This window comes from Pseudomonas sp. AC247 (assembly GCF_979258015.1).
The window spans coordinates 3,770,835-4,221,852 of sequence record NZ_OZ409829.1 but is presented as its reverse complement, the minus strand read 5'-3'; the positions used below and the strand labels follow the sequence as shown (position 1 = coordinate 4,221,852).

At 59.5% G+C, this 451,018-nt stretch carries 434 protein-coding genes, 7 tRNA genes, 3 pseudogenes and 1 riboswitch (2 of these 445 only partly in view); of the genes and pseudogenes, 272 read left to right on the top strand and 172 right to left on the bottom strand.

Annotated features, from left to right (window positions below):
* On the top strand, positions 1–25 hold the end of the coding sequence (locus tag ACZZ0B_RS19145) for a DUF4142 domain-containing protein (RefSeq protein ID WP_008076884.1). 479 nt of this gene lie to the left of the window's left edge; 25 of the gene's 504 nt are visible here — the last part of the coding sequence; its start codon lies beyond the left edge, outside the window; it ends in the stop codon at positions 23–25.
* A 65-nt stretch (positions 26–90) separates the two neighbouring features.
* On the opposite strand, the gene ACZZ0B_RS19140 is transcribed toward ACZZ0B_RS19145, so the two are convergent.
* The 3 genes from ACZZ0B_RS19140 to ACZZ0B_RS19130 form a co-directional block, all read right to left on the bottom strand.
* Positions 91–501: a low affinity iron permease family protein gene (locus ACZZ0B_RS19140; protein WP_008076887.1), complete on the bottom strand. Its 411-nt coding sequence runs from the start codon at positions 499–501 to the stop codon at positions 91–93.
* Between the two features lie 120 nt (positions 502–621).
* Positions 622–1,161 (bottom strand): AidA/PixA family protein, encoded by a 540-nt coding sequence (locus ACZZ0B_RS19135; RefSeq protein WP_463545992.1) that lies wholly within the window; start codon positions 1,159–1,161, stop codon positions 622–624.
* Between the two features lie 125 nt (positions 1,162–1,286).
* Positions 1,287–1,790 (bottom strand): inclusion body family protein, encoded by a 504-nt coding sequence (locus tag ACZZ0B_RS19130; protein ID WP_008076892.1) that lies wholly within the window; start codon positions 1,788–1,790, stop codon positions 1,287–1,289.
* A gap of 378 nt (positions 1,791–2,168) precedes the next feature.
* On the opposite strand from ACZZ0B_RS19130, the gene tam reads away from it, so the two are divergent.
* From tam to ACZZ0B_RS19050, 16 genes are all read left to right on the top strand, one after another.
* Positions 2,169–2,939 carry a trans-aconitate 2-methyltransferase gene (gene tam, locus ACZZ0B_RS19125; RefSeq protein ID WP_463545991.1) on the top strand — a complete coding sequence of 257 codons (771 nt, stop codon included), beginning with the start codon at positions 2,169–2,171 and terminating at the stop codon, positions 2,937–2,939.
* A 164-nt stretch (positions 2,940–3,103) separates the two neighbouring features.
* Entirely contained in the window at positions 3,104–4,105 is a 1,002-nt protein-coding gene (locus ACZZ0B_RS19120) for an ATP-grasp domain-containing protein (protein ID WP_008076896.1), read from the top strand.
* Positions 4,106–4,198: 93 nt separating this feature from the next.
* On the top strand, positions 4,199–5,338 hold the full coding sequence (locus ACZZ0B_RS19115) for a trypsin-like peptidase domain-containing protein (RefSeq protein ID WP_463545990.1): 1,140 nt from the start codon (positions 4,199–4,201) through the stop codon (positions 5,336–5,338).
* 72 nt (positions 5,339–5,410) lie between these two features.
* On the top strand, positions 5,411–6,538 hold the full coding sequence (locus tag ACZZ0B_RS19110; protein ID WP_463545989.1) for a phosphoribosyltransferase domain-containing protein: 1,128 nt from the start codon (positions 5,411–5,413) through the stop codon (positions 6,536–6,538).
* Entirely contained in the window at positions 6,528–7,286 is a 759-nt protein-coding gene (locus tag ACZZ0B_RS19105) for an HAD family hydrolase (protein ID WP_463545988.1), read from the top strand. Before ACZZ0B_RS19110 ends, ACZZ0B_RS19105 begins: the two co-directional genes overlap by 11 nt.
* Positions 7,279–8,373: a cysteine protease StiP family protein gene (locus tag ACZZ0B_RS19100; RefSeq protein ID WP_440096340.1), complete on the top strand. Its 1,095-nt coding sequence runs from the start codon at positions 7,279–7,281 to the stop codon at positions 8,371–8,373. The genes ACZZ0B_RS19105 and ACZZ0B_RS19100 overlap by 8 nt, the downstream gene beginning before the upstream one ends.
* On the top strand, positions 8,373–9,323 hold the full coding sequence (locus tag ACZZ0B_RS19095) for an HpcH/HpaI aldolase/citrate lyase family protein (RefSeq protein WP_008077958.1): 951 nt from the start codon (positions 8,373–8,375) through the stop codon (positions 9,321–9,323). Before ACZZ0B_RS19100 ends, ACZZ0B_RS19095 begins: the two co-directional genes overlap by 1 nt.
* On the top strand, positions 9,320–10,075 hold the full coding sequence (locus tag ACZZ0B_RS19090) for an HAD family hydrolase (RefSeq protein ID WP_463545987.1): 756 nt from the start codon (positions 9,320–9,322) through the stop codon (positions 10,073–10,075). The genes ACZZ0B_RS19095 and ACZZ0B_RS19090 overlap by 4 nt, the downstream gene beginning before the upstream one ends.
* Before the next feature lie 2 nt (positions 10,076–10,077).
* Positions 10,078–10,662 carry a TerD family protein gene (locus ACZZ0B_RS19085; protein WP_008077954.1) on the top strand — a complete coding sequence of 195 codons (585 nt, stop codon included), beginning with the start codon at positions 10,078–10,080 and terminating at the stop codon, positions 10,660–10,662.
* Positions 10,662–11,837, top strand: coding sequence for a TerD family protein (locus ACZZ0B_RS19080; RefSeq protein WP_463545986.1), 1,176 nt, complete (start codon positions 10,662–10,664; stop codon positions 11,835–11,837). The genes ACZZ0B_RS19085 and ACZZ0B_RS19080 overlap by 1 nt, the downstream gene beginning before the upstream one ends.
* Positions 11,838–11,882: 45 nt before the next feature.
* Entirely contained in the window at positions 11,883–12,332 is a 450-nt protein-coding gene (locus ACZZ0B_RS19075) for a tellurite resistance TerB family protein (protein WP_008083529.1), read from the top strand.
* A gap of 44 nt (positions 12,333–12,376) precedes the next feature.
* Positions 12,377–13,378, top strand: coding sequence for a TerC/Alx family metal homeostasis membrane protein (locus ACZZ0B_RS19070; protein WP_052635297.1), 1,002 nt, complete (start codon positions 12,377–12,379; stop codon positions 13,376–13,378).
* A 31-nt stretch (positions 13,379–13,409) separates the two neighbouring features.
* The gene (locus ACZZ0B_RS19065; protein WP_008083532.1) at positions 13,410–13,985 is read left to right on the top strand and encodes a TerD family protein; all 576 of its coding nucleotides are present in this window, start codon (positions 13,410–13,412) and stop codon (positions 13,983–13,985) included.
* Between the two features lie 27 nt (positions 13,986–14,012).
* A complete protein-coding gene (locus tag ACZZ0B_RS19060) occupies positions 14,013–14,591 on the top strand; it encodes a TerD family protein (RefSeq protein ID WP_008083534.1) in 579 nt (192 codons plus the stop codon).
* A 140-nt stretch (positions 14,592–14,731) separates the two neighbouring features.
* Positions 14,732–15,691 (top strand): lysozyme inhibitor LprI family protein, encoded by a 960-nt coding sequence (locus tag ACZZ0B_RS19055; protein ID WP_463545985.1) that lies wholly within the window; start codon positions 14,732–14,734, stop codon positions 15,689–15,691.
* 47 nt (positions 15,692–15,738) lie between these two features.
* Complete coding sequence (locus ACZZ0B_RS19050; protein WP_463545984.1) at positions 15,739–16,917, top strand: DUF4236 domain-containing protein; 1,179 nt, start codon at positions 15,739–15,741, stop codon at positions 16,915–16,917.
* Positions 16,918–16,959: 42 nt separating this feature from the next.
* On the opposite strand, the gene ACZZ0B_RS19045 is transcribed toward ACZZ0B_RS19050, so the two are convergent.
* The 7 genes from ACZZ0B_RS19045 to ACZZ0B_RS19015 form a co-directional block, all read right to left on the bottom strand.
* A complete protein-coding gene (locus ACZZ0B_RS19045) occupies positions 16,960–18,216 on the bottom strand; it encodes a VWA domain-containing protein (protein WP_008083540.1) in 1,257 nt (418 codons plus the stop codon).
* A gap of 99 nt (positions 18,217–18,315) precedes the next feature.
* Positions 18,316–19,044 (bottom strand): class I SAM-dependent methyltransferase, encoded by a 729-nt coding sequence (locus ACZZ0B_RS19040; protein ID WP_463545983.1) that lies wholly within the window; start codon positions 19,042–19,044, stop codon positions 18,316–18,318.
* 511 nt (positions 19,045–19,555) lie between these two features.
* A tRNA-Gly gene (locus ACZZ0B_RS19035) sits at positions 19,556–19,629 on the bottom strand.
* 157 nt (positions 19,630–19,786) lie between these two features.
* Entirely contained in the window at positions 19,787–20,671 is an 885-nt protein-coding gene (locus ACZZ0B_RS19030; protein ID WP_463545982.1) for an alpha/beta fold hydrolase, read from the bottom strand.
* A gap of 317 nt (positions 20,672–20,988) precedes the next feature.
* A complete protein-coding gene (locus ACZZ0B_RS19025) occupies positions 20,989–21,681 on the bottom strand; it encodes a pseudouridine synthase (RefSeq protein WP_463545981.1) in 693 nt (230 codons plus the stop codon).
* A 33-nt stretch (positions 21,682–21,714) separates the two neighbouring features.
* On the bottom strand, positions 21,715–21,945 hold the full coding sequence (locus ACZZ0B_RS19020) for a cysteine-rich CWC family protein (protein ID WP_008083547.1): 231 nt from the start codon (positions 21,943–21,945) through the stop codon (positions 21,715–21,717).
* Positions 21,938–22,087 (bottom strand): hypothetical protein, encoded by a 150-nt coding sequence (locus tag ACZZ0B_RS19015; protein ID WP_463546983.1) that lies wholly within the window; start codon positions 22,085–22,087, stop codon positions 21,938–21,940. Before ACZZ0B_RS19015 ends, ACZZ0B_RS19020 begins: the two co-directional genes overlap by 8 nt.
* A gap of 125 nt (positions 22,088–22,212) precedes the next feature.
* Between ACZZ0B_RS19015 and ACZZ0B_RS19010 the strand changes: the two genes are divergently transcribed.
* Positions 22,213–22,464 (top strand): hypothetical protein, encoded by a 252-nt coding sequence (locus ACZZ0B_RS19010; protein ID WP_008083549.1) that lies wholly within the window; start codon positions 22,213–22,215, stop codon positions 22,462–22,464.
* Positions 22,465–22,645: 181 nt separating this feature from the next.
* A complete protein-coding gene (locus ACZZ0B_RS19005) occupies positions 22,646–23,053 on the top strand; it encodes a hypothetical protein (protein ID WP_440096333.1) in 408 nt (135 codons plus the stop codon).
* Between the two features lie 54 nt (positions 23,054–23,107).
* Here the strand turns inward: ACZZ0B_RS19005 and ACZZ0B_RS19000 are convergent, their stop codons facing one another.
* Entirely contained in the window at positions 23,108–24,220 is a 1,113-nt protein-coding gene (locus ACZZ0B_RS19000; protein WP_463545980.1) for an enoyl-CoA hydratase/isomerase family protein, read from the bottom strand.
* A gap of 132 nt (positions 24,221–24,352) precedes the next feature.
* Between ACZZ0B_RS19000 and ung the strand changes: the two genes are divergently transcribed.
* On the top strand, positions 24,353–25,045 hold the full coding sequence (gene ung / locus ACZZ0B_RS18995) for a uracil-DNA glycosylase (RefSeq protein ID WP_008083553.1): 693 nt from the start codon (positions 24,353–24,355) through the stop codon (positions 25,043–25,045).
* A gap of 85 nt (positions 25,046–25,130) precedes the next feature.
* Here the strand turns inward: ung and ACZZ0B_RS18990 are convergent, their stop codons facing one another.
* The 5 genes from ACZZ0B_RS18990 to ACZZ0B_RS18970 all read right to left on the bottom strand — a co-directional run bounded on the left by ACZZ0B_RS18990 (position 25,131) and on the right by ACZZ0B_RS18970 (position 30,557).
* Positions 25,131–26,165: an AbrB family transcriptional regulator gene (locus ACZZ0B_RS18990; protein WP_463545979.1), complete on the bottom strand. Its 1,035-nt coding sequence runs from the start codon at positions 26,163–26,165 to the stop codon at positions 25,131–25,133.
* On the bottom strand, positions 26,158–27,672 hold the full coding sequence (locus tag ACZZ0B_RS18985) for a tripartite tricarboxylate transporter permease (RefSeq protein WP_053118038.1): 1,515 nt from the start codon (positions 27,670–27,672) through the stop codon (positions 26,158–26,160). Before ACZZ0B_RS18985 ends, ACZZ0B_RS18990 begins: the two co-directional genes overlap by 8 nt.
* Position 27,673: 1 nt before the next feature.
* Positions 27,674–28,132, bottom strand: a complete 459-nt coding sequence (locus ACZZ0B_RS18980; protein WP_053118040.1) for a tripartite tricarboxylate transporter TctB family protein — start codon at positions 28,130–28,132, stop codon at positions 27,674–27,676.
* A 56-nt stretch (positions 28,133–28,188) separates the two neighbouring features.
* Positions 28,189–29,166 (bottom strand): Bug family tripartite tricarboxylate transporter substrate binding protein, encoded by a 978-nt coding sequence (locus ACZZ0B_RS18975; protein WP_034153137.1) that lies wholly within the window; start codon positions 29,164–29,166, stop codon positions 28,189–28,191.
* 98 nt (positions 29,167–29,264) lie between these two features.
* Positions 29,265–30,557, bottom strand: a complete 1,293-nt coding sequence (locus ACZZ0B_RS18970) for an OprD family porin (RefSeq protein ID WP_440096327.1) — start codon at positions 30,555–30,557, stop codon at positions 29,265–29,267.
* A gap of 236 nt (positions 30,558–30,793) precedes the next feature.
* Between ACZZ0B_RS18970 and ACZZ0B_RS18965 the strand changes: the two genes are divergently transcribed.
* Both ACZZ0B_RS18965 and ACZZ0B_RS18960 read left to right on the top strand, forming a co-directional pair.
* The gene (locus ACZZ0B_RS18965; RefSeq protein WP_008083565.1) at positions 30,794–31,465 is read left to right on the top strand and encodes a response regulator; all 672 of its coding nucleotides are present in this window, start codon (positions 30,794–30,796) and stop codon (positions 31,463–31,465) included.
* A complete protein-coding gene (locus tag ACZZ0B_RS18960; protein WP_008083567.1) occupies positions 31,458–32,843 on the top strand; it encodes a sensor histidine kinase in 1,386 nt (461 codons plus the stop codon). Before ACZZ0B_RS18965 ends, ACZZ0B_RS18960 begins: the two co-directional genes overlap by 8 nt.
* A gap of 106 nt (positions 32,844–32,949) precedes the next feature.
* Here ACZZ0B_RS18960 and ACZZ0B_RS18955 read toward each other — a convergent pair whose 3' ends face one another.
* Entirely contained in the window at positions 32,950–33,771 is an 822-nt protein-coding gene (locus tag ACZZ0B_RS18955; protein ID WP_463545978.1) for an HDOD domain-containing protein, read from the bottom strand.
* Positions 33,772–33,806: 35 nt separating this feature from the next.
* Positions 33,807–34,748 carry a CAF17-like 4Fe-4S cluster assembly/insertion protein YgfZ gene (ygfZ, locus tag ACZZ0B_RS18950; protein WP_463545977.1) on the bottom strand — a complete coding sequence of 314 codons (942 nt, stop codon included), beginning with the start codon at positions 34,746–34,748 and terminating at the stop codon, positions 33,807–33,809.
* A gap of 150 nt (positions 34,749–34,898) precedes the next feature.
* Between ygfZ and ACZZ0B_RS18945 the strand changes: the two genes are divergently transcribed.
* Both ACZZ0B_RS18945 and ACZZ0B_RS18940 read left to right on the top strand, forming a co-directional pair.
* Positions 34,899–35,153: an FAD assembly factor SdhE gene (locus ACZZ0B_RS18945; protein WP_053118052.1), complete on the top strand. Its 255-nt coding sequence runs from the start codon at positions 34,899–34,901 to the stop codon at positions 35,151–35,153.
* Positions 35,137–35,589, top strand: a complete 453-nt coding sequence (locus tag ACZZ0B_RS18940; protein ID WP_045122945.1) for a protein YgfX — start codon at positions 35,137–35,139, stop codon at positions 35,587–35,589. Before ACZZ0B_RS18945 ends, ACZZ0B_RS18940 begins: the two co-directional genes overlap by 17 nt.
* Here the strand turns inward: ACZZ0B_RS18940 and nadB are convergent.
* Positions 35,558–37,174, bottom strand: a complete 1,617-nt coding sequence (gene nadB, locus ACZZ0B_RS18935; protein ID WP_463545976.1) for an L-aspartate oxidase — start codon at positions 37,172–37,174, stop codon at positions 35,558–35,560. The genes ACZZ0B_RS18940 and nadB overlap by 32 nt on opposite strands.
* A 559-nt stretch (positions 37,175–37,733) precedes the next feature.
* Between nadB and rpoE the strand changes: the two genes are divergently transcribed.
* Genes rpoE through ACZZ0B_RS18920 form a run of 3 tightly spaced genes read left to right on the top strand, consistent with a single transcriptional unit; the run spans position 37,734 to position 39,907 of the window.
* On the top strand, positions 37,734–38,315 hold the full coding sequence (gene rpoE / locus ACZZ0B_RS18930) for an RNA polymerase sigma factor RpoE (protein WP_003172477.1): 582 nt from the start codon (positions 37,734–37,736) through the stop codon (positions 38,313–38,315).
* A 30-nt stretch (positions 38,316–38,345) separates the two neighbouring features.
* A complete protein-coding gene (locus tag ACZZ0B_RS18925) occupies positions 38,346–38,933 on the top strand; it encodes a sigma-E factor negative regulatory protein (RefSeq protein ID WP_008077804.1) in 588 nt (195 codons plus the stop codon).
* Between the two features lie 8 nt (positions 38,934–38,941).
* Positions 38,942–39,907: a MucB/RseB C-terminal domain-containing protein gene (locus ACZZ0B_RS18920; RefSeq protein ID WP_463545975.1), complete on the top strand. Its 966-nt coding sequence runs from the start codon at positions 38,942–38,944 to the stop codon at positions 39,905–39,907.
* 11 nt (positions 39,908–39,918) lie between these two features.
* Here ACZZ0B_RS18920 and ACZZ0B_RS18915 read toward each other — a convergent pair whose 3' ends face one another.
* Positions 39,919–40,080, bottom strand: a complete 162-nt coding sequence (locus ACZZ0B_RS18915; RefSeq protein ID WP_008077806.1) for a hypothetical protein — start codon at positions 40,078–40,080, stop codon at positions 39,919–39,921.
* A gap of 34 nt (positions 40,081–40,114) precedes the next feature.
* Between ACZZ0B_RS18915 and ACZZ0B_RS18910 the strand changes: the two genes are divergently transcribed.
* Positions 40,115–41,548, top strand: a complete 1,434-nt coding sequence (locus ACZZ0B_RS18910) for a DegQ family serine endoprotease (RefSeq protein ID WP_008077807.1) — start codon at positions 40,115–40,117, stop codon at positions 41,546–41,548.
* Between the two features lie 80 nt (positions 41,549–41,628).
* Here ACZZ0B_RS18910 and ACZZ0B_RS18905 read toward each other — a convergent pair whose 3' ends face one another.
* Positions 41,629–43,062 carry a M48 family metalloprotease gene (locus ACZZ0B_RS18905; protein ID WP_440096322.1) on the bottom strand — a complete coding sequence of 478 codons (1,434 nt, stop codon included), beginning with the start codon at positions 43,060–43,062 and terminating at the stop codon, positions 41,629–41,631.
* Positions 43,063–43,161: 99 nt separating this feature from the next.
* Here ACZZ0B_RS18905 and ACZZ0B_RS18900 point away from each other — a divergent pair, with 99 nt between their 5' ends.
* Complete coding sequence (locus ACZZ0B_RS18900) at positions 43,162–43,401, top strand: sulfurtransferase TusA family protein (protein WP_435035377.1); 240 nt, start codon at positions 43,162–43,164, stop codon at positions 43,399–43,401.
* A gap of 32 nt (positions 43,402–43,433) precedes the next feature.
* A complete protein-coding gene (locus tag ACZZ0B_RS18895) occupies positions 43,434–44,504 on the top strand; it encodes an AI-2E family transporter (protein WP_158833713.1) in 1,071 nt (356 codons plus the stop codon).
* Positions 44,505–44,639: 135 nt separating this feature from the next.
* Here the strand turns inward: ACZZ0B_RS18895 and ACZZ0B_RS18890 are convergent, their stop codons facing one another.
* Positions 44,640–45,113 carry a peroxiredoxin gene (locus ACZZ0B_RS18890; protein WP_463545974.1) on the bottom strand — a complete coding sequence of 158 codons (474 nt, stop codon included), beginning with the start codon at positions 45,111–45,113 and terminating at the stop codon, positions 44,640–44,642.
* A 10-nt stretch (positions 45,114–45,123) separates the two neighbouring features.
* Positions 45,124–45,684 (bottom strand): glycine cleavage system transcriptional repressor, encoded by a 561-nt coding sequence (locus tag ACZZ0B_RS18885; RefSeq protein ID WP_008077813.1) that lies wholly within the window; start codon positions 45,682–45,684, stop codon positions 45,124–45,126.
* Positions 45,685–46,012: 328 nt separating this feature from the next.
* Here ACZZ0B_RS18885 and dapA point away from each other — a divergent pair, with 328 nt between their 5' ends.
* The 5 genes from dapA to ACZZ0B_RS18860 all read left to right on the top strand — a co-directional run bounded on the left by dapA (position 46,013) and on the right by ACZZ0B_RS18860 (position 49,707).
* On the top strand, positions 46,013–46,891 hold the full coding sequence (dapA, locus tag ACZZ0B_RS18880) for a 4-hydroxy-tetrahydrodipicolinate synthase (RefSeq protein WP_007911392.1): 879 nt from the start codon (positions 46,013–46,015) through the stop codon (positions 46,889–46,891).
* Positions 46,892–46,908: 17 nt separating this feature from the next.
* The gene (gene bamC / locus ACZZ0B_RS18875) at positions 46,909–48,024 is read left to right on the top strand and encodes an outer membrane protein assembly factor BamC (RefSeq protein ID WP_008077818.1); all 1,116 of its coding nucleotides are present in this window, start codon (positions 46,909–46,911) and stop codon (positions 48,022–48,024) included.
* A gap of 6 nt (positions 48,025–48,030) precedes the next feature.
* Positions 48,031–48,792 (top strand): MBL fold metallo-hydrolase, encoded by a 762-nt coding sequence (locus ACZZ0B_RS18870; protein ID WP_158833715.1) that lies wholly within the window; start codon positions 48,031–48,033, stop codon positions 48,790–48,792.
* A gap of 28 nt (positions 48,793–48,820) precedes the next feature.
* A complete protein-coding gene (gene purC / locus ACZZ0B_RS18865) occupies positions 48,821–49,534 on the top strand; it encodes a phosphoribosylaminoimidazolesuccinocarboxamide synthase (protein ID WP_008077821.1) in 714 nt (237 codons plus the stop codon).
* An 83-nt stretch (positions 49,535–49,617) separates the two neighbouring features.
* Positions 49,618–49,707, top strand: a tRNA-Ser gene (locus ACZZ0B_RS18860).
* Positions 49,708–49,855: 148 nt separating this feature from the next.
* Here ACZZ0B_RS18860 and ACZZ0B_RS18855 read toward each other — a convergent pair.
* Positions 49,856–50,062 (bottom strand): hypothetical protein, encoded by a 207-nt coding sequence (locus ACZZ0B_RS18855; protein WP_158833717.1) that lies wholly within the window; start codon positions 50,060–50,062, stop codon positions 49,856–49,858.
* A gap of 153 nt (positions 50,063–50,215) precedes the next feature.
* The gene (locus ACZZ0B_RS18850; RefSeq protein WP_463545973.1) at positions 50,216–50,407 is read right to left on the bottom strand and encodes a YegP family protein; all 192 of its coding nucleotides are present in this window, start codon (positions 50,405–50,407) and stop codon (positions 50,216–50,218) included.
* Positions 50,408–50,684: 277 nt separating this feature from the next.
* On the opposite strand from ACZZ0B_RS18850, the gene ACZZ0B_RS18845 reads away from it, so the two are divergent.
* From ACZZ0B_RS18845 to ACZZ0B_RS18820, 6 genes are all read left to right on the top strand, one after another.
* A complete protein-coding gene (locus tag ACZZ0B_RS18845) occupies positions 50,685–51,650 on the top strand; it encodes a glycosyltransferase family 2 protein (protein ID WP_008087127.1) in 966 nt (321 codons plus the stop codon).
* Positions 51,651–51,653: 3 nt separating this feature from the next.
* Complete coding sequence (locus tag ACZZ0B_RS18840) at positions 51,654–52,364, top strand: class I SAM-dependent methyltransferase (protein WP_440096315.1); 711 nt, start codon at positions 51,654–51,656, stop codon at positions 52,362–52,364.
* On the top strand, positions 52,361–52,747 hold the full coding sequence (locus ACZZ0B_RS18835) for a GtrA family protein (RefSeq protein WP_463545972.1): 387 nt from the start codon (positions 52,361–52,363) through the stop codon (positions 52,745–52,747). The genes ACZZ0B_RS18840 and ACZZ0B_RS18835 overlap by 4 nt, the downstream gene beginning before the upstream one ends.
* The gene (locus ACZZ0B_RS18830) at positions 52,744–54,840 is read left to right on the top strand and encodes a DUF6311 domain-containing protein (protein ID WP_008087122.1); all 2,097 of its coding nucleotides are present in this window, start codon (positions 52,744–52,746) and stop codon (positions 54,838–54,840) included. Before ACZZ0B_RS18835 ends, ACZZ0B_RS18830 begins: the two co-directional genes overlap by 4 nt.
* 86 nt (positions 54,841–54,926) lie before the next feature.
* Entirely contained in the window at positions 54,927–55,847 is a 921-nt protein-coding gene (locus ACZZ0B_RS18825) for a LysR substrate-binding domain-containing protein (protein WP_008087120.1), read from the top strand.
* 148 nt (positions 55,848–55,995) lie between these two features.
* The gene (locus ACZZ0B_RS18820; RefSeq protein ID WP_008087117.1) at positions 55,996–56,361 is read left to right on the top strand and encodes a 5-carboxymethyl-2-hydroxymuconate Delta-isomerase; all 366 of its coding nucleotides are present in this window, start codon (positions 55,996–55,998) and stop codon (positions 56,359–56,361) included.
* A gap of 3 nt (positions 56,362–56,364) precedes the next feature.
* Here ACZZ0B_RS18820 and ACZZ0B_RS18815 read toward each other — a convergent pair whose 3' ends face one another.
* Positions 56,365–57,300 carry a LysR family transcriptional regulator gene (locus ACZZ0B_RS18815; RefSeq protein WP_463545971.1) on the bottom strand — a complete coding sequence of 312 codons (936 nt, stop codon included), beginning with the start codon at positions 57,298–57,300 and terminating at the stop codon, positions 56,365–56,367.
* Positions 57,301–57,485: 185 nt separating this feature from the next.
* Positions 57,486–58,670 (bottom strand): cyanate transporter, encoded by a 1,185-nt coding sequence (locus ACZZ0B_RS18810; protein ID WP_463545970.1) that lies wholly within the window; start codon positions 58,668–58,670, stop codon positions 57,486–57,488.
* Between the two features lie 345 nt (positions 58,671–59,015).
* Here ACZZ0B_RS18810 and ACZZ0B_RS18805 point away from each other — a divergent pair, with 345 nt between their 5' ends.
* From ACZZ0B_RS18805 to ACZZ0B_RS18790, 4 genes are all read left to right on the top strand, one after another.
* On the top strand, positions 59,016–60,665 hold the full coding sequence (locus ACZZ0B_RS18805) for a phosphoethanolamine transferase (RefSeq protein WP_463545969.1): 1,650 nt from the start codon (positions 59,016–59,018) through the stop codon (positions 60,663–60,665).
* Positions 60,666–60,898: 233 nt separating this feature from the next.
* On the top strand, positions 60,899–62,032 hold the full coding sequence (gene rnd / locus ACZZ0B_RS18800; protein ID WP_008087109.1) for a ribonuclease D: 1,134 nt from the start codon (positions 60,899–60,901) through the stop codon (positions 62,030–62,032).
* The gene (locus tag ACZZ0B_RS18795) at positions 62,029–62,322 is read left to right on the top strand and encodes a YcgL domain-containing protein (RefSeq protein WP_008087107.1); all 294 of its coding nucleotides are present in this window, start codon (positions 62,029–62,031) and stop codon (positions 62,320–62,322) included. Before rnd ends, ACZZ0B_RS18795 begins: the two co-directional genes overlap by 4 nt.
* A 105-nt stretch (positions 62,323–62,427) precedes the next feature.
* The gene (locus ACZZ0B_RS18790; RefSeq protein ID WP_440096310.1) at positions 62,428–63,360 is read left to right on the top strand and encodes a D-2-hydroxyacid dehydrogenase; all 933 of its coding nucleotides are present in this window, start codon (positions 62,428–62,430) and stop codon (positions 63,358–63,360) included.
* Positions 63,361–63,483: 123 nt separating this feature from the next.
* On the opposite strand, the gene ACZZ0B_RS18785 is transcribed toward ACZZ0B_RS18790, so the two are convergent.
* The gene (locus ACZZ0B_RS18785) at positions 63,484–64,077 is read right to left on the bottom strand and encodes a nitroreductase family protein (RefSeq protein ID WP_440096308.1); all 594 of its coding nucleotides are present in this window, start codon (positions 64,075–64,077) and stop codon (positions 63,484–63,486) included.
* Between the two features lie 280 nt (positions 64,078–64,357).
* On the opposite strand from ACZZ0B_RS18785, the gene ACZZ0B_RS18780 reads away from it, so the two are divergent.
* Positions 64,358–64,807 (top strand): YcgN family cysteine cluster protein, encoded by a 450-nt coding sequence (locus tag ACZZ0B_RS18780; protein WP_463545968.1) that lies wholly within the window; start codon positions 64,358–64,360, stop codon positions 64,805–64,807.
* A gap of 78 nt (positions 64,808–64,885) precedes the next feature.
* The gene (locus ACZZ0B_RS18775; RefSeq protein ID WP_463545967.1) at positions 64,886–66,115 is read left to right on the top strand and encodes a hypothetical protein; all 1,230 of its coding nucleotides are present in this window, start codon (positions 64,886–64,888) and stop codon (positions 66,113–66,115) included.
* 86 nt (positions 66,116–66,201) lie between these two features.
* On the opposite strand, the gene ACZZ0B_RS18770 is transcribed toward ACZZ0B_RS18775, so the two are convergent.
* The 4 genes from ACZZ0B_RS18770 to ACZZ0B_RS18755 all read right to left on the bottom strand — a co-directional run bounded on the left by ACZZ0B_RS18770 (position 66,202) and on the right by ACZZ0B_RS18755 (position 68,447).
* A complete protein-coding gene (locus ACZZ0B_RS18770; protein WP_008087099.1) occupies positions 66,202–66,579 on the bottom strand; it encodes a YgaP family membrane protein in 378 nt (125 codons plus the stop codon).
* 81 nt (positions 66,580–66,660) lie between these two features.
* A complete protein-coding gene (locus tag ACZZ0B_RS18765; protein WP_007911337.1) occupies positions 66,661–67,131 on the bottom strand; it encodes an RNA methyltransferase in 471 nt (156 codons plus the stop codon).
* A 209-nt stretch (positions 67,132–67,340) separates the two neighbouring features.
* Complete coding sequence (locus ACZZ0B_RS18760; protein ID WP_007911336.1) at positions 67,341–67,712, bottom strand: YajD family HNH nuclease; 372 nt, start codon at positions 67,710–67,712, stop codon at positions 67,341–67,343.
* A 48-nt stretch (positions 67,713–67,760) separates the two neighbouring features.
* Positions 67,761–68,447: a spermidine synthase gene (locus ACZZ0B_RS18755; protein WP_007911335.1), complete on the bottom strand. Its 687-nt coding sequence runs from the start codon at positions 68,445–68,447 to the stop codon at positions 67,761–67,763.
* Between the two features lie 80 nt (positions 68,448–68,527).
* Between ACZZ0B_RS18755 and ACZZ0B_RS18750 the strand changes: the two genes are divergently transcribed.
* Positions 68,528–68,812, top strand: coding sequence for a hypothetical protein (locus tag ACZZ0B_RS18750; RefSeq protein ID WP_440096303.1), 285 nt, complete (start codon positions 68,528–68,530; stop codon positions 68,810–68,812).
* Here the strand turns inward: ACZZ0B_RS18750 and ACZZ0B_RS18745 are convergent.
* Positions 68,809–69,282, bottom strand: coding sequence for a Crp/Fnr family transcriptional regulator (locus ACZZ0B_RS18745; protein WP_008085900.1), 474 nt, complete (start codon positions 69,280–69,282; stop codon positions 68,809–68,811). The two genes, ACZZ0B_RS18750 and ACZZ0B_RS18745, sit on opposite strands and share 4 nt — an antisense overlap.
* Before the next feature lie 202 nt (positions 69,283–69,484).
* Positions 69,485–71,539 (bottom strand): S9 family peptidase, encoded by a 2,055-nt coding sequence (locus tag ACZZ0B_RS18740; RefSeq protein WP_463545966.1) that lies wholly within the window; start codon positions 71,537–71,539, stop codon positions 69,485–69,487.
* A gap of 226 nt (positions 71,540–71,765) precedes the next feature.
* Between ACZZ0B_RS18740 and ACZZ0B_RS18735 the strand changes: the two genes are divergently transcribed.
* The 3 genes from ACZZ0B_RS18735 to ACZZ0B_RS18725 are packed head-to-tail and all read left to right on the top strand — an operon-like array spanning position 71,766 to position 73,612.
* Positions 71,766–72,263: an MFS transporter gene (locus tag ACZZ0B_RS18735; protein WP_158835419.1), complete on the top strand. Its 498-nt coding sequence runs from the start codon at positions 71,766–71,768 to the stop codon at positions 72,261–72,263.
* Positions 72,264–72,279: 16 nt separating this feature from the next.
* Complete coding sequence (locus tag ACZZ0B_RS18730; protein ID WP_008085906.1) at positions 72,280–73,056, top strand: class II glutamine amidotransferase; 777 nt, start codon at positions 72,280–72,282, stop codon at positions 73,054–73,056.
* Positions 73,057–73,069: 13 nt separating this feature from the next.
* Positions 73,070–73,612: a DUF2937 family protein gene (locus ACZZ0B_RS18725; RefSeq protein WP_008085908.1), complete on the top strand. Its 543-nt coding sequence runs from the start codon at positions 73,070–73,072 to the stop codon at positions 73,610–73,612.
* A gap of 85 nt (positions 73,613–73,697) precedes the next feature.
* Here ACZZ0B_RS18725 and ACZZ0B_RS18720 read toward each other — a convergent pair whose 3' ends face one another.
* Positions 73,698–74,612: a LysR family transcriptional regulator gene (locus tag ACZZ0B_RS18720; protein WP_463545965.1), complete on the bottom strand. Its 915-nt coding sequence runs from the start codon at positions 74,610–74,612 to the stop codon at positions 73,698–73,700.
* 159 nt (positions 74,613–74,771) lie between these two features.
* Between ACZZ0B_RS18720 and ACZZ0B_RS18715 the strand changes: the two genes are divergently transcribed.
* From ACZZ0B_RS18715 to ACZZ0B_RS18700, 4 genes are all read left to right on the top strand, one after another.
* Positions 74,772–76,058 carry an MFS transporter gene (locus ACZZ0B_RS18715; RefSeq protein WP_463545964.1) on the top strand — a complete coding sequence of 429 codons (1,287 nt, stop codon included), beginning with the start codon at positions 74,772–74,774 and terminating at the stop codon, positions 76,056–76,058.
* Between the two features lie 62 nt (positions 76,059–76,120).
* Positions 76,121–76,873, top strand: coding sequence for a 5-oxoprolinase subunit PxpA (locus ACZZ0B_RS18710; RefSeq protein WP_463545963.1), 753 nt, complete (start codon positions 76,121–76,123; stop codon positions 76,871–76,873).
* A complete protein-coding gene (pxpB, locus tag ACZZ0B_RS18705) occupies positions 76,870–77,574 on the top strand; it encodes a 5-oxoprolinase subunit PxpB (RefSeq protein ID WP_463545962.1) in 705 nt (234 codons plus the stop codon). Before ACZZ0B_RS18710 ends, pxpB begins: the two co-directional genes overlap by 4 nt.
* Positions 77,571–78,494 (top strand): 5-oxoprolinase subunit C family protein, encoded by a 924-nt coding sequence (locus tag ACZZ0B_RS18700; protein ID WP_463545961.1) that lies wholly within the window; start codon positions 77,571–77,573, stop codon positions 78,492–78,494. Before pxpB ends, ACZZ0B_RS18700 begins: the two co-directional genes overlap by 4 nt.
* Positions 78,495–78,586: 92 nt before the next feature.
* Here ACZZ0B_RS18700 and ACZZ0B_RS18695 read toward each other — a convergent pair whose 3' ends face one another.
* A complete protein-coding gene (locus tag ACZZ0B_RS18695; protein WP_008085921.1) occupies positions 78,587–79,765 on the bottom strand; it encodes a vWA domain-containing protein in 1,179 nt (392 codons plus the stop codon).
* 12 nt (positions 79,766–79,777) lie between these two features.
* A complete protein-coding gene (locus ACZZ0B_RS18690; protein ID WP_064119651.1) occupies positions 79,778–80,623 on the bottom strand; it encodes an AAA family ATPase in 846 nt (281 codons plus the stop codon).
* Positions 80,624–80,824: 201 nt separating this feature from the next.
* On the opposite strand from ACZZ0B_RS18690, the gene ACZZ0B_RS18685 reads away from it, so the two are divergent.
* Positions 80,825–81,055, top strand: a complete 231-nt coding sequence (locus ACZZ0B_RS18685; RefSeq protein ID WP_440096295.1) for a DUF4160 domain-containing protein — start codon at positions 80,825–80,827, stop codon at positions 81,053–81,055.
* The gene (locus tag ACZZ0B_RS18680) at positions 81,043–81,540 is read left to right on the top strand and encodes a helix-turn-helix domain-containing protein (protein WP_440096294.1); all 498 of its coding nucleotides are present in this window, start codon (positions 81,043–81,045) and stop codon (positions 81,538–81,540) included. Before ACZZ0B_RS18685 ends, ACZZ0B_RS18680 begins: the two co-directional genes overlap by 13 nt.
* Here ACZZ0B_RS18680 and ACZZ0B_RS18675 read toward each other — a convergent pair.
* The gene (locus ACZZ0B_RS18675) at positions 81,537–82,613 is read right to left on the bottom strand and encodes a DUF748 domain-containing protein (RefSeq protein WP_008085924.1); all 1,077 of its coding nucleotides are present in this window, start codon (positions 82,611–82,613) and stop codon (positions 81,537–81,539) included. The two genes, ACZZ0B_RS18680 and ACZZ0B_RS18675, sit on opposite strands and share 4 nt — an antisense overlap.
* Positions 82,614–82,741: 128 nt before the next feature.
* Between ACZZ0B_RS18675 and cysK the strand changes: the two genes are divergently transcribed.
* The 3 genes from cysK to ACZZ0B_RS18660 all read left to right on the top strand — a co-directional run bounded on the left by cysK (position 82,742) and on the right by ACZZ0B_RS18660 (position 86,318).
* Positions 82,742–83,716, top strand: coding sequence for a cysteine synthase A (gene cysK / locus ACZZ0B_RS18670; RefSeq protein WP_008085926.1), 975 nt, complete (start codon positions 82,742–82,744; stop codon positions 83,714–83,716).
* A 256-nt stretch (positions 83,717–83,972) separates the two neighbouring features.
* Positions 83,973–84,911, top strand: a complete 939-nt coding sequence (locus ACZZ0B_RS18665; RefSeq protein WP_463545960.1) for an aspartyl/asparaginyl beta-hydroxylase domain-containing protein — start codon at positions 83,973–83,975, stop codon at positions 84,909–84,911.
* Between the two features lie 174 nt (positions 84,912–85,085).
* Complete coding sequence (locus ACZZ0B_RS18660) at positions 85,086–86,318, top strand: TerD family protein (protein ID WP_463545959.1); 1,233 nt, start codon at positions 85,086–85,088, stop codon at positions 86,316–86,318.
* 80 nt (positions 86,319–86,398) lie between these two features.
* On the opposite strand, the gene ACZZ0B_RS18655 is transcribed toward ACZZ0B_RS18660, so the two are convergent.
* The gene (locus tag ACZZ0B_RS18655; protein ID WP_238552730.1) at positions 86,399–86,602 is read right to left on the bottom strand and encodes a hypothetical protein; all 204 of its coding nucleotides are present in this window, start codon (positions 86,600–86,602) and stop codon (positions 86,399–86,401) included.
* On the bottom strand, positions 86,599–87,099 hold the full coding sequence (locus ACZZ0B_RS18650; protein ID WP_463545958.1) for a hypothetical protein: 501 nt from the start codon (positions 87,097–87,099) through the stop codon (positions 86,599–86,601). The genes ACZZ0B_RS18655 and ACZZ0B_RS18650 overlap by 4 nt, the downstream gene beginning before the upstream one ends.
* 495 nt (positions 87,100–87,594) lie before the next feature.
* Here ACZZ0B_RS18650 and ACZZ0B_RS18645 point away from each other — a divergent pair, with 495 nt between their 5' ends.
* Positions 87,595–88,458, top strand: coding sequence for a DMT family transporter (locus tag ACZZ0B_RS18645; protein ID WP_463545957.1), 864 nt, complete (start codon positions 87,595–87,597; stop codon positions 88,456–88,458).
* Positions 88,459–88,547: 89 nt separating this feature from the next.
* Here the strand turns inward: ACZZ0B_RS18645 and ACZZ0B_RS18640 are convergent, their stop codons facing one another.
* Entirely contained in the window at positions 88,548–89,456 is a 909-nt protein-coding gene (locus ACZZ0B_RS18640) for a DMT family transporter (RefSeq protein ID WP_463545956.1), read from the bottom strand.
* An 84-nt stretch (positions 89,457–89,540) separates the two neighbouring features.
* Positions 89,541–91,166 (bottom strand): methyl-accepting chemotaxis protein, encoded by a 1,626-nt coding sequence (locus tag ACZZ0B_RS18635; protein WP_463545955.1) that lies wholly within the window; start codon positions 91,164–91,166, stop codon positions 89,541–89,543.
* Positions 91,167–91,608: 442 nt separating this feature from the next.
* On the opposite strand from ACZZ0B_RS18635, the gene aceK reads away from it, so the two are divergent.
* The 5 genes from aceK to ACZZ0B_RS18610 all read left to right on the top strand — a co-directional run bounded on the left by aceK (position 91,609) and on the right by ACZZ0B_RS18610 (position 99,945).
* The gene (gene aceK / locus ACZZ0B_RS18630; RefSeq protein WP_440096287.1) at positions 91,609–93,330 is read left to right on the top strand and encodes a bifunctional isocitrate dehydrogenase kinase/phosphatase; all 1,722 of its coding nucleotides are present in this window, start codon (positions 91,609–91,611) and stop codon (positions 93,328–93,330) included.
* A 232-nt stretch (positions 93,331–93,562) separates the two neighbouring features.
* Entirely contained in the window at positions 93,563–97,474 is a 3,912-nt protein-coding gene (gene hrpA, locus ACZZ0B_RS18625; protein ID WP_463545954.1) for an ATP-dependent RNA helicase HrpA, read from the top strand.
* A gap of 388 nt (positions 97,475–97,862) precedes the next feature.
* Positions 97,863–98,984 carry a beta-ketoacyl-ACP synthase III gene (locus ACZZ0B_RS18620; protein WP_158835475.1) on the top strand — a complete coding sequence of 374 codons (1,122 nt, stop codon included), beginning with the start codon at positions 97,863–97,865 and terminating at the stop codon, positions 98,982–98,984.
* Between the two features lie 119 nt (positions 98,985–99,103).
* Positions 99,104–99,718: an RNA polymerase sigma factor gene (locus ACZZ0B_RS18615; protein WP_008086874.1), complete on the top strand. Its 615-nt coding sequence runs from the start codon at positions 99,104–99,106 to the stop codon at positions 99,716–99,718.
* Positions 99,712–99,945 (top strand): anti-sigma factor family protein, encoded by a 234-nt coding sequence (locus tag ACZZ0B_RS18610; protein ID WP_463545953.1) that lies wholly within the window; start codon positions 99,712–99,714, stop codon positions 99,943–99,945. The genes ACZZ0B_RS18615 and ACZZ0B_RS18610 overlap by 7 nt, the downstream gene beginning before the upstream one ends.
* Before the next feature lie 152 nt (positions 99,946–100,097).
* On the opposite strand, the gene ACZZ0B_RS18605 is transcribed toward ACZZ0B_RS18610, so the two are convergent.
* On the bottom strand, positions 100,098–101,420 hold the full coding sequence (locus tag ACZZ0B_RS18605; RefSeq protein ID WP_008086417.1) for a putative porin: 1,323 nt from the start codon (positions 101,418–101,420) through the stop codon (positions 100,098–100,100).
* Between the two features lie 283 nt (positions 101,421–101,703).
* Between ACZZ0B_RS18605 and ACZZ0B_RS18600 the strand changes: the two genes are divergently transcribed.
* A complete protein-coding gene (locus ACZZ0B_RS18600; RefSeq protein WP_463545952.1) occupies positions 101,704–102,828 on the top strand; it encodes a GNAT family N-acetyltransferase in 1,125 nt (374 codons plus the stop codon).
* 108 nt (positions 102,829–102,936) lie between these two features.
* Here the strand turns inward: ACZZ0B_RS18600 and aqpZ are convergent, their stop codons facing one another.
* The 5 genes from aqpZ to ACZZ0B_RS18575 all read right to left on the bottom strand — a co-directional run bounded on the left by aqpZ (position 102,937) and on the right by ACZZ0B_RS18575 (position 108,090).
* Positions 102,937–103,632 carry an aquaporin Z gene (gene aqpZ / locus ACZZ0B_RS18595; RefSeq protein ID WP_463545951.1) on the bottom strand — a complete coding sequence of 232 codons (696 nt, stop codon included), beginning with the start codon at positions 103,630–103,632 and terminating at the stop codon, positions 102,937–102,939.
* 228 nt (positions 103,633–103,860) lie between these two features.
* Positions 103,861–105,693 carry an ABC transporter ATP-binding protein gene (locus tag ACZZ0B_RS18590; RefSeq protein WP_463545950.1) on the bottom strand — a complete coding sequence of 611 codons (1,833 nt, stop codon included), beginning with the start codon at positions 105,691–105,693 and terminating at the stop codon, positions 103,861–103,863.
* A gap of 88 nt (positions 105,694–105,781) precedes the next feature.
* Positions 105,782–106,345 (bottom strand): peptidylprolyl isomerase A, encoded by a 564-nt coding sequence (locus tag ACZZ0B_RS18585; protein WP_008086426.1) that lies wholly within the window; start codon positions 106,343–106,345, stop codon positions 105,782–105,784.
* Between the two features lie 3 nt (positions 106,346–106,348).
* The gene (locus ACZZ0B_RS18580) at positions 106,349–107,152 is read right to left on the bottom strand and encodes an alpha/beta fold hydrolase (protein ID WP_463545949.1); all 804 of its coding nucleotides are present in this window, start codon (positions 107,150–107,152) and stop codon (positions 106,349–106,351) included.
* 14 nt (positions 107,153–107,166) lie between these two features.
* Positions 107,167–108,090, bottom strand: coding sequence for a LysR family transcriptional regulator (locus ACZZ0B_RS18575; protein ID WP_008086429.1), 924 nt, complete (start codon positions 108,088–108,090; stop codon positions 107,167–107,169).
* Positions 108,091–108,139: 49 nt separating this feature from the next.
* On the opposite strand from ACZZ0B_RS18575, the gene ACZZ0B_RS18570 reads away from it, so the two are divergent.
* The 3 genes from ACZZ0B_RS18570 (at position 108,140) to ACZZ0B_RS18560 (ending at position 110,461) form a co-directional block, all read left to right on the top strand.
* Positions 108,140–108,454: a hypothetical protein gene (locus ACZZ0B_RS18570; protein WP_008086430.1), complete on the top strand. Its 315-nt coding sequence runs from the start codon at positions 108,140–108,142 to the stop codon at positions 108,452–108,454.
* A gap of 228 nt (positions 108,455–108,682) precedes the next feature.
* Positions 108,683–109,282 carry an FMN-dependent NADH-azoreductase gene (locus tag ACZZ0B_RS18565; protein ID WP_053118168.1) on the top strand — a complete coding sequence of 200 codons (600 nt, stop codon included), beginning with the start codon at positions 108,683–108,685 and terminating at the stop codon, positions 109,280–109,282.
* 321 nt (positions 109,283–109,603) lie between these two features.
* Positions 109,604–110,461: a carboxylate/amino acid/amine transporter gene (locus tag ACZZ0B_RS18560; RefSeq protein WP_463545948.1), complete on the top strand. Its 858-nt coding sequence runs from the start codon at positions 109,604–109,606 to the stop codon at positions 110,459–110,461.
* Between the two features lie 89 nt (positions 110,462–110,550).
* Here ACZZ0B_RS18560 and ACZZ0B_RS18555 read toward each other — a convergent pair whose 3' ends face one another.
* The gene (locus tag ACZZ0B_RS18555; protein WP_008088873.1) at positions 110,551–111,849 is read right to left on the bottom strand and encodes a mechanosensitive ion channel family protein; all 1,299 of its coding nucleotides are present in this window, start codon (positions 111,847–111,849) and stop codon (positions 110,551–110,553) included.
* A gap of 191 nt (positions 111,850–112,040) precedes the next feature.
* On the opposite strand from ACZZ0B_RS18555, the gene ACZZ0B_RS18550 reads away from it, so the two are divergent.
* Entirely contained in the window at positions 112,041–113,381 is a 1,341-nt protein-coding gene (locus ACZZ0B_RS18550) for a DEAD/DEAH box helicase (protein WP_463545947.1), read from the top strand.
* Between the two features lie 54 nt (positions 113,382–113,435).
* Here ACZZ0B_RS18550 and ACZZ0B_RS18545 read toward each other — a convergent pair whose 3' ends face one another.
* From ACZZ0B_RS18545 to ACZZ0B_RS18530, 4 genes are all read right to left on the bottom strand, one after another.
* On the bottom strand, positions 113,436–114,035 hold the full coding sequence (locus tag ACZZ0B_RS18545) for a hypothetical protein (protein WP_463545946.1): 600 nt from the start codon (positions 114,033–114,035) through the stop codon (positions 113,436–113,438).
* A gap of 12 nt (positions 114,036–114,047) precedes the next feature.
* Positions 114,048–114,632 (bottom strand): papain-like cysteine protease family protein, encoded by a 585-nt coding sequence (locus ACZZ0B_RS18540; RefSeq protein ID WP_008088867.1) that lies wholly within the window; start codon positions 114,630–114,632, stop codon positions 114,048–114,050.
* Positions 114,633–114,879: 247 nt separating this feature from the next.
* Complete coding sequence (locus ACZZ0B_RS18535) at positions 114,880–115,155, bottom strand: hypothetical protein (RefSeq protein WP_008088865.1); 276 nt, start codon at positions 115,153–115,155, stop codon at positions 114,880–114,882.
* A 74-nt stretch (positions 115,156–115,229) separates the two neighbouring features.
* Positions 115,230–115,964 (bottom strand): DUF899 domain-containing protein, encoded by a 735-nt coding sequence (locus tag ACZZ0B_RS18530; protein ID WP_463545945.1) that lies wholly within the window; start codon positions 115,962–115,964, stop codon positions 115,230–115,232.
* A 175-nt stretch (positions 115,965–116,139) separates the two neighbouring features.
* On the opposite strand from ACZZ0B_RS18530, the gene ACZZ0B_RS18525 reads away from it, so the two are divergent.
* The gene (locus ACZZ0B_RS18525; protein WP_463545944.1) at positions 116,140–116,532 is read left to right on the top strand and encodes a transcriptional regulator; all 393 of its coding nucleotides are present in this window, start codon (positions 116,140–116,142) and stop codon (positions 116,530–116,532) included.
* Positions 116,533–116,660: 128 nt separating this feature from the next.
* Here ACZZ0B_RS18525 and ACZZ0B_RS18520 read toward each other — a convergent pair whose 3' ends face one another.
* The 3 genes from ACZZ0B_RS18520 to ACZZ0B_RS18510 all read right to left on the bottom strand — a co-directional run bounded on the left by ACZZ0B_RS18520 (position 116,661) and on the right by ACZZ0B_RS18510 (position 118,730).
* Complete coding sequence (locus tag ACZZ0B_RS18520; RefSeq protein WP_463545943.1) at positions 116,661–117,530, bottom strand: DUF6279 family lipoprotein; 870 nt, start codon at positions 117,528–117,530, stop codon at positions 116,661–116,663.
* Between the two features lie 77 nt (positions 117,531–117,607).
* Positions 117,608–118,324 carry a TorF family putative porin gene (locus ACZZ0B_RS18515; protein WP_463545942.1) on the bottom strand — a complete coding sequence of 239 codons (717 nt, stop codon included), beginning with the start codon at positions 118,322–118,324 and terminating at the stop codon, positions 117,608–117,610.
* A gap of 217 nt (positions 118,325–118,541) precedes the next feature.
* Positions 118,542–118,730, bottom strand: coding sequence for a hypothetical protein (locus ACZZ0B_RS18510; protein ID WP_016985943.1), 189 nt, complete (start codon positions 118,728–118,730; stop codon positions 118,542–118,544).
* A gap of 341 nt (positions 118,731–119,071) precedes the next feature.
* Here ACZZ0B_RS18510 and ACZZ0B_RS18505 point away from each other — a divergent pair, with 341 nt between their 5' ends.
* From ACZZ0B_RS18505 to ACZZ0B_RS18495, 3 genes are all read left to right on the top strand, one after another.
* The gene (locus tag ACZZ0B_RS18505) at positions 119,072–119,908 is read left to right on the top strand and encodes a CvfB family protein (RefSeq protein ID WP_008086223.1); all 837 of its coding nucleotides are present in this window, start codon (positions 119,072–119,074) and stop codon (positions 119,906–119,908) included.
* Positions 119,909–120,023: 115 nt separating this feature from the next.
* Positions 120,024–120,425 (top strand): DUF2177 family protein, encoded by a 402-nt coding sequence (locus ACZZ0B_RS18500; protein ID WP_463545941.1) that lies wholly within the window; start codon positions 120,024–120,026, stop codon positions 120,423–120,425.
* Positions 120,426–120,622: 197 nt separating this feature from the next.
* Positions 120,623–121,555 (top strand): DMT family transporter, encoded by a 933-nt coding sequence (locus tag ACZZ0B_RS18495; protein ID WP_463546949.1) that lies wholly within the window; start codon positions 120,623–120,625, stop codon positions 121,553–121,555.
* On the opposite strand, the gene ACZZ0B_RS18490 is transcribed toward ACZZ0B_RS18495, so the two are convergent.
* Positions 121,500–122,681 (bottom strand): MFS transporter, encoded by a 1,182-nt coding sequence (locus ACZZ0B_RS18490; protein WP_008086229.1) that lies wholly within the window; start codon positions 122,679–122,681, stop codon positions 121,500–121,502. The two genes, ACZZ0B_RS18495 and ACZZ0B_RS18490, sit on opposite strands and share 56 nt — an antisense overlap.
* Positions 122,682–122,785: 104 nt before the next feature.
* On the opposite strand from ACZZ0B_RS18490, the gene ptrR reads away from it, so the two are divergent.
* Positions 122,786–123,679, top strand: coding sequence for a putrescine utilization regulator PtrR (ptrR, locus tag ACZZ0B_RS18485; RefSeq protein ID WP_008086231.1), 894 nt, complete (start codon positions 122,786–122,788; stop codon positions 123,677–123,679).
* A 142-nt stretch (positions 123,680–123,821) separates the two neighbouring features.
* Positions 123,822–123,950, top strand: a complete 129-nt coding sequence (locus ACZZ0B_RS18480; protein ID WP_003184145.1) for a PA1414 family protein — start codon at positions 123,822–123,824, stop codon at positions 123,948–123,950.
* Positions 123,951–124,039: 89 nt separating this feature from the next.
* Here the strand turns inward: ACZZ0B_RS18480 and ACZZ0B_RS18475 are convergent, their stop codons facing one another.
* The 6 genes from ACZZ0B_RS18475 to speB form a co-directional block, all read right to left on the bottom strand.
* Positions 124,040–124,288, bottom strand: coding sequence for a hypothetical protein (locus ACZZ0B_RS18475; RefSeq protein WP_008086233.1), 249 nt, complete (start codon positions 124,286–124,288; stop codon positions 124,040–124,042).
* A 43-nt stretch (positions 124,289–124,331) separates the two neighbouring features.
* The gene (locus tag ACZZ0B_RS18470; protein ID WP_440096276.1) at positions 124,332–125,057 is read right to left on the bottom strand and encodes an MBL fold metallo-hydrolase; all 726 of its coding nucleotides are present in this window, start codon (positions 125,055–125,057) and stop codon (positions 124,332–124,334) included.
* 84 nt (positions 125,058–125,141) lie between these two features.
* Positions 125,142–126,521, bottom strand: coding sequence for a sodium:solute symporter family protein (locus ACZZ0B_RS18465; protein ID WP_463545940.1), 1,380 nt, complete (start codon positions 126,519–126,521; stop codon positions 125,142–125,144).
* A gap of 156 nt (positions 126,522–126,677) precedes the next feature.
* A complete protein-coding gene (locus tag ACZZ0B_RS18460; RefSeq protein WP_463545939.1) occupies positions 126,678–128,180 on the bottom strand; it encodes a purine-cytosine permease family protein in 1,503 nt (500 codons plus the stop codon).
* A 55-nt stretch (positions 128,181–128,235) separates the two neighbouring features.
* The gene (locus tag ACZZ0B_RS18455) at positions 128,236–128,658 is read right to left on the bottom strand and encodes a YybH family protein (protein ID WP_463545938.1); all 423 of its coding nucleotides are present in this window, start codon (positions 128,656–128,658) and stop codon (positions 128,236–128,238) included.
* Between the two features lie 10 nt (positions 128,659–128,668).
* Entirely contained in the window at positions 128,669–129,619 is a 951-nt protein-coding gene (gene speB, locus ACZZ0B_RS18450; protein ID WP_008086245.1) for an agmatinase, read from the bottom strand.
* A gap of 292 nt (positions 129,620–129,911) precedes the next feature.
* Here speB and ACZZ0B_RS18445 point away from each other — a divergent pair, with 292 nt between their 5' ends.
* Both ACZZ0B_RS18445 and ACZZ0B_RS18440 read left to right on the top strand, forming a co-directional pair.
* On the top strand, positions 129,912–130,805 hold the full coding sequence (locus ACZZ0B_RS18445; protein WP_007956593.1) for a LysR family transcriptional regulator: 894 nt from the start codon (positions 129,912–129,914) through the stop codon (positions 130,803–130,805).
* A gap of 18 nt (positions 130,806–130,823) precedes the next feature.
* Positions 130,824–131,420 carry a tRNA-uridine aminocarboxypropyltransferase gene (locus tag ACZZ0B_RS18440; RefSeq protein ID WP_463545937.1) on the top strand — a complete coding sequence of 199 codons (597 nt, stop codon included), beginning with the start codon at positions 130,824–130,826 and terminating at the stop codon, positions 131,418–131,420.
* Between the two features lie 144 nt (positions 131,421–131,564).
* Here the strand turns inward: ACZZ0B_RS18440 and ACZZ0B_RS18435 are convergent, their stop codons facing one another.
* The 3 genes from ACZZ0B_RS18435 to ACZZ0B_RS18425 all read right to left on the bottom strand — a co-directional run bounded on the left by ACZZ0B_RS18435 (position 131,565) and on the right by ACZZ0B_RS18425 (position 137,020).
* Positions 131,565–132,926 (bottom strand): HlyD family type I secretion periplasmic adaptor subunit, encoded by a 1,362-nt coding sequence (locus ACZZ0B_RS18435; protein ID WP_463545936.1) that lies wholly within the window; start codon positions 132,924–132,926, stop codon positions 131,565–131,567.
* 435 nt (positions 132,927–133,361) lie between these two features.
* A complete protein-coding gene (locus ACZZ0B_RS18430; RefSeq protein WP_440096271.1) occupies positions 133,362–135,521 on the bottom strand; it encodes a type I secretion system permease/ATPase in 2,160 nt (719 codons plus the stop codon).
* Between the two features lie 140 nt (positions 135,522–135,661).
* Positions 135,662–137,020, bottom strand: a complete 1,359-nt coding sequence (locus ACZZ0B_RS18425; RefSeq protein WP_158836250.1) for a TolC family outer membrane protein — start codon at positions 137,018–137,020, stop codon at positions 135,662–135,664.
* Positions 137,021–137,553: 533 nt separating this feature from the next.
* Here ACZZ0B_RS18425 and ACZZ0B_RS18420 point away from each other — a divergent pair.
* Entirely contained in the window at positions 137,554–145,440 is a 7,887-nt protein-coding gene (locus tag ACZZ0B_RS18420; RefSeq protein WP_463545935.1) for a retention module-containing protein, read from the top strand.
* Positions 145,441–145,631: 191 nt separating this feature from the next.
* Here the strand turns inward: ACZZ0B_RS18420 and ACZZ0B_RS18415 are convergent, their stop codons facing one another.
* The 3 genes from ACZZ0B_RS18415 to ACZZ0B_RS18405 all read right to left on the bottom strand — a co-directional run bounded on the left by ACZZ0B_RS18415 (position 145,632) and on the right by ACZZ0B_RS18405 (position 147,353).
* Positions 145,632–145,991 carry a DUF6124 family protein gene (locus ACZZ0B_RS18415; RefSeq protein WP_008083868.1) on the bottom strand — a complete coding sequence of 120 codons (360 nt, stop codon included), beginning with the start codon at positions 145,989–145,991 and terminating at the stop codon, positions 145,632–145,634.
* 368 nt (positions 145,992–146,359) lie between these two features.
* Complete coding sequence (locus ACZZ0B_RS18410; RefSeq protein ID WP_085666732.1) at positions 146,360–146,755, bottom strand: YbaN family protein; 396 nt, start codon at positions 146,753–146,755, stop codon at positions 146,360–146,362.
* 10 nt (positions 146,756–146,765) lie between these two features.
* Positions 146,766–147,353 carry a UPF0149 family protein gene (locus ACZZ0B_RS18405; protein WP_008083862.1) on the bottom strand — a complete coding sequence of 196 codons (588 nt, stop codon included), beginning with the start codon at positions 147,351–147,353 and terminating at the stop codon, positions 146,766–146,768.
* Positions 147,354–147,743: 390 nt separating this feature from the next.
* On the opposite strand from ACZZ0B_RS18405, the gene recQ reads away from it, so the two are divergent.
* The 3 genes from recQ (at position 147,744) to ACZZ0B_RS18390 (ending at position 152,359) form a co-directional block, all read left to right on the top strand.
* Positions 147,744–149,873, top strand: a complete 2,130-nt coding sequence (gene recQ / locus ACZZ0B_RS18400; protein WP_129390739.1) for a DNA helicase RecQ — start codon at positions 147,744–147,746, stop codon at positions 149,871–149,873.
* A gap of 133 nt (positions 149,874–150,006) precedes the next feature.
* On the top strand, positions 150,007–150,441 hold the full coding sequence (locus ACZZ0B_RS18395) for a MarR family transcriptional regulator (protein ID WP_007962151.1): 435 nt from the start codon (positions 150,007–150,009) through the stop codon (positions 150,439–150,441).
* Between the two features lie 127 nt (positions 150,442–150,568).
* A complete protein-coding gene (locus ACZZ0B_RS18390; RefSeq protein ID WP_463545934.1) occupies positions 150,569–152,359 on the top strand; it encodes a FimV/HubP family polar landmark protein in 1,791 nt (596 codons plus the stop codon).
* Between the two features lie 120 nt (positions 152,360–152,479).
* Here ACZZ0B_RS18390 and ACZZ0B_RS18385 read toward each other — a convergent pair whose 3' ends face one another.
* Entirely contained in the window at positions 152,480–154,669 is a 2,190-nt protein-coding gene (locus tag ACZZ0B_RS18385) for a patatin-like phospholipase family protein (protein ID WP_463545933.1), read from the bottom strand.
* A gap of 71 nt (positions 154,670–154,740) precedes the next feature.
* Here ACZZ0B_RS18385 and ACZZ0B_RS18380 point away from each other — a divergent pair, with 71 nt between their 5' ends.
* Positions 154,741–155,028 (top strand): Rdx family protein, encoded by a 288-nt coding sequence (locus ACZZ0B_RS18380; RefSeq protein WP_016771139.1) that lies wholly within the window; start codon positions 154,741–154,743, stop codon positions 155,026–155,028.
* Here the strand turns inward: ACZZ0B_RS18380 and ACZZ0B_RS18375 are convergent.
* On the bottom strand, positions 155,022–155,915 hold the full coding sequence (locus ACZZ0B_RS18375; RefSeq protein ID WP_463545932.1) for a DMT family transporter: 894 nt from the start codon (positions 155,913–155,915) through the stop codon (positions 155,022–155,024). The two genes, ACZZ0B_RS18380 and ACZZ0B_RS18375, sit on opposite strands and share 7 nt — an antisense overlap.
* 257 nt (positions 155,916–156,172) lie before the next feature.
* Complete coding sequence (locus ACZZ0B_RS18370) at positions 156,173–156,937, bottom strand: AraC family transcriptional regulator (protein ID WP_463545931.1); 765 nt, start codon at positions 156,935–156,937, stop codon at positions 156,173–156,175.
* 133 nt (positions 156,938–157,070) lie between these two features.
* Here ACZZ0B_RS18370 and ACZZ0B_RS18365 point away from each other — a divergent pair, with 133 nt between their 5' ends.
* Positions 157,071–157,886 (top strand): UDP-2,3-diacylglucosamine diphosphatase, encoded by an 816-nt coding sequence (locus tag ACZZ0B_RS18365; RefSeq protein WP_463545930.1) that lies wholly within the window; start codon positions 157,071–157,073, stop codon positions 157,884–157,886.
* Positions 157,887–158,002: 116 nt separating this feature from the next.
* Here ACZZ0B_RS18365 and ACZZ0B_RS18360 read toward each other — a convergent pair whose 3' ends face one another.
* Together ACZZ0B_RS18360 and ACZZ0B_RS18355 are read right to left on the bottom strand one after the other, a co-directional pair.
* Positions 158,003–158,593 carry an HD domain-containing protein gene (locus tag ACZZ0B_RS18360; RefSeq protein ID WP_463545929.1) on the bottom strand — a complete coding sequence of 197 codons (591 nt, stop codon included), beginning with the start codon at positions 158,591–158,593 and terminating at the stop codon, positions 158,003–158,005.
* A 24-nt stretch (positions 158,594–158,617) separates the two neighbouring features.
* Complete coding sequence (locus tag ACZZ0B_RS18355; protein ID WP_463545928.1) at positions 158,618–158,929, bottom strand: Mpo1-like protein; 312 nt, start codon at positions 158,927–158,929, stop codon at positions 158,618–158,620.
* 164 nt (positions 158,930–159,093) lie between these two features.
* Here ACZZ0B_RS18355 and ACZZ0B_RS18350 point away from each other — a divergent pair, with 164 nt between their 5' ends.
* Positions 159,094–160,155 (top strand): AraC family transcriptional regulator, encoded by a 1,062-nt coding sequence (locus ACZZ0B_RS18350; RefSeq protein WP_202949192.1) that lies wholly within the window; start codon positions 159,094–159,096, stop codon positions 160,153–160,155.
* Here ACZZ0B_RS18350 and ACZZ0B_RS18345 read toward each other — a convergent pair.
* A complete protein-coding gene (locus ACZZ0B_RS18345) occupies positions 160,112–161,566 on the bottom strand; it encodes a TrkH family potassium uptake protein (protein ID WP_008087314.1) in 1,455 nt (484 codons plus the stop codon). The genes ACZZ0B_RS18350 and ACZZ0B_RS18345 overlap by 44 nt on opposite strands.
* 121 nt (positions 161,567–161,687) lie before the next feature.
* On the opposite strand from ACZZ0B_RS18345, the gene ACZZ0B_RS18340 reads away from it, so the two are divergent.
* Positions 161,688–162,254 (top strand): nitroreductase family protein, encoded by a 567-nt coding sequence (locus ACZZ0B_RS18340; protein ID WP_463545927.1) that lies wholly within the window; start codon positions 161,688–161,690, stop codon positions 162,252–162,254.
* A 95-nt stretch (positions 162,255–162,349) separates the two neighbouring features.
* Here the strand turns inward: ACZZ0B_RS18340 and ACZZ0B_RS18335 are convergent, their stop codons facing one another.
* The 6 genes from ACZZ0B_RS18335 to ACZZ0B_RS18310 all read right to left on the bottom strand — a co-directional run bounded on the left by ACZZ0B_RS18335 (position 162,350) and on the right by ACZZ0B_RS18310 (position 166,969).
* The gene (locus ACZZ0B_RS18335) at positions 162,350–163,690 is read right to left on the bottom strand and encodes a sensor histidine kinase (RefSeq protein WP_463545926.1); all 1,341 of its coding nucleotides are present in this window, start codon (positions 163,688–163,690) and stop codon (positions 162,350–162,352) included.
* Positions 163,691–163,854: 164 nt separating this feature from the next.
* Positions 163,855–164,304, bottom strand: a complete 450-nt coding sequence (locus ACZZ0B_RS18330; RefSeq protein ID WP_053118259.1) for a Spy/CpxP family protein refolding chaperone — start codon at positions 164,302–164,304, stop codon at positions 163,855–163,857.
* Positions 164,305–164,559: 255 nt separating this feature from the next.
* Positions 164,560–165,237, bottom strand: a complete 678-nt coding sequence (locus ACZZ0B_RS18325) for a response regulator transcription factor (protein ID WP_008088822.1) — start codon at positions 165,235–165,237, stop codon at positions 164,560–164,562.
* 7 nt (positions 165,238–165,244) lie between these two features.
* Positions 165,245–165,655 (bottom strand): SH3 domain-containing protein, encoded by a 411-nt coding sequence (locus tag ACZZ0B_RS18320; protein ID WP_008088823.1) that lies wholly within the window; start codon positions 165,653–165,655, stop codon positions 165,245–165,247.
* Between the two features lie 413 nt (positions 165,656–166,068).
* Positions 166,069–166,368, bottom strand: a complete 300-nt coding sequence (locus tag ACZZ0B_RS18315; protein ID WP_007919677.1) for a YciI family protein — start codon at positions 166,366–166,368, stop codon at positions 166,069–166,071.
* 1 nt (position 166,369) lies between these two features.
* Positions 166,370–166,969 carry a septation protein A gene (locus tag ACZZ0B_RS18310; RefSeq protein WP_158830667.1) on the bottom strand — a complete coding sequence of 200 codons (600 nt, stop codon included), beginning with the start codon at positions 166,967–166,969 and terminating at the stop codon, positions 166,370–166,372.
* 87 nt (positions 166,970–167,056) lie between these two features.
* Between ACZZ0B_RS18310 and ACZZ0B_RS18305 the strand changes: the two genes are divergently transcribed.
* From ACZZ0B_RS18305 to rluB, 6 genes are all read left to right on the top strand, one after another.
* On the top strand, positions 167,057–167,920 hold the full coding sequence (locus ACZZ0B_RS18305) for a PHP domain-containing protein (RefSeq protein ID WP_463546948.1): 864 nt from the start codon (positions 167,057–167,059) through the stop codon (positions 167,918–167,920).
* Between the two features lie 13 nt (positions 167,921–167,933).
* On the top strand, positions 167,934–168,563 hold the full coding sequence (locus tag ACZZ0B_RS18300) for an L-threonylcarbamoyladenylate synthase (protein WP_038363745.1): 630 nt from the start codon (positions 167,934–167,936) through the stop codon (positions 168,561–168,563).
* 123 nt (positions 168,564–168,686) lie between these two features.
* Complete coding sequence (locus ACZZ0B_RS18295) at positions 168,687–169,385, top strand: segregation and condensation protein A (protein ID WP_171057271.1); 699 nt, start codon at positions 168,687–168,689, stop codon at positions 169,383–169,385.
* An 11-nt stretch (positions 169,386–169,396) separates the two neighbouring features.
* A complete protein-coding gene (gene scpB / locus ACZZ0B_RS18290; RefSeq protein ID WP_008088828.1) occupies positions 169,397–170,386 on the top strand; it encodes an SMC-Scp complex subunit ScpB in 990 nt (329 codons plus the stop codon).
* A gap of 145 nt (positions 170,387–170,531) precedes the next feature.
* Positions 170,532–170,723 carry a DUF1289 domain-containing protein gene (locus ACZZ0B_RS18285; protein WP_008088829.1) on the top strand — a complete coding sequence of 64 codons (192 nt, stop codon included), beginning with the start codon at positions 170,532–170,534 and terminating at the stop codon, positions 170,721–170,723.
* A 154-nt stretch (positions 170,724–170,877) separates the two neighbouring features.
* The gene (gene rluB / locus ACZZ0B_RS18280) at positions 170,878–172,101 is read left to right on the top strand and encodes a 23S rRNA pseudouridine(2605) synthase RluB (RefSeq protein ID WP_463545925.1); all 1,224 of its coding nucleotides are present in this window, start codon (positions 170,878–170,880) and stop codon (positions 172,099–172,101) included.
* A gap of 189 nt (positions 172,102–172,290) precedes the next feature.
* Here rluB and ACZZ0B_RS18275 read toward each other — a convergent pair whose 3' ends face one another.
* Positions 172,291–173,256, bottom strand: a complete 966-nt coding sequence (locus ACZZ0B_RS18275; RefSeq protein ID WP_008088831.1) for a M29 family metallopeptidase — start codon at positions 173,254–173,256, stop codon at positions 172,291–172,293.
* A 71-nt stretch (positions 173,257–173,327) separates the two neighbouring features.
* The gene (locus tag ACZZ0B_RS18270; RefSeq protein WP_003222780.1) at positions 173,328–173,465 is read right to left on the bottom strand and encodes a hypothetical protein; all 138 of its coding nucleotides are present in this window, start codon (positions 173,463–173,465) and stop codon (positions 173,328–173,330) included.
* Positions 173,466–174,358: 893 nt separating this feature from the next.
* On the opposite strand from ACZZ0B_RS18270, the gene ACZZ0B_RS18265 reads away from it, so the two are divergent.
* Complete coding sequence (locus ACZZ0B_RS18265; RefSeq protein WP_008088839.1) at positions 174,359–175,771, top strand: amino acid permease; 1,413 nt, start codon at positions 174,359–174,361, stop codon at positions 175,769–175,771.
* Positions 175,772–175,961: 190 nt separating this feature from the next.
* Positions 175,962–176,375 (top strand): alternative ribosome rescue aminoacyl-tRNA hydrolase ArfB, encoded by a 414-nt coding sequence (gene arfB, locus ACZZ0B_RS18260; RefSeq protein WP_007920134.1) that lies wholly within the window; start codon positions 175,962–175,964, stop codon positions 176,373–176,375.
* Here arfB and ACZZ0B_RS18255 read toward each other — a convergent pair.
* The 6 genes from ACZZ0B_RS18255 to phhA all read right to left on the bottom strand — a co-directional run bounded on the left by ACZZ0B_RS18255 (position 176,372) and on the right by phhA (position 180,852).
* The gene (locus ACZZ0B_RS18255) at positions 176,372–177,559 is read right to left on the bottom strand and encodes an MFS transporter (RefSeq protein ID WP_463546947.1); all 1,188 of its coding nucleotides are present in this window, start codon (positions 177,557–177,559) and stop codon (positions 176,372–176,374) included. The two genes, arfB and ACZZ0B_RS18255, sit on opposite strands and share 4 nt — an antisense overlap.
* 114 nt (positions 177,560–177,673) lie before the next feature.
* Positions 177,674–177,892 (bottom strand): hypothetical protein, encoded by a 219-nt coding sequence (locus ACZZ0B_RS18250; protein WP_008088843.1) that lies wholly within the window; start codon positions 177,890–177,892, stop codon positions 177,674–177,676.
* A 35-nt stretch (positions 177,893–177,927) separates the two neighbouring features.
* Positions 177,928–178,059 (bottom strand): hypothetical protein, encoded by a 132-nt coding sequence (locus ACZZ0B_RS18245; RefSeq protein WP_008088845.1) that lies wholly within the window; start codon positions 178,057–178,059, stop codon positions 177,928–177,930.
* Between the two features lie 382 nt (positions 178,060–178,441).
* Positions 178,442–179,635 carry an amino acid aminotransferase gene (locus tag ACZZ0B_RS18240; protein WP_463545924.1) on the bottom strand — a complete coding sequence of 398 codons (1,194 nt, stop codon included), beginning with the start codon at positions 179,633–179,635 and terminating at the stop codon, positions 178,442–178,444.
* A complete protein-coding gene (locus tag ACZZ0B_RS18235) occupies positions 179,635–179,991 on the bottom strand; it encodes a 4a-hydroxytetrahydrobiopterin dehydratase (protein ID WP_003222798.1) in 357 nt (118 codons plus the stop codon). The genes ACZZ0B_RS18240 and ACZZ0B_RS18235 overlap by 1 nt, the downstream gene beginning before the upstream one ends.
* A 69-nt stretch (positions 179,992–180,060) precedes the next feature.
* On the bottom strand, positions 180,061–180,852 hold the full coding sequence (gene phhA / locus ACZZ0B_RS18230) for a phenylalanine 4-monooxygenase (protein WP_158830660.1): 792 nt from the start codon (positions 180,850–180,852) through the stop codon (positions 180,061–180,063).
* 374 nt (positions 180,853–181,226) lie between these two features.
* Between phhA and ACZZ0B_RS18225 the strand changes: the two genes are divergently transcribed.
* From ACZZ0B_RS18225 to flhB, 52 genes are all read left to right on the top strand, one after another.
* Positions 181,227–182,789 (top strand): sigma-54-dependent transcriptional regulator, encoded by a 1,563-nt coding sequence (locus ACZZ0B_RS18225; protein ID WP_463545923.1) that lies wholly within the window; start codon positions 181,227–181,229, stop codon positions 182,787–182,789.
* A gap of 361 nt (positions 182,790–183,150) precedes the next feature.
* Entirely contained in the window at positions 183,151–183,891 is a 741-nt protein-coding gene (locus ACZZ0B_RS18220; protein ID WP_008085975.1) for a flagellar basal body rod protein FlgF, read from the top strand.
* 45 nt (positions 183,892–183,936) lie between these two features.
* On the top strand, positions 183,937–184,722 hold the full coding sequence (gene flgG / locus ACZZ0B_RS18215; RefSeq protein WP_008085973.1) for a flagellar basal-body rod protein FlgG: 786 nt from the start codon (positions 183,937–183,939) through the stop codon (positions 184,720–184,722).
* A gap of 52 nt (positions 184,723–184,774) precedes the next feature.
* Complete coding sequence (gene flgH, locus ACZZ0B_RS18210) at positions 184,775–185,470, top strand: flagellar basal body L-ring protein FlgH (protein WP_158830659.1); 696 nt, start codon at positions 184,775–184,777, stop codon at positions 185,468–185,470.
* A 27-nt stretch (positions 185,471–185,497) separates the two neighbouring features.
* Positions 185,498–186,586, top strand: coding sequence for a flagellar basal body P-ring protein FlgI (locus tag ACZZ0B_RS18205; RefSeq protein WP_081500479.1), 1,089 nt, complete (start codon positions 185,498–185,500; stop codon positions 186,584–186,586).
* Between the two features lie 11 nt (positions 186,587–186,597).
* Complete coding sequence (flgJ, locus tag ACZZ0B_RS18200) at positions 186,598–187,893, top strand: flagellar assembly peptidoglycan hydrolase FlgJ (protein ID WP_463545922.1); 1,296 nt, start codon at positions 186,598–186,600, stop codon at positions 187,891–187,893.
* 22 nt (positions 187,894–187,915) lie between these two features.
* Complete coding sequence (flgK, locus tag ACZZ0B_RS18195) at positions 187,916–189,976, top strand: flagellar hook-associated protein FlgK (RefSeq protein WP_158830657.1); 2,061 nt, start codon at positions 187,916–187,918, stop codon at positions 189,974–189,976.
* Positions 189,977–189,989: 13 nt separating this feature from the next.
* Positions 189,990–191,561: a flagellar hook-associated protein 3 gene (locus tag ACZZ0B_RS18190; RefSeq protein WP_158830656.1), complete on the top strand. Its 1,572-nt coding sequence runs from the start codon at positions 189,990–189,992 to the stop codon at positions 191,559–191,561.
* A 124-nt stretch (positions 191,562–191,685) separates the two neighbouring features.
* The gene (locus ACZZ0B_RS18185) at positions 191,686–195,258 is read left to right on the top strand and encodes a glycosyltransferase (RefSeq protein ID WP_463545921.1); all 3,573 of its coding nucleotides are present in this window, start codon (positions 191,686–191,688) and stop codon (positions 195,256–195,258) included.
* Between the two features lie 226 nt (positions 195,259–195,484).
* Complete coding sequence (locus ACZZ0B_RS18180; RefSeq protein WP_463545920.1) at positions 195,485–199,753, top strand: beta strand repeat-containing protein; 4,269 nt, start codon at positions 195,485–195,487, stop codon at positions 199,751–199,753.
* A 244-nt stretch (positions 199,754–199,997) separates the two neighbouring features.
* Positions 199,998–200,771 (top strand): glucose-1-phosphate cytidylyltransferase, encoded by a 774-nt coding sequence (rfbF, locus tag ACZZ0B_RS18175; RefSeq protein ID WP_158831267.1) that lies wholly within the window; start codon positions 199,998–200,000, stop codon positions 200,769–200,771.
* Positions 200,753–201,835, top strand: coding sequence for a CDP-glucose 4,6-dehydratase (rfbG, locus tag ACZZ0B_RS18170; RefSeq protein WP_463545919.1), 1,083 nt, complete (start codon positions 200,753–200,755; stop codon positions 201,833–201,835). Before rfbF ends, rfbG begins: the two co-directional genes overlap by 19 nt.
* The gene (locus ACZZ0B_RS18165) at positions 201,832–202,392 is read left to right on the top strand and encodes a dTDP-4-dehydrorhamnose 3,5-epimerase family protein (RefSeq protein ID WP_463545918.1); all 561 of its coding nucleotides are present in this window, start codon (positions 201,832–201,834) and stop codon (positions 202,390–202,392) included. The genes rfbG and ACZZ0B_RS18165 overlap by 4 nt, the downstream gene beginning before the upstream one ends.
* Positions 202,389–203,615, top strand: a complete 1,227-nt coding sequence (locus ACZZ0B_RS18160; RefSeq protein ID WP_463545917.1) for a methyltransferase domain-containing protein — start codon at positions 202,389–202,391, stop codon at positions 203,613–203,615. Before ACZZ0B_RS18165 ends, ACZZ0B_RS18160 begins: the two co-directional genes overlap by 4 nt.
* Positions 203,612–204,463 (top strand): NAD-dependent epimerase/dehydratase family protein, encoded by an 852-nt coding sequence (locus ACZZ0B_RS18155; protein WP_463545916.1) that lies wholly within the window; start codon positions 203,612–203,614, stop codon positions 204,461–204,463. Before ACZZ0B_RS18160 ends, ACZZ0B_RS18155 begins: the two co-directional genes overlap by 4 nt.
* Entirely contained in the window at positions 204,460–205,530 is a 1,071-nt protein-coding gene (locus ACZZ0B_RS18150; protein ID WP_463545915.1) for a class I SAM-dependent methyltransferase, read from the top strand. Before ACZZ0B_RS18155 ends, ACZZ0B_RS18150 begins: the two co-directional genes overlap by 4 nt.
* A gap of 17 nt (positions 205,531–205,547) precedes the next feature.
* The gene (locus ACZZ0B_RS18145; protein ID WP_158831255.1) at positions 205,548–206,285 is read left to right on the top strand and encodes a cephalosporin hydroxylase family protein; all 738 of its coding nucleotides are present in this window, start codon (positions 205,548–205,550) and stop codon (positions 206,283–206,285) included.
* A gap of 51 nt (positions 206,286–206,336) precedes the next feature.
* Positions 206,337–209,273 (top strand): TIGR00180 family glycosyltransferase, encoded by a 2,937-nt coding sequence (locus ACZZ0B_RS18140; RefSeq protein ID WP_463545914.1) that lies wholly within the window; start codon positions 206,337–206,339, stop codon positions 209,271–209,273.
* Positions 209,274–209,303: 30 nt separating this feature from the next.
* Positions 209,304–210,305: a UDP-N-acetylglucosamine 4,6-dehydratase (inverting) gene (gene pseB, locus ACZZ0B_RS18135; RefSeq protein WP_008077077.1), complete on the top strand. Its 1,002-nt coding sequence runs from the start codon at positions 209,304–209,306 to the stop codon at positions 210,303–210,305.
* Positions 210,302–211,465: a UDP-4-amino-4,6-dideoxy-N-acetyl-beta-L-altrosamine transaminase gene (pseC, locus tag ACZZ0B_RS18130; RefSeq protein ID WP_440095791.1), complete on the top strand. Its 1,164-nt coding sequence runs from the start codon at positions 210,302–210,304 to the stop codon at positions 211,463–211,465. The genes pseB and pseC overlap by 4 nt, the downstream gene beginning before the upstream one ends.
* Before the next feature lie 6 nt (positions 211,466–211,471).
* Positions 211,472–212,167, top strand: a complete 696-nt coding sequence (gene pseF, locus ACZZ0B_RS18125) for a pseudaminic acid cytidylyltransferase (RefSeq protein WP_463545913.1) — start codon at positions 211,472–211,474, stop codon at positions 212,165–212,167.
* Positions 212,164–213,669: a UDP-2,4-diacetamido-2,4,6-trideoxy-beta-L-altropyranose hydrolase gene (gene pseG, locus ACZZ0B_RS18120; RefSeq protein ID WP_463545912.1), complete on the top strand. Its 1,506-nt coding sequence runs from the start codon at positions 212,164–212,166 to the stop codon at positions 213,667–213,669. Before pseF ends, pseG begins: the two co-directional genes overlap by 4 nt.
* Positions 213,662–214,714, top strand: coding sequence for a pseudaminic acid synthase (pseI, locus tag ACZZ0B_RS18115; RefSeq protein ID WP_463545911.1), 1,053 nt, complete (start codon positions 213,662–213,664; stop codon positions 214,712–214,714). The genes pseG and pseI overlap by 8 nt, the downstream gene beginning before the upstream one ends.
* Positions 214,715–214,940: 226 nt before the next feature.
* Positions 214,941–215,867: a ketoacyl-ACP synthase III gene (locus ACZZ0B_RS18110; protein ID WP_008077067.1), complete on the top strand. Its 927-nt coding sequence runs from the start codon at positions 214,941–214,943 to the stop codon at positions 215,865–215,867.
* Between the two features lie 91 nt (positions 215,868–215,958).
* A complete protein-coding gene (locus tag ACZZ0B_RS18105) occupies positions 215,959–217,251 on the top strand; it encodes a motility associated factor glycosyltransferase family protein (RefSeq protein ID WP_463545910.1) in 1,293 nt (430 codons plus the stop codon).
* The gene (locus ACZZ0B_RS18100) at positions 217,248–217,517 is read left to right on the top strand and encodes a hypothetical protein (protein ID WP_463545909.1); all 270 of its coding nucleotides are present in this window, start codon (positions 217,248–217,250) and stop codon (positions 217,515–217,517) included. The genes ACZZ0B_RS18105 and ACZZ0B_RS18100 overlap by 4 nt, the downstream gene beginning before the upstream one ends.
* A 254-nt stretch (positions 217,518–217,771) precedes the next feature.
* Positions 217,772–218,617: a flagellin domain-containing protein gene (locus ACZZ0B_RS18095; protein ID WP_158831237.1), complete on the top strand. Its 846-nt coding sequence runs from the start codon at positions 217,772–217,774 to the stop codon at positions 218,615–218,617.
* Between the two features lie 71 nt (positions 218,618–218,688).
* Positions 218,689–219,054 (top strand): flagellar protein FlaG, encoded by a 366-nt coding sequence (locus ACZZ0B_RS18090; protein WP_158831235.1) that lies wholly within the window; start codon positions 218,689–218,691, stop codon positions 219,052–219,054.
* A gap of 82 nt (positions 219,055–219,136) precedes the next feature.
* On the top strand, positions 219,137–220,576 hold the full coding sequence (fliD, locus tag ACZZ0B_RS18085) for a flagellar filament capping protein FliD (RefSeq protein ID WP_463545908.1): 1,440 nt from the start codon (positions 219,137–219,139) through the stop codon (positions 220,574–220,576).
* Between the two features lie 130 nt (positions 220,577–220,706).
* Positions 220,707–221,102, top strand: coding sequence for a flagellar export chaperone FliS (fliS, locus tag ACZZ0B_RS18080; protein ID WP_158831231.1), 396 nt, complete (start codon positions 220,707–220,709; stop codon positions 221,100–221,102).
* A 10-nt stretch (positions 221,103–221,112) separates the two neighbouring features.
* On the top strand, positions 221,113–221,409 hold the full coding sequence (gene fliT / locus ACZZ0B_RS18075; RefSeq protein WP_008077059.1) for a flagellar protein FliT: 297 nt from the start codon (positions 221,113–221,115) through the stop codon (positions 221,407–221,409).
* A gap of 172 nt (positions 221,410–221,581) precedes the next feature.
* Positions 221,582–223,057 (top strand): sigma-54 dependent transcriptional regulator, encoded by a 1,476-nt coding sequence (locus ACZZ0B_RS18070; protein ID WP_008077058.1) that lies wholly within the window; start codon positions 221,582–221,584, stop codon positions 223,055–223,057.
* A 128-nt stretch (positions 223,058–223,185) separates the two neighbouring features.
* Positions 223,186–224,379: a sensor histidine kinase gene (locus ACZZ0B_RS18065; RefSeq protein WP_440095800.1), complete on the top strand. Its 1,194-nt coding sequence runs from the start codon at positions 223,186–223,188 to the stop codon at positions 224,377–224,379.
* Between the two features lie 5 nt (positions 224,380–224,384).
* Positions 224,385–225,776 (top strand): sigma-54-dependent response regulator transcription factor FleR, encoded by a 1,392-nt coding sequence (gene fleR / locus ACZZ0B_RS18060; protein ID WP_463545907.1) that lies wholly within the window; start codon positions 224,385–224,387, stop codon positions 225,774–225,776.
* Positions 225,777–225,904: 128 nt separating this feature from the next.
* A complete protein-coding gene (gene fliE, locus ACZZ0B_RS18055) occupies positions 225,905–226,234 on the top strand; it encodes a flagellar hook-basal body complex protein FliE (protein ID WP_008077055.1) in 330 nt (109 codons plus the stop codon).
* Positions 226,235–226,249: 15 nt separating this feature from the next.
* Positions 226,250–228,037, top strand: coding sequence for a flagellar basal-body MS-ring/collar protein FliF (gene fliF, locus ACZZ0B_RS18050; RefSeq protein ID WP_008077054.1), 1,788 nt, complete (start codon positions 226,250–226,252; stop codon positions 228,035–228,037).
* Positions 228,030–229,049, top strand: coding sequence for a flagellar motor switch protein FliG (gene fliG / locus ACZZ0B_RS18045; protein ID WP_007958288.1), 1,020 nt, complete (start codon positions 228,030–228,032; stop codon positions 229,047–229,049). The genes fliF and fliG overlap by 8 nt, the downstream gene beginning before the upstream one ends.
* A gap of 4 nt (positions 229,050–229,053) precedes the next feature.
* The gene (fliH, locus tag ACZZ0B_RS18040) at positions 229,054–229,860 is read left to right on the top strand and encodes a flagellar assembly protein FliH (RefSeq protein ID WP_463545906.1); all 807 of its coding nucleotides are present in this window, start codon (positions 229,054–229,056) and stop codon (positions 229,858–229,860) included.
* On the top strand, positions 229,850–231,208 hold the full coding sequence (gene fliI, locus ACZZ0B_RS18035; RefSeq protein ID WP_158831221.1) for a flagellar protein export ATPase FliI: 1,359 nt from the start codon (positions 229,850–229,852) through the stop codon (positions 231,206–231,208). The genes fliH and fliI overlap by 11 nt, the downstream gene beginning before the upstream one ends.
* A gap of 6 nt (positions 231,209–231,214) precedes the next feature.
* Positions 231,215–231,664, top strand: coding sequence for a flagellar export protein FliJ (gene fliJ, locus ACZZ0B_RS18030; RefSeq protein ID WP_158831219.1), 450 nt, complete (start codon positions 231,215–231,217; stop codon positions 231,662–231,664).
* 154 nt (positions 231,665–231,818) lie between these two features.
* Positions 231,819–232,124, top strand: a complete 306-nt coding sequence (locus ACZZ0B_RS18025; protein WP_463545905.1) for an STAS domain-containing protein — start codon at positions 231,819–231,821, stop codon at positions 232,122–232,124.
* A 5-nt stretch (positions 232,125–232,129) separates the two neighbouring features.
* Positions 232,130–233,833, top strand: a complete 1,704-nt coding sequence (locus ACZZ0B_RS18020) for an ATP-binding SpoIIE family protein phosphatase (protein WP_463546946.1) — start codon at positions 232,130–232,132, stop codon at positions 233,831–233,833.
* Positions 233,834–233,864: 31 nt separating this feature from the next.
* The gene (locus ACZZ0B_RS18015; protein WP_440095781.1) at positions 233,865–234,212 is read left to right on the top strand and encodes an Hpt domain-containing protein; all 348 of its coding nucleotides are present in this window, start codon (positions 233,865–233,867) and stop codon (positions 234,210–234,212) included.
* Positions 234,213–234,317: 105 nt separating this feature from the next.
* Complete coding sequence (locus ACZZ0B_RS18010) at positions 234,318–235,685, top strand: flagellar hook-length control protein FliK (protein WP_463545904.1); 1,368 nt, start codon at positions 234,318–234,320, stop codon at positions 235,683–235,685.
* A 171-nt stretch (positions 235,686–235,856) separates the two neighbouring features.
* Complete coding sequence (fliL, locus tag ACZZ0B_RS18005) at positions 235,857–236,360, top strand: flagellar basal body-associated protein FliL (RefSeq protein WP_008077652.1); 504 nt, start codon at positions 235,857–235,859, stop codon at positions 236,358–236,360.
* Between the two features lie 9 nt (positions 236,361–236,369).
* Positions 236,370–237,338, top strand: a complete 969-nt coding sequence (fliM, locus tag ACZZ0B_RS18000) for a flagellar motor switch protein FliM (RefSeq protein WP_008077655.1) — start codon at positions 236,370–236,372, stop codon at positions 237,336–237,338.
* Between the two features lie 56 nt (positions 237,339–237,394).
* Positions 237,395–237,844 (top strand): flagellar motor switch protein FliN, encoded by a 450-nt coding sequence (gene fliN / locus ACZZ0B_RS17995; protein WP_008077656.1) that lies wholly within the window; start codon positions 237,395–237,397, stop codon positions 237,842–237,844.
* Positions 237,845–238,306 (top strand): flagellar biosynthetic protein FliO, encoded by a 462-nt coding sequence (gene fliO / locus ACZZ0B_RS17990; RefSeq protein WP_463545903.1) that lies wholly within the window; start codon positions 237,845–237,847, stop codon positions 238,304–238,306.
* Positions 238,306–239,064, top strand: coding sequence for a flagellar type III secretion system pore protein FliP (gene fliP, locus ACZZ0B_RS17985; RefSeq protein WP_008077660.1), 759 nt, complete (start codon positions 238,306–238,308; stop codon positions 239,062–239,064). Before fliO ends, fliP begins: the two co-directional genes overlap by 1 nt.
* The gene (gene fliQ / locus ACZZ0B_RS17980; protein ID WP_008077662.1) at positions 239,061–239,330 is read left to right on the top strand and encodes a flagellar biosynthesis protein FliQ; all 270 of its coding nucleotides are present in this window, start codon (positions 239,061–239,063) and stop codon (positions 239,328–239,330) included. The genes fliP and fliQ overlap by 4 nt, the downstream gene beginning before the upstream one ends.
* 3 nt (positions 239,331–239,333) lie before the next feature.
* On the top strand, positions 239,334–240,119 hold the full coding sequence (fliR, locus tag ACZZ0B_RS17975) for a flagellar biosynthetic protein FliR (protein WP_008077664.1): 786 nt from the start codon (positions 239,334–239,336) through the stop codon (positions 240,117–240,119).
* Positions 240,120–240,122: 3 nt separating this feature from the next.
* Positions 240,123–241,262: a flagellar biosynthesis protein FlhB gene (flhB, locus tag ACZZ0B_RS17970; RefSeq protein WP_008077666.1), complete on the top strand. Its 1,140-nt coding sequence runs from the start codon at positions 240,123–240,125 to the stop codon at positions 241,260–241,262.
* A 96-nt stretch (positions 241,263–241,358) separates the two neighbouring features.
* On the opposite strand, the gene ACZZ0B_RS17965 is transcribed toward flhB, so the two are convergent.
* Positions 241,359–241,715 carry a DUF6124 family protein gene (locus tag ACZZ0B_RS17965; protein ID WP_463545902.1) on the bottom strand — a complete coding sequence of 119 codons (357 nt, stop codon included), beginning with the start codon at positions 241,713–241,715 and terminating at the stop codon, positions 241,359–241,361.
* Between the two features lie 609 nt (positions 241,716–242,324).
* On the opposite strand from ACZZ0B_RS17965, the gene flhA reads away from it, so the two are divergent.
* The 14 genes from flhA (at position 242,325) to ACZZ0B_RS17895 (ending at position 256,877) form a co-directional block, all read left to right on the top strand.
* Positions 242,325–244,454 (top strand): flagellar biosynthesis protein FlhA, encoded by a 2,130-nt coding sequence (gene flhA / locus ACZZ0B_RS17960; protein ID WP_158831203.1) that lies wholly within the window; start codon positions 242,325–242,327, stop codon positions 244,452–244,454.
* 11 nt (positions 244,455–244,465) lie between these two features.
* Entirely contained in the window at positions 244,466–245,806 is a 1,341-nt protein-coding gene (gene flhF / locus ACZZ0B_RS17955) for a flagellar biosynthesis protein FlhF (protein WP_008077677.1), read from the top strand.
* Between the two features lie 116 nt (positions 245,807–245,922).
* On the top strand, positions 245,923–246,753 hold the full coding sequence (gene fleN / locus ACZZ0B_RS17950) for a flagellar synthesis regulator FleN (protein ID WP_003222917.1): 831 nt from the start codon (positions 245,923–245,925) through the stop codon (positions 246,751–246,753).
* On the top strand, positions 246,750–247,490 hold the full coding sequence (fliA, locus tag ACZZ0B_RS17945) for an RNA polymerase sigma factor FliA (RefSeq protein WP_007920004.1): 741 nt from the start codon (positions 246,750–246,752) through the stop codon (positions 247,488–247,490). The genes fleN and fliA overlap by 4 nt, the downstream gene beginning before the upstream one ends.
* Before the next feature lie 166 nt (positions 247,491–247,656).
* Positions 247,657–248,028 carry a chemotaxis response regulator CheY gene (locus ACZZ0B_RS17940; RefSeq protein ID WP_024012118.1) on the top strand — a complete coding sequence of 124 codons (372 nt, stop codon included), beginning with the start codon at positions 247,657–247,659 and terminating at the stop codon, positions 248,026–248,028.
* Between the two features lie 18 nt (positions 248,029–248,046).
* On the top strand, positions 248,047–248,835 hold the full coding sequence (locus ACZZ0B_RS17935; RefSeq protein WP_008077686.1) for a protein phosphatase CheZ: 789 nt from the start codon (positions 248,047–248,049) through the stop codon (positions 248,833–248,835).
* Between the two features lie 54 nt (positions 248,836–248,889).
* Positions 248,890–251,157 (top strand): chemotaxis protein CheA, encoded by a 2,268-nt coding sequence (locus ACZZ0B_RS17930; protein WP_463545901.1) that lies wholly within the window; start codon positions 248,890–248,892, stop codon positions 251,155–251,157.
* Between the two features lie 49 nt (positions 251,158–251,206).
* Positions 251,207–252,355, top strand: coding sequence for a protein-glutamate methylesterase/protein-glutamine glutaminase (locus ACZZ0B_RS17925; RefSeq protein ID WP_463545900.1), 1,149 nt, complete (start codon positions 251,207–251,209; stop codon positions 252,353–252,355).
* Positions 252,355–253,095 (top strand): flagellar motor protein, encoded by a 741-nt coding sequence (locus ACZZ0B_RS17920; protein WP_008077689.1) that lies wholly within the window; start codon positions 252,355–252,357, stop codon positions 253,093–253,095. The genes ACZZ0B_RS17925 and ACZZ0B_RS17920 overlap by 1 nt, the downstream gene beginning before the upstream one ends.
* 12 nt (positions 253,096–253,107) lie before the next feature.
* Positions 253,108–253,998: a flagellar motor protein MotD gene (gene motD, locus ACZZ0B_RS17915; RefSeq protein WP_008077690.1), complete on the top strand. Its 891-nt coding sequence runs from the start codon at positions 253,108–253,110 to the stop codon at positions 253,996–253,998.
* Positions 253,999–254,041: 43 nt separating this feature from the next.
* The gene (locus ACZZ0B_RS17910; RefSeq protein WP_008077691.1) at positions 254,042–254,830 is read left to right on the top strand and encodes a ParA family protein; all 789 of its coding nucleotides are present in this window, start codon (positions 254,042–254,044) and stop codon (positions 254,828–254,830) included.
* Between the two features lie 116 nt (positions 254,831–254,946).
* Positions 254,947–255,909: a CheW domain-containing protein gene (locus tag ACZZ0B_RS17905; protein WP_463545899.1), complete on the top strand. Its 963-nt coding sequence runs from the start codon at positions 254,947–254,949 to the stop codon at positions 255,907–255,909.
* Positions 255,910–255,998: 89 nt separating this feature from the next.
* Entirely contained in the window at positions 255,999–256,484 is a 486-nt protein-coding gene (locus ACZZ0B_RS17900; protein ID WP_008083417.1) for a chemotaxis protein CheW, read from the top strand.
* Positions 256,485–256,877, top strand: a complete 393-nt coding sequence (locus ACZZ0B_RS17895) for a DUF2802 domain-containing protein (RefSeq protein WP_008083419.1) — start codon at positions 256,485–256,487, stop codon at positions 256,875–256,877. It begins immediately after the preceding gene.
* Between the two features lie 90 nt (positions 256,878–256,967).
* Here ACZZ0B_RS17895 and ACZZ0B_RS17890 read toward each other — a convergent pair whose 3' ends face one another.
* Both ACZZ0B_RS17890 and fliK read right to left on the bottom strand, forming a co-directional pair.
* Positions 256,968–257,297, bottom strand: coding sequence for an EscU/YscU/HrcU family type III secretion system export apparatus switch protein (locus tag ACZZ0B_RS17890; protein ID WP_463545898.1), 330 nt, complete (start codon positions 257,295–257,297; stop codon positions 256,968–256,970).
* Entirely contained in the window at positions 257,294–258,868 is a 1,575-nt protein-coding gene (gene fliK, locus ACZZ0B_RS17885; RefSeq protein WP_463545897.1) for a flagellar hook-length control protein FliK, read from the bottom strand. The genes ACZZ0B_RS17890 and fliK overlap by 4 nt, the downstream gene beginning before the upstream one ends.
* Positions 258,869–259,065: 197 nt before the next feature.
* Here fliK and ccmA point away from each other — a divergent pair, with 197 nt between their 5' ends.
* The 10 genes from ccmA (at position 259,066) to ACZZ0B_RS17835 (ending at position 266,446) form a co-directional block, all read left to right on the top strand.
* Positions 259,066–259,701: a cytochrome c biogenesis heme-transporting ATPase CcmA gene (gene ccmA / locus ACZZ0B_RS17880; RefSeq protein ID WP_463545896.1), complete on the top strand. Its 636-nt coding sequence runs from the start codon at positions 259,066–259,068 to the stop codon at positions 259,699–259,701.
* On the top strand, positions 259,698–260,366 hold the full coding sequence (ccmB, locus tag ACZZ0B_RS17875) for a heme exporter protein CcmB (RefSeq protein WP_008083427.1): 669 nt from the start codon (positions 259,698–259,700) through the stop codon (positions 260,364–260,366). The genes ccmA and ccmB overlap by 4 nt, the downstream gene beginning before the upstream one ends.
* Before the next feature lie 78 nt (positions 260,367–260,444).
* A complete protein-coding gene (locus ACZZ0B_RS17870) occupies positions 260,445–261,200 on the top strand; it encodes a heme ABC transporter permease (RefSeq protein WP_440095764.1) in 756 nt (251 codons plus the stop codon).
* Positions 261,197–261,373 (top strand): heme exporter protein CcmD, encoded by a 177-nt coding sequence (gene ccmD / locus ACZZ0B_RS17865; RefSeq protein WP_008083431.1) that lies wholly within the window; start codon positions 261,197–261,199, stop codon positions 261,371–261,373. The genes ACZZ0B_RS17870 and ccmD overlap by 4 nt, the downstream gene beginning before the upstream one ends.
* On the top strand, positions 261,370–261,825 hold the full coding sequence (gene ccmE, locus ACZZ0B_RS17860; RefSeq protein ID WP_008083433.1) for a cytochrome c maturation protein CcmE: 456 nt from the start codon (positions 261,370–261,372) through the stop codon (positions 261,823–261,825). The genes ccmD and ccmE overlap by 4 nt, the downstream gene beginning before the upstream one ends.
* A 3-nt stretch (positions 261,826–261,828) precedes the next feature.
* Positions 261,829–263,817 (top strand): heme lyase CcmF/NrfE family subunit, encoded by a 1,989-nt coding sequence (locus ACZZ0B_RS17855; protein WP_008083435.1) that lies wholly within the window; start codon positions 261,829–261,831, stop codon positions 263,815–263,817.
* A complete protein-coding gene (locus ACZZ0B_RS17850; RefSeq protein WP_007961670.1) occupies positions 263,814–264,350 on the top strand; it encodes a DsbE family thiol:disulfide interchange protein in 537 nt (178 codons plus the stop codon). The genes ACZZ0B_RS17855 and ACZZ0B_RS17850 overlap by 4 nt, the downstream gene beginning before the upstream one ends.
* The gene (locus ACZZ0B_RS17845) at positions 264,347–264,817 is read left to right on the top strand and encodes a cytochrome c-type biogenesis protein (RefSeq protein WP_008083437.1); all 471 of its coding nucleotides are present in this window, start codon (positions 264,347–264,349) and stop codon (positions 264,815–264,817) included. Before ACZZ0B_RS17850 ends, ACZZ0B_RS17845 begins: the two co-directional genes overlap by 4 nt.
* Entirely contained in the window at positions 264,814–266,016 is a 1,203-nt protein-coding gene (gene ccmI / locus ACZZ0B_RS17840) for a c-type cytochrome biogenesis protein CcmI (RefSeq protein WP_463545895.1), read from the top strand. The genes ACZZ0B_RS17845 and ccmI overlap by 4 nt, the downstream gene beginning before the upstream one ends.
* Positions 266,017–266,041: 25 nt before the next feature.
* Complete coding sequence (locus ACZZ0B_RS17835) at positions 266,042–266,446, top strand: hypothetical protein (RefSeq protein ID WP_016987493.1); 405 nt, start codon at positions 266,042–266,044, stop codon at positions 266,444–266,446.
* Between the two features lie 98 nt (positions 266,447–266,544).
* Here ACZZ0B_RS17835 and ACZZ0B_RS17830 read toward each other — a convergent pair whose 3' ends face one another.
* The 4 genes from ACZZ0B_RS17830 to ACZZ0B_RS17815 form a co-directional block, all read right to left on the bottom strand.
* A complete protein-coding gene (locus ACZZ0B_RS17830; protein WP_463545894.1) occupies positions 266,545–267,426 on the bottom strand; it encodes a LysR substrate-binding domain-containing protein in 882 nt (293 codons plus the stop codon).
* Between the two features lie 148 nt (positions 267,427–267,574).
* Positions 267,575–268,294, bottom strand: a complete 720-nt coding sequence (locus ACZZ0B_RS17825) for an SDR family oxidoreductase (protein WP_158830027.1) — start codon at positions 268,292–268,294, stop codon at positions 267,575–267,577.
* A 30-nt stretch (positions 268,295–268,324) separates the two neighbouring features.
* Positions 268,325–268,981: a peroxiredoxin-like family protein gene (locus ACZZ0B_RS17820; RefSeq protein WP_463545893.1), complete on the bottom strand. Its 657-nt coding sequence runs from the start codon at positions 268,979–268,981 to the stop codon at positions 268,325–268,327.
* 319 nt (positions 268,982–269,300) lie between these two features.
* On the bottom strand, positions 269,301–270,488 hold the full coding sequence (locus ACZZ0B_RS17815; protein ID WP_463545892.1) for an MFS transporter: 1,188 nt from the start codon (positions 270,486–270,488) through the stop codon (positions 269,301–269,303).
* 243 nt (positions 270,489–270,731) lie between these two features.
* Here ACZZ0B_RS17815 and ACZZ0B_RS17810 point away from each other — a divergent pair, with 243 nt between their 5' ends.
* The gene (locus tag ACZZ0B_RS17810) at positions 270,732–271,352 is read left to right on the top strand and encodes a hypothetical protein (protein WP_008083494.1); all 621 of its coding nucleotides are present in this window, start codon (positions 270,732–270,734) and stop codon (positions 271,350–271,352) included.
* 119 nt (positions 271,353–271,471) lie between these two features.
* Here ACZZ0B_RS17810 and ACZZ0B_RS17805 read toward each other — a convergent pair whose 3' ends face one another.
* The 8 genes from ACZZ0B_RS17805 to gcl form a co-directional block, all read right to left on the bottom strand.
* Positions 271,472–272,470 (bottom strand): sulfate ABC transporter substrate-binding protein, encoded by a 999-nt coding sequence (locus ACZZ0B_RS17805; RefSeq protein WP_463545891.1) that lies wholly within the window; start codon positions 272,468–272,470, stop codon positions 271,472–271,474.
* A gap of 184 nt (positions 272,471–272,654) precedes the next feature.
* Positions 272,655–273,479 carry an ion transporter gene (locus ACZZ0B_RS17800; protein ID WP_158834503.1) on the bottom strand — a complete coding sequence of 275 codons (825 nt, stop codon included), beginning with the start codon at positions 273,477–273,479 and terminating at the stop codon, positions 272,655–272,657.
* 21 nt (positions 273,480–273,500) lie between these two features.
* Positions 273,501–274,415, bottom strand: coding sequence for an urea transporter (locus ACZZ0B_RS17795; protein ID WP_463545890.1), 915 nt, complete (start codon positions 274,413–274,415; stop codon positions 273,501–273,503).
* 139 nt (positions 274,416–274,554) lie between these two features.
* A complete protein-coding gene (gene pyk / locus ACZZ0B_RS17790; RefSeq protein ID WP_158834499.1) occupies positions 274,555–275,970 on the bottom strand; it encodes a pyruvate kinase in 1,416 nt (471 codons plus the stop codon).
* The gene (locus ACZZ0B_RS17785) at positions 275,967–277,241 is read right to left on the bottom strand and encodes a glycerate kinase type-2 family protein (protein ID WP_463545889.1); all 1,275 of its coding nucleotides are present in this window, start codon (positions 277,239–277,241) and stop codon (positions 275,967–275,969) included. Before ACZZ0B_RS17785 ends, pyk begins: the two co-directional genes overlap by 4 nt.
* A gap of 162 nt (positions 277,242–277,403) precedes the next feature.
* Positions 277,404–278,297 carry a 2-hydroxy-3-oxopropionate reductase gene (locus tag ACZZ0B_RS17780; protein ID WP_007919937.1) on the bottom strand — a complete coding sequence of 298 codons (894 nt, stop codon included), beginning with the start codon at positions 278,295–278,297 and terminating at the stop codon, positions 277,404–277,406.
* Between the two features lie 131 nt (positions 278,298–278,428).
* Positions 278,429–279,211, bottom strand: a complete 783-nt coding sequence (hyi, locus tag ACZZ0B_RS17775) for a hydroxypyruvate isomerase (RefSeq protein ID WP_440095753.1) — start codon at positions 279,209–279,211, stop codon at positions 278,429–278,431.
* Positions 279,212–279,349: 138 nt separating this feature from the next.
* Positions 279,350–281,125, bottom strand: a complete 1,776-nt coding sequence (gene gcl / locus ACZZ0B_RS17770) for a glyoxylate carboligase (RefSeq protein ID WP_008083509.1) — start codon at positions 281,123–281,125, stop codon at positions 279,350–279,352.
* A gap of 268 nt (positions 281,126–281,393) precedes the next feature.
* Between gcl and ACZZ0B_RS17765 the strand changes: the two genes are divergently transcribed.
* The 3 genes from ACZZ0B_RS17765 (at position 281,394) to ACZZ0B_RS17755 (ending at position 283,690) form a co-directional block, all read left to right on the top strand.
* The gene (locus ACZZ0B_RS17765) at positions 281,394–281,834 is read left to right on the top strand and encodes a GlcG/HbpS family heme-binding protein (RefSeq protein WP_008083511.1); all 441 of its coding nucleotides are present in this window, start codon (positions 281,394–281,396) and stop codon (positions 281,832–281,834) included.
* A gap of 100 nt (positions 281,835–281,934) precedes the next feature.
* Positions 281,935–283,005, top strand: a complete 1,071-nt coding sequence (locus tag ACZZ0B_RS17760) for an alpha/beta hydrolase (protein WP_463545888.1) — start codon at positions 281,935–281,937, stop codon at positions 283,003–283,005.
* A 226-nt stretch (positions 283,006–283,231) separates the two neighbouring features.
* Positions 283,232–283,690, top strand: coding sequence for an REP-associated tyrosine transposase (locus tag ACZZ0B_RS17755; protein ID WP_440095750.1), 459 nt, complete (start codon positions 283,232–283,234; stop codon positions 283,688–283,690).
* A gap of 100 nt (positions 283,691–283,790) precedes the next feature.
* Here the strand turns inward: ACZZ0B_RS17755 and ACZZ0B_RS17750 are convergent, their stop codons facing one another.
* On the bottom strand, positions 283,791–284,399 hold the full coding sequence (locus tag ACZZ0B_RS17750) for a TetR/AcrR family transcriptional regulator (RefSeq protein WP_008083515.1): 609 nt from the start codon (positions 284,397–284,399) through the stop codon (positions 283,791–283,793).
* Positions 284,400–284,534: 135 nt separating this feature from the next.
* Between ACZZ0B_RS17750 and ACZZ0B_RS17745 the strand changes: the two genes are divergently transcribed.
* Complete coding sequence (locus tag ACZZ0B_RS17745; protein ID WP_463545887.1) at positions 284,535–285,449, top strand: DUF808 domain-containing protein; 915 nt, start codon at positions 284,535–284,537, stop codon at positions 285,447–285,449.
* Positions 285,450–285,585: 136 nt separating this feature from the next.
* Here the strand turns inward: ACZZ0B_RS17745 and ACZZ0B_RS17740 are convergent, their stop codons facing one another.
* On the bottom strand, positions 285,586–286,374 hold the full coding sequence (locus ACZZ0B_RS17740) for an MlaA family lipoprotein (protein ID WP_008087290.1): 789 nt from the start codon (positions 286,372–286,374) through the stop codon (positions 285,586–285,588).
* Positions 286,367–287,665 carry a serine/threonine protein kinase gene (locus ACZZ0B_RS17735; protein ID WP_158831990.1) on the bottom strand — a complete coding sequence of 433 codons (1,299 nt, stop codon included), beginning with the start codon at positions 287,663–287,665 and terminating at the stop codon, positions 286,367–286,369. The genes ACZZ0B_RS17740 and ACZZ0B_RS17735 overlap by 8 nt, the downstream gene beginning before the upstream one ends.
* Positions 287,666–287,889: 224 nt before the next feature.
* On the opposite strand from ACZZ0B_RS17735, the gene ACZZ0B_RS17730 reads away from it, so the two are divergent.
* Positions 287,890–288,246, top strand: coding sequence for a hypothetical protein (locus tag ACZZ0B_RS17730; RefSeq protein WP_440095746.1), 357 nt, complete (start codon positions 287,890–287,892; stop codon positions 288,244–288,246).
* 81 nt (positions 288,247–288,327) lie between these two features.
* On the opposite strand, the gene ACZZ0B_RS17725 is transcribed toward ACZZ0B_RS17730, so the two are convergent.
* Entirely contained in the window at positions 288,328–289,923 is a 1,596-nt protein-coding gene (locus ACZZ0B_RS17725) for a glycoside hydrolase family 17 protein (protein ID WP_463545886.1), read from the bottom strand.
* A 286-nt stretch (positions 289,924–290,209) separates the two neighbouring features.
* Here ACZZ0B_RS17725 and ACZZ0B_RS17720 point away from each other — a divergent pair, with 286 nt between their 5' ends.
* The 3 genes from ACZZ0B_RS17720 (at position 290,210) to ACZZ0B_RS17710 (ending at position 293,271) form a co-directional block, all read left to right on the top strand.
* On the top strand, positions 290,210–291,061 hold the full coding sequence (locus ACZZ0B_RS17720) for a glycine betaine ABC transporter substrate-binding protein (RefSeq protein ID WP_008087297.1): 852 nt from the start codon (positions 290,210–290,212) through the stop codon (positions 291,059–291,061).
* Between the two features lie 243 nt (positions 291,062–291,304).
* Positions 291,305–291,616: a DUF485 domain-containing protein gene (locus tag ACZZ0B_RS17715; protein ID WP_008087300.1), complete on the top strand. Its 312-nt coding sequence runs from the start codon at positions 291,305–291,307 to the stop codon at positions 291,614–291,616.
* Positions 291,613–293,271, top strand: a complete 1,659-nt coding sequence (locus tag ACZZ0B_RS17710; RefSeq protein ID WP_440095744.1) for a cation acetate symporter — start codon at positions 291,613–291,615, stop codon at positions 293,269–293,271. The genes ACZZ0B_RS17715 and ACZZ0B_RS17710 overlap by 4 nt, the downstream gene beginning before the upstream one ends.
* An 856-nt stretch (positions 293,272–294,127) precedes the next feature.
* Here ACZZ0B_RS17710 and gltA read toward each other — a convergent pair.
* Positions 294,128–295,417: a citrate synthase gene (gltA, locus tag ACZZ0B_RS17705; RefSeq protein ID WP_008077946.1), complete on the bottom strand. Its 1,290-nt coding sequence runs from the start codon at positions 295,415–295,417 to the stop codon at positions 294,128–294,130.
* 362 nt (positions 295,418–295,779) lie between these two features.
* On the opposite strand from gltA, the gene sdhC reads away from it, so the two are divergent.
* The 14 genes from sdhC to ACZZ0B_RS17635 all read left to right on the top strand — a co-directional run bounded on the left by sdhC (position 295,780) and on the right by ACZZ0B_RS17635 (position 311,898).
* Positions 295,780–296,154 carry a succinate dehydrogenase, cytochrome b556 subunit gene (gene sdhC / locus ACZZ0B_RS17700; RefSeq protein ID WP_045122948.1) on the top strand — a complete coding sequence of 125 codons (375 nt, stop codon included), beginning with the start codon at positions 295,780–295,782 and terminating at the stop codon, positions 296,152–296,154.
* A complete protein-coding gene (gene sdhD, locus ACZZ0B_RS17695) occupies positions 296,148–296,516 on the top strand; it encodes a succinate dehydrogenase, hydrophobic membrane anchor protein (RefSeq protein ID WP_007977503.1) in 369 nt (122 codons plus the stop codon). Before sdhC ends, sdhD begins: the two co-directional genes overlap by 7 nt.
* Positions 296,517–296,519: 3 nt before the next feature.
* Positions 296,520–298,292: a succinate dehydrogenase flavoprotein subunit gene (sdhA, locus tag ACZZ0B_RS17690; protein ID WP_008077944.1), complete on the top strand. Its 1,773-nt coding sequence runs from the start codon at positions 296,520–296,522 to the stop codon at positions 298,290–298,292.
* An 11-nt stretch (positions 298,293–298,303) separates the two neighbouring features.
* Positions 298,304–299,008, top strand: a complete 705-nt coding sequence (locus ACZZ0B_RS17685; protein WP_008077942.1) for a succinate dehydrogenase iron-sulfur subunit — start codon at positions 298,304–298,306, stop codon at positions 299,006–299,008.
* A 251-nt stretch (positions 299,009–299,259) separates the two neighbouring features.
* Positions 299,260–302,091: a 2-oxoglutarate dehydrogenase E1 component gene (locus ACZZ0B_RS17680; RefSeq protein ID WP_008077940.1), complete on the top strand. Its 2,832-nt coding sequence runs from the start codon at positions 299,260–299,262 to the stop codon at positions 302,089–302,091.
* Between the two features lie 42 nt (positions 302,092–302,133).
* Positions 302,134–303,354: a 2-oxoglutarate dehydrogenase complex dihydrolipoyllysine-residue succinyltransferase gene (gene odhB / locus ACZZ0B_RS17675; RefSeq protein ID WP_099758392.1), complete on the top strand. Its 1,221-nt coding sequence runs from the start codon at positions 302,134–302,136 to the stop codon at positions 303,352–303,354.
* A gap of 109 nt (positions 303,355–303,463) precedes the next feature.
* Positions 303,464–304,900, top strand: coding sequence for a dihydrolipoyl dehydrogenase (gene lpdA, locus ACZZ0B_RS17670; protein ID WP_150649671.1), 1,437 nt, complete (start codon positions 303,464–303,466; stop codon positions 304,898–304,900).
* A 182-nt stretch (positions 304,901–305,082) separates the two neighbouring features.
* On the top strand, positions 305,083–306,249 hold the full coding sequence (sucC, locus tag ACZZ0B_RS17665) for an ADP-forming succinate--CoA ligase subunit beta (RefSeq protein WP_007919879.1): 1,167 nt from the start codon (positions 305,083–305,085) through the stop codon (positions 306,247–306,249).
* A complete protein-coding gene (gene sucD / locus ACZZ0B_RS17660) occupies positions 306,249–307,130 on the top strand; it encodes a succinate--CoA ligase subunit alpha (RefSeq protein WP_008082972.1) in 882 nt (293 codons plus the stop codon). The genes sucC and sucD overlap by 1 nt, the downstream gene beginning before the upstream one ends.
* A gap of 447 nt (positions 307,131–307,577) precedes the next feature.
* Positions 307,578–308,891 carry a branched-chain amino acid transport system II carrier protein gene (gene brnQ, locus ACZZ0B_RS17655; RefSeq protein WP_008082971.1) on the top strand — a complete coding sequence of 438 codons (1,314 nt, stop codon included), beginning with the start codon at positions 307,578–307,580 and terminating at the stop codon, positions 308,889–308,891.
* Between the two features lie 255 nt (positions 308,892–309,146).
* Entirely contained in the window at positions 309,147–309,884 is a 738-nt protein-coding gene (locus ACZZ0B_RS17650; protein ID WP_463545885.1) for a DUF599 domain-containing protein, read from the top strand.
* Positions 309,884–310,285, top strand: a complete 402-nt coding sequence (locus ACZZ0B_RS17645; RefSeq protein WP_008082968.1) for an MAPEG family protein — start codon at positions 309,884–309,886, stop codon at positions 310,283–310,285. The genes ACZZ0B_RS17650 and ACZZ0B_RS17645 overlap by 1 nt, the downstream gene beginning before the upstream one ends.
* A gap of 150 nt (positions 310,286–310,435) precedes the next feature.
* Positions 310,436–311,233, top strand: a complete 798-nt coding sequence (locus ACZZ0B_RS17640) for a hypothetical protein (RefSeq protein ID WP_463545884.1) — start codon at positions 310,436–310,438, stop codon at positions 311,231–311,233.
* A 5-nt stretch (positions 311,234–311,238) separates the two neighbouring features.
* Positions 311,239–311,898, top strand: a complete 660-nt coding sequence (locus tag ACZZ0B_RS17635) for a hypothetical protein (protein WP_463545883.1) — start codon at positions 311,239–311,241, stop codon at positions 311,896–311,898.
* A gap of 78 nt (positions 311,899–311,976) precedes the next feature.
* Here ACZZ0B_RS17635 and ACZZ0B_RS17630 read toward each other — a convergent pair whose 3' ends face one another.
* A complete protein-coding gene (locus ACZZ0B_RS17630; RefSeq protein WP_008082962.1) occupies positions 311,977–312,213 on the bottom strand; it encodes a hypothetical protein in 237 nt (78 codons plus the stop codon).
* Between the two features lie 158 nt (positions 312,214–312,371).
* On the opposite strand from ACZZ0B_RS17630, the gene ACZZ0B_RS17625 reads away from it, so the two are divergent.
* From ACZZ0B_RS17625 to ACZZ0B_RS17610, 4 genes are all read left to right on the top strand, one after another.
* Positions 312,372–312,848 (top strand): PaaI family thioesterase, encoded by a 477-nt coding sequence (locus ACZZ0B_RS17625; protein WP_463545882.1) that lies wholly within the window; start codon positions 312,372–312,374, stop codon positions 312,846–312,848.
* A complete protein-coding gene (locus tag ACZZ0B_RS17620; protein ID WP_105709280.1) occupies positions 312,845–313,297 on the top strand; it encodes a PaaI family thioesterase in 453 nt (150 codons plus the stop codon). Before ACZZ0B_RS17625 ends, ACZZ0B_RS17620 begins: the two co-directional genes overlap by 4 nt.
* An 82-nt stretch (positions 313,298–313,379) precedes the next feature.
* Complete coding sequence (htpG, locus tag ACZZ0B_RS17615) at positions 313,380–315,284, top strand: molecular chaperone HtpG (RefSeq protein ID WP_008082953.1); 1,905 nt, start codon at positions 313,380–313,382, stop codon at positions 315,282–315,284.
* Between the two features lie 68 nt (positions 315,285–315,352).
* On the top strand, positions 315,353–316,081 hold the full coding sequence (locus ACZZ0B_RS17610) for a dienelactone hydrolase family protein (protein ID WP_463545881.1): 729 nt from the start codon (positions 315,353–315,355) through the stop codon (positions 316,079–316,081).
* Positions 316,082–316,165: 84 nt separating this feature from the next.
* Here ACZZ0B_RS17610 and ACZZ0B_RS17605 read toward each other — a convergent pair whose 3' ends face one another.
* Both ACZZ0B_RS17605 and ACZZ0B_RS17600 read right to left on the bottom strand, forming a co-directional pair.
* Positions 316,166–317,038, bottom strand: coding sequence for a pirin family protein (locus ACZZ0B_RS17605; protein WP_463545880.1), 873 nt, complete (start codon positions 317,036–317,038; stop codon positions 316,166–316,168).
* A 61-nt stretch (positions 317,039–317,099) separates the two neighbouring features.
* Complete coding sequence (locus ACZZ0B_RS17600) at positions 317,100–317,516, bottom strand: OsmC family protein (RefSeq protein WP_008082948.1); 417 nt, start codon at positions 317,514–317,516, stop codon at positions 317,100–317,102.
* Positions 317,517–317,644: 128 nt separating this feature from the next.
* Between ACZZ0B_RS17600 and ACZZ0B_RS17595 the strand changes: the two genes are divergently transcribed.
* The 3 genes and pseudogenes from ACZZ0B_RS17595 (at position 317,645) to ACZZ0B_RS17585 (ending at position 320,456) form a co-directional block, all read left to right on the top strand.
* Positions 317,645–318,700, top strand: a complete 1,056-nt coding sequence (locus tag ACZZ0B_RS17595; protein ID WP_463545879.1) for an amidohydrolase family protein — start codon at positions 317,645–317,647, stop codon at positions 318,698–318,700.
* Positions 318,701–318,830: 130 nt separating this feature from the next.
* Positions 318,831–319,601: pseudogene (locus ACZZ0B_RS17590) on the top strand (MCP four helix bundle domain-containing protein); the annotation flags it as partial.
* Positions 319,593–320,456: a methyl-accepting chemotaxis protein gene (locus ACZZ0B_RS17585; protein ID WP_440095798.1), complete on the top strand. Its 864-nt coding sequence runs from the start codon at positions 319,593–319,595 to the stop codon at positions 320,454–320,456. The pseudogene ACZZ0B_RS17590 and the gene ACZZ0B_RS17585, both read left to right, overlap by 9 nt.
* Positions 320,457–320,594: 138 nt before the next feature.
* Here ACZZ0B_RS17585 and ACZZ0B_RS17580 read toward each other — a convergent pair whose 3' ends face one another.
* The 3 genes from ACZZ0B_RS17580 to purM are packed head-to-tail and all read right to left on the bottom strand — an operon-like array spanning position 320,595 to position 323,025.
* Positions 320,595–321,308: a DUF3108 domain-containing protein gene (locus ACZZ0B_RS17580; RefSeq protein WP_008082942.1), complete on the bottom strand. Its 714-nt coding sequence runs from the start codon at positions 321,306–321,308 to the stop codon at positions 320,595–320,597.
* An 8-nt stretch (positions 321,309–321,316) separates the two neighbouring features.
* The gene (gene purN / locus ACZZ0B_RS17575) at positions 321,317–321,967 is read right to left on the bottom strand and encodes a phosphoribosylglycinamide formyltransferase (RefSeq protein WP_463545878.1); all 651 of its coding nucleotides are present in this window, start codon (positions 321,965–321,967) and stop codon (positions 321,317–321,319) included.
* Positions 321,967–323,025, bottom strand: a complete 1,059-nt coding sequence (purM, locus tag ACZZ0B_RS17570; RefSeq protein ID WP_008082936.1) for a phosphoribosylformylglycinamidine cyclo-ligase — start codon at positions 323,023–323,025, stop codon at positions 321,967–321,969. The genes purN and purM overlap by 1 nt, the downstream gene beginning before the upstream one ends.
* A gap of 373 nt (positions 323,026–323,398) precedes the next feature.
* On the opposite strand from purM, the gene ACZZ0B_RS17565 reads away from it, so the two are divergent.
* From ACZZ0B_RS17565 to ACZZ0B_RS17545, 5 genes are all read left to right on the top strand, one after another.
* Complete coding sequence (locus tag ACZZ0B_RS17565; RefSeq protein WP_008082934.1) at positions 323,399–324,457, top strand: DUF2066 domain-containing protein; 1,059 nt, start codon at positions 323,399–323,401, stop codon at positions 324,455–324,457.
* A gap of 34 nt (positions 324,458–324,491) precedes the next feature.
* Entirely contained in the window at positions 324,492–325,565 is a 1,074-nt protein-coding gene (locus ACZZ0B_RS17560) for an AI-2E family transporter (protein ID WP_463545877.1), read from the top strand.
* A 216-nt stretch (positions 325,566–325,781) separates the two neighbouring features.
* The gene (hda, locus tag ACZZ0B_RS17555; protein ID WP_008082931.1) at positions 325,782–326,486 is read left to right on the top strand and encodes a DnaA regulatory inactivator Hda; all 705 of its coding nucleotides are present in this window, start codon (positions 325,782–325,784) and stop codon (positions 326,484–326,486) included.
* A 226-nt stretch (positions 326,487–326,712) separates the two neighbouring features.
* Complete coding sequence (locus tag ACZZ0B_RS17550) at positions 326,713–327,330, top strand: C40 family peptidase (RefSeq protein ID WP_008082930.1); 618 nt, start codon at positions 326,713–326,715, stop codon at positions 327,328–327,330.
* Between the two features lie 220 nt (positions 327,331–327,550).
* The gene (locus ACZZ0B_RS17545; protein ID WP_008082929.1) at positions 327,551–328,087 is read left to right on the top strand and encodes a C40 family peptidase; all 537 of its coding nucleotides are present in this window, start codon (positions 327,551–327,553) and stop codon (positions 328,085–328,087) included.
* Between the two features lie 133 nt (positions 328,088–328,220).
* Here the strand turns inward: ACZZ0B_RS17545 and ACZZ0B_RS17540 are convergent, their stop codons facing one another.
* Complete coding sequence (locus ACZZ0B_RS17540; protein ID WP_463545876.1) at positions 328,221–329,534, bottom strand: PQQ-dependent sugar dehydrogenase; 1,314 nt, start codon at positions 329,532–329,534, stop codon at positions 328,221–328,223.
* A gap of 66 nt (positions 329,535–329,600) precedes the next feature.
* Positions 329,601–330,185 carry a hypothetical protein gene (locus tag ACZZ0B_RS17535; RefSeq protein ID WP_008082926.1) on the bottom strand — a complete coding sequence of 195 codons (585 nt, stop codon included), beginning with the start codon at positions 330,183–330,185 and terminating at the stop codon, positions 329,601–329,603.
* Positions 330,186–330,348: 163 nt separating this feature from the next.
* A riboswitch (cobalamin riboswitch) is annotated at positions 330,349–330,578 on the top strand.
* 81 nt (positions 330,579–330,659) lie between these two features.
* On the opposite strand from ACZZ0B_RS17535, the gene cobO reads away from it, so the two are divergent.
* The 14 genes from cobO to ACZZ0B_RS17465 all read left to right on the top strand — a co-directional run bounded on the left by cobO (position 330,660) and on the right by ACZZ0B_RS17465 (position 342,253).
* Positions 330,660–331,271, top strand: a complete 612-nt coding sequence (gene cobO, locus ACZZ0B_RS17530; RefSeq protein WP_463545875.1) for a cob(I)yrinic acid a,c-diamide adenosyltransferase — start codon at positions 330,660–330,662, stop codon at positions 331,269–331,271.
* Complete coding sequence (locus tag ACZZ0B_RS17525; protein ID WP_463545874.1) at positions 331,268–332,668, top strand: cobyrinate a,c-diamide synthase; 1,401 nt, start codon at positions 331,268–331,270, stop codon at positions 332,666–332,668. The genes cobO and ACZZ0B_RS17525 overlap by 4 nt, the downstream gene beginning before the upstream one ends.
* Entirely contained in the window at positions 332,665–333,315 is a 651-nt protein-coding gene (bluB, locus tag ACZZ0B_RS17520; protein ID WP_463545873.1) for a 5,6-dimethylbenzimidazole synthase, read from the top strand. Before ACZZ0B_RS17525 ends, bluB begins: the two co-directional genes overlap by 4 nt.
* Entirely contained in the window at positions 333,312–334,220 is a 909-nt protein-coding gene (cbiB, locus tag ACZZ0B_RS17515) for an adenosylcobinamide-phosphate synthase CbiB (protein ID WP_463545872.1), read from the top strand. The genes bluB and cbiB overlap by 4 nt, the downstream gene beginning before the upstream one ends.
* Entirely contained in the window at positions 334,213–335,205 is a 993-nt protein-coding gene (gene cobD, locus ACZZ0B_RS17510) for a threonine-phosphate decarboxylase CobD (protein WP_463545871.1), read from the top strand. Before cbiB ends, cobD begins: the two co-directional genes overlap by 8 nt.
* A complete protein-coding gene (locus ACZZ0B_RS17505; RefSeq protein WP_463545870.1) occupies positions 335,202–336,653 on the top strand; it encodes a cobyric acid synthase in 1,452 nt (483 codons plus the stop codon). Before cobD ends, ACZZ0B_RS17505 begins: the two co-directional genes overlap by 4 nt.
* A gap of 122 nt (positions 336,654–336,775) precedes the next feature.
* On the top strand, positions 336,776–337,297 hold the full coding sequence (gene cobU, locus ACZZ0B_RS17500; RefSeq protein ID WP_463545869.1) for a bifunctional adenosylcobinamide kinase/adenosylcobinamide-phosphate guanylyltransferase: 522 nt from the start codon (positions 336,776–336,778) through the stop codon (positions 337,295–337,297).
* Positions 337,294–338,349, top strand: coding sequence for a nicotinate-nucleotide--dimethylbenzimidazole phosphoribosyltransferase (cobT, locus tag ACZZ0B_RS17495; RefSeq protein WP_463545868.1), 1,056 nt, complete (start codon positions 337,294–337,296; stop codon positions 338,347–338,349). Before cobU ends, cobT begins: the two co-directional genes overlap by 4 nt.
* Entirely contained in the window at positions 338,346–338,921 is a 576-nt protein-coding gene (gene cobC, locus ACZZ0B_RS17490; protein WP_158830700.1) for an alpha-ribazole phosphatase family protein, read from the top strand. Before cobT ends, cobC begins: the two co-directional genes overlap by 4 nt.
* Position 338,922: 1 nt before the next feature.
* Entirely contained in the window at positions 338,923–339,654 is a 732-nt protein-coding gene (locus ACZZ0B_RS17485) for an adenosylcobinamide-GDP ribazoletransferase (protein ID WP_463545867.1), read from the top strand.
* A gap of 199 nt (positions 339,655–339,853) precedes the next feature.
* Positions 339,854–340,258, top strand: a complete 405-nt coding sequence (locus ACZZ0B_RS17480) for a MarR family winged helix-turn-helix transcriptional regulator (protein WP_065260433.1) — start codon at positions 339,854–339,856, stop codon at positions 340,256–340,258.
* 52 nt (positions 340,259–340,310) lie between these two features.
* On the top strand, positions 340,311–341,519 hold the full coding sequence (locus ACZZ0B_RS17475; RefSeq protein ID WP_463545866.1) for an MFS transporter: 1,209 nt from the start codon (positions 340,311–340,313) through the stop codon (positions 341,517–341,519).
* The gene (locus ACZZ0B_RS17470; protein WP_008077905.1) at positions 341,516–341,638 is read left to right on the top strand and encodes a hypothetical protein; all 123 of its coding nucleotides are present in this window, start codon (positions 341,516–341,518) and stop codon (positions 341,636–341,638) included. The genes ACZZ0B_RS17475 and ACZZ0B_RS17470 overlap by 4 nt, the downstream gene beginning before the upstream one ends.
* Positions 341,639–341,692: 54 nt before the next feature.
* Complete coding sequence (locus ACZZ0B_RS17465; protein ID WP_463545865.1) at positions 341,693–342,253, top strand: glutathione peroxidase; 561 nt, start codon at positions 341,693–341,695, stop codon at positions 342,251–342,253.
* A 178-nt stretch (positions 342,254–342,431) separates the two neighbouring features.
* Here ACZZ0B_RS17465 and ACZZ0B_RS17460 read toward each other — a convergent pair whose 3' ends face one another.
* The 3 genes from ACZZ0B_RS17460 to ACZZ0B_RS17450 all read right to left on the bottom strand — a co-directional run bounded on the left by ACZZ0B_RS17460 (position 342,432) and on the right by ACZZ0B_RS17450 (position 344,833).
* Positions 342,432–343,703 carry an OmpP1/FadL family transporter gene (locus tag ACZZ0B_RS17460; protein ID WP_463545864.1) on the bottom strand — a complete coding sequence of 424 codons (1,272 nt, stop codon included), beginning with the start codon at positions 343,701–343,703 and terminating at the stop codon, positions 342,432–342,434.
* Positions 343,704–343,849: 146 nt separating this feature from the next.
* Positions 343,850–344,332 (bottom strand): hypothetical protein, encoded by a 483-nt coding sequence (locus ACZZ0B_RS17455; protein WP_008077902.1) that lies wholly within the window; start codon positions 344,330–344,332, stop codon positions 343,850–343,852.
* A 276-nt stretch (positions 344,333–344,608) separates the two neighbouring features.
* On the bottom strand, positions 344,609–344,833 hold the full coding sequence (locus ACZZ0B_RS17450; protein ID WP_003214941.1) for a hypothetical protein: 225 nt from the start codon (positions 344,831–344,833) through the stop codon (positions 344,609–344,611).
* 963 nt (positions 344,834–345,796) lie between these two features.
* Between ACZZ0B_RS17450 and ACZZ0B_RS17445 the strand changes: the two genes are divergently transcribed.
* Positions 345,797–346,120 carry an SEL1-like repeat protein gene (locus ACZZ0B_RS17445; RefSeq protein WP_081500489.1) on the top strand — a complete coding sequence of 108 codons (324 nt, stop codon included), beginning with the start codon at positions 345,797–345,799 and terminating at the stop codon, positions 346,118–346,120.
* 200 nt (positions 346,121–346,320) lie between these two features.
* Here the strand turns inward: ACZZ0B_RS17445 and ACZZ0B_RS17440 are convergent, their stop codons facing one another.
* The gene (locus tag ACZZ0B_RS17440; RefSeq protein ID WP_008077900.1) at positions 346,321–349,791 is read right to left on the bottom strand and encodes a hybrid sensor histidine kinase/response regulator; all 3,471 of its coding nucleotides are present in this window, start codon (positions 349,789–349,791) and stop codon (positions 346,321–346,323) included.
* Positions 349,792–350,015: 224 nt separating this feature from the next.
* Positions 350,016–350,558 carry a TetR/AcrR family transcriptional regulator gene (locus ACZZ0B_RS17435; protein WP_440095718.1) on the bottom strand — a complete coding sequence of 181 codons (543 nt, stop codon included), beginning with the start codon at positions 350,556–350,558 and terminating at the stop codon, positions 350,016–350,018.
* Between the two features lie 91 nt (positions 350,559–350,649).
* Here ACZZ0B_RS17435 and ACZZ0B_RS17430 point away from each other — a divergent pair, with 91 nt between their 5' ends.
* The 5 genes from ACZZ0B_RS17430 (at position 350,650) to ACZZ0B_RS17410 (ending at position 357,432) form a co-directional block, all read left to right on the top strand.
* On the top strand, positions 350,650–351,852 hold the full coding sequence (locus ACZZ0B_RS17430; RefSeq protein ID WP_463545863.1) for an MFS transporter: 1,203 nt from the start codon (positions 350,650–350,652) through the stop codon (positions 351,850–351,852).
* Positions 351,853–351,926: 74 nt separating this feature from the next.
* Positions 351,927–353,867: a membrane-associated oxidoreductase gene (locus tag ACZZ0B_RS17425; protein WP_463545862.1), complete on the top strand. Its 1,941-nt coding sequence runs from the start codon at positions 351,927–351,929 to the stop codon at positions 353,865–353,867.
* Between the two features lie 9 nt (positions 353,868–353,876).
* On the top strand, positions 353,877–354,188 hold the full coding sequence (locus ACZZ0B_RS17420; protein WP_008077897.1) for a cupin domain-containing protein: 312 nt from the start codon (positions 353,877–353,879) through the stop codon (positions 354,186–354,188).
* A gap of 105 nt (positions 354,189–354,293) precedes the next feature.
* Complete coding sequence (locus tag ACZZ0B_RS17415; RefSeq protein ID WP_158832888.1) at positions 354,294–355,445, top strand: TDT family transporter; 1,152 nt, start codon at positions 354,294–354,296, stop codon at positions 355,443–355,445.
* Positions 355,446–355,557: 112 nt separating this feature from the next.
* On the top strand, positions 355,558–357,432 hold the full coding sequence (locus ACZZ0B_RS17410) for an MFS transporter (RefSeq protein WP_158832886.1): 1,875 nt from the start codon (positions 355,558–355,560) through the stop codon (positions 357,430–357,432).
* Between the two features lie 97 nt (positions 357,433–357,529).
* On the opposite strand, the gene sugE is transcribed toward ACZZ0B_RS17410, so the two are convergent.
* The 3 genes from sugE to rdgC all read right to left on the bottom strand — a co-directional run bounded on the left by sugE (position 357,530) and on the right by rdgC (position 360,010).
* A complete protein-coding gene (gene sugE, locus ACZZ0B_RS17405; protein ID WP_008077894.1) occupies positions 357,530–357,844 on the bottom strand; it encodes a quaternary ammonium compound efflux SMR transporter SugE in 315 nt (104 codons plus the stop codon).
* Between the two features lie 118 nt (positions 357,845–357,962).
* On the bottom strand, positions 357,963–358,928 hold the full coding sequence (locus ACZZ0B_RS17400; RefSeq protein ID WP_008077893.1) for a bile acid:sodium symporter family protein: 966 nt from the start codon (positions 358,926–358,928) through the stop codon (positions 357,963–357,965).
* 161 nt (positions 358,929–359,089) lie between these two features.
* On the bottom strand, positions 359,090–360,010 hold the full coding sequence (gene rdgC / locus ACZZ0B_RS17395; protein ID WP_007919763.1) for a recombination-associated protein RdgC: 921 nt from the start codon (positions 360,008–360,010) through the stop codon (positions 359,090–359,092).
* Positions 360,011–360,169: 159 nt separating this feature from the next.
* Here rdgC and ACZZ0B_RS17390 point away from each other — a divergent pair.
* The 4 genes from ACZZ0B_RS17390 to ACZZ0B_RS17375 all read left to right on the top strand — a co-directional run bounded on the left by ACZZ0B_RS17390 (position 360,170) and on the right by ACZZ0B_RS17375 (position 360,713).
* Positions 360,170–360,245 (top strand) — tRNA-Val (locus tag ACZZ0B_RS17390).
* A gap of 19 nt (positions 360,246–360,264) precedes the next feature.
* Positions 360,265–360,341 (top strand) — tRNA-Asp (locus tag ACZZ0B_RS17385).
* A 200-nt stretch (positions 360,342–360,541) separates the two neighbouring features.
* Positions 360,542–360,617, top strand: a tRNA-Val gene (locus ACZZ0B_RS17380).
* Positions 360,618–360,636: 19 nt separating this feature from the next.
* Positions 360,637–360,713 (top strand) — tRNA-Asp (locus ACZZ0B_RS17375).
* Positions 360,714–360,935: 222 nt separating this feature from the next.
* Here ACZZ0B_RS17375 and ACZZ0B_RS17370 read toward each other — a convergent pair.
* Complete coding sequence (locus ACZZ0B_RS17370) at positions 360,936–362,105, bottom strand: catalase family protein (protein ID WP_463545861.1); 1,170 nt, start codon at positions 362,103–362,105, stop codon at positions 360,936–360,938.
* Positions 362,102–363,910 (bottom strand): di-heme-cytochrome C peroxidase, encoded by a 1,809-nt coding sequence (locus ACZZ0B_RS17365; protein WP_463545860.1) that lies wholly within the window; start codon positions 363,908–363,910, stop codon positions 362,102–362,104. The genes ACZZ0B_RS17370 and ACZZ0B_RS17365 overlap by 4 nt, the downstream gene beginning before the upstream one ends.
* Before the next feature lie 270 nt (positions 363,911–364,180).
* Here ACZZ0B_RS17365 and ACZZ0B_RS17360 point away from each other — a divergent pair, with 270 nt between their 5' ends.
* From ACZZ0B_RS17360 to ACZZ0B_RS17330, 7 genes are all read left to right on the top strand, one after another.
* A complete protein-coding gene (locus ACZZ0B_RS17360) occupies positions 364,181–364,900 on the top strand; it encodes an FKBP-type peptidyl-prolyl cis-trans isomerase (RefSeq protein ID WP_103306955.1) in 720 nt (239 codons plus the stop codon).
* Positions 364,901–365,193: 293 nt separating this feature from the next.
* Positions 365,194–365,649: a YkvA family protein gene (locus tag ACZZ0B_RS17355; RefSeq protein WP_077571749.1), complete on the top strand. Its 456-nt coding sequence runs from the start codon at positions 365,194–365,196 to the stop codon at positions 365,647–365,649.
* A 113-nt stretch (positions 365,650–365,762) separates the two neighbouring features.
* The gene (locus tag ACZZ0B_RS17350; protein ID WP_008077887.1) at positions 365,763–366,104 is read left to right on the top strand and encodes a helix-turn-helix domain-containing protein; all 342 of its coding nucleotides are present in this window, start codon (positions 365,763–365,765) and stop codon (positions 366,102–366,104) included.
* On the top strand, positions 366,101–366,472 hold the full coding sequence (locus ACZZ0B_RS17345) for a hypothetical protein (protein WP_463545859.1): 372 nt from the start codon (positions 366,101–366,103) through the stop codon (positions 366,470–366,472). Before ACZZ0B_RS17350 ends, ACZZ0B_RS17345 begins: the two co-directional genes overlap by 4 nt.
* A complete protein-coding gene (locus tag ACZZ0B_RS17340) occupies positions 366,473–366,880 on the top strand; it encodes an SEL1-like repeat protein (protein WP_440095709.1) in 408 nt (135 codons plus the stop codon). It begins immediately after the preceding gene.
* A gap of 238 nt (positions 366,881–367,118) precedes the next feature.
* Positions 367,119–371,918 (top strand): RHS repeat-associated core domain-containing protein, encoded by a 4,800-nt coding sequence (locus ACZZ0B_RS17335; protein ID WP_463545858.1) that lies wholly within the window; start codon positions 367,119–367,121, stop codon positions 371,916–371,918.
* Positions 371,915–372,334, top strand: coding sequence for a hypothetical protein (locus tag ACZZ0B_RS17330; RefSeq protein ID WP_463545857.1), 420 nt, complete (start codon positions 371,915–371,917; stop codon positions 372,332–372,334). Before ACZZ0B_RS17335 ends, ACZZ0B_RS17330 begins: the two co-directional genes overlap by 4 nt.
* 13 nt (positions 372,335–372,347) lie before the next feature.
* Here the strand turns inward: ACZZ0B_RS17330 and ACZZ0B_RS17325 are convergent, their stop codons facing one another.
* Together ACZZ0B_RS17325 and ACZZ0B_RS17320 are read right to left on the bottom strand one after the other, a co-directional pair.
* Positions 372,348–374,138: a bifunctional diguanylate cyclase/phosphodiesterase gene (locus ACZZ0B_RS17325; protein ID WP_463545856.1), complete on the bottom strand. Its 1,791-nt coding sequence runs from the start codon at positions 374,136–374,138 to the stop codon at positions 372,348–372,350.
* 134 nt (positions 374,139–374,272) lie between these two features.
* Positions 374,273–376,357 (bottom strand): carboxy terminal-processing peptidase, encoded by a 2,085-nt coding sequence (locus tag ACZZ0B_RS17320; protein WP_008083718.1) that lies wholly within the window; start codon positions 376,355–376,357, stop codon positions 374,273–374,275.
* Between the two features lie 138 nt (positions 376,358–376,495).
* Between ACZZ0B_RS17320 and ACZZ0B_RS17315 the strand changes: the two genes are divergently transcribed.
* A complete protein-coding gene (locus ACZZ0B_RS17315; RefSeq protein ID WP_463545855.1) occupies positions 376,496–377,458 on the top strand; it encodes a zinc-binding dehydrogenase in 963 nt (320 codons plus the stop codon).
* A gap of 96 nt (positions 377,459–377,554) precedes the next feature.
* On the opposite strand, the gene ACZZ0B_RS17310 is transcribed toward ACZZ0B_RS17315, so the two are convergent.
* From ACZZ0B_RS17310 to ACZZ0B_RS17285, 6 genes are all read right to left on the bottom strand, one after another.
* Entirely contained in the window at positions 377,555–378,208 is a 654-nt protein-coding gene (locus ACZZ0B_RS17310) for an HAD family hydrolase (protein ID WP_212551385.1), read from the bottom strand.
* A gap of 111 nt (positions 378,209–378,319) precedes the next feature.
* Positions 378,320–379,309, bottom strand: coding sequence for an ABC transporter ATP-binding protein (locus ACZZ0B_RS17305; RefSeq protein WP_463545854.1), 990 nt, complete (start codon positions 379,307–379,309; stop codon positions 378,320–378,322).
* Positions 379,306–380,106, bottom strand: coding sequence for an ABC transporter permease (locus ACZZ0B_RS17300; protein ID WP_008083711.1), 801 nt, complete (start codon positions 380,104–380,106; stop codon positions 379,306–379,308). Before ACZZ0B_RS17300 ends, ACZZ0B_RS17305 begins: the two co-directional genes overlap by 4 nt.
* Entirely contained in the window at positions 380,093–380,929 is an 837-nt protein-coding gene (locus tag ACZZ0B_RS17295; protein ID WP_162130782.1) for an ABC transporter permease, read from the bottom strand. The genes ACZZ0B_RS17300 and ACZZ0B_RS17295 overlap by 14 nt, the downstream gene beginning before the upstream one ends.
* Before the next feature lie 5 nt (positions 380,930–380,934).
* Positions 380,935–381,741, bottom strand: coding sequence for an alkaline phosphatase family protein (locus ACZZ0B_RS17290; RefSeq protein ID WP_158832862.1), 807 nt, complete (start codon positions 381,739–381,741; stop codon positions 380,935–380,937).
* Positions 381,742–381,922: 181 nt separating this feature from the next.
* Positions 381,923–382,990 (bottom strand): ABC transporter substrate-binding protein, encoded by a 1,068-nt coding sequence (locus tag ACZZ0B_RS17285; RefSeq protein WP_008083842.1) that lies wholly within the window; start codon positions 382,988–382,990, stop codon positions 381,923–381,925.
* A 351-nt stretch (positions 382,991–383,341) separates the two neighbouring features.
* Between ACZZ0B_RS17285 and ACZZ0B_RS17280 the strand changes: the two genes are divergently transcribed.
* Positions 383,342–384,055, top strand: a complete 714-nt coding sequence (locus tag ACZZ0B_RS17280; RefSeq protein WP_007916338.1) for a UTRA domain-containing protein — start codon at positions 383,342–383,344, stop codon at positions 384,053–384,055.
* A 590-nt stretch (positions 384,056–384,645) separates the two neighbouring features.
* On the opposite strand, the gene ACZZ0B_RS17275 is transcribed toward ACZZ0B_RS17280, so the two are convergent.
* The 9 genes from ACZZ0B_RS17275 to minC all read right to left on the bottom strand — a co-directional run bounded on the left by ACZZ0B_RS17275 (position 384,646) and on the right by minC (position 394,033).
* Complete coding sequence (locus ACZZ0B_RS17275; RefSeq protein ID WP_463545853.1) at positions 384,646–385,971, bottom strand: amidohydrolase; 1,326 nt, start codon at positions 385,969–385,971, stop codon at positions 384,646–384,648.
* Positions 385,972–386,036: 65 nt separating this feature from the next.
* Positions 386,037–388,190, bottom strand: a complete 2,154-nt coding sequence (locus ACZZ0B_RS17270) for a mechanosensitive ion channel family protein (protein ID WP_463545852.1) — start codon at positions 388,188–388,190, stop codon at positions 386,037–386,039.
* A 75-nt stretch (positions 388,191–388,265) separates the two neighbouring features.
* Positions 388,266–388,442, bottom strand: a complete 177-nt coding sequence (locus tag ACZZ0B_RS17265; RefSeq protein WP_008083838.1) for a hypothetical protein — start codon at positions 388,440–388,442, stop codon at positions 388,266–388,268.
* Between the two features lie 133 nt (positions 388,443–388,575).
* Positions 388,576–389,865 carry a M18 family aminopeptidase gene (locus ACZZ0B_RS17260; RefSeq protein WP_008080878.1) on the bottom strand — a complete coding sequence of 430 codons (1,290 nt, stop codon included), beginning with the start codon at positions 389,863–389,865 and terminating at the stop codon, positions 388,576–388,578.
* Between the two features lie 240 nt (positions 389,866–390,105).
* Positions 390,106–391,206, bottom strand: a complete 1,101-nt coding sequence (locus ACZZ0B_RS17255) for a hypothetical protein (RefSeq protein WP_463545851.1) — start codon at positions 391,204–391,206, stop codon at positions 390,106–390,108.
* 47 nt (positions 391,207–391,253) lie between these two features.
* Positions 391,254–391,889 (bottom strand): RluA family pseudouridine synthase, encoded by a 636-nt coding sequence (locus ACZZ0B_RS17250; RefSeq protein WP_008080882.1) that lies wholly within the window; start codon positions 391,887–391,889, stop codon positions 391,254–391,256.
* Positions 391,890–392,059: 170 nt separating this feature from the next.
* Positions 392,060–392,314, bottom strand: a complete 255-nt coding sequence (gene minE / locus ACZZ0B_RS17245) for a cell division topological specificity factor MinE (protein WP_003223146.1) — start codon at positions 392,312–392,314, stop codon at positions 392,060–392,062.
* The gene (gene minD / locus ACZZ0B_RS17240; protein ID WP_007913953.1) at positions 392,314–393,126 is read right to left on the bottom strand and encodes a septum site-determining protein MinD; all 813 of its coding nucleotides are present in this window, start codon (positions 393,124–393,126) and stop codon (positions 392,314–392,316) included. The genes minE and minD overlap by 1 nt, the downstream gene beginning before the upstream one ends.
* A 169-nt stretch (positions 393,127–393,295) precedes the next feature.
* Positions 393,296–394,033 (bottom strand): septum site-determining protein MinC, encoded by a 738-nt coding sequence (minC, locus tag ACZZ0B_RS17235; RefSeq protein WP_045123115.1) that lies wholly within the window; start codon positions 394,031–394,033, stop codon positions 393,296–393,298.
* Positions 394,034–394,150: 117 nt separating this feature from the next.
* Between minC and ACZZ0B_RS17230 the strand changes: the two genes are divergently transcribed.
* Complete coding sequence (locus ACZZ0B_RS17230) at positions 394,151–395,083, top strand: lipid A biosynthesis lauroyl acyltransferase (RefSeq protein ID WP_008080887.1); 933 nt, start codon at positions 394,151–394,153, stop codon at positions 395,081–395,083.
* 33 nt (positions 395,084–395,116) lie between these two features.
* Positions 395,117–396,274, top strand: a complete 1,158-nt coding sequence (locus ACZZ0B_RS17225) for a patatin-like phospholipase family protein (RefSeq protein ID WP_463545850.1) — start codon at positions 395,117–395,119, stop codon at positions 396,272–396,274.
* Positions 396,275–396,362: 88 nt separating this feature from the next.
* Here ACZZ0B_RS17225 and ACZZ0B_RS17220 read toward each other — a convergent pair whose 3' ends face one another.
* The 8 genes from ACZZ0B_RS17220 to puuE form a co-directional block, all read right to left on the bottom strand.
* Positions 396,363–397,148: an outer membrane protein OmpK gene (locus ACZZ0B_RS17220; protein ID WP_008080890.1), complete on the bottom strand. Its 786-nt coding sequence runs from the start codon at positions 397,146–397,148 to the stop codon at positions 396,363–396,365.
* Positions 397,149–397,521: 373 nt separating this feature from the next.
* On the bottom strand, positions 397,522–398,307 hold the full coding sequence (locus ACZZ0B_RS17215; RefSeq protein WP_008080892.1) for an outer membrane protein OmpK: 786 nt from the start codon (positions 398,305–398,307) through the stop codon (positions 397,522–397,524).
* A gap of 161 nt (positions 398,308–398,468) precedes the next feature.
* Positions 398,469–399,827, bottom strand: a complete 1,359-nt coding sequence (locus ACZZ0B_RS17210; RefSeq protein WP_463545849.1) for a nucleobase:cation symporter-2 family protein — start codon at positions 399,825–399,827, stop codon at positions 398,469–398,471.
* A 168-nt stretch (positions 399,828–399,995) separates the two neighbouring features.
* On the bottom strand, positions 399,996–401,306 hold the full coding sequence (locus tag ACZZ0B_RS17205; protein ID WP_463545848.1) for a urate hydroxylase PuuD: 1,311 nt from the start codon (positions 401,304–401,306) through the stop codon (positions 399,996–399,998).
* A 51-nt stretch (positions 401,307–401,357) separates the two neighbouring features.
* Positions 401,358–401,861 carry an ureidoglycolate lyase gene (locus tag ACZZ0B_RS17200; RefSeq protein WP_077571770.1) on the bottom strand — a complete coding sequence of 168 codons (504 nt, stop codon included), beginning with the start codon at positions 401,859–401,861 and terminating at the stop codon, positions 401,358–401,360.
* A gap of 126 nt (positions 401,862–401,987) precedes the next feature.
* Positions 401,988–402,983, bottom strand: coding sequence for an allantoicase (alc, locus tag ACZZ0B_RS17195; RefSeq protein WP_463545847.1), 996 nt, complete (start codon positions 402,981–402,983; stop codon positions 401,988–401,990).
* Between the two features lie 87 nt (positions 402,984–403,070).
* Positions 403,071–403,586, bottom strand: a complete 516-nt coding sequence (uraD, locus tag ACZZ0B_RS17190) for a 2-oxo-4-hydroxy-4-carboxy-5-ureidoimidazoline decarboxylase (RefSeq protein WP_008080897.1) — start codon at positions 403,584–403,586, stop codon at positions 403,071–403,073.
* Positions 403,583–404,509 carry an allantoinase PuuE gene (gene puuE / locus ACZZ0B_RS17185; RefSeq protein WP_034151757.1) on the bottom strand — a complete coding sequence of 309 codons (927 nt, stop codon included), beginning with the start codon at positions 404,507–404,509 and terminating at the stop codon, positions 403,583–403,585. The genes uraD and puuE overlap by 4 nt, the downstream gene beginning before the upstream one ends.
* A 420-nt stretch (positions 404,510–404,929) precedes the next feature.
* On the opposite strand from puuE, the gene uraH reads away from it, so the two are divergent.
* Positions 404,930–405,283 carry a hydroxyisourate hydrolase gene (uraH, locus tag ACZZ0B_RS17180; protein ID WP_008080901.1) on the top strand — a complete coding sequence of 118 codons (354 nt, stop codon included), beginning with the start codon at positions 404,930–404,932 and terminating at the stop codon, positions 405,281–405,283.
* Positions 405,284–405,465: 182 nt separating this feature from the next.
* Here the strand turns inward: uraH and ACZZ0B_RS17175 are convergent, their stop codons facing one another.
* From ACZZ0B_RS17175 to ACZZ0B_RS17165, 3 genes are all read right to left on the bottom strand, one after another.
* Positions 405,466–406,092 carry a LysE family translocator gene (locus ACZZ0B_RS17175; RefSeq protein ID WP_463545846.1) on the bottom strand — a complete coding sequence of 209 codons (627 nt, stop codon included), beginning with the start codon at positions 406,090–406,092 and terminating at the stop codon, positions 405,466–405,468.
* An 89-nt stretch (positions 406,093–406,181) separates the two neighbouring features.
* The gene (locus tag ACZZ0B_RS17170; RefSeq protein ID WP_440095687.1) at positions 406,182–407,531 is read right to left on the bottom strand and encodes an NCS2 family permease; all 1,350 of its coding nucleotides are present in this window, start codon (positions 407,529–407,531) and stop codon (positions 406,182–406,184) included.
* Positions 407,532–407,829: 298 nt separating this feature from the next.
* Positions 407,830–408,276 carry a MarR family winged helix-turn-helix transcriptional regulator gene (locus tag ACZZ0B_RS17165; RefSeq protein WP_400648532.1) on the bottom strand — a complete coding sequence of 149 codons (447 nt, stop codon included), beginning with the start codon at positions 408,274–408,276 and terminating at the stop codon, positions 407,830–407,832.
* An 82-nt stretch (positions 408,277–408,358) separates the two neighbouring features.
* Between ACZZ0B_RS17165 and ACZZ0B_RS17160 the strand changes: the two genes are divergently transcribed.
* Positions 408,359–409,525 (top strand): aminotransferase-like domain-containing protein, encoded by a 1,167-nt coding sequence (locus ACZZ0B_RS17160; protein ID WP_463545845.1) that lies wholly within the window; start codon positions 408,359–408,361, stop codon positions 409,523–409,525.
* A gap of 164 nt (positions 409,526–409,689) precedes the next feature.
* Here ACZZ0B_RS17160 and ACZZ0B_RS17155 read toward each other — a convergent pair whose 3' ends face one another.
* From ACZZ0B_RS17155 to ACZZ0B_RS17145, 3 genes and pseudogenes are all read right to left on the bottom strand, one after another.
* The gene (locus tag ACZZ0B_RS17155) at positions 409,690–410,061 is read right to left on the bottom strand and encodes a glutathione S-transferase N-terminal domain-containing protein (protein ID WP_158830641.1); all 372 of its coding nucleotides are present in this window, start codon (positions 410,059–410,061) and stop codon (positions 409,690–409,692) included.
* A gap of 104 nt (positions 410,062–410,165) precedes the next feature.
* The gene (folE, locus tag ACZZ0B_RS17150; protein ID WP_010456659.1) at positions 410,166–410,711 is read right to left on the bottom strand and encodes a GTP cyclohydrolase I FolE; all 546 of its coding nucleotides are present in this window, start codon (positions 410,709–410,711) and stop codon (positions 410,166–410,168) included.
* Between the two features lie 22 nt (positions 410,712–410,733).
* A pseudogene (locus ACZZ0B_RS17145) lies at positions 410,734–411,003 on the bottom strand (site-specific integrase); the annotation flags it as partial.
* On the opposite strand from ACZZ0B_RS17145, the pseudogene ACZZ0B_RS17140 reads away from it, so the two are divergent.
* Both ACZZ0B_RS17140 and ACZZ0B_RS17135 read left to right on the top strand, forming a co-directional pair.
* Positions 410,983–411,087, top strand: a pseudogene (locus ACZZ0B_RS17140) (DNA adenine methylase); the annotation flags it as partial. The pseudogenes ACZZ0B_RS17145 and ACZZ0B_RS17140 overlap by 21 nt on opposite strands.
* A 284-nt stretch (positions 411,088–411,371) precedes the next feature.
* Positions 411,372–411,992, top strand: coding sequence for a hypothetical protein (locus ACZZ0B_RS17135; RefSeq protein ID WP_463545844.1), 621 nt, complete (start codon positions 411,372–411,374; stop codon positions 411,990–411,992).
* Between the two features lie 165 nt (positions 411,993–412,157).
* Here the strand turns inward: ACZZ0B_RS17135 and ACZZ0B_RS17130 are convergent, their stop codons facing one another.
* The 3 genes from ACZZ0B_RS17130 to ACZZ0B_RS17120 form a co-directional block, all read right to left on the bottom strand.
* Positions 412,158–412,715 carry a Smr/MutS family protein gene (locus tag ACZZ0B_RS17130; protein WP_008080915.1) on the bottom strand — a complete coding sequence of 186 codons (558 nt, stop codon included), beginning with the start codon at positions 412,713–412,715 and terminating at the stop codon, positions 412,158–412,160.
* Positions 412,716–412,789: 74 nt separating this feature from the next.
* Positions 412,790–413,110 carry a hypothetical protein gene (locus ACZZ0B_RS17125; RefSeq protein WP_008080917.1) on the bottom strand — a complete coding sequence of 107 codons (321 nt, stop codon included), beginning with the start codon at positions 413,108–413,110 and terminating at the stop codon, positions 412,790–412,792.
* 130 nt (positions 413,111–413,240) lie between these two features.
* On the bottom strand, positions 413,241–413,831 hold the full coding sequence (locus tag ACZZ0B_RS17120; RefSeq protein WP_007914026.1) for a cysteine hydrolase family protein: 591 nt from the start codon (positions 413,829–413,831) through the stop codon (positions 413,241–413,243).
* A 239-nt stretch (positions 413,832–414,070) separates the two neighbouring features.
* Here ACZZ0B_RS17120 and prmB point away from each other — a divergent pair, with 239 nt between their 5' ends.
* Positions 414,071–414,979, top strand: coding sequence for a 50S ribosomal protein L3 N(5)-glutamine methyltransferase (gene prmB / locus ACZZ0B_RS17115; protein ID WP_440095684.1), 909 nt, complete (start codon positions 414,071–414,073; stop codon positions 414,977–414,979).
* Between the two features lie 172 nt (positions 414,980–415,151).
* Here the strand turns inward: prmB and ACZZ0B_RS17110 are convergent, their stop codons facing one another.
* Entirely contained in the window at positions 415,152–415,943 is a 792-nt protein-coding gene (locus ACZZ0B_RS17110; RefSeq protein ID WP_463545843.1) for a hypothetical protein, read from the bottom strand.
* Between the two features lie 99 nt (positions 415,944–416,042).
* Positions 416,043–416,996, bottom strand: coding sequence for an alpha/beta hydrolase (locus ACZZ0B_RS17105; protein WP_463545842.1), 954 nt, complete (start codon positions 416,994–416,996; stop codon positions 416,043–416,045).
* A 130-nt stretch (positions 416,997–417,126) separates the two neighbouring features.
* Here ACZZ0B_RS17105 and aroC point away from each other — a divergent pair, with 130 nt between their 5' ends.
* From aroC to mtnC, 5 genes are all read left to right on the top strand, one after another.
* Complete coding sequence (gene aroC, locus ACZZ0B_RS17100; RefSeq protein ID WP_008080929.1) at positions 417,127–418,218, top strand: chorismate synthase; 1,092 nt, start codon at positions 417,127–417,129, stop codon at positions 418,216–418,218.
* Positions 418,219–418,249: 31 nt separating this feature from the next.
* The gene (locus ACZZ0B_RS17095) at positions 418,250–419,395 is read left to right on the top strand and encodes an MFS transporter (RefSeq protein ID WP_463545841.1); all 1,146 of its coding nucleotides are present in this window, start codon (positions 418,250–418,252) and stop codon (positions 419,393–419,395) included.
* Positions 419,392–420,018, top strand: coding sequence for a methylthioribulose 1-phosphate dehydratase (locus tag ACZZ0B_RS17090; protein ID WP_008080933.1), 627 nt, complete (start codon positions 419,392–419,394; stop codon positions 420,016–420,018). Before ACZZ0B_RS17095 ends, ACZZ0B_RS17090 begins: the two co-directional genes overlap by 4 nt.
* A gap of 94 nt (positions 420,019–420,112) precedes the next feature.
* Positions 420,113–420,658, top strand: a complete 546-nt coding sequence (locus tag ACZZ0B_RS17085) for a 1,2-dihydroxy-3-keto-5-methylthiopentene dioxygenase (RefSeq protein WP_158830636.1) — start codon at positions 420,113–420,115, stop codon at positions 420,656–420,658.
* Positions 420,659–420,662: 4 nt separating this feature from the next.
* Positions 420,663–421,346, top strand: a complete 684-nt coding sequence (mtnC, locus tag ACZZ0B_RS17080) for an acireductone synthase (RefSeq protein WP_463545840.1) — start codon at positions 420,663–420,665, stop codon at positions 421,344–421,346.
* 188 nt (positions 421,347–421,534) lie between these two features.
* On the opposite strand, the gene ACZZ0B_RS17075 is transcribed toward mtnC, so the two are convergent.
* Positions 421,535–421,813, bottom strand: a complete 279-nt coding sequence (locus ACZZ0B_RS17075; RefSeq protein WP_008080936.1) for a DUF3509 domain-containing protein — start codon at positions 421,811–421,813, stop codon at positions 421,535–421,537.
* Between the two features lie 388 nt (positions 421,814–422,201).
* Here ACZZ0B_RS17075 and ACZZ0B_RS17070 point away from each other — a divergent pair, with 388 nt between their 5' ends.
* The 10 genes from ACZZ0B_RS17070 to ACZZ0B_RS17025 all read left to right on the top strand — a co-directional run bounded on the left by ACZZ0B_RS17070 (position 422,202) and on the right by ACZZ0B_RS17025 (position 431,489).
* Positions 422,202–424,040, top strand: coding sequence for a long-chain-acyl-CoA synthetase (locus tag ACZZ0B_RS17070; RefSeq protein WP_463545839.1), 1,839 nt, complete (start codon positions 422,202–422,204; stop codon positions 424,038–424,040).
* Positions 424,041–424,137: 97 nt separating this feature from the next.
* Entirely contained in the window at positions 424,138–424,656 is a 519-nt protein-coding gene (locus ACZZ0B_RS17065; protein WP_463545838.1) for an ankyrin repeat domain-containing protein, read from the top strand.
* A gap of 133 nt (positions 424,657–424,789) precedes the next feature.
* On the top strand, positions 424,790–425,320 hold the full coding sequence (locus tag ACZZ0B_RS17060; RefSeq protein WP_463545837.1) for a hypothetical protein: 531 nt from the start codon (positions 424,790–424,792) through the stop codon (positions 425,318–425,320).
* A 71-nt stretch (positions 425,321–425,391) separates the two neighbouring features.
* The gene (locus tag ACZZ0B_RS17055) at positions 425,392–425,583 is read left to right on the top strand and encodes a PLDc N-terminal domain-containing protein (RefSeq protein WP_007914053.1); all 192 of its coding nucleotides are present in this window, start codon (positions 425,392–425,394) and stop codon (positions 425,581–425,583) included.
* 207 nt (positions 425,584–425,790) lie between these two features.
* Positions 425,791–426,666, top strand: coding sequence for a polyamine aminopropyltransferase (speE, locus tag ACZZ0B_RS17050; RefSeq protein ID WP_008080944.1), 876 nt, complete (start codon positions 425,791–425,793; stop codon positions 426,664–426,666).
* Positions 426,667–427,027: 361 nt separating this feature from the next.
* Positions 427,028–427,261, top strand: coding sequence for a hypothetical protein (locus ACZZ0B_RS17045; protein ID WP_008080946.1), 234 nt, complete (start codon positions 427,028–427,030; stop codon positions 427,259–427,261).
* A 208-nt stretch (positions 427,262–427,469) separates the two neighbouring features.
* Complete coding sequence (locus ACZZ0B_RS17040; protein WP_008080948.1) at positions 427,470–427,817, top strand: ribonuclease E inhibitor RraB; 348 nt, start codon at positions 427,470–427,472, stop codon at positions 427,815–427,817.
* Positions 427,818–428,316: 499 nt separating this feature from the next.
* A complete protein-coding gene (locus ACZZ0B_RS17035; RefSeq protein ID WP_007914061.1) occupies positions 428,317–429,726 on the top strand; it encodes a circularly permuted type 2 ATP-grasp protein in 1,410 nt (469 codons plus the stop codon).
* A 12-nt stretch (positions 429,727–429,738) separates the two neighbouring features.
* Positions 429,739–430,689, top strand: a complete 951-nt coding sequence (locus tag ACZZ0B_RS17030; protein ID WP_129391327.1) for an alpha-E domain-containing protein — start codon at positions 429,739–429,741, stop codon at positions 430,687–430,689.
* Positions 430,686–431,489 carry a transglutaminase family protein gene (locus tag ACZZ0B_RS17025; protein ID WP_008080952.1) on the top strand — a complete coding sequence of 268 codons (804 nt, stop codon included), beginning with the start codon at positions 430,686–430,688 and terminating at the stop codon, positions 431,487–431,489. The genes ACZZ0B_RS17030 and ACZZ0B_RS17025 overlap by 4 nt, the downstream gene beginning before the upstream one ends.
* A 129-nt stretch (positions 431,490–431,618) precedes the next feature.
* Here the strand turns inward: ACZZ0B_RS17025 and ACZZ0B_RS17020 are convergent, their stop codons facing one another.
* Positions 431,619–432,440: a c-type cytochrome gene (locus tag ACZZ0B_RS17020; protein WP_463546945.1), complete on the bottom strand. Its 822-nt coding sequence runs from the start codon at positions 432,438–432,440 to the stop codon at positions 431,619–431,621.
* Between the two features lie 584 nt (positions 432,441–433,024).
* Between ACZZ0B_RS17020 and ACZZ0B_RS17015 the strand changes: the two genes are divergently transcribed.
* From ACZZ0B_RS17015 to ACZZ0B_RS17005, 3 genes are all read left to right on the top strand, one after another.
* Positions 433,025–434,230, top strand: coding sequence for an acetyl-CoA C-acetyltransferase (locus ACZZ0B_RS17015; RefSeq protein ID WP_463545836.1), 1,206 nt, complete (start codon positions 433,025–433,027; stop codon positions 434,228–434,230).
* 25 nt (positions 434,231–434,255) lie between these two features.
* Positions 434,256–436,400 (top strand): 3-hydroxyacyl-CoA dehydrogenase NAD-binding domain-containing protein, encoded by a 2,145-nt coding sequence (locus ACZZ0B_RS17010; protein WP_463545835.1) that lies wholly within the window; start codon positions 434,256–434,258, stop codon positions 436,398–436,400.
* Between the two features lie 91 nt (positions 436,401–436,491).
* Positions 436,492–437,214 (top strand): amidotransferase, encoded by a 723-nt coding sequence (locus ACZZ0B_RS17005; RefSeq protein WP_463545834.1) that lies wholly within the window; start codon positions 436,492–436,494, stop codon positions 437,212–437,214.
* 81 nt (positions 437,215–437,295) lie between these two features.
* On the opposite strand, the gene ACZZ0B_RS17000 is transcribed toward ACZZ0B_RS17005, so the two are convergent.
* From ACZZ0B_RS17000 to ACZZ0B_RS16990, 3 genes are all read right to left on the bottom strand, one after another.
* Entirely contained in the window at positions 437,296–438,267 is a 972-nt protein-coding gene (locus ACZZ0B_RS17000) for a magnesium and cobalt transport protein CorA (RefSeq protein WP_008080962.1), read from the bottom strand.
* A gap of 134 nt (positions 438,268–438,401) precedes the next feature.
* Positions 438,402–439,124, bottom strand: coding sequence for a lysophospholipid acyltransferase family protein (locus ACZZ0B_RS16995; RefSeq protein ID WP_008080964.1), 723 nt, complete (start codon positions 439,122–439,124; stop codon positions 438,402–438,404).
* A gap of 215 nt (positions 439,125–439,339) precedes the next feature.
* Positions 439,340–440,029 (bottom strand): crotonase/enoyl-CoA hydratase family protein, encoded by a 690-nt coding sequence (locus tag ACZZ0B_RS16990; protein ID WP_008080965.1) that lies wholly within the window; start codon positions 440,027–440,029, stop codon positions 439,340–439,342.
* 296 nt (positions 440,030–440,325) lie between these two features.
* Here ACZZ0B_RS16990 and ACZZ0B_RS16985 point away from each other — a divergent pair.
* Positions 440,326–440,415: transfer RNA gene (locus ACZZ0B_RS16985), tRNA-Ser, on the top strand.
* 141 nt (positions 440,416–440,556) lie between these two features.
* Entirely contained in the window at positions 440,557–440,877 is a 321-nt protein-coding gene (locus ACZZ0B_RS16980; RefSeq protein ID WP_008080978.1) for a YbjQ family protein, read from the top strand.
* Positions 440,878–440,934: 57 nt separating this feature from the next.
* On the opposite strand, the gene ACZZ0B_RS16975 is transcribed toward ACZZ0B_RS16980, so the two are convergent.
* Positions 440,935–441,219 carry a hypothetical protein gene (locus ACZZ0B_RS16975; RefSeq protein WP_008080979.1) on the bottom strand — a complete coding sequence of 95 codons (285 nt, stop codon included), beginning with the start codon at positions 441,217–441,219 and terminating at the stop codon, positions 440,935–440,937.
* A gap of 240 nt (positions 441,220–441,459) precedes the next feature.
* On the opposite strand from ACZZ0B_RS16975, the gene ACZZ0B_RS16970 reads away from it, so the two are divergent.
* The 5 genes from ACZZ0B_RS16970 to ACZZ0B_RS16950 all read left to right on the top strand — a co-directional run bounded on the left by ACZZ0B_RS16970 (position 441,460) and on the right by ACZZ0B_RS16950 (position 444,636).
* The gene (locus ACZZ0B_RS16970) at positions 441,460–441,648 is read left to right on the top strand and encodes a hypothetical protein (protein ID WP_008080981.1); all 189 of its coding nucleotides are present in this window, start codon (positions 441,460–441,462) and stop codon (positions 441,646–441,648) included.
* Between the two features lie 326 nt (positions 441,649–441,974).
* Positions 441,975–442,346: a glycine zipper domain-containing protein gene (locus ACZZ0B_RS16965; protein WP_008080982.1), complete on the top strand. Its 372-nt coding sequence runs from the start codon at positions 441,975–441,977 to the stop codon at positions 442,344–442,346.
* Between the two features lie 122 nt (positions 442,347–442,468).
* A complete protein-coding gene (locus ACZZ0B_RS16960; protein WP_463544343.1) occupies positions 442,469–443,800 on the top strand; it encodes an IS4 family transposase in 1,332 nt (443 codons plus the stop codon).
* 120 nt (positions 443,801–443,920) lie between these two features.
* Positions 443,921–444,340 (top strand): YMGG-like glycine zipper-containing protein, encoded by a 420-nt coding sequence (locus tag ACZZ0B_RS16955; protein ID WP_008080984.1) that lies wholly within the window; start codon positions 443,921–443,923, stop codon positions 444,338–444,340.
* A 122-nt stretch (positions 444,341–444,462) separates the two neighbouring features.
* Positions 444,463–444,636, top strand: coding sequence for a hypothetical protein (locus ACZZ0B_RS16950; RefSeq protein ID WP_463545833.1), 174 nt, complete (start codon positions 444,463–444,465; stop codon positions 444,634–444,636).
* A 75-nt stretch (positions 444,637–444,711) separates the two neighbouring features.
* On the opposite strand, the gene ACZZ0B_RS16945 is transcribed toward ACZZ0B_RS16950, so the two are convergent.
* Positions 444,712–445,017: a contact-dependent growth inhibition system immunity protein gene (locus ACZZ0B_RS16945; protein ID WP_463545832.1), complete on the bottom strand. Its 306-nt coding sequence runs from the start codon at positions 445,015–445,017 to the stop codon at positions 444,712–444,714.
* On the bottom strand, positions 445,014–449,798 hold the full coding sequence (locus ACZZ0B_RS16940) for an RNase A-like domain-containing protein (RefSeq protein ID WP_463545831.1): 4,785 nt from the start codon (positions 449,796–449,798) through the stop codon (positions 445,014–445,016). Before ACZZ0B_RS16940 ends, ACZZ0B_RS16945 begins: the two co-directional genes overlap by 4 nt.
* 245 nt (positions 449,799–450,043) lie before the next feature.
* On the opposite strand from ACZZ0B_RS16940, the gene ACZZ0B_RS16935 reads away from it, so the two are divergent.
* On the top strand, positions 450,044–450,739 hold the full coding sequence (locus tag ACZZ0B_RS16935) for an HAD-IA family hydrolase (RefSeq protein WP_463545830.1): 696 nt from the start codon (positions 450,044–450,046) through the stop codon (positions 450,737–450,739).
* Between the two features lie 73 nt (positions 450,740–450,812).
* Here ACZZ0B_RS16935 and ACZZ0B_RS16930 read toward each other — a convergent pair whose 3' ends face one another.
* Positions 450,813–451,018, bottom strand: partial view of a 3-oxoacyl-ACP reductase family protein gene (locus ACZZ0B_RS16930; protein WP_158830580.1) — the 3' portion only. It continues 541 nt past the right edge of the window; only the last 206 of its 747 coding nucleotides appear in the window; the start codon falls outside the window, past its right edge; it ends in the stop codon at positions 450,813–450,815.

Below are 451,018 nucleotides of genomic sequence, written 5' to 3'. Positions count from 1 at the left end.
CCGCGCCCTGCAAGCCAGCCGCTAATCAAAAAAGATCGCAGCCCGCCCCATGTAGGAGCTGCCGCAGGCTGCGATCTTTTGATTTAGCGATCAACACTCATTCAAATCCTGTTTCGGCTTACCCTTCTCGCCCAGCCCCTCAAGATTGAACACCTCGCCCTCACCCAGCATCCGATAGTGCTTGCGCAACGCTTCCAGTTGCTTGAGGTCCAGCGCCTCCAGTCCGAGCATCGCGTTCTGCGCCTCTTTGGTCACCAGCAGCAATTCATCGATCTTCAAATGCAGGATGTCGGTGTCGCGGTTCTGCGTGTTCTGAATCAGGAACACCATCAAAAACGTGATGATCGTCGTCGAGGTATTAATGATCAGTTGCCAAGTATCGTTGTAATTAAAAATCGGCCCGCTCAACCCCCACAACCCAATCAGGATCAATGCCCCCATGAACGTCTTCGGGCTACCGGCCCACAGGGCGAGCTTCTGGGAAATCTTTGCGAATTTCATAGCCGTGTTCCTTATTGGGATGCGCCTGAAATTCAGACACTGACGGGGTTGTGAAAATTCGACTAGTGACTTCGTTAATCTGGAAAACCGGCCGTGTAGACCGGTTTTCTCATCTCGCCCCTAAGGCTTGATCCCAATATCCACCAGCCAACTGAAATACCCCACAGCCTCACATTGCTGATTCACCAGCATAAAACTCAGCTCGCATTGTGCGACCCCGATACCCTTCGCCGTGCAAGCCCAAAAGTGATCATCTGCCTTGTGGCTGCGGGGTACGGTTGGGTTTGCCGGGTCGGGAGCGGGGACGGTGAGGTGCGTGTGGACTTCCAGGGCCGGTTCTGTAACCACGTCGCTGCTGGCGACGGTCATGCGATAGATGACGACGCTGTGCTCGGCGATCAGGCTGATGGATCGTCCACGAAAATGCAGGAGGCGGCCGATCTCGATTGGCAGTGTCACTTTGCTGTCATTTATAACTATTTCTTTCGAATTATTACCCGCGGCGAAAAAGACCAGACCATCGGCAATGCCTGTTGGCGCGGCCGGGTCCAGGCTGGGATCCGGATGGCGCGTCAGCATTGACTCGGCATCCACGATCAGCAGGATATTGTGTGCATATGTAGCGGCAGAATAGGGCGAGGGAATGGGTTCGGAAGTCATCATGGATTCCTTTCATGATGTTGGCACAAGACGGGCACCGCTTCGGTCAAGGCAAGACATCCTGTTCCGGCCGGGGCGGCAACGGATCGGTTGAGCCCCTCTTGGGCGAGGGGCCCTGAACATCATCAGTTATGAATGGAGATGAACGGATCCCACGAGCAGCAGCCGATGATCTGGCAGTTGCGATCGACGATCAGGAAGTGGAAGTGATAGGTCACGCGACCGCAGTCCAGGGTCTCCGACGACCAATAATGGTTATCGACTTTCTGGCAGCTGGGGACGGATGGGTTTTCCCGATTGGGTACCGCAACACAAGCTGTAGCCTTGCGCGGCGAGGGTGGCGAGATCAGGTCAGCACCGGCATTGCCGATGAACTTGTAGAAAATTACCGCCTGTTCGAAGCTCTGCGACAGGCTTGTTTCGCGCCAGCGGATCAGGTCGCCGACCTGAGCCTTCAGGTCCAGCTCGCCACCGGCCTGACCACTGACGACGTTATCCTGATTGGTGACCATGTACACATGATGCCAGTCGATCAGCGTGGGGTTCTTCGGGTCTTTGCTGATGTTTGGATATTTTTTCAGAATGGTTTCGGTGTCGATAGAGACCAGAATATCCGTAACTCGAGACATGGTAACGCTCCTTTTTTCAGAGTGACCGTCGCGCTGCAATCCAGGCACGACGACGCTTGCTTGCCGTATGGCTTACGCGAGCACACTACTGGGGGGAACCCACCGGTCATGAGGTATGAGCAGGCCGTGCTCCTTGCACGAAGACGAGAGAATCGGGTTCCTTCCGACTGCCGCCACTTGACTATAGGTAGATTTCGTTTGCTGTCAAAATCGCTTTTGTCTGGCTCGACGGACGGTCAGAAACGCAATAGGCACCTAAGCATTGGCGATAAAGAACGGTCTTCGCAGACATGCTTTGAAATGAGTCGCTCTGGAGCGAATCGCGATGCAACCTGTATTGTAACCAACCGCTGCAACACCCCCTGACAGGAGAACGCAATGAGTTGGTCTGCCCAGCAATATGTCGCCTTCGAAGATGAACGTACCCGGCCGGCGCGCGATCTGCTGGCGGCGATTCCATTGGCTGAAGCGCGCTCGGTAATCGACATCGGTTGCGGCCCGGGCAACTCGACCGAACTCCTGGTGCAGCGCTTTCCGGGGGCAGGCGTCAGCGGACTGGACAGCTCGGCTGACATGATCGAGGCCGCACGCAAGCGCTTGCCGCAGTTGCAGTTCGAGGTGGGCGACATTGATCAATGGGCTGACGAAGGCCGCTTCGATGTGATTTTCGCCAATGCGGTGTTGCAGTGGGTGCCGGACCATGCGGCGTTATTGCCGGCGCTGGCAGGCAAGTTGTCGTCCGGTGGCAGCCTGGCGATCCAGATGCCGGACAACCTCAACGAACCGTCCCATCGGCTGATGCGTGAAGTCGCCGCCAATGGCCCGTGGGCGAGCGAACTGGCGGGGGCAGCAGGCCAGCGCACCGATATGGCGAGCGCCAGCGATTATTTTTCCATGCTGCGACCGCACTGTGCGCGAGTCGACGTGTGGCGCACCACCTATCACCATCAGTTGACTGGCGGAGCGGCGGGGGTGGTCGAGTGGTTCAAGGGCAGTGGTCTGATCCCGTTTCTCAACCCGTTGAGCGAGGCCGAGCAGGCAGCGTTTCTGGAGCAATACCAGGCGCGAGTCGAAGAGGCCTATCCGGCGCTGGCTGATGGTTCGGTACTGTTGCCATTCCCGCGGCTGTTCATTGTTGCGACCCGATAATAATCAGGGGCGTTGCAGGTGGGGTTTGCCGAGGCAGGGCCATTTGCACTGTACCCCTTGAGTTTGCACCGCAAGTCGGTACTGTCCGCTCCAACAGTGGAAGTCGGCGAATTTTTCATGTGTTTTACGGCTTTCGGCGCATCGACAAGGGAGGGTAACAAATAGTGATCTGGTTTCTCGAAGGGCAGTCCAGTCAACGGGACATCATTCTCGGCGCGCGCGAAGCGTTGCCGGCCGAAGTGAAGATTTACGCCTCGCATCGACAGGATCGTCCCGAAATCACTTCGGTTGCCGACGTCAGTTTTGTCGAGCCTGCGGACAATCAGGAGCGCATCGATTGGGTCATTGCCACCGCGCAGGCTCATCAGATCAAGGTTGTACTGGCCGGCCGTGTGGGTCGGGAGTTCGAACACGCCCGTGAGCGCTTCGAGCGCGCCGGGCTTGTGCTGGTCACCGGTGCACTGTCGCTCGACACGTTTGACCTGGTCGACGACAAAAGCCGCTTCACGGCTGAGGCGGAGCGCGCGGGTCTGGCCTGCGTGCCGGCAATCACCGCATCGAATGCCGAGGAACTGCAAGCGGCTTACCAGATGTTATCGGCGTCGGGGGAAGTCTGCGTCAAACCTGCCGTGGGCATTTACGGTCAGGGTTTCTGGCGGTTCAAGGCCAGTGCCGACCCTTTTCGCTGCTTCGCCAACCCCGATGTGCGTGAAGTGAACTTCGACATCTATATGCACGGCTACCGTTCGGCACTGACGCCGCCACCACCGATGCTGGTCATGCCGTACATGGCGGGCAGTGAATGTTCGGTGGACATGGTCTGCGAAGCCGGGCGCCCGGTTGCGTTCGTCGGCCGTCGCAAGAAAGGCCTGCATCAACTCTGCGAGCGTGAAGGGGCGGCGATCGAGCTTGCCTTGAAGGCCGCCGAGCACTTCAAGTGTGACGGTATCGTCAATGTTCAGACCCGTGACGACGCAGACGGTAACCCGCACCTGCTAGAGATCAACGCGCGTTATTCCGGCGGCGTCGGCTACACCCGGGCGGCCGGCGTGAATCTGGCGGGGATTTTTGCCGCTCGTCGGCTAGGCTTGCCCGAGCCCCAAGGGATTTGGCGACCAGACGTGCGGGTGAAGGGGATCACCGTTGCGGCGGTAGCATCACCCTGATATTAAATAGGCCTATGAAGTCTGATACCATTTGCTCGTTTGCGTCGACCGGCACAGACCCACGCAGGAAGCAATCCAAGGAGTTTTCAAGGAATGATGGTGCTAGCGCCTGGCGCAAACACCGCAGTATCAAGCGCCCGGAGTGAATGGACTCTGGAATGTGGTAACTCTTCGGCTTTCGGAGAGTACGCCGCAGTTGCCATATTGCCGGTTGATGAAAAACGCCGCCCGAAAGGTGATCCTGCCCTCTTTCAGACGCCACGCGCCTGGATGGAATGGGTCGAGGACCAGCAGAAAGTCGGCTGCAAGCTGAAACTGGACGAAATCCCGGCGGGCAGCGATCGCGTGCTCCTGGTGGTGTACACCTTTTCTGCTGCGGGGCCGGTGAGTGAGCTGAAAAACCTGCGCCTGCAGGTCGATGGCCAGATTGATTACGCGCTGGACCTTGGCGAAAACGGCGAGTCCGCCATCATCATTGGCGAGTTCTACCGCCGAAATGACCAATGGAAATTTCGTGCGCTGGCTGAAGGCTCTGCCTACGGCCTCGCGGCGCTTGGCCGGCGTATCGGTCTGGATATCGACGACGCCCATCCCAATGGCCGCTCCAGTGGCTCAGGCTCCGGTCGACCGCCGAGCAACGCCACCGGCACGGCGTTCGCCGTCTCTGCCACCCATGTCATGACCTGCGCCCACGTCATTGAAGGCATGCGTGAGATCCACATTGCCTCGTTTGACGGGCGTTATCGTGCCGATCCCGTTGTGGTTGATCGACGCAACGACATCGCTCTGCTGCGGGTGATCGATTGCCCGGCATTGAAACCGGTAGCGTTCAAGTCCGGCTTCGGTTGCGATCTGGGCGAAGCCATTGTCGCGCTGGGGTTTCCTTTGGCCGGTTTTGCCGGCGGTGGTGTCCACGTCACTCAGGGCGGTGTGTCGGCCCTGTTCGGTTTGCACAACGACGCCAGCCTGCTGCAGTTCACCGCAGCCATCCAGCCGGGCTCCAGCGGCAGCCCGCTCTTCGATTCTTCCGGGGCCGTGATCGGTCTCGTCACCTCATCCATACCTGACGCACAGAACATGAACTTTGCGGTGAAAGCCTCACTGTTGAGCTCTTTTCTCGATGCCTGCCGTGTTGACGGCAGAAAACATGCATCTGGCCAGACCTTTACCGCAGCCCAACTGGCACGCGAAGCACAAGCTTCGATGTGGCGGGTGGAAGCCACAAATCTCTGATTCATCTTTGAATTGCAAACTTACGGAAGAGGCACTGGATCTTCGGTTCAGTGCCAAGGCAGGAAATTGTTAATGGAATCAAATGCAGCAACGCAAGCGCTGAGCGCACAACTGATGCGCGGGCGTCTCGACGTCAACGTTGATGATGCTGTCATTGCCCCCGACTCACTGTTCGGCTTCGCCGAGCGTCGTAATCCGAAGCGGGCATTCCTGTTCGTCTCCAAAGTACTCGGACGACACATTCCTGTGCGTCCATCGGTAATGGTCGCCAGTTTTGAAAGCCTGGCGGCAGAAATTCCGGCTGACTTGCCAGGCCCTGTGCTGGTCATCGGCATGGCTGAAACCGCTGTCGGCCTCGGTGCCGGTGTGCACCGCGCCTACAGCGCCACCCGGCCTGATACGGTGTACATGGTCAGCACCCGTCATCCCACGGGCACCGAGTTGTTCACCCGTTTCGAAGAGGAACACAGCCACGCCAGCGCGCACCTGATTCACTTGCCGGTTGATGCGCAAGTGCGGGAGCAGATGCTCAATGCGCGCTCGTTGGTGCTGGTCGATGACGAAGCCTCGACGGGCAAGACGTTCATCAATCTGCATCGCGCGCTGGTCGATGCCGGTCTGGATAAAGTCGAGCAGGTCGTGACTTGCGTGCTGACCGACTGGTCCGGCGGCGCCGTGCGCGAGGCACTGGGCGATAGCGTGCACCAGGTGTCGCTGCTGAAAGGCTCGTATGAATTTTTTGAAGACACCGATGCGCCGCTGCCGGACATGCCAGCCGTGGGCACCATCGCCGCCGGTGATTGGCCGGTAAATGCGGACAACGACTGGGGCCGTCTGGGTGTGCGCAGCGTCGCCGATACCCTGGCGCCTGCGCTTCACGTAGAGCCTGGTGAGAAAATTCTGGTGGTGGGTACCAGCGAGTTTGTCTGGCGTCCGTTCCTGCTGGCCGAACGCCTGGAGCGCGCGGGTGCCGATGTGCATTTCAGTTCGACCAGCCGCTCGCCGATTGCCCTGGGCCATGCGATCGAGCATGCCTTGTCGTTTGCCGACAACTACGGGCTGGGCATTGCCAATTTCCTCTACAACGTCCGTCCGGGTCAGTTCGATCGGGTGCTGATCTGCTCGGAAACCCCGCAGCAGGCGGTGTCTGCCGAACTGTTGAAAACACTGAATGCGCAGGTGATCGTTGATGCAAAGTAATCGCCCGCTGGCGTTGGTCGATCTCGACGACACGTTGTTTCAGACCGCGCGCAAGATGCCCGAAGGTACACCGCGCCACACAGCGACCCTGGATGTCGACGGTCAGCCCAACGGCTACATGAGCCCGGTGCAGAAATCGATGGCCGAGTGGCTGCTGGCAACCACCGACGTGGTCCCGGTCACGGCGCGCAGCGTGGAAGCCTTCAGCCGCGTCCGGTTGCCTTTCCGGCAGGGCGCGATTTGCTCCCATGGCGGGGTGATTCTTGGTGCCGACGGCAAGCTTGATCAGGCTTGGCAGGCGCGCATGAGCGATATCCTTGCGGCCTATCAAAGCCGTCTGCCGGAACTGAGCGAAGCGACACTCGCCATCGGCAGGCAGCTCGGTATCTCGTTGCGTGGCTGGGTGGTCGAAGAAGAGGGCCTGCGCCACTACGTGGTGACCAAACACAACGAAAGCAGTGACGAAGTGCTCAACGCCGTGCTGGCGGAAGTTCAGTCCCAGGGCTTGCTCGAGGGCATGCACGTTCACGCCAACAGCAACAATCTGGCCTTCCTGCCGCAGGGCCTGTCCAAGCAGGCGGCGGTGCAGGAATGGTTGCGCCGTGATCGCGAAGCCAACGGCGAGCGTCCGCTGCTCGGCTTCGGCGACAGCATTACCGACCTGGCATTCATGCAAGAGTGTCACTGGTGGGTGACCCCGACGCGCAGCCAGTTGGCCAAACGCGTAGAGGCATCGGTTCATGAGTAAGGCCATCTCCAGCCTGGTGACGGTGGGCAGCGCGAGCTACGCGTCGGATGACGTGCATTTCCTGCTGCAAGCCGTGCAGATGGACGTGACCGACGTCGAGGAAAAAGAGCGCCTGATTCAAACGAAGCAGAAGCACTATTCCGAAATGATCAGCCTGGAAAGTGCGCCCAGCGATATTCACAAGGCGCTCTACGAGCGAGTCCTGGCGCAAAACGGCGCGCGCATGGCCGCCGATGTGCAAGCCCTGGCGCTGGGTTTGAACGAAGCCTGCAACGGCCCGTCGATTGTCCTGGTGTCGTTCGTGCGCGCCGGTCTGCCGCTGGGTGTGCTGCTGCGTCGTGCGCTGATCGAGATGGGTCGCGAAACCTATCACTACGGCATCAGCATCGTCCGTGATCGGGGTATCGATACTGTGGCGCTGGAAGCCATCATCGAGGCCCATGGCGCCGAGAACATCATCTTTGTCGACGGCTGGACCGGCAAGGGCGCGATCTGCGGTGAAATCCAGCGCAGCCTCGGCGATGACGCGCGTTTCCCGAAACTGCCGCGCCTGGTCGTGCTGGCGGACCCGTGCGGTCGCGCATGGATGGCGGCGTCTGCCGAGGACTGGGTGATTCCGTCCGGCATCCTCGGGGCGACCGTCTCCGGTCTGGTGTCTCGCTCGATCTGGCCGGAAAACGGCGGACTGCACGGCTGCGTGGTGTACGACCACCTGCGCGAGCACGACGTGACGCAAGCGTTCATCGAGCACATCGAAGTGCAGCGCAAAGCCTTGGGCGACGTTGCCAAAGCCACGCCGTGGAGTGAAGAACAACGTCGCGAACTGCAGGGCGCGGCGACCCATGTCGTTGAATCACTGGCAGCACGTTTTGAGATAACCAACCTCAACCGGGTCAAGCCTGGCATCGCCGAAGCGACGCGCGCCGTGCTGCGCCGCGTTCCGCACCACGTGTTGATCCGCAACCGCAACGACAGCGACGTGCAATTGCTCATGCATTTGACCGAAGCGGCCGGCGTACCGGTGGAAGAGGTCGGTGCACAGTTGGGGCCTTACCGCGCCGTGACGATCATCAGGAGCCTGGGCTGATGAAAACCCTTTCTCCCTATGCCCTCGGCGCCACCCTCTACATGCCGGCCACCCGCGCTGACCTGCTCGATGTGGTGTTCCGCAACAAGCTGCCGGAGCTGCGCTCGCTGGTGGTGTGCCTGGAAGACGCGGTTGCCGATATTGATATCGCGACGGCGCTGGCCAACCTGCATGGCCTGTTGACGGTCATCGATCAGCGCGGCGGTCGTCCCGAAGACGGCCCGTTGCTGTTCGTGCGGCCGCGCGACTCGGAGATGGCGGCGGTACTCAACGACTGGCCGCTGATGGCGCACGTCGATGGCTTCGTCATCCCGAAACTGACCCTGGCCAATCTTGGCGCCTGGGAGCAGGCCGTGACCAATCCGGCGTTGTTCCTGATGCCGACGCTGGAAACCACCGACGTATTCAATCCCACGGCCATGGTCGAATTGGGGCAGGCACTCAAGGCCAGCCTCAATCAGCGCATCATCGCCTTGCGCATTGGCGGCAACGACTTGATGGGCAGCCTCGGTCTTCGGCGTAATCCGACCACCACGCTGTACAGCACGCCGATGGGGTACGTGATCCCGATGCTGGCCGGCGTCATGGGCTCGCAGGGCTTTGCATTGACCGCGCCGGTGTTCGAGCAGTTGGCATCGCCGCATCTGCTCAAGGAAGAACTGGAACTCGATATCGCCCATGGCCTGGTTGGCAAGACGGCGATTCATCCGAGCCAGATAGAGATCATTCAGGACACCTTGCGCGTCAGCCTTGAAGACTTCAACAGCGCCAAGCTGATCGTCAGCGACGTGGCCCCGGCCGTATTCCGCCACAACGACGCGATGTGCGAGCCTGCTACACACTACCGGTGGGCAGTGAAAATCCTTGAGCGCGCGCAGTGGCACGGTATCCGTCAGGCGGAAGTCGGTGTCGGTGAAAGCGCGATTCGTCTGGCGGAGGTGTCAGGATGATAGAACAGATCGATAGCCCTGGAGCACCGCCACGGCCGGTTTTGGCGGTGTTCGATTTCGACGGCACGCTGACCCGGCACGACAGTTTTGTGCCGTTCCTGAAGTTCGCCTTCGGCAAGCGCGAGTTCAATCGTCGCCTGCTTCGGCTGGCCTTGCCCAGCCTGCGGTTCGTCGCCCGGCGGATGAGCCGTGACGAACTCAAGGCGCAACTGATCCGCACGTTTCTCTCGGGCGTGAAGCTTGAGTGGCTGCAACAGCACGCCGCGAGTTATTGCGCGCAGGCCTGGCCGCGCCTGATGCGCCCGTCAGGGTTGCTGGCCATTGAGGCCGAACTCAAGTCCGCCGCCGTGGTGACCCTGTGTTCCGCCTCGCCTGCGCTGGTGTTGCAGCCTTTCGCCGACCGTCTGGGCGTGAAGTTGATCGGTACGGAACTGGAAGTGGTGGACGGCGTACTGACCGGACACATCACCGGCAACAACTGCCGATGCGAAAACAAGGTACTCAGGCTCGAAGCGGTTTACGGCAGCTTGCTGCAGTTCCGGATCCGCGCCTGGGGCGATACCCGCGGCGATCACGAGTTGCTGGCAGCGGCTGAAGATGCGCACTGGCGGCACTTTCACCCGACGTGGCGACGTGGCCGTCTGCGGGTGAGCAAAGCTAGTAATCCGGGCGTGCGTGATGCGCACACCGACCTGCATGGGGCGGGCAAACCTGATCGCTCCATGAACACCGATGACCAACAAGGAGCGTAACCATGGCACTTACCCTGAGTAAAAAACAGTCCATTTCCCTGGAAAAAACTGCCGGCACTGCGTTGTCCAGCGTCAGCCTCGGCCTGGGTTGGGATCCGGTAAAGGCCGGTTTTCTCGGCAAACTGATGGGCGGTGGCGGTGACATCGACCTCGATGCTTCGTGCATCCTGCTCGACGCCAGCTTGAAGCCTGTCGATCTGGTCTGGTTCCGTCAGCTCAAGTCCCAGGACGGCTCGATCCAGCACTCCGGTGACAACCGCACTGGCGAAGGCGCCGGTGACGACGAAACCATCCATGTTGATCTGCAGCGCCTGCCTGCGGTGGTCCAGCATCTGGTGTTCACCGTGAACAGCTTCACTGGCCAGAACTTCGAAAAAGTTGAAAACGCCTACTGCCGCATCATCAATGCTGGCAACAAAACCGAGCTGGCGCGCTTCAACCTGTCCGAGCGTGGCGCTCACACCGGCATCGTCATGGCGAGCCTGTCGCGCGACAACAATGACTGGAAGTTCACCGCTATCGGCGAGTCCACCCATGGTCGCACCGCCGATGACCTGATCAACCTGGCCACTCAGGCGCTGCGCTAATGGCCAGCCTTGCTCCGGGCGGCAACGCGCCAGTTGCCAGCGGCCCGCTTCGCGTCGACATCAATTACTCGCCCATTCCGGGCGCGGACATTGATGTCTCGGCCTTCGTTCTGGGAACCACGGCAAAGGTTCGCGGCGATGGCGACATGTGCTTTTACGGTCAGCCGAGCGTGCTCGGCGGTGCCGTGACCCTGGCGGATTCCTCGGCTGGGCGCGCGGTGTTCAACGTTGATCTGAGCCGTCTCGAACCGGCCGTGGAAAAGGTCGCGCTGACCGCCACGATCTACGAGAACAAAGCCAGCTTCGAGCGCGTCTCGCAGCTGTCGGTGGTGGTCTCGGGTGGCGTTGAAGCGCAGATCCCGACCAGCGGCATGAAGGAAACCGCGCTGATCCTCGGTGAGTTCTATCGCCGTCAGGGCGAGTGGAAATTCCGTTGTGTCGGTCAGGGTTTCAACGGCGGGCTCGAGCCACTGGCCAAGCATTTCGGCGTTGATGTCGCGGCTCCGGCTCCGGCAGCCGCGCCGACTCCGGCGCCAGTACCCGTGCCACCACCAGCACCGGCCGCGCCGAAGTCGACGATCAGCCTGAGCAAGGTCACCCTCGATAAAACACGCAGCTCCATCAGCCTGGAGAAGACTGCTGCCGGTTTCGGCGAGATCAAGGTCAACCTGAACTGGAACAAGCGCAGCTCCGGCGGATTCTTCAAGAGCAGCACCTCGATCGACCTGGACGTCGGTTGCCTGTACGAGTTGCAGGACGGTGAAAAGGGTGTGGTTCAAGCCCTTGGCAACTGCTTCGGCAGCCTGAATCACGCACCGTACATCCAGTTGATGGGCGACGATCGTACCGGCTCTGTTGCCGGTGGCGAGTGGCTGCACATCAATGGTACCAAGTGGGCGGAAGTGCGACGGATCCTGATCTTCGCCTTCATCTACGAAGGCGCGCCGAACTGGCGGGAGACCGATGGTGTCGTGACCATCCACATCCCGAACCAGCCGGACATCGAGGTACGTCTCAACGAAGAGGGCGGACGTGATGGCATGTGCGCCATTGCCATGCTCGAAAACGTCAACGGCGCCGTCAAGGTGTCCCGGCGTGTGGACTTCCACCGTGGTCATTCGGCGGTGGACAAAGCCTATGGATGGGGCATGAGCTGGCGTGCTGGCTCGAAATAGTGACTTCGGCGGGGCTTGGGGCCCCGCCTTTCAGAGGACCTCAAAATGTTTGCATGGCTTAAAGAAAACGCGGCAATAGCCCGGGACAAACTGACCAGCGAGGTCAGCAAGTTCAAAAACCAGAAGTTCATGGATGCCGTGACAGCCGCCTGTGCACTGGTCGCCTCGGCCGACGGTGAGATCTCCTCTGCCGAGAAAACCAAGATGGCCGGGTTCATCAGCAACTCGCCGGAACTGAAAGTGTTCAACATGGCCGACGTCATCAAGTCGTTCAATGGTCACTGCGAAAAGTTCGAGTTCGACTATCAGATTGGTCAGGCGGAAGCGCTGAAGACCATCGGCAAGATCAAGAACGATGCCGGTGCCGGTCGTCTGCTGGTGCGCGTCGCCTGCGCCATCGGTGCGTCGGATGGCAACTTCGACGACAAAGAAAAAGCGGCTTGCCGTCAGATTTGCCTTGAGCTGGGTTTGAGCCCGGCTGATTTCGAACTTTAAGGAGCTGGACCTTGGACAGTCACATTGGATTTCCCCCGCTGACGATGGCGGTGTTCGTCGGGATCGCGGTGGGCGCGCTGCTGCTCGACATGGTCACCCACCGTGGCGACAAACCCATTTCGCTGGCTAAAGCCTCGATCTGGTCGATTTTCTGGATTGCGATCTCGCTGGCGTTTGCAGGCTTCCTGTACTACGAGCACGGGCCTGAGGTCGCGAGCCTGTTCGTCACCGGTTATGCGCTGGAGAAAGTCCTCAGCGTCGACAACCTCTTTGTGTTCATGGCGATTTTCGCCTGGTTCAAAGTGCCGGATGGCATGCGCCACCGCGTTCTGTACTGGGGCATCATCGGTGCGATCGTGTTCCGCGGGATTTTCGTGGCGATCGGTACCGGCCTGCTGGCTTTCGGCCCTTGGGTCGAAATCGTCTTCGCGGTGATCGTCGCCTGGACGGCCGTCATGATGTTGCGCAGCGGCGGTGATGACGAGGAAGAGGAAGACTATTCCAAGCACATGGCCTACCGCTTCGCACAAAAGCTCTTCCCGGTTTGGCCGAAGCTGTATGGCCACAACTTCTTCGTGTCGCGCAAGCAGCTCGAAGTGGAACTGAAAAAGCCTGAAAACCAGGGCATGTCGCTGGCAGCCAAGGGCACCATTTTTGCCACGCCGCTGTTCTTGTGCCTGGTGGTCGCGGAAGTTTCCGACGTGCTGTTCGCGTTCGACTCTGTACCGGCGGTGATCGCCGTGAGCCGTGAGCCGTTGATCGTCTACTCGGCCATGCTCTTCGCGATTCTGGGCCTGCGGACCATGTACTTCGTACTCGAAGCGCTGAAACGCTACCTGGTTCACCTGGAAAAATCGGTGATCGCGCTGTTGTTCTTCATTGCCGTCAAGCTGGGCTTGAATGCAACGGATCACATGTTCCACCACGGCTACACCATTGATGCGAACACCAGTTTGCTGATCGTAATGGTTGTATTGGCGATCGGTGTCGTTGCCAGTCTGATCTTCCCCGGAAAGGAAGAAGACGCACCGGTCGAAAACCAATAAGTAATCGTCTTTACCACAAGGAGTAATACCCATGGCACTGACTCTTCAAAAGGGTGCAAACCTGTCTCTGACCAAAACCGACCCGAGCCTGAGCAAGATTCTGGTAGGCCTGGGCTGGGACCCGCGTGCAACTGACGGCGCCGAGTTTGACCTGGACGCGAGCGCTCTTCTGCTGGGTGCTAACGGCAAGGTTCGCAGCGAAGCCGACTTCATTTTCTACAACCAGCTCAAGAGCCTGGACGGTTCGGTCGAGCACACTGGCGACAACCGCACAGGTGCAGGCGACGGCGACGACGAAGTGATCAAGGTCGACCTGAGCCGTATCCCGGCTGACGTGGACAAGGTTGTGTTCATCGTCACCATCCACGACGCCGAGTCGCGCAAACAGAGCTTTGGCCAGGTCGGTGGTTCTTTCATTCGCGTCGTCAACGACGTGACCAGCGCCGAAGTGGTTCGCTACGACCTGGCTGAAGACGCTTCGACCGAAACGGCGATGGTCTTCGCTGAACTGTACCGCAACAACGGCGAGTGGAAATTCCGCGCCGTGGGTCAGGGTTACGCCGGTGGCCTGCGCGCCCTGGCCAACAACTACGGCATGAACTTCTAAACAACCCCCAGCAAAAGGAATCTGAACATGGCTGTAAGTCTGTCCAAAGGTGGCAACGTTTCGCTGTCCAAAGAAGCTCCTGGCTTGACCGAAGTGATCGTCGGCCTGGGTTGGGATCCGCGTGTTACTGACGGCACCGAGTTCGACCTCGATGCGTCGATTTTCATCGTCGGTGAAAACGGCAAAGTGCTCGACGACAACAGCTTCATTTTCTACAACAACAAAACCTCCGCCGACGGTTCCGTCGAGCACATGGGCGACAACCGCTCGGGCGCTGGCGAAGGTGATGACGAGCAAGCCACCGTCAAACTCAACGGTCTGGCTGCTGCTGTGAAGAAGCTGGTGTTTGCGGTAACCATCCACGACGCCGACGCTCGCAAGCAAAGCTTCGGTCAGGTGTCGAACGCCTACATCCGTGTGGTCAACAAAGCTGACGGCAAGGAACTGGCTCGCTACGACTTGAGCGAAGACGCTTCCACCGAAACCGCGATGATCTTCGGTGAGCTGTATCGCAACGGTGAAGAGTTCAAGTTCAAGGCCATCGGCCAAGGTTTCGCCGGCGGCCTGAAGCCTCTGGCGGAAGCTCACGGTGTGAGCATCGGCTAACCCGAAAGGGTTGAGAAGGCCCCCTCGCGAGGGGGCTTTTTCTTGCCTGTCGTTCGTGCGGCGACAGGAAAAAAGGAAGTGCTCGGCCGGCGCCTGAACGGGTGCGGGCTTGAGCGAACACATTAAAAGGGATTTCGACTATGTCACGTTTGTCTCTCGGCTCAAGCCTCGTGGGTTTGTGGCTGGCGCTGTGTGCTGCCCAGGTATCGGCAGCGAGTTTTGATTGTGCCAAAGCCGTCAGTTTCGCTGAGAAAGCGATCTGCGCGCAGGGTGCCCTGGGTGTGCTCGATGAGCAATTGAACGCCGAATATGTTCGTGCGCTGCAAAACGCCGCTAACCCCAATCAAGTACGTGAGGCGCAGCGACAGTGGTTGCGTCTGCGCGACAACTGCACCACCGGTCAGTGCCTGTCCGCTTCGATGTCGCAGCGGCTGAGTGAGCTGACTCAGCCTGTATCACCACCGGCAAAACCGGTTGCCGTTGCGACGAGCAAACCGCTCGAGCCTTCGACTGCGGTCAGTTCTCAAGCCAGTGCAATGCCTGCGCAACCTTCGGCCGTGGCCAGGCCGGCAGCGCCGGTGCGCAGTGCCGCCGATGATCACCAAGCGGTTCTGAACCTGAAAATCGCGCTGTTTGTCATGGCGGTTTTGCTGTTGATCTGCGTCTGGCTGCACCATCGCGGTTCGATGACGATCTACCAGGATTACACCGATGCGCTGTGGACCAGCCTCATGCCGATCCTCGGCATCGGCACCTATTTTTTTTGCAGTGCCTGGCTGGAAATCCCCAAGGGTTATTCAGCAATTGCCGCCGGGGTACTGGCGTCGATCATGGCCGTGCAGGTAATTGTGCAGACCTACCGCAGCAATGGTTTGTCGCTGTATTTCCTGCTCGCACTGTTCGCAAAAATTGCCTTGCTGACCTTCTACTGCCTGATGATGCTGCTGTTGTTTGCCAGCAACGCCAGCAACAAACGCGATGCCCGGCGCAAGCGTGGTTGGGCGGTGGCGGTGACCACGGCGTTCGTCTTCCTCTCGGGCTGGATGTGCAGGCATCGACAGTTCTCCTCGATCGACGACTACATCGCCGGCAGGACCTGAACGGGTTGCGTTACTGACTTCAGCCAACATTCATGCAAGGAGCGGTCATGGGATTTCGGTTCAGCAAGCGGATCACGTTGGTGCCGGGTGTGCGCCTGAATATCAGCGGCTCAGGTGTAAGCACGTCGATCGGTCCGCGCGGATTGAGCATGACCCTGGGGCGCAACGGCACCTTCCTCAATGCGGGGATTCCCGGAACGGGCCTGTCTTATCGTGAGCGCATCGACCGTCCTTCGCGAAAGCGTCCCGTTGCGACGGGGCATACCGGCCCGGTGAAGATCAAAGTCAGCGACGAGGGCACGCTGCTGATCACTGATATCGATGATCAGCCGCTGTCGGCCGCCATCGTCAAACGGGTGAAAAGCGAAATGGTGGACGACATTCAGCGCTTGCTGGAGAAAGCCGCGCAGACCATCAATCGAGATCTTGACGATTGCCTTGGGGTGCATTTGCTGACACCGCGCCCAGGATCGCTGCCGGCGATTCCCGCGCCTTTTGCCATTGAGCCTCCGACGATGCCTGTGCAACTGACGCCAGGCCTTGTTGATCGGATGCTGCTGCGCGCGGCAAAGATCGTTCGGCAGGCCGAAGCGCAATTGGCCGCCTACGGCCAGCAGCTCGCCGAATGGCAGGCGACTCGCGACGCTCATGAGTTCGAGCGGGCCGAGATCGAGAAGGCGTTCCGTCTATCGGCCAAAGGTTTCAGTGCGCAGATGGAGAGGGCGCTCAACTACGTGCTGAGCGGTATTGCCTGGCCCAAGGAAACCCGGGTGACCTACGAGTTTTCCCAGGATGTGTGTGGGATTGCCTTGGATGTCGATTTACCCGATGAAGACGATGTACCCCGGCGCACCGCGCAAGCCACGGGCAACGGCAAACTTACCTTCAAAAAACGCACGGATGCTCAGGTACGTCGCGACTTTGTCGCACTGTGCTACGGCTCGTTGTTTCGCGTGGCGGGTGAGGTATTTGCGTTGTTGCCGGGTATCGGCAAGGTGTTGGTGTCGGGCTACATCCAGCGGGATGATGCAGCCAGCGGCAGGATCGCTGAGCACTACGTCATCTCGGCGCTGATTTCGCGAGATCAATGGAACGCGCTGAACTTCGATCGCTTGAGCGAGATTGATCCGATCGCGGCACTCGACGCGTGCGGGGCGCGGGTCAAACTGGATCGCTCGGCGCGGTTTGCGGAGATCACGCCGCTGCAAATGTCCGATCTGGACTGAAGAGACTCCCGCGCAAGCCTCAAGGCCTGCGCGGGCTGGCCATCAGCGAATAATGCCCTTGGCTTTTGCGTCCTTCAGCCAGATCGGAAACTCGGCCATCAACAGGTCGTAGAGCTGTTCTTCCGAGATGTCGTGCAAGTCATCCAGCGCGAAGAAACCGCAGTTGTCGACCACGCGCCCGGGCAGGGTGTCGAGCTTTTCCAGAATCCCGTAACCCTTGCCGCCGAGCCCGACAAATTGCCAGAAGATCGGCAGATTGGCGGCGTCGACCATCAGGCGGGTGATCTTGCGGCTTTCCGACACGCCACCGTCACTGATGAACAGGACATACATGGGCGTGCCGTCATCGCTCAGATGAAACTGCTCCAGCACTTTTTCGATGACCTTGGGTTCATCGTTGATCCGGCTGCCCAGTTCCCAGTTTCTCCAGCCACGGCTGTCGCTGTCGATGAAGCCCTTGTGGTTGCTCAGCGTCACGGGTGAGAGGCGCAAAGGCTTGGCGCCGAACGCCCAGCAATCGAGCTCGCCGTCCTCATCGAACGACACTGCCAGCGGCAGCAGCCTGTCGACGACTTCCTGTACCCGGCCTTTGGCGTATTGATGGTTCATCGAGCCTGATGCATCGAGCACCAGCACCACGCGCGCCTTGGTCTGCGTGAGGTTGGCTTTTTCCAGGCTGATCTGGGCTTTTTTGGCCAGGCTGACCAAGTGCGGTGCGGCAGCGGCAATCTTTTTCTCGAGGGAAACCTTTGCCGGCGCTGGGGCCGGGGCCGGTGCCGGCGCAGGGCTTTCAGCCACTTCTCCGCCGAAGTGATTGACCAGTGCATCGAGGCCCTGTGCGTAACCTTGCAGGTTCGAGAGCAGGCGCCATTCGCCGTTCTTGCGATAGAGTTCGGCGACCATGATCGCTTTTTCGGCGCTGAAGGTCGCACCGGAAAACGCGCACTGAGCAACCGTCTGACCGGCCGGGTTGGACACGCTGAACTGACTGGCACCGATGGCGCTCATCGCACCGGCGCCATCAATGGAGGCGGTGAACACCAGGCGATCAATGGTGGCCGGCAACTGCGCGAGATTGATCTGAAACCGCCCCTGATCTTCAATCTTGACGCCGGCGCACGGCGTGCTCGGTTGATTGAAAAACACCATGTAGCGATCGTCGGACAGCTTGCCCTGCGCGTCGACGCCGAAGCAGACAAAATCAATGACGTCGCTGGACTGAATCTGCACCGCGAGGGTGAGCGACTGACCCTGGAGAATGTTGGACAGTGGCAGGCGTTGTCCCTGAGTAATCTGCATCTTGCTTCCTTGTTTGATGATGGGTTGCCTCGGCACTTGCCGGGGAGGGCGCCGATCGCCGGCGTATTATCACCCCAAATCCGGTTGAAAGCTTTGCCCTCAGCGCTGCACTGACATCAGCAGCATCATCGGCCGTTCGCGCTCTTCGGCCAGCGCCGGTTGCGCAGCCACTTCGGCGTCGCTTGGGCCCCATTCGTTGACGTGACGAATGTTGAACCCCGCAGCAATCAGCCCATTGAGCAGCGTGCCCATCGTGCGATGCTGCTTGATCACACCTTCGGCCAGCCAGTTCGTCACGCGCTCGCCTTCCTTCTGATAACCGTCCAGCGGCCAGCGCTTGTTACCCTCGCTGTCCATCAACCAACCCGGATTGCGCGGCGCCATGAAGATCGGGTGTTCGATGGAAAAGACAAAGTGCGCGCCCGGTTTCAGCGCCGCGTACAGCTGTGCAAACAGCCCTGGCAGATCCTTGATGTAATGCAGTGCCAACGAGCTGTAAGCCAGGTCGAAATGGCAAGCGGGCAAATCGATCTGTTCAAGGTCGGCACGCTCGTAGCGGATGTTCGCTGCAGTAGTGGTATTGCGTGCCCGTTCCAGCATCTTCTCCGAGACATCCAGGCCCAAGACGTCGGTGGCGCCGTTCTCGCTGGCCCAGCGGCTGAACCAGCCATAACCGCAACCCAGATCGACCACGTGCAAACCGTGCATGGACGGTAACAGCGCCTTTAGCGCCGGCCACTCCGGCGCCGCGTCAAGGCCTCCGATCGAGCGGTTCATTTGGCTGTAGCCCTGGAAGAATGCTGGATCGTCGTAAATGTTTTGCGTCATGGTGAAATGCTCTTTTGATTTCGGTCGTCAGCGGCGCAGTGGCCGCGATTGGAATCCCTCGAAAGTGATGGCGCGTATTCGTCGATGGCCGCGCAGGGGGAGGGTGGTGGTTGATGGGGAAATGCTAGTTGGTTGGGCGGGAGGTGAAAACCGATGGAGTGTTGTGGATCTGTAATGTCGGAAAAATCGCTATGGTTTATCGCCGTGTAAACGTATTCCTGGCGAAGTGTTTAAAGGCGTGCAGTGTTACGTCCTGCCGTGTGCTCCGGATTTTCTGTACCGAGCGCCACATGTAGATCATTCCCTTGAACAGACTCCACTTGTTGTCATTAGAGAACCCGAAGCGTAGAGGGGACTGGCGAATCTGCAATCAACGGAGTGTTTCTGAAAGGTTCCGTACTGCCCAAATGGCAAACATCAAATCCCAGACACAAAAAAACCGGCCATCAAGGCCGGTTTTTTCTGTTCCTGCATCCCCCGTCAAAAAACACAACGTGAGACAAAATCTGAGTGGAGCGGGTAGAGGGAATCGAACCCTCGTCGGAAGCTTGGGAAGCTACTGTTCTACCATTAAACTATACCCGCTCAGAGCGGCTGACTTTGTACCAGACTCGGCCAAGGATTTGAAGTTTTCTTTTGCAAAAGAGTGCTTTGAATCGTTGAAAACGGTCAGTCGCGGGCGAGTGCTGCGGGTAATGATCGAAAAGCTCAACCCCACAGACTCGCTCGCGAAGACACTCTTTCAAATGGCCAATGCATGTTGATCCTGAACAAACGAGTAACGCGTTCGGCTGGTCTGCTGCGCCGGTTTCAGGAACCCGAGCAAGGCATTCTGGCTATCGCGGCACGCGGCCTTGTGCTCCATGTCGAGAAAGTGCCCCGTCGCTTGCAGGGTGGTGAACGTGCTCTGCGCCACATGGTTGCCGAACAGCCGTGCATCGGCGGCGGCGGTGTACTCGTCCCATTCGCCATTAAGAAACAGCACCGGCACGTTGATCTTCTTCGCCGCATTCAAATAGCACTGACGATCGCTGTGCAGCACGTCGCTGATGTGGAAATGCATCTGCCCGTATTCGTGCTCGGCCAGGCTGCTGACGTGACGATAGTTGAAGCGCTTGAACAGTGACGGCAGGTGTTTGCCGATGGTGTTGTTGACCAGGTGGCCGACGCGGTCGCCGTCCCGCTGGCCGAGGTAGTCGACGCCGCGTTCGAGGTAATCGAGCATGTGTGCGTTGATCACCGGCGAGAACGAGCTGATCACGGCCCGTTCGATGCGCCGTGGCTGGTGGGCGAGGGCGACCAGCGTCGCGGCACCGCCCCAGGAAAACGACAGCACGTGCTCGGCAGCGAAGTGGTCGATCAGCTCCAGCAGAATCTGCCCTTCGACGTCCTTGGTCAGGTGTTTCTCGTGGCGGTTGTGCGCTTTTGATCGGCCCGCGTAAGGCTGGTCATAGCAAACCACGTTGAATTGCGGGTGCAGGTTTTTCACAGTCTGTGCAAACGACGCAGTCGTGGCCATCGAGCCGTTGACCAGGATGATGGTCTTTTCTGCGGCGTCTGCGCGATAGAACTCCGTGTAAACCCGATACTGACCCTGTATATCCAGCACAGCGATTTCTGGCCTCATGTCATAAGACTCCTGGCAAGCAAGCGGGTATGCGCGCAAATAGAGATTGCACGAGCTTTGTGACAGGTAGGCATACGCCTGGAATTTGCTTGGCCCATGTCGATCCGTTACGGCAGGTCGACGGGTATTATTATTGGCGGGCAGTCTGCCGGCTGAGGCGGAGCCTTGAAGGCTCTCTACCGGCAAAAAGTTTCTTAGAGGTATGTTGTGACTCATCGGTCACAATCTGGCCGACGTCCTGATTCAAGCAGGGGAGTCGGGATCGCGCAAGTGCCGCTGGTAAATTGTTCGACAACTTCTGCTGAGCGGTCGCCGGCTTAGAACAAATGGATCTCTTCGGTGCGCAAAGCGCGGTACTCGCCCGGTTTTAGCGCGTTATCGAGCAACAGCGGGCCCATCGATTCGCGGTGCAGGCGCAGCACTTTGTTGTTGAAGTAACCAAACATGCGCTTCACCTGATGGTAACGACCTTCGACGATGCTCAACCGCGCCGAGCGGGGGCCTATCAGCTCCAGCTGCGCCGGTTGCGTGGTCAAATCCTCGAACGCGAAGTAGATCCCTTCCGCAAAGGTGATCGCATATTGCGCGCCAATTTCCTGCTCGGTCTCGACGTAATAGACCTTCGGCAATTTGGTCTGCGGCTGGGTCAGGCGTCGCGACCACGCGCCATCGTTGGTGATCAGCATCAGGCCCGTCGTGTTGAAGTCCAGGCGCCCGGCGATGTGCAGGTCGTCCTTGTCCGGTTCATCGATCAGGTCGAGCACGGTTGGATGCTGCGGATCGCGGGTGGCGCTGACGCAGCCCGGTGGCTTGTGCAGCATGAAGTAGCGCGCGGGTTTGCCGGCTTGCAGGACTTCGTTATCGACTTCGACGCGGCTGAATTCCAGCACTTCGCTGTGCGGATCGCTGACGACTTTTCCGTCAATCCGCACGCGCTTTTCCACCAGCAACAAGCGAACCTGCTGACGGTTGTAGCGGGGCAGGTTGCTGAGGAAACGGTCGACGCGCATGTTCAGGGTTCAGTGATAGAAGGGGCGCGCATCTTACGGGATCAAGCGCTTCGCCGCTTGCAGTTGCGCCTCGACCTGCGCGCAACGCGGGCACAGGCAGGATTGGTTGCGTAATTCTGGCGGCAGGGCTTCGAGTACGGCGGGGTCGATAGTCACACCATAGCACCAGCATTCGCGGTCAGCGGTGCGCGGATCGGCCAGGCTGCAGTCGTTACGGGCGCCGCAGGCCGGGCAATGGTCAGGTTTAATGTCGGAATCAGGCATAAGTCGAGTAAGGCATTTCCACGCGGTTGCGGTTGCGGCCGGTTTGGCTGGCTCGGTACATCGCATGATCGGCCCGCGACAGCTGGCTGCGCAAGGTGTCATCGAACGAGGCGGCAGCCCGATGGCCAGTAATGACTGCCATATCTGCAGCGCGGAGCGCCGCTGATCTGATGCCTGTCGGGACTGGGCACTTGATCAATCCGCCTCAGTCAAAAGTGTGTCGGCTGCTCTGTTCCGTTGCGGCCGTGGGTCTTTCAGGAGGCCGCCATGCGTATTCAGAAGATGTTGCTCGGTGCCGTTCTGGTGTTCGGTTTGTCCGGTTGTTACTACTACGCCGGTCCCTACGATGCTTACCCTGCTACCTACTACTCTCCCGGCTATTACTCGCCTTATTACTACGGTGGTTATTACGGCCCTCGTTACTACGGCGGCGCCCGCTATTACTACGGCGGTTACGGTTATCGCGGCGGTTACGGACGGGGTTATCACGGCGGCGGATATCATGGAGGGCACCATTAATCAGTGCCTGAATGACGGCGACCGACGTATGAACAAGGTTTCATAAATCACTTGTTTCAACTTGTTGCAGGAACGCACCAGATTCGGAAAACGCTGTCAGATCTTTCGTCAGTCCCAGAATAAATGACTGACGCCTGCCAGCGTCGCTGGTGTGGCTGACTCGCGGTCCAAGGAGGCCGCCATGTATAGACGAATCCTACTGCTTGCTGCGTTGATGTTTTCCGTTGCCGGTTGCGTCCCTTACTCTTACGCGGACTCGTATTACAGTTCCGAGGTCTACACCTCACCCGCACCGGCTTACTACAACACGGGCGGCAATTATTACAGCGGTGGCGGCACGTATTACGCGCAACCACGCTACTACCAGCCAGCGCCGCGGTACTACCAGCAACCGCGCTACTACCAATCGGCGCCGCGTTACTACCAACCGGCACCGCGCTACTACGAGAGCCGTCGCTGGCACGACAACGATCGCGGGCGCTGGGATGGCCACCGTCGCGGCGGTTGGGATAACGATCATCGCGGTCGCGGCAATTACGACCGTCACAGCGGACGTGGTGATCACAACGGACGTGGCAACCGCTGGTAATCACCCGCAAACAGAAAGCGGCGCATTGAGCGCCGCTTTTTTTGTGCCTGGATTTTAATACTGCGTCAGATCCGCCAACGGATGCCGCCCCTCCCAGGCCTTGTGAAAGTGCGCCTCAACCACCGCATCCGGCACGCTGTTGATATCCGGCCAATGCCAGTGCGGCTTCTGATCCTTGTCGATCAAACGCGCGCGAACCCCTTCGCTGAACTCCGGATGCCGGCAACAATTGAGGCTCAGGGTGTATTCCATCTGAAAGACTTCGGCCAGCGACATGTGTCGAGCACGAATAATTTGCTCCCAGACCAGATGCGCCGTCAGCGGTGAGCCTTCGCTCATGGTCTTCGCTGCCCGAGCGATCAGCGGGTCACTGCTGTCGCGTTGCAGGCTGATGGCTTTCCAGGCGCAGGCCACGTCGCTGACGTCGAGCAGTTCGTCGATCTGCTGACGACGCGGCAGCCACTGCGCTTCGGGCATGTGCGCCACGGCTTCCTGTTGCAGCGCTTTGAGCAGACTGTTGAGCTGCCGATCGATCTGTTCCTGCCAATTCAGCTGCAACAGACCTTCGATCAGCTCCGGCTGCTGTTCGTCGAGCAGGAAGCGGTCGGCCAGATCCAGATCGATCGCATCACGGCCATTCATGTGCGCGCCGGTGAGTCCCAGAAACAAGCCGAGCTTGCCCGGCAGTCGCGCAAGAAACCAACTGGCGCCGACGTCGGGATACAGACCAATAGTGATTTCCGGCATCGCTAAACGACTGCTCGGCGTGACGATCCGCGTGCTCGCGCCTTGCAACAGGCCCATGCCGCCACCGAGCACATAGCCATGACCCCAGCAGATCAGCGGTTTTGGATACGTGTGCAGGCTGTAATCCAGACGATATTCCGCGCTGAAAAACTGCGCAGCCAGCGGCGGGACTTCGCCGGGATGAGCGCGGCAGGCTTCGACCAGGCTGCGCACTTCGCCGCCGGCGCAGAACGCCTTGGCACCATTGCCGCGTAACAGTACGCAGACGACTTGGTCATCCTTGGCCCAAGCGTCCAGTTTGTCACTGAGGGCGTTGATCATTGGTAGGGACAGCGCGTTCAGCGACTTTTCAGCATCCAGGCTGGCGATACCGATGCGGGCGCCGTCGGTGCCGGTGAGTTCTTCGAAGTGCAGATTCATCGTGACCTCGATCGGGAATTTGAACGATCAGTATGATCGCTGTGGGGGAAAGTGCCGGATCTGCGTCAGATCAATTGACAAGCGTGGCCGGCTTTCCTAGGGTTCGCCCCATTGTTTTTGCCGGGTATGACCATGACTGCTGACGACCGTATCAAACTCGAACCGAGCTGGAAGGAGGCACTGCGTGCTGAATTCGACCAGCCTTACATGGCAGAGTTGCGCAATTTTCTGCAGCAGGAGCGGGCGGCCGGCAAGGAAATCTATCCGCCGGGGCCAATGATTTTCAATGCGCTGAATTCGACGCCACTGGATAAAGTGAAAGTGGTGATCCTCGGCCAGGACCCGTATCACGGCCCGGGTCAGGCCCATGGCTTGTGCTTCTCGGTGCAACCGGGCGTGCCGGCACCGCCATCGCTGGTCAACATCTATAAAGAGTTGAAACGCGACCTGAACATCGACATTCCTAATCACGGCTACCTGCAGAGCTGGGCCGATCAGGGGGTGTTGATGATCAACACGACGATGACCGTCGAGCGCGCCAACGCCAATGCGCACAAGGACAAGGGCTGGCAGTTTTTCACTGATCGGATCATTGAGTTGGTCAGCGAGCGTCAGCCGCATCTGGTGTTCATGCTCTGGGGCGCGCATGCGCAGAGCAAGCAGAAGCTGATCGATGCGACCAAGCATCTGGTGCTGACGTCGGTGCATCCGTCGCCGCTCTCGGCGTATCGCGGGTTTTTGGGTTGCGGGCACTTTAGCCGCACCAACAAGTTTCTCGAGCAGAATGGAGAGACGCCGATCGAGTGGCGCCTTCCGCCGATTTGAAAAGCATCGCGAGCAGGCTCACTCCTACAGTTGGAATGCGTTCCCCTGTAGGAGTGAGCCTGCTCGCGATGGGGGCGATGCGGTCTTACTCGGGACTACGATTCCAGTACTTGAACAACGGCTCAGCCAAAAACAGCACAAACAACAACCGCATCACCTGCATCGCCGTCACCAGCGGCACCGACAATTGCAGCGTCTCCGCCGTCAGACTCATCTCGGCGATGCCGCCGGGCATCATGCCCAACGTCAGTGAACGCAAATCCAGATGAGTCAAAGCACTCAACCCCAACGCTGCTAGCGTCGCGATCAACATGGTCAACGCCGTGCCGATCAATGTCCGCCCCATAAATGATGGCGCGCGGCGGAAGAACTGCCGGTTGAAGTGACAACCCAAACCACTACCAATCAACCACTGGCCGATCTGACTGCCGCCATTGGGCAAACCAATGTGCAGATCCCAACCAATGCTCACCGCCGCACTCACCAGCAACGGCCCGAACAGCCACGGATTGGGTTGGCGCAAACGCTGCCAGAGCCACGCGAGCAAACCGCCCGCCGGAAACAGAATCGCCAGCCAGCGCCAATCGACACTGCCAGCGTGAGAAATCGGGTTGCCGTCACCGAGCAAATACTTGAACGCCGCCGGCACGCACAGCACCACCACCAGAACACGCAAACTCTGCCCCGCCGCAACGTGACTGAGCATCGCGCCATTGCGCGCGCCGAGGTTGACCATCTCCCCGGACCCACCGGGCATGCTGGAGAAAAACGCCGTGGCGCGATCCTCGCCGGTACGGCGCATCAACCACACGCCGACCACCGCCGACACACTGGTGACCAGCGCGCCGAAGAAGATTAAACCGAAATGACTGAGCACCTGCTCCATCACCACCGGGGTGAAGTGCAGCCCAATGCCGATGCCTACGATCCACTGGCCGCACTTGCGGCCGCCAGGGATTTCCGTGAGTTGCCACGGCGTCAGGCAGCGCACGAGGATGATCGCCAGCAACGAGCCGACCATCCACGGCAGTGGCCAGCCGATCTGGCTGGCAAGGAAACCGCCGAGCAGACCGACCAGCGGGGTTCCCCACCAGGATTTCAGTGAAGCGCGATCAAACATCGGCGATGGCGCGACGCGCGACCGAACGTTTGCGCCAGATACGAATCAGCGGGAAGGCCAGCATCAGCGCAGTCAGCACCCAGACACCAAAGGTGATCGGGCTCGACCAGAGGATTTCCAGCGCACCGTTGGAAATCGACAGCGCACGACGCAGGTTCTGCTCCATCAGACCGCCGAGAATGAAGCCCAGCAATACCGGCGACAACGGGAAGTCGAGCTTGCGCAGGATGTAACCGAAGATGCCGATGCCGACCATCAGGAACAGATCGAACGTGGTCGCGTGCACCGCGTAAACGCCGATCCCGGTGATGATCGCGATCACCGGCACCAGTGCCCAGTTCGGCACGGCAAGGATGCGGGTGAAGATGCGGATCATCGGGATGTTGAGGATCACCAGCATGATGTTGGCGATGAACAACGAGGCGATCAGGCCCCAGACGATGTCCGGTTGTTGCTGGAACAGCAGCGGGCCCGGGGTGATGTTGTACAACGACAGGGCGCCGATCATCACCGCTGTGGTGCCCGAACCTGGCACACCCAGTGTCAGCATCGGCACCAGTGCGCCACAGGCCGAAGCACCGATGGCGGTTTCCGGCGCGGCAAGGCCACGGGCATCACCCTGACCGAATTTGCCGCTGGCACCGGCGATGCGTTTTTCAGTCATGTAGGCCACGGCGCTGGCCAGCGTCGCGCCGGCACCCGGCAATACGCCCATGATGAACCCGAGCAGACCGCAACGAATGTTCACCACGAACACCGACGAGGCTTCCTTGAAGTTGAACATCATCCGCCCGGTGGCTTTCACCGCTTCCTGGCCGCGATGAGTTTTCTCCAGCAGCAACAGGATCTCGCTGACCGAGAACAGGCCGAGTACCAGCACGACAAATTGAATGCCGTCGGTGAGGTGAATGTTGTCGCCGGTAAAGCGATACACGCCGCTGTTGGCGTCGATGCCGACGCTCGACAGGAACAGGCCGATCAACGCGGCGATGAAGGTTTTCAACGGTCGATCCCCGGCCATGCCACCGAGGCAGACAATCGCAAACACCATCAACACGAAGTATTCCGCAGGGCCAAAGGCAATCGCCCATTTCGCCAGCAGCGGGGCGAACAGGACCATGCCGCAAGTGGCGATAAATGCGCCGATAAACGAACTCCACGCCGACAGCGACAGCGCCACACCGGCCAGACCTTTACGGGCCATCGGGTAACCGTCGAGGGTGGTCATCACGGTCGATGCTTCGCCGGGAATGTTCAGCAGGATCGAGCTGATCCGACCGCCGTATTCGCAGCCCAGATACACCGCTGCCAACAGAATCAACGCCGACTCTGGTGGCAAGCCGAGCGCAAATGCGATCGGGATCAGCAGTGCCACGCCATTGATCGGGCCAAGGCCCGGAAGCAGGCCGACGACGGTGCCGATCAACGTACCGGTCAACGCTGTGACCAGGTTGTACGGGCTCAGCGCGACGCCGAAGCCTTGGCCCAAATAACCGAGGGTATCCATATCAGTTCTCCAGCACGTCGAGCAGGCCAAGGGGCAGCGGAACGTCCATCACACGGTCGAACAGCAGGTACAGACCGATGGCCATCAGCGTGGTAACTACGATGCTCGGCATCCAGCGACCGCCATACAGGCGCGCCATCGGAATGCCGATGAGGATGCTGCTGAGGATGAAACCCAGCGGTTCGAACAGACCGGCGAACACCAGCAACAGCGCGACGCAGATAGCAATCTTGGTCAGGGTTTCGCGATCCAGTGGCGGCTCGTCCTCACTGTGTTTGATCGGCGCCGGGCGAAACACCATGTACAACAGCGCCGCGCCCATCAGGCCGAGCATCAGCAGCGGGAAGGCGCGCGGGCCGACCGGTTCGTAGGAAAAAGCCGCTTGGTACGGCCACGCCATCAGTGCCAGGCCGACACAGACCAGCAACAGCACCGAGGCGAAAATGCGTTGAATAAGCATGGGAGCTCCTGGGCCGCGCTCCCGCAACCGGGAGCGCAGCCGCTAGACAGAGGCGATCACTGGATCAGGCCGAACTCTTTGGCCAGCACTTTGTAGTCGGCAACTTGCTTCTTCACGTAGGTGTCCAGTTCCGGGCCGGTCATGGCGAACGGGAACAGTTCACGCTGATCGCGCAGCTTGGCGAACTCGTCGGAGGCCAGCAGTTTGTCGAACGAGTCTTTCCACCAGGCGTAGTCTTCGTCGCTGACTTTTGGCCCCAGGTAGAAACCGCGAACCACCGGCCAGACGATGTCGTAGCCTTGCTCGCGAGCGGTCGGGATGTCTTTCATTTCCGGCTCGTCGAGACGCTTGTCGGCGAACACCGCGAGCAGGCGCATGTCACCGCTCTGGATGTGCGGCATGGAGTCGGATATGTCGGTACTGCCGACCTGGATGTGACCGCCGAGCAGGGCGGTGGCGATTTCGCCGCCGCCTTCGAGGGCGACATACCGCAGGTCGCGCGGGTTGATCCCGGCAGCCTTGGCGATCAGTGCGGTTTGCATCCAGTCCTGGCTGCCAACGGTGCCGCCGGAACCAATGACCACCGAGCTTGGATCTTTCTTCAATGCCTGAACGAGATCGTCGAGGGTCTTGTAGGGCGAATCGCTTTTCACCGCGATGGCGCCGTAGCTGGTGCCGACAGCCGCCAGCCAGCGCACGTTGGTTTCATCGAAACGCCCGAACTTGCCTTGCGCCAGGTTCAGCAACGAACCGCTCGACCACGCGACCAGCGTGCCGGCATCGGCCGGACGCTGCGCGACCACCGCGTTGTACGCCACTGCGCCGACACCGCCAGGCATGTAAGTCACGCGCATCGGTTTACTCAGCAACTTCTGGTTGACCAGCGCGCTCTGCACCAGTTTGCAGGTCAGGTCAAAACCACCACCCGGCGATGCCGGCGCAATGCATTCCGGACGTTTCGGTTCGGCCATCAGTTGGCCGGCAAACAGGATGCAACTGGCGGCCAGTGCAACTTTACGCAGTGACAAATTCATTGGTCTCTCCACAGTTTCTTGTTGTAGGTGCTTTGTGTAGGAGCTGCCGAAGGCTGCGATCTTTTGATCTTGATCTTGATCTTCGACGTTTCAATTAATTACCAAAGTGCAACGCTGTAGCTCACCAGCAACCGCACTTCATCCGCATCGCGAGCCGAGTAATTTGAACGGTAAGTGGCATTCCTCAAACGCACGGCGACATCCTTCAAGGCGCCGCTTTGTACTACATATTTGATCTCGGTGTTGCGCTCCCACTCTTTGCCTTCTTCGCCGTTCTTGAGCTTGATGTTGTCACCGCTCAAGTAGCGGCTCATGAAGCTCAGGCCCGGGATGCCGAGTTTGGCGAAGTCGAAGTCGTAGCGTGCCTGCCAGGAGCGTTCTTCCGCGCCGGCGAAGTCGTTGATCTGCACGAAGTTGACCAGGTACGGGTCGCTGCCATCGACATACGGGAACGCGCTGTCGCCAGACATGTGCTGATAACCGGCGCTGAACTTGTGGCCGCTCAGCGCGTAACTGACCAGACCGTTGAGCGAGCGGTTGTCGATTTCGCCGCCACGGGCTGCGCCCTGATCATCACTGACGGCAAAGCGCAGGTCAGTGGCGAACGTGCCCGGGCCCATCGGCCGCGAGGCAACCAGGCCGAAGAAGTGCTGGTTGTAGACTTCGTCGAGTTGCGCGAAGTGGTAACTGCCGGTGATCTTGTCGGTGAACTTGTAATCCACGCCGCCAAAATCGAAGTGCTTGCCGGCGGCGGTGCCAGCGAAACGACTGTTCTTGTTATTGAGGGCGATGTCCTCGAAATCGGTGCTGTCGCGATCCTTGGCTTTCTCCAGTCGGCCACCGGTGAAGGTCAGGTTCTTGATCTCTTTGGAGGTCAGCAAACCGCCTTCAAAGGTTTGCGGCAGGATGCGCCCGTCGTTTGGCTTGAGGATCGGCAGTTCAGGAATCAGGCTGCCGATTTTAAGTTCTGTGGCGGAGATTTTTACTTTGCCGGTCAGACCTAGTTTGGAGTACTCGTCTGCCGCGCGCCCGTCATCGTGGGTCGGCAACAGGCCGGTGCCGGTGCGATCCGGGCTGGAATCGAGTTTGACCCCGAGCATGCCCAGCGCATCGACACCGAAGCCTACGGTGCCATCGGTGTAACCCGATTGCAGATTGAGCATGAAGCCCTGGGCCCATTCGTCACGCTTGGATTGCTGGGCGCTGGTGCCATCGCGAAAGTCGCGGTTGAAATACATGTTGCGGGTTTCGAAGGTGGCGCTGCTGTCTTCAATGAAGTCGGCAAAACTCAGCGGCGAAAAACCGGCAAGGGCGGCGGCACTGGCGAGGGCGGTGTGGCTGAAACGGGAAGGGCGAACAGGCGTGGATGCCTGCGGCTGCATGGACGGCATGCGGGTGTACTCCGTTTATTGTTCTTATTGGTCGAAAACGCTTCGTGGCGTTTTTCGTATCGCTGTGTGGCAGCAGCGACGGCAGCCGGGATTGTCCGTGGGCCGACTCTAACCGGCTAACCTTTCGCTAACCTTTCAGCTGACTTTCAATGTTTTCGGGCTTCACAGCGGCGGTTGCGGCTGTAAACTCCGCGGCAAAGAGTGGCGCCGGCCACCCCTGAACGAGGTAAAAATCCATGCGTGTTCTGCTCGTCGAAGACCATCTGCAACTGGCCGAAAGTGTCGCCCAGGCGCTCAAGAGCACCGGTCTGACCGTGGACGTGTTGCACGATGGCGTGGCTGCTGACCTGGCATTGAGCAGCGAGGAATACGCCGTGGCGATCCTCGATGTCGGCCTGCCGCGCATGGACGGATTTGAAGTGCTGGCGCGTCTGCGTGCCCGTGGAAAAAATCTGCCGGTGCTGATGCTGACGGCGCGCAGTGATGTGAAAGACCGCGTGCACGGCCTCAATCTGGGGGCTGACGATTACCTCGCCAAACCGTTTGAACTGACTGAGCTGGAGGCGCGGGTCAAAGCCCTGCTGCGGCGCAGCGTGCTCGGCGGCGAACGTCAGCAGCGTTGTGGCGTGCTGGCCTACGACCTCGACACCCGACGCTTCACTCTTGGCGAAGATTTGCTGACCCTGACGTCCCGCGAGCAAGCGGTGCTCGAAGCGCTGATCGCCCGACCGGGGCGGGTGATGAGCAAGGAGCAACTGGCCGCGCAGGTGTTCGGCCTCGATGAGGAGGCCAGCCCGGACGCCATCGAAATCTATGTGCACCGGTTGCGCAAGAAGCTCGACGGCCAGCCCGTCGCCATCGTGACCTTCCGTGGCCTCGGTTACCTGCTGGAAAGCCGCGATGCATAAGCCCAGCAGCCTGCGCTGGCGGTTGCTGTGGAACCTCGCGTTATTGCTGGTGGTGTTGATGCTCGCCAGTGGTTTGAGCGCTTACTGGAACGGGCGCGAAGCCGCCGACACGGCGTACGACCGCACCTTGCTGGCCTCGGCGCGGACCATTGCGGCCGGTTTGTCCCAGCGTGACGGCAGCCTCAGCGCCGATGTGCCTTACGTGGCCCTCGATACCTTCGCCTACGACAGCGCCGGGCGGATTTATTACCAGGTCAACGACATTCATCAAAAGCTGATTTCCGGCTACGAAAACCTTCCCGGCCCGCCGCCCGGCACCAAGCGCACAGACAGTTATCCGGCGCTCGCGCGGTTCTACAACGCCACCTACAACGGCCAGAACGTGCGCGTGGTCAGCCTGCTGAAAGCGGTCACCGAGCCCAACATGAACGGCATGGCGGAAATTCGCGTCGCCGAAACCGATGAAGCACGCGTGAGCATGGCGCGCAGTCTGGCGGCCGATACGTTGCTGCGTCTGGGCATGTTGGCGATCGGCGCGTTGCTATTGGTCTGGTTCGCTGTCAGTGCGGCATTGCGACCGCTTGAGCGTTTGCGCACCGCTGTGGAAGAACGTCAGCCCGATGATTTGCGGCCATTGCCACTGGTCGAGGTGCAACATGAGTTATGGCCATTGGTGCGCGCCCTCAACCACTTCACCGAGCGCTTGCGTGGCCAGTTCGAGCGACAGGCGCAGTTTATTGCCGACGCGGCGCATGAATTGCGCACGCCATTGGCGGCATTGAAGGCGCGGCTGGAGTTGGGCCTGCGTTCGAATGAACCGGAAACCTGGCGCACGACGTTGGAATCATCGGCACAAAGCACCGATCGCCTGACTCATTTGGCCAATCAATTGCTGTCGCTGGCGCGCGTCGAAAACGGCGCGCGGGCGATTGCCGAGGGCGGGGCGCAGTTGCTTGATCTGAGCCAGTTGGCGCGGGAACTGGGCATGGCCATGGCACCCTTGGCGCACAAGCGCGGGGTGGCACTGGCATTGGAGGCGGATGAGCCGGTGTGGCTGCGCGGTGAACCGACATTGCTCAATGAGCTGCTGAGCAATCTGGTGGATAACGCCCTGGCGCACACGCCACCGGGCGGCAACGTGATTTTGCGCGTGACGGCGCCGGCGGTGCTTGAGGTGGAAGACGACGGGCCGGGGATTCCTCTGGAGGAGCGCGATCGGGTGTTCGAGCGATTTTACCGGCGTAATCAGCAGGTGGCCGGGTCTGGATTGGGCTTGGCGATTGTCGGCGAGATTTGCCGGGCGCATCTGGCGCAGATCAGTCTGCATGATGGCGAGGAGGCGGGGTTGAAGGTGCGGGTCAGCTTTGTTGCCGGGTGATTGCGGCGCCTTTGATGGCCTCTTCGCGAGCAGGCTCACTCCTACATTGAAATGCGGTCTTCTGTAGGAGTGAGCCTGCTCGCGATGGCCTCCCCAAGGTTGCGGATCAGTAGAACATCGTCCGCGATTCTTCCAGATCCGCGCACAGTTCCTTGTTGTCCGGGTCAATCCCAAGCTTCCTGAACGCCGGCACGCTCAACGGATCAATCCGCGCAAACGGATGATCGGTGCCCTTGCGGCAATACAGGCTCGCCACTTGCACCAGATCGACGTAATCGATCTCTGCCGAATCTCGTTTGAAATCCTGATACAGCCCCGGCAGTTCCACCAATCGTTCAGGAAACTCCCAGACGCGCAGCAGCTTGTCGCCGAGCAACGGATGAATGTGGTCGATTACATGGTTGAGGCTGACCGGATCCGACAGCAGTTCGTAGTGATCTTCGGCGTACGTCAGAATCGGTAGCACGCCGATCTGATGCACCAGCCCCCCCAGCGCCGCTTGATCCGGCTTGAGTTGGGTGTAGCGACGGCACAGCGCGTAGCTGACCCCGGCGATCTCCAGACTGCTGCGCCAGACTTCACGCATTTTCTGTTCGACCACCTCGGAGCGCGCGTGGAAAATCTGCTCCATCACCAGGCCGATCGCCAGGTTGCTGCTGTAGTTGATTCCCAACCGGGTGATGGCGGTGTGCAGGTCGGTGACTTCCTGCGCGGCGCGCAGCAACGGGCTGTTGACCACTTTGATCAGGCGCGCCGACAGCGCAGTGTCCCGGCCGATAACTTTACTCAAATCGCTGACGCTGATTTCCGGGTCTTCAGCGGCCTTGCGAATTTGCAGGGCCACTTCCGGCAACGTGGGCAGAACCAGGTCATCGTTATCGATGGCCTCAACCAAATCCTGTTGGACCTTTTCCGCCAGTTCGCTCATTTAGACTCTCTAGGGTGTTGCAACAAATGCTGCGATCAGCGCTGGATTTCGCGGTCGCGATCCAGTTCATACGGCAGGTCGAGCAGATGCAGCGCAGGGCCTTCGAGGGCGCCCAGATGCAAATCACCGGCTTCGGCAGCTTCGGCTTGCAGCACCGCCAGGAGTTCAATGTTTTCGCCTGCGCTGGCGGCCAGTACCACTTCACCGATGGCGCTGTTGTGGCTCGGCGCAAACAGTTGTGTGCCTGGCTCCGGCAGTTCGGTGGCGTTCAGGCTCAAGCGATACAAGCGACGCTTGAGTTTGCCCAGGTACTGCATGCGCGCGACGATTTCCTGGCCGGTGTAGCAGCCTTTCTTGAAACTCACGCCGCCGACGGCTTGCAGGTTGAGCATCTGCGGGATGAACAACTCGCGGGTGCTCGGCATGACCTGACCAATACCGGCACGGATCTGGCCCAGCAGCCATTGGTTCAGTTCACCTTGCGCGAGGATTGCCGCCAGTTTGGTCTTGATCGCATCAGCCTGATCCGCAGGCACCCAGAGCTCGGCGCGATGGGGCGACACGCGAATCGCGATCAGGCCTTCGGTGCGCACCACGCTGTCGGTTTCTGTTGGCAAGTCCAGACCGAGGCTGGTCAGGGCACTGTCACCGTGCTCCAGGCCGAAGCGCACCCAGGAAGCACTTTCATCGGTCAGTTTCGACTTGGAGAACACCGCGTACTTTTTCAGGTCCGCCAGTTGCGGCTCGAGCAACTCGCTGGCCATTGCCAGAACCACGCCGTCACCTTCGAGCAGAATGCGGAAACTCGACTGCATCCGGCCTTTCTGCGTGCAACGGGCGCCAAGGCTGGCGCGGCTGTCGCTGAGGTAATTGAGGTTGCAGGTCAGTTGGCCTTGCAGGAATTTTCCGGCATCCGCGCCGCGAACCGCGAGAACGCCTTCATGAGACAGGGTGCAGAAAAAAGCAGAATCGGCCATGGGTCATCGCAGGGTAAATAGACTGGGGCACATCATAAGGGCGCGTTGTTGAAATGGGTAGTTGATAAAGGATCGATGGTGCCCGACCAAAGCCGACTGTGCGACCCGTCTCGGGGCTGTATACTTGCCGCCAAATTTGAGGAGGGCCCCATGGTCGAACAAGTTGAACTGAATCGCCTCTTTTGGCACAGCCGTCGCGGCATGCTTGAGCTTGACGTATTGCTGGTGCCGTTCGTGAAGGAGGTTTACGCGACGTTGAACCAGGTGGATCGCGATCTGTATGTGCGTCTGCTGACGTGCGAGGATCAGGACATGTTCGGCTGGTTCATGGAGCGCAGCGAGTCTGAAGATCCGGAATTGCAGCGCATGGTTCGCATGATTCTGGATCGTGTCCAGCCCAAGTAATACGTTCGAATGCCGCTGGCATGCCTCTGGGCAGTTGCTGGCGGCGTATCTGTTGGCCCAGGCGTTCGCCCTGGGTGCTTTGTTTCTTCTGTCGATTCCACTCTGGGCCAGTCTGCTCGGGGTTTTTGGCTGTCTGCTCCACGGGTTCTGGACATTGCCCCGACAGATTCTGCTGACTCACCGAACGGCTTTCTGCGGGTTGCGCCGCGACGCCGATGGCTGGCAGCTGTGGAATCAGGCGAAGGGCTGGCAAGCGGTGCAACTGCGCCCGGACAGTCTGGCGCTGCCACTGATCGTGGTGCTGCGCTTTCGTTTGCGCGGGGAATGGCGGGTTCGATCGGTTTGTGTGCCGCGAGACTCGCAGGTCGCCGATGTGCATCGACGCCTGCGCGTGCGGCTCAAGTTCAGCCGACGTAGGTGGGCGGCACCAGAATAGTGTCGAGTGCCTCGGGCAGCATGTCCGGATAGTCAAGGGTGTAATGCAGGCCGCGACTTTCCTTGCGTTCCATGGCAGAGCAGATCATCAGTTCGGCGACTTGCGCAAGATTGCGCAGCTCGATCAGGTCGCGGCTGACTTTATAGTTGCTGTAAAACTCGTCGATCTCGTCCAGCAGCAGGCGCACGCGATGTTGCGCCCGTTGCAGGCGCTTGTTGGTGCGCACGATGCCGACGTAGTCCCACATGAACCGGCGCAGTTCATCCCAGTTGTGCGCGATGATTACGTCTTCATCGGAGTCGGTCACCTGACTGGCGTCCCAGACGGGCAGGGCGCTTGGCGCATCGACATCGTCCAGTTGCGCGAGAATGTCCGCCGCCGCCGAACGGGCGTAGACGAAACATTCCAGCAGCGAATTGCTGGCCATGCGGTTGGCGCCGTGCAGGCCGGTGAAGCTGGTTTCGCCGATGGCATACAAGCCCGGCACGTCGGTGCGGCCGCTCTGGTCGACCATAACGCCGCCGCAGGTGTAATGCGCGGCGGGGACAACCGGGATTGGCTGTTTAGTGATGTCGATGCCGAAACCGAGGCAGCGCTCATAAACAGTCGGGAAGTGCGTCTTGATGAAATCTTCGGGCTTGTGGCTGATGTCGAGATAAACGCAGTCGATGCCCAGGCGCTTCATTTCATGGTCGATGGCGCGGGCAACGATATCGCGCGGGGCCAGTTCGGCGCGTTTGTCGAAGCGGTACATGAAGCGTTCGCCGTTTGGCAGCTTCAAGTGGGCGCCTTCGCCGCGCAGGGCTTCGGTAATAAGGAAGCTTTTCGCTTGCGGGTGATAGAGGCAGGTCGGGTGGAACTGATTGAATTCCAGGTTCGCCACGCGGCAGCCAGAGCGCCAGGCCATGGCAATGCCGTCGCCACAAGCGCCGTCCGGGTTGCTGGTATAGAGGTAGACCTTGGCCGCGCCACCCGAGGCGAGAATCACGAAGCGTGCGCCGTAGGTGTCGACTTCGCCGGTTTTGCGATTCAGCACGTAGGCGCCGAGGCAGCGATCGCCGTCCATGCCCAGGCGGCGTTCGGTGATCAGATCGACGGCAACCCGCTGTTCGAGCAGCTCAACGTTTGAGCGCTCCTTGGCTTGGGTCAGCAGGGTTTTGAAAATGGCCGCGCCAGTGGCATCGGCGGCGTGGATGATGCGCCGATGGCTGTGTCCGCCTTCGCGGGTCAGGTGGAATTCGAAACCGCCGTCTTCCGTGCCGGACTGTTCGTCGCGGGTGAACGGTACGCCTTGGTCGATCAACCATTGAATGGCTTCACGGCTGTGCTCGACGGTAAAGCGCACAGCGTCTTCGTGACACAGCCCGCCACCGGCGTTAAGGGTGTCGTCGACGTGGGATTCGACAGTATCGGTGTCGTCGAGAACGGCAGCGACGCCACCCTGGGCCCAGAAAGTGGAGCCGTTGGCGAGATCGCCTTTGCTTAAAACAGCAATGCGCAAATGACCCGGTAGGGTCAGCGCAAGACTCAAACCGGCAGCACCGCTGCCAATGACCAGAACATCATGTTGGAATTGTTGGCTCATTACAGGATTCCGCTCAAAGCGACCCGGGTCGGGGGTGGCGCAATTCGCCTGGATCGGCGAGTCAAGTCAGCCACACAGCCCACTAGTATATAGAGGGGTGGAGCGGCACAATAGCCGGGCCCATATGGCATTGTGAAACTACTGTGACGGGGAAAAGCGGGTGCTTCGTCGGAAGTTTTTTTCGGCTGCGGCGGGAAAAGACGACTGTATCGGCGCTGAAACAGTGTTTTTCTGCCCAGAGTTGCCCATTGTCGGGTCGGCACGGCTATAAATAATTGGAACTTTTGCCAAAGGCCCAAGATCAATAGACGGTGCCAGAAACAAGGGACAGTATCGGCTTCAGTGCGGAATCTGTGGTTGAGGTTCCTGCCGGCGAAACCGATAACAAGATTATTCGCGCAGCCGGTTTATCCCGCGCTGCGTTTTTCGTGCGTGCCAAATCAGAGCCCGCAGGAAACTTGCCTGGAGGGGGAGAACTTTTGCGAAAAGCCCGAGTCTATGTTTGCAAGTCTGGTCGTTTAGTTATGCAAGTCTCCTTCGGGCTTATCGAGGAGTGTTCATGCTAACCCAGGAAGAGGATCAGCAGCTGGTCGAGCGCGTTCAACGCGGCGACAAGCGAGCTTTCGATCTGTTGGTGCTGAAATATCAGCACAAGATTCTCGGGTTGATCGTGCGTTTCGTGCACGACACCCATGAAGCCCAGGACGTGGCTCAGGAAGCCTTTATCAAGGCGTATCGAGCACTTGGAAACTTTCGCGGCGACAGTGCGTTTTATACGTGGCTGTACCGTATTGCCATTAACACGGCGAAGAACTACCTGGTTTCTCGCGGCCGTCGGCCGCCGGATAGCGATGTAAGTTCAGAGGATGCAGAGTTCTACGATGGCGATCACGGCCTCAAGGATCTCGAATCACCAGAACGTGCACTGCTGCGGGATGAGATCGAAGGCACCGTCCATCGAACCATTCAGCAACTGCCAGAGGATTTGCGTACGGCGTTAACTTTACGTGAATTCGATGGTCTGAGTTACGAGGACATTGCGAGCGTCATGCAGTGTCCGGTGGGTACCGTGCGCTCCCGGATTTTCCGCGCTCGGGAGGCCATCGATAAAGCCCTGCAGCCGTTGTTGCAGGAAAACTGAGACAGCGGCGACAGCCAAGAGAGGAACGCCATGAGTCGTGAAGCCCTGCAGGAATCGCTGTCCGCAGTGATGGATAACGAAGCGGACGAACTGGAATTGCGTCGAGTGCTTAGCGCACTGGATGATGTTGATACCCGTGAGACCTGGGCTCGTTACCAGATCGCTCGGGCAGCCATGCACAAGGATCTGCTGCTGCCACGTCTGGACATCGCTGCGGCAGTATCTGCTGCACTGGAAGACGAAACGGCTCCGGCCAAAGTATCGCGTAGCCCATGGCGCAACCTCGGCCGTCTGGCTGTTGCAGCCTCGGTAACTGTTGCCGTTCTGGCCGGTGTTCGCCTGTACAACCAGGACGAAATCGCTGGTGTTGAACTGGCTCAGCAATCCAATCAGCCAACCCTGGCCACTCCACAGGTGAAAGGTCCGGCTGTTCTGGCAGGCTATAGTGAGAGTTCCGAAGCCACTGGCCCTATGGCCAACGGCGTACTGCAAGGTCAACCGGGCTGGCACGATCAGCGTCTGCCAGGTTACCTGCGTCAGCACGCTCAACAGGCTGCACTGAAAGGCACTGAAAGCGCGCTGCCATACGCACGTGCAGCAAGCCTGGAAAACCGTTAAGGAGGATCATGCGCGCCATACCTCTACTTTCGCTTCTGCTGAGTGGCTGGTTCATTGTTCCAGCCCACGCCGACGAGGCCCAGGACTGGTTGACCCGTCTGGGCCAGGCCGAGCAGCAGCAAAGCTTTCACGGCACCTTCGTTTACGAGCGTAACGGTAGTTTTTCTACCCATAACATCTGGCACCGCGTCCAGAATGGCCAGGTCCGCGAGCGTTTGCTTCAGCTCGACGGCTCGGCTCAGGAAGTCGTGCGCATTGATGGACATACTCAATGCGTCAGCGGCACCCTGATCGCCGGGCTGGGGGATTCTCCCAACTCTGCCGCTCGTGCTCTCGATCCGCAAAAGCTGAAGAACTGGTATGACCTTGCTGTCATCGGCAAGTCGCGCGTGGCCGGGCGGGACGCAGTGATCGTAGCGCTGACGCCCCGTGACCAGCATCGCTACGGTTTTGAACTGCATCTGGACAAGAAGACAGGCCTGCCATTGAAGTCGTTGCTGTTGAACGACAAGGGGCAGTTGCTTGAGCGCTTCCAGTTCACCAGCCTCAACACTGACGACGTGCCGTCGGACAAAGATCTGCAAGCAGACGCCGACTGCAAGGCCATTGCGCTGGACAGTGACAAGGCCTCTGCGGTCAAAACCGCTCAGGTCTGGCACTCGGAGTGGCTGCCGCCAGGGTTCGAATTGACCAGCAGTAATTCGCACAAAGATCCGGAAACCAAGACTCAGGTCAGCAGCTTGCTGTATGACGACGGTCTGGCGCGTTTCTCGGTATTCCTTGAGCCGTTGAACGGTGCGACTGTTACCGACACCCGCACGCAGTTGGGTCCTACGGTTGCTGTTTCTCGTCGCCTGACAACGCCTGAAGGCGAGATGATGGTGACGGTGGTCGGGGAGATTCCAATCGGCACCGCCGAACGAATTGCTCTGTCAATGCGTAATACTGATGGCGCTGCAACCAGCAAGCAGTGAGCTGATTTCAGTCATTCCCACTCCGTCGTCGAGACGTAGAAATGTTTGCTGAGCATTTTCATTTGCAAATCACTTGAAAGTTTTTTATAGGTCAGAGCCTCACGGCTCTGGCCTTGTTTGTTGTTGCCGGAACAAAAATGCCGGTCTGTGGTTTCCGGTGTTCCTTGCTCCATATCGCTTAACCCTGCTCGTCGTAACGGGAGCTGTATGTCGATACCTAGCTTGAAGTCTTATTTCTCCATTCTCGCCACCGTGCTGGTGCTCGGTCAGGCGATCCCTGCTGCGCAAGCAGCCGATCTGCCTGATTTCACCCAATTGGTCGAACAAGCGTCGCCTGCGGTAGTGAACATCAGTACCACGCAGAAACTGCCGGATCGCAAAGTGAACCAGCAGATGCCGGATCTGGAAGGCTTGCCGCCGATGTTGCGCGAGTTCTTCGAACGCGGCATGCCGCCTCAGCAGCGTTCGCCGGGCGGTGGTGGCCGTCAGCGTGAAGCGCAGTCGCTGGGTTCGGGCTTCATCATTTCCTCGGATGGCTACATCCTGACCAATAACCATGTGATCGCCGATGCCGATGAAATCCTCGTGCGTCTGGCCGATCGCAGCGAAATGAAAGCCAAGCTGATCGGCACCGACCCGCGCTCCGACGTGGCCCTGCTGAAAATCGAAGGCAAAGACCTGCCAGTGCTCAAACTGGGTAAATCCCAGGACCTGAAAGCCGGCCAGTGGGTTGTCGCGATCGGCTCGCCATTCGGCTTTGACCATACCGTGACCCAAGGCATCGTCAGCGCCGTCGGTCGTAGCCTGCCGAACGAAAACTATGTGCCGTTCATCCAGACCGACGTGCCGATCAACCCGGGTAACTCCGGTGGCCCGCTGTTCAACCTGAACGGTGAAGTGGTCGGGATCAACTCGCAGATCTACACCCGTTCCGGAGGCTTCATGGGCGTGTCGTTCGCCATCCCGATCGATGTGGCGATGGACGTTTCCAATCAGCTCAAGAGCGGTGGCAAGGTCAGCCGTGGCTGGCTGGGCGTGGTCATCCAGGAAGTGAACAAGGATCTGGCCGAGTCGTTCGGTCTGGACAAACCGGCCGGTGCGCTGGTGGCACAAATCCAGGATGACGGCCCGGCAGCCAAGGGTGGCCTGCAAGTGGGTGATGTGATCCTGAGCATGAACGGCCAGCCGATCGTCATGTCCGCTGACCTGCCACATCTTGTCGGTGCGCTGAAGGCTGGCGCCAAGGCCAATCTGGAAGTGATTCGTGAAGGCAAGCGCAAGAACGTCGAACTGACTGTTGGCGCCATCCCGGACGAAGACAAAGAACTGGATGCACTGCCGAAGTCCGGCGCTGAAACCACCAGCAATCGTCTCGGTGTTGCCGTCGGCGAGTTGACCGCTGAGCAGAAGAAAACCTACGACCTCAAGGGTGGTGTGGTGATCAAAGAAGTGCAGGACGGTCCGGCTGCCCTGATCGGTCTGCAACCGGGTGATGTGATCACGCACCTGAACAACCAGGCCATCGGCTCCACCAAGGAGTTCGGCGAGATCGCCAAAGCGCTGCCGAAGAATCGCTCGGTATCGATGCGGGTTCTGCGTCAAGGTCGCGCCAGCTTCATCACCTTCAAACTGGCTGAATAAACCAGCGGCAAGGTAAAAAACAAACCGCCTCGAAAGAGGCGGTTTTTTGTGTCCGAAGGTTTTGTGTTACTGGGTAAAACTCAGCCCATCATGTCCTTGATCATGCGTTCTTGCTCCATCAGCTCGCGCTGGCGGGCATCGATGCGAGACGACAGCGGGAAGTTGTTACCCGCCTTGCGCTTGGCGAAGTCGAGCTGCTGGATCGCCTGACGGTAATCGCCAACCAACGCGAAGTATTCGGCGCGAGCCTGATGCAGGCCGATGATGTTGCCCGACAAGCCACGGGTTTCGGCGACCTGATACCAGACGTCCGGATCGTTCGGGCGCGACTTCAGCAAGCCTTCCAGTGCCTTCTCCGCATCGGCGGAGCGATTTTGCTTCAACAGCAAATCTACGCGCACCTGATTCAGCGGATAGTTGCCCGGATACTGCGTGAGCATCCGGTCGACACGCGACTGTGCGTCAGGCAGACGATTGTTGGTGATGTCCAGATCAACCTGCGCGAGATTGTAGATGATCTCGTTCGGCGACTTGGCCAGCAGCTGTTTCAGGTTCTCGCGCGCTTCATTCAACTGGCCCCCCTTTATCTGAGCGATTGCCAGACCGTAGCGGGCCACATCGTTTTGCGGGTTCTCATCCAGTTGTGCGCGGAAACGCTTGGCGCCCAGGCCTGGGGTTTCTTCGTAGATCAACTGCACGCGCGCACGTATCAATTGATAGCGCATGCTGTCTTCGATGCCGCCCGGTTTCGCCTGTTCGGCGCGGTTGCGGGTGTCGGCGATACGCGATTCGGTAACCGGGTGAGTCAGCAGGAATTCGGGTGGTTTTGCATCGAAACGGTACTGACGCATCAAGCGTTCGAACATGGTCGGCATCGAGCGCGGATCGTAGCCGGCCTTTTCCAGATTGAGGATGCCGATGCGGTCGGCTTCTTGTTCGTTCTGGCGCGAGAACGTGCGTTGTGCCTGTATAGCCGCCGCCTGGGTGCCGGCGATGGCCGCGATCCCGGCATCACCGCCACCCGCGGCGGCGATGACGATACCGGCCAGCAGCGCGGCCATCATCGGCACCTGCATGCGTTGCGAGGCTTCGACGCCGCGAGCAAAGTGGCGTTGCGACAAGTGAGCCAATTCGTGCGCCAATACCGAGGCGTATTCGCCCTCGGTCTGTGCGTTGAGGAACAAGCCGCCGTTGACCCCGACCACGCCGCCCGGCGCCGCGAAGGCGTTGAGCTGCGGGCTGTTGATCAGAATAAATTCGAGACGTCGGTCGGTTACCTGGCTGGTTTCCACCAGCTTGTACACGCTGGACTCGACGTAGTCCTTGAGCTGCGGATCATTGAGCTGTGAAACCTGGCTGCGCAACATCGCCAGCCACGCGCGGCCAAGCTGATATTCCTGTTGCGGTGAGACAATGGCAGAACTGGCGTCGCCGAGTGACGGCAGATCGTCGGCAAAGCCCGGTGAGGCGAGCAGGCAAGCGAGCGTCAGCAGGGTAGGGCGCAGAAAAGTCATGCACAAAGCCTTAGAAGACAAAGACCTTACTGTAGCCGGACACCGGGCTTGCGACCAGATATTCTAGGCAGCTCGACAGACCTGAACCGGAGTGACGCAATGACCGACGCTGTAGCCCATGACGTGGAACTGGACGCCAGTGGCCTGAATTGTCCGTTGCCGTTGCTCAAGGCAAAAATGGAACTCAACAAGCTCCAGAGTGGCGCTGTACTCAAGGTGATCGCCACCGATGCCGGCTCGCAACGTGACTTTCGCACCTTCGCTAAATTGGCCGGTCACACGTTGCTGCGCGAAGAAGACGACGCCGGCGTTTACCGTTACTGGTTGAAAAAAGCCTGAAAGCGACTGCGTAAAAGACCTAAGGATTATTGATGTTCAAAGTGTTACGCGACTGGATTCAGCGCTACTTCTCCGATGAAGAAGCCGTGGTGCTGGCGGTGCTGCTGATTCTCGCCTTCACCGCCGTGCTCACCCTCGGCGGCATGCTCGCGCCGGTGTTGGCTGGGATGGTGCTGGCGTACCTGATGCAGGGGCTGGTCGTCACCCTTGAGCGCTTGCGCGTGCCGGGTGGTGCGGCGGTGGGTCTGGTGTTTGCGCTGTTCATGGGCGTGTTGCTGCTGTTCATCGTCGTGGTATTGCCGCTGCTTTGGCACCAATTGATCACGCTGTTCAACGAGCTGCCGGGCATGCTCGCCAAGTGGCAATCGTTGCTTTTATTGTTACCGGAGCGTTATCCGCACCTGGTCTCCGACGAGCAAGTGTTGCAGGCCATCGAGGCGGCGCGTGGCGAGATCGGCAAGTTCGGTCAGTGGGCGCTGACCTTTTCGCTGTCGAGCCTGCCGCTGTTGGTCAACATCATGATCTACCTGGTGCTGGTGCCGATCCTGGTGTTTTTCTTCCTCAAGGATCGGGTGATGATCGGCGAATGGGTGCGCGGTTACCTGCCGCGTGAGCGTGCGCTGATTACCCGGGTCGCGCAGGAAATGAACCGTCAGATCGCCAATTACATCCGCGGCAAGGTCATCGAGATCGTCATTTGTGGCGGCGTGACTTACGTCGCGTTCGTCGCCCTCGGGCTCAACTATGCGGCGCTGCTGGCGTTATTGGTGGGGGTTTCGGTGGTGGTGCCGTATGTCGGTGCAGTGGTAGTGACCGTGCCGGTGCTGCTGATTGCGCTGTTCCAGTGGGGTTGGAGCGATCAGTTCATCTATTTGATGGCGGTCTACGGGATCATCCAGACACTGGATGGCAACGTGCTGGTGCCGTTACTGTTCTCGGAGGCGGTCAACTTGCACCCGGTGGCAATTATCTGCGCAGTGCTGTTGTTTGGCGGGTTGTGGGGGTTTTGGGGCGTGTTCTTTGCGATCCCGCTGGCGACGCTGTTCAAGGCGGTGCTGGATGCGTGGCCGCGCAAGGAGCCTGAAGTTTCGCCGCTGCTTTAGTGGTTGATCCGGATTGTTCGGTGCGGCTTAAGGCCTCATCGCTGGCAAGCCAGCTCCCACAGGGTTTTCGGTGCACACAAAACCTGTGGGAGCTGGCTTGCCAGCGATGGCGCCAGAGAAGACGCCAGAGAAACATCAGGCCTTGTTCAAATTCTGCGCAGCAGCCAGAACGGCATCCACATGCCCCGGCACTTTCACACCGCGCCATTCCTGACGCAGCACGCCGTCCTTATCAATCAGGAAGGTGCTGCGATCAACGCCCAGGTATTCCTTGCCGTACAGCTTCTTCAACTTGATCACGTCGAACAACTGGCAAACCGCCTCGTCCTTGTCGCTGATCAACTCGAACGGAAACTCCTGCTTGCACTTGAAGTTCTCGTGGGACTTCAAGCTGTCGCGGGAGATACCGAAGATTTCGGTGTTGGCAGTCTGGAACGCCGCGTACTGATCACGAAAGCCCTGGCCTTCGGTAGTGCAGCCCGGCGTGCTGTCCTTCGGGTAGAAGTAGATCACCACTTGCTTGCCCTTCAGGGCAGACAGGCTGACGATTTGCCCGCTGGTGGCAGGTGCTTCGAAATCGGCAACCGGTTGGTCGATGACAACGGCCATGAAAGCTTCCTTACATTGGGTTCTGTGGGCGCCAAGGCTCGATCAGCGCGTCCAGATTCATCGCATCAGAGAAGTCGAGGAACTGGTCGCGCAGCCAACTGATCTGGGTGCCGGCCGGCAGGGTCACGGTGAACGTGGCGTTGAGCATGGTGCCGCCGGTCTGTGGCGCCTGATACGTGTCGCAGGTCAGGTTTTCCAGCTCGACGTTGTGGTCCATGAAGAACTGGCACAGTTCATTGATGATGTCCGGGCGATACGCCGAACTCACATAAGCCACGTACGGCAGGGCCTGCGGACGATTTTCCAGCGGCGCGCTGCGCACTACGTTAACGGTGAAGGCGTGTTTTTTGGACAGGCTCGGCAAGCTGCCTTCCAGGCGAGCGAGGGCGTCCCAGCTGCCGGAGACCTCAAGGATCAGCGCACTGCATTCGCCGTGGCGAGTCAGGCGCGAAGTAACCACGGCGCAGCGATTTTCATGGCTGGCGCGGCACAGGACGTTAGTCAGCTCCATGGGGTTGGCGCCGAGGGCACTGATGACAAGGAATTGTTCGCGAACTGTGGGGGTGGACATGCAGCATTCCTAAAGCGATGAGCGGTCGGTAGGTTACGGACGTTTGCCGCCGGGAGTGCCTGTTATGGCTATCCTTGCAGAGAGGCCCGGCAAGCGCTCGCGGCTCGCTCCACTATAGCGGGAGCGCGTCGATGCGACGCAGGAACGGGGTCTGGGAGGCCGTAAAGGGAGGCTGGAACCCGGCATACAAGCTGATCAGTACCGATCAAAGTCTGAAGGGTAGCGAAAAGCGGCGCCAAGGGGAATGGCGGCAGCGCAGTACTTCGCTTGTGCAAGCATCTTGGCGCCAGTACCATTACCGCTCTCTTTTTCCGGCAGGAGCGGTTTCATGATTGCGGGCAGTATGGTGGCACTGGTCACTCCCATGGATGCACAAGGGCGTCTTGACTGGGACAGCCTCAGCAAACTCGTGGACTTCCATCTCAAGAACGGCACCCATGCCATTGTCGCGGTCGGTACTACCGGCGAGTCGGCAACCCTTGATGTAGAAGAACACATCGCCGTCATCAAAGCCGTGGTCAAACAGGTTGCCGGGCGCATCCCGGTCATCGCCGGCACTGGCGCCAACTCGACCCGCGAAGCCGTCGAGCTGACCCGCAACGCCAAAGAAGCCGGCGCCGATGCCTGCCTGCTGGTCGTTCCGTACTACAACAAGCCGACTCAGGAAGGTCTGTACCAGCACTTCAAGCACATCGCTGAATCGGTCGACATTCCACAGATTCTCTACAACGTTCCGGGCCGCACCTCTTGCGACATGCAGGCCGAGACCGTGATTCGCCTGTCTACCGTGCCGAACATCATCGGTATCAAGGAAGCCACTGGCGACCTGAAGCGCGCCAAAGCGATCATCGATGGTGTGAGCAAGGATTTCATCGTGTTGTCCGGCGATGATCCGACCGCCGTTGAACTGATCCTGCTCGGCGGCAAAGGCAACATCTCCGTGACCGCCAACGTCGCTCCGCGCGAAATGGCCGACCTGTGCGAGGCCGCTCTCAAGGGCGACGCCGACACCGCACGGGCAATCAACGAAAAACTGATGCCACTGCACAAAGACCTGTTCATCGAAGCCAACCCGATTCCGGTGAAGTGGGCTCTGGTTGAAATGGGCCTGATGCACGAAGGCATCCGCTTGCCGCTGACCTGGCTGAGCACACCTTGTCATGAAACGCTGCGCTCGGCCCTGCGCCAGTGCAGCGTCCTGGTTTAATTGAGGAAGTACAACGCATGAAGCGAATGGCCGGACTTTCCGCACTTGCCTTGATTATCTCCAGCACCAGTGGCTGCGGATGGGTCTGGGGCCCGGAAGGTTATTTCCGTGACCGTGGTAGCGATTACCTGGAAGCGCAACAGACTGCACCGATGCAACTGCCACCGGATGTCAACACTTCCAAGCGTCTGGATCCGCTGCTGCCGATCCCGCGTAACGTCGCTGATGACACCGCCAAGGGCGAATACATTGTGCCGCGTCCTCAGCCGCTGTCGGCCGTTGCCGATGCCAGCGATTACTCGCTGCAAAAGAGCGGTGATTCGCGTTGGGTCGTGGCCCAGCATCCACCGGCCGAAGTCTGGCCAGTGGCGGTGCAGTTCTTCCAGGACAACGGTTTCCGTCTGGACGAACAGCGCCCGCAGACCGGTGAATTCACCACCACCTGGCAGCATTCCGACGAACTGTCCGCGTCCATGGCCAAGCGCCTGAGCGCAGCCGGTATCGCCAGCGACAGCGAAACCCGCGTGCGTGTGCGTATCGAGCCAGGCGTGCAGCGCAACACCAGTGAAATCTACGTGGTCAGCGCCGAGCGTCCTGCCGGCAGCACCGCCGATGTCGATTTCACCAACCGTTCGGTCAACACTGGCCTGGACGCAGCGCTGGTCGACGACATGCTCGCGAGCATGAGCCGGATCTCCGAGAAGGGCGGTTCGGTGTCGATGTTGGCTTCGCGTGATTTCGATACGCCGAGCCGTGTCAGCCTCAGCGAAGACGGCAGCGGTAACCCGGTGTTGAACGTTGGTACCGATCTGGATCGTGCCTGGTCAAGCGTTGGCCGTGCACTGGAACAAGGCGAATGGCGCGTTGAAGACATCAACCGCAGCCTCGGCCTGTACTACATCAACCTGGCCGAAAAAGCCGAGAAGAAAGACGACAAGCCTGGTTTCTTCAGCAGCCTGTTCGGCAGTGCGCCGACCAAGGAAGAAGTTGAATCCCGTGCCGAGCGTTATCAGGTTCGCCTGAGCAAGGTTGGCGAGAACATTCAGGTGACCGTCGAGAAAAACATCAACACCGTCGCGCCGGCTGAAGTGGCGCGCAAAGTGCTGAGCGTGATTCAGGACAACCTGGGCTGATCAACCATGCGTTTTGCCGTTCTCGGCAGCGGTAGCCAAGGGAACGGCACGCTGATCGCCAGTGCTGATACGTATGTGCTGGTGGATTGTGGTTTTTCCCTGCGGGAAACCGAAAAACGCCTGTTGCGCCTGGGTGTGAACCCGGCGCAATTGAGCGCGATACTCGTAACCCACGAACATGCCGACCACGTGCATGGCGTGGGTTTACTGTCTCGGCGCTACAATCTACCGGTCTACCTCAGTCGCGGCACCCTGCGCGGGATGCGCAAACCGATAGAACCCGCAGGCTTTCTGGCCGGCGGCGAGCAACTGCAGATCGGTGCTCTGAACGTCGGGGTCATTGCCGTGGCCCATGATGCGCAGGAACCGACTCAGTATGTCTTCAGTGATCAAGAGCAGCGGCGCTTCGGCCTGCTGACCGACCTGGGTTCTTACTGCGAGCGGGTGCTGGACGGTTATCGGGATCTCGATGCGTTGATGATCGAGTCCAACCATTGTCGCGACATGCTGGCCCGTGGGCACTACCCGTACTTTCTCAAGCAAAGGGTGGGCGGCGAGCTGGGACATTTGAACAACCACCAGGCGGCATTCCTGGTGTCCGAGTTGGGCTGGCAGGGCTTGCAACACCTTGTCCTGGCTCATCTGAGCAGCAAGAACAACCTGCCGCAGCTGGCCCGGCAATGTTTTGTCGACACCCTCGGGTGCGACCCGGACTGGCTGCAACTGGCCGATCAAGATTCAGGGCTCGACTGGCGCCACATCGCCTAGCCCACCTACTTAGCAAGCGGAGCCCATCATGGAAAAACGTGAAGAACTCTACCGCGGCAAAGCCAAATCGGTTTACAAGACCGACGACGCTGACCGCTTGATCCTGCTGTTTCGCAACGACACCTCGGCGTTCGACGGCAAGCGCATCGAGCAGCTCGACCGCAAAGGCATGGTCAACAACAAGTTCAACGCCTTCATCATGCAGAAACTCGAAGCGGCCGGCATTCCGACCCAATTCGACAAACTGCTGGCCGACAACGAAGTCCTGGTGAAGAAACTCGACATGATCCCGGTCGAGTGCGTCGTGCGTAACTACGCCGCCGGCAGCCTGGTCAAGCGTCTGGGCGTCGAAGAAGGCCTGAAGCTCAACCCTTACACCTTCGAGCTGTTCCTCAAGGACGACGCCAAGGGCGACCCGTTCATCAACGAATCCCACGTTGTGGCATTCGGTTGGGGCACTGCCGAGCAACTGGTTCGCATGAAAGAACTGTCGCTCAAGGTCAACGAAGTGCTGACCAAACTGTTCGACGACGCCGGTCTGCTGCTGGTCGACTTTAAGCTTGAATTCGGCGTGTTCAGCGACGGCTCCATCGTCCTCGGTGACGAGTTCAGCCCGGACGGCTGCCGTCTGTGGGACAAGGACACCAAGAAGAAAATGGACAAAGACCGCTTCCGTCAGGGCCTCGGTGACGTCATCGAAGCCTACGAAGAAGTCGCCAATCGTCTGGGTGTACCGCTTTAATCGACGCAAGCATCTGATAGCACGAAGAAATTTTCGAAAGAGGGTTTGCTTTCGGTAAAAGTGTTGTTATGATGCGCGCCGTTGGAGAGATGCCAGAGTGGCCGAATGGGACGGATTCGAAATCCGTTGTACCTTCACCGGTACCTAGGGTTCGAATCCCTATCTCTCCGCCATTACATAGAAAAAGCCCCGTAGCTGAGAAGCTGCGGGGCTTTTTTGTTGGCGTTGCATCAACGAGAAAACATGAAAAAGCCCCACAGGCCAAAACCTGTGGGGCTTTTGCATTTCTGCGGGATTACATCACCCCGCACCTCCAGCCAATCAAGGCTGCGAGTGGCCCAACTTGCGCTTGATCAGTTCATACACATCCTTATGCGTCGAGTTGTGCAGCGTCTTGTCCTTGCAGGCCGAGCTGAGGAAGGTTTTCACTTCTTCCTTGGCGTGCGGGTAGAGGCTGGCGACGTAGTCGGCTTCGTGTGTTTGTGTGCAGTTGAAGTGCATGTCGTCTTTTGCTTTGTCTCTGGCCATGTTTGCGGCTCCTTTTGAGTTTGAATGATCGGGAGAAAACAGGGCCGGATGGCCCCCTGCGTTGCTGAGCGTAGGGGGGCAAATTGAGCCCGCCAGTCATTCGGTCAAAAAAGGAAGGGGCTGTAGGACGCAGCCTTTTATCGACTCACGCGGTTAAATTTCCTTGACCGGTGTTTCGCCATGCACCGCTTTGATCAACCCGATCACATGCAGACAATCCGCCTTGTTCACATACGACTCGCCACTGGCAATGGTCTCGTGGTTGCCTGCGCGCAGTCTCCAGCGCCATTGCCCTTTACCGGTGCTCGAGGTGCCTCTGGATTGCCTGTAAATCTCGAAATACATTCAGTTCGCTCCATGCGATGGGTGTGTGCGACAGCCTGTGTGGCGCATCGACGCAAGCCTAGCGCAGGCGGGTTTTTTGGCTATCGAGGATTTGTTTCCAATCGTTCGCGAATGTTTCCGAGAACCGCGAGCCAGAGCGCAGGAATAGGCCTCTGGATTGGCCAATATGACGCCCTCTGACCCTTGCAACAGCGACGACGCTACTGCTTAATACGGGACGGCTCATGGCGTCGAAAATCAGTCGGCGACCGACAAACACTATAAAAAGAGCACTCCTTTGACTGAGCACGGAACGCAACAGGCCGGGCAGGTGACGTTATCGTTGGTGGTCCCCGTTTTTAACGAAGAGGACAGCCTTGACACGTTTCTGCAGCGCATCAATGAAGTCTTTCAGACGCAAGCGTTGATCGATCTTGAGCTGGTGTTCATCAATGACGGCAGCACGGATGCCACGCTTGAGCGCTTGCTTGAGCGGCAACGGCACGATCCCCGTCTGCGCATCGTCGACCTGAGTCGCAATTTCGGTAAGGAGGCGGCGTTGTCCGCCGGGTTGCAGATGGCGACCGGGCAGATCGTAGTGCCGATTGATGCGGACCTGCAGGACCCGCCGGAAATCATTTTGCTGATGATCGAACGCTGGCGCGAAGGCTATGAGGTCGTGCTCGGTCACCGCATCAGCCGTCGTAGTGACACTTGGGCCAAGCAGACCTCGGCGCACTGGTTCTATCGCCTGCATAACAAAATTGCCGAGCAACCGTTACCCGAGAACGTCGGCGATTTTCGCCTGATGGATCGCTGTGTGGTCGATGCCTTGCTGACGTTGCCCGAATCCCGGCGCTTCATGAAAGGCCTGTTCGCCTGGGTCGGTTTTCGCACCACTCACGTCGATTACGAGCGCCCGGAGCGCGTGGCCGGGCAGAGCAAGTTCAACGGCTGGCGGCTGTGGAACTTCGCCCTCGAAGGCATTACCAGTTTCAGCACCGAACCGCTGCGGATCTGGACCTACGTCGGGGCGCTGGTGTCGCTGGTGTCATTTGCCTTCGCCATTTTCATCGTTGTGCGCACATTGATCCACGGTATCGACATGCCCGGTTATGCCTCGTTGATGGTGGCCGTGACCTTCCTTGGTGGCCTGCAACTGATCGGCATCGGCGTGCTCGGCGAATACCTGGGCCGCACCTATATCGAATCCAAACGCCGGCCGGTTTATCTGGTGCGTCGCGTCTACGACCCCAAGGATTGACCCATGGATCTGAAGGAAACCGACATCCTCGGCGATAGCATCAACGAGCATTGGTATTACTGCGCCAAAGCCGCCGCCACCAGGCGTTTGCTGGGGGATGCACCGATTGAACGGATCCTCGATGTGGGCGCGGGGTCAGGGTTTTTTTCCCATCATTTGCTCACGCATACCGATGCCCGGGAAGCGTGGTGCGTGGACATCAGCTATGCCGCCGACTCCAGCGCAACCACCGCCGGCAAACCGGTGCATTACCGTCGCGGTGTCGACACCCTCGATGCCGATCTGGTGCTGTTGATGGACGTGCTCGAGCATGTCGACGACGACCTCGGCCTGCTCAAGATGTATGTCGATAAAGTACCGTCGGGCAGCCGCTTTCTGATGACCGTGCCGGCGTTCCAGTTCATGTGGAGCGGTCACGATGACTTTCTCGAACACAAGCGCCGCTACACCCTGGCACAGTTCGAGACACTGGCCCGCGATGCCGGTTTGACGGTGCAGCGTGGCGCCTATTATTTCGGCGCGGTGTTCCCGATTGCGGCGGCGTTGCGCTTGTTGCCGCAAGGTGCGCAAGACCAACCGCCGCGCTCGCAACTCAAGCGTCATCACCCGCTGGTCAACACGGTGCTGAAGACCCTTTGTCGCCTTGAGCTGCCGTTGATGGGCATCAATCGTCTGGCCGGTTTGAGCGTTTTTGTATTGGCGCAGAAGCCGTGACCTCAGCGCAAAAAACGGCGTTGATCCAACGCGGTTTGCGCTTTGCCCTGACCGGATTGTTCGTGACGGCGTTGCATGCGCTGGTAGCCATTGCGTTCATCAATTTCATCAGTCCGTTACCACCCCTCGCCAATGGCGTGGCATTCGCCGTGGCGACGGTGGTGTCGTATGTGATCAACACCACCTGGAGTTTCTCGGCGCGATTGCAGGGCAGAACCCTGCTGCGGTTTCTGCTGGTGTCGGTCTGTGGGTTTCTGTTGGCGATGTTCGTCGCCTGGGCCGCGCAAATGGCCGGGCTCCACTATTTGCTGGGCATCGTCGCCGTGGCGTTGACGATTCCGGCATTCACTTTTGTGCTGCATAACTTCTGGACGTATCGATGAGGGATTTGAACAAGCATCCGGCCCTCGCGCTGCTGCCATTGCTGCTGGGAGTCCTCGCTTTTTTTCTGGTGATCGGCCCGCGCGCGCTGGATCCGCAGAACATTGCCTGGTTGAAGGACGGCGACCCGGCGACGCATTACCTGGGCTGGTTGTATTTCCGGCATGCCCCTTGGACGTTTCCGCTCGGGCTCAACCCGTCTTATGGGCTGGAGCTGGGCAGTGCGATCATTTTTTCTGACTCCAATCCACTGCTGGCACTGCTGTTCAAACCGTTCAACGGCTGGCTGCCGGAGACGTTCCAGTATTTCGGATTCTGGCTGCTGCTCTGTTTTGTTCTGCAAGCCTGGTTCGCCTGGAAGCTGCTCGGTCTCATCACCAACAACCCCGTGCTGCGGCTGTTAGGCGCCGGTTTATTGGTGTTTTCGCCGCCGATGTTTTTGCGCACGGGCGGACATCTCTCCCTTGCCGGACATTTCCTGATCCTCGCCGCCCTTTATCTGGCTCTGCACCCGGCGCTAGCACGGCGACGACTGGCATGGGGCGTGTTACTCGCCGCGACGGCGCTGGTGCACGCCTATCTGTTGGTCATGGTGGCATTGATTTGGGTGGCTGATCTGCTTGGGAAAATCATGATCGGTAAACTGACGCGCCGCTGGGGATTGGTCGAGTTTGTCAGTCTGTTCGCCCTGGTCAGTGTGTGTTGTTGGCAAGCGGGTTATTTCAGCATTGTCGATGGGGCGGGCGGTGGAGGTTTCGGTTGGTATCGGATGAATCTGGTATCCCTGTTCGACGCTGATGGGTGGTCTTACGTACTGCCTGGATTTGTGAAGGGCGGCGGGGACTACGAAGGCTTCAACTATTTGGGGCTCGGTGTTCTGCTGCTGGTGCCATTGGCGGGTATTGCCATTGTCCGAAGCAAGATCGGCGTCAAGGCGTTGCTCAGCCGTTGGCCATGGTTATTGCTGGCGATGATCGGGTTGACCGTATTTGCGCTGTCCAATCAAATCGGCCTGGGGGCACAAACGTTCAGCTACCCGTTACCGAAAGCCATCGAGGGACTGGCGAGCATTTTCCGGGCATCGGGTCGCATGTTCTGGCCGGTGTTCTATGCCATCGTGTTGCTGATTCTGTTTCTGGTGGTGCGCGGCTATCGACCGGTGATCGCCATGGGGCTGCTGGCGGTGGCGCTGACGGCGCAAGTCGTCGACAGCCACATCGCTTGGGCGGGTCTGAGAGCGGCAAAAATGGTGCCGCAAACTTCGGTTTGGGCCAGCCCGATGCAAAATCCGTTCTGGAACAACGCGGCCGCCTACTACAAGAATATTCGTGTGCTGAGCCCCAAAAACCAGACAGATCAGTGGCAGGTCATTGCCGATTTTGCCGCGACTCATGGCTTGAAGACCGACGCAGTTTATATGGGGCGCATGAGTCCCAAGGCGCTCGACAACGCCCAGCGTGATGCGCAACGCCGGCTGAGCACTGGGCGATACGAAGCTGACTCGCTGTACATTCTTGACGATGATTCGCTGGAACTGGCGATCAAAAATGTTCACAGCGATACCGATCTGCTGACCAGGGTTGACGACTTCGTCGTACTGGCGCCTGGCTGGAAGCGCTGCGCTCAATGCCTGGCGATGGTCGATGAGGGGCATGCGATGTCACTGGTGCCCCTGAGCCAGCCGGGGTTGGTGCAGGCGTTCAATCGCAAGAGCCGTCAGTTGGTCAAAGGTTGGGCTGCTCCGGAAACCTGGGGCACCTGGAGTGAGGGCCAGGACGCGGAAATTGCGCTGCGTGTAGCGCCGGGCACCACCTCGATCGTGATCGACGTTCTGGCTTTCGTCATGCCCCCCAAGCTGACTCAGCGGGTCATCGTCAGTATCAATGGGGTTGAAGCCTTGTCGACACGTCTGACGCAGGTTCAGGGCAATTTGCTGGAAATCCCGCTGAGCGCGGCGATCCGGGAAACATTGGTGGAGGGGCGGGTTTTGAATATCCAGTTGCATTTGCCCGACGCTACCAGCCCCAGAAACCTGGGATTGAACGATGATGCGCGGCTGATGGGTTTGGGGTTGAAGTCACTGACCGTTCGCTGAATCCTCTGTCGGCGGCGCAAAGGTTTATGGACGCCGGGCCCCGTGCGTTTCTACACTGCCGGTATTCCGGGGGCAGGGGGCAATGGATGAACCGCAATGAACTACGCAAGGCCGACATCAACCTGATGGTGGTGTTCGAGACCTTGATGCTCGAACGCAACGTGACCCGGGCGGCCGAGAAGTTGTTTCTCGGTCAGCCGACCATCAGCTCGGCGCTCAACCGCTTGCGCACGATGCTCAACGATCCGCTGTTCATCCGCGTCGGCCACCGCATGGAGCCGACCGCCCGCGCCGAAGATATCTTCCGTCATCTCAAGCCGGCGCTCGATTCGCTGTCGGTGGCGCTGAGCCTGACCCGCGATTTCGATCCAGCCGTGAGCACCATGACTTTTCGCATCGGTCTGTCCGATGACGTCGAGTTCGGCCTGCTGCCGCCGCTGTTGCGTGCTCTGCGCCAGGAAGCGCCGAATGTGGTGTTTGTGGTGCAACACGTCGATTACTGGCGCATCCCCGACTTGCTGGCGGCGGGCGACATTACCGTCGGCATCAGCCAGACCCGTGGCCTGCCGGCCAATGCCAAGCGCAAACTGTTGCGGCACATTCAGCCGAGCATCCTGCGTGCCGATGCTTCTGACACACCGCTGACCCTCGATGAATATTGCGCGCGGCCGCACGTGCTGGTCTCACACACGGCCAACGTCAGCGGTTTCGCTGACGAGTGGCTGGCGGAACTCGGCCGCACGCGCCAAGTGGTGCTGTCGGTACCGCAATACAGTGCGTTGCCGGCATTGCTCGCCGGCACCGACCTGATTGCCAGCCTGCCGGATTACACCGCGGCCGCCATGGCCACCTCCGGGTTGCTGTTCAAGGAGCCGTTCCCGTTCAAGACGCCGACGCTCGATCTGTCGATGGTCTGGCTCAGCCATGTCGACAGCGATCCGGCAGAGCGCTGGTTGCGCTCCAGGCTGGAGCAATTCATGAGCGAACGGCCACTCAACCCCCTGTAGGAGCTGCGGCACGCTGCGATCTTTTGATTTTCAAATCTCGAGATCAAAAGATCGCAGCCTCGTTTCACTCGACAGCTCCTGCAGGGGTTGGTGATGGGGCGCATGTGCTATATGTACGACCTTTCTGCCAACTGACTGGGGACTTGCAATGCCACATCTGCACATGGAATACACCGCCAACCTGCCGCAATTGAACGCTGACGTCGCGTTGATCCGGCTCAACAACACCCTGGTGGGGTCCGGTCAGTTTGCAGCGGAGTTCGATATCAAGAGCCGTGCGGTGAAGGTCGAGACCTTCAAGGTCGGCACTGCCATGAGCGAGCGCGCTTTTGTCTACGTGAAGCTGGCGCTGCTCAGCGGCCGTTCGCCCGAGATCAAAAAGCAGCTGTCGCAAAGTCTGTTGGCCGTGCTGCAGGACCTCTGCGAATGGCCGGCCGGGGTCGAAGTGCAGTTGTGTGTCGAGCTGGTCGACATTGATCGCGAGTCCTACAGCAAAACCGCCATCGGCGCGTAGGAATCAGACTGCCTCCAGTTCGCCGCACACTTTGATCACCTGCTCGCGCAGCCAGACGTTGGCGCTGTCCTGGTCGACGTTCTGGCTCCACTGCATGTCGAGGGTGAAGCCCGGCAAGCCGTTTGGCGCCTCGCAGTGATTGAACACCGCCTCATTGGTCAGCAAACGCTGAATGCGCCGGGGCAGGGTGAGTATGAAGTCAGTGCCGGTGATCATCTTCAACGCTGCGCTGTAACTGTTCGAACGTGCCACGATCTGACGTTTCTGCGCCTGTCGCGCCAGCCAGCCGTCGACCATGTTGGTGGTCGACGTCCACGGCGTCGGGAACACATGCCGACGTTCGGTAAAGGCTTGCAGACTCAGACGCGGCTCCAGTGGCGTGGCGCGTTTGTCGAAGACGCAGACCAGATCATCTTCAAGCAGCATCCGCGATTTCAAGTCGGTGTGATGACGGTGGAAGTTGGGACCGAAACTGATCACCAAGTCGAGTGTGCCGTCGCGCAACTCATCCGCCGGCACATCGGTTTCAAACTTGTGCATGTTGACCATCACCGGCAAATCATCGAAGTCGAAGCGCTTCAACAGGCGCGGCAGGATCAATTGCTCGAAGTATTCCGGGGCGCAGATATTGAAGGTGACCGCTTGTTGGGTCGGGTCGAACACCGGGGCACCGGCGTGACACAAATTGATGCTTTCGAGGATCTTCTGCACATGGCCGTACATGCTGCTGGCCTTGTAGGTCGGGCGCATGCCGGTGCGGGTATTGATGAACAGTTCGTCTTCGAAACTGGTGCGCAGTTTTTTCAGGCAGTAACTGACCGTGGACTGACTGACACACAGCGTTTCCGACACATCGGTGACGCTGCTCTGCTCATACACGGCGATAAACACCATGAGATCCTGCATGTCGAGCTTTCGAAGCAAGTTACTGTTCAGCATCCATTCCGTCCCGCTGTGCTCCTTGCGCTGAATCCGCGCAAACGTGTGCGAACGATCCTAGCGGAACGATGGTGCCAGGACAAAGCCTTGTAGGACGTTTCACGGACAGTTGTGGGACAGAAAGTTTTAGCAACACGACGTCATGCTTCAAACCGCGAAAAGATGGCCAGAAGCCTTTAGCCCGATCAGGAAAAATGCCGCGCGTAGTGCCGTGGATCGAAGCGCGACACCATTAGCAGCATCACCACCATGACGGCAGTCAACGACCACCACGCCCACTCGAAGCTGCCCAATTGATCGCGGATCATACCCGCCATCAGCGGCGAGAGGCCGGCAATCAGATAGCCAATGCCCTGCACGAACGCCGTCAGGCCGCCCGCACGTTGCGGGTTGTCGAGGTGATCGAGCGAGACAATCAGGCTCATCGGGAACAACCCGCCGATGCCCAGGCCCAGCAGACACGGCCAAAGCAGGCTGAGGTGCTGCGGGCTGAGGATCAACCCACAGAAGCCGGCAATGATTAGCCCGAGCAGGGCCATCAGCACCCCGCGCCGGTCGCGGCGGCGATTGGCGATGGCGGGCACCACCAAACCGGAAATTACCTCCATGGCCGTCAGAAAACCTAACAGCAGGCCGGCGTTTTGTTCGCTCCAGCCTTTTTCCACGTAGTACGGCGCCAACCATGCCAGCACGCAGGTGTAGGACGCCGTCCCCAAACCGAAGAACAGTGCGAGTAACCAGGCGCGGGAATTGCCGAAAAAGGATTCTTTTTTTGTTACCCGGGGCGTGGCGGGCGGCAGGTTGGCGCGCTGCGTCCAGCCGAACACCAGGGCCAGCAGTGCCAGTCCGGCCCAGATGGCCAGGCCCACACGCCAACTGCCGGCTTGCATCATCACCAAGGGTGCGAACGAGGCTGCAATCGCTGCGCCGCCCATGATCGAGGTGACATACAAGCCCATGCACAGCGCCACGTTGTCGGCGAAACGCGATTTGATCAGCGCCGGCATCAACGCCTGAATCAGCGCGATGCCCACACCCGCCAGCACAGCGCTGGCAATCAATTGCGCAGCAGAGTCGACAAACAACCGCGCCAACGTTGCCAGACCAATGATCAGCAGCGACAGCAGCACCGTGCGCTGTTCGCCCAGACGCTGACTGATGCCGATAGCGAAAAACATCGCCAGTCCCATCGCCATGACCGGCAGCATGGTCAGCAGCGAGGCGAGGCTGAAGCTCAATGGAATATCGCCGCGAATTGCCGAGAGCAATGGCCCGATGGCCGCCATCGACGGTCGCAGATTCAGCGCGACTAACACAATGGCGAGCATCAGCCAGACGGTGGAGCGAGAGGTGGTGCGCACGTTTTCCATCATCAAACCTTTGATACCTGAGGTCGAGGATTAGGCGCGCGACCCGCAGAGCCAGGCAAACCAGAAAATCCACGCCCGTGCCTAAAAATCAAATACCCCGCCCCTGTAGGAGCTGCCGAAGGCTGCGATCTTTTGATCTGGCTGTTAAAAAACAAAAATCAAAAGATCGCAGCCTTCGGCATCTCCTACACGGTTAAGTTTTTGCTGAATAATTCGGCGCCAACTAATCGTTGGCGTCTTTTTCACAAAAAATTGATGGTTGCCTGCCTAAAGTTTGTCATGCCTTGGTTAATGAATTTTTCACAATTAACCCGTGGCCAGTCTTTTCAGGAATAGCCCACCTTTATGTTGAAGTTAAAAGCCGTGCGCCCGGAATGGGTGACGTTGATTGCCAGCGCCTTTCTTTTGATCGGCTGCAACTTTGTCCTCTGGCAGCATCTGTTCGAGATCACTGCCGCCGATGGCAAGGGCATCGCCATGCGCGTGGCTTTCGGGCTGATGATCCTGGCGGCATTCAACATCGTACTGACCCTTCTGGCCTTTCGTCCGCTGCTCAAGCCGCTGTTGACCCTGATCTTTCTGATCAGCGCCGGCGTGGCGTATTTCATGAGTCAATATGGCGTCATGATCGATGCCGGGATGTTCCGTAACTTTGCCGAGACCAATGCAACAGAAGTGCGTGATCTGCTCTCGTTGAAGTTGTTTGTTTATATGTTGTTGCTCGGTGTTTTACCGTCGTGGTTATTGTGGAAAGTGCCGGTCAATTATCGTCGCTGGCACCGTGAATTGATTAGCAAAGTTATTGTCAGTGTGGCCTCGGTAGCGGTTATTGGCGGGGTGGCATTGGCCAACTATCAGGGCTTGTCTTCGCTGTTTCGCAATCACCACGAAATTCGCTTGATGCTAGTGCCGAGCAACTACATCGGCGCGTCGGCCGGTTACCTGCGTGAGCAAGTGATCTCGGCGCAGCAACCGTTCATCAAGATCGGCGAAGACGCCCAGCGCAATCCCGACCTGAAACTTCAGCCGCGCAAATCCCTGACCGTGCTGGTGGTCGGTGAAAGCGCTCGTGCCGAGAACTTCGGTATTCTCGGGTATGACCGCGACACCACGCCGAAACTGGACAAGGAAGCCGGGCTGATCGCCTTTACCGATGTGCATTCCTGCGGTACGGAAACCGCGGTTTCGGTGCCGTGCATGTTCTCCAACATGGGCCGCAAGGACTACGACGCGAGCAAGGCGAAGAATGAAGAGGGCTTGCTCGATGTGCTCCAGCGTGCCGGTATCGATGTGATCTGGCGTGATAACCAGTCCGGCTGCAAAGGTACTTGCGATCGGGTCACGCTGCAGGACGTCAGTAACTTGAAAGACCCGGCGTTGTGCGCCAACAGCGAATGCCGCGACGAAATCCTGTTGCAGGGTTTGCAGAGCTTTATCGACCATCTGGACAAAGACACCGTGCTGGTGCTGCACCAGATGGGCAGCCACGGCCCGGAATACTTCAAGCGTTATCCAAAGGAGTACGAGCACTTCACCCCAGTCTGTGAAAGTAACGCACTGAACAATTGCAGCCGCGAAAGTATCGTCAACGGCTACGACAACACCCTGGTGTATACCGACCATGTGCTGTCGAGCCTGATCGATGTATTGCGCAGCAATCAGGACAAAGTCGATACCGCGATGTTGTATCTGTCGGACCACGGCGAATCGTTGGGCGAGTACAACTTGTTCCTGCATGGCACGCCTTACATGCTGGCGCCGGAACAACAGAAGCATGTCGCGATGCTGGCGTGGTTCAGCGACAGTTATCAGAAGGCCTATTCGGTCGACACCCATTGCCTGCAGATGAGCCGCGACAAACCGCTGAGTCAGGACAACCTGTTCCACTCGATGCTTGGCCTGCTGGAAGTGAAGAGCTCGGTCTATCAGCCCGATCTGGACCTGTTCGCCGGGTGCCGCGGGTCAGTGATCGACGGCGTCCTGGCCAAAGACTGAACCCGCCCCCTGTAGGAGCTGCCGAAGGCTGCGATCTTTTGCTCTTGCCCTTAAAAACAGGATCAAAAGATCGCAGCCTGCGGCAGCGCCTACAGGTAATGGCTCTGCCTGCAACGCGTGTAAGACTATTCTTTCCCTTGGGCAGGACATTTCGTTACAGCTCTTGCCCTTCGCAGGCGCGTAAATCGCCGGTGGCGATATATACTGCGCGCCATTCTTCAAGGGAGAGCCGTGTGGCCATCGATATTCACTGGATTCGCGACAACGAAAGCCTCGCGCAGTTTTGCGCCGAGTGGCAGCAGCTGCCGTTCGTTGCCCTCGACACCGAATTCATGCGGGTCGACACCTTCTACCCGATTGCCGGTCTGTTACAGGTCGGCGACGGCAAACGCGCCTACCTGATCGATCCGTTGACCATCAACGCCTGGCAACCGCTGGCGGCGCTGCTGGAGAACCCGGCGGTGCTCAAAGTCCTGCACGCGTGCAGTGAAGACCTTGAAGTGCTGTTGCGCCTGACCGGCAGCCTGCCGGCGCCGCTGTTCGACACACAACTGGCGGCCGCTTACCTGAACCTCGGTTTCTCGATGGGCTACTCGCGGCTGGTGCAGGCAGTCCTCGGCATTGAATTGCCCAAGGGCGAAACCCGTTCCGACTGGTTGCAGCGCCCGCTGTCCGACACGCAAATCAGCTACGCCGCCGAAGACGCCGTGCATCTGGCGGAAGTTTTCGTACAACTGCGACCGAAACTGTCTGACGACAAATTCGCCTGGGTGCTGGAGGACGGTGCCGAACTGGTCGCCAACCTGCGCCGCGAAACCGATCCATACGAGGTTTACCGCGACGCCAAACTGGCGTGGAAACTCTCCCGCGCGCAACTGGCGGTACTGCGTGAGCTGTGCGCCTGGCGTGAAACGGAGGCGCGTGCCCGTGACCTGCCGCGCAACCGCATTGTCCGCGAGCACTCGCTGTGGCCGCTGGCCCGCACGCAACCGGACAATCTCGCGGCGCTGGGCAAAATCGAAGACATGCACCCGCGTACCGTGCGTCAGGACGGCCAGTTTCTGCTTGATCTGATCAAGCGCTCTGGCAGTGTGGGGCCTGATCAATGGCCGCCCGCTGTGCCGGAGCCGTTGCCGGTCGAAGCCGCTGCACTGATCAAACAGCTGCGTGCATTGGGTCAGGCTGAGGCCGAGCGTCTGGACATCGCGCCGGAACTGATGCTGCGCAAGAAAACCCTCGAAGCCCTGGTCAAAAGTGGCTATCCCGAGGGTCCTTACCAATTGCCTGAGTCGTTGCGTGGCTGGCGCCGCGAACTCATGGGCCAGACGCTGCTCGACAGCCTGGCCACCGCCGGAGAACAGCCTTGAAGCGTATTTGCTCTATTTACCAAAGCTCGAAGCGCAAGGGCATGTATCTCTATGTGCTCAAGAGCGATGAGTTGGAACGCGTGCCCGAGGCCCTGATGGCGGCCTTCGGCAAAGCCATATTTACCTTCAGTCTGGTGCTGACGCCCGAGCGTAAACTGGCCAGCGAAGACATCGTTGTGGTGCTGGAAAACCTCGACAAGCAGGGCTACCACCTGCAAATGCCGCCGGCTGAGGACGAGTACATCGAGCACTTGCCCGAAGAGTTGCTGCGACGCAACGACCCGGTCTGATCCGCGAGGCTCTATTCTGGGCCTCGGTTAACCCTGGAACTGTTTTTACCGCGATGGCCGACCGAAATCCGGTGGCCGTCTGCACGGTTTGCGAAAGGTTTGAAGATGCGCGTTCTGATTGCTGAACACGACCACGCGATATACGCCCGCTTGCTACGTCAGGCAGCGCCCGAGCTTGAAGTGCTGACCAGCGGCGACTCTGCCGAACTGGCGCGGCTGGCGACGGATTGCCCGGTGTGGCTGGGGCAACCGGATCTGCTGGCAACCCTGCTGCGGCAGGGCCATCAACCGCAATGGCTGCAATCGACCTGGGCGGGCATCACGCCGCTGCTGGCCGACGGCTTGCGCCGCGATTATCGCCTGACCCGGGCGGTGGGGATTTTCGGCCAGGTGATGGCCGAGTACGTGCTGACCTACATGCTCGGTCACGAGCGCGAAGTGTTGGCGCGGCTGGTCAGCCAGGTCGAGCGCAAGTGGGATAACCGCACCGGCCAGAGTCTGGTCGGGCGCAAAGTCTTGATCGTCGGCACCGGTGACATCGGCCAGAGCGTGGCGCAGTTCCTGCTGCCGTTCGGCGTCGAGCTGTACGGCATTGCCAGCAGTGCCCGCGAGCAGGCGCCGTTTGTCGAAGTCGGTTCGATGGCGGATCTGCCGCGTCTGGTCGGCGAAGTCGATTACGTGGTCAATCTGCTGCCGAACACTGAGCACACCCACGATATCTACGACGCGGCGCTGTTCAAGCAATTCAAGCCGACCGGGTTGTTCATCAACGCCGGGCGCGGTGTGGCGGTGGTGGATGCGGATCTGGTCGAAGCCTTGAAGGAAGGGCATCTGGCCGGTGCAGTCATCGACGTTTGCCGTCAGGAGCCATTGCCACAACGGCATCCGTTCTGGACCGCGTGGGGCTTGCTGCTGACCGGGCACAGCTCGGCACCGACGTCGCCGGCGTTGATGGTGCAGTTGTTTGTCGACAACCTGACGGCATATCAGGCGGGTGAAGCGCTGCGCGGTGAAGTGGATTTCAATCGCGGGTATTGATTCACCACAAACAATGTAGGAGTGAGCCTGCTCGCGATAGCGGTGTAACAGTCATTAATGATTTTGAATGTTACGCCCTCATCGCGAGCAGGCTCACTCCTACAATTGGTTTCGCGGTGTGGCTTAGAGGGTGAAGTCGCCTTCAGCCGCCAGCTCGCCCAGCGGGCGGCGCGGGCTCGGTTCTTCGCGCGCTTGCAGGTACTCGGCCAGCGTTGCCTTGTCACCCAACTTGCCCACCGCAACCGCCGCATGCAGCGCATAACCTTGCGGAATATTCAGTTCCTTGCGCGTCAGCTCCTGATCGAACCCGGCCATGCCGTGGGTGTGCCAGCCGCTGAGACTCGCTTGCAGCGCCAGATGGCCCCACGCCGAACCCGTGTCAAAGGTGTGCCACAGTGCTGGCGTTTCTTCCGTCGCGCCCGGAGCAGTGAAGGTAGTTTTCGAAATCACGATTACCAGTGCCGAGGCATGCTGCGCCCAGCTTCGGTTGAACTCATTGAGCAGGCCCAGGTAACGCTGCCAGTTCGGCGTGTCGCGACGGGCGTAGAGGAAACGCCATGGCTGCGAGTTGTACGCCGACGGTGCCCAGCGCGCTGCTTCGAAGAAGCTCAGCAGAGTTTCTTCCGGGATCGCTTCACCGGTGAAAGCGCGCGGCGACCAGCGGTCAGTGAATTGCGGGTGAATGGCGTATTCGGCAACGCGAGGGTTGGCACTCATCGAGAGATTCCTTGCTACGGTTGAATAAGAGATTCGAACGAAAACCCGGCGGGATCAGTTGCGCTGAACGATGAGGGTTTTCCGAGCCTGAGGGTTCACCGGCGTGTAACGCGGTCGAGCGTTAATGGCACTGGGGCAGGGCTCATTGCGACAGGCCAAACTACTTGTCTGCACAAAAGCTGACAAGCCCTGTGTAACCGATAGTCGCCAGCGCTTGGCCGACAAGGCCTTGGGCACTAGACTGGCGGCCTTTTCACCACCTGATGTTGATGCTTGAGCCATGGCCGCCGAAGTCGAACCGTTCTGGAAACACAAAACCCTCGATCAGTTGAATCACCAGGAATGGGAATCGCTGTGCGACGGCTGTGGTCTGTGCTGCCTGCAAAAGCTCGAGGATGAAGAAGACAACAGCGTCTATTACACGCGCATCGCCTGCAAACTGCTCGACCTGAACACCTGCCAGTGCAGCGACTACCCGAATCGCATCAAGTTTGTCCCCGACTGCATTCAGCTCACGCCGGGCCAGGCCGAAGAGTTCAAATGGCTGCCGCCGACCTGCGGGTATCGTCTGGTCAGCGAGGGCAAGGACCTGCCGCTGTGGCATCACTTGGTCTGCGGCGACCGTGACGCGGTGCACCGCGAGCGGATTTCCCAGTCCGGGCGCATGCTCGCCGAGGGCAGCGTGCCGGAAGACGATTGGGAAGATCACCTGATTTTCCGCGCGGGTTAACTGAACAATCTGTAGCGAGGGAGCTTGCTCCCGATCATTCGGGCCTGCGAGCAGGCTCGCTAGCCACAAGGAGTGTGTATGGCTGTGGGATTGCCTCAGGCGCTGCTCGTCGTACTGCTGGCGCTGAGCGCACCGGTATGGGCGGCGCAGAAAGTCGACCTCGATTACCACGTGCGCCTGTTGCCGCAAAGCGATCAGGCCGAAGTGCGCCTGACCCTGGCCAAAGGCGAAGCCGTGCGCAGCCTCGATTTCGACCTCGGTGACGGCAGCCATTACAGCGATTTCAAGGCCGACGGCCAATGGCTGCTGACGCCGGGCACACACGCTCGCGGCGTCTGGCGGCCGACCCGTGACAAGGCCAGCCTGACCTACCGCGTACGCCTCAGCCACGGTCGCAAGAACGGCAGCTTCGACACACGCATGACCCCGAGTTGGGCGTTGATGCGCGGCGACGAGTTGGTGCCGCCGGCCAAACTCGATCAACAGGACGGCACCGAACTGGTCGCGCGCCTGCAATTCGAATTGCCCGAAGGCTGGAAAAGCGTCGAAACCGCGTGGCCACGTATCGGCAAAAACAAATTCCGCATCGATAACCCGTCACGCCTGTTCGACCGCCCGACCGGCTGGATGCTCGCCGGCCACCTCGGCAGTCGCCGCACGCGACTGGGCGAAACCGAAGTCACCGTGGCTTCGCCGCAAGGGCAGGGCATGCGCCGCATGGACGTGCTGACGTTGCTGACGTTCGTCTGGCCGCAGGTGCAGGCGGTTTACCCACGGCATCCGGCGAAACTGTTGATCGTCGGCGCCAATGACCCGATGTGGCGTGGCAGCCTTGGCGCGCATGAATCGATCTTCGTGAATAGCCGATTGCCGCTGGTCAGTGAAAGCGGCAGCAGCGCATTGGTGCGGGAGCTGGCGCAGGTGTTCGGACGGATCAATGACGAGCAGCGCAGCGACTGGATCAGCGAGGGTTTTGCCGAGTATTACGCGATCGAACTGGTGCGCCGCGCCGGTGGCATGAGTGATGAGCGCTATCAGAGTTTGCAGGCGAAACTGGCCAAGGACAGTCAGAAAGTCAAGACGTTGCGTGGCGCGCAGATCAGCCCGGCGCAGGTGTCAAAAGCGGTGATTTTGTTGCAGGAACTGGATCGCGAGATTCGTCTGAAAACGCGTAACAAGCGCTCGCTGGATGATGTGTTGCGGGGTGCGATGCATTTGGGGACGGTGAGTACTAAAGAGTTTGTGCGACTGGCTGAGAGTGTGCTCGGCGAGTCCTCGAAAGTCCTTGATACCGAGTTACTGCAATAAAGAGCAAAAGATCGCAGCCTGCGGCAGCTCCTACATGTGGAGTGCGTTTCCCTGTAGGAGCTGCCGCAGGCTGCGATCTTGTGCTTTTAAACCCCGGCTTTCGGCGATTTCACTGAATCATTGCCGGTCACCGTCGCCGAGCTGGTCGCTGCTTCGGCATTCGCCTTCAGCTTGCTCAACTCTTCCCCGGCACGCTCGATCTTCGCCCGCACGTTGTTCATATCCTGACGACTCTTCTCGATCAGACTCTTCACCGAGCTGTGCCCGGTAATCCCGCGGGCCATGGCCACGCCGCCAATCGCCACCTGAATCAGACCGAACACACCGCCACGGCGCAGGCCCTTGCCGACCATGATCACGCCACCGGCCAATGAGCCGATGCGCTCCCAGCCTTCGACGTTCTGCTCGGAACGGCTTTGGAATGGGGTGGATTCGATACGCTCGACGCGTTTGAGCTCGGTCATGATCTTTCTCCAGGCAATGAATAATGGATAAACAAGCTGACTGCGCAAGCGGCCAGCTTGTTCCATCGGATGTTCGACGCTTTAGCGGAATTTTGGCCCGGAGCGGGTGTTCAAGCCTTTGGCCATGCGGTCGTAGAGCACGACGTTGACCGTGGCGGCGAGGTTCATGCAGCCGGTGGTCGGGATGTACACAACGTCTTCGCACCAGTCGCGGATTTCTTTATCCAGCGAGCCGTCTTCCGGTCCGAAGATGTACAGCGCGCGATCCGGGTGGGTGTATTCCGGCAGCGGGCGGGCGCCCTCAACCAGTTCCACGGCGACCGGTACGCAGTTGAGCGGGAGGATCTTTTTCAGATCGTCGATGCCGATCAGCGGGATGTCGTAGTGCACGCGCTTGGTGTCGGTGACGAAATCGGCGGCGCGTTCATAACGCTTGCCGGTGTAGAACACCGATGCCACGCCATAGCAGCCTGCGGCGCGCATCACCGAACCGACGTTCTCCGGTGATTTGGGGTTATACAAACCAATGCAGCTGTACCGTTTGTCTGCCACGAGCGGGGTGCCTTCGGGAAAAAAGAGCGCGATTATACGGGGATTGGGGGAGTGCGGGCAGATTCGAGATCTGCGGTGTCTGGCCCGGCCTCATCGCTGGCAAGCCAGCTCCCACAGGTTTCCTGGATACACACAAAATTTGTGAACGAGCCTGATCACTGTGGGAGCTGGCTTGCCAGCGATGGGGCCAGTTCAGGCGATGAAGATCATTAATCTTCTTTTTTCATCAGCCCGGCGAGGGCGGCAAACGGGTTGTGCGTCGCCTTGGCAATCTTCGGCGTGCTCAACGAGCCTTCGCTGAAGTACTGCTGATCGGTATACCGCGAATGTTCGTTGTCGTGGCAATACAGGCACAACAATTCCCAGTTCGAGCCGTCTTGCGGGTTGTTGTCGTGGTTGTGATCGCGGTGGTGCACGGTCAGTTCGCTGAGGCGCTTGCCGGAAAATTCACGGGTGCAGCGGCCACAGACGTGCGGGTACATCTTCAGGGCCTTGTCGCGGTAGCCCATTTCCTTGTCGCGCTGGTTGTCAGCGAGGATGCGATCCAGCTTCGACGTATTGGTTGGGGTGGACGAACTCATGGGTTCACCTTTGTAAAAGACTAATGACGGTTATGCGCAGAGTTTAGCTCAGCCCTTGAGCTTCTCGGCAATCCAGATTGTGTGCCGCGTGCCCTTGTTGCCGTGGGCGAAGACCTGGACCTCTTCGGCCTTGAAACCGGCCTTCTTCAATTTGTCGGAAAACAGTCGATCAGCGCTGGCTGACCACACCGCCAGTACGCCTTTCGGACGCAATGCCTTGGCGCAGGCATTCAGGCCAGCGGCGGAGTACAGCCAGCTGTTGGCCTTCTGGGTCAGGCCTTCGGGGCCGTTGTCGACGTCGAGCATGATCGCGTCGAAGCCGTTCGGTTCGCTTTGCAGTACCTTGGCCACATCTTCCTGACGGATGACGGTGCGCGGATCGAGCAACGGCCGGCCGGACTTCTCGCCGAGCGGGCCACGGTTCCACTCGACCACGCCGGGCACCAATTCTGCGACCACCACTTCAGCGGTCTTGCCCAGATGCTTGAGTGCCGAGGCGAGGGTGAAGCCCATGCCCAAGCCGCCGATCAGCACCCGCGAATCCGGCCGGCCAGCGACCTTGCGGCACGGAATCTCGGCCAGCGCATCTTCGGAGCCGTGCATGCGCGTGTTCATCAATTGCCCGCCGTCGCCGCCCTGGATCTTGATGACGAAGTCCTCGCCATACTCGAACAGGCACAGGGCACCGCCGCTTTCAGGGATCGGGGTGGTGTCGAGCAGAACGAAACGTTTCATGGAAATCTCTACAAGGGGGAAGGCAAGCAGGCCCGTTGGGAGTAGCCTGAGCGCAGACTAGAGGCCAAACGGAGCCCTTGATGAAGCGCACCATTCTAACGGTCATTGCCCTGGCCGCGCTCACGATTACTGCAGCGCAGGCGCAACAGTCGATTCCGCTCAGCCCGGCGCCGCAACCCGGCTCGCCCGGTACTGCAACGCCGACACCGTATCCGCAGATCACCCCGATCAACATTCCCAAGTCTGGCGCCGGCAGTGGCAGCCCGCCTCTGGTGCCGATCGAAATGCCCAGCCCGCCAAGCAAGGATCAACCGGTGCAAGGCATTGAACCGACCGGCACCAAGGCAAAATCCCCCGGCGGTTAAACCTGTTGCGCCGCTAATTGACCGTCGGCCATGCGCAGGCGTTTCGACAGCGAAACGGCGAGGGCACGGATGATCTTCGCGGCGATTTTCGGTGCGTCGTTGAGCATTTTTTCCAGGGAGTCTTTGCCGAGGTTGAGCAACTGACAGTTGCTCGCGGCGATGCAGGTAGCCGAACGGCGTTCACCGTCGAGCACGGCCATTTCGCCAAAGGCCCGACCGCTGCGCAGGGTGGCCATGGTGATGACTTGGCCGTCGGGCCCGGTTTTCTGCACGGCGACCTGACCGGTGTGGAGGATGCACATGAAACTGCCGGCATCACCCTCACGGAAAATCGCCTCGCCTTCAGCCACGGTGCTGATGCTGAAATAGCCGGAAGCGGCCGCAAAGTCGGCCAGTTGCAATTGATCGAACAGGCCGCAGTCCATCAGCCAGTCGCGGATTTCGTTGTTCAGGAAGGTCGGTTCTGACATGTCGTCACGGTCTTATTCTGTTGTCACGGATTCCAGGCATTACACAATCCCCATGTAGGAGCTGCCGAAGGCTGCGATCTTTTGATTTTGATTTTTTAAAAGGCAAGATCAAAAGATCGCAGCCTTCGGCAGCTCCTACAGGGATCTGTGAGTATCGGCCTCTTGGGTCTGGAGTTAAGACCCAAGTGACCGGTGGAGTTCCTCAGGCAATGCCCAAAACCTTGAAAACAAATGCGTATTCGAGCGCTACGTCACGTAATCCCTGATAACGCCCGCTCATCCCGCCGTGGCCGGCTCCCAGTTCAGTCTTGAGCAGCAGCAGATTGTCGTCGGTCTTGGTCGCGCGTAACTTCGCCACCCACTTGGCCGCTTCCCAGTACTGCACGCGGCTGTCGTTGTAGCCGGCGATTACCAGCGTCGCAGGATAATTCTGCGCACTGACGTTTTCGTACGGCGCGTAAGCCTTGATCCGCTCGTAAACTTCCGGCTCTTCAGGATTGCCCCACTCGTCGTATTCGGTGACGGTCAGCGGCAGCTCCGGGTCGAGCATGGTGTTGAGCACGTCGACGAACGGCACTTCGGCAATCGCCACACCGAACAGATCCGGGCGCTGGTTGAGCACCGCGCCGATCAGCAAGCCACCGGCGCTGCCGCCGCTGATCGCCAGTTTCTCGGCAGTGGTGATGCCGTTGAGGATCAAAAATTCGGCGCAGGCAATGAAATCGCTGAAGGTGTTGTGCTTGTGTTCCTGCTTGCCGGCGCGATACCAGGCCTCGCCCAGCTCTCCGCCGCCACGCACGTGGGCGATGGCAAAGGCCATGCCGCGATCCAAAAGGCTCAGGCGCGCGTGGGAGAACCACGGATCGAGGCTCGAACCGTAAGCGCCATAACCGTACAGATACAGCGGCACGGCCTTACCGACCATTTCGCGTTTCATCACCAGGCTGATCGGCACCAGCGTGCCGTCCGGCGCCGACGCCCACAGGCGCTGGCTGACGTAGGCTTCGGCGTCGAACGGACCGAGCACCGGCGTTTCCTTGAGGACGGCTTGTTCGCCGCTCGCCAGCAACAACTGGCGCACTTGCGCCGGACGGTTCAAGGCCTCGTAGCGCAGACGAATGCGGTCGCTTTCAAACTCCAGGCTGTTTTGCACATACAGGCTGTAGGCCGCGTCCGGCAATTGCACGCGATAAGGCGCCAGGCCTTGTGGGTGAACTTCGATGATCGGCAGACCACCTTCGCGCAAGCTCAGGGTCATCGCCTCGGTGTTGAGGCTGACGCCATCGAGCATCACCGTGTCGCTGTGCGGGATCAGGTTCTGCCACTCGGCTTCGGTCGGCGCAATGCCGGTGTCCGGTGCCTGATACAGGGCGTAGTTGATGCCGTCGCGGTTGGTGCGGATAAACCATGTCCACGCGCCATCGAGCAGGCCGTGATCGACGTCGTATTCGTGGTCTTCGACCCGTGGCGCCAGGCAGGTGAACGGCAGGTGCGGCTGATTGGCATCGAGCACCCAGACTTCGCTGGTGGTCTTGCTGCCCAGCGACAACAGCAATTGCTGTTCGGAGCTTGCGCGGTAGCAATGCAGGAAGAAACGCCCGTCCGCCTCGTGGAAGACCTCTTCAGCGGCAGTGCCATCGAGACGGTAACGCAACAGTTTGTGCGGCCGGTGGGTGTCGTCGAGCACGCCGAAGAACAGCGTCAGGCTGTCGTTGGCCCAGGTCATGCTGCCGTCGCAGTCCTCGAACTCCAGCTCGCTGACCTTGTCGTTGGACAGTTCCTTGACGAACAGCGTGTAAATCTCATCGCCCGTGGCGTCGACGCTGTAGGCCAGACGCTGGTGGTCGGGGCTGATGCTGAAGGCACCCAGCGAGAAAAAACCGCCATTGGCCAGTTCATTCGGGTCGAGCAGCAGTTGTTCGCGGCTTTCGTCGAGGGTCAGGCTGTCGTCGGCCGGGCGCGGGCAGCGATAGTGCCGGGCGTATTCGTCACCCGCCGTGGTGCGCGTGTAATACAGGTAGGAGCCCCACGGCGAGGGCAGGGACAGGTCGGTTTCCAGAATCCGCCCCTTGATCTCTTCGAACAGAGATTCGCGCAACTCGGCCTGATCGGCGGTTTGCGCTTCTTGGTAAGCGTTTTCGGCCTTGAGGTAATCGAGCACCGCGTCGGTGTCGCGTTCCTGCAGCCAGGCGTACGGGTCGGCACCGGGCGCCTTGTGGGCAATCGGGGCACTGATGGCATTGGCGGATTGGGGCATGGAAGGCTCTCGAACAATGTACGGAATAGGGGTTTTCGCAGCGCTTGAAACCGCCGCAGACCCTGTAGGAGTGAGCCTGCTCGCGATAAGGCCGGCACATTCAACATCAATGTTGTCAGGCTGTCCGTCATCGCGAGCAGGCTCACTCCTACAGGTCGCATGTCTATTGGGACAAGCCGGATGGGCGAAAAGTCGTTACTATAAGCGCCTCTTTGCCTGCCTTGCCATGGACACCATGACCGAGAACGACTATCTGATCGCCTGGGGCCTCTACGCCTTTGCCGCTGTGGGCTGCCTGTTGGTATGGATGCGCCTGACTACCTGGATGTGGCGCTGGCTGCGCGAACCGCTGCGCGTGTTGATGGCGGTGTTGCTGTTCAGCCCGACCATCATTGACCCGGTCAAGGAAAAGGTTGCGCCGGCCATCGCCATCACCGCGCTGGACCTGGCCTTCAAGGTCGGCAACAACGCCTGGCGTGCAGTCTCCGATCTGTTCATGTACGGCATGATCGCTTTCGGCATCTACCTGATCTTCGTGCTGATCCGCTTCCCGATCGAACGTGCCTCCAAGGCTCGCCGCGAACAAGCCGAAGCGGCCAAAGCCGCCGCCCGTGCCGATGACCGCGACGACGATCAACCGTTCGGCGCTGCCGGTGATGACCGCTACGGCCGGCCACCGGTCCCGAACAATCCGCAGCGCATGCGGGTCGAGCCGCGTCTGTAATCCCGAGAGTCCGCACATGTGTGAATTACTGGGCATGAGTGCCAACGTGCCGACCGACATCGTCTTCAGCTTCACCGGTCTGATGCAGCGCGGCGGGCGTACCGGCCCGCACCGCGATGGCTGGGGCATCGCCTTCTATGAAGGCCGCGGTTTGCGCCTGTTCCAGGACCCGGCAGCGAGTTGCGAATCGGAAGTCGCCAATCTGGTGCAGCGTTATCCGATCAAAAGCGAAGTGGTCATCGGCCACATCCGCCAGGCCAACGTCGGCAAGGTCTGCCTGTCCAACACCCACCCGTTCGTCCGCGAGCTGTGGGGGCGCAACTGGTGCTTCGCGCACAACGGCCAGCTCGCCGACTTCACGCCGATCAAAAGTTTCTACCGCCCGGTCGGCGATACCGACAGCGAGGCGGCGTTCTGCGATTTGCTCAACCGCGTACGTGCAGCTTTTCCGGAGCCGGTCGATATAGAAGCGCTGCTGCCGGATCTGGTCGCTGCCTGTGCCGAATACCGCAGCAAAGGCGTATTCAACTGCCTGCTCAGTGATGGCGACTGGCTGTTCTGCTATTGCTCGACCAAACTCGCACAGATCACCCGGCGCGCACCGTTCGGCCCGGCACGGCTGAAGGATGTCGACGTGATCGTCGATTTCCAGGCCGAAACCACGCCCAACGACGTAGTGACGGTGATTGCCACCGAACCGTTAACCGAAAACGAAACCTGGACCCGCTACGAACCGGGCCAATGGAGCCTGTGGCGACGCGGCGAATGCGTCAGCCAGGGCAAGACCGAATAAGGATCTATCCCCGATGTTGCTCAGTTATCTACGGCTGGTGTTGTTTGCGGCGGGCCTGTTGATCGGTGTCCAGGTGCCGGGGTTTATCAACGATTACGCGAAACGGGTCGAAGCGCATCTGATTGAAGCGCAGACTGGTTTGCGCGGGTTCCAGGGCACCGCCGAGCAGTTCTTCAAGGGCGATATACAGGCGCTGGTGGCGCATTACCGCGCCAGCGAAGACCCGGTGTTTCGCAGCGATGCCGACAGCCTGAGCACCTTGCTCGATCGTCAGCTCGCGTTGGATAAACAGTTCCAGGCGATGCAGGGCCCGTGGTACATCCGCTTCCTGCAAGTGGTGCTGGCGGCGGATCCGGACATTCGCAAGGAAACCTGGAACGGCTACAGCTACCAGATTCTGCTGACCCCGGAAGCGATGATCTGGGGCATGAGCGGGGCGTTGCTGCTGTCCTTCGGCATTGAGTGCCTGTTCCGCCTGATCGACTGGGTGGTGCTCGGTGGCCGCCGCTTGCGCCAGAGCCGCCCGATCGAAGACCGCGACGTGCGTGGGTTGTAACAGCTCAAGATCAAAAGATCGCAGCCTGCGGCAGCTCCTATAGAGATCAATGTAGGAGCTGCCGCAGGCTGCGATCTTTTGCTATTCAGGGGTTCAAAACCACATACTCATCACCGAACTTCTGCGCATACCCCGCCAACACCTGCTGACACAACGTCACAATCTCCTCGACCCACTCAACCCCCACCCGCCACGACACCACCACCTGCAAGTCCGGCGGACGCTGATCAATGGCCAGCAAGGTCAGTTCCCCCCGCGCCAGTTCCTCCGCTACCAGCACCGGCGGCAGCACGCCAATACCAAAACCATCGCGCAACAACCGTGTGATCGCCGACACCGAATTCACGCAGTTCAAGCGCGGAGCCAGCACCCCGTTCGCCTGCATCAACGCCACAAGGTCTTGATGCGGCCGGGAGTTTTTCGAGTAGGTGATGATGCGTTCCTGCGCCAGTTCAGCGAGGTCGGTGTAGTCGCGGTTGTAGATCGAATTACTGGCGACGATCCAGCCCAGCGGATGGCTGGCCAACTCCAGACTGCGCACGCTTTCATGGCGCACCAGATCGGTTTGCAGAATCAGATCAAGAAAGCCTTTTTGCAGCTGATCGCAGAGGTTCAGCGAGGTATCCGCCACCAGCTCGATTTCCACCCGTGGATACAGATCGGTCATCTGCGCCACCAACGGGCTCAGCCAAGTGTGGATCACCGTGTCCATCACGCCGATGCGCACGCGGCCGACCTTGCTTGAGCGGGTTTCGATCGACTGCTTGAGCGCCGACATGGTGTCGAGCATCTGCTCGGCATATTCCAGCACTTTCAGTCCTTCGGGCGTCAGGCTGACACCGCGCGAATCGCGCAGAAACAGCTTAACCCCCAGCTCGCCCTCCAGCACCGCAATGCGGCTCGAAATCGACGCCTGGGTGGTGAACAGCTTGTCGGCGGTCAGGCGAAAACTCTTCAGGCGGGCGACCCAGACAAAGGTCTCGAGAAACTTCAGGTTCATGGGCAAGGCTCGGGTGACAAATTTTTCTTATGCCTAAGGCGGGTTTTTATTCGTTGGACGCAGTAGGGCCGCGCGACGAAAAATCGACGCATCCGGTCCCCACGATAGGCGTCGTCGGGGCTGCGAACAAGACCAATAAAAAACCTGCGGAGATAAGCCATGAGTGCTCCCGACACCCTAGAAGCATCCTCGGCACCGGCGCGTCCGGGGCCGTTCGACTGGTATCGCAACATCAACCAGCAGGAGCGCCGCACGTTCTGGAGCTGCAAGATCGGCTACGGTCTGGACGGCATGGACACGCAGATGCTCAGCTTCGTCGTGCCGACGCTGATTGCGATGTGGGGCATCACTACCGGCGAGGCCGGGCTGATTCATACCAGCACGCTGATTGCTTCAGCGATTGGCGGTTGGGTCGCCGGGATTCTTTCTGACCGCATCGGCCGCGTGCGCACCCTGCAATTGACGGTGCTGTGGTTCGCCTTCTTCACCTTCCTCTGCGGCTTCGCGCAAAACTACGAACAATTGCTGATCGCCCGCACCTTGATGGGCTTCGGTTTCGGCGGCGAATGGACGGCCGGCGCGGTGCTGATCGGCGAGGTGATCCGCGCCAAGGATCGCGGCAAAGCGGTGGGCATGGTGCAATCCGGTTGGGCGCTGGGCTGGGGGCTGACGGCGATTCTGTATGCGCTGCTGTTCTCGGTGCTGCCGCCGGAAGACGCCTGGCGCGCGCTGTTCATCCTCGGCATCGTGCCGGCGATTTTCGTGATTTTCGTCCGCCGTCTGGTCAAGGATCCGGAGATCTATCGCGAGGCTAAAGCCCAACAAACGCCGGAGAATCAATCGAAGTTCTACGAGATCTTCGCGCCGGGCATGCTCTTCACCACGTTCCGCGCTTCGTTGCTGACCACCGGTGCGCTCGGCGGTTATTACGCCATCACTTCCTGGCTGCCGACCTTCCTCAAGAACGAACGCGGCTTGGGCGTGCTCGGCACCGGCGGCTATCTGGCGATGGTGATTGTCGGCTCTTACGTCGGCTACGTGATCAGCGCTTATCTGACCGATCTGCTCGGCCGCAAAAAGAATTTCATCCTGTTCGCGGTCGGCTCGTTCACCATCGTGCTGCTCTATACGCAATTGCCGGTGAGTAATGGCGTGATGCTGTGGCTGGGCTTTCCGCTGGGCTTCTTTGCCTCGGGGATCTTCAGCGGCATGGGCGCGTTTCTCACTGAGTTGTTTCCAACACGGATTCGCGGTTCGGGGCAGGGCTTTTGCTACAACATCGGGCGGGCGTTGGCGGCATTGTTTCCGCTGCTGATCGGTTTGCTTAGCCAGACCGTGCCATTGAGCGTCGGTATTGGTGCCTTTGCTGCAGTGTCTTACGGCGTAGTGATTATCGCGGCGTTGAGCCTGCCGGAAACCCGTGGCAAGCAACTCGATACGCAGTAACTGATAACCTGCGAAACAAATTCCTACAGATAAAAAGACAAGACGCTACAGGAGTGTTCACCGTGAGCCGCCTGCTATTGAATTGCGACATTGGCGAGAGCTTCGGCAGCTGGACCATGGGTCTGGATGCCGAGGTCATGCCCTTCATCGATTGCGCCAACGTCGCCTGCGGCTTCCATGCCGGCGATCCGAGCATCATGCGCAAGACCGTCAGCCTGGCGCTGAGCCACGGGGTCAAGATTGGCGCGCATCCGGCTTATCAGGATCTGGTCGGCTTCGGCCGCCGTTCCATGGCGTATTCAGCGCAAGAGCTGCAAGACATCCTGCATTACCAGATCGGCGCCCTCGACGGCATTTGCAAAGCGCAGGGCGGGCGGGTCAGCTACGTCAAACCGCACGGCGCGATGTACAACGACATGATGGCCAACCCGGCACAACTGCGTGCGGTGATTCAGGCCGTAGCAGATTACGATCGCAGCCTGCCGCTGATGTTGATGGCCACTCGCGACAACTCGGCTGCACAGCAAATTGGTGATGAGTATGGCGTGACGTTGTGGTTCGAAGCCTTCGCCGACCGCGCCTATGACAGCGCCGGCAAACTGGTCTCGCGACAACTGCCGGGTGCGGTGCATCACGAGCCTGAAAAAATCATCGAGCAAGCGCTGACCATCGCCCGTGGCGAAAATCTCAAGGCCAGCGATGGCAGCGCCTTGCGCCTGCATGCCAACACCCTCTGCGTACACGGCGACAACGCCAGTTCGGTGGCCGCCGTGCAGCGTATTCGCGAGGCCTTGAATCAGCAGGACGCGCAATGAACCCAAGGATTGAAGTGGTGGCACTGGATTGCCTGATGCTGCGTCTGTTCGATGAAATCGCTGAGGCCAACATGCCATGGATGCTCGCCGCCAGTGAGCGCTTGCGTACGGTGTTTGGCGCGCAATTGATCGATCTGGTGCCGTCGTACACGACGTTGATGGTGCATTACGATTTGACGGTTTTGAGCCCGAATCAGGCGCGGGAATTGATCGCTGAGGCGCTGATTGATCTGTCGCCGAATTCACGATCCGCCGGTCAATGTCATGTGCTGCCGGTCTGGTATGACTTGAGCGTCGGGCCAGAGTTGAGCTTGCTGGCTGAACGCAGTGGGCTGGCAGTGGAGGAGGTGATCCGTCGCCACAGCGGCCGCGAATATCAGGTGTTCGCTCTCGGTTTTGCGCCCGGCTTTGCCTTCATGGGGCTGGTCGAAGAAATCCTCGCAGCGCCACGCTTGAACACCCCGCGCAAGAAAGTCGCGGCTGGCAGCGTCGGTATTGCTGAACGGCAAACGGCAGCCTATCCGGTCGTGTCTCCCGGTGGCTGGAACCTGATCGGTCGCACGCCAGCGAAACTGTTTGATCGTCATCGCGACGGCTACAGCCTGATGCAACCCGGCGACACTGTGCGTTTCGAGGCGGTCAGCCACGCCGAATTCATCCGCCTGGGCGGCGACGACACGCCATTGGAGGCGCAGGCATGAGCCGACTGACGATTGAGGCGAGTACGCCGCTGTGCCTGTTGCAAGACGCCGGGCGGTTTGGCGTGCGGCATCTGGGCGTGACCCAGGGCGGTGCGGCGGATTGGTGCTCGATGAGCTGGGCCAACTGGCTGCTGGGCAATGGGCCGGATGTGCCGGTGATCGAAATCACCCTCGGCGGGTTTGCGCTGATCGCCGAAGAGGATTGCTTGCTGGCGCTGGCCGGGGCGGATCTTGGCGCGCAGGTTGATGGTCAGCCGTTGGCGCCGTGGCGCAGTTTCAAATTGGGCAAAGGTCAGCGGTTGCAGTTCACGCAACCGCTGCTCGGCGCTCGGGCGTACCTGGCGGCGCCCGGTGGTTTTGTGGCGCCGAAGGTATTGGGCAGCAGTGCCACAGTGGTGCGCGAAGAGCTCGGCGGCCTCGATGGCATGGGCTTGCCATTGGCCAAGGGTTCGGCGCTGAGTTATCACGGAGAATCGCTGTATGTTCGCGAGGTGCCTGTGGATTTACGGCCGGATCTGAAATCGAATGCGCCGCTGGATCTGGTGCTCGGCGCACAGATCGGTCAGTTCAGCGGGCAGAGTCTGTTTGATGTGTTTAACAGTGCGTGGACGCTGGACAGTCGCGCGGATCGCATGGGCATTCGTTTGCTGGGCAAGGCGTTGGAATATCAAGGCCAGCCGATGATTTCCGAGGGGATTCCGTTGGGCGCGGTGCAGGTGCCACCGGACGGGCAGCCGATTGTGTTGCTCAATGATCGGCAGACGATTGGTGGCTATCCACGGTTGGGGGCATTAACGCCGTTGGCGTTGGCGCGGTTGGCGCAGTGCCTGCCGGGGGCGCAGGTGCGGTTGCGGCCGGTGGTGCAAGACGTTGCGCATCGTGAGCATGTCGATTATCTGCAGCGCTTTAAACATACCTAGAAGCATCGCGAGCAGGCTCACTCCTACAGGGGAACGCATTCCAAATGTAGGAGTGAGCCTGCTCGCGATAGCGTCCGCCCAGGCAAAGCAGATTATTTGGACAAAAACCGCATCCCTTCCTCAAGCCCACGCAGCGTCAACGGATACATCTGATCCTCGATCAAATCCCTCACGATATTGGTCGACGAGGTATACCCCCAGGTATCTTTCGGATACGGATTGATCCAGATGAGCTTCTTGTACTTCTCCATGAACCGCTGCATCCACACATAACCCGGCTCTTCGTTCCAGTGCTCGACACTGCCGCCAGCCTGGGTGATTTCATACGGCGCCATCGCTGCGTCACCAATGAAAATCACCTTATAGTCAGCGCCGTACTTGTGCAGCAGATCCTGCGTCGAGGTGCGCTCGGAAGTGCGGCGCATGTTGTTCTTCCACACCGACTCATAAACGAAGTTGTGGAAGTAGAAGTACTCCAGATGCTTGAACTCGGTCTTGCAGGCCGAGAACAGCTCCTCGCAGATCTTGACGTGGGCGTCCATCGAGCCGCCGATATCGAACAGCAACAACAGCTTCACCGTGTTGCGGCGCTCCGGGCGCATCTGGATATTCAGCAATCCGGCGTCGCGAGCGGTGTGGTCGATGGTGCCGTCGATATCAAGTTCTTCCGCCGCGCCCTGGCGAGCAAATTTACGCAGTCGACGCAGAGCGACTTTGATATTGCGCGTGCCCAGTTCCACCGAGTCATCAAGGTTCTTGTATTCGCGCTGATCCCAGACTTTTACCGCTTTGCCCTGGCGCTTGCCGGCATCGCCCACCCGAATGCCTTCCGGGTTGAAACCGCCGGAACCGAACGGGCTGGTGCCACCAGTGCCAATCCACTTGTTGCCGCCGGCGTGGCGTTCCTTCTGTTCTTCCAGACGCTTCTTGAATTCTTCGATCAGTTTGTCGAGACCGCCGAGGGACTGGATTTGCGCGCGTTCCTCGTCGCTCAGCGAGCGCTCGAACTCCTTGCGCAGCCAGTCTTCGGGAATCAGCGCCTGCAAGTGATCGTCGAGCTTTTCCAAGCCATTGAAGTAGGCGCCGAACGCACGGTCGAATTTGTCGAAATGGCGTTCGTCCTTCACCAGAATCGCCCGCGACAAGTAATAGAACTCGTCCATGTCGGCGAAGGTCACGCGCTGTTTCAGCGCGTTGATCAGGTCGAGCAACTCGCGCACCGACACCGGCACCTTTGCGGCACGCATTTCATTGAACAGGTTGAGCAACATGGCATCAGCCTCTTAGCGAGAACCGCGACGGCTCATGAACGCCAGACGCTCAAGCAGTTGCACGTCCTGTTCGTTCTTCACCAAAGCACCGGCCAGTGGCGGAATGGCCTTGGTCGGATCGCGTTCGCGCAGCACGGCTTCGCCAATATTGTCGGCCATCAGCAGTTTCAGCCAATCGACCAGCTCGGAAGTCGACGGCTTCTTCTTCAGGCCCGGCACCTTGCGTACATCGAAGAACACGTCCAGCGCTTCGCTGACCAGATCCTTCTTGATGTCCGGGTAATGCACGTCGACGATTTTCTGCAGGGTCGGACGATCCGGGAAGGCGATGTAGTGGAAGAAGCAGCGGCGCAGAAAGGCGTCCGGCAGCTCTTTCTCGTTGTTGGAGGTAATGATGATGATCGGGCGCTTCTTGGCCTTGATGGTCTCGTCGATCTCGTAAACGTAGAACTCCATCTTGTCGAGTTCTTGCAGCAGGTCGTTGGGGAACTCGATGTCGGCCTTGTCGATTTCGTCGATCAGCAGAATGACCCGCTCTTCGGACTCGAAAGCCTCCCACAGCTTGCCTTTCTTCAGGTAGTTGCGCACGTCGTGGACTTTTTCAGTGCCCAGCTGCGAGTCGCGCAGACGGCTGACCGCATCGTACTCGTACAGGCCCTGATGGGCCTTGGTGGTGGACTTGATGTGCCAGGTGATCAATTTGGCGTTGAACGATTCAGCCAGTTGCTCGGCGAGCATGGTCTTGCCGGTGCCCGGCTCGCCCTTGACCAGCAGCGGCCGCTCCAGGGTGATGGCGGCGTTGACCGCCAGCTTCAGGTCATCGGTGGCGACGTAGGCCTGGGTGCCTTCGAACTTCATCTGCTAATCCTCGAACGGTAACGCCGACCTGAACGGGCAGGGCGGGGGCGAAATAATCGGATGCCCGACTATAACGCGCAGGCCGGTCGACTGTGAACGCAGACGGCTTATTCAGTCTCTGAATGGGGCGTCACATGTTGACTCAGTCTCGGCGCATGGCCAGTATTCAGGTATCGCCGATTTGGCGATAGCCTCTGGGGCATGACGACTAAATACCGATTTCGCGAAAAATACCGCATTCAGTTGCGCGAGAAGGATCACCCGCCACCCCATGTTCACCTGATCGGTGGAGGGGTAGATGTGATGCTGAGTCTTGAGACCGTTGAAGTGATGACGGGCAAGGCGCCGCCACTGATTATCAAAGAAGCGCTGGCGTGGGTTGCCTCCCATCAGGCGCAACTGCTGGAGGACTGGAAACGATGTTACCCATGAAACGGCCTCGCCTATCTACTGTGAGCGCACTGCCAGACTATCGGTTGGCACTGACCTTTATTGATGGTCAAGAGCTGACACTTGATCTGGAACGCGATGTTCACGCTTATCCAGGTCTACGACCATTACTTGATCCCGAAGTGTTTGCGACGGCGGCATTGGACGACGACGGCTGGACGGTCGAGTGGCTTGAACCCGATATTCAGATTGGCGCAGATACACTTTATATGGATGCGCTGGCTCAGAATGCGCCTGATGAAAACACTCGGATTTTCATTGAATGGCGCGCCCGGACGGGCCTTTCGCTCAATCAGGCCGCTGAGGCGTTGGGTATCAGTGCTCGTAGTATCAGCCGCTACAGCAATGGTCGTGAAGCGGTGCCGCGCTCTTTGGCGCTAGCGTGCTTGGGATGGGACTCTTTGCAGCAGCAGTCGACAATGGCAGCAGAAGAGTCCGGTCGCTATATCGTCAATCGAAAGCCCTAACCTGCATCCGGTTTAGGCCGCTCATACCGCGCATTAAAGGCCTGCACAAAACCATTACGCAAAATCTGCAAAAACGCTTCAAACGCGCTGATATTTTGCTGATGCACATTGCCGCTCAGCTCAACCTTGGTCGCGAACTGGTTTTTTGCCTGATTCTTCAGCACGGTTTCCGTGCCGCCGACCAGCGCTTCCCAGACGGAGCGGAAGATGCTTTTGTTCTTGTTTTCCACGTCCTGCTGCCAGTTGAAGACTTCTACGTCGCGCAACAGCGGTTTGATGTAGCCGTTGACTTGCGCCTTTTTGGCTTTGGCTTCGATGACCACGTCACCGTGGCCGGCATTGAAATCGAACTTGCCGTAGGCCGAGGCGAAGTCATTCATGCTTTTGAGTTCGATGTCTTTGGCACGCAGGCGGAATTCGAAGTCTTCGAAATTGCTCAACGGATCGAAGGTGGCGGTGGTTTCCAGCGGCGCGTGGCCGAGTAGCAAGGCTTTGCCTTCGAAACGGGCGTCGCGTTTACCTTCCTTGTCGACCACATTGGTCAGGTTGTAGATGCTCGCGTTGACGTCAGTGGCATTCATGTTCACCGGCGGTTTGGAGTTGAAGTTACGGAAACTGATACGACCATCGTTGATCTGCACTTCGTCGAGGGTGATTGGCAACAACTTGCCCAACTGCTCACGCCAGTCGGTGCCTTGACCGGTTTGGGAATTCTGTTTGTTGGCGCCACCGTCGACGAAGTTGATTTCAGGTTTGAAGAACTTCACTTGAGCGACGACGGCATGGTCGTACCACAGCGAGTGCCAACTGACTGAAAGGTCGATCAACGGCGCATTGACGAACGGCACCGGTACTTTGCCGTCGACTTTGACGATCTTCAGGCCGTTGATTTTGTAGGCGCCGCGCCACCACGCCAGGTCAACATCGGTGATCTGGCCACGGTAATCGCCCATATTCGCCAGTTTGTCGTTCAGGTAGTCGCGTACCACGTAAGGCAGGGCGATGTGCAGTGCGATCAGCAGCACGACGATTCCCGCAAAAGTCCATAACGGCCAGCTGTAGCGACGTTTCATGGTGACAATTCCCGAACGATGTAAAGCGATTGACTACTGTGTGTTGCAGACGTTCGCCCCGACTGGACTGTGCTGGGCAACAGGCATACCTTGGAGCGCTGAATTCAACGCTGCATAAGGACCCAGCCATGAGCCGTATTTTTGCCGACAACGCCCATTCCATCGGTAACACACCGCTGGTGCAGATCAACCGTATTGCGCCGCGTGGCGTGACCATTCTGGCCAAGATCGAGGGGCGCAACCCCGGTTATTCGGTCAAGTGCCGGATCGGCGCCAACATGATCTGGGACGCCGAAAGCAGCGGCAAACTCAAGCCGGGCATGACCATCGTCGAGCCGACCTCGGGTAATACCGGTATCGGTCTGGCGTTTGTGGCCGCCGCTCGCGGTTACAAGTTGATGCTGACCATGCCGGCTTCCATGAGCATCGAGCGCCGCAAAGTGCTCAAGGCCTTGGGCGCTGAACTGGTGCTGACCGAGCCAGCCAAGGGCATGAAGGGCGCGATCGAGAAGGCCGCTGAAATCGTCGCCAGCGATGTCGATAAATACTTCATGCCGGCGCAGTTCGATAACCCGGCCAACCCGGCGATTCATGAAAAAACCACCGGCCCGGAAATCTGGAACGACACCGACGGCGCTGTCGACGTGTTGGTGGCGGGTGTCGGCACCGGCGGAACCATCACTGGCGTTTCGCGGTATATCAAGAATACCCAGGGCAAACCGATTCTTTCCGTGGCCGTGGAGCCGGTGTCCTCTCCGGTGATCACCCAGGCGCTGGCCGGTGAAGAGATCAAGCCCAGCCCGCACAAGATTCAGGGCATTGGTGCCGGTTTTGTGCCGAAAAACCTCGATCTGTCGATGGTGGATCGGGTTGAGCTGGTGACTGACGAAGAGTCCAAGGCCATGGCCCTGCGCCTGATGCAGGAAGAAGGCATTCTCTGCGGGATTTCGTGTGGCGCAGCGATGGCCGTGGCCGTGCGTCTGGCAGAAACCCCGGAAATGCAGGGCAAAACCATTGTGGTGATTCTGCCGGACTCGGGCGAGCGTTATCTGTCGAGCATGTTGTTCAGCGACCTGTTCACCGAGCAGGAGACCCAGCAATAAGTCGCAGCCTGCAGCAGTTCCTGGATATTCAATCCGTCGCTGTAGGAGCTGCCGCAGGCTGCGATCTTTTGATCTTCATGATTCAGGTCAGCCAAGGTTCAGGATCGTTATGTTAATAAGCGCTTTGTTGCGCAATCCTTAACACTGAATCTTGGCTGAAGCGGGTTTTTCCCGAAGCCGGTAGTGTTTATCATGGCCGGCTGCCATGCCGGGTAAATGGCATTGTGCAGCGTTGTCTTTATTCAAGGAGTTGTTGATGACCTTTTCGTTTGCCGCCAAGGCGTTCGTGCTGTTGCTGTTTCTGGGCAGCACGCTCTATGTGCATTTGCGCGGCAAGGCGCGTTTGCCGGTACTGCGTCAGTTCGTCAACCATTCGGCGCTGTTCGCCCCGTACAACGCTTTGATGTACATGTTTTCCGGCGTGCCGTCGAAGCCTTACCTGGATCGCAGCAAATTCCCGGAACTGGATGTACTGCGCGACAACTGGGAAACCATTCGCGACGAAGCGATGCACCTGTTCGACGAGGGCTACATCCGCGCCGCCGAGAAGAACAATGACGCCGGTTTCGGGTCGTTCTTCAAAAAGGGCTGGAAGCGTTTCTACCTCAAGTGGTACGACAAACCGCTGCCGTCGGCCGAAACCCTGTGCCCGAAAACCGTGGCGCTGGTCAGTGCGATTCCCAACGTCAAGGGCGCCATGTTCGCGCTGTTGCCGGGCGGTAGTCATCTCAACCCACACCGCGATCCGTTTGCCGGCTCCTTGCGCTATCACCTCGGTCTGTCGACACCCAACTCCGACGATTGCCGGATCTTCGTCGACGGTCAGGTCTACGCCTGGCGCGACGGTGAAGACGTGATGTTCGACGAGACCTACGTGCACTGGGTGAAGAACGAAACCGAAAAGACCCGGGTGATTCTGTTCTGCGACGTCGAGCGACCACTGAGCAACCGTTTCATGACCCGCATCAACCGAACCATCAGCGCTTGGCTCGGCCGTGCGACCGCACCGCAGAACCTCGATGATGAACGCGTCGGCGGGATCAACCAGGCTTACGCCTGGAGCAAGACCTTCAGCGACAAGTTCAGCGGAGTGGTCAAACAGTGGAAGCGCCGCAACCCCAAGGCCTACCGCATCATGCGTCCGGTATTGGCCGTTGTGGTACTGACGTTGTTGGGCTATTGGCTGTTTGGGTAAAGTCGGTCTCGTTTAAAGGAACCGCTCTAAATGAGCGGTTTTTTTATGCGGGTCAAAACTGTTACAACGCACCACTGCCATCTGCCAGCCGTTAAACTCTCACGCGCAAGCTCTCAATGAAGGCGCAGCACCCGCAGTGTGCTGCCATACACCCCATGGAATAGGCGACTCCCCTTGAATCAATCCCTCAAGCCTGGCGAAAACACCTTCCTGGACCTGCCCAATGGGCACGTCGTGGTCACTCATGCCGCAGGCGACAATCTGGACGTGAACCTCACGGCGTTTCTCGTCACTGAGGCCGGCAAGGTCACCAGTGACAGCGACATGGTGTTTTTCAACGCACCGGAACATGCGTCCGGCGCCGCCATGTTCATCGCACCGGTCACACAGAGCGGCATTGTCAGCCACCGCATCGGTTTTGATCTTTCGCGCATGCCGGCGGGTATCACCAAGATCGCCATCACCCTGACTCAGGATGGCAGTGGTGGTTTTGCCGCTGTAAAGGACCTGCGCGCCCAAGTGGTCGTCGGCGATCAGGTTCTGGAGCTCGCGCCGGGTAGTTTCACCCAGGAAACGGGCATTATCGTGCTCGATCTGTACGTGCGAAACGGCCAGTGCAAGGCGCGTTCGGTATGGCAGGGTTTTGCCTCGGGACTGGCCGGGCTGTGCGGCCTCTACGGGGTGGATGTTGAAGAAGAAGCGCCAGCGGCTCCCGCTGCCAAACCGGTGAACATTACCAAGTCACTGATCACCCTCGACAAGCCGGGCACCAGCCACAAGGTCTCCCTGGAAAAAGGCCCGTCGGCACCGAAAGTCATCCGCGTCAGCGCGACCTGGGTGGATAACGGCGATGATGACGACAATGACGATCTCGACCTCCGGATCGGCATTCTGCGCCCCGATGGCCGAATGTCCTTCATCCAGGCTCCGGACAAGAGTGGCGCCTTCGATATCGATCCTTTCGTGTTCCACACCGGCGACGTGGTCAGCGCCAGCGATTCGGCACCGGCCATCGAAACAGTCGACATCAACCCGGCCATCTCCCCGCAAATGGGTGGCAAGGTTGCGTTGGTTTGCAGTGTCTATTCTGCGCTGGACAACGGCGCCGTTTCGGTGGCTTCGCTGAAACCGAAAATGCGCATGGAGTACGGCAATCAGGTTGTCGAGTGCGCTTTCGAATTCCAGGACGATGAATTCAGCAGCACGGTCTACACCTACGTGATCGGTTTGATCGAGATCGACCTTGATCACATTGAACTGAGTCCCTCCGGCATCACATCAGAGAGCACGAGCGAAGCGACCCCGTGGCTCACACGCCAGGGCGACAAGCTGGTGCTGACCATGGACGGGCCTGAGGTGTTCAAAGGCTATCCGCCGGAGAACAGTGGTAGTAAACGTTACGTCTGAGTGCCAGGGACGACTTGTCGCTGAGACTGAATGTAGCCACATATAAACCGCTCCAGTGGAGCGGTTTATCACCAGAGTATTTACAGACGACCTGCTGCGAGTACGTTGGGCTCTTTGGTTTCGGTACCCGTTATAAGGATTTGCAGTAGTCGCTGTTGACTGGCAGTCAGCCTGACATCGGCATCTTTTTTGGCGCTTAAAGGTCCGCCTGGTCTGATGGATGACTTTTTAACCGGCTTGTTCACGTTTTCACCAGTGCTGATCATTAATTGAGCAGTTTTCACGATACGCGGTTCCCTACGTTTTTGACAAGGCATCCCTGTGCATCAAAGCGGAAGCTAAGTTCTTGATAATGGGAAATTGCACCCACCAAAGGTTCCTGAACCTCTAGTACCTCACTGCCGATGATCCGCGCGTACTGTTCAATCACGATCAGTGCCAGCGTTCCAATTCGGTTTTTCAGTGGGTGAGCCTCTCCCGAACGCCCCTCCAGACGAACGATTCGAATTCTCCTGCGACTGTTGTTCGGATTTGCGAAACACAGCCCACACAACTCATCTTCAAACCAGATCGAAAAGTCCAGTGACAGCGGCTCTCGAGCTTTCCATGTCATGACTTCACGCCAACAGAATTGCGGTGTCTCCCAGCGTAACGAGGCATTCACTGCAAGAGTGTCGATGGGTTCGAAGCGTACCTTCGACAAATCGGTGACGGCACGTTTTTCTCGTTCCAGTTGATGCTGGAGTAGAGCAATACTGCTACTTGCCTGTTTTCTAGCCATTGATCTGTACAGCTGATATCGAAGTTGAGTTCTTTCCCTTGGCATGTGATTTCGTACATTCCCTGTCCCCCCATAGTCGGGCATCGCCTTGCAACCCAGCCTATTCACCTCCCACCCAGCTGTCGCTACCGGCCCTTTGCCCAAGTCATTGCAATCTGTGTTCCTGGCTGGTTATATTCAGCCCTCGTGAGCCAGTCGGTTCACTCACCTCAACCTCAAAAAAGATCTGCACTCATGCCTGCATCCCACATCAACGCGGTAGTCGATTCAGCGGTCAACGCTGGCGTCGTGCCGTGCGGGAATCAGCAGCCACAGCAGATCAGTCATTACCCCCCACCTGTCAGTAGCACGCCGGTGTGCGCAGTCGTATCACCGCCGGGTGTTGGCGTTTCGGGCTGATCGGCGTTTTTTGCTGACCCCTGTGCCCGCCTGAAAAAACCTACTGAACTTCAGCTTCGGCTGAGTTGGCTTTTTGCCTGACTACAGGTGGTATTCATGTTTGTCCTTTCGAAAAAATCCGCGCTCGCGGCGGCGTCCACGAGCCTGTTCGTTCTGCTGTGGAGCAGCGGGGCGATCTTCTCCAAATGGGGCCTGGCTCACGCTTCGCCATTTGCCTTTCTGCTGATCCGCTTTGCGATCGCCCTGTGCGGGCTGGTGCTGCTGGCGCCGTTACTCAGGCTGAAGTTGCCCAAGACTGGCCGGCCGATGCTGTATGCGATTGCCACCGGCGTGGTGTTGCTCGGGGCCTATCAGATTTTCTATTTGCTGGCGCTGAACAGCAAAGTCACGCCGGGGGTGATGGCAACCATCATGGGCGTGCAGCCGATTCTCACCGTTGTGTTGATGGAGCGGCAGCGCTCGGCGAGCCGGATGTTCGGGCTGGCGCTGGGGCTGGCGGGGCTGATCATGGTGGTTTACCAGGGCATCGGCCTGGCCGGGATGTCCTGGACGGGGATGCTCTTCGGACTGCTGGCGCTGGCGAGCATGACCCTCGGTTCGATCATGCAGAAACGCATCACCGACAATCCGCTCGGCACGTTGCCGGTGCAGTATCTGGCGGGGCTGTTGTTGTGCGGGATTTTTGTGCCGTTCCAGCCGTTCCACTTTGAGCACAGCACCGGTTTTATCGTGCCGGTGTTGTGGATGGGGCTGGTGGTCTCGGTGCTGGCGACACTGCTGCTCTATCGCCTGATTGCGCGGGGCAATCTGGTGAACGTCACCAGCCTGTTCTATCTGGTCCCGGCGGTGACCGCGGTGATGGATTACCTGATTTTCGGCAATCGTCTGGCAGCACTGAGTGTGCTGGGGATGCTGTTGATCATCATCGGTCTGGCATTCGTATTCCGTAAACCCAAGTAACGCCAACCCCTGTAGGAGCTGCCGCAGGCTGCGATCTGTTGATCTTGTGGTTAAAAACAACATCAAAAGATCGCAGCCTGCGGCAGCTCCTACCGGGCGTTCACCTCAACTGATTTTGCCGTCGCAGGCTTCAACACCAGCCACAACGCGATCGCAATCAACACCCCGCCGTAGATGTGCGCCATCGACAGCGGCTCATCCAGCAACAACGCCCCCCACAGCACGCCGAACGGCGGAATCATGAAGGTCACGGTCATTGATTTCACCGGGCCGATGGAGCTCAGCAGGCGGAAGTAAACGATGTAGGCAAACGCCGTGCACCCCAGACCCAGGCCAAGCAACGACAGCCAGACATTCCAGCCACCCCAGCTGACGGGCGGCTGAGTGGCCACGCTGTAGGCAAACAGCGGCAGCAGGAACAGTGTCGCCCCGAGCATGCTGCCCAAGGCGGAAAGACGGCTGTCCAATCCACCGGCCTGATCCAGCCAGCGCCGTGCGAGGAATCCGGCAAAGCCATAACAGGTGGTCGCCAGCAGGCAGGCGAGGGCGCCCATCAGCAGTTGCATGTCGAATGCCACGGGACCGGCGCGCGTCAGCACACCGACACCGAACAGGCCGAGAAACACTCCGCCGAGTTTCGCGGCGGTGAGTTTTTCACTGAAGAACAACCCGCCAATCAGCACGCCCATCAATGGCGTGGTGGCGTTGAAAATTGCTGAATAGCCAGCCGGCAGCACCTGCGCGGCCACCGAGTACAACGTTGCCGGAATGCCTGAGTTGATCACGCCGAGCAGCATTACGGTTTTCAGTTTGCCTTTGAAATCCCAACTGATGCGCATCAGCCCGAGAATCACCAGCAGGCCGACGGCGGCTATCGACACGCGAAAGAATCCGGTCGGAATCGTGCCGATCACTGGCGCAATAATGCGCATGAACAGAAAACTCGCGCCCCAGATGGCCGCCAGCGACAACATACGGAAAATATCGAGAGGGCTCACGGCGGTCTCCTTCCAGAATCGGGACGAGAGTGTTGCCGAGCGCCCTGATGAAGGCAACCGCTATTCGGGCATGCAACTTTTTGCTCAGATTACAAAACGCGTGACCAGCCCGTTGAGGTCAACGGCCAGGCGCGACAGTTCCTGACTGGCGGCAGAGGTCTGCGTGGCGCCGGCAGCGGTTTGCGTCGACAGATCGCGGATGGTCACCAGATTTTCATCGACCTCGCGGGCCACCAGTGCCTGCTGCTCGGCGGCGCTGGCGATCACCAGATTGCGTTGATTGATCTGCGCAATCGATGCGGTGATTTTCTCCAGGGCCTGCCCGGCACTGTTGGCGCGGCGCAAGGTTTGCCCCGCCTGCTCGGCACTACTTTGCAGCGCCCCGACAGTGGCGCCGGTGCCTTGCTGGATGCTGCTGATCATCAGCTCGATTTCTTCGGTGGAGTTCTGTGTGCGTTGCGCCAGCGAGCGCACCTCATCGGCGACCACCGCGAAACCGCGCCCGGCCTCACCGGCGCGCGCCGCTTCGATCGCGGCGTTGAGCGCCAACAGATTGGTCTGCCCGGCAATCCCGCGAATCACTTCCAGCACTTTGCTGATGTCCTGCGCCTGTGTGGCCAAGCCTTCAGCTTGCTCGGACGCGCCGAGCACGGCGCTGACCAGTTCTTGAATCGAGCTGATGGTTTCGCTGACCTGCACATGGCCGTGCTTGCTGTCCTCGTTCGACGCCTCGGACGCCTCGGCGCTGGACACCGCGTTGGCCGCGACTTCATCCACTGCCGTACTCATCTCGGTCACGGCGGTGGCGGCCTGTTCGATTTGATCGTTCTGCCGCTGCAGGCCACGGGTGCTTTGTTCCATCACCGAACTCATTTCCTCGGCAGCGGAAGCCAGTTGCTGCGCCGATTCGCTGATACCGCGAATGGTCGAGCGCAGATTGCCCTGCATCTCGGCGAGGGCGTCGAGCAACTGCGCGGCCTCGTCTTTACCGCTGCTGGCAATCGCGCCACTGAGGTTGCCGGCGGCAATGCGTCGCGCCACCTCCAGCGCCTGATTGATCGGCGTGGTGATGCTGCGAGTCAGCGCCCAGGCCAGCAGCAGGGTGGCGATCAACGCGACCACGATGATCGTCGCGACAATCCACAGTGCCCGCTGATACATCGCCGCCGCTGCTTCGGCCGCGGCATCGGCGCCTTGCTGATTGAGCGTGATCATTGCCTCCAGCGTCTTGTCGAGCACTGCGCCCTGCGGCGCCAATTCGTTGTTCAAACGGGCGGAAGCCTGTTCGTTCTGGCCTGCGTCGATCTGGCTGACGATCTGATCGAGGATGCTCAGGTATTTGCCGACGGCGATACTCAAGCTGTCGAGCATTGCCTGTTCTTCATCACTGGCAATCAAGGCCTTGTGGTCGCTGAGGCGTTTGAGCAGTTCTTCACGCTGCGCCTTGAGAATGCCTTTGCTTCTGTCTCGACTGGCTGCCTGGGTATTGGCCGTCAGGCGCAACGATTCGAGACGGATGCTGGCGATGTTCGCCGCCGCGTCATGAATGCTTTCGATGCTCGGCATCCATGATTCTTCGATCACCGCTGCGCTCTCGCGCAGGGTCTTCATCTGGGCAAGCCCGAACAGGCCAACCACCACCAGCAGACCGGCCAAAACGGCAAAACTCAAACTGGCGCGCAAACCGATGCGCAGATTGCGGATAGACATCTTTGTGCTCCTTGATCTTTGAGGGAGAGGTCGTCCTCGTCAGCGAGGATCTTGTTTTGCGGGGGGTGATGGCGGGATGTATATCAAAGTGCCACTATTTTGGTAAGACCAATCCGGGTGGTGTCACGAAGCATCGCCCCGTTGCGGGAAAACCGCGGGCTAGAGAGGTGCACTGGTAATTGTCTGCCAAGGCCGGTTATTTCGCGGGCTGGCGCAAAGGCACCCGCGAGACTGAACAGGTGATTTTTTGACCGAACGGTCGATTTAAAAAACTTTGCAAAAAACTGTGTCGGATTCAAAGGCCCCTTCGCGAGCAAGCTTGGCTCCTACAGGATCGTTGTACGAACTTGCCGTGCTTTTGGCAGAAATTGCACTTCACCTGTGCCCGCATCCGTGGCTAAGCTCAGGCACAGATTTCCAAACGCACGCCGAGGTCTCCTTTATGCCGCAGCAATGGCCAGCCACCGACATCGCCCGCATGATCCTCGATGGCTTTGACGATTACCGCGAGCATTTCCGGCGGATCACGGATGGCGCCCGCGAGCGCTTCGAGCAGGCACGCTGGCAGGAGACCCAAACCGCGTCGGCGGCGCGGATCAACCTTTACGAAGAAAAAGTCGGCGAAACCATCGCCCGTCTGCGCGAATATTTCGATGATGAAACGCTGATGAATGTCAGCTGCTGGCCGCTGGTGAAAAGCGCCTATATCAGCGTCATCGACCTGCGTTTCGACGATGAGCTGTCCGAGACCTGGTACAACTCGATTTTCTGCGGCCTGTTCAGCCATGACCTGATCAGCGACGGCTGCATGTTCATTCACACCACACGCCCGAGCCTGCGCCGTGCCCGCGCCGCGCAAACCCGCACGTACAAGCCGCAGGGCCAGTTGTCGGGGATGCTCGCGAGCATTTTTGCCGACTACCGTTTCAGCGAGGATTACGCTGATTTGCCCGGCGACCTGCGGCGTCTCGAAGCGCAACTGCGCGAGAACCTGCCGGACTGGGTGTGCAAGGACCCGGAGCTCAGCGTCGAGTTGTTTTCCTCGGTGCTCTACCGCAACAAGGGCGCGTATCTGGTCGGGCGCATCTACACCCGCGACGAACAGTGGCCGCTGGTGATTCCGCTGCTGCACCGCGAAGGGCGCGGGATTCAGATCGATGCGTTGATCACTGACGAAGCCGACGTGTCGATCATCTTCTCGTTCACCCGTTCTTACTTCATGGTCGATGTGCCGGTGCCGGCGGAGTTCATCGGCTTCCTGCGGCGCATCCTGCCGGGCAAGCACATCGCCGAGCTGTACACCTCGATCGGTTTCTACAAGCACGGCAAATCCGAATTCTATCGTGCGCTGATCAATCACCTGGCCAACACCGACGATCAATTCATCATGGCCCCCGGTGTGCGCGGCATGGTCATGAGCGTGTTCACCCTGCCGGGCTTCAACACCGTGTTCAAGATCATCAAGGACCGGTTCTCGCCGTCGAAAAACGTCGACCGAGCGACGGTGATCGAAAAGTACCGACTGGTGAAAAGTGTCGACCGGGTAGGGCGGATGGCCGATACCCAAGAGTTCGCCGATTTCCGTTTTCCGCTGAGCAAGTTCGATCCGGCGTGTCTTGAGGAATTGCTGGAAGTCGCGCCATCGACGGTATCGGTCGAAGGCGAAACCGTGCTGATCCGCCACTGCTGGACCGAGCGGCGAATGACCCCGCTCAATCTCTACCTGGAAAACGCCAACGACGCCCAGGTGCGCGAGGCGCTGGAGGATTACGGCCTGGCGATCAAGCAACTGGCGGCGGCGAATATCTTTCCCGGCGACATGCTGCTGAAGAACTTTGGCGTTACTCGTCACGGCCGCGTGGTGTTTTACGACTATGACGAGATCTGCTTTCTGACCGAGGCCAACTTCCGGCACATCCCGGCGCCGCGCACCCCGGAGGACGAAATGGCCTCGGAACCGTGGTACTCGATCGGGCCACTGGATGTGTTCCCCGAGGAATTTCCGCCGTTCCTGTTTGCTGATTCGGGGCAGCGCAAGTTGTTCGATCAACTGCATGGCGAGTTGTACAACGCCGATTACTGGAAGAGCCTGCAGGAGGCGATTCGCGCCGGCAAAATCATCGACGTCTTCCCGTACCGCCGCAAAGGCCTCGATAACGAATAACTCCCCCTGAATACATTGTGGCGAGGGGATTTATCCCCGATGGGGTGCGAAGCACCCCCAAAACCATTCAACTCAGACGCTTCAGATCGACGTTGATATCCAGTCGGCGACTGCTGCGCAGCCGATCGGGGATAAATCCCCTCGCCACAAGAGCACCTCGCAGTCGTGTTCGGTGCCGCAAATCTGCGACAATCGGCCCCCTGCACAAATAGACGACCGAATTGCCTACCCGATGACCGACGAATCGCCCTCCATCGACAAACTGCTGAAAAACCTCGACCACGCCATGCTTGCCGACCGTCACCGGCTGCGGCGGCAGTTGCTTGAGCTGCGCAAGAAACCTGACGAGGCCAAACTGGCCCAGTGGGTGACGCGCATGCAGGCGTCCTGTGATCAGGTGCTGGCGCGCAAGGCCAGCCTGCCGGTGATTCGTTACGACGACAGTTTGCCGATTGCCGCCAAGCGCGACGAAATCAAAAAGGCGCTGGAAAAGCACCAGGTGCTGATCATCGCCGGCGAAACCGGTTCGGGTAAAACCACCCAGTTGCCGAAAATCTGTCTGGAGATCGGGCGCGGCCAGCATGGCTTGATCGGCCATACCCAGCCACGCCGGATTGCTGCGCGCAGCGTCGCCAGCCGTGTTGCCGAAGAACTTGGCACGCCGCTCGGGTCGCTGGTCGGCTATCAGGTGCGTTTTGAAGATCAGAGCGATGCCAACACCCTGATCAAGCTGATGACCGACGGCATCCTGCTCGCGGAAACCCAGAACGATCGCTACCTCGAACGCTACGACACGATCATCGTCGACGAAGCCCACGAACGCAGCCTCAACATCGACTTCCTGCTTGGTTACCTGAAAACCCTGCTGCCGCGTCGTCCGGATCTGAAAGTCATCATCACCTCGGCGACCATCGATCTGGAGCGTTTTTCCAAGCATTTCGACGATGCGCCGATTGTTGAAGTCTCCGGCCGTACCTTCCCGGTCGATACCTGGTATCGCCCGCTGACGCTGGAGCAGGACGAGGAGGGCAACCGCGTCGAGGATGACCTGACGGTGGATCAGGCGATCCTCGCCACCCTTGATGAAATCGCCGCTTACGAGCGCAGCGAACGCCGCAGTCCGGGTGATGTGCTGGTGTTCCTGCCGGGCGAGCGCGAGATTCGTGACGCTGCCGACATGCTGCGTAAAGCCCAACTCAAACACACTGAAATTCTGCCGCTGTACGCGCGCCTGTCTCCGGCCGAGCAGCAGCGGATTTTCCAGTCGCACCCGGGCCGTCGCGTGGTGCTGGCAACCAACGTTGCCGAGACGTCGCTGACCGTGCCGGGCATCCGTTACGTGATCGACAGCGGCACCGCGCGCATCAGCCGTTACAGCTACCGCGCCAAGGTGCAGCGCCTGCCGATCGAGGCGATTTCCCAGGCCAGCGCCAATCAGCGAAAAGGTCGCTGCGGCCGGGTCGAGCCGGGCATCTGCATTCGTTTGTACAGCGAAGAAGATTTCCTCGGTCGCCCGGAATTCACCGATCCGGAGATTCTGCGCACCAACCTCGCCGCTGTAATTTTGCAGATGCTCCATCTACGGCTTGGCGAGATCACCGCATTCCCGTTCATCGAGCCGCCGGACGGCAAAGCGATCAGCGACGGGTTCAATCTGCTGCAAGAACTCTCGGCAGTGGATCGCAACAGCCAGCTGACGCCGCTCGGTCGCCAATTGGCGCGTTTGCCGGTCGACCCGCGCATGGGCCGCATGCTGCTTGAAGCGGCGAAACTCGGCAGCCTGCAGGAAGTGCTGATCGTCGCCAGTGCGATGTCGATTCAAGACCCACGCGAGCGGCCGCCGGAGCGTCAACAAGCGGCCGATCAGGCCCACGCGCAATGGAAAGACATTGACTCGGACTTCGCCGGATTGGTGAATTTATGGCGTGGTTTTGAAGAACAACGCCAAGCGCTGACAGCAAGCCCGTTGCGCAACTGGTGCCGGAAGAATTTCCTCAACTATCTGCGTCTACGCGAATGGCGCGATTCCCATCGCCAGTTGAGCCTGATCTGCCGCGACATGCAGCTCAGCGTTAATAAAGAGCCGGCGGATTACCCGAAACTGCACAAAGCGGTGTTGGTCGGTTTGCTCAGCCAGATCGGTCAGAAAACCGAGGACGGCGATTACCTCGGCGCGCGTCAGCGGCGCTTCTGGATTCACCCCTCGTCGGGCATCGGCAAGAAGCGCCCGCAATGGCTGATGACCGCCGAACTGGTGGAAACCACCAAGCTATACGCGCGCATGGTCGCCAAGATCGACGCCGACTGGATCGAGCCGCTGGCCGGGCACTTGATCAAGAAAAACCACTTCGAACCGCACTGGGAGAAGAAGCGCGGCCAGGTCGTGGCGTTTGAACAGATCACCCTGTTTGGATTGATCGTGGTCGGTCGCCGCCCGGTGCATTACGGCCCGGTCGATCCAGTGGTTTCGCGTGAGCTGTTTATCCGCGAAGGTTTGGTGCGCGGCGAGATTCAGTCGAAAGCCAAGTGTCTGAGCGCCAACAAACAACTGCTGGAACAACTCGACGAACTCGAAGCCAAGGCCCGTCGCCGTGACATTCTCGCCGACGAAGAAACCCTTTACGCGTTCTACGACGCGCGGCTGCCGGCGGAGATCCATCAGACCGCGACGTTCGACAGCTGGTATCGCATCAACAGTCAAAAAGATCCGCAGTTGTTGATCATGCGCGAAGAAGACGTGCTGGCCCGCGAGGCCAGTGAAGTCACCGCGCTGCACTACCCGGACACGCTGCACATCGGCGATCTGGAGTTGGCGCTGACCTATCACTTCGAGCCCAATCACCCGCGCGACGGCGTGACCTTGCGGGTGCCGGCGCCGCTGCTGCCGATGCTGCCGCCGGAGCGTCTGGAGTGGCTGGTGCCGGGGCTGATCGAGGCCAAGTGCATCGCCCTCGTGCGCAACCTGCCGAAAGCGCTGCGCAAGAACTTCGTGCCGGTGCCGGACTTCATCAAGGCTGCCTTGCAGCGCATGACCTTTGCCGAAGGTTCGTTGCCGCAAGCGCTGGGGCGTGAGCTGTTGCGCATGACCGGCGCGCGGGTCAGCGATGAAGCGTGGGCGGAAGCTGAGCAAGGGGTTGAAGGGCATCTGCGGATGAACCTGGAAATCGTCGACGCCCAGGGCAAGTTCCTCGGTGAAGGACGTGATCTGGCCGAGCTGACCGCGCGGTTTGCCGAAGCCAGTCAGGCCGCATTGGCGGTGCCGCAAACTGCGAAAAGTCAGCAGCCGGTCGAGGCCAAGGTCTTCGCGCCGGTGGCGGAAAAGACTCAACAGAAGATCGCCGGGCTGTCGATGACGGTGTATCCGGCGCTGGTTGAAGAGGGCGGCACGGTCAAGGAAGGGCGTTTCTCGACGCCGGCCGAGGCCGAATTCCAGCACCGTCGCGCGTTGCAGCGCTTGTTGATGCAGCAGTTGGCCGAGCCGGCGAAATTCCTGCGCAGCAAGTTGCCGGGGCAGACCGAATTGGGCCTGCTTTATCGCGATCTGGGTCGGGTCGATGCGCTGATCGAAGACATTTTGCTGGCCAGCCTCGACAGCTGCATTCTCGAAGGCGAAGACCCGTTGCCGCGTGACGGCGCCGGTCTGGCAGCGTTGGCGGAACGCAAACGCGGTGGCTGGACTGAGCACGCCGAACGCGTGGCGCGGCTGACGCTGGAAATTCTCAAGGTCTGGCACGCTCTGCAAAAGCGCTTCAAGGGCAAGATCGATCTGGCGCAGGCTGTGGCGCTGAACGACATCAAGCAGCAGATCAGCCATCTGGTGTATCCGGGGTTTGTCCGCGAAACGCCGATGCAGTGGCTCAAAGAAATCCCGCGTTATTTGAAAGCGGTCGAGCAGCGTTTCGAGAAGCTTGGCGCGCAGGTGCAGAAGGATCGCGTCTGGAGCGGCGAACTCGCCGGCCTCTGGGCGCAATACCAGGCCCGCGCGGCCAAACACGCGCAGGAAGGCAAGCGCGATCCGCAGCTTGAGCTGTACCGCTGGTGGCTGGAGGAATACCGGGTGTCGCTGTTCGCCCAGCAGTTGGGCACCAAGGTGCCAATCTCCGACAAACGCCTGAACAAACAGTGGAGCCAGGTAGAACCCTGATCTGGCGTAATCCCCCGATCCCTTGTGGCGAGGGGATTTATCCCCGCTCGGCTGCGCAGCAGTCGCAAAACCAACACTCTCGGTATGACTAATGAACCGAGGTGTCAGGTTTTGGGGCGGCTTCGCCACCCAACGGGGATAAATCCCCTCGCCACAAAAGTGCGCCCTTGCAGTGAATGGCGGTTGTGCTTGAGAAAGGCGCCAAATCCCTGCGTTTATGGCAAACTTCGCGACCATAAACGCCGGTTTCGCGACCCAGAGCCTTCGGCGATGTCGCGCAGCGGAATAAAGCGATGCCAGGTTTGTGTCCCCCGGTTGGGAATAGACCCTTTGTGTGTTGGTACGACGGTTCCAGCACTTTCTGCCTGAACAGATTAGAGAAACGACCATGCATAACGTCGTCATCAGCGGCACCGGCCTATACACCCCGGCCAACAGCATCTCCAACGAAGAGCTGGTGCAGTCTTTCAATACCTACGTCGCGCAGTTCAACGCCGACAACGCCCAGGCCATTGCCAGCGGCGAAGTCCAGGCCCTGACCGAATCCAGCGCCGCGTTCATCGAAAAAGCCTCGGGCATCAAGAGCCGCTTTGTCATGGACAAGGACGGCATCCTCGACCCGCAACGCATGGCCCCGCGCCTGCCGGAGCGTTCCAACGACGAATGGTCGGTGCTTTGCCAGATGGCCATCGGCGCTGCCGAACAGGCCCTGCAACGCGCCGGCAAAACCGCCGCGGACATCGACGGCGTGATCGTTGCCTGCTCCAACCTGCAACGCGCCTATCCGGCCATCGCCATCGAAGTTCAGGAAGCCCTGGGTATCCAGGGTTTCGGTTTTGACATGAACGTCGCCTGCTCCTCGGCGACTTTCGGTATTCAGGCCGCCGCCAACAGCGTGCAACTGGGCCAGGCCCGGGCGATCCTGATGGTCAACCCGGAAGTCTGCACCGGTCACCTGAACTTCCGTGACCGCGACAGCCACTTCATCTTCGGCGACGCCGCGACTGCGGTGATCATCGAGCGCGCTGAAACAGCGACGTCCAAGCACCAGTTCGACGTGGTCAGCACCAAACTGCTGACCAAGTTCTCCAACAACATCCGCAACAACTTCGGTTTCCTCAACCGTGCAGCAGAAGAGGGCGTCGGTGCCCGCGACAAGCTGTTCGTGCAGGAAGGCCGCAAGGTGTTCAAGGACGTCTGCCCGATGGTCGCCGAGCTGATCGGTGAGCATCTGCAAGAGAACCAGCTCAACGTTGGCGATGTGAAACGCTTCTGGCTGCACCAGGCCAACTTGAGCATGAACCACTTGATCGTGCGCAAACTGCTCGGTCGCGAAGCCACCGAAGAAGAAGCTCCGGTGATTCTCGACACCTACGCCAACACCAGCTCCGCCGGTTCGGTGATTGCGTTCCACAAGTATCAGGACGATCTGGCCGCCGGTTCGCTGGCTGTGCTGAGCTCGTTCGGTGCCGGTTATTCGATCGGCAGCGTGATTCTGCGTAAACGCTGATTGCGTTTTAAAAGATCGCAGCCTGCGGCAGCGCCTACACGGATGGTATGAAATCCGTTCTTGTAGGCGCTGCCGAAGGCTGCGATCTTTTGTTTTTAACGCTTTGCAAAGAGACGCCAATGGCCGCAATGGACGACACTCAACTGCTCGAACGCCTGTTGGCCGGCGAGCAAAAAGCTTTCAAGGAGTTGGTCAGCACTTACCAGAGCGCCATGCGCGCCGTGGCCTATGCGATTGTTGGCCAGCGTCATGTCGAAGAAGTGGTGCAGGACGCCTGGCTGTCGGTTGTGCGACACATCGCCAGTTTCGAAGGGCGTTCCAGTCTCAAGACCTGGCTGTTGACCATCACGGCCAACTCAGCCAAAAGCCGTTACAAACAAAATCGCCGCGAAGTGTTGATGGATGACCTGCCTTCGCCCCATGGCACCATCGACGACGAGCGCTTTTCTTCCGGCGACGGCCACTGGCTGATCGCCCCGTTCGCCTGGCACCAGGACACACCGGAAGCGCTGCTGACCGAGAGCGAGTTGCGCGACTGTCTGGAACACACGCTGTTGAGCCTGTCGGAACTGCAAAGCAGCGTTTTGCTGTTGCGTGAACGCCAGGGGCTGGAGTTGGAGGAGATCTGTAATCTTCTGGAGATCTCGCTCTCCAATGTCCGTGTGCTGCTGCATCGTGCGCGGCTGAAAGTCTTCGCGACCGTGGAGCATTTTGAGGAGACCGGGGAATGCTGACCTGTAAGGAACAAGTGGCGCGCTCCAGCGATTATCTCGATGGGCAATTGAGCTTTCGGGAAAAATTGATGGTGCGTCATCACTTGATGTTCTGCCCCAATTGCCGGCGATTCATTCGCCAGATGAAATTGATGCAAGCCACGCTGAAAGCGCTGCCGGAAAAACCGGAAGAGGGCGTGGACGCCTTGGCCGAACGCCTCGCCGAACAACGCCGCAAAGACCTGTAGGAGCTGCCGAAGGCTGCGATCTTTTGATCTTGTTTTTAAAGATCAAAAGATCGCAGCCTTCGGCAGCTCCTACGGGGGAATAGCAAGGTGCGGGTGAAACGAACGGATGATGGGGATCGTCCCGCCCGCACCGGGCTATAGGGTGAAGCGTTTTAGAACTTGGCTTCCGCGTCCAGCTGCAGAGTGTTGGCGTCCGCGTCACGCTGGGTTCGGCTGGCGAAGTCGGCCTTGGTCAGGAAGTACGTAGCGCCAATGGCAAAGTTCTTGTCGATGTCGTAACCGACCTTGAACTTGTGACCACGGGAACCGGTGGTGCCGTTGGCAAAGTCGGAGTCGGTGAAGGCACCGACCACGGCGTTGCGCTGCACGTCACGATAGTTGTAGTCGAGGTTCAGACCGAACACTTTCGACTTCGCACCGAGCAACCAGGCCGTGTCCTGATCGGTCACCGCATCGTTGTTCTTCACGTACTGACCGTAGAACGACAGTGGCATTGGCAGGCCGCCGATGTCGAGCTGGCTGAAGCCTTCATACAGACGGAATTCGTTGTTGGCCGAGTTGCCGTTGACGGCCAGGGCGCACGGTGTGGAAGTCCCGGTGCAGCGGCTGTCTTCGTCGTTCTGGTAGGCGTAGACGCTGCCGCCCAGGGTCATTTTCAGATTGTCAGTGATATTGAAGCGGCTACCTAACTGGCCGGCAGTCAGGCGCAGGTCGTGACGGAATTGCACGCCATCGCCGTCGACGTTGTCTTTGAGGTTGTAGTTGCCCAGGCTACCGAACAGTTCGGCGCTGCTGCCCAGTGGATATTTGTAGGTGACAGCCAGACCTTCCGGGTTGATGTCGCTGTCCCAGATGACGTCGCCCATGCTGACCCACGGTTGCAGCATCTTGCCGCCGATAATGTGCAGGTTCTTGATCTGATCCGGGTGGTAGTCGATGTAGCCCAGATCGAGCCAGATCTGCTTCTTGTCGAAGTAGTTGTCCTGGTCCTGGTTGGTCGAACGAGCGTCGTCGCCGCCGCCGGTGGCGATACGGATGCCGGTGTCGACTTGCGGGTTGATCTCGGTGTAGGCGCCGAGACGGGCACGGATGCGCTGACGATCCTTGTCGCGGCCGCCGTTGTTCGGTTCGCCGTCGATCTTGATGGTTTCCTGACGGATACGCACATCGCCCTTGAACTGGGTCTTCGCAGCCCAGGCCAGTTTCTGGTCGAAGGCACTTTGTTCGTTGCTTTTCTTCGCGACCGCCGCAACTTGTTCGTTGGTCTCTTGCTGCGCCTGTTGCGCGATTTGCTGAGCCTTCTGATCCTTGGCCAGTTCAGTTTGCAGTTCAACGTACTGCGCCTGGGAAATCGAACCGTTAGCCTTGAGCATGTCGAGCAGTTTGGCGTCGACTGCAGCACTGGCCGGAACGCTCATGGCCAGTAACAGGCCACCGCACAGGGCCGCCGCAGTTTTCGTGGAAGCAAGACGCATAGCAATCTCCGAAGATGAGAGGGGATGGCTGAACCATCCTGGGCACAACCGACGGTTTTAGCGTCGGAAAACAGTGTCCGGGTAGAACCCGGCGCTCTAAAAACAGGCGCCAGTATCGCGATGGTTTATGACAGCGCAGTGGCACAGTGATGGCAGCTTGATGACGATGTGCAACGGCCGTGAACTATTGATCTAGAGCGCTGTCGGCCGAATGCGGGTGTGCAATGCCGCACAATCAGCGATACTCGCCGGGCGCTGAAGTCCTGTTGTGGAGAGCTCCTCGATGCCGTTGCAATGCCTGCAAAACCTGTCAGAAATCGCCCCGGCGACATGGGACGCACTGGTACCGGACAATCAGCCGTTTCTGCGCCATGCCTTCCTCAGCGCGCTGGAAGACAGTGGCTGCGTTGGCCCGCACACCGGGTGGCAACCGGAGCATTTGCTGCACATTGAGGGCGGACGACTGATTGCCGCGCTGCCCAGCTATCGCAAATGGCATTCCTATGGCGAGTACGTGTTCGATCACGGCTGGGCCGACGCCTGCGCCCGTGCCGGCATCGATTACTACCCCAAGTTGTTGACCGCTGTGCCGTTCAGTCCGGTCAGCGGCCCGCGTTTGTTGGCAGCCAATGTCGAAGACGGTTTTGAGCTGCTGAAAAGCCTGCCGAGCTATCTGGAAATCGAAGGGCTTTCCGGCGCACACATCAACTTCACCGACCCGTTCACCGATGCGGCGATGGCCGAGCAACCGGGCTGGCTGCAGCGCATCGGCTGTCAGTACCACTGGCAGAATCGTGGTTACCGCGACTTTCAGGATTTTCTCGACGTGCTCGCTTCGCGTAAGCGCAAGCAGATGCGCAAAGAGCGCGAGCAAGTGGCGGGGCAGGGCTTCGAGTTCGAGTGGCTGGAGGGGCGCGAGCTGGACGAGGCGCAGTGGGATTTCGTCTATGCCTGTTACGCCAACACTTACGCGGTGCGCCGACAAACGCCGTACCTGACGCGGGAATTCTTCAGTTTGTTGGCCGAGCGCATGCCTGAAGCGATTCGCGTGGTGCTGGCCAAACAGGGTTCACGGCCGGTGGCGATGGCGTTCAGCCTGGTTGGCGGCGACAGTTTCTACGGGCGATATTGGGGTTGCCTGGCCGAGTTTGACCGGTTGCATTTCGAGACGTGTTTTTATCAGGGCATGGAGTATGCGATCGCCCAGGGTTATCAGCGATTCGATGCGGGCGCTCAGGGTGAACACAAACTGATTCGTGGTTTCGAACCGGTGATCACCCACTCGTGGCATTACCTGCGCCATCCGGGCTTGAAAGCCGCAGTCAAAGACTTCCTCCAGCAAGAGCGCGCCGGCATCCTCGCCTACGCCGAAGAAGCAAAATCCGCCTTGCCCTACCGCCAAACCTGAATCCCATGTAGGAGCTGCCGAAGGCTGCGATCTTTTGATCCTGGTTTTTAAAAGGCAAGATCAAAAGATCGCAGCCTTCGGCAGCTCCTACGTGGGAATTTGTTGCGCTCAGGTTTGTTCTTTGCCCAGCCAGCGGTAGAGGCCGCCACCCAGCACCGCGCCAATCAGCGGGGCGACCCAGAACATCCACAACTGCGCCAGCGCCCAGCCACCGACGATCAGTGCTGGTCCGGTGCTGCGTGCCGGGTTGACCGAAGTGTTGGTGACGGGGATGGAGATCAGGTGGATCAGGGTCAGGCCCAGGCCGATAGCGATCGGCGCCAGCCCCGGCGGAGCGCGTCTGTCAGTTGCGCCGAGGATGATGATCACGAACATCGCAGTCATCACCAGCTCAGTGACAAACCCCGCCGCCATCGAGTATTTGCCGGGGGAGTGCTCGCCGTAACCGTTGGACGCCAGGCCGGCAGCAATGTCAAAACCTTCCTTGCCGCTGGCGATGTGCGCGATCAGCGCTGCTGCGAGGATCGCGCCGAGCACTTGCGCGATGATGTAGGCCGGCAACTCCTTGGCCGGGAACCGACCGCCGACAAACAGACCGACCGACACGGCCGGGTTGAGATGACAGCCGCTGATGTGGCCGATGGCGAACGCCATGGTCAACACCGTCAGACCAAACGCCAGGGCCACCCCCAGCACCCCGATTCCCAGTGGCGAAGACGCGGCGATCACCGCACTGCCACAACCACCCAACACCAACCAGAACGTACCCAGCAACTCAGTAACTGAACGTTTGAACAGAGACATGAGAAGAGTCCTTGATAGCTTTGCTATCGAGACTGCATCGAGTTGTGCGTCCTTGCAGACTTACGACAGGCTCCCATTCCGGAACCTTGGCTGAGTACAGCAGGGTTTTAACGGATTTCCAGCGGCGACAAAAAGCAAAGATCGCAGCCTGCGGCAGCTCCTACATTGGAATGCGTTCCCCTGTAGGAGCTGCCGCAGGCTGCGATCTTTTGATCTTATGGTTTGGGATCAATCGATCCCGACGAACCCGCCGGTCTGATGCGCCCACAGTCGCGCATACAGCCCGCGATGGGCGAGCAGCTCGGCGTGAGTGCCGCTCTCGGCGATCTTGCCGTTTTCCAGCACCACCAACCGATCCATGCGCGCGATGGTCGAGAGTCGGTGGGCAATCGCGATCACCGTTTTGCCCTGCATCAGCGTTTCCAGGCTTTCCTGAATCGCCGCTTCGACTTCCGAATCCAGTGCTGAAGTCGCTTCGTCCATGATCAGGATCGGCGCATCCTTGAGCAGCACCCGAGCGATGGCGATACGTTGCCGCTGGCCACCGGACAACTTCACCCCGCGCTCACCGACATGCGCGTCAAAACCGGTGCGGCCCTCGGCGTCCGACAGCAGCGGAATGAACTCGTCAGCGCGGGCCTTGTGCACTGCGTCCCAAAGTTCGGCATCGGTCGCATCCGGTTTGCCGTACAACAAATTGTCGCGGATCGAACGGTGCAGCAGCGAGGTGTCCTGAGTGATCATGCCGATGCGCTCGCGCAGGCTTTCCTGACCGACGTCGGCGATGTTCTGCCCGTCGATCAGAATGCGCCCGCCCTCGACGTCATACAGACGCAGCAGCAGGTTGACCAAGGTCGATTTGCCGGCGCCGGACGGCCCGATCAAACCGATTTTTTCCCCCGCTTTGATGTTCAGGTTCAGGTCGCCGATGATCCCGCGCTTCTTGCCGTAGTGAAAATCCACGTGCTCGAAACGCACTTCGCCACGGGCCACTTCCAGCGGTTTGGCGTGATCCTTATCGGTGACGCTGACCGGTTGCGAAATGGTCTGCAAACCGTCCTGCACCATGCCGATGTTTTCGAAGATGCCAGTGACCACCCACATGATCCAGCCGGACATGTTGACGATGCGAATCACCAGGCCGGTCGCCAGAGCAATCGCCCCGACAGTGATCAACGACTGTGTCCACAACCACAGGGCCAACGCGGTGGTGCCGACGATCAGCAGGCCGTTCATGGTGGTGATCGCCACGTCCATGCTGGTGACCACACGACCGGCCATTTGCGCTTTGACGGTCTGCTCTTCGATGGCTTCCTTGGCGTAGTGCTGTTCGAAATTGGTGTGGGCGAACAGCTTCAGCGTGGCGATGTTGGTGTAGCCGTCGACGATGCGCCCCATCAGTTTCGAGCGCGCGTCGGAGGCTTCCACCGAGCGTTGTTTGACCCGTGGCACAAAGTAGTAGAGCGCGCCGATATAGGCGACGATCCACGTCAGCAGCGGGATCATCAGGCGCCAGTCGGCCTCGGCGAATAGCACCAGCGAGCTGATCGCGTAGATCACCACGTGCCACAGCGCATCCACTGCTTGCACCGCCGAGTCACGCAGCGAGTTGCCGGTCTGCATGATGCGCTGGGCGATGCGCCCGGCGAAGTCGTTCTGGAAGAAATTCAGGCTCTGTTTGAGCACGTAGCTGTGGTTCTGCCAGCGGATCATGCTGGTCATGCCGGGGCTCAGGGTCTGATGCACCAGCAGGTCGTGTAGGCCGAAAAAAATCGGCCGCAGCACCAGCGCCACCACCACCATCCACGTCAGTTCGAAGGCGTGGTCGTGGAAAAAATTCGGGTTGGGCGTGCCTTGGGCCAGGTCGATGATGCGGCTCAGGTAACTGAACAGCGCCACTTCGATCAGCGCGGCGAACAGGCCAACGACGAGTAGGGCGGCAAAACTCGGCCAGACTTGTTTGAGGTAATAGGTATAGAAGGGCCAGACGCGATCGGGAGGGGATGCTGTCGGGGCGTCGCGGAATATGTCGATCAGTTGTTCAAAACGGCGATAGAGCATCAGATAACCGCCCGGAATCCGGGCTCTCCTTTTATCGGTGTGAGCGGCGTGAGGTTGAATTCACGCCGCTCGATTCGCCCTGTACAGCTTAGTCGATGACTTTGGCCGACTTGATGATCACAGGGTCGGAAGGCACGTTTTGCATGCCGCTTTTGGTGGTGGTTGGCGAGTTGACGATGATGTCGACCACGTCCATGCCCTTGACCACTTTGGCGAACACCGCGTAACCGGCGTCACGGCCCGGGTCGAGGAAGTCGTTGTCCTTCACGTTAATGAAGAACTGGCTGGTGGCCGAGTCAGGGTTGGAGGTGCGTGCCATCGACAAGGTGCCGCGAACGTTGTGCAGGCCGTTGCTGGCTTCGTTCTTGATCGGCGCCTTGGTGTCTTTCTGTTGCATCTGCGGGGTGAAACCGCCGCCCTGAGCCATGAAGCCCGGGATCACGCGGTGGAAAATGGTATTGGTGTAGAAACCGCTGTTGACGTAATCGAGAAAGTTTTTGGTACTGATCGGCGCCTTGACCGGATCCAGTTCGATTTCGATCTGGCCGTTGGTGGTGTCGAGCAACACGTGCGGCGCTTTGGCGGGAGTCGCGGCCATCAGGTTGGCGGCAAACAGCACGGTACCAGCGGCGAGGGCGAGTTTTTTCAGCATGGGTCAGTGATCCTGAGATTGAAGGTCGGCTGTGGCGAGAAACGCCAGCAGCGTTTGATTGAAACGTTCGGGTTGATCGAGCGGGGTGGCGTGGCGCGAATCGGCGATCACTACCAGCCGCGCATCGGGCAGCAGTTTTACATAGGTTTCTTTCAGCGCGACGGGTGTGTAGTCACGGTCGGCGCTGACGATGAGGGTTGGACAGGTCACTCGGGAAAGTCGTTCCTGAACGCCCCAGCCCACAATCGCATCAAAGCTGGCGAGATAAGCACGTTTGTCGTTTTTTGCCCAGCGCTCGGACATCTTCTGCCGCAAATCAGCCTGCTCGGGTTTGGGGAAAAGTTTGCCGCCAAGGGCCTTGCCGATCGTGGCGAGACTGAGCACGCGCATCAGGCTCCAGCGCTTGAACCACTGCCAGTAATCGTCGCGGCTGCGCAATTTGACTTCCGGCGCGCTGTTGACGATGGTCAGGCTCATGAGCATTTGCGGATGATCGACGCCGAACTGAAAGCCGATCATGCCGCCCATCGACAGCCCGGCGTAATGCACCGGGCCAAGGCTCAGATGCTCGATGAGCGCGAGCAGATCGGCGCTGAAGCCGGCGATGCTGTAGCGCTCACGGGGTTTGTCCGAGCGCCCGTGGCCACGTACATCCGGGACGATCACCCGGTAATGCGCGGCCAGTGCCGGGATCTGCAGTTCCCAGTCCAGCGTGCTCGAACCGAGCCCGTGAACCAGCAGCAACGGCGTGCCGTGGCCGTATTCCTCGTAGTGCAGGTTGCAACCTTCGTGCTCGAAATAGGCCATCGGTGAACTCCGTGTCAGGCTTGTTCGGGGGCGGCGTACGGCGCATCCAGAGGTAACGTATCGAAGGTGCGCAGCAGTTCGATGAGGATTTGCGTGGCCGGGCCCAAGGGTTTGTCCTTGTTCGAATACAGGTAGAAGCTGGAGTTGCGAGTGCCGCCCCTGTCCAACGGTAGCAGCTTGAGCGAGCCATCTTTCAATTCCCGCTCGATCATGTGCCGGGGCAACCAGGCAAAACCCAGACCGCTGCTGACAAAGGTTGCGGCAGTGGCGAGGCTGCCGACCGTCCAGCGCTGTTCGGCGCCGAGCCAGCCGACATCCCGGGGTTGCTGGCGGCCGGAGTCGCGGATGACCACTTGCATCTGGGTTTCCAGATCCTGAAAGCTCAGTTCGCGATTGAGCCGATGCAGCGGGTGATCAGGGTGGGCGACGGCAATGAACTCGACGTCGCTCAATTCTGCACCGAGGTGGCCGGGAATGCTCAGGCCGGTGATGGCCAGATCGGCGACGCCTTCGAGCAATACTTCCTCGACGCCCGACAATACTTCCTCACGCAGACGTACGCGGCAACCACGACTCTGCGGCATGAACGCGGTCAACGCGCGAACGATCCGCGCGCTCGGGTAGGCGGCATCGACCACCAGCCGCACTTCAGCTTCCCAGCCTTGCTCCATGTGATGAGCAAGGTCCTCCAACTGACTGGCCTGTTTCACCAATTGCCGCGAGCGGCGCAGCAGCACACCGCCGGCCTCGGTGAGCACAGCTTTACGCCCGTCGATGCGTAACAGCGGCACGCCGAGCTGGTCCTGCATGCGCGCGACGGTGTAGCTCACCGACGATTGCGAACGGTGCAGGGCCTCGGCGGCCTGGGCAAACCCACCATGGTCGACCACTGCCTGCAACGTTCGCCATTGATCCAGGGTCACGCGGGGCGCTTTCATCAATAGCTCCTCTTGTCCTAAGCTGGCCGTCCCTCATGGAGACTGCCGAATGAAAAAATTCTGTTGTGTGGTGCTGGCGCTGCTGCCGTTGACTGCTTTTGCGTACCCGATCGATGTGCAGAAGGATCTCAACGGTCTCAAGATCGACTACGAAACCTTCGACACGGATAACGACATCGGCTCCATCCGGGTGGCCAACTACGGTGATGTCGATGCAGTGTGCAAGGCCGTTTTCAGCAATGGTCCCGAGGCGCCGCGCACCCGCAACATCGAAGTGGCCGCGGGCAAGCATAAAAACGCCACGGCCAAGTTCACCCGCGAGATCATCAAGCTGCGCATCAAACTGACCTGCACCCCGAAATAACACCGATCCCTGTAGGAGTGAGCCTGCTCGCGATAGCGGTGTGTCAGATAAATCTATGCGACTGATACACCGCTATCGCGAGCAGGCTCACTCCTACAAGAGCATGGTTCGGCATCTAAACGAATTATTCGATACTTTGCAGCAATTATTTGCGCTTTTTCATCGATTCAACTCTGTTTAACCTTCACTCCATCGACTTACAACATTCTCGGATGGAGGCTACACACCATGTCCCGCGTTCTGATCATTGAAAGCAGTGCTCGCCAGCAAGACTCGGTATCCCGTCAACTGACCCAGACCTTCATCAGTCAGTGGAAAGCGGCGCACCCTGCCGATCAGATCACCGTGCGTGACCTCGCCGTGAACCCGGTACCGCATCTGGACGCCAACCTGTTGGGTGGCTGGATGAAGCCTGCCGAACAGCGCAACGCCAGCGAACAATCATCGCTGGATCGCTCCAATGAATTGACTGATGAACTGCTCGCCGCTGACGTGCTGGTGATGGCTGCGCCGATGTACAACTTCGCCATCCCGAGCACCCTCAAAGCCTGGCTCGACCACGTGCTGCGTGCCGGCGTGACTTTCAAGTACACCGAAACCGGCCCGCAAGGCCTGCTCAGCGGCAAGCGTGCTTACGTGCTGACCGCTCGCGGCGGCATCTACGCCGGCGGCCCGGCCGATCATCAAGAACCGTACCTGCGTCAGGTCATGGGTTTCATCGGTATCAACGACGTGACCTTTATCCACGCCGAAGGCATGAACCTCGGTGGCGACTTCCAGGAGAAGGGCCTCAATCAGGCCAACGCCAAGCTGTCCCAAGTCGCTTGATATGTTAATCGCCAGATAATCGCCGATTGTTTAAGTGACCTGGCGCAACCCCTTCAAGGCTCTACGCGCATCGAACCTCCCTTTGCACTTGTTGCTCCTGAGTGCTGTAGCCCGATTGAACGCATTAGCGAGATCGGGCTTTTTTTTGCCCGTAACTCACCGATCCCCTGTAGGAGCTGCCGCAGGCTGCGATCTTTTGATCTTGTTTTTTTTAAATCAACATCAAAAGATCGCAGCCTGCGGCAGCTCCTACACGGGGATTTGTGTTGGTTGCACAATCGAAAACCGCTATCGTCGCCGCCATTCGAATTAGGGGCGAGCATGGGCTATCTACTTTTTGTCACGCTGATCCAGGCGTTTTCCTTCAGCCTGATCGGCGAATACCTGGCTGGTCATGTCGACAGTTACTTCGCCGTGCTGGTGCGTGTGGTGCTGGCCGGGCTGGTGTTCATTCCGCTGACGCGCTGGCGCTCGGTGGAACCGTCGTTCATGCGCGGCATGCTGATGATTGGCGCCTTGCAGTTCGGCGTGACCTACGTCTGCCTGTATCTGAGCTTCCGCGTGCTGACGGTGCCGGAGGTGTTGCTGTTCACCATCCTCACACCGTTGCACGTGACGTTGATCGAAGATGCACTGAACCGCCGTTTCAACCCGTGGGCGCTGATCGCCGCGCTGGTCGCAGTGGGCGGGGCGGCGGTGATTCGCTTTGACAGCATCAACTCGGACTTCTTCATGGGCTTCCTGCTGCTGCAACTGGCCAACTTCACCTACGCCGCAGGCCAAGTGATGTACAAGCATCTGGTGGCGAAACACCCGAGCGATCTGCCGCATTACCGGCGTTTCGGCTTCTTCTACCTCGGCGCGCTGGCGGTGGTACTGCCGGCATTTCTGATGTTCGGCAAAGCCAACTTCCTCCCTGAAGCGCCGTTGCAATGGGGCGTTTTGCTGTTTCTCGGCCTGGTCTCGACCGCGCTGGGCATGTACTGGTGGAACAAGGGTGCGTGCATGGTCAACGGCGGCACGCTGGCGGTGATGAACAATCTGCATGTGCCGGTGGGCTTGCTGCTGAACTTGCTGATCTGGAATCAGCATGAGGAACTGGGGCGGTTGTTCCTTGGCGGCAGCGTCATCCTCGCCGCCGTGTGGATCAGCCGACTGGGCATCCGCCGCACCGCATAACTGAATGTAGGAGCTGCCGCAGGCTGCGATCTTTTGATTTTAAAGATCAAAGGATCGCAGCCTGCGGCAGCTCCTACATGGGGATGGGGTTACATCAGGTGTTTTTGCGGCTCGGGGATGCTAGCCGCGCCGAGCACCGCCGGCAGCAGCCCCGAACGCAAATCCCCGCCACTCGGCTGCTGATACAGGCTCAAGCCAAACTCCGGCAACACCGCCAGCAGATAATCAAAAATATCCCCCTGAATCCGCTCGTAGTCCGCCCACACCGTGGTGCGGGTGAAGCAGTAGATTTCCAGCGGAATGCCCTGCGCCGTGGTTTGCATCTGGCGGACCATGCAGGTCATGTTCGGTTGAATCTCCGGGTGACTCTTCAGATACGCCAGCGCATACGCGCGGAAGGTGCCGATGTTGGTCATGCGCCGGCGGTTGGCCGACATCGCCGCGACGTTGCCCTGTGCCTCGTTCCACGCCTTGAGCTCGGCTTTCTTGCGGCTCATGTAGTCGGTCAGCAGATGCACCTGGGAGAGCTTCTCTTCTTCGTCATCGCGGATGAAACGTACGCCGCTGGCGTCGATGAACAGGCTGCGTTTGATCCGCCGCCCACCGGATTGCTGCATGCCGCGCCAGTTCTTGAACGATTCGGACATCAAGCGCCAGGTCGGGATCGAAACGATGGTCTTGTCGAAATTCTGCACCTTGACCGTGTGCAGGGTGATGTCGACCACATCGCCATCGGCGCCGACTTGCGGCATTTCGATCCAGTCGCCGACCCGTAGCATGTCGTTGCTGGTCAATTGCACGCTGGCAACGAACGACAGCAGCGTGTCCTTGTAGACCAACAGAATCACCGCCGACATGGCACCGAGACCGGACAGCAGCAACAACGGCGAGCGGTCGATCAATGTGGCAACGATGATGATCGCGCCAAATACGTACAAGACCATTTTCGCCAGTTGCACATAGCCTTTGATCGAGCGTGTGCGGGCGTGTTCGGTACGGGCGTAGATGTCCAGCAGGGCATTGAGCAGGGCGCTCACCGCCAGCAACAGGAACAGAATGGTGAACGACAGCGCCACATTGCCGAGAAAGGTCATGGCGGTCTTGCTCAGTTCCGGCACCAGGTGCAGGCCGAACTGAATCACCAGCGATGGCGTCATCTGCGCCAGGCGCTGAAACACCTTGTTGTGGCGAAAGTCATTGATCCAGTGCAGCGCCGGTTGGCGCCCGAGCATGCGGCTGGCGTGCAGGATCAGATAACGAGCCACTCGTCCGAGTACCAGCGCGACCACCAGCAACACCGTCAGGGCGAGGCCGGCCTGCAAGAGCGGATGCTGTTCGAGAGTGCCCCAGAGGTCTTGGGCGTTGAGCCAGAGCTGTTTGAAATCCATATGAGCAACGATTCTTCTGTAAGACGCGATGGGCGATTAGAGCATTTAAGACGTCGCGTATTACCGTTGGAGACAAATCGAGCAACAAAAAAAGCACTGATTGCTGCCGTTTGCACAAAGAAACTCGGCCTGAGCGCTCGAAACCGGTAACCTATGCAGCTGTTTTTTTGCATATCTTCGAGGTAGCACCCGTGTTTTCCCAATTCGCCCTGCACGAACGCCTGCTTAAAGCTGTGGCCGAGCTGAAATTTGTCGAGCCAACGCCTGTGCAAGCCGCGGCCATTCCGCTGGCGCTCCAAGGGCGTGATTTGCGGGTGACTGCGCAAACCGGTAGCGGCAAAACCGCCGCTTTCGTTCTGCCGATCCTCAATCGCCTGATCGGCCCGGCCAAGGTTCGTGTCAGCATCAAGACGCTGATCCTGCTGCCGACCCGCGAGCTGGCCCAGCAGACGCTGAAGGAAGTTGAACGCTTTTCGCAGTTCACTTTCATCAAATCCGGCCTGATCACCGGCGGTGAAGACTTCAAGGTCCAGGCCGCCATGCTGCGCAAGGTGCCGGACATTCTCATCGGCACCCCGGGCCGGATGATCGAGCAACTCAACGCCGGCAACCTCGACCTGAAAGAAGTCGAAGTGCTGGTGCTCGACGAAGCCGACCGCATGCTCGACATGGGCTTCTCCGAAGACGTTCAGCGTCTGGTCGACGAATGCCCGAACCGTCAGCAGACCATGCTGTTCTCGGCCACCACCGGTGGTTCCGGCCTGCGCGAGATGATCGCCAAGGTGCTGAACAACCCTGAGCACTTGCAGCTCAACGCGGTCAGCCAGTTGAACTCGACCACCCGTCAGCAAATCATCACCGCCGACCACAATCAGCACAAAGAGCAGATCGTGAACTGGCTGCTGGCCAACGAGACCTACCAGAAGGCGATCATCTTCACCAACACCCGCGCCATGGCCGACCGTATCTATGGCCGTCTGGTGGCTCAGGAATACAAAGCGTTCGTACTGCACGGCGAGAAAGACCAGAAGGATCGCAAACTGGCGATCGATCGTCTGAAGCAGGGCGGCGTGAAGATCCTCGTGGCGACCGACGTTGCAGCTCGTGGTCTGGACGTTGATGGTCTGGACATGGTGATCAACTTCGACATGCCACGCAGCGGCGACGAGTACGTGCACCGCATCGGTCGTACTGGCCGCGCCGGTAACGACGGCCTGGCGATCTCGCTGATCTGCCACGGCGACTGGAACCTGATGTCGAGCATCGAGCGCTACCTCAAGCAAAGCTTCGAGCGTCGCACCATCAAGGAAGTCAAAGGCGTCTATGGCGGTCCGAAGAAGGTCAAGGCCTCGGGCAAAGCCGTTGGCGTGAAGAAGAAAAAGACTGACGCCAAGGGCGACAAGAAGAAAGCTGCCGCCAAGACGCCGACCAAGCGCAAGAGCGTCAACCGTCCGAAGCCGGACTCGTTGGTCAGCAGCGACGGCATGGCGCCGCTCAAGCGCCGCAAGCCGACAGAGCCAGCGGCTGAATAAGTCGTTTCAGGCGCACAAAAAAACCCGGACAGTGTCCGGGTTTTTTTTCGTCCATCAGTTGCCGAGTTGGCCACTGGTGTCGGCGTCGAAGCGCCGCTTGGCTTGCTCGGCTGCCGGCTTCAACTGCGCCAGTAATGCCGCTTCAGCGTACAACCGGGGGCTCGCCAGTTCCTTCGGGGTCGGCTCGATCGGGATCAGCACATCTTCGCCATCGGCGTGCAGCCAGATCGCCACAACGTGCAGCGCCGAGACAAACAGCACACGCAGTTCGACGCTTTTACCCTGCAACTGCGGCGCCTGCTCCGCCAGTTTCAGCGCACTGACCGTGGCAGCGGCATGGCTACCGTGGTTGAGCGAGGCGAACTCGACGTGACCGCGAACCTCGGCCAGTTGCGCATCGGCAATCGTCACGCCATCGGCAAACACCAGGTAATGCCAATCGCCGATCCGCGCGTCTTTCAGGCCTTTGCCGTTGCTCAGGTCATCCAGGCTGAGCGAGTAGCCACGATAGGCTTCACTGAGGCTGATTTTCGCAGGTGCAGCGTTGGCGAACTGGCGGTTGGCGCCAAAACCGTGGGTTTGCAGTGCGGCTTGCAGCGCCGGGCGCAAAGTCTGTACGCCATTGGAAGGCGCCTTTGGATAAGTCAGTTGCATGATGTCGCCCTCCTAGTTTTTGACCGTGAAGTAAGTGTGAGTCCAGTTGCCGCCACCGTTATAGGCACGGGGAAAGGCATTCAGCGCACGGGTCGAATAACCGTAGATCGAGTCCGCGACCAGCACGTAATCGCCGTTGGTGCCGTAGATCGTCAGGAAGTGCGCACCGCCGCCGTACCAGGCGCAACGCAGGCCGACCGGGCGGCCCATGCTGATCTGGTTCTGGATCGCCGACATCTGCAACGAGCCTTGATTCATGCCGTTGTAGCTGCGGGTGGTTTGCAGCGCCGAATCCAGATAGCCGTAAACATTGCACGGCCCCGGCTGATTGCAGCAATTGCGATCGAGCTGAGTGCTGGCGACACCGCACTGCGTCCAGTTGCCGGTGCCGTAGTAGTTGCCAACCGAGGCGGACACGGCAGCCCAGCACCAGTTGGTCTGGGTTTGTTGCTGCATGTTGAAGTTCAGGCTGCCAGCGGCAAGCGCGCTGGCATGTTCGGCCGCTTCGACTTCGACCAGTTGTGGGTCGAGCAGATGGCCGATGAGGCACCTTGGCAGTGATTCACTGGTAAAGGGTCTTGCTTCAGTGGTTAACATTTTCAATCCTCCATGAATGAAAACAAGCGTCCCGCTTGTAAGGGTGTTGCCGAGCGATCGGCGCTTCAGGGTCGCCATCTCCGATGGCGGTTGCCGATCTCTTTGCTCGATGTAACCGTAGATGTGGATATGCGTTTGTGCAAATAAATAAATGCATTTGTGCATTTATAAAGGCAAAAGATCGCAGCCTGCGGCAGCTCCTACAGGGTTTGGTGTAGGAGCTGCCGCAGGCTGCGATCTTTTGCTTTTAGCTGTCGGCTTTCTTTTCGGCGGTACCCAACTCTTTCAGCCGCTGATCAATCAGCTGGCACTTGTCCGGCAAATCCTTGCTGGCCGTGCCCAGATCCATCTTCTGCAACTCGGCGTTGATCTCTTTGGCCTTGGCCGGATTCTGTTCGGTGAGCTTGGCAACTTCCTTGGCCAGTTGTTCACGTTTGGCAGTCGCCTCTTCCGGCGTACAGGCCCAGACGGGCAGGGCGCAAGCGAGGGTGGCGGCAAGGGTGAGCTTGATCAGGGTCTTCATCGGGGCAGGCCTCAGTTCCGGTTAAGGCGGGTTAACCGGTTGAGGCCAGGAGAGGGCGAAAAGTTCATTGCTCATCACTCGGAGTGACAGCAACTCGACCTGGAATCGCCTTCATAACGATCATGATGCCGCACCCACTCCATGATCTCGTCCTCATTGCGGCCCTTGGGCGTCAGGTCGAGGTAGTTGTAGGCGCCGACCAACATGTCCAGGCCACGTGCGTAAGTTGAATAGGTGTGGAAGATGTCGCCCTTTGAGTCGCGATAAAACACGCTCAGCCCGGGCATTTCCTCCTCGGCGCTGTCAGTCTTTTCGTAGTTGTACGTAGCCTTTCCAGCGGCGACATCTTCAGCACGCGCGCACACGCCGAAGTCATAGTTGAAGTCGCAGCCGTCTGACGATACCCAGTCAAACTTCCAGCCCATCCGCCGTTTGAAGTCCTGAAACTCATTGAATGGCGCGTGAGAAACAGCTACCACCGCAATGTCGTGATGGGCCAGATGCTGGTTGGCGCCGTCGATGTGATCGCTGAGGAAGGAGCAGCCCTGGCAGCCTTCCTCCCAATCCTTGGCGAACATGAAGTGGTAAACGATCAACTGGCTGTGTTGGCCAAACAGGTCGGCCAGTTTCAGTTCGCCGCTCGGGCCTTGAAAGTGGTAGTCCTTGTCGACCTTCACCCAAGGCAAGGCACGACGTTGGGCGCTGAGGCGGTCGCGTTGTTGGGTGAAGGCTTTTTCGTCGGCGAGATGTTGTTTGCGGGCGGCGAGCCATTCTTCGCGCGACACCACTGGATGATTCTCAACGTTCATGATGATTTCTCCTGCGGGGTTGAAACCGTCTGTTTCAGACTAGTCGTTTAACCCCGCGTGAAATCGACAGACCGCCGGTCGGTCGGCTCGGCAAATGCGGCTGAACGGCTACGGCCGACTTCGGTCACAACCTATGAACGCGCCATTAATCACGCGCACCGGAGGTTGTATCAGGATGACGACTTATAACTGGGATTTGATTGAACGTTTGCTGCACGAAGTGCAGAACAGTGCGGGCCACAGCTTTGCCCCACGGGCTTATGCCGAAGACTATGCGGCGGAGAAAGCCAGCGCCGGCGAGCCGATCGATAACCTTGATCACCTGAAAACGCTGGCCTGCGACTATGAAAGGTTGTTGCTCCTGCGCGGCTATATCGCACCGCGCCCGGATGAGGAGGGCAGCACCGGAAACAATTTTGTGCTGACGCCACGCGGTTCCAGCCTGCTGAGCCTGATCGACAGCAGCATCCCCGGTAATGACCATCCGCGCCAAGTGCTGGATGAGCAGGAGGATCCGCTGGCCGAGGCGACGTTTGATGAAGTGGCTTCAAAAGCCCAGATCGCCTGAGTTCACGCAGATCCCCTGTACCCTGTAGGAGTGAGCCTGCTCGCGATAGCGGTCTTCCAGTCAACATTGATGTAACTGGAAGTCCGTTATCGCGAGCAGGCTCACTCCTACATTGGATTTCGGTATGTTCAGTTTTTTTGCGTGGCCTTCAGGCACTTGAGGTCGTTGAAATCTTTGCGCACCCCTTCGATCTTCTTCAACAACCGCTGCCGCTGTTGCGGCGTGCTTTCAGCCATCAGGTCAACCGCCAGCGAGCGTCCCTGCGCCTCGGTATCGGCGAAGGCCTTGCGGTAATCCGCTGTCCATAAACTCTCGCGATTGACCAGCAGCGTCTCGATTCTCTGTGGGAATTCGGGGCTTTTACGCTGTGCGACGGCTGCACTGAACTGCTTCTGCCAATGCACCCGGTTGGCGATCCATTGGGTGTACTGATCGCCCAGAGCGGTCGACCACGCCATTACCCGCTGTTCCTGCGCAGCGCTCAACGGCCCCAGCCAGTCGTTCAGGCGTTTGACCATGCGTGCGCCACGCTCGGCAATCTGTTGATCAAGCGGCGGTTTGAGGTATTCCTGCTGACGCTTGCGCAGGTCCTTGGCAAACGCGTCATTCATCTCGGCCACTTGTTTATCGTCCAGGCCTTGCAACAACTCGATGGCCGAAGGCGTGATTGCCTTCGCCGTTTCGGCAATCGCCTGCTTGGCTTCGGCAGTGCGCGCCTGCAACGCGGCGTCGGTGATCTGGTTGCTCTCGACCATGCTCTGTAAACGATCCAGCCAGTCCAGATAACCTGGCAGTTGCGTGGTGCAATGCCAGTTCAGGTGCTCTTTGAGTCGCTCGTTAAACCAGTCCTTTTGCTCGCCGTTCATGTCCAGATAGTCGCTGAGCGTCCACGGAATGATCACGTCGAGGTTGCGATAGGCCAGGCCGACGCGACTGCAGGCGCCGAGGGCGAGGGTGAAGATCAACAATGCGGCGATGTGCTTGAACCAGCGAGACATGGGCGAATCCTTGCGATGGCCAGCCTGGGGAATCTGATTCTTATGTGAACGCAGAATGAACCCGGCAGTTCAGCCAATCAATAGAACGCGCGAGCAGCCTTGAGAGTGACGAGGCCGTCACACTCGCTGTTGTGCCCGGAATAGGCCGAGCAATCGCTGCCGCTGAGGCTGGAATTGCTGTAGATCAGGTCGAGGTCGACACCCATGAACGGCCGGGACAGTTTCACCGACCAATCAGTGAAACTGCTGACGTACCCACCGTCCACGGCCACTGGTGTGTTCAATTGGTGAGTGGTGTATTTCATGCTGACACCGATGCCGAACGGCTGATTGCCGCCAAGGTCGGCAAACAGGGTGTTGTTCTGTTTATCCGGGTCGTTGCTCAGGGCCACGCCGAAACGGCTGCCGAGCAGGGTCAGACCGCCGAACAGCTCTTGGCTGTCGAGGGTTTCCACGCTGGGATAGCTGTAGTGGATCATCCCGACTTCATAGCCGAGGGACTGATCAAAAGGCTGCTTGAAGCCGACGTATGAGTCGATTTCCAGATTCTTGCCAGGCGTGATGCCCATGCTCGGTGCGTACTGGCCGACGTAGAGGCCGCTGTCGTGGCTCAGATCGAGACCGCCATGAAACGAACCGGCTGCCGAAGGTTTGACCAGGCCCTGGGCCATGCTCCGCGTGGGTGTAGTGCCGAGCTTGAGGTCGAAGTCGCCGAGTTCACGCTGGAAAACCTGGGCGTGCGCGCTCGTGCCAGCCAGCAGGCTCACAAGCAATAAACAGGATGTTTTGCGCATGCGTCACTCCATGAACAGCGAGCGCAGGGCATATGGCCTGCTGAAACGCTTGATCTAGACGCGTGCAAGGATACCGGCGAATGCTCGGCATTGATGGCCGTTCGTCGATTTCTGCAATTTTGCTATTGGGTTGGTTTAAAACGGAGGGGGTGTTGCGCGGTGCCAGTCCAGACGCTTCGAAGCTCAAAGCGCCTCTGGACGGGTGTAAAACCGGGTATTACTTTTTGCCCAGGCTGATCTGCTTGGACGGGCCGAACGTCTGGCCACTGACGCCTTTGGCAATTTGCTGGATCTCGCCGCCGGACTTGAGGAACGCTGCGATCTGATCGTTGATCGATTCGCTGGTTTCAACGGCTGGAGCTGGCTTTGCTTTGCTGGTGGATGCTTTTACACGCATGGCGGCCATTAACCTGTAGAAAAGTAACTCGGCCAGGCATCGTACAGGAATAACTTGACAATTGCTTGGTAAATATCCCCCGGAATAACCAACCTGCGCGCTGCATTACTCTCGATTCAATCTTCGAAATATCGGTCTAACCTGCTGTTTTAAATAAGAACATTTTAGAGAAAACGCACTGTGGCGATTTGCCGCGAGGTGCTGCTCCGGACTGACGAGCGGCGCCCCGAGCAGGCGCGACCTCGCGAAATCAGAGCGCTGCGCGGGATTTTCTGTCATCCACGGATCTGCCGGCCAACGTTCACGGCAAAAACGGGTAGAATGCCGCCCACGCAATGAGGGTTCTGGAAATGGCTTTAGTCGGGCGTTACAACAGTTTGCAAGTGGTTAAACACACTAACTTCGGTTTATATCTGGACGGCGGTGCCGACGGCGAAATTCTTTTGCCCAACCGTTATATCCCTAAAGATATTCCCAGCGAAGATGAAGACTGGCTCAACGTATTCGTATATCTGGACAGCGAAGACAAACTTCTCGCTACCACGGAAAAACCAAAAGTTCAGGTTGGCGAATTCGCCAGCCTGAAAGTAGTTGAAGTCAACAGCATTGGCGTGTTCCTCGATTGGGGCCTGCCGAAAGATCTGTTGTTGCCGTATTCCGAAGAGAAACGGCAGATGACCGCCGGTGAATACTGCGTGGTGCACGTCTACCTCGACAAACACACCCGCCGCATCACCGCCACGGCGCGTCTGGATCGCTACCTCGACAAGACCCCGGCCAACTACAGCCAGGGCCAGGAAGTTGATCTGCTGGTTGCCGAAGCTACCGACATGGGCTTCAAGGCGATCATCAACAACAAGCACTGGGGTTTGATCCACAAGAACGAAATCTTCAAGTTCATGCGCGCCGGCATGAGCGAGAAGGGCTACATCAAGGAAGTGCGTGCCGACGGCAAGATTGCCCTGAGCCTGCAACCGGTTGGCCAGGAAGCGGCCAGCAGCCTGAACTCGAAGATCCTCGCCAAGTTGCGTGACAACAGCGGCACGCTGCCGGTCAGCGACAAGAGCGATCCGGCCTTGATCAGCAGCCTGTTCGGTGTCAGCAAAGGCAACTTCAAGAAGGCCATCGGCTCGCTGTACAAAGAAGGCAAGATCGTCATCCATGCCGATCGCATTGAACTAACCTGAGCCACCGCTGGCCCCACGTAGGAGCTGCCGCAGGCTGCGATCTTTTGATGTTTCTTTTAGGAGACAAGATCAAAAGATCGCAGCCTTCGGCAGCTCCTACATTGAGGGCGGTGTGATGAAAAGAACGCTGATGGCTTACGTTGCCACGCTGGTGACGTTTCTGCTGCTGGATGGCATCTGGCTCGGGCTGTTGATGGCGCCGACCTATCGCGAACTGCTCGGTTCGCTGATGCTCGAAAAACCGCTGCTGGTTCCGGCAGCGGTTTTTTATTGCCTGTATGTTTTTGGTTGTCTGGTGTTTGTGGTGTTGCCCGCAGTGAGCTGGCAGCGGGCGGCGAAGATGGGCGCCTTGTTGGGGCTGGTGGCGTATGGCACGTATGACCTGACCAATTGGGCGACGCTGCGCGGGTGGTCGGTGCAGGTGTCGTTGATGGATTGGGCGTGGGGGACGTTTGCCACTGCGCTGGCGTGTACCGTCGGGTTTCTGTTGGCTAAACGACTGCATTCAGATCCATGAGCAGGGTTGATTGAACTGACGCCATCGCTGGCTTGCCAGCGAATGGCGGCGCAGCCGACAGCCATTCACCGCTGACGCCTCTGACGAACTAAATGTCTTTTCCAGACGCCTTTTTCCGTCTGACTGATTGATAATCCCCGGCACTGTTTTTTGACCATTGGATGGCCTGCCATGTTGTGTGTGTTCGAGGTGTTGCGTTGATTGCCGAGCGGCGTAATGCCGACCGTTTTGCCCTGCAGGTGATGATCGGTTTGTGCCTGATCTGGGGTGTGCAGCAGGTGATGATCAAGTGGGCCGCGCCGGACATCGCACCGGTGATGCAAGCGGCGGCGCGCTCGGGAATCTCTGCGTTGCTGGTGGGGTTGCTGATCTGCTGGAAGGGCGGCTGGGATCAGGTCGGCGTTACCTGGCGTGGCGGTCTGCTGGCCGGTGCGTTGTTCGGTCTGGAGTTCTTCTTCATCGCTGAAGGCCTGCAACTGACCACCGCCGCGCACATGTCGGTGTTCCTCTACACCGCGCCGATTTTCACCGCGCTGGGCGTGCATTTCCTGTTGGCCAGCGAGCGCCTGCGACCGTTGCAATGGTTGGGGATTCTGCTCGCGTTTATCGGCATTGCGATTGCTTTCGCTGGCGGGGTGTCTTGGGATAACCTCGACCGGCGCATGCTTCTGGGCGATGCCTTTGGTGTGTTGGCGGGTGCCTGCTGGGGCGCGACCACGGTAGTGGTGCGCGCTTCGCGATTGTCGGAAGCGCCGGTGACGTTGACCCTGTTTTATCAGTTGATCGTCGGCTTCCTCGGCCTGCTGTTGATCGCGCTGTTCAGCGGTCAGATCACCCACGTCAGCCTGACCACCGTGGCGGTGGCCAGCGTGCTGTTCCAGGGATTGGTCGTGTCGTTCTTCAGTTACCTGGTCTGGTTCTGGTTGCTGCGTCGTTATCTGGCGGCCAATCTGGCGGTGTTCTCGTTCATGACGCCGCTGTTTGGCGTGACCTTCGGCGTCTTGCTGCTAGGCGAACAACTGAGCCTGAACTTTGTCATCGGCGCCGTGCTGGTGTTGCTCGGCATCACCTTTGTCAGCGCCGAGCAGTGGCTGCGTCGACGTTTGCGCAAAGCGCTCGGCCAGCGCTAACCGATTGCAGGGCCAACCCGCCGGCAATCAGCAAACCGCTGCCGGCAATCACCAGCGCCGGGTGCAGGCTGGCGCTGTAATGATTGCTCAGTGCTGCCAATAAAGGGCCGCTGAGCTGGCCAACGGCGAAGCACGCGGTGAGCAGGCCGGCATTGCGCTGCGTGGCAAGGGGCGCGATTTCCCGCGAACGCTGCATGACCAGTTGCATGCACGCGAGGAACGGCGTGCCACACAGGATCACACCCAGCGCCAGGCCGAATCCGCTGCTCAGCAGGCAGGCAAACACCCCGGCCGCTTGCAGCCACAGTGTCGCCGCCAGCCAGTGCCGTGTGGTCTGGGGATCATGCCGACGCAAGCTCACCAGCACCACACCGATCGCAGCCCCCAAACCAAAGCACGGCCAGAACAGATCGGCCTGCCACTGCCCGTGAAACTGCGCGTTGGCCATTTGTGAGAGAAACGTCGCCGGGATGATGTAGCCCACGCCGTACAGCGCATAGATCACAGCCAGACGACCGATACCGCGATTCGACGCATTGACCTGAGCCGGGGTTATCGACGCAGCGGCGGCAGGTTGCGGCAAAACGCGCCAAACCCCAAGCATCATCACCAGCGCCGCCGCGGCGTAAATCAGCCAAAGCGTTGCCGACGTCTGATGCAGCAGATGTGAGACCAACGCCAATATCCCCGTCAGAAAAATCCCCAAACCCGGCCCGGCAAAAACCAGCGCGCCCAAACGTGGACGACCCGCGGCCGCCGCCAGCGGCTGACTCAACGAGGTGATCATCACCAGCACCCATGCACTCGCCACCCCGGTGCCAAAACGCAGCACCAGGTGCGACCAGAAGCCGTCAGCCCAGAACGATGCGAGCGTCAGCAACACGCACAACCACAGGCCGCCGTGCAGGCGTCGCTGCACCTGCTGCGGGCGATGGGCAAACATTGCATCGACCGCACCGAGCAGGTAACCGAGATAGTTGGCCGCCGCAATCAGACCGGCGGCGGTCAGGTCAAACTGACCTTCGCTGAGCAGGTGGGGCATTTGCGGAGTGAGGGCGAAACGCCCGATGCCCATGGCCATCATCAAGGCCACGAAGCAGGCGGATAAGCGAATAAGGGGGGACATGGTCCGAATTCCGTAAGGGCTGCAATGACCGTCAGGCTAGGACTGATTGACTTTCTTTAAAATTGAATAATAGTGAGTAACTTGTTCTGTTATGGAGAAAGCTTGTGGAATTCAGCCAACTGCGGATTTTTCAGGCGGTGGCCGAGGAAGGCTCGATCACCCGCGCCGCCGAACGCCTGCACCGGGTGCCGTCGAATCTGTCGACGCGGCTCAAACAGCTGGAAGAGCAACTCGGCGTCGAGCTGTTTGTTCGTGAGCGCCAGCGCTTGCAACTGTCGCCTGCGGGCAAGGTTCTGCTGGACTACACCGGCAAGTTGTTTGCCTTGCGTGACCAGGCCAGTGCGGCAGTGATGGGCGGGCAGCCGGCGGGGGATTTTGTTCTCGGCACCATGTACAGCACGGCGGCGATTCATCTGCCGGCATTGCTGGCGCGTTATCACAAGGCTTATCCGGCAGTGAATCTGCAGGTGCAGTCGGCGCCCAGTGGCGAGTTGCTCGAAGGTCTGTTGACCGGGCGTCTTGATGCGGCGCTGGTTGATGGCCCGCTGGAGTTGGCCGGCCTCGATGGGGTGCCGTTGTGCGAGGAGCGGCTGGTGCTGATCACGGAAATTGACCATCCGCCGGTCCGCAGCGCCCGCGATGTCGAAGGGCGTTCGGTGTTCACCTTTCGCCGCGGCTGCTCCTACCGCATGCGCCTGGAGGCGTGGTTTGCGCACGACCACGCGGCGATGGGCCGGGCCATGGAAATCGAGTCGTATCAGGGCATGCTCGCCTGCGTGATTGCCGGCAGTGGTGTGGCACTGATGTCGGAATCGATGCTCGCCAGTCTGCCGGGCCGTGACAGTGTTGCGGTGCATCCGCTGGCCGAGCCATTCGTGGGTGCGACAACGTGGCTCATGTGGCGTAAAGGCATGGTCGGGGCCAACTTGAACGCCTGGGTGGAAGTGCAGCAGGCGGTCTATCCTGCGGCTCAGATCGACACCCGCGAAACCGCCTGAACCAATGTCGGCGAATTCTGTTCAATTCAGTAACAGATCATTGCGGATTTGGCCGAGCATTGCGTAGGACTTCGGACTATTATCAGTGCGAAGCGGCCTCAGAATTCCGGCCGCTCAGCACCACCCTGAAGGGGGCATGACGATGAAAGAGAAAATTCAGAACTGGCTACACGACTTGGGTGTTGCCCTCGGCTTGATCGAACCGCCTCTGCAACCTGTACCGATCCGCACGGACGACGAACAGCGTCGGCGCCAGCCTCGTCGGCGGTAGTGCATTAATAAAAGATCAAAAGATCGCAGCCTTCGGCAGCTCCTACACGGATCAATGTAGGAGCTGCCGAAGGCTGCGATCTTTTGCTTTCAGTGCCGGCCAATCTCAAGCAAAAACCGGCTCAAGTCATTCGCGGTCTTCGCGGTCTTGAGCATGCGGTCTTCTTCTGCGGTGAACGCCGTCAGTCCGAATTCATCTTCCAGATGAAAGATCAGATCCTCGATATCGGCTTTCTCCAGGCCCAATTGCACCAGGCTGGTGTGGTCATTGAATTCGCGGTTTTCCAGCAGACGCCGAATAAACCGGTGCACGGCGGCACGCACGGCAGCTCTTCTCATGGCAGATCTTTCTAATAGTTATTCTGCTTGATTGAAGCAGGCCTCACGCGTGCCCGCGCAACCATTCGTCAATCATCGAACGCAAACGCTCCCCGGCAAAACTGCCGAAATGCCCGCCATGCACGGTGCGGATCGGCAACGCCTGCAAACGTCGCAGACTGGCGGCGTAATCCTGCAGATTGGAATGGTAGGCGTCTTCGATCAGCGGCCCGTCGTAAATGATGTCGCCACTGAACAGCGTTTCAGTCGCGGCCTCATACAAGCTGATCCCGCCCGGCGAATGCCCCGGTGTGTGCAGCACCTGCAGCGTGCGATTGCCCAGATCGAGCACATCGCCGTCCTCGACAAACCCGGTGGCCGGCGCGGCTTTGACCCGGTATTCGGCGTAACACAACGGGCAATCCGGGTGCGCTTCGAACATGTCGTCGCCGACAAAGGCTCGGCTCAGATCATTCTCGCCATCCGGCGCGGCGAGGATGTCGGCTTCGGCGCGATGCACCAGCCGTTCAGCAAATTCATGATGCCCGGCGATATGGTCGAAATGGCAATGACTGGCCACCGCCACCAGTGGCCGCTCGGTAATCCACGGCAACTGCTCGCGCAGGCTGACCAGCCCTGAGCCGCTATCGAGCAACAGGTCTTTGTCGCGGCCCTGCACATGCCACAGGTTGCAGCGATAGAACGGCCGAATATACGGCTCATGGATCAGCCGAATGCCATCGCTCAAGTGCTGCACTTCAAACCACTGATCGCGCGAAACGATCTTCATATTCACTTTTCTCCAGACGAAAAAAACGGGTGTGGCAACCGACGCCACACCCGTCGAAGAAAGCATCAAGTCGTTACATCAAGCTTAGATCGCGCTCGCCACGGTTGCCGGGCGAGGGGAGACCAGGCTGACCACCACGAAACTGATCAGACCCACAGCCAGGCTGTAGTAGATCGGCGTGTTCGCGTCCAGACCGTCCTTGAACATGAACAGCAGCGCGGTGGCAAAACCCAGACCCATGCTGGCGATGGCGCCGGCAGTGGTCGCGCGTTTCCAGAAGATCGCACCGATCAGCGGGATCAGCATGCCGCCCACCAACAGGTTATAGGCGAGGGTCAGCGCGCTGATGACATCGTTCACTACCAACGCGATGCCTAGCACGACCATACCGGTCAGCAAGGTGAACAGGCGGTTGATCGCCAGGCTCGACTGTTTGCCGCCGCGCAGTTTCGGCAGCAGGTCTTCGGTGATGGTGGTGGCAGCGGCGAGCAGGCCGGCGCTGGCGGTGGACATCATCGCAGCGAGTGCCGCAGCGATCACCAGACCCCGGATGCCGTCTGGCAGCGACAGTTTGACGATGGCGGCGAAGGCGTTGTTGACGTTGTCCAGATCCGGGATCAGCACGTGAGCGGCCATGCCGATCAGCGCGCAGGCGAGGCCGTAGACGATGCAGTAGATGCCCGCGATGCTGCCGGCGTATTGCGCGACTTTCGCGGTCTTGACGGTGAACACCCGTTGCCAGATGTCCTGACCGATCAGGATGCCGAAGAAGTAGATCATGAAGTAGGTGATGATCGTGTCCCAGCCGATGGTGGTGAAGCTGAAAGCAGTGGCCGGCAGTTTCAGCACCAGTTCGTCCCAGCCGCCAACGCGGTACAGGCAGATCGGCAACAGGATGAACATCAGGCCCACGGTCTTGATGATGAACTGGACGATGTCGGTGAGGGTCAGCGACCACATGCCGCCGATCGCCGAGTAGATCACCACGACGCCACCACCGACGAGTACCGAAACCCAGAATGGCAGGTCAAACAGCACTTGCAGGACGGTGCCGATCGCCAGGATCGAGGTCACGCCGATCATCAGTGCGTAGGCCAGCATGATCGCCGCGCTCGCCGAGCGGGCCATCGGGTTGTAGCGTTTTTCGAGGACCTGGGTAACGGTGTAGATCTTCAGTTTCAGCAGCGGTTTGGCGAGGAACAGGTTCAGCGCGACGATGCCGCAACCGAGTGCCGCGCACAGCCAGAAACCGGAAATGCCGTGCACGTAGCCCAGACGCACGGTGCCGACGGTCGACGCACCACCGAGTACGGTCGCGGCCATGGTGCCCATGTACAGGCTTGGGCCGAGGTTACGCCCGGCGACGAGAAAGTCCTCGTTGGTCTTGGCTTTGCGCATGCCGAAGTAGCCGAGCAAGAGCATGCCGGCGGCGTAGATGAGGACGACGAATAAATCCAAAGCCATGATGGCGTGTCTCCGATTGTCTTTTTTATGTTGAGGCCAAAATCATTTCCCTTGTAGGCCTTCGCCTGCTCGCGATAGCGGTCTTTCAGTCACATCGATGTTGGATGTGCTGCAGTCATCGCGAGCAGGCTCACTCCTACAGGGTTTTGTGTTTAATCAGGCGGCTTGGCGCAGTTCAGGTTTTTCTATGACTTGGCTGCGCTCATCCTTCGGGCCGAACACCTCGCGCGGTTCCGGGAACAGGCTCAGCAGCGTCAGGTACACCACCGAGGCCAGGCCGAGGGTCACCGGCAAGCTGATGTCGATGCCGCCGGCCATTTCACCCAGCGGGCCAACGAACTGCCCCGGTAAATTGACGAAGCACAAGCCAACCGCCGCGCTTGGGATCCATGCACCCAGGCCACGCCAGTTCCAGCCGTGGCTGAACCAGTAGCGTCCGCCCTGTTCGCCGCGCGTGAAGACTTGCAGGTCATCCGGGCAATAGAAGCCGCGACGCACCAACAGGCCGATGATCATGATCACCATCCATGGCGTGGTGCAGGTGATGATCAGCACGGCGAAGGTCGACACGCTTTGCACCAGGTTCGCCGCAAAGCGCCCGATGAAGATGAAGGCAATCGACAGCACGCCGATCAGCAGCGTCGCTTTCACTCGCGAGAGAACACGCGGGAACACGCTGGACATGTCCAGCCCGGTGCCATACAGCGAGGTGGTGCCGGTGGACATGCCGCCGATCACCGCAATCAGGCACACCGGCAGGAAGAACCAGCTCGGCGACACCGCGAGCAAACCACCGACATAGTTGTTCGCCGCGATGTAGTCCGGCGCCTTGATCGCGACGATGGTCGCGGTGGTCAGGCCGAACAGGAACGGGATGAACGTGGCGATCTGCGACAGCACCACCGCCGCCATGATGCGTTGCTTGGACGTTTCACGCGGGATGTAGCGCGACCAGTCGCCGAGGAACGCGCCGAAGGAAATCGGGTTGCTCATTGCCACCAGGGCAGCGCCGATGAACGCCGCCCAGAAGCCCGGCTGGCCGAGGCTGACGGTGCCGGCGTAATGCGCGTCGAAAGGACCGGCGAAAGCGAAGATGCCCAGCAGGAATAACAGGCTGGCGCTCCACACCGCGATCTTGTTCACCCACAGCAAAAAGCGGAAGCCGTAGATGCACACGGTCAGCACCAGAATCGCGAACAGACCGTAGGCCAGGCCCAAAGTCAGGTCGGTTTCCGGCAAACCAATCAGGCGTTTCGCACCACCGATCAGCGCATCCCCCGAACTCCACACCGAGAGCGAGAAAAACGCGATAGCGGTCAACAGCGACAGGAACGAACCGACGATGCGCCCGTGCACGCCGAAATGCGCACCGGACGACACGGCATTGTTGGTGCCATTGAGCGGGCCGAACAGGCCCATCGGTGCGAGGATCAGCGAGCCGAGCAGCACGCCCAGCACAATCGCCCAGACGCCGGCCTGAAACGACAGACCGAACAGCACCGGGAAACTGCCGAGCACGGCGGTGGCAAAGGTATTCGAACCACCGAAGATCATCCGGAACAAGTCCGTCGGGCCTGCGCTGCGTTCGTGGTCCGGGATCTGTTCGACCCCGTGGGTTTCAATCTGCGTAAGGCTTTGGTCGTTGTTGTTGTTATTCATGATCTGCTCCGATCATAAAGGCGCGCTCATCGTGCGTGAGCGTCACCTGTCTTGGCTAAGGGGATGGCAGCCCTTCCGGCATTGCGGACAAATGTTCGTGGCAGGCCAGCCAATGGCCTTGTTGTTCTAGGCTCGACGTTTGTTTCTTGAAAACAATCGTCTCGCGCTCCTGGCTGAAGTGTTGCTCCCCTTGCATGCGCAGCTCGGTGGCCACGTCATGGATGAAAATCGCCACGTCACCTTGCAGGCTGACGAAGGCGTTGCTCGAGGTGCACGCAAGCACCTCGAAGCCATCCTCGGCGCGCCAGCTGTCCCACAAGGCCTGATAGGCATCGCGCGACAGCAGCGGCTGTTCGAGGGTGTAGAAGACGAAACTTGCATCGGCGCTGAAGGCGCCGAAGTAAGCTTCGCGATCGTTACGGGCGAAGGCGGCCACCAGCTCGGCGGCCGCTTGCAAAACCTGATCACGTTCGTTCATGACCCGACCCTCAGCGATGGACCACGCCAGGCAGTACGCAGAGCATTTCGTACAGCAGGTTGGCGGCCAGCAGCGAGGTGTTGCCGGTGGTGTCGTAAGCGGGCGAGACTTCTACCAGATCGCAACCGATCAGGTCGAGGCCTTGGCAGCCACGGACGATTTCAATTGCCTGAATGGTCGTCAGACCACCGATTTCCGGGGTGCCGGTGCCAGGTGCCCAGGCCGGGTCGATGCCGTCGATGTCGAAGCTCAGATACACCGGACCGCCGCCGACTTTTTCGCGCACTTCGGCCATCAGCGGTGCCAGCGACTTGTGCCAGCACTCTTCGGCCTGAACCACGCGGAAGCCCTGATCGCGGCTCCAGTTGAAGTCGTCAGCGGTGTAACCCTGGGCGCGCAGACCGATCTGCACGACACGGTCGCAATCGAGCAGACCTTCTTCGACGGCGCGACGGAAGGTGGTGCCGTGGGCGATCTTCTCGCCGAACATGTGATCGTTGACGTCAGCGTGGGCATCGATGTGCACCAGACCGACCTTGCCGTGCTTTTTATGAATCGCGCGCAGGATCGGCAGGGTGATGGTGTGGTCGCCACCCAGGGTCATCGGGATCACGTTGTGCTCGAGGATGTTGTCGTAGGCTTCTTCGATGATGCGCACGGCGTCGAGCAGGTTGAAGGTGTTGATCGCCACGTCACCGATGTCGGCCACGGCCAGCGAATCGAACGGCGCAGCGCCGGTGGCCATGTTGTAAGGGCGGATCATCACCGATTCGGTGCGGATATCGCGTGGCCCGAAGCGGGTGCCGGGGCGCAGTGAAGTACCGATGTCCAGTGGCACGCCAACAAAGGCAGCGTCCAGGCCGGCAGCGGTCGGTACATGGGGGAGTCGGAGCATGGTGGCGATGCCGCCGAAGCGCGGCATTTCGTTGCCGCCCAGTGGTTGGTGAAGAATCTTGTCCACGGGTAAGGCCTCATCGTCTTTGTTTTATTTATGTCGGCGCGCCGTTCAGCACAGGTTCGGACGCCGCTGTGGGGCCGATGATGCGAAATGTAGTGCGGGGAAAGAATCGCTACGGGCAAAAACTTAGTTCAGATTTTTCTAAACTAATGCCAGACTTCCACACCTGCTCGTTCCCATGCTCCGCGTGGGAATGCATCTACGGACGCTCCGCGTCCAGCCGTACTCGCAGGTGACGCAGAGCGTCACGGGCTGCATTCCCACGCAGAGCGTGGGAACGATCCTTGGAGTAGACATGGCCAACGCTTTACCCGACCTGAAACTTTTGCGCATCTTCGTCAGCGTCGTGCGTCATCAGGGTTTTGCCAATGCGCAGCAGGAACTCAACCTGTCGACCTCGGCGATCAGCACTTACATGAGCCAGCTCGAAGCCGCGCTCGGCCTGGTGCTGTGCCATCGCGGGCGCGGCGGGTTCAGCCTGACCAGCAAGGGCGAACTGTTCCATCAGGAAACCTTGCGCCTGCTCGCCGAACTCGAAGGTTTCGAGCAATACGCCGCTGCGCTCAAGGGCGAATTGCGCGGCACGCTCAATCTCGGCGTGATCGACTCCACGGTCAGCGACAAGGCCCTGCCATTCGCCGAAGCCATCGGCGCCTACAGTCAGGAACACCCGGCGGTGCATTTGCATTTGTCGGTGATGAGCCCGTATGAACTGCAATTGGGCGTGCAGGACAACCGCCTCGACCTGGCCATCGGTGCGTTCTCCACGCGCATGAGCGGCCTGGTCTACATGCCGCTGTACCGCGAACAACACTGGTTGTACTGCAGCAGCCGCCATCCGTTATTCAACGAGCGGCGTATCCCCGAGCAAGTCATCACCCAGCAACGCATGGTCGGACGTGGTTACTGGAGTCAGGCGGAACTGGCCCGGCACGGTTTCAAACACAGCGCCGCGACCGTAGAAAGTATGGAGGCGCAGCTGATTCTGGTGCTGTCCGGCGCCTACATCGGTTACTTGCCGGAGCACTATGCTCAGGCCTGGGCCGACAAGGGTGATTTGCGGGTTTTGCTGCCGGCGACCTTTGGTTATCAGGCACCGTTCTCGATGATCATGCGCCGGGGCCGCAGCCGTGAGCCGCTGATCCAGACCTTCCGCGATTTGCTCAAAGCACAGCTCAATCAGGCTTAGCTTGTAGGAACAAGAAGTATGTCCAGACCTCAATGCCCGCGCTGCCTGCGCCCACAAACCCATTGTCTGTGTCCGCTGATCCCGAGCCTCGACAGCCGCACGCGGGTGTTGCTGTTGCAGCATCCGAGCGAGGTCAATCATGCGTTGAATACCGCGCGGCTGGCGGCGTTGGGGTTGAGCAATGCCGAGCTGGTCGTTGGCGAGGTGTTCGAGGATTTGCCGACGCTGTTGAATCGGCCGGGGTATCGGGCGCGGTTGTTGTTTCCCGCCGATGATGCGCAGCCGATGCAGGCTTACGCCGAGTCGGATGAGCCGTTGTTGCTGGTGGTGCCTGATGGAACGTGGCGTAAAGCGCGCAAGATGCTGCACCTCAATCCACTGCTGGCGGCGTTGCCACGGGTGACGCTGGCCGAGGGCGGCGTGTCGCGCTATCGCTTGCGCAAGGCACCGGGGCCGGGGGCGTTGTCGACGATTGAAGCGATTGTGCAGGCGTTGCAGACGCTGGAGGCGCCGAGGTCATTCGAGCCGTTGCTCAAGCCGTTCGAGGCGTTGATCGAGGGGCAGATTGCGGCGATGGGGGAGGAGACCTTCCAGCGTAATCATGCTGAAAAATAGTCGCTGTTATTGCTGGCCCCATCGCTGGCAAGCCAGCTCCCACAGGTTCTGAGGTGTTCATAGGTTTTGTGGCCGACACGGACACTGTGGGAGCTGGCTTGCCAGCGATGACGCCAGTCAATTCACCACAAAATCCGGATATCTCTAGCGTTCGCGCATCGCCTCGGTCCGCGCTTTCAGCACCGGTTTGAGCAGGTAATCCAGCACGCTTTTCTCGCCGGTAATAATGTCCACCGTTGCCACCATCCCCGGGATGATCAGCAACGGTTTTACATCCCCGCCCAAATGGTTTTTATCGGTGCGCACCTGAATCAGGTAAAAACTGTTGCCCTTGTCATCAGTGATCGTGTCAGCCCCGATCAACTCAAGTTTGGCGCTCAGCCCGCCGTAAATCGTGTAGTCATAAGCACTGAACTTGACCATGGCTTTCTGCCCCGGATGCAGGAACGCGACATCCTGCGGGCGCACCTTGGCCTCGATCAGCAAGTTATCTTCCAGCGGTACGATTTCGACCATGTCACTGCCCGGCTGGACCACGCCGCCGATGGTGTTGACCTTCAATTGCTTGATCACCCCATGCACCGGTGAGGTCACGGTGGTGCGGGTGACGCGGTCGTCAATGGCGATGCTGGTGGCGGTGATTTTTGACAGGTCGGTGCGTTTCTCATTCAGTTCTTTCGCCGCTTCCGAGCGGAAGGTTTGCTCCGACTCGTCGATCTTGCTGCGGATCTCGGCAATCGCTGATTCGGCGCGGGGAATCGCCAGCGTTGTCGCGTTCAATGAGCCTCGGATTTCTACCGCACTGCGCTTGAGCCGGAGGATTTCAACCGGTGACACTGCACCGGTTTTCACCAGCGGTTCGGACATGTTCATTTCCTGCTGCAGCAACGCCAGGCTCGAGCTGAACTGACCTTGCTTGGAGCGAAACTCCGCGAGTTCCTGGGTCTTCTGCCGCAGTTGTTCGCTGAGGGTGCGTTGCTCGCTGGCCAAGCGGCGCTGGCGTTGTTCGTACAGCGAGCGCTCGTCTTCGGCGACTTGCGGCGCCTTGGCGATCACTTCATCGGAGAGCTTGAACGGCCGACCCTCGGCCTCCGCTGACAGCCGTTCGACCTGTGCCGTCAACGCATAACGATCGGCTTCGCTTTCGCCCTTGTTCGAGCGAAAGCGCGTGTCATCCAGGCGCAGCAGCGTATCGCCCTTGTTCACCATCTGACCTTCGCGCACGAAAATTTCAGTGACGATGCCGCCCTCAAGGTTCTGGATCACCTGAATCTTGCTCGACGGAATCGCCTTGCCTTCGCCCATGGTCACTTCTTCGAGCACGGCGAACTTGGCCCAGACCAGCGCGCTGATCAGCAACCCTGCCGCCAGCCACACGGTGATCCGCGACCAGCGCGGCGAATCCTGCAACGAGGCGCCGGCGGTTTCCGGCATGAACTCGGCTTCGGCACTTTTGCCGAAACTGTCGAAGTAGCCGCGTGATTTGCTATCTGAAGATGACGACATGGGGCGATACCCCTCAGTTAAGAAACATCAAACTGGATGACCCATCAGTGGCCAGAGAACTTCCCCTTGGCCACAGAACCTCCCTGTGCCCAGAGAGCTTCCGGTGTTCAGAGAACTTCCTTGGTAACCACAGAAAATTCCTGTGGCCAAAAAGCTTCCGGTGTTCAGAGAACTTCTCTGGTGACCACAGAAAATTCCTGAGGCCAAAAAGCGTTCCTGTGGTGAGGGGATTTATCCCCGATGGGTTGCGCAGCAGCCCCAAAAAACTCATGGGCGCTGCGCACCCAATCGGGGATAAATCCCCTCGCCACAGGTTTTGTGCAAACCACAGGTTTTGTGTAAGGCACAGGTTTTGTGCAAACCACAGGTTTTGTGTAGGCACAGGTTTTTGTGCAGGGCACTTTTTTGTGAAAGCCATAAATTGTGGGTCAGCATCTACACCGCCGCCGAGCCGACGCGGCCCTTGCGCAGTGCATCGATGACCGCTTCTTTCGGGCCGTCGGCGACGACCCGGCCGTTGTCCAGTACCAGCAGCCGGTCCACCAGGCTCAGCATCGAGGTGCGGTGCGTGACCAGCAGCAGGGTTTTGCCCTGGACCCATTCGTGCAGCTTCTGCCGCAGTTGGTCTTCGCTGCTGTTGTCCATGGCGCTGGTGGGTTCGTCGAGCAGCATGATCGGCGGATCGAGCAACAAGGATCGTGCGAGCAACACCGCCTGACGCTGGCCGCCGGAGAGCAATTGCCCGCGCTCGCCAACCGGCCGGTCGAAGCCTTGTGGATGCTGGCGGGCAAGCTCGGTGACGCCGGTCAGTTCGGCCACTTCAAGCATCCGTGAATCGCTGATGTAGCGAGCACCGAGCGTGAGGTTGTCACGCAGGCTGCCGGCCAGCAGCGGCAGGTCATGGGCGACGTAACCGATCTGCTGGCGCAGGTCGGCGACGTCCAGTTGGCGCAGGTCGAGGCCGTCGAGCAGCAACTGGCCTTCTTCCGGTTCATAGAAGCCCATCACCAGCCGCGCCAGGGTACTTTTGCCCGAACCGCTGCGACCAATGATGCCGACCCGTTCACCGGGTTTCAGGCTGAAACTGACATTGCTCAGCGCCGGCGCATTCTGCCCGTTGTAATGGAACGTCACGCCACTGACGTCCAGCGCGCCTTGCAGTTGCGTGCGTTCCAGCGGCCGCTGTTTGCCGTCGCGCTCCTGCGGCAACGACATCAGCGCGTCGGTGCTTTTCATGGTCAGTTGTGCTTGCTGATATCGGGTGATCAGCCCGGCGATCTGCCCCAGCGGCGCAAGCACGCGGCTGCCGAGCATGTAACTGGCGACCAGCGCACCGACGCTGAGGTTGCCGGCGATGATGCTGTAGACCCCGGCAACAATCGTCGCCATCCCCGAGAATTGCTGAATGAACAACGTGCCGTTGGTGGCCAGCGCCGACAAGTTACGCGCATGGCTGTCGAGGCGGGTGAGGGCGCCGTGGGTGCTTTCCCATTTGTGCTGGCGCTCGCTTTCGGCGCTGCAGGCCTTGAGGGTTTCCAGGCCACCGAGGGTTTCGATCAGCACCGCCTGACGTTCGGCACCGAGGCTCAGGCTTTTCTGCACGGTGTCGCGCAGGCGCACCTGGATCACCAGGGCGAAGATGATGGTGATCGGAAACGCCAGCAGCGGAATCACCACCAGCCAGCCTCCAAGCAATCCGATCACCACCAGCATCAACACCACGAAGGGCAGGTCGATCAGGCTGGTCAAGGTGACGGCGGTGAGAAATTCGCGCAGTCCCTGGAAGTCATGAATGCTCTGGGCGAAACCGCCGATGGTCGCCGGCCGCGCCTTCATCGACATGCCGGTGATGCGCTCGAACAGCGTCGCGGAAAGGATCACATCGGTTTTCTTGCCGGCGGTGTCGAGCAAGTGCGCGCGCACCACCCGCAGCACCAGTTCGAAACCGGTGCCGATCAGCAGCCCGATCGACAGCACCCACAGGGTCGACGTCGCCTGGTTCGGCACCACGCGGTCATACGTCTGCATGACGAACAGCGGCACCATCAGACCCAACAGGTTGATCAGGAAACTGGCGAGGATCGCGTCGCTGTACAGCCATTTCGACAGCTTCAATGTGTCGCGAAACCACGCGTGCACACGCGGCACCAGCGGTGAACGGAGGTCTTCGAGTTCGTGGCGCGGGCGGGCGAACAACGCCTGGCCGCTGTAGTGTTCAGTGAGTTCTTCACGGCTGACCCATTGCTCGCCGCCATCGGCTTCGCTGGGCAGGATCAGCGCTTTGCCGTCGTCGCCGAAACGCCGCAACACAGCGGTGCGGCCGTCGTTGAGCAACAACAGGATCGGCAGGTTGAGCGGCGAGATGTCTTTCAGATCACGGCGCAGAATGCGCGCCTGCAACCCGGCCCGGGCGGCGGCGCGCGGCAGCAGGTCCAGGCTCAGGCGTTGTTTGTTCAGCGGTAGCCCGGCACTCAGGCTGGCACGGCTGACCGTCGCGCCATGCAGTTTGCAGAGGATCAACAGACCGTCGAGTAACGGATCATCGAAGCTCAGCCGCGGATCGATCCCGGTGTGGCCGGGTTCCATGCTGGTCATATTGATCGCCTCTGTTGAACGGGCTCAGGTAGATCGTTCCCACGCTCTGCGTGGAAATGCCTCTAGGGACGCTCTGCGTCCAGTGACGCGGAGCGTCACGGGCTGCGTTCCCACGCAGAGCGTGGGAACGATCAAGATCGCTACTTCAGTTCGGGCAGGCGGGCTTCGTTTTTGACTTCGCTGGACGCGATCGCATCGGCCGGCAGCACCACCCGTTGTTTGCTCAGCAACTGGCCCATGTTCGCCAGCACGCGGTACATCGAATATTCCTCGGTGTAGCGGATTTCGGTGTAGCGACGGTTGGCGTTGTACAGCTCGTTTTCACTGTCGAGCAAGTCGAGCAGGGTGCGTTGGCCAAGGCCGAACTGATCCTGATAGGCGGCGCGTACACGCTTGGTGGTTTCGGCGTATTCGCGGGCGGTCGGGGTCTGTTTCTTCGCGTTGACCATGGCGTTCCAGGCCAGACGAATGTTCTCGTTGAGCTGACGCAGGGCGTTGTTGCGGATGTCCATCGCCTGATTGATCTGGTGCGCATCGGAGGCCAGGCGCGCCTTGTCGCTGCCGCCTCGGAACAGGTTGTAGTTCATCACCACACCCACGCGCCATTCGTTGTCGTGGCCTTCATCGCCTTGCACGTTATTGTTCGCACCGACCGCTGCTTCGGCATCGAAGCGCGGGTAGAACGGTGATTTGGCGACTTCGTACTGGCTCTCCGCCGATTGCACGTCAGCCTGGGCGGACTTCAGGTACGGGTTGTTGTCGACCATGCTCTGTTGCGCTTCACGCAATTCGGTCGGCAGTTCGCCGCGGGTCGAGGCTGGCGTTTCCAGCTCGTCGGGCATGCGTCCGACCACGCTGTAGAAGTTGGCTTCGGCGTCAGACAGGTCGACTTCGGCGGTGTCGAGGTTGTTCTGCGCCAGCGCTTTACGGGCGACCGATTGATCGGAGTCGGCGGTGCTGCCAACACCTCGCTCGGTGCGCAGGCCGATCTGGTCGTTGACGCGCAAGTGCGCCTGCAGGTTGTTGCGGGCCAGGGTCACCAGTTCGCGACGTTTGAGCACTTCGAGGTAGACCTCGATGGTGCGCAGGGCCAGATCCTGGGCAGTGCCTTGCGCGTAGTACGCGCGTGAGTTCGACACGCCTTTGGTGCGCTCGACCTCATTGGCGGTGTTGAAACCGTCGAACAGCATCTGCCGCAGGCGCAGCTCGGACTGGGTGTAATTGAGAATTCGCGTGTCGTGATTGCCGAAGGCGCGGGTGTTGGTGTTGTCGCTGTAGCCGCGACCGTACGCGGCGTTCAAATCGACGGACGGATAGAAGCCGCCCTTGGCGACTTTGACTTGTTCATCTGCCGACAGGCGGGCGTCCACGCGCGAGGCCAGTTCCGGGTGGGTGGCGATGGTGCTTTGGATCGCCTCGGTGAGGTTCATCGCCTGGGCTTGAGAAGTGCAAGCCATGGCCAGCAAAACCGCGCTGCAGAGGGGGGTTAGAACGCGCATGGGTGCATCTCCCTGAGTCCTGATGGTGTGTTACTGTCGCCAAATATTTGACGATATTTTTAGGTCTAAGCGTTTCACTCTTGTAACAACAGAGCTAAGAACATCCTAGAGCGTAGCTAAGAAAAATTTTTCATAAGGCTTATGCCGAAAAAAACTTATGCGCTTTGTAAAATCCGGCACATTGTTCAGCACGAAAGCCTTTGTTTTATGCGCTTTAGGGAGCTCAAAAAGGCTTGAGGAAAGTTCCACTCACTTTGCGACATACGGCGAAGTACTGCTGAAGGGGAGGGACGCGTAGCGGCTGATGAGCGACAGATTTTTGTCACTCGGGTGATTCACCGCCGTTACGTAGCGTTAGTGGGCGGGCTGTTTGAAACGGGCGGTGCAAGTGCTTGATAGCGCTTGGATTTCTCTTCAAATAACCCCCGCGAAACGAACTGTCGAGGGTGCGAGCGTCGCCCCCGGCAACCCGATTGAGCCATGGGCTGCTTCGCGAACCAGTGCTGACGGTGGTCAGCAGCGGAGGAATTCACATGGCAACGCTCATCGGTACAGTCACTAAAGTCATTGGTCAGGTATTCGCCCAGGCCGCCGACGGCAGCAAACGCGCACTGGTTGAAGGGGATCGCCTGTATGCCGGCGATCAACTGATCACCGGGGCCGAAGGCGCCGTTGCCGTCCATCTGCAAAACGGCCAGGAACTCACTCTCGGTCGCGACAGCAGCCTGACCATGACCGGGCAATTGCTCGCTGATCAGGCCGCACATGTGAACGCGCCAGAGGCTCAGACCCCGAGCGAAGCGCAACTGACCGATGTCGAGCAAATCCAGAAAGCCATCGCTGCCGGTGACGACCCCACCAAAACCGCTGAAGCCACTGCCGCCGGCCCCAATGCACCGGGCGGCGCGCCGGGTGAGCTGGGCGGCGGCCACAGTTTTGTTCTGCTGACAGAAGTCGGCGGCCGGGTCGACCCGATCATCGGGTTCCCCACTGCCGGGTTCGGCGGTATTCCTGAGTTTCCTGACTATCGGTTTGACGCCGTGGTGGACAACGGCGATGACACCGTCACGCCGGTTACTCCGCCACCGCCGCTGGTGGTCAACAATCCGGTGATCATCGACGGCCTTGCCGTGCCGGGCGGCGAGTTGAACCTCAATGAGGCCAACCTGCCTGACGGTTCGGCGGCCAACCCGTTTGCACTGACGCAGAGCGGCAGTTTTACGGTCTCGGCTCCGGATGGCTTGAGCAGTCTGAGCATCGGCGGCATCAACGTCATCGTCGCGGGTGTGCCGATCGGTTTCCCGCAATCGATCACCACGCAACTGGGCAACACCCTGACCATTACCGGCTACAACCCGGCGACTGGCGCGGTCAGCTACAGCTACACCCTCAACGGCAACGAAACCCACGCCGCCGGCGATGGCGCCAATAACCTCAGCGAACAATTCACCGTGATTGCCGGCGACAACAATGGCGACACGGCCACCGGCACGCTTGACGTCAACATCACCGACGACGTGCCTCGGGCGATCGACGACAACAATGGCACGGCTTCCGAAACGTTACTGACACTGACCGGCAACGTCCTGACCAACGACGTGCAAGGCGCCGACCGCGTGCCCACCGGCCCCAATGCCGGGCCGATCACGCCGGGCACCTTTACCGGCACATACGGCAGCCTCGTGCTCAACGCCAACGGCACGTACACCTACACGCTGAATACCAATGACGCCGACTTCAAGAACCTGCACGGCGGCGGTAACGGCACCGAGACCTTCACCTACACCCTCACCGATGCCGACGGCGACAAAAGCACGGCTAACCTGGTTTTGCAGATTCACAACAACGACGACCCGGTGATCATCAACGGCTTGAACGTTGAGGGCGGTGAGCTGACCGTCTACGAAAAAAACCTCAGTGACGGCAGTGCGCCGGACTCCACCGCATTGACCCAAAGCGGCACGTTCACCATCACCGCACTGGACGGCGTCACCACGCTGACCGTCGGTGGCATTGCCGTGGTCACCAACGGTGTGGCCGCAGGCTTTCCGCAATCGATCACCACACCGCTGGGCAGCACACTGACGATCACCGGTTTCAACGCTACAACCGGTGTGGTCAGCTACAGCTACACCCTGGTCGATAACGAAGCACATCCAACCGCTAACGGCGCGAACAACCTGCCTGAGCAATTCGCCGTCACGGTTGTCGATGACAACGGCACTACCGCCAACGCCACCCTCGATGTGAACATCGTCGATGACCTGCCCAAAGCCGTCGATGACAGCAACACAACCACCGCTTCGGAAACTCAACTGACCCTGACCGGTAACGTGCTGACCAACGACGTACAAGGTGCGGATCGCGTACCGACAGGTCCCGTGACGGCCGGCACATTCACCGGGACCTACGGCACCTTGGTGCTCAACGCCAATGGCACCTACACCTACACGTTGAATACCAATGACGCAGATTTCAAAAACCTACCCGGCGGCGGCAACGGCACGGAAACCTTCGCCTACACCATCACCGATTCCGACGGCGATACCAGCACCGCCAACCTGGTTCTGCAGATCCACAACAATGACGATCCGGTGATCATCAACGGCCTCGACGTCAACGGCGGCGAACTCACCGTCTACGAGAAAAACCTCAGCGACGGCAGCGCTCCTGATTCCACTGCATTGACCCAAAGCGGCACGTTCACCATCACTGCGCTGGACGGAGTCACCACGCTGACCGTCGGTGGCATTGCCGTGGTCACTAACGGTGTGGCCGCAGGCTTTCCGCAATCGATCACCACGCCGCTTGGCAGCACGCTGACCATCACCGGGTTCAATGCCACCACTGGCGTGGTCAGCTACAGCTACACCCTGGTCGATAACGAAGCGCACCCCACCGCCAATGGCGCGAACAACCTGCCTGAGCAATTCGCCGTCACCGTGGTCGATGACAACGGCACCACCGCCAACGCCACCCTCGATGTGAACATCGTCGATGACCTGCCCAAAGCCGTCGATGACAGCAACACCGGCACTGCGTCGGAAAGCCAACTCACATTGACCGGCAACGTGCTGACCAATGACGTGCAAGGCGCCGACCGTGTAGCCAGCGGTCCAGTGACGGCCGGCACATTTACCGGGACCTACGGCACCTTGGTGCTCAACGCCAATGGCACCTACACCTACACGTTGAATACCAATGACGCCGATTTCAAAAACCTGCACGGTGGTGGCAACGGCACGGAAACCTTCGCCTACACGATTACCGATTCCGACGGCGATACCAGCACCGCCAACCTCGTCTTGCAGATCCACAACAACGACGATCCGGTAATCATCAACGGCCTCGACGTCAATGGCGGCGAACTCACCGTCTACGAGAAAAACCTCAGCGACGGCACCAGCCCTGACACCCCGGCGCTGACCCAGAGCGGCACGTTCACCGTCACGGCGCTCGATGGCTTGCAAACCCTGACCGTGGGTGGCATTAACGTGGTCACCGGTGGTGTGGCCGCAGGCTTCCCGCAATCAATCGTCACGCCGCTCGGCAGCACGTTGACCATCACCGGCTACAACCCCAATACCGGTGTGGTCAGTTACAGCTATACTCTGGTCGATAACGAAACCCATCCGAACGGTAACGGCGCCAACAGCATCACCGAGAATTTTAACGTGGTCGCCACCGATACCGATGGCAGCACCGCCAGCGGCCAGATCAACGTCAACATCGTCGATGACTTGCCGAGCGCACACCCTGATGCGGCGTCGGTGGCGGAGGGCGGCACCGTCAGCGGCAACGTGCTGGACAACGACATTGGCGGCGCGGATGGCCCGGCCGTCACCGGTGCAGTGGTTGGCGTGCGGGCCGGCTCCGACACCTCGACCTCGGCCATTGGCGGCCTCAACAGCAACATCAACGGCACTTACGGTTACCTGACGCTCGACGCCAACGGCAACGCCGTCTACCACAGCAATCCGAATACCGTGAATGGCCCGGGCGCAGTGGATGTGTTCACCTACACCGTGCGCGATTCCGATGGCGACGAAAGCACCACCACCATCACCATCGATGTCTCCAACAGCAAACTGTATGCGACCAGCGACACCGACGTCACCGTTTACGAAAAAGCCCTCGACCTGACCAAGGACGGCGCCGACCTGGCGCCGGGCACGGTCATCGGCAGCGACCCGACCAGCACTGGCGAAACCGCGTCCGGCACGCTGGTCGGTTCGGTCACCGGTGCGGTCGGCGCGATCAGCTATGCGCTGGTCGGCAGTGCCACCGGCAACTACGGGCAGATCGTCCTCAACCCCAACGGCACTTACACCTACACCCTGACGTCGCCAGCGAGCACCACGCCGCATGCCGACGACGGTGCCAACACCCTGACTGAAACCTTCACTTATCAAGCCACCGATTCGCTGGGCAACATTGTCACCAGCACCATCGTCGTCAGCATCGTCGATGACGTGCCTAAAGCCGTGAACGACAGCAACGCCACCAGCGCTTCGGAAACCCAGTTGACCCTGACCGGCAACGTGCTGACCAATGACGTGCAAGGCGCGGATGTGGTGGCGACCGGGCCGAATGCCGGGCCGATCACCGCCGGTACGTTCACCGGGACCTACGGCACGCTGGTGCTCAACGCCAACGGGACTTACACCTACACGCTCAGCCCCAACGATGCCGATTTCAAAAATCTGCACGGCGGCGGTAACGGCACCGAGACGTTCACCTACACCCTGACCGATGCCGATGGCGATACCAGCACCGCCAACTTGGTGCTGAACATCCACAACAATGACGATCCGGTGGTGCTCAACGGCCTCGACGTCAACGGCGGCGAACTCACGGTCTACGAGAAAAATCTCAGCGACGGCACCAGCCCCGACACGCCGGCGCTGACCCAGAGCGGCACGTTCACCGTGACCGCGCTGGATGGCCTGCAAACCCTCACCGTCGGCGGTATTGCCGTGGTGACTGGCGGTGTGGCGGCAGGCTTCCCGCAGTCGATCGTTTCGCCCTTGGGCAGCACGTTCACCATCACCGGCTACAACGCGACGACCGGCGTGGTCAGTTACAGCTACACCTTGGTCGATAACGAAACGCACCCGAACGGCAACGGCGCCAACAGCCTCACCGAGAACTTCAACGTGGTGGCGACCGACACCGATGGCAGCACCGCCACGGGTCAGATCAACGTCAACATCATCGATGACCTGCCAACCGCCAAACCCGACACCGGTTCGGTGGCAGAGGGCGGGACGGTCAACATCAGCGTGCTCGGCAACGACATCAGCGGTGCCGATGGCGCGGCCACGGTGGTCGGCGTGCGCGCCGGCAGCAACACCGGGACCTCTGCGGTGGGCGGCCTCAACAGCAACATCAACGGTAACTTCGGTTACCTGACCCTCGATGCCTTGGGCAACGCCGTCTACCACAGCAACCCCAACTCGGTGAGCCCTCCGGGCGCCACCGATACGTTCACCTACACCATCCGCGACAGTGACGGCGATGAAAGCACCACGACCATCACCATCAATGTCGCCGACAGCAAACTGGTGGCCTCGGTCGATCAGGACGTGACGGTGTATGAAAAAGCCCTCGACCTGACCAAGGACGGCGCCGATCTGGCGCCCGGTACGGTCACCGGCAGCGACCCGACCAACACTGGCGAAACCACAACGGGCACACTGGTTGGCGCGGTCACCGGCGGCAGTGGCGCGATCACCTACACCCTGGTCGGCAGCGCCACCGGCACCTATGGGCAGATCCAGCTCAACGCCGATGGCACCTATACCTACACGCTGACCTCGGCGCCGAAAACCACGCCGAACGCCAACGACGGAGCGAACACCCTGAGCGAAAGCTTTACCTACAAAGCCACCGATGCACTGGGCAACAGCACCACCAGCACCCTCGTGGTCAACATCGTTGACGACGTGCCGAAAGCCGTGGCTTCGGACCGTTCAGTGGCAGCGGTGGAGATCGATTCCAACCTGCTCATCGTCCTCGACATCTCCGGCAGTATGGCCGACGCCTCCGGCGTGCCGGGCCTGTCGCGGCTGGCGCTGGCCAAGCAGGCGATCAGCGCCTTGCTCGACAAGTACGACGACCTCGGCGATGTGAAAGTGCAACTGGTCACCTTCAGCAGCAACGCCACTGACCGAACCACGGTGTGGGTCGATGTGGCGACAGCGAAGACGATTCTCGCCGGTTTGACGGCGGGCGGCGGCACCAACTACGACGCCGCCGTGGCGGTGATGCAAACCGCGTTCAACACCTCGGGCAAACTCACCGGGGCGCAGAACGTCGGTTACTTCTTCTCCGACGGCAAACCCAACGAGGGCGACATCAATGCCGCTGACGAAGCCGCGCTGAAAAACTTCCTCGATGCCAACAACATCAAGAACTACGCGATCGGCCTCGGCAGTGGCGTGAGCAACGCCAACCTCGACCCGCTGGCCTATGACGGCATCAGCCACACCAACACCAATGCGGTGGTGGTCACCGACCTCAATCAGCTCAACTCGGTGCTCTCGGGCACCGTGGTCGGCGCACCGGTCACCGGCTCGTTATTGGGCGAGGGCGGGACGTTCGGCGCCGACGGCGGCTTCATCAAATCCATCGTGATCGACGGCACTACCTACACCTACGATCCAAAAGCCCTCGGCGGCCAAGGCTCGCTGACGCCGAGCGGCAGTACCAATCACGGTACGTTCAACACCGTGAACAACACGCTGAGCATCGCCACCAACAATGGCGGCACACTGTTGATCAATCTCGACAGCGGCGATTACACCTACACCTCGCAGAAAACCACCGCCGTGGTCATCACCGAGAACATCGGGTTCACCGTCAGCGACAATGACGGCGACCTCGCCAGCTCGACGCTGACCGTAAAAGTGATTCCCAATGCGCCGCCAGTGGCCGTGGACGACCACGTCATCACCAACGTGCTGTCGGGCAACATCGTCGTGCCGGGCGAGCTGCTGTTGGCCAACGACACTGATCCCAATGGCGACACGCTCAATGCCACTCCGACCAGTTTCAACACTGGCTGGATCTCGAAAGCGGCGGACTTCACCGGCACCGGCGCGATCAACTTCACCGGCACTAACGTCAATACCGCCGCCAACCAGAACCTCGCCAACGTGCGCAACTCGTTCAGTGCCAACGCCGCGACGATGACCGCCGTGCTGGTGGTCAGCGGTTACCTCGGCGCTGTGACCAACAGCAACGCCAACGATGAAGACCGCATCACCGTGAACCTGCGCCAGGGCGAAACTCTCAACCTTGACCACAACCTGGCGGCCGGTCACGTCACCATGGAGTACTCGATCAACGGCGGCGCCTACACAACCCTGGCGGACGGGCAAACCCTTACCGCATCGGCCGATGGCGTCTATCAGATCCACATCACCAACATCACCAACACCTCGGGCGGCAATGCCAACGCGGCGGAAAACTATCAGCTGACCATGACCCTCAACTACGCCGGGGCGCACGACATCACCCCGGACTTCCATGGCAGTTACACCGCCAACGACAACCATGGCGGCAGCGACACGACCAATGTGAGCATCAGCTATCAGGACGGGCACACCCTTACTGGCACTTCAGGTGACGATGTGTTGGTGGCCGGCACCGGCGACAACATCATCAACGCCGGCGACGGCAATGATGTGTTGACTGCAGGCTCAGGCAACAACGAGCTGCACGGCGGTGCCGGCAATGACTTGCTCTACAGCGGCCCGGGCAATGACCTGCTCGACGGCGGCAGCGGTATCGACACGGCCAGCTACGCCCACGCCACCGCCGGTGTGACGGTAAACCTCGGCCTGCTCGGTGCGCAAAACACCCTTGGCGCTGGCACGGATACCCTGACCGGCATCGAAAACCTCGTCGGCTCGAACTTCAACGACACCCTGACCGGCGACAACAATAACAACGTGATCAACGGCGGGCTGGGCAACGACATCCTCAACGGTGGCGGCGGTGACGACCTGTTGATCGGCGGCATGGGCAACAACACGATGACCGGTGGGCCTGGCGCTGACACCTTCCAGTGGCTCAAGGGCAACAGTGGCCATGACTTGATCACCGACTTCACCCCCGGCACCGACAAGCTCGATCTGTCGCAACTGCTGCAAGGCGAAAACGGCACCACCGCCTCACTGGATGACTACCTGCACTTCACCGTCACCGGCACCGGCGCCTCGGTCCTCACCAGCATCGACGTCAGCGCCATGGCCGGCGCCACGCCGAACCAGACGATCGACCTGGCCGGCGTCAACCTCGCCAGCCACTACGGCGTAACGCCGGGAGCGGGCGGGGTGATTGCTGGCGGGCATGACACGGCGACGATCATCAGCGGCATGCTGAATGATCATTCGTTGAAGGTGGATACGGTGTAAGCGCCGTCTGAAACGAAAAAACCCGCCGTCCCGTACAACCGGGACGGCGGGTTTCTTCTGCCTCACGTGATCGTTCCCACGCTCTGCGTGGGAATGCAGCCCGGGACGCTCCGCGTCCCTTCCAAAGCCGAACGCGGAGCGTCCGTTGAGGCATTCCCACGCAGGAGCGTGGGAACGATCATCGCGTGTCGCTACTGCGGCAACTCCAGATTATCCATCACCCGATTCACCGCCAGCTCCCCGAGCATGATCAGTTGCGCAATCCCCAATAGCGTCCTGCGCTGCGACGCGGGTATGAGGTGGGCGAAGTCATGAGCGATAGTTCTGGCTGAGGCGAGTGTTTCGCTGGCATCGGCCAGCAGTTCTTCGTTTTTGAAGTCTGCGGTCACGGCGTACATCCGGCGGGTTTTTCGCGGCGGTGGGGTTGAGCCGGGTGGGCAGAGATAGTGGTCGAGGGCGCGCTCGGCGGCGTCGTTGAGCTTTTTTGAATCGAGGGATTCGTAGGGTGAGGCGAGATCGGTTTCGGGCGGGTTGGGTGTTGGTTTGATCATGGTGAAGCTCCTATAAGAGTGGAGCCGCCCAGAACTGTCGCTAAACAGGAAGGTGGCGGCTGTACGCAGGTTAGCGAACCGGTTATAGGCACCCGGCAGACCCGAGGGTCTCCCGCATACAGCCACCATAGCGAAGTTGCAGACATTGAATCTGCCACAAAGCATGAAGCGCTGATGCACCTATTACAGATTTGGGTCGCTAAACCCGATCGCTGACTCTTCAGCGACCGCACCACAATAGAACCCGACCCCAAGGCGCACAAGCCGGCGGATTCTGGCGTAGCTGTAGGCAAAGGCGCAAGAATTTGTAGCCTGGAAGGCGTGTCTGAAGGTGTCTTTTAAACAATGTTGTTTAAAGGCAAAGAGGCTCAGGATTTGCGCAGAGTCTTCTGCCGCAAAATATAAACCGTCACCAACACCGCACTGGTCAACATAAACCCCCGCGCCCACGGCAGTGGCACCAGATAGCACGAGAACAGAATGCTCGCCCACATCAGCCCGATCGCATAGACCTTGCCCTTGAGCGGAATGCCGTTGCCATCGAGGTAGTCACGAATCCATGGCCCGAGCCTTGGATGCTCGACCAGCCATTGATAGAAACGCGGGGAGCTGCGCGCGAAGCAGGCCGCTGCGAGCAGAAGGAAAGGGGTGGTGGGCAGGACGGGCAGGAAGATGCCGATCACCCCCAATGCCACGCTGAGCCAGCCGATGGCCAGCAGGATGTAGCGCAACATCAGGGAGCGGTTGCCTATGGGGTTGTCCATAGGCCGGACCTTAGTGGTGACGTGGCTTGAGGATCGCCGGTTTTTCGTCGGGCGCCTGGCACAGCAGGTACAGGGCGGTCAGGGCTTCCGGGATCTGCACGATCATGTCGTCCATCAGGTTGGCGTCCTTGGCGATGTCTTCGAACTCTGGCTGTTCGTCGAACAGGCCCGAACCGACCATGATCGGCAGGAGCATTTCGCTGACTTCATCTTCAGCGGTTTCGAACCAGGCTTCTTCGCGCAGGAACACGCCTTCCATGAAACCGATGCACCAGCCGCGCAGTTCGGAATCATCCGGCTCTTCACCCAGATCCAGATCGCATGGCAGCTCGAACTCTTCATCGGAGGCCAGTTGACGGGCGATGTGCGCCTTGAGGCCGATCAGCGTGGCTTCGATTTCTGCGCGCTGGGCGTCATCGGCGTAATGCGGCTCTTCGGCGAACAGGGCGTCGATCCACTCACGCTCCGGTACGTCTTCGGCACAGATCGACAGCGCGGTCAGGTAACCGTGCGCGGCCACGTAATCCAGCGCCTCGTCATGCAGCTCGTCGGCATCGAGGAAAACTTGCAGGCGGGTCAGTTGCTCAGCGAAGGACATTACGGGGCTACCTTGGGGGAATAAACAATGCGGGAATTCTAGGCCTTCTTGCGCTCTCAAGCCAGCCGCACGGCAGATTTGCCCGGCTGCGCCCTGCATATCCCCTGTAGGAGCTGCCGAAGGCTGCGATCTTTTGATTTTATTTTTTTAAAGATCAGCATCAAGATCCAGATCAGAAGATCGCAGCCTGCGGCAGCTCCCACCGGGCATGACTGGATTCGAAGGTATAAGCGGCGCCCTGTGCAGGGGAGGGCTCGGGTATACTGCCGCGTTTTGCGCTCCCTGCCCGCATTGCGGCCGTCATGCAATGCGTTCTTACGATTCTGCGGTGCAGCCTTGGCCGTCATGAACCAGCCTTGCAGGGATGTTTTTGTGATTTTTGGAGTTTTTATGCTCGAACAGGCTCAACGCGTCCTCAAGGACATCTTCGGCTACGACAGTTTCCGTGGCCGTCAGGGTGCAATCATTGAGCGCGTGGCCAGTGGCGGTGATGCGCTGGTGCTGATGCCTACCGGTGGCGGCAAGTCGCTGTGCTTCCAGGTGCCGGCGCTGCTGCGCGAAGGCCTGGCGGTGGTGGTGTCGCCGCTGATCGCGTTGATGGACGACCAGGTCGCCACCCTCGAAGAGCTGGGTGTGGCCGCCGCTGCGCTGAATTCGACATTGAGTGCCGAGCAGCAGCGCGACCTCGCCACGCGGATCAAACGCGGCGAAGTGAAGATGTTGTATCTGGCGCCCGAGCGCCTGGTTCAACCGCGCATGCTGTCGTTCCTGCAAGGCTTGAACATCGCGTTGTTCGCCATCGACGAAGCGCACTGCGTATCGCAGTGGGGCCACGACTTCCGTCCGGAGTACCTGCAACTGGGTCAGTTGGCCGAGCTGTTCCCGGACGTGCCGCGTATCGCCCTGACCGCCACCGCCGACAAGCGTACCCGCGAAGAAATCGTCACGCGCCTGCATCTGCAGAACGCCGAGCGCTTCCTGTCGAGCTTCGACCGCCCGAATATTTTTTACCGCATCGTGCCCAAGGAACAGCCGCGCAAGCAGTTGCTGGCGTTCCTCGCCGAGCGGCGCAGCGACGCGGGCATCGTTTATTGCCTGTCGCGCAAGAAAGTCGAAGAAGTCGCAACGTTTTTGAGTGAGCAGGGCTTCCCGGCGCTGCCGTATCACGCCGGTTTGCCGAACGATCTGCGCGCCTTCAACCAAAAGCGCTTCCTCAATGAGGAGGGCCTGATCATGGTTGCCACCGTGGCGTTCGGCATGGGCATCGACAAGCCCAACGTACGCTTTGTCGCGCACCTCGATCTGCCGAAATCCCTGGAAGCGTATTACCAGGAAACCGGTCGCGGCGGCCGTGACGGTCTGCCCGCGGATGCGTGGATGGCCTACGGTCTGCAAGACGTGGTGATGCTCAAGCAGATGCTGCAAAACTCCGAAGGCGACGAACGGCACAAGCGTCTGGAGCAGCACAAGCTCGACGCCATGCTCTCGCTCTGCGAAGAGACTCGCTGCCGTCGCCAGACCCTGCTGGCGTACTTCGACGAAGACATGCCGGAGCCATGCGGCCATTGCGACAACTGCGTCGATGGCGTGCAGACCTGGGACGCCACCGAGCCTGCACGTCAGGCGTTGTCGGCGATTTTCCGTACCGGCCAGCGCTATGGCGTCGGCCATCTGGTCGACGTGCTGCTGGGCAAGGACAACGAAAAAATCCGCAGTTTCGGCCATCAGCACCTGTCGGTGTGGGGCGTCGGCAAGGCGTTGAGCGAGAGCGAATGGCGCTCGTTGTTCCGCCAGTTGGTGGCGCGCGGGCTGGCCGATGTCGATCACGAGGGCTACGGCGGTCTGCGCCTGAACGACAGTTGCCGGCCGTTGCTCAAGGGCGAAGTGAGCCTGGAGCTGCGCCGCGATCTCAAGCCGCAGGTCGCCGCCAAGAGCAACAGCAAGAGCCCCGCCAGCCAACTGGTGCGCGGCGAAGAGCGCGAACAGTGGGAAGCGTTGCGTGCGTTGCGGCGCAAACTCGCCGAAGAACACGGTGTGCCGCCGTACGTCATCTTCCCCGACTCGACGCTGCTGGAAATGCTCCGCAGCCAGCCGACCTCGCTGGCGGAAATGGCCACGGTCAGCGGCGTCGGTGCACGCAAGCTGGAGCGCTACGGCGAGGCCTTCCTCGAAGTGCTTGGCGGCGCAGTCGAGGCGCCGAAAGCGGTCGCCGATGTGCGCCACGAGCTGATCACTCTGGCCCGTGCCGGCATGACGCCGTTACAGATCGCCGGTCAGTTGCAGTGCTCGGAAAAGAACGTCTACACGATGCTCGCCGAGGCGATTGGCAAGCAACAGTTGTCGCTGGAACAGGCGCTGGACTTGCCTGAAGAACTGATGGGCGAAGTGCAGGACGCGTTCCTCGATGGCGAAGGCGAGTTGCCGTCGGTCGCCGAAATCGCCGAGCTGTTCGCCGGTCGTGTGCCGGAAGGCGTGCTGTATTGCGTGCGGGCTGCGCTGCAATCGGAATTCGAAATGTGAGGTGGCGTTTGCGCCAAGCCCTGTACAGTTGTAACGATTCAGTACAGGGCGACTCTTGCCTATAACTGCAGCTCATGCTTAGCTGGCTAATAATTAGAAATTCTTTATTTTTCAGTCTAACCGTGAGTGTTTTATGCCGTTAACCGATCAACACCGCTTTGGCATGCAACTGGCCCAGATGTCCCGTGGCTGGCGCGCCGAACTGGACCGCCGGCTCGCCGGCCTCGGCCTGTCTCAGGCGCGCTGGCTGGTGCTGCTGCATCTGGCACGTTTCGAAGACGCACCGACCCAGCGCGAATTGGCGCAAAGCGTCGGCGTCGAAGGCCCGACCCTCGCACGTTTGCTCGACAGCCTGGAAAGCCAGGGCCTGGTGCAACGCCAGTCCGTAATGGAAGACCGCCGGGCGAAAAAAATCGTCCTTTGCGCCCCGGCCTTGCCGCTGATCGAACAAATCGAAACCATCGCCACGCAATTGCGCCACGAATTGTTCGAGGGCGTCGACGAGGCGGATTTGAAGGTGTGCATGCGTGTGCACGGGCACATCCTGGCCAACCTGGAAAAATCTTGAGGCACAAGCCTGTGCCGTTTTTTTGAGAGATCGCGCTGAGCCGACTATAAGAACTACTGGGCAATATCGTGTTCGTACCGGATGTGCGAACGCATAGAAGTCGGTTTTGCTTATTTAAGGGATGCTCATGCTCGCAAGTTGGCAGGTGGTACTGCGCGGTGGCGCCAAAGGGCTGCTGGTCGCTGGCATATTCAGCTTTTCGACCGCGTCGATGGCACTGGGGCTGGGTGACATTACTGTTCACTCAGCCCTCAATCAGCCGCTCAAGGCCGACATCGCGTTGGTCGATGTCGGCGCGCTGACGCAAAATGATCTTTCGGTGAGCCTGGCCACGGCCGATGAGTTCGGCCAGGCTGGGGTCGAACGGGTGTTCTTCCTCAACGACCTGAAGTTCGTGCCGATCCTGCATGGCAATCGCCAGATGATCCGCGTGACCTCCAGCAAACCGGTCAATGAACCTTTTCTGAATTTCCTCGTACAGCTCAGTCAGCCCAACGGCCGCTTGCTGCGCGAGTACACCGTGTTGATCGACCCGCCGGGTTCGCCGGGTATCGTGCCGGCCACCGACGAGCCGGACCCACGACCACAATCTTCCGGTTTCCCTACTGTAGAACCCGCTACCGCGCCGCCTCAGGCTGCGCAGGGCACGCGCGAAGCCACACCGGCGCCACCACCGCCGGCGGCAGCCGCCGATACCGCCCTCAGTGAGCAATTGGCGGCCAGTGTCTTGCAGAACCAGCAATTGCAGAAAACCATCGAAGAGTTGAACGCAAAATTGCAGGAACAGCAGTCGCTGATCGCCGATGGCAAAAAGCACATGGGTGAACTGCAAACTCAACTGATCGAGCTGCAGAAGGCGCCGCCGGCAGCGGCAGCCCCGTCAGCCCCGGCGCCGGTCACTGCACCGGTTGGGTCCGCTGACGATGCGCCGAACGGCTGGCTGCTGGGCGGATTGTTGCTGTTGCTGGGCGTGCTGATGGGCGGATGGTTCCTGCGCCGGCGTCGTCAGGCAACACCGGGTGAAATGCCACTGCCGTTTCTGCCTCCCGATAATCAACCCGAGAAGGTTGACGCTGACACCAGCCATGCCGTGACGGCGCACGCCGCAGAGGAGCATCGCGAAGAGCCGGCGGCGGGCGATGTGCTGGAAGCGGTAGGGATTTATCTGGCGTATGGACGACTGGGGGAGGCCGTCGGGCTACTGCGCGACGCTTTGCACAAGGAGCCGGAGCGTCTCGACCTTGGCGTGCAGTTGCTTGAAGTCCTCGGGCGTCAGGGTGATAGCGCGGCGTACGAACAACAGGAACATCACTTACGTCAGTTGGGTGTCGATGAGCAGCAATTGCAGACCATTCGTGACCGTCATCCGAAGTTGCTGAGTGTTGCGCCGTTGGCGGCCGCTGCGCCAGTGGTCGCCAGTGTCGCGCCCATCGTCAAAGCCGCTCCCGCCCCTGAGCCGGCAGCGCCCGAGGACGATTTCGAATTGAACCTGGGCGAGCTGTCGATGGATTCCAGCTGGGATCTGGACGACAGCCGATCAACAACGAGTCAGCCGGCTGCCGATGAGTCTGCTTTTGGCTCGAATCTGCAGATTCTGCCGCAGGATTTCGAATTGCCAGAACCCGAGGCCAGTGAAGAAGCGGAGCTGGAGTGGATCCCCGAGCCGGATGTACAGGCGCTGGATGATGAATTCCTCAACGAGTTCGGTGATTCACAGCCATCACTGGTACTCGAACCGCTGGATTTGCAGAAGCCTGATTCGCCGCAAGCCGCCCACTCCGGAAAGCTGGAAGAGGCACAGAATTGCATTGATGACGGTGACATCGACAGCGCGATTTCGCTGTTGAACGAACTGCTCAAGGACGGCGACGAGCCACTCAAGCAGACCGCCCGAACGCTGCTGGCGGGGATTCGCTAAGGCCTGATAGTTCTATGGGCTAGCGGACATGGTCATCGCGAGCAGGCTCACTCCTACATTGGAATGCGCTCCCCTGTAGGAGTGAGCCTGCTCGCGATAGCGGATTTTCAGGCGACGCGATCAGAAAGTCTGGCCGAGGTTGAGGTACACCGCCTGCTCGTTTGCATCATTCAGTCCGTAACTGAAATTCAGCGGCCCCAGTGGCGTATCGAAGCCGATGAACACGCTCGCCGCATTGATGTAGCCACTGTCGAACTCATTGTCGTTGTTCCACGCCCGACCCCGTTCCAGCGAAGCGCCGGCGTACAGCGGGAAGTCCAGCGGCAGGTACGAACGCGGCGTCAGCCGGCGGTAGTACACCGCGCGCATCAGGCTGACGTTCTGCCCGGACACCGCATCCTCGCGGAAGCCGGACAACTGCCGCGCACCGCCGAGCAGAAAACTCGACGTCACGACATTGGCATCGTCCAGCGTACGGCCGTAGCGGCCACCCAGAATCAACGTATCCGGCCCGTGACTCATGGCTTTGTCGAGTTTGAACTCCCATTGTCGATAGCGTGTGTCCGAGCCCAGGCCGGGCTCGAACTGCATGAATGTCAGGCTGACGTCCTTGCCTTCGTGGGGGAAGTAGACGTTGTCCAGCGAGTCGTACGAGTACTTCAAGCTGTAGAAACCCTCATTGAAACTCTCGCTCGGCAGATCCTGATCGCCAATGCGCACATCCGCCTTGCCCCAGGCCTCACCCACCCCGAAGCGCACTTCGCCGTTGTTGCCGATCTGCCGACCGAGGTTGAGACCGAAACCGTAACGTTCTACGCGATACTGCGCGATCGGGTCGTTATCGAGCACCGAATCGACGTTCTGCGCCTCGAACGAGGCATACGGTGCGACGAAGTAGCGCGAGCCGACGTCCAGCGGCTGATAGAACTCGGTGTACAGCTCCTGTTTGTCGCCGATCTGCGCCCGGGTCAGCCATTCCGCACCGAGGCGGTTGATGCCGTTGATGCGATAACTGGCGCCGAGGTTGAAGGCGCTGTCGCCACGCATGTCGTCTGACAGGTTGAGGCCGACGCGCAAGTAATCGGTGCCGCTGCGCTTGCCACGGGCGCTGATCACCAGCGTGTGTTCCTGGCCTTTGTGCACCACGCGGTATTGCACCTGCTCGAAGTAATCGAGGCCGTACAAGGTGCCCATGTCCGAGTGCAGTCGACCCAGGTCGAGGGGCTCGCCGATGTGCTGACGGATGTAGTAGCGGATCACATCGTCGTCGACTTTCGAGTCGTTTTCGACGCGGATCGCGGTGATGATCGGCGTTCGTTGGCCGGGCGAACGGGCGGCGTTGAGCTCGGCGTCCTGGGCTTCTTTGGGTTTGAGCACGGCGAGGCGCGCATCGAGAACTCGGGTGGCGCGGTAGCCGGCGTCGATCATTTCCTGAGCCTTGCCGAAATCGGTGGCATCGAATGCCGCCAGCGGCGGCTGGATCAGCACATCAGACGATTTCAGCGCCGCCAGTTGTTCTTCCGAGTTGCTGCGGGTCATCAGGGTAATCGACTGGTTCAACACGTCGACCACGGTGGTCAACTGCTTGCGGTTGCGCAGCGGTGTGCCGATATCGACGACGATGGCCACGTCGACGCCCATTTGCCGTGCCACATCGAGAGGGATGTTGTCGGTCATGCCACCGTCCACCAGCAGGCGGCCGTCGAGTTCAACCGGGGCGAACACGGCCGGGATCGACATGCTCGCGCGGATCACCTGAGGCAAGTGACCTTTGCGGAACACCACTTTTTCGCCATTGGAAATGTCGGTGGCGACGGCGCGGAACGGGATTGGCAGTTTGTCGAAATCGCGGGTGTCACTGGTGTGCGCCAGCAGGCTTTCCAGCAGCAGCGCAAGGTTCTGGCCCTGAATCACCCCCAGCGGCAGGCCAAGGCTGCCGTCGTCACGGAAGCTGAGTTTCTGTTTCACCAGAAAGTCGCGGTCATCCTGCTTGCGCCGAAACGGCACATCTTCGCGCGGCGGGGCATCGGAAAGCGCGGCTTGCCAGTCGATGTTCAGCGCGAGTTTTTCCAGCTCATCAATCTTGTAGCCCGAGGCATACAGGCCGCCGACCACCGCGCCCATGCTGGTGCCGGCGATCGCATCGATCTTGACGCCTTGTTCTTCCAGTGCTTTAAGCACGCCGATATGCGCCAGCCCGCGCGCCGCGCCGCCGGAGAGCACCAGGCCGACTTTCGGCCGTGGCGCGTCACTGGCGTGAACCAAGAGTGGAAGGAAACCAAGCAGCAGGCAGAACAGCAGACGGCGCATTGTGAGTCTCGGGGCAAGCGATAAAGCCGGCTATTATAGCGGCGCCCTCTGTCTCAGGAGTTTCCGCGAACATGACCGTTGCCAAAGCCGAAGTTGTCATCACCTATTGCACCCAATGCCAGTGGTTGCTGCGCGCCGCGTGGCTGGCGCAGGAACTGCTCAGCACGTTTGCCGACGATCTCGGCAAAGTCTCTTTGGTGCCAGGCACCGGCGGGGTCTTTCACATCACCTGCGCAGGCGTGCAGATTTGGGAGCGCAAGGCCGATGGCGGTTTCCCTGAGGCCAAGGTGCTGAAACAGCGAGTTCGCGATCAGATCGATCCAGATCGCGACCTCGGCCACAACGACCGTACTCAGTGAGACGCGGCCTCGGCGGCGACGGTTTTCTTGTCGGCATTGCCTGACATCCGCGCCGAGACGACGATGGCGACAATGATCAACGCGCCGCCGATCAACATCTTCGGCGTCGGGTTTTCATTGAACAGCAGCCAGGCGACGGTGATGCCGTAGACCGGCTCCATCGCGAACACTACCGCCGCCGTGCGCGCCTTGATCACCGCCAGGCTGGCGACGAACAGGCTGTGGGCGACGCCGGTGCAGAACACGCCGAGCAAGGCGATCCACAACCAGTCCAGCGCGCGCACTTCGCTCAGTTGCGGCGCCGCGACCGGCAGCAGACACAGGGCCACCACCACGTTTTGACACAGCGCCGCCTGCACCGCCGGGATGCGTCCGGAGCTGGCGCGGTTGGTCAGCGACAGCAGCGAGAACAGCAGCCCGGACAACACCGACCAAAGCAAACCGACGGTAGCGCCGCTGCCCAGATCGAACGCCGGGGTCACCAGAATCAGGCCGATGCTGACCAGCACCACCAGCAGAATTTCATTGGCACGGATGCGTTCGCGGAAGATCAGCCCTTCGAGAATCACCGTGAATGCCGGGAAGCTGGCAAAACCCAAGGTGGCGATGGCGACGCCGGCGATCTTCACCGAAATGAAGAAGCTCACCCAGTGCCCGGCCAGCAACACGCCGCTGAGGGCCAATCGACGCCAGTCCACGGCCTGAAGTTTTTGCCAGCCCTGTTGGCTGGCGAAACGGGCGAAAAACGCCAGGGCGAGCACGGCGAAAGCGGCACGCCCGAAGACGATTACGGCGGGGGAGGCGGCAGCGAGTTTGCCGAACACACCGGTCAGGCCAAACATCAAAGCACCAATGTGCAGAGCGCCGAGGGCGGTACGCGGAGTCATTGCAATCCTTCTATCTCAATCACAGTCATTGACACAATTTCACTGTAGGAGCTGCCGCAGGCTGCGATCTTTTGATCTTGCTTGATCGTTCCCACGCTCTGCGTGGTAACGCCGCTAGGGACGCTCTGCGTCCAGTGACGCGGAGCGTCACGGGCTGCATTCCCACGCGGAGCGTGGGAACGATCAACATCAAAAGATCGCAGCCTGCGGCAGCTCCTACATTTAAGCGTGTAGAGGTCAGTAAGTCTGTCGGCGGACTATCGTCGTTTGTCGCAGGAGTCGCGCCGAAGCTGGCCGGGTGATGAGCCGAACTCGCGCAGCACGGCGGCCGAGAACGCACTCTGCGAGCTGTAACCGACGCGACTGGCAATTTCGCCCATCGGCAACAGCGTGTCGCGGAGCATTTGCACGGCCAGATGCAAGCGCCGACTGCGGATGTAATCCATCGGCGTCTGCCCGCATTCGGCCATGAAGCGTGCATGCAGGCGCGCGCTTGAGAGTCCGGCAACCCTTGCCAGATCGGCAACCTGCAGCGGATATGCGGCGTTTTGCTCGATGTGCGCATCCAGCGCCGCATAGGGCAGGCGTCGGGCCGCCAACTCGGCCGGCCGCGCCTGATTGAGGCTGGCCAGCAGCAACACTGAACCTTGCTGCGCGATCAACGGATCGCTGACCGGGCTGTTCGCCAGCCAACTGACCAACTGACTCTGCCCGGAATCCAGCGACAGGCGCGCGGGCTGATCAAGCAGGCGGCGGCTGGCGTCGGCATGATCGCCCAGCGAGTCGACCAGCCATTGCCCGTCAGGAATATCCATCACCAGACAGCGGCTGCCATCGGGACTGCCGCAAGCGTGATGCGCACCCGAAGGGATCACCACAAAACTCTGCTGACGTACCTGGCTGCCACAACCCTCGACTTCGAAATCCAGCGCGCCGGACAGCCCGAACACCAGTTGGGCGTGTTCGTGGCTGTGCACGATCAGATCGTGGGTGTACTGACGCAGGGTGAGAATCGGGCGCATGAACAAGTCTCCGGGCAGGCCTGCAGTCTACACCGACCCGCATCGGGTGCGTTGTCACACGACTGACGCGCGCTTGTCATGGTCGATTAACCGGGCGCGCGCACAGTGGCGAAAACATCGCAGAGGGTTGCCCATGACCAGCGCCGAGCTCGCCAGACCCAGTCGCAAACAACGGGTGCGAACCCTGTGGATCTCCGACGTGCACTTGGGCACGCGCGATTGCCAGGCCGAACACTTGTCGACGTTCCTCAAAGGCTATCACGCCGACAAGATCTATCTGGTCGGCGACATCATCGACGGCTGGAAACTGCGCGGTGGCATGTACTGGCCGCAGGCGCACACCAATGTGATTCGTCGATTGCTGACCATGAGCAAGCGCGGCACCGAAGTGATCTACGTCACCGGTAATCACGATGAGTTTTTGCGCCGTTATTCGAAGCTGATTCTGGGCAATATCCAGTTGGTCGACGAGGCGGTGCACGTCACGGCCGATGGTCGGCATTTGCTGGTGATTCATGGCGATCAGTTTGATGTGATCACCCGATATCACCGCTGGCTGGCCTTCCTCGGCGACTCGGCCTACGAAATTACCCTGACGCTCAATCGCTGGCTCAACCATTGGCGGGCACGCTATGGCTACGGTTACTGGTCGCTGTCGGCGTACCTGAAACACAAGGTGAAGACGGCGGTGAGTTTCATCAGCGATTTTGAAGAAGCCATCGCCCATGAGTGCGTGAAGCGCGAGTTGCACGGGGTGGTCTGCGGGCACATTCACCATGCCGAGATCCGTAAGGTCGGCGAGGTGGATTACCTCAACTGCGGCGATTGGGTGGAATCGTGCACGGCGCTGATCGAGCATTGGGATGGCACGATCGAGTTATATCGGCTGGCGGATGCACAGGCCCGGGAGGCGGAGCTGAAGGCCGCCAAAGTCGCCGAACTTGCCTGATTCTTCGGTGATTGAGAGGGCCTCATCGCGAGCAGGCTCACTCCTACAGGGGTACGCATTTCAACTGTAGGAGTGAGCCTGCTCGCGATGAACCGCGCAGCGGTTCCCGAAGATAATCACGCTGGTGAGTGTTCAGCCATCGCGGCCTTGTAAATCGAGTCCTTCGGCTGTGCAAACAAGCGTTCCATCATCGGTTCAAAGAAGCTCAAAGGCAGCGTGTCATACGCCGGATCAAACGCCGCCGCATCGTATTTGGCGCAAAACTCGGCCGTCGCCTGATACTGCGGATGCCCGGCGAATTGCTCGCGCAGATGCCGATCCATGCCCAAGTGATGAAAGAAGTAGTAACCCTGAAACACCCCATGCTTCTCGACCATCCACAGATTCTCGGCACTGACGAACGGCTTGAGAATCGCCGCCGCAATGTCTGGATGGTTGTAAGAACCCAGAGTGTCGCCAATGTCATGCAGCAACGCGCAAACCACATATTCCTCATCGCGACCATCACGGAAGGCGCGGGTCGCGGTTTGCAGCGAGTGGGTCAGGCGATCCACCGGGAACCCGCCGAAATCACCTTCGAGCAATTTCAGGTGGGTGAGGATCCGCGACGGCAATTGTTTGGCGTAAGCGCTGAAGTCGGCGGCGATGATCGCCCAGTCTTCCTGTGTTCCGTCCTTCATATGCGTGAAACGGGCATTGGCATTCATCGGCAAACCTCTGGTTCTTATTGTTCAGAACGCCACGCGACCCAGAATCATGTCGCGGTACATGACGAAGTCGCCAAGCAGGCTGTACAGCGGATGCTGAAACGTCGCCGGGCGGTTCTTTTCAAAGAAGAAGTGCCCGATCCAGGCGAAGCTGTAACCGGCCAGCGGCAAGGCCAATAACAGCAGCCAGGCGCCTTTGGCGATGGTCATCGCGAGAATGAAAATAACCAGCGTGGTGCCGATGAAATGCAGGCGCCGGCAGGTGCTGTTGCTGTGTTCGCTGAGGTAATACGGATAGAACTCGGCGAAGCTGTTGAAATGCTTGATATTTTCCACGACCGCGGTCTCTGTGGTTATTGTTCTGGCGACGAGTTGTTCTGCGGGTAGCTTATTTGAGTCTAGAGTGATCATTGGCGTGGGCCAGTGACAATCGGCGCCACTTTAGTATCCTTCGCAAATCAGGCCGTAGCATGCGGCCCCTCATGTAAAAGAAAAACGCCATGAGCGAACGAACGACTTCTGCAAGCTGGGCGATGGGGATTGTCAAAGCATTGGAGATGGACGGCCTGGATTGCCGGGTTCTGTTCAAGCAACTGGGGCTCGATTACGCGGCTCTGGATGATCCGGATGCGCGCTTCCCGCAAGACTCCATGACCCGGCTCTGGCAACGGGCAGTCGAGCTGTCGGGTAATCCGGCGATCGGCCTGAACATGGGCAAAGTGGTGCGACCGGCCTCGTTTCATGTCGCCGGCTATGCGCTGATGTCGAGCAATACCCTCGCCGAAGGCTTTCAGCGGCTGGTGCGTTATCAGCGGATCATCGCCGAAAGCGCCGACTTGAGTTTTCGTCTGCTGGAGGAAGGCTACGCGCTGATTCTGACGGTGCACGGCGATCATCTGCCGCCGACCCGGCAAAGCGCCGAAGCCTCGCTGGCCTGTGCCTTGGGCCTGTGCGGCTGGTTGAGCGGGCGTACGCTGCACCCGGTCAAAGTGTTGGTGCAGGGCGCCCAACCCGCCGATCTCGAACCGTATAAACAAGCCTTTCACGCGCCGTTGGTGTTCAACGCACCGTACGATGCGCTGATTTTCGAGCGCGCCGACATGGAAGCGCCGCTGCCCACCGCCAACGAGGCGATGGCGCTGCTGCACGATCGTTTTGCCGGGGAATATCTGGCGCGGTTTTCCGAGAGCCGGGTCACGCACAAGGCACGGCAGGTGCTGTGCCGTTTACTCCCGCAAGGCGAGCCGAAGCGCGACACGGTGGCGCAAACCCTGCACTTGTCGCAGCGCACGTTGCAGCGGCGCTTGCAGGAGGAGGGCACGAGTTTTCAGCAGTTGCTCGATGACACCCGCCGTGAACTGGCCGAGCAATATCTGGCGCAACCGAGCATGACCTTGTTGGAAATCGCTTATCTGTTGGGCTTCGCCGACCCGAGCAATTTCTTTCGCGCCTTCCGCCGCTGGTTCGACACCACGCCCGGCGATTACCGGGCGCGGCTGTTGCAGGCGCCGGGTACGGTCAGTGACGCCAAAAGGCCGGAATACACAGCACAAACACCGTAATGATCTCGAGTCGGCCGAGCAGCATGCCGAACGACAGAATCCACTTCGCCGCATCCGGCAGGGTGGCGAAGTTGCCCGCCGGGCCAATGGTTTCGCCCAGGCCCGGGCCAACGCCGGACACGGTGCTGGCAGCGCCGGTCAGCGCGGTCATCCAGTCGACGCCAAGCAGCGACAGCAGCAGGGCGATCACGCAGATAGTGATGGCGAAGAAAAACGAAAAAGTCAGAATCGAACGCACGATCTCTTCGTCGAGGCGATGACCGTTGTACTTCTGCTTGATCACCGCGCGCGGGTGAATCAGCTGATTAAGGTTGGCCTTGAGCAGGATGTAGGCGACCTGGAAACGGAAAATCTTGATCCCGCCAGCGGTCGAGCCGGAACAGCCGCCGACAAAGCCCAGATAGAAGAACAACATCAACGAGAAGTTGCCCCACAGGCTGTAGTCGCCGAGGGCGAAACCAGTGGTAGTGACCACCGAGGTCACGTTCAGCGCCACGTGGCGCAATGCGTCCAGCCAATGCAGGTTGGTCGTCCACCAATACCAGGTGCCAAGCACAAGCCAGGTCACCAGCAACATCCCCAGCAAACCCTGCACCTGCTGATCGCGGATCAGCGCCTTGCGGTTGCCGCGCATGGTCGCTACGTACAAGGTGAACGGCAGACTGCCGAGAATCATGATCACCACCGCCACCCAGTGCACCGCCGGTTGCGTCCACTTGGCCAGCGACTGGTCGGAGGTCGAGAAACCGCCGGTGGAAATCGCCGACATCGCGTGGTTGATCGCATCGAACGGGCTCATCCCGGCCCACCAGAATGCGAGGCTGCCGACAATGGTGATGCCGACGTACGCTGCCACGATCAGGCGCGCCACCATGTGCGAGCGCGGCATGACCTTTTCCGAACGGTCGGACGATTCGGTCTGGAACAGGCGCATGCCACCGATGCGCAACAGCGGCAGGATCGCCACCGCCATACCGATAAAGCCGATGCCGCCGATCCAGTGCAGCAATGAGCGCCACATCAGGATGCCGGGGGACATGTCATCGAGATGATTGAGCACGGTCGAACCGGTGGCGGTGATCCCGGACATGCTCTCGAAAAACGAGTCGGTGTAACTGATGTGCTGGGTCAGCAGAAACGGCAGCGCGGCGAAAATGCACACCACCAACCAACTGCTGACGGTCAGCAAATACATGTCGCGCGGGCGCAAGTGAATGTGTTCGGGACGGCCGGGGATCACCAGCGCGAGGCCGGCGACGAAGGTGATCATGCTCGCCCAGAGGAACGACGGCAGGTCGCTGGTGCGATCAAAGATCACCAGGGTGGCCATGGGCACGACCATGGCGACGGCCAGGGTGATCAGGAAGATGCCGATGATGAAACCAATGATCCGTAAGGTCGGCAACGCCATGAAGTCCGCTCGGGCTGTGGTGGGAAGGGCGCCATTCTACCTGCGGGGCAGGGCATGTAAACCGGCATCCTGTTGGCAGATAAAGCTAGAATAGCCGCACATATTTTTCAGGAGGTGGCCGATGCAGGCTCTCGACGCGTTGCTCAACCGTGTTTCCGTTCCACGACTGGTCGAACCGGCCCCCACTGCCGAACAGCGTGAAGCCTTGTTTGCCGCAGCCTTGCGTGCGCCGGATCACGGGCATTTGCAGCCGTATCGCTTCCTGACTGTCGAAGGCGCTGCGCGCGAGCAGATGGGCGAGTTGCTGGCTGAAGCGGCGCAGCAGCAGGCAGGCGAAGTCACCGAAGCGATGATCGACAAGGCCCGCAATGGCCCGCTACGGGCGCCGCTGGTGGTTGTGGTGATCGCCAGGTTGCAGGATCACGTCAAATACCCGAAAGCTGAGCAGTTGCTCGCGGCGGGGTGTGCGGCCCACGGGATTTTGCTGGCAGCGTATGCGCAGGGGATTGGTGCGGTGTGGCGTACCGGGGATTTGGCTTATTCCCGGCACGTAGCGCAGGGTTTGGGCCTGGCTGAGGGTGAAGAAGTGATCGCGTTCTTGTACCTCGGCACGCCGCAGAAAGAACCGCGTGTGGCGGAGAAGGTAGATCTGGCCGAGTTCGTCAGCGCCTGGCCGGGTAAAGCTTAAAGTCAAAAGATCGCAGCCTGCGGCAGCTCCTACATTGGAATGCGTGTTCCTGTAGGAGCTGCCGCAGGCTGCGATCTTTTTGCATCACCGAAAATCTACGGCTGAACCACCGCGCCCGGCACCAACGGCAATTCCAGGCTGGCAATAAACCCACCCTGCGGATGATTGGCCAACGTCAAACTCCCGCCATGCCGCTCCGCCGCCCTGCGCGCAATCGCCAGGCCCAAGCCATGTCCCGCCGCCGTCTGCCCCGGCGCCCGATAGAACGGCTCACCCAACTGACTCAAATACTCGGCCTGCACGCCCGGCCCATGGTCGCGCACGCTCACAATAATTTTCTCGCCCTGACGTGAGGCCTGCATTTCAATCGCCTGACCCTCCGGATTGAAACGCTGAGCATTACGCAGAAGATTATCGACGGCCCGCTCAATCATCGTTGGCCAACCTTTGAGTTGCAGATGCGGTTCCACGTCCAGATGCACCGTCTGCTCAGGCGAACCGAGTTTCGCGTCTTTCTGCAAAGTGCCGAGCAGTGCATTCAGATCCACGTCTTCCGCACTGGCGTTGTCGGCATCGACCCGCGCCAGCACCAGAATCTCACTGATCAATGCTTCCAGCCGATCGCACTCGCGGGTCAGGCGTGGCCAGAGCTTCTCACGTTCTTCAGGGTTGGCTCGTTCGGCCAGCGCCAAGGCAATGCGCAGCCGCGCCAACGGTGAACGCAGTTCATGAGAAACGTCGCGCAGCAACTGGCGTTGACTGCCGATCAGACTTTGCAGACGCGCACCCATGCGGTTGAAGTCGGTGGCGAGTACGCCGAATTCATCACGGCGGTTGGCCAGTTTCGCCAGGCTGTTCTGCTGATAGGTGGTCTGCCCCAGATCATGCACCGCGCCGCGCAGACGGCTGAGCGGGCGGGTGATGGAGAAGGTCACCAGCAAACTGAACAGGGTCAGCACCACCAGCGCGATGCCCAACGCACTCAACGGCCAGAGCAGGCTTTCGCGGTGCCAGGCGTCGAGTTCCGGGTGCGGGATGCGGTAGATGAACAGGTAGGTGTCACCAGTTTTTTCACTGGTGAATTCGTCAGTCAGGCGACGCCATGGCAGGCGGCGGTCATCGTTGTTCTGCCGCGCTTCGAAGGCGGCGGCGCGGCGCGGGAAGGTGCCACGCACCACCGGATCGCCGCTTTCGTTGAGTACCTGGACGTCGATGTGATATTGGCGTTTGCGTTGTTCGAGGATGTCCTGGGCGGCTTCCTCGCCTTGGGCTTCGTATGACTGCGTCCATTCGCCGGCGAGGCTGTTGAGGCCCGGATGGCGACTGAGGATCCACGCGTCCTGATTGAGCATGTGCCCGAGCAGAATCGACAACCCGGCCACCAGTGCGATGGCCAGCCAGAAGCTCGCGAGAATACGCCAGAACAATGAACGCACAGAAAATCCTCAATCAAACATAAACCTTTGTAGGAGCTGCGGCACGCTGCGATCTTTTGATCTTGTTTTTAGATCAAGATCAAAAGATCGCAGCGTGCCGCAGCTCCTACAGGGCAAGTGCAAACAGGCCCGACGGGGTTAGCCGTCGGGCCATGGTCAGAACATTATTGCGCTTTTTGCGGCTGTTGCGCTTTCCACGCCTTGAACTCGGCCCATTCAGCGCGGCGTTCGGCCTGTTTCTTCTGGATCTCGTCGAATTTCTTCTGTTGATCCGGCTTCAGCACCGCACGCACATCGGCCTCGCCTTTCTTGTGGTTGGCGGCCATCTCGTCTTTCAGGGCTTTCTGATCCGCTGGCGAGAGTTTTTCCAGATACTTGTCGACCACTTGCTTACGCTCGTGCATCTGCTCGCCCATGATCTTGCGGATCTGCTCGCGTTGTTCGCGGGACAGGTCGAGTTGGCTGTACGGGCCTTTGCCGTGCATGCCGTGCATCTGACCGCCGTGGCGTGGGCCGTCGAGCGGGCCACCCATCGGGCCGCCATCTTGCGGCATGGCCATGGCGACGGTTGGCAGAGCGGCAGCGAACATCAGAGCGATAAGAGTCTTGCGCATGGTGTATCTCCTTGTCTCGTTCCCGGTACGTTCCGGATGAGTTCAGATTACGGAGATCAAGGTCAGCGGCGGTCAGCACTGCGTAAAGCTTGGGTAAAGACGTTTCGTCATCAACCTTACACATATCCCTGTAGGAGCTGCGGCACGCTGCGATCTTTTGATCTGTCTTTTAAAAACAAGATCAAAAGATCGCAGCGTGCCGCAGCTCCTACAGGTGGAGGCGTCGGTTACCGTTGGCCGGGGGATGTGTGCGGTTCAGAGGCTGTAGTAGTAACCGCGGCTGCGCAGGGCGACGATGCGTGGGCGGCCATCCGGGTGCGGGCCGATCTTTTTGCGCAGGTTGCTGACGTGCATGTCGAGGCTGCGGTCATACAGGGTCAGCTTGCGGCCGAGGGCGAGCTGCGCCAGTTCCTGCTTGTCCAGCGGCTCGCCCGGCTGTTTGAGCAGCGCTTCGAGCAGGCGGCTTTCGGACACGGTGAGGGTCAGTTCTTTCTCGTCGATGCTGACCACGCCGCGCACCGGGCTGAAGCTCAGGTCGCCCAGTTCCAGCTGCGTCGACACGGCGGCCGGGTGACTGCGGCGCAACACGGCGCGCAGGCGAGCGGTCAGCTCGCGCGGGTCGCACGGTTTGGCCAGATAATCATCGGCGCCGAGCTCCAGGCCGAGGATACGGTCCAGCGGCTCGCCACGGGCCGAGAGCATCAGCACCGGCAGGTCGGCATGGTCGCTGCGCAATTGCTTGAGCAACTCCAGACCGCTGCCGTCGGGCAGCATCACGTCCAGCACTACCGCCGCCGGGGCGGTTTCGGCCAACGCCTTGCGGGCGCTCTGGCCGTCGTGGCAGGCGCGCACCTGGAAGCCTTCCTGGCTCAACCAGCTACTCAGGAGTTCACACAACTCCTGGTCATCATCAATCAATAACAGCTCGCTCATGACTCACTCAATTTAGCCATTGCCGACGTTTTCGGCTTGCTCCACTGGCAAAGATACCGCAGAGCAGCGCCAATAGCGCTACTCCGGCTCCCGTGACGAACCACTGCTGCTGATCGGTCAGCAAGCGCGGCAGCGGGCTGGCCTGGGCTTCCTTGAGTTGCAGCTTGAGGCGCTGGTTCTCTTGGCGCAGTCGGGCGAGCTGAGCGCTTTCGCGTGCAGTGTCGGCACTTTGCAGTTGTTTACTCAACTCTTCCCGCTGCTGCTCGCTCGCTTTGAGGCGCTGTTGCAGCTCGGTGATCTGGCTGCCGGCGCTTAACGACAATGGCGTGGAGCTGCCGCCTTCGGTGGTTTCCTCACCATGGGCGGGCGCCATGATCGACAACGTCACCAACATCAGACACAACGGACCCTTGCGCATCGCGACACCTGCTTCCAAATGGATATTGGGCAGGTTGTCGGCAGGCAAACGAGAATAATGAGCGATTGAGATGGGTGAGAGGCGAGAAGGTTCAGTGCGCGGGAGGTGATGTTGGTGGCTGATGGGATTTTTGTGGCAGATGAGGGTTTTGTGGCAGGTGGGTATTTTTGGACAGATGAGTATTTGAGCCAGATGACTATTTGAGCCAAATGAGTATTTGTGGCGAGGGGATTTATCCCCGTTGGACTGCGTAGCAGTCCTGAAATGGGAGCATGCGGTGTGTCAGGCACACCGCATTGGATGGCATTGGGGCCGCTTCGCGACCCAACGGGGATAAATCCCCTCGCCACAGAAATCCCCTCACCACAGGAATCCCCTTTGTCACAGTAACCTGTAAGGCCCTGTCTTCAGCCTTAAGGCAGGACTTGTTTGAATGGTTTGACGACGACATTGGCATACACGCCAGCGGCGATGTACGGATCAGCATCAGCCCACGCTTGAGCAGCGCTCAGGGAATCGAACTCGGCGACGATCAGGCTGCCGGTGAAACCCGCTGCGCCCGGGTCATTGCTGTCGACGGCCGGGTGCGGGCCGGCCAATACGATGCGGCCTTCGCCCTTGAGCGCTTGCAGGCGTTCCAGATGCGCAGGACGCGCGGCCAGGCGTGCTTCCAGTGAGTTGGCGACGTCGGTGGCAATGATTGCGTAGAGCATGTCAGTCCTCGGTTTTTGGTGTTGTTGTGGTATCGGCATCGTGCAGGTGGCGCGACAGGTAAATGCCCTGTGCGACCAGGAACAATACGGTCATGCCCAGGCTGCCGAACACCTTGAAGTCCACCCAGTAGCTCTGGAAGGTGAAGGCGACGAACAGGTTCGCGGCGCCGCAGAACAGGAAGAAAACGATCCAGGCGATGTTCAGGCGGGTCCAGACCGGATCCGGCAGGGTCAGCGCGTGGCCCATGATGCGTTTGATCAGCAGGCGGTCACCGATGAAGTGGCTGCCGATGAACGCGAGGGCGAACAGCCAGTTGACCACTGGCGCTTTCCATTTCAGGAAGGTCTCGCTGTGGAAGGTCAGCGTCAGGCTGCCAAACACCAGACAGGCGATCAGGGTCAGCCATTGGCTCTTTTCCAGCTTGCGCTGTTTGATGAAAAGCGCGCCGTACACCACCAGGGAGCTGATGATCAACATCGCGGTGGCGCTGTAAATACCGCCTACAGTGACTTCATGGCCAGCGATGTCGACGACCCGTGGATCAAGTTTGTAAACGATGAAGAACAGCAGAAGCGGGATGAAATCGATGAATTGTTTCACAGTGAGAGCCAGAAGCTGGATGTGGCGGCATAATAACAAACATATGGGCGCGCGATAGCGCCAGCTGATTTGAGGTTACAACTCCCCGTGAATGTTGATTTGCACTGCCATAGCACGGCCTCCGATGGCGCCCTGGCGCCTGCGGTTCTGGTTGCGCGTGCGTTCGAAAACGGCGTGCGAGTCCTGTCGTTGACCGACCACGACACCCTCGAAGGCCTCGCCGAAGCGCGTGTGGCTGCCAATGAGTTGGGCATGCAACTGGTCAACGGCGTCGAATTGTCCTGCACCTGGGGCGGCGCGACCATCCATGTGTTGGGCTACGGATTCGACGTCAACGCCGTGCCGTTGGTCGAGGCCATCGCCAAATTGCACGATGGCCGCTGGCTGCGGTCGGAAGAAATAAGCCGCAAGCTCGCCCTCAAGGGCATGCCCGGGGCCCTCGACGGCGCGCGGAAAATCCAGCAGGAGCTGGGCGACAGCGGCAACGCCCCGGCCCGTCCGCATTTCGCCGACTGGATGGTCCGCGAAGGTTTCGTCAAGGATCGCGCCGAGGCATTCCGCAAATGGCTCGGCGCCGGCAAGCTGGGCGACGTCAAGCTGCACTGGCCGACGCTGGAGGACACCGTCGGCACGCTGCGCGCCGCCAATGCCTGGGTCAGCCTGGCGCATCCGTGGCACTACGATTTCACCCGCAGCAAGCGCCGAAAGCTGATTGCCGACTATATTCAAGCAGGCGGGCATGCAATCGAGGTGGTCAATGGCCACCAGCCCGCGGAACAGGTGGGCAGCCTGGCAATCCTTGCCCGTGAGTTCGGTCTGCTGGTCAGTGCCGGCAGTGACTTCCATGGCCCTGGCGGCTGGTCCGAGATCGGCCAGTACCGGCCGGTTCCCGAGGACCTTCCACCCCTGTGGTGTCGGTTCAAACATGACACAGATATTGCCGCCGTCTGAACAGGTAGAGAATGTGAGTCAATTTTTCCAGATACATCCGGAAAACCCACAGGCGCGCCTGATAAAACAGGCGGTCGAGATCATCCGCAAGGGCGGGGTGGTGGTTTATCCCACGGACTCTTCCTACGCCATCGGCTGCCAGATCGGCGACAAGACCGCCATCGAGCGTGTGCGACGCCTGCGCCAGCTCGATGAAAAGCACAACTTCGCGCTGATCTGCAGCGACCTGTCGCAACTGGGCAATTACGCCAAGATCGACACCGGCACCTTCCGCATTCTCAAGGCGCACCTGCCGGGGCCTTACACTTTTATTCTCAACGCCACCCGCGAAGTGCCGCGCCTGCTGCTGCATCCAAAGAAACGCACCATCGGCCTGCGCGTGCCGAGCCATCCGATTGCGCTGGCGCTGCTGGCCGAACTGGGCGAGCCGTTGATGAGCGTGACCCTGATCATGCCCGGCGATGAAGACCCGCTCAGCGATCCGTACGAAATGCGCCAATTGCTCGAACACCAGGTGGACTTGATCGTGGATGGCGGTTTCGGCGGCATCAAAGCCTCCACCGTGATCGACCTGACCGGCGACGACCCGGAAGTGGTCCGCGTCGGTTGCGGCGATCCGACGCCATTCATGGTCGAGGCCTGAATGTCCGCAGTGGAAACCGTTGTCGATCCCCAGGCCGATGCTCAGCAGGAACTGCCGTTTGCCATGGTCTATGGCCAGGCGGTCATGGAAATGCCGCTGGACCTGTACATCCCGCCGGATGCCCTGGAAGTCTTCCTCGAAGCCTTTGAAGGCCCGCTCGACCTGTTGCTGTACCTGATCCGCAAACAGAACATCAACATCCTCGACATCCCGGTGGCGGAAATCACCCGCCAGTACATGGGTTACGTCGAGTTGATGCAGTCGGTGCGCCTGGAACTCGCCGCCGAATATCTGGTGATGGCCGCGATGCTCGCCGAGATCAAGTCGCGCATGCTCCTGCCGCGTGCTGAAACGGTCGAAGACGAAGAAGACGACCCGCGCGCCGAACTGATCCGCCGCTTGCAGGAATACGAGCGCTTCAAAGCTGCCGCTGAAGGTATCGACAACCTCAGCCGTGTCGGCCGCGATGTGGTCGTGCCCAAGCTCGACGCCCCGGAAGCCCGGGCGCGCAAGCTGCTGCCGGACGTGGCGCTGGAAGAGATTTTGATGTGCATGGCCGAAGTGCTGCGCCGTGGCGACATGTTTGAAAGCCACCAGGTCAGCCGCGAGGCACTGTCCACACGTGAGCGCATGAGCGATGTGCTGGAACGGCTCAAGGGCGGCGGTTTTGTGCCGTTTGTCGAGCTGTTCACCGCCGAAGAAGGGCGATTGGGTGTGGTGGTGACCTTTATGGCGATCCTTGAACTGGTCAAGGAATCCTTGGTCGAGCTGGTGCAGAATGAGCCGTTCGCCGCGATTCACGTGCGAGCCCGAGCCGAATAACGAGTCGAAACATGAACCTGACTGAACCCCGCGAGCTGGCGCCCCTGCTTGAAGCCTTTTTGTTGGCCTCGGGAAAGCCGCAATCCCTTGAGCGTCTTTTTGAACTGTTCGAAGAAGGCGAACGGCCCGAGCCTGCAGTCTTCAAGAAAGCCTTGACCCTGCTCGGCAAGTCCTGCGAGGGCCGGGCGTTCGAGCTCAAGGAAGTCTCGTCCGGTTATCGCTTGCAGATCCGCGAGAAGTTTTCGCCGTGGGTTGGCCGCCTCTGGGAAGAGCGCCCGCAGCGTTATTCCCGAGCCTTGCTGGAAACCATCGCGCTGATCGCCTATCGCCAGCCGATCACCCGTGGCGAGATCGAAGACGTGCGCGGTGTGGCGGTGAACAGCAACATCGTCAAAACCTTGCTGGAGCGTGAGTGGATTCGTGTCGTCGGCTACCGCGATGTGCCGGGTAAACCGGCGATGTTTGCCACCACCAAGATGTTTCTCGATCACTTCAACCTGAAGAACCTCGAAGACCTGCCGCCACTGGCCGAACTGCGCGAAATGGAAACCGATCCGGTGCTCGATTTCGACGACGCGCCGGTGCCGCAGAGTCTGCAGGAACTGGCCGACGCCAGCGCCGAGCCCGAGGAGGAGAAGGAAGAAACCAGTTTCCATACCTTGCTGCTGGAGCTGGACAGCATGGAGGAGGGCATCAAGACCGACTTCGACGATTTGCTGCGGGATGCGGCGGATGGTGAGGCGTCGACGGTTGAAGCAGAAGTTGAGTCTGAGCCTGAGCCACAGATCGCCGAGCCAACCATCGAAGTTGAACTCGAAGCTGTGCCCGAAGCCGAACCGGAAGAGGACATTCTCGGCGTCGCCGAAGCCCGCGAAAAGCTCTTGGCCGCCGTCGCCGCCCTCGAACAACCCGCGCCCGAACCCGAGCTGAGCGAAGAAGAAGCCGAAGCCCGCGCATTGGCCGAAGCCATCGAAGCCGAACGCCGCGAATTCGAAGACTGATCCGATTCCAAGGACACCGCGAACCCCCTGTAGGAGTGAGCCTGCTCGCGATTGCGGTGTATCTGCCAAGAAGGTGTCGACTGACACACCGCAATCGCGAGCAGGCTCACTCCTACAAGGGATTTGTGTTTTTCCGGAGAAGGCGATGAGTTCGACAAAAGACCCGTGCATCAGCGTCTGCAAATTCACCGACGACATCTGCCTCGGCTGTGGCCGCAGCAAACGCGAAATCAAAGCCTGGAAGAAACTCGACAAGGACGACAAGCGCACGGTGCTCGCCGAAGCCGCGCTGCGCCTGATCAAACTCGGCAACGCCGGCCGGCGGAAAAAGAAATAACTGTCGATCGATCAGCTAGTCTCTGATGCGCGATGGCGCACATCCGCGTATGATTCGCGACCCTTCGCCGATCCCTTCGGCCGAGAACCCAGATTTCAATGCTTCAGGCGCCCAATTCAGAGCGCCTGAACAGACCACACCGGGAGGTGCCCAGATGAGTGACATCAATCAGAAAGACGACCAGGAAATCGGCCCAGCAGGCGAAAAACTGCAGAAAGTCCTCGCCCGTATCGGCGTCGGCTCGCGCCGTGACGTGGAATCCTGGATCAGCCAGGGCCGGATCAAGGTCAATGGCAAAGACGCCACCCTCGGTCTGCGCGTCGACCTGCACGACGCCATCACCATTGATGGCAAGGTGATCAAGCGCGAAGAGGCGGCCGAATCGGTACGCCGCGTGATCATATACAACAAACCCGATGGCGAGATCTGCACCCGTGACGACCCGGAAGGCCGTCCGACTGTGTTCGACAAGCTGCCGCGTCCGAAGGAAGGCCGCTGGATCAACATCGGTCGTCTCGACATCAACACCACCGGTTTGCTGATGTTCACCACCGACGGTGAGCTGGCCAACCGCCTGATGCACCCGTCCTACGAGATGGACCGTGAATACGCGGTGCGTGTACGCGGTGAAGTCGATGACGAAATGATCGAACGTCTGAAAGCTGGCGTGGTGCTGGAAGACGGCCCGGCCAAGTTCACCGACATCAAGCAGGCTCCGGGTGGTGAAGGCTTCAACCACTGGTACCACTGCGTGGTGATGGAAGGCCGTAACCGTGAGGTTCGTCGCCTGTGGGAATCGCAGGGTCTAGTGGTCAGCCGTCTGAAGCGCGTGCGTTTCGGTCCGGTGTTCCTCAACTCGGACCTGCCGATGGGCCGCTGGCGCGAAATGAGCCAGTACGAAGTCGACATCCTCAGTGCTGAAGTCGGCCTGACGCCAGTGGCGATGCCGCAACTGAACGCCAAGAGCAAAGACAAGCTTGAGCGTATGCAGCGCAAATCGTCGCGTCCGATGGGCAAGACCGAGCGCGTACGCACGCTGCGTCCAGCCGCTGGCGCGCCGACCGGCCCACGCCCAAGCCGCGAGCCGCAGATCGAAGGCGAGCGTCCAGGTCGCAAGCCAGTTGCCGCCCGTGACGGCGAGCGCGCTCCGCGTCCGGCCAACGGTCGCACTGAACGTGGCGAGCGCGGTGCTCCGGCCGGTCGCGGTACGCCAGTGGCGGATCGTCCAGCGGACACTACCAACAAGCGTCCGGCCAAGCCTGCGCCGAAGCGTCCGGGGATCAAGCTGGTTGACGGCGACAAGCCGTCGGGCAAGCGTCGTGGTGCTCCGGCAGGTTCGGGTCAGCGTCCGGGTTTCGGTCGCAAGAAGCCGGAATAAGGTAGTTGTGAGCTTCTAGCGGCAAGCTTCAAGCTCAAGCAAAAACGCCAACCTCAGGGTTGGCGTTTTTTTTTGTCTGACGAAAGTGTTGTGGTGGGTGAGAGATGGCTATCGCGAGCAGGCTCACTCCTACAAGGGGAACGCATTTCAAATTGTAGGAGTGAGCCTGCTCGCGATGGCGTCAGGCGCCTAAAACACAAAGCGTCCATCAAACACAGGTTTGTCATCCAGCGCCAAAACACCGCCCGAGAAGATCAGGTCCAGGTGATGGCTGCCCTTGGCCCCGCCGCCCAGCCCCAGGTGCAACCCACAATGCCGCTCCTCAAACCCGGCATTGCGTGCATACAAATCCTTCACGCCTTCATTGGTGCCAATCCCCAATTCCTCAATCCGCCGGTTCGACGGATTCGCATCAAGGTACTTGTTGAAATCATGCTCCAGCCCCGGCACATCCGTGGCGATGCGGCTGATGGTCGAGTTCTCGATCCACAACTCCAGCGGTGATTCGAGTACGCCATATTTGCGCGCAAACGGAATGGTGCTGAGGAACGTACCCTTGAATTTCACATGGCCGTTGATCGCTTCACTGTGCGTGGCGATTTCGCCGGGCGCCAGGTCGAAGTTGCCGACGCCGTTGATGTCGGTCCATTTCTTGATGCTGCTCAGCGGCGTTTCAAACCATGAGCCTTCGTCGTCCTTGAAACTCAGCGTGGTCGCGTGGGACATGCGCTGGATCAAATGGCTGTTCAATCCGGCAATCCGCTGCGGCGTGACACTGAAGGTGTCGTAGAAATAATCACCGTAATCCTTGAACAGCAGCGACTTCTTCCAGTTTTCCGCCATCACGCTTTGCAGCGCACGGACAAACTCCGGGCCGTCAGGGCGTGGATGGGGCAGGGTGGAAGAGTCGTAGAAGAAAATGTACAGATCGCTGTCGGTAATCGCCGAAGTCAGCGCTGCGGTGCTTTCCAGATCCAGGCGTCGAGCGCTGAACTGGAAGCGTGGATGATCACCGGCCTGTTCGGCGATGGCGCCGGTCAGTGCCTGGTAATCCTCCGTGTGGCCGAGCAAAACCCGCGCCGAATCGAGGCCGGCGAGGGCAGGGTGATGTTCGAGGTAGTAAAGGAAATGCGAGATCGCGCGGGGCTTATCCATGAGTCCTCCCTGACTGACCGAGAAAAAAGCGGCAGGCACGACCGGCCGGATCGTGCCTGCCCGGGGATGTCTTACAGAGGCCACATCGCCGTGCCGAACGGAACCACCGCGTCGGCTTGCATCATTTCCACGGCGGCTTCGTGGGTCGGTGCTTCAAACCATTCGTCCAGTTGCAGTTCGGTATCCAAGTCTTTTTCCAGTGCTTGCATGGTCGATCTCCCAGATGGTTTTTTCACGGTTGTGACTGGCCGGTCAGTTGGCCGGCGAGACGTGAAGAACCTAGTTGAGGGTTTTTTGTTATGCAAAAAATTATTTATTTAATTTTTAAATAGACTTTTTATTCCGTTTTTCTGGGGTGGTTTTCTCATTTAAAAACAGAAAACTATCCGAGCCTTTGGATGCGCACGACAGCTACCGTCAATTTGCAGACGTCCTACAGATATTTCTGAATTGGCAATATTGCGTTACGCATCGTAAAGAAATATTTACGGAAAGTGCGCTAAACCCCAGTGGAACCATCCTTGATCCGGCGCTGTAAGGAAAAGCTGCCGCAAGCCCGCCGTTCGGCCACCGTGCGCGGCTCTGGCGCGCTTGTTTCAGCGACGTTTGCAGGGTGAGATGCGCCCCATGCCTGCCGTGCAGGTGCATAACAAGAAGGAGGCGCAATGAACGCCGTGACTGATCTCCACTTCTCTCCGTGGGACGGTTTTTTCCTCGTCCTCGTCGATGGCCCGCAAAGGCCTGACTCATTTTTTGCAGCCGCTCGGGCCTCCCGAGGCGGACACACGCAATCCCGGCAACCGCCACGCTGATCCAGCGGGGTCTGGCAGCAGGGGGTTAGCGGTGTACAATGCGCCGCGTTTTAACTGTGACCCTCTGCGTAATCGCGCAACCTCAAGGCCATCCGCCTTGTTCACTCCGCCGCGCCACAAGCGTGTCGGGTTCGATTTCGTCACAGATAAAAACAAACAGGTGACGCATGACCGTTGTAAATAAGCTGAACTCCTGGTGCCTGCGCTGGGGTTTGATCGGGGCTGCTTGAAATCGCAACCTTGCAGCAACGTCTACTGAACATCATCAAACCTTGCGTGAGACCTTTTTCATGAGTGGACAACCCTCGCAATCAGGCGAGCTGAAACGCGGCCTGAAAAATCGCCACATTCAACTGATCGCCCTCGGTGGCGCGATCGGTACCGGATTGTTCCTCGGCTCGGCCGGGGTACTGAAATCCGCCGGCCCGTCGATGATCCTCGGCTACGCCATCTGCGGCTTCATCGCCTTCATGATCATGCGCCAGTTGGGCGAGATGATTGTTGAAGAGCCGGTGGCCGGTTCCTTCAGTCATTTCGCGCACAAGTACTGGGGCGGCTTTGCCGGTTTCCTCTCGGGCTGGAACTGCTGGATTCTGTACATTCTGGTGGGTATGTCGGAGCTGACGGCGGTCGGCAAGTACATTCACTACTGGGCGCCGGACATCCCGACCTGGGCGTCTGCAGCAGCCTTCTTCGTACTGATCAACGCGATCAACCTGGCCAACGTCAAAGTCTTCGGTGAGGCCGAATTCTGGTTCGCGATCATCAAGGTCGTGGCAATCGTCGGCATGATTGCGCTCGGTAGCTACCTGCTGGTCAGCGGCAACGGCGGCCCGCAAGCTTCGGTAACCAACCTGTGGTCGCACGGCGGGTTCTTCCCCAACGGCGTCAGCGGTCTAGTGATGGCCATGGCGATCATCATGTTCTCCTTCGGCGGTCTGGAAATGCTCGGTTTCACCGCAGCGGAAGCCGACAAGCCGAAAACCGTGATCCCGAAAGCGATCAATCAGGTCATCTACCGCATCCTGATTTTCTACATCGGCGCGCTGGTCATCCTGCTGTCGCTGACCCCGTGGGACAGCCTGCTGGAAACCCTTAACGCGTCCGGCGATTCGTACAGCGGCAGCCCGTTCGTGCAAGTGTTCTCGATGCTCGGCAGCAGCACCGCCGCGCACATCCTCAACTTCGTGGTACTGACTGCGGCATTGTCGGTGTACAACAGCGGCACTTACTGCAACAGCCGCATGTTGCTGGGCATGGCCGAGCAGGGCGATGCGCCGAAAGGCCTGGCGAAGATCGACAAGCGCGGCGTGCCGGTGCGTTCGATTCTGGCCTCGGCAGCGGTGACCGTGATCGCGGTGTTGCTGAACTACCTGATCCCGCACAGCGCGCTGGAACTGCTGATGTCGCTGGTGGTTGCGACGTTGGTGATCAACTGGGCGATGATCAGCTTCTCGCACTTCAAGTTCCGTCAACACATGAACAAGACGAAGCAGACGCCGCTGTTCAAGGCGCTGTGGTACCCGTACGGCAACTATGTCTGCCTGGCGTTCGTGGTGTTCATCCTTGGCGTGATGCTGTTGATCCCGGGGATTCAGATCTCGGTGTACGCGATTCCGGTGTGGGTCGTGTTCATGTGGGTTTGCTACGTGATCAAAAACAAGCGCAGTGCGCAAACTGCGTTGCCTGCGACCGCCAAGTAAGCGCGCGCGCAGAAACGACAAACCCGGCCAAAGTGCCGGGTTTGTCATTTCTGCACATTCGCCCTGTAGGAGCTGCCGCAGGCTGCGATCTTTTGATCTTGCTTGTTAAAAGATCAAAAGATCGCAGCCTGCGGCAGCTCCTACAGGGTTCATGGCGTATCCTGTGCGCTCTGAATACGGACGCTTTTCCATGCTGGTGATTTCCAACAACGTGCATCTGCCGGATGCCGAGATCGAATTGACCGCCATCCGTGCGCAAGGTGCCGGCGGGCAGAACGTCAACAAGGTCTCCAGCGCCATGCACCTGCGCTTCGATATTCCGGCCTCGTCGTTGCCCGAGTTTTACAAGGAGCGCTTGCTGGCGTTGCGCGACAGTCGCATCACCAGCGATGGCGTGTTGATCATCAAGGCCCAGCAATACCGCACGCAGGAAGCCAACCGTGCCGATGCGCTGGAGCGCCTGGTCGAACTGATCCTGAGCGCCACCAAAGTCGAAAAGAAACGCCGCCCGACCAAGCCGACCCTTGGTTCAAAGAAGCGTCGGCTCGAATCGAAAACCAAGCGCGGCAGCATCAAGGCCGGGCGCGGCAAGGTGGATTTCTAGTCTTCGCGATACTTGGCGGTGTGCTTGTACAGATAGACGCTCAGGGCCAATCCGCTTAGCGAGGCAATGGCGGCGAAGAGGAAGATCGAGGCAAAGCCGAATCCTGCGGCAATCGCCCCGGCCAATGGCCCGGTGATCCCCAGCGACAAATCGATGAACAGCGAATAGGCGCCGACCGCTGCGCCACGGCTGGACGCAGGCACCAGATTCACCGCTTCTACGCCCAGCGCCGGGAACACCAGCGAGAAACCGAAACCGCTCAGTGCCGCACCGGCCAGCGCCCAGTGTGCATCCGGGGCGAGCCACAGCAGCAGCAAGCCCAGCGTTTCCACGGACAGACAGGCAATCGCCACGCGGAAGCCGCCGAGGCGGTTGATCAGGTTGCCGAACAGCAGGCGCGCGCCGATGAAGCTGGCGCCGAACAGGCTCAGGCACAGCACGGCGTTGTCCCAATGCTGGGTGGCGTAATAGAGGGTGATGAAGGTGGCGATGGTGCCGAAACCGATCGAGCCCAGCGCCAGACCGCAGCCGTGGGGAAATACTTTACCGAGCACATGCATGAAGGGCAGGCGTTCACCGGCGACAATCGGTGCGGCGGTTTTCGGCCACGCCAGCAGCAAACCAATGATCGCCAGCAAGATGATGCTGACGCCCATGCTCCACAACCCCAGTTTGTCGACCAGCCAGACACCGAACGGTGCACCGATCGCGAGGGCGCCGTAACTGGCGATACCGTTCCAGGAAATCACCTTGGCGGTGTTCGCTGCGCCAACCCGGCCGATGCCCCAACCAATTGAACCGGAACCGACCAGACTTTCGGCGCTGCCCAGCACCAGTCGACCGATCAATAAACTGATCAGGCTGAGCATCGGCATGTTCGGTGTCCACGCCGAGATCAGCATGAACACCCCGCTCAAGCCGCATCCGGCCAAACCAATCATCACCGCACGTTTGCTGCCCTTGTTGTCGATGATCTTGCCGGCATACGGGCGGCTGAGCAGGGTGGCGAGGTATTGCACGCTGATCACCAGGCCGGCGATCACCGCACCGAAACCGAGGTCGCTGTGCACGTAACCCGGCAACACCGCCAGCGGAATGCCGATGTTCAGGTAACCGATGAAGGTGAAGAGGACGATGGAAACGACTTGCAGCGTGACCGCCAGGGGACGCTGGGGTTCGGACATAGAGGACGACATGGGTAACGATCCACGGGGACGGCAGATTAGATAGGCTGCTTATGATACCGGCGCGGACGCGTCTGGGGCGGGAAAAGTAAAACTATTTGCCGGGTGGCGGCTTCAGGATTTGTCCGGGGCAACCAGTTGCGTGGTGACCAGCGCGGCCAGGGCGTTTTCTTCGCTGCCGAAACGGGCGAGCAGGGCGGCGCGTTTTTCCGGGGAGAGGCGGTTCCAGATCTCGATCATCTTCTCGGTGGCGCCGATCAGTACGGCAGCTTGGCTTTCAGAGAATTCGTCGGTCATGGCGGGCTCGGGGTTCAGGCAGTGTGGAAAGCGCATGTTAGCGCTTTCCACACGGTCTGTACGACGGGGTCTTACTCTTCGTTGTCGGCCGGACGGCTTTCAACGGCTTCTTTCGGCTCGGGCTGTTGGGCGCCGGCTTGTTGCGTGGTCGTCTGCTCAGGTACGTGCAGGCTTGGGAAGGGGAGATTAGGAATCTCGTGCATGGTTGCGCTCCTCGCTAAGTCTGTTGATAGATCTGGTAGATCCGCGCTTTTACAAAGCCTGCGCAGGATACAGCAGGAAAAATGACAATCAGACTTTTAATTGAAAATAATGCGACAGATGGCCGCAGGGGAGCAAAAACCGGAAGTCACCGCAAAACAAATGTTGATCGTTCCCACGCTCTGCGTGGGAACGCCTCAATGGACGCTCTGCGTCCGCTGTTGGGGCGCAGAGCGTCCCGGGCTGCATTCCCACGCGGAGCGTGGGAACGATCAACAAAACAAATGTAGGAGCTGCCGAAGGCTGCGATCTTTTGATCTGTGTTTTTAAAATCAAGATCAAAAGATCGCAGCCTGCGGCAGCTCCTACAGGGGGATTGCGGTGTTATTTGCTGACGTTGGCGATTGCTTCGGCCAGCAGCGCGAGGCGCGTGGCGTCGATGCCGGCGACGTTCGCCCGGCCTGAGCTGACCATGTACACACTGTGATGCTCACGCAGTTGTTGCACTTGCTCCGGCGACAGGCCGGTGTAAGAGAACATGCCGCGCTGCACGCCAATGTGCGCAAAGCGCTCGCGCAGACCGTGAGGCTCCAGCGCTTCAACCAGACCGCTGCGCAGTTGCGCAATGCGCAAACGCATGGCTTCCACTTCATCGGCCCAGCGCGCTTTCAGCTCTGGATCGGCGAGGATCGTCGCAACAACAGCAGCACCGTGATCCGGCGGCGTCGACCACAAATTGCGGGCGATGTTGGCCAGTTGGCTGCGGATGTCGATGAGCTTGTCGGCAGTTTTCGCGCAGACAATCAGCGCGCCGGTGCGATCGCGATACAGACCGAAGTTTTTTGAGCAGGAACTGGTGATCAGCAACTCCGGCAGTTCAGCGGCGAACAACCGTGTCGACCATGCATCCTGCTCCAGACCGTCGCCAAAACCCTGGTAGGCAAAGTCGATCAGCGGCAGCAGATTGCGGCTGCGCACCACATCAAGCACGCGCTGCCAGTCGTCATGGTTCAAATCGAAACCGGTCGGGTTGTGGCAGCACGCGTGCAGCAGCACCACATCACCTTTCGGCACTTCATTGAGCACGGCGAGCATGGCTTCGACGTCGAGGCGGTTGTCGCTGCCCACATACGGGTAGTGACTGACCTTGACCCCGGCCGCGGCGAAAATGGTTTCGTGAATCGGCCAGGTCGGGTTGCTCAACCACACGCCTTTGCCTGGCAGGCATTGAGCGATGAAGTCAGCCGCCAGACGCAGCGCACCGGTGCCGCCCGGCGTCTGGGTGGCGCCGGCACGTTGTTCGGCGATCAGCATGGAGTCGGCGCCAAGCACCAACTCGTTGATGACTTTGCCGAACAGCGGGTTGCCGTGGCCGCCAATGTAGGTCTTGGTGTCCTGGCTTTCGACCAGTCGCGCTTCGGCGATTTTCACCGCTTCAGGGATCGGCGTCAGGCCCTGGGCATCCTTGTAGACGCCAACGCCCAGGTCGAATTTGCGCGGGTTGGAGTCCTGCGCATACGCCTCCATCAAGCCGAGGATCGGGTCGCCGGGTACCCGGCCGATGGCGTCGAAGTGCATTACTTGCGTCCTTCTGCAGTCTTGGCCACTTCGTCAGTGCGCGCGGCCATGATGAAGTCGTTGCGGTGCAGGCCTTTGATCGAGTGGCTCCACCAGGTCACGGTGACTTTGCCCCACTCGGTCAGCAGACCCGGGTGGTGACCTTCGGCCTCGGAGATTTCACCGACGGCGTTGGTGAAGGCCAGCGCGTGCTTGAAGTTCTTGAACAGGAAAACTTTCTCCAGCTGCATGATGCTGTCGCGTACTTCGATGTTCCAGTCAGGGATCTGCTTGATCAGGATCGGCAGTTCTTCGTCGCTGACTTGTGGCGCATCGGCGCGGCAGGCTTCGCAGTGGGCTTGGTTCAATGTGGACATGGTCTGTTCCTGAATTCGATTCTTGTTGGAAATTACTATCTTTGCACGCAAGTCGCGAGCGGGATCTGCTCAGGCCGCTTTCGGCTTTGGCGGAAATTTCGGCGCATGCAGACCCAGCTGCATGCCTTGTTTGACCATGGCCATGATGTCTTCATGGGCCACGTCGAACAGGCGCTTGAGGTTCGGCAGGACGAAGTACAGCGGTTGCAGGATGTCGATGCGGTATGGCGTGCGCATTGCTTCGAGCGGGTCGAAGGTTTGATGCTCAGGCTCGTCCGACAGTGAATAAACGGTTTCTTTTGGCGAAGACAGAATGCCGCCGCCGTAGATGCGTTTGCCTTGCGGGGTGTCGACCAGGCCGAACTCGATGGTCATCCAGTACAGGCGCGCCAGGTACACGCGTTCTTCCTTGGTCGCTTGCAGACCGAGTTTGCCGTAGGTATGGGTGAATTCGGCGAACCACGGGTTGGTCAGCAGCGGGCAGTGGCCAAAAATCTCGTGGAAAATGTCCGGCTCTTGCAGGTAGTCCAGCTCTTCGCGGGTGCGGATAAAGGTCGCGACGGGAAACTGCTTGCTGGCGAGCAATTCAAAAAAGGTCTGGAAGGGAATCAGCGCCGGAACCCGCGCGACCTGCCAACCGGTGGTCTCGCCGAGCACCTTGTTGATCTCGCCGAGTTGCGGAATGCGGTCGTGGGGCAGACCGAGTTTCTCGATACCGTCCAGGTACTCCTGGCAGGCACGCCCTTCGATCACTTTCAACTGGCGAGTGATCAGCGTGTTCCACACCGCGTGTTCTTCGGCGGGGTAGTCGATAAAACCTTGCGCATCGGGCTCGCGGGCCACGTATTGCGTCTGCTTCATACTGCTCTCCTGCTAGGGGAATTCGTTCTTGTTATGTCCAGCGATGGACTCAGAATTACCTGAGAGTGGAGTGGTGTGCAGTAGGGTGGATCGCGACCGCGTAGGAAATTTCCGTGGATTTCGTAAAGTTATCGTTACGGTTTAGGCGTTATCGCGCATTTACGGCGATTCGCCGGTTTGAAAAGGCCGACGACTGTCACATAATCTTGACAACTGTTTGCGAGCCACCAAAGAAAACTGGCGGCGCTGTCCCCTGTAGGAGTGAGCCTGCTCGCGATTGCGATGAATCAGTCGCCATCAATATCAACTGACCGACCGCCATCGCGAGCAGGCTCACTCCTACAGGTTTCTCATCGTTTATTCGGGCGATTTATATGCGTATCAAAGTCCACTGCCAGAACCGCATCGGCATCCTGCGCGACATTCTCAACCTGCTGGTGGCCTACGGGATCAACGTCGCGCGCGGCGAGGTCGGTGGTGAGCACGGCAACGCGATCTACCTGCATTGCCCGAACCTGATCAACATTCAATTCCAGGCGCTGCGGCCGAAGTTCGAGGCGATTGCCGGGGTGTTCGGCGTCAAGCGGGTAGGGCTGATGCCCAGCGAGCGTCGGCACATGGAACTGAACGCCTTGCTCGGCGCGCTGGAGTTTCCGGTGTTGTCTATCGACATGGGCGGTTCGATCGTCGCGGCCAACCGCGCGGCGGCACAATTGCTCGGCGTGCGGGTCGATGAGGTGCCAGGCATTCCGTTGTCGCGCTACGCCGAGGATTTCGATTTGCCGGAACTGGTGCGCGCCAACAAATCGCGGATCAACGGCATGCGCGTCAAGGTCAAGGGCGACATCTTTCTCGCCGACATCGCGCCGCTGCAGTCAGAGCATGACGACAGCGAAGCCATGGCCGGTGCGGTGCTGACATTGCATCGCGCGGATCGTGTGGGCGAGCGTATCTACAACGTGCGTAAACAAGAGCTGCGCGGTTTCGACAGCATCTTCCAGAGTTCGAAAGTCATGGCGGCGGTGGTGCGTGAAGCCCGGCGCATGGCACCGCTGGATGCGCCTCTATTAATTGAAGGGGAAACCGGCACCGGCAAGGAGCTGCTGGCGCGCGCCTGCCACCTCGCCAGCCCGCGCGGGCAATCGCCGTTAATGGCACTCAACTGCGCTGGCCTGCCGGAATCGATGGCCGAAACCGAGTTGTTCGGCTACGGCCCTGGCGCGTTCGAAGGCGCTCGCGCCGAAGGCAAGCTCGGCCTGCTGGAACTGACGGCGGGCGGCACGCTGTTTCTCGACGGCGTTGGCGAAATGAGCCCGCGCTTGCAGGTGAAGTTGCTGCGCTTTCTGCAAGACGGCTGCTTCCGTCGTGTCGGCAGCGATGAAGAGGTTTATCTGGATGTGCGGGTGATCTGCGCGACGCAGGTCGACTTATCGGAATTGTGCGCGCGCGGCGAGTTTCGCCAGGATTTGTATCACCGTTTGAACGTGCTCTCGCTGCACATTCCGCCACTGCGCGAATGCCTTGATGGGTTGACGCCGCTGGTTGAACACTTCCTCGATCAGGCCAGTCGGCAGATCGGTTGCCCGTTGCCGAAACTGGCGCCGGCGGCGATGGATCGGCTCAGTCATTACCATTGGCCGGGCAACGTGCGGCAATTGGAGAACGTGCTGTTCCAGGCGGTTTCGTTGTGCGATGGCGGCACGGTGAAAGCCGAGCATATTCGCCTGCCGGATTACGGCGTGCGTCAGCCGCTTGGCGATTTTTCGCTGGAGGGCGGGCTCGACGAGATTGTCGGGCGCTTCGAGAAAGCGGTGCTGGAGCGTTTGTATTCCGAGCATCCGAGCAGCCGGCAGTTGGGTAAGCGGCTGGGGGTTTCGCACACCACCATTGCCAACAAACTGCGTGAATACGAAGTCGGCAAAGACCCCGAAAGCTAAAAGCAACACAGTGGTGAGAAGAACTTTTGTGGCGAGGGGATTTATCCCCGATCGGCTGCGCAGCAGTCGCAAAACCTGCAAATGAGGTCGTCCTGAAGGAAAAGCGGGGCGGCTTCGCCACCCATCGGGGATAAATCCCCTCGCCACAGGGTTATTCATCCAGCCTGAGATCGGGATTGCCGCCAAACGGCATAACACCGCCGGTTTTTCGACTTCGATACATTTCCCCAATCCTCTAAATCTCTCCCAAGTCCTTTGTTTACCGGGCCGCGCGCCGCCAGAAAAAAGTTGGTCTGCAAATTGCTTATGGCTCAGCAGTACAGCAGTGGGCGGCAAACGTCCGGCATGCAGAGGAAAGAGTGTGGACAAGTACCTTTATGTGGCAATGACCGGCGCCAGCCAGAACGCACTGGCGCAAAAGGCGCATGCCAACAACCTGGCGAACATCTCCACCAACGGTTTTCAGCGCGACCTGGAGCAGGCGCGTTCGATGCCGGTGTTTGGTGACGTCTTTCCGGCGCGTGCGTTTGCCATGAGCGAACGGCCCGCCACCGACTTCACGCCAGGCTCGCTGGTGCAGACCGGTCGGGACCTCGACGTCGCCGTGACCGGCAACGGTTTTATCGCCGTGCAGAACCCTAACGGTGGCGAAAGCTACGTGCGCACCGGCAGCCTCAACATCGACGCCCTTGGCGTACTGCGCGCCGGCAACGGCATGCCGGTCATGGGCAACGGCGGTCCGATCGCCGTGCCGCCAGAGCAGCAAGTCGAAGTCGGCGAAGACGGCACCATCAGCATTCGTGCAATGGGTGAAGGCCCGCGCGTCATGGCGGAAGTCGACCGCATCAAGCTGGTCAACCCCGACATCAAGAACATGAACAAAGGCCTCGACGGCTCGATTTATACCAAGGACGGCCAACCGGCGCCGGCCGATGCCAACGTCAAACTGGTCTCGGGTTTCCTTGAGTCGAGCAACGTCAATGCCGTCGAAGAGATGACCTCGGTGCTGGCGCTGGCCAAGCAGTTCGAGTTGCACGTCAAGATGATGAACACCGCCAAAGACGACGACCAGGCCATGGCTCGGGTCTTGCAGATCAGCTAATTATCAGAACGTCGCGCCGTAAAACAGGCGCACGAGGAGAATCGAATGCTTCCGGCTCTATGGGTTGCCAAAACAGGTCTGTCCGCCCAGGACACCAACCTGACTACTATTTCCAACAACCTGGCCAACGTCTCGACCACGGGTTTCAAACGTGACCGCGCCGAGTTCCAGGACCTGCTGTATCAGATCAAGCGTCAGCCAGGCGCCCAGTCGACTCAGGACAGCGAACTGCCGTCGGGTCTGCAAGTGGGTACCGGTGTGCGCATCGTCGGCACGCAGAAAAACTTCACTGCCGGCAGCCTGCAAACCACCGAGCAGCCGCTCGACCTGGCGGTAGACGGTCGCGGTTTCTTCCAGATCCTGCAGCCGGACGGCACCACGTCCTACACCCGTGACGGTACCTTCCACCTCGACTCCAACGGTCAGGTGGTGAACGCCAGCGGCTTCGCCCTGGAGCCAGCGATTGTCATCCCGAACAACGCCCAGACTTTCACGGTCGGTCGTGACGGCACCGTGTCGATCACCGTTGCCGGCAACCCGGCTTCGCAAGTGATCGGCAACCTGCAAACTGCCGACTTCATCAACCCGGCCGGCCTGCAAGCCGTGGGCAACAACCTGTTCCTGGAAACCGCCGCTTCCGGCGCACCGCAAGTCGGTACGCCAGGCCTGAACGGTTTCGGTACCACGCTGCAGAACACCCTGGAAACGTCCAACGTCAGCACCGTTGAAGAGATGGTCAACATGATCACCACTCAGCGCGCCTACGAGATGAACTCCAAGGTGATCTCCACCGCCGACCAGATGCTCTCGTTCGTAACGCAGAATCTGTAATCAAGTCTATGAGGCGGCCATGAGGTCGCCTGCAACACCGTGAGGTAGGGTCATGAATCGCTTCGTATCTGTTCTGGCATTGAGTGGGGTCGTCTCGCTCGCGGGCTGCGTCGCTCCGACGCCCAAGCCCAATGACCCTTACTACGCTCCGGTGTTGCCGCGCACGCCGTTGCCGGCGGCCGCCAATAACGGCTCGATCTATCAGGCCGGCTTCGAGCAGAACCTGTACAGCGATCGCAAGGCGTTCCGGGTCGGTGACATCATCACCATCACCCTGAACGAGCGCACGCAGGCGAGCAAGAACGCCAACTCGCAGATGGACAAGAACAGTGACAACAAGATCGGCCTGACCTCGTTGTTCGGTTCCAGCCTGACCACCAACAACCCGATTGGCGGCAACGACCTGAGTCTGAACGCTGGCTACAGTGCCGACCGCTCGACCAAGGGTGATGCCAAGTCCGGGCAGAGCAACAGCCTGACCGGTTCGATCACTGTGACCGTCGCCGACGTGCTGCCCAACGGCATCATCGCCGTGCGCGGCGAGAAGTGGCTGACGCTGAACACGGGTGACGAATTGGTCCGCATTGCCGGCCTGGTGCGCGCCGATGACATCGCCACGGACAACACCGTGTCGTCGACCCGGGTCGCCGATGCTCGCATCACCTACTCGGGTACCGGCGCGTTTGCCGATACGAGTCAGCCAGGCTGGTTCGACCGTTTCTTCCTCAGCCCGCTGTTCCCTTTCTAGGTGGCTACGTTGAATTTCAAACACCTGATGCTGGCTGCGACCTTGATGTCCGCAGCCTTTGGTGCCCACGCCGAGCGGCTGAAAGATATCGCCAGCATTTCCGGCGTGCGTTCCAACCAGTTGATCGGTTACGGCCTGGTGGTCGGGCTTAACGGCACCGGCGACCAGACGACGCAAACCCCGTTCACCCTGCAGACCTTCAACAACATGCTCTCGCAGTTCGGTATCAAGGTACCGCCGGGATCGGGCAACGTGCAGCTGAAAAACGTCGCGGCGGTGTCGATCAGTGCCGACTTGCCGGCGTTCGCCAAACCGGGTCAGCAGGTCGACATCACAGTGTCCTCGATCGGTAACTCCAAGAGCCTGCGTGGCGGCACCCTGTTGCTGACCCCGCTCAAGGGTATCGATGGCAACGTCTATGCGGTCGCTCAGGGCAACCTGGTGGTCGGCGGTTTTGATGCTGAAGGCCGTGACGGTTCGAAGATCACCGTCAACGTTCCGTCGGCCGGTCGCATCCCTGGCGGTGCTTCGGTGGAGCGTTCGGTACCGAGTGGTTTCAATCAGGGCAACAGCCTGACGCTGAACCTCAACCGTTCCGACTTCACCACTGCCAAGCGCATCGTCGACAAGATCAACGACATGCTCGGCCCTGGCGTGGCACAAGCCATCGACGGCGGCTCGGTACGTGTGACGGCACCGCTCGATCCGAGCCAGCGCGTCGACTATCTGTCGATCCTGGAAAACCTCGAAGTCGATCCGGGCCAGGCTGTGGCGAAAGTCATCATCAACTCGCGCACCGGCACCATTGTCATTGGCCAGAACGTGAAAGTCTCGCCAGCCGCCGTGACCCACGGCAGCCTGACCGTGACCATCACCGAAGACCCGATTGTCAGCCAGCCAGGTCCGCTGTCCAACGGCCAGACCGCTGTCGTGCCACGCTCGCGGGTCAACGCCGAGCAGGAAGCCAAACCGATGTTCAAATTCGGCCCGGGCACCACCCTCGACGAGATCGTGCGTGCGGTGAACCAGGTCGGCGCGGCGCCGGGTGACTTGATGGCGATCCTTGAAGCATTGAAGCAGGCCGGTGCGTTGCAAGCCGACCTGATCGTGATCTGAGGCCGACCTTTATGGATATGCGCAAAAGCGGTCTGGTCAGCAGCAGCGATTCGGGGTCTTACTCTGACCTCAATCGTCTGAACCAGCTCAAGGTCGGCGACAAGGACAGCGATGCGAACATGCGCAAGGTGGCGCAGGAATTCGAATCGCTGTTCCTCGGTGAAATGCTCAAGTCGATGCGTTCGGCCACTGAGGCACTGGGCCAGGACAACCCGCTGAACACGCCGGCAGCCAAGCAGTATCAGGAAATGTACGACCAGCAATTGGCGGTGTCGCTGTCCCGTGAGGGCGGTGGTATCGGCTTGGCCGACGTGCTGATGCGCCAGATGTCGAAGAACAAACCGCTGGCGCCGGGCGAGGCGGCTGCCGCGTCCGCCGCCAAGCAGGAAGCCGCCCTGGCCAAGGCCGCGGCCGTGGCAACGCCGATTGCTGCTGGCACCGTCGCCACCAACGGGCCGTTGTCGCGCCTCAATGGTGAACGTCCGTTGTGGGCGTCGCGCTCGGTGAATGCACCGAACACGCAGTTGGCGCATCGCAATGACATGGAAATGATCAACCAGCGCCGGTTGGCCTTGCCGCCGAAACTGGCCGACCGTTTGCTCGCCGGCCTGGTGCCATCGGCCACGACCAACGCCACGACGCAATTGCCGCAACGCGCAACGACGACGGCGGCGACGACCGGCTCCGGCGCGCTGTACAACGGCGACTGGCTGGCCCGTGCGGAAAACGAAAAAGCCTCCGGCGGCCAGATGCAGGTTTACGGTCGCGCCATGGCGCAGATTCCGCTGGCACCGGCGAAAAAAGCCTTCAGTTCCGCCGACGAATTCGTCAACACCATGCTGCCGATGGCCAAGGAAGCTGCCGACCGCATCGGCGTCGATCCGCGTTATCTGGTGGCGCAAGCCGCACTGGAAACCGGCTGGGGCAAATCGGTCATGCGCGCACAGGATGGCAGCAGCAGCCACAACCTGTTCGGCATCAAGGCGAGCAGCAACTGGAAGGGCGATTCGGCCCGTGCGATCACCAGCGAGTTCCGCAACGGTGCGATGGTCAAGGAGACGGCCGAGTTCCGTTCCTACGCCTCGTACAAGGACAGCTTCCACGATCTGGTGACTTTGCTGCAGAGCAATAATCGCTATCAAGAAGTGCTGAAGTCGGCCGATAACCCAGAACAGTTTGTACGTGAGTTGCAAAAGGCCGGTTACGCCACCGACCCGAACTACGCGACAAAGATTTCGCAGATTGCCAAGCAGATGAACGTAACTCAGAACTACGCTGCGGCGGGCGTTACGACAACGCCTCTATAAAACATAAAGTAAGGTTTGAACCATGAGTTTGCTCAACATCGGGATGTCGGGTTTATCCGCTAGCCAATCTTCGTTGATGGTGACCGGCAACAACATTGCCAACGTCGATACGGCCGGCTACTCGCGCCAGCAAACCGTGCAGAATTCAAAAAGCTCGATTCAGAACGGCAACCTCTGGATCGGCACCGGTACCACCCTGGCCGACGTGCGCCGGGTGTACAACAGCTACATCGACGCCCAGTTGCAGACCACCACCTCGCTCAACAGCGATGCGGCGGCTTACCTGGGTCAGGTCACGCCGCTGGACAAGTTGTTGTCCGACAGCGGCACTGGCCTCAATGGTGCGCTGACCAAGTTCTTCGCCTCGGTACAGAACGTCAACGCCAAGCCGGGTGATGACGCCTCGCGCCAACTGCTGCTCAGCGATGCGCAAGCACTGAGCGCTCGCTTCAACTCGGTTTCCAGCCAGTTGAATGCGCAGAACCAGGACATCAACGGCAACCTGACCAGCATGGCTGATCAGGTCAACAAACTGGCCGCGACTGTCGCCCAGTTGAACCAGAAGATTTCTGAAATCTCCAACGCCGGCGGCCAGCCCAACGAGCTGCTCGATGCGCGTAACGAGACCATTCGCCAGCTGTCGACGTTCACCGGTGCACAGGTCGTCGAACGTGGCGGCAACATGGACATCTACCTGGGCAACGGTCAACCGCTGGTGATGGGCAGCAATGCCAGCAAGCTGGAAGTCACGCCTAGCAAAGCCGATCCATCGCGCATGGGCATCCAGATCAACAACGGTTCGACCAGCATCGACATCACCTCGGGTATCACCGGTGGCGAAATCGGCGGCCTGCTGCGTTATCGCAGTACCGTGCTGGACCCGGCGATGAACGAGTTGGGTCGTGTCGCGTTGGTCGTCGCCGACCAGATGAACACGATTCAGGCGCAGGGCATCGACAAGAACGGTGACTTCGGCAGCAACCTGTTCACCAACATCAACAGCGCCGCCAACCTGGCGTCGCGCAGCACCGCCACCCTCGGCAACAGCGCCGGTTCCGGCGACTTCGATGTGACCATCGAGGACACCGGCAAACTAACCATCAACGATTACAAGGTGACCTTCACCAGCGCCACGGATTACACCGTGCAGCGTCTGCCGGAAGGTACTGCAATGGGCGCGTTCAGCACCACCACCAACCCGGCGCCGGTGATCGACGGCTTCTCGCTGAAACTCACCAACGGTGGGGCTGCGGCAGGTGACACTTTCAAGATCAGCCCGACCCGTGACGCAGCCACCAACATCAAGACCGAGATGACCGACTCCAAGCGTCTGGCCATCGCCGCGCCGTTGGGCGCCGCCATCGCGGCAGGTGGCAGCGGTACACTGACCATTCCGGCCAGTGGTCAACCGACCCTGACCACCAAGTTCGACATTTACGACGCGGCCACCACCACCGCCATGCAGAACGGCTTGAAGAATTCGACGCCGGTCAAAGTGGTGTTTGGCGACCCGTCGGCTGACGGCACCACGCAGAGCTATCAATTGCTCGATGCCAAGGGTGGCGTGCTGAGCAGCGGTACCATTCAGCCGGGGCAGAACAACACCTTGAACCTGAGCATTCCGCTCAAGGATTCGACCGGTGCGCCGATCCCGCCAGCGCCTGCCACGCAGTACACCGTTAATTTCGACATGTCGATCGCCGGTTCGCCTGCCAAGGGCACCGCGATCAACGTCAGCCTGAGCCAGCCGGGTTCTCTGGACAACCGCAACGGCACAACGCTGGCGGGTCTGCAGACTGCGCAGACGGTCGACACCGGTTCGGCCAGCAAAGGTATTTCGCTGAATGACGCCTACGGCAAACTGGTCGAAGGCGTGGGTGCCAAAGCCGCTCAAGGCAAGCTCGACGGCGCCGCCACGGACGCAATTCTGGCCAATGCCAAAGGCGCCCGCGACTCGCTGTCCGGCGTCGACCTGGACGAAGAGACCGGCAACCTGGTCAAGTTCCAGCAGTACTACACCGCTTCCTCGCAGATCATCAAAGCTGCGCAGGAAATCTTCAGCACACTGATCAACAGTCTTTAAGGAGTCGTAGCCCATGCGCATTTCCACCGGCCAGTTTTACGAGTCCTCGGCTGCCAACTATCAAAAGAATTTCGCCAACGTGGTCAAGAGCAGCGAAGAGGCCAGCAGCCTCGTGCGCGTCAACACTGCTGCGGATGATCCGGTCGGTGCTTCGCGTTTGCTGCAATTGGGTCAACAGGCCTCGATGCTCGATCAGTATTCGACCAACATCACCACCATCAAGGCCACCCTCGGCCAGACCGAAGCGGTGATGACCAGCATCGGCAATGTGCTGCAACGCGCCAAAGAGCTGGCATTGGGTGCAGGCAACGCCGGTTATACCGACGCCGACCGTCAGGCGAACGCCTCCGAACTGGGTCAGATCGAAGAGCAGTTGCTCAGCCTGATGAACAGCAAAGACGAAAACGGCAAATACATTTTCTCGGGCTCCAAGGGTGACGTGGCGCCGTTCAGCCGCAACACCGATGGCACCTACAGCTATAACGGCGACCAAGTGACGCTCGACCTGCCAATTGGCGACACGCAATCGATGGCCACCAACAGCACCGGTTGGGACGTGTTTCAGCAGGCGATCAACACCAACCGTACGGCCACCACGCTGACCTCGCCGGCGGTGGATGACGGTCGTGTCGCGCTGTCCAACGGTCAGGTGCAGTCGGATGTCACCTACAACGCCAAGTTCCGTAGCGGCGAGCCGTACACCGTGTCGTTCCTGAGCAGCACCCAGCTGAAAATCACCGATGCGCTGGGTAATGACGTCACCGCCGAAGCGGGCCAGAACGGCGTGTTCAATTCCACCAACGCGGCCACGCAAACCGTGAGCTTCCGCGGCGTTGACCTGAACCTGAACATCAACCTCAAGGCTGGCGACAGTGCCAACCCGGACGCGGCGATTGCCGGCCACAGCTTCACCTTGGCGGCGAAGCCGGACAGCTTCAATACCTCGCGCAGCCCGGGCAACCCGTCCGCCGCCCTGGTCACGGGTGCTTCGGTGACCAACAGCACGGCTTACAACGCCAGCTTCCCGGGCGGCGGCGCGGTACTGAAGTTCACCAGCGCTACCGATTTCGAACTGTACGCCGCGCCAGTAACCGCTGACAGCAAGCCTGTGTCGACCGGCACCATGGCCGGCACTACCGCGACTGCCTCGGGTGTTTCGTTCAACGTGGCCGGCACGCCGGGCGCGGGTGACCAGTTCTCGGTCTCGGTCAACACGCACCAGACCCAGAACATTCTGGACACCGTCAGCCAGTTGAAAACGGCCCTGTCGACACCGACCAACAATGACCCGATCGCCATTCAGAAAATGAATGCGGCCGTCACCGCCGGGATCGGCAACCTGTCCAGCGGTATCGACCAACTGGCTTCCGGAGTCAGCTCGGTGGGTGGTCGCGGTGCGTCGCTGTTGACCCAGACCGACATCAACCAGAGCCTGTCGCTGGCCAACACCCAGACCCAGGGCGCGATTCGCGACTCCGATCCGGCTGAAGTGATGACCCGCCTGACCCTGCAGCAAACCATGCTGCAGGCCTCGCAACTGGCGTTCAGCAAGATTGCTCAGTTGGGTCTGTTCAACAAAGTCTGATCCCGGGCCTTCGCGATGACCTCGCGAAGGCTGGCGTCAGCCGAGTGAAAACCGTCTTTCTTCAGCGGTTCAGGGAGTTTTGCCTCGTCAAGGCAAGCTCCCGCCGCTCGCGAGTTCCCCCGCCGTGAAACCAGCACCTCTTGTCACCATCGCCATTCCCGCCTTCAACCCGCAGTTCTTCCTCGTGGCACTGGAGAGCGCTCTAGGTCAGACCTACGGCAATCTTGAAGTGGTCGTCTGCGATGACAGTGGCGGTGACGAGATCCGCGAGATCGTCGATGCGTGCGAAGTGCCTGATGCGGTTCGCCTGTGTTACGTGCGCAATCCGCAGCGTCTGGGTTTTCAAGGCAACCTCACGGCGTGTGCGCAGCAAGCCAGCGGCGACTATCTGAAGTTGTTGTGCGATGACGATCAGTTGCTGCCTGAGTGCATCGCGCAACAGATCGCCGGATTCATCGATCACGACGACGTCAACCTGGTCATCGGCCAACGGCAGTTCTACGACGAAGACTGCATCCTGCTCTCCGACCGCGTGGAAAACAGCTGCTTCTCCAAAGGCGTCACCTTGTTCAAGGGGGAGGATCTGCTGGGGATTCTGGAAACCAGCGTCTTCAACTTTCTCAGCGGCCTCAGCGGTGCGTTGCTGCGAACCCGTCATGCACTGGAATACTTGCCGGCCCTCACGCAGGTGGGTGAAGGCTTTGTCGCCAACCTCGATTTTGCCTTGTTCGCCTGCCTGCTGCGCCGCGGCAACCTGGTCGTGGTCGGGCAAATCCTCAGCCTCGAGCGTTTGCATCCGGGGCGTCTGAGCCAGCAGCTGGCGGTCAAGGCGGCGGTGGTGACCGAGTTGGACTGGCTCAAGCAGATGCTCGCCTTGCGCAGCGGCGAACCGGCCCCGGCGCCAGGCTGGGTGCGGCATGTGCCGCTGGCCGAGGCCATAGAAGGGCAGGCCTATCCCTGGGAAGAAGCGGCTCTCGGTCGACAGTTGGGGTTCATTCAAACCCTGGTGAATTCGCGGGTGGGTCCGGATTGCGACAGTTTCACTGACATGTACCGGCAATGGTTGTCCTGCCGCCATCTGAACCCGTCTCAGCAGCGTCTACTCGAGGCGCGCGTGCAGAGTTGGAGCTGGCGCCCGCGCATTGTGCCGATCGTGATCGACAGCGAGGGGGATTTGCCGGCGCTGGAAGGCACCCTGAACAGTCTGCGCCTGCAAGCCTTCAGCCCGGAACAAGTGGTGGTGCTTTCCACAGTGCAGCACGCACCGGCCGACGGTGTGCGTCATGTGCCACTGGCGGTGGACGCGGTGGCTCAGTTCAACCACTTGCTGGCAGAACTGGACAACGCCGACTGGATCTACCTGGTTCGCGCCGGTGACCGCGTGCATGAGCTGGCGTTGCTGCTGCTCGCCGAGCGCATGGTCGAGATGCCGGATCTGCGCTGCCTGTACAGCGACGAAGGCGGGCTGCGTGACGAGGTCTCGATCGAACCAGTGTTCAAACCGGATTTCAACCTCGACCTGATGCGCAGCTTTCCCTATGTCGGCCGTGTGCTGGCGCTACAGCGCCAGCGCCTGCTGGAACTGGGCGGGATGGCGGCGGGTTTTGGTGAGCTGGGTGTGCATGACCTGCTTTGGCGCCTGGTCGAAAACAATGGCCCGCACGCGATCGGGCACATTGCCGAAATTCTCGTGCAATCCCCCCAGCGCCTGTCCCAGTGGCTGACACAACCGCAGGTCATCGATCAGGCACCGCAGGTGTTGGCGGCGCATCTGGCGCGGCTTGGCGTGCCCAATCAGATCCGTGCCGGCAGCCAGCCGATGATCAGTCGTGTCGATTACCTGCACGATCAATCAGCTCTGGTCTCGATCATCATCGCCACCCGTAACGAGCTGGCGGCGCTGGAGCGTTGCATCGACAGCCTGCTGGAAAAAACCGCCTGCCAGCGTTTTGAAGTGCTCATCGTCGACAACGGCAGCACCGCACCGGATGCCTGCAACTGGCTCGCGGCGGTTGAGCAAATGGGCAGCGACAAACTGCGCGTGCTGCGCTGTGATCGCGGTGACAATCTGGCCGCGGTGCACAACTTCGCCGCCCGCCAGGCGCGTGGTGACTACCTGCTGTTTTTCAGTCCGTGCAATAACGTGATCAATCCTGAGTGGCTCGACGAACTGCTCAACCATGCCCAGCGGCCGGAGGTCGGCATCGTCGGGGGCCGTCTGGTCAGTCCGCAAGGGCGTATCGAAGGCTCCGCGCTGGTGCTCGGGCTGCGCGGTGCAGCGGGCGTGCCGAACCGTGGCGAACTGCTCAACACGTCGGGCTACATGCAGCGCCAGCAGACGGTGCAGAACTTCAGCGCTGTGGGCATCGACTGCTTGTTGGTGCGCAAGACGGTCTTCGATGAGGTGCTCGGGCTCGACGAAAAAGACCTGTCGCAAGCGCTCAATGGTGCCGACTTTTGCCTGCGCGTGAAGCAAAACGGTTATCTCGTGGTGTGGACGCCTTACGCCGAGCTGATGCGCGTGCCGGTGGCTTCCTACGCGGAACCGGCCCCACACATTCTGCAGAACGAGCAGAAAGATTTTTATCAACGCTGGTTGCCGCTGGTTGCCAGAGACCCGGCCTACAACCCCAACCTGAGTCTGGGCAGCAGTAATTTCAGTCTGGAGCCGGGCTTCAGGAATGGCTGGGATCCTTTCTCCCGCCAGTTGCTGCCCAAGGTCCTGGCGATCCCGATCAACACCTCGGCCGTCGGCCATTATCGGGTTACGCAGCCATTTCTCGAACTGGAAGCGGCCGGGCGCATCGTCGGCCATTTGAGCTATCACACGCCGACGAATATCGAGCTTGAGCGCGGCTCGCCAGACGTGATTGTGCTGCAGGGTCGCTACAGCCAGAACGCTGTCGACGAAGTGGCGCGAGTCAAAGAATCTTCGCGCGCGTTCAGGATTTTCGAGCTGGATGACTACGTGATCGATGTGCCGAAAAAGAACGCGCACATTCGCAAGGCGGAAGTCGGCGTCGACCAAATCGTGCGTCGTGGTATCAGCCTGTGTGACCGTGTGGTGGTGTCGACCCAGCCACTGGCTGATGCGTTGCGTGACATGCACCACGATATCCGCGTCGTCCCCAACATGCTCGCGCCACACCTGTGGGCCGGGCTGACCAGCCGTCGACGCACCTCGCGTAAACCGCGCGTTGGCTGGGGCGGCGGCACCAGCCATGACGGCGACCTGGCAATCATTGCCGACGTCGTTCGTCTGCTGGCCAACGACGTCGAGTGGGTATTCTTCGGCATGTGCCCACCGGCGCTGCGGCCGTTTATCCACGAATTCCATCCAAGCGTCGGCCTCGACGCCTACCCGGCCAAACTCGCCAGCCTGAACCTTGACCTGGCACTGGCGCCGCTGGAATTTCACATCTTCAACGACTGCAAGAGCAATCTGCGTCTGCTGGAATACGGTGCCTGTGGCTACCCGGTGATATGTACCGAGACTGAAGCCTATCGCGGCTATTTGCCGTGCACCAAGGTCGTGAGCAACAGTACCGAGGAATGGCTTGAAGCAATCCGCACGCACCTGTCCGACCCTGACGCGAGCTACCGCATGGGCGATGCATTGCGCGAGGAGGTGCTGCGCGATTACCTGTTGAAGGGCAGCAACCTCAACTATTGGGCCGAAGGTTGGTTGCCCAACTGATTGCGAGTGGATGTTTAAAAGCAGGCGGCCTCAGGGTCGCCTGTTTTGTTTGTAATGGTGGCGATACAAATCTTGCCGCACACCTCAAGTGCAATCGGCTTAGTGCCGATATATCGCCAAAGATTCGTTTATTGAAATGGTCCGTCAACACCGGGTCGACAGGTATCTGGTTCAACAATATGGCAAGGAAGATGTCGTAATGGCAGTGATAAACGGGACAAATGGCGTGGATACGCTGACAGGTACCAACGGTGATGATGAGATCAATGCCTTGGGTGGCAATGATGTGATCAAGGGCAGTGCCGGGGCGGACAAGATTGATGGGGGCGTCGGGTTTGATACTGTGGACTATTCGGGGTCCTCGGCTGGTATCAACGTCGACATCCGCAGCGGTGTGGGTAAACCGGGTATTGGTGGCGATGCTGAAGGCGATACTCTGGCCAACATCGAGAAAGTCATCGGCACCGCTTTCAATGACACCTTCACCACGTCTATTGGCGGTGGTCTGGGTATCACGTTCGAGGGCGGAGCGGGTGACGACGTCTATAACGTGGCGACCACGGGTGTGAAAATCATCGAGCAGGACAATGGTGGCTTCGATGAACTGCGCAGTTCCGCAACGACGGCCACCCTTGATCCTTTCGTTGAGAAACTGACGTACACCGGCACCGGCAATTTCACCGGCACCGGCAATGCCCAGAACAACATCATGGTCGGCGGCGCAGGCAACGACACCCTGATCGGTGGTGACGGTGCTGACCAGTTGATCGGTGGTGCAGGTCTGGACGTTGCCAGTTATATCGACAGCAAGGTCGGCGTGACGGTTGATCTGAAAACTGGTGTCAACACGGGCATCGCGACTGGCGATACCTACACCGATATCGAAGTTATCGGCGGGTCGAACTACGACGACCGTTTTGTCGCCGATGGTCGGGCTATAGGTTTTGACGGTGCCGGTGGTTTTGACACTGTGGACTATTCGGGGTCCTCGGCTGGTATCAACGTCGACATCCGCAGCGGTGTGGGTAAACCGGGTATTGGTGGCGATGCTGAAGGCGATACTCTGGCCAACATCGAGAAAGTCATCGGCACCGCTTTCAATGACACCTTCACCACGTCTATTGGCGGTGGTCTGGGTATCACGTTCGAGGGCAGAGCGGGTGACGACGTCTATAACGTGGCGACCACGGGTGTGAAAATCATCGAGCAGGACAATGGTGGCTTCGATGAACTGCGCAGTTCCGCAACGACGGCCACCCTTGATCCTTTCGTTGAGAAACTGACGTACACCGGCACCGGCAATTTCACCGGCACCGGCAATGCCCAGGACAACATTCTGGTTGGCGGCGCAGGCAACGACACCCTGATCGGTGGTGACGGTGCTGACCAGTTGATCGGTGGTGCAGGTCTGGACGTTGCCAGTTATATCGACAGCAAGGTCGGCGTGACGGTTGATCTGAAAACTGGTGTCAACACGGGCATCGCGACTGGCGATACCTACACCGATATCGAAGTTATCGGCGGGTCGAACTACGACGACCGTTTTGTCGCCGATGGTCGGGCTATAGGTTTTGACGGTGCCGGTGGTTTTGACACTGTGGACTATTCGGGGTCCTCGGCTGGTATCAACGTCGACATCCGCAGCGGTGTGGGTAAACCGGGTATTGGTGGCGATGCTGAAGGCGATACTCTGGCCAACATCGAGAAAGTCATCGGCACCGCTTTCAATGACACCTTCACCACGTCTATTGGCGGTGGTCTGGGTATCACGTTCGAGGGCAGAGCGGGTGACGACGTCTATAACGTGGCGACCACGGGTGTGAAAATCATCGAGCAGGACAATGGTGGCTTCGATGAACTGCGCAGTTCCGCAACGACGGCCACCCTTGATCCTTTCGTTGAGAAACTGACGTACACCGGCACCGGCAATTTCACCGGCACCGGCAATGCCCAGAACAACATCATGGTCGGCGGCGCAGGCAACGACACCCTGATCGGTGGTGACGGTGCTGACCAGTTGATCGGTGGTGCAGGTCTGGACGTTGCCAGTTATATCGACAGCAAGGTCGGCGTGACGGTTGATCTGAAAACTGGTGTCAACACGGGCATCGCGACTGGCGATACCTACACCGATATCGAAGTTATCGGCGGGTCGAACTACGACGACCGTTTTGTCGCCGATGGTCGGGCTATAGGTTTTGACGGTGCCGGTGGTTTTGACACTGTGGACTATTCGGGGTCCTCGGATGGTATCAACGTCGACATCCGCAGCGGTGTGGGTAAACCGGGTATTGGTGGCGATGCTGAAGGCGATACTCTGGCCAACATCGAGAAAGTCATCGGCACCGCTTTCAATGACACCTTCACCACGTCTATTGGCGGTGGTCTGGGTATCACGTTCGAGGGCAGAGCGGGTGACGACGTCTATAACGTGGCGACCACGGGTGTGAAAATCATCGAGCAGGACAATGGTGGCTTCGATGAACTGCGCAGTTCCGCAACGACGGCCACCCTTGATCCTTTCGTTGAGAAACTGACGTACACCGGCACCGGCAATTTCACCGGCACCGGCAATGCCCAGGACAACATTCTGGTTGGCGGCGCAGGCAACGACACCCTGATCGGTGGTGACGGTGCTGACCAGTTGATCGGTGGTGCAGGTCTGGACGTTGCCAGTTATATCGACAGCAAGGTCGGCGTGACGGTTGATCTGAAAACTGGTGTCAACACGGGCATCGCGACTGGCGATACCTACACCGATATCGAAGTTATCGGCGGGTCGAACTACGACGACCGTTTTGTCGCCGATGGTCGGGCTATAGGTTTTGACGGTGCCGGTGGTTTTGACACTGTGGACTATTCGGGGTCCTCGGCTGGTATCAACGTCGACATCCGCAGCGGTGTGGGTAAACCGGGTATTGGTGGCGATGCTGAAGGCGATACTCTGGCCAACATCGAGAAAGTCATCGGCACCGCTTTCAATGACACCTTCACCACGTCTATTGGCGGTGGTCTAGGTATCACGTTCGAGGGCGGAGCGGGTGACGACGTCTATAACGTGGCGACCACGGGTGTGAAAATCATCGAGCAGGACAATGGTGGCTTCGATGAACTGCGCAGTTCCGCAACGACGGCCACCCTTGATCCTTTCGTTGAGAAACTGACGTACACCGGCACCGGCAATTTCACCGGCACCGGCAATGCCCAGGACAACATTCTGGTTGGCGGCGCAGGCAACGACACCCTGATCGGTGGTGACGGTGCTGACCAACTGTTTGGTGGCGCTGGTAAAGACGTCGCCAGTTATGAGGACAGCAAGACTGCAATTACCTTCAATCTGATGACCTGGGAGCACACCGGTATCGCGGCCGGAGATACCTATGTCGATATCGAAACCATACGCGGCACCGGCCTGAATGACATTTTCTATGGCGGAACCAGTGTCATGGGGGTGGACGGTTTTGGTGGCCAGGATCTAGTCAGTTATGAGCTATCGGCCAATGCAGTGACGATCGACCTGACCACCAACGCCAACGCAGGTGATGCCGCGGGCGACACCTTCGCGAACATTGAATTCTTCCAGGGCAGTAACTTTGACGACATATTGTCGGGTTCGCGATTGGCTGACGTGTTCATTGGTGGTTTGGGAGCGGACGTGATTGATGGTCGCGATGGGCAGGACACTGCCATGTACATCACCAGCACATCAGCTGTGAACATCAATTTGCTGACCAACATCAATCAGGGTGGCGATGCGCAGGGCGATGTATTGCACAACATCGAGCGCGTTGTTGGCAGTCACTTCGATGACACCCTCACTGGCGACGCAGGCGTCAACTACCTGGAAGGCGGTTTGGGGGACGACGTCATCTACGGTGGCGACGGCAACGACTATCTGTATGGAGGACTGGTTTCCCCGATCGGCCCATTTACCCTCAATGGTCAGGCAAACGGGCCTCAGGCCGATACGTTGTACGGCGGCAATGGCAATGACACGATCGTCACCGCCGTTAACGACGCAGGTAGTCGGGCTTATGGTGAGGCAGGTGGTGACGTCATCACTGTGAATCACGGCTTGGCCGATGGCGGTGAGGGCAATGATTTGCTGACCGGCACGGGCATGGGCTTTTCTCTGTTTGGCGGAGCGGGCGATGACACTCTGGTTCTGCAATCCGGTGGTTTCGCCAACGGTGGCGAAGGTAATGATCTCTACACGGTCAAAACTCCGGGGCTGGTGACAATTCAGGATGATGGTGCCAGCCGTTTGGACAAACTGGTGCTGTCGTATATCAGTAGCTCCGAGCTGTTGGTCGATCGTGTCGGTAATGATCTTTACCTGCATCGGTCGAGTTTCAAACCCGGAGAGGCCCCTCAGGAAGGCGTCCAGCTCAAGGACTGGTTTGCTGGCTTCGATACCATCGAGCAAATCCAGACGGCCAATGGGCAAGTAATCAACCTGCCAACCAATAGCGATGCGTTTGCCATGTTTGGCTGATCGTCTCGGCACTTGAAATAGCTGGATGAAAAGGGGTGGGTCCACTGTCGGATTCATCCCTTTTTTCATGGAGTGTCCCGTCCTGATGGAGGTTTCTTCGAGCTGGCGCGTTTCCTGCAAGTCCCCCTCAAATCGCCATAAAACGAGCGCTCGCGGTCATTGACCCACGCCCGGATTGGCGAAGGTTTAGCCAAAAGGCCTGCAACCGCTTGGCCGGACCCGGTGAAGAACAAGAGGGGAGACGATGAAGGCAGTTATTTTGGCGGGTGGCCTCGGCACGCGCATCAGTGAAGAGTCGCACCTCAAGCCCAAACCGATGATCGAGATCGGCGGCAAGCCAATTCTCTGGCACATCATGAAGCAGTATTCCGCTCATGGAATCCACGACTTCGTGATCTGCCTTGGCTACAAGGGTTATGCGATCAAGGACTTCTTCGCCAACTACTTCCTGCACACCTCCGACGTCACCTTCAACATGCGCGAAAACCGCATGGACGTACACCAGAACTACAGCGAGCCGTGGAGCGTCACGCTGATAGATACCGGCGAGGAAACCATGACCGGTGGCCGTCTGTTGCGTGCCGCGCGTTACCTGCAGGATGAAGAGGCGTTCTGCTTCACCTACGGCGATGGCGTGTCCGATATCAATATTGCTCAGCTTGTGGATTACCACAAAGCTCACGGTCGTCTGGCAACCGTCACCGCCGTGCAGCCGCCGGGTCGCTACGGTGCGCTTGAGCGTCAAGGCGATCAGGTGCTTGGCTTCACCGAAAAACCCCGGGGCGACGGCGGCTGGATCAACGGCGGCTTCTTCGTGCTCTCACCGAAAGTGCTCCCGTACATCAACGGCGACGAAACCACCTGGGAAGCCGAGCCCTTGGCCCGTCTGGCTCAGGACGAACAATTGAAAGCCTTTGAACACGAAGGCTTCTGGCATCCAATGGACACCCTGCGCGACAAGAACCATCTCGAAGCGCTGTGGCTGAGCGGGGAGGCCCCATGGAAGCAATGGGCCTGAGTGCGGATTTCTGGCGCGGCAAACGCGTTCTGGTCACCGGTCACACAGGTTTCAAGGGCAGTTGGCTGACCCTGTGGCTGCAAAGCCTCGGTGCGCAAGTCAGCGGTTTCTCCCTTGACCCGTCGACCGAACCGAGCTTGTTCGAACTGGCGCGCGTCCACGAAGGCATCAATGATCAGCGTGGCGATCTGCGTGATCTCGGCGCCTTGCTCGAAATCATCGCCGACACCGAGCCGGAGATTGTTCTGCATCTGGCTGCTCAGCCATTGGTGCGTGAAGGTTATCGTGACCCGCTCGGCACGTATTCCAGCAACGTCATGGGCACGCTGAACCTGCTCGAAGCGATTCGTCAGGTCGGCTGCGTGCGCGCCTGTGTGCTGGTGACCACCGACAAGGTTTACGCCAACAAGGAATGGCTGTGGCCGTACCGCGAAGACGAAGCCCTCGGTGGCCACGATCCGTACAGCAGCAGCAAGGCCTGCTGTGAACTGTTGGCGCAGTCCTACGCGGCCTCTTTCTTCCCGGCTGACAAGTACGCCGAACACGGCCTGGCCCTGGCCACGGCGCGTGCCGGTAACGTCTTGGGCGGCGGTGATTTTGCCCCGGAGCGACTGATTCCCGACGTGCTCAAAGCCTGGACCGCGGACGAACCGGTAACCCTGCGTTACCCGCAAGCCGTGCGCCCATGGCAACACGCCCTGGAGCCGTTGGCCGGTTATCTGCAACTGGCCGCCGGCCTTTACGAACAAGGCCCGGACTACGCCGGCGCGTGGAACTTCGGCCCGGGCGAGGCAGATATGTGCAGCGTCGGCGAAGTGGTTGAATTGCTTGCCAACCGCTGGCCACAGGCGCGCGGTCTGCGTATCGAACCGAGTGAATTGCACGAGGCCGGCCTGCTGCGTCTGGACAGCAGCCGCGCACGCCAAGTGCTCGGCTGGCAACCGCGCTGGACCTTGCAACAGTGCCTGACCCAGACCCTCGACTGGCATCTGGCATGGCAGAACGGCGATGACATGCGCACTGTCACCCTTGGCCAACTGAACCTGTACCGAGGCGCGTTGTGAGCGAATTCTCCTTGCAGGCGTTGCCGCTGGCCGGGTTGTTCAGCGTCCAGCACAAACGCTTCGAAGATCAGCGCGGGCACTTCGCCCGGTTGTTCTGCGAGGGCAGTCTGAGTGCGTTCGGCAGCGAATTTCATATTCGTCAGATCAACCATTCCTGCACCCGCGAGAAGGGCAGTGTGCGTGGACTGCATTACCAGAACGCCCATGCGCCGGAAGCCAAACTGATCACCTGCCTGCGCGGTGAAGTCTGGGACGTGGCCGTGGATCTGCGCCCAGACTCCACAACCTTTTTGCACTGGCACGCTGAGCACCTGAAGGCCGGTGACGGTCGCAGCCTGTTGATCCCGGCCGGGTTCGCCCACGGTTTCCAGACGCTGACCGAAGACGCCGAATTGCTTTACCTGCACAGCGCCGATTACGCGCCGGAGCACGAGGGCGGTCTGTCGGTGAATGATCCACGGTTGGCAATCGCCTGGCCGTTGCCTGTCAATAATTTGTCGGTGCGTGATTCCAGCCATCCCGCGCTCGATCAACACTTTGCTGGAGTGCGTCTATGAACTGCCGTGGGTGCGCCGCACCGCTGAGCCTGCCGCTGATTGACCTCGGCACCTCGCCACCGTCCAACGCCTACGTGCATGCCGATCGCCTGGAACAGGCCGAGCAATGGGTGCCGCTGAAGGTCGCCGTGTGTCAGCAATGCTGGTTGGTACAGACCGAGGATTACACCAGCGCCGACAGCCTGTTTGACGCTGAATACGCCTACTTCAGTTCATTCTCCAGCACTTGGCTGGCCCACGCCGAGCGTTATGTCGCCGAGATGGTCGAGCGCTTCGGCCTGAACGCCGACAGTCGTGTGGTCGAGGTCGCCGCCAACGATGGTTACCTGCTGCAATACGTCGCGGCTCGCGGCATTCCCTGCCTGGGTGTCGAGCCGACGCGCAGCACCGCGCAAGCGGCGCGCGCGAAAGGCCTGGAAATCCGTGAGCTGTTCTTCGGCCGAGGCACCGCCGCGCAGTTGAACAGCGAAGGCTGGGGCGCAGACCTGATGGCCGCCAACAACGTGCTCGCGCATGTGCCGGACATCAACGATTTCCTTGGCGGTTTCGCCGCGCTGCTCAAGCCGACCGGCGTGGCCACTTTCGAATTTCCGCAACTGCTGACGCTGATGGCTGGCGCACAGTTCGACACGCTCTATCACGAACACTATTCCTACCTGTCGCTGACCGCTGTGCAGACCTTGTGCGAGCGCAATGGCCTGGAAGTGTTCGACGTCAGCCAGTTGACCACGCACGGCGGATCGCTGCGGGTATTCGTCCAGCGCAAGGACGGCGAACGTCGGCCGGTGCAGCCAGCGGTGCAGCAACAGTTGCAGGCCGAACTCGATGCCGGGGTGAAAACCGCCGAGTACTACGCGACCCTCGCGCCTGCCGCTGAACGCATCAAGCATGAGCTGCTGCGCTTTCTGTTGCAGGCCAAGGCGGATGGCAAACGTGTGGTCGGTTACGGCGCGGCGGCCAAGGGCAACACCTTGCTCAACTACGCCGGGGTCAAACCGGACCTGCTCGCTTGGGTGGCCGATGCGAACCCGCACAAGCAGGGCAAGTTTTTGCCGGGCAGCCGCATTCCGATCGTGGCGCCGGAGCGCATTGACCTTGAAAAACCGGATTACGTGCTGGTGTTGCCGTGGAACCTGTTGCACGAAGTCAGTCAGCAGTTGGCGCAGGTGCGTCAATGGGACGGGCGTTTCGTGATCGCCGTGCCTGAGTTGAGCGTGCTGTGAAGGTTCTGGTCACTGGCGCTACGGGCTTCGTCGGCCGCCATCTGGTTGCCGCCTTGTTGGCGCGTGGCTGCAGCGTTCGCGCCGTGGCGCGTAACGTTGAAACCGCGCAGAGCATGCCCTGGATCAACGATGTCGAGTTCGTGGCAGCGGATATTCACGCCGCCGAGCTTGATCTGGTCGCGCTGACCGAGGGCATAGACGTCCTTGCGCATCTGGCCTGGCCGGGCTTGCCGAACTACCGGGCGCTGTTCCATTTCGAACACAACCTGATGGCCGACTACCGCTTTATAAAAGGCGCGGTCGAGGCGGGCGTGCAGCAAGTGATGGTGACGGGCACCTGTTTCGAATACGGCATGCAAAGCGGCGCGCTCAGTGAAAGCACTGAGCCGCGGCCAGGCAACCCCTACGGTCTGGCCAAACATACGTTGCACCTGTTTCTGCAAAACCTGCAGCAGGAGCATCCTTTTACTTTGCAGTGGGCACGCCTGTTTTACCTGCATGGCGAGGGGCAAAACCCCAACAGCCTGCTGGCGGCACTGGACCGTGCGATCGATGCCGCAGAGACGTCGTTCAACATGTCGGCCGGTGAGCAACTGCGTGATTTTCTGGCCATTGAAACGGCTGCCGGTTACCTCGCCGCGATTGTGCAAAAACACGATTTTGACGGCGTGATCAATTGCGCCAGCGGCCAACCGGTGTCGGTCCGCGCATTGGTCGAGAAACGCCTGCGCGAACGCGGCACAACGCTGAATCTGAACCTCGGCCACTACCCTTATCCGACCCACGAACCGCTGGCGTTCTGGGCCGTGACCGAGCGTCTGCAACAGTTACTGGGAGAGCCGCAATGAGGCACGAGTTGTATCGGGTCACCGACCTGCCGGTGCTGCAGAACCGCACCTTTGCCGATGCCGAATCCGCGTGTGCTTCGGCCAGTGCCGACATGCTGCTGGTGCAGGACGAGCGCAGCGGTCTGATCTTCAATGCGGCGTTCGACGCCGACGAGCTCAGCTACGACGCCGATTACCAGAATGAACAGGCGCATTCCGGCCAGTTCCAGAAACACCTGAGCGACGTCGAAGGCATCATCGCCAAACACTTCAAAGGCCAGGAGCTGATCGAAGTCGGTTGTGGCAAAGGCTACTTCCTGGAGTTGCTCAAGGGCCTTGGCTATTCGATCACCGGTATCGATCCTGCTTACGAGGGCAGCAACGCCGACGTGATCAAGGCGCCGTTCACCCGTGGCCTGGGCCTTGCGGCAGACGCCATCGTATTGCGCCACGTGCTGGAACACATCGAAGACCCCGTGAGCTTTTTGTCGGTGATCGCCGAAGCCAACCAAGGCGGGCAGATCTACATCGAAGTGCCGTGCTTCGACTGGATACTCGAACACAAAGCCTGGTTCGACCTGTTCTACGAACACGTCAATTATTTCCGCCTCGATGACCTGCGCCGGATGTTTGGCACCGTGCACGAGGCCGGTCACCTGTTCGGTGGCCAATACCTGTACATCGTCGCCGACCTGTCGACGTTGCGCCTGACCCCGGAACAGCCGGTGCCGCGCCTGACGCTGCCCGAAGGTTTCACCGCCAGCCTCGACCGCGCGGTGCAGATCATCCAGTCCGCCCCCGAGCAGGGTTCGGCGATCTGGGGCGCCTCGTCAAAAGGCGTGATCTATTCGCTGTTCCTGCAACGTGCGGGTGTGGCGGTGGATCGTGTGGTGGATATCAACCCGGCCAAGCAGGGCCGTTATCTGCCACTCAGCGGTGCCCGCGTGTCTTCGCCGCAAGAGGCGATGGACGCGCTGCCCGAAGGCGCCCACCTGTTTGTGATGAATTCCAATTACCTCGAAGAGATCAAGCGGATGACCGGTGGACGTTATGTCTATCACGCCGTCGACAGCGCTTCGTTCCAGTGACCCTTGAGATTTTTAAAATGACCGACAACAGCATCAACCAAGCCTTCGAAGCCGAGTGCCGGGAACAGATTGCCCAGCAGGGCGACGACCAGAAACTCACCGGCCTGGCCCGTGAATTCTTCAACGAATCGGCCAAGCACAAGTACAGCTACCACTTCTCGTGGATGGGCCGCCCGATCATCCAGTTGCCACAAGACATGATGGCGATGCAGGAGATCATCTGGCAGGTCAAGCCGGACCTGGTCATCGAGTGCGGTATCGCTCACGGCGGTTCGATCATCTACTACGCCTCGTTGCTGGAGCTGCAAGGCCACGGCGAAGTGCTGGGCATCGACCTCGACATTCGCCCGCACAACCGCGAAGCGATCGAAAGCCACCCGATGGCCAAGCGCATCAAAATGATCGAAGGCTCGAGCATCGACGCCGGCATCGCGGCGCAAGTGCAAGCGGCGGCCAAAGGCAAGAAAGTCATCCTGGTGCTCGACTCCAACCACACCCACGATCACGTCCTCGAAGAGCTGCGTCTATACGCACCGCTGGTGTCGGTCGACAGCTACTGCGTGGTCATGGACACCGTGGTCGAAGACATGCCGGCCGACTTCTTCCCGGATCGTCCATGGGGGCCGGGCGATAACCCGAAAACCGCGGTGTGGAAATACCTGGAAGAGAACCAGGATTTCGAGATTGACCAGCAGTTGCAGAACAAGCTGCTGATCACTGTGGCGCCAGACGGTTATCTGCGTCGCGTTCGTTAATCAAAAACAGTTTCAGGTGTCAGGCGACTGGCCGGTTGTGGGGATAGGAAAATGCAGGTTCAAAGCAGTACGCAAACCAACGTGACACCGCTGGATGAGCTGTTCACGGTGGTGCTGATCACCCACAACCGCAAGGCGTTCCTGCGACGCGCTTTGCAGTACTACGGCAGTTACGCCGCCAAGGTGCTGGTGCTCGATTCCTCCGTGCAGGGGGACGACGGCATCGCGGCAGATTTCCCATCGGTCGACTATCGCCATTTGCCGGATTACACCTATCTGGGGTTTCAGCAAAAGCTTGCCTATGGGGTCAAACAGGTCACGACGCCGTACATGGTGCTGGCGTCTGACGACGATTTCATGCTGCACAGTGCGTTGACCGATTCGGTCAACTTTCTCGAAGCTAACCCCGATTACGGCATGTGCCATGGCTATTGCCTGATGTACCTCACGCACGCCAATTTCGTGCAGTACTACCGCCGTGACAAGAAGGTGCAAGAGGACTACAACGCCGAACGTGCGCAGGATCGTATTCTCGACTACATGGGCCAGTACATTCCGCCGTTCTATGCAGTGCATCGCACTTCGCTGTTGCAGGACTGGTACGCCGCGATGCCTCAAGGAACGATTTTCGAGTGGCAGGAAATCGGCCATGTGTATTACGTGCTAGCGCGGTCGAAGGCGCGGATTCTGCCGATTCCGTATGTGGTGCGGGAGGTCAACTATGGTCGCTCGGATCACAACACCGAGATCATTCACGTCCTCAGCTTCAAGGATGCCCGCTCCGTTGCCGAGCGCGAGCGTTTCGCCGGTTTCCTCGCGACGTTGCCCACCGACATCAAAGAGCCGAGCACGGAGCAAACCGCAGCCTTTGCCCTGCGCAGTTTCCAGGCGCTTGCGGACAGCCTCGCCACGCGCAATGCCCTGACCATCGAACCGATTTTCGAGTCCTGGTGGAAAGACCCTACGACGGGTCCGAAGAGCGTGTTCGGTCCCAAGCAATACGTCGAAATGCCTTTCTACAATCAGGCGTTTTTCGATCAGTTGACCGAGTTTGAATTCCTTCTCCATGCGATGCCGGCCGGGCGTCTGCAACTGGAAGAAATGGAAGGCGCATTGCTCAAGCAGCAGACGTTGCTGAGCACCTATTCCAATGACACGTCCGAGACGGTCCAGAACCGCTTGCTCGAAGCCGTGCAGTTGGGCCCGTTCAACCGTCGCGTTGTGCAGAAAATGCACCGCCAGTTACTGGACATGGGGCAGGACGATGATGCGCAAGTCCTCGCCGACTGGCTGGCGCGGCTGGACAGCGTGCCGACGTACGACAGCCGTCAGATGCTCGACAGCACGCGCTCCGGCCAGTTGATGAACTGGTTGCAGGCACGACAGCCGAACGAGACTGCCATCCGCAAGATCAATCAGCGGTTGGCGACAGTCGAGGGCGGGCCGCAGTTTGGCATTCTGCTGCTCGATCTCGACGCTGACATGGACAAGTTGCAGGTCACTTTCGACAGTCTGATGGAAAGCGCTTTCCGTGCGTTCAAGGTTGTGGTCTTCACCACCGGTGATGTGCCGGCCGTCACCACTGAACAGAGCACCGTGCACTTCGTCAAAGTCAGCAGTGCCAATTACGTCGACAAACTGAACCAGATCGCCCAGCGCTCGAATGCCGATTGGCTGCTGCTGGCCGAGGCCGGTGACGCATTCACTCGCAGTGGTTTGCTGCGTGCCAGCCTTGAGCTGCAGAACGCTGAAGGTTGCCGCGCCGTGGCCATGGATGAGATCCACCGTCGCGCGGACGGCACCTTGAGTGACCTGTTCCGTTCGGCGTTCAATCTCGATCTGCTGCAAAGCATGCCGACGCTCACGGCCCGACACTGGTTGATTCGCCGCGAAGACCTGGTCGAGGCCGGTGGTTTCGCCCGTGAGTACAGCGAAGCGCTGGAATTCGATCTGCTATTGCGCCTGATCGAAGCCGGCGGGCTAGCCGGCCTGGCACATCTCGCCGAACCCTTGCTGGTCACCCCGGCGGTAGCGCCGGCGCCGAACGAGCACCAGCGTCAGGCGCTTGTGCGGCATCTGGCAACCCGTGGCTATCAGGCGCAGGTGAGTACCGAGGCATTCGGAGGTTTGCGCGTCGATTACCGTCATGCCGACCGACCGAAAGTGTCGATCATCGTTTGCAGCGATGACAATCAGGAACAGCTGCAACGCTGTCTGGTGAGCGTGTTGCAGCGCACGCGCTATCAGAACCACGAAATCATCATCGCCGACAACCTCAGTCAGTCGAGCGAACTGCTGGCGTGGCTGGAAAGCCTTGAGCAGAACGGGCGCGGGCGTATTCGTCTGGTCCGCAGCGAGCAGCGCCTGAGCGCATCGGCACTGATCAATCGCGCCGCGGCTCAAGCCGAGGGCGCGTATCTGGTATTGCTGGCAGCGGACGCCGAAGTGCAAAACGCCGGCTGGATCGAAGCCTTGCTCAACCAGGCTCAGCGCCCGGAAGTCGGCGTGGTCGGCGCCAAACTGGTGGATAGCGATGGCGCAGTCACTGGCGCCGGATTCATCCTCGGCCTTGGCGGCGCTCTGGCTTCACCGTTCCTCGGCGAGAAAAAGGACGCCACCGGCTACATGCACCGCTTACTCGTCGAGCAAAACTGTTCAGCGGTTTCCGGCGCTTGCCTGATGCTGCGCAAAGAGATTTTCGAGGCACTGGGTGGGCTCGATGAGGAGCATTTCGATGAAGCGTTCGCTGATGTCGACCTGTGCCTGAAAGCCGCCGATGCCGGACTGTTAACCGTATGGACACCGCAAGTGCAGATCGTCCACACCGGCACTTTGCCGGAGAATGCGCAGGCCGCTGTCGCGCTGCAAGACAAGTGGCAGGCGCGCTTCGTTCAGGACGTTGCCTACAACCAGAACCTTTCCCTGACCGGCAAGGGCTTCACCCTCGGCCAGGCCTCCAGCATCGACTGGGCGCAATTGCTCGCCTAGGCCTGACGATCAGGAAACAGGACTCAAGACATGTTCAACGGTAAATCGATTTTCATCTCCGGCGGCACCGGCTCGTTCGGTCGCAACTTCATCCGCCGCCTGCTTGAGCAATACCAGCCCAAGCGCGTGGTGGTGTTCTCGCGCGATGAACTCAAGCAATACGAAATGCAGCAGACGTTCAACGCGCCGTGCATGCGTTACTTCCTCGGTGACGTGCGCGACGCCGACCGCTTGCGTCAGGCCATGCGTGGCATCGATTACGTGGTGCACGCGGCCGCCCTGAAGCAAGTGCCGGCGGCGGAGTACAACCCGACCGAGTGCATTCGCACCAACGTCAATGGCGCGGAAAACATTATTGCCGCCGCCATCGATAACGGCGTGCAGAAAGTCGTGGCGCTGTCGACCGACAAGGCCGCCAGCCCGATCAACCTGTACGGCGCCACCAAGTTGCTGTCGGACAAACTGTTCGTCGCCGCCAACAACATTGCCGGCGAACAGCAGACGCGTTTTGCCGTGGTGCGCTACGGCAACGTCGCCGGTTCGCGAGGTTCGGTGGTGCCGTTTTTCAGCAAGCTGATTGCCGAGGGCGCCGAGGAACTGCCGATCACCGATGAGCGCATGACGCGTTTCTGGATCACCCTCGACCACGGTGTGCAGTTTGTCCTCGACAGCTTTGCGCGCATGCACGGTGGTGAAGTGTTCGTACCAAAGATCCCGTCGATCCGCATTGTCGATCTGGCCCGTGGCATGGCCGAGCATCTGCCGCACAAACACGTCGGCATTCGTCCGGGCGAGAAGCTGCACGAATTGATGGTGCCGCTGGATGACGCGCGGATGACCCTGGAGTTTGCCGATCACTACACCATCCAGCCGTCGATTCGCTTCACCAGCGTCGATGTCGATTTCGCCGTCGACAAGCTAGGCGAGCGCGGTCAGCCGGTGGGTGAAGAGTTCGAATACCGTTCCGACACCAACCCGCATTTCCTCTCGGTCGGGCAGATTGCCGACCTGCACGCGAAGCTGGCGAAATGATCCCGTACGGTCGGCAGAGTCTCGATCAGGCAGATATTGATGCCGTGGTCGAGGTGCTCAACTCCGACTGGCTGACCCAGGGGCCGACCATCGAGCGTTTCGAACAGGCCATGGCCGAGCGCTGCCAGGCGGATTACGCGGTGGCGGTGTGCAACGCCACGGCGGCGCTGCACATTGCCTGTCTGGCGGCCGGGTTGGGCCCGGGCGATCGCTTGTGGACGACGCCGAACACGTTTCTGGCCTCGGCCAACTGCGGTCGTTATTGCGGCGCCGAGGTTGATTTTGTCGATATCGATCCGCTGACCTGGAACCTTGATGCCGTCACGCTGGCGGCGAAGCTGGAACAGGCCGAGCGCGACGGCACGTTGCCCAAAGTGCTGGTGGCGGTAGCGTTCTCCGGGCAGAGCTGTGATATGCGCCGGATCGCCGAACTCGCCGAGCGCTACAACTTCACTGTCATCGAAGATGCCTCCCACGCGGTCGGCGCCTCCTATGCAGGGCGCCCTGTCGGCTGTGGCGAATTCGCGGCAATGACCGTGTTCAGCTTCCACCCGGTGAAAATCATTACCAGTGCCGAGGGCGGCATGGTGCTGACCAACCGCAGGGAACTGGCCGAACGCTTGCAGCGCCTGCGCTGCCACGGCATGACCCGCGATCCGCAGCAGATGACCGAGCCGAGCCACGGCCCGTGGTATTACCAGCAAGTCGAACTGGGCTTCAATTACCGCATCACCGATTTGCAGGCCGCTTTGGGCTTGTCGCAGCTCGGCAAACTGGACGGTTTCATCGCCCGTCGTCGCGAACTGGCGGCGCGTTACGAGCGCCTGCTGGCTTACCTTCCGCTGACCTTGCCGAGTGCTCAGCCTGAAGCCGAATCGGCGTGGCATTTATACGTGGTGCGCTTGCAGACCGAGCGCCTCAACCTCAGCCACCGTCAGGTCTTCGAAGCGTTGCGCGCGGCCGGCGTCGGGGTCAATTTGCACTATATTCCGCTGCACTTGCAGCCTTATTATCGCGACCTGGGTTTTGCCGAGGGAGACTTCCCCGAGGCCGAACGTTATTACGCCGAGGCGATCAGCCTGCCGCTGTTCCCGCTGCTGACCGATGAGCAACAGGACTACGTGGTCGAGCAATTGCGCCGGCTGCTTCTTGAGGAATAAAACACCGTGAGCTGCGTTGCGATCATCCCCGCCCGTGGTGGCAGCAAGCGCATCCCGCGCAAGAACCTGATGCCGTTCGATGGCGTGCCGATGATCGTGCGCTCGATCCGCCTGGCGCTGGATTCAGGGTTGTTCGAGCGCGTGGTGGTCAGCACTGACGACGCAGAAATTGCCGAGGTTGCGCAGGCACACGGCGCTGACGTGCCGTTCCTGCGCCCAGCCGAACTGGCCGACGATTTCGCCGGTACTGCTGCGGTAATCGTCCATGCCTTGCAGCAGTTGCCGGGGTTTGACTACGCCTGCTGCGTGTACGCCACCGCGCCGCTGTTGCAGGCGCGTTATCTGCGTCAGGGCCTGGATTTGCTGGAACAGCACGCGGACAAATCTTTTGCCTTCTCTGTCAGCAGTTTCGGTTTCCCGGTGCAGCGTGCGCTGACCCTCGACGGGCAGGGCGCACTGACGGCGATGTACCCGGAGTTTCGCAACACCCGTTCGCAGGACTTGCCCGAAGCCTTCCAGGATGCCGGCCAGTTTTACTGGGGTCGCAGTGAGGCCTGGTTGCGTGGTGAAGTGATTTTCTCGCCGGCCAGCCTGCCGGTGATTGTGCCGCGGCATCTGGTGCAGGACATCGATACGCCGGAAGACTGGAAGCGCGCCGAATACCTCTACGCCGCGCTGAAGGCCGGCGGAGAAATTTCATGAGAGTGCTGATCCGTGCCGACGCCTCGCCGACCATCGGCAGCGGCCACATTGCCCGCTGCCTGACGCTGGCGCGGGTGTTGCGCGAGCAGGGCAGTCATGTCGCGTTTGCCTGTCGACGCTTGTCCGGGCATCGGCTTGACGCCTTGCAGGGCGAAGGTTTCGAGACGTTCGCGCTGCCCGAGCGTTACGTCGATGAAGACCCGCAGCAGGCCATCGAAGCCATGCTGCCGTGGCAGGCCGACATCGATGCACTGGACGATTTGCTTGAGGGGCATGCCGGCTTCGACTGGATCATTGCCGACCACTATGGCCTCGATCATCACTGGCAAACCGCCGCCCGCCGCTGGGCGCCACGGATTGCCGCGGTGGATGATCTGGCGAGCCGACGCTACAGCGTCGATCTGTTGCTCAATCAGAATCTGTCGGGCTTGAGCGAAAACTACGCGCCACTGCTGCCAGACGGCTGTCGCACGTTGCTCGGCCCGCGCTACGCCATGTTGCGTGAGGAGTTCCGTTGCCCGGCGATCGAAATCGGAGCCAGGGTGCGTCGGGTGCTGGTGAACTTCGGCGGTTTTGATGCGGCGATGCAGACCCATCATGCGATGCTCGCGCTGGCCGATTTTGCGCAGCTTGAAGTCGACTTTGTCGCTGGCGCCGATAACCCGGCGTGGGCGCCGATGCAGGCTTTGGCCGAGACGCGGCCGCACTGGCGCCTGCACAGTTTTGTCAGCGATTTTTATCAGCGCATGACCGCGGCCGATCTGTTCATCGGCGCCGGCGGCGGTACCAGTTGGGAGCGCGCGGCCATGGGCCTGCCGACGATCTGTATCGCTGTGTCGAACAACCAGCAGGCCAACGGCGAAGTCATGGCGGCCGCCGGGGCGCATGTGTTCATGGGCGCTCGCGAGCAGGTCAGCGTCGAGCAACTGCGGCAGGCCATCGGTTTCGTCAGCGAGAATTTTTACCTGCGGCAAAGCCTCGCCGAGCGTTCGCGACAACTGGTCGACGGTCGTGGTGCGCTGCGCGTGGCGGCGGCGCTGGCCGGTGCGGTGCTCAAGGTGCGCCCGGCGACGGTGGACGATGCGCGATTGTTATTTGATGGGCGCAACGCCGAGGCTGTGAGGCGCTGGTCGAAAGATCAAGGTGTGATCGACTGGGCGCAACATCTCAACTGGTTGCATGCCAGTTTGCGCAACCCGCAGCGTCTGCTGCTGATCGCCGAGGCTGATGACGGCCCGGTGGGCGTGTTGCGTTATGACCTGCGCGGGCTTGAGGCCGAAGTGTCGATTTATCTGCTCGAACGGCGTTTCGGTCTTGGCTGGGGCAGGGCGTTGCTGGCTCGCGGCGAATCGTTCGTCCGCGAATACTGGCCGCAGCTCACCGCCATCACGGCCCAGGTGCTGCCCGCCAATCGCCCCTCATTGAATGTTTTTCGTGACGGCGGGTTCACCCAGAGTGCCTGCGCGTTCACCCGTGTTTTGAAGGATCACCCGCATGCCTAGTTTCAAGATTGGCGACCGCCTGATCGGTGCCGACGCGCCGCCCTTCATCATTGCCGAGATGAGCGGCAACCATAACCAGTCGCTGGAGGTGGCGCTGCAAATCGTCGAGGCGGCGGCCAAGGCCGGCGCGCACGCCTTGAAGCTGCAAACCTACACCGCCGAAACCATGACGCTGGACATCGCTGAAGGCGAGTTTTTCATCAAGGACCCCGGCAGTCTGTGGGCGGGCACCTCGCTGTACGAGTTGTATGAAAAAGCCCATACACCGTGGGAATGGCATGCACCGATTTTCGCCCGGGCCAAAGCGCTGGGCATGCTCGCCTTCTCGACGCCGTTCGATGACAGCGCAGTGGATTTTCTGGAAAGTCTCGATGTGCCGGCCTACAAAATCGCCAGTTTCGAAAACACCGACTTGCCGCTGATCCGTCGTGTGGCGGCGACCGGCAAACCGCTGATCATCTCCACGGGCATGGCCAGCATCGCCGAACTCGATGAGACCGTGCGTGCCGCGCGGGAGGCGGGGTGCAAGGATCTGGTGCTGCTCAAATGCACCAGCACTTATCCGGCAACACCGCTGAACAGCAACGTGCGCACAATCCCGCATCTGCGCGAGCTGTTCGGTTGTGAGGTGGGGCTGTCCGATCACTCCATGGGCGTTGGCGTGTCCGTCGCCGCTGTGGCGCTGGGTGCGACCGTGGTGGAAAAACACTTCACCCTCGACCGTGCGGCCGGCGGCGTGGATGCCAGTTTCTCGCTGGAGCCGGCGGAAATGGCCAGCCTGGTGCTCGAAACCGAACGCGCCTGGCAGGCCATGGGCCAAGTGCAATACGGCCCTACCGAAGCCGAGCGCAAGTCGCTGGTGTATCGCCGTTCGTTGTACGTCACCGCCGACATGGCCGCCGGTGAACCCTTTAGCGGGGACAACCTGCGCGCCATTCGTCCGGGTCTCGGCCTGCCGCCCAAGCATGCCGAGGCCGTCATCGGTCGTCGCGCGCGCACTCCGATCAAGCGCGGCACGCCGCTGGACTGGTCGTTGGTCGAATAAGCCGATCTGCACCGATTCGGCAAAATAGCGTGACCTGCGAGTCATAACGCGCATCTTCACTGTATTGTATTGATCGGGGAGATGGCGCCTGGCTCGTTTTCGATTCCAGTGATAGCCCTTTGCGCTCCCCGTGGCTGCCCGTTGTGGCGGCCGTTTTCTGTTTGTCGGCGCCCCTCGAAATCCTTGCGAGCGGTGGTCTTGGGCTGTTTTTTATTGGGAAGCCGTAATGATTGGCATAAAAAGCATTGCGAGCTACGTACCTGTAGCCGGCGTGGACAATTACGCACAAGGTGCAAAATTCGAGAAGGATGAAGAATTCATCCTTGGCAAGATCGGTTCGGCCTTCCTGCCTCGTAAAGACGCTGACCAGGAAACCTCCGATCTGTGCGTGGAAGCGGCCAATGCGCTGTTTGCCAACAACCCTGAGCTGAAACGTGAATCGATCGACGCACTGATCGTGGTCACCCAGAACGGTGACGAAGAGGGCCTGCCGCACACCGCAGCGATCGTCCAGGACAAACTCGGTCTGCCGACCAACGTCGCGGCGTTCGACATTTCCCTGGGCTGCTCCGGTTATGTCTACGGTATCTACGCGATCAAGGGCTTCATGGAAGCCGCCGGCCTGAAGAACGGCCTGCTGATCACCGCCGACCCGTACTCGAAAATCGTTGACCCGGAAGACCGCAACACCACCATGCTCTTCGGCGATGCCGCCACCGCAACGTGGATGGGCGAAGACCCGGCCTGGGCGCTGGGCAAGGCCAAGTTCGGCACCGACGGTTCCGGTGCGCCGCACCTGAAAGTCACCGATGGTGTGTTCTTCATGAACGGTCGCCAGGTGTTCAACTTTGCCCTGCTGAAAGTCCCGGCACACTTGCATGAGTTGCTCGATGACTCCGGCCTCAAGGCCGATGACATCGATGCGTTCTGCATTCACCAGGGCAGCGCGGCGATTGTCGATGCCGTGGCGCGGCGCTTCGAAGGCGAGCCGGAGAAGTTCATCAAGGACATGGTCGAGACCGGCAACACGGTGTCGTCGAGCATTCCGCTGCTGCTGGAAAAGCACGCCCTCGACTCGCAATGGCAGCGCGTTGCCCTGAGCGGCTTCGGTGTGGGTCTGTCGTGGGGTTCGGCGATCATTTATCGCCCCTGAGCCCGCTCTTCATCGGTAAATCGCGGCACAAAAAAGCGCTCAAGGTGTAACCTTGAGCGCTATTTTTTTGCCTGAACGTTCACGAGGCGCCATGAGCGATTTTTTTCAATCGAATGCCGACGTCATCCAGCGTCGCTGGCCATTGGTAGCGGCCCGTCTGCTGGCGGAAGATCCGTCCCCGTTGCAGGCTGATCTGGTCGAAGGGCTGGGTTCGACGCTGAGCATCAACGGCATTCAATTGACCAGCCGTCATGACCGCACTCGCGAGGCGCAAGTCCAGGCCGCGAGCCTGCCCGACGATAGTCTGGTTCTGCATGTCTATGGCACCGGGTTGGGCGATTTGCAGTTGGAACTGTTGCAGCGTCCGCAGCTCAAGCAATTGCACGTGCATCTGCTCAACGGCGCGGTGTTTGCGCTGGTGTTGCAGTTGCTCGATCAACAACCGTGGCTCAATGATCCGCGCATCGAATTGCATTACGCCGGTGACCTTGCAGAAATCTGCCTGCCGTTCTTCGCGTTGCCCGCAGAGCTGGTGTTGGCCGATGACTACAACGCCAAGATCCGCGATCGGCTGATCAGTGAAACTCACCTGACCTTCAATAATCGCGAGTTCGATCCGCAAGCGGCGGACATCGTCGAGCGTTTGCAGGCCAGTCACGCATTGCTGCAAGGCGATGGTGATGTGGCTGCGCTGTTCGGTTCGCAGCCGGGGCGCGGCGTGTTCGTAATCGCCACGGGGCCGAGTCTGGAACTGCACTTCGAGCGCCTGCAAGCCATTCGCGCACAGGCCGAGCGGCCGTTGTTCATCTGTGTCGATACGGCCTATCGGCCCTTGCTGGACCATGGCATTCGTCCGGACATTGTGGTCACCATCGATCAGCGCATTTCGGCCCGGCATCTACCCGCAGCGAATACCGCTGCAATAACCCTCGTCTATATGCCGATGGTCGACCCGCAGATGCTCAAGGACTGGCAAGGCCCGCGCCATGCGGCGTACTCGGCCAGTCCTATCTATCAAGCTATTCGTCAGCAAATGCCGCGCGGTGAGCTGTATGTCGGTGGCAGCGTGATCCACCCGGCGGTGGATCTGGCGGTGAAGATGGGCGCAGCGCAGATCACCCTGTTTGGTGCCGACTTTGCCTTCCCCGGCGACAAGACCCATGCCGGTTGGGGCGACGGTGACCTGGGGCCGCAATTGATCGCCGCCAAACACTGGGTGCTCGATGGCCACGGCCAGCGCATCAAGACGCAGCTCAATTTCCGCAGTTATCTCTGTGAGCTGGAGCGTTACATCGCCGGCCATCCACAGGTGCGCTTCTATAACACCAGCCGGGCCGGGGCAATGATCGCCGGGACGGCGTTTGCCGCGCAGTGGACGCTATGAGCATGAGCGAAGCATTTGTGGTCAGGGCGCGCGACTGCGCCGTGTTGTTTCGCCTGGGGCGAGACGTCGAGGCCGGGTTGGTCATGATTGATCTGATGAGCGAGCTACAGCCGTGCTTTGATCAGGTGTCGCCGCAAGGCCAGCAACAATGGTTGCAACTGCTCACGCTGATGCTGCAATGCCAGGAATCGCAGAATTGGTTGGCGCTGGCCGATTATCTGGAATACGAGCTGGTAGAAGTGGTGGCCGATAATCTGTCCCTTTGAACAATTTTGTTCTGTTGCGACCGACAGCAAGGTCATATGGTGAGTGTGCGGCGTATTCCTGACGTCATTTTTTCGCTGTTGGCCGGGCGCCAAGTCCTTGATTTACGGGGGATGGCCACCTGATGGCAAAAAATTTCGAAATTCTGCTAAAGCAACCTGCGTTGGCGACGATAACTATTACGAAGGTTCTCTAGGCCATACCGGGCGGTTGCCAGGGCCGGAAGCCGCAGTACCCAACCAACGAGGAATTCGTCATGGCTTTAACAGTAAACACCAACACTACTTCCCTGGGCGTTCAGAAGAACCTGAACCGTGCGTCCGACGCTCTGTCGACCTCGATGACCCGTCTGTCCTCCGGCCTGAAAATCAACAGCGCCAAAGACGACGCTGCTGGCCTGCAGATCGCTACCCGCATGACTTCGCAAATCCGTGGTCAGACCATGGCTATCAAAAACGCCAACGACGGTGTTTCGATCGCTCAGACTGCTGAAGGCGCTCTGCAAGAGTCGACCAACATTCTGCAACGTATGCGTGAAATCTCGCTGCAATCGCGAAACGACTCGAACGGTACTGCTGACCGTACCGCTCTGGACAAAGAATTCCAACAGTCCGTTGCTGAACTGACCCGTATCGCTCAATCGACCAACCTGAACGGTAAGGCTCTGATCGACGGTACTGCTGGTGCCATGCAGTTCCAGGTAGGTTCGAACACTACTTCCGACAACCAGATCACTCTGACCCTGTCGACCAGCTTCGATGCCAGCGCCCTGGGCATGACCGGCATGGTGATCTCGGGTCTGGACAACACCGCCAACCACACCAACGTTGACGCTTCGATCTCCGCGATCGACGCTGCTCTGGCAAACATCAACGCCACTCGCGCTGACCTGGGTGCTGCTCAGAACCGTTTCTCGAGCACCATCTCCAACCTGCAGAACATCAACGAAAACGCCAGTGCTGCACTGAGCCGCGTACAAGATACCGACTTCGCTGCTGAAACTGCACAGCTGACCAAGCAACAAACTCTGCAACAAGCTTCCACCGCAGTTCTGGCTCAGGCCAACCAACTGCCATCCGCTGTACTGAAACTGCTTCAGTAATAGCTGATGAGTTTTGGCGGGGGAGTGCGCTTGCGCGCTCTCTCGCTTTTTCACTTTGAGAGGTGATGGACATGGATATGAGCGTCAAGCTGAACTTGTCTTATCCTGCGGCCAAGCAGGCGACGACTGTTGCCGAAAAGCCTGCGGAGAAGCCTCGAGCGGAAACTGCACCCGTGGTGGCCGTCAAGGAAGAAAATAAAGGCGCAAAAACCGAACAGGAACAACTGAAGATGGCCGTTGAGGAAATCGAGAAGTTCGTACAGTCGGTCAAGCGCAACCTGGAGTTTTCGATTGATGAGCCTTCAGGCAAAGTAGTGGTCAAAGTGATTGCCAGCGACTCCGGTGAGGTGGTTCGTCAGATCCCCAACGAAGAAGTCCTGAAACTGGCAAACAGTTTGAATGATGCAAGCAGCCTGTTGTTCAGCGCAAAAGTCTGACAGCTGGCACGAATTTTGTTGCTATGTTCTTTTGGGCGTTGTAGTGGTCAAAAGACCGGCGACACACTGAAGGGAGCTCCACATGGCAAGTCCAATTCTACCGGGTCTGGGTTTAGGCTCTGGCCTTGATACCACCGCCATCGTCAAAGCGTTGGTGGATGCCGATAAGGCCGCCAAACAGAATCAGATCACTCGTCAGTCGACTACCAACACCTCGCAGATCTCCGCGATTGGTAGTCTCAAAAGTGTTCTGGCGAACTTCCAGACTGCGATCAAGAATCTGGGCAGCACCACAAACCAGCAATTTCTGGGTTTTACCGCGACGGCCGCCGATACAAAGGTGCTGACTGCGGTTGCCAGTAACACGGCCGTCAACGGCTCGTACGTGGTCAAAGTCGACAACCTTGCGACCTCTTCAAAAGTGGCGACCGCTGCTTTTGTTGGTGGCGCCAGCACCTCTATTCCAGATGGTACGCTGAACATCACCCAGAACGGCGTCAGCCGCCCCGTGACCATTCCGCCGGGCGCGACCCTGCAATCGGTGCGTGATGCGATCAACACCCAGCAGGGCGCCAACGGCTTCAGTGCCAACATCGTTACCGACCAGTTCGGTTCGCGTCTGGTCATGGGTTCATCGACCACGGGTGCCGGCTCCGACATTACCCTCAGCGGTATTGCCGGCCTGGAAATCACCGCCGGCCAGAAGATGGGCACAACGCCAACGGCGGCCTCCGCTGGCGCCATCGGTGAGCTCGCGATGGATGCCAAGTTCAGCGTCGATGGTCTGGCGTTGACCAGCAAGAGCAACACCGTGGACAAGGCTGTATCCGGTCTGACCCTGAATCTGGTCGCCGGTGGTGGTCTCAGCACAACCGTAACAGTGGGTCCGAACAACGATGGCTTGAAAAAGTCCATTCAATCGTTCGTAGATGCTTATAACCAGGTCGTGACCAGTGTGACCGCTTTGACCAAGCCATCCCTTGATGATGACGGCAAGCCGACCATTCCTGCGGCGTTGACCGGTGATCCGTTGGCGCGCGGTATTCTGGCGTCGATCCGTGAGCCGCTGACCACGACCGGTGCAGGTGACAAGCTCACCGTTCTGTCGCAGTTGGGGATTACCACCAACCAGAAGACCGGTGCGCTGGATTTCGACGCTACCAAGTTCTCTGCTGCAATGGGCGCGCAACAGCTTGGTGGCGAAGTCCAGAAGCTGTTCATGGGTGATCCGACGAAGACCGGTGATGCCGCCAAGGGCTTGCTGGACCGCATGAACGATTCCATCACGCCTTATACCGTTACGGGTAAGGACGGCATTCTTGATTCGCGTTCGACCAGCCTGGCCAAGACCAAAACCAACCTGGCCAACCAGCAACTGGCGCTGGATCGCCGCGTCGAGACACTGACCGCGGTGCTGACCAAGAAGTACAACGACATGGATACCCTTGTCGGTAAGCTGAAAGCAACGGCAAGCAACATCACTTCGATGTTCGAGGCGATGAACGCTCAGAAGAATGCCTGATAGCGCTTAAGCGCCAAAAGCCCGGCAGCGGATTACGCTTGTCGGGCTTTTTGGTTTCGAACCTAAAGATTTTTGACGCCGTGTCGATAGACTGGTTATACGAATCACAGAGTTTTGGATGAGGTAGAACATGAACCCGATGTTAGCCCTTCGGCAATATCAGAAGATTGGCGCGCAAGCCCAGACTTCCGAGGCCAGTCCTCATCGTCTGGTGCAAATGCTGATGGAAGGCGGCCTGGACCGAATTGCCCAGGCCAAAGGTGCGATCGAGCGCAAGGACATCCCTAACAAGGGCGTGTTGATCAGCAAGGCCATCGGCATTATCGGCGGCCTGCGTGAAGGTCTGGATCTGGACAACAAGGCTGAATCGGTAGGCGAGCTGGACAGTCTCTACGCTTACATGATGAAGCGTCTGGCGGAAGCCAACGTCAAAACCGACCCGAAGATCCTCGACGAAGTCGCTGACCTGCTACGCACGGTCAAGGACGGCTGGGATGCCATTGGCACGCCGGCTCCACAGTTTTAAGGAGATCACCATGAGTCTTGTATTGCAGCGAATCGAAGAAACCCGCGAGGCTCTGGCCGGTGCTCTGGCCGAGCGCAACTGGGAAGCCATCAGCGAGCTGGATATGGCTTGCCGATCCTGCATGGAAGACGTCTTGAGTGAAGCTTCGGTGGACGAGGCCGCATTGCGCGACAACCTTGAGGAATTGCTCGGGGTTTACAAACAGTTGCTGGATGCAGCGACCGGGGAGCGGCAGGCAATAGCCGATGAGATGTCGCAGATCACCCAAGCGCAGAATGCGGCAAAGGTTTACCATCTGTTTGGTTAATTAACCCCCAGTTAATCCAGACATGTGCGCCATAAATTTGACTGTGCACGGTTTTTTGACTTAACTAGTGGCTGATTTCAGATTTCAGGCGTCTACAGGCACATGGTGTCCTGCAAGCGTCTCGCTTGCCCCATTTTTCGGGCATTGAGTTGACTAGGGAAGTTGCTATTGCATGTGGCGTGAAACCAAAATTCTGCTGATCGATGACGATAGCGTCCGCCGCCGCGACCTGGCGGTGATTCTAAATTTTCTCGGCGAAGAAAATTTACCCTGCGGAAGCCATGACTGGCAGCAGGCAGTCGGCTCTTTGTCGTCTAGTCGTGAGGTCATTTGCGTACTGATCGGGACGGTCAATGCTCCTGGTGCGCTTTTGGGCTTGTTAAAGACACTCTCAACCTGGGATGAGTTCCTTCCAGTGTTGTTGATGGGCGATAATTCTTCCGTCGATCTGCCGGATGACCAGCGTCGCCGCGTGTTGTCGACCCTCGAAATGCCGCCCAGCTACAGCAAACTGCTCGACTCGCTGCACCGTGCCCAGGTCTACCGCGAGATGTACGACCAGGCCCGCGAGCGCGGCCGTCATCGCGAACCCAATCTGTTCCGCAGCCTCGTCGGCACCAGCCGGGCGATCCAACACGTGCGCCAGATGATGCAGCAAGTGGCCGACACCGACGCCAGCGTGCTGATCCTCGGCGAGTCCGGTACCGGCAAGGAAGTGGTTGCGCGTAACCTGCATTACCATTCCAAGCGTCGCGACGCGCCATTCGTGCCGGTCAACTGCGGGGCGATCCCGGCCGAGTTGTTGGAAAGCGAATTGTTCGGTCACGAGAAGGGCGCTTTCACCGGCGCCATCACCAGCCGTGCCGGCCGTTTCGAACTGGCCAACGGCGGTACGCTGTTCCTCGACGAAATCGGCGACATGCCGCTGCCGATGCAGGTCAAGCTGCTGCGCGTGCTGCAGGAGCGCACCTTCGAGCGCGTGGGCAGCAACAAGACCCAGAGCGTCGACGTGCGCATCATTGCCGCGACCCACAAGAATCTCGAAAGCATGATCGAGATCGGCACCTTCCGCGAAGACCTCTACTATCGCCTGAACGTGTTCCCGATCGAGATGGCGCCGCTGCGTGAGCGCGTCGAAGACATCCCGCTGCTGATGAACGAACTGATCTCGCGCATGGAACACGAAAAGCGCGGCTCGATCCGTTTCAACTCGGCGGCGATCATGTCGCTGTGCCGTCACGGCTGGCCGGGCAACGTCCGCGAACTGGCCAACCTGGTCGAGCGCATGGCGATCATGCACCCGTACGGGGTGATCGGCGTGGTCGAGTTGCCGAAGAAATTCCGCTACGTCGATGACGAAGACGAGCAGATGGTCGACAGCCTGCGCAGCGATCTCGAAGAGCGCGTGGCGATCAATGGCCATACGCCGGACTTCAGCGCCAACGCCCTGTTGCCGCCGGAAGGCCTGGACTTGAAAGACTACCTCGGTGGGCTGGAGCAGGGCCTGATTCAGCAGGCGCTGGATGATGCCAATGGCATTGTGGCGCGTGCGGCCGAGCGTCTGCGTATCCGTCGTACCACCCTGGTCGAGAAGATGCGCAAGTACGGCATGAGTCGGCGTGATGGTGATGAACAGGCGGATGATTGACGCCTGTTTTTCAACTTCTTCATTTATAAGCAGTTTTTTTTAGGCACGGGTATTGCTACATCCCTCGCAACGTTCCGTTTAACTGACGGTCAGCCAAGCGAGAGAGCACAATGCCCCAAGCCGCCCAGATGTCATCTGCCTCCAGTCCCGAGGGGCAATCGTCCTCCGTAGAACAGGCAAGCCGACAGGGCCTTGAGCAGGCGTTCGCGCTGTTCAATCAGATGTCCAGCCAGTTGACCGACTCCTACAGCATGCTTGAAGCGCGGGTCACCGAGCTCAAGGGCGAGTTGGCCGTGGTCAGTGCCCAGCGCATGCAGGAGCTGGCGGAAAAAGAACGCCTGGCCAACCGCCTGCAAAACCTTCTGGACCTGTTGCCCGGTGGCGTTATCGTTATCGATAGCCACGGCATTGTGGTCGAGGCCAATCCGGCGGCCATCGAGTTGCTCGGGCTGCCGCTGGAAGGCGAATTGTGGCGCCAGGTGATTGCCCGCTGCTTCGCCCCGCGTGAAGACGACGGTCACGAAATTTCCCTGAAAAACGGTCGACGCCTGTCGATCGCTACCCGCTCGCTGGATGCCGAGCCGGGGCAATTGGTGCTGCTCAACGATTTGACGGAAACCCGTCACCTGCAAGATCAGCTGGCACGCCACGAGCGTCTGTCGTCGCTGGGGCGGATGGTTGCCTCGCTGGCACATCAGATCCGCACGCCATTGTCTGCGGCCTTGCTCTACGCCAGTCATTTGACTGAGCAGGAATTGCCGGTCGCCACCCAGCAGCGTTTTGCCGGTCGCCTCAAAGAGCGGCTGCATGAACTGGAACATCAAGTGCGCGACATGCTGGTATTCGCCCGTGGTGAATTGCCGTTGACCGATCGCCTCACCCCGCATGCACTGATGCAGTCGCTGCAAGCGGCCGCACTGACTCATGTGCAGGACCTGCCGATTCGCTGGCAGTGCGACAGTCACGTTGGCGAGTTGCTGTGCAATCGCGACACCTTGGTCGGGGCCTTGTTGAATCTGATCGAAAACGCCATCCAGGCCAGCACCGCCGAGGTGCGCCTGAAAGTGCATTGCTACGCCCGCGATAACACCTTGCGCCTGTGCGTCAGTGACAGTGGCAGCGGTATCGATCCCGTGGTGCTCGCCCGTCTGGGTGAGCCGTTTTTTACCACCAAGGTCACCGGTACCGGCCTCGGCCTGACCGTGGTCAAGGCTGTGGCCCGTGCGCATCAGGGAGAATTGCAACTGCGCTCACGTGTTGGGCGCGGTACGTGCGCGCAGGTGATCCTGCCGCTGTTTTCCGCTGTACAGGGAGCTGAGTGAAAGACATGGGCATCAAGGTTTTGCTGGTCGAGGATGACCGCTCGTTGCGCGAAGCGCTGGCCGATACGCTGCTGTTGGCCGGCCATGATTACCATGCAGTCGGCAGCGCTGAAGACGCGTTGACGGCCGTGGCGCGCGAGGCGTTCAGTCTGGTGGTCAGCGACGTCAACATGCCCGGTATGGACGGTCATCAATTGCTCGCTTTGCTGCGCGCCCGTCAGCCGCAATTGCCGGTGCTGCTGATGACCGCGCATGGCGCCGTCGAGCGTGCGGTCGATGCCATGCGCCAGGGGGCCGCGGACTATCTGGTCAAGCCGTTCGAGCCCAAGGCATTGCTCGATCTGGTTGCGCGGCATGCGTTGGGTTGCATCAGCGTCGGCGAATCCGAGGGGCCGATCGCCGTCGAGCCGGCCAGTGCGCAATTGCTCGATTTGGCCGCCCGCGTGGCGCGCAGTGATTCCACGGTGTTGATCTCCGGTGAGTCCGGCACCGGTAAAGAAGTGCTGGCGCGCTACATCCATCAGCAATCCCATCGCGCCAATCAGCCGTTTATTGCGATCAACTGTGCGGCGATCCCCGACAACATGCTCGAAGCGACATTATTTGGTCACGAGAAGGGCTCGTTCACCGGTGCCATCGCGGCGCAGGCCGGCAAGTTCGAACAGGCCGACGGCGGCACCATTTTGCTCGACGAAATTTCCGAGATGCCTTTGGGCCTGCAAGCCAAGCTGTTGCGCGTGTTGCAGGAGCGTGAGGTCGAGCGGGTCGGCGCGCGCAAACCGATCAATCTGGATATTCGTGTGGTCGCCACCACCAACCGCGATCTGGCGGGCGAAGTGGCGGCGGGGCGCTTCCGTGAAGATCTTTTTTACCGTCTGTCGGTTTTCCCCCTCGCTTGGCGTCCACTTCGCGAGCGCACTGCCGATATCTTGCCGCTGGCTGAGCGCTTGCTCGCCAAACACGTCAATAAAATGAAGCATGCGGCGGTAAAACTGTCGCCAGCGGCGCAAGCCTGTCTGACCGGATACGCGTGGCCAGGCAATGTGCGCGAGCTGGATAACGCCATTCAGCGGGCGCTGATCCTGCAGCAGGGCGGGTTGATTCAGCCGCAGGATTTCTGTCTCGCCGGGCCGGTGACGTTTGCCGCTTTGCCAGTGGCAGTGCCGGCGCCTGCGCTGATTCGTGAAGTCGACATCGAGGCGGATTCCGCCGGCGCACTGGGCGATGACCTGCGTCGTCGGGAGTTTCAGATGATCATCGACACCCTGCGCACTGAGCGCGGGCGTCGCAAGGAGGCGGCGGAAAAGCTTGGCATCAGCCCGCGCACCTTGCGCTACAAACTGGCGCAAATGCGCGATGCCGGGATGGACGTCGAAGGCTATCTGTTCGCCACCTGATCCACGCTGCAAGGATTTCAAAACGCTTTTCTGAAAGGGTCGTGCCTGAGCTGGCACCCTTGTTGCTAACACCTGTGTACCCGCCGAGTGAGTGTCAAAAAATTGCGGGCCGCCCAAGAGAGTAGACCATGAGCCAAGGTATTGAATTTAATCGGTTGATGATGGACATGAAATCCATGCAAATGGATGCCATGTCTGCGCCGAAATCGACTGCAGCTGTCCCTGAACTGGCGGGCAGCAGCTTTTCCGACATGCTCGGTCAGGCCATCAACAAAGTCAGCGATACCCAGCAGGCGTCGACCCAATTGGCCAACGCCTTTGAAATCGGCAAGAGCGGCGTCGATCTGACGGACGTGATGATTTCTTCGCAGAAAGCCAGCGTGTCGTTCCAGGCTCTGACCCAGGTGCGCAACAAACTGGTTCAGGCTTATCAAGACATCATGCAGATGCCGGTATAAGGACGAGATTGAGTCATGGCAGAAGCAGTCGCCGATAACGTTCCGGCCAAGGCCACCCCGATAGACGGCAAACCGCCGCTGTTCGGCCTGTCCTTCCTGGAAAACCTCTCCGAGATGACCATGCTGCGTCAGGTGGGCCTGTTGGTCGGCCTGGCTGCGAGCGTGGCGATTGGCTTTGCCGTGGTGCTGTGGTCGCAGCAGCCGGATTACCGTCCGTTGTACGGCAGCCTTGCCGGCATGGACGCCAAACAGGTCATGGACACCCTGGCCTCGGCCGACATCCCGTACACCGTTGAACCGAACTCCGGCGCCTTGCTGGTCAAGGCCGATGATCTGTCTCGCGCGCGCCTCAAGCTCGCGGCCGCTGGTGTCACTCCCAGCGATGGCAACATCGGTTTTGAAATCCTCGACAAGGAACAGGGGCTGGGCACCAGCCAGTTCATGGAAGCGACCCGTTACCGTCGCGGTCTCGAAGGCGAACTGGCGCGGACCATCTCCAGCCTGAACAACGTGAAGGGTGCCCGCGTGCATCTGGCGATTCCGAAGAGTTCGGTGTTTGTGCGTGATGAACGCAAGCCAAGCGCTTCGGTGCTGGTCGAACTGTACAGCGGTCGTTCGCTGGAGCCGGGCCAGGTCGTTGCGATTATCAACCTGGTGGCAACCTCCGTTCCCGAGTTGAGCAAATCGCAGATCACCGTCGTCGACCAGAAGGGCAACCTGCTCTCTGATCAGGCGGAAAACTCCGAAATGACCATGGCCGGCAAGCAGTTCGATTACAGCCGTCGCATGGAAAGCATGCTCACCCAGCGCGTGCACAACATTCTGCAGCCGGTACTGGGCAACGATCGCTACAAGGCTGAAGTGTCGGCCGATGTCGATTTCAGTGCCGTCGAGTCGACCGCCGAGCAGTTCAACCCGGATCAACCGGCGTTGCGCAGCGAGCAGTCGGTCAACGAACAACGCACCGCCAGCAATGGCCCGCAAGGTGTGCCGGGTGCCCTGAGCAACCAGCCGCCATCGCCAGCCTCGGCGCCGCAAACCACCGGTGGCGCAGCTGCGCCGGCGAGCATGGTGCAGCCAGGTCAGCCATTGGTTGACGCCAACGGCCAGCAGATCATGGACCCGGCCACCGGCCAGCCAATGCTCGCGCCGTACCCGGCAGACAAGCGTTCACAATCGACCAAGAACTTCGAACTCGACCGTTCGATCAGCCACACCAAACAGCAGCAGGGTCGCCTGAATCGTCTGTCGGTGTCGGTTGTTGTCGACGATCAGGTCAAGGTCAACGCGGCCAACGGCGAAACCACCCGTGCGCCGTGGAGCGCCGACGAATTGGCGCGCTTCACGCGCCTGGTGCAGGACGCCGTCGGTTTCGACGCCAGCCGTGGTGACAGCGTCAGCGTGATCAACATGCCGTTCTCCGCCGAGCGCGGTGAGGTGATCGCCGATATTCCGTTCTACTCCCAGCCATGGTTCTGGGACATCGTCAAACAAGTGCTGGGTGTGTTGTTCATCCTCGTGCTGGTGTTTGGTGTGCTGCGTCCGGTGCTCAACAACATCACCGGCGGTGGCAAAGGCAAGGAGCTGGCCGGTCTTGGCGGCGACGTGGAACTCGGTGGCATGGGCGGCCTGGACGGCGAACTTTCCAACGACCGCGTAAGCCTCGGTGGTCCTCAGAGCATTCTGTTGCCGAGCCCGAGCGAGGGTTATGACGCGCAGCTGAATGCAATCAAGAGTCTGGTGGCAGAAGACCCGGGTCGCGTGGCCCAGGTCGTGAAAGAGTGGATTAACGCAGATGAGTGATAACCGAGCCGCTGTCGCTAAACTGTCCCGGGTCGATAAAGCGGCGATTCTGCTGCTGTCCCTGGGCTCGACCGATGCTGCGCAAGTGTTGCGCCACATGGGCCCGAAAGAGGTTCAGCGTGTGGGTGTGGCGATGGCGCAGATGGGCAACGTCCATCGCGAGCAAGTCGAACAGGTCATGAGCGAGTTCGTCGACATCGTCGGCGACCAGACCAGCCTGGGCGTCGGTTCCGACGACTACGTGCGCAAAATGCTCACCCAGGCCCTGGGTGAAGACAAGGCCAACGGCCTGATCGACCGCATCCTGCTCGGTGGCAACACCAGTGGCCTCGACAGCCTGAAATGGATGGAGCCGCGCGCCGTTGCCGACGTGATCCGTTACGAACACCCGCAGATCCAGGCGATCGTGGTGGCGTACCTTGATCCGGATCAGGCCGGTGAAGTGCTCGGCAACTTCGACCACAAAGTGCGTCTGGACATCATCCTGCGCGTGTCGTCGTTGAACACCGTGCAACCGGCAGCACTGAAAGAACTCAACCAGATTCTCGAGAAGCAGTTCTCCGGCAACTCGAATGCCTCGCGCACCACCCTGGGTGGCATCAAGCGTGCGGCGGACATCATGAACTTCCTCGACAGCTCGATCGAAGGCCAGCTCATGGACTCAATCCGCGAAGTCGACGAAGACCTGTCCGGTCAGATCGAAGACCTCATGTTCGTGTTCAACAACCTCGCCGATGTCGACGACCGTGGCATTCAGGCGCTGTTGCGCGAAGTGTCTTCCGACGTGCTGGTGCTGGCCCTCAAGGGTTCGGACGAAGGCGTCAAAGAGAAGATCTTCAAGAACATGTCCAAGCGTGCCGCCGAACTGTTGCGCGACGACCTCGAAGCGAAGGGCCCGGTGCGCGTCAGCGACGTCGAAACCGCGCAGAAAGAAATCCTCACCATTGCCCGTCGTATGGCCGAAGCCGGCGAAATCGTACTCGGTGGCAAAGGTGGCGAGGAAATGATCTAAGCCCATGGACAAGCACGACGACGATGTGACGGATCTGATCCGTGCCCGCGATGTTCGCGGATTTGAATCCTGGGCGATGCCCAGCTTCGATCCGCCGAAACCTGAGCCGGAGCCTGAGCCGGAACCCGAGCCGCCGGAAATGGAAGAAGTGCCGCTGGACGAAGTCCAGCCACTGACCCTGGAAGAACTCGAAAGCATCCGTCAGGAGGCTTACAACGAGGGCTTCGCCATTGGCGAAAAAGAAGGTTTTCACAGCACCACGCTGAAAGTCCGTCAGGAAGCCGAAGTGGCCCTGGCAGCGAAAGTCGCCAGCCTTGAGCAACTGATGGGGCACCTGTTCGAGCCGATTGCCGAGCAAGACACGCAGATCGAAAAGTCGCTGGTCGACCTCGTGCAACACATCGCCAAACAGGTGATCAAGCGCGAACTGGCGATCGATTCGACGCAGATTGAGCAGGTCATGCGCGATGCGCTCAAGCTGTTGCCGCTGGGCGTGGAAAACGTGCGCCTGTACGTCAATCCGCAGGATTTCGCTCAGGTCAAAGCCCTGCGCGAGCGCCATGAAGAAACCTGGCGCATCGTCGAGGACGACACGCTGTTGCCCGGCGGTTGCCGGGTAGAAACCGAGCACAGCCGCATCGATGCCAGCATCGAGTCGCGCGTCAGTCAGGTCATGGCCAAGCTGTTCGATCAGTTGCACGAGCAGGCCTTGCACCCGGCCGCAGCGGACCTGAGCCTGGACATCCCCGAAGTCGCCAAGCCGGTCGTCGACGCTGACGAGCCGCTCGCGGACACCCCCGATGCGCCTTGAACGCACCAGCTTCGCCAAGCGCCTGAGCACCTATGCCGAGGCCACCGAGATTGCCGGTGCGCCGATCCTTGAAGGCCGCCTGCTGCGCATGGTCGGCCTGACGCTCGAAGCCGAAGGCCTGCGCGCTGCCATGGGCACCCGCTGCATGGTGATCAATGACGACAGCTACCACCCCTCCCAGGTGGAAGCGGAAGTCATGGGTTTCTCCGGCAATAAAGTCTTCTTGATGCCCGTCGGCAGCGTTGCCGGTATCGCCCCCGGCGCCCGCGTGGTGCCGCTGGCTGATGCCGGTCGGTTGCCGATGGGCATGAGCATGCTCGGTCGTGTGCTCGATGGCGCCGGTCGTGCGCTGGACGGCAAGGGCGGCATGAAAGCCGAAGACTGGGTGCCGATGGACGGCCCGACGATCAACCCGCTCAACCGTGACCCGATCAGCGTGCCGCTGGACGTCGGCATCCGTTGCATCAACGGTTTGTTGACGGTCGGTCGCGGCCAGCGTCTCGGTCTGTTCGCCGGTACCGGCGTCGGTAAATCCGTGCTGCTGGGCATGATGACCCGCTTTACCGAGGCCGACATCATCGTCGTTGGCCTGATCGGTGAGCGGGGTCGAGAAGTTAAAGAATTCATCGAGCACATCCTCGGTGAAGAAGGCCTCAAGCGCTCCGTGGTCGTCGCCTCGCCAGCGGACGATGCGCCACTGATGCGATTGCGTGCCGCGATGTATTGCACGCGCATCGCCGAGTATTTCCGCGACAAGGGCAAGAACGTCCTGTTGCTGATGGATTCGCTGACCCGTTTCGCTCAGGCCCAGCGGGAAATCGCCCTGGCCATCGGCGAGCCGCCGGCGACCAAGGGTTATCCGCCGTCGGTGTTCGCCAAGTTGCCGAAACTGGTGGAGCGCGCGGGCAACGCGGAGAAGGGCGGTGGTTCGATCACCGCGTTCTACACCGTACTGTCCGAAGGCGACGATCAGCAGGACCCGATTGCCGACTCGGCGCGCGGCGTACTCGACGGCCACATCGTGCTGTCGCGGCGTCTGGCTGAAGAAGGGCACTACCCGGCCATCGACATCGAGGCGTCGATCAGCCGGGTGATGCCGTCGGTGGTCGGCATCAAGCACATGAACCATGCGCAGATGTTCAAGCAATACTGGTCGCGTTATCAGCAGAGTCGCGACCTGATCAGCGTCGGCGCTTATGTGGCCGGTGGTGACCGCGAAACCGACACTGCGATCAGCTTGCAGCCGTCGATGTCGCTGTACTTGCGTCAGGGCTTGAACGACAACATCAACATGGGCGCCAGTGAAAATCACTTGGCCTCGATCTTCGCTCCGGCGCCCGGCGGTTAACCGGCCATGGCCCTGAGTCGAGCCGCGCGTCTGGTGCCGGTGGTGGACATGGCCGAGAAGGCCGAGAAAGCCGCCGTGCAACGCCTGGGGTATTTCCAGGGCCAGGTGAAAGTGGCCGAAAGCAAACTCGCCGACCTCAACGCCTTTCGTCTGGATTACTCGCAGCAATGGATCGTGCGCGGCAGCACCGGCGTGACCGGGCAATGGCTGCTCGGCTTCCAGGGCTTTTTGGCACAACTCGACACCGCCGTTGATCAGCAGCGCCAGAGCCTGGTCTGGCACCAGAACAATCTGGAAAAGGCGCGTGAGGCCTGGCAACAGGCGTTTGCCCGGGTCGAAGGGTTGCGCAAGCTGGTGCAGCGTTACCGCGACGAGGCGCAGCGGGCCGAGGACAAGCGTGAGCAGAAGCTGCTGGACGAGTTGTCCCAGCGCCTGCCTCGGCAGAATCCGTACTGAAGATCAACAGATCGCAGCCTTCGGCAGCTCCTGCAGGGGATCAGTGTAGGGGGTGCCGAAGGGTGCGATCTTTTGATCTTGCTTCCAACCTTGCCCCATCCCCTGCCAAGTGCTAAACCTTGTACACGTTCGTCAATGACAAGGAAGCCAGTCAATGTCAGTCGTTACAGATCTTTCTCCAGATGGTCAAAAACTGACTATCTCAGTCAAGGGGCGATTTGATTTCGGTCGTCACCAGGAGTTTCGCGAGTCCTACGAGCGTCTCGTTCAGAAACCCGAGTCCATCGTGGTCGACCTCAAAGAAGCCACCTACCTCGACAGCTCGGCCTTGGGCATGCTGCTCCTGCTGCGTGATCACGCCGGCGGCGACGAGTCCGACGTGCGGGTCGTCAACAGCAACTCCGACGTGCGCAAAATCCTCGCCATCTCCAATTTCGACAAACTCTTCGACATCAGTTGACCAGCATGCAGGCGCAAGAGCCGCTGACCATTCTGATCGCCGAAGACAGTGCCGCCGACCGCTTGCTGCTGTCGACCATCGTCCGCCGCCAGGGTCATCAAGTGCTGACGGCGGCCAACGGTGCCGAAGCGGTCGAGGTGTTCCGCCGTCAGCAGCCCAGCCTGGTGTTGATGGACGCCATGATGCCAGTGATGGACGGCTTCGAAGCGGCGCGGCAGATCAAGGCGCTGGCAGGGGAAACCCTCGTGCCGATTATCTTCCTGACCTCGTTGACGGAAAGCGAAGCGCTGGCGCGTTGCCTTGAGGCAGGTGGTGACGATTTTCTGGCGAAGCCCTACAACCAAGTGATTCTCGCCGCCAAAATCAAGGCGATGGATCGCTTGCGACGTCTGCAAGCTACCGTGCTGCAACAACGCGACCTGATTGCCAAACATCACGACTACCTTCTCAACGAACAGCGCGTCGCCAAAGCGGTGTTCGACAAGGTGGCGCATGCCGGCTGCCTGAGTGCGCCAAACATCCGATATCTGCAATCGCCCTACGCGCTGTTCAACGGCGACCTGTTGCTGGCGGCCTATACGCCAGCGGGCGACATGCACGTCATGCTCGGCGACTTCACCGGCCACGGTTTGCCGGCAGCGGTGGGCGCGATGCCCTTGGCCGAAGTCTTCTATGGCATGACCGCCAAGGGCTATGGCCTGGCCGAAACCCTGCGCGAAATGAACGCCAAGCTCAAACGCATCCTGCCCGTGGACATGTTCTGTTGCGCGACGCTGCTGTGCCTGAGTTTTCAGCGGCGCTCGGTGGAAGTGTGGAATGGCGGCATGCCTGACGGCTACTTGCACCGAATCGCCACGGGCGAGCGCGAACCGTTGGCGGCGCGCCATTTGCCGTTGGGCGTGCTCAGTCCACAGGCATTCGATGACCGCACTGAAGTGCATTCGATGGCGGTTGGCGATCGGGTTTTCGTGTTGTCCGACGGGGTCATTGATACCAGCGATGCCAACGATCAGTTGTTCGGTGTCGAGCGTCTGCAGCGAGTGTTCGCCGCCAACCGTGAGCCTGATCGGTTGTTCGAGGACATCGAGCAGGCGCTACGGGATTTTCGCGGTGAGGCGCGCGACGATGTGAGCATGGTCGAGGTCAGTTTGCTTGAGCTGGCACAGGTCAATCCGTCGGCGCCGGTGTATTCCGACAGCGGTCAATCCTGTCCGCTGGACTGGTCGGTGAGCTTCGAGTTTCGCGGGGCTACACTCAAGCGTTTCAATCCATTGCCATACCTGTTGCAGTTGCTGTTGGAGGTGCATGGTTTGCGCGGGCAGAGCGGCGCGTTGTACAGCGTGCTCGCCGAGCTCTACTCCAACGCGCTGGAGCATGGCGTGCTGGGTCTGGATTCCAGTCTCAAGCGCGATGCTGCCGGTTTTGCCCTTTATTATCAGCAGCGCAATCAGCGGCTCGATGCCTTGCAGGAGGGTTTTGTGCGCGTGCATCTGCAGGTGAGGCCTGTGAACAACGGCGGATGCCTGCTGATCCGGGTCGAAGACAGTGGCAAGGGCTTTGATGTGGCGCGGGTGATGGAGCGGCCATTGGACGACGTCCGTCTGTCGGGGCGCGGTGTCAGCCTGATCCGGCAATTGGGGCATAACGCCAGGTGGTCGGACGAAGGTCGTAGTGCTTGCGTGGAGTTTTTCTGGGAGGTTCAGGCATAATCCGCGCAATTCTTGATCAAGGAGTGAGCAAGTGACTGACCAACATGTGGATCGCGAGGCGCTGAGCGTACTGCGCGAAGTCATGGAGGACGGGTATCCGGAGTTGCTGGATACCTTTCTGACCGATTCCGAAAGTCGCTTGGTTGAGCTGCGCAAGACTGCGGACGCCAAGGTCTTGTCGGAGGTTGCCCATAGTTTCAAGGGCAGCGCCAGCAACATGGGCGCTGTGCGCCTGGCGGAACTCTGTCAGACGCTGGAGTCAGAAGCCAAAGATAAAAGCCCCTCGGAAATTGCCATGCTGGTGGCGGATATCAGCAATGAGTTTGCTGATGTGCGCCCTGTCTACGAAGACGAGCGACAGCACGCACTCGCGCATTGAACACGCCGCCCGGCGCTTTTCTCGGGTGTCGGGCAAAACTGGCCCGGCACTTGCATATATCTCCCTCAACTGTACCTACGATCCCAGTGCAGCGGAGACCGTGTTATGCCTGCGACCCCCAATATTCTTCTTCAGACCGCCGCCCAGGCCAAGGCGCAAGCAGCCTCTGCCAAATCGTCGGCATTGGCCGCAGACCCCGGCGACAAGGCCTCAAGCTTCGCAAAAGTGTTCGCCGATCAAGGGCCGAACAAGCCTGCCGCGAGCACTGACAATTCGCTGAAACCGGCGCGCGACAAGGTCGCTGACAACAGCGGCAAAAAAGACCTCGGCAAAGATCAGTCTGCCGCCGCGAACCCGGCGGTTGCCGATAGCGGCAAAGCGTTGCCTGCCGACAAACCGGTTGCCGCCGATGACAAGACTGCCAGCGACGACGACAGCGCCGACACCCCGCAGACGCCGGTAGCCGATACCGCGCCTGTCGACCCGGCGCTGGACCCGGCGTTGGCAGAAGTCGTGCAGCCCCTGGTGACTGCGCCTGTCGCGCAACCGCCAGTGGTTGAGACGCCGACACCGCCGAAAGTCGAAACACCGGCCGTGGCGGTATTGCCGGCGGTGGTCAAAGACCCGGCGGCCAGTACCGACAGCGATTTCGATCCTGAGGCCGACCCGCTTGATGCCTTGCCGGCCGTGCGCATGGCGATGGAGCAGGGCGGGCATATTTCCGCCGCCAGCCAGGCGCAACCGAAAGCCTCGCCAGCGCAGGCTCAGGCTGACGGCGAATTGACCACCGCACAGAACTTCGCTGCCGGCATGGCCAGCATGCTCGACGTGCAGGCCGACAAGGACAGCACCAGTCAGGGCGGCGAAAAAGCCTTCAGCGGGCTGATCGATGACGGTTTGAAAGACCTCAAGTCCGCCACCAGCGATACCCGTGTCGATGACTTCGCCAACCGTCTGGCGGCGCTGACGCAAGCGGCCACGCCAAAAACCGCCAACGCGGTGCCGGTGAACCAGCCAATCGCCATGCACCAGAGCGGCTGGACCGAAGAAGTGGTCAACCGCGTCATGTACCTGTCGAGCGCCAATCTGAAGGCGGCGGACATTCAGTTGCAACCGGCGGAGCTGGGGCGTCTGGATATTCGCGTGAACATGGTCCCGGACCAGCAGACCCAGGTGACGTTCATGAGTGCGCACCCGAGCGTGCGCGAAGCGCTCGACGGGCAGATGCATCGACTGCGTGAAATGTTCACCCAGCAGGGCATGGGCCAGGTCGACGTCAACGTGGCTGATCAGGGGCGTGGCTGGCAGGGGCAAGGTCAGGAACAGGCGCAGCAGGGCCAGAGTGGCCGCACCAGCGCCGCCGGTGGTCGTCTGGATTCGGCGGACGAAGAGTTGACGCCCGCAGCGGTGGCTGAGTCTGTTGCCCAGACCACTAGCGTCATCGGCACCAGCGCGGTTGACTATTACGCCTGACGGCATGGCAACACAAAAAGATCGCAGCCTTCGGCAGCTCCTACAGGGTGTACATCGCCAAATGTAGATGCTGCCGGAGGCTGCGATCTTTTGCTTTGACACTTCTGGCATAACACTTGCTCTTGCCTTGCCGTGCGACTGTGAAAACCCGATTAGTGACGGATTATTGGCATGGCGAAGAGCGATACAGCAGCAGTGAAAGACCCCGCAACCAAAGGCAAACTCAAGCTGATCATTGTGATCGTGCTGGCGTTGCTGTTGGCCATTGGTGCTTCCGTGGGGGCGACCTGGTTCTTCATGCACAGCGCCCAGAGCAAGCCTGCCGAGGCCGCCGATGCTGCGCCGGTCGGCAAGCAGCCCGCGATCTTCGAGCCCATGGCCCCGGCGTTCGTGGCCAACTACAACCAGAACGGCCGTCAGCGCTACATGCAGGTGAGCATCACCATGCTGGGCCGCAATCAGGCTGATCTGGAAGCGCTCAAAGTGCACATGCCAGTGATCCGCAATAACCTGGTGATGCTCTTCTCCGGTCAGGATTTCGCCACCTTGGCGACGCCGGTCGGGCAAGAGATGTTGCGCCAGAAGGCCACAGCCAGCGTCCAGGAAGTGGCGCAGAAAGAGCTGGGCAAAGTGGTGATCGAACAGTTGCTTTTCACTAATTTCGTACTGCAGTAGGAACACGACATGGCCGTGCAGGATCTGCTGTCCCAGGATGAAATCGATGCGCTGTTGCATGGCGTCGACGATGGTCTGGTACAGACCGATAACGCTGCCGAACCCGGCAGTGTCAAAAGCTACGACCTGACCAGCCAGGATCGCATCGTCCGCGGACGCATGCCGACTCTGGAAATGATCAACGAGCGTTTTGCCCGATACACCCGCATCAGCATGTTCAACATGCTGCGCCGCTCGGCGGACGTTGCCGTCGGTGGCGTCCAGGTGATGAAGTTCGGCGAATACGTGCACTCGCTGTACGTGCCGACCAGCCTCAACCTGGTCAAGATCAAACCGTTGCGCGGCACTGCGCTGTTCATCCTCGACGCCAAACTGGTGTTCAAGCTGGTGGACAACTTCTTCGGCGGCGACGGCCGTCACGCGAAGATCGAAGGGCGTGAATTCACCCCGACCGAACTGCGTGTGGTGCGCATGGTGCTGGAGCAGGCTTTCATCGATTTGAAAGAAGCCTGGCAAGCGATCATGGAAGTCAATTTCGAGTACATCAACTCGGAAGTGAACCCGGCGATGGCCAACATCGTCGGCCCGAGCGAGGCCATCGTGGTGTCGACTTTCCACATCGAACTCGACGGCGGTGGCGGCGATCTCCACGTGACCATGCCGTATTCGATGATCGAGCCGGTGCGTGAAATGCTCGACGCCGGTTTCCAGTCGGACCTCGACGATCAGGACGAACGCTGGGTCAACGCCCTGCGCCAGGACGTGCTCGACGTCGACGTGCCGATCGGTGCCACCGTGGCGCGTCGCCAGTTGAAACTGCGCGACATCCTGCACATGCAGCCGGGGGACGTGATCCCGGTCGAGATGCCGGAAGACATGATCATGCGCGCCAACGGCGTGCCGGCCTTCAAGGTCAAGATGGGCTCGCACAAAGGCAACCTCGCGTTGCAAGTGATCGAGCCGATCGAGCGTCGCTGAAGCGGCGCCACACCCCCTTTTGCATTAACTGAATTGTTGCCCGCCGAGGACACATGATGAACGACGATATGAACGCCCAGGACGATCAGGCACTGGCCGATGAATGGGCTGCTGCCCTGGAAGAAACCGGTGATGGTCAAGCTGACATCGACGCACTGCTGGCGGCTGACGCCTCGAGCGGCTCGCGTCTGCCGATGGAAGAGTTCGGCAGCGTGCCGAAGAACAACGATCCGGTCACCCTGGACGGTCCGAACCTGGACGTGATCCTCGACATCCCGGTGTCGATCTCGATGGAAGTCGGCAGCACCGACATCAACATCCGCAACCTGCTGCAACTCAACCAGGGTTCGGTGATCGAGCTGGACCGTCTGGCCGGTGAACCGCTGGACGTGCTGGTCAACGGCACACTGATCGCGCACGGCGAAGTGGTGGTGGTCAACGAAAAGTTCGGCATCCGCCTGACTGACGTGATCAGCCCAAGCGAACGCATCAAGAAGCTGCGCTGAGTGAAACGGTTTCTGTGGGCACTGCTGGCCTTGCCGTTGAGCGCGCTGGCCGCTGATCCAGTCGTCAACAACGCTGCGGGTGCCGCATCCACCGTTGCCGCGCCCGTGGTCAGCAGTGGCGTGGCCGGGCAATTGACGCAATTGGTGTTCGGTCTGCTGCTGGTGCTCGGCCTGATCTTCTTCCTCGCCTGGCTGTTGCGCCGGGTGCAGCAGGCAGGTCCGGCGGGCAAGGGCCAGGTGATCGAGTTGATCGGTTCGCGCGCGCTCGGCCCGCGTGACCGCTTGATGCTGGTACAGGTCGGCAACGAGCAGATTCTGCTCGGCTTGAGCCCTGGCACCATCACCGCGTTGCATGTACTCAAGGAACCGGTGCCGGTCCCCGCGACCAGCGAGAAAGCCACCCCGGAGTTTGCTCAGCATCTGTTGAAGATGCTCGGCAAGGATCAGAAGGATAAGAAGTAATGGGTGCGCTACGCATCGTCTTGACGCTGGCCCTGTTGCTGGCCGCGCCGCTGGCGTTCGCCGCCGATCCGTTGTCGATCCCGGCGATCACGCTGGGCACCAACGCCGACGGCGCGCAGGAATACTCGGTCAGCCTGCAGATTCTGCTGATCATGACTGCGCTGAGCTTCATCCCGGCGTTCGTCATGCTGATGACCAGTTTCACCCGGATCATCATCGTCTTCTCGATCCTGCGTCAGGCCCTCGGTCTGCAGCAGACGCCGTCGAACCAGATCCTCACCGGCATGGCGTTGTTCCTGACCATGTTCATCATGGCGCCGGTGTTCGATCGGGTGAACAACGATGCGTTGCAGCCGTACCTGGCGGAAAAACTCACCGCGCAGCAAGCGGTGGAAAAGGCCCAGGTGCCGATCAAGGATTTCATGCTCGCGCAAACCCGCAGCAGTGATCTGGAACTGTTCATGCGCCTGTCCAAGCGTACGGACATTGCCACGCCGGATCAGGCGCCGCTGACGATTCTGGTCCCGGCGTTCGTCACGTCCGAGCTGAAAACCGCGTTCCAGATCGGCTTCATGATCTTCATTCCGTTCCTGATCATCGACCTCGTGGTGGCGAGTGTGCTGATGGCGATGGGTATGATGATGCTCTCGCCGCTGATCATTTCGCTGCCGTTCAAAATCATGCTGTTCGTGCTGGTGGATGGCTGGGCGCTGATTATCGGCACGCTGGCGAGTAGCTTCGGCGGTGTCTCGCCATGACCCCGGAAGTTGCGGTCGACATCTTCCGTGAAGCGTTGTGGCTGACCACCATGATGGTCGCGGTGCTGGTGATTCCAAGTCTGCTGGTCGGCCTGCTGGTGGCGATGTTTCAGGCCGCGACGCAGATCAACGAACAGACCCTGAGCTTCCTCCCGCGTCTGCTGGTGATGCTGGTGACCCTGATTGTCGCCGGCCCGTGGCTGGTGCAGACCTTCATGGAATACATCATCCAGCTCTACCACAACATCCCGATGGTCATCGGCTAAGCCATGCAATCGCTGCTGCAGTTGACCGACACCCAGATCAGTACCTGGGTGGCGACGTTCATGTTGCCGTTGTTTCGCATCGGCGCGGTGTTGATGGTCATGCCGGTGTTCGGCACGACGCTGGTGCCGAAACGCATTCGCCTGTATTTCGCCCTGGCCATCACCGTGGTGATTTCGCCGAACCTGCCACCGATGCCGCCGGTCAATGCGCTCGACCTCAGCGGCTTGCTGCTGATCGCCGAGCAGATTCTGATTGGCGCGATTCTCGGGTTTTCCCTGCAGTTGTTCTTCCAGGCCTTTGTGGTGGCCGGGCAAATTGTCGCGATCCAGATGGGCATGGGTTTCGCCTCGATGGTTGACCCCACCAACGGCGTGTCCGTGGCGGTGATCGGGCAATTCTTTACCATGCTGGTGACGTTGCTGTTCCTGTCGATGAACGGCCATCTGGTGGTTTTCGAAGTCCTCACTGAAAGCTTCACCACGTTGCCGGTCGGCAGCGGTTTGATGACCGCGCACTACTGGGAACTGGCCGGCAAACTTGGCTGGGTGCTGGGTGCCGCACTGTTGCTGGTGTTGCCGGCGATCACCGCGCTGCTGGTGGTCAACATCGCGTTCGGCGTGATGACCCGGGCCGCGCCGCAACTGAACATTTTCTCCATCGGTTTCCCGCTGACCCTGGTGCTTGGCCTGTTTATCGTCTGGGTCGGTCTGGCGGACATCCTCAATCAGTATCAACCGCTGGCCGCTGAGGCCTTGCAGTTTTTACGCGAACTGGCACGGGCACGCTGAGTCATGGCTGAGAGCGAAAGCGGTCAGGACAAAACAGAAGACCCCACGGAGAAACGTAAAAAGGACTCCCGTGAGAAGGGTGAGATTGCCCGTTCCAAAGAGCTCAACACCCTCGCGGTGATGCTCGCCGGCGCCGGCGGCCTGCTGATCTTTGGCGGCATGCTCGCGCAGGACCTGATGGAACTGATGCGCATGAACTTCACGCTGACGCGCGAAGTGATCATGGACGAGCGCTCCATGGGGACGTTTTTGCTCAACTCGGGGAAGATCGCGCTGGTGGCGATTCAGCCGGTCATGATCACCCTGTTGCTGGCGGCGTTGCTCGGCCCGATCGCGTTGGGTGGCTGGTTGTTTGCCGCCGGTTCCATGGCGCCGAAGTTCAGCCGGATGAACCCCGGCGCCGGCCTCAAGCGCATGTTTTCGATGAAGGCGATTGTCGAGCTGCTCAAGGCGCTGGCGAAGTTTTTCATCGTGCTGGCGGTGGCGTTGGTGGTGTTGTCTTCGGACGTCGACGACTTGCTGCGCATCGCGCATGAGCCGCTGGATCAGGCGATCATTCACAGCGTCTTGCTGGTCGGCTGGAGTACGTTGTGGATGGCCTGCGGGTTGATCCTGATCGCTGCAGTGGACGTGCCGGTGCAGATTTGGGAGAGCATGAAAAAGCTCAAGATGACCAAGCAGGAAGTGCGCGACGAGCACAAGGATCAAGAGGGCAAGCCGGAGGTCAAACAGCGCATTCGTCAACTGCAGCGCGAGATGTCGCAGCGGCGAATGATGGCGGCGGTGCCCGACGCCGACGTGGTCATCACCAACCCGACGCACTACGCCGTGGCGCTCAAATACGACGCCGAAAAGGGCGGTGCGCCGCTGCTGTTGGCCAAGGGTAATGACTTCCTTGCGCTGAAAATTCGCGAAATCGCCGTGGCCAACAACGTCATGCTCTTGGAGTCGCCGGCCTTGGCGCGGTCGATCTACTACTCCACCGAGCTGGATGAAGAAATTCCGGGTGGCCTGTATCTGGCGGTTGCCCAGGTGTTGGCCTACGTCTACCAGATCCGCCAGTACCGCGCCGGCAAGGGCAAGCGTCCGGACCCGCTTAAGGACGACCTGCCGATTCCGCCGGACCTGCGTCGCGACTCCTGATTCGCATCAACATCAAAAGATCGCAGCCTTCGGCAGCTCCTACATGGATCGCATTCCACCGGTAGGAGCTGCCGAAGGCTGCGATCTGTGCTCGACCTAATTCGGCAGTTCGAGATTATCCAGCGCCCGATTCACCGCCAGTTCCCCGAGCATGATCAGTTGCGCAATGCCCAGTAGCGTCCTGCGTTGTGATGCAGGTATGAGGTTGGCGAAGTCGTTGGCGATGGTTCTGGCTGAGGCGAGTGTTTCGCAGGCGTTGGCCAGCAGCTCCTCGCTTTTGATGTCCGAAACGACGGCGTACATCGTGCTGGGTTTGCGTGGCGGTCGGGTGCTGCCGGGGCAGAGGTAGTGATCGAGGGCGCGGTCGGCGGCTTCGTGGAGTTTTTTTGAATCGAGGGATTCGTAGGGGGAGGTGGGGTCGGTTTCTGGCGGGTTTGGTGTTGGTTTTATCATCGGTGAAGCCTCTAGAGTAGTGAAGCTGCCACCGTTCGCTGCTAACGAAGGAGGTGGCGGCTGTACGCGGGTTAGCAGACCAGGACTCTAGAACCCGGCGCACCGAAGTGCCCCACGCAAAGCCGCCATTACGGCAACAGGCTTTGTGCGTCTAGAGAAAAACCCGGGCTGCTAAACCCGATCACTGAATGATCAGCGACCGACCCACAATAGAACCCGCCCCCAAGGCGCACAAGCCGGCGGATTCTGGCGTAGCTGTAGGCAAAGGCGCAAGGATGTGTAGCCTGCGAGACGTGTCATGAGGTGTCTTTTAAACACCTGAGTTTAAAAGTCGACTTTTGCTGACTTCACTGGCCCTTCCCGAGCAGGCTCACCTCCTGATTTGGAATGCGATCCCCTGTAGGAGTGAGCCTGCTCGCGATAGCGGTCTGTCTGGTTTGAATGTATTGACTGGAAAATCCTCATCGCGAGCAGGCTCACTCCTACATTGTTCGCGTTCAGCTCCCTCTCTGTTTCAATCAATCGCAAAAGTTGGAAGGCTTCTTGCAATAGCCGCCGTGCGCCTGCGTTGGGCGTCAAAAGTTTGCTTTAAAGGAACGGGGAAAACCGGTGGATCGCTCTCAGTTATTCAACACAGCACGCACAAACGTTGCCGATTTAAGTCGGGGCAATCTGGGCGTGCCGTTGCTGTTGCTGGTGATGCTGGCGATGATGATGTTGCCGGTGCCGCCGTTCCTGCTGGACGTGTTCTTTACCTTCAACATCGCCCTGTCGATCGTCGTCCTGCTGGTCTGCGTCTACGCGCTGCGGCCACTGGATTTCGCGGTGTTCCCGACCATTCTGCTGGTCGCGACCCTGTTGCGGCTGGCGTTGAACGTGGCCTCTACACGGGTGGTCATGCTCCACGGTCAGGACGGCCACGCCGCTGCCGGTAAGGTGATTCAGGCCTTCGGTGAGGTGGTGATCGGCGGTAACTACGTGGTCGGTATCGTGGTGTTTGCGATCCTGATGATCATCAACTTCGTCGTGGTGACCAAGGGTGCCGGGCGGATTTCCGAGGTGAGCGCGCGCTTCACCCTCGATGCGATGCCCGGCAAACAAATGGCGATCGACGCCGACCTCAACGCCGGTCTGATCGACCAGAACCAGGCCAAGTTGCGCCGTCAGGAAGTCGCCCAAGAGGCCGAGTTCTACGGTTCGATGGACGGTGCCAGCAAGTTCGTCCGTGGTGACGCCATTGCCGGCCTGCTGATTCTGTTCATCAACCTCATCGGCGGCATGGCCGTCGGTATCTTCCAGCACAACATGAGCTTCGGCGACGCCGGTCGGGTTTACGCCTTGCTGACCATCGGTGACGGTTTAGTGGCGCAATTGCCATCACTGTTGTTATCGACAGCTGCCGCGATCATGGTGACCCGTGCTTCCGGCTCGGAAGACATGGGCAAACAGATCAATCGCCAGATGTTCGCCTCGCCGAAAGCGCTGGCGGTGGCGGCCGGTCTGATGGCGGTCATGGGCCTGGTGCCGGGCATGCCGCACTTCTCGTTCCTGAGCATGGCTGCGCTGGCTGCCGGTGGCGCCTATCTGTTCTGGAAGAAGCAAAACATCGTCAAGGTGCAGGCCCTGCAAGAGGTCAAGCGTCAACAAGAGCTGCTGCCGTCGCCGGCCCGCGCCATGGAAACCAAGGAACTGGGCTGGGATGACGTGACCCCGATCGACATGATCGGCCTGGAAGTCGGTTATCGCCTGATCCCGCTGGTGGACCGCAATCAGGGTGGGCAACTGCTCGCGCGGATCAAGGGCGTGCGCAAAAAGCTCTCGCAGGATCTGGGCTTCCTGATGCCGACCGTACACATCCGCGACAACCTCGACCTGGCACCGAGCGCCTATCGCCTGACCCTGATGGGCGTGATCCTCGCCGAAGCCGAGATTTACCCGGATCGCGAACTGGCGATCAACCCCGGCCAGGTCTACGGCACGCTCAACGGGATCAACGCCAAAGATCCGGCTTTCGGCCTGGAAGCGGTGTGGATCGAAATCAGCCAGCGTGCGCAGGCGCAATCGCTCGGTTACACCGTGGTCGATGCCAGCACCGTGGTTGCGACGCACTTGAACCAGATTCTGTACAAGCACTCCAGTGAGCTGATCGGCCACGAAGAAGTGCAGCAACTCATGCAATTGCTGGCCAAAAGCTCGCCAAAACTGGCTGAAGAGCTGGTGCCGGGTGTGGTCTCGCTGTCGCAACTGCTCAAAGTGCTGCAAGCGCTGCTGGCCGAGCACGTGCCGGTGCGCGACATTCGCAGCATCGCCGAAGCCATCGCCAACAACGCTGCCAAGAGTCAAGATACCGCCGCGTTGGTCGCTGCTGTGCGGGTCGGCGTATCGCGCGCCATCGTCCAAAGCATTGTAGGCACTGAGTCCGAGCTGCCTGTGATCACCTTGGAACCAAGGTTGGAACAAATATTGCTCAATAGTCTGCAGAAGGCAGGACAAGGCTCGGAAGAGGGCGTTCTGCTGGAGCCAAGCATGGCCGAGAAGCTGCAGCGTTCGCTCATCGAAGCGGCGCAGCGTCAGGAAATGCAAGGTCAGCCGGTGATCCTGTTGGTAGCAGGCCCGGTGCGCGCGATGCTCTCGCGCTTTGGCCGCCTCGCAGTCCCTGGACTGCACGTGCTGGCCTACCAGGAAATACCGGACAACAAGCAAGTGACCATCGTTGCGACAGTAGGGCCCAACGGCTGAGGTAGTGGTTTATGCAAGTTAAGCGTTTCTTTGCCGCCGATATGCGTCAGGCCATGAAGCTGGTTCGTGATGAGCTGGGCGCTGATGCCGCCATCATTGGCAATCGTCGCATTGCCGGCGGTGTCGAGCTGACGGCGGCACTGGATTACAAATTGTCGGCGCTGGCACCACGGGTTCCGAACATGGAACTCGAAGACGAGCTGCGCAAGACCCAGTCGCGCATCGTCACCGCCCAGGCCGAGTTGAGCCTGCGTGGCGAAGCCGACGGCAACAGCAATCGGCAGATCTTCGCCGGTCTGCCGTTGACCGCTGGGCTGCCGCTGACCGCCGCTGAGCCGCTGAGCGAGCCGACTTACGCCGCTCCGGCGCGTCCAGCCCCGGCGCCTGCGCAGTCCTCCGGCGGCGTCGATCCACGCGCACTGGATTCGATGCGTTTTGAATTGAACAGCCTGCGCGAGCTGATGGAAGTTCAGCTCGGCACCCTGGCCTGGAATCAGTTGCAGGGCAGCCGTCCGGCGCAAGCCAACCTGTATCGTCGTCTGCAACGCATCGGTCTGTCCGGGCCGTTGTCGCGCGATCTGCTGGCGATGATCACCGATATTGAAGAGCCGCGTCAGGCCTGGCGCATGTTGCTCGCGCACCTGGCGCGGATGATTGCCGTACCGGAAGTCGAGCCGCTGGAAGAGGGCGGGGTGATCGCCATGGTCGGCCCTGCCGGCATGGGCAAGACCACCACGCTGGCCAAGCTCGCCGCGCGTTACGTGCTCAAGTACGGCGCGCAGAATGTCGCGCTGGTGAGCATGGACAGTTTCCGCATCGGTGCCCAGGAACAACTGAAGACCCTGGGGCGCATTCTCAATGTGCCGGTGACTCACGTCGATCCGGGCCAATCGCTGGTGCAAGCGCTGGATCCACTGCTGCGCAAACGCGTGGTGCTGATCGATACTGCCGGCCTGCAAGCCAGCGATCCGGCCCTGCGCATGCAGCTCGAAAGTCTGGCCGGTCGAGGCATTCGTTCAAAAAATTATCTGGTCTTGGCAACCACCAGCCAGAAACAGGTTCTAACCGCCGCTTATCACAGTTACAAGCGTTGCGGGCTTGCCGGGTGCATCCTGACTAAACTGGATGAAACGGCCAGCCTTGGCGAAGTGTTGAGCCTGGCGATCAGTCATGAATTGCCGGTCGCGTACCTGACCGATGGCCCACGGATTCCGGATGATCTGCATCTGCCGCGCCGTCATCAACTGGTCAGCCGCGCCGTCAGCGTGCAAATGCAGGAAGAACCCAGCGAAGAAGCCATGGCCGACATGTTCGCTGATATCTATCACAGCCCCACCAAGCAGGTAGGCTGAGGTATTCATGAACAGTTTTTGTACCTACATCGATGGTCTGCCATGCATTGTTCCGGTTGTGAACGCGCAGCCAGTAATGTGGCCTCCGTCTATGCAAGACAAGGTAAAGAAATAACATGGGCAGCATGCATCCCGTACAGGTGATCGCGGTGACCGGCGGCAAAGGTGGCGTCGGCAAGACTAACGTGTCAGTGAACTTGTCCCTGGCGCTGGCAGAGCTTGGCCGTCGGGTCATGTTGCTGGACGCCGACCTGGGTCTGGCGAACGTCGACGTTCTGCTGGGGCTCACGCCCAAACGCACGCTGGCTGACGTTATCGAAGGCCGCTGTGAGCTGCGCGACGTTCTGTTGCAAGGCCCCGGCGGGATTCGCATCGTGCCGGCCGCGTCCGGCACCCAGAGCATGGTCCACCTGAGCCCGGCACAACACGCTGGCCTGATTCAGGCGTTCAGCGACATCGGCGACAATCTCGACGTACTGGTGATCGACACCGCTGCGGGTATTGGTGACTCGGTAGTCAGTTTTGTTCGCGCAGCCCAGGAAGTGTTGCTGGTGGTGTGCGACGAGCCGACCTCGATCACCGACGCCTACGCGCTGATCAAACTGCTCAACCGCGATTACGGCATGAACCGCTTCCGCGTATTGGCCAACATGGCGCAGAGCCCGCAAGAAGGCCGCAACCTGTTCGCCAAGTTGACCAAGGTCACGGATCGCTTCCTTGACGTCGCTCTACAATACGTCGGCGCCGTGCCTTACGACGAAAGCGTGCGTAAGGCCGTGCAGAAACAGCGTGCCGTCTATGAAGCCTTCCCGCGTTCCAAGTGCGCGCTGGCGTTCAAGGCGATCGCGCAGAAGGTCGATACCTGGCCGCTGCCCGCCAACCCGCGTGGCCACCTTGAATTTTTCGTCGAGCGCCTCGTGCAGCAAACGGCAGGGCCAGTGCTATGACCGCCAGCGGTATGAATTACTACAAGAAGTCGGCACGTGATGCGCAGTACGAGTTGATCGAGCGTTACGCGCCACTGGTAAAGCGCATTGCCTATCACTTGCTGGCACGGTTGCCGGCGAGTGTGCAGGTCGAAGACCTGATCCAGGCCGGGATGATCGGCCTGCTTGAAGTCTCGACCAAATATGACGCCAGCAAAGGCGCCAGTTTCGAAACGTACGCGGGCATCCGAATCCGCGGCGCAATGCTCGACGAAGTGCGCAAGGGGGACTGGGCGCCACGCTCGGTTCACCGCAATACCCGTATGGTCAGCGACGCAATTCGCTCAATTGAAGCTAAAACCGGCCGTGACGCTAAAGATCACGAGGTTGCAGCCGAACTCCAATTGAGTCTCGACGATTACTACGGGATTTTGAATGACACCTTGGGCAGCCGCCTCTTCAGTTTCGACGACCTGCTGCAGGACGGCGAACACGAAGGGCTGCACGAGGATGGCGCGAGTGCTCATCTTGAGCCGTCACGCGATCTGGAAGATGAACGCTTCCAGGCGGCGCTGGCGGACGCGATTGCCAATTTGCCGGAGCGTGAGCGACTGGTGTTGGCGCTGTACTACGACGAAGAGCTGAACCTCAAGGAGATCGGTGAAGTCCTTGGCGTCAGTGAATCGCGGGTCAGCCAGTTACACAGCCAGTGCGCGGCCCGCTTGCGGGGGCGTTTGGGGGAGTGGCGAGCGCGCTGAAGGCAGTGTGGGGACACTGCGAACGAGGCTGGTGCGGTGATGAACGGCACCGGTCTTGCTCTGTTGTGCTCCAGACAGTCTTCGAGTGCTGCGCCGATTGATTGAAGTGGCGCGTCCAGGTGCTGGGCGCGTTTAAGACTGCTTGGAGGTCGAATTGAACAAAGACATGAAAATCCTCATCGTTGATGACTTCTCAACGATGCGGCGGATCATCAAGAACCTGCTGCGCGATCTTGGGTTCACCAATACCGTCGAGGCCGACGATGGCACTACCGCCATTCCGGTGCTCAACAGCGGAAGCATCGACTTTCTGGTAACAGACTGGAACATGCCGGGCATGACCGGTATCGACCTGCTGCGCCACGTGCGTGCCGATGAAAAACTCAAGCATCTGCCCGTTCTCATGGTGACCGCTGAAGCCAAGCGCGAGCAGATCATTGAAGCCGCTCAGGCCGGTGTAAACGGCTACGTAGTCAAACCTTTCACGGCTCAGGCGTTGAAAGACAAAATCGAGAAGATTTTCGAACGCATCGGCTGATGAACGCGCGGGGGAGCTATGGAGCATAACGAATCTTCACAGGGCGATTTCGAGTCGACCCTGAAAAAACACGCGGTCGAACTGGTCGAGAGCCTTGAAAAAGGCAGGTTCGGCGACGCTGTGCAACTGATCCATGAGCTCAATCAGACCCGTGACCGTGGCCTGTATCAGGAAGTCGGCAAGCTCACACGTGAACTGCACAGTGCGATCGTCAACTTCCAGATCGATCCGAACATGCCGCAGGCCGAGGAAGTGTCGCAAATCACCGACGCCACCGAACGCCTGGGCTATGTGGTCAAGCTGACAGAGGCCGCGGCCAACCGCACCATGGATCTGGTGGAAAGCGCCACGCCGGTGGTCAACAGTCTGGCCGATGAAGCCCAGGCCTTGAGCACCGATTGGGGTCGCTTCATGCGTCGCGAAGTCGGGGCTGAAGAGTTCCGCGAGCTGGCGCGCCGGGTCGACGGTTTTCTGTCGCGCAGCAGCACGGACAACCGTGCGGTGTCGAGCAATCTCAACGACATCCTGCTGGCCCAGGATTACCAGGACCTGACCGGTCAGGTGATCAAGCGTGTGACCCAACTGGTCACCGAAGTCGAAAGCAATTTGCTCAAACTCGTGCTCATGGCCAGTCAGGTCGACCGCTTTGCGGGCATCGAACATGACCGCGCCGCGATGCTTGCAGAAAAAGATCCACAAAAACATCTCTCGCAGGGTGAAGGTCCGCAGATTCATGCCGATAAACGAGAAGACGTTGTGTCCGGTCAGGACGATGTGGACGATTTGTTATCCAGCCTCGGGTTCTAGAGTTTTGGAATTTTAGGTTTTTTGGGTTTTTAGACCTGTAGGAGCACCCCATTAATGAGCTTCGGCGCCGATGAAGAGATCCTTCAGGATTTCCTGGTTGAGGCCGGCGAGATTCTTGAGCAACTGTCCGAACAACTGGTCGAGCTGGAAAGCCGTCCGGATGACGCAGATCTGCTCAACGCAATTTTTCGCGGTTTCCACACTGTAAAAGGGGGCGCCGGCTTCCTTCAGCTCAATGAGCTGGTGGAGTGCTGTCACATCGCCGAAAACGTGTTCGACATCCTGCGCAAGGGTGAACGTCGCGTTGATGCAGAACTGATGGACGTTGTCCTCGAAGCACTGGACGCGGTGAACAGCATGTTCACTGAGGTTCGTGAGCGTGCTCCGATCACCGCTGCCACCCCGGAACTGCTGGCTGCGCTGGCACGTCTGGCAGAACCGCAATCGGCGGACGAAGCTCCGGCTTCGCCAGTGGCCGAGATGATCGAAGATCTGGTCGGCGAAGGCGAATCGGGCGACATCACCGATAACGAATTCGAACAACTGCTGGACTCGCTGAACGCCGTCAAGGCCGAAGCTGAAGCCCCGGCAGCAGCTGCACCTGCGCCGGCTGCCGATGGCGCGGCCAGCGATGAAATCACCGATGCCGAGTTCGAGTCGTTGCTCGATCAGTTGCACGGCAAGGGCCAGTTCGCCGTGGACGCGGTTGCACCCGCGGCGGCAGCCCCTGCGGCACCGGCCAAAGGCGACAGCTCCGACATCACCGACGACGAATTCGAAGCACTGCTCGATCAGTTGCACGGCAAGGGCAACTTTGCTGTCGATGCGCTGGAGTCGGCGATTGCTTCGGCTCCTGCGCCTGCTGCTCCAGCGGCCGCAGCGGCGGGCAGCGATCTGATCAGCGATCACGAGTTCGAATCGCTGCTCGACGAATTGCACGGCAAAGGCAAGTTCAGCGAAGTCGGCACCGCCGCTGCTGGCAGCGCCTCTACTGTCGCCACGCCTGCCGCCAAGGCACCGGCCGCTGTTGCAGCGCCGAAACCTGCTGCCAAGCCTGAGCCTAAAGCCGAAGCGCCGAAACCGGCCGCCGCAGCTGCACCGGCTCCGGCGCGTGCACCAGCGACACCGCCACCGGAAAAACCGGCGAGCGAAGCCGAGACCACCGTGCGCGTCGACACCGCACGTCTCGACGAAATCATGAACATGGTCGGCGAGCTGGTGCTGGTGCGTAACCGTCTGGTGCGCCTGGGTCTGAACAGCGGCGATGAAGCCATGCAAAAGGCCGTGTCGAACCTCGACGTGGTCACGGCTGACTTGCAGACCGCGGTGATGAAGACCCGGATGCAGCCGATCAAGAAGGTCTTCGGGCGCTTCCCGCGTCTGGTTCGTGACCTGGCGCGTCAGCTCAAGAAAGAGATCAACCTGGAACTGGTGGGTGAAGAAACCGACCTCGACAAAAACCTTGTCGAGGCCTTGGCTGACCCGCTGGTCCACTTGGTGCGCAACGCCGTCGACCACGGCATCGAGTCGCCGGAAGAACGCGAAGCGTCGGGCAAGGCCCGTGGCGGTCGTGTGGTGCTGGCGGCCGAACAGGAAGGCGACCATATCCTGCTGTCGATTTCCGATGACGGCAAAGGCATGGACCCGAACGTCCTGCGTTCGATCGCGGTAAAACGCGGTGTGATGGACAAGGACGCGGCCGATCGCCTGAGCGACACCGAGTGCTACAACCTGATTTTCGCCCCGGGTTTCTCGACCAAGACCGAGATCTCCGACGTCTCCGGCCGTGGTGTCGGCATGGACGTGGTGAAGACCAAGATTTCCCAGCTCAACGGTTCGATCAACATCTACTCGACCAAGGGCCAGGGCTCGAAAATCGTCATCAAGGTGCCGCTGACCCTCGCGATCATGCCAACCCTGATGGTCATGCTCGGCAACCAGGCGTTTGCGTTCCCGTTGGTCAACGTCAACGAAATCTTCCACCTCGACCTGTCGACCACCAACGTTGTGGACGGCCAGGAAGTGGTGATCGTGCGGGACAAGGCGCTGCCATTGTTCTACCTCAAGCGCTGGCTGGTCAGCTCCGCCGCTCACGAAGAGCAGCGTGAAGGCCACGTGGTGATCCTTTCGGTGGGCACGCAGCGGATCGGCTTCGTCGTCGATCAACTGGTCGGCCAGGAAGAAGTGGTCATCAAGCCATTGGGCAAAATGCTCCAGGGAACTCCGGGCATGTCCGGCGCCACCATTACCGGTGACGGCCGCATTGCACTGATTCTCGATGTTCCGAGCATGCTCAAGCGTTACGCCGCACGGCGTATTTGAATCCGGGGCAGCGGGGCGACAACGTTCCGCTGCACCTAATGGAGTGTTTATGGCAGTCAAAGTCCTGGTGGTGGACGATTCGGGTTTTTTCCGCCGCCGCGTCTCGGAAATTCTTTCAGCGGATCCGAGCATCCAGGTGGTCGGCACGGCCACCAACGGTAAAGAGGCGATCGATCAGGCCCTGGCTCTCAAGCCGGACGTGATCACCATGGACTACGAGATGCCGATGATGGACGGCATCACGGCAGTGCGGCACATCATGCAGCGCTGCCCGACCCCGGTGTTGATGTTCTCCTCGCTGACGCACGAAGGCGCGCGGGTCACCCTCGATGCGCTGGACGCCGGTGCGGTGGATTTCCTGCCGAAGAATTTCGAAGACATCTCGCGTAACCCGGAGAAGGTCAAGCAACTGCTGTGCGAAAAGGTCCATAGCATCTCGCGCAGTAATCGTCGTTTCAGTGCTTACAGCGCGCCAGCTCCAGTGGCTGCGCCTGCACCTGCGCCAACCCCGGCGGCATCAAGCTTCAGCAGTCACAGCACTCATGCTCCGGCCCGTCCGGCGCCTGCCCCTGTGCATGCACCTGCGCCAAGCCGCGCGTCGACGGCCAGTTCGTCCTCGCCGGCACCGAAGCGCAAAGCCTACAAACTGGTTGCCATCGGCACCTCGACGGGGGGCCCGGTTGCCTTGCAGCGCGTGCTGACTCAGTTGCCGGCAAATTTCCCGGCACCGATCGTGTTGATCCAGCACATGCCGGCGGCATTCACCAAAGCGTTTGCCGAGCGTCTCGACAAGCTCTGCCGCATCAGCGTCAAGGAAGCCGAGGATGGCGACATCCTGCGTCCGGGCCTGGCGTTACTGGCGCCGGGTGGCAAGCAGATGATGATCGATGGCCGTGGCGCGGTGAAAATCCTCCCGGGCGACGAGCGCCTGAACTACAAGCCGTGCGTGGACATCACCTTCGGCTCTGCGGCGAAGTCCTACGGCGACAAAGTTCTGGCGGTGGTGTTGACCGGCATGGGCGCCGACGGCCGTGAAGGCGCGCGTCTGCTCAAGCAGGGCGGAAGCTCGATCTGGGCGCAGGACGAAGCCAGCTGTGTGATTTACGGCATGCCGATGGCCATCGTCAAAGCTGAACTCGCGGACGCGGTGTACAGCCTCGACGATATCGGCAAGCACATTGTCGAGGCGTGTATCTGATGGATGTTTTAAGCCTTATCGGGATCATCATGGCGTTCGTCGCCATCATCGGCGGCAACTACCTGGAAGGTGGTCACCTCGGTGCGCTGGCCAACGGCCCAGCGGCATTGATCGTACTGGGCGGCACCATCGGTGCCGCGCTGCTGCAATCGCCGATGAGCGCGTTCAAACGCGCCATGCAGATTCTCGCCTGGATCTTTTTTCCGCCTCGAGTCGACCTGGCTGGCGGCATCGACCGCGTGGTCAACTGGAGCCTCACTGCGCGCAAGGAAGGCCTGCTCGGTCTGGAAGGCGTGGCGGATGCCGAACCTGACAACTACTCGCGCAAAGGCCTGCAACTGCTGGTCGACGGCGCCGAGCCGGAAGCGATCCGCAGCATCCTTGAAGTGGATTTCTACACCCAGGAAGCGCGCGACATCGAAGCCGCGAAAGTCTTCGAAAGCATGGGCGGTTACGCGCCGACCATCGGCATCATCGGTGCGGTGATGGGCCTGATCCATGTGATGGGCAACCTCGCTGATCCGACGCAGTTGGGCAGCGGCATTGCCGTCGCATTCGTCGCGACCATTTACGGCGTGGCCAGTGCCAACCTGATCCTGCTGCCGGTGGCGGCCAAACTGAAGTCTATCGCGCTGCGGCAGTCGCGTTATCGCGAAATGTTGTTGGAAGGCATTTTGTCGATCGCCGAAGGTGAAAACCCTCGCTCCATCGAGTTGAAGCTTCAGGGCTTCATGGATTAAGGGAATAAGCTCATGGCACGTCGTCGCCACCAGGAAGAGCATGTAAACCACGAACGCTGGCTGGTTTCCTACGCTGACTTCATCACGTTGCTGTTCGCGTTCTTCGTGGTCATGTACTCGATTTCGTCGATCAACGAAGGCAAGTACAAAGAGATCTCCGAAGCGCTGGTCGGCGTTTTCAAGGACTCCGACCGCGCGCTCAAGCCGATTCCGATTGGTGACGAGCGGCCGAAGACCGTGACCCCGGCCAAGCCGCTGGTCAAAGATGCCGAGCAGATCGATGCCGGTATCGCCGGCGCCAGCGATCCACTGAAAAGCATCGCCGATGACATCAGCGCTGCGTTCGGTGACCTGATCAGCTCCAACCAGATGACCGTGCGTGGCAACGAGTTGTGGGTCGAGATCGAACTCAACTCCAGCCTGTTGTTCGGCAGCGGCGATGCCATGCCGAGTGACATTGCCTTCAACATCATCGACAAGGTTGCAGCGATTCTGAAACCGTTCGACAACCCGATTCACGTCGAAGGCTTCACCGATGACCAGCCGATCCGCACTGCGCAGTACCCGACCAACTGGGAGCTGTCCTCGGCGCGTTCGGCGAGCATCGTGCGCATGCTGGCGATGCAGGGCGTGAACCCCGGTCGCCTGGCGTCGGTGGGTTACGGTGAGTTTCAGCCGGTCGCCAACAACGCCACCGTTGAAGGCCGCGCGAAGAACCGTCGCGTGGTGTTGGTGGTGTCGCGCAATCTCGATGTGCGCCGCAGCCTCACGGGCACCGGAACCGCCAATGCGCAACCGGACGCTGCGTTGAAGCGTGCTGGCACACAAACTGCACCGACCCCGGTCAAGACGCCGGGACGCGAGAGTGCCGTCAATTCTCCGTCACCCGCATTAACACGCTGAGCTATGTCTCGGTCGAGCATATCGGCCGGGAGGAACGAACTGAATGAGAGTCTGGGCAGTCGCCAATCAAAAGGGTGGTGTCGGTAAAACCACATCCTCCATCGCTTTAGCCGGATTGCTGGCCGAGGCGGGCAAGCGCGTGGTTGTGGTCGATCTCGACCCGCACGGCTCGATGACCAGTTATTTCGGTTACGACCCCGACAGCCTGGAACACAGCAACTACGACCTGTTTCTGCACAAGGGCAGCGTGCCGCAAGGCCTGCCGGGGCAGTTGCTGTTGTCGACCAGCGATGAACGTATTTCGCTGTTGCCGTCGAGCACCGCGCTGGCGACCCTTGAGCGTCAGTCGCCAGGGCAGAGTGGTCTCGGCTTGGTGATCGCCAAGAGTCTGGCGCAATTGTGGCAAGACTTTGATTACGCCGTGATCGACAGCCCGCCGTTGCTCGGCGTCTTGATGGTCAACGCGCTTGCCGCGAGCCAGCAACTGGTGATCCCGGTGCAGACCGAACACCTGGCCGTCAAAGGCCTGGAGCGCATGGTCAACACCTTGGCGATGATCAATCGTTCGCGCAAACAGGCGCTGCCGTTCAGCATCGTGCCGACCTTGTTTGATCGCCGTACGCAGGCATCGATGCACACCTTGCGTGTGCTGCGGGACAAATTCCCTGACGAGATCTGGCAGGGTTACATCCCGGTCGATACCCGTCTGCGCGATGCCAGCCGTGCCGGTGTCACGCCTTCGCAATTCGACGGCAAGAGCCGTGGCGTGCTGGCGTATCGCGCGCTGCTCAAGCATCTGTTGGCGCAACAACTTGTTCCGCAGGTGGCTTGAATGACGTTGACTTGTGTAGGAGCTGCCGCAGGCTGCGATCTTTTGATCTTGCCTTGTGGCGCTCCTGAAAAGATCAAAAGATCGCAGCGTTCCGCAGCTCCTACAGGGGACTGTGCATGAATCGGCCTTTGAAGTTGACGTCGAAGCCGCAGTTGGCCTTGCAGTCGTATCTGGACAGTTTGCTGCAGGAAATTCCTGACGCGTTGCCGACGCCAGTCGAAGTTGTCGAAGAAAGTACCGAGGCGCTGGACGAGTTCCAGGCCGCAGTGCTGGAAGAGCAGGCCCGTGACGCGCAGAAAACGGCCAGGCCTGCTGCGCCGGTTGCCGCGCCTGCCGTTGCAGCGGTTGCCAAAGCGCCGGTGGCTTTGATCGAGGAAGCAGCGCCGGTCCGTGCATCGGTCTCGACACTGGCACCGCTGCTGCAAACCCAACTGCTGAAAACCGCACCGCAACCGACTGTGGTCGAACCGGCTCCAGTTCCAGTTCCAGCTCCGGTCGCACCCGCACCCGTCGAGCAGACACTGGTACCGCCGCTGGTCGAAGTGCATCTGCCACCGAACAACACGCCGCCACCGGTGGACACCGATGGCCGTCCGGCCTGGGCGTCCGAAGCGTTCGAATGCCTGTTGTTCGACGTCGCCGGGCTGACCCTCGCGGTGCCGCTGGTGTGCCTTGGCTCGATCTATTCGCTGGCCGGTCATGAGCTGACGCCGCTGTTCGGTCAGCCGGAATGGTTCCTCGGGATCCTGCCGAGCCAGGCCGGCAACCTGAAAGTTTTGGACACCGCACGCTGGGTCATGCCGGATCGCTACCGCGATGACTTCCGTCAGGGCCTGCAGTACGTGATTTCGGTACAAGGTTACGAGTGGGGCCTGGCGGTGCATCAGGTCAGTCGCTCGTTGCGCCTTGACCCGAATGAAATCAAATGGAGAAGTCACCGGGGTCAGCGGCCATGGCTCGCCGGCACGGTGATTGAGCACATGTGTGCATTGCTTGACGTTTCCGCTCTGGCCGAGTTGATCGCCAGCGGTGGGGCAAAGCACCTTGGCGGCCACAAGCCGCTACATAAACCGACATAGCAGCCGACATAACAATCAGGCGACGGCATTGTTGAATGCCGCCACACAGAACACACACCGCCCAGAGCGGTTTTTTCGAGGGGTCAGGTATGAGTAATCAGGCGACGAATGCAAAAGGTTCTGAAGATCCGATCCTGCAATGGGTGACCTTCAAGCTGGACAACGAAACCTACGGCATCAACGTGATGCGCGTGCAGGAAGTGCTGCGCTACACCGAGATCGCTCCAGTGCCGGGTGCGCCAAGCTACGTGCTGGGCATCATCAACCTGCGCGGTAACGTGGTCACCGTGATCGACACCCGCCAGCGCTTCGGCCTGAACAGCGGCGAGATCAGCGACAACACCCGTATCGTCATCATCGAAGCCGACAAGCAAGTCGTCGGCATCATGGTCGACAGCGTCGCCGAAGTGGTTTACCTGCGTCAGTCGGAAATCGAAACGGCGCCGAACGTCGGTAACGAAGAGTCGGCCAAGTTCATCCAGGGCGTGTGCAACAAGAACAACGAGTTGCTGATCCTGGTCGAGCTGGACAAGATGATGAGCGAAGAAGAATGGTCGGACCTGGAGAATATCTGATTGATTCTCGAGGTCGCGGTCATTGTCCTGTTCCTATTCTGGGCAGGCACGCTGGCAATGTTTGTGTCGTACATCAAGGCGCAAAAAGTGATTGCCGCACAACAGGCTCAGGGCGATGCGCTGCGTGATCAGCGCATCAAGGACCTGGCCAAACGTGTTGACGATTACCAGAACGGTAATGTGCGCATGGGCGAAGCGCTGCACGAGTTGCGTGCGGTGGTGAGTCCGTTGCCGGACAAGATCGTTCAGCTGGAACAGCGCGATCCATCCAGCCTGTCGTTCGCCCAGGCGGCGAAACTGGTGGGCATGGGCGCCAGCGTTGATGAACTGACTCAGTCGTGTGGGTTGACCCAGGCTGAGGCCGAGTTGATGCGCAAGCTTCACAAGAACTAGCAGCAAGATCAAAAGATCGCAGCCTGCGGCAGCTCCTACAGAGATCTCATGTAGGAGCTGCCGCAGGCTGCGATCTTTTGCTTTTAAGGATTAATAATCGTCGCCGCGATCGGTGATGTCCTTCTCGACCATCGGCGCGTCCGGGTCCTGCCCCTCGGGGAATTTGCCCTTCAGGTTCCACGCAAACGCGATGATCTCGGCGATTGTCCGGTACAACTCTTCCGGAATGCTGTCGCCCAATTCCATCCGTGCCAACAGCCGCACCAGCTCGGCGTTTTCGTAGATTGGCACTTCATAATCGCGGGCAATGCGCAAAATTTCTTCGGCCAGTTCTTCATCACCCTTGGCGGTGAGGGTCGGCGCGTGGCTGCCGTCGTATTTGAGGGCGATGGCCTGGCGTGGTGCGGTGGAATCGTTCATGCGGTTTCGTCGACCCAGCGGTGTTCGAGACGGGTTTGGTTGCCTTGCGGCGGGGTGCCGAGGTGGCAGTCGAGATCGCCGACGTTCAGCCCGGAATCGAGTAAACGCTGGCGCAGTGCGAACAGGTTCGTCTGGATCAGGTCGGCGGTGTATGGCCGTTCGGCCCACAGCTGACTCGACAGGCTGCCGCTGATCAGTTGCGCCTGAATCTGCATCGGCCCGAGCGGTTCCATGTCGAACGCCAGATCGACGCGCCACAACTGTTGTCTGGCTTCACGCTCGTCGCGGCGTTCGTTCTGCTGCGGTTCTTTCTCCGGCGCTTCTTCGCGCTGAAACTTGACCTGCAACGGCACGATATCCTGCAGGTTGCGCATGGGGATTTCCAGCTGCCAGGTGCTGAGCAGGCGGCCATCATCGGTGACGCCAGTCTGTTCCAGGCTCGACAATTGATGGCTTTGCAGGCGCGAGACGGCGGCGGCTGCCAGGCGCAGCAACTGCTCCAGATCGCCTTCGCCTTCCAGGCTTTGCAGCAAGCGGTCGGGCAGGGGAAAGCTGCTCGGCGCGGGTTTGGCGCTGACCTGGCCCAGTGTGCCGAGCGCATTGCGCACGAAACTCGGCAGCGCCTGCGCCAGCGTATTGGCGGCGATGATGGCGTTGAAACTGGTGCTGCTCGGTAAGCCCGGCGTCAGTTGCGCGATCAGTTTGAGCAGGTCACCTTTCATGTCCGGGGTCAGCGTCGGGTTTTGCCCGGTGAGCAGTTTGGCTTCGAGAAAGGCGCCGCTGTTGGCCAGGGCCAGCGCTACGCCTTTGGCGGTGCTCAGTTGCTGCACGTCGGGCAGGCTGGCGAGCAGTTTATCGACCACGGCACGCAAGTCCGCCGAGGTTTGATCGGTGGCCGGTGGCAAGTTCTGCAAGGTCTTGAGCAAGCCATCCAGTGAACCCTGGCGGCTTTGTTGGCCGAGCAGTTGCTGGCTTACCGCCAATTGCTCCTGGCGGCTGCTCATCGGCACGAACTTGAGGGTCTGCGAATCCTGCACCAGCGCCGACAACAGCGTGCCGATGCGCAGCGGCTGCGGGCTGTCGACGGTCAAGGTGCTGCCGCTTAACGCCGTGTTGAGCAGGCTGACCATCGAACGAAACACCGTCGCTTGCCCCGGCGTCTGCGGCAGAGCCTGCGACGTCAGTACCTTGCCTTGCAGCAGCGTGCCGGCCGGCAACTGCGCGGTGTCGATGCGGGTGAGGGCGGCGACGCTGCTGGCAATCGCTTGCTGCACGGTAATCGCCAGATTGCCCGCCGATGGCTGGGTGATCGCGAGGCTGGTGCCCTGTGCCAGCGGCAAATTGCTGGTCGCCTGCACGGTGGTCTGGCGACCGCTGTCGAGGGTCACCTTGAGCAACAGTTGAAAGGTCTGGTCCGCCTGCTTGAGCGACAACACCTCGGCCTTGGCGCTCTGTCCGGCGCCGATCAAGCCTTCGACCGGTGTCAGCAGCTTGAGCAGCTCACCCACCTGCGGGCGAACGGTCGCCGGGGTGGTGGGCGGGAGCGGGAGGATGTTCATTTCGCCTGTCATACGCGGACACAACCTGAGGAAATTGCACTCTTGAGAGTAAGGCACGGCATGTATAATGCCGCCCGTCTTGCGCTTCGTTCAAAAAACATAGCAATTGTTTGACGCAGCTCTCTAGATCGAGCCGTCATTGCATTTATGCTGCATCTCTTTAACGGCCGCGCCAGAGCCGACTTGAACCGTATAAGGCCCGTGATCCCTTGACCAGTCCTGTCCTGCAAACCGTTGCCCTCGCGTGTGAACGTGACCTCAGGCTGCTCTTCGAAAATCTCGAATTGAGACTGGCCAGTGGCGATATGGTGCAGATCAGCGGTCCCAACGGCAGCGGTAAAACCAGTTTGTTACGCCTGTTGGCGGGGTTGATGCAACCGACCGACGGTCAAGTCCTGCTCAATGGTCAACCATTGACCGAACAACGCAGTGAACTGGCGCGCAACCTGTTGTGGATCGGCCACGCCGCCGGGATCAAGGATCTGCTGACCCCGGAAGAGAACCTGTCGTGGCTCTGCGCCCTGCATCATCCCGCCGAACGCGAGGCCATCTGGCAAGCGCTGGCAGCTGTAGGATTGCGCGGTTTCGAAGATGTTCCCTGCCACAGCCTGTCCGCCGGTCAACAACGCCGGGTAGCGCTGGCGCGGTTATATCTCGACAGCCCACCGCTGTGGATTCTCGACGAGCCGTTCACCGCGCTGGACAAGCAGGGCGTGGCGCAACTCGAAGACCACCTGGCGGCTCACTGCGAGCGCGGTGGTCTGGTGGTCTTGACCACGCACCATACGCTGAGCCGGATGCCGGCCGGTTATCGCGACATCGATCTGGGGAACTGGGCAGTATGAGTGTCTTCGGCCTGCTGGTTGCGCGTGAATCCCGACTGCTGTTTCGCCGCCCGGCGGAGCTGGCCAATCCGCTGATTTTCTTCGCCATCGTCATCGCTTTGTTCCCGCTGGCCGTCGGCCCGGAAACTCAAGTGTTGCAAAACCTGTCCCCGGGGTTAGTCTGGGTGGCGGCGCTTTTGTCGGTCCTGCTCTCGCTGGACGGGCTTTTCCGCAGTGATTTCGAAGACGGATCCCTGGAACAGTGGGTCCTTTCGTCGCACCCGCTGCCACTTCTGGTATTGGCCAAGGTGCTGGCACACTGGCTTTTCTCCGGTCTGGCACTGGTTTTGCTCTCACCCTTGCTGGCGTTGATGCTCGGTTTGCCTGCCGCCTGCCTGCCGGTTTTGCTGTTTTCGTTGCTGCTGGGGACACCGGTGCTGAGCTTGCTCGGCGCGGTGGGCGCGGCACTGACGGTCGGTTTGAAACGCGGCGGCCTGTTGTTGGCGCTGCTGATTCTGCCGTTGTACATCCCGGTGTTGATTCTTGGCAGTGGCGCCTTGCAGGCCGCCCTCCAAGGCATGCCGGCGACCGGGTATCTGCTGTGGCTTGGTAGCCTGACCGCCCTGGCGATCACCCTGACACCTTTTGCAATAGCTGCTGGCCTGAAGATCAGCGTCGGCGAATAATGAGGTCTGGTTAAAATTTAACCAGCAAAGACCCTGAGACTGCTCACACCGATGAGCGGCATCCGTGATGGAAACAGTATGAACTGGACCTGGTTTCACAAGCTCGGCTCGCCCAAGTGGTTCTACGGCATCAGCAGCAAGTTCTTGCCGTGGTTGAGCATCGCAGCGTTGCTGCTGATTGGCGTCGGCGTCGTTTGGGGCCTGGCTTTCGCGCCGCCGGATTATCAGCAAGGCAACAGCTTTCGCATCATCTACATCCACGTACCCGCCGCGATGCTCGCTCAGTCGATCTACGTGATGCTGGCGGTGTGCGGTGTTGTGGGGCTGGTGTGGAAAATGAAGCTGGCCGACGTCGCCCTGCAATGCGCCGCGCCGATCGGCGCGTGGATGACCGCTGTGGCGCTGGTCACCGGGGCGATCTGGGGCAAACCGACCTGGGGCTCGTGGTGGGTCTGGGACGCGCGCCTGACCTCGATGCTGATTCTGCTGTTTCTGTATTTCGGCGTGATCGCGCTGGGCAATGCCATCAGCAACCGCGACAGCGCCGCCAAGGCCTGCGCGGTGCTGGCCATCGTCGGCGTGATCAACATTCCGATCATCAAATACTCGGTCGAGTGGTGGAACACCCTGCACCAGGGCGCGACCTTCACCCTCACCGAAAAACCGGCGATGCCGGCGGAAATGTGGCTGCCGCTGCTGCTGACAGTGCTGGGCTTCTACTGCTTCTTCGGCGCCGTGCTGCTGTTGCGCATGCGCCTTGAAGTGCTCAAGCGCGAAGCCCGCGCCAGTTGGGTGAAAGAAGAAGTGCAGCACAGTCTGGGGGCCGCTCGATGAGTTTTGCTTCATTCGGCGACTTCCTCGCCATGGGCCATCATGGCCTCTACGTCTGGACGGCCTACGGCATCTGCCTGGCCGTGCTGGCCTTCAACGTGGCGGCGCCGATCCTGGCCCGCAAGCGGTATCTGCAACAAGAGGCGCGTCGTCTGCGCCGGGAGAACGGCAAGTGAATCCGCTGCGCAAGAAACGTCTGATCATCATTCTGGCCATTCTGGTCGGGGTCGGCGCTGCCGTCGGCCTGGCCCTCAGCGCCCTGCAGCAGAACATCAATCTGTTCTACACCCCGACCCAGATCGCCAATGGCGAAGCGCCGCAAGACACGCGCATCCGTGCCGGCGGCATGGTCGAGAAAGGCTCGCTGCAACGTTCGCCGGATTCCCTCGACGTCAAATTCGTCGTCACCGACTTCAACAAATCCGTGACCATCACTTATCGCGGCATCCTCCCGGATCTGTTCCGCGAAGGGCAGGGCATCGTCGCCCTCGGCAAGATCAACGCCGACGGCGTGGTCGTCGCCGATGAAGTGCTGGCCAAGCACGATGAGAAGTACATGCCGCCAGAAGTGACCAAAGCCTTGAAAGACAGCGGTCAATCCGCCCCGACACCTGTGAAGGAGGGTTGATTGATGACGTCGGCGATTTTTATTCCTGAGTTGGGCCACCTGGCGATGATTCTGGCGCTGTGTTTTGCGCTGGTTCAAGCCGTGGTGCCATTGGTCGGCGCCTGGCGCGGCGACCGTTTCTGGATGAGTCTGGCTCAGCCGGCCGCGTGGGGGCAGTTTGCGTTTCTGCTGTTCGCGTTCGGCATTTTGACCTACGCCTTCATGGTCGACGACTTCTCCGTCGCGTATGTGGCGAACAACTCCAATACCGCGTTGCCGTGGTATTACAAATTCAGCGCCGTGTGGGGCGCCCACGAAGGTTCTTTGTTGCTGTGGGCACTGATTCTCGGTGGCTGGACGTTCGCGGTGTCGGTGTTCTCTCGGCAGTTGCCGCAGGTCATGCTCGCTCGCGTGCTGGCGGTGATGGGCATGATCAGCACCGGTTTCCTGCTGTTCCTGATCCTCACGTCCAACCCGTTCAAACGCATCCTGCCGCAAATGCCGAGCAATGGCGCTGACCTTAATCCGCTGCTGCAAGACATCGGCCTGATCGTTCACCCGCCGATGTTGTACATGGGCTACGTCGGCTTTTCGGTGGCGTTCGCCTTTGCCATTGCGGCGTTGATGGGCGGTCGCCTTGATGCCGCGTGGGCACGCTGGTCGCGCCCGTGGACCATCGTCGCCTGGGCGTTCCTCGGCATCGGCATCACCCTCGGTTCGTGGTGGGCTTATTACGAACTCGGCTGGGGCGGCTGGTGGTTCTGGGACCCGGTGGAAAACGCCTCCTTCATGCCTTGGCTGGTCGGCACCGCACTGATTCACTCGCTGGCGGTCACGGAAAAACGTGGCGTGTTCAAGAGCTGGACGGTGTTGCTGGCGATTGCCGCGTTCTCGCTGAGCCTGCTCGGGACGTTCCTCGTGCGTTCCGGCGTGCTGACTTCGGTGCACGCGTTTGCTTCCGATCCTGAGCGTGGCGTGTTCATCCTGATCTTCCTGTTGTTCGTGGTTGGTGGTTCGTTGACGCTGTTCGCCCTGCGCGCGCCAGTGGTGAAGAGTCAGGTCGGCTTCAACCTGTGGTCGCGCGAAACCCTGCTGCTGGGCAACAACCTGGTGCTGGTGGTGGCCGCGTCGATGATTCTGCTCGGCACGCTGTATCCACTGATTCTCGATGCCCTCAGCGGCGCGAAAATGTCGGTCGGCCCGCCGTACTTCAATGCGCTGTTCATTCCGTTGATGGCGTTGCTGATGATGGTCATGGCGGTCGGCGTGATCGTCCGTTGGAAGGACACGCCGGTGAAGTGGCTGGGCAGCATGCTCACGCCAGTGCTGCTCGGCAGCGTCGCGCTGGCGGTGGTGGCCGGTGTCGCTTATGGCGATTTCAACTGGGCAGTGATCGCGACTTTCCTGCTCGCAGCATGGGTGTTGCTCGCCGGCGCCCGCGACATCGTCGACAAGACTCGCCACAAAGGCCTGATCAAAGGCCTGCCAACCCTGACCCGTAGTTACTGGGGCATGCAGATCGCCCACCTCGGCATCGCCGTGTGCGCGCTGGGCGTGGTGTTGTCGAGCCAGAACAGTGCCGAACGCGATCTGCGTCTGGCGCCGGGCGAGTCGATGGACCTGGCCGGTTATCACTTCATTTTCGAAGGCGCCAAGCACTTCGAGGGGCCAAACTTTACGTCGGACAAAGGCACGATTCGGGTCATTCGTGATGGCAAGGAAATCAGCGTGCTGCACCCGGAAAAACGTCTGTACACCGTGCAAAGTTCGATGATGACCGAAGCCGGCATCGACGCCGGTTTCACCCGTGACCTTTACGTCGCCCTCGGCGAACCGCTGGAAAATGGCGCGTGGGCCGTGCGCGTGCACGTCAAACCGTTCGTGCGCTGGATCTGGTTCGGCGGGTTGCTCACCGGGTTCGGTGGGTTGCTGGCGGCGCTGGATCGACGTTATCGGGTCAAGGTGAAAGCCAAGGTGCGTGAAGCGCTGGGCATGACGGGAGCGGCTGCATGAGACGTTGGTTGATGCTGGTGCCACTGGCGATTTTCCTGCTGGTGGCGGTATTTCTTTATCGCGGTCTGTACCTCGATCCGGCGGAACTGCCGTCGGCGATGATCAACAAGCCGTTCCCGGAGTTTTCCCTGCCCAACGTGCAGGGCGACAAAACCCTGACCAAGGCTGACATTCTCGGCAAACCGGCACTGGTCAACGTCTGGGGCACCTGGTGCATTTCCTGCCGGGTCGAGCATCCGGTGCTGAACAAACTCGCCGAGCGCGGCGTGGTGATCTACGGCATCAACTACAAGGACACTAACGCCGACGCCTTGAAGTGGCTGGCCGAATTCCACAATCCGTACGTGCTGGACATCCGCGACGACGAAGGCTCGCTGGGCCTGAATCTCGGTGTCTACGGAGCGCCGGAAACCTTCTTTATCGATGCCAAGGGCATCATCCGCGACAAGTATGTCGGCGTGATCGACGAACAAGTCTGGCGCGAAAAACTCGCGGCCAAGTATCAGGCGCTGGTCGATGAGGCCAAGCCATGAAGCGTTTTTTAGCCGCCGTGGTTTTGGGCCTGAGTCTGGTCGGCGTGGCCCATGCCGCCATCGACACTTACGAGTTCGCCAAAGACGGTGATCGCGAGCGTTTCCGCGAGTTGACCAAGGAACTGCGCTGCCCCAAGTGCCAGAACCAGGACATCGCCGACTCCAACGCCCCGATTGCCGCTGACCTGCGCAAAGAGATTTTCCGCATGCTTGGCGAGGGCAAGGACAACCAGCAGATCATCGACTTCATGGTCGATCGCTACGGTGACTTCGTCCGCTACAAACCGGCGCTCAACACCAAGACCGCATTGTTGTGGTTCGGCCCGGCCGGGCTGCTGCTCGGTGGCGTTGTGGTGATCGCGGTGATCGTCCGCCGTCGTCGCGGCCAGCGTGCCGAAACTCCGCAAGCGCTGTCCATCGAAGAGCGTCAGCGCCTCGACCAACTGTTGGATAAAAACCAAGAATGATTGATTTCTGGCTTGCCGCAGGGCTGTTGCTTCTGGTCGCCCTGAGTTTTCTGCTGATCCCGGTGTTGCGTGAGCGTCGCGCCCAGCGTGAAGAGGATCGAACTGCCCTGAACGTTGCGCTGTATCAGGAGCGTGTCGCCGAGTTGCAATCGCAACAGGCGGAAGGCGTGCTCGACGCTGCGCAAATGGACAGCGGTCGCGCCGAGGCTGCACGTGAATTGCTGGCGGATACCGAAGGTGTTGCCGCGCCGCGCGTGTCGAAACTGGGTAAACCGTTGCCGCTGCTGGCAGCGGTCCTGGTGCCAGTGTTGGGCCTGGGTCTGTATATGCACTTCGGCGCTGCCGACAAAGTCGAACTGACCCGCGAATTCGCCCAGGCGCCGCAGTCGATGGAGGAAATGACCCAGCGTCTGGAGCGCGCCGTTGCGGCGCAACCGGATTCTGCTGAAGGTCTGTATTTCCTCGGCCGTACCTACATGGCGCAAGATCGCCCGGCGGACGCGGCAAAAATGTTCGAACGCGCTGCCAACCTTGCCGGTCGTCAACCGGAACTGCTCGGCCAGTGGGCGCAGGCGCAGTATTTTGCGGATGGCAAAAAGTGGTCGGCGAAAATTCAGGCGCTGACTGACGAAGCGCTGAAGGCCGATCCGAAAGAAGTCACTAGCCTCGGTCTGCTTGGCATCGCTGCGTTTGAAGGCGAGCGTTATCAGCAAGCCATCGATTACTGGAATCGTCTGCTGGCGCAACTGCCGCCGGAGGACAGCTCTCGCGCCGCGCTGCAAGGCGGGATCAAACGCGCCGCCGAGCGTCTCGAAGCCAGCGGCGGCAAGGTCGCCCAAGCACCTGCAGCCGCGAAAACCGCGCTGTTGAAAGTCAGTGTCGACCTCGCCAGCGAGCTCAAAGGCAAAGTGCAACCGGGCGACAGCGTGTTCATTTTCGCCCGCGCCACCTCCGGCCCACCCGCGCCATTGGCAGCCAAACGCCTGACCGTGGCGGATCTGCCGGTGACCGTTGAACTGGGCGATGCCGACGCAATGATGCCGCAGTTGAAACTGTCGAACTTCCCTGAAGTCCAACTGGTTGCGCGCATCTCCCGCGCCGGCCAGCCAACGGCCGGTGAATGGATCGGTCGCAGCGGCCCTCTGGCCAGCAGCACTACTGCGCTACAAAAACTGACCATCGACAGCCCGGACAAATAGCCGGGCACAACAGGAAAGCACCGCCATGCACACCATCGCCCGAATCACAGTCCTCACACTGGCCCTGGGCTTGAGTGCATGTGCGGTGCAACGACCGGAACCGACCACCAACCTGCCGCCGATCCCGCCGTCGCAACCAAGTCCGACGCCGTCGACCTCGCCGACCCCAGGCAAAAGCATCCCGGCAAAACCGGCCAAGCCCGTGCCGCGCACCTCGGCCAGCTTCGCCCCGCCACCGGGCGGCAACAGCCACTGGGATCAGAAACTCGGCGTCTACGTCCTCGACGACCAGACCAACACCTTCTACCGCCAGCGCACCTACTATCGCTGGAACAACGGCTGGAGCCGCTCCGTCAGCCCAAACGGCCCGTGGGAAGACACCAACATCCACGGTGTGCCACCGGGACTGGGCAAGCAGTTCGGGCAGTAAATGAAAACGGCGATCTTCGGATCGCCGTTTTTTTTAGAGGCTTAGCACTTGCCGTACTGTAGGAGCTGGCGAAGCCTGCGATCTTTTGATCTTGCTGTTCAACTGGCCAACACCCCCTGCACATACTCAACAAACGCCCGCGCCTTGGCACTGGCCATTTTCCCCGTTGGAAACACCGCCCATAAATCCAGATCAGGCAGTGTCCAGTCGTGCATGACGGTTTTCACCACGCCGCTGGCCAGTTCCGGGGCGAACATCCATTCGGAGGCCAGCGTCAGGCCCTGATCGGCCAGTACTGCCTCGCGTACACCCTCGGCCGCGCTGACGCGCAAACGTCCGCTGAGGATCACCGATTGTTGTTCCGAGCCTTTGGCGAACTGCCAGGTGGTGCCGCCGCCGAGGTTGTAGACGACCGCCTGGTGTTTGCTCAATTCCGCGGGGCAGGTGGGCTCGCCGTATTTGGCGAAGTACGCCGGTGTGCCAAGCACCACGCGGCGGCAGTGGGCGATTTTGCGTGCGGTGAGCCCCGAGTCGGTGAGTGCGCCCATGCGCAGGGCCACATCGATGCCTTCTTCGACCAGGTTGATGTTGCGGTCGTCGAGCATCAAGTCAATGTTCAGCTGTGGGTGCTGATCGAGGAACGGCCCCAGGTGCGGCACGATATGCAGGCGGCCGAAGGTCACGGCGGCGCTGATGCGCAGGTTGCCGCTCAGGCCGCTGGCGATGCCGCGCGCAGCGTTGTCGGCCTCGTCGGCTTCTTCGAGGGCGCGTTTGGCCCGCTCGAAAAAGGCCAGCCCGGCCTCGGTCGGAGTCAGGCCTCGGGTCGAGCGCAGGAGCAGGCTGACAGCCAGGCGCTTTTCCAGATGAGCGATGGTTTTCGATACGGCGGGCTGACCGATGTTCAGGCGTCGGGCGGCGGCGGAAAACGAGCCGGTTTCGACGACGCAGACGAAGGTTTCCATGGCGGCGAGGCGGTCCATCTGCGTTCCTTACTAAAATCTCGAAGTCATCTTGGAACCCCTGTAGGCCTTCGCCTGCTCGCGATAGCGGTGTGTCAGTCAAATCAATGTCGGCTGGACGAACGCTATCGCGAGCAGGCTCACGCCTACAGGGGATTTTTGTTGTTGATTAGATTGCGGCCTTACCGACTGATGCGCCGCCATCGACAAACAAGGTTTGCCCGGTGATGAAGCCGCTCTGCTCGGAAAGCAGAAACGCAATCGCCGAGGCAATTTCCTCCGGCTGCCCCAGCCGCCCCATCGGCACCCCGGCCAGATAGCGTGCCTCACCCTCGCTGCCCGGCGGATTGTTGGCGCGAAACAGCTCCGTCTCGGTCGGCCCCGGTGCCACCGCGTTCACGGTGATCCCGGTCTGCGCCAGTTCCAGCGCCCATGAGCGGGTGAAGCTGACCAACGCCGCTTTCGCCGCTGCGTACGCCGTGCGCTGAGTAATGCCCAACACCGTCAGGCTGGAGATATTCACCACCCGACCCCAACCGCGCGTACGCATCCCCGGCAACAACGCCTGCGTCGCCTGCAACGCCGAATGCAGATTCAGCCGCATCACGTCATCGAAGGCGTCCAGATCGATATCACCCAACGCCTGCGGTCGCACCAGCCCGACATTGTTCACCAGCCCGTCGAACTCATACGTGCGCGCCAGTTCCGCGAGCACTTCGCCGGTCAGCTTGCGATCGCTCAGGTCCAGCGGAAACAGAATCCCCGGAAAGCTCAAATCCGGCTGGCGAGCAATCCCCACCACGCGATGCCCGGCGCGGTCGAGATGTTCGGCCAGCGCCCGGCCAATGCCTTTGCTGGCGCCGGTGATGAGGAAGGTACGTCGGGTCATGGCAACTCCAGGGTAAGGCCGGTCATCGATTCAGCCGCGCAATGCATCCAGCATCGCTTCAGGCTCGGGACGCTGAGTGTAATCCGGGTTGACCTCGGCGTAACGAATCACGCCGTCCTGACCGATCACATAACGCGCCGGCATCGGCAAGGTCCAGGCTGGATCGTCGTTGAAGGTCGGCAGGTCGTTGCGCAGATTTTTGTACAGCTCGATCAAATAGTCTGGCAGTTCAAAGCGCAACCCGAAGGCTGCCGCGACGTCATTGCGCGGATCGCTGAGGATCGGGAATTGCAGTTCGTTGATCCGTTGCGACTTGCGGCTGTTGGCGGCGATCTGCGGTGAAATCGCCAGCAGGCTTGCCTCGGCGTCCCGAATCGCCGGCAGAAAAGCCTGTAATGCCTGCAACTCCATGTTGCAGTACGGGCACCAGACGCCACGATAAAACGTCAGCACCAACGGCCCTTGTGCCAGCCTGTCGGCAGACGAGACGGTATTGCCCTCGGGGTCCTTGAGGGTGAACAGCGGTGCGATGTCGCCGACTTTCAAGGCACGACTGGCGGCACCCGAGGCGATCAATTCAGCGGTGGCGCGCTCCATCACCGGGTGGATGTTGGCCGGGGCGTTGAAAGGTGGTTTGCCGGCCTTGAAGTCAGCTTTGAAGGCATCGAGTTTTGCTTGCAGGGTCATGGTCGAAAGTCCTGAAGAAGCGCCGGTAGTGGCTGGGTTCAAGAGTGACCGTCAGGCGCGCGCGGGGGAACGCTGGTGCGTGGCATAGCATTCATGCTGGCGGGGAATGGGTGGGCTCATCACATGCTGTACAACAACCGAACATCGTTCTGAATACTTTCTGTGTAGTTATGCACGAAGTTAAGTACCTGTAGGAGTGAGCCTGCTCGCGATAGCGTAGTGTCAGTCAAAGATCCATTGACTGACACTACGCTATCGCGAGCAGGCTCACTCCTACGGGGGCCATTCTTCTTCGGCAGTCCCGTCAGCCTTTGACGCTTTACGCCGTCGCCAATGAACCACGCTGGGAAGCACTCAAGAACCGCAACAACGCCAACAGCGGAAACACACTCCCGACAATCACGATCCACAACCAGCCGCCGTGTTCGTACACCGCACTGGCCACCGAGGAGCCGAAGGCGCCGCCGATAAAGATGCTGGTCATGTACAGCGCGTTCAGACGGCCACGGCTTTTTGCGTCCAGCGAGTAGACCGCGCGCTGGCCAAGGACCATGTTCATCTGCACGCAGAAGTCGAGCACTACACCGGTTACGGCCAGACCGATGACGCTGTAGGCCGGATGAATGAAGGCGGGCAAAAAGCTCAGGCTGGCGAAGACCATGGCCAGCAACGAAGCGATGCGAGTGTGGCCGGCGTCGGCCAGGCGTCCGCTGATCGGCGCGGCAATGGCACCGATGGCGCCGACCAGGGCAAAAATCGCGATCTCGCTTTGCGACAGGCCATGGTTACGCGCCAGTTCCAGCGGCACGGCGGTCCAGAACAGGCTGAAGGTTGCGAACATGCAGCCCTGATAAAACGCACGCTGACGCAGTACCGGTTGCTGGCGCAACAGCGTCCACAGCGAGCCGAGCAGTTGGCCATAGGTGGCGCTGTGATCCGGCTGGCGCTTGGGCACAGTCAGCGCCAGCACCACGCTGATCGCCGCCATCAGTGCAGCAGCAATCATGAACATCGCCCGCCAGCCTAAATGGTCGGCCACCACACTGGAAACGGGTCGCGCCAGCAAAATGCCCAGCAACAAACCGCCCATGATCCCGCCAACCACGCGGCCACGGGATTCCTCCGGAGCAAGGTGCGCCGCCAAAGGAATCAGAATCTGCACCGACACCGAACTGAACCCCACCAACAACGAGATCAGCAAAAACACATTGGGTTGATCGGTAAACGCCGCCGCCAGCAGGCTGGCAATCGCCACCACGGTGGTGATGATCATTAGCCGGCGGTTCTCCAGTAGATCGCCCAGCGGTACCAGAAAGAACAGGCCCAGCGCATAACCGATCTGCGTCAGCGAGACGATGAAGCTGGCCATGGTGTCGCTCAGGCCGATGTCCGGCGCGATCAGACCGATGATCGGCTGTGCGTAGTAAATGTTGGCAACAATGGCGCCGCAGCAGAAGGCGAACAGCAGCACCATGCCTCGGGTCATTGCGTGAGTGGTGGTGGTCATAAGGTTTCTCGATCCAGCGAAAGGGAATGCGCTGAGGCTATGGGACAAACCGGGCGGGTAGAAGACGCCGTCGGTTGATATCAGTTATTCCGTTGCGGAATGAACAGGAGCACTCGGCAAGTCATCCATCGGCGGACCTTGCGTCCGACCGTTGAGGGTCGATGATACATTCACTTACATCCTGTTCGATAGCGTGCTTATGTTTGCATTGGTTTGTTCAACATTCATGACCGGAGGATTGCAATGTTTCGTCAGCAGCTTCGCCACACCGCAACGATTGTCCTGATCAGCCTGCTGGGCGCGACGAGCGTGCAGGCCGCCGATGCACCGGGCATGCGCCTCGGTGTGCGCGGCGAGATCACCGGGGTCAGTGCCGACAGCTTGAAAGTCCACGTCAACAGCGGCGAGAACGTGGTGATCCAGTTGACCGGCGACACCAAGGTTCGCGCCGTCACTCTGGGCAATATCGAAGACATCAAACCCGGCAGTTACATTGGTTCGGCGGCAATGCCCCAGGAAGATGGCACGCTCAAGGCGCTGGAAGTGCATGTGTTTCCGCCGGAATTGGCCGGAAGTGGCGATGGTCATCGGCCGTTCGATCTGGCCAAGGGCAGCAGCATGACCAATGGCAGCGTCGGCGATCTGGTGGTGAGCAACGGGCGGGTGCTGACGGTGAACTACAAGGGCGGGCAACAGAAGATCCTGGTGCCGGAGGATGTGCCGATCGTCAATCTGACGCCGGGCGACAGAAGCTTGCTGAAGGTAGGGGTGAAGATCGTCACCTTCGTCACACAAAGCGCGGAAGGCACGCTGACAGCGCAATCGATCTCCGCCGGCAAGGACGGCGTCACCCCACCGATGTAATCGCCTAAACACAATCCCCCTGTAGGAGCTGCCGAAGGCTGCGATCTGTTGATCTTGAGCTGTTAACAACAAAGATCAAAAGATCGCAGCCTGCGGCAGCTCCTACAGGGGATCAGGTGTTACTGGCCGGTATAGATCTGATCGAAGACACCGCCGTCATTGAAGTGAGTCTTTTGCACGGTGCGCCAGTCGCCGAAGGTCTTTTCTACGGACAGAAAATCAACTTTCGGGAAACGATCGGTGTACTTCGCCAGCACTGCCGGATCACGCGGACGCAGGTAGTTTGCCGCCGCAATCTCCTGACCTTCCGGCGACCACAGGTACTTCAGATATTCATCCGCCGCCGCGCGCGAACCTTTCTTGTCGACGACTTTATCGACCACCGACACCGGCGGCTCAGCCTCGGCCGAGACGCTCGGGTAGATCACTTCAAACTGATCACGACCGAACTCGCGGGCAATCATTTCCGCTTCGTTTTCGAAGGTCACCAGCACGTCGCCGATCTGGTTGGTCATGAACGTGGTGGTCGCGGCGCGGCCACCGGTGTCCAGCACCGGCGCTTGCTTGAACAGTTTGCCGACGAAATCCTTGGCTTTGTTCTCGTCACCGCCATTTTTCAGTACATAACCCCAGGCCGACAGGTAGGTGTAGCGGCCGTTACCCGAGGTTTTCGGGTTGGGCACGATCACTTGCACGCCATCCTTGAGCAGATCCGGCCAGTCTTTCAGGGTTTTCGGGTTGCCTTTGCGGACGATGAACACGGTGGCGGAGGTGAATGGCGCGCTGTTGTTCGGCAGACGGGTGACCCAGTTCTCAGGCACCAGTTTGCCGTTGTCGGCGAGGGCGTTGATGTCGGTGGCCATGTTCATGGTGATGACGTCAGCCGGCAGGCCGTCGATCACCGAACGCGCTTGCTTGCTCGAACCGCCGAAGGACATCTGCACAGTGATGTTTTCGTTGTGCTCGGCTTGCCAGTGTTTCTGGAACGCAGTGTTGTAGTCCTTGTAGAAATCGCGCATCACGTCGTAGGAAACGTTGAGCAGCGTCGGGGCTGCCTGAGCGATGTTAGCCAAGGCCAGGCCGGCGGCGAGAAGTGAGGCGCCAAAGAGTTTTTTCACTGCGCATTCCTTGTTATCTATTTATGTAGGAGCTGCCGAAGGCTGCGATCTTTTGATCTTGATCTTATAAAAAAAAGATCAAAAGATCGCAGCCTTCGGCAGCTCCTACAGGGGGGGTGATGTTCAATTGCCACTGACTATAACGGGGCACGCATAGTCGTTTAAAGATTAAAAAGCTCTTTGCTTATTCCAGTTTTTTGAACAGCGCATTACCGCAGCGCGAGCAGAACGCCGCGCCATGTTCGTGGCTGTTTTTCTTGCACACCGGGCAGTCATGTTGCAGCTGTTCGCCGCGCATGGCGTTGGCCAGTTCGGCGGTGAAAATCCCCGTCGGCACGGCGATGATCGAGTAACCGGTGATCATCACCAGCGACGAAATGACCTGGCCCAGCGGCGTCTTCGGCACGATGTCGCCGAAGCCCACGGTGGTCAACGTGACGATAGCCCAATAGATGCCTTTGGGAATGCTGGTGAAGCCATGCTCCGGGCCTTCGATCACGTACATCAACGTGCCAAACACCGTCACCAGCGTGCAGACGCTGACCAGAAACACGACGATTTTCTGCTTGCTGCCGCGCAGCGCCGACATCAAATAGTTGGCTTGCTTGAGGTACGGGCTGAGCTTGAGCACGCGGAAAATCCGCAGCATGCGGATGATCCGAATGATCAGCAGGTACTGCGCATCGCTGTAATACAGGGCAAGGATACCGGGCACGATCGCCAGCAAATCCACCAGCCCGTAAAAGCTGAAGGCATAGCGTAGCGGCTTCGGTGAGCAGTACAGGCGCAGGATGTACTCGCCGAGAAAGATGATCGTGAAGCCCCACTCGATGTAGGCCAGCACGTCGGCGTAGTTGCGGTGAATGCTGTCGATGCTGTCGAGCATCACGATCACCAGGCTGGCGAGGATGATCAACAGCAAGATGCCGTCGAAGCGACGCCCGGCGCGGGTGTCGCTCTGGAAAATCATCACGTAAAGCCGTTCGCGCCAACTGTTGCTGCTGTCCATGGAAAATGCCTGAATCGAAGATCAGCGCAGCCTAGGTTGATTCTCCCCATGAGCGCAAGGCGCATGCTCGACCGGGGTTTTGCCGAGCATCTGGATGCCGGCGCGGATCAGCCAGCCGGCGAGGATGAACGGCGCGGTCAAAGTGGCCAGGCCGATGGCGGCAAACAGCGGCGTCACCAGCAACGCGAGAACGATGCCGAGTAGCGGCAGCCACGGTTGTTGGCGTTGGCTGCTGAAGGCGAGGGCGGCCAGTACGGCGTTGTAGCTGCCCAGGCCTGAAAGCGCAGCGCTGGTTTCGTGGTGCAGCAGGCTGGAACCGAGGCCAATCGCCGAGGCCAGCAGTGCCCAGCCAAAGGCGCGGCGATCGGCGATCAGCAAACCGATCGCGATCAATGCGCCGGCCAGTGGATGACCGAGGAACATTACCTGGCCCAAACCACGCAGTTCGGCGGCGAGCAGGTTCCACGTGTTCATCTCGATAGGCGCCATCGGCGCCGACGGTTCGGCGAACAGCAGCAATACCCAACTCATGGCCACGAACGGCGAGGTGTAGGCCGGAATCGATCGGCTGCTGTAAACATGTTTGAGCCATTGCTGTGTGACCATCGCACTCAAACCGCCAGCGGCGAGAATCAGTGGTGGCAGCATTGGCGACCACGGGAAATACAGGCTCAGCAGCAAGCCGAGCAAGATGCCGTTGTAGCTGAACAACCCGGCCTGACGATCAGCCTTGGCGTAGTTGCGCCGTTGCGCGGTGAGCAAGCCGGCGACGGCACCGAGCAGCGCACCGGCGAACAGCACCGGCGCGGTCAGCAGGATCGCCAACAGGCACAGCAGGCCGCACAGCGGATGGCGCTGGAGGAATATTTGACTGAAACCGTTGAGTAAAGCCTCGGCCCAGTCGGGGCAGTGGGTGTTGAAATGATTGGCAGGCATGTTGAGAAAATCTGGGCAGTTGATCGTTCCCACGCTCTGCGTGGGAATGCCTCAAAGGACGCTCTGCGTCTGCTCTTGGGACGCAGAGCGTCCCGGGCCGCATTCCCACGCAGAGCGTGGGAACGATCATGGTGGGCGGTTAAATCAATGTTTCGATACGCAGCGAGTTAGTCGATCCAGGCTGACCAAACGGCACGCCGGCGGTGATCAGCAGCGTGTCACCACGTTCGGCCATGCCTTGGGCCTGGGCGATTTCCAGTGCGGTTGAGCAGACTTCGTCAACCTGACGCAGGCGATCGTTGACCACCGAATGAATGCCCCACGCCACGCTCAAACGACGCGCGGTTTGCAGGTTCGGCGTGAGGTTGAGGATCGGCGCTTTCGGCCGTTCCCGCGCGGCACGCAAACTTGAGGTGCCCGACTCGCTGTAGTTGACCAGCACCGCCACCGGCAGCACGTTGCTGATGCGACGAATCGCGCAGCTGATCGCATCGGAAACAGTCGCTTCCGCCTTCGGCCGGCTGACGTCGAGCTGAGTCTGATAGTCCGGGCCGTTCTCTACCTGGCGGATGATCTTGCTCATCATCTGCACGGCTTCCAGCGGGTACTCGCCGGACGCAGTTTCTGCCGACAGCATCACCGCGTCAGCGCCTTCGGCCACGGCGTTGGCGACGTCAGTCACCTCGGCGCGGGTCGGGGCAGGGGAGAAGCGCATCGACTCGAGCATCTGCGTCGCGACCACCACCGGTTTGCCCAGTTCGCGGCAGGTAGTGATGATATTTTTCTGGATCTGCGGCACGCTCTCGGCCGGCACTTCGACGCCGAGGTCACCGCGAGCCACCATGATCGCGTCACTCAATTCAGCGATTTCGCGCAGTTGTTCAACGGCGGAAGGCTTTTCGATTTTCGCCATCAGAAAGGCTTTGTCGCCGATCAGTGCGCGGGCTTCGATGATGTCCTGCGGACGCTGCACAAACGACAGCGCGACCCAGTCCACACCCAGCTCCAGACCGAAGCTCAAATCACGGCGATCCTTGGCGGTCAGCGGGCTGAGGTCGAGCACGGCTTGCGGCACGTTCACACCTTTGCGATCCGACAGTTCACCGCCATTGAGCACGGTGGTGTCGATCGCGTCGGCGTATTTGCTGACCACGCGCAGACGCAATTTGCCGTCGTCGAGCAGCAGATCCATGCCCGCTTCCAGCGCTTCGATGATTTCCGGATGCGGCAGATTGACCCGGCGCTCATCGCCCGGCGTTGCGTCCAGATCGAGACGGAAGGCCTGACCACGATGCAGTTGCACCTTGCCGTCAGCGAACTTGCCGACGCGCAGTTTCGGCCCCTGCAAGTCCATCAGAATGCCCAGCGGGTAGTTGAGCTGGCGCTCGACTTCGCGGATCCACTGATAGCGCTTGGCGTGGTCGGCGTGATCGCCGTGGCTGAAGTTCAGGCGGAAGATATTCACCCCGGCCTCGACCAGTTCGCGGATGTCTTCGATGCCATCGACAGCAGGCCCGAGGGTGGCGAGGATTTTGACCTTTTTATCAGGCGTCATGATTTGCAGCTCTCAAGGATCAGAATGGCGCGGAAGTCGTTGACGTTGGTGCGGGTCGGCTCGGTGACGATCAGCGCATCGAGCGCCGAGAAATAGCCGTAGCCGTTGTTGTTATCCAGCTCGTCGCTGGCGCTCAAACCGAGGGCGGCGGCGCGGGCGTAGCTGTCCGGGGTCATGATCGCGCCGGCGTTGTCTTCCGAGCCGTCGATGCCGTCGGTGTCACCGGCCAGGGCATAGACGCCCGGCTGGCCTTTGAGATTTTCGGTCAGGCTCAGAAGGAATTCGGCGTTGCGTCCGCCACGGCCATTGCCGCGCACGGTCACGGTGGTTTCGCCACCGGACAAAATCACGCACGGCGCTGCCAATGGCTGGCCATGGTTGATGATCTGGCGAGCGATGCCGGCGTGGACTTTCGCCACTTCGCGCGACTCACCTTCGAGGTCGCCGAGGATCAGCGTGCTGAACCCGGCCTGACGGCATTTCACTGCCGCCGCGTCCAGCGATTGTTGAGGACGGGCGACCAATTGGAAGTGGCTGCGCGCAAGACTCGGATCACCGGGTTTGACGGTTTCCGACTCTGGGCTTTGCAACCAGTTGCGCACGGAAACGGGAATCTCGATGCCGTAGCGTTTGATGATCGCCAGCGCTTCGGCGGAGGTGCTTGGATCGGCCACGGTCGGGCCGGAAGCGATGACCGTGGCGAGGTCGCCCGGCACATCGGAAATCGCGTAGGTGTAAACAGTGGCAGGCCAGCAGGCCTTGCCGAGACGGCCGCCCTTGATCGCCGAGAGGTGCTTGCGCACGCAGTTCATCTCGCCGATGGTCGCGCCGGATTTGAGTAGGGCTTTGTTGATCGATTGCTTGTCGGCGAGGGTGATGCCTTCGGCCGGCAATGCGAGCAGGGCAGAACCACCGCCGGAGAGCAGGAAGATTACGCGGTCGTCCTCGGTCAGGTTGCTGACCAGTTCGAGCACGCGTTTGGCCACGGCCAGACCGGCAGCGTCCGGCACCGGATGCGCGGCTTCGACCACTTCGATTTTTTCGCAGGGGGCGCCGTGACCGTAACGGGTCACCACCAGGCCAGACACGTCACCTTCCCAGCAATTCTCGACCACTTGCGCCATGGCCGCGGCGGCTTTGCCGGCACCGATGACGATCACCCGGCCAGTACGATCGGCAGGCAGATGGGCTTCGAGGACTTGGTTCGGATGGGCCGCGTCGATGGCTGTGGCAAACAGCTCGCGCAGCAGTTGTTGCGGATCGACCGACATGGCGGGCTCCCAATCTTATTGTTCTTGGTTAATGCTGATGATCGTTCCCACGCTCTGCGTGGGAATGCCTCAATGGACGCTCTGCGTCCGCTTCGGCAGGGACGCGGAGCGTCCCGGGCTGCATTCCCACGCAGAGCGTGGGAACGAGCGACGGGGCAGGGCTTATTTGTTGTCGCGGATCGAGAAGTTGGCCATGTGTTCCAGACCTTTGATCAACGCCGAGTGATCCCAGTTGCTGCCACCGATTGCTGCGCAGGTGCTGAACACTTGCTGGGCGTTGGCGGTGTTTGGCAGGTTGATGTTCAGCTCTTTGGCGCCTTGCAGGGCCAGGTTCAGGTCTTTCTGGTGCAGGCTGATGCGGAAGCCTGGATCGAAAGTGCCTTTGATCATGCGCTCGCCGTGCACTTCAAGGATCTTCGAGGACGCGAAACCACCCATCAGTGCTTCACGCACCTTGGCCGGATCAGCACCGTTTTTCGAAGCGAACAGCAGGGCTTCAGCGACGGCCTGAATGTTCAGGGCGACGATGATCTGGTTGGCGACTTTGGCGGTTTGACCGTCGCCATTGCCACCGACCAGGGTGATGTTCTTGCCCATGGCCTGGAACAGCGGCAGGGCGCGTTCGAAGGCATCGGCGTCGCCACCGATCATGATGCTCAGGGTCGCGGCCTTGGCGCCGACTTCACCACCGGATACCGGTGCGTCGAGGTATTGCGCGCCTTTCTCGTTGATCTTCGCCGCGAACGCCTTGGTGGCGGTCGGCGAGATCGAGCTCATGTCGATAACGATTTTGCCTTTGCTCAGGCCAGCGGCAACGCCGTCAGCGCGGAACAGTACGTCGTCGACCTGTGGGGTATCCGGCACCATGACGATGATAAATTCAGCTTCCTGCGCGACTTCGCGCGGGTTGGCCAGGGCGACGGCGCCAGCGGCAACCAGATCAGCAGGAGCGGCGTCGTGGTGCGCCGACAGGAACAGGCTGTGACCGGCTTTCTGCAGGTTCGAAGCCATTGGGTGGCCCATGATGCCGGTGCCGATAAATCCGATTTTAGCCATGAGAAAATCCTCTTGTTTTTGTCTTTCCCCTGTAGGAGCTGCCGAAGGCTGCGATCTTTTGATCTTGATCTTCAAAATAACAAGATCAAAAGATCGCAGCCTGCGGCAGCTCCTACAGGGTCATGTGTTTGTCAGATTGCGTTGTGCGACTTCAACCAGCCCAGGCCCGCTTCAGTGGTGGTCAGCGGTTTGTACTCGCAACCGACCCAACCCTGATAACCGATGCGATCCAGGTGTTCGAACAGGAAGCGGTAGTTGATCTCACCGGTGCCTGGTTCGTTGCGCCCCGGGTTGTCCGCGAGCTGCACATGGTTGATCTCGCCCAGGTGCGATTGCAGGGTGCGGGCCAGATCGCCTTCCATGATTTGCATGTGATAGATGTCGTATTGCAGGAACAGATTGGCGCTGCCGACCTGTTCGCGAATCGACAGGGCTTGCGCCGTGTTGTTCAGGTAGAAACCCGGGATGTCGCGGGTGTTGATCGCTTCCATCACCAGTTTGATGCCCGCCGCTTGCAGCTTGTCGGCCGCGTATTTCAGGTTGGCAACGAAGGTTTTTTCCACGGTGACATCGTCAACGCCTTGTGGACGGATACCGGCCAGGCAGTTGATCTGGGTGTTGCCCAGCACTTGTGCGTAAGCAATCGCCAGATCGACACCGGCGCGGAACTCTTCGACCCGATCCGGCAGGCAGGCGATACCGCGCTCGCCCTTGGCCCAGTCACCGGCCGGCAGGTTGAACAGCACTTGGGTCAGACCGTTGGCGTCGAGCTTGGCCTTGATTTCGGCAGAGCTGAAATCGTACGGGAACAGGTACTCGACACCGCTGAAACCAGCCTTGGCGGCGGCGTCGAAACGGGCAAGGAAATCCTGTTCGGTGAACAGCATGGACAGGTTGGCTGCGAAACGCGGCATGGTGGTCTCCCGTTCTAGATTCTCGTTCCCACGCTCTGCGTGGGAATGCCTCAATGGACGCTCTGCGTCCGCTTTGGGACGCAGAGCGTCCCGGGCTGCGTTCCCACGCAGAGCGTGGGAACGATCAGCGGTCAGCAGTTAATCAAGCAGCGAAATCGCAGTTGGCGCATCGTTGCCGACCAGCGCCAGGTCTTCGAATTCGTTGACGGCGTTGATCTCGGTACCCATGGAGATGTTGGTCACACGCTCCAGAATGATCTCGACGATGACCGGCACCTTGAACTCTTCGATCATCTGTTCGGCCTTGCGCAGGGCAGGGGCGATTTCCGATGGCTCGAACACACGCAGCGCTTTACAGCCAAGGCCTTCAGCCACTGCGACGTGGTCAACACCGTAACCGTTGAGTTCCGGCGCGTTCAGGTTATCGAAGGACAGCTGCACGCAGTAGTCCATTTCGAACCCGCGCTGTGCCTGACGGATCAGACCCAGGTACGAGTTGTTCACCACGACGTGGATGTACGGCAGTTTGAACTGAGCGCCGACCGCCAGTTCTTCGATCATGAACTGGAAGTCATAGTCCCCCGACAGGGCCACGACTTTGCGGTTCGGATCGGCCTTCACCACGCCCAGCGCTGCCGGAATGGTCCAGCCCAACGGGCCTGCCTGGCCGCAGTTGATCCAGTGACGCGGCTTGTAGACGTGCAGGAACTGCGCGCCGGCAATCTGCGACAGACCAATGGTGCTGACGTAGCAGGTGTCCTTGCCGAACACCTGGTTCATTTCTTCGTAAACGCGCTGTGGTTTCACCGGCACGTTGTCGAAGTGGGTTTTGCGATGCAGGCTGGCTTTACGCTGCTGGCAGTCTTGCAGCCAGGCGCTGCGATTTTTCAGTTTGCCGGCGGCTTGCCATTCACGAGCGACTTCGATGAACACGGTCAGTGCTGCAGCGGCGTCGGAAACGATGCCCAGATCCGGCGTGAACACACGACCGATCTGCGTGCCTTCGATGTCGACGTGAATGAACTTGCGGCCTTCGGTGTAAACGTCAACCGAACCGGTGTGGCGGTTGGCCCAACGGTTACCGATCCCCAACACCACGTCGGATTTCAGCATGGTGGCGTTGCCGTAACGGTGCGAAGTCTGCAGACCGACCATGCCGACCATCAATGGGTGATCGTCCGGGATGGTGCCCCAGCCCATCAGGGTAGGGATCACCGGGATGCCGGTCAGCTCAGCGAATTCAACCAGCAGATCGCTGGCGTCGGCGTTGATGATGCCGCCGCCGGCAACCAGCAATGGACGCTCGGCCTGATCGAGCAAAGCCAACGCTTTCTCGACCTGAACGCGGGTAGCGGTCGGTTTGGCCAATGGCAGCGGCTGGTAAGCGTCGATGTCGAATTCGATTTCGGCCATCTGCACGTCGAACGGCAGGTCGATCAGCACTGGGCCTGGACGGCCGGAACGCATCTCGAAGAACGCTTTCTGGAACGCGTAAGGCACTTGGCCCGGTTCCAGAACAGTGGTCGCCCACTTGGTGACTGGCTTGACGATGCTGGTGATGTCGACAGCCTGGAAGTCTTCCTTGTGCATACGGGCGCGGGGTGCCTGGCCGGTAATGCAGAGGATTGGAATCGAGTCGGCCGAGGCGCTGTAGAGCCCGGTGACCATGTCGGTACCGGCAGGGCCGGAAGTACCGATGCACACGCCGATGTTGCCGGCCTTGGTGCGGGTGTAGCCCTCGGCCATGTGCGAGGCGCCTTCAACGTGGCGAGCAAGGACGTGATCGATGCCACCGACTTTTTGCAAGGCGGAGTACAGCGGGTTGATGGCAGCGCCCGGGATGCCAAAAGCGGTATCAACCCCTTCACGGCGCATCACCAGAACGGCGGCTTCGATTGCTCTCATTTTGCTCATGGTTTTGTGCCTCTTTACGTTTTGTAATTGTATACAAGTGGCTTTGCGCAGAGTGTATTCACGGCGGACGGCGCAGGTCAATCCATTTTCTCAAGCGCCTGTTTCATTCGTCGGAAGCCTGCCTGACTGTGGCTTTTCGTCGCATGTGGCGCTTTTAGAGAATTATTGTATACAAAAAAATAACTCATTGTGTTCTATTTGTTGCATCGGGCTGCGGCAGAAAAGCGCAGCCCCACGACTTTCCCAATAACAAAATGAGGACGGCACCATGAGCGCTTTAACCTTGAAAGTCGCAGTCAAGCTGGTCAACGAAGCCATCAACGCCGGGCGCGGTATCAACGCCGCGCCGCTGACCATCGCGGTACTCGATACCGGCGGCCACCTGATCACCCTGCAACGTGAAGACGGCGCCAGCCTGCTGCGCCCGGATATCGCCATCGGCAAAGCCTGGGGCGCGATTGCCCTGGGTAAAGGCTCGCGCCTGCTCGCACTCGACGCGCAACAACGCCCGGCCTTTATTGCTGCACTGAACAGCATGGGTCAGGGCAGCGTCGTGCCGGCACCGGGCGGTGTGTTGATTCGGGATCAGGCAGGCAATGTGCTGGGAGCGATCGGCATCAGCGGCGATCTGTCGGACATCGATGAGCAAGTCGCCATTAAAGCGGTGGAGGCGCTGGAGCTGCGCGCGGATGCGGGGGTGGCGGCCTGACCGGAAAATAAATCAGCACGTCTGATGGCGTGATGATGACGAAGCGGGGCGGGGTCTATAGACTGCCGCCCCTCTCGTTTATGTATCAAGGAAGATCTGCGTGAAGACGCTATTTGCCATGACGATGGCCGCCGCCATCACCCTCTGCACGCCCGTCCTGCATGCGACGGAAACCCCCGACGCCGACGAAATCGCCTTTAACGCGCTGAGCCCGGTGGTTTCTGCACTGCTCAACGCCGACGATGTACCGGAGTTGATGGAGCGGGCCGAGAAGCTCGAAGAAACCGACACGTTGCAGGCAATTGCGGTTTACCTGGCAGCCTCCCGTGAAGATCCCAAGCAACTGCTGGCGCCTTATCAGGTGGCGGCGCTATTTGCCCGTCGTGGCGATGACCGACTGGCGCTGCGCTATCTGCAGGAGGCCGATGACCGTGGCCTGTGGTTCGGCCCGCTGCTGGCAGGGGACGAAGACTTCTCCGAGCTCCGCGACACCGCCACCTACAAATCCGTACTGGCCAGCGCGCAGCAGCGTTACAAGAAAATCGCCGAGGGTAAGGTTGGCGCGATTTCCGTGCTCAATCCGTCGGCGAAGATCCCGGTGCCCAAAGCCTGCCGCCCGGTGGTGGTGTGGCTGCACGGTTACGGCGTCAATGGCGAGCTGGATGCAGACTACCAACCGCTGGCCGACACCGGCGCAATCATTCTGGGGATCAACGGCACGCAAATGATCAACGCGGTCGACAGCTTCCGCTGGATCGGCCCCGGTTTCGAAGGCACCCATGAAGCCGTGCAGAAAGGCCTCAAAGCCCTCGAAGCCCAACAATGCATCGACCGCAAACGCGTGTTTCTGATGGGCTTCTCGCAAGGTTCGCAACACGCCGGCGCGCTGTTGGCGCAACACCCGGACGATTACGCCGGCGCACTGCTGCTGTCACCCGGCGGCAATCAACCGACGCCCACCGAAAGCAAGGCGCGCGGCAAGCGTGTGTTTGTCATCAATGGCAAAAAAGAAGGGCCGGGCAATCTACAGATGAGCGCCGATTTTCGCCAATTGTTCAGCGACGGCAACGAGGTCAAGTCCCGCACCCACGAGGCCGGGCACACCTTCCCGGACGACTGGAGCACCTCGCTGCCGCAGGCGTTGCGCTGGTTGATGGGGGAGGAGGTTTGAGATTTTTATCCGTGAGGTCTTGCGGCGCCTGAAGAAGAGTCATCGCGAGCAGGCTCACTCCTACAAGGGTCGTGTTTTGACACAAATTCTCTAAACACCACAAACCCTATGTAGGAGTGAGCCTGCTCGCGATAGCTACCTTCCAGACACATCCCGCCAAAAGTCCGCCCACACAAGCGAATCCACAGAACTAGCCTTTCATGACCTGTTCATGGAGGGCAAAGGAATGCCGGATTTACCCGCTGCACACCGATTGCGATTCGGACGCTACGCCGAAGCCAGTCGCATTTATCTGCTAACGACCAATACCTACCAGAGAAGACCCGTCTTCAGGGATTTCACCTTGGGCAGACTGGTCGTCGATCAATTTCGCAATTCACAGAATTCTGGCTTGGCCAACTCAATGGCCTGGGTGGTTATGCCGGATCACTTTCACTGGCTGATCGAGTTGCAGCAGGGAAACTTGAGTCAGCTGATGCAGAAGACCAAGTCACTGAGTGCTAAAGCGGTAAGGCAGGCTACTGGCGATAGCAACCCTCTCTGGCAGCGAGGCTTTCATGACCGGGCACTGCGGCGGGAGGAGGACTTGGTCAAAGTTGCGCGGTATGTTGTGGCCAACCCATTGCGGGCGGGTTTGGTGCAGAAGCTTGGCGATTATCCGCTGTGGGATGCCATTTGGGTTTGAGCTGAAACCGTGGCGCCTTGATCGCGAGCAGGCTCACTCCTACATTTGGAATGCGTTCCCCTGTAGGAGTGAGCCTGCTCGCGATAGCATCACCGCGGTCTTACTGATCCGGCTCACACCCCTTCAGCACCAACCGGATAATCGTCTGTGCCGCCGCCTCGTAATCCGCCTCGTCCAGCTTGTCCTTGCCGGTCACAGCAGAAATCTGCCAGTCAAAGTCGGCGTAGGTCTGGGTCGCCGCCCAGATGCTGAACATCAGGTGATTAGGGTCGATCGGGGCGATTTGCCCGCGGTCGATCCAGCTCTGGATGCAGTCGATGTTGTGCTTGGCCTGGCCGTTGAGCTGCTCGACCAGGTCGGCGCTCAGGTGCGGGGCGCCGTGCATGATTTCGCTGGCGAACACTTTCGAGGCGAACGGCAGGTCGCGGGAGATGCGGATCTTCGAGCGGATGTAACCGCTCAGCACTTCGCTCGGTACACCGTCCGGATTGAACGGGGTCGAGGCCTGCAGAATCGGCACGATGATGCTTTCCAATACCTCGCGGTAAAGGTTTTCCTTGGACTTGAAGTAGTAGTAGACGTTGGGCTTGGGCAATCCCGCCTTGGCGGCGATGTCGCTGGTTTTGGTCGCAGCGAAGCCCTTGTCGGCAAACTCCTCACTGGCGGCACGCAGGATCAGTTCTTTGTTGCGCTCGCGGATTGTGCTCATAAACCCGGTGGTTCCTTGCCTGTTCTGGCGGTTGCGCATGGTAGCACCGGCCTCGCGCAGCGCTCAAGAATGCCCCGTGTGGTCTGTGGTCGCGTTATGCTTCGCAACATTCATACATAGAAGGAAACAGGATTCATGGCAGGAAGCAGTTTGCTGGTGCTGATCGACGATATCGCCACCGTTCTGGACGACGTTGCCTTGATGACCAAGATGGCCGCCAAGAAGACCGCCGGTGTGCTCGGTGACGATCTGGCGCTCAATGCCCAGCAAGTCTCCGGCGTGCGTGCCGAGCGGGAAATTCCCGTGGTCTGGGCGGTGGCCAAGGGCTCGTTCGTCAACAAACTGATCCTCGTGCCGTCGGCGCTGGCAATCAGTGCGTTCGTGCCGTGGCTGGTGACACCGCTGTTGATGGTCGGCGGTGCGTACCTGTGTTTCGAAGGGTTCGAGAAGCTCGCGCACAAGTTTTTGCACAGCGAAGCTGAAGACGAGGCCGGGCATGTGCAACTGACTGAGGCCGTGGCCGATCCGGCGACCGATCTGGTGGCGTATGAAAAGGACAAGATCAAAGGCGCAATCCGCACCGACTTCATTCTTTCAGCGGAAATCATCGCGATTACGCTCGGCACTGTGGCGGACGCTTCGCTGACTCAGCAAGTGATCGTGATGTCTGGCATCGCCATTGTCATGACGGTCGGTGTTTACGGTCTGGTGGCGGGCATCGTCAAACTCGACGACCTCGGCCTGTGGTTGACGCAGAAGCCTGGGCAGATGGCCAAAAAGATTGGCAGCGGCATTCTCAGCGCTGCGCCGTACATGATGAAAACCTTGTCGGTGGTCGGTACAGCGGCGATGTTCCTGGTCGGCGGCGGCATCCTGACTCACGGCGTGCCGGTGCTGCATCACTGGATTGAAGGCGTTGGTGCGGCGGCCGGCAGTGTCGGGTTTGCGGTGCCGATGTTGCTCAACGGTGTCGCGGGGATCATCGCTGGCGCGGTGGTGTTGGCGGTGGTTTCCGTTGTCGGCAAAATCTGGAAATCTGTTAAGGGCTAAAAGATCGCAGCCTTCGGCAGCTCCTACATGGGCATCGCGCACCCCCTGTAGGAGCTGCCGCAGGCTGCGATCCCTTGATCTAAAAAAGGGGCCATTCGACTCGCATCGAATGGCCCCTTTGTGTGTCTGCCGAAAACTATTCGGCGATCTGCAGCTTGCGTGCTTCGGTGTACACGTAACGCACTTTCTCGTACTCGAACGGCGAATTCATCTGGCCGTAGCGGAAGCTGGTCTGATAGCGCTTGTCGACTGCGCGCAACGCCCAGACTTCCGGATGGTTGGAGCTGACTTCCGACACATTGAGGAAGTTGATCGCCGATTCGGCGGTGTAGTCCACGGCCAGGCCGGCGGTGTCGCGGATGTTCGACGGGCCGAAGATCGGCAAGACGAAGTAGGCGCCACCGGGTACACCGTAGAAGCCCAGGGTCTGGCCGAAGTCTTCGCTTTGGCGCGGCAGGCCCATCGCCGTGGCCGGATCCCACAAACCGGCGATGCCGATGGTGGTGTTGAGCAGCAGGCGCGCGGTGGTTTCCATCGAGCGCTGACCCTTGAACTGCAACAGGCTGTTGACCAGGTTGGGCACATCGCCGAGGTTGTTGAAGAAGTTGCTCACACCGGTGCGCAGGAAGCTTGGCGTGATGTAGCGATAGCCATCGACCACCGGCAGGAACACCCATTGGTCGAAGCGGTAGTTGAAGTGGTAAACCCGACGGTTCCACGATTCCAGCGGATCGTAGACGTTCAGCGCGTTGAGCGTCGAGCGCTCGAATTCGCGCTGATCCAGCCCCGGGTTGAATTTGAGTTTGGACAGAGGCTCTTTGAAGCCATCACTGTCGACCACCACCGGCGCGTTGGCTTTACTGTTGTCGGCCTGGGCCACGCCTGCGCAGAGGAGCGCTGCCATCAGCAGGAGATATTTAGCCACGGAAGAACTCCAGCATAGCGTCGCTGTTGACGCGGTAGTTAAGGTTGCCGCAGTGGCCGCCCAGTGGGTAAACGGTCAGGCGATCACCGAAGGTCTTGCGCAGGAAACCGAGGTCGCCCGGGCCGAGGATGACGTCGTCGGCGTTGTGCATCACGGCGATTTTCGGGCTGTCGTGCAGGTAATCCTTGAGTGCATACAGGCTGACCTGATCGATCAGTTGCAGCAGGCTGCCGCCGTCGGTGCGGGCGCGCCACATCGGAATCACTTGATCGGTCAGGTAGCAGTCGAAGTCGCACTGCAGCGCACGCTTGAGGAACGGCGTGAGGCTGGTGCCTTCGGTGATCGGAAATTTCGGTGGCGTGATCAGGCCGCGACGGTTGATCAGGTCGGACGTGAACGCGATGTCGGCCGCCGAGAAGCGGAACGAGGTGCCGATCAGCATCGCCATCTGTTCGTTGGTCAGATGTTGCTTGGACTGTTGGAAGTCATAAAGCAGCGCATCATTGAGGTCGATGTAGCCTTTCTGCTGGAAGTAACGGGTCAACTTGCTCAGCACCAATTCATAGAAGGTGGTGCTGTTGTTGATGCCTTTAACTTCGGTTTGTACCAACTTGTCGAGGTTGGTCACCGAGGTGTAGAGGTTCACCGGTGGGTTGAGCAGCAGGACTTTCTTGAAGTTGAAGCTGCGACGGGTCTCGTCCAAGTGCGCAACGAAGGCGGCATCCAGCGCGCCGAGGCTGTACCCGGTCAGGTAATACTCGGTGACCGGCACTTTCGGATTCTGTGCGCGCACGGCTTGCATCACCCGGTACATGTCTTCGGCGTCTTCCTTGGTCACGCCCGGGGTGGCGAAGCGCGAGGCGGCGCTGATGAAGTCGAAACTGGTCGGCGAGGACAACTGCACGACGTGGTAGCCGGCCTTGTAGTAGAGCTTTTTCAGGTATTCGTTGAGCGTGCTGTCATAGCGCGCGCCAGTGCCGGCGATCAGGAAGATCAGCGGTGCCGGTTTGTCCTGAGTGGCGATCCGGTAGGTGAGTTTCTTCACTGCCCAGAAATTGTCCGGCAGGATGAACTCGCGCTCCGGGCGCAACGTCAGGCTGCGATCCGACTGGTTGATGTCGTCGTCCAGCGGCAATTCCGGGCGCAAGTCCGGCGGGGTCGTGGCGATGGTCGCCTCGAACGGGTTGGTCAGGGGATAGCCATAACTGGCGGCATCGATGTCCACCGCCAGTGCGGACGCACTCAAAATAAGGCCGCTGAACAGCGCGGCGAAGCGCAAGGAACGGAGCATGACTAGATCCCTTAGAGGAAGGTGCCGAATGAAGTTCGCAGGCTATGACCACCGGGTTTGCGCCAAAGTGCCATGCATCGGCACCAAACAGGCAGAATTCGGAGTAATAGTAGCTGGACGATACACTTTGCACCGCATCAATGAACAGTTAAGTGTTGTTAGCGCTTGCACACCGCTGGCGGCAGATTAAGCTGGCCGCCGATTTCCCATGTTTGGAGTGCTTCATGTCCCGCCGCTTGCCCGTGATTCTGCTGCTCGTTCTGTTGCCGTTGTGGCTGGCTGCCAGTTATGCCGCGCGGTATGGCTTTATGGAGGACGGCAAGTGGGTGGGCATTTGCGTGGATGAGGCTAGCCGCTGGGAATGCCAGTTGCGTTCCAACCTTGGGCTGATGATTCACTTCAAGGTGCTGGGCTGGACCGCGCTCGGCGCGGCGCTGATCGGTTTTGTCGTGCCCGGGCGGGCAGGCTGGTGGCTGGCGGTGCTGGCGCTGGTGTTCGGGGTGCCGGCGCTGGCGTTGTACAACACCACTTTAGCGGTGTTTGCGTTAGTGATTGCCGGGTTGCGGTTGGTCAGAGCGTAAAAGATCGCAGCCTGCGGCAGCTCCTACAGGGTGTACGCCATCCCCATGTAGGAGCTGCCGAAGGCTGCGATCCTTTGATCTTCAGCCCTGGCGAACGCGCAGGCAGCGCCAAAGGGCTGCGACCATCAACACGCTGACCAACGCCCAGCCCCACGCCTGCTGATTCTGCAAGCCTTCCTGATACAACTGCGGCGCAATCCCCACACCGACAATAAAGGTCAGCAGAGCGATCTCGCGACGCGGCACGCGTACCGGTCGGCACAGGTAAACCAGCGCCGGCAGCACAAACGCCATGCTCGCAAAGCTGCGATAACGCGGGTCAAAAACCATCTCGAGCATCATCACGGCAGCGGCAAAACCTGCCGCCGCGACCAGCCAGCCTGCACGTCGCTCGAGCACATTGAACGCACGCTCACGCCAGCCCGTGCGTGCGCTCAGCGTCAGTGCGGCATGCGCCAATACCAGCAGATTCAACGCCGTCAGCAAGCCGACCCACAACCATTCGCTGGCAAACCGTGTAGTCACCCGCGCCAGATCACCCCAGGCGCCAATCGAGCAAGCGGCGAGGGCGCCCAACAGCGGCAACACCAGTGCCGAACGCGTGGTGCGAACGCGCCCGCCAAGGATCAGCGTGCTAAGGAAAATCAAACCACCGACTGCCAGCCATTCTTTCCAGAACGGCACATTGGTCACGGGGCCGGCGAGCACGCCCTTGTCCTGACGATCCGCATCGAACAGTCCCCAGTAGCCACCGACCGCGCCTTCACTCGCCCGTTTCCAGGGCTGATCAAAGGCTTCGATCAGGTTGTAATGCCAGCCTTCCTTCTCGGCCATGGCGACAAAACCGCGAATGAACTTGGCTTCGTTGACCCGGCTCGGCAGGGCGGTTTCACGCTGGCGGCCTTCGCTTGGCCAGCCGGTCTCGCCGATCATCACGTCTTTGGGGGCGAATTTGTTGCCGAAGACCTGACGCACCTCTGCCACGTGGTGCAGGGCGGCATCGATGTTCGAGGGATCATCTTCCCAATACGGCAGCAAATGAATGGTCAGGAAATCCACTGCCGGCGCGACTTCCGGATGCTTGAGCCAGAACTCCCAGACATCGGCGTAGGTGACCGGTTGCTTGATCTGGCTCTTGACCTTGGTGATCAGTCGGACCAGTTGCGCGCCGGTGACTTCCTTGCGCAGCAACGCTTCGTTGCCGACGATCACCGCGCTGACCACGTCCGGGTTGGCGTTGGCCGATTTGATCAGCAGCTCGACTTCCTTCTCCGTATCGACCGGGTTGCTGTTGATCCAGGCGCCGATCATCAACTTTAGTCCGTGTTTGCGCGCCAGATCCGGCAGCGCTTCAAGGCCGGTCATTGAATAGGTGCGGATGCATTCAAAGCGGGTCGCCAATAACGCGAGGTCGGCGTCCATGCGCTCGGGGCGCAGTTTGAACGGTACGTCGAACGGCGATTGGTCTTTGTCGAACGGCGTATAGGACGCGCATTGCAGCTTGTGCGTCGGCGTCGCGGCGTCCGGCAGGATCACCGGTTTACCGAGGCCGTACCAGAAGCCGCCGAGGGCAAACAGGCCCAGCAGGCAGGCAAATAAATAAGCAGGGAAGGGGAAGCGGGACGTCGCGGACATGGTCGGGCCGAGTGGCTGCAAAGCGACGCATGTTACCTGCATTTATCCGGGGTTGGTGGCTCGCATCATTTGCACATGCAAAGTTCGGGCGGATTGTCTGGCGTCAATTATTCAGAGGCGATTAATGGCCTTCTGATGTCGTTTCTCGTTGTCTTGAGGTCGCTGACAGAGCAGGTCGCGAGCGTCGTCAGGTTGATGATCGAAAGCGTCAGCACTCCACTGATGGTCCAGCGAGTTTGCGGTCAGGCGTGATGGGGGCGCTGTGCACCATAACAATACGTTGACGCCGCCCGTCATCCGTCGGGCGCAGCATTTCGGGGAAGTAACGATGAAGATGCGACGACTTTTAGGCGCAGGTGCCGCACTGGCGCTTGCGATGGGCGCAACACTGGCCAGCGCGGAAACCAAGACCCTGAACATCGGTTACGTTGACGGCTGGTCCGACAGCGTTGCGACCACCCACGTAGCGGCCGAAGTGATCAAGCAGAAACTCGGCTATGACGTGAAGCTGCAAGCCGTCGCCACCGGGATCATGTGGCAAGGGGTTGCCACCGGTAAACTCGACGCCATGCTCTCGGCCTGGCTGCCCGTCACCCATGGCGAATACTGGACGAAAAACAAGGATCAGGTCGTCGATTACGGCCCGAACTTCAAGGACGCGAAAATCGGCCTGATCGTGCCGGAGTACGTCAAAGCCAAGTCGATCGAAGACCTGAAAACCGATGACACCTTCAAGAACCGTATCGTCGGTATCGATGCCGGTTCAGGCGTGATGCTCAAGACCGATCAGGCGATCAAGGATTACGGCCTCGACAAATACAACCTCAAAGCCAGTTCCGGCGCCGGCATGATCGCCGAGCTGACCCGTGCCGAGAAGAAAAACGAATCCATTGCTGTCACCGGTTGGGTGCCGCACTGGATGTTCGCCAAGTGGAAACTGCGCTTCCTCGACGACCCGAAAGGCGTGTACGGCGCGGCTGAAACCGTGAACAGCATCGGCAGCAAAGAGCTCGATGCCAAGGCACCGGAAGTGGCCAAGTTCCTGAAAAACTTCCAGTGGGCGTCGAAAGACGAGATCGGCGAAGTGATGCTGGCGATTCAGGACGGCGCCAAACCTGAAGCGGCTGCGAAAGATTGGGTCGCCAAGCACCCGGATCGCGTGGCTGACTGGACCAAATAACCACAAATAACGTCGCACCCCTGTAGGAGTGAGCCTGCTCGCGATAGCGTCCCGTCAGTTGATGAAAATATCGACTGATACAACGCCATCGCGAGCAGGCTCACTCCTACAGTTGTTTTGGGGTGTGCTGAAGAATGGCGAATACGTCATGGCGTTCTACTACTAAGGTCGTCTGTTACCGCTCCCGCAGCCGCATACATTAGCTATGTTCCAACAATAATTTGTGCTGCGAGGATAAAAACAATGAACGACAGCATTTACCTCTCGATTCAAAACAGTCCCCGATTCAAGGAGCTGGTTCAGAAAAGGGAACGATTCGCCTGGATTCTCTCGGCAATCATGCTCGGGCTTTACTCTGGCTTCATCCTTTTGATCGCTTACGGGCCGCACATACTGGGAGCGAAACTCAGTCCTGAGTCTTCGATTACCTGGGGTATTCCGATCGGTGTCGGGCTGATTCTTTCGGCATTCATCCTCACCGGGATCTACGTGCGCCGCGCCAATGGCGAGTTTGACGACCTGAACAATGCGATTCTCAAGGAGGCTCAGCAATGATCCGGCGTCTACTGGCTCTATTGAGTGTTGCGGCTTTCGCGCCGAGTGTCTGGGCGGCTGACGCGTTGACGGGGGAGGTGGCCAAACAGCCGCTGAACATCCCTGCGATCCTGATGTTCGTGGCCTTCGTTGGCGCGACGTTGTACATCACCTACTGGGCCTCGAAGAAAAACAACTCGGCGGCCGACTACTATGCGGCGGGCGGCAAGATCACCGGTTTCCAGAATGGTCTGGCGATTGCCGGTGACTACATGTCGGCGGCGTCCTTCCTGGGGATTTCGGCGCTGGTGTTCACCTCCGGCTACGATGGCCTGATCTACTCGATCGGCTTCCTGGTGGGCTGGCCGATCATTCTGTTCCTGATCGCCGAGCGTCTGCGTAACCTGGGTAAATACACCTTTGCCGACGTGGCGTCCTACCGCCTTGGGCAAACCCAGATCCGCACCCTGTCTGCTTGCGGTTCGCTGGTGGTGGTGGCGTTCTACCTGATCGCGCAAATGGTCGGTGCCGGCAAGTTGATCCAGCTGCTGTTCGGTCTGGACTACCACGTCGCGGTGATCCTGGTCGGTGTGCTGATGTGCATGTACGTGTTGTTCGGCGGCATGCTGGCGACTACTTGGGTGCAGATCATCAAGGCGGTGCTGTTGCTGTCCGGCGCTTCGTTTATGGCGCTGATGGTGATGAAGCACGTCGGCTTCGACTTCAACACGCTGTTCTCCGAGGCGATCAAGGTTCACGCCAAAGGCGAAGCGATCATGAGCCCGGGCGGTCTGGTCAAGGATCCGATTTCGGCCTTCTCGCTGGGTCTGGCGCTGATGTTCGGTACGGCTGGCCTGCCACACATTCTGATGCGCTTCTTCACCGTGAGTGACGCAAAAGAAGCTCGCAAGAGCGTTCTGTACGCAACCGGTTTCATTGGCTACTTCTACATTCTGACTTTCATCATCGGCTTTGGCGCGATCCTGCTGGTCAGCACTAACCCGGCCTTTAAAGATGCGGCGGGCGCGCTGTTGGGCGGCAACAACATGGCGGCGGTGCATCTGGCCAATGCGGTTGGTGGCAGTATCTTCCTCGGCTTTATCTCGGCGGTGGCGTTCGCGACCATTCTGGCGGTTGTGGCAGGCCTGACGCTGGCCGGTGCTTCGGCGGTGTCTCACGACCTGTATGCCAGTGTGATCAAGAAGGGCAAGGCGAACGAGAAGGACGAGATTCGTGTCTCGAAGATCACCACCATTGCCTTGGCGGTGCTGGCGATTGGCTTGGGCATCCTCTTCGAAAGCCAGAACATTGCGTTCATGGTGGGCCTGGCGTTCTCGATTGCGGCGAGCTGTAACTTCCCGGTGCTGCTGCTTTCGATGTACTGGAAGAAGCTGACCACGCGTGGCGCAATGATTGGCGGCTGGTTGGGGTTGATCAGTGCTGTAGGCCTGATGATTCTTGGCCCAACCATCTGGGTGCAGATTCTGCATCATGAGAAGGCGATCTTCCCTTACGAGTATCCGGCGCTGTTTTCGATGATCATTGCCTTTGTCGGGATCTGGTTCTTCTCGATTACTGACAAGTCGGCGGCTGCGGATAAAGAACGCGCGCTGTTCTTCCCGCAGTTTGTGCGTTCGCAGACTGGGTTGGGGGCGAGCGGTGCGGTTTCGCATTGATGGTTTGATGGTTTTGTAATGTTGTGCTGAATGCCCCGGTTGAGAGATCGGGGCATTTTTTGTGGGCGGTTATCGGGCAGGCCGTGTTTTTCGTGCGGTTCGTGTACATGTCCGTTGCTGCGGTTAGGGCTGCTTAGGGTTCCGCCCTTGCGGCGGGTCACCTTTTCCAAACGCCGAAAAGGTAACCCAAAAGGCTTGCTCCTACGTGCGGCCCGCTCGCTGGGGCTCGGGGTTCCTTCGCTCCGGGATCGATCCGGGCGCAGCGCCTACGGTTTGCTTCGCTGCACCTCCTCTCGCTGTGTTTGGCTGCGCCAAACGGTCGCTGCGCTCCCACGCCCGGATCAATCCCTCCACTCAGCCTTCCGACGTCGCCCGTGGATCAAGATCAAAAGCTGCAGCCGAGCTAACGCTCATCCTGTGTAGGAGCTGCCGAAGGCTGCGATCTTTTGATCTGCTTTGGCTTTGGCTTTGGTTTTTGATCTTTTGCCCCATCGGCAGGCCGAGCGAAGGTGTTCATCCGGGGGTTAGGCGCGCAGCGCCGTGCGGCGAAGCCGCATACATCGAGAGGAGGTGCAGCGAAGCAAACCGTAGGCGATGCCCCCGGATGGACACCGTAGCGAGGGAACACTGAGCCTCAGCGAAGTGCCGTACGCCAGGGGCAAAGCCTTTTGGTTCCTTTTTGGCGTTTGAAAAAGGGACTCGCTGTAAGAGCGAAACCGCCAGTGGCAGCTCCCGCAACAACGGATATGCCCCCAAATCCCAAATCCCAAATCCCAAACCCAAACAAACAAAAACGGCCCCTATATAAATAGAGGCCGTTCCCGGTACAACTTAAGACGTTATCGCAAGACAGGTCTTATTTGCGGTCTTCCAGCTTGGTCAGATCACGCGACTCATAACCGGTATACAACTGGCGCGGACGGCCAATCTTGTACGGGCTGGAGAGCATCTCTTTCCAGTGCGAAATCCAGCCAACAGTACGTGCCAGGGCGAAGATCACAGTGAACATGCTGGTAGGAATGCCGATCGCCTTGAGGATAATCCCCGAGTAGAAGTCGACGTTCGGGTACAGCGAGCGTTCGATGAAGTACGGATCGGTCAGGGCGATCTCTTCCAGGCGCATGGCCAGTTCGAGTTGCTTGTCGTCCTTGATGCCCAGTTCCTTCAACACTTCGTCGCAGGTCTGCTTCATCACGGTGGCACGCGGATCGCGGTTTTTGTAAACGCGGTGACCGAAGCCCATCAGTTTGAACGGATCGTTCTTGTCCTTGGCCTTGGCGATGAACTTGTCGATGTTCGACACATCGCCAATCTCGTCAAGCATGGTCAGAACGGCTTCGTTCGCACCGCCGTGGGCAGGGCCCCACAGTGCGGCGATGCCGGCGGCGATACAGGCGAACGGGTTCGCACCCGAAGAGCCGGCCAGACGCACGGTTGAGGTCGAAGCGTTCTGCTCGTGGTCGGCGTGGAGGATGAAGATCCGGTCCATGGCCTTGGCGAGTACCGGGCTGATCGGTTTGATCTCGCACGGGGTGTTGAACATCATGTGCAGGAAGTTTTCCGCGTACGTCAGATCGTTGCGCGGGTACATCATGGGTTGACCCATGGAGTACTTGTAAACCATCGCTGCCAGGGTCGGCATCTTGGCAACCAGACGGATCGCGGAGATTTCGCGATGCTGCGGGTTATTGATGTCGAGGGAGTCGTGGTAGAAGGCCGAGAGGGCGCCGACTACACCGCACATGACGGCCATCGGGTGGGCGTCGCGACGGAAACCGTTGAAGAAGGTTTTCAGCTGCTCGTGAACCATGGTGTGGTTTTTCACGGTGCTGACGAACTGGGCCTTCTGTTCTGCAGTCGGCAATTCACCGTTGAGCAGCAGGTAGCAGGTTTCCAGGTAGTCCGACTTTTCAGCCAGCTGTTCGATCGGGTAGCCGCGGTGCAACAGAATGCCGTTGTCGCCGTCGATATAGGTGATCTTCGACTCGCACGAGGCGGTCGACATGAAACCAGGGTCGAAAGTGAAGCGGCCCGTGGCCGTCAGGCCCCGAACATCGATTACATCGGGACCAACGGTGCCGGTTAAAATGGGCAGCTCGACGGGGGCTGCGCCCTCGATGATCAACTGCGCTTTTTTGTCAGCCATGTGGCCTCCTATTTATGCTTGAACCATCAGACAGACCCCCCACGCAGGGCCCGCACCACTATAGTGAGATAAATTCGAATGTCAATTTGCCTAAAGTCTTGCTCCAGAAGGCTTTAAGCGCACTTTTTCCTCGAAATTGCCTGCCATTTACGCCTTTTATTCGACTTGTGCAATCAGCTATTTGGGGTAGGTGATTGCGTTGTCATTAGTAGCCTAACTGTCTATACTCGGCCACCGACCGCCAAGGGCTTTTGGGCCTGCTTTATTGGGGGTCGCATCCCTGGGTGGTGGTTACCTGACCAGTGCACTCCCCAACAACTTTGCCCTGATTGTTAGGGGCTCTTCAGTGTGAAAAAAAAGCCGTGAAAAGCCAACGACCTGTAAACCTAGACCTAAGGACCATCAAACTCCCCATCACCGGCGTTACGTCGTTTCTTCACCGTGTTTCCGGCATCATCCTCTTCCTGGGCCTTGGCTTCATGCTTTATGCATTGGGCAAATCCCTGGGTTCCGAGGAAGGTTTTGCCGAAGTGAAGGCATGCTTGACCAGCCCGCTGGCCAAGTTCGTAGCATGGGGCCTCCTGTCCGCTCTGCTGTATCACTTGGTAGCCGGTGTGCGCCACTTGATCATGGACATGGGCATCGGTGAGACGCTGGAAGGCGGCCGCCTGGGCTCGAAAATCATCATCGCCATTTCCGTGGTGCTGATCGTTCTGGCAGGAGTTTGGATATGGTAACCAGCGTTACGAACCTTTCGCGTTCGGGCCTCTATGACTGGATGGCGCAACGTGTGTCTGCGGTTGTTCTCGCGGCTTATTTCATCTTCCTGATCGGATACCTTGCAGCGAATCCGGGCATTGGCTACGACCAGTGGCACGGCCTGTTCGCTCACAACGGGATGCGTATCTTCAGTCTGCTGGCCCTCGTTGCCCTTGGCGCTCACGCCTGGGTCGGCATGTGGACCATCGCGACCGACTACCTGACGCCGATGGCGCTGGGCAAGTCCGCGACTGCAGTACGTTTCCTTTTCCAGGCAGTATGCGGCGTTGCGATGTTCGCTTACTTCGTCTGGGGTGTGCAGATTCTCTGGGGTATCTGAGTCATGGCTAACATTCCAACGATTTCTTTCGACGCCATCATTATTGGTGGTGGCGGTGCCGGCATGCGCGCTGCGCTGCAACTGGCGCAGGGCGGTCACAAGACTGCCGTGATCACCAAGGTTTTCCCGACCCGTTCGCACACTGTATCCGCTCAGGGCGGCATCACTTGCGCAATCGCGTCCGCTGACCCGAACGATGACTGGCGCTGGCACATGTACGATACCGTCAAGGGTTCCGACTACATCGGTGACCAGGACGCTATCGAATACATGTGTCAGGAAGGCCCGGCCGCCGTTTACGAGCTGGACCACATGGGCATGCCTTTCTCGCGTACCGAACAAGGTCGTATCTACCAGCGTCCGTTCGGTGGCCAGTCCAAGGACTACGGCAAGGGCGGTCAGGCTGCACGTACTTGCGCCGCTTCCGACCGTACCGGTCACGCGCTGCTGCACACCCTTTATCAGGGCAACCTGAAAGCCGGTACCACGTTCCTGAACGAGTACTACGCTGTCGATCTGGTGAAAAACCAGGAAGGCGACTTCGTCGGTGTGATCGCTATCTGCATCGAAACCGGTGAAACCACCTACATCCGCGCCAAGGCCACCGTATTGGCTACCGGCGGTGCAGGTCGTATCTACGCGTCCACCACCAACGCCCTGATCAACACCGGTGACGGCGTTGGCATGGCTCTGCGTGCTGGTGTGCCGGTACAAGACATCGAAATGTGGCAGTTCCACCCGACCGGCATCGCCGGCGCCGGTGTACTGGTTACAGAAGGTTGCCGTGGTGAAGGTGGTTACCTGATCAACAAGCACGGCGAGCGTTTCATGGAACGTTATGCTCCGAACGCCAAAGACCTTGCCGGTCGTGACGTTGTTGCTCGCTCGATGGTTAAAGAAATCATCGCCGGCAACGGTTGCGGCCCGAATGGCGACCACGTACTGCTTAAACTCGACCACCTGGGCGAGGAAGTACTGCACAGCCGTCTGCCAGGCATCTGCGAACTGTCGAAGACTTTCGCTCACGTTGACCCGGTTGTTGCGCCGGTTCCGGTTGTTCCGACTTGCCACTATATGATGGGCGGCGTTGCCACCAACATTCATGGTCAGGCGATCACCCAGGACGCTGAAGGCGTCGACAAGATCATCCCGGGCCTGTTCGCTGTAGGCGAAGTGGCTTGCGTATCGGTTCACGGTGCCAACCGTCTGGGCGGCAACTCGCTGCTCGACCTGGTGGTATTCGGCCGCGCTGCCGGCCTGCACCTGGAAAAGGCGCTGACCGACGGCATCGAATACGACGACGCTACCGAAGCCGACATCGAAGCTGCCCTGTCGCGTCTGAACGCGCTGAACAGCCGTACTGATGGCGAAGACGTGGCAACCCTGCGTCGCGAGCTGCAGAACTGCATGCAGAACTATTTCGGTGTATTCCGTACTGGCGAATACATGCAGAAAGGTATTGCTCAGCTTGCTGACCTGCGTACCCGCATCGCCAACGTGAAAATCAACGATAAGTCGCAGGCGTTCAACACTGCTCGTATCGAAGCGCTGGAACTGCAGAACCTGCTGGAAGTGGCTGAAGCTACCGCCATCGCCGCTGAAGTCCGCAAAGAGTCGCGCGGTGCTCACGCCCGTGAAGACTTCGAAGACCGTGACGACGAAAACTGGCTGTGCCACACCCTGTACTTCCCGGGTGACAAGCGCGTCACCAAGCGTGCCGTGAACTTCTCGCCGAAGACTGTTCCGACTTTTGAACCTAAGATTCGGACTTATTAAGGGTGGCCGCCATGTTGCAAGTCAGCGTTTATCGTTACAACCCTGATCAGGACGCCGCGCCGTTCATGCAGGAATTCCAGATCGATACCGGTGGTAAAGATCTGATGGTGCTGGACGTACTGGCCCTGATCAAAGAGCAGGACGAGGGTTTCTCCTATCGTCGCTCTTGCCGTGAAGGTGTTTGCGGTTCCGACGGCATGAACATCAACGGCAAGAACGGTCTGGCGTGCATCACGCCGCTGTCTGCCGTTGTCAAAGGTAACAAGTTGGTTGTTCGTCCGCTGCCAGGTTTGCCGGTTATCCGTGACCTGGTCGTCGATATGAGCATCTTCTACAAGCAATACGAAAAGGTGAAGCCTTACCTGCAGAACGACACGCCGGCTCCGGCCATCGAGCGTCTGCAGTCGCCAGAAGAGCGCGAAAAGCTCGACGGTCTGTACGAGTGCATCCTGTGCGCTTGCTGCTCGACCTCTTGCCCGTCCTTCTGGTGGAATCCGGACAAGTTCCTGGGTCCAGCTGCACTGCTGCAAGCTTATCGCTTCCTGGCAGACAGCCGTGACACCAAGACCAACGAGCGTCTGGCTTCACTCGATGACCCGTTCAGCGTCTTCCGCTGCCGGGGCATCATGAACTGCGTCAACGTATGTCCGAAAGGCCTGAACCCGACTAAGGCCATCGGTCACATCCGTAACATGCTGCTTTCAAGCGGCGTGTGATTCAGCTGCTGTAACCGCTGTACCGTAGAGGCTGTGGCGCGGGCTTCAACCCGCGTCATGGCTATAACCAGAGCAGTAGCCACAAGCTGCCGCTCTTATTTTGAAGAAATGAGACAAGCAGGGGCATCCGGGCTGGTACCCGGACTATCAGTGTGATCCTAAGTGGCTTGTTTTAGTCGCTGCATTCGGACTTCTGCAAGTTTGCTCGGTGTCGACATCGATGGTGTTCCCCTAACCGAGGGTGACCAAGCATGCAAGAAAGCGTGATGCAGCGCATGTGGAACAGCGCCTACCTTTCAGGTGGAAACGCTGCCTATGTGGAAGAGCTTTATGAGCTCTACCTGCACGACCCTAACGCTGTGCCAGAAGAGTGGCGCACCTACTTTCAGAAGTTGCCCGCCGACGGCAACTCTGCCACTGATGTTTCGCACTCCACAATTCGCGATCATTTCGTGCTGCTGGCAAAGAACCAGCGCCGCGCCCAACCGGTTTCCGCCGGCAGCGTGAGCAGTGAGCACGAGAAGAAGCAAGTTGAAGTGCTGCGATTGATCCAGGCCTACCGTATGCGTGGCCACCAGGCAGCCCAGCTTGACCCGCTGGGGCTGTGGCAGCGTCCTGCACCTGCAGACCTGTCGATCAATCATTACGGCTTGACCAATGCCGATCTTGATACGACCTTCCGTGCCGGCGACCTGTTCATCGGCAAAGAGGAAGCGAGCCTACGCGAAATTCACGAAGCGTTGCAGCAGACATATTGCCGCACCATCGGCGCTGAATTTACGCACATCACCGATTCCGAGCAGCGCCAGTGGTTCCAGCAGCGTCTGGAAAGCGTGCGTGGTCGTCCGACGTACTCCGCCGACATCAAGAGCCACCTGCTTGAGCGCGTGACTGCCGGTGAAGGCCTGGAAAAATACCTGGGCACCAAATACCCGGGCACCAAGCGTTTCGGTCTGGAAGGCGGCGAAAGCCTGATTCCGATGCTCGACGAACTGATCCAGCGTTCCGGTTCCTACGGCACCAAGGAAGTCGTCATCGGCATGGCCCACCGTGGCCGTCTGAACGTACTGGTCAACACCTTCGGCAAGAACCCGCGTGAGCTGTTCGACGAGTTCGAAGGCAAGAAGAAGGTCGAGCTGGGTTCCGGTGACGTTAAATACCACCAGGGCTTCTCGTCCAACGTGATGACCGCCGGCGGTGAAGTTCACCTGGCCATGGCGTTCAACCCGTCCCACCTGGAAATCGTTTCCCCGGTGGTAGAAGGTTCGGTGCGCGCCCGTCAGGATCGTCGTAACGACCCGACCGGTGAGAAGGTTCTGCCGATCTCCATCCACGGTGACGCTGCTTTCGCAGGTCAGGGCGTGGTCATGGAAACCTTCCAGATGTCGCAGACCCGCGGTTTCAAGACCGGCGGTACCGTGCACATCGTGATCAACAACCAGGTTGGTTTCACCATCAGCAACCCGCTGGACTCGCGTTCCACCGAGTACGCCACCGACGTTGCCAAGATGATCCAGGCGCCGATTCTCCATGTGAATGGTGATGATCCGGAAGCCGTGTTGTTCGTGACCCAGCTGGCTATCGACTACCGCATGCAGTTCAAGCGTGACGTGGTGATCGACCTGGTCTGCTACCGTCGTCGCGGCCACAACGAAGCTGACGAGCCAAGCGGCACCCAGCCTCTGATGTATCAGCAGATCACCAAACAGCGCACCACCCGTGAGCTGTACGCTGATCGTCTGACCCAGGGCGGTGTGCTCGACGCCGAGCGTGTTCAGGCGAAAGTCGACGAATACCGCAACGCGCTGGACAACGGTCTGCACGTAGTGAAATCGCTGGTCAAAGAGCCGAACAAAGAGTTGTTCGTCGACTGGCGTCCGTATCTGGGCCACGCCTGGACTGCGCGTCACGACACGCGTTTCGATCTGAAGACCCTGCAAGAACTGTCCGCCAAGCTGCTGGAAATTCCGGACGGCTTCGTGGTTCAGCGTCAGGTCGCGAAGATCTACGAAGACCGTCAGAAAATGCAAGCCGGCGGCCTGCCGATCAACTGGGGTTACGCCGAAACCATGGCGTACGCGACCCTGGCGTTTGAAGGTCACCCGATTCGCATGACTGGTCAGGACATCGGCCGCGGTACGTTCTCGCACCGTCACGCTGTGCTGCACAACCAGAAAGACGCGGGCACCTACATTCCGCTGGCGCACTTGTACGACGGTCAGCCACGCTTTGACCTGTACGACTCGTTCCTGTCGGAAGAAGCGGTACTGGCATTCGAATACGGTTACTCGACCACCACGCCAGACGCGCTGGTGATCTGGGAAGCTCAGTTCGGCGACTTTGCCAACGGTGCACAGGTTGTGATCGACCAGTTCATCACCAGCGGCGAGCACAAGTGGGGCCGTCTCTGCGGTCTGACCATGTTGCTGCCACACGGTTACGAAGGTCAGGGCCCTGAGCACAGCTCGGCACGTCTTGAGCGTTACCTGCAGCTGTGCGCCGAGCACAACATTCAGGTAGCGGTACCGACCACGCCAGCACAGATCTACCACTTGCTGCGTCGTCAGGTGATCCGTCCGCTGCGCAAACCGTTGATCGTGCTGACGCCGAAGTCGCTGCTGCGCCACAAGCTGGCCATCTCGACCCTGGAAGATCTGGCCGAAGGTTCGTTCCAGACCGTGATCCCGGAAATCGATACTCTGGACCCGAAAAAGGTCGAGCGTGTGGTTCTGTGTAGCGGCAAGGTCTACTACGACCTGCTGGAAAAACGCCGTGCCGAAGGCCGTGAAGATATTGCCATCGTGCGTATCGAGCAGCTGTACCCATTCCCTGAGGACGACTTGAAAGAAGTCCTGGCTCCGTACACCAACGTCAAAAATGCCGTTTGGTGTCAGGAAGAGCCGATGAACCAGGGCGCCTGGTACTGCAGCCAACACCACTTGCGTCGCAGCATCGGGAACCTCGACAAGTCTCTCGTACTTGAGTACGCGGGCCGTGAGGCTTCTGCTGCACCTGCTTGTGGTTACGCATCGATGCACGCCGAGCAGCAGGAAAAACTCCTGCAAGACGCGTTTACCATTTAACGCCTTCGCGCACCTGAAACCGAATTTAAGGAACTACAGATAATGGCTATCGAGATCAAAGCCCCCACTTTCCCGGAATCGGTTGCCGATGGCACCGTTGCCACCTGGCACAAACAACCGGGCGACGCCGTCAAGCGTGACGACCTGATCGTCGACATCGAAACTGACAAAGTCGTACTGGAAGTTCTGGCTACCGCCGACGGCGTGCTGGGCGCAATCGTCAAGAACGAAGGCGACACCGTTCTGTCCGACGAAGTGCTGGGCTCCATCGAAGCGGGCGGCGCTGCTGCCGCTGCTCCAGCCGCCGCTGCTGCTCCGGCCGCTGCCGCTGCTCCAGCTGCTGCCGAGGGCGAAGACGATCCTGTTGCTGCACCGGCTGCGCGCAAGCTGGCTGAAGAAAACGGCATCAACATCGCTTCCGTTGCCGGCACCGGCAAGGGCGGTCGTGTGACCAAAGAAGACGTAGTCGCTGCTGTAGCTGCCAAGAAAGCCGCTCCGGCTGCCGCGCCTGCCAAGGCTGCTGCTCCTTCGGCCGCCGCTCCTGTGTTCGCCGCTGGCGACCGCATCGAGAAGCGCGTACCGATGACCCGCGTTCGCGCCACCGTGGCCAAGCGTCTGGTTGAAGCTCAGTCGAACATGGCGATGCTGACCACTTTCAACGAAGTCGACATGACTGAAGTCATGGCCCTGCGTTCGAAGTACAAAGACCTGTTCGAGAAGTCGCACAACGGCGTACGCCTGGGCTTCATGTCTTTCTTCGTCAAGGCTGCTACCGAAGCGCTGAAACGCTTCCCGGCTGTCAACGCGTCGATCGACGGCGGCGACATCGTTTACCACGGCTACGCTGACATCGGCGTTGCCGTTTCCAGCGACCGTGGCCTGGTTGTTCCGGTTCTGCGTAACGCCGAACTGATGAGCCTGGCTGAAATCGAAGGCGGCATCGCAACATTCGGCAAAAAAGCCCGTGACGGCAAACTGTCGATGGACGAGATGACCGGTGGTACCTTCACCATCACCAACGGTGGTACCTTCGGTTCGATGATGTCGACCCCGATCGTCAACCCGCCGCAGGCAGCGATTCTGGGCATGCACAACATCATCCAGCGTCCTATGGCCATCAACGGTCAGGTCGTTATCCGTCCGATGATGTACCTGGCACTGTCCTACGATCACCGTCTGATCGATGGCAAAGAAGCTGTGACCTTCCTGGTGACCATCAAGAACCTGCTGGAAGATCCGGCGCGTCTGTTGCTGGATATCTAAAAAACAGCGGCAAGCTTCAAGTTTCAAGCCACAAGCTCAAAGCGAGCGGGGTGGGCTTGGAGCTTGTCGCTTGCGGCTTGTAGCTTTATTGCTAAAGAGGATTTTTTGAATGTCGCAGAAATTTGACGTAGTAGTGATCGGTGCTGGCCCTGGTGGCTACGTGGCTGCCATCAAGGCGGCGCAGCTGGGTCTGACCACTGCCTGCATCGAGAAGTACACCGACGCTGAAGGCAAGCAAGCCCTGGGCGGCACCTGCCTGAACGTGGGCTGCATTCCTTCCAAGGCGCTGCTCGACAGCTCCTGGAAATACAAGGAAGCGAAAGAAAGCTTCAACGTTCACGGTATCTCGACCGGCGAAGTCAAAATGGACGTCGCAGCGATGGTTGGCCGCAAGGCTGGCATCGTCAAGAACCTGACCGGCGGCGTTGCCACCCTGTTCAAGGCCAACGGCGTTACTTCGATCCAGGGCCACGGCAAACTGCTGGCTGGCAAGAAAGTCGAAGTCACCAAGCCAGACGGCTCGGTTGAAATCATCGAAGCTGAAAACGTCATCCTGGCTCCAGGTTCGCGCCCGATCGACATTCCACCGGCTCCGGTTGATCAGAAAGTTATCGTCGATTCGACTGGCGCTCTGGAATTCCAGACCGTACCTAAGCGTCTGGGCGTGATCGGCGCTGGCGTGATCGGCCTGGAACTGGGTTCGGTCTGGTCGCGTCTGGGTTCGGAAGTGGTTGTCCTCGAAGCACTGGACACCTTCCTGATGGCAGCGGACACCGCTGTTTCCAAGGAAGCACTGAAAACCCTGACCAAACAAGGTCTGGACATCAAACTGGGCGCTCGCGTGACCGGCTCGAAAGTGAACGGCGACGAAGTCGTTGTGAACTACACCGATGCCAACGGCGAACAGACCATCACTTTCGACAAGCTGATCGTAGCCGTTGGTCGCCGTCCGGTGACCACTGATCTGCTGGCTTCCGACAGCGGCGTGACCCTCGACGAGCGCGGTTTCGTGCACGTTGACGATCACTGCGCGACCACCGTACCGGGCGTTTTCGCCATCGGTGACGTGGTTCGCGGCATGATGCTGGCGCACAAAGCTTCGGAAGAAGGCATCATGGTTGTCGAGCGCATCAAGGGCCACAAAGCCCAGATGAACTATGACCTGATCCCTTCGGTTATTTATACTCACCCGGAAATCGCGTGGGTTGGCAAAACCGAGCAGGCCTTGAAAGCTGAAGGCGTTGAAGTTAACGTCGGCACCTTCCCGTTCGCCGCTTCCGGCCGTGCCATGGCCGCCAACGATACCGGTGGTTTCGTCAAGGTCATCGCTGATGCCAAGACTGACCGCGTATTGGGCGTGCACGTGATTGGCCCGAGCGCTGCAGAACTGGTTCAGCAGGGCGCGATCGGTATGGAATTCGGCACCAGCGCTGAAGACCTGGGCATGATGGTTTTCTCCCATCCGACCCTGTCTGAAGCCTTGCACGAAGCTGCTTTGGCGGTGAATGGCGGCGCCATCCACATTGCCAACCGCAAAAAGCGTTAACAGACAATAAGAAACCACGGCGGTAACGGCCCGTCGTGAGCCTTGCGAGCAAGTCTCACCGCGGAATGTCCGCTGGACGCAGTCTTGCGTAGCTCAGCTACGCAAGCAGCAGTCACAGGTGGCGCGGCACTCATACGAGCGCAGCGCCGAATGCGCAGTACCTAACGAAGACGGTAAAAAGCATGAATCTTCACGAGTATCAGGGTAAGCAGCTGTTCGCTGAATACGGCCTGCCAGTTTCCACTGGTTACGCAGTAGACACCCCGGAAGCAGCAGCAGAAGCTTGCGACAAAATCGGCGGCAGTGAGTGGGTTGTCAAAGCCCAGGTCCACGCTGGTGGTCGCGGTAAAGCGGGCGGCGTCAAGCTGGTTCGCAGCAAAGAAGACGCTAAAGCCTTCGCACAGCAGTGGCTGGGCAAGCGTCTGGTGACTTACCAGACTGACGCCAATGGCCAGCCAGTCACCAAGATCCTGGTTGAATCGTGCACTGATATCGCTAAAGAGCTGTACCTGGGCGCTGTCGTTGACCGTTCGAGCCGTCGCATCGTGTTCATGGCTTCCACCGAAGGTGGCGTGGACATCGAGAAAATCGCTCACGACACTCCAGAAAAAATTCTCAAGGCCACTATCGATCCACTGGTTGGCGCTCAGCCATTCCAGGGTCGCGAGCTGGCATTCCAGCTGGGTCTGGAAGGCAAGCAGGTTGCTCAGTTCGCCAAGATCTTCGTAGGTCTGGCCAAGCTGTTCAAGGATCACGACCTGGCTCTGCTGGAAGTGAACCCGCTGGTGATCAAGGCTGACGGCGATCTGCACTGCCTGGACGCCAAGATCAACATCGACGCCAACGCAATGTACCGTCAGCCTAAGCTGAAGACTTTCCACGATCCGTCGCAAGACGATCCGCGCGAAGCGCACGCTGCCAAGTTCGAACTGAACTACGTAGCACTGGAAGGCAACATCGGCTGCATGGTCAACGGTGCTGGCCTGGCCATGGGTACCATGGACATCGTCAACCTGCATGGCGGCAAGCCAGCCAACTTCCTCGACGTAGGTGGTGGCGCTACCAAAGAACGCGTAACTGAAGCGTTCAAGATCATCCTGTCCGACACCAACGTCGCTGCAGTACTGGTCAACATCTTCGGCGGCATCGTTCGCTGCGACATGATTGCCGAAGGCATCATCGGCGCTGTGAAAGAAGTCGGCGTGAAAATCCCGGTTGTTGTTCGCCTTGAAGGCAACAACGCTGAGCTGGGCGCTAAAGTACTGGCAGAAAGCGGTTTGAACATCATCGCTGCTACCAGCCTGACCGACGCTGCTCAACAAGTTGTCAAAGCTGCGGAGGGCAAATAATGAGCGTCCTGATCAATAAAGACACCAAAGTTATCTGCCAGGGTATTACCGGTTCGCAAGGTAGTTTCCACACCCAGCAAGCCATCGAATACGGCACCAAGATGGTTGGTGGCGTTACTCCTGGCAAAGGCGGCACCGAACACCTGGGTCTGCCAGTGTTCAACACCGTTAAAGACGCAGTAGAAGCCACTGGCGCTACCGCTTCCGTGATCTACGTTCCGGCTCCTTTCTGCAAAGATTCGATCCTGGAGGCGGCATTCGGCGGCATCAAGCTGATCGTCTGCATCACCGAAGGCATTCCTACCCTGGACATGCTGGACGCTAAAGTTAAGTGCGACGAGCTGGGCGTAGTCCTGATCGGCCCTAACTGCCCAGGCGTTATCACTCCGGGCGAGTGCAAGATCGGCATCATGCCAGGTCACATTCACTTGCCAGGCAAGGTCGGTATCGTTTCGCGTTCCGGCACCCTGACCTACGAAGCTGTGAAGCAGACCACTGACGCCGGTTTCGGTCAGTCGACTTGCGTCGGCATCGGTGGTGACCCGATCCCGGGTTCGAACTTCATCGACATCCTGAAGCTGTTCCAGGAAGACCCGAAGACCGAAGCGATCGTAATGATCGGTGAGATCGGCGGTTCGGCTGAAGAAGAAGCGGCTGCCTACATCAAGGCACACGTGACCAAGCCGGTTGTTTCCTACATCGCTGGTGTGACTGCTCCTCCGGGCAAGCGCATGGGCCATGCTGGCGCAATCATCTCTGGCGGCAAAGGCACTGCAGACGAGAAATTCGCTGCACTGCAAGACGCAGGCGTTAAAACCGTGCGTTCGCTGGCAGACATCGGCAAGGCCCTGGCCGAGCTGACCGGTTGGGCTGTCAAGTAAGCCTCGCGCTTAGCTGACGCTTCACCAAACAAAGGCCACCTTCGGGTGGCCTTTGTCGTTTCTGCAGATCAGAAGATCAAAAGATCGCAGCCTTCGGCAGCTCCTACAGGGATGATGGTTGCCGGCCATGAATGCATTCCGACCGTTCGCCCTGAAAATGCAATTCCATGTAGGAGCTGCCGCAGGCTGCGATCTTTTGATCTTTGCCATCCCAACGAAAAATAGATACGTAAACGCGACACAGAAACGTCGCGTATCGGATAGTTCGCCCTCAAACAGTGCGTTTGTAAGCCAAATTCGTTAGGCTAGCAGCCATTTTTGCGTCTGCCGCCCACAAGGCATGCAACGCGCTTTAAGGGTCAGTCCCATACGGATCGACAGCATTTCCCTAATTACACAGGGCAATCCCCCTCTAAATTCCGATTTCAGCAGTGTGGTATTACCTTAATGAAAGTTTTGAAAGGTCAGGACATCCTGGCACTTGGCTTTATGACATTTGCCCTGTTCGTTGGGGCCGGCAACATCATCTTCCCGCCGATCGTTGGCTTGCAGGCCGGACCTCACGTCTGGATGGCCGCGCTGGGCTTCCTGATCACCGCAGTGGGTCTGCCGGTGATCACCGTCGTTGCACTGGCCAAGGTCGGTGGGGCGATGGACGCGCTGAGCAGCCCGATCGGCAAGGTCGCCGGCGGCATTCTGGCGGCTGCATGCTACCTGGCGGTCGGCCCGTTGTTCGCCACCCCGCGTACCGCGACCGTTTCGTTTGAAGTGGGCCTGGCGCCGCTGACCGGCGAAAGCCCGCTGGCGCTGTTCCTCTACAGCTCGGTGTACTTCCTGCTGGTGTTCTTCATCTCGCTCTACCCTGGGCGTTTGCTCGACACCGTCGGCCGTTTCCTCGCGCCGCTGAAGATCATCGCGCTGGCAGTGCTCGGCATCGCTGCATTCGCCTTGCCGGCCGGTGACATCGGTCACGGCACGCCGGAATACGTCGCGGCGCCGTTCTCCCAGGGGTTCATCAATGGTTACTTGACCATGGATACCCTCGGCGCGTTGGTGTTCGGTATTGTCATCGTCAACGCGATCCGTTCCCGTGGCGTCGAGTCGCCGAAATTGATCACCCGTTACGCGATCATCGCCGGGTTGATTGCCGGTGTCGGTCTGGCGCTGGTGTACATCAGCCTGTTCCGCCTCGGTTCCGGCAGCCATGAAGTGGCCGTCGGTGCAACCAACGGTGCAGCGGTATTGCACGCTTACGTGCAGCACACCTTCGGTTCGCTGGGCAGCGGTTTCCTCGCGGTGCTGATCTCGCTGGCCTGCCTGGTGACGGCGGTCGGCCTGACCTGCGCCTGTGCCGAATACTTCAGCCGCGTGCTGCCGCTGTCGTACAAGACCCTGGTGATCATCCTTGCAGCGTTCTCGTTGCTGGTATCCAACCTCGGCCTGACCAAGCTGATCGCCTTCTCCATTCCGGTGCTGACGGCGATTTACCCGCCATGCATCGTTCTGGTGGCGCTGAGCTTCTGCAAAGACTTCTGGCATGAACACGGGCGTATTCTCGGCCCGGTGATGCTGGTGTCGTTCCTGTTCGGCAGTATTGATGCGCTGAAAGGCGCCGGTCTGGCTGACTGGATGCCGACGCAGCTGTCGCACCTGCCGCTGAGCGAGCAGGGCCTGGCGTGGCTGGTGCCGTGCGTGATGACCCTGGTGGTTGCAGTGGTGTGCGATCGCCTGCTGGGCAAGCGCAGCGAAGCGGTTGCCTGACGTTGCCTGACCCGCCACGAGCGGGTCTTCAACGCTTAAACAGAAATGCCCCGTATCAAACGATACGGGGCATTTTTTATGGGCGTCAGGCAGTGTCTTTTTCCCTAGGCTAACGTCGAAGAACTGCATCGCTTTTATGTAGGAGTGAGCCTGCTCGCGATAGCGGTGTGTCAGGTAACTTCAATGGTGACTGACACACCGCTTTCGCGAGCAGGCGAAGGCCTACAGTTACAGCATCTATATTCAAGGAATTGCATGTCGTTCATCCAAGCCAATCTGATCCACCTGCTTGCCGCGTGCTGGTTTGTCATCTGCTGGGGCGGTTACACCCGTTATGCGTCCTGGAAGGGCCGCGACACCGCGTGCCTGGCCAGCGTGCTGCACTTGTACCGTGAAGACTGGATGCGCCGCATGCTGCTGCGTGACAACCGCATCGCCGACGCCAGCGTGATCGGCAATCTGGAGCGCAACGCCTCGTTCTTCGCCTCCAGCACGTTGATCATCCTCGCCGGCATTCTCACCGTACTTGGCGCATCCGAGCGCGCGGTGTCGTTGCTCGCAGACATTCCGATGGTGCAGCAAGCATCGCAAGGCATGTCAGAAATCAAGCTGCTGTGCCTGGCGATGGTGTTCGTCTACGCGTTCTTCACCTTCAGCTGGTGCATGCGTCAGTACAACTTCGCGGCGGTGCTGGTCGGTTCGGCACCGATGATCGGTGAGCGGCATGTCTCCGAGCAGGAGCGCAAGGCGTTCGCTGCGCGGGCGGCGCGGGTGATTTCGATGGCGGCCAACCAGTTCAACTTCGGCCTGCGCTCCTACTACTTCGGCATGACCATGCTGGCGTGGTTCGTCAGCCCGTGGCTGTTCATGTTGATGAGCGCCGGTGTGGTGTTGGTGCTGTACCGACGCGAGTTTCATTCCGACGTTCTCGATGTGATGGTCTATACCCCTACAGAAGCCCCCATTCCCGAGACAAACAAAGAGGTCGTTTGATGAGTATTCCGTTCTGGTGTGTGTTTATCAGTGCATTGTTGATTTATATCGCGCGCCTGCCGGTGGGCAAGGCGATGAAAGAGCAGGGCGGTTACAACAATCACCTGCCGCGCCAGCAACAGGCGCAACTGACCGGTTACGGCGCGCGGGCGCTGGCGGCGCACCAGAACAGCATCGAGGCATTCATTTTGTTTGCGGTGGGTGTGCTGATGGCGCACACCACTCAAACGGCGGGATGGTTGATCGATACATTGGCGATCGTCTTTGTCATCGCGCGAATCATCTACTTGTGGTTCTACCTCGCCGATCTGCCCAAATTGCGCAGTCTGGTGTGGCTGGTCGGTCTGGTGTGTTCGTTGTTGCTGATGGTCAGTCCAACGTTCAGAACGGTATTGCTCTGAGCGAAGAGCTGCCGGCCAGACAGACTATTGGGCATCAGCCGAGTGTCGTTGTAACATCCGGCGTCGGTTTTTCATGGAAGGCAGTTCTTGAACGGATTTCAACCGCGTAGATCACCCTTGCGCCGATTCGGCCGGTGGATAGGGGCGCTAATGCTGGGGACTGCGCTAGCGCAGGCCGCGCCATCCGCCCAGCCAGAGGTGCCCGAGGCAAAGCGCCTGGGCGATTTCTTCATTCGTCCGACGCAAAACAGTCTGTATGGTCCGGGGCCGCACTACACCATCGTATTTCGCTCGCAGGAGTACTGGCCTCTCGGCGTGAACGTCGTCAAGGGTGTGCGGCCGATCAAGGCGCAACATGAAGGCCAGCCGATGCTTCTGGCGATCACTTCACGCGCCGACAGCGTCGGCACACTGCTAATCAGTGTGCAAAACGGCACGCCGCTGTCACGCCTGCTCAGCCCGCTCCAGGATGAAAATTTTCCCGACTGGGGCATGCCGCAGCCCGGCCGTGAGGACCTGTTGCTGTTCGCCGAATCCGGTCTTGCGCTGGATACTCGAACCGGTGAGGTGCTGTGGTTCGACACCGCCGTCAAAGGCAGCGGTTACCGGGTTGTCGGGACGCTGATGTCGGTGTCTCCCGACAATAAAGTGGCCGCGTATCTGCGCTTCAAGGAAATACTGGTCGCCGGGCGCGAGGACGGCCTGGTAGCCGCTTATAAATTGCCGGCCGATGCCAATGTCGGTGAATTGGCCGACATCTTCAAAAGCGCTTACGCGCAAGCGGCCCAGGCGATCAAGGATGGCGTGCCCCACGTTAATAATCACCGACAGGCTCGGGACATGCAGATTGCCTGGTTTGCACAGCGCTTCCATTGGCAGGCCAAAAACGACACGTGGGAACTGATTGGCCGCGGCCTCGGTCCCGCATTACCTCTTTCCGAGCGCTGAGCCTGATGAACAATTCACGGTCGGGTGACGGCCTCTTGCTGTTGATGGCAATGGCGGCATCGCTGGGAGGTTGCGTGAGTGACAATGGCGCAACCGACAGAGAGTTTCTCTCGGAGAATCTGGATGCGAGCAAGGCGCTGCTGACGTTTGACGTCGAGTTTGCGCTGGCCCCGGATTACCAGCCATCGCAGAATAAATTTCACGGCGATGAGCGCATCACTTACGGCGGTATCCCGCACATCGAAGTGCCTTATTTTCAGAAAGGCCTGAACGTCAAACAGGGTCTGACCGGGCTGCCCTACATCCTGCCCATTCCCTACCCGAAAGCCGGGATCGAAAATGGCCGCAGCGATTTCAAGGTGTTCGGCCAGCGTCTGGATGAACAGCGCTATCGTTTTGTCGTGCCGACGAAATCAATGTGGAACAGTGGCCACACGTTCGCGCTGTTGTTTGAACGTCGTAAGCGGCATGAAACGATCACGTTTCGCTTTGACGACAAGACGTCCTGTGCAACGTCTTTGAATGTGACAACGCCGCAGTACGGTTATGCACTCGCTGTCAGTGCCAAGTTCAATAGCGGCACGGGTTGTTTGAAGGTGTGTGATGGACGACCCGGTTATCCCGGTGATTGTGCCTTTCAGCCGCCGCCAACTAGTGGCGGGTAACGCTGATCTGACAATAAATCACAGGCAAAAGAAAACCCGCACTTGGCGGGTTTTCTTTTTTATGCAGCAAAAAGCCGATTATTGCTTCTTGGCAGCTTCGTCTTGCGCGGCGGCGTTCGATTCAGCCTGAGCTTTGGCAGCTTCGGCGTTTTCTTTCGCAGCGTCGTTCACTTTATCCTGAGCTTTGTTCATGTCTTGCTGAGCTTGTTCAGCATGTTGGTTGGCATCTTGAGCTTTGTCCTCGGATTTTTTATCGCAGGCAGCGAGACCGAGGGAAGCGGTCAACATCAAGGCAATAGCTAAAGTCTTACGCATGGGGTGTTTCTCCTTATGGAAAATAACTACTGGCCTTAAGAGCTTGGCGCTGAGGGTTAAGTTCCTCATTTCTTTCAGATATATAAGTTTGTTTTTACCGGGAACTTTTGCTGTATTGCTCACTACTGGCAATTGGCTCTAACGAGAGTAATTATCAAATGTCCGAAAACCCCGTTTTTGAGCGCGCGACGCGATTTTTATCGGCACTTCGTCATTGCCAAGTGCTCGGCTTAGAGGTGCACAGTGCTTCTGCGCAAGGGCTGACGGTGATCTTGCCGTACAGTGAAAAAATCGTCGGCAACCCCCAGACGGGTGTCATTCACGGCGGCGCGATTACTGCATTGATGGACACCGCCTGCGGGATGTCGACCCTGTGCGTGTTGCCGGAGTTCGAAGTCTGTCCAACGCTCGATCTACGCATCGACTATATGCATGCCGCTGAACCGAACAAAGACGTCTATGGTTTCGCCCAATGCTATCGAGTGACTACTGATGTGATCTTCGCCCGTGGTTTCGCCTATCAGGACGATCCCGCACAGCCCATCGCCCATGTCGTCGGTACCTTCATGCGTATGGGTAAAGGTCTTAAAGGCACCAAAGGCTTCGGCGGCGCGATCAAGGGAGCAGGTCAATGAGCGATGACCTCAAGCAGCAACTGCAGCAGGCCCACCAGCAGGGTGACTACGCGCCGTTGTTGCAATTGATCCCTTACGCCGGTTTGATCGGCATCGAATGCTCGCGCGTCGGTGATGACTTGCTGTTCAAGCTGCCAGCGAACAAAGACAACATTGGTAACCCTTTATTGCCGGCCATTCATGGCGGGGTGATCGCCGGATTCATGGAGCTGGCGGCGGCACTTCATTTGCTGATTTTTACCGAAACGCCGGGCGTGCCGAAGATTATCGATTTCTCCCTCGATTACCTGCGCGCCGGGCAGTTCCGCGATACCTGGGCCAGATGTCAGGTGTGCCGGCAGGGACGGCGGGTGGCCAACGTCGCCATCACAGCCTGGCAAAGTACCGAAAGCGAACCGATTGCCACCGCGCGGGCGCACTTCAAAATCGATGAGCCCTTGAAATCCTGAACAGCGCCCCAAACTCACAAGACAACCCGCCGCCGACCATTTCAGGTCGCGGCCACTGCCATCTGATTGGAGTTTGATGACCATGAGTGTGGAAACTCAAAAGGAAACCCTGGGCTTCCAGACCGAGGTAAAGCAGCTGCTGCACCTCATGATCCATTCGCTGTATTCCAACAAGGAAATTTTCCTTCGCGAATTGATCTCGAACGCCTCTGACGCTGTCGACAAGCTGCGCTTCGAAGCCCTGGCCAAGCCAGAGTTGCTCGAAGGTGGCGCTGACCTGAAAATCCGTGTGAGCTTCGACAAAGACGCCAAGACCGTCACCCTCGAAGACAACGGTATCGGCATGAACCGTGACGATGTGATCACCCATCTGGGTACCATCGCCAAATCGGGCACTGCCGATTTCATGAAAAACCTCTCGGGCGATCAGAAGAAAGATTCGCACTTGATCGGCCAGTTCGGCGTGGGTTTCTACTCGGCGTTCATCGTGGCCGACCAGGTTGACGTATACAGCCGTCGCGCCGGCACTCCAGCCAGCGAAGGCGTGCACTGGTCGTCGAAAGGCGAGGGCGAGTTCGAAGTCGCCACCATCGACAAGCCAGAGCGCGGCACCCGTATCGTTCTGCACCTCAAAGCCGCTGAAGACGAATTCGCCGATGGCTGGCGTCTGCGCAACATCATCAAGAAGTACTCCGATCACATCGCATTGCCGATCGAGCTGCCGAAAGAAGTCGCACCTGCTGAAGGTGAAGAGGCGCCGGCCGCTGAATGGGAAACCGTCAACCGCGCCAGCGCTCTGTGGACTCGTCCGCGCACTGAAGTGAAGGACGAGGAATACCAGGAGTTCTACAAGCACATCGCCCACGACTTTGAAAATCCGCTGGCCTGGAGCCACAACAAAGTCGAAGGCAAGCTCGAATACAGCTCGCTGCTGTACGTGCCGGCCCGCGCACCGTTCGACCTGTACCAGCGTGAAGCGCCGAAAGGCCTGAAGCTGTACGTGCAACGCGTGTTCGTCATGGATCAGGCCGAGTCCTTCCTGCCGCTGTACCTGCGCTTCATCAAAGGCGTGGTCGATTCCAACGACCTGTCGCTGAACGTGTCGCGGGAAATCCTGCAGAAAGACCCGATCATCGATTCGATGAAGACCGCGCTGACCAAGCGCGTGCTCGACATGCTGGAAAAACTGGCGAAAAACGAGCCTGAGCAATACAAAGGCTTCTGGAAGAACTTCGGTCAGGTCATGAAAGAAGGCCCGGCAGAAGACTTCGCCAACAAAGAGAAAATTGCCGGTCTGCTGCGTTTCGCATCGACCAATGGCGACGACGGCGAGCAGATCGTTGGTCTGGCCGACTACCTGGCCCGCGCCAAGGAAGGTCAGGACAAGATCTACTACCTCACCGGCGAAACCTACGCGCAGGTCAAGAACAGCCCGCACCTGGAAGTCTTCCGCAAGAAAGGCATCGAAGTGCTGCTGCTGACCGACCGCATCGACGAGTGGCTGATGAGCTACCTCAGCGAGTTCGACGGCAAGACCTTTGTCGACGTGGCACGCGGTGATCTCGATCTGGGCAATCTGGACTCGGAAGAGGACAAGAAAGCTGCAGAAGAAGTCGCCAAGTCCAAAGAAGGTCTGGTTGAGCGTCTGAAAACCGCGCTGGGCGATTCCGTGGCGGAAGTCCGGGTTTCCCATCGTCTGACCGATTCGCCGGCCATTCTGGCCATCGGCGAGCAGGACCTGGGTCTGCAAATGCGTCAGATCCTCGAAGCCAGCGGGCAGAAGGTGCCGGATTCGAAGCCGATCTTCGAATTCAACCCAAGCCACCCGCTGATCGAGAAACTCGACGGCGAGCAGAGCGAAGAGCGTTTTGGCGACCTGTCGCACATCCTCTTCGATCAGGCAGCCCTGGCTGCCGGCGACAGCTTGAAGGATCCGGCCGCTTATGTGCGCCGCCTGAACAAGCTGCTGGTTGAACTGTCGGTTTAACCAAGTTGCAGAAAAACCCGCTTCGGCGGGTTTTTTCATTCTGGTGTTTAACAAATCAGGAGTCAGAAATGAGCCAAGTCACTTTACGTTCCGTGGTCTATCAGATCGACGGCCAGCCTTATGAAGGTCGTTTGGCGTTCGACGCCGAGCACAAGGGCGCGCTTCCGGGTTTGTTGATGGCGCCGAACTGGATGGGCGTCAGCGCCGGTGCCGAAGAGATCGCCAAATCGGTGGCGGCCAAGGGCTACGTGGTGTTGATCGCAGACGTTTACGGTCAGGCCGTACGTCCACAGAATGCTGATCAGGCTGGCGCGGCGATGATGCCGTTGAAGGACGACCGTGCATTGCTGCGCACGCGTATGCAGGCGGCGTTCGAGCAGTTGCAGAAGCAGGGCGAAGCGGCGGTCGATACGTCGAAACTGGCGGTGTTCGGGTTCTGCTTCGGCGGTTGCTGTGCACTGGATCTGGCGCGCACCGGTGCGCCGGTGAAAGCGGCGGTGTCGTTCCATGGCACGCTGGATTCGCCGAATCCGGCTGATGCGCAAAACATCAAGGGCGCGGTGCTGGTGTTGCACGGTGCTTCCGACCCGTTGGTGCCGAAGGAACAACTGCCGGCGTTTGAAGACGAGATGAACGCGGCGAAAGTCGATTGGCAACTGCTGAGCTACGGCGGTGCAGTGCATTCGTTTACCGATCCGCATGCCAATGTGCCCGGCAAGATGATGTACGACGCGAAGACCGCCAAGCGCGCCTTCAAGTCGATGCATGATTTGCTGGATGAAGTGTTCAAGGGCTGATTTTTCAAGATCAAAAGATCGCAGCCTGCGGCAGCTCCTACACGCGATCAATGTAGGAGCTGCCGCAGGCTGCGATCTTTCGCTTTACCGGCCCGCCGGTAATTCAATCCGCTCAATTTCCCCCGGCACCGTCGGCCAATCGCCGGCCGCCCATTTACGCCGCGCTTCATCGATCGCCGCCGGGTCGCTCGCGACAAAATTCCAGTTGATCCGCCGAGGCCCGTCCAGCGGTGCGCCGCCAAACACCACCGCGTGTACATCGCTCTCGGCAAACAGGCTCATCTCTTCCCCGGCCGGCAACACCACCAACGCATGTGGCTCAATCGCTTGGCCATTCAATTGCGCATCCCCACTCAACACATACACCGCCCGCTCTTCGTGCTCGGTCGGGATCAGCAGGGTGGTCGCCGTTTGCATCTGCACTTCGGCATACAGCGTAGGAGAAAGCACCGGCACCGGTGATTCCAGGCAAAAGCCTGACCCGGCAATCATGCGGATCTGTACGCCAAGGTTATCGCTGACCGGCAAGGTCGCCGCCGGGTGATGGCTGTAATGCCCCGGGCCTTGCTCGTGATCCTTGGGCGAGGCCAGCCAGATCTGCAAGCCGTGCATCGTGAAGCTCTCCTCCCACAGCGGCTCCGGCGTGCGCTCGACGTGAGCAATCGCACTGCCTGCGGTCATCCAACTGACATCGCCAGCACTGACCACCTGGTCGGAGCCGAGGCTGTCCTTGTGCTGGAGCTGGCCTTCAAACAGATACGTAAGCGTCGACAGACCGATGTGCGGGTGTTGTCGGATGTTCATGCCTTTGCCCGTCGGATAAACCGTCTCGAGCATGTGATCAAAAAACACGAAAGGCCCGACGCTGCGGCATTTGGCTGACGGCAACGGGCGCAGAATCGGCTGGCCTTCGACGTCTTCGGCGCGCGGGCGGATGATCAGGGGTTGCGTGTCCATGGTGCATTCCAGGCTGAGCGGGTGATGCCAGAAGCATAACCCGCCGCTGGCATGAGGAGGATTACTGGCTGTCGAAGCCTTGTGGGGCGTGGGTTTCGATCGTCACTTCGCTGGTGGTCATCAGTTTGTGGATCGGGCAACGGTCGGCGACACGCAGCAGTTCCTCGCGCTGGGCGTCGGTGAGCACGCCTTTGAGGGTGAGGGTGACGTGCAGGACATATTTGCCTTTCTGCTCCTCACTGTTGTCGCGTTTGACGTCGACCCCGACGCCGGTCAGCGGGATGTCTTTCTTCTTCGCGTACATCTTCAGGGTCAGCGCCTTGCAGGCACCGAGGGCGGCGTCGAAGTAATCGTGCGGCTCAGGCGCCGAGCCTTCGCCGCCGGCGGATTTCGGCACATCGGCAAATAATTCATGGTCATCGATCTGGACGGTGTGACGAAAACCTTCGGCAGAGACGGTATTGACGGTAACAGTCATGGGAACCTCACAGGCAGTAGGAAAAGTCGTTCGATCAAACAAGACCTTGCAGTTATAGAGCATTCCCACCGGCGCGCGTTCCACTTTCCTGCGGGATGAACCCTTGTTGTCAGGGCGCGGTCTAGGCTATGCCTACTTCCCGGAGATTACTTGTGTCCCTGTATCGTTTGAGTCTTGCCTGCTTTCTGCTGCTTGCCGGCAACGCCAGTGCCCGCGAATACAGCTACAGCGACGCGCACCTGCATTACGTGGATTTTTTCCAGGAAAGCGCGGGCATGGCGAAACTGCTGACGGCCATGCAGGACGGTTCTGTCGAACATGTGATGATTTCCGGTATTCCGGTGGCGAAGAAGTGGCACGAAGACGAACCCAAACGTCCGCGTTATTACGCCGGCGATGATGCTGATGCCTATTGGTACAGCGCGACTGACGTGATCGTTGCCGATGCGGTGCAGAAACTGCCAGCCGAGAAACGTCCCTACTTTCATCCGTTTCTGTCGGGCTTCAATCCCAATGACAAGAACTCCGCCGCGCACATTCAGCGCATGCTCGAGATGTATCCGGGCGTGTGGCAGGGCATCGGTGAGGTGTTTACCCGGCATGACGACCTCACGGCGCTGACCGCCGGCGACACGCCGCGCGCCAATAACGAGGCCATGACCAGGATCTATCATCTGGCCGCGGAGAACGATCTGCCGGTGATGCTGCATTCCAATATCACCTCCAAGCGTGAGAAAAATCCGCTGTACTTGAAGGAAGTCGAGGAGCCGCTGCGCAATCACCCGCACACGCGGTTTATCTGGGCGCACGCGGGCACCAGCGCAGAAATCCATCGGCATCAGACGCAGCTGCCGTTCCTGCTGCCGACCCTGACGCGCATGCTCGAGGCGTACCCCAATCTGTTTATTGATTTGTCGTGGAGCATGCTCACGCCGTACCTGCTGGACGAGCAGGGCAAACCGCGCCCGGAATGGCTGGCGTTGGTCGAGAAGTACCCAGAGCGCTTCATGCTTGGCTCGGACGTCGTAGGGCGTTTCAACAAGCTCGGTCAGGAAATGCACAGCTTCGAACCGTTCCTCGATGCGCTGCCAGAAGACGTTGCGCGCAAAGTCGCGCGGGACAACTTCCTGGCGATCTTGCCGCGAACGGTGCTCAAGTCCGGCAAAACCCCGCTGAATCGTTAATGCCTACCGTTTGAAGGAACAAGGCCTTTTGATATCGCCTTTTCGTCTTACGCAATTTTTCGCCGGGCCGATACCTTCTTAAGCAACCAGCTGCAGGGTTGATGCAGCGCTTTTGGAAGGAACCAGAGCAATGAGTATCCGTAGTCTCAATATTGCCCCGCGCGCCGGCCTCGGTTTTGGCCTGTTGGCGCTGATGGTCTTTGCCCTCGGGGCGTTCGCGTTATTGCAAATGTCGAACATGCGCGCGCAGTCCGATGAGGTCGACAACAACTGGCTACCGAGCGTGATGGCGGTGGGCGAGATGAGCCAGGACATGCTGCGCCTGCGTGCGCTGACCATGCGCCTGCTGCTCAATCGCGATCCGCAGGCGCTTGAGCAGAATGTCACCAAGCTCAACGAGCTGCGTGGCGTACTCAGCGAAGCCCAGCAGCGTTATGACGTGCTGATCGTATTGCCCGAGGAGCGCAAGCTGTTCGACCGCTTCAAGGTCGCCGAGCACCAATATCTGGAGCTTCAGGCGCAGGTCATGCAGTTGTCTGCGCAGAATCGAGTGGAGGAGGCGGCGACCATCCTTAATGGCCAGATGAGTCCGTTGGCCGATGAAATCGCCGTCATCCTGCGCGAGCTGGTTGAGATGAACAAGCACAACGCCAATCTTGCCACTGAAGCGGCACGGCTGGTGTTCATCAATTCACGGGTGTGGGTCGGGGTAATGATCGGCGTCACCGCGCTGATCACCATCGGCCTGGCGCTGCTGCTGACCCGCAGCATTGTGCTGCCGCTGGCGCAATCGTTGGGCGTGGCCGAAGTGGTCGCCGGTGGCGATCTGACGGGCGATATCAATATCAGCGGCAAGGACGAGCCGGCGCGCCTGTTACAGGCGCTGAAGAGCATGCAGCACAACCTGCGCGACACGATTCGGCAAATCTCCGAGTCGTCCAGCCAATTGGCCTCAGCCTCTGAAGAATTGAGCTGCGTCACGGAAGACGCCACGCGGGGGTTGCATCAGCAGAGTCTGGAAATCGAACAGGCGGCCACGGCGGTCAATCAGATGACAGCCGCGGTGGAAGAGGTGGCCAGCAATGCGGTGGCCACCTCTGAAGCCTCGCGTGAATCCGATCGCATCGCCCAGCATGGCCGCGAACAGGTGCATCAAACGGTGTTGTCCATCGAATCGCTGGCCGATGATGTGACGGCCAATGCGAACCAGGTGGAGGATCTGGCGCAGAAGGTCTACAGCATCAGCAAAGTCCTGGAGGTGATTCGTTCGATTGCCGAGCAGACCAATCTTCTGGCGCTGAATGCTGCGATTGAGGCGGCGCGGGCCGGTGACGCGGGGCGAGGCTTTGCGGTGGTGGCGGATGAGGTGCGGGCGTTGGCCCATCGCACGCAGCAATCGACTCAAGAGATTGAACAGATGATCGGCGGGATTCAGCAAGGCACCGATTCGGCGGTCAGTTCGATGCAGCAAAGCAATGTGCGGGCGCGTTCGACATTGGAACTGGCCAAAGCGGCAGGCGTGGCGCTGGAGGAGATTGCTTCGGCGTTTACCCTGATCAACGAGCGCAACCTGGTAATCGCCAGCGCTTCGGAGGAGCAGGCGGCGGTGGCGCGGGAGGTGGATCGCAACCTGATGAATATTCGTGATCTGGCGATGCAGACGTCGGCGGGGGCCAATCAGACCAGCGCGGCGAGTCAGGAGTTGTCGCGGCTGGCGGTAGACCTGAACAGCATGGTCGCCAAATTCTCCGTCTGAAATTACCCCTGTAGGAGCTGTCGAGTGAAACGAGGCTGCGATCTTTAAAGATCAGGATCAAAAGATCGCAGCGTGCCGCAGCTCCTACAGGCACAAAAAAGCCCCGCATTTCGCGGGGCTCTTTGTTCTTGCGCTGGATCAGCTGCCTTTAACGGTTTTGCCGTTGACCGTGCCGTCCTGGAGCATGATGTTGTACTCCTTGCCGTCGGTTTCAACCTGTTGCAGGCGAACCAGCAGGTAATCCCAATCCTTGGCGAACCAGAGGACGGTGATGCGCTTGCTTTGTGTCGGGTCGCGTACGCGCTCGACCTTGATCGCGTCGATCTGGCCAGCCTTGGTCTCGACCTTTTCCGAACCCAGCACGCGGAAGTCATAGGTATCGACTTCGCCGTCATCGACCACTTGATAGCTCATGGTCTTTTTGCCGGCAGCCACGTCATGTTGCAGTGCCAGTTGGTAGGTGGACTTGTCGACCATGCCACGGTTCAGCGGGATTTTCACCGCGTCGCCACGGTCGGTGCCGGTGACCATCTTGCTGTTCCAGTCGAAATCCAGATCAGCCTTTTTGGCTTTGCCCAGGCCGCCACGTTCGAAGTGGTAGGACTGCGGCAGCAGGGTGTCTTTGTCCAGGGTCAGGGTGCTTTCTTCACTCAGGCTGGCGATCATCATCGAGGCCTTGAAGCTGAGTTTCCAGACGCCGTTGGCTTCCTTGGTCAGGCTGCGTTCAGCGGTGCCGCTCATGGGCAACTGCTTCCAGTCGGCGGTGTAGCTGGCGGAGAACGGTTGAAGTTCTGCAGCCTGCGCGAAAGGCAGGGTGAGCAGAGCGCAAGCGAAGAGCAGGGCGCGACGCATAATATCTCCTAGTGTCGAATCAAGTGGCCGCTGGCCGCGAGTAACTGGCCATCCAGTAAAGCACCGTGTTCACCGAGTGTCAGTCTGCCTTCGGCAAACCAGCGTACCGCCATCGGATAGATCAGGTGTTCCTGAACGTGAACTCGCTGCGCGAGACTGTGCGGCGTGTCGTGCAACTCTACCGGTAATACTGCCTGTACGACCAGTGGTCCGCCATCGAGTTCCTCGGTGACGAAGTGGACGGAGCAGCCGTGCTCGGTGTCGCCGGCTTCCAGCGCGCGTTGATGAGTGTGTAACCCTTTGTATTTGGGCAGCAGCGACGGGTGAATGTTGAGCAGGCGACCCTGGTAGTGGCGAACGAAGTCAGCGCTGAGAATGCGCATGAAGCCGGCCAGTACCACGAGTTTCGGATTGAATTCGTCGGTCAGTTCGATCAAAGCAGCATCGAAGGCCTCGCGACCTTCGAATGCCTTGTGATCCAGCGAGCGGGTGGCAATACCCGCATCACTGGCGCGCTGCAGGCCGTAGGCGTCGGCGCGGTTGGAAATCACCGCAGCGATGCGAACCGGGCTGTCGCCGGTCCGCGTGCTGTCGATCAAGGCCTGCAAGTTACTGCCGGTGCCGGACAACAGCACCACGACATCACAGGTTGCGGACATTAATGAGCCTTAAGGTTCTGCAGATCAACCTGAGCTGCGCCTTCGGCGGCAGCAGCGATCTGACCGATCACCCAAGGCTGCTCGCCAGCATCACGCAGGGTGTTCAGGGCTACTTCAACGTGTTCCTGAGCCACGCAGATGACCATGCCAACGCCGCAGTTCAGCACGCGGTGCATCTCGGTTTCGTCAACGTTGCCTTTTTCCTGCAGCCAGTCGAACACGGCCGGGCGAGTCCAGCTAGCCACGTCAACCACGGCTTGAGCGCCTTTTGGCAGCACGCGCGGGATGTTGTCGAGCAGGCCGCCGCCGGTGATGTGGGCCATGGCTTTGACCGCGCCGGTGTCTTTGATCAGCTTGAGCAGCGGCTTCACGTAGATGCGGGTCGGGGCCATCAGCAGGTCGGTCAGCGGTTTGCCGTCGAGCTGGATGTTTTCGATGTCGGCACCGGAGACTTCGATGATCTTGCGGATCAGCGAGTAGCCGTTCGAGTGCGGGCCGGACGATGGCAGGGCGATCAGTGCGTCACCGGTGGCAACTTTCGAGCCGTCGATGATTTCAGCTTTTTCCACGACGCCGACGCAGAAGCCGGCCAGGTCGTAGTCTTCGCCTTCGTACATGCCTGGCATTTCAGCGGTTTCGCCGCCGACCAGCGAGCAACCCGACAGTTCGCAGCCAGCGCCGATACCGGTTACCACTTGGGTCGCGGTCTCGACGTTCAGTTTGCCGGTGGCGTAGTAGTCGAGGAAGAACAGTGGCTCAGCGCCGCAGACGACCAGGTCGTTGACGCACATGGCGACCAGGTCGATGCCGATGCTGTCGTGCTTGTTCAGGTTCAGCGCCAGACGCAGCTTAGTGCCAACGCCGTCGGTGCCGGAAACCAGCACTGGCTGCTTGTAGCCGGCCGGGATTTCGCAGAGGGCGCCGAAACCGCCCAGGCCGCCCATGACTTCCGGGCGCGCAGTGCGCTTGGCGACGCTCTTGATGCGTTCGACCAATGCTTCACCGGCGTCGATGTCTACACCGGCGTCCTTGTAGCTCAGGGAGGGTTGCTTGCTCATGATCCAGGCCTTTAGGGGAGGGGATTCAGGGGTAACGACCGAGTTCAGCGGGAACATCGAAATCGAGGGGGCGAGTGCCTCACGCGAGTTTCGAGGTGCCCGGCTGTTGCCGGTCTGCGAAGGCGCGCGATTTTATCAGGCTTGAGGGGCAGCGGCCATCCTCGCACCGACGGGCAGGGCCATATCCGCAGAAATTTTTTGCAATTGAGGCGTATGACTGCCTGTATAAGGTGTGGCGATTAACCGTCTATCGTTATCACTGTGCAAAAACTTATCGCCGCCGTGTGAATGTTTTGCAACGGCCGAGGGTCACAGCCTTGCTTAACCGGTTCATGCGGCCTGTTCCAGCCGCTCCTGTCGACGGGAATTCTCCATGCGTTTTTGTAAATTATTGTTTGTCGGTTGTTTGTCATTGATCAGCCTGGCGAGTCACGCCGAAAACCTCAAAGGCCTTTATCAGGTGCGCGAGCCGGTCAATGGCCAGGCGCCGCAAGAGCGTGATCGCGCTACGCAAGCGGCGCTCGACACGCTGGTGCTGCGCCTGACCGGCGATCCGAAGGCCCCGCAGAACCCGGGGCTGGCGGCGATTCGCAAGGATCCGCAGCAAATCATCAGTCAGTTCGGTTTTGACGCCGGGCCGCCGGAGGTGCTGAAGGTCGATTTCGATCCGGCGACCACCGAGCAGGCGCTGCGTCGCGCCGGCTTGTCGTTGTGGGGCGCCAGTCGGCCGTCGATTCTGAGTTGGTGGCTGAACGATTCGGCTGAGGGTTCAAGCCTGGTCGGTGACGGCCAGGCCGCTGCTGCGCCGTTGCGTACAGCCGCGCAACATCGCGGTTTGCCGCTGCGTTTGCCGCTGGCGGACCTCAGTGAACAACTGGTCGCCACTGCGCCAGCGCTGGAAGGCACCGACGCGGCACCGTTGCGCGGCGCCTCCGAGCGGTACAACGCGGATGCCTTGCTGGCGGTGCATGCGCGCGAAGACGGCGGGCAGTGGCAAGCCAAATGGCACTTGTGGCTGGGCGATCAAAAAGAAGCCGGCAGCGTCCAGGGCGCCGATCAGGCTGCCGTGGCCGACGCGGTGATGCTCGCGGTGGCTGAGCGCCTGGCACCACGCTTTGTTGCCAAGCCTGGCGCTTCGGGTCAGCAGACCCTGGAAGTGCAGGGCATGAATCTTGAGCATTACGCAACGCTGTTGCGGTTACTCGAACCGTTTGGCGTGCGTCTGCAAAGTGTTGACGGCGATCGTATCGTTTATCAGGTCAATGGCAGCGCCGATCAAATGCGCGCGCAATTGTCGCTGGCAAAGTTGCAGGAACTGCCTGCCGAAGCCCCGGTTCCGGTAGCAGCGCCTCAGCCGGCGGTGGCAGGTGCAGCGCCGGTCGCAGTGCCAGCCCCGACACCTGCTGCGCCGTCGTTGCGGTTTCGCTGGTAAGTCTTTCCTTATATAGAAGCAACAGGAGTGGTACATGGCCGATACGCGGCGTTGGTTCTGGCTCGGTGGGGTAGTCCTGCTTTGCACGTTTGTATGGTTGCTGCACCCGATCCTCACGCCGTTCCTGGTGGCGCTGTTGTTGGCGTATCTGTTCGATCCGCTGGTGGATCGCCTGGAGCGGCTCGGTCTGTCGCGAACCTGGGGCGTGATCTCGGTATTTGCCTTGTTCACCCTGATTGTCACGGCGCTGTTGCTGGTGCTGGTGCCGATGCTCGCCAAGCAGCTAGTGCGTTTGTACGAGCTGGCGCCGCAGATGCTCGACTGGCTGCAGCACACCGCACTGCCGTGGGCGCAGGCGAAGCTGGGGCTGTCGGACGGCTTCTGGAAATTCGACAAGGTCAAGGCTGCCATCAGCGAGCACATGGGGCAGACCACCGACATCGTCAGTGTGGTGCTGAGCCAGGCGACGGCGTCGAGCCTTGCACTGATTGGCTGGTTGGCCAATCTGGTGCTGATCCCGGTGGTGAGTTTTTACTTGCTGCGCGACTGGGACGTGATGATGGCGAAGATCCGCAGCCTGTTGCCGCGTGATCGTGAAGAGCGCGTGGTTGCACTGGCGGGTGAGTGTCATGAAGTGCTGGGCGCATTCGTGCGCGGACAGTTGCTGGTGATGCTGGCGCTGGGCGTGATTTATGCGGCGGGCCTGATGATCGTTGGCCTGGAGCTGGGACTGTTGATCGGTTTGATCGCAGGTCTCGCGGCTATCGTGCCGTACATGGGCTTCGTCATTGGCATTGGCGCGGCGCTGATTGCCGGGTTGTTCCAGTTCGGTGGTGATTTGTATCCGATGATCGGGATTGTCGCGGTGTTCATGGTCGGTCAGGCGCTGGAAGGCATGGTGCTGACGCCGTTGCTGGTCGGTGACCGCATCGGTCTGCACCCGGTCGCGGTGATTTTCGCGATTCTGGCGGGTGGCGAACTGTTCGGGTTCACCGGGGTGCTGCTGGCGCTGCCGGTAGCGGCGGTGATCATGGTGCTGGTGCGCCATGTCCACGACTTGTACAAGGATTCCGAAATTTATAGTGGTGTCGACGAACCGGAGTTGTAATACCGGCGGGCGGCCCGGTGGAAGCCGGGTTGGCCCGTGTCTTGCGGGCAATGCTGGCAAGACACCGTCAGAGAATCTGTCATAAAACCAGCGTGTTAACGCAAACCTTTGATTTTGCTTGGACTCTGTCGCATTGTGCGCTCAGCTTCACGGGTATAAACTTCGCAAACTTTACACAGAGGCCACTAACGGTTCCTTGAGAACTGTTCAGTCAGCATGAAACCGATTCAGCTGCCCCTAGGTGTGCGTCTGCGTGACGACGCCACCTTCATCAACTACTACCCAGGCGCCAATGCCGCTGCACTCGGCTATGTCGAGCGCCTATGCGAAGCCGACGCCGGGTGGACAGAAAGCCTGATCTATCTGTGGGGCAAGCACGGCGTAGGGCGTACGCATCTGTTGCAGGCGGCTTGCCTGCGTTTTGAGCAGATGGGTGAGCCGGCAGTCTATCTGCCGTTGGCCGAGTTGATGGATCGCGGTGTTGAAATCCTCGACAACCTTGAACAGTACGAACTGGTTTGCCTGGATGATCTGCAGGTGATTGCCGGCAAGGCTGACTGGGAAGAGGCAATGTTTCATCTGTTCAACCGCTTGCGTGACAGCGGTCGCCGCCTGCTCATCGCGGCCTCCACCTCGCCGCGTGAACTGCCGGTCAAACTGGCCGACTTGAAGTCGCGCCTGACCATGGCGCTGATTTTCCAGATGCGCCCACTCTCCGACGAAGACAAATTGCGTGCCTTGCAGCTGCGCGCATCGCGTCGCGGTTTGCACCTGACCGATGAGGTCGGGCATTTTATTTTGACCCGTGGCACGCGCAGCATGAGTGCGCTGTTTGACCTGCTCGAGCAACTTGATCAGGCCTCTTTGCAGGCGCAACGCAAGCTGACCATCCCCTTCCTCAAAGAAACCCTCGGCTGGTAGTCATCCCTTTTATTCCGGGGCTCTCAGCGGCGTTCGGCATATTTCAGGCGCCAGAAAATCCGCTTTCCTGCACGTGGTGCAGGCCGCGTATCGACTCAAAAGGGCTTAAGCGCTTAGATGTAAACGAGAAACCGAGAAGTCACAAAAAGATCGATTGAATTTGCAAATGAGGCTGATAGCGGGCATAGTCTCGGCTTCTTTACAACTATCAACCACGGTCGTGCCCATGCTAAAGCGCTTCGCACCCCTCGTGCCTCTCGCATTTGTCACCCTGTTGTTCGGTTGCGCTGCTCATTCTCCAGTTCAAGAGCAGCCTCAACAGGTTAAAAATTCTGCCACGGCCCAGTCTTCCGTTATTTACCAGGAAGAGTTGGATACCGAAAAAGAACTCAACGAATTCAACGGCAAGAAGCCTTATCAGCTTCCTGTCCTGGCCGACAGCATCCTCGAACGCGGCATGTCCCTGATCGGTACCCGTTACCGTTTCGGCGGTACCTCCGAAGCCGGTTTCGATTGCAGCGGTTTCATCGGTTACCTGTTCCGCGAAGAAGCCGGCATGAACCTGCCACGCTCCACTCGCGAAATGATCAACGTGGATGCGCCGCTGGTTTCGCGCAGCAACCTTGAGCCGGGCGATCTGCTGTTCTTCGCCACCAACGGTCGTCGCGGTCGTGTCAGTCACGCCGGGATCTACCTGGGTGACAACCAGTTCATCCATTCCAGCAGTCGTCGCAGTGGCGGTGTTCGCATCGATAGCCTGGGTGACAGCTACTGGAACAAGACCTTCATCGAAGCCAAGCGCGCACTCGCGATGGCCCCGACCGTGGTCACCGCTCGCAAGTAATTCCCCCCCGTTGTCGCTGCGTTCGCGGCGACAAACGGTTACGGCAACGGAGTAGACCTAGACTTTACAAGGTGAAGTTAAAGTCTTACTTGAAGTTTGCCGCGTAGCCGCTAGAATCCTGTATCTATATTGATGGCAAACCGCCTGCGTGCTCCGCAGGCGGTTTTGTTTTCTGTCCATCCGGCAGAGAAAGCCGCAGCCAGATCAGGATGTTCTGCTTATGACGATGTCGGCCCGCCTCACTTTGATGCTCTGTGCAGCGCTGCTCAGCGCCTGCGCCAGTCGCACACCGCCGCCTGCGCCGGTAGTTCGCGCGCCGGTCGTGTTCGGCCCCTCTCAATCATTCTCGCCGGCTGCTGAAGACGTGCTGTTTCGCGCGCTTGGCCTGGTTGGTACGCCTTATCGTTGGGGTGGCAATACGCCGGATTCGGGTTTTGATTGCAGTGGCTTGATCGGTTTTGTTTACCGCGACGCAGCCGGTATCTCCCTGCCGCGTTCGACACGTGAGCTGATCGTGATGCAGGCACCGAATGTCGGCAAGGAAGGCTTGCAGACCGGTGACCTGATCTTCTTCGCCACCAATGGCGGCTCGCAGGTCAGTCATGCGGGGATTTACGTTGGTGAAGGGCGCTTCGTGCATGCACCGGCAACGGGCGGCACGGTGAAGCTCGACAGCCTGTCGAAGGCGTATTGGCAGAAGGCCTATCTAAGCGCCAAGCGCGTATTGCAACCTGAGCATCTGGCGCACAACCCATAATCCAACTGCACACAATCCCCTGTAGGAGTGAGCCTGCTCGCGATGGCGTTCATTCAGTCAAAAATGATGTCGACTGATACGACGCTATCGCGAGCAGGCTCACTCCTACATTTGTTTTGGGGCAGGCGCTAAATTATTTGGCAGAAGTTACTCGCCAAACCTTGTTGCCAACATCATCCGCCACCAACAAGCCACCTTGCTGGTCGATCACCACACCCACCGGGCGCCCCAGCGCGTTTTCGTCCTTGTCGAGGAACCCGGTCAGCACATCCACCGGTTTACCGCTCGGCTTGCCGCCGGTAAACGGCACAAAAATCACCTTGTAGCCACTGTGCGGTTTACGGTTCCACGATCCATGCTGGCCGATGAACGCGCCTTCCTTGAACTGCGCTGGCAAGGTGTTGCCTTCGGCGAAGCTCAGGCCGAGCGATGCGGTGTGCGGGCCGACCGCGTAATCCGGGGCGATGGCCTTGGCCACCAGATCCAGATTCTGTGGCGACACTCGAACGTCGACGTGCTGCCCGTAATAACTGAACGGCCAGCCGTAGAAACCGCCGTCCTTCACTGAAGTAATGTAATCCGGCACCAGGTCGCTGCCGATCTCGTCACGCTCGTTGACCGCTGTCCACAGTGCGCCGCTGGTAGGCTCCCAAGCCAGGCCGTTGGGGTTGCGAATGCCCGAAGCGAAAATCCGGTGATTGCCGGTCGCCCGATCGACTTCCCAGATCGCCGCGCGGCCTTCTTCTTTATCCAGGCCGTTCTCACCGACGTTACTGTTTGAGCCGACCGTGACGTACAGCTTATCGCCGTCCTTACTGGCGATGACGTTTTTGGTCCAGTGATGGTTCAACGTGCCGCCGGGCAGATCGGTCACTTTGATTGGCTGCGACTTGATCTCGGTCGCGCCGGGTTCGTAGTGAAAGCGCAACAGGCGATCGGTATCAGCGACATACAAATCATTGCCGACCAGGGTCATGCCAAAGGGCGAATTGAGGTTCTGCAAAAACACCGTGCGCGTCTCGGCCACACCATCGTGATCGGCGTCGCGCAGCAGGGTGATGCGGTTCGGGCTCGGCACGCCGGCCCCAGCCTTGCCCATGACTTTCTTCATGACCCAGCCACGAACGCCGCTGCTGTCGTCGGGTTTCGGCGGTGCATTGGTTTCCGCCACCAGCACATCACCGTTGGGCAGCACGTAGAGCCAGCGCGGATGATCGAGGCCTTCGGCAAATGCCGCGACTTGAGTGCCGACCGCCGCCGTCGGTTTGCCGCCCTCCGGCCAGCCGATCGCCGGGGCGATGTTCACCGTCGGGATCAGGGTCTTGTTCGGTTCGGGCAATTTCGGCGACGGGCCGGTGCCGTCGGTGACTTGCAGGCTGGAGGATTCACCGCAGGCGGCGAGCCCTCCGGCGAGGGCGATGACGAAAACGAGCTGGGGCTTGCGCATTGCTGATCTTCCCTATGAATGCATTCCTAATCATAGAGGAGGTCGCAAGCCCGATGGTTCAACTGCTCAGCCGCGGGCCTCCTTGAACAGCACGGCAATGCCGGGATGATAATTGCCGGCTTCGCTGCGCAATTTGCGGTAGGCGTAGGGGAAATACCAGGCGACCGCGCAGGTGTGTTCCTTTTGCAGGTCGTCGACCATGTCTTGCAGCTCTTCGGGGCTGGCGCTGTGTTGGGCTTTTTGCGGGGCGACAAACAGGCAGCCGAGCTTGAGGTCGCTGGCAAAGCTGATGCGTTTGGCATCGTTGGTAATGTCGAGCAGGGCTTGGGTCAGGTTGAGGTTGGTGACCCGTGGCCAGCGCTGCGTAGCCTGAATGTAAGCGCGATCTTCGGCGCTGGCAATGAACAGGTCGGCGCGGGCATTGCGCTCACCTTCTTCATTCTGTTTGCGCGTGGGCGTGTCGTTCAGGGTGACCAGTTCGGCCATCCACGCCGCTGCCGAGAGCAGGCCGAGATTGGCTTTCTCGTCATGCCAGTACGGTGTGTCGCTGTCGCCGCGTACGGCGTTAAAGCGGTCGATACAGTCAAACCAGCGTTCAAGCAGCGGGCGCAGGAATTCCAGGCGCGGGTTGCTGATGATCATGCCTTGCATCGTCATCATCCTTATTCTTGTGATGGGCTTTTTCGGGAAAAGCATGGCTCTTTGATATCATTTGTATCAGTGTGGCACAAGATTGGCGCCAGATAATTGATCGACGGCAGTTATTCGCCCGATGGCCGCCTCTTTAATTGACGCTCCACCCCCAACCCTCTAACCTTCGCGGCTTGTTTCAGGTGCTCTGTGACCCACGTCGACAGAGTGAAACAGGGAAGCCGGTGAGGGTTGTCTTCAGGTGAAGAACAATCACGATCCCGGCGCTGCCCCCGCAACGGTAAATGAGTAAAAGCTGCGCCTTGAGCCACTGCCTCGACAGAAGCGGGAAGGCGCGCAGCCAGGCCAACGCCGCTCATGAGCCCGGAGACCGGCCTGATCCATCCAGCGGCATCACGGTGGGCGATGCCAGGCTTTTTGCCGTCTATTCTTGTGCCTGCCCGCCGTTATCCAGCCCCAACGGAGAGCTCCCCCATGACTGATTCCCCCGAGCGCGACGAACGCCATCTGGCGCGTATGCAGCGCAAAAAAGCCGTGATCGACGAACGCATCGCCAACTCCCCCGACGAGTGCGGCCTGGTGCTGGTGCTGACCGGCAATGGCAAAGGCAAGAGCAGCTCGGCGTTCGGCATGCTCGCCCGCGCCATGGGGCACGGCATGAAGTGCGGCGTGGTGCAGTTCATCAAGGGGCGTAACAGCACCGGCGAAGAATTGTTCTTCCGCCGCTTCCCCGAGCAAGTGCGCTTCCATGTCATGGGCGAGGGCTTCACCTGGGAAACTCAGGATCGCCAGCGCGACATCGCTGCAGCCGAAGCGGCATGGGCGGTTTCCCGTGAGCTGCTGCGTGATCCGTCGATCGGCCTGGTGGTGCTCGATGAACTGAACATCGCCCTCAAGCACGGCTACCTCGATCTCGATCAGGTGCTCAGCGATCTGCAGGCACGTCCGCCGATGCAGCACGTGATCGTCACCGGTCGCGCGGCCAAGCCGGAAATGATCGAGATGGGCGACACGGTCACCGAAATGGGCATGCTCAAACACGCCTTCCAGGCCGGCATCAAAGCGCAGAAAGGCGTCGAACTTTGAATCAACCACGTCACTGCCCGGCGGTGCTCATCGCCGCTCCGGCCTCCGGTCAGGGCAAGACCACCGTCACCGCCGCGCTCGCCCGTTTGCATCGCAATCAGGGGCGCAAAGTGCGCGTGTTCAAATGCGGCCCGGACTTCCTTGATCCGATGATCCTCGAGCGTGCCAGCGGTGCGCCGGTGTATCAACTGGACATGTGGATGGTCGGCGAGCAGGAGAGTCGTCGGCTGTTGTGGGAAGCCGCTGCCGAGGCGGATCTGATTCTGATCGAAGGCGTGATGGGCCTGTTTGACGGTACGCCCTCGAGCGCGGATCTGGCGCGGCATTTTGGTGTGCCGGTGCTCGGGGTGATCGACGGCACGGCGATGGCGCAGACCTTTGGTGCGCTGGCGCTGGGACTGGCCAAGTATCAGCCGGATCTGCCATTTGCCGGGGTTTTGGCCAACCGGGTTGGCACGTTGCGTCATGCGCAATTGCTGGAAGGCAGCCTTACCGAAGGTCTGCGTTGGTACGGCGCATTGTCGCGCGAGACCGGCATTGAATTGCCGAGTCGGCATCTGGGGCTGGTCCAGGCCAGCGAACTGAATGACCTCGATGTGCGTCTCGACGCCGCAGCCGATGCACTGGCCAGCAGCTGCGAGGTAGCGCTGCCACCGGCCGTGGAATTTGCCGCGCCGGACGTCGTCGCTGTTGAGCCGCTGCTGAAGAATGTGCGCATTGCCGTTGCACGTGATGAGGCGTTTGCCTTCACTTACGGCGCTAGCCTGGATCTGCTGCGGGCGATGGGCGCCGAGTTGAGCTTTTTCTCGCCGATCCGCGATACGCAATTGCCGGAGGCGGACAGTCTGTACCTGCCGGGCGGTTATCCGGAATTGCACCATGTTGCGTTGTCGCAGAACACCGCGATGGTTGCGGCAATCCTTGCACACCATGCGGCGGGCAAGCCGTTGCTCGCTGAGTGTGGCGGGATGCTGTATTTGCTCGATTCGCTGACGGATGTTGAAGGCACTCGCGCTGAGCTGGTTGGGCTGCTCAAGGGCGACGCGGTGATGCAGAAGCGTCTGGCGGCGTTGGCGTTGCAGGCGGTGGATCTGCCGGAAGGTTCGTTGCGTGGGCACACTTATCATCATTCGTTGACGACTACCGAACTGACGCCGATTGCTCGAGGGCTGAGCCCGAATGGTGGGCGCGGCGCCGAGGCGGTTTATCGGGAAGGGCGGATGACGGCTTCTTATGTGCACTTCTATTTTCCGTCGAATCCTGCGGCTGTCGCTGCATTGTTTGCGCCGTCCCTTGAGGACGCTATCGCGAGCAGGCTCACTCCTACAGTGGGCGATGGTGTGCCTGACGAAACGCAATCCCCTGTAGGAGCGAGCCTGCTCGCGATGGGGCCATGACCGACAACGCATTCTCCGAAGCCGAGCGCGAAGCGGTTTACAGAGCCATCGCCGAACGCCGCGACATGCGCCACTTCACCGGTGGCAGCGTCGAGCCGGAGCTGTTGCGCCGACTTTTGGAAGCCGCCCACCAGGCGCCAAGCGTCGGCCTGATGCAGCCCTGGCGCTTCATTCGCATCAGCGACCGAACGTTACGCGGTCAGATCCAGAGCCTCGTCGAAGCAGAACGCATCCGCACAGCCATTGCCCTCGGCGAGCGCAGTGACGAGTTCATGAAACTCAAGGTCGAAGGCATCAACGACTGCGCTGAGGTGCTGGTCGCCGCGCTGATGGATGATCGCGACAAGCACATTTTCGGGCGCCGCACGCTGCCGGAAATGGACATGGCGTCGTTGTCCTGCGCGATTCAAAACCTCTGGCTGGCCTCGCGCGCAGAAGGCTTGGGCATGGGCTGGGTCTCGTTGTTCGAGCCACAGGCACTCGCCGATCTGCTGAAATTGCCGGCAGGCGCCAAACCCCTGGCTGTTTTGTGCCTGGGCCCGGTCAAGGAGTTCTATCCGGCGCCGATGCTGGTACTCGAAGGGTGGGCGCAGGCGCGGCCGCTCAATGAGTTGCTGTATGAAAATTATTGGGGAGTGAGTCAATGAGTGTGGCGTTGTTGAGTGTCGCCGCAGTGGCGCTGGATGCGCTGCTCGGTGAACCGAAACGCTGGCATCCGCTGGTGGCGTTCGGCAATTTTGCCGGGCGCATCGAGCAACGTTTCAACGGCGGTGGTCGTGGCTGGCGCAGCCATGGCGTCACCGCGTGGGTGATCGCGGTGCTGCCGCTGACGTTGCTTGCCACGGCCTTATCATGGGCGCCGTACGTGGGTTGGGTGGTCGAAATTCTCGCGTTGTATTGCGCCCTCGGCATGCGCAGCCTCGGCGAGCATGTCGCCCCGGTGGCCGCAGCGTTGCGCGCGGATGATCTGGACGAAGCGCGCAAGCGAGTCGGCTATCTGGTCAGTCGCCAGACCGATGAACTCGACAGCACCGCCGTGGCCCGCGCCGCCACCGAATCAGTGCTGGAAAACGGCAGTGATGCGGTGTTCGCCGCGCTGTTCTGGTTTGTTGTCGCCGGTGCCCCGGGCGTAGTGCTCTATCGCTTGAGCAACACGCTCGATGCGATGTGGGGTTATCGCAACGAGCGCTTTGAGCGTTTCGGCTGGGCCGCAGCGAAAATCGACGACGTGCTCAACTACATTCCTGCGCGTCTGGTGGCGTTGACCTACGCGCTATTGGGCAAAACCCGACTCGCCTTGAAATGCTGGCGTACGCAGGCGCCAAAATGGGACAGCCCCAACGCCGGCCCGGTGATGGCGTCTGGCGCAGGAGCGCTGGGTGTTGAATTGGGTGGCCCGGCGATTTACCACGGCGAACTGCATGAGCGTCCGCAACTTGGCGAAGGCGCTCCGGCCGATGCCGATTCCATCGACCGTGGCTGGCAATTGGTCCAGCGCGGGGTATGGTTATGGCTGCTGATTCTCTGCGTGGGGGCTGAATTCTATGCTTGAGCACGGTGGCCGACTGCGTAAGGCGGCGCACGATTACGGCATCGCCGAGGCGGACTGGCTCGACCTGTCCAGCGGTCTCGCGCCGTGGCCATTTCCGATCCCGGAAATCCCGCTGCGTGCCTGGGCGCGCTTGCCGGAAACCGATGACGGTCTGGAGCAGGCCGCGTGTGATTACTACGGCGCGACGCAAGTGCTGCCGGTCGCCGGTTCGCAGATGGCCATCCAGTTGCTGCCGCGTTTACGTCGCGCCGGCAAGGTCGGCGTGTTGTCGCCGTGCTATGCCGAGCATGCCGAAGCTTGGCGCCGCAGTGGCTATATCGTGCGTGAAGTGCTGGAACAGGAAGTCGAGTTTTTCCTCGACAGCCTCGACGTGCTGGTGGTGGTCAATCCGAATAACCCAACCGGCCTGAGCCTGACCCCGGCGCGGCTGCTCGACTGGCATGCGCGACTGGCGCAGCGCGGCGGTTGGCTGGTGGTCGATGAAGCGTTCATGGACAACACGCCGCACCTGAGCCTGGCGGCGCATGCGCATCAGGTCGGGCTGATCGTGCTGCGATCGTTCGGCAAGTTTTTTGGCTTGGCCGGGGTGCGGCTGGGCTTTGTACTGGCCGAGCGCAAGTTACTCAAGTTGCTCGCCGAGCAGGTCGGGCCGTGGGCGGTCAGCGGGCCGACGCGGGTGCTCGGGCAGGCCTGTCTGCAAGACACTGAAAACCACACACGCCAGCGGATTCGCAGCGGTGAAGCCTGCGAGCGCCTGGCGACGCTGCTTGAGCGCTACGGCTTCAAACCGCAAGGCGGCTGCGCGTTGTTTCAGTGGTTGATCACTGATCAAGCGCAATCGCTGTACGAATTCATGGCCCGACGCGGCATCCTCCTGCGCATCTTCACCCATAACAGCAGCCTGCGTTTCGGCCTGCCTGCTGATGCGGCCGAGGAAGCGCGACTCGAACAGGCGTTAATCGCCTTCGCCAAGGACAATCCATGACCACCTTGATGGTGCAGGGCACCACTTCCGACGCCGGTAAAAGCACGCTGGTGACCGCACTGTGCCGCTGGGCAACCCGTCAGGGCGTCGCGGTGGTGCCGTTCAAGCCGCAGAACATGGCGCTCAACAGCGCGGTGACGGCAGACGGCGGCGAGATCGGTCGTGCGCAAGCGGTGCAGGCGCAAGCGGCGTTCCTCGAACCGCACACCGACATGAATCCGGTGCTGCTCAAGCCGAACAGCGACACCGGCGCCCAAGTGATCATTCACGGTCGCGCGGTGACGTCGATGAATGCCGTGGCCTATCACGACTACAAAGCCATCGCGATGAAAGCTGTTCTGGTTTCTCACGAGCGGCTCAGTGCTGCGTATCCACTGGTGATGGTCGAGGGCGCAGGCTCGCCGGCCGAGATCAATCTGCGCGCTGGCGACATCGCCAACATGGGCTTTGCCGAAGCGGTGGATTGCCCGGTGCTGCTGATTGCCGACATCAATCGCGGCGGGGTTTTTGCCCATCTGGTCGGCACGCTGGAGCTGCTCTCGCCGAGTGAGCAGGCGCGAGTCAAAGGCTTCATCATCAACCGTTTTCGCGGCGACATCGCCTTGCTGCAACCGGGCCTCGACTGGCTGGAACAGCGCACCGGTAAGCCGGTGGTGGGCGTGCTGCCGTATGTGATGGATCTGCATCTGGAAGCCGAGGACGGCATCGATCAGCGCCAGACCGACAAGGCCGAACAAGTGCTGAAAGTGGTGGTGCCGGTGCTGCCGCGCATCAGCAACCACACCGATTTCGATCCGCTGCGTCTGCACCCGCAGGTCGACCTGCAATTTGTCGGGCCGGGACAGGCGATTCCGGCTGCCGATCTGATCATTCTGCCGGGCTCGAAAAGCGTGCGCAGCGATCTCGCCTATTTGCGCGCCAATGGTTGGGACACAGCGATCAATCGGCACTTGCGCTACGGCGGCAAAGTGCTGGGGATTTGTGGTGGTCTGCAGATGCTCGGTGAGCAGGTGCATGATCCGCTCGGTCTTGAAGGCGCACCCGGTTCGAGTGCCGGTTTGGCTTTGCTGGCGTTTGCAACGACGCTTGAGGCCGACAAGCAATTGCGCAATGTGCGTGGGCGTTTGGCGCTTGAAGATGCCGAGGTCAGTGGTTACGAAATTCATGCTGGCGTGACGACCGGGGCGGCGCTGGAGAATGCGGCGGTGCATCTGGATGACGGTCGTTGTGATGGTGCGCAAAGTGTAGATGGGCAGGTATTCGGCACGTATCTGCATGGCTTGTTCGAGTCACCGGCGGCGAGTGCGGCGTTGCTCCGTTGGGCCGGGTTGAACGATGTGCAGGAAGTGGATTACCACGGGTTGCGCGAGCGCGATATCGAGCGCTTGGCGGATCTGGTGGAGAAGCATCTGGATACCGATCTGTTGCGTCAGCTCTGTGGGATTTGAGGTGGGTTCAATGACCTCATCGCGAGCAGGCTCACTCCTACAGTTGACCGCGTTCCCTTGTAGGAGTGAGCCTGCTCGCGATAGCGCCAGTCGTCTCAACCCATAATTTTCAGGATGTCCCCATGCTCCAACTGATCCTCGGCGGCGCCCGCTCCGGCAAAAGCCGCCTGGCAGAAAAACTCGCCAGCGACAGCAATCTTGCCGTTACTTACATCGCCACCAGCCAACCGCTCGATGGCGAGATGAGCGAGCGCGTCGCCCATCATCGCGCCCGTCGCCCAGCCGAGTGGGCACTGATCGAAGAACCCCTCGAACTGGCTCGCGTCCTGCGTCAATCGGCCGGCGCCGAGCGTTGCCTGCTGGTCGATTGCCTGACGCTGTGGCTGACCAACCTGCTGATGCTCGACAACGCCGAACGCCTCATCGCCGAGCGCGAAGCCCTGCTCGACTGCCTGGCTTCGTTGCCGGGGGAAATCATTTTTGTCAGCAACGAGACCGGAATGGGTGTCGTGCCGCTGGGCGAATTGACTCGCCGCTACGTCGATGAAGCCGGTTGGCTGCATCAAGCTCTGGCTGAGCGCTGTCAGCGTGTCGTGCTGACCGTCGCCGGCCTGCCCCTGACTCTGAAAGGATCTGCGTTATGACTCAAACCTGGTGGTTGAACCCGTGCCAGTCGCTGAATGCCGACGTGCTTGCACAAGCGGCAGCGCGCCAGCAGCAACTGACCAAACCGGCTGGTTCGCTCGGTCGACTGGAATCGGTGGCGGTGCAACTGGCCGGGCTGCAAGGTCAGGTCAAGCCGACGCTGGAACAGGTCTGGATCGCGATTTTTGCCGGTGATCACGGCGTGGTCGCTGAAGGCGTTTCGGCGTTCCCGCAGGAAGTTACCGGGCAGATGCTGCTCAACTTCGTCAGCGGTGGCGCGGCGATCAGCGTGCTCGCGCAGCAACTTGGCGCGCAACTGGAAGTGGTCGATCTGGGCACCGTGACGCCGACGCTGAACCTGCCAGGCGTACGTCACTTGAACATCGGTCCCGGCACTGCGAATTTCGTCGACGGCGCGGCGATGACCCAAGCCCAGGGCGAACTGGCGTTGCAGGCCGGTCGTGACAGCGTGTTGCGCGCCAAAGCGGCGGGTGCGCAGTTGTTCATCGGCGGCGAAATGGGCATTGGCAACACCACCGCAGCCAGTGCGCTGGCGTGCGCGCTACTCGATTGCCCGGTGACACACCTGACCGGCCCGGGCACAGGTTTGAACGCTGAAGGCGTCAGCCACAAAGCGCAAGTGATCGAGCGTGCGCTGGCGCTGCATGCGGCGCAGCGCGGTGATGCGTTGCAGACGCTATTCAACCTCGGTGGTTTCGAAATTGCCGCGCTGGTCGGTGCTTATCTGGCCTGTGCGCAGGAAGGTGTGGCGGTGCTGGTCGACGGCTTCATCTGCACGGTCGCGGCGCTGGTCGCGGTGCGTTTGAATCCGACGTGCCGCGAGTGGCTGTTGTTCGGTCATCGTGGCGCCGAGCCGGGGCATCGGCATGTGCTCGAAGCGCTCGGCGCCGAGCCGTTGCTGGAACTTGGTCTGCGTCTGGGCGAGGGCAGTGGGGCGGCGTTGGCCGTGCCGCTGTTGCGTCTGGCCTGCGATCTGCACGGGCAGATGGCGACGTTCGCCGAAGCGGCAGTGGCGGATCGCCCGGCATGACATTGAATCTAGACCTGCTGCGCCACGGTGAGACTGAATTGGGCGGTGGTTTGCGCGGCAGTCTCGACGACGCGCTCACCGAGAAGGGCTGGGCGCAGATGCGTGCAGCGGTGGCTGAGAGCGGGCCGTGGGATCGACTGGTCAGCTCGCCGTTGCAGCGTTGTGCGCGGTTTGCCGCTGAACTCGGTGAGCAATTGAATCTGCCGGTGCAGTTGGACAAGGATCTGCAGGAACTGCATTTCGGTGCCTGGGAAGGCCAGAGCGCGGCAGCGTTGATGGAGACTGACGCTGAGGCGTTGGGACTGTTTTGGGCTGATCCTTACGGCTTTACACCGCCGCAAGGTGAGCCGGTCAGTGATTTTTCTGCGCGAGTGTTGGCAGCGGTATCGCGGCTGCACGCGGCGTATGCCGGGGAGCGGGTTTTGCTGATCAGCCATGGCGGCGTCATGCGTTTGTTACTGGCGCAGGCGCGAGGCTTGCCGCGCGAACAACTGCTCAATGTTGAAGTCGGACATGGCGCAATGTTTGCGCTGACGGTCGAGGCTGACGGTTCACTCAAGGAAGGTCGCTGACATGTTGCCGCTGTGGATCGCCCTGCAATTTCTCAGCAGTCTGCCGATTCGTCTGCCAGGAATGCCCGAGCCGCAGCAGCTTGGCCGTTCGCTGCTGTTTTATCCGCTGGTGGGCTTGCTGTTTGGCGTGATCCTCTGGGCATTGAATCTGGCGTTGGCCGGCGCGCCGCTGTTGCTGCATGCAGCGCTGTTGTTGACGGCTTGGGTGTTGCTCAGCGGCGCGTTGCACCTCGATGGCCTGGCCGACAGCGCCGATGCCTGGCTCGGTGGCTTTGGTGATCGCGAGCGCACGCTGACGATCATGAAAGATCCGCGCAGCGGGCCGATTGCGGTGGTGACGCTGGTGCTGGTGTTGCTGCTCAAGTTTGCTGCGCTGTTGGCGTTGATCGAGCAGGGGCATGGGATCGTTTTGATCATTGTGCCGGTGCTTGGGCGTGCGGCGTTGCTCGGGCTGTTTCTGACCACGCCGTATGTGCGGGCGGGTGGGTTGGGGCAGGCGTTGGCGGATCATTTGCCGCGTCGGGCCGGGTGGTGGGTGCTCGGGGTGAGTGCGCTGGCGTGTTGGTTGATCGCCGGGTTTAGCGCGGTTGTTGCGTTGGTCATTTCGATCGCCGTTTTTATCCGGCTGCGGCGAGTGATGATGCGACGTCTGGGCGGGACGACGGGCGATACGGCGGGGGCGTTGCTGGAATTGCTGGAGATGGTGGTGTTGGTTGGTGTGGTTTTGGTCTGAGGGATAATGGGCAAAGTGCTGGCCCCATCGCTGGCAAGCCAGCTCCCACAGGTTTCAAGGTTGGCTGCAAATTTTGCGTGCGCCCCAAAATCTGTGGGAGCTGGCTTGCCAGCGATAGAGGTATGTCATGCACAGCAAAAGCTCAGGGTAAACTCATCTGTAACTTGATTTAACACAGTCGCGGGTATATACACGCATCATGCTTCCTTCTCAGTGTTTGTGCACCAACCTGCGTCGCGCCGCTCGTGGCGTCAGCAGGCATTACGACGGCGCTCTCGATGGCTTCGGGATCAACGTTGCGCAGTATTCTTTGCTGTGCAACCTGCAACGTCTCGATCAACCGAGCATCTCGGAACTGGCTGAAGCCATGGGTCTGGATCGCAGCACCCTCGGGCGCAATCTGCGCGTTCTCGAAGGTGAAGGATTGGTGGCGCTGGCGGAGGGCGAGGACATGCGTAACCGCATCGTCCGTCTCACCGAAACCGGTGTGCAACGCCTGGCGGCAGCCTTGCCGGCGTGGGAGGCGGCGCAGCAACGGTTGATTGATCGCTTGGGCGCCGAGAAGCGTGAAACCTTGCTCAGATTGCTGGATGAACTGGCCTGAGGCCGGTTTTTCCAAACTCAAGCGGGTATATACCCGCAAGCGGAGAACAATAATGACATCGATGTGGCGTACGTGCGGTTGGGTGTTGGTCGGTAGTGCGCTGATTCTCGCGTTGTCATTGGGCGTGCGTCACGGCTTCGGCCTGTTTCTGTCGCCGATGAGCGCGCAGTTCGGCTGGGGGCGCGAGGTGTTTGCTTTCGCCATCGCTTTGCAGAACCTGATCTGGGGCCTGGCGCAGCCATTTACCGGCGCGCTGGCTGACCGTTTCGGCGCGGCGAAAGTGGTGCTGGTCGGTGGCGTGCTCTACGCGGCGGGTCTGGTGTGCATGGGATTGTCGGATTCGGCGGTGACGCTGTCCCTGAGCGCCGGTCTGCTGATCGGCATCGGTCTTTCCGGCACTTCGTTCTCGGTCATCCTCGGCGTTGTCGGGCGTGCCGTGCCGCCAGAGAAACGCAGCATGGGCATGGGCATTGCCAGTGCCGCTGGCTCTTTCGGCCAGTTCGCCATGTTGCCGGGCACGCTGGGCCTGATCGGCTGGCTCGGCTGGTCGGCGGCGTTGTTGGTCTTGGGCTTGCTGGTGGCGCTGATCGTGCCGCTGGTGAGCATGCTCAAGGACAAACCGCTGCCGGTGCTCGGTCATGAACAAACCCTGTCCGAGGCGCTGCGCGAAGCCTGCTCGCATTCGGGATTCTGGCTGTTGGCGTTCGGCTTTTTCGTCTGCGGTTTTCAGGTGGTGTTTATCGGCGTGCACCTGCCGGCGTATCTGGTCGATCAGCATCTGCCGGCCAGTGTTGGCACTACGGTGCTGGCGTTGATCGGGCTGTTCAACATTTTCGGCACTTACACCGCCGGCTGGCTGGGTGGGCGCATGTCGAAACCGCGCTTGCTCACCGCGCTTTACCTGTTGCGCGCGGTGGTGATCGTGCTGTTTCTGTGGCTGCCGGTGACGACCACGTCGGCCTACCTGTTCGGCATGGCCATGGGGTTCCTGTGGCTGTCGACGGTGCCGTTGACCAACGGTACGGTGGCGACCTTGTTCGGTGTGCGCAATTTGTCCATGCTCGGTGGCATCGTATTCCTGTTCCATCAGCTCGGCTCGTTCCTCGGCGGCTGGCTGGGCGGGGTGGTGTATGACCGAACCGGGAGTTATGACTTGATCTGGCAAGTGGCGATTCTCTTGAGCCTGCTGGCGGCTGCGCTGAACTGGCCGGTGCGCGAGCGTCCGGTTGCACGCCTGAAAGCTGCTGCGGGCGCGGCATGAGTCGATTCTGGCCGCGTATCGTCATCACCGCACTCGGCGCCGCATTGCTGGCGCTGGTGTGGTGGGGCTGGCATCAGGGTGGCCTGGCGTTGATGCAACTGGGCATGAGCATTTGCTAGAACGTGGCGCGGCGAGTAACGTCGAAGTCTGACGAATGCTCAAGGATGCTCGAGATGCTGATGCGCTGGTGTGCTGTTCCCGCGTTGCTGGTGGCGTTGACTGGCCTGGCCCACGCTGCGGATTGCCCGGAAGTGTTGCAAGGTTCGCTGCCGAAGTTGCGCGCCAAGGAATCCATCGATCTGTGCAAGCAATACGCCGACAAACCGTTGGTGGTGGTCAACACCGCGAGCTTCTGCGGTTTTGCGCCACAGTTCGAAGGCCTTGAGGCGCTGCATAAGCGCTACGAAGGGCAGGGGCTGGAAATGCTCGGCGTGCCTTCCAATGACTTCAAGCAAGAGTCCAAGGACAGCGCCGAGACCGCCAAGGTCTGCTACGCCAACTATGGCGTGACGTTCGCCATGACCGAACCGCAGAAAGTCCGTGGTGACGATGCCACCCATATGTTCCGGGTACTCGCTGCGCAAACCAGTGCGCCAAAGTGGAATTTCTACAAATACGTGATTGATCGCCAAGGCAAGGTCATTGCCAATTTCTCCAGCTTGACCAAGCCCGATGATCCGGAGTTTATTGCCGCGATCGAAAAGGCCATCGCCTCGAAACCTCTCAACCCCTGACACAATCCCTGTAGGAGCTGCGGCACGCTGCGATCTTTTGATCTTAAACGTCAAAATCAAAAGATCGCAGCGTGCCGCAGCTCCTACAGAGTGTTGATCGCGGGCATGAAAAAGCCCCGCTTTCTGCAAAGAGAGCGGGGCTTTTTTGTGGGCGAGAGGTTAGCCTCGCCACGCAGCATCAGAAGCGGTAAGTAGCGCCGACACCGAAACCGTTTGCCGAGTTTTCATACTTGGCGTTGTAGGTCTGGCCGCGATCGTTCTGATTGCGGATGTTGACCGACTCTTCTTTCAGGTACGAGTAGGCAACGTCGATGGTCAGGTCTTCGGTCGGGCTCCAGCCAGCACCGATGCTGAAGATCGTCCGGTCGCCGGTTGGAATACGTGGCGAGCGGTCGACGTTGTTGGTCGGCGACTGGTCGAAGGTCAGACCGGTACGCAGTACCCATTCCTTGTTCAGCTGGTACGAAGTACCCACGGCGTAAGCCCAGGAGTCGTGCCAGTTCTGGTCTTCGGTGATCTCGCCGAATTGACCGGCCAGCAGCGGCTGAACGCCCGAGTTCTCGACGGTGATTTTCTTCAGCTGGCTCCAACGGGTGAAGGTCGAACCGGCGTAGACGTTCCACTGATCGTTGATCGCCTGGGTCACCGAGAAGTCCACGGATTCAGGCGTGGTGATTTTCAGCGAAGCGTCGTACTTCTGGTTGGCGCCCAGACCGATTGCGCCCAGCACACCGTAGTTGACCTTGGTGTTGCCTTCGAGCTTGTAGTCGACTTTCGAGTGGTAAGTCAGACCCAGGCGAGTGGTGTCAGTGGCTTGCACCAGCACACCGATGTTGTAGCCCAGTGCAGTGTCGTCACCCTTGATCTTGACCTTGCCGTCCGGTGCTGCCTGGGTAATCGACAGGTTCGATTCCAGGGTGCCGTCGATGCGGTTGATGGTCGGGCCGAAACCGATCGACACGACGTCGTTGAACTTGTAGCTCACGGTTGGCTGGAAGGTGATGACTTGTACTTCGGACTTGCTGCCGAAGTAACGGCCGGCAAAGCCGTTTTCGTAATCGGTGATCAGGCCGAACGGTACGTACACGCCCAGGCCGAATGCCCAATGATCATCGATCGGCTTGACGTAGAAGCCCATAGGTACGGAGGTGAAGGGCACCATGTCGCCTTTGTTGCTGCCGCTGTTAGGGCTGGAGCTGGCGTCGCTGATATCGGTTTTTGCGTCGAGGAATGCAACACCGCCAGTGACTTGTTCGCGCGTGATGCGCGACATGCCGGCAGGGTTGCCATAAACAGTGCTTGCGTCGTCGGCAGAAGAGGATCGCCCAGCGTAACCAGTGCCCATCCCGCTGATACTGTGTTCGTTGATGGCAAAGCCAGCTGCGAAGATCTGGGTGGATGCCATGGTAACGGCGAGGCTAAGGGTGGTTTTGAGCATTACTTTTTTCATTATTAGAACTCCTGGTGATCACCGGGGCGAAAATTACCAAGATTTTCGTCCCAGCGCTATAGTCCGTAAGCCTTGAGTTAGAGCGGTTTTGTAGGACAATCCGACCAGATTCGCGACCTGTTGGCAGATCTTGTGAAACCGACGGGTCAGCAAGCGACCTGATTCAGCGGTGAAACACAGGTTTGCCAGGCGCAAGTGAAGTCACGCAGACGACCTTGGGGTTGGAAGGTCTGACGCCAGATACGCGCCATCCCGAGCAAATCATCCGGGTCGGGGAGGGTGGGGTTTTGTTCTTCTACCAGCAGCCAGGCGATGGCGGTGGCGTAACGCAGGTTGACGGTCAGTTCCAGGTGCGGGCCGCTCAAAAACGCATGTTGGCTGGCGAGGCCGCGCACCAGGCTGGCACGCTCGGGATCGAGGGCCAGATAGTCGTCCCACAATGCCTGGTGGCGATGCTCGGCAATGCGGTAGAGGCCGTGGCCACGGCGGTCATGCAGGGCAGACCCGAGGGCGGATTGGCTGGCGGCGATACCCAGCAGCAGGGATTCGGCGGTTGCGCAGTGACGTCCCAGATAAATCAACGTAGGACGGATCACGTAGCGACACAGTTCGCTGGCAGCGATACCCATAAAATCCTCGGATCTTGTTGTTGGGCGGCGATGCCTGAAGGGGGCCTTGGCAGCGGTGGATCGACTCAGGCTCGCCGAAAGCGGATCAAGCCGCTTGAGTTGAAGTGTAGTGTCATATTCACAACGTAAAGGCCTGTTTTTAAAATATTTCCGGCTTCGAGTTATAACCGTTATATCAGAAGGTGCTTAAGCGCTAACGGGCCAAAAGTGAAACATCAGGCAATAAAAAGCCCCGCAATTTAAGCGGGGCTTTTGCTTTTGCAGCCTTTTCGGCTTTCAGGCAACCAGTGCCTGACGGGTACGATCGATCACGGCCTGCAGCGGTTCTGCGCTGGAGTATTGATCGGGGTACAGACGCTCGCTGTGGCGGGCGATACCGTGTTCATTGACCAAAGTGAAGCTGAAGCAGCCTTTGCGAGCGGCCATGATCAGGCAGTTCATTGGAGCAAAAGCGTTGGTTAGGGTGCGAATGGCATCCTGAGTATGGATTTGAGTAGACATAGTTATTAGGTGTTCCTACAAATGACACGGATAAGAACCGTGCAACGTTAAAACGTTCCAGTGACGACGACCACCATTGGTCGAACGAAGAACCCGACTGGAACAAAGCAGCCAGTTTGAAGCGCTGATAAGTTGGCGCGCTTGGGCTGGCAGGTAGGTACTTAGGAGGGCAGGCAACACATCAAGGGCAAAGGTTCTGGGCCCGGGGTGAAGATCCTGATCAATTTGCAGGTTGGTTCGGTCAGAGTAAGTGGTCTTCGCAACACCCTTTGCATCATTCAAAGGCAGTGTCGTCGCAAGATTTACCTGGAAACCATCGAGGGGTCGCTCCCGCTTGTTCGGTAGGGGATTCTTGGAAGAAGGCTGACCGTGGGGATGTGTTCGACCGGAATTGACTTTCAGCTTGGTACTAACGCCGCGGATAGTAACGGATCGAAATACACAAAGCAAACCCTGACTGAAAAAACATTCCATGAAGGGTAAACCCCTGTTTTCGTCAGTAACGGCTCGCCCCGTCCTGGCTCATTTTCTTGACCGTCGGTCGGTGCAGAAAATGTCATGAAGCCACGTCGCAGACCGGTTTATCCCCAGACTGACCGTCAAAATGACCCGAAAAAGCGCATCGATATAACCGTGTAACAGGTACTTGTGCACATTAGTTGCGCGAGCTGTAACGATACTGTCATACCAATCCTGACCCCGATGGCTGCCTGCATCGAAAGTTTAAGTCAATGAAAAACATCGCTTTTTTTTGTTGGTGAAAAAATCGTCAGTTTGACTGCGAGCCCCATTCCACAAGGCTTTGCGAGGGTTGAAGGGCGGTTGTCCACTGAGTTATCCACAGCTTCTGTGGATTGTCCCGAGCGCTTGCTCTAGCACGGGCGTGCCGGGTTGTTTTTCGACTTTACCTGTAAGAAAAAGAGAGTAGAGTGGCGCGCCTTCCGATCTGTCCCACAGTGCTTTATGAAGTTTCGCTCAGCATCAGACTCTGTTACCTCACAACACTCGCCTGTTACCCCACCCAAGCGCTTTTCCGTGCGTGTAGCTGAATGGCTGCTCGATAGCCCGCGCTTGAGTGACAGCCATAATGCCAAGCACCTCGCCGGACGCTTGCTCAAGCAACCGGCACGCGAAGGCGTGGTCGTTGCGCAAAGCCGTCTCGGCCAACTGATGTGCCGTGAGTGCGGCAATGCCCGGGACCGGCGCATCGGTCACGATCTTTTGCGCCAGGCGGCCCGTGCGGGCGACGTGCGGGCGCAACAAGAGCTGGGTCTGATTGAAGACTGAGCTGTCCATGCTCTGAAACCTTGGTTAACTTTCAGACTTCATCGGATCGGCCGGAATCGCGATGGCTTTGGACCAGGGCGCGGCAATCTAGTCAGTCGTAGCGAACAGCTGAAATTGTTCGGAAGATCAAAAGATCGCAGCCTTCGGCAGCTCCTACGGGGATCTATTTAGGCGCTGCCGAAGGCTGCGATCTTTTGCTTTTAGAGCGGCACATACCGACTCAACAGCGCCCGCAACGCCGCCGGTTTCACCGGTTTGGCCAGATAATCCAGCCCCGCCGCATGCACCTGCGCCACCATCTCCGGACGCCCGTCAGCACTGATCACCACCCCCGGCACCGGCTCGCCCAGCGTGGTGCGCAGCCACGCCATCAACTCGGTGCCGGTGTCACCGTGATCGAGGTGATAGTCGACCAGCGCCAATTGCGGACGTACGCCATCATTCAGCAACGCCGCGCATTCCTCGCGATTACGCGCCGTCCAGACCTGACAACCCCAGCGGCTCAACAGGCTGTTCATGCCGATCAGAATGCTGTCTTCGTTGTCGATGCACAGCACCCGTGCGCCACTCAACAACTTGCCATTCAGCTCGACGGCCGCAGTCACCGGCACAGTTTGCGTGCGGGCCAATGGCACGCTGACGCTGAACACGCTGCCACGCCCCGGCCACGAACGCACGCGCAAGGTGTGGCCGAGCACGCGACATAACCCATCGGCAATCGCCAGACCCAAACCGAGGCCTTTTTCGGCGCGGGTCTGGTGGCTGTCGAGGCGTTTGAACTCCTCGAAAATTACCTGCTGTTTGTCTTCGGGAATCCCCGGCCCGCGATCCCACACTTCCAGGCACAACTCGCCGCCACGCCGGCGCACACCCAGCAGCACCGGGCCCTTGGCGTAACGGAAGGCGTTGGTGAGGAAGTTCTGTAAAATCCGCCGCAGCAGTTTGATGTCGCTATCGATGCGCAAATGACTGCCGCGCACCCGGAAAGTCAGGCCTTGTTCCTGCGCCAGCGCCTTGAACTCGGCGCCGAGGGTGTCGAACAGTTCGTTGACTGCAAATGGCTTGCGGTCCGGGTTGATCTTGCCGTTTTCCAGTCGGGAAATGTCCAGCAGATCGCTGATCAGGTCTTCGGCCGAACGCAGCGAACTGTCGAGGTGCTGCACCAGTTTCTGCGCCTCGCTGCTCAAGCCGTCGTCCTGATGCGAGAGGGCGGCGGAGAAAAGCCGCGCGGCGTTCAGCGGCTGCATCAAGTCATGGCTGACGGCGGCGAGGAAACGGGTTTTCGACTGGTTGGCCGCTTCGGCGGTGCCCTTGGCTTCGGTCAGCGCGACGTTGAGTTGCGACAGCTCTTGTGTGCGCTCGCTGACCCGTTGTTCGAGGCCTTCGTTGGCCTCGGTCAGCGCCTGTTCGGCTTCGCGGAACGCGGTGATGTCGGTGAAACTCATGACGAAACCGCCGCCCGGCATCGGGTTGCCGATCAACTCGATCACCCGGCCGTTGGGGAACAATCGCTCAGAGGTGTGCGCGCGGCCCTGACGCATCCAGTGCAGGCGGCGGGCAACGTGGACTTCGGCTTCGCCGGGGCCACACAAACCGCGCTCGGCGTTGTAGCGAATGATGTCGGCAATCGGCCGGCCAACGCTGATCAAACCGTCGGGATAATTGAACAGCTCCAGATAGCGACGATTCCACGCCACCAGTTTCAGCGACTGGTCGACCACGCTGATGCCTTGGGTGATGTTCTCGATCGCGCCTTGCAGCAGGGCGCGGTTGAACTGCAACACTTCCGACGCTTCGTCAGCGATCCGGACTACGTCCTCCAGCTGCATTTCCCGACCTTCGATGGCGGCTTTTACGACCGCGCGCGTCGAAGAAGCACCGAGCACACCGGCCAGCAACCGCTCGGTGTGGGCGATCCATTCGCTGTCGGCGTTCTGGTTGGGGTTGAAGCCTTTGCCCTGACGGTAAGCGAAGCGGATAAAGCTCTGGCGCGCACGTTCTTCACCGACAAAGCGTGCCGCCAGTTGCAGCAAGTCATCGATTTGCACCGCCAGCATCGAGCGTGCGCTCGGACGGGCGCTGATCTCCTGACCGATGAAACGTCCCGCCTGCCAATGCTCCGACACCCGCGTACGCGACAGCACCGAAACCCAGGCGAACAAGGTGAAGTTACCGGCCAGCGACAGCACCACGCCTTGGGTCAGCGGGGTGATCGGCAGGTTCAGCGGATTGCTGTGCAGCCACGCCAGCCCCGGGAAACTGCTCAGCGACCAGCCGAGACTGTGCGCCGCAATCGGCAGAATCAGGGTGTAGAACCACAGGAACGTACCGGCGGCGAGGCCGGCAAACACGCCGCGGCGGTTGGCCTGTTTCCAGTACAGCGCGCCGAGCATGGCGGGCGCCAGTTGGGTCACCGCGGCAAAGGCAATCTGGCCGATGGTTGCCAGGCTCGCCGTCGAGCCCAGCAGGCGATAGCTGACGTACGCCAGCAACAGAATCAGCACGATGCTGACGCGACGCACCGAGAGCATCCACTGGCGGAACACTTCGAAGGGGCGCTCGGCGTTGTTACGTCGCAACAGCCATGGCAACAGCATGTCGTTGGAGACCATGGTCGACAGCGCCACGCTGGCGACGATGACCATGCCGGTCGCCGCCGACGCGCCACCGATAAACGCCAGCATCGCCAGCGCCGGATGCGCCTGCGCCAGTGGCAGGCTGATCACGAAGGAGTCCGGCAGCACGTCGCTTGGCAGCAGCATCTGACCGGCGAGCGCGATCGGCACGACAAACAGCGCGGCCAGGGCGAGATAAGCCGGGAACACCCACTTGGCCAGACGCAGATCCTGCGGGTCGATGTTCTCCACCACCGTGACGTGGAACTGCCGAGGCAGGCAGATAATCGCCATCATCGCCACGCCGGTCTGCACCACCATTGACGGCCAGTTGATGGTTTCCTTCCAGTATTCCTCAAGGCGCGGGGCGAGCATGGCCTGATTGAACAAGTCGTCAAAACCGTCGTACAAGCCGTAAGTGACGAAGGCGCCGACGGCGAGAAAGGCGAACAGCTTGACCAGCGATTCGAAGGCAATCGCCAACACCATGCCACGGTGGTGTTCGGTGGCGTCGAGGTTGCGCGTACCGAAGACGATGGTGAACAGCGCCAGCACCAGTGACACGATCAGCGCGGTGTCCTGGGCGCGGGTGCCCATGGCGTCGGCGCCGGCGCCGATCAACAGGTTTACGCCGAGAACGATGCCTTTGAGTTGCAGGGCGATGTAGGGGAGGACGCCGACCAGGCAGATCAGCGCGACGACCACCGCCAGCGATTGCGATTTGCCGTAGCGCGCGGCGATAAAGTCGGCGATGGAGGTGATGTTCTCCTGTTTGCTGATCATCACCATTTTCTGCAGTACCCACGGCGCGCCGAGCAGCAGCAGGATCGGCCCGAGGTAGATCGGCAGGAATGACCACAGTTGTTCGGCAGCCTGGCCGACCGCGCCGAAGAATGTCCAACTGGTGCAGTAAACCGCCAGCGACAGGCTGTACACCCAGGCACGCATGCGCGGCGGCAAGGGCGCGCTGCGACGGTCGCCGTAGAAGGCGATGGCGAACATGATGGCCATATAGGCCAGGGCGACGGCGGCGATCAGCCCGGTGGACAACGACATGCAACACTCCCGACAGAAGACTCCCCGGCAGTCCTGCCCGGGCGGACAGTCTCGCATGCGCGGGGCGGTTAGTCAGTGTCGACCAAGGTCGTGGCGCGGCGGGGTGTCGCAGGGTGGTGCTCGAGCAAAACCCTGTAGGAGCTGCGGCACGCTGCGATCTTTTGATCTTGATTTCAAAGATCAAAAGATCGCAGCGTGCCGCAGCTCCTACATGGAAATCGGGGTCAGTTCTGCTGCAATGCGATATCAATCAACCTGTGCAGTTCTTCCACCTCCAGCGCCGCCGCCGAAAACAGAATCCGGAACACCACCGGCGCGACCACCAGATTGATCAGCCGATCAGCACTCGGCGCCACTTCATCGGGATGCCGCGCAATGATCGTCTGCAACTGCGCGCCAATAATCGTCACGCAATACCCCGGCGTCGCACTCGCCTGGACGTCGCGCATCATGTTGCGCCCGGGCTCGGAACTCATCTCATCGAGATACTGCTCGGCCCACGCGCGGATATCGCTGCGCAGGCTGCCGGTTTCTGCCGGCGCGCTGTCGGGGCGCATGCGGGCGAGGGCGACGTCGGCCAGCAACGCCGCCAGATCACCCCAGCGCCGATAAATCGTCGACGGCGTCACCCCGGCGCGGGCCGCGATTTGCGGGACGGTCACGGTGGAACGCTCCTGTTCTTGCAGAAGCGCGTGGACTGCCGAATGAATCGACTCTTGTACCCGGGCACTGCGGCCACCGGGGCGTAAACCTTCTTTAATAGCCATGCGGCAGACCTTAACACAAAGAATTTGCTTTAAGCGCGAGGCGGTAGCACACTCCGCAAAAGCAAAAAATTAGCTTTTGCGGAGTGTGCCCATGACCAGCCTTGCTTCCCATCGATCCAGCCTGTGGTTTCTGGCGATCACCTTACTGAGTTTTCTCGCAGCGTCCACGGCGCCGACGCCGCTCTATCATCTCTATCAGGATCAACTGCACTTCTCCTCGGCGGTGCTGACGCTGATCTTCGGCGTCTATGCACTGAGTCTGTTGGCGGCGTTATTAACAGTGGGGTCGCTGTCTGACCATCTGGGGCGCAAACCGGTGATTTTCAGCGCGGTGCTGCTCAATGCGCTGGCGATGCTGCTGTTCATCTATGCCGACAACGTGGCATGGCTGATCAGCGCGCGTGTCTTGCAAGGTTTCGCCACCGGCATGGCCACCGCCGTGTTGAGCGCGACGTTGCTTGACACCGACCGTCAGCAGGGGCCGTTGATCAACAGTGTGGCGCCGTTGTTGGGAATGGCGCTGGGCGGCATGGGCTGTGGCTTGCTCGCCGAGTTTGCCCCGGCGCCGTTGCAACTGACCTATTGGTTGCTGCTCGGATTGTTTGTGTTGCAGGGGATTTACGTCTGGCGTCTGCCGGAAAGCGTCACGCCGCAAGCTGGCGCCTGGGCATCGCTGCGGCCGACCCTGCATGTGCCGGTTCAGGCGCGCGCGACCTTGTGGAAAGTCCTGCCGTTGAACACTGCCACCTGGGCGCTGGGTGGTTTTTACGCGTCACTGGCGCCCTCGCTGGTGCGCACCGCCACCGGCTCAACGTCCAACCTGATCGGCGGGGCGACGGTGGCGGCCTTGACCGTGACTGGCGCCCTGATGATCTTCACCTTGCGCAATCGCAGCGCCCGACGCTCGCTGCAACTGGGCGCGAGTTTGCTGCCGATCGGTCTGGTGCTGATTCTGCTGGGGGTGCACAGCGCCAGTCTGTCGCTGTTTTTCCTCGGCACACTGGTCGCCGGATGTGGTTTCGGCTCAAGCTTTCTCGGCGCGGTGCGCAGCCTAGTGCCGCTGGCGTTACCGCATGAGCGGGCCGGGTTGATGTCGGCGTATTACGTACTCAGTTACTTGGCGTTCTGCCTGCCGGCATTGCTGGCCGGGCATTTGACTAGCAGTTTTGGTTTGCTGGCGACTACAGACGTTTATGGCTTGGCATTGGTAGTCCTTTCGGTGGGCGGTCTGATTTTGATCTCGCGTCAAATCTTGGTTTCACGCATTAACCTCAATCGTTCCGCGAGTGAATAGTTGATTGATGGCAAAACGCCTGTTCACTACCATGCCCACCATTATTTGCAGTGAAATGATTTGAGTGAACGATAATGGATGAAAGCCTAGATTTGCTGGGACGCTTGCAGAATGGCAAGGGCGGATTACGTCCTGCCGAGAAGCACTTGCTGGATTGCTTCAAGCGGGGAGTGATTGCCACCATCACTGACGAGCTGCCCGTCTCGTCGACTGCGGAGAATGTGGTACGAGCAACTTTCCTGCGTGCTCTGATCCTGACGTATTCCAAAGGAGCATTTCTCGGGGAGAATCTTTACCTTCAGGGTGCCGTTATCGAGGGGGCACTTTTTTTAGTGGGCATTTCCGTGAGTACCCCGGTCACTTTTCAGAATTGCTTGTTCGAACAGGATATCAATGTCCGCGGTGCCAGCTTTGATCGTATGCTCAAGTTCGACGGTTGCGCGCTCAATTCTTTTCTAGGTGAGAGAATTGTTGTCAATGACAGCCTAGTCTTTTCATCCTCTACTACCAACGGTCTCGTCGAGCTCGGTTCGGCCCGGATAGCCGCCGGGCTGGTTTGTTTAGGAGCACAATTTGATGGCAGGGGAAAGACGTGCCTCGACGCCTCTTTCGCCGAGATACGCACGGGTGTTTATCTCAAAGGCGGGTTTTCTGCCAAGGGCTTGGTGCGTTTCAGATCTGCCGTAGTTGGGGGGCAGTTCAATTGCGTAAATGCAAGTTTTACCGTTGATAAAGAGCAGTCCCTTGACCTGGATTTTGCCTGTATCAATGGTCCTGTCTTTCTCAGGGACGGTTTTACTTCGACAGGCATTGTTAATCTGCTGGGTGCAAGGATTTCTGGTCAGTTGAGCTGTAGGCATTCGAAATTTTTTGCGATTGGAAAAGAACATGCGATGACCATTGAGCGCGCTTTTATCAGTGGTAACGCGTTATTCAGTCAAGGCTGTGAAATCCAGGGGCGACTGCAACTGGCCGGTTTGGAGGTTGACGGAAATGTTGAGTTTGATGGCGCTGCCATACAGGAACTAAGAGCAAATGAAATGAGAGTGAAAGGGAGGCTCGATTTGCGCGACCTCAAGTCCGCTCCCAAACAAATCTCGTTTCTAGGCACCAGGGTCTCGACCATCAATGATGATCTTGCTTCCTGGGGAGAGCGCCCGATTCTCAACGGCTTTGTGTATGACTCTGTGGATGTGCATAAACCGATGCCTGTTAGTGATCGCATGAAGTGGTTGAAAAAGCAGAAAGCCTGTTTGGAAAAAGACGAAACGTCGTCTATGTCATCGAAGGAGCATTTTCGTCCCCAACCATGGCGTCAATTGCAGCAGGTCCTTGAATCCAGTGGCCACACCGAAGAAGCCAAAGAGGTGGGTATTGAATTTGAGCAGTGCTTGCGTGCATCTGGTCGCATTGGTCAGTCACCGAGTAATTGGTCTCCGTCTTTTCGAAAGCTCTACGCAAACTCGGCGAGGTTCTTGCATTTTCTTTATGGTTATCTGACTGGCTTCGGCTACCGCCCAATGCTGTTGCTGCCATGGTTCGCATTGGTTTGGGGATTTTGCACATTGGTTTACTGGAGTGCCGCCAGTTTCGGGGTCTTTGCTCCAAGCAATCCACTGATTTTTCAAAACGAAGCTTATGACACCTGTCGCCCGGACAGGGAGCGGGTGTGGCTCGACAAGAGTCGTTATCGCACGCAGGCAGAGTTGCCAGAGAAGTTTAAGGGGGCGGGTAATTGGTATTTATGCGAGAAGCTGCGCGAGGAGTACACCGGGTTCAGTCCGATTGCGTTCTCACTGGATCTACTACTGCCTCTGGTCGATTTGCATCAGGAGAATGACTGGGCTCCACTGATTGAAACTCCAAAAGCCAATCCGGTTTTTGAGTTTTTCAGCTTCTTTATCAGTGGCAAACGCTGGGTCCGATTTGTGATGTGGTGCGAAATCCTCGCCGGATGGGGATTCAGCCTGCTGTTTGTGGCTGTGGTTTCTGGTTTAGCGCGCCGCAAGGAATAGGTGATATTCATGAAGATTATTCGCAGCAAGACCTTCACCGCCGACCGCGCCTGGGGCGCGCTGGACATCGCCAACATGAACGGCATCACCACGCGTCTGCACTGGACCGATCAGCCATACAAATGGCACGTCAACGATGGTGAGGAAGTGTTCGTGGTGCTCGACGGCCAAGTGCTGATGCACTATCGAGAGCAGGGCGAAGAAAAACAGGTGCAGATGGGCGTTGGCGACATCTTTCATGCCTCGATCGGCACAGAGCATGTCGCCCATCCGCAAGGCGTGGCGAGGATTCTGGTGATCGAGTCCGAGGGCAGCGTCTAAGCGCTTATTGGTAAAACAGATAACAGTTAGAGAAATTACCCGTTATATAGATATTCGATTCAGTTCTACCATGGACTCAACCTCACCCGAGGACAGGAGTTCATGATGATTTGCCCCAACAGCAGTAAGCCCGGCATCAAGCCGCTCAGCCAGCTTCAGCACCCGCGTGAAGTGATCCGTCAATTCACGCCGAACTGGTTCGCCGCGACCATGGGTACCGGCGTGCTGGCGTTGGCCCTGGCGCAATTGCCAGTGGCAATCCCTGGCATGCATGTCGTGGCCGAAGGGCTGTGGTTGTTCAACATTCTGTTGTTCTGCCTGTTTACCGCGGCGTATGCCGCTCGGTGGATTTTGTTCTTCGATGAAGCCCGGCGGATTTTCGGGCACTCCACCGTGTCGATGTTCTTCGGCACCATTCCCATGGGCCTGGCCACGATCATCAATGGCTTTCTGCTGTTCGGCCTGCCGCGTTGGGGCGACGGGGTGATTCATCTCGCCGAAGTGCTGTGGTGGATTGATGTGGCCATGTCGCTGGCCTGCGGCGTATTGATTCCCTACATGATGTTTACTCGACAAGAACACAGCATCGACCAGATGACCGCCGTCTGGCTGCTGCCAGTGGTGGCGGCAGAAGTGGCGGCGGCCAGCGGTGGTTTGCTCGCGCCGCACCTGGCCGACGCCCACTCGCAACTGGTGGTGCTGACGACGAGCTACGTGCTCTGGGCTTTTTCCCTGCCGGTGGCGTTCAGCATTCTGACCATCCTGCTGCTGCGCATGGCGCTGCACAAACTGCCCCACGAAAACATGGCCGCCTCAAGCTGGCTGGCCCTCGGCCCGATCGGCACCGGCGCGCTGGGCATGTTGCTGCTGGGGGGGGATGCACCGGCAATCTTTGCTGCCAACGGTTTGCCGGGGGTCGGTGAAATCGCTGCGGGCCTGGGCCTGGTGGCCGGCATTACCTTGTGGGGCTTCGGCTTGTGGTGGATGTTGATGGCGCTGCTGATCACCGTGCGCTATCTGCGTGACGGCATCCCGTTCAACCTCGGCTGGTGGGGCTTCACCTTCCCGCTGGGCGTGTATTCGCTGGCCACGCTGAAACTGGCGAATGTTCTCAACCTGACGTTTTTCAGCGTGTTCGGCACCGTGCTGGTGACGTTGCTCGCGGTGATGTGGCTGATCGTCGGCAAACGCACCGTGCAAGGTGCTTGGCGCGGCGAGCTGTTTGTCTCGCCGTGCATCGCAGGTTTAAAGAAATAACCTGAAAAGTTTAGGTAAGGTGTGGCCTGAAACGCGGTTTGAGATTCCAATAAGCACTACCCAGGCCCTTTCCAAGCACAATCAGCTAAGCACAATCAGGGAAACACGGAAGATGAGTCACCCCTCACAGTTCAACCTGCTGCGCACTCGGCGCTTCCTGCCATTTTTCATTACGCAGTCGCTCGGTGCGTTTAACGACAACGTGTTTAAACAGTCGCTGATCCTGGCGATTCTTTATCGGCTGGCCATCGAGGGTGATCGTTCGATCTGGGTCAACCTGTGTGCGTTGCTGTTTATCCTGCCGTTTTTCCTGTTCTCGGCGCTGGCCGGGCAATTCGGCGAAAAGTTCGCCAAGGACGCGTTGATCCGGGTCATCAAGCTTGCGGAGATCGCCATCATGGCGATCGGCTCCGTCGGTTTCCTCTTCGATCATCTGTCGTTGATGCTGGTGGCGCTCTTCGCCATGGGCACGCACTCGGCGCTGTTCGGGCCGGTGAAGTATTCGATCCTGCCGCAGGCATTGCGCGAGGATGAGCTGGTCGGTGGCAATGGTCTGGTGGAGATGGGCACGTTTCTGGCAATCCTCGCCGGCACCATCGGCGCCGGGGTCATCATGTCCTCCACGCACTATGCGCCACTGGTTTCCGGTGCCATCGTCGGCATTGCAGTGCTCGGTTACCTGGCCAGTCGCAGCATTCCGCGCGCGGCAGCGGCGACCCCGGAAATGCGCCTGAACTGGAACATTTTCAGTCAATCGTGGGCCACGCTGAAACTTGGCCTGGGCCAGACGCCCGCGGTGTCGCGCTCGATTGTCGGCAACTCGTGGTTCTGGTTTGTCGGGGCGATTTACCTGACGCAGATCCCGGCGTATGCCAAGGAGTGGATGCACGGCGATGAAACCGTGGTCACCTTGATTCTGACGGTGTTCTCGGTGGGTATCGCCCTCGGTTCGATGCTCTGCGAGAAGCTTTCCGGGCGTAAGGTCGAGATCGGTCTGGTGCCGTTTGGCTCGTTCGGCCTGACGGTGTTCGGCTTGTTGCTGTGGTGGCATTCCGGCGGTATTCCGGACAGCGTCACTGGCCACAGCTGGACCGAAGTGCTGGGCTTTGTGCACACCTGGGCGGTGCTGATCGACATTCTCGGCCTCGGCATTTTCGGCGGCTTCTATATTGTGCCGCTGTACGCGCTGATCCAGTCGCGCACCGCCGAGAACGAGCGGGCGCGGGTGATTGCCGCCAACAACATTCTCAACGCACTGTTTATGGTGGTGTCGGCCATTGTTTCGATCGTGCTGTTGAGCGTGGTCAAACTGTCGATCCCGCAGCTGTTCCTAGTGGTCTCGCTGCTCAACATCGGCGTCAACGCCTACATCTTCAAGATCGTCCCCGAGTTCAGTATGCGTTTCATGATCTGGCTGCTCAGCCATTCCATGTACCGCGTCGAGCATCGCAACCTTGAAGCTATTCCTGATGAGGGCGCGGCGCTGCTGGTGTGCAACCACGTTTCCTTCGTCGATGCCTTGTTGATTGGCGGCGCGGTGCGTCGGCCGATTCGCTTTGTCATGTACTACAAAATCTACAATCTGCCGGTGCTGAACTTTATCTTTCGCACAGCGGGGACTATTCCTATCGCGGGGCGGCAGGAAGACATCCAGATCTACGAAAAGGCTTTCACCCGGATTGCTCAATACCTGAAGGACGGTGAGCTGGTGTGCATCTTCCCGGAAGGCAAGTTGACCGCAGATGGCGAGATCAATGAGTTCAAGGGTGGGCTGACGCGGATTCTCGAAGAGACGCCGGTGCCGGTGATTCCGCTGGCATTGCAGGGGCTGTGGGGGAGCTTCTTCAGCCGCGATCCGAACAAGGGCTTTTTCCACCGGTTGTGGTCGCGGGTGACGTTGGTGGCGGGCGCGCCGGTGGATGTTGGCGCGGCTGAGCCGGCGAAGTTGCAGGGGCTGGTCGGCGAATTGCGTGGGGCAGTTAGATAGTCGGTGACTGTGTGGGCCTCATCGCGAGCAGGCTCACTCCTACATTTGAAACGCGTTCCCCTGTAGGAGTGAGCCTGCTCGCGATAGCGGTAGAGGCCTAGGCGCTGACCTTAAGCCCGATCAACCCGGTAATGATCAACGCCACACTGGCCAGCCGAATCAACGCCATCGACTCGCCAAACAGGATGATCCCGGCAATCACCGTGCCCACGGCACCGACGCCGGTCCAGATCGCATACGCCGTGCCCAAAGGCAATTCCTTCATCGCAAGGCCAAGCAAGCCAAGGCTGATGGCCATGGCCGCAACGGTCAATGCAGTAGGAAGTGGACGGCTGAAACCGTCGGTGTATTTCAGGCCGACGGCCCAGCCGACTTCGAACAGGCCGGCGAAAAACAGAATGATCCAGGACATGAAAGACCTCCATCGATTGACGGGGTCGTCCCCAGATTAATGACTCGATCGAGCCGCAGGGTCGTCCCCGCGTTGCGCAACAGTTTGACCAGCATTAATCCGGGGATCAAGTTTGCCCTCAGTCGGCGGCTTGTTGCGCCAGCGCTTCGCGGTCTTCCTTCTCACTCATGCGGCGGAAGTACGTCGAGAGCAACGCTCCGGAAATGTTGTGCCAGACGCTGAACAGCGCACTCGGCACTGCCGCCAATGGCGAGAAATGCGCACTGGCCAACGCGGCGCCCAATCCCGAATTCTGCATGCCGACTTCCAGCGCCAGCGATTTGCGTTGAGCCAATGGCAGTTTGAACAGCCGGCCGGTGAAGTAACCCAGCAGATAACCGAAGCTGTTGTGCAGCATCACCACGGCCATGATCAACAGGCCGGATTCGGCGATTTTTGCTTGGCTGGCCGCGACCACAGCGGTCACGATAATCACGATGCTGACCACCGACACCAGCGGCAACACGTCCACGGCATGACGAACCTTGTCGCCGAGCAGGCGTTGGGCAACCACGCCGAGAATGATCGGCAGCAGCACCACTTGCAGGATTGACCAGAACAGCTCCATGAACGACACCGGCAACCACGCCGAAGCCAGCAGCCAGATCAGCGCCGGGGTCAACAGCGGGGCGAGGAGGGTGGTGACGGCGGCGATGGCCACCGACAACGCCAGATCGCCGCGCGCCAGCCAGGTCATCACGTTGGAGGAGGTGCCGCTTGGGCAGCAGCCGACCAGAATCACCCCGACGGCGATTTCCGGCGGCAGGTGAAACACTTGGCAAAGCAACCACGCCACACCGGGCATGATCACGAAATGGGCAACCACGCCCAGCGCCACACGCCATGGATGGCGGGCAACGGCAGCGAAGTCGTCGAGTTTGAGGGTCAGGCCCATACCGAACATCACCAGCCCGAGCAGCGGCACGATCGCGCTTTTCAGGCTGAGGAACCATGTCGGTTGCAGGAACGCGATGACCGCGAAAATCAGAACCCAGTAAGCGAAGGTATTGCCGACAAAGCGGCTGAGTGCAGCCAGTGCGCGCATGGCTTGTTCCTTATTATTGGTTACACCAAAAAACACTGTGGGAGCTGGCTTGCCAGCGATGGCGGCGTGTCAGACTCCATATAAGCCATCTGTAACACCGCTATCGCTGGCAAGCCAGCTCCCACATTTGAACCGGTTCCTTCATCAGGAACTGGTTGGCGTTAGATCCCCTGCGGAGTCTCTTCCCCACCCAACGCTTCCACCAGCGCCGGCAGGAAGTCGCCGAACGTCAGCATCATCAGCGTGAAGCTGGCATCCAGTTGCCCCAACGCTTCATCGCCGCCGTCCTGTTCCGCCTGATCCTGCAACAGGTCTTCGAACTTCAGGCGCTTGACGGTCATCTTGTCATCAAGCATGAACGACAGCTTGTCCTGCCAGGCCAGCGACAATTGAGTCACGACTTTGCCAGTGCTCAGGTGCAGCTGGATTTCTTCGCTGGTCAGATCCTGACGCTTGCAACGCACAATACCGCCGTCTTCGTGGGTGTCGCGCAGTTCGCACTCGTCCAGTACATAGAAGTCGTCGGCGGCTTTTTGCGTGGTGACCCATTCGGTCATGGTCGCGGTTGGCGACATTTTCACGGTCAGCGGGCGGACGGGCAGGGTGCCGATTACTTCGCGCAGGGTCGACAGCAGGTCTTCGGCGCGTTTCGGGCTGGCCGAGTTGACCAGGATAAGGCCCTGTTTCGGCGCGATGGCGGCGAAGGTCGACGAGCGACGGATAAACGCGCGCGGCAGGAACGCCTGGATGATTTCATCCTTGATCTGATCGCGTTCCTTTTTATAGACCTTGCGCATTTGCTCGGCTTCGATCTCTTCGACCTTTTCCTTTACAGCATCGCGCACGACGCTGCCCGGCAGGATGCGTTCTTCTTTGCGCGCGGAAATCAGCAGGAAGTCACCGCTGACATGCACCAGTGGAGCATCTTCGCCTTTGCCGAACGGCGCGACGAAACCGTAGGTGGTCAACTCCTGGCTTGCACATGGACGCGCCAGTTTGGTGGCCAGTGCAGTTTCCAGCGCCTCGGCATCGACAGGCAGGTCTTGGGTCAGGCGATAGATAAGCAGGTTTTTGAACCACATGGGGTGAGTCTCTCCTTTATACAAAGGGGGGCATTATTGTCTTCGCCGTCTAATAGGCCAACCCTTCTCTAAGCCTTTGGAAGGCCTGAGAAAATTATTTAAAAAAGTGCTTGCCAGAGGTTGGGTCGCTCCGTAGAATGCGCGCCACACCGAAGCGAAGGGTGATTAGCTCAGCTGGGAGAGCGTCTGCCTTACAAGCAGAATGTCGGCGGTTCGATCCCGTCATCACCCACCATTCGTTTCAAGTGTTTAGCGCAGCGGTAGTTCAGTCGGTTAGAATACCGGCCTGTCACGCCGGGGGTCGCGGGTTCGAGTCCCGTCCGCTGCGCCATATTCGGTAACCTGGACCACTGAACGCCAGGTCACCACGGAAAAACCCGCCAAAGCGGGTTTTTTTCTGCCTCAAGGTTTGTACAGTTGTACCCGCGGGATGTGTCGTTTTACCGGTTTTCGGATTTATTTGAAAAAAACTTCAATTAAATCAATACTTTACGAAAACTTGTGGCATAATGCGTCCCGTAACGAAGCGAAGGGTGATTAGCTCAGCTGGGAGAGCGTCTGCCTTACAAGCAGAATGTCGGCGGTTCGATCCCGTCATCACCCACCATTCGTTTCAAGCGTTTCGCGCAGCGGTAGTTCAGTCGGTTAGAATACCGGCCTGTCACGCCGGGGGTCGCGGGTTCGAGTCCCGTCCGCTGCGCCATATTCGGAATCTGGAACACTGAACGCCAGAGTCCACAGAAAGCCCGCCTAGTGCGGGCTTTTTGCTGTCTGGAGTTTATGAAATCTCAGATTTGATGCTGACCTGTGGCGAGGGGATTTATCCCCGTTGGCCTGCGCAGCAGGCCCAGATTTTAAAAGCGGGGGGGCGCTTCGCAGCCCAACGGGGATAAATCCCCTCGCCACAGGTTATGTGCATATTTTTTTAGTGCGCGGCATTCTGGCTGTGGCGATAGTCGCTCACCGCTTCATATACCGCTTTGCGCAAGCGGTTGATCCCGCCAATCGGCCGATGCGCTTCAATTCCGAACCACGGATTGAACGACAGGTTGTCGCACGCCAGATTCAGCGCCGGCGTATCGAAGTCCTGAGGCGGCAAAATGATCCGCGCCACGGTTTCGAATGGCGAGTCTTCCTCGCGCCATTCAATACTGGTGTCCTCGATCGGCATGTACTTGTGCGCATCCTGGCGCTGAATCTGCAGGACAAAACACGCCGGCACCCGATCCGCTGACAACTGCTGATTCAGAGCGCTACGCAGAAAATTCGGCAGATCGTGATTCTGTTTGGGCAACGTGTAGGCCGGGCAACTCTCCGGATCCGGCATCACCCGGAATTTCGCGTTGGCTTCACCGAATTTGTACGGCGATACCGAAAAGTAAGTGGTCTGCGTCGGGCTGTCCGGCGGTGGTGCCAGCGTTGCCAGCGCAATAAACAAATGACGGATCTGCCAGGTGCGCGGATCCCACCCCGGAAAAAACGCCGCGACCTTCTTTCCGTCAGCCTGCGCCGCCACATTCTGACGATACTCGGCGACATCGCTGACAAAGAAGTTCGCATGGCTGAACATCACGAAATCCTGTTCGCGGCGTTCCTCGCGATCCCCCAGCAACTGTTTACCCGGCACATCCAGCAATTTGATCGCCATGCCCCGAGCGTCGCGGATGCTGTCAAATTGCGGATAAGCGTTGCCATTCGACAGGCGAATCATCGCCTGCCAGGTTTTCCCCGGCTCACTGAACACGCCTTGGCGCAGCGATTGCGCGAGGTCCGGCAGCACGCGTACCTCAGCCCTCACACAACCATGCGCCTTGGCGTGTGCGTCGCGTAAATAACGCGTGCCTTCACGATGCTGATCGACGATGCGCACGGCGGTCTGGATCACATCTTGCGTCATTGCCGCCTCACCGGGCGGAATCTGCTCCAGCGCCGAAACCGGGCCGCGGTCATGCCAGGCAAACCAGGCCGTAGCGATCGCCCAGCCAAGCAGGCCAATGACGAGCAGGGTCAACAAGGTTTTGCCCAGCAAGCGCCCCAGCCACAACCAGATCCGGGCGAGCAAAGGCAGTTCTTTCTTGAATGTCGGCAGAATCATGGCAACTGCGCCTCCAGCGGGCCGCCCAGCACTTTCAGGTATTCGAGCAGCGCCCAGCGTTCCTCCGGCTGCAGCAGTCTGCCGATCACCCCGTTGCCACGCTCGCCGGCACGGAACTCATGCCCGCTGTTGTGGTTGCCGCTGATGCGCGTATCGAACAGAAAACCATTGGTAAATGCCTCGGTGCGATAGCCCAGATGCCGAGGGTCGTATTCGAAGTTGCCTTTATAGAAGGTGGTCGCTCGTTCATCCTGGGGCGAGAGCAATTGATAAAGGCTCGGCACCGACCCGTTGTGCAAAAACGGCGCGGTCGCCCAAATGCCAGCCAATGGCCGGGCTTTGTAAGCGACTTTTTCGCGAACGCCGATGGGCAAACCGAATCCGTCGAGGCCAGGCTTTTCCTGCGGTGTGACTTTGGCTTCGCGATAGGCGCGGTTTTCGACGAATGCGGTGACATACGCCAGGCCTTTAGCGACCGATAATTGGCTGAGATCCAGCGGTTCCTTGGGCGTTGGATGCAACTTCACATCCATTTTTTCCAGTTCGTTCAAGTCCCATTGCAGCGCGGAGAGGTCGAAGCGGTGGCTGGCAATGTTGTTGGCCGCGTTAGGATCAGTGCCGATGACGTCCAACGGCAGCGTGTGCAAATGTTGCACCCAGCGTCCGCCTTCCTCGGTTTTGCGCGGCACGTGGCAGCCCGCGCAGTTCTCGGCGAACAACGTACGACCTTTGCTGGCTAACGTCTTGTCCACGGCGCCAAAAACGTCTTCCGGCCACGCGGGTGGCTGAAGTTTTTGCAGGGTCTGCTCAATCGTGTGCAGATCACGCACGCGGACGCTGGAGGGATAACGTGCTTCGCCTTGCAGCGGTTGGCCATTGGCATCGAAGAAATTCAAGGTGGCGCCGACACCCAGCGCCTCGCCGACATTGCGCGCCATTGGCTGCTGTGCCGAACCGTTCCACTGCACCCAGTCGAACGTCCACATGTCCCACAACTGCGGGTAATCCACTGGCGCGTTGGCCACGCGATAGTTGGCGGGGGAGATCGCATCGCCAAACGTCGCGTTGGCAATTCGCCCGAACGCATCGGTACGGCCCGGGCCTTCTTCGGTCGGGTAGAGGCCGCGATGGGTGTCGTTCCAGGCGACTTTGAGGAAAGTATCGAGCGATTGTTTAAAGTCGTTGCGCAGTTGTTGATGGCGCGCGTCGTATGCATCGCCCAGCACCTGGCGGGCGAAGCGTTCGAATTTCCATGGGTTGTAATAAGTCGAGGTCAGACTGGCGACCAAGGCCTGTCCGAAACTGCCGCCACGTAGTGTAGGAACGCTGGACGGCAACACATGCTGCGCTGTCCCGCCGTCGATGCGCACGGCCTGACCTTTGAAACGCAGTTCGCCGGCGTGGCAAGCGGCGCAAGTTATGTCCAGATATTGCTCGGAACTGCCGGGATTTTGATGCCGGGCAAAGCCCACAGGCAGGTTGCCGGGGTTGTTCGGCGTGGCTTTCTGTTGCGGATCAATCAGAAAGCCGAAACGGGCCAGGTAATCGGGCGCGGCGAAACGTTGCTCGGAGAAGGGCAGTTCCAGTGCCTGGAACCACTCATAGCGCAGACCTTTGACCTGAGTGCCTTGGGGGGTGAAATAGTAGATCTGCCGTTCTGCTTCCGACCATTGGTTCAGGTAATGCACCTGTTCGGCGGGGGTATAGAAGGGCAGTTTCGGGTTGACGATGTAATACAGCACTACCGCCAGGACGATTCCCAACAGTACGACGATCAAAGCCAGAACACGGAATAAGAGGCGCAAGTTAAACATCCTTGTCGAATTGTTGCGCTGTTATGCCTGAGCCAAGCCTGATGCGGCAAGTGGCCATTACGTCAGATCGTGTACGAGGAAGATCAAGCCGCTGTCAGGGCAAGATGACAGAAGCTTCATCGTCGCTTTGCCCGAATGCGTTTTAATCCCTGAACTTATCGCCGCTTTACTGCTCTCATGCCGGTAGCCATTGGTCGTGGCGGCCTGATAAGCTCGCGGCTTTACTCGATTGCCCTTTCGGCGCATGAACAAGGAAATAGCATGAAACAGCATCGGTTGGCGGCGGCGGTTGCCCTGGTTAGCCTGGTCCTCGCGGGTTGTGATTCGCAGACCAGCGTAGAGCTGAAAACCCCGGCGCAAAAAGCTTCCTACGGTATCGGCCTGAACATGGGCAAGAGCCTTGCTCAGGAAGGCATGGATGATCTGGACTCCAAAGCGGTAGCCCAGGGCATCGAAGATGCCGTCGGCAAGAAAGAACAGAAGCTGAAAGACGAAGAACTGGTCGAAGCCTTCGCCGCGCTGCAAAAGCGTGCTGAAGAGCGCATGGCCAAGATGAGCGAAGAGTCGGCAGCTGCCGGCAAGAAATTCCTCGAAGAAAACGGCAAGAAAGCAGGTGTAACGACCACCGCTTCCGGCCTGCAGTACGAAGTGGTCAAGAAAGCCGATGGCCCACAGCCTAAGCCTACCGACGTAGTGACTGTTCACTACACCGGCAAGCTGACCAACGGCACCGTATTCGACAGCTCTGTCGAGCGCGGCAGCCCGATCGATCTGCCGGTGAGCGGCGTGATCCCGGGTTGGGTTGAAGGTCTGCAACTGATGCACGTTGGCGAGAAGTACAAACTGTACATCCCTAGCGATCTGGCTTACGGCGCGCAATCGCCAAGCCCGGCAATCCCGGCCAACTCGGTTCTGGTTTTCGACCTGGAATTGCTGGCCATCAAGGATCCAGCCAAAGAAGACGCCGCTGCTGCCAAGTAATCGGCCTCGGCTTCAACAACAACGCCTCGCTTAAGCGGGGCGTTGTTGCATCTGCACGTTGGCAAAGGTAAACAGAGCGAACGGATGCCGATCAGGGCAGTCATAGCTTTGAGACTGCCGGTGCTAGACGCACCAAGCCGCCAAGTCAATGAAATATTGGGGTTTTTTATGTGAGTAAAAAACGCCCGATCTGAGCGCAGCCCATATAAAACGGGGCTCTCAGCGCTGAAATGCAGCTCTGTTCACAAGGTTATCCACAATTTGTGTGGATAACATTTCAACGGGAGGAATAGATGAAAGCTCCGTGGAATTTCGCTCGATTCCTGCCCTTGGCCGGCCGCTTGCTGGCCCGTGGCCGTCTGCCGACCTTGCTGTTCGCCGTGGCCAGCAAAGGCGCCGCGCAGGGCAATCGCCTTGGCAAGCTCAAAGATGACCTGCGTCTGCTCCAGGCCTTGTGCCTGGCTTACTGGCGCGGCGAGTACCGCGCCATCAGTGGCAAAGCGCTGGTTTCGGTAGTGGCGGGGTTGATGTATTTCCTCAGCCCTGTCGATGCCATTCCGGATTTCATCCCGGTATTCGGCATGCTCGACGACATCGCCGTGCTCGCCTGGCTGATGAAAACCCTCGACGATGAACTCAATGCCTTCCGTCTCTGGCGCAACCGCCAGCAACCGGAGAAGCTCGCCGTGGTCGAACGGCTGCCCGATACCCCTGAACAACTTCAACTTCAGGGCCCGAAAAAGCCCTGATTGTTGTAGTCCCTTTTACAGATAGATACCCCCCGCGACCTTAGCCGCTGTTAGGATTACACTTCTAGGGAAAAGTGCCGACTCGCTAAGTGTTGTTGTCCTACGGGGTAGTCATGGATATTCAGATAATTGCACGCGATGGCGAACCCGAATATGCGGTTCTGCCTTGGGCTCAATATCAGGCTCTATTGAAAGCAGCAGGTATCAACGCAACACCGTCGCAGCCGGCCCCAGCGCCGCTCGCGGCAGCACCGGAGCCGATTCTTCCGGGTCTGGATCAACTACGCAGTTTGCGCGAAGGGAAGGGCATCGCCATCGAGGCGCTGGCCCGCACGGTAGGCATCAGCCCGTCTTATCTGGCCATGATTGAAAGTGGCGAGCGTCTGCCCGACGCCGCGATTCGCCGCAGCCTGGCCTGGGAACTGACGGTGCCAGGTTGGAGGGATGAATCGTGAGCGTACGCATCAGTCGTCAACATTGGGACGGATTGCTGGGGGAACTTGATCAGGCGCGCCGTCAGCGCCATCTTCTGACATACCGGGCGCTGCTGGAGCGTTTGCAACTGCCGACACCGGCGATGCAAACCCTGACCGCCGCGCTCGAGCATCTGGCAGCGCTGGATGCCAAGGCCGAACAGCCCTTGCGCAGTTCGCTGGTCATCAGTCAGGGCGCCAGTCGCCTGCCGCGCACCGGATTTTTTGAATGCGTTGAGCGCCTGGGGCGTTTTCCCGGGCCGTCCGACGGCGTCGCCGCAGCCTCGTGGCATGCCTCTGAAGTGGTCAGAGTCTTCGAATACGAGTACCCGGAATCGGCGGAGGCCTGAGTGTTTTTACGACTCAAGGCGCGGGCCGCTTACTGGCTGGCCCGCAGGCTGTTTCACTGGTCATGGTTCGTCCGCCAACCACGCGGCTGGCGCTGGCTGGAAGGGCAGTTCGCGCGCATGGCCAACCTTGGCGATGTCGACGCGCAAAGCTTCTATGGGCACATCCTGACATTTCGCGGCGTTGGTCTCGGCGCGCGTGAAGAGGGTGTGCGCTTGCTGCGTCTGGCAGCGCTGGCAGGTGATGGCAAAGCGGCTTATCAGGTCGGCGTCATTTGTCTGGCCGGCAGCCCGAGCAAGGCCCCTGACCCTGACGAAGCGGCACGCTGGTGGAGCATGGCCGCCAAGGCCGGGCATCCATTGGCCGAACACAAACTGCAAGCATTGAGCGCACGCGACGCTGCGCCATAAACCATTTGGTCTGTGTTTTTAAACGCGGCGTGAGGGAAACCTCACGCCGCGTTTGCGTTTTCGCGAGGCTGTTTATCTGTTGCCGACTTTTACAGATTAGTCCTACAGCCATCGCCTACTTGCCTGACTTCTTTCCTGATTGATCCCCCGCACAGTTCCCGCGCCTAATTTTTTTGCGCGAGGGAACGCTCATGCTCGACCGGATCAACCCGCCCATCCCGCACGCAGACGTGCACTGATGGAAGCCATCGCTCGTATCGAGCAAGAACTCGACAGCTTCCCGGAGACCCTCAGCCTCTATCGCGAACAGCTCAAGCACTGGGCCAGCCGCACGGCGGACCAGCTCAGCCAGGCGACGGATCTACCGTCGCTAATGGGCATGGAGCGGGTCATCCGCTTCGGTGACAGACGCACCGCTGTCAGCGTCGGCGACAACGATTTTTTCTCCAGCGTCTTCCAGTGCCCGCAGGGCGGGGAGATGGAGATCGAAAGCAAGTTCGAGTCGGTGTACGACATTGCGCTGGGCAACATCGTGGTCGATGTGGTCGCCGTGGAGAGCGGCGAGAGCACCCCAGTGACTCTTGATGAGCAAGGCAAGGGCACGTTCGTTGGAACGGTGGGCAAGTTCTATCGAGTGCATGTGCACAGCGAAGTGACGCCGGCTCAGGTCGACGACTTGTTCATCGCCTACGACGGCCTGACCGCCGAGCTGGATGGCTGGCTGCGCAGCGAGTGGCAAGGGTTCAAGCCACAGTGGTCGCAGTCGGTGGCGACGGCGGCGGGCAACGGCATGTTGGCCGGCAGTTGGGCGGCGATCGAAGGCGTCTGGGACAGCATTGCCATGCTCTCGGACATCCTCAAGGACCCCGGAGCGTTTGCCGAGCGGTTGGGTGAGGGGGCCGCGCAACTGAAGACGCTGGCAGAAACCGCTCCCGATCTCATGGAAAAGCTGCAGCTACTGGTCAGCGATGAAGCAGCACTGTGCCTGCTGTTACGCACCGCGAGCCTCTGGCTGGAAATGTTGCCCCCCGGTGACATCAGCGGCCAGACCGCTGAAGCGGTCTCGATGGTCGTGGTGCAGGTGTTGATCGATGTGCTGATTGGCGTGGTCTTGACGTTCGTCGGGGCGGGCGCGGGCATTGCCTATCTGACACTGCGCCTGGCGCAGCGCGCCGGGCAATTGTTGTCGGCCGTGATGCGTCTGGTGAAGGCGATGTTTGCCATCGTCGAAGGGTTCATCAAATACGTCGAAAAATACAAAACCGTTGCCGCTCGAGGCATTGCTGCCGGGGTGAAAAAAGGTCGCATGCAGTTGCGCTGGGATGCCCGGCGCAATACCTCGTTGAAGAAAGACAAGCCTCACGACGACGCGCCGGATCAGGCGAAAAATCCCAACGGTGACAGTGCTGACTGTGCGCTGGCGACCTGCACCAACGGTTGCCCGGTGTCGATGGTCACCGGCGAAGAGCTACTGACGCTGACTGATGGCGTGCTTGATGGACGATTGCCGTTCGAGTTCACCCGGTTGTACCGCTGCAGTGCAGTCGAGATCGATGTCGGGCTGGGGTTTGGCTGGAGCCATTCGCTGGCGCATCGGTTGCTGTTCGAAGGCGATGGGGTTGTCTGGGTTGACCATGAAAACCGCCGTACGCGGTTTCCGTTGCCGAGTGTTTCGCGTCCGGCGATTCACAACAGCCTGTCGCGGGCAGCGGTCTTTCTCGGGGATGAGCCCGAGGAATTGATCCTCGCCCTCGCCGGGGAAAAATCGCAGTTCTATCACTTTCGTGCCGGGCGGCTGACAGCCATCAGTGACGCGTACGACAACCGTCTGCGCATTGCCCGAGATCGTCAGGAGCGCATCAGCCGCCTCGACAATGGCGCGGGTCGGGCACTGCGCTTGCGCTACGACCGCGCGCAGTTGATTGCTGTCGACTACCAGAGCTTCCGCCCTGCGAAAAGTGTAGAGGAGGCCTGGCACACCGAGCAGACGCTGGTCAGCTACCGCTACGACGCGCTGCAGCGCTTGATCGAAGCCACCAACGCCGTCGGCGAAAGCGAACGCTACGACTACGACGACGCCCACGTGATCCTGCAGCGGCAACTGAGCGGCGGCGCGAGTTTCTTCTGGGAATGGGAACGCGCCGGTAAGGCCGCCCGTTGCGTGCGCCACTGGGCATCGTTTTCGCAGATGAATACGCGGTACGTCTGGGATGAGGACGGCAGTGTCACGGTGCATTACGTCGATGGCACCGAAGAAGTGTACGTCCACGACGACCATGCGCGGCTGGTGCGCAAGGTCGAGGCCAACGGTGGCGAACACCTCAAGGCCTACGACGACTCAGGGCGTCTGGTGGCCGAGCAGGATCCGCTCGGCGCTGTCACTGAATATCGCTACGACGAAATCGGACGGCTGATTGCGCTGATTCCGCCGGAGGACGCGCCCACTTCCTACGAATATCGCAACGGTTTCCTGCACAAGCGTTCCCGAGGCGACGCGACCTGGACTTACCGGCGCAATGCCGAGGGTGATGTCACCGAAGCGGTCGACCCTGACGGTCAGGTCACCCATTATTACTACGACACGCACGGACAACTGCTGTCGATCCGCTACCCGGACGCCAGTCGGCATCGCTGGATCTGGAATGACCTTGGCCAGTTGACCGAGGAAACGTTGCCTGAGGGTGGCGTACGACGCTTTTCCTACGATGCGCAGGGACGGCGGACGACTGTTGTTGACGAACACGGTGCGGTGACCCGTCAGCAGTGGGACGCCGTTGGCCGACTGGCGCAGACAACATTTCCCACAGGCGCGACTCGCGCCTACAGCTACGGCGCCTACGGCCAGGTTACTGCCGAGCGTGATGAACTCGGCCGCATCACCCGTTATGAATACGACGACGATCTGCATCTGGTTTCGCGGCGGATCAACCCCGACGGCACGCGGGTGCAGTACCGCTACGACCATGCGCAACTGCTGCTCACCGAGATCGAAAACGAGTCCGGTGAAAAATACCTGCTGGACTACACGCCAACCGGATTGATCCGACAGGAAACCGGCTTTGACGGCCAACGTACCGCGTATGCCTATGACCTCAACGGGCACCTGCTGGAGAAGACCGAGTTTGGCGACGACGGCTCACAGTTAGTCACGGCCTATAAACGCGATGCTGCCGGGCGTCTTCTGGTCAAAACCCTGCCCGATGGGATCATGGTCAGCTACCAATACGACCGCCTCGGCCGTTTGATCGGCGTCGATGACGGCCAGAACCATCCGCTGGCTTTCGAGTACGACCGTCAGGATCGGCTGATTACCGAGCACCAAGGCTGGGGCACGTTTCGGTATGCCTATGACGCCTGCGGTCAGCTCAAACAACTGCGCCTGCCGGACAACAGCAAGCTCGACTACCGCTACACCAAGGGCGGCGCGCTGAGCGGTATCGACCTCAACGGCGCGCAACTGACCACGCACACCTTCCAGTCGGGACGCGAACAGCAGCGTCAGCAAGGCCTGTTGCTCAGCGAATATTCCTACGACGATCAGGGCCGATTGCTGGCCCATACCGTAGGCCATGAACACCAGTCACTGTATCGGCGCGACTATGCCTACAGCGCCAACGGCAACCTTGAACACATCGCCGACACCCGCCATGGCCAGCGCACCTACGGTTACGACGCCCTCGACCGCCTGATCCGCGTCCGGCATTCGCGCGACGAACTGCCGGAAAGCTTCGCCCACGACCCGGCCGGCAACCTGCTGACACAGGATGGCACCGGCCCGAGCCGGATCAAAGGCAACCGCCTGCTGATGCAGGGCGACCGCCACTACGACTACGACGCCTTCGGCAACCTGATCCGCGAACGCCGTGGCAGCGCGCACAAACTGGTCACCGAATACCGCTACGACTGCCAGCACCGCCTGATCGGCCTGACCCGCCCGGACGGCAAAAACGCGTCCTACCAATACGATGCCTTCGGCCGCCGCATCCGCAAAACCGTCGACGGCGTCACCACCGAGTTCTTCTGGCAAGGCGACCACCTCGTCGCCGAAAGCAGCCTCAACGAATACCGCAGCTACGTCTACGAACCCGGCACCTTCCGCCCGCTGGCCATGCTCGACGGCAAAGGCCCGAAAAAGGCCTGCCCGTTTTATTACCAACTCGATCACCTCGGTACGCCGCTGGAGCTGACCGATTACAGCGGGGAAATCGTTTGGTCGGCGCAGTACGACGCGTACGGCAAGGTTGCGGCGCTGACCTTGGCGGCTGAGGACTACCTCGATCAACCGTTGCGGTTTCAGGGGCAGTATTTCGATGGGGAAAGTGGGCTGCATTACAACCGGCACCGGTACTACGACCCGAGGTTGGGCCGGTATCTGACGCCGGATCCGGTGAAGCTGGCGGGTGGGATTAATCAGTATCAGTACACGCCGAATCCGACGGGGTGGGTGGATCCGTTGGGGTTGAGTTCCAATTGTCCTCCGCCGAATAGGCCGGGTTGTGCGGTGCCGGGTGGGACTGGTGGGGCTAAGGTTGATGAGGGTGAGCCAGCGCTGCCGAAGATGACGGCGCAGGAGCGTAGAGCGAGGATTGATGAACTAGCCGAGGAAAATGCAAAGCGGCGTGTTAGTGAGTATGAAAAAATTTATGACATGCACACTGTGAAAAAACATAGTTCGGAAATTTCTGATCCAGCTCTCAAACAGCGAGCGATCAATGGAGCGGATCCTCATACCGGTGAGGTCCCGAAAGGTGCCAAAGGTAATCCAAGCTCTCAGTTTCATAGCTGGCGCATGCATTTGGGGGCCTTGAATAAAGCGATGACGAAGGATAAAAACGGTTTGATTAGGCATACAGGAAAGGATCAGAAGAAAAATCCAATAGTTAGGTTGGAACTGCCGGGAGCTGGGCGCGGTTACAGACCCAATAAAAAAGATGCACAAAATCCGGGGCTTAATGAGGATATGAACTGGTTTGAGGTTAAATTCGACAAAATGAATACACAGGAGCCTTTCACAGGCTTCCCTGCGGAGGGGAAATGATGCTGAAAGACCCATTTTTAAATGAAGGTTTTGAACCTGACTTGATGTGGTTTGTTGGGGTATTTGATGTTTATGATAGAGAGGAGTCCAAGGGTGTAGAACTTGAGGCTTATGATCCGAATGATCAGGCTGATAGAAATATGCTAATAAGGAAGTATTGCTTGAATCAGCCTTATCTCTCACATAGGCATAAACTGGCTCTCATTGAAAATTTAGAGGTGGTGCTTAAGGACCAAAGCTTCGATTTTCAAGCTATATTTGAAATAGATGAATGCGAGACAAACAGTTGGCCGCGTGAGGAATGGTATTCATTAGAAAGTCCACGTAGGTTTTTTCAAGATGTCTATCAACTAGCGACAGAAATCTGGAAAGAGGATCTGTTGATGGCAGCTAATGAGGATAAGTCGGCTTGGTAAACTAAAAATTAAGTTAACGTTGGCCTATTAGTTTCGATGGGTGTAGCTCGGCAGCGGTAAGACTATCAATCACATGCACGCTATACCCCGGAACATTCTTCGCATGATGCTTCGCCTGCGAGGCCATCTCCGCGAGTTGACTAGCATCAAGGTGCGCGCAAGCTTCTGGGTGCAGATGAACGACACCAATGGACAGTGACAACAGCGGAAACTCCTGCCGCACTCCCTGACGATTCGGCGCAATAAAGCATCCAGCCTCAAGGTGTTCAGGCCGATAGAAGCGGCGACATTGGCTCTGGAAATCGTCGAGCAATTGATTGAGGCGTTTGCGCCAGTCTTCGGGGCCGAGGACTAACAGGAAGTCATCGCCGCCAATGTGGCCAACGAAATCGCGCGTGGGATCGACACGTTCGTTGAGACATTGCGCCAGACACAACAACACTTCATCGCCGCGACCGTAGCCGTAGATGTCGTTGAAAGGCTTGAAGCTATCGATGTCGACATAGCAAATCACCGACTCGCGCCCCTGCTGCAGCAGTCGCGTCAGGCATTGCTGAATCGGCACATTACCCGGCAACAAGGTCAACGGATTAGCGTAGCGCGCCTGTTGAATTTTCAGTTCGGTGATGAGTTTGAGCACGTCGATCACCCGGCCGAGACCGAGATAGCCACCGTTGAGGGTGATGATGAAGTCTTCCTCAATACGTTGCCGAGCGCGGCTGGTGATGAGGCGGCTGACCTGTTGCAGCGACTGGCTCATTTCCACCGCGAGGAAATCGTCGTTCATCAGGCGACTGATCGGTTTGCGCGCGAACAGATCGGTGGCGAAGGGTTTGAGCAGGGCGTCCGACAATGAGTGGCGGTGGACGATGCCGCAAGGCTGACCTTGTTTGTCGAGCACGGCCAACGAGTTGAGGTTGGCCTGGCGGCGGAAGGCTTCCAGCACCGTGGCGGTCGGTGTGTCGCGATGCACGGCCGGTTGGTCGTTGAGCAGGGCACTGAGGTCGCTGCCTTCGTCGTTCAGCGCAACGCTGCTGCTGTCGTGTTTGGGCATCAAGGCGCGGGCATCGCGCGGTGGGTGTTCCTGCGGGCGACCGAGCAGATAGCCCTGCACCAGATCCACGCCCATTTCGGTGAGTACCGCGAGTTCTTCGGGCAGTTCGATGCCTTCGGCGATGACCTGAGCGCGCGAGGCTTTGGCGATTTGCAGGATCGAGCCGACGAATTCGCGCTTCAACGCATCCTGATGAATGCCGTCGATGAAATGCCGATCTATCTTCACGTAGTCCGGTCGCAGTTCCGACCACAGGCGCAAGCTCGAATAGCCGGCACCGAGATCATCCAGCGCAATGGAAAAACCCATGGCCCGATAGTGATGCAGCGCAGTTTGCAGCAGCTGAAAGTCGTCGATCGGCGTCTGTTCGGTCAGTTCGATGACGACCTGACTCGGTGGAATGCCGAAATCCTGCAACAGTTGCAGCGTGCGTCCCGGTTGATGGGCGGCTTCAAGCAGGGATTCTGGCGAGACGTTGAGAAACAGCTTGCCCGGCAATTGCTGTTCGTTGAAACGGCGGCAAGCGCTTTGCCGGCAGGCAATTTCCAGCTCGCTCAGGCGCCCGGCCTGACGCGCCACGGCGAACAGTGCGATGGGCGAGTGCAATGGGCTGTTGGAAGGGCCACGAGTGAGGGCTTCGTAGCCGAGGATGCGTCGTTCGGAGAGACTGATGATCGGCTGGAACAGGCTGTGCAATCCGCTTTGAGTCAGGATCGAGCTCAAGGCACTCAGCTGTTCGGTCGTGGTCATGGCAATCTCTGGCGATAAAAAAAGGACTGGGAGCGCTCTCGATGAAGAGAGTGGCTCCCAGTCCTTTATTGCACGACAGAATGATGACTGTTTGATGACGATCCGGGGATCGTCAGCATTAAATTGCCATCACCTTACTTCTTGGCCACCTGATTGCTCAGCTTCAGGTAATCCAGCAGCACACGCCCGGTTTCGCTCAGATAAGCATCGTCTTCTGGCTTGACCTTGTCCGGGTCGGCAGCCGCGAGGGCGTCTTCGTCTTCTTTCTTCAGCTCTTTGAGCGGCTCTTCGCCTTTGGCCTTGCGACGGATGTTTTCCATCGTCAGTTGCTTGGCGTCGATGTCGGCGTGCTGGGCACGGCGTTCGGCTTCGTTGAGGCTGACGGTTTTTTCTTCCATCAGTTTCTGCGCCAGAGCCAGCTTGTCACGGATGAACACGAACTCGGCATCTTTCGCGGTACGAGTGTCATGCTCGGACTTGAGCTGAGCCAGGTACGGCTTGAACGGATCGGCCGCCGGTTTGATCGCCGCGCGGATGGTGTCCCACGGCATGGCTTCCGGCAGAGCGCTTTCGCCAATTTCCTTGGTGTCGATCAGCGACGGGTAGTCGATGTCCGGCAACACGCCCTGATGCTGGGTGCTCTGACCGGAAACCCGGTAGAACTTGGCCAGTGTCAGTTTCAGTTCGCCATGGTTCAGCGGCTGAATGGTCTGCACGGTGCCTTTGCCGAAGGTCTGGCCACCGATGATCAGCGCGCGGTGGTAGTCCTGCATGGCGCCGGCAAAAATCTCCGAAGCCGAGGCGGACAAGCGGTTGACCAGCAGCGCCATCGGGCCTTTGTAGAACGCACCCGGGTTTTCATCTTCCAGCACGTCGACACGGCCGTCGGCATTACGCACGAGTACGGTCGGGCCCTTGTCGATGAATAGACTGGTCAACTCTGTGGCTTCCTGCAGGGAGCCGCCGCCGTTATTGCGCAGGTCGATGACCACGCCGTCGACTTTGTCTTTCTGCAGTTCGGTCAGCAGTTTCTTGACGTCGCGGGTGGTGCTCTTGTAGTCCGGATCACCGGCACGGAACGCCTTGAAGTCGAGGTAGAAGGCCGGAATCTCGATAACGCCGAGCTTGTAGTCCTTGCCGTCCTGTTTCAGGTTGAGGATGGACTTCTTCACGGCCTGGTCTTCGAGCTTCACCGCTTCACGGGTGATCGGCACGATCTTGGTGGTCTGGTCGTTCGGTGCATTGCTCGCCGGAATGACTTCCAGGCGCACCACGGTGCCTTTCGGCCCACGGATCAGCTTGACCACTTCGTCGAGACGCCAGCCGACCACGTCGACCATCTCTTTGTTGCCTTGGGCAACGCCGATGATCTTGTCGGCCGGGGCCACCTGCTTGGTCTTGTCGGCCGGGCCTGCCGGCACCAGACGCACGACTTTCACCTGGTCGTTATCGCTCTGCAACACGGCACCGATGCCCTCGAGGGACAGGCTCATGTTGATGTCGAAGTTTTCCGCGTTATCCGGCGACAGATAGTTGGTGTGCGGGTCGTACGACATGGCGAAGGTGTTGATGTACGCCTGGAAGATGTCTTCCGGACGGGTCTGATCCAGACGCGCCAACTGGTTCTTGTAGCGCTTGGTCAGGGTTTCCTGGATCTGCTTCGGCTCTTTGCCGGCGATCTTCATCCGCAGCACTTCGTCCTTGACGCGTTTGCGCCAGAGGTCATCGAGTTCTGCGGTGGATTTGAGCCAAGGGGCGTCCTTGCGATCGATCAGCAAAGTCTCCTTGGTGTTGAAGTCCATCTTGTCGACGCCTTTGTTCAGCTCGGCAAGGGCGAAGTCCAGACGCGCCTTGACGCGGTCCAGATAGCGCTTGTAGATGGTGAACCCGGCGTTGAGGTCGCCGCTTTTGAGGAAGTCGTCGAACTGGGTCTTCCACTTGTCGAATTCGGCGATGTCGCTGGCCATGAAATAGCTGCGCGACGGATCCAGCAGCTTGATGTAGCTGTCGTAGATGATCACCGAGCGCGCATCGTCGAGCGGCGGCTTGCTGTAGTGGTGACGCTTGAGCAACTCGACGACGTTCAGACTGGCGATGACTTCATCGCGATCAGGCTGCAACTTGTCCCAGCTGTTGGCTGCGAATGTACTGCCCGATACCGGCAACAGGCCGATACCGATGAAAAGAGCGAGGGCGGTGCTGGGGAGCAAATGCTTCATGCTGATTCGACGCGGGGACAATTGATAACGCATATTAGGCCGTCTTTGAAGTCGCCGGTTCTACGAGAGCCGGTCGCATAATGCAAAAAGCCCGGCGCTACAGCTTCGGGCTCAGTCCAGACTCACTATGGAGGCACTGTGAAGGCATTGCAAGGCGTTGAAGGTCAAGTGGCATGGGTTGAGGAGCCGAGTCCTACGTGCGATGTAGGACAAGTTCGCATCCGAGTGGCGGCAGCCGGCCTCAATCGCGCCGATTTATTACAGAAAGCAGGGCTTTATCCACCACCGCCGGGTGCCAGCCCAGTGCTCGGTCTTGAGTGCTCCGGGGTGATCAGCGAGGTCGGCGCGGGCAGTTCGTGGCAGGTCGGCGATCGGGTTTGCGCCTTGCTGGCCGGGGGCGGGATGGCCGAAGAGGTGGTGGTCGACGGACGGCATGTGCTGCCGGTTCCCGAAGGCGTCTCGCTGATCGAGGCGGCGGCATTGCCCGAGGTTTATGCAACAGTCTGGTTGAATGTGTTTCAACTTGCGGCGCTCAAACCGGGTGAGAAAGTTCTCTTGCACGCTGGCGCAAGTGGAATCGGTTCAGCCGCCATTCAGTTGTGCAAGGCGTTCGGCAATCCGTGTTGGGTCAGCGTCGGTTCTGCCGAGCGTTTGGCCTACTGTGAGGCGTTGGGCGCGCAGGGCGGCGTGGTGCGCAGCGATGATCTGGAGAGCCTGCGCGATTTCGGCCCGTTCGATGTGATCCTCGATCCGGTCGGCGGCAATTATTCGGCGCTGAATCTCAAGCTGATGGCGCTGGATGGGCGTTGGGTGCTGATCGGCCTGATGGGCGGTCGCGAGGCCAAGCTGGATCTGGCGCAGGTGCTGGGCAAGCGCGTGCAGTTGCTGGGCTCGACATTGCGCAGCCGTGATGATCAGTTCAAGGCGGATCTGTTAAGTGATCTGGGGCAGCAGGTGTGGCCGTTGTTTGCTGAGGGGCGGTTGAGTCCGCAGTTGGCCAAGGCATTCCCGGTGAAGGATGCCGAAGCGGCGTTTGCCGAGCTGGCGAGCAATACGGTGGCTGGGAAACTGGTGTTGGTGATTGACGAAAGCCTGAGCTGATACAAGAGCAAGGTCAAAAGATCGCAGCCTTCGGCAGCTCCTACAGGGGAATGCATTTCAAATGTAGGAGCTGCCGAAGGCTGCGATCTTTTGCGTTTATTTCCAGAGATGGATGGGCCAGCCGGCTTTTTCGGCATGCTCAAGCAGCACGGGATCTGGGTTGACCACGTGCGGGAAATCCACCTTCAACAACAACGGCAGATCATTGCGTGAGTCGGAATAGAAACTCGCGCCTTCCAGGTTTTCCTCTTCAGCATCCAGCCATTCCAGCAAGCGGGTGATCTTGCCTTCGCGGTAGGTCAGGGTGCCAACGGTGTGGCCGCTGTACACGCCATGCGCGACTTCCAGTTCGATACCGAGAATTTCATCGATGCCCAGTCGGTCGGCAATCGGTCTGACCAAGTGCGTGCCCGACGCCGAAATCACCAGAATCCGGTCGCCGGCCTTGCGGTGGGCGGCGATGGTTTTCGTCGCGTCACTGAAGATGATCGGCTCGATGAAATCTTCCACCCACGGACCGACCAGATGCTCGACTTCTTCCGGGGTACGCCCGATCAGTGGTTCGAGGCTGAACGCCATGTACTCTTCCATGCGCAATTTGCCATGGCTGTAAGCGTCCATCAGCTCGTTGTTCTTGCGCATGAACGACTCGGGATCGACCCAGCCCAGGCGCCCCATCTGCTCGCTCCAGAGGGTGGCGCAGTCGCCGTGGATCAACGTTTCGTCCAGATCAAAAATTGCCAGGGCCATCAGTTCTCTCCGAGAACAGCTGCGAGCTACAAGCTTCGAGCTGCAAGAATTGGAATCAGCTACGCCGCAGTCTACAACTTGAAGCTTGTAGCTCGAAGCTTGCAGCTGCTTTTAAGCGACTTCACACAGGGCCGTCGGATCGATGGAAAGTGCCAGACGCTGACCATCGGGATGCAGATCAGCCGCCGAGCGATTGAGCACATCCACCACCAATTCCACGCCGCGCGCTTCGATGCGATAGCGAATGACATTGCCTAGCAGGCTATGGCTGCGGATCTGCGCGTCGAGCTCGCCGTTGAGGCTCAGTTCGATGGCTTCCGGGCGAATGGCGACGCGATGATTGATCGGGCGTTGCAACAGCTTCGACGCGTCTTCGGCGTCGAGCAGGTTGTAGTTGCCGATGAAGCCTGCTGCGAACACGTCCACTGGCGCGGTGTACAGGGTTTCGGCGTCGCCGCTCTGTACGATTTTTCCCTGATTCATCAGGAAGATGCGATCAGACATGGTCAGCGCTTCTTCCTGGTCGTGTGTGACGAAGATTGTGGTCAGGCCGAGTTCACGCTGGATCTGGCGGATCTGTTCGCGCAGGTGTTTGCGAATCCGTGCATCGAGTGCCGACAGCGGTTCATCGAGCAGCAGCAAACGTGGACGTGTGACCAGCGAACGGGCGAGGGCGACACGTTGGCATTGGCCACCGGACAGTTGATGCGGATAACGACTGGCGAAGTCGTTCAGTTCCACCAGTTTCAACACTTCCAACACGCGTTTATGACTGTCGTCGGCGTTGACCTTTTGCATGCGCAAACCGAAAGCGACGTTCTGCTCGACGGTCATGTTGGGGAACAGCGCGTAGCTTTGGAACACCATGCCGATCCCGCGTTTTTGCGGCGTCAGCGGGACGATGTCGACGCCATCGAGGAGGATCTTGCCGCCATCCACCGGCGTCAGGCCGGCGATGCAGCGCAGCAGGGTGGATTTGCCGCAACCGGACGGGCCGAGCAGGGTGACGAATTCGCCTTTATTGATCTCGCAGTTGATGTCGCTGAACACCGGGGTGCCCGCGTAATTCTTCTGCAGGTGTTGGACGCTGACATAGCTCATTCGCTTTTGTCCTTGTTCAAGATGTTGGCGATCCAGGTCAGGACCAGCACGAAAAAGAAATACGAGATGACCAGCGCACTGGTGAAGTGACCGCTGCTATTGCGCATGTTGTTCAGGTAAACCTGCAAGGTTTCGTAACGCGTGCCGACCAGAATGTTGGCAAAGACGAACTCCCCGAACAGGAACGAGAACGACAGCAGCAAGGCGACCATCAGGCCTTTGCGCAGGTTGGGCAGCACCACCAGAATCGCTGCCTGAAAGGTGCTGGCGCCGAGCAGTTGCGCAGCGTCCATCAGGTCGCGCAGGTTGATTGCTTGCAGGTTGTTGGTGATCGCCCGGTACATGAACGGCAGGGCCACGGTGAAGTAGCAGCCGATCAGAATCCACGGCGTGCCGACCATCGCCATCGGCCCGGAACCGTAGAGTTGCAACAGACCTACCGATGACACCACCGGCGGCACCGCGAAGGGCAGCAGGATCAGGATGTTCATCAGCGCATCAAGTTTCGGAAAGTGGTAATGCACGACGAACAGCAACGGCAGAATCAGCACCACCGACAGCACCAGCGCGCCGACACACACCAGCAATGACTGGCCGAAGGCGTGGAGGAACCGTGGATCGCTCCACAACTGGATGTACCACTTGAAGGTGAAGCCGCTGGGCAGAATGGTCGCCGACCAACTGCTGGCGATCGAGTAGACCAGCGTGCCTGCCAGCGGCAGCAAGAGGATCGCGAACAGTAGATAAACCACGACGCGGTGGTAGAGGCCGGCCGGGCCGGATTCAGCGCGAGACATGGTAGCTCCTCTTCAACAGCAGTTGATGCACGACAGTGACGATGGTCATCAGCGCCACCAGCACCACGGCCAAAGCGCTGGCCAGATTCGGGTCGAGGGAAATATCGCCGGAGACCATCGCCGCGATACGAATCGGCAGGACGTTGAAGTTGCCCGTCGTCAGTGCATACACCGTGGCATAGGCGCCGAGGGCGTTGGCCAGAAGGATCACGAACGTACCCAGCAGCGCTGGCGTCAGCACTGGCAAACCGATGTGCCGCCAGAACTGCCAGCCGTTGGCACCGAGCAACGCGGCGGACTCGCGCCAGTCTTCACGCAAGGCGTCGAACGCCGGGTACAGCAGCAGCACGCCAAGCGGAATCTGGAAGTAGGTGTAAAGGATGATCAACCCGGTTTTCGAGTACAGGTTGAAGTCCTGAATGATCCCCGACTGCTTCAGCATGATGGTGATGCTGCCGTTGAAACCGAGCAGGATGATGAAGGCGAAGGCCAGGGGCACGCCGGCAAAGTTGCTGGTCATGTTGGCGAAGGCGTTGACGAAGTTGCGCAGTTTCGAGTCGACCCGGCGCAGGGAATACGCCCCGAGCACGGCAATGATGATGCCGAACACACTCGACCAGAAACTGATCTCCAGGCTGTACTGGATCGCCTGCAAATAGAACTTCGAATTGAAGATCTTGGTGAAGTTTTCGATGCCCCAACCGAACTCTTCCGATTGCAGGCTGTTGATCATCACCCAGACCAGCGGGGCGATTTCGAAAACGATAAAGAACAGCGCGAAGGGCACCAGGCACAGTGCCGCCAGCCATTTGCCGCGAGTCATGGCGTTCACTTGAGCAGCTCCCGGCACACAGGTTTGTCGTGGGGTACGCCGAGCAGTTCGCAAACGGTGCCGCAGATTTCCGTCTGTTTCGGTGCGGCGTCAGCGTCGAGGCTGAATGCATCACCAAGGACGAACAGCGGCACTTGGCGTTCTTCCGGCAACAGGCCGTTGTGCGAACGGTCGTTGTTCATGCCGTGGTCGGCGGTCACCAGTATTTGATAGCCGGCGTCGAGCCAGCTCTGCAGATAGTCGGCGAGGATGATGTCGGCCGAGCGCGCACTGTTGCGGTACTGCGAAGAGTCGAGGCCGTGCTTGTGCCCGGCGTCGTCGATGTTCATCGGGTGGATCAGCAGGAAGTTCGGATCGTGGCGCAGGCGCAGGTTTTCGGCGTCGGCGAACAGGTGCGAATCCGGGTAGTGATCGCTCCAGTAGAAATGCCCGTGCTGGATCGGCAGCGACAGATTGTCAGTGTGGCGGTCGCGGGCGGCGACGAAGGGCGAGCGGTTGTACAGCTCGCTGACCCAGTGATACGCCGCGGCGGCGGTTTTCAGACCGGCATCGCGGGCGTAATGATAAATGCTGCGCTGATTGGACAGGCGCGAAACGTTGTTGTGGACGATGCCGCTGTCGATCGGCGGCACGCCGGTGAGGATGCATTCATAAAGCGGTCGGGACAGGGCCGGCAGCTCGCACTCCAACTGGTAGAGCGCGGCGCGTCCTGCGCCAACATAAGCCTGCAGATGCCCCATGGCGTGGCGCGCGACCTCGTAGTTGAGACCGTCGAGCACGACAAGGATGACGTTGTGCTTCATAGGGGCAAAAACTCCGCGAAACAGGAAATTTCAGATTCAACCTGGATCCCCTGTAGGAGTGAGCCTGCTCGCGATAGCGGTGGATCAGTCAACACTGTTGTTGAATGTTCGACCGATATCGCGAGCAGGCTCACTCCTACATGGAGATTTGTTTCAGATCACAAAGTGGTGATCAGCCCCTTTATTTCATCTCTACGATGACTTCTTCGTTCCATGCCTGTGGCAGGGCTTTGGAGGTTTTTTCCCATGCGTCGGCGTCTTTGATCGGGGTGACCTTTTTGTACTGCTCGTTCGGCAGCAGTTTGGCTTTCACGTCTTCCGGCAGTTGCAGGTGCTCGGCGCGGATCGGGCGCGCGTTGCCGCGGGCGAGGTTGGTCTGGCCGGCGTCGCTGAAGATGTATTCGCGGGTCAGCTTGGCGGCGTTAGGGTTTTTCGCGTATTTGTTGATGATCGTGGTGTAGCCGGAAATCACCGAGCCGTCGGACGGGATCAGCACGACGTAATCATCCGGGTTGGCCATTTTGGCTTTGTAGCTCAGGCCGTTGAAGTCCCAGACCACACCGACTTCGATCTCGCCTTTTTCCATGGTGGCGATGGTCGGGTTGGCCATCGACAAGCGGCCTTGCTTGGCAATGTCGGCAAACAACAGCAGCGCAGGCTTGATGTTTTTCTCGTCGCCACCGTTGGCCAGTGCCGCAGCGAGTACGCCGTTGGCGGCTTGGGCGGCGGTGCTCACGTCACCGATCGAGACCTTGTATTTGCCGCCCTTGAGGTCAGCCCATTTGGTCGGTACTTCGGAACCGTGCAGCAGCTTTTTGTTGACGATAAAGGCGATGGTGCCGGTGTAGGCCAGTGCCCAGTTGCCGTCCTTGTCCTTGGCCCAGTCCGGAACCTGATCCCAGGTGCTTGGCTTGTACGGTTGCACCACGCCTTGCTTGACCGCGATCGGGCCGAACGCCGCGCCGACGTCGCCGATGTCGGCGGTGGCGTTGTCTTTTTCAGCGGCGAACTTGGCGATTTCCTGGGCGGAACTCATGTCGGTGTCGATGTGTTTCAGGCCGTAGGTCTTGGCTAGGTCTTCCCAGGTGCCTTTCCAGTTGGCCCAGTCATCCGGCATGCCGACGCTGTTGACGGCGCCTTCCGCTTTCGCAGCGGCTTCGAGGGTTTTCAGATCGGTGCCGGCCGCCATGGCGGAGGTGCACAGTGCAATGGTCGAGCCTAACAGTGTTGCCAGGAAAAGCTGTTTCATTCCGAAGCTCCTTGGTCGTGTTCAACGCTGCGATTGCGGTGGTTGTTGGTCTAGGTCAGCAATACCTGAGCCAATTTAGGGGGGCTGGATGACACTTTGATGTCGGTGGCCTCGCGCCAGGCCTTTTATTTGGTCGATATCGGCAGGTGCCAGATAAGCGTAGACCATGCTCAAAGGCCCGTAGGGCAAGGGACTTGGCCGATGTATTGCAAGTCGTGAGGACGACCGTTGGGTAGTTTTGTCATCTCTCGGTCATCTGTACTGCCTAGGCTTGCAACACCGCAAAACGGTTTGATCGCCGTGCGGTTTTGCCCCGAAACAGTGCTGGTCTAGTCCAGATAGGTAACGTTGATGCGCGATGAGGCAACAAAAGCGGTGACAGCCATTGGCCAGGTCTTGCAGGAGCAGCTCGATCATGGGCTGTTGGCGGCGGGCAGCAAGTTGCCGGCCGAGCGTAAGCTCAGTGAGTTGTTTGGCACCACGCGGATTACTGTGCGTGAGGCGTTGTTGCAGTTGGAGGCGCAGGGGCAGATTTATCGTGAGGAGCGGCGTGGCTGGTTCGTTTCACCGCCGCGGCTGGCGTACAACTTGATGCAGCGCAGTCATTTTCACGCGATGGTCAGTGCGCAGGGGCGGGTGCCGTCGACCGAGGTGATTTCGGCGCGGTTGCAGCCGGCTTCGGCGGCGGTGTGTGCCTGGCTGCAGTTGCCGGCGTTGTCGAGCGTGATTCAAATTTGCCGGTCGCGGCGCATTGATGGGCGGCTGGTGTTGTATGTGGAGCACTATTTGAATCCGCAGTTTTTTCCGGGGATTCTTGAGTTTGATCTGAATCAGTCGATGACCGAGTTGTATGCGCGGCATTACGATTTGCACTATGGGCGGGTGCGGTTTGAGATTGTGCCTACGTCGTTGTCGGTGGATGCGGCGGCGGCTTTAAGGGTGTCGGTGGGGAGTCCGGGGTTGCGGATTGCTCGGGTCAATTATGATCAGCATGAGCGGTTGATTGATTGTGATCTGGAGTTTTGGCGGCATGATGCGATTCACGTTGGGGTTGATGTGGTTTGATCGTTTTGGCCTTGGCGGCCTGTGGGCCGACCAGGTTCTTGGGTTTTGGGTGTATATCCGTTGCTTCGGGTGCTGCCGCTGACGGTTTCGCTCTTACAGCGACTCACTTTTCCAGACGCCGAAAAGTAAGCAAAAGGCTGGGCCCCGGCGTTCGGCCCGCTCGCTGGAGCTCGGGGTTCCTTCGTTCCGGGATCGATCCGGGGGCATCGCTTCCGGTTTGCTTCGCTGCACCTCCTTTCGATGTGTTCGACTTCGTCGAACGGCGCTGCGCGCCTACCCCCGGATAGACCCCTCCACTCAGCCTGCCGAAGAGGCCGGCACGGCAAGATCAAGAGCGGTACTCGAGCTTGCGCTCATTGTGTTGAGTGGTGAGGAGCAGAAGCGATATAGGTTTACCGGTTGGATTCAATCCCTGTGGGATCTGGCTTGCCAGCGATGGCGGCCTGCCAGCCGACCTGTTTCTGGCGGATGAACTCGATTCAAATGTAGGAGCTGCCGAAGGCTGCGATCTTTTGATGTTGATTCTGGCGAACGCTCAAATGCCCAGATCAAAAGATCGCAGCCTCGTTGCTCTCGGCAGCTCCTACAGGTCAGTGGGCGTTGGTGTAGAGGTAGTCTGTTGCCAGTGAGGCCAGGGTGCGAACGCCGACCACCAGCGCCGACTCATCCACAAAGAATCCCGGATTGTGGTTCGGTGCGGCTTTGCTCATGTCTTGGTCGCGTGGCGTCACGCCGAGAAACACAAACAACCCTGGCACTTCCTTGGCATAGAACGAAAAGTCTTCCGCGCCCCCCACCAGCGGTGCATTCACCACGTCGTCCTTGGCTGCCCACTTCAATGTCGGCAGCATTTTTTCTGTGAGGGCTGGGTTGTTGATCGTCGGGTCGTATTTTTCGATGATGGTGACGTCCGCTTTGGCACCACCACTCTCGGCGATTTTTTCGATGGTCTGGCGGACGTCGGCGTGCAGTTTCTGGCGGATGCCGTAGTCGTAGGAGCGGATCGTGCCGCTCATGTCGACAGATTCGGGAATGATGTTGTAGCGGGTGCCGCCGTTGATCGTGCCGATGCTGACCACCGACGGATACGACGAGATATCGGTGCGGCGGCTGACCACGGTTTGCAGGCCGACGATGGTTTGCGCGCCGACGGTGATCGGGTCGATGCCGTCCCAAGGGCGGCCGGCGTGGGTTTGTTTGCCGAGGATTTTGATACGCAGGTCGTCGGAGCTGGCCAGCGTTGGGCCTGGGCGGTAGGCGATCTGGCCGGCGGGGACGCCGGCCCAGACGTGCAGGCCGAATACCGCGTCGGGTTTGGGGGATTTCATCACGCCTTCCTCGACCATCATTTTCGCGCCCCAGGTGTTTTTGCCGTCGGGGATGAAGTCGCTCGGGCCTTCTTCGGCGGGCTGGAAGTAGAACACCACGGTGCCGGGTAATGTGTCGCGCATGCCCGAGAGAATTTTCGCCGTGCTCAGCAGGATCGCGGTGTGGGCGTCATGACCGCAGGCGTGCATCACGTCGACTTCTTTGTCGAGGTAGGTGCCTTTGGCTTTCGAGGCGAAAGGCAGGTCGGAGACTTCTTTGACCGGCAGCGCGTCCATGTCGGCGCGCAGGGCCACGGTCGGGCCGGGCAGGGCGCCTTTGAGGACGGCGACCACGCCGGTGCGGGCGACGCCGGTTTTGACGTCCAGGCCCATGGCGTTGAGTTGTTTGGCGACCAGCTCGGCGGTGCGCTTTTCAGTGTTGCCGAGTTCCGGATGGGCGTGAATGTCGCGGCGGGTTTCCAGCAGTTCCGGTTCGAGCTTTTGCGCCTGTTCGGCGATTGTGGTGCGAGTGCTTTCCAGCGTCGCGGCGCCGGCGTGGCTGGCGAACAGTGTGAGTAGAACGGCTTGGGCAATGCGCGTCAGTGGCATCGGGTTCTCCTTGATTGTTGTTGTTCGGGCTTCCCTGCCTGTGACTGCAACCGCGCGCGTGAGTGCTATTCCTTCGGCTGGCCGCCACCGGCAGTGATCACTTGCACGCTCATGCGCGGTGTTGCCAGATCGAGTCCGGCCTCGTCGAGATGGCGTTTGAGCGAGAGGTTGAAGGCGCGGGACACTTCCCACTGTTTGATCGGCGCGGTCTTGAACCGGGCGCGCAGAATCGCGCTGCCGGACTCGAAACTTTCGACACCCTGAATCTCCAGCGGCGACCAGATGTTGCGTCGTTGCAGCGGGTCAGTGCGCATCTTCTGGCCGACTTCGCGCATCAGTTTGATCGCGTCGTCGATTTCCATGTTGTACGGCACCGCGACGCGGAAGATCGCGTAGCCGAATTCCCGCGAGTAGTTCTTGATGCTTTTGATTTCGCTGAACGGGATGGTGTGGACGATGCCGTCGATGTCGCGCAGGCGCACGGTGCGAATGGTCAGGCCTTCGACGGTGCCGAGGTGGCCGCCGACGTCGACGTAGTCATCAATTGCCAGCGAGTCTTCGATGATGATGAACAGGCCGGTGATCAAGTCCGCGACCAGCGACTGCGCACCGAAACCGATGGCCAGACCGATCACACCGGCACCGGCCAGCAGTGGCGTGACGTTCATGCCCATGTTCGCCAGCGCGACGATCAGCGCGATGATGAAGATCGCCACGAACAGCACGTTGCGAATCAGCGGCATCATCGTTTGCGCGCGGGCGTTGGCCAGGCCTTTGCGCGAGCGGGTGAGGGCGTGATGCACGGCGGTGTCGGAGAGAATCCAGACCAGCCAGGAGAAAATCAGCGTGCCGATCAGGCTGAACAGTTTGACGCTGACGTCATGCCCTTCACCTTCGGCGAAACCGATCAGCGACTGGCCCCACACGCGCAGGCCGAGCTCGATGAAGACCAGCCACACCACCAGGTGCGCGAGGGTGTAGAAGAAGCTCTTCAGGCGTTCGGAGTAGAGCGCGTGGCGTTTCGGTCCGCGTTGCGGCTTCAGCGAATGGCGGCGGACGAGGCCGTTGATCACCATGCACATCACCAGCAGCACGGTACAGATCAGTGACTGGCGCAAGGCTGTGCTGGTGTCGCCAGCGGAAACGAACGTGGCGAACAGCGAAATACCGACCAGCACCAGCGCCGGCACGTACCAGAAGGTCCCGAGGATTTCGATGGTGTCGCTGAGGGCGCGGCGAGTCAGGCGTCGCGACAACGGTTGGTTGCGGATCAGGTGGGCAATCGGTCGGCGGAAACGCAGGATGAACAATCCGGTCGACAGTGCCGCCAGCACATTGGCGACGGTTGCGGCGGTGTGGGCCAGATGCACGCCGAGGCTTTCGATCAGGCGCGGATCATTCAGGGCTTCACCGAACGCGGCGAAGCTGCCGATCAGCCAAAGGGGCCGGAACGCCTGATGACGAAGGATGTACAACGCGCGATGGCGGTGCGGGCCGTCGAGCAGGGAAAAGGCAATCACGCAGATCGCCGAGAAACAGGTGCCGACCACCAGCGCATACGCCAGCACCATCGCCAGGCTTTTGCCCAGTGAAGACGGCAACGCGTAGCTCATGTAAACCGTCATCACCAACGCGATCAGCCACGGCCCGAGTTTGCGCAAAGCGAAGCGCAGCATGTCGAGCGCCCTGGGATGTTGCGGCAGTTCTTCGGTGAGGCCGAAGCGCATGCGCACCCGATGCCCGAGCCAGATCAGCGCGGCGGCGAGCAAGCTCCAGACCATCAGGATCATGGCGAAACCGAAGATGATTGGCAGCCATTCGTTGGCCGGCAACATCATGCCGCTGAGTTCGTCCTTGGCCAGGTCGAACTCGTTGCCCCAGCGGTTGAGCGGGCTGTTGGCGCCGGTGAATTGTTTTTCAAAATTGGCGAGGGTGCCGCCGATCAGGCCGAGCACGCCTTCTTCCGGGTTGGCCTGAGCTTTTTTGGTGGCGTCGCGCAGCTTCTTCAGGTCGGTCAGCAACTGCGCGCGTTGCTTGTCGTTCTCCAGCGACTTGATGACTTCGTCGAGGGACTGACCGAGGGGTTCTTGCGCTTCGGGCTGGGCTTTGTTGGTGTTGAGCAGGCCCGGCAGGCCGACCGCGTGGGCGGGCGCCAGCGGCAGCAGCGTCATCAGGCAGACGAGGAACAGACTGGGCAAAGCAAAAAGACGAGCAAACACTAGGCGGTCAACCTCGCAAGGGGCGGATTCGCTGGAGTGTACGAGGCCCACCCAATCAATGCGAGCCGTCGCCGATTATTCGTTGAGTTTGGCGAGGATCTTGTAGATCACGGTGGCGAGGATCATCAGCATGCCGATCCACATGGCGAAGACGCCAGCGTTCTTGTCACGGAAGTTGAAGCCGACTGCCAGCAGGATCATCCCGGTGAGGATCGGGACGAGCATGGCGTGAAACGAAGACATCGAGATCATGGAGACTGCCTTGTCGAAATGAATGATGTAAGTCTAGTGGCTTTACCCCTGTAGGAGCTGCCGCAGGCTGCGATCTTTTGATCTCGGAAAACAACATCAAAAGATCGCAGCCTGCGGCAGCTCCTACAGAGGGTTACGGGAGTTCCTGGCAGGCGTAGAACGCGCTCAGCACTTTGACCAGGTGCGCCAGGTCGTGGCTCCCGCACAGTTCGCGGATCGAGTGCATGGCGAACGTCGGCAAGCCGATGTCGACGGTGCGCACGCCCAGGTGGCTGGCGGTGATCGGGCCGATGGTCGAGCCACAGCCCATGTCGCTGCGCACCACGAAGCTCTGCACCGGCACTTCTTCGGCCATGCACAGGTGGCGGAAGAAGCCGGCGGTTTCGCTGTTGGTGGCGTAGCGCTGGTTGCTGTTGACCTTGATCACCGGGCCGGCGTTGAGTTTCGGGCCGTGGTTGGCGTCGTGTTTCTCGGCGTAGTTAGGGTGTACGCCGTGGGCGTTGTCGGCCGAGACCAACAGGGATTTCTGAATGGTGCGGACGAACTCGTCGCCTTCCGGCAGCAGGCGACGCAGGGTCTGCTCAAGCATTGGGCCATCGGCACCGCAGGCCGAGCAGGAACCGACTTCTTCGTGGTCGTTGCAGACCAGCACGCAGGTTTCGTCGGTTTCGGCGGTGAGCAGCGCTTGCAGGCCGGCGTAGCACGACAACAGGTTGTCGAGGCGCGCGCCGGCAATGAAATCGCCGTTCAGGCCAATGACCGCAGCACTTTGTGTGTCGTAGAAACTCAGCTCGTAATCCAGCACCACGTCGGCGTTCAAGCCGTGTTCACGGGCCAGTTGATCGGTGAGCACGGCGCGGAAGTCGACGCGCTCGTCACCGGCGAATTGCGCGAGGATCGGCGGCAGTTCGGTCTGCGCATTGATCGCCCAGCCCTGATTGGCTTCACGGTTGAGGTGAATGGCCAGGTTGGGAATGATCGCGATCGGTGCCTTGAAGTCGATGAGTTGGCTTTCGACCTTGCCGTCGCGGCGGAAGGTCACGCGCCCGGCCAGCGACAGATCGCGGTCGAACCACGGCGCCAGCAGCGCACCGCCATAGACTTCAACGCCCAATTGCCAGAAACCCTGACGTTGCAGTTCCGGTTGCGGCTTGACGCGCAGGCACGGGCTGTCGGTGTGTGCGCCGACCAGGCGAATGCCGCCGTGCAGTGGCGAGTGACGGCCCATTTTGATCGCGACGATCGAGGAATCATTGCGGGTGACGTAATAGCGGCCGTTGGCTTCGGTGTTCCACGGCTCGCGCTCGTCGAGGCGCACGAAACCGGCGGCCTCCAGACGCTGAACAAGACTGGCAGTGGCGTGGAATGGGGTAGGGGAGGCCTTGAGGAAGTCGATCAGGCCTTGGTTCAACTCTTCGCGCATAAGAAGCTCCAGACAGCAATGGCCGGGAGTTTAACGCATCGGCCCGAGGGTTTGGACATGACATGTGGTCGTTGTTGGCCAACACAAACCCTGTGGGGGCTGCCTGATGCCTGCTTCGTTTAATACCCGCCAATCCTGTAGGAGCCGAGCTTGCTCGCGAAGGCGTCGGGTCAGCAACATCTTTGCTGAATGACTGAGCGCTTTCGCGAGCAAGCTTTGCTCCTACAAAGGGAGCGGTGTTCAGCGGGGGGTGAGCACGCGTTTCTTCAGGTAGTTCATGATGACTTTTTCGTCTTCAGGTTTGTCCGGACGCGGCAGCTGTTTTGGCCAGCGACTCTGGTTCAGCAATTTCTTCTGCCGGCTTTCGTCCCAGCGCAGAATCTCCCGCGAGGCGCATTCCCACCATTCATGCCGACAAGCGCTGTAGTACGGATCTTCCGGTGCGGCACTGCCGTACAGCACATCGCGCGCGACCTTGCGCATGGCGCCGCTCTGGTTGCGCAGCTTCCATTTGATTTTCAGGCGCTGCCAGGCCGAAGGGAACGGCTTGACCCGTGGCACATCGCGGCACAAATCAACCAGGCGCTGGCTGAACGTTTCGCCATGCTGAGAGAAGAAGTACGTCTGCATCGCATGGAAGAAGCGCTTCTCGGCGAAGTAGTGATAAACGTGCTTGCGCGCTTCCACCACCTCGCGCCCGCGCATGGCGTACGACAGGGCGATCTGCTCGATGGTGTGAATCTCGAAACCGCCCGCCGTCCATTCATCGATCAGCCGGATCGACTCTTCAAACAGTGCTGAATCGCTTTCGGTGATGCCGCACAGGCCGCTGTTGTAGAGCTTGAAGCCGTTGTCCGGCGTCACGCCGTAGGCGCGCAGGTCGCGACCGAGTTTCAGGTAATCGCGGCGTTCGTGGACGTCTTGCCAGTCGTACTCGAAGCGATCCATCACCGAGCGGTTCGCCTCGATCAATTCAAAGAGGCGCTGCGGGTGGCTGGTGAACAGCGTGTCGGTGTCGACGAACAGTGTTTTCTCCGCCAGCTGCATGCCGGCCGCGATGGCGCAGGCCTTGCGCCGATGGTGATAGCCGTGCACGCCTTGCCAGCGCGTCAGGGTCGCTTCGTCGAGCAGCACGGTATCGACCGGCCAGCCGGCGTAGTCTTGCGGGCGGTCGGTCAGAATCCTGATCGCCGGGAGCTTGCCGTCCTTGGCTTGGGACAGCACCGTGAGGATGCTGAACTTGGCTTCGCGGCGGTAGACGTCCTGGTTGCCGTAGATCAGATACAGCAACTGGTGACGGACTTTCTTGAGGGGTGTCGCCAGGGAATCGATACAACTCATCCGAAACAAAATCCTTTCCAACAACAGGACGGCCGGTCAGGCCATCCTCAGAACGGGGCCGGGCATTCGAAACGCAAGCGCTCGCCGGACTGCGGGTGGGTGAAGCTCAACATGCTCGCGTGCAGGCACAGGCGCGGCCAGGCGGCGAGGGCTTGCTCGTGGGCGTAGAGCCCGTCGCCGAGCAGCGGGTGGCCGATCGACAACATGTGCACGCGCAACTGGTGTGAACGGCCGGTGATCGGCGTCAGTTCGACGCGGCACCAATCGCCACAACGTTCCAGCACTCGCCAGAAGGTCAGCGCGTGTTTGCCGAATTCGTGATCAACCACATGGCGCGGCTTGGTCGGCGGATCGTAGCGCAGGGGCAGGTCAATGCTGCCGCTGTCCAGTTCCGGTTGTCCCCAGGCCAGGGCAGTGTAGGCCTTCTCTGTTTCACGGTCGTGAAACTGGCGTGACAGTTCGCGGTGAGTGTCGGCGTCACGCGCGAGCAGAATGATGCCGGAGGTTTCCCAGTCCAGGCGATGGACGATGCGCGCTTCCGGGTAGCCGTTTTCCTGCAGGCGGGTAATCAGGCAGTCCTTGTTGTCGTCGGCGCGACCGGGCACCGAGAGTAGCAACGTCGGTTTGTCGACCACCAGTACGGCGGCGTCCTGATGGATGATGCGGATGTTGGACAACGGCATTAAAACAGCCTCGTAACAAATGCCAACGGCGGCTCGGGACTGCTGATAACCCTGTAGGAGCTGCCGAAGGCTGCGATCTTTTGACGTTGAAAGATCAAAAGATCGCAGCCTTCGGCAGCTCCTACACGAGCATCAACAGCCCGAGCCGCCGTAGCGACTGCCGGATCGACTCAGCGATCGGGCAGGGTGATGTTGAGTTCCAGAATCGAGCAACTGCCCTGGCTTTCCAGTGCAACATGTACGTCGTCGTTGCCGATGTTGACGTACTTGCGGATCACGTCGACCAGTTCCTTCTGCAAGGCTGGCAAGTAATCCGGCGTGCTGCGCTGGCCGCGCTCATGCGCCACGATGATCTGTAGACGCTCTTTCGCTACCGAGGCGGTACTTGGCTTTTTGTTGGCACGAAAGAAGTCAAAAAGGTTCATTACCTACCTCCAAACAGGCGCTCGAAGAATCCCTTCTTCTCGACATCGAGGAAACGGTGGGCTTTTTCTTTGCCCAGCAAACGGTCGACGGTATCGCTGTAAGCCTGACCGGCATCGCTCTGGTCGTCGAGAATCACCGGTACGCCCTGGTTGGATGCCTTGAGCACCGCCTGGGATTCCGGGATCACGCCGAGCAGGGTTACCGAGAGGATTTCCTTGACGTCTTCAACGCCAAGCATCTCGCCCTTTTCCACACGCTCTGGGTGGTAGCGGGTGATCAGCAGGTGTTCCTTGATCGGGTCTTCGCCACGTTCGGCGCGACGCGATTTGCTCGCCAGCAGGCCGAGCATGCGGTCCGAATCTCGTACCGAGGACACTTCCGGGTTGGTCACGACGATCGCTTCATCAGCGAAGTACATGGCCAGGTGCGCGCCTTTTTCGATGCCCGCCGGGGAGTCGCAGACGACGAACTCGAATTGTTCCTTGAGCTCCATCAGGACTTTTTCCACGCCTTCGACAGTCAGCGCGTCTTTGTCGCGGGTCTGACTGGCGGCCAGTACGTAGAGGTTTTCCAGGCGCTTGTCTTTGATCAGCGCTTGTTGCAGGTTGGCTTCGCCGTTGACCACGTTGACGAAGTCATACACCACGCGGCGCTCGCAACCCATGATCAGGTCAAGGTTACGCAAGCCCACGTCGAAGTCGACGATCACTGTTTTGTGGCCGCGCAGAGCGAGGCCGGTACCGATAGCGGCGCTGGTGGTGGTCTTACCCACACCACCCTTGCCGGATGTAACCACGAGAATCTTGGCCAAGGTGTTTCACCCCTAAGGAAGAAGGACTTTTTAGCCCCTGAAAAACATCTCTTGAAAACTACTGCAGTCGGACAGCCTTGGCTGGAATTCGGCTTTTGGCCTTTTTCCTACTTCGTTTGAGCCGTTTTCGCTACGTTTTAGAGATGCTTGGAAAATGCGGCAGTATCCGTTAAAGCCGAATGATGTTCAACACGTCGCCCGACAGGCTGACCTGTACGCCCGAGCCCCACATTGGGTCGCGGCGCAAATCTTCGGAGACCTTGTAATGACCGGCGATGGAGATCAGTTCAGCGCTCAATTGCTGACAGAAAATCCGTGCCTTGGTGTCACCCTTCACGCCGGCCAGCGCCCGACCGCGCATCGGGCCGTATACATGGATGTTGCCATCGGCAAGAAGTTCCGCCCCCGGACTGACCGAGGACACCACGACCAAATCGCCACCCTGCGCATATATCTGTTGGCCACCACGTACTGGCGTGGTGATGACGCGGGTCTGTTTGACGGTCGGCTCAGGCGGTTTTTCCGGCTTCTTTTTGACTTCGGCCTCGGCCATTTCCAGCGGCCGCTCACGGGCACCGGACGGCGGCAGCACCGGGATGTCGATGGCGATGGCGGCGGCGATGTCTTCGATGCGGCTGGCGCGAATCGCCAGGGTGCGCAGGCCATGTTGACGGCACACGCGCATCAGGCCTGGCAGATCGACGGCGCCTTCGCTCGGCGGCAGCTTGTCCAGCGCCAGAACCAGCGGCGCGTTGCTGAAGAAATTCGGCGCCTGCGCGACTTTGGCGGCCAATTGCCGATCGAGGCTGTCGAGGTCGTTACGGGCCAGTTCCAGCACAGTAATGGCCAGCATGCTGCCCTTGAGCTGGAATACGGGATCTTGGTCTAACGGTTCGGTTTGGCTCATGTCGGCATACAACGGCTTGTCACTAAAAGTGCCGAGACTTATAACGAGAACGCCCGCAGGCCGCAAGCCGGGTCGAACGATGTAGAATGCGCGGCCACTGTATTTACGGAAGCTTTAATGGATCGCCCGCGTTTTCGAAAAGCATTTCTTGCTCCGCGCTTCTGGCCGCTCTGGTGCGGCCTGGGGCTTTTGTGGCTGATCGTGCAGCTGCCTTATCCGGCGTTGCTGACCATCGGTCGAGTTTTGGGTGCGTTGATGTATCGCTTCGCCGGCGACCGACGGCGCATCGCCAAGCGCAACCTGGAATTGTGCTTCCCGGAAAAATCCGCCGCCGAGCGCAAACGCCTGCTCAAGGAAAATTTTGCCTCCACCGGCATCGCCTTTTTCGAAATGGCGATGAGCTGGTGGTGGTCGCGTGAGCGTCTGGCCAAACTGGCCCACGTCGAAGGTCTGGAGCATTTGCAAAAAGCCCAGCGCGAAGGCAAAGGCGTGATTCTGATGGCGGTGCATTTCACCACCCTGGAAATCGGCGCAGCGTTGCTCGGTCAGCAGCACACCATCGACGGCATGTACCGCGAGCACAAAAATCCGTTGTTCGACTTCATCCAGCGTCAGGGCCGTGAGCGGCACAACCTCGATTCGCTGGCGGTGGAGCGCGACGACGTGCGCGGCATGCTCAAGCTGCTGCGTTCCGGTCGGGCGATCTGGTACGCGCCGGATCAGGACTACGGCGCCAAGCAGAGCATCTTCGTGCCGCTGTTCGGCATTCAGGCCGCAACCGTGACCGCGACCACCAAGTTTGCCCGCCTGGGTAAAGCGCTGGTGGTGCCATTCACGCAGGAGCGTCTGGCCGATGGCAGTGGTTATCGTCTGGTCGTGCATGCGCCGCTGGAAGACTTCCCGGGCGAAACCGAAGAAGCCGACTGCATCCGTATCAACCAATGGGTTGAAGGCGTGTTGCGCGATTGCCCGGAGCAATACTTGTGGGCGCATCGTCGCTTCAAGAGCCGGCCACCGGGCGAGCCGAAGTTGTACGCCAAACGCCGCTGAAAAAATAACTGACAAGCACCATGGAGCGTTGCGATGAGCCCAGCTGAACCGGTCACAGGTTTGATTCTTTCCGGCGGCGGGGCTCGGGCGGCGTATCAGGTGGGGGTGCTGGCGGCGATTGCCGAACTGTTGCCATTGGGCGCGGACAATCCGTTTCCGGTGATCGTCGGCACCTCGGCCGGGGCGATCAACGCGGTCAGCCTCGCCAGCGGCGCCACCGATTTTCGTGCCGCCATCGAACGCCTCACCTTATTCTGGCAAGGCTTTCGCAGCCATCGCGTGCTGCGCAGTGACTGGCCCGGCGTCATCCGTCAGGCCAGCCGCTTCGTCAGTCACAGCTTGCTCGGCCTCGGTCGGCATCTGCCGGTGGCGCTGCTCAACAGTTCGCCGCTGCGCGAGCTGCTCAATGAAAAACTGCACATGCCCGGCATTGCCGAATCCATCGCGCGCAAGCAATTGCACGCGGTGGCGGTGACCGCGTTCGGCTACGAATCGGGGCAGGCGGTGACGTTCTACCAGGGCGGCGGCAAGATTGATTCGTGGCTGCGGCATCGGCGCATTGGGGTGCCGACGCAATTGTCGGTCGACTATCTATTGGCCAGCTCGGCGATTCCGCTGTTGTTCGCGCCAGTGAAGATCGGTGATGAATATTTCGGTGACGGCGCGGTGCGGCAATCGGCGCCGATCAGTCCGGCGTTGCACTTGGGCGCCAGTCGCGTGCTGGTGGTCGGCGTCAGCGGCAACCCGCGCGGCGTTGATCCGCAGCAGCCGCTGGAGCGCACTTACACGGGGCAGCAGCCGACACTCGCGCAGATCGGCGGGCACATGCTCAACAGCACGTTCATTGACAGTCTGGAGAGTGACATCGAGTTGCTGCAGCGTCTCAACCAGTTCAGCCATCTGATGCCCGCCGGCACGCCGACGCGCGAGTTAGGGGTGGCGCCGGTGGAGGTGTTGGTGATTTCGCCAAGCCAGCCGATCGATGAGATCGCGGCGCGGCATCGTCAGGAATTGCCGGCGGCGTTGCGCTTGTTTTTGCGTGGGCCGGGGGCGACCAAGACGAGTGGGGCGGGGGTGCTGAGTTATTTGCTGTTCGAGGCGGGGTATTGCAGCGAGTTGATTGATCTGGGACGGCGCGATGCGTTGGCCAAGCGCGAGGAGTTGTGCCGGTTTTTGGGATTGCCATTTTAAAGCAAAAGATCGCAGCCTGCGGCAGCTCCGACATTGGAATGCGCTATCCCTGTAGGAGCTGGCGAAGCCTGCGATCTTTTGATTTTTATCAGAAGTGGAACTTCACCAGGAAGCTGGTCACGCTCTGATTGGTCTTGAACGCACCGGTGTCGTCGATCCCGTACTTGTCTTTCCAGTAGTCGTATTCAACACCGACATACAACTGCTTCTCGCCAAAGCTCAGCGCTTTGCCCAAGTCATATTTGACTTGTGGGTTGAAGTGCAGGTTGGCGTGGTAATCGCCCTTGGAGTTGGAGTCGTTGTCAGTCACCCAGTCCATGTAGCCGTCGATCAGGATGTCCGACTTGCCGACCGGGATGGTGTAGGACCAGACCGGGGTGATCTGCCAGACGTTGTCACCGGCACGCGAGCCTTCGGTGTGACGCTGATAGAAGTTCAACTGGAAGTAGTCGAAGCCCGGAATGGCCAGGTCGAAACCCGGACCGATCAGGTAAGACTCGGTGTCACCCTCACCGAACTCGTAGGTCATCGCCAACAGGACGTCTTTGATCGGGCCGAACTCGATCTTCTGGTCGAGCACCTTGCCCAGCGAGATGCGCGGGCTGAACTCGCCGTAGTAGGTGTTCGGACCGTTGCTGAAGTCCTTGCCACCGTTGTAGAAGATCTTGTCGAAGAAGAAGAAGTTGTCGCCGTACGTCCACGCATCGGCGTGTTCGAAGGTGACGGTCTGCTGGATGCGCGGGTTGACCTGGAAGTCCTTGCCATACAGATAGGTCAGGCTGTTGTTCTGCCACTGCAGCAGACCATCGGCCATGGCCTGGCCGCCGGCCAACATCGATCCCGCGAGCATCAGGCTGGTGCACATACGTTTCATTCGGTTGCTCCCAAAGTAGGTGTTCCACGTTTATTTTTTTAAGATCGGCGCTCTGGTGTGGCGCCTTTTTTCGTTGCTGCAAAAGTCATCCGATTGGTCAGCTTTCATGCTGTTAGCAAGAGCTGGGCCAAGGCTTTTCGAAAAGCAAAAAAACGCCCGTCGGCTGCTGAAAAACAGTCGATTGAGCGTGTTTTCGGGATGCCTCGGTACTGGCCGGGGCCGGGATAAGTTGGCCCGTCGGTCAGGAATTAAATCCGGGCTTTTTTTTAGACCGAATTCAAGAGGCCGCGGAGAATACTGACTCCTCGGCCAGCTCTCAAGTGCCCCGCAACAGAGCACCGACGACAGGTATGGAGCACGGTTGCGGGCCATCTTAAAAGTGCACCTTCACCAGCAGGCTGGCGGTGTTCTGATTGGTGTCGAAATTGTGTGTGTTTTCGACGCCGTATTTGTTCTTCCAGTAGCTGTATTCGGTGCCGACGTACAGCTGCTTCTGACTCCAGCCGAGGGCTTTGCCGAGGTCATATTTGATCTGCGGATTGATGTGCAGGTTGGCGTGATAGGTGCCGCGCGAGTTCTCGTCGTTGTCGACCACCCAGTCCAGATATCCGTCGATCAGCACATCGGAATTGCCCAGGGGAAAGCTGTAGGACCAGCCCGGCGTGATCTGCCAGACACCGTCGCCGGGGCGCGGGCCTTCGGTCTGGCGGCGGAAGATATTGAGGGTCACGTAGTTGAAGCCGGGCACCTTGATGTCGAAGCCGGGGCCGATCAGATAGGCCTCGCTGTCGCCTTCGCCATACTCGTAAGTCATGGCGAGCAGCACGTCTTTGATCGGGCCGAACTCAAGCTTCTGGTCGAAGATCTTGCCGAAGGAAAAGCGTGGGGTGAATTCACCGTAGAAGGCGTGGGGGCCTTTGTTCGCATCTTCTTTGCCGTTGTAGAAGATCTTGTCGACGAACAGGAAGTTGTCGCCGTATTTCCATTTGTCGGCGTGCTCGAACGTGACCGTCTGTTGGATCGACGGGTTGATCGCGAAGTTCTTGCCATACAGGTAGCTGAGGCTGTTGGTCTGCCACAGCAGTAAATCGCCGGCCATGGCTTGACTCGCGGCCAGCAGGCCGCCACTCAACAACACGTTGGTTTGCGTGCGAATCATCTGTTGCTCCCTCTTGTTTTTATTGTTTGAGGCGCAGAGCTATTTGCCCTTGAAGGAGTGAGCCTGCTCGCGATAGCGGTATGACATTCAACACATCAGTTGACTGAAAAAACGCTATCGCGAGCAGGCTCACTCCTACAGGGGGGTACATCGGTGTTGCTTTAGTGCTGGTGTGCGTGGCAGTCGTTGATCGCCGCGCGCTCTTTGCCGCCGAGAATGTTGAACAGCAGGTTCAGCGTCAGCGCGCTGAGCGTTGCCATGGCGATGCCGCTGTGGGTAATAGGGCTCATCCACAGCGGCAGGTGCGCGAAGAACTCAGGGCGCACCACCGGGATCAGGCCCATGCCGATGCTCACCGCGACCAGCAACTGGTTGCGCCGGTCACCGATGTCGGCTTCCTGCAGAATCTTGATCCCGGTCGCGGCGACCATGCCGAACATCGCAATCGCGGCGCCGCCGAGTACTGCCGGTGGAATCGATGCCACCAGGAACGCGGCTTTCGGCAGCAGGCTCAGGACGATCAGCAAGCCACCGGCAACGATGGTCACCGAACGGCAGCGCACGCCGGTCATCTGCACCAGGCCGATGTTCTGTGCGAACGAGGAGTGGGTGAAGGTGTTGAAGAACCCGGCGACAAACGAGGCGCCGGCATCACACAACAAGCCGCGACGCAGCATGCGCGGGCAGACTTCCTGGCCGGTGATCTTGCCCAGCGCGAGGAACATCCCGGTGGACTCGACGAAGATGATCACCACTACCAGACACATCGACAGAATCGGCGCGAGTTCGAATTTCGGCATGCCGAAATGCAGCGGGGTGACGAACTGAATCCATGGCGCGTTGGCCATGCCGCTGAGGTCGACCATGCCGATCGCGCCGCACAGGATGTAGCCGAAGCACATGCCGATCAGTACGGAAATGTTCACCCAGAAACCGCGCATGAAGCGGTGGACCAGCAGAATAGTGCCCAACACCAGTGCGGCGATGGCCAGATAAATCGGTGAACCGAATTGCGTAGCGCCAGCACCGCCGCCGGCCCAATTCACGGCCACGGGGAACAGCGACAAACCGATCGAGGTGATGACCGTGCCGGTCACCAGAGGCGGGAAGAAGCGTACGACCTTGGACATGAACGGCGCGATGATCATGCCGAAGAAACCGGCGGCGATCGTTGCGCCGAAGATGCCTTGCAGGCCGATACCGGGCATGCCGGCCATGGCGACCATGCTGCCGACAGCGGCAAAACTGGCGCCCATCATCACCGGCATGCGAATGCCCATCGGGCCGATGCCCATGGACTGGACGATGGTGGCGACACCGGCGACCAGCAGGTCGGCGTTGATCAGGAAGGCAATTTCTTCACGACTCAGGCCAGCGGCCTGTCCAATGATCAGCGGCACCGCGATGGCACCACCGTACATCAGCAGAACATGTTGCAAACCGACCAGGATCAGTTGCAAAAGGGGCAATCGCTGAATGGCGGGTGCGTCGGGGATGCGCGCTTTGGACAGCTCGGACATGCAACACCTCGGATCTTTTTATTCTTGTGATTAACAGCTGCCGGGTTGCTCACAGCTGTTTCTTTGCATCAGGTAAAACCGCGTTGCGGCCAATCGCTGGCAAGCCAGCTCCCACACAGGCAGTGCAAAACCCTGTGGGAGCTGGCTTGCCAGCGATGCTTTTACTGCTTAGTTGGTCTGTGCTCCCTGGGCGATCCATGCACCGATCAGGTCACGTTCCTGCTGGGTCATCTGAGTGATGTTGCCCAGTGGCATGATCTGCGTGGTGATGGCTTGCGCCTGGATGCGCGCCGCGTTCTGACGGATCTGCTCAGGAGTGTCAAACATCACACCCGCTGGCGCTGCGCTGAACAACGGGCTGGTTGGTTTGGCCGAATGGCAAACCGCGCAACGTTCCTGGATCACTGTGTGCACTTTGTCGAAACCCGGGCCAGCATTCGACGCCTGCGCCGGTGCTGCTGCAGGTTCGGCAGGGGCTGCCGGTGCCGCTTCAGCCGGTTTCAAGCCGCCACCCAGTGCCGTTTCCGGCAGCGGTTGGTACTCGATTTTTGCTGGAGCCTTGGCCACTTCCGGAGCGGTCGACATTGGTGCAGGACCGGTGACGTAGGCCAGGGTGATCATGCCCACCGCTGCAACCGGCAGCGTCCAGGCAAACTTGTGGCTGTCGTGACGGGTGTTGAAGTAGTGACGCACCAACACGGCCAACACCGCGATCCCGGCCAGGATCAACCAGTTGTACTGGCTGCCATAGGTGCTCGGGAAGTGGTTGCTGATCATGATGAACAGCACCGGCAGGGTGAAGTAGTTGTTGTGACGTGAGCGCAGCAGGCCTTTGGCCGGCAGTGCCGGATCCGGCGTGCGGTTCTCGGCAATCGCCGCCACCAGTGCCCGTTGCGCCGGCATGATGATGCGGAACACGTTGCCGACCATGATGGTGCCGATGATCGCGCCGACGTGCAGGTACGCACCACGACCGCTGAACACTTTGCTGAAGCCATACGCCGCGCCGATGATCAGCACGAACAGAATGAAGCCGAGCAGAGCAGGGCGTTTGCCCAAGGCCGAGTCGCACAGGAAGGAGTAGATGAACCAGCCGAGGAACAGCGAGCCGATACCGATGGCCACGCCTTCAGGGCCGCTCAGTGTGCTGCCCGGAGCCAGCAGGTAGAGCGTCGGGTTGGAGTAGAACACCACGCACAGCAGCGCGATCCCCGACATCCAGGTGAAGTAGGCTTCCCATTTGAACCAGTGCAGGTTCTCCGGCATCGACGGCGGGGCCAGTTTGTATTTTTCCAGGTGATAGATACCGCCACCGTGGATCGCCCACAGGTCACCGGCCAGACCGGTTTTCGGGTTGACGCGGTTGAGGTTGTTCTCCAGCCAGACGAAGTAGAACGACGCGCCAATCCAGGCCACGCCAGTAATCATGTGAACCCAGCGCACGCTCAGGTTCAGCCATTCCAACAGATGTGCTTCCACAGTCTTTACCTCTCGCCTGTCACTCTTGTTGTCGAGTGATCAGACCTTCTCTTATTGGTGGGGGGCGAGGATCAAACGCTCATCCTCTTTGAAAAAATGCTCATCGCAGTTATTGCCTGTGCCACTGCGATCAACCACCAGGAAGTCATCCCGCTTTTCGATCGTCAGCACCGGATGGTGCCAAACGCCGCGATGGTAATTAATGCCCTGCCTGCCGTTGGTGACGAAGGCGCGGACCAAGCCTGATACAGGTTCATCGCCAATTGGCGCGACCACGATCAGAAAGGGGTTGCCGAGCAGCGGTATGAAAGCCTGGCTGCCCAGCGGATGGCGTTCCAGCATGCAAACGGTCAGCGGCATGTCCTGCGCGTCGGCGCGGAAGATGCTGATGATCGCGTTGTCCTCAGGCTGAGCGGTTTCGACCGTCGCCAGTTTATGGAAGCGCATGGTCGAACCGTTGTTGATCATGAAGTGATCGCTGCCGTCGGTTTCGATGACGTCACCGAAAGGGGCGAAGGCTTCTTTGCTCAGCGGTTCAATCGTTAGTGTGCGCATGCTGTTCTTCTTATCCGAATTCTGTGTTGTTAGAACTATCGCCATCGCGGGCAAGCCCGCTCCCACAGTGGACTGTGGCGTTCACAAAACCTGTGGGAGCTGGCTTGCCAGCGATTGGGTTCAAACCTATTTAGCGACCTTGCCGAGAACGCGCAGGCGGCTTACACCACCGTCCGGGAACACGTTCAGGCGGATGTGGGTGATCGGGCCCAGTGCTTTGATCTGCTCGACGAAGGTGTGCTCGGCGTGCATTTCCAGCTTCTGGCTTGGCAGCAGATCGCGCCAGAACAGCGACTGGGTTTCGATCTGGCTGTCAGTACCACCTTTCACGAACGCGCCCTGGATCGAGCAAGTGTCCGGGTAGTTGCCTTTGAAGTGCAGGGTGTCGACGACGATCTTCTCGATCTCGCCCGGGTGACCCAGCGCGACGATGACCCAGTCATTGCCCGGCGTACGACGACGTGCAGTTTCCCAGCCGTCGCCCATGTTGATGCCACGGCCCGGGTTGAGGATGTTGCTCATGCGGCCGAAGTGTTCGTCGGAGCAGGCGAGGGCGCGGCCACCGTTCAGGGCTGCTGCCAGATCGACTTGCTCGTTATCGCCAACGGCCGACCAGTCGCGATGCGGCACACCGTACACGCGCAGACGGGCAACACCGCCGTCCGGGTAGATGTTGAAGCGCAGGTGGCTGAACGCCTGGTCGTTGCTGATTTCGTGGTAGTGGTGGCGGTTGCCCTGCAGCTCGACGGCCGACAGCACTTCAGTCCACTGGGTGTTTTCGTCAGGCTCGCCCGAGGCCAGGAAGCACGCTTCCAGAGAGGCCGATGGCGGGAAGTTGCCGGTGAAGAATGAAGTGTCGATGTCCACGCCTTTGATCGAGCCCGGTACGCCCAGACGGATCACTGCGCTGTCGAAGCCTTCGAAGCGCTTGCGGCGCGATTCCCAGCCGTCCATCCACTTGCCGTTGTCATCGAACACGCCCTCCTTCCATACGGCCGGGGTCGGTTGGAACAGACGATTGGCGTCTGCGAACCAGTCATCGGTGACCGAGATGATTTTGGTGCCCAGACGGGCATCGGCCAGGTTGACGAATTTTTCGAAAGGTACGGCGTAAGCTTTCATTCTTCTTGTCTGCCTTTAAATAAGTGGCTGGGGATGCTTGCGAGGCCCTGGGCATTCTCCGCGTCTGACATGCTCGGGCCAGGCTTGCTAAAGAGTCAGTAAACGGAACAGGGCGATCTTGTTGATCTCCGCCAGCGCGCATTTGAATTCGGTGTCTTGCGAATTGTGAATGCGCGTTTCGAACGCCGCGAGGATCTGATGCCGGTTGCTGCCTTTTACCGCCATGATGAAGGGAAACTTGAACTTGGCTTTGTAGGCGTCGTTCAGCTCGGTGAAGCGCTGGAACTCTTCGGCCGTGCATTGGTGAATACCGGCGCCAGCTTGTTCATTGGTGCTGGCTTCGGTCAGTTGGCCCTGGACGGCAGCTTTGCCGGCCAGGTCCGGGTGAGCGTTGATCAGTGCCAGTTGACTGGCGTGATCGGCGCTCAACAGGATGTCGCTCATGCGCTGGTGCAGGGTTTCGATCTCGTCGATCGAAGCGTCCACACCCAGGTCGTAAGCCTTCTCGGCCACCCATGGCGAATGTTCGTAGATGTCGGCGAAAGCTTTGACGAAAGCGTCGCGGCTCAGGGTCGACGGTTGCAGGGTTTGAAAGCGGCTCATTTGGCGGCCCCTTGGTACGGCTGGGTTTCGTGCCAGTGACGCGCGATGTCGACGCGACGGCTGAACCACACCTGTTCATGACTTTTGGCGTATTCGATAAAGCGTTTGAGCGAGGCGATGCGACCCGGACGGCCGATCAAGCGGCAGTGCAGACCGATCGAGAGCATTTTCGGTGCTTCAGCGCCTTCGGCGTAGAGCACGTCGAACGCGTCTTTGAGGTATTCGAAAAAGTCGTCACCCTTGTTGAAACCCTGCACTTGCGTGAAGCGCATGTCGTTGGTGTCGAGGGTGTACGGGATCACCAGATGCGGCTTGCCGGTCGGGTTGTTCGGTTCCCAGTAGGGCAGGTCATCGTCGTAGGTGTCGCAGTCGTAGAGGAAACCACCTTCTTCCATGACCAGGCGACGGGTGTTCGGGCCAGTGCGGCCGGTGTACCAGCCCAGTGGGCGCTCGCCGGTGATTTCGGTGAGGATGCGGATCGCTTCGAGCATGTGCTCGCGTTCCTGCGCTTCGTCCATGTACTGGTAGTCGATCCAGCGATAGCCGTGGCTGCAGATTTCGTGGCCGGCATCGACCATCGCGCGGATCACGTCCGGGTGGCGCTGGGCGGCCATGGCGACAGCGAAGATGGTCAGCGGAATGTCGAATTCCTTGAACAGTTTCAGGATCCGCCAGACGCCGGCACGGCTGCCATACTCGTAAAGCGATTCCATGCTCATGTTGCGCGCGCCTTGCAGCGGCTGAGCAGCAACCATTTCAGACAGGAACGCTTCGGATTCTTTGTCGCCGTGCAGAATGTTGCGCTCGCCGCCTTCTTCGTAATTGAGTACGAAGGACAGGGCGATGCGGGCATTGCCCGGCCAGTGTGGGTGAGGAGGGTTACTGCCGTAACCGATCAGGTCGCGTGGGTAGTCAGCGCTCACTGCAGTCTTCCTTCTTATTCGTTGACAGATGTGTGTGGCGGCCTGGCAGGCTGGCGTCACAGCGATGGGCTGATTGTATACAACTTTAATCGCAATTTGTAAGCCTGAATTTTCGCATTTTTCACCGACTGTCATCTTTTGCTGTTAATGGCTTGAGCCTGCAAGAAACCTGCCTGACCAGTCAGCTAATGGATAGGAGGTTCAATGAATAGGCGTATGGCTGGCCAATCGGCAGGAAAGCCCCGAATGGCGGGGGTGGTGTGAAAAATGTCGTTTTTATTGTGTACAATTTTTTTGAAAAGTGTCTTAATTAGTCGCTCGCCGCAGCTTTTCGTGCTCCGAATCGGTGCGGTCTCCTTTTCAACTGACTTCGGGAGGCGCGAAGTCTGACTGCTCCACGCAGGCAGGCGCGCAGAATCAATGGGACGTTTGACAACACACGTTTTGGACGCTGCACACGGTTGCCCGGGCAGTTCGATCAAGGTCGAGCTGTACCGCGTTGAAGGTTCGCAACTGGAATTGGTCGCCAGTGCCGTAACCAACAGCGATGGCCGGGTCGATGCACCGCTGCTGCAAGGCGATGATTATCGTACCGGCGTTTATCAGGTTCAGTTTCACGCGGGCGATTACTACCGCGCCCGTGGTGTTCAGTTGCCGGAACCGGCATTCCTGGACGTGGTTGTACTGCGCTTCGGCATCTCTGCCGAACAGGATCATTACCATGTTCCGTTGCTGATTTCGCCGTACAGCTATTCCACGTACCGGGGCAGCTGACCCCAAGCAGCTGCCCCCACCGGGAAGCGACTGCGCATATAGCTTCTTTGGTCTTTCGCCCGCCCACACTGCGGGCTTTTTTTTGCCTGTCTTAAAGTCAAAAGATCGCAGCCTGCGGCAGCTCCTACAGATTGAAGTGCAATCCCATGTAGGAGCTGCCGCAGGCTGCGATCTTTTGCTCTTTAACGGCTCAACAGGGATGCAGCGCCAGCACCACTGAACAATCCGGCACTGATTCGGTTGAACCAACTCTGACCTTTACCGCTGCGCAAATACCGCGCCGCGCCATGCGCACCCAGCCCATAAGCCAGTTTGCAGCTCAGATCGAGCACCACCCACGTCGCAATCATGATCAGCAACTGCGGCAAAAACGGCTGCTGCGCGCTCAGAAACTGCGGCAGAAATGCGGCGAAAAACAGAATGTCCTTCGGATTGCTCGCGCCCAGCACAAACGCACGCCCGAACAAGGTGCGAAAGCGCGGAGTCGGTGCCGCCTGAGGCACTTCTGCACCCACTGACGGCTGACGCGATTGCTGCCAGCTCTGCCAGGCGAGGTAGAACAAATACAGCGCACCGACGATTTTCAGCGCACTGAACAACTGCTCCGACGCCAACAGCAGGGCGCCGAGCCCCAAAGCCGACGCACTGAGCAAACAGATCGAGGCAATCACGCCACCCAAAAATGCCGGGTAAGAACGGCGCAGACCGTAATTCAGACTGTTGCTGATCATCAGCAATGACAGCGGCCCCGGAATCAGGATCACCACCAACGCAGCGCCGCTGAACAGCAGCCAGGTTTCCAGACTCATCACTTTCCTCCTTTTTTGTTGTATTGAAAAATGCACAAAAGCCCCACCCGTGAGGGTGAGGCCGTTTTGAAGCCTGAACCGCGTAGCGCTTACAGGAAGATGAACTTGGCGATGAAGATCGCGCAGAGCACCCACAGGCTCACGGAAATTTCCTTGTACTTGCCGGTACCGGCCTTCAGCGCCACATAGGTGATGAAGCCCAGCGCGATACCGTCGGCGACCGAAAAGGTCAGCGGCATCATGATGGCGGTGACGATTGCCGGAATGGCATCAGTGGCTTCGTCCCACTCGATGTGGGCCATGCCGCCCATCATCAGCATCGCTACATAGATCAGTGCACCGGCGGTGGCGTAAGCGGGAATCATGCCGGCCAGCGGTGCGAAAAACATTGCCGCTATAAATAGCACACCTACGGTGACTGCGGTAAGACCAGTCCGACCACCAGCGGCCACGCCGGCAGCACTTTCTACGTAGCTTGTTACTGGAGGAACACCGACCACGGCGCCGAAAACACTGGAGGCACTGTCGGCTTTCATCGCGCGGGAGAGGTTTTCGATACGGCCGTCAGCGTTGACCAGATTGGCGCGTTGGGCGACGCCCATCAGGGTGCCGGCGGTGTCGAACATGTGTACGAAGAGGAAGGCCAACACCACGCTGATCATGCTGACGTTGAATACGCCGGCCACGTTCATCGCCATGAAGGTCGGCGCCAGGCTCGGCGGCGTCGACATGATCCCTTCGTAATGCACGATGCCCAGGCCCCAACCGGCCAGGGTCACGGTGATGATGCTGATGAGGATTGCGCCGAAGATTTTGTGGTAGCTGAGGATCGCAATCATCAGGAAGCAGATGGCGGCGAGCAGCGGGCCGGGCTCACGCAGGGAGCCAAGCTTGATCAGCGTCGCCGGGCTGTCGACAACAATGCCGGCGGTTTTCAGGCCGATCAGACCGAGGAACAGACCGACACCGGCACCCATCGCAAAGCGCAGGCTGACCGGAATACTGTTGAGCAGCCACTCACGAATCCGCGAGAAGGTCAGGATCATGAACAACACACCGGAGACAAACACCGCACCCAGCGCGGTTTCCCAGTTGTAGCCCATGGTGCCGACCACGGTGTAAGTGAAGAACGCGTTGAGGCCCATGCCTGGCGCCAGGCCGACTGGCCAGTTGGCGTACAGGCCCATCAACAGGCAGCCCAGTGCGGCGGCGATACAGGTGGCGACGAACGCCGCACCGTGGTCAATCCCGGCATCGGCCATGATGTTCGGGTTGACGAAGATGATGTAAGCCATGGTGATAAAGGTTGTCAGACCGGCAATCAGCTCGGTCTTCACCGTGGTGCCATGCAAGCTGAGTTTAAACAAGCGCTCCAGCAGGCCAGTGCGTAATGGCGGCGAGAGATCCAGCGTCGATGCTTCGGATTTGCGGCTTTCCACAGCGAGTACTCCTCAAGAGTTTTATTGTTATTTCCAGGGCCGGACCCATGAGGGGTGGCAGCGGCCCTTTGAGGCACTTGCGAATTTGTTGACCATGCGGTCAGGAACTCGCACGCTGTGGATTATGCTTTTGTGTACAAATAAAGCAAATATTGTTTTTGGTTTTGTTTACGAAAGTTCCGTCGTTAGTGATATATCGCCCTTGAGGGCCCCATCGCTGGCAAGCCAGCTCCCACATTGATCTGTGGCGTACACAAAACATGTGGGAGCTGGCTTGCCAGCGATGAGGCCCGAACAGTCAATCGAGAACTGCCTGACTGTTCCCCAGCGCCAGATTCACCGCCAACCAGCCATTCACCGCCGCCTCCCCAGCCTCGGCAAATACCCGCTCCAGCAACTTCACCTGTTCACGCCGCAACGCCTGCTCAAACTTTGCGCCTTCGGCCGTCAACGCCAGCAGCCGCTTTCGCTTGTCCGTCTCCGAGGCCACGCTGTCCACCAGGTGCATTTCCTGCAACTGCCGCAACGGCATGTTCAGCGCCTGTTTACTCACGCCGAGCAATCCCAGCAATTCCTTCACATTCAAATTCGGGTACCGCGCGATGAAAAACACAATGCGCTGATGCACCCGCGACAACCCGCGGCGCTCGAGCATTTCGTCAGCCTTGGCGGTGAAGGCCTGATAGCCGAAGAAAAACGCTTCCATCGCCTGTTGTTGGCTTGCAGGGTTTTTAAGGTCAAGCATGTTGACGTACTCGCTCAAGCTGTCGTAATTTCAGTCAATCAGTTTGACTTATTTTTCGTCCGCCTCGCTACCGGTGACCCCCATGGCTTTTTCCGAACGTGTCTCGCGCCTTAAAAGTTCTTTGATCCGTGAAATCCTCGCCGCTGCCCAGCGCCCCGAGGTGATGTCGTTTGCCGGCGGCTTGCCGGCCGAAGCCATGCTGCCGAAAGTCGAATGGGCCGACATGCCGCTGGCGCTCGGTCAATACGGCATGAGCGAAGGCGAGCCGGCGTTGCGCGAAGCGTTGGCGGCGGAGGCGAGGGCGCTTGGCCTGCAATGCGAGGCGAGTCAGGTATTGGTGGTCAGCGGCTCCCAGCAAACCCTCGATCTGGCGGCCAAGCTGTACATCGACAAGGGCACGGAAATCCTGCTCGAAGCGCCGACCTATCTTGCTGCGTTGCAAATCTTCCAGCTGTTCGGCGCCGACTGCCTGACCGTGCCGCAAGAGTCCGATGGCCCGAACCTGGCGCAACTGCGCAGTCGTCTCGAACAACATCGTCCGGCGTTCATCTACCTGATCCCGACGTTCCAGAACCCGTCCGCCGTGCGTTACAGCGAAGCCAAGCGCGCAGCGGTCGCAGCGCTGCTCGACGAGTTCGGCGTGACCCTGATCGAAGACGAGCCTTACCGTGAGCTGACCTTCGACGGCGGCAGTGCCAAACCGATTGCCGGACGTTTGCAGAAGGCGAGTTGGATCTACACCGGCACCGTGTCGAAAACCTTGCTGCCGGGTTTGCGCGTGGGCTACCTGATCGCCAGCCCCGATCTGTTCCCGCACCTGCTCAAGCTCAAACAATCAGCGGACTTGCACACCAATCGCATTGGTCAGTGGCAGGCGCTGCAATGGATTGGCACTGAGAAATATAAGCAGCATTTGAGTGAATTGCGTGGGTTCTACCGTCAGCGGCGCGATGCGTTTCAGGCAGCGCTGGAAACGCACTTTGCGGACCTGGCCGACTGGAACATGCCGCAGGGCGGGCTGTTTTTCTGGCTGACGTTGAAGCAGCCGCTGGATACGCGAACGTTGCTCAATGAGGCGCTGGCCAATGACGTGGCGTTTATGCCGGGGGAGCCGTTCTTCCCGGAGCCGGAGAAACATCATGGGCATTTGCGTTTGAATTTCAGCCATATCGATCCGGCGCGGCTGGATGAAGGGCTGAAGCGATTGGCGGCGGTGGTGCGCCAGGCGCAGTTGGATAAAGCGGCGTGAAAAAATAAACCGGCTCATGGGCCGGTTTATTTTTGTCTGAGATTTGCTGTGTCTGTGCGGGCCTCTTCGCTGGCAAGCCAGCTCCCACAGTGATCTGTGGCGTTCACAAAACCTGTGGGAGCTGGCTTGCCAGCGATGAGGCCATCAGCATCACCACAGAATCATCAGACCGCCGCGAAGCGCTTATCCAGATAATCAATAATCACCTTCGACTCATACATCCAGGTCGTCTGTCCATTCTCTTCAATGCGCAAGCAAGGCACCTTGATCCGGCCACCCTGTTCCAGCAGTGCCTGACGATCCTGCTCGTTATTCTTCGCATCCTTCAGCGCCACCGGCACATTCAGGCGACGCAAAGTACGGCGGGTTTTCACACAGAACGGGCAGGCGTGGAACTGATACAACGTCAGATCCTTGGCCGCCGTATCCACCTGAGCCTGCGCAGCAGCGGGGCGTTTTTTCTTGCCCGGACGGGTGATGAAGTCGATGAAGATAACCAGTTGGCCGAGGCCGACACGAAGCGCTTTGACGAACACGTTGAAAGCCTCACGGTGCAAATAAAGAAAGGCGCGCAGCTTACCCGATTTTTCACGGGCGAAAAAAAACCGGCGATGAATGCCGGTTTTCTTCGTGCTGCGCGTTACTTGATCAGGCTGAGAAACTCACTGCGGGTGGCAGCGTTTTCGCGGAACTCACCGAGCATCACCGAAGTGATCATCGACGAATTCTGCTTCTCGACTCCGCGCATCATCATGCACATGTGCTTGGCCTCGATCACCACGGCCACGCCCAGCGCGCCGGTCACCTGCTGGACCGCATCGGCGATCTGGCGGCTGAGGTTTTCCTGGATCTGCAGACGGCGGGCGTACATGTCGACGATCCGCGCGACCTTCGACAGGCCCAGCACTTTGCCGCTCGGGATGTACGCAACGTGCGCCTTGCCGATGAACGGCAGCAGGTGGTGTTCGCACAGCGAGTACAGCTCGATGTCCTTGACCAGCACCATTTCGCTGTTGTCGGAGCTGAACAGGGCACCGTTGGTGACCTCTTCGAGCGTCTGTTCATAACCGCGGCAGAGGTACTGCATGGCTTTGGCGGCACGCTTCGGCGTGTCGAGCAGGCCCTCGCGGGAGACGTCCTCGCCCAGTTGGCCGAGGATCGCGGTGTAGTTCTGTTCCAGTGTCACAGGGGCTGATTCCATAAGGGTTTCAGAGGGGTACTGTTTCTGTCTGTACCAATTTTGTGCCAATCAAGCTGTATCCGAGCTTGCCGAGTTCATCCCAGTCGGTGCTGGAATTGATCCGTCGGGCATAAGTCGATAGCAACATCTGAACGCTATGACCGAGCTGAGTGGCAATAAACGCAGGGTTCATACCCGCCATGAAGCACATGGTAGCGTATGTGTGTCGGCAGTTGTATGGCCGGCGGGCGCGAATCCCCAATTCGATCAGTGCGGCCTGGAAGAGTTGGTCCGCCAGTTCGAATGGGCGCTCAGTTCGCGACAGGTGTTTGAATGGCAGAAAATAACCTGCCCCGAAACGCTCACCGCCATGCAGCGCGCCAGAGTAGATCGCTCACGTCAGCGATTTTATCGAGTAAAATCCTGAACCGTCATTTTTGCTATGGCAGCACTTGCCATTCTCGCTGCTTCTAATGACCCGTAAAGGTGTCACTGACGCAACGGCCACACCCTGTAAAGAAGCCAGAGAGCTGCTGCGTGTCGAGGCTGAGCCTTGGCGTTCACAGGCAAAAAATGCTGGGTAAAGATTCATTTAAAACAACGGCCCGAAAGGGCCTTTTGCATGACCAGGATGCGATTTTCGCGCCTACTAGCCAAAGGAAAATCATGAAAAGTTCAATCAATGATATGGCATTTACTGAGCGTCGCCGCGTGCCTGTGAGAGCTCTGGCAGGTGGCATTTTATTCTTGGTTATGGCGATCCAGGGATTCCGTATGGAGTCCAATGGTATCGCTGGGCTGCTGTTGGTGTGTTCGATATGGTACTTGGGCATGGCGTGGCTGAACCGCAACGCAGGTTCGCAAACGTTGATGATCCTCAAGGACAAAGGCATCTGGTTTTTCAATGCTGATGGGTTAGTCCCTTACACATCGATTGAAGCCACAGAGGTCGAGTCGTACAGCGGGATAGCTCAGATGCAGCTCAATACGGTACTTCATATCATTGCCGAAAAGGCTGACACCCTGCCGAACTTTAATGACAGCCGGTGGAAGATCTTTTTCAAGATGCCAAGTGCGCGTAAGGGCAAAGGCTTTCGCAAGCATCTTGTCGTGTTCAACTATGGTGGTCTGCGCGACGAAGACGGCAAAAACGTCGACTATGAGAACCTTGAAGAAGAACTAACGTATCGCATCGAGAAGGCTCATCAAGAGGAACACGAGCTGAGCAATTCAGTTTATGTGCCCTCATCGTCAGCCAACGATTCGCTGTCGCCTGTCACTCATTGAATCGCGCTTAACGCGGCAGGCGCTGGCAGTGGGTGCAAAGCCGACTGCCGAAAGCTGCCGTTCAGCTCCGTGATTCGAACATCTTGAGTAAAGAAAAAGCCCCGCATTTGATTACATGCGGGGCTTCAGTGGGGGCAGCGAAGGCGAATCTCATAGCTAACGGGATTATTCGTCGCGGCCTTCCATCATCGTGCGCTTGAGCATCACATAAACCGCGCCGGCACCGCCGTGTTTCGCTTGGCAAGAGCAGAAGCCCAGCACTTGCGCATGTTGGCGCAGCCAGGTGTTGACGTGGCTTTTGATCATCGGCCGTTTGCCGTCCAGACGCACGGCTTTGCCGTGGGTGACGCGCACGCAGCGGATTTCGAATTTTGTCGCCTCAGCGAGAAACGCCCAAAGGGTTTCGCGAGCCTTTTCGACACTCATGCCGTGCAGGTCGAGGCTGCCTTCAAACGGAATCTGGCCGACCTTGAGCTTGCGCATCTGACTTTCCTGCACGCCGTCGCGGGACCACATCAACTCGTCTTCCGGGCCGACGTCGATCACGAACTGATCGGACAGACCATCAACGGTGGTGGTTTCGGTGCGCACGGTGGCCGACTGGCGCAGCTTGGCAATCTGTGCGCGGTCAGTCTTGGGTTTGCCGGTATCGGCGCGATCGTGCTTGATCGGCTTGACGCCGCGCAGCTCGTTTTTGAACAGGGAAAAATCGTCGTCTTGCATGTCAGCCTCCGCGAAGGGCGGCCAGTTTACCCAAGTCGAAACAAAACGGCCCGGCAAAAAGCCAGGCCGGTGATTCAGTCGTGTTTTTTCATCAGGTGCGGGGACATGTTCAGCTCCCGCGATTGCCGTGCGCGCCGACGGCAGCGACGCCACAGCGCGACACCGAAATACACGAACAGCAAACCGACCGCCAGAATGATCGCCGAACCCATCGGTGTAGCGTTCAAATCACCGAGCGCCGGTGGGTGCCCGATCAGGCTGGCGGCGCCGGCCAATGCCAGCAGCACGCCGAACGTGGCCAGAATGGCCGCGATCGCCGCGCCGAAGCGAAAACGCCAGTTGCTTTGGCCTTTGGGCCGCAAGCGGCGTGCGTCAAATCCATCGGATAACTTCATTCCGACCTTCCTCAATGGGTATCGGCCCTTCGACCGGGAGTTGACCGGGTTGTTCCTGAGGCTATGGCATTTGCGGCAAATGAGAGGGTTTTGCGGATGAGCGGCGCGGTGAGCCGCTCATCAGAGCGGATCAGATCAAGTCTTGCGTCAAGGCGAGGGTGGCGAAGTTGTCGGCCATGATCGCCATTTCGGCTTCCTGCACAACTGCGGCGCTGAGCACGCGGCCCTTGAACGGCAGGTCGCGAGTAGCGCAGGCGTCTTCCACCAGGGTGCAGCGGAAACCCAGGTTCTTCGCCGCGCGCACGGTGGTGCTGACGCTGGAATGGCTCATGAAACCGCAGACGATCAAGTCCAGCGAGCCGAGGTTTTGCAGGCGATCCAACAGCTCGGTGCCATGGAATGCGCTCGGCAGCAGTTTGCCGATGATGGTTTCATCACCTTGCGGCTCCAGGCCGGGGATGAATTCGCCGCGTTCGCCCTGCGGGTCGAACAGGCCACCGACGGTGCCGAGGTGACGCACGTGCACGATCGGCCGACCGGCTGCACGGGCTGCGGCAACCACTTGTTTGATGTTCGCGACGGCCGCGTCCATGCCGCTCAGGGCCAGCGGGCCACTGAGGTATTCTTTCTGGGCATCGATGATGACCACGGTGGCATGGCTCAGTGTGGCCGCTGCGTAACCGCGACCGCTGAGTTGAAACATCGTTTTTGGAACGGACATTCTGGGGCTCCTTGGGGTGGGGCTTTTGCGACATTGTCCTCTGGCTGAGCGCTTCTGTGAATCGCTACCATCGTAGACACCGTCGTTATTGGCCTGCAGCCTTGTCAAGTTACACGTTCTGTTCAATAGCTGATGCAAAAAACAGAAAACTCCTACTGTCGGCTCGGAATTTTTCCTGCGTCGTCGTCACGCGTTTTGGCTGGTAGAATCGCCAGTCGTTTTTTCTGGAGTTCTGCCCCGTGATCACTTCCCGACTTCGTACCCTGCGCGACCACATCCGTTGGGCCGTCAGCCGCTTCCATGGGGAGGATCTGTTTTTCGGCCATGGCACTGACAATGCCTGGGACGAAGCCCGGCAGTTGGTGCTCGGTGCCTTGCACCTGCCATGGGAAATCGCCGACAGCTACCTCGATTGCGCGCTGGAAGACGACGAACTGGTCAACCTGCAACGCCTGCTCAAGCGCCGCATCGAAGAACGCATTCCCACCGCTTACCTGTTGGGCGAAGCGTGGTTCTGCGGCATGTCGTTTATCGTCGACGAGCGCGTGTTGATCCCGCGCTCACCGATTGGCGAGCTGATCGAAAACCACTTTGCCCCGTGGATCGGCACTGAGCCGGCGCGCATTCTCGACCTGTGCACCGGCTCCGGCTGCATCGGCATTGCCTGCGCCTACGAGTTCGAAAACGCTGAAGTGGTGCTGGCGGATCTGTCGTTCGAAGCGCTGGAAGTGGCCAATCAGAACATCGAGCGTCATGGTGTCGATGAGCGCGTGTACACAGTGCAGGGCGATGGTTTTGATGGTTTGCCGGGTCAGCGTTTCGACCTGATCGTGTCGAACCCGCCATACGTTGATGCAGAAGATTTCGCCGACATGCCGGATGAATATCAGCATGAGCCGGAGCTGGGCCTGGCCTGTGGTGACGATGGTCTGAACCTGGTGCGCCGCATGCTCGCCGAAGCGGCGGATCATCTGACCGAGAAGGGCTTGTTGATTGTCGAGGTGGGCAACAGCCAGGTACACGTTGAAGCGTTGTACCCGGAAGTCGATTTCGCCTGGCTGGAGTTCGAGCGTGGCGGGCATGGCGTGTTCATGCTCACGGCGGAGCAGTGCCGCAACCACCAGGCCCTGTTCGCTTCCCGCGTCTAATTGAGACCGATCGTTCCCACGCTTTGCGTGGGAACGTCTCAATGGACGCTCTGCGTCCGCTTTTGGAACGCGGAGCGTCCCGGGCTGCATTCCCACGCGGAGCGTGGGAACGATCAAAAAGGGTGTACACCGATTCCAATGTAGGAGCTGCCGAAGGCTGCGATCTTTTGATCTACCTGTGTGTGGCAATCCAGATCAACAGCCCCGCCTGAAACACCGCAAACGCCACCAGACAGGTAATCGTGAACCGCAACCCGGCGTCTTCACGCTTGAACTTGCTGACCTTGTCTTCCTGCTTCTTCAGCTTCACTTCCTGCTCGGCCAGATTCTGCTCGGCCTGCTGCAGCATCTGCGCCGCTTCAAGAATCTCGACGATCTGCAGCTTTTCGCTGTTCCAGTCGCCGAGCAAATCGCCGACCAGCACTTCCTTGACGCTGCCCTTCAAATGCTGGGCATCGGCATACACCACATCAAAACCGTGCACGCGCAGAAAATGATCGCGACGCAGGCGCGTGTCTTCGTTCAGCGCGTCCTTGTTGTTCAAGTCCATGCCGTCGACGGTGTAGGCGGGCCAGCGCTTTTTCGCCCAGGTGATGCCTTGTGCGGCCATGAAACGGCCGATCCCGCGATTCAGCGGTTCGATCTGCAAGCCGCTGTCCGGGCCGAAACTCACACGCTTGGTGGTGTGATCGACCCACACATCGAGATGATTCTGCTCTTTGCGAACGCGCTGGCTCGGCAGTTTGATCGCCATGCGCATCAGGCTTTTTTCTTTGCTGTTGCGCTCGGCGTAGCCGAATTCGACAAAGCGCAGAGGCCGGCCGCCGGTATTGCGGTCGGTCTGCAGCGGGGCCAGGCGGAGCATCTTGTGGTGCTCGACGTGGACATCCGCCCACGGCAGCTCGGCCGCTGGCGATGCGTCTTTTTCAGCGGTGGTGTCGGGTGAAGTCTGGGTATCAGTCATAACGGCGAGATCCTGTCCAAGCCCTGCTTGCCGCCAGCCATAGCGCTGGCGACAAAGGCTTATCGGCCGTTTTTTGCAGGACTGGAGGGCAAACAGCGTTTAACGGGTGCGAAGTCCGTCAATAAACTCGATGATTTTGCTGCCCAGTTCTGCCGCCAGCGGCAAATTCGGGTCCTTGTACGAGGCCAATTGCCGCTTCATGTCGTTGTGCACGATGCGCATGACGTGGTTCATACCTTCAATCACTACCAGTTCGGCATCCGGTTTGGCAGCCTTGAGCAGCTTGGCGTCATCAACGCCGACCTGAATGTCGTTGCTGCCTTGAACAATCAGCGCCGGCATCTTCAGTTGCGCAAACGCCTTGGCCGGATCCTGACGGAACAGCGAAATCAGATACGGCTGCACGCTCGGGCGGAAAATCACCTGCAACGGTTGCGGAACATCGTCATCGGTGTGGCCGGCCTTGAGGCTGTCGAGCAATTCATTGCTGCGCAGCATCAGCGGCGGCGGCAGGCTGCGCGCCAGTTGTTCACGCAGGACCTGATCGATCGGCCGGGCAGTGCCGGACAGGGAAATCAGCGCCGTCGCCTCGGCATTCGGCGCGGCCAGCGTGGCGATCATCGCGCCTTCACTGTGGCCAAGCAGAATCAGCGGGCCGAAACGCGGATCAGCCTTGAGCTTGCGCGCCCAGGCCTGCGCGTCGGCCACGTAGGCCTCGACCGACAAATTACGCTCGTCAGGCGTCGCCGCCAGGCTCGCGGCCACGCCGCGCTTGTCGTAACGCACGCTGGCGATGTTGTGTTTGGCCAGCACCCACGCCAGTCGTTTGAGGCTGTCGTTGCGCCCGCCGTCGGGGTTGTTTCCGTCACGGTCTGTAGGGCCGGAGCCTGAAATGATCAGGACAACCGGCACCGGCTTGTCGGACTTTGGCAGCAACAGTGAGCCGAAAAGCTCACCGGTGCCAGTATCCAAAGTTACCGGGCGTTGTAAGACCGTCGCTTGGGCAAAGCCCGTAAACAGGGTAAGACTCAAGATCAAAACTCGCAGCATCATCACGCCATCATTCGCCAAGATGCCGGTTGGACTCACCCGCACCACTAAGGTTCGAGGATGAACTACTCGGTTAGCCTGCGTATACTGGCGCGCATCACGAATTTGGGTTTGATTTCACGGAGCGTCCTGCATGTCCGGCAATACCTACGGCAAGTTGTTCACTGTCACCACCGCGGGCGAAAGCCATGGTCCGGCGTTGGTCGCCATTGTCGACGGCTGCCCGCCGGGCCTGGAGATCTCCCTCGAAGACCTGCAGCGCGACCTCGATCGCCGCAAGCCCGGCACCAGCCGCCACACCACCCAGCGCCAGGAAGCCGACGAAGTCGAAATCCTCTCCGGTGTGTTCGAAGGGCGTACCACCGGTTGCTCGATCGGCCTGCTGATCCGCAACACCGACCAGAAGTCCAAGGACTACTCGGCGATCAAGGATCTGTTCCGCCCGGCCCACGCCGACTACACCTACCACCACAAATACGGCGAGCGCGACTACCGTGGCGGCGGCCGCAGCTCGGCGCGCGAAACCGCAATGCGCGTGGCGGCCGGTGCGATTGCCAAGAAATACCTGGCCAGCCAAGGCATCGTCATCCGTGGCTACATGAGCCAGCTCGGCCCGATCGAAATCCCGTTCAAGACCTGGGATTCGGTGGAAGAGAACGCCTTCTTCAGCCCGGATCCGGACAAGGTTCCGGAGCTTGAGGCCTACATGGATCAATTGCGTCGCGACCAGGACTCGGTCGGGGCGAAAATCACCGTCGTTGCCGAAGGCGTGATGCCGGGTCTGGGCGAGCCGATTTTCGACCGCCTCGACGCAGAACTGGCGCACGCGCTGATGAGCATCAACGCGGTGAAAGGCGTGGAGATCGGCGCCGGTTTCGCTTCGGTCGCCCAGCGCGGCACCGAACACCGCGATGAAATGACCCCGCAAGGTTTCCTCAGCAACAATGCCGGCGGCATCCTCGGCGGCATTTCCTCCGGTCAGCCGATCGTTGCCCATCTCGCGTTGAAACCAACGTCGAGCATCACCACCCCGGGCCGTTCGATCGACATCCACGGCAACCCGGTCGACGTCATCACCAAGGGCCGTCACGACCCGTGCGTCGGCATCCGCGCCACGCCGATTGCCGAAGCAATGATGGCCATCGTGCTGATGGACCACCTGCTGCGTCACCGTGGCCAGAACGCCGATGTGCGCGTGAGCACGCCGGTGCTGGGTCAGCTTTGATGGCAGGCCTTAAAGCCGTCGCGGCATAACCGTGGCGGCGCTCCCTTACTGGCGACTGTCCAGTTTCTATCTGTTCTATTTCGCCTTGCTCGGTTCGACAGCGCCGTTTCTGGCGCTGTACTTCGATCACCTCGGCTTCAGTCCGGCGCGGATCGGTGAACTGGTCGCCATCCCGATGCTGATGCGCTGCGTGGCGCCGAACATCTGGGGCTGGCTCGGCGACTACACCGGCAAACGTCTGGCCATCGTGCGCTTCGGCGCCGTGTGTACGCTGCTGACCTTCTCGTTGATTTTCGTCAGCAAAACCTACGCCTGGCTGGCAATGGTCATGGCGCTGCACGCGTTCTTCTGGCACGCGGTGCTGCCGCAATTCGAAGTCATCACCCTCGCGCATTTGCAGGGGCAGACCTCGCGTTACAGCCAGATTCGCCTGTGGGGCTCGATCGGTTTCATCATCACCGTGGTGGTGCTCGGTCGTCTGTTCGAATGGCTCAGCCTCGACATCTACCCGGCGGCGCTGGTGTTGATCATGGCCGGCATCGTCCTCAGCAGCTTGTGGGTGCCGAACGCACAACCGCCGCAAGGCAACCGGCCGAGCGGCGAGGGTTTCCTCAAGCAACTGCGTAATCCGGGCGTGCTGGCGTTTTATGGTTGCGTGGCGCTGATGCAGATGAGCCACGGCCCGTATTACACCTTTCTGACCTTGCACCTTGAGCGACTTGGCTACACACGCGGCACCATCGGCATGCTCTGGGCCGTGGGCGTGGTCGCCGAAGTGCTGATATTCATGGCGATGAGCCGGATTCTTGCGCGGTTTTCCCTGCGCCGCGTATTGCTGGCGAGTTTTCTGCTGGCGGCGCTGCGCTGGTTGCTGCTAGGTTCGTTCGCCGAGTTTCTCTGGGTGCTGTTGTTCGCGCAGATTCTGCACGCGGCGACCTTCGGCAGTTTTCACGCCGCTGCCATCGCGTTCGTGCAACGTAGCTTCGGCGCGCGCCAGCAAGGGCAGGGCCAGGCGCTGTATGCGGCACTGGCCGGCACCGGCGGTGCGCTCGGCGCGTTGTATTCCGGTTACAGCTGGAATGCCCTCGGCGCGACATTGACCTTTAGTATTGCCAGTCTCGCGGCGCTCGCTGCTGCCGTTATCATTGCCACACGTATGCAAGAGGACAGGCCATGAGCCTTACGCGTGAACAGCTCGCCCAGCAAATCGTCGACGCCGGGCGTTTTCTTTATGGTCGCGGCTGGTCGCCGGCCACCAGCAGCAATTACTCGACTCGCCTGTCGCCGAGCGAAGCGCTGCTGACGGTGTCGGGCAAGCACAAGGGCCAGTTGGGTCTGGACGATGTGCTCGCCACCGATCTTTCCGGCAACAGTCTGGAACCGGGCAAAAAACCGTCCGCCGAAACCCTGTTGCACACTCAGCTGTATAGCTGGCGTCCGGAGATCGGCGCGGTGTTGCACACCCATTCGGTCAACGCCACGGTACTGTCGCGCCTGACGCCGGAAGACTTTATCGAGTTCGAAGATTACGAACTGCAAAAAGCCTTCAGCGGTGTTTCGACCCACGAATCGCGGGTGCGCGTGCCGATTTTTGACAACGATCAGGACATTGCGCGCCTCGCCGCCAAGGTGCAGCCTTGGCTCGACGCCCACCCTGATTGCGTCGGTTATCTGATTCGCGGCCACGGCCTCTATACCTGGGGCGCGCAGATGAACGACGCGCTGCGGCAGATCGAGGCCTTTGAATTTCTGTTTGAGTGCGAGTTGAAAACCCGCAGCGTCATGAACCGCCAAGGCTGACTTCACCAGAAGCAGCCCATTTGCCTGATGAAATGCTGTGCCCGACCGGTCTGCAAGAACCGGACGGCAAGGCCGATACCGAGGAATTGCCCCAATGAGCAGCCTGTCCGTCTATCACGTCTCCAGCCCCGACATTCCCAACAAAGTGCTGACCCACTTTGAAGACATCGCCTCGACCCTGGCCGAGCAGGGCGTGCGCTTTGACCGCTGGCAAGCCACGGCGAAGATTCAGCCCGGCGCCACCCAGGAAGAAGTGATCAGCGCTTATAAAGAGCAGATCGACAAGCTGATGACCGAACGCGGTTACATCACCGTCGATGTGATCAGCCTGAACAGCGATCACCCGCAAAAAGCCGAATTGCGCGCCAAGTTCCTCGAAGAACATCGCCATGGCGAAGACGAAGTACGATTTTTCGTCGCCGGCCGTGGGCTGTTTACCCTGCACATCGACGATTACGTCTACGCCGTACTCTGCGAGAAGAATGATCTGATCTCGGTACCGGCCGGCACCAAACACTGGTTCGACATGGGCGAGCATCCGCACTTCGTCGCGATCCGCCTGTTCAACAACCCTGAAGGCTGGGTTGCCAATTTCACCGGCGAAGACATCGCCGGTCGTTTCCCGCGTCTGGAGGACTGATTCGATGTCGATCAAAGCCATTGTCACTGATATCGAAGGCACCACCAGCGCGGTGAGTTTCGTGTTTGACGTGCTGTTTCCCTACGCGGCCAAACACCTGCCGGACTTCGTTCGGCAGAACGCCGAACGTGCCGACGTCGCCGAACAACTCGATGCCGTGCGCCGTGACAGCAATGCACCGCAAGCCGATGTTGAGCGGGTCGTTGAAATTCTGTTGAGCTGGATCGAGGAGGATCGCAAAGCCACGCCGCTCAAGGCCTTGCAAGGCATGGTCTGGGCGCAGGGTTATCACGCCGGGCAGTTGAAAGGGCACGTCTACCCGGACGCGGTCGAAGCGCTGCAACGCTGGCATGCGGCGGGTTATCAACTGTTTGTGTATTCGTCGGGCTCGATTCAGGCGCAGAAACTGATTTTCGGCTGCTCGGGGGCGGGGGATCTGACGCCGCTGTTCAGCGGCTACTTCGACACCACGTCGGGGCCCAAGCGTGAGGCGCAGTCTTACACCAACATTCAGCAAGCCATTGGCGTTGAGCCGGCTGAGATTCTGTTCCTCTCCGACATCGTCGAAGAACTCGACGCCGCACAAGCGGCCGGCCTGCAAACCTGCGGCCTGGCCCGCGAAGGCGGCGAGCTGGGCAGCCACATCACCGTCGACACCTTCACCGCCATCGAACCCGAAGCCTTCTAACCACTAAAACCCTGTAGGAGCTGCGGCACGCTGCGATCTTTTGATCCTGATCTTCAAAAACAAGATCAAAAGATCGCAGCGTGCCGCAGCTCCTACAGTGAGTCCGCGATGAAGTAGTGAAAGCGCACAAAAAAACAGGCCGTGAAGCGAGCGCTCCACGGCCTGTTTTGTTTAAGGCGGTTTAAAACTTACAGCGAGTGATACGTCGGCAGAGCAAAACGCTGCTGGCTTTGCAGCATGGCGATTTGCGGCAGCTCACTGGCTTGTTCCGCGAGGTCACGACGGATTGCGCTGATCGCCCACGACAGTTGGTCGCCAGCATGCAGTTGTTGATAAGTCAGTGCACGCTTGAACACTTTGCCATCGCTGCTGCGCAAGGTCAGCAGGATCCCGCCATCGGGACGTGGCGCAGTGGTGACGTCGAAGTTGGAGAACAGGGAGGTAAATTTTTCTTGGATCAGGCTCATGTTTTTCAGCTCCGTATGCACTTGAATGGCAAGCATGCAGAGGAGGTTGCAGAGTTTGTGCCAGCATTTGATTAAAAAAATATCGTTATAAATCAATGGCTTGAAAATAATGGTTTTTCAAGGCGTCGTGCAATCTGCATGAGTGGCCATCGTGCATCCTGCATTTTGCGGGATCGTGATCATTTCTACGGAACCAAACGCTGACCCGGGGATCAGCTCCGCGCCCGCCACGTCAGCGGATACAAAACATTGCAAAAACCGCGTGTACAGCCCGAGAAGCGCTGACGTATTTTCGATCTCGGCCCGCGCTCGGATGCGTCGGTCGTATCAGCCTTTGCCCGACAATAAAAACACCGGCCTGCACGTCAAGGTCGAACGGGGAGCTTCCATGAGTCACGCGCCAAGCGACACGATTACCTGGGGCATGATGCTCCGCAAGCTGCCGATGATTGCCAAAGCCATCCCGCGGGTGGTCAGAGGCATGAAGGTGGCCAACGTCACGGATCCGACACAGAGTTGTGGCCTTGGCTGGACCTTCGAGCAAGCGACCCTGCGCAATCCGCACGGGCCTGCGTTATTGCAGGGCGATGTGTCGCTGACGTATGCACAGGTCAACCAGTGGGCCAACCGCATCGCTCATTATCTGAGCGGGCAGGGCATCGGCAAGGGCGACGTGGTCGCGGTGTTCATCGAAAACCGTCCGGAATTGCTGGTGACCATTCTGGCGCTGGCCAAGGTCGGGGCGGTCAGCGCATTGCTCAACACCTCGCAAACGCGCGACACGCTGATCCACAGCGTGAACCTGGTGGCGCCGGTGGCGATTGTTGTTGGTGAAGAATTGCTGCCCGCATTTGCCGCCGTGCGCGAGCAAGTGTCGATTGTGCCCCAGCGGGTCTGGTTTGTGGCCGATCAGGACACTTACAGCCATCCGGGCATCGCGCCCGACAGCTACGTCAATCTGATCAGCGCCAGTGCCGACGCCTGCAGCGATAATCCGCCGAGCAGCCAGCAGGTGTTTTTCGACGACCCGTGTTTCTACATCTACACCTCAGGCACCACCGGCCTGCCCAAAGCCGGGGTGTTCAAGCACGGCCGCTGGATGCGCAGCTCCGCCAGTTTCGGCCTGATCGCCCTCGATATGGGCCCTGACGACGTCGTTTATTGCACCTTGCCGCTGTACCACGCCACCGGTCTTTGCGTGTGCTGGGGCTCGGCGGTCAACGGCGCCTCGGGCTTCGCGATCAGGCGCAAGTTCAGTGCCAGCCAGTTCTGGAACGACGTGCGCCGCTATCGAGCGACCACCATCGGATACGTCGGCGAATTGTGCCGTTATCTGGTCGATCAACCGGCCAGCGCCGACGACAACCGCCACGAGGTGCGCAAGATGATCGGCAACGGTTTGCGCCCCGGTGCCTGGGCCGAGTTCAAGACACGCTTCGCGGTGGATCACATCTGTGAGCTGTACGCAGCGAGCGACGGCAATATCGGTTTCACCAACGTCCTCAATTTCGACAACACCATCGGCTTCTCGCTGATGGCTTGGGAGTTGGTTGCCTACGACCATGACAGTGGCGAGCCGATCCGCAGCGACGACGGCTTTATGCGCAAGGTCGGCAAGGGCAATCAGGGCCTGTTGCTGGCGCGGATCGACGAGAAAGCGCCGCTGGACGGCTACACCGATCCGCAGAAAACCGCCAAGGTCGTGTTGCACGATGTGTTCAGCAAGGGCGACCGCTTTTTCAACACTGGCGACCTGCTGCGCAACATCGGCTTCGGCCATGCGCAGTTTGTTGATCGATTGGGCGACACCTATCGCTGGAAGGGAGAGAACGTCTCCACCACGGAAGTTGAAAACCTCTTGCTGCAACACCCGCAGATCTCCGAGGCCGTGGCGTATGGCGTCGAAATTCGCAACACCAACGGGCGCGCCGGCATGGCGGCCATCACGCCGTCCGAGTCCCTCGCGACGCTGGATTTCGCCGCGTTACTGAGCTTCATCCGTGAACGCATGCCGGCGTATGCGGTACCGCTTTTCCTGCGGGTGAAGGTGAAAATGGAAACCACCGGTACCTTCAAGTACCAGAAAACCCGCTTGAAGAACGAAGGTTTCGATCCCGGCCAGACAGGTGACGATCCGATCTTCGCCTGGCTGCCGGGCAGCGAGACTTACGTACAGGTGACCGACGCAATGTTGGCTGAAATCAATCAAGGCAAGTACCGTTATTGATTCTGGCTATAGATCATCTTGAGAAAAAGTGGGTGACAGTTTTCGTCGCGCTCGGGAAACTGTCGGCTTTCCGATTGACCGAAAGTGGAGTTGCCCCATGTCCGACCAAAGCCGCCAGATGACCCCTGAAGAAGCTGCCGAATTCACCGAGCAGGTTTTCAACAAGGCGCGCGACGGTGATGCCGAAATGCTTGATCGCCTGGTCAGCGCCGGTTTGCCGGTCAACCTGAAGAACAGCAAGGGCGACACGCTGCTGATGCTCGCCAGTTATTACGGTCATGTTGACGCCGTGAATGTGCTGCTTAAACACCAAGCAGATCCGGAAATGCGCAATGGCAACGGCCAAAGCCCGATTGCCGGTGCGGCGTTCAAAGGTGACTTGGCGGTGGTCAAGGCGTTGGTCGAAGCGGGTGCCGAGATCGAAGGTTCGTCGTTTGATGGCCGTACCGCGCTGATGATGGCGGCGATGTTTAACCGCGTTGAAATCGTTGATTACCTGATCAGCAAAGGCGCCAATGCACAGGCCAGGGACGCCAATGGCGTGACGGCACTCGATGCGGCTCGCACCATGGGCGCGGTTGATACCACGGCGCAGCTGGAAAAATTGTTGGGTTGATAAGGTCAAAAGATCGCAGCCTGCGGCAGCTCCTACACTGATCCCTCTGTAGGAGCTGCCGCAGGCTGCGATCTTTTGCGTTGTGCGCTATCCTCCGCGCCCTTAAATTTCACCTTCCACAGGATCCGCCCTCATGAAAGCCGCACTCGTCGAACTCATCAGCAAAATCAGCTCCGGCTGCATGGCCGAGGACGAGATCCTGAACGTTGCCGACGAAGCCGCACAGGCCTACGCCGATGCCGGTGCTTTTCTGACAACCAATCCCGACATCAACTACGACGACACCTTCCCGATCCCGTTGGGCGAGTGGGTGGTGGTCGGCAGCCTGCCGGAAACCGTGCTGTTCCAGGCCGACACCTACGTCGATCTGTTTGCGCAGATCGTCGCCTCGTTCGGCCCGGGCGTGGATTTCAACCTCAAGCCCAAGCAACTGGCGAAAACCGAGGCCCTGACCGCACTCAATCGCATCCAGGTGCAGATGAGCAGCATGAACAAGGAAAACGGCGGTTACACGCTGATGAACTTCAGCCAGCTGCTCGACGATGAGCTGCAAATGGTGCTGGTCTTCGGCAACGACGTGCCACGGGTGCTGGAGCTGTGCGCCGAAGTCGGCATCACCGCCGCGCCAGCGCTGGAAGCCCTGAAGATCGCCGTTCACGTCTGAGTGCAATAAAAGGGAACCCTGCGCGCGACCGTCTATCCTAAAAGTGCATGCCACTATTCTGGAGCGACACCATGGGTTCCACGTTCAACGGTCTGATTGGCCTGATCATCCTCGCCCTCGACATCTGGGCCATCATCAACGTACTGAAAAGCGGCGCGACCACCGGGATGAAAATCGTCTGGGTGCTGCTGATCATCCTCCTGCCAGTGCTGGGCCTGATCATCTGGGCAATCGCCGGACCGCGCGGCAACGTCCGGATCTGACCGCACCCATGTAGGAGCTGCCGCAGGCTGCGATCTTTTGATGTTGATTGTAAAAAAACAAGATAAAAAGATCGCAGCCTGCGGCAGCTCCTACAGGGATTATGGTTGTGAGGTTCGACCTGTCATCTTCGGCAACGTAGAATGCGCGCCTTTCCCGGGAAATCGTCCCCACGATTGACGCCCGCGCATTCATCGGAGCACTTCACCATGACCGTCACCAAAACCAGCGAGTACCTGGAAACCCTCTACGAAGGCTACGGCCAGCGTTTTCGCATGGAAAAACTGCTGCACGAAGTGCGCACCGAACACCAGCACCTGGTGATCTTCCAGAACCCGCGCATGGGCCGTGTGATGGCGCTGGACGGCGTGATCCAGACCACCGAAGCCGACGAATTCATCTACCACGAAATGCTCACCCACGTGCCGATCCTCGCCCACGGCAGCGCCAAGCGCGTGCTGATCATCGGCGGCGGTGACGGCGGCATGCTGCGCGAAGTGACCAAGCATGCCGGTGTCGAGCACATCACCATGGTCGAGATCGACGGCACCGTGGTCGACATGTGCAAAGAATTCCTGCCGAACCACTCCAGCGGTGCTTACGACGATCCACGGCTGAACCTGGTGATCGACGACGGCATGCGTTTCGTCGCCACCACCACGGAAAAATTCGACGTGATCATCTCCGACTCCACCGACCCGATCGGCCCGGGCGAAGTGCTGTTCTCGGAGAACTTCTATCAGGCCTGCCACCGCTGCCTGAATGAAGGCGGCATCCTCGTGACCCAGAACGGCACGCCGTTCATGCAGATCGACGAAGTGAAAACCACCGCCGGTCGCCTGAAAAGCCTGTTCCCGGACTGGCACTTCTACCAAGCGGCGGTGCCGACCTACATCGGTGGTTCGATGACATTTGCGTGGGGTTCGACCAACCCGGCCTACCGCAAGCTCAGCCGTGAAACCCTGCAACAGCGCTTCATCGGCAGCGGCATCGTCACGCGCTACTACAACCCGGAAATCCACATCGGCGCGTTCGCCTTGCCGCAATATGTGCTGCAAGCGATCAACAAGCCAAGCAACGACTGAAAGCTCCATTTTCATTTGTGTATGGATCCATGTGGTGAGGGGATTTATCCCCGACCGGCTGCGCAGCAGTCGTAAACCCGGCCAACGCGGTCTGCCTGATGGACCGCGTTGGCTGGTTTTGGGGACGCTTCGCATCCCATCGGGGATAAATCCCCTCGCCACAGATAAATCCCTCACCACAGATAAGTCCTCTCACCACAGGTAAATTCCCGTACCACAATGGTTGCGTGCAAAATTCGCGGTGCATCTCCACGATGTCGTTTTTTTCATGTTCGTGCGCTGTAATCCTTTTGAACCAACTTTCGGCGCACCAGTCGATTTAGGTGTAAGCCCATTTGCGGGTTTGATCGAGGAGGCACCGATGCAAAAGTGGAAAGTCACTTTCGTGGACGATCATGGTGAAATTGTCGATGAGGTGTTCGAGCGCGCGGAATGCCCCAGTGACGATGAGGCCGCTCAACTGATCAAGGCGAAGCTTCTGCCCGTGGCCGCCGCACTGGATCTGAACGATCTGGAAGGGCGCACCCCCGACGCCGGGGCGAAAAGCCTGAAAACCCAGAACAGCATTGAAATCCGCAGCATCACTCCCGTCTGACATTCTTCCTGTCACCTTGACGCCAGGCCTTGGCAGCAGCTCTGACTTGGGGCTACTCTGCAAGCGAGATCAGCGAACGGATCGCTAAGGTCTGGTCTTGTCAGCTACATGCTTGTTCCCGCGTGCAACCACGTTGCCGTCGTACTTTGGCCTGAGGCCCGGGGCGGGAATACGGAAAGTCTATCCATCTATGTGAGGGGGACGATTCATGAGCACAGCCTATCAAGAAGACATCAGCAGCAATGTTCTGCGCCGCATGAAAGAAGGCGGTTTCGATTTTTCCCGATTCCATCCCATCGAGTTCTACGCCATTTTCCCGGACGAGGAGCGGGCGCGCAGGGCGGCAGGCAAATTTCGTGGTGAGTCCATCAATGCCCAGGTCAGCGTGCGCGATGACGGCGCGTGGGCGCTGGAATTGAGCAAAGTGATGTATGCGACGTATGACGATATTGGCGATTTCGAGCAGGGCTTTTCGGCGGTGGTCGAACCCTTGGGCGGGATAATCGAGGGATGGGGCGTGAAACAGGAGGTGCGTAGCCGCCACCGGTTGAATTGAGTCGATAGATAGAAGATCAAAAGATCGCAGCCTTCGGCAGCTCCTACAGGTGATCAATGTAGGAGCTGCCGGAGGCTGCGATCTTTTGCTTTTGCTTTCAAAACATTTCCAAAAGGCAAAAAAAAGCCACCGGAGAGGGTGGCTAAAAGGGAAGACCGATAAGCAGAGGAAACCGGTCAGGGTTACAGCGGGGCGGGCTGCAGGGGCAATCCCGATCAGTTGAGCTGGCGACTTCGAGGCGCTTTGCGCGGCGAAGCTTTGCAGCGAATGCGCGGATTATCCGCAAGCGGCGCCGGGCAGTGAAATCAACTCTGACTATGCTGGTGATAGGCGATGCAGTGCGTCGCAATGAAGCGGGGGCAATCAGGTTGGGGCAATTGCCGCACAGGAATGGTGCGGTCTCTCTGGCGTGAATATCCAACCGATTGAAATCAAAGCGTTTATGCCGATGGCACGGGCCTTGCGAAGGCCTGTAGGTCCGGGTGACAAGGAGTACGGCATGATCCGCACCTATTTTGATGAGATGTACGACGCCGGCGGCCAGGTTCGCCCGCATTATCGGGAGTTCGCCCGATGGCTGGCCGACACGCCTGACGAGCTGCTGGCCCAACGGCGACGCGAGGCCGATCTGCTGTTCCATCGCGCCGGGATTACTTTCACGCTCTATGGCGACGAGCAGGGCACCGAGCGGCTGATTCCTTTCGATACCATTCCGCGCAGCATCCCCGCCAGCGAGTGGCGGATCGTCGAGCGCGGCTGCATCCAGCGGGTCAAGGCGTTGAACATGTTTCTCGCCGACCTCTATCACGAGCAACGCATCATCAAGGCCGGGATCATTCCCGCCGAACAGGTGCTGGCCAACGAGCAATACCAGTTGGCGATGCAAGGCCTGGATCTGCACCGCGATATCTATTCGCATATCTCCGGCGTCGATCTGGTGCGCGATGGCGACGGCACCTACTACGTGCTCGAAGACAATCTGCGCACCCCGAGCGGCGTGAGTTACATGCTCGAAGACCGCAAGATGATGATGCGCCTGTTCCCGGAGCTGTTCGCCGCGCAACGCATCGCGCCGATCGATCACTACCCGAACCTGCTGCTCGACACCCTGAAAAGCTCCAGCCCGATCGATGACCCGAGCGTCGTGGTGCTGACGCCGGGGCGCTTCAACAGTGCATTCTTCGAGCATGCATTTCTGGCGCGGGAAATGGGCGTGGAACTGGTCGAGGGTGCGGATCTGTTCGTGCGTGACGACAAAGTCTTCATGCGCACCACCGACGGCCCGAAAGCGGTAGATGTGATCTACCGCCGGCTCGACGACGCCTTCCTCGATCCATTGGCATTCAACCCGGACTCGATGCTCGGCGTGCCGGGTCTGCTGTCGTCCTATCGCTCCGGCAACGTCGTGTTGGCCAATGCCATCGGTACCGGCGTGGCGGACGACAAATCGGTGTACCCGTTTGTCACCGACATGATTCGTTTCTACCTCGATGAAGAACCGATCCTGAAAAACGTGCCGACCTGGCAATGCCGCAACCCGTCTGAACTTTCCCACGTGCTGGCCAATCTTCCAGATCTGGTGGTCAAGGAAACCCAAGGCTCCGGCGGTTACGGAATGCTGGTCGGGCCGGCGTCGACGAAGGCCGAAATCGACGCCTTTCGCGAACGTATCAAGGCCAAGCCCCACGCCTACATCGCGCAACCGACGCTGTCGCTGTCGACCTGTCCGACCTTTGTCGAAAACGGCATTGCGCCGCGCCATATCGACCTGCGCCCGTTTGTCTTGTCCGGGCGCGAAACCCGCGTGGTGCCCGGCGGTTTGACCCGCGTCGCGCTGCGCGAAGGCTCGCTGGTGGTGAACTCATCACAGGGCGGCGGAACCAAGGACACCTGGGTGGTCGAGGATTGAAGGAAGCTTGCCATGTTAAGTAGAACTGCCTCGGATCTGTATTGGATGTCGCGTTACCTGGAGCGGGCGGAAAACCTCGCACGGATGCTCGACGTCAGTTATTCGCTGTCGCTGATGCCGCAGGACGGTCGCGGTGATGGCTTGCACGAACTGGCAATGCCGCTGTTGATCACCGGCACCCTTGAGGATTATCTGGAGCGTCACGGCGCATTGCATGCCGAACGCCTGCTGCACTTTTTCGCCCTCGATGCGGCCAACCCGGCGAGCATCTACAGCTGCCTCGGCGCCGCACGGGCCAGTGCCCATGCAGTGCGCGGACGTATCACGGCGGACATGTGGGAGAACATCAACTCGACGTGGCTGGAGATTCGCGGGATCGCCGAGCAGGGCTTGAGCCGTTATGGCATGAGCCGTTTCTGCGAATGGATCAAGGAGCGTTCGCATCTGTTTCGTGGCGCGTCTTACGGCACGATCATGCGTAACGATGCATTCCGTTTCATTCGTCTAGGGACGTTTATCGAGCGCGCGGACAACACGCTGCGGCTGCTCGATGCCCGCTACGAAATGGCTGGCGATCAAGCCGAAGCGGTGAGCGATGGCACGGCCCACGCGTACTACCAATGGAGTGCCTTGCTGCGCGCACTGTCATCGTTCGAGGCCTACACCGAAATCTATCGCGACGCGCCCGGCGCCCGGCATGTCGCCGAGTTGCTGCTGTTGCGTGCCGACGTGCCGCGTTCGCTGCGCGCCTGCACCGAAGAGATCGACCAGATTCTCGCGCAACTGCCCGGGGCCAACGGTCGTCCCGCGCAACGCTTGGCCGCCGAAATGGACGCGCGCCTGCGCTATACCGGCATCAACGAAATCCTCGAGGAAGGCCTGCATGCCTGGCTGACCGAATTCATCCCGCTGGTGCGCCAGTTGGGTAACGCCATTCACAGTTCCTACCTGGAGGCTGCATGAGACTTTCCATTAGCCACGAGACCACCTATCACTACGAAGATAAGGTGCGGGCGAGCATCCAGTACCTGCGGCTGACCCCCCACGACAGTGAGCGTCAACATGTGCTGAGCTGGCAACTTGACCTGCCGCGTCCGGTGCGCGCGCAACTCGATCCGTTCGGCAACATCCTGCATGTGCTGACCATGGACGAGCCGCACGAAGCGATCATCATCGGCGCGCGTGGTCAGGTTGATATCGATGAATTGCGCGAGGCTGAACACGAGAGCCAGTCGGCGCTGCCGTTTCTGCGCTTTACCCGGTTGACCGAGGCCGATGAGGCTTTGCGCGCATTCGCCGAGAAGTCCTGCAAGCAGCGGCGCGACCGCACGGCGTTGATCGATCTGATGCACGGCTTGAATCAGCACATGACCTACACGCCGGGCTCCACCGAGGTCGACACCAGCGCCGCTGAAGCCTTCGCCGGGCGTGCCGGGGTTTGTCAGGATCACACCCACGCGTTTCTGGCCTGCGCACGCAGTCTGGGCGTGCCATCGCGTTACGTGTCGGGGTATTTGTACAGCGAGGATTGCGAGCATCTGGCCAGCCATGCCTGGGCCGAAGCGTGGCTGGATGACGCGTGGTACAGCTTTGACGTGACCAACGAACTGGCGCGGCCGGAGCGGCATTTGAAGCTGGCGGTGGGTCTGGATTACCTCGACGCCTGCCCGGTGCGCGGCATGCGCCGGGGTGGTGGGTGTGAGCAGATGCACGCGAAAGTGTTCGTCTCACCCACCCCGATCATCTCCGTGCAACAACAGTAGATCCGAGGTACCGCAATCGCTGGCAAGCCAGCTCCCACAGGATTACCGCTGATTCAAAGTCAGCGCATAACCTGTGGGAGCTGGCTTGCCAGCGATGAGGCCAGAGATAGCCACCCAAGGCTCAAGGTTTCAGGGCTTAATTTTGCGTCCGGCCATGTGCTTGAGATAACCCACAAGCAAATCCAGATCCCCGTCCGGCAACACCTCTGCCGAAAACCCCGGCATCTTCGCCTGCGGCCACTGACGCAAACTCTGCGGATCACGAATGTAGCGCTTCAGGAAATCCGCCCCGAAATACTCGGTCGGGTTATACGGAATATTCAGATCCGGCCCGAACTGCGCATCCCCGGCACCGTTCAATCGGTGACACGCCAGGCAACTCTTCTGAAATAACGCAAAACCCAGATTCACCGGATCATCTTTCTTCAACGCCGGATCAGGCAGCAGGGCAGGGAAGCGCTCCGCCACCGGCGCCATGCGCTTGATGCTCGCCACTTCAAACGGCCACTGCTCGGGGCTGATGTTGCCCGCCTGCGGATTCGTCCACACCAGATAAAACGGTCCGGCGCTGTGCTTGTCTTTCGACAACGGTGGCCACGGATGCGCCGGATCTTCAATCGCCAGCCAGGCTCGGGCGCCTTCGCCATTGAGCAATGGCGCCGCCGCCAATTCCGCAGCAAAGCCGTCCAGTGCGACTGCTTGCAGATGATCCTCGGGTTTAATCCCGGTCAATAACGCGGCCACCGGCACGGCCTGGTAGACCATTTCCTTCTTGTAGGACACGTCGTTTTTGATGGTGATGCTTTGCACCTGAGGATGCTTGAGCAACTCCTCGGTCTGCCAGGTGCGACTGTTTTCGCCCAGTTGCAAGTGCAACTGCGCGGCAGACAAGGGCATGCTCAGCAGCAGGGCCCCGAATACGATGAGCGCTTTCAAATGATCGCCGTCCATGTCGTGGATGTGCGCAAAGGTTGGCACAGCCACGCTGGCCCTGGTAGCGGGCCAGTCACATTTTCAGAGGCGATAGATAAACCCGCCGCTCGATTCAGCCGATGACCTTGGTCAGATTCGGCAAAATCAACAACAGCGTCGTGGCGAAAAGAATGAGCCCTGCTTGACGAACTTTCGGTTGTTTGAACATGGCTTGACCGCCTTTATTGTTATTTCCTGATGCCTGCCTGCATATCCATGACGGCAAGCGGTGCACTTCCTGTTGAAGGACGCCGGCCTCGGCAAAACCCGACGACTCTGACGTACAAGTACTACCTTAGGGCCCGCGTCACGCTTGGCTTAGATCCATTTCATATGGAGCTTTAAGAAATTGCGATTAAAAAGGCATGAGGCGTATTGCCAGCTTCTTTGCCGCCCGCTGGCTAGACAACTCGCCGACCTGAACCGGTTCACCCGAGGCCCGATGACCGTCCGTCTGAGCGTGTGCGTCAACCGCATTGAGCGCTGTGGTCATTGAATCCGCGACCGCGCGGGTCAAGAGTGAAGGCACAAGCAATCACTCACCGCACAGGTTCGAGGACGTCATGACCCAAGCTTTGATTTTCGATGCGTTACGCACGCCCCGCGGCAAAGGCAAGGCAGACGGCGCCCTGCACAGCGTCAAACCGGTGAATCTGCTGGCCGGTTTGCTGACCGCGCTGCAGGCACGCACTTCGCTGGACACCAGCCAGGTCGATGACGTGGTGCTCGGTTGTGTCACGCCGATTGGCGATCAGGGCTCGGACATCGCCAAGACCGCCGTGCAAGTGGCTGATTGGGACGTCAGCGTCGCGGGCGTGCAGATCAACCGCTTCTGCGCTTCGGGGCTGGAGGCGGTGAACCTCGGCGCGATGAAAGTGCGCTCCGGTTTCGAAGACTTGGTGGTGGTTGGCGGCGTCGAGTCGATGTCACGGGTGCCGATGGGCAGCGATGGCGGCGCCTGGGCGCTGGACCCGCAGACCAATCTGCACAGTCATTTCACCCCGCAGGGCGTTGGTGCGGACTTGATCGCCACCCTCGAAGGCTTCAGCCGTCAGGACGTCGATGCCTACGCGCTGCACTCGCAGCAGAAAGCCGCACGGGCGCGGGCGGACGGCTCGTTCAACAAATCGCTGGTGCCGGTGCAGGATCAGAACGGCATCATCCTGCTCGATCATGATGAATTCATTCGCGCCGAATCGACCCTTGAGGGCTTGGGCAAGCTCAAGCCGAGTTTCGAAATGATCGGGCAGATGGGCTTCGACGCGACCGCGCTGCGGGTCTACAGCCATGTCGAGCGAATCAATCACGTGCACACGCCCGGCAACAGCTCGGGGATCGTTGACGGTGCGGCGCTGATGTTGATCGGCTCCGAGGCCAAGGGGCGGGCGCTGGGCTTGCAACCTCGGGCGCGAATCGTCGCCACGGCGGTCACCAGTACCGACCCGACCATCATGCTCACCGGCCCGGCGCCGGCCACCCGCAAGGCATTGGCCAAGGCCGGGCTGCGCGTCGAAGACATCGACCTGTTCGAGGTCAACGAGGCGTTTGCCTCGGTGGTGTTGAAGTTCATCAAGGACATGGCCGTCGACCCGGCCAAGGTCAATGTCAACGGCGGCTCTATCGCCATGGGCCACCCGTTGGGCGCCACCGGTTGCGCGATCCTCGGCACCCTGCTCGATGAACTGGAAGCGCGGCGCCTGCGCTATGGCCTGGCGACGCTGTGCGTCGGCGGCGGCATGGGCATTGCCACCATCATCGAACGCCTCTGAGCCCCGAAATTCAAGGAACCTTGTTATGAGCGAAGCCATTCGTTACGAAAAAGCTCAGGACGGCATTGTCGTGCTGACCATCGACATGCCGGGCCAGAGCGCCAACACCATGAACGCCGTGTACCGCGAGGCCATGGCCGCGTGCGTCGCCCGACTGCTGGCGGAAAAAGACAGCCTTGCCGGCGTGATCATTACCTCGGCGAAAAAAACCTTCTTTGCCGGCGGCGATCTCAATGAGCTGATCAAAGTCGGCAAGCCCGAAGCCAAAGCTTTCTACGACATGGTGCTGACCCTCAAAGGGCAACTGCGCACCCTGGAAACCCTCGGCAAACCAGTGGTCGCGGCGATTAACGGCGCGGCGTTGGGTGGAGGTTGGGAAATCTGTCTCGCCTGCCATCACCGCGTGGCGCTGGATGATCCGTCGGTGCAGCTCGGTCTGCCGGAAGTGACACTCGGCCTGCTGCCGGGCGGCGGCGGGGTGGTGCGCATGGTGCGCATGCTCGGGATCGAGAAGGCGCTGCCGTACCTGCTCGAAGGCAAGAAAGTGCGGCCGCAACAGGCGTTGCAGGCTGGTTTGATTGATGAGCTGGCGGCGGATCGCGAAGAGTTGTTGGCCAAGTCGCGCGCGTGGATCGTCGCCAATCCGACGGCGGTGCAGCGTTGGGATGTGAAGGGTTATCACATTCCTGGCGGTACGCCGTCGAACCCGAAAGTTGCGCAAATGCTGGCGATTGCACCGTCGATCCTGCGCAGTAAAACCCAAGGCACACTGCCGGCGCCGGAGAAGATTCTGTGTGCGGCGGTTGAAGGCGCTCAGGTCGATTTCGACACTGCGCACCTGATCGAAACCCGCTATTTCACCGAACTCACAACCGGGCAGATTTCGAAAAACCTGATCGGCACGTTCTGGTTTCAGCTCAACGAAATCAATGCCGGTGGTTCGCGGCCTCAGGGTTTTGCGCCTTATAAAACACAGAAGGTTGGCGTGCTCGGTGCCGGGATGATGGGCGCCGGGATTGCGTTTGTCAGTGCTTCGGCGGGGATCGAGGTGGTGCTCAAGGACATCAACCTCGCGGCTGCCGAGAAAGGCAAAGCGCACTCGGCGGCGTTGCTGGACAAAAAAATCACCCGTGGCCAGATGAATGCTGCGCAGCGTGATCAAGTGCTGGCGCGGATCACACCGTCCGAAAGCGATGCCGATCTGGCCGGCTGCGATCTGATCATCGAAGCGGTGTTCGAGGATCGTGAGCTCAAGGCCAAGGTGTCTCTGGCCGCGCAGCAGGTGGTCGGCGCAGATGCGGTCATTGCTTCCAATACATCGACCTTGCCGATCACCGGACTGGCGAGCGCCGTGCCGGATCAAAGCAAATTCATCGGCCTGCATTTCTTCAGTCCGGTAGAAAAAATGCCGCTGGTGGAAATCATCAAAGGCGCGCAAACCAGCGACGAAACCCTCGCGCGCGGTTTTGATTTCGTCCTGCAAATCAAGAAAACCCCGATCGTGGTCAACGACAGTCGCGGTTTCTTCACCTCGCGGGTTTTCGGCACCTTCACCAACGAAGGCATCGCCATGCTCGGTGAAGGCGTCAGCGCACCAATGATCGAGACCGAAGCACGCAAGGCCGGGATGCCGGTCGGGCCTCTGGCGATCTCCGACGAAGTTTCCCTCAGCCTGATGAGTCATATCCGCAAGCAAACGGCCAAAGACCTACAGGCAGAAGGGAAACCGCTGATTGAGCACCCGGCCTTCGCCGTGATTGACTTGCTGCTCAACGAATACAAACGTCCGGGCAAGGCTGCTGGCGGTGGTTTTTATGAATATCCGGCGGGTGGCCAGAAGTATTTGTGGCCGGAACTGAAAACGCGTTTCGAGAAGGCCGACGGGCAGATCTCGCCGAAGGACGTACGTGATCGGCTGTTGTTCGTGCAAGCCATCGAAACCGTGCGTTGCGTGGAGGAGGGCGTGCTGACCTCGACGGCGGACGCCAATATTGGCTCGATCTTCGGCATCGGTTTCGCAGCATGGACCGGCGGTGCGTTGCAGTTCATCAACCAATACGGCGTGAAGGACTTCGTCGCCCGCGCGCAGTACCTCGCCGAACAATATGGCGAGCGTTTCGCCCCGCCAGCGCTGCTGCTGGACAAAGCGGCAAAGGGTGAAATGTTCTAACGGGAGGCGCACTCCGGGGCTTGCCTTGTCAGGGTGTTTCAAGGCAGGCTCTGGGGTGTTCATTATTCCCATCACGTGTCAGGTATTTTTTATGTCGCTACGCATCTGCATTCTGGAAACCGACATCCTGCGTCCGGAACTGGTCGATCAATATCAGGGTTATGGGCAGATGTTCCAGCGCCTGTTCTCGCAGCAACCGATTGCCGCCGAGTTCACCGTGTACAACGTGATGCAGGGCGAATACCCAAGCGACGACCTGACCTTTGACGCGTACCTGGTCACCGGCAGCAAGGCCGACTCGTTCGGTACCGACCCGTGGATTCAAACACTCAGGGAATACCTGCTGAACCGTTACGAGCGTGGCGACAAACTGCTGGGCGTGTGCTTCGGCCATCAATTGCTGGCGCTGCTGCTCGGTGGCAAGAGCGAGCGGGCGACGCAAGGCTGGGGCGTCGGCACTCACAACTACAAACTGGCGGCGAAGGCACCGTGGATGAGCCCGGTGCGTGAGGAGCTGACGCTGCTGATCAGCCACCAGGATCAGGTTACTGCACTGCCGGAAAACGCCACGGTGATTGCTTCCAGCGATTTCTGCCCGTTTGCCGCGTACCACATCAATGATCAGGTGCTGTGCTTCCAGGGCCATCCGGAGTTCATTCACGATTACTCGCGGGCGCTGCTCGATTTGCGTCAGGAAGCACTGGGTTCGCAGACCTACAGCAAGGGTGTGGCCAGTCTTGAACAGGAACACCATGGCGCGACGGTTGCGGAATGGATGATGCGGTTTGTGGCGCACAAGCCTGAGGTCGCTTAATAGCAGATCGAAAGATCGCAGCCTTCGGCAGCTCCTACACTGAAATCCCGTAGGGGCTGCCGAAGGCCGCGATCTTTTGATTTACAACCACCCAGACTTCTTGAAACTCGCCCACAAACTCACACATCCCACCGTAATAAACCCCAGCACACCGAAATAGCCGTAATGCCAGCTCAGCTCCGGCATGTTCTGGAAGTTCATCCCGTAAATCCCCGCCACCGCCGTGGGAAACGCCAGAATCGCCGCCCAGGCAGCAAACTTGCGCTGCACCACGCTCTGCCGAGACGCTTCCAGTAACACACCGATCTCGATGGTCTGACTGGCAATGTCGGCCAGAGTGCTCAGGTCTTCCATTTGCCGCGTCACGTGAATCTGCACATCGCGGAAGTACGGGCGCATGTTCTTGTCGATAAACGGAAAGCTGAGCTTCTGCAATTCCTCGCCAATTTCCACCATCGGTGCTGCGTAACGACGCAGGCGCACGACATCGCGGCGCAAGCCATGCAGCTTCTGAATATCGCGCTCGTTCAAAGCGCTGCACAGCACGTTGCGCTCCAGCTCATCAATCTCGGCATGAATCGCTTCGCCCACCGGCTGATAGTTCTCGATGACGAAATCGAGCAACGCATAGAGGACGAAGTCTTCTCCGTGCTCCAGCAACAGCGGCCGCGCCTCACAGCGTTGACGGACATGGGCGTAGGAAGCCGAGTGACCGTTGCGCGCGGTGATGATGTAGCCCTTGCCCGCGAAGATGTGCGTCTCGATGAACTGCAGAACGCCGTTCTCACGGATGGGCGAGTAGGTGACGATAAACAAAGCGTCGCCAAAGGTTTCCAGCTTTGGTCGGCTGTGTTTTTCCAGGGCGTCTTCGATGGCCAATTCGTGCAGGTTGAACTGACGTTGCAGATTGAACAGTTCCTGAGCGTCCGGCTCTTCCAGACCGATCCAGACAAAGTGACCGGTTTTCGCGGCCCAGGCAGCACCTTCATCGAGGGTAATATTGGTGACTTTCTTACCCGCGCTGTACACCGCAGCAGCAACAACTCGACCCATGGTGGTGATTCACTTCTTTTTGGCAAATGGCAGGGAATGCAAGGCTTCAGCTTAGCCGTGTCGCTGCTTCAGAGTCAGTGAAATCTGCACAGTTCACCGGGCAAAAGAAAACCCGCACAGGGCGGGTTTCGTTTTCAGGCGGCTTGTAGCTGCCGATCCATCGATTCGATGCACTCGCGCATCTGCTCACGGCACTGATCGATCAGCATGGGCATGTCATCCATGGTCAATCCGGCTGTAGGAATCGCCGGCAGCGAGCGTATGAGAATTTTCCCGCTGCGCCAGCGATTCAGGCGCATGTGTTTGATGTAACTGCTGACGCACACCGGCACGATCGGCACACCCGCGGCAATCGCCATCTGGAACGCGCCTTTCTTGAATGGCAGCAAGTCTTCGCCAAGGTTACGCGTACCTTCCGGGAACACCCAAATCGAGGTGTCTTCGTTCTGCAGGGTATTGGTGGTGGTCAGCATCGACTGTCGCGCCTTGTGCGCATTGCCACGGTCGATCAACACATTGCCGGCCAGCCAGAACAACTGCCCGAACAGCGGTACCCACTTCAGGCTCTTCTTACCGATGCACACGGTGCGACGAGGTACGACGTTGCCGAACACGAACAGATCGTAGTTGGATTGGTGGTTGGCGATGATCACGCAACTGTCGGGCTTGTTCATCAAGCCGCTGACATCGGACTTGACCCGCAGGCGCAAAATGCACATCGCCGGGAGCGCGTAGAGGCGGGCGCACAGTCGGCTGTTGTCCGGATTGAAAGGGCGGCATATCCCGAGGATCACCCCAAGGATGCCCGCCAGAATAAAGTGCAGGCCCATCAATAACATACGAAACACGAACAGCATTTTCAGGCCCACCGGGACAAAAGGTGGCGCAGTGTACGGATGTGCACTGTTTTCGGCAATTGCCGCTATAGAGTCCGGAGATAGGCGATGTTTAAGCGCATGTTTCAGAGTTGCTTGTCAGACCCGTCCTAGAGCCGCTACAGCGTTTTCAACCGAGCGTGTAAGAAAAAGCCCGACACGAGGGTCGGGCTTTTCTTCAATGCTTGAGCCTGGGCTTAACCCAGATGCTCCTGATCCTGGACGATGGCGTTATCGAGGGTTTCCAGCAGCGCCTTGCGCACCTTCAGCTTGGTATTTTTGTGCGCGAGCATGTTGATCTTCTTCAGCTGGCGCGCGGCAGCAAGGGCGGCACCTTGCAGTTCCTCGGCGGACACCACCTTGTCGAGGAACCCGGCATCCACAGCACTTTTCGGATCAAACATCTCGCCATTGATCACTGAGCGGTGAAACGCCGAACGACGCAGACGATCACGCGCCAGTTCGATCCCGGCGTGGTGCATGGTCATGCCGATCTGCACTTCATTCAGGCCGATGCTGAACGGGCCATCGACGCCGATGCGGTAATCCGCCGACAACAGAATGAAAGCACCTTTGGCCACGGCGTGACCCGGGCAAGCAACAATCACCGGGAACGGGTGAGAGAGCAGGCGACGGGCCAGCGTCGACCCCGCAGTCACCAGCGCCACCGCTTCTTTAGGGCCGGCTGTCATCACCTTCAGATCATAGCCGCCCGAGAGAATGCCTGGCTGACCGGTAATGATCACGATGGCACGATCAGTCACCGCTTGGTCCAGCGCCGCATTAAAGGCCGCAATCACGTCCGGGGAAATGGCATTGACCTTGCCGTTGCTCAAGGTCAGGGTCGCGATACCGTCTTCGAGGTGGTAGGAAATCAACTCACTCATGACGCTATTCCTTGTAAGAAAGATGGGCAGACGTTACCCACCGACGCAGGTCAGGTAAAGCGCCGTGACTGACCCGCCAGTCACCGATTCGCGGCTGATCCGGCGTAGCTCGCCATTTTGCTTCTATATAGAAGGGGCACAGTCACCGGAGATTGGCCGGTTTGCCATGGGCCGTCAGCAGCGCAAACGGCTTTTTCTCTTAAGCGCATGAAAATTCTGCAAAAAAAGTTTGCCATCGGAAAAGCTTTCGACTACATTAGCGCGCCTCGACAGACAGAACATGTTTGAAGAGATACGGTGAAGTGTCCGAGTGGCTTAAGGAGCACGCCTGGAAAGTGTGTATACAGGAAACTGTATCGAGAGTTCGAATCTCTCCTTCACCGCCACATTCAGTACACAAAACCCCTGATTTCGAAAGAAGTCAGGGGTTTTGTGGTTTCTGGCGTCTGGAATTTATCAGGCGGCGGATTGGAGTTGCGTTGAGCATTACAATCAGCGCTTTTATTCATCAGTAAAAGGACGACACCATGATCATCTCAACGACTCAATCCATTGAGGGTCGCCAGATCACTGCCTACCTGGACATTGTCAGTGCGGAATCGGTGCAGGGCGTCAATGTGATCCGCGACATGTTCGCCGGTATGCGCGACTTTTTCGGTGGACGTTCGCAGACGCTGGAGCGGGCGTTGAAGGAGGCTCGTGTGCAGGCGACGGAAGAACTTCGCGAGCGGGCGCGCGCTTTGCAGGCGGATGCGGTGGTCGGGGTGGATTTCGAGATCAGCATGCCCGGCGGCAAGGGCGGGATGGTTGTGGTGTTTGCGACGGGGACGGCGGTGAAGTTGCGCTGATGGGGTGTCAGGCCTGTGAGCCCATTCAAAAGTCGAATGGGCTCTTTAGGTTGGCGATCAGCCCTGTGGCTTGAGGATCACCAGACCTTTATCGTCATAGGTCAGCGGCGTGTCGATAGCGACCAGCGGAGGTGTATCGGAGGGTTGGCTAGGTTGCACCGGCTGGCTCGGATGGTAAATGACGCCAGGCTGCAGAACCGGCGTATCCGGACCCGGATTTTTGATGGTGATTTCGCCGGAAGCGATCTTGTCCTTGAGTTTTTCCGCGCCAGCCTTGCCGGCTGCGATTTGTTCGTCCGTGAGCTTTACGACGGGCAGATTCGGGAATCCGTTGATTTGCATGTTCTCTCCTTGAGATTCATTTGTATGAAAAAGGGCAACGGCCTGTCTCCGCAATTCTTTAGTGATGTGGGACCAATGGTTTATTCGCCCGTCTATTTTTTGTAGGCCATTCGTCGGGCATCAGACGATCTGAATAACAAGTCCAGGAATGACCGGCTAGTCTCAAAAGCCTTGGAGGTCGATATTTTTTCAGGCAAAAGGGTTTTTGCCGGTGTCGACTGATGGCGAAGGGGCGAAGGTATGACTGATCCGTATATCGAAGACGATGGCGCTGAATTTTCCTTCAACAACTGCGTACGGTGCGGCCAGACCGAGTACCAGGCAGGTTTTGGCGAGGACCCGGTGCAGACCGGAAAGATCAAATCCACGGCGCCCAAGGGGCCGAAAGCCAAATTTCTTCCGAAGGTCGCAACTCGTGCCCGAAAATAATTGCGCAATGAACGACCCCGTCAAATGAGCGGGGTTTTTTGTCCCTGATGAATGGAGGGGAACAATCCCTGCAGACGACGAAATGGTTCGGAAGGTTTTCACAAACTTTTCACGTTGATCGAAGTAGGGTGAAGCCATCCGTTAGAAAGCAAGTCTCCAGCCCGTCTCCCCAGCGGGCTTTTTTTTGCCCGCCATAAAACCTTTTCCAGAATAGCTGTCCAATCGGCGCCATGTGCGCGCAGGTCTCTGAATTCGTCTGGACTTTTGCGCCCCGAGAGCATTAAATCCCGGCCCTTTTTGTCATCCCAATTTTTGAGGTTTTCTTCATGCGTTTAACTCTGCCTGCTCTGGTTCTGGGCCTTCTGGTTGCTCAAGGTGCAATGGCTGCCGGTGATGGCACTGCGGCGCTGGGCGGTGGTCTGGGTGGTGCGCTGGGTAATGTGCTCGGTCAGAAAATGGGCGGCAGCACTGGTGCCGCAGTGGGTGCCGGCGTCGCTGGCGCGGCGGGCAGTGCATTGACGGCTCGTAAGGGCAGCCGCACCAAAGCGGCCATCGGCGGTGGTGTCGGGGCAGCCGGTGGTTCGGTAATCGGCAACAGCCTGGGCGGCCGGACTGGCGCCACCATCGGTGCAGGTCTGGGCGGTGCAGCGGGCGGTGCGGTCGGCAGCAATCTGGCCAAAGGTCACAAGCGTCACTGAAACTGATCGTTGTTCAGAAAAAGCCCGGCTCAATGCCTAATGCCGATCAGTTAAGCCTTCTCGCTTGACCTTTGGCCGCAAGAAATCAAAATCCGATGCCTGTACTGGCATCGGATTTTTTTATGCGTCTCGCTCGGGCACTGGAACTGACCCACAACATCGCCTCTACCCCCAACGCCATTGAGGGATTGGATGCTTTGCTCGATCCTTCTTTGGTCGAACAGGCGCTTGAACAAGCTGGTGTGGCGACGCTGCGCAAGCGTCGTTTGCCTCTGGAAATGATGCTCTGGTGCGTGATCTCCATGGCGTTCTTCCGGCGCATGTCGGCCTGGGATGTGGTTAGTCGCATGAATATCATGTTGCCGGGTCAGCGCCCGTTGGTAGCGCCCAGCGCCGTAGTCCAGGCCCGTCAGAGATTGGGCAGCGAAGCTGTACGACAAGTCTTCGATTTGACCCAGAAAAGTTGGCATGAGGCAGCCGGTCACCCGACTTGGGCCGGTCTGCGTTTGTTGGGTGTCGATGGCGTTGTCTGGCGCACGCCCGATACGCCGGAAAATCGGGCGCGCTATGACTCCGCCAGCAACCAGCATGGCGACACCGGTTTTCCTCAGGTGCGCATGGTCTGCCAAATGGAGTTGACCAGCCATTTGCTGATTGGAAGTGCGTTTGACGGCTACCGCAGCAACGAAATGAAACTGGCCGAGCAACTGATCGAAACCACCCCCGATCACTCGCTGACGCTGTTTGATCGTGGTTTTTACTCGTTAGGTTTACTGCATCAGTGGCAGCAGGCAGGTGTCGAACGCCACTGGCTGATGCCGCTGAAAAAAGGCTCGCAGTACGAGGTGATCCAGCGTTTGGGGCGCCAGGATGCGATTATTTTGCTGAGCACTTCGCCACAGGCCCGCAAGCAATGGCCTGGGTTGCCGGAGCGGCTGACCGCGCGACTGCTGAGCAAAACCGTCAAGGGCAAGGTGTGTCAGATTCTGACCTCGATGACTGACCCACTGCGTTTTCCTTCCGACGAGATTGTTGATCTATACAGCCAGCGCTGGGAAATCGAATTAGGCTTTCGGGAAATGAAGCAGACGCTGCTCAACAGCAGCTATACGCTGCGCAGCAAGACACCCGAGATGATCGAGCAAGAGTTGTGGGGTGTGTTGTTGGGCTACAACTTATTGCGCTATCAGATGGTGGAAATGAGTCGCCACTGTCCTGGCATTTACCCGTGCGAAATGAGCTTTACTGCGTGTACCTGGGCGATTCTTGGGTTTATCAACAGCGTCTCGGCCGATCGTTCCGGGAACATCCCCAAGTATTTGGCCGAGCTTCATGCTTCAGCGCCGCACTACGTTCTGCCGCATCGACGGGAGGAGCGCGTTTACCCTCGGGCCATCAGGCTTAAATCCCCGAAGTATCCGATCAAAAATAAAAATGCCAGTCAGCTTAACTGACTGGCATTAGGCTCAATGCCGGGCTTTTTAGTTGCTGAACGTTTTTCCCTCAAGCGTCTCCAATCTCACATAGGCCCTTGCTTGGGCGGACTGTCCCGATTCGGGAACTGTGAGGTTCATATGCGACTGTCATTATCTGCACTGTTTTTCGGATTGCTGGTGACGCAAGGCGCGATGGCTGCCGGGGATGGTTCGGCAGCCGTCGGCGGCGGGCTCGGTGGCGTATTGGGCAACGTGGTTGGCGGCCAACTTGGCGGCAGCACAGGCGCGGCAGTTGGCGCAGGTGTAGGCGGCGCGGCCGGCGGTGCGGTCGGGGCGAATAAACGCAATCGCACCGAAGCCGCGATTGGCGGTGGCCTCGGCGCTGCGGGTGGTTCAGTAATCGGTAATAGCCTCGGCGGCTCAACCGGTTCGGCTGTCGGTGCAGGATTGGGTGGCGCGGCCGGTGGTGCGGTCGGCAACAACCTGGGGGACGACGGCGGATCCCACTCCGGCGGCGGCCACAAACACAAGAATAAACACAAGAACCGTCATCATTGATCAGCGGTTCAACAGAAACCCGGCCTCGTGCCGGGTTTTTCGTTTTTGCAGGTAGGACTCAGGAACGATTGGCTGCAGGGCTTTTCGAACGTCATACACTTCCCCGAAAAAAGAGGTTTGCCATGACTCCCGAAACCGAAGGCAAGGAAGAAAAAGGCCCGAGCGGGCTGCCGTTTATCAATGATCCCGGGAACGAGGATCCGGGCTCGCTGATGGATGATGCGACGGTGCCGCTGAATGATTCGGATGAGGCGGATATGGAGTATGAAGAGGATGAGGATGAGGATGAGCAGTGAACGGTTGCTACTGGAGGCAAACCTGCTGATTGACTCTAAGGGCCTGGGACTTCAGGCCCATTAGAAGTGCGCACATTAATCAGCCAGTTTTTCGTTCAGTTTTCTCTCGATGTGGCGCAGCCATACTTCGCCAGATGCCCATTCATTCCAGTAGCAGTAATAACATTTGAGCTCCTTTAAGAACAATGCTCGTAGGTCCATTTCATTTAGTCCTCTGCTTATAAGCGTTTGCAATTCGCTACGTACTGAAATCAGTATTTCTTTGTCTGAGCTTTTCAAAAAGTCATCGATGACTTGATCTGCTGTGTCGTGCTCCATCAGCCAGTCTTGATGGAAGTAAGCCCCAAAAAATACTTGAGATTCTGGAAAGTTATTATTCATAGCTCTGGAAATCCTGTTAGTAAAAAATATCCCAAAGGCAGCGAAGCGTCTTTTTTTAACACTAATAGTAGTTTTGATGCTGATTGGGAATGCGTTACACCATTGAGCATACTCACACCCACCGGTCGGATGAGATCATGCGTAAAACTCGTCTTTGCTTGGGTACTGGCCAAGAACGCCGTCACTCTGTGTGAGTTCGCGTTTAGCGCCTCTGACACTGCAACTTCGGCATCAGCGCGATTCAAGAAAGTAGAAGCAGCGGGAATGTTAGGTTCTGCTTGGAGCCGTTGAGCCAACTGGGCGTCAGTTCTGCCAACATGCCTGGTAATCAGATGCCCACCTTGCGCTTCGTGAGCTGCTAATCCTCCTCCAGGAACAATCTCACTGTATGGCCCATCTGCCGATATTGCTCCCGGACAGGGAATGCAAGCCAACCCCAACGGATCAACCCACCCCGTCGGATTCGGCGTGTACTGATACTGATTAATCCCACCCGCCAGCTTCACCGGATCCGGCGTCAGATACCGGCCCAACCTCGGGTCGTAGTACCGGTGCCGGTTGTAATGCAGCCCACTTTCCCCATCGAAATACTGCCCCTGAAACCGCAACGGTTGATCGAGATAGTCTTCGGCCGCCAGGGTCAGCGCCGCGACCTTGCCGTACGCGTCGTACTGCGCCGACCAAACGATTTCCCCGCTGTAATCGGTCAGCTCCAGCGGCGTACCGAGGTGATCGAGTTGGTAATAAAACGGGCAGGCCTTTTTCGGGCCTTTGCCGTCGAGCATGGCCAGCGGGCGGAAGGTGCCGGGTTCGTAGACGTAGCTGCGATATTCGTTGGGGCTGCTTTCGGCGACGAGGTGGTCGCCTTGCCAGAAGAACTCGGTGGTGACGCCGTCGACGGTTTTGCGGATGCGGCGGCCGAAGGCGTCGTATTGGTAGGACGCGGTTTTGCCGTCCGGGCGGGTCAGGCCGATCAGGCGGTGCTGGCAGTCGTAGCGGTATTCGGTGACCAGTTTGTGCGCGCTGCCACGGCGTTCGCGGATCAGGTTGCCGAAGGCGTCGTAGTCGTAGTGGCGGTCGCCCTGGTCCAGCAGGCGATTGCCTTTGATCCGGCTCGGGCCGGTGCCGTCCTGTGTCAGCAGGTTGCCGGCCGGGTCGTGGGCGAAGCTTTCCGGCAGTTCGTCGCGCGAATGGCGGACGCGGATCAGGCGGTCGAGGGTGTCGTAACCGTAGGTGCGCTGGCCATGGCGGGTGTCGGCGATGTGTTCAAGGTTGCCGTTGGCGCTGTAGGCATAGTCGCGCCGATACAGTGACTGGTGTTCATGGCCTACGGTATGGGCCAGCAATCGGCCCTGATCGTCGTAGGAATATTCGCTGAGCAACAGGCCTTGCTGACGCTGCTGTTCGCGTCCGGACTGGAAGGTGTGCGTGGTCAGTTGTGCGCCGTTGAGGTCGATGCCGCTCAGCGCGCCGCCCTTGGCGTAGCGGTAGTCGAGCTTGCTGTTGTCCGGCAGACGCAGTTGTTTGAGCTGGCCGCAGGCGTTATAGGCATAACGCAATGTGCCCCAGCCCTGGTGCTCGGTGATCAGTCGATCCTGACGGTCGTACTCGAAGGCCAGCGGGTGGTTCTGGCCGTCATCGACGCCGATCAAACGGCCGAGGCGGTCGTATTGGTAGCTGACCCTGATCCCGTCGGGCAGGGTTTTGACCAGAAGACGCCCGGCAGCATCGCGTTTATAGGCGGTGACTAACTGTGAGCCGTCGTCGCCAAACTCGGTCTTCTCCAGCAGGTGACCGTTGAGGTCATAGGTGTACGCGGTGCGTTGGCCGTCGAAGCCGGTTTCCTGTCGGATCAATCCGGTTGGCGTGTAGTCCAGCAGGTATCGCTCGCCGGACTCGTTTTCGATCTCGGTGAGCAGCAGTTGCGCATGGTCGTAGCGGTACTGCACCCGCGTGCCGTCGGGGTTGATCCGCCGAGAGACCAGGTGCAGCTCATCGTCGTATTCATAACGGGTGATGCGCCCGAGTTCATCGCGCTCGGCAGTAACCTGGCCGTAGGCGCCGTAGCTGTAGGCGCGAGTCGCGCCTGTGGGAAATGTCGTCTGCGCCAGTCGGCCGACGGCGTCCCACTGCAGACGGGTCACCGCACCGTGTTCATCAACAACAGTCGTCCGCCGTCCCTGCGCATCGTAGGAAAAGCGTCGTACGCCACCCTCAGGCAACGTTTCCTCGGTCAACTGGCCAAGGTCATTCCAGACCCAGCGATGCCGGCTGCTGTCCGGGTAACGGATTGACAGCAGCTGCCCGCGAATATCGTAGTAGTAATGGGTGACCTGTCCGTCGGGATCGACGGCTTCGGTGACATCACCTTCGGCATTGCGCCGGTAGATCCAGGTTGCGTCGCCCCGGCTGCGTTTGTGCAGGAAACCGTTGCGATATTCGTAGGACGTTGGCGCGTCATCCGGCGGAATCAGTGCAATCAGCCGTCCGATTTCGTCGTAGTGGTATTCGGTTATGGCCCCCAGCGCGTCCTGCTCGGCGACCAGACGCCCGCAATCGTCGTAGGCCTTGAGGTGTTCGCCACCGTTGGCCTCGACCTTGCGCACCAGTCGTGCACGGTCGTCGTGGACGTAAACCTCTTCGGTGCCGTCGACGTAATGCACTGTGACGCTGCCATCGTCATCCCAGACGTACCGCGTATTCATCTGCGAAAACGATGCCCAGTGGCGCACGCAACGGGCGGCCTTGCCGGCGCGTTCCCACTCCCAGAAGAAGCTCGCGCCCCCTGTCAATTGCCGCTGCAGGATCACGTGGGCGTCGTCGTAGTCGTAGCGCTCGCTGTCACCGACGGCGTTGGTCGCGGCTAACAGGCGTTGGCGGGCGTCGTAGCAGTAGCGGGCGAGGGTTTGTTCAGTGGCCCATTCAGACGCGTGGAAAACCTGGTAATCGACCGCGATCAATTGCGCCCGGTCATAGCGCAATCGCAGCGCCCGGCCAGCGCCATTGTCGAGACGATCAATACGATCCTGACGGTCCCGACTGATGCACAGTCGATTGCCATACGCGTCACTGATCGCCGTCAGCCGCCCCGCGCGGAAGTGGTAAAAGCGCGGCACATCCCCGGCCAGTGCAAGGATCAGTTCCTGTGGTTCATCGCCAAGAAAGATCGCCGCCCGCGACAGACTGTTGTGAATCGCCGGCCGCTCGACGTCTGGTAACGGGAACCGAGTTCGGCGGTTCTCGTGGTCGATCCAGACCACACAATCGCCTTCGAACAGCAGGCGGTGCGCCAGCGAATGACTCCAGCCAAACCCCAGGCCGACATCGACCTCGACAGCGCTGGTGCGATACACCCGGGTGAACTCGAACGGCAGTCGCCCATCGAGCGCACCATCGGTCAGGGTCAACAGTTCTTCGCCGGTGACCATCGACACCGGGCAGCCATTGGTGCAGGTCAGCGGTACGCAATCGGCGTTGTCGCCGTTAGGGTTTTTCGCCTGATCCGGTACATCGTCGTGTGGCTCATGGCGTTGCAGGGCCGCCATGTTGCGAGTCTTGTCGCGTGTAATGGGCGCCGGATTTGGCACCGTCAACACCAAAGAATCGGCTTGGCGAATGTTCAGAGGAATGGCAGGCGTCGGATTCAGCGCAACGTCACGCGCATTGATCATCAGCGGTTTCAGCACGCCGGCATGTTTGTCCAGCGGCGGTGCCGTGCTCAGTTCCGCCAGTCGCAACGCTGAAGCCGCCAGCCACTCCCGTGCTCGCGGCGACTTGATCTTCGCCAGTACTTTGCTGCTCAGGCGTATTTGCACGCCGACACCGCCAGACAGCCGCATCAGCAGAAAAGCGATCAGCAGTTCGACGCGAACTTCAGCCACCACTTCAGCCACATACTGCGGCGGCAGCATTTTCAGCCAGCTGGTGAATGCTGCGAGATGAATGAACAGCAGCGGCTCATCGCTGAGGATCAACAAGCCGTCGGCAATGGACGCGCTGGACGCTTGCAGCAACGCTTCAAGCTCGGCTTCGCTGAGGTAATCGAGGAGCTTTTCGCTGTTGGCCTGCAAGTCGGCGAGGAGGGCGAACACCTGCTTGATGTCATCCCAGACGCCGTGCAGGGCACTCTCGAATCCGCGCCAGTCGGCCCGCTGTAATTGGCCGTAACGGTCAGCGAATCCGGCGCTGGAAAACTCTTTCCACAGGGGTTGGAACCCGCTCCACTCAGTCCGCAGCCAGCCTTCGAGACTGGCAAGGATGGCCTCATAGGAGGCGAACAGAGCACTGACGTGAGCGGCTGAAACATCGGGAAAGAAGGTGATGCGATAACGCTGGCCCCGATCGCAGTCGGTCACTTGCAGAATGCCGCTCGGGCCAATGGTGTGATGCAGTGGTGCGCCAAAGGTGAGAACCCCGTTGACGTCACTCAGCAGCGGTTCAAGTGTTAGCGGGGTATCGCCGATCGGCACAAACCGTGCGGCTTCGAACATGTGCACCAGCGTCAACGGCCCGCTGGCCGGGCACATCACCACCGATGAACTGATCGGCTTGGAGGATTTCAGCGGTGCACTGAGCTGGACGTCGTTGCCGACCTTGAACACCTGCTCGATATCCAGCGCCGTCCCGGTCCAGAACGCTTCGGCCCAGGCCTCGTAATCGTTCAGGCACAGACGGAACTCCTCGATCAGGGTCTCGAAATCCGGGTGTTCGGGATTCAGTGCGGCAACTACCAGCAGGCCAATGCTGTTGTTGAGGGCCAGTAGCCGATCGGTTTCGAGCATTCGCAGTTCTCGCGCACATCAAAAAGGTGCGAGGACTTTGCGGGGGATCAACGCGGAAAGAAGTCGGCCAAGTAGGTGATGCCTGTAGGACGTTTCGCTAAATGTTCGCGAGTAGTTCACCGCCTCCAGAGACATTGACCGTTGCTCTATGTCCGTCACGCTCGTTATGCTGCTGAACCCTTTAATCAGATCCGAGCAGCGACCTGCTTCAGGCGCCTGGGATGTTTTTGATAACGGATCCGATGATGAATGCACCGCTGAAGGCGTTCGGCCCGATCAAGGCCGTGATTTTCGATATGGACGGTTTGCTGCTGGACACCGAGGGCATTTACACCGAGGTCACCTCGCTGATTGCCGGGCGCTATGGGCGCACCTTCGACTGGAGCATCAAGCAGAACATCATTGGCCGTGGGGCCAACGATCTGGCGAACTATGTGGTGCAGGCTTTGGAGCTGCCGATTACCGCCGAAGAGTTTCTGCTGATCCGCGAGCCGCTGATGCGTGAACGTTTTCCCACTGCACAAGCGATGCCGGGTGCCGAGGAACTGATCCGTCACCTGAAGGCGCACAACATTCCAATCGCCGTGGGCACCAGCTCGTCGCGCCAATCGTTCGGGCAGAAAACCACGCTGCATCGTGACTGGTTTGCGTTGTTCGATTTCATTGTCACGGCGGATGATCCGGAAGTCGGTGCAGCCAAACCGGCACCGGATATTTTCCTCACCGCTGCCCGGCGTCTGGGCGTGGCGCCTGAGGATTGCCTGGTGTTCGAAGATTCGCCGTTTGGCGTGACTGCTGCGAAAGCCGCCGGTATGACCGCCATCGCCATTCCCGACGCCGCCATGGCCGATGAAAAATACGCACATGCCGACGGGATTCTTCGTACGCTGAAAGCGTTCATCCCGAGTGCCTGTGGTTTGCCGGCGCTGGATTGGGCTTAAACCAGCGAGACAAAAAAACGCCGCCCCTCTGTCAAGGAGGGGCGGTGTTTTTCGTTCAGGCAATCTGGAACAATCAGGCGCCGAAACCACCGTCGATGGTCAGGCTGGCACCGGTGATGTAACCGGCTTCCGGGCCAGCCAGGTAGGCGACGAAACTGGCGATTTCTTCAGCTTTACCGTAACGCCCGACGGCCATCAGCGGGATCAGGCTTTCGGCGAAGTCACCGTGCGCCGGGTTCATGTCGGTATCAACCGGCCCCGGCTGCACGTTGTTGACGG

Excerpts from the sequence above, each read along its gene's own strand:
- ACZZ0B_RS19140 (WP_008076887.1), bottom strand. The coding sequence starts at position 501 with ATGAAATTCGCAAAGATTTCCCAGAAGCTCGCCCTGTGGGCCGGTAGC.
- ACZZ0B_RS19135 (WP_463545992.1), bottom strand. The coding sequence starts at position 1,161 with ATGACTTCCGAACCCATTCCCTCGCCCTATTCTGCCGCTACATATGCA.
- ACZZ0B_RS19130 (WP_008076892.1), bottom strand. The coding sequence starts at position 1,790 with ATGTCTCGAGTTACGGATATTCTGGTCTCTATCGACACCGAAACCATT.
- tam (WP_463545991.1), top strand. The coding sequence starts at position 2,169 with ATGAGTTGGTCTGCCCAGCAATATGTCGCCTTCGAAGATGAACGTACC.
- ACZZ0B_RS19115 (WP_463545990.1), top strand. The coding sequence starts at position 4,199 with ATGATGGTGCTAGCGCCTGGCGCAAACACCGCAGTATCAAGCGCCCGG.
- ACZZ0B_RS19110 (WP_463545989.1), top strand. The coding sequence starts at position 5,411 with ATGGAATCAAATGCAGCAACGCAAGCGCTGAGCGCACAACTGATGCGC.
- ACZZ0B_RS19105 (WP_463545988.1), top strand. The coding sequence starts at position 6,528 with ATGCAAAGTAATCGCCCGCTGGCGTTGGTCGATCTCGACGACACGTTG.
- ACZZ0B_RS19100 (WP_440096340.1), top strand. The coding sequence starts at position 7,279 with ATGAGTAAGGCCATCTCCAGCCTGGTGACGGTGGGCAGCGCGAGCTAC.
- ACZZ0B_RS19095 (WP_008077958.1), top strand. The coding sequence starts at position 8,373 with ATGAAAACCCTTTCTCCCTATGCCCTCGGCGCCACCCTCTACATGCCG.
- ACZZ0B_RS19090 (WP_463545987.1), top strand. The coding sequence starts at position 9,320 with ATGATAGAACAGATCGATAGCCCTGGAGCACCGCCACGGCCGGTTTTG.
- ACZZ0B_RS19085 (WP_008077954.1), top strand. The coding sequence starts at position 10,078 with ATGGCACTTACCCTGAGTAAAAAACAGTCCATTTCCCTGGAAAAAACT.
- ACZZ0B_RS19080 (WP_463545986.1), top strand. The coding sequence starts at position 10,662 with ATGGCCAGCCTTGCTCCGGGCGGCAACGCGCCAGTTGCCAGCGGCCCG.
- ACZZ0B_RS19075 (WP_008083529.1), top strand. The coding sequence starts at position 11,883 with ATGTTTGCATGGCTTAAAGAAAACGCGGCAATAGCCCGGGACAAACTG.
- ACZZ0B_RS19070 (WP_052635297.1), top strand. The coding sequence starts at position 12,377 with ATGGCGGTGTTCGTCGGGATCGCGGTGGGCGCGCTGCTGCTCGACATG.
- ACZZ0B_RS19065 (WP_008083532.1), top strand. The coding sequence starts at position 13,410 with ATGGCACTGACTCTTCAAAAGGGTGCAAACCTGTCTCTGACCAAAACC.
- ACZZ0B_RS19060 (WP_008083534.1), top strand. The coding sequence starts at position 14,013 with ATGGCTGTAAGTCTGTCCAAAGGTGGCAACGTTTCGCTGTCCAAAGAA.
- ACZZ0B_RS19055 (WP_463545985.1), top strand. The coding sequence starts at position 14,732 with ATGTCACGTTTGTCTCTCGGCTCAAGCCTCGTGGGTTTGTGGCTGGCG.
- ACZZ0B_RS19050 (WP_463545984.1), top strand. The coding sequence starts at position 15,739 with ATGGGATTTCGGTTCAGCAAGCGGATCACGTTGGTGCCGGGTGTGCGC.
- ACZZ0B_RS19045 (WP_008083540.1), bottom strand. The coding sequence starts at position 18,216 with ATGCAGATTACTCAGGGACAACGCCTGCCACTGTCCAACATTCTCCAG.
- ACZZ0B_RS19040 (WP_463545983.1), bottom strand. The coding sequence starts at position 19,044 with ATGACGCAAAACATTTACGACGATCCAGCATTCTTCCAGGGCTACAGC.
- ACZZ0B_RS19030 (WP_463545982.1), bottom strand. The coding sequence starts at position 20,671 with ATGAGGCCAGAAATCGCTGTGCTGGATATACAGGGTCAGTATCGGGTT.
- ACZZ0B_RS19025 (WP_463545981.1), bottom strand. The coding sequence starts at position 21,681 with ATGCGCGTCGACCGTTTCCTCAGCAACCTGCCCCGCTACAACCGTCAG.
- ACZZ0B_RS19020 (WP_008083547.1), bottom strand. The coding sequence starts at position 21,945 with ATGCCTGATTCCGACATTAAACCTGACCATTGCCCGGCCTGCGGCGCC.
- ACZZ0B_RS19015 (WP_463546983.1), bottom strand. The coding sequence starts at position 22,087 with ATGGCAGTCATTACTGGCCATCGGGCTGCCGCCTCGTTCGATGACACC.
- ACZZ0B_RS19010 (WP_008083549.1), top strand. The coding sequence starts at position 22,213 with ATGCGTATTCAGAAGATGTTGCTCGGTGCCGTTCTGGTGTTCGGTTTG.
- ACZZ0B_RS19005 (WP_440096333.1), top strand. The coding sequence starts at position 22,646 with ATGTATAGACGAATCCTACTGCTTGCTGCGTTGATGTTTTCCGTTGCC.
- ACZZ0B_RS19000 (WP_463545980.1), bottom strand. The coding sequence starts at position 24,220 with ATGAATCTGCACTTCGAAGAACTCACCGGCACCGACGGCGCCCGCATC.
- ung (WP_008083553.1), top strand. The coding sequence starts at position 24,353 with ATGACTGCTGACGACCGTATCAAACTCGAACCGAGCTGGAAGGAGGCA.
- ACZZ0B_RS18990 (WP_463545979.1), bottom strand. The coding sequence starts at position 26,165 with ATGTTTGATCGCGCTTCACTGAAATCCTGGTGGGGAACCCCGCTGGTC.
- ACZZ0B_RS18985 (WP_053118038.1), bottom strand. The coding sequence starts at position 27,672 with ATGGATACCCTCGGTTATTTGGGCCAAGGCTTCGGCGTCGCGCTGAGC.
- ACZZ0B_RS18980 (WP_053118040.1), bottom strand. The coding sequence starts at position 28,132 with ATGCTTATTCAACGCATTTTCGCCTCGGTGCTGTTGCTGGTCTGTGTC.
- ACZZ0B_RS18975 (WP_034153137.1), bottom strand. The coding sequence starts at position 29,166 with ATGAATTTGTCACTGCGTAAAGTTGCACTGGCCGCCAGTTGCATCCTG.
- ACZZ0B_RS18970 (WP_440096327.1), bottom strand. The coding sequence starts at position 30,557 with ATGCCGTCCATGCAGCCGCAGGCATCCACGCCTGTTCGCCCTTCCCGT.
- ACZZ0B_RS18965 (WP_008083565.1), top strand. The coding sequence starts at position 30,794 with ATGCGTGTTCTGCTCGTCGAAGACCATCTGCAACTGGCCGAAAGTGTC.
- ACZZ0B_RS18960 (WP_008083567.1), top strand. The coding sequence starts at position 31,458 with ATGCATAAGCCCAGCAGCCTGCGCTGGCGGTTGCTGTGGAACCTCGCG.
- ACZZ0B_RS18955 (WP_463545978.1), bottom strand. The coding sequence starts at position 33,771 with ATGAGCGAACTGGCGGAAAAGGTCCAACAGGATTTGGTTGAGGCCATC.
- ygfZ (WP_463545977.1), bottom strand. The coding sequence starts at position 34,748 with ATGGCCGATTCTGCTTTTTTCTGCACCCTGTCTCATGAAGGCGTTCTC.
- ACZZ0B_RS18945 (WP_053118052.1), top strand. The coding sequence starts at position 34,899 with ATGGTCGAACAAGTTGAACTGAATCGCCTCTTTTGGCACAGCCGTCGC.
- nadB (WP_463545976.1), bottom strand. The coding sequence starts at position 37,174 with ATGAGCCAACAATTCCAACATGATGTTCTGGTCATTGGCAGCGGTGCT.
- rpoE (WP_003172477.1), top strand. The coding sequence starts at position 37,734 with ATGCTAACCCAGGAAGAGGATCAGCAGCTGGTCGAGCGCGTTCAACGC.
- ACZZ0B_RS18925 (WP_008077804.1), top strand. The coding sequence starts at position 38,346 with ATGAGTCGTGAAGCCCTGCAGGAATCGCTGTCCGCAGTGATGGATAAC.
- ACZZ0B_RS18920 (WP_463545975.1), top strand. The coding sequence starts at position 38,942 with ATGCGCGCCATACCTCTACTTTCGCTTCTGCTGAGTGGCTGGTTCATT.
- ACZZ0B_RS18915 (WP_008077806.1), bottom strand. The coding sequence starts at position 40,080 with ATGGAGCAAGGAACACCGGAAACCACAGACCGGCATTTTTGTTCCGGC.
- ACZZ0B_RS18910 (WP_008077807.1), top strand. The coding sequence starts at position 40,115 with ATGTCGATACCTAGCTTGAAGTCTTATTTCTCCATTCTCGCCACCGTG.
- ACZZ0B_RS18905 (WP_440096322.1), bottom strand. The coding sequence starts at position 43,062 with ATGACTTTTCTGCGCCCTACCCTGCTGACGCTCGCTTGCCTGCTCGCC.
- ACZZ0B_RS18900 (WP_435035377.1), top strand. The coding sequence starts at position 43,162 with ATGACCGACGCTGTAGCCCATGACGTGGAACTGGACGCCAGTGGCCTG.
- ACZZ0B_RS18895 (WP_158833713.1), top strand. The coding sequence starts at position 43,434 with ATGTTCAAAGTGTTACGCGACTGGATTCAGCGCTACTTCTCCGATGAA.
- ACZZ0B_RS18890 (WP_463545974.1), bottom strand. The coding sequence starts at position 45,113 with ATGGCCGTTGTCATCGACCAACCGGTTGCCGATTTCGAAGCACCTGCC.
- ACZZ0B_RS18885 (WP_008077813.1), bottom strand. The coding sequence starts at position 45,684 with ATGTCCACCCCCACAGTTCGCGAACAATTCCTTGTCATCAGTGCCCTC.
- dapA (WP_007911392.1), top strand. The coding sequence starts at position 46,013 with ATGATTGCGGGCAGTATGGTGGCACTGGTCACTCCCATGGATGCACAA.
- bamC (WP_008077818.1), top strand. The coding sequence starts at position 46,909 with ATGAAGCGAATGGCCGGACTTTCCGCACTTGCCTTGATTATCTCCAGC.
- ACZZ0B_RS18870 (WP_158833715.1), top strand. The coding sequence starts at position 48,031 with ATGCGTTTTGCCGTTCTCGGCAGCGGTAGCCAAGGGAACGGCACGCTG.
- purC (WP_008077821.1), top strand. The coding sequence starts at position 48,821 with ATGGAAAAACGTGAAGAACTCTACCGCGGCAAAGCCAAATCGGTTTAC.
- ACZZ0B_RS18855 (WP_158833717.1), bottom strand. The coding sequence starts at position 50,062 with ATGGCCAGAGACAAAGCAAAAGACGACATGCACTTCAACTGCACACAA.
- ACZZ0B_RS18850 (WP_463545973.1), bottom strand. The coding sequence starts at position 50,407 with ATGTATTTCGAGATTTACAGGCAATCCAGAGGCACCTCGAGCACCGGT.
- ACZZ0B_RS18840 (WP_440096315.1), top strand. The coding sequence starts at position 51,654 with ATGGATCTGAAGGAAACCGACATCCTCGGCGATAGCATCAACGAGCAT.
- ACZZ0B_RS18830 (WP_008087122.1), top strand. The coding sequence starts at position 52,744 with ATGAGGGATTTGAACAAGCATCCGGCCCTCGCGCTGCTGCCATTGCTG.
- ACZZ0B_RS18825 (WP_008087120.1), top strand. The coding sequence starts at position 54,927 with ATGAACCGCAATGAACTACGCAAGGCCGACATCAACCTGATGGTGGTG.
- ACZZ0B_RS18820 (WP_008087117.1), top strand. The coding sequence starts at position 55,996 with ATGCCACATCTGCACATGGAATACACCGCCAACCTGCCGCAATTGAAC.
- ACZZ0B_RS18815 (WP_463545971.1), bottom strand. The coding sequence starts at position 57,300 with ATGCTGAACAGTAACTTGCTTCGAAAGCTCGACATGCAGGATCTCATG.
- ACZZ0B_RS18810 (WP_463545970.1), bottom strand. The coding sequence starts at position 58,670 with ATGGAAAACGTGCGCACCACCTCTCGCTCCACCGTCTGGCTGATGCTC.
- ACZZ0B_RS18805 (WP_463545969.1), top strand. The coding sequence starts at position 59,016 with ATGTTGAAGTTAAAAGCCGTGCGCCCGGAATGGGTGACGTTGATTGCC.
- ACZZ0B_RS18790 (WP_440096310.1), top strand. The coding sequence starts at position 62,428 with ATGCGCGTTCTGATTGCTGAACACGACCACGCGATATACGCCCGCTTG.
- ACZZ0B_RS18785 (WP_440096308.1), bottom strand. The coding sequence starts at position 64,077 with ATGAGTGCCAACCCTCGCGTTGCCGAATACGCCATTCACCCGCAATTC.
- ACZZ0B_RS18780 (WP_463545968.1), top strand. The coding sequence starts at position 64,358 with ATGGCCGCCGAAGTCGAACCGTTCTGGAAACACAAAACCCTCGATCAG.
- ACZZ0B_RS18775 (WP_463545967.1), top strand. The coding sequence starts at position 64,886 with ATGGCTGTGGGATTGCCTCAGGCGCTGCTCGTCGTACTGCTGGCGCTG.
- ACZZ0B_RS18770 (WP_008087099.1), bottom strand. The coding sequence starts at position 66,579 with ATGACCGAGCTCAAACGCGTCGAGCGTATCGAATCCACCCCATTCCAA.
- ACZZ0B_RS18760 (WP_007911336.1), bottom strand. The coding sequence starts at position 67,712 with ATGAGTTCGTCCACCCCAACCAATACGTCGAAGCTGGATCGCATCCTC.
- ACZZ0B_RS18755 (WP_007911335.1), bottom strand. The coding sequence starts at position 68,447 with ATGAAACGTTTCGTTCTGCTCGACACCACCCCGATCCCTGAAAGCGGC.
- ACZZ0B_RS18750 (WP_440096303.1), top strand. The coding sequence starts at position 68,528 with ATGAAGCGCACCATTCTAACGGTCATTGCCCTGGCCGCGCTCACGATT.
- ACZZ0B_RS18745 (WP_008085900.1), bottom strand. The coding sequence starts at position 69,282 with ATGTCAGAACCGACCTTCCTGAACAACGAAATCCGCGACTGGCTGATG.
- ACZZ0B_RS18740 (WP_463545966.1), bottom strand. The coding sequence starts at position 71,539 with ATGCCCCAATCCGCCAATGCCATCAGTGCCCCGATTGCCCACAAGGCG.
- ACZZ0B_RS18735 (WP_158835419.1), top strand. The coding sequence starts at position 71,766 with ATGGACACCATGACCGAGAACGACTATCTGATCGCCTGGGGCCTCTAC.
- ACZZ0B_RS18730 (WP_008085906.1), top strand. The coding sequence starts at position 72,280 with ATGTGTGAATTACTGGGCATGAGTGCCAACGTGCCGACCGACATCGTC.
- ACZZ0B_RS18725 (WP_008085908.1), top strand. The coding sequence starts at position 73,070 with ATGTTGCTCAGTTATCTACGGCTGGTGTTGTTTGCGGCGGGCCTGTTG.
- ACZZ0B_RS18720 (WP_463545965.1), bottom strand. The coding sequence starts at position 74,612 with ATGAACCTGAAGTTTCTCGAGACCTTTGTCTGGGTCGCCCGCCTGAAG.
- ACZZ0B_RS18715 (WP_463545964.1), top strand. The coding sequence starts at position 74,772 with ATGAGTGCTCCCGACACCCTAGAAGCATCCTCGGCACCGGCGCGTCCG.
- pxpB (WP_463545962.1), top strand. The coding sequence starts at position 76,870 with ATGAACCCAAGGATTGAAGTGGTGGCACTGGATTGCCTGATGCTGCGT.
- ACZZ0B_RS18700 (WP_463545961.1), top strand. The coding sequence starts at position 77,571 with ATGAGCCGACTGACGATTGAGGCGAGTACGCCGCTGTGCCTGTTGCAA.
- ACZZ0B_RS18695 (WP_008085921.1), bottom strand. The coding sequence starts at position 79,765 with ATGTTGCTCAACCTGTTCAATGAAATGCGTGCCGCAAAGGTGCCGGTG.
- ACZZ0B_RS18690 (WP_064119651.1), bottom strand. The coding sequence starts at position 80,623 with ATGAAGTTCGAAGGCACCCAGGCCTACGTCGCCACCGATGACCTGAAG.
- ACZZ0B_RS18685 (WP_440096295.1), top strand. The coding sequence starts at position 80,825 with ATGACGACTAAATACCGATTTCGCGAAAAATACCGCATTCAGTTGCGC.
- ACZZ0B_RS18680 (WP_440096294.1), top strand. The coding sequence starts at position 81,043 with ATGTTACCCATGAAACGGCCTCGCCTATCTACTGTGAGCGCACTGCCA.
- ACZZ0B_RS18675 (WP_008085924.1), bottom strand. The coding sequence starts at position 82,613 with ATGAAACGTCGCTACAGCTGGCCGTTATGGACTTTTGCGGGAATCGTC.
- cysK (WP_008085926.1), top strand. The coding sequence starts at position 82,742 with ATGAGCCGTATTTTTGCCGACAACGCCCATTCCATCGGTAACACACCG.
- ACZZ0B_RS18665 (WP_463545960.1), top strand. The coding sequence starts at position 83,973 with ATGACCTTTTCGTTTGCCGCCAAGGCGTTCGTGCTGTTGCTGTTTCTG.
- ACZZ0B_RS18650 (WP_463545958.1), bottom strand. The coding sequence starts at position 87,099 with ATGGCTAGAAAACAGGCAAGTAGCAGTATTGCTCTACTCCAGCATCAA.
- ACZZ0B_RS18645 (WP_463545957.1), top strand. The coding sequence starts at position 87,595 with ATGTTTGTCCTTTCGAAAAAATCCGCGCTCGCGGCGGCGTCCACGAGC.
- ACZZ0B_RS18635 (WP_463545955.1), bottom strand. The coding sequence starts at position 91,166 with ATGTCTATCCGCAATCTGCGCATCGGTTTGCGCGCCAGTTTGAGTTTT.
- aceK (WP_440096287.1), top strand. The coding sequence starts at position 91,609 with ATGCCGCAGCAATGGCCAGCCACCGACATCGCCCGCATGATCCTCGAT.
- hrpA (WP_463545954.1), top strand. The coding sequence starts at position 93,563 with ATGACCGACGAATCGCCCTCCATCGACAAACTGCTGAAAAACCTCGAC.
- ACZZ0B_RS18620 (WP_158835475.1), top strand. The coding sequence starts at position 97,863 with ATGCATAACGTCGTCATCAGCGGCACCGGCCTATACACCCCGGCCAAC.
- ACZZ0B_RS18615 (WP_008086874.1), top strand. The coding sequence starts at position 99,104 with ATGGCCGCAATGGACGACACTCAACTGCTCGAACGCCTGTTGGCCGGC.
- ACZZ0B_RS18610 (WP_463545953.1), top strand. The coding sequence starts at position 99,712 with ATGCTGACCTGTAAGGAACAAGTGGCGCGCTCCAGCGATTATCTCGAT.
- ACZZ0B_RS18605 (WP_008086417.1), bottom strand. The coding sequence starts at position 101,420 with ATGCGTCTTGCTTCCACGAAAACTGCGGCGGCCCTGTGCGGTGGCCTG.
- ACZZ0B_RS18600 (WP_463545952.1), top strand. The coding sequence starts at position 101,704 with ATGCCGTTGCAATGCCTGCAAAACCTGTCAGAAATCGCCCCGGCGACA.
- aqpZ (WP_463545951.1), bottom strand. The coding sequence starts at position 103,632 with ATGTCTCTGTTCAAACGTTCAGTTACTGAGTTGCTGGGTACGTTCTGG.
- ACZZ0B_RS18590 (WP_463545950.1), bottom strand. The coding sequence starts at position 105,693 with ATGCTCTATCGCCGTTTTGAACAACTGATCGACATATTCCGCGACGCC.
- ACZZ0B_RS18585 (WP_008086426.1), bottom strand. The coding sequence starts at position 106,345 with ATGCTGAAAAAACTCGCCCTCGCCGCTGGTACCGTGCTGTTTGCCGCC.
- ACZZ0B_RS18580 (WP_463545949.1), bottom strand. The coding sequence starts at position 107,152 with ATGGCCTATTTCGAGCACGAAGGTTGCAACCTGCACTACGAGGAATAC.
- ACZZ0B_RS18575 (WP_008086429.1), bottom strand. The coding sequence starts at position 108,090 with ATGAAAGCGCCCCGCGTGACCCTGGATCAATGGCGAACGTTGCAGGCA.
- ACZZ0B_RS18570 (WP_008086430.1), top strand. The coding sequence starts at position 108,140 with ATGAAAAAATTCTGTTGTGTGGTGCTGGCGCTGCTGCCGTTGACTGCT.
- ACZZ0B_RS18565 (WP_053118168.1), top strand. The coding sequence starts at position 108,683 with ATGTCCCGCGTTCTGATCATTGAAAGCAGTGCTCGCCAGCAAGACTCG.
- ACZZ0B_RS18560 (WP_463545948.1), top strand. The coding sequence starts at position 109,604 with ATGGGCTATCTACTTTTTGTCACGCTGATCCAGGCGTTTTCCTTCAGC.
- ACZZ0B_RS18555 (WP_008088873.1), bottom strand. The coding sequence starts at position 111,849 with ATGGATTTCAAACAGCTCTGGCTCAACGCCCAAGACCTCTGGGGCACT.
- ACZZ0B_RS18545 (WP_463545946.1), bottom strand. The coding sequence starts at position 114,035 with ATGCAACTGACTTATCCAAAGGCGCCTTCCAATGGCGTACAGACTTTG.
- ACZZ0B_RS18540 (WP_008088867.1), bottom strand. The coding sequence starts at position 114,632 with ATGTTAACCACTGAAGCAAGACCCTTTACCAGTGAATCACTGCCAAGG.
- ACZZ0B_RS18535 (WP_008088865.1), bottom strand. The coding sequence starts at position 115,155 with ATGAAGACCCTGATCAAGCTCACCCTTGCCGCCACCCTCGCTTGCGCC.
- ACZZ0B_RS18530 (WP_463545945.1), bottom strand. The coding sequence starts at position 115,964 with ATGAACGTTGAGAATCATCCAGTGGTGTCGCGCGAAGAATGGCTCGCC.
- ACZZ0B_RS18525 (WP_463545944.1), top strand. The coding sequence starts at position 116,140 with ATGACGACTTATAACTGGGATTTGATTGAACGTTTGCTGCACGAAGTG.
- ACZZ0B_RS18520 (WP_463545943.1), bottom strand. The coding sequence starts at position 117,530 with ATGTCTCGCTGGTTCAAGCACATCGCCGCATTGTTGATCTTCACCCTC.
- ACZZ0B_RS18515 (WP_463545942.1), bottom strand. The coding sequence starts at position 118,324 with ATGCGCAAAACATCCTGTTTATTGCTTGTGAGCCTGCTGGCTGGCACG.
- ACZZ0B_RS18510 (WP_016985943.1), bottom strand. The coding sequence starts at position 118,730 with ATGGCCGCCATGCGTGTAAAAGCATCCACCAGCAAAGCAAAGCCAGCT.
- ACZZ0B_RS18505 (WP_008086223.1), top strand. The coding sequence starts at position 119,072 with ATGGCTTTAGTCGGGCGTTACAACAGTTTGCAAGTGGTTAAACACACT.
- ACZZ0B_RS18500 (WP_463545941.1), top strand. The coding sequence starts at position 120,024 with ATGAAAAGAACGCTGATGGCTTACGTTGCCACGCTGGTGACGTTTCTG.
- ACZZ0B_RS18490 (WP_008086229.1), bottom strand. The coding sequence starts at position 122,681 with ATGTCCCCCCTTATTCGCTTATCCGCCTGCTTCGTGGCCTTGATGATG.
- ACZZ0B_RS18480 (WP_003184145.1), top strand. The coding sequence starts at position 123,822 with ATGAAAGAGAAAATTCAGAACTGGCTACACGACTTGGGTGTTGCCCTC.
- ACZZ0B_RS18475 (WP_008086233.1), bottom strand. The coding sequence starts at position 124,288 with ATGAGAAGAGCTGCCGTGCGTGCCGCCGTGCACCGGTTTATTCGGCGT.
- ACZZ0B_RS18470 (WP_440096276.1), bottom strand. The coding sequence starts at position 125,057 with ATGAAGATCGTTTCGCGCGATCAGTGGTTTGAAGTGCAGCACTTGAGC.
- ACZZ0B_RS18465 (WP_463545940.1), bottom strand. The coding sequence starts at position 126,521 with ATGGCTTTGGATTTATTCGTCGTCCTCATCTACGCCGCCGGCATGCTC.
- ACZZ0B_RS18460 (WP_463545939.1), bottom strand. The coding sequence starts at position 128,180 with ATGAATAACAACAACAACGACCAAAGCCTTACGCAGATTGAAACCCAC.
- ACZZ0B_RS18455 (WP_463545938.1), bottom strand. The coding sequence starts at position 128,658 with ATGAACGAACGTGATCAGGTTTTGCAAGCGGCCGCCGAGCTGGTGGCC.
- ACZZ0B_RS18445 (WP_007956593.1), top strand. The coding sequence starts at position 129,912 with ATGGCCAACGCTTTACCCGACCTGAAACTTTTGCGCATCTTCGTCAGC.
- ACZZ0B_RS18440 (WP_463545937.1), top strand. The coding sequence starts at position 130,824 with ATGTCCAGACCTCAATGCCCGCGCTGCCTGCGCCCACAAACCCATTGT.
- ACZZ0B_RS18435 (WP_463545936.1), bottom strand. The coding sequence starts at position 132,926 with ATGTCGTCATCTTCAGATAGCAAATCACGCGGCTACTTCGACAGTTTC.
- ACZZ0B_RS18430 (WP_440096271.1), bottom strand. The coding sequence starts at position 135,521 with ATGACCAGCATGGAACCCGGCCACACCGGGATCGATCCGCGGCTGAGC.
- ACZZ0B_RS18425 (WP_158836250.1), bottom strand. The coding sequence starts at position 137,020 with ATGCGCGTTCTAACCCCCCTCTGCAGCGCGGTTTTGCTGGCCATGGCT.
- ACZZ0B_RS18420 (WP_463545935.1), top strand. The coding sequence starts at position 137,554 with ATGGCAACGCTCATCGGTACAGTCACTAAAGTCATTGGTCAGGTATTC.
- ACZZ0B_RS18415 (WP_008083868.1), bottom strand. The coding sequence starts at position 145,991 with ATGATCAAACCAACACCCAACCCGCCCGAAACCGATCTCGCCTCACCC.
- ACZZ0B_RS18410 (WP_085666732.1), bottom strand. The coding sequence starts at position 146,755 with ATGGACAACCCCATAGGCAACCGCTCCCTGATGTTGCGCTACATCCTG.
- ACZZ0B_RS18405 (WP_008083862.1), bottom strand. The coding sequence starts at position 147,353 with ATGTCCTTCGCTGAGCAACTGACCCGCCTGCAAGTTTTCCTCGATGCC.
- recQ (WP_129390739.1), top strand. The coding sequence starts at position 147,744 with ATGCTCGAACAGGCTCAACGCGTCCTCAAGGACATCTTCGGCTACGAC.
- ACZZ0B_RS18395 (WP_007962151.1), top strand. The coding sequence starts at position 150,007 with ATGCCGTTAACCGATCAACACCGCTTTGGCATGCAACTGGCCCAGATG.
- ACZZ0B_RS18390 (WP_463545934.1), top strand. The coding sequence starts at position 150,569 with ATGCTCGCAAGTTGGCAGGTGGTACTGCGCGGTGGCGCCAAAGGGCTG.
- ACZZ0B_RS18385 (WP_463545933.1), bottom strand. The coding sequence starts at position 154,669 with ATGCGCCGTCTGCTGTTCTGCCTGCTGCTTGGTTTCCTTCCACTCTTG.
- ACZZ0B_RS18380 (WP_016771139.1), top strand. The coding sequence starts at position 154,741 with ATGACCGTTGCCAAAGCCGAAGTTGTCATCACCTATTGCACCCAATGC.
- ACZZ0B_RS18375 (WP_463545932.1), bottom strand. The coding sequence starts at position 155,915 with ATGACTCCGCGTACCGCCCTCGGCGCTCTGCACATTGGTGCTTTGATG.
- ACZZ0B_RS18370 (WP_463545931.1), bottom strand. The coding sequence starts at position 156,937 with ATGCGCCCGATTCTCACCCTGCGTCAGTACACCCACGATCTGATCGTG.
- ACZZ0B_RS18365 (WP_463545930.1), top strand. The coding sequence starts at position 157,071 with ATGACCAGCGCCGAGCTCGCCAGACCCAGTCGCAAACAACGGGTGCGA.
- ACZZ0B_RS18360 (WP_463545929.1), bottom strand. The coding sequence starts at position 158,593 with ATGAATGCCAATGCCCGTTTCACGCATATGAAGGACGGAACACAGGAA.
- ACZZ0B_RS18350 (WP_202949192.1), top strand. The coding sequence starts at position 159,094 with ATGAGCGAACGAACGACTTCTGCAAGCTGGGCGATGGGGATTGTCAAA.
- ACZZ0B_RS18345 (WP_008087314.1), bottom strand. The coding sequence starts at position 161,566 with ATGGCGTTGCCGACCTTACGGATCATTGGTTTCATCATCGGCATCTTC.
- ACZZ0B_RS18340 (WP_463545927.1), top strand. The coding sequence starts at position 161,688 with ATGCAGGCTCTCGACGCGTTGCTCAACCGTGTTTCCGTTCCACGACTG.
- ACZZ0B_RS18330 (WP_053118259.1), bottom strand. The coding sequence starts at position 164,304 with ATGCGCAAGACTCTTATCGCTCTGATGTTCGCTGCCGCTCTGCCAACC.
- ACZZ0B_RS18325 (WP_008088822.1), bottom strand. The coding sequence starts at position 165,237 with ATGAGCGAGCTGTTATTGATTGATGATGACCAGGAGTTGTGTGAACTC.
- ACZZ0B_RS18320 (WP_008088823.1), bottom strand. The coding sequence starts at position 165,655 with ATGCGCAAGGGTCCGTTGTGTCTGATGTTGGTGACGTTGTCGATCATG.
- ACZZ0B_RS18315 (WP_007919677.1), bottom strand. The coding sequence starts at position 166,368 with ATGCTCTACGCAATCATTGCCACCGACGTCGCCAACTCACTGGAAGCA.
- scpB (WP_008088828.1), top strand. The coding sequence starts at position 169,397 with ATGAACCTGACTGAACCCCGCGAGCTGGCGCCCCTGCTTGAAGCCTTT.
- ACZZ0B_RS18285 (WP_008088829.1), top strand. The coding sequence starts at position 170,532 with ATGAGTTCGACAAAAGACCCGTGCATCAGCGTCTGCAAATTCACCGAC.
- rluB (WP_463545925.1), top strand. The coding sequence starts at position 170,878 with ATGAGTGACATCAATCAGAAAGACGACCAGGAAATCGGCCCAGCAGGC.
- ACZZ0B_RS18275 (WP_008088831.1), bottom strand. The coding sequence starts at position 173,256 with ATGGATAAGCCCCGCGCGATCTCGCATTTCCTTTACTACCTCGAACAT.
- ACZZ0B_RS18270 (WP_003222780.1), bottom strand. The coding sequence starts at position 173,465 with ATGCAAGCACTGGAAAAAGACTTGGATACCGAACTGCAACTGGACGAA.
- ACZZ0B_RS18265 (WP_008088839.1), top strand. The coding sequence starts at position 174,359 with ATGAGTGGACAACCCTCGCAATCAGGCGAGCTGAAACGCGGCCTGAAA.
- arfB (WP_007920134.1), top strand. The coding sequence starts at position 175,962 with ATGCTGGTGATTTCCAACAACGTGCATCTGCCGGATGCCGAGATCGAA.
- ACZZ0B_RS18255 (WP_463546947.1), bottom strand. The coding sequence starts at position 177,559 with ATGTCCGAACCCCAGCGTCCCCTGGCGGTCACGCTGCAAGTCGTTTCC.
- ACZZ0B_RS18250 (WP_008088843.1), bottom strand. The coding sequence starts at position 177,892 with ATGCGCTTTCCACACTGCCTGAACCCCGAGCCCGCCATGACCGACGAA.
- ACZZ0B_RS18245 (WP_008088845.1), bottom strand. The coding sequence starts at position 178,059 with ATGCACGAGATTCCTAATCTCCCCTTCCCAAGCCTGCACGTACCTGAG.
- ACZZ0B_RS18240 (WP_463545924.1), bottom strand. The coding sequence starts at position 179,635 with ATGCACTTCGACGCCATCGGCCGGGTACCCGGCGACCCGATCCTCGGC.
- ACZZ0B_RS18235 (WP_003222798.1), bottom strand. The coding sequence starts at position 179,991 with ATGTCCACATTGAACCAAGCCCACTGCGAAGCCTGCCGCGCCGATGCG.
- phhA (WP_158830660.1), bottom strand. The coding sequence starts at position 180,852 with ATGAAGCAGACGCAATACGTGGCCCGCGAGCCCGATGCGCAAGGTTTT.
- ACZZ0B_RS18225 (WP_463545923.1), top strand. The coding sequence starts at position 181,227 with ATGCGTATCAAAGTCCACTGCCAGAACCGCATCGGCATCCTGCGCGAC.
- flgG (WP_008085973.1), top strand. The coding sequence starts at position 183,937 with ATGCTTCCGGCTCTATGGGTTGCCAAAACAGGTCTGTCCGCCCAGGAC.
- flgH (WP_158830659.1), top strand. The coding sequence starts at position 184,775 with ATGAATCGCTTCGTATCTGTTCTGGCATTGAGTGGGGTCGTCTCGCTC.
- ACZZ0B_RS18205 (WP_081500479.1), top strand. The coding sequence starts at position 185,498 with ATGCTGGCTGCGACCTTGATGTCCGCAGCCTTTGGTGCCCACGCCGAG.
- flgJ (WP_463545922.1), top strand. The coding sequence starts at position 186,598 with ATGGATATGCGCAAAAGCGGTCTGGTCAGCAGCAGCGATTCGGGGTCT.
- flgK (WP_158830657.1), top strand. The coding sequence starts at position 187,916 with ATGAGTTTGCTCAACATCGGGATGTCGGGTTTATCCGCTAGCCAATCT.
- ACZZ0B_RS18190 (WP_158830656.1), top strand. The coding sequence starts at position 189,990 with ATGCGCATTTCCACCGGCCAGTTTTACGAGTCCTCGGCTGCCAACTAT.
- rfbF (WP_158831267.1), top strand. The coding sequence starts at position 199,998 with ATGAAGGCAGTTATTTTGGCGGGTGGCCTCGGCACGCGCATCAGTGAA.
- rfbG (WP_463545919.1), top strand. The coding sequence starts at position 200,753 with ATGGAAGCAATGGGCCTGAGTGCGGATTTCTGGCGCGGCAAACGCGTT.
- ACZZ0B_RS18160 (WP_463545917.1), top strand. The coding sequence starts at position 202,389 with ATGAACTGCCGTGGGTGCGCCGCACCGCTGAGCCTGCCGCTGATTGAC.
- ACZZ0B_RS18150 (WP_463545915.1), top strand. The coding sequence starts at position 204,460 with ATGAGGCACGAGTTGTATCGGGTCACCGACCTGCCGGTGCTGCAGAAC.
- ACZZ0B_RS18145 (WP_158831255.1), top strand. The coding sequence starts at position 205,548 with ATGACCGACAACAGCATCAACCAAGCCTTCGAAGCCGAGTGCCGGGAA.
- ACZZ0B_RS18140 (WP_463545914.1), top strand. The coding sequence starts at position 206,337 with ATGCAGGTTCAAAGCAGTACGCAAACCAACGTGACACCGCTGGATGAG.
- pseB (WP_008077077.1), top strand. The coding sequence starts at position 209,304 with ATGTTCAACGGTAAATCGATTTTCATCTCCGGCGGCACCGGCTCGTTC.
- pseC (WP_440095791.1), top strand. The coding sequence starts at position 210,302 with ATGATCCCGTACGGTCGGCAGAGTCTCGATCAGGCAGATATTGATGCC.
- pseG (WP_463545912.1), top strand. The coding sequence starts at position 212,164 with ATGAGAGTGCTGATCCGTGCCGACGCCTCGCCGACCATCGGCAGCGGC.
- pseI (WP_463545911.1), top strand. The coding sequence starts at position 213,662 with ATGCCTAGTTTCAAGATTGGCGACCGCCTGATCGGTGCCGACGCGCCG.
- ACZZ0B_RS18110 (WP_008077067.1), top strand. The coding sequence starts at position 214,941 with ATGATTGGCATAAAAAGCATTGCGAGCTACGTACCTGTAGCCGGCGTG.
- ACZZ0B_RS18105 (WP_463545910.1), top strand. The coding sequence starts at position 215,959 with ATGAGCGATTTTTTTCAATCGAATGCCGACGTCATCCAGCGTCGCTGG.
- ACZZ0B_RS18100 (WP_463545909.1), top strand. The coding sequence starts at position 217,248 with ATGAGCATGAGCGAAGCATTTGTGGTCAGGGCGCGCGACTGCGCCGTG.
- ACZZ0B_RS18095 (WP_158831237.1), top strand. The coding sequence starts at position 217,772 with ATGGCTTTAACAGTAAACACCAACACTACTTCCCTGGGCGTTCAGAAG.
- ACZZ0B_RS18090 (WP_158831235.1), top strand. The coding sequence starts at position 218,689 with ATGGATATGAGCGTCAAGCTGAACTTGTCTTATCCTGCGGCCAAGCAG.
- fliD (WP_463545908.1), top strand. The coding sequence starts at position 219,137 with ATGGCAAGTCCAATTCTACCGGGTCTGGGTTTAGGCTCTGGCCTTGAT.
- fliS (WP_158831231.1), top strand. The coding sequence starts at position 220,707 with ATGAACCCGATGTTAGCCCTTCGGCAATATCAGAAGATTGGCGCGCAA.
- fliT (WP_008077059.1), top strand. The coding sequence starts at position 221,113 with ATGAGTCTTGTATTGCAGCGAATCGAAGAAACCCGCGAGGCTCTGGCC.
- ACZZ0B_RS18070 (WP_008077058.1), top strand. The coding sequence starts at position 221,582 with ATGTGGCGTGAAACCAAAATTCTGCTGATCGATGACGATAGCGTCCGC.
- ACZZ0B_RS18065 (WP_440095800.1), top strand. The coding sequence starts at position 223,186 with ATGTCATCTGCCTCCAGTCCCGAGGGGCAATCGTCCTCCGTAGAACAG.
- fleR (WP_463545907.1), top strand. The coding sequence starts at position 224,385 with ATGGGCATCAAGGTTTTGCTGGTCGAGGATGACCGCTCGTTGCGCGAA.
- fliE (WP_008077055.1), top strand. The coding sequence starts at position 225,905 with ATGAGCCAAGGTATTGAATTTAATCGGTTGATGATGGACATGAAATCC.
- fliF (WP_008077054.1), top strand. The coding sequence starts at position 226,250 with ATGGCAGAAGCAGTCGCCGATAACGTTCCGGCCAAGGCCACCCCGATA.
- fliG (WP_007958288.1), top strand. The coding sequence starts at position 228,030 with ATGAGTGATAACCGAGCCGCTGTCGCTAAACTGTCCCGGGTCGATAAA.
- fliH (WP_463545906.1), top strand. The coding sequence starts at position 229,054 with ATGGACAAGCACGACGACGATGTGACGGATCTGATCCGTGCCCGCGAT.
- fliI (WP_158831221.1), top strand. The coding sequence starts at position 229,850 with ATGCGCCTTGAACGCACCAGCTTCGCCAAGCGCCTGAGCACCTATGCC.
- fliJ (WP_158831219.1), top strand. The coding sequence starts at position 231,215 with ATGGCCCTGAGTCGAGCCGCGCGTCTGGTGCCGGTGGTGGACATGGCC.
- ACZZ0B_RS18025 (WP_463545905.1), top strand. The coding sequence starts at position 231,819 with ATGTCAGTCGTTACAGATCTTTCTCCAGATGGTCAAAAACTGACTATC.
- ACZZ0B_RS18020 (WP_463546946.1), top strand. The coding sequence starts at position 232,130 with ATGCAGGCGCAAGAGCCGCTGACCATTCTGATCGCCGAAGACAGTGCC.
- ACZZ0B_RS18010 (WP_463545904.1), top strand. The coding sequence starts at position 234,318 with ATGCCTGCGACCCCCAATATTCTTCTTCAGACCGCCGCCCAGGCCAAG.
- fliL (WP_008077652.1), top strand. The coding sequence starts at position 235,857 with ATGGCGAAGAGCGATACAGCAGCAGTGAAAGACCCCGCAACCAAAGGC.
- fliM (WP_008077655.1), top strand. The coding sequence starts at position 236,370 with ATGGCCGTGCAGGATCTGCTGTCCCAGGATGAAATCGATGCGCTGTTG.
- fliN (WP_008077656.1), top strand. The coding sequence starts at position 237,395 with ATGAACGACGATATGAACGCCCAGGACGATCAGGCACTGGCCGATGAA.
- fliP (WP_008077660.1), top strand. The coding sequence starts at position 238,306 with ATGGGTGCGCTACGCATCGTCTTGACGCTGGCCCTGTTGCTGGCCGCG.
- fliQ (WP_008077662.1), top strand. The coding sequence starts at position 239,061 with ATGACCCCGGAAGTTGCGGTCGACATCTTCCGTGAAGCGTTGTGGCTG.
- fliR (WP_008077664.1), top strand. The coding sequence starts at position 239,334 with ATGCAATCGCTGCTGCAGTTGACCGACACCCAGATCAGTACCTGGGTG.
- flhB (WP_008077666.1), top strand. The coding sequence starts at position 240,123 with ATGGCTGAGAGCGAAAGCGGTCAGGACAAAACAGAAGACCCCACGGAG.
- ACZZ0B_RS17965 (WP_463545902.1), bottom strand. The coding sequence starts at position 241,715 with ATGATAAAACCAACACCAAACCCGCCAGAAACCGACCCCACCTCCCCC.
- flhF (WP_008077677.1), top strand. The coding sequence starts at position 244,466 with ATGCAAGTTAAGCGTTTCTTTGCCGCCGATATGCGTCAGGCCATGAAG.
- fleN (WP_003222917.1), top strand. The coding sequence starts at position 245,923 with ATGGGCAGCATGCATCCCGTACAGGTGATCGCGGTGACCGGCGGCAAA.
- fliA (WP_007920004.1), top strand. The coding sequence starts at position 246,750 with ATGACCGCCAGCGGTATGAATTACTACAAGAAGTCGGCACGTGATGCG.
- ACZZ0B_RS17940 (WP_024012118.1), top strand. The coding sequence starts at position 247,657 with ATGAAAATCCTCATCGTTGATGACTTCTCAACGATGCGGCGGATCATC.
- ACZZ0B_RS17935 (WP_008077686.1), top strand. The coding sequence starts at position 248,047 with ATGGAGCATAACGAATCTTCACAGGGCGATTTCGAGTCGACCCTGAAA.
- ACZZ0B_RS17930 (WP_463545901.1), top strand. The coding sequence starts at position 248,890 with ATGAGCTTCGGCGCCGATGAAGAGATCCTTCAGGATTTCCTGGTTGAG.
- ACZZ0B_RS17925 (WP_463545900.1), top strand. The coding sequence starts at position 251,207 with ATGGCAGTCAAAGTCCTGGTGGTGGACGATTCGGGTTTTTTCCGCCGC.
- ACZZ0B_RS17920 (WP_008077689.1), top strand. The coding sequence starts at position 252,355 with ATGGATGTTTTAAGCCTTATCGGGATCATCATGGCGTTCGTCGCCATC.
- motD (WP_008077690.1), top strand. The coding sequence starts at position 253,108 with ATGGCACGTCGTCGCCACCAGGAAGAGCATGTAAACCACGAACGCTGG.
- ACZZ0B_RS17910 (WP_008077691.1), top strand. The coding sequence starts at position 254,042 with ATGAGAGTCTGGGCAGTCGCCAATCAAAAGGGTGGTGTCGGTAAAACC.
- ACZZ0B_RS17905 (WP_463545899.1), top strand. The coding sequence starts at position 254,947 with ATGAATCGGCCTTTGAAGTTGACGTCGAAGCCGCAGTTGGCCTTGCAG.
- ACZZ0B_RS17900 (WP_008083417.1), top strand. The coding sequence starts at position 255,999 with ATGAGTAATCAGGCGACGAATGCAAAAGGTTCTGAAGATCCGATCCTG.
- ACZZ0B_RS17890 (WP_463545898.1), bottom strand. The coding sequence starts at position 257,297 with ATGAACGATTCCACCGCACCACGCCAGGCCATCGCCCTCAAATACGAC.
- fliK (WP_463545897.1), bottom strand. The coding sequence starts at position 258,868 with ATGACAGGCGAAATGAACATCCTCCCGCTCCCGCCCACCACCCCGGCG.
- ccmB (WP_008083427.1), top strand. The coding sequence starts at position 259,698 with ATGAGTGTCTTCGGCCTGCTGGTTGCGCGTGAATCCCGACTGCTGTTT.
- ACZZ0B_RS17870 (WP_440095764.1), top strand. The coding sequence starts at position 260,445 with ATGAACTGGACCTGGTTTCACAAGCTCGGCTCGCCCAAGTGGTTCTAC.
- ccmD (WP_008083431.1), top strand. The coding sequence starts at position 261,197 with ATGAGTTTTGCTTCATTCGGCGACTTCCTCGCCATGGGCCATCATGGC.
- ACZZ0B_RS17855 (WP_008083435.1), top strand. The coding sequence starts at position 261,829 with ATGACGTCGGCGATTTTTATTCCTGAGTTGGGCCACCTGGCGATGATT.
- ACZZ0B_RS17850 (WP_007961670.1), top strand. The coding sequence starts at position 263,814 with ATGAGACGTTGGTTGATGCTGGTGCCACTGGCGATTTTCCTGCTGGTG.
- ACZZ0B_RS17845 (WP_008083437.1), top strand. The coding sequence starts at position 264,347 with ATGAAGCGTTTTTTAGCCGCCGTGGTTTTGGGCCTGAGTCTGGTCGGC.
- ccmI (WP_463545895.1), top strand. The coding sequence starts at position 264,814 with ATGATTGATTTCTGGCTTGCCGCAGGGCTGTTGCTTCTGGTCGCCCTG.
- ACZZ0B_RS17835 (WP_016987493.1), top strand. The coding sequence starts at position 266,042 with ATGCACACCATCGCCCGAATCACAGTCCTCACACTGGCCCTGGGCTTG.
- ACZZ0B_RS17830 (WP_463545894.1), bottom strand. The coding sequence starts at position 267,426 with ATGGACCGCCTCGCCGCCATGGAAACCTTCGTCTGCGTCGTCGAAACC.
- ACZZ0B_RS17825 (WP_158830027.1), bottom strand. The coding sequence starts at position 268,294 with ATGACCCGACGTACCTTCCTCATCACCGGCGCCAGCAAAGGCATTGGC.
- ACZZ0B_RS17820 (WP_463545893.1), bottom strand. The coding sequence starts at position 268,981 with ATGACCCTGCAAGCAAAACTCGATGCCTTCAAAGCTGACTTCAAGGCC.
- ACZZ0B_RS17815 (WP_463545892.1), bottom strand. The coding sequence starts at position 270,488 with ATGACCACCACCACTCACGCAATGACCCGAGGCATGGTGCTGCTGTTC.
- ACZZ0B_RS17810 (WP_008083494.1), top strand. The coding sequence starts at position 270,732 with ATGTTTCGTCAGCAGCTTCGCCACACCGCAACGATTGTCCTGATCAGC.
- ACZZ0B_RS17800 (WP_158834503.1), bottom strand. The coding sequence starts at position 273,479 with ATGGACAGCAGCAACAGTTGGCGCGAACGGCTTTACGTGATGATTTTC.
- ACZZ0B_RS17795 (WP_463545890.1), bottom strand. The coding sequence starts at position 274,415 with ATGCCTGCCAATCATTTCAACACCCACTGCCCCGACTGGGCCGAGGCT.
- pyk (WP_158834499.1), bottom strand. The coding sequence starts at position 275,970 with ATGACGCCTGATAAAAAGGTCAAAATCCTCGCCACCCTCGGGCCTGCT.
- ACZZ0B_RS17785 (WP_463545889.1), bottom strand. The coding sequence starts at position 277,241 with ATGTCGGTCGATCCGCAACAACTGCTGCGCGAGCTGTTTGCCACAGCC.
- ACZZ0B_RS17780 (WP_007919937.1), bottom strand. The coding sequence starts at position 278,297 with ATGGCTAAAATCGGATTTATCGGCACCGGCATCATGGGCCACCCAATG.
- hyi (WP_440095753.1), bottom strand. The coding sequence starts at position 279,211 with ATGCCGCGTTTCGCAGCCAACCTGTCCATGCTGTTCACCGAACAGGAT.
- gcl (WP_008083509.1), bottom strand. The coding sequence starts at position 281,125 with ATGAGCAAAATGAGAGCAATCGAAGCCGCCGTTCTGGTGATGCGCCGT.
- ACZZ0B_RS17765 (WP_008083511.1), top strand. The coding sequence starts at position 281,394 with ATGAGCGCTTTAACCTTGAAAGTCGCAGTCAAGCTGGTCAACGAAGCC.
- ACZZ0B_RS17755 (WP_440095750.1), top strand. The coding sequence starts at position 283,232 with ATGCCGGATTTACCCGCTGCACACCGATTGCGATTCGGACGCTACGCC.
- ACZZ0B_RS17750 (WP_008083515.1), bottom strand. The coding sequence starts at position 284,399 with ATGAGCACAATCCGCGAGCGCAACAAAGAACTGATCCTGCGTGCCGCC.
- ACZZ0B_RS17745 (WP_463545887.1), top strand. The coding sequence starts at position 284,535 with ATGGCAGGAAGCAGTTTGCTGGTGCTGATCGACGATATCGCCACCGTT.
- ACZZ0B_RS17735 (WP_158831990.1), bottom strand. The coding sequence starts at position 287,665 with ATGCTCCGTTCCTTGCGCTTCGCCGCGCTGTTCAGCGGCCTTATTTTG.
- ACZZ0B_RS17730 (WP_440095746.1), top strand. The coding sequence starts at position 287,890 with ATGTCCCGCCGCTTGCCCGTGATTCTGCTGCTCGTTCTGTTGCCGTTG.
- ACZZ0B_RS17725 (WP_463545886.1), bottom strand. The coding sequence starts at position 289,923 with ATGCAGGTAACATGCGTCGCTTTGCAGCCACTCGGCCCGACCATGTCC.
- ACZZ0B_RS17720 (WP_008087297.1), top strand. The coding sequence starts at position 290,210 with ATGAAGATGCGACGACTTTTAGGCGCAGGTGCCGCACTGGCGCTTGCG.
- ACZZ0B_RS17715 (WP_008087300.1), top strand. The coding sequence starts at position 291,305 with ATGAACGACAGCATTTACCTCTCGATTCAAAACAGTCCCCGATTCAAG.
- ACZZ0B_RS17710 (WP_440095744.1), top strand. The coding sequence starts at position 291,613 with ATGATCCGGCGTCTACTGGCTCTATTGAGTGTTGCGGCTTTCGCGCCG.
- gltA (WP_008077946.1), bottom strand. The coding sequence starts at position 295,417 with ATGGCTGACAAAAAAGCGCAGTTGATCATCGAGGGCGCAGCCCCCGTC.
- sdhD (WP_007977503.1), top strand. The coding sequence starts at position 296,148 with ATGGTAACCAGCGTTACGAACCTTTCGCGTTCGGGCCTCTATGACTGG.
- sdhA (WP_008077944.1), top strand. The coding sequence starts at position 296,520 with ATGGCTAACATTCCAACGATTTCTTTCGACGCCATCATTATTGGTGGT.
- ACZZ0B_RS17685 (WP_008077942.1), top strand. The coding sequence starts at position 298,304 with ATGTTGCAAGTCAGCGTTTATCGTTACAACCCTGATCAGGACGCCGCG.
- ACZZ0B_RS17680 (WP_008077940.1), top strand. The coding sequence starts at position 299,260 with ATGCAAGAAAGCGTGATGCAGCGCATGTGGAACAGCGCCTACCTTTCA.
- odhB (WP_099758392.1), top strand. The coding sequence starts at position 302,134 with ATGGCTATCGAGATCAAAGCCCCCACTTTCCCGGAATCGGTTGCCGAT.
- lpdA (WP_150649671.1), top strand. The coding sequence starts at position 303,464 with ATGTCGCAGAAATTTGACGTAGTAGTGATCGGTGCTGGCCCTGGTGGC.
- sucC (WP_007919879.1), top strand. The coding sequence starts at position 305,083 with ATGAATCTTCACGAGTATCAGGGTAAGCAGCTGTTCGCTGAATACGGC.
- sucD (WP_008082972.1), top strand. The coding sequence starts at position 306,249 with ATGAGCGTCCTGATCAATAAAGACACCAAAGTTATCTGCCAGGGTATT.
- brnQ (WP_008082971.1), top strand. The coding sequence starts at position 307,578 with ATGAAAGTTTTGAAAGGTCAGGACATCCTGGCACTTGGCTTTATGACA.
- ACZZ0B_RS17650 (WP_463545885.1), top strand. The coding sequence starts at position 309,147 with ATGTCGTTCATCCAAGCCAATCTGATCCACCTGCTTGCCGCGTGCTGG.
- ACZZ0B_RS17645 (WP_008082968.1), top strand. The coding sequence starts at position 309,884 with ATGAGTATTCCGTTCTGGTGTGTGTTTATCAGTGCATTGTTGATTTAT.
- ACZZ0B_RS17640 (WP_463545884.1), top strand. The coding sequence starts at position 310,436 with ATGCTGGGGACTGCGCTAGCGCAGGCCGCGCCATCCGCCCAGCCAGAG.
- ACZZ0B_RS17635 (WP_463545883.1), top strand. The coding sequence starts at position 311,239 with ATGAACAATTCACGGTCGGGTGACGGCCTCTTGCTGTTGATGGCAATG.
- ACZZ0B_RS17630 (WP_008082962.1), bottom strand. The coding sequence starts at position 312,213 with ATGCGTAAGACTTTAGCTATTGCCTTGATGTTGACCGCTTCCCTCGGT.
- ACZZ0B_RS17625 (WP_463545882.1), top strand. The coding sequence starts at position 312,372 with ATGTCCGAAAACCCCGTTTTTGAGCGCGCGACGCGATTTTTATCGGCA.
- ACZZ0B_RS17620 (WP_105709280.1), top strand. The coding sequence starts at position 312,845 with ATGAGCGATGACCTCAAGCAGCAACTGCAGCAGGCCCACCAGCAGGGT.
- htpG (WP_008082953.1), top strand. The coding sequence starts at position 313,380 with ATGAGTGTGGAAACTCAAAAGGAAACCCTGGGCTTCCAGACCGAGGTA.
- ACZZ0B_RS17610 (WP_463545881.1), top strand. The coding sequence starts at position 315,353 with ATGAGCCAAGTCACTTTACGTTCCGTGGTCTATCAGATCGACGGCCAG.
- ACZZ0B_RS17605 (WP_463545880.1), bottom strand. The coding sequence starts at position 317,038 with ATGGACACGCAACCCCTGATCATCCGCCCGCGCGCCGAAGACGTCGAA.
- ACZZ0B_RS17600 (WP_008082948.1), bottom strand. The coding sequence starts at position 317,516 with ATGACTGTTACCGTCAATACCGTCTCTGCCGAAGGTTTTCGTCACACC.
- ACZZ0B_RS17595 (WP_463545879.1), top strand. The coding sequence starts at position 317,645 with ATGCCTACTTCCCGGAGATTACTTGTGTCCCTGTATCGTTTGAGTCTT.
- ACZZ0B_RS17585 (WP_440095798.1), top strand. The coding sequence starts at position 319,593 with ATGCAGCACAACCTGCGCGACACGATTCGGCAAATCTCCGAGTCGTCC.
- ACZZ0B_RS17580 (WP_008082942.1), bottom strand. The coding sequence starts at position 321,308 with ATGCGTCGCGCCCTGCTCTTCGCTTGCGCTCTGCTCACCCTGCCTTTC.
- purN (WP_463545878.1), bottom strand. The coding sequence starts at position 321,967 with ATGTCCGCAACCTGTGATGTCGTGGTGCTGTTGTCCGGCACCGGCAGT.
- purM (WP_008082936.1), bottom strand. The coding sequence starts at position 323,025 with ATGAGCAAGCAACCCTCCCTGAGCTACAAGGACGCCGGTGTAGACATC.
- ACZZ0B_RS17565 (WP_008082934.1), top strand. The coding sequence starts at position 323,399 with ATGCGTTTTTGTAAATTATTGTTTGTCGGTTGTTTGTCATTGATCAGC.
- ACZZ0B_RS17560 (WP_463545877.1), top strand. The coding sequence starts at position 324,492 with ATGGCCGATACGCGGCGTTGGTTCTGGCTCGGTGGGGTAGTCCTGCTT.
- hda (WP_008082931.1), top strand. The coding sequence starts at position 325,782 with ATGAAACCGATTCAGCTGCCCCTAGGTGTGCGTCTGCGTGACGACGCC.
- ACZZ0B_RS17550 (WP_008082930.1), top strand. The coding sequence starts at position 326,713 with ATGCTAAAGCGCTTCGCACCCCTCGTGCCTCTCGCATTTGTCACCCTG.
- ACZZ0B_RS17545 (WP_008082929.1), top strand. The coding sequence starts at position 327,551 with ATGACGATGTCGGCCCGCCTCACTTTGATGCTCTGTGCAGCGCTGCTC.
- ACZZ0B_RS17540 (WP_463545876.1), bottom strand. The coding sequence starts at position 329,534 with ATGCGCAAGCCCCAGCTCGTTTTCGTCATCGCCCTCGCCGGAGGGCTC.
- ACZZ0B_RS17535 (WP_008082926.1), bottom strand. The coding sequence starts at position 330,185 with ATGCAAGGCATGATCATCAGCAACCCGCGCCTGGAATTCCTGCGCCCG.
- cobO (WP_463545875.1), top strand. The coding sequence starts at position 330,660 with ATGACTGATTCCCCCGAGCGCGACGAACGCCATCTGGCGCGTATGCAG.
- bluB (WP_463545873.1), top strand. The coding sequence starts at position 332,665 with ATGACCGACAACGCATTCTCCGAAGCCGAGCGCGAAGCGGTTTACAGA.
- cbiB (WP_463545872.1), top strand. The coding sequence starts at position 333,312 with ATGAGTGTGGCGTTGTTGAGTGTCGCCGCAGTGGCGCTGGATGCGCTG.
- cobD (WP_463545871.1), top strand. The coding sequence starts at position 334,213 with ATGCTTGAGCACGGTGGCCGACTGCGTAAGGCGGCGCACGATTACGGC.
- ACZZ0B_RS17505 (WP_463545870.1), top strand. The coding sequence starts at position 335,202 with ATGACCACCTTGATGGTGCAGGGCACCACTTCCGACGCCGGTAAAAGC.
- cobU (WP_463545869.1), top strand. The coding sequence starts at position 336,776 with ATGCTCCAACTGATCCTCGGCGGCGCCCGCTCCGGCAAAAGCCGCCTG.
- cobT (WP_463545868.1), top strand. The coding sequence starts at position 337,294 with ATGACTCAAACCTGGTGGTTGAACCCGTGCCAGTCGCTGAATGCCGAC.
- cobC (WP_158830700.1), top strand. The coding sequence starts at position 338,346 with ATGACATTGAATCTAGACCTGCTGCGCCACGGTGAGACTGAATTGGGC.
- ACZZ0B_RS17485 (WP_463545867.1), top strand. The coding sequence starts at position 338,923 with ATGTTGCCGCTGTGGATCGCCCTGCAATTTCTCAGCAGTCTGCCGATT.
- ACZZ0B_RS17480 (WP_065260433.1), top strand. The coding sequence starts at position 339,854 with ATGCTTCCTTCTCAGTGTTTGTGCACCAACCTGCGTCGCGCCGCTCGT.
- ACZZ0B_RS17475 (WP_463545866.1), top strand. The coding sequence starts at position 340,311 with ATGACATCGATGTGGCGTACGTGCGGTTGGGTGTTGGTCGGTAGTGCG.
- ACZZ0B_RS17470 (WP_008077905.1), top strand. The coding sequence starts at position 341,516 with ATGAGTCGATTCTGGCCGCGTATCGTCATCACCGCACTCGGCGCCGCA.
- ACZZ0B_RS17465 (WP_463545865.1), top strand. The coding sequence starts at position 341,693 with ATGCTGATGCGCTGGTGTGCTGTTCCCGCGTTGCTGGTGGCGTTGACT.
- ACZZ0B_RS17460 (WP_463545864.1), bottom strand. The coding sequence starts at position 343,703 with ATGAAAAAAGTAATGCTCAAAACCACCCTTAGCCTCGCCGTTACCATG.
- ACZZ0B_RS17455 (WP_008077902.1), bottom strand. The coding sequence starts at position 344,332 with ATGGGTATCGCTGCCAGCGAACTGTGTCGCTACGTGATCCGTCCTACG.
- ACZZ0B_RS17450 (WP_003214941.1), bottom strand. The coding sequence starts at position 344,833 with ATGTCTACTCAAATCCATACTCAGGATGCCATTCGCACCCTAACCAAC.
- ACZZ0B_RS17445 (WP_081500489.1), top strand. The coding sequence starts at position 345,797 with ATGAAGTTTCGCTCAGCATCAGACTCTGTTACCTCACAACACTCGCCT.
- ACZZ0B_RS17440 (WP_008077900.1), bottom strand. The coding sequence starts at position 349,791 with ATGTCGTTGTCCACCGGGCTGATCGCCGCCGTCGCCCTGGCCTATATG.
- ACZZ0B_RS17435 (WP_440095718.1), bottom strand. The coding sequence starts at position 350,558 with ATGGCTATTAAAGAAGGTTTACGCCCCGGTGGCCGCAGTGCCCGGGTA.
- ACZZ0B_RS17430 (WP_463545863.1), top strand. The coding sequence starts at position 350,650 with ATGACCAGCCTTGCTTCCCATCGATCCAGCCTGTGGTTTCTGGCGATC.
- ACZZ0B_RS17425 (WP_463545862.1), top strand. The coding sequence starts at position 351,927 with ATGGATGAAAGCCTAGATTTGCTGGGACGCTTGCAGAATGGCAAGGGC.
- ACZZ0B_RS17420 (WP_008077897.1), top strand. The coding sequence starts at position 353,877 with ATGAAGATTATTCGCAGCAAGACCTTCACCGCCGACCGCGCCTGGGGC.
- ACZZ0B_RS17415 (WP_158832888.1), top strand. The coding sequence starts at position 354,294 with ATGATTTGCCCCAACAGCAGTAAGCCCGGCATCAAGCCGCTCAGCCAG.
- ACZZ0B_RS17410 (WP_158832886.1), top strand. The coding sequence starts at position 355,558 with ATGAGTCACCCCTCACAGTTCAACCTGCTGCGCACTCGGCGCTTCCTG.
- sugE (WP_008077894.1), bottom strand. The coding sequence starts at position 357,844 with ATGTCCTGGATCATTCTGTTTTTCGCCGGCCTGTTCGAAGTCGGCTGG.
- ACZZ0B_RS17400 (WP_008077893.1), bottom strand. The coding sequence starts at position 358,928 with ATGCGCGCACTGGCTGCACTCAGCCGCTTTGTCGGCAATACCTTCGCT.
- rdgC (WP_007919763.1), bottom strand. The coding sequence starts at position 360,010 with ATGTGGTTCAAAAACCTGCTTATCTATCGCCTGACCCAAGACCTGCCT.
- ACZZ0B_RS17370 (WP_463545861.1), bottom strand. The coding sequence starts at position 362,105 with ATGATTCTGCCGACATTCAAGAAAGAACTGCCTTTGCTCGCCCGGATC.
- ACZZ0B_RS17360 (WP_103306955.1), top strand. The coding sequence starts at position 364,181 with ATGAAACAGCATCGGTTGGCGGCGGCGGTTGCCCTGGTTAGCCTGGTC.
- ACZZ0B_RS17355 (WP_077571749.1), top strand. The coding sequence starts at position 365,194 with ATGAAAGCTCCGTGGAATTTCGCTCGATTCCTGCCCTTGGCCGGCCGC.
- ACZZ0B_RS17350 (WP_008077887.1), top strand. The coding sequence starts at position 365,763 with ATGGATATTCAGATAATTGCACGCGATGGCGAACCCGAATATGCGGTT.
- ACZZ0B_RS17335 (WP_463545858.1), top strand. The coding sequence starts at position 367,119 with ATGGAAGCCATCGCTCGTATCGAGCAAGAACTCGACAGCTTCCCGGAG.
- ACZZ0B_RS17330 (WP_463545857.1), top strand. The coding sequence starts at position 371,915 with ATGATGCTGAAAGACCCATTTTTAAATGAAGGTTTTGAACCTGACTTG.
- ACZZ0B_RS17325 (WP_463545856.1), bottom strand. The coding sequence starts at position 374,138 with ATGACCACGACCGAACAGCTGAGTGCCTTGAGCTCGATCCTGACTCAA.
- ACZZ0B_RS17320 (WP_008083718.1), bottom strand. The coding sequence starts at position 376,357 with ATGAAGCATTTGCTCCCCAGCACCGCCCTCGCTCTTTTCATCGGTATC.
- ACZZ0B_RS17310 (WP_212551385.1), bottom strand. The coding sequence starts at position 378,208 with ATGGCCCTGGCAATTTTTGATCTGGACGAAACGTTGATCCACGGCGAC.
- ACZZ0B_RS17305 (WP_463545854.1), bottom strand. The coding sequence starts at position 379,309 with ATGAGCTATGTCAGCGTCCAACACCTGCAGAAGAATTACGCGGGCACC.
- ACZZ0B_RS17300 (WP_008083711.1), bottom strand. The coding sequence starts at position 380,106 with ATGTCTCGCGCTGAATCCGGCCCGGCCGGCCTCTACCACCGCGTCGTG.
- ACZZ0B_RS17295 (WP_162130782.1), bottom strand. The coding sequence starts at position 380,929 with ATGACTCGCGGCAAATGGCTGGCGGCACTGTGCCTGGTGCCCTTCGCG.
- ACZZ0B_RS17290 (WP_158832862.1), bottom strand. The coding sequence starts at position 381,741 with ATGAAGCACAACGTCATCCTTGTCGTGCTCGACGGTCTCAACTACGAG.
- ACZZ0B_RS17285 (WP_008083842.1), bottom strand. The coding sequence starts at position 382,990 with ATGAAACAGCTTTTCCTGGCAACACTGTTAGGCTCGACCATTGCACTG.
- ACZZ0B_RS17280 (WP_007916338.1), top strand. The coding sequence starts at position 383,342 with ATGCGCGATGAGGCAACAAAAGCGGTGACAGCCATTGGCCAGGTCTTG.
- ACZZ0B_RS17275 (WP_463545853.1), bottom strand. The coding sequence starts at position 385,971 with ATGCCACTGACGCGCATTGCCCAAGCCGTTCTACTCACACTGTTCGCC.
- ACZZ0B_RS17265 (WP_008083838.1), bottom strand. The coding sequence starts at position 388,442 with ATGATCTCGATGTCTTCGTTTCACGCCATGCTCGTCCCGATCCTCACC.
- ACZZ0B_RS17260 (WP_008080878.1), bottom strand. The coding sequence starts at position 389,865 with ATGCGCGAAGAGTTGAACCAAGGCCTGATCGACTTCCTCAAGGCCTCC.
- ACZZ0B_RS17255 (WP_463545851.1), bottom strand. The coding sequence starts at position 391,206 with ATGAGTTGTATCGATTCCCTGGCGACACCCCTCAAGAAAGTCCGTCAC.
- ACZZ0B_RS17250 (WP_008080882.1), bottom strand. The coding sequence starts at position 391,889 with ATGCCGTTGTCCAACATCCGCATCATCCATCAGGACGCCGCCGTACTG.
- minE (WP_003223146.1), bottom strand. The coding sequence starts at position 392,314 with ATGAACCTTTTTGACTTCTTTCGTGCCAACAAAAAGCCAAGTACCGCC.
- minC (WP_045123115.1), bottom strand. The coding sequence starts at position 394,033 with ATGAGCCAAACCGAACCGTTAGACCAAGATCCCGTATTCCAGCTCAAG.
- ACZZ0B_RS17230 (WP_008080887.1), top strand. The coding sequence starts at position 394,151 with ATGGATCGCCCGCGTTTTCGAAAAGCATTTCTTGCTCCGCGCTTCTGG.
- ACZZ0B_RS17225 (WP_463545850.1), top strand. The coding sequence starts at position 395,117 with ATGAGCCCAGCTGAACCGGTCACAGGTTTGATTCTTTCCGGCGGCGGG.
- ACZZ0B_RS17220 (WP_008080890.1), bottom strand. The coding sequence starts at position 397,148 with ATGAAACGTATGTGCACCAGCCTGATGCTCGCGGGATCGATGTTGGCC.
- ACZZ0B_RS17215 (WP_008080892.1), bottom strand. The coding sequence starts at position 398,307 with ATGATTCGCACGCAAACCAACGTGTTGTTGAGTGGCGGCCTGCTGGCC.
- ACZZ0B_RS17210 (WP_463545849.1), bottom strand. The coding sequence starts at position 399,827 with ATGTCCGAGCTGTCCAAAGCGCGCATCCCCGACGCACCCGCCATTCAG.
- ACZZ0B_RS17200 (WP_077571770.1), bottom strand. The coding sequence starts at position 401,861 with ATGCGCACACTAACGATTGAACCGCTGAGCAAAGAAGCCTTCGCCCCT.
- alc (WP_463545847.1), bottom strand. The coding sequence starts at position 402,983 with ATGAAAGCTTACGCCGTACCTTTCGAAAAATTCGTCAACCTGGCCGAT.
- uraD (WP_008080897.1), bottom strand. The coding sequence starts at position 403,586 with ATGAGCCGCTTTCAAACCCTGCAACCGTCGACCCTGAGCCGCGACGCT.
- uraH (WP_008080901.1), top strand. The coding sequence starts at position 404,930 with ATGGGACGTTTGACAACACACGTTTTGGACGCTGCACACGGTTGCCCG.
- ACZZ0B_RS17175 (WP_463545846.1), bottom strand. The coding sequence starts at position 406,092 with ATGAGTCTGGAAACCTGGCTGCTGTTCAGCGGCGCTGCGTTGGTGGTG.
- ACZZ0B_RS17165 (WP_400648532.1), bottom strand. The coding sequence starts at position 408,276 with ATGCTTGACCTTAAAAACCCTGCAAGCCAACAACAGGCGATGGAAGCG.
- ACZZ0B_RS17160 (WP_463545845.1), top strand. The coding sequence starts at position 408,359 with ATGGCTTTTTCCGAACGTGTCTCGCGCCTTAAAAGTTCTTTGATCCGT.
- ACZZ0B_RS17135 (WP_463545844.1), top strand. The coding sequence starts at position 411,372 with ATGAAAAGTTCAATCAATGATATGGCATTTACTGAGCGTCGCCGCGTG.
- ACZZ0B_RS17130 (WP_008080915.1), bottom strand. The coding sequence starts at position 412,715 with ATGCAAGACGACGATTTTTCCCTGTTCAAAAACGAGCTGCGCGGCGTC.
- ACZZ0B_RS17125 (WP_008080917.1), bottom strand. The coding sequence starts at position 413,110 with ATGAAGTTATCCGATGGATTTGACGCACGCCGCTTGCGGCCCAAAGGC.
- ACZZ0B_RS17120 (WP_007914026.1), bottom strand. The coding sequence starts at position 413,831 with ATGTCCGTTCCAAAAACGATGTTTCAACTCAGCGGTCGCGGTTACGCA.
- ACZZ0B_RS17110 (WP_463545843.1), bottom strand. The coding sequence starts at position 415,943 with ATGACTGATACCCAGACTTCACCCGACACCACCGCTGAAAAAGACGCA.
- ACZZ0B_RS17105 (WP_463545842.1), bottom strand. The coding sequence starts at position 416,996 with ATGATGCTGCGAGTTTTGATCTTGAGTCTTACCCTGTTTACGGGCTTT.
- aroC (WP_008080929.1), top strand. The coding sequence starts at position 417,127 with ATGTCCGGCAATACCTACGGCAAGTTGTTCACTGTCACCACCGCGGGC.
- ACZZ0B_RS17090 (WP_008080933.1), top strand. The coding sequence starts at position 419,392 with ATGAGCCTTACGCGTGAACAGCTCGCCCAGCAAATCGTCGACGCCGGG.
- ACZZ0B_RS17085 (WP_158830636.1), top strand. The coding sequence starts at position 420,113 with ATGAGCAGCCTGTCCGTCTATCACGTCTCCAGCCCCGACATTCCCAAC.
- mtnC (WP_463545840.1), top strand. The coding sequence starts at position 420,663 with ATGTCGATCAAAGCCATTGTCACTGATATCGAAGGCACCACCAGCGCG.
- ACZZ0B_RS17075 (WP_008080936.1), bottom strand. The coding sequence starts at position 421,813 with ATGAGCCTGATCCAAGAAAAATTTACCTCCCTGTTCTCCAACTTCGAC.
- ACZZ0B_RS17070 (WP_463545839.1), top strand. The coding sequence starts at position 422,202 with ATGAGTCACGCGCCAAGCGACACGATTACCTGGGGCATGATGCTCCGC.
- ACZZ0B_RS17065 (WP_463545838.1), top strand. The coding sequence starts at position 424,138 with ATGTCCGACCAAAGCCGCCAGATGACCCCTGAAGAAGCTGCCGAATTC.
- ACZZ0B_RS17060 (WP_463545837.1), top strand. The coding sequence starts at position 424,790 with ATGAAAGCCGCACTCGTCGAACTCATCAGCAAAATCAGCTCCGGCTGC.
- ACZZ0B_RS17055 (WP_007914053.1), top strand. The coding sequence starts at position 425,392 with ATGGGTTCCACGTTCAACGGTCTGATTGGCCTGATCATCCTCGCCCTC.
- speE (WP_008080944.1), top strand. The coding sequence starts at position 425,791 with ATGACCGTCACCAAAACCAGCGAGTACCTGGAAACCCTCTACGAAGGC.
- ACZZ0B_RS17045 (WP_008080946.1), top strand. The coding sequence starts at position 427,028 with ATGCAAAAGTGGAAAGTCACTTTCGTGGACGATCATGGTGAAATTGTC.
- ACZZ0B_RS17040 (WP_008080948.1), top strand. The coding sequence starts at position 427,470 with ATGAGCACAGCCTATCAAGAAGACATCAGCAGCAATGTTCTGCGCCGC.
- ACZZ0B_RS17035 (WP_007914061.1), top strand. The coding sequence starts at position 428,317 with ATGATCCGCACCTATTTTGATGAGATGTACGACGCCGGCGGCCAGGTT.
- ACZZ0B_RS17030 (WP_129391327.1), top strand. The coding sequence starts at position 429,739 with ATGTTAAGTAGAACTGCCTCGGATCTGTATTGGATGTCGCGTTACCTG.
- ACZZ0B_RS17025 (WP_008080952.1), top strand. The coding sequence starts at position 430,686 with ATGAGACTTTCCATTAGCCACGAGACCACCTATCACTACGAAGATAAG.
- ACZZ0B_RS17020 (WP_463546945.1), bottom strand. The coding sequence starts at position 432,440 with ATGGACGGCGATCATTTGAAAGCGCTCATCGTATTCGGGGCCCTGCTG.
- ACZZ0B_RS17015 (WP_463545836.1), top strand. The coding sequence starts at position 433,025 with ATGACCCAAGCTTTGATTTTCGATGCGTTACGCACGCCCCGCGGCAAA.
- ACZZ0B_RS17010 (WP_463545835.1), top strand. The coding sequence starts at position 434,256 with ATGAGCGAAGCCATTCGTTACGAAAAAGCTCAGGACGGCATTGTCGTG.
- ACZZ0B_RS17005 (WP_463545834.1), top strand. The coding sequence starts at position 436,492 with ATGTCGCTACGCATCTGCATTCTGGAAACCGACATCCTGCGTCCGGAA.
- ACZZ0B_RS17000 (WP_008080962.1), bottom strand. The coding sequence starts at position 438,267 with ATGGGTCGAGTTGTTGCTGCTGCGGTGTACAGCGCGGGTAAGAAAGTC.
- ACZZ0B_RS16995 (WP_008080964.1), bottom strand. The coding sequence starts at position 439,124 with ATGCTGTTCGTGTTTCGTATGTTATTGATGGGCCTGCACTTTATTCTG.
- ACZZ0B_RS16990 (WP_008080965.1), bottom strand. The coding sequence starts at position 440,029 with ATGAGTGAGTTGATTTCCTACCACCTCGAAGACGGTATCGCGACCCTG.
- ACZZ0B_RS16980 (WP_008080978.1), top strand. The coding sequence starts at position 440,557 with ATGATCATCTCAACGACTCAATCCATTGAGGGTCGCCAGATCACTGCC.
- ACZZ0B_RS16975 (WP_008080979.1), bottom strand. The coding sequence starts at position 441,219 with ATGCAAATCAACGGATTCCCGAATCTGCCCGTCGTAAAGCTCACGGAC.
- ACZZ0B_RS16970 (WP_008080981.1), top strand. The coding sequence starts at position 441,460 with ATGACTGATCCGTATATCGAAGACGATGGCGCTGAATTTTCCTTCAAC.
- ACZZ0B_RS16965 (WP_008080982.1), top strand. The coding sequence starts at position 441,975 with ATGCGTTTAACTCTGCCTGCTCTGGTTCTGGGCCTTCTGGTTGCTCAA.
- ACZZ0B_RS16960 (WP_463544343.1), top strand. The coding sequence starts at position 442,469 with ATGCGTCTCGCTCGGGCACTGGAACTGACCCACAACATCGCCTCTACC.
- ACZZ0B_RS16955 (WP_008080984.1), top strand. The coding sequence starts at position 443,921 with ATGCGACTGTCATTATCTGCACTGTTTTTCGGATTGCTGGTGACGCAA.
- ACZZ0B_RS16950 (WP_463545833.1), top strand. The coding sequence starts at position 444,463 with ATGACTCCCGAAACCGAAGGCAAGGAAGAAAAAGGCCCGAGCGGGCTG.
- ACZZ0B_RS16945 (WP_463545832.1), bottom strand. The coding sequence starts at position 445,017 with ATGAATAATAACTTTCCAGAATCTCAAGTATTTTTTGGGGCTTACTTC.
- ACZZ0B_RS16940 (WP_463545831.1), bottom strand. The coding sequence starts at position 449,798 with ATGCTCGAAACCGATCGGCTACTGGCCCTCAACAACAGCATTGGCCTG.
- ACZZ0B_RS16935 (WP_463545830.1), top strand. The coding sequence starts at position 450,044 with ATGAATGCACCGCTGAAGGCGTTCGGCCCGATCAAGGCCGTGATTTTC.